Annotated in this window: 353 protein-coding genes and 9 pseudogenes (2 of these 362 only partly in view); 184 read left to right on the forward strand and 178 right to left on the reverse strand. The window is 72.6% G+C overall.

All coding sequences use genetic code 11. The features are described 5' to 3' along the window. A protein-coding gene (locus tag IEZ20_RS06925) for a PDC sensor domain-containing protein (RefSeq protein WP_189295493.1) crosses the window boundary here: on the forward strand, positions 1–185 show its 3' end. The gene continues 577 nt to the left of window position 1, outside the view; the window shows 185 of its 762 coding nt (coding positions 578–762); its start codon lies off the left edge, out of view; the stop codon is at positions 183–185. An 85-nt stretch (positions 186–270) separates the two neighbouring features. On the opposite strand, the gene IEZ20_RS06930 is transcribed toward IEZ20_RS06925, so the two are convergent. Beyond that, the gene (locus IEZ20_RS06930) at positions 271–921 is read right to left on the reverse strand and encodes an FMN-dependent NADH-azoreductase (RefSeq protein WP_189295495.1); all 651 of its coding nucleotides are present in this window, start codon (positions 919–921) and stop codon (positions 271–273) included. Positions 922–1049: 128 nt separating this feature from the next. Between IEZ20_RS06930 and IEZ20_RS06935 the strand changes: the two genes are divergently transcribed. After that, complete coding sequence (locus IEZ20_RS06935; RefSeq protein ID WP_189295497.1) at positions 1050–1442, forward strand: winged helix-turn-helix transcriptional regulator; 393 nt, start codon at positions 1050–1052, stop codon at positions 1440–1442. A gap of 62 nt (positions 1443–1504) precedes the next feature. On the opposite strand, the gene IEZ20_RS06940 is transcribed toward IEZ20_RS06935, so the two are convergent. Beyond that, positions 1505–2983, reverse strand: coding sequence for a glutamate-cysteine ligase family protein (locus tag IEZ20_RS06940; RefSeq protein WP_189295499.1), 1479 nt, complete (start codon positions 2981–2983; stop codon positions 1505–1507). 330 nt (positions 2984–3313) lie between these two features. Here IEZ20_RS06940 and IEZ20_RS06945 point away from each other — a divergent pair, with 330 nt between their 5' ends. After that, positions 3314–4303 carry a hypothetical protein gene (locus tag IEZ20_RS06945; RefSeq protein ID WP_189295501.1) on the forward strand — a complete coding sequence of 330 codons (990 nt, stop codon included), beginning with the start codon at positions 3314–3316 and terminating at the stop codon, positions 4301–4303. Between the two features lie 63 nt (positions 4304–4366). Here the strand turns inward: IEZ20_RS06945 and IEZ20_RS06950 are convergent, their stop codons facing one another. The 3 genes from IEZ20_RS06950 to IEZ20_RS39510 all read right to left on the reverse strand — a co-directional run bounded on the left by IEZ20_RS06950 (position 4367) and on the right by IEZ20_RS39510 (position 6619). After that, on the reverse strand, positions 4367–5164 hold the full coding sequence (locus IEZ20_RS06950) for an SAM-dependent methyltransferase (protein WP_189295503.1): 798 nt from the start codon (positions 5162–5164) through the stop codon (positions 4367–4369). Between the two features lie 391 nt (positions 5165–5555). Next, a complete protein-coding gene (locus IEZ20_RS39505) occupies positions 5556–6221 on the reverse strand; it encodes a 4Fe-4S binding protein (protein WP_229895920.1) in 666 nt (221 codons plus the stop codon). Continuing rightward, entirely contained in the window at positions 6149–6619 is a 471-nt protein-coding gene (locus IEZ20_RS39510) for a hypothetical protein (protein WP_229895921.1), read from the reverse strand. Before IEZ20_RS39510 ends, IEZ20_RS39505 begins: the two co-directional genes overlap by 73 nt. A gap of 163 nt (positions 6620–6782) precedes the next feature. Between IEZ20_RS39510 and IEZ20_RS06960 the strand changes: the two genes are divergently transcribed. From IEZ20_RS06960 to IEZ20_RS06970, 3 genes are all read left to right on the forward strand, one after another. Next, positions 6783–7487 carry an SDR family oxidoreductase gene (locus tag IEZ20_RS06960; RefSeq protein WP_189295505.1) on the forward strand — a complete coding sequence of 235 codons (705 nt, stop codon included), beginning with the start codon at positions 6783–6785 and terminating at the stop codon, positions 7485–7487. A 353-nt stretch (positions 7488–7840) separates the two neighbouring features. Next, a complete protein-coding gene (locus IEZ20_RS06965) occupies positions 7841–8155 on the forward strand; it encodes a hypothetical protein (protein ID WP_189295506.1) in 315 nt (104 codons plus the stop codon). Positions 8156–8437: 282 nt separating this feature from the next. Then, positions 8438–10060, forward strand: coding sequence for an ABC-F family ATP-binding cassette domain-containing protein (locus tag IEZ20_RS06970; protein ID WP_189295508.1), 1623 nt, complete (start codon positions 8438–8440; stop codon positions 10058–10060). Positions 10061–10087: 27 nt separating this feature from the next. On the opposite strand, the gene IEZ20_RS06975 is transcribed toward IEZ20_RS06970, so the two are convergent. Further along, a complete protein-coding gene (locus IEZ20_RS06975) occupies positions 10088–10873 on the reverse strand; it encodes an SDR family NAD(P)-dependent oxidoreductase (protein WP_189295510.1) in 786 nt (261 codons plus the stop codon). 161 nt (positions 10874–11034) lie between these two features. On the opposite strand from IEZ20_RS06975, the gene IEZ20_RS06980 reads away from it, so the two are divergent. Beyond that, positions 11035–11676: a TetR/AcrR family transcriptional regulator gene (locus IEZ20_RS06980; RefSeq protein ID WP_189295512.1), complete on the forward strand. Its 642-nt coding sequence runs from the start codon at positions 11035–11037 to the stop codon at positions 11674–11676. A 247-nt stretch (positions 11677–11923) separates the two neighbouring features. After that, the gene (locus IEZ20_RS06985) at positions 11924–13375 is read left to right on the forward strand and encodes a WGR domain-containing protein (RefSeq protein ID WP_189295514.1); all 1452 of its coding nucleotides are present in this window, start codon (positions 11924–11926) and stop codon (positions 13373–13375) included. Between the two features lie 20 nt (positions 13376–13395). Here IEZ20_RS06985 and IEZ20_RS06990 read toward each other — a convergent pair whose 3' ends face one another. The 15 genes from IEZ20_RS06990 to IEZ20_RS07060 all read right to left on the reverse strand — a co-directional run bounded on the left by IEZ20_RS06990 (position 13396) and on the right by IEZ20_RS07060 (position 30603). Further along, positions 13396–14718, reverse strand: a complete 1323-nt coding sequence (locus IEZ20_RS06990) for a cation:proton antiporter (protein WP_189295516.1) — start codon at positions 14716–14718, stop codon at positions 13396–13398. Position 14719: 1 nt separating this feature from the next. Then, positions 14720–16060 (reverse strand): MFS transporter, encoded by a 1341-nt coding sequence (locus IEZ20_RS06995; RefSeq protein WP_189295518.1) that lies wholly within the window; start codon positions 16058–16060, stop codon positions 14720–14722. A gap of 5 nt (positions 16061–16065) precedes the next feature. Beyond that, complete coding sequence (locus tag IEZ20_RS07000) at positions 16066–17304, reverse strand: ATP-grasp domain-containing protein (RefSeq protein ID WP_189295520.1); 1239 nt, start codon at positions 17302–17304, stop codon at positions 16066–16068. Beyond that, positions 17301–18566, reverse strand: a complete 1266-nt coding sequence (locus IEZ20_RS07005) for an ATP-grasp domain-containing protein (RefSeq protein ID WP_189295522.1) — start codon at positions 18564–18566, stop codon at positions 17301–17303. Before IEZ20_RS07005 ends, IEZ20_RS07000 begins: the two co-directional genes overlap by 4 nt. A 15-nt stretch (positions 18567–18581) precedes the next feature. Next, positions 18582–19382, reverse strand: a complete 801-nt coding sequence (locus IEZ20_RS07010) for an SDR family NAD(P)-dependent oxidoreductase (RefSeq protein ID WP_189295524.1) — start codon at positions 19380–19382, stop codon at positions 18582–18584. After that, positions 19375–20562, reverse strand: coding sequence for an acyl-CoA dehydrogenase family protein (locus IEZ20_RS07015; protein WP_229895922.1), 1188 nt, complete (start codon positions 20560–20562; stop codon positions 19375–19377). Before IEZ20_RS07015 ends, IEZ20_RS07010 begins: the two co-directional genes overlap by 8 nt. Continuing rightward, on the reverse strand, positions 20559–20873 hold the full coding sequence (locus IEZ20_RS07020) for a YciI family protein (RefSeq protein ID WP_189295526.1): 315 nt from the start codon (positions 20871–20873) through the stop codon (positions 20559–20561). Before IEZ20_RS07020 ends, IEZ20_RS07015 begins: the two co-directional genes overlap by 4 nt. Positions 20874–20936: 63 nt before the next feature. Beyond that, positions 20937–22133, reverse strand: coding sequence for a cytochrome P450 (locus tag IEZ20_RS07025; protein WP_189295528.1), 1197 nt, complete (start codon positions 22131–22133; stop codon positions 20937–20939). Further along, positions 22123–22875, reverse strand: a complete 753-nt coding sequence (locus IEZ20_RS07030; protein WP_189295530.1) for a thioesterase II family protein — start codon at positions 22873–22875, stop codon at positions 22123–22125. The genes IEZ20_RS07025 and IEZ20_RS07030 overlap by 11 nt, the downstream gene beginning before the upstream one ends. Further along, positions 22875–24731 carry a non-ribosomal peptide synthetase gene (locus IEZ20_RS07035; RefSeq protein WP_189295532.1) on the reverse strand — a complete coding sequence of 619 codons (1857 nt, stop codon included), beginning with the start codon at positions 24729–24731 and terminating at the stop codon, positions 22875–22877. Before IEZ20_RS07035 ends, IEZ20_RS07030 begins: the two co-directional genes overlap by 1 nt. Continuing rightward, positions 24713–25843 (reverse strand): peptidogalycan biosysnthesis protein, encoded by a 1131-nt coding sequence (locus IEZ20_RS07040; RefSeq protein ID WP_189295533.1) that lies wholly within the window; start codon positions 25841–25843, stop codon positions 24713–24715. The genes IEZ20_RS07035 and IEZ20_RS07040 overlap by 19 nt, the downstream gene beginning before the upstream one ends. After that, entirely contained in the window at positions 25840–26403 is a 564-nt protein-coding gene (locus IEZ20_RS07045; RefSeq protein WP_189295535.1) for a flavin reductase family protein, read from the reverse strand. The genes IEZ20_RS07040 and IEZ20_RS07045 overlap by 4 nt, the downstream gene beginning before the upstream one ends. Next, positions 26393–28021: a tryptophan halogenase family protein gene (locus tag IEZ20_RS07050; RefSeq protein ID WP_189295537.1), complete on the reverse strand. Its 1629-nt coding sequence runs from the start codon at positions 28019–28021 to the stop codon at positions 26393–26395. Before IEZ20_RS07050 ends, IEZ20_RS07045 begins: the two co-directional genes overlap by 11 nt. 363 nt (positions 28022–28384) lie before the next feature. Then, complete coding sequence (locus IEZ20_RS07055; protein WP_189295539.1) at positions 28385–29959, reverse strand: glycerol-3-phosphate dehydrogenase/oxidase; 1575 nt, start codon at positions 29957–29959, stop codon at positions 28385–28387. Then, positions 29956–30603 (reverse strand): TetR/AcrR family transcriptional regulator, encoded by a 648-nt coding sequence (locus IEZ20_RS07060; protein WP_229895924.1) that lies wholly within the window; start codon positions 30601–30603, stop codon positions 29956–29958. Before IEZ20_RS07060 ends, IEZ20_RS07055 begins: the two co-directional genes overlap by 4 nt. A gap of 130 nt (positions 30604–30733) precedes the next feature. Here IEZ20_RS07060 and IEZ20_RS07065 point away from each other — a divergent pair, with 130 nt between their 5' ends. Genes IEZ20_RS07065 through IEZ20_RS07075 form a run of 3 tightly spaced genes read left to right on the forward strand, consistent with a single transcriptional unit; the run spans position 30734 to position 33687 of the window. Further along, entirely contained in the window at positions 30734–32326 is a 1593-nt protein-coding gene (locus tag IEZ20_RS07065) for an FAD-binding oxidoreductase (RefSeq protein WP_189295541.1), read from the forward strand. Positions 32327–32368: 42 nt separating this feature from the next. Continuing rightward, entirely contained in the window at positions 32369–33250 is an 882-nt protein-coding gene (locus IEZ20_RS07070) for a YegS/Rv2252/BmrU family lipid kinase (RefSeq protein WP_189295543.1), read from the forward strand. Positions 33251–33306: 56 nt separating this feature from the next. Beyond that, positions 33307–33687: an NUDIX hydrolase gene (locus IEZ20_RS07075; RefSeq protein ID WP_189295545.1), complete on the forward strand. Its 381-nt coding sequence runs from the start codon at positions 33307–33309 to the stop codon at positions 33685–33687. Between the two features lie 503 nt (positions 33688–34190). Here the strand turns inward: IEZ20_RS07075 and IEZ20_RS07080 are convergent. Further along, positions 34191–34694, reverse strand: a complete 504-nt coding sequence (locus tag IEZ20_RS07080) for a thioesterase family protein (RefSeq protein ID WP_189295547.1) — start codon at positions 34692–34694, stop codon at positions 34191–34193. Positions 34695–34924: 230 nt separating this feature from the next. Between IEZ20_RS07080 and IEZ20_RS07085 the strand changes: the two genes are divergently transcribed. Continuing rightward, positions 34925–37438 (forward strand): ATP-dependent Clp protease ATP-binding subunit, encoded by a 2514-nt coding sequence (locus IEZ20_RS07085; protein WP_189295549.1) that lies wholly within the window; start codon positions 34925–34927, stop codon positions 37436–37438. Positions 37439–37492: 54 nt separating this feature from the next. Here the strand turns inward: IEZ20_RS07085 and IEZ20_RS07090 are convergent, their stop codons facing one another. Further along, complete coding sequence (locus IEZ20_RS07090; RefSeq protein WP_189295551.1) at positions 37493–37951, reverse strand: GreA/GreB family elongation factor; 459 nt, start codon at positions 37949–37951, stop codon at positions 37493–37495. 184 nt (positions 37952–38135) lie between these two features. Here IEZ20_RS07090 and IEZ20_RS40940 point away from each other — a divergent pair, with 184 nt between their 5' ends. Beyond that, positions 38136–38213, forward strand: a complete 78-nt coding sequence (locus IEZ20_RS40940; RefSeq protein WP_466338761.1) for a 50S ribosomal protein bL37 — start codon at positions 38136–38138, stop codon at positions 38211–38213. 61 nt (positions 38214–38274) lie between these two features. Here the strand turns inward: IEZ20_RS40940 and IEZ20_RS07095 are convergent, their stop codons facing one another. Further along, positions 38275–38643: an STAS domain-containing protein gene (locus IEZ20_RS07095; protein WP_229895925.1), complete on the reverse strand. Its 369-nt coding sequence runs from the start codon at positions 38641–38643 to the stop codon at positions 38275–38277. Between the two features lie 222 nt (positions 38644–38865). On the opposite strand from IEZ20_RS07095, the gene IEZ20_RS07100 reads away from it, so the two are divergent. From IEZ20_RS07100 to IEZ20_RS07110, 3 genes are all read left to right on the forward strand, one after another. Then, positions 38866–40176, forward strand: coding sequence for a hypothetical protein (locus IEZ20_RS07100; protein WP_189295555.1), 1311 nt, complete (start codon positions 38866–38868; stop codon positions 40174–40176). Positions 40177–40329: 153 nt separating this feature from the next. Continuing rightward, entirely contained in the window at positions 40330–41370 is a 1041-nt protein-coding gene (locus tag IEZ20_RS07105; protein WP_229895926.1) for an urea transporter, read from the forward strand. Positions 41371–41533: 163 nt separating this feature from the next. Next, on the forward strand, positions 41534–43249 hold the full coding sequence (locus IEZ20_RS07110; RefSeq protein WP_373303910.1) for an LCP family protein: 1716 nt from the start codon (positions 41534–41536) through the stop codon (positions 43247–43249). A gap of 12 nt (positions 43250–43261) precedes the next feature. On the opposite strand, the gene IEZ20_RS07115 is transcribed toward IEZ20_RS07110, so the two are convergent. Beyond that, positions 43262–44107, reverse strand: a complete 846-nt coding sequence (locus tag IEZ20_RS07115; protein ID WP_189295559.1) for a DUF1206 domain-containing protein — start codon at positions 44105–44107, stop codon at positions 43262–43264. Between the two features lie 228 nt (positions 44108–44335). After that, positions 44336–45496: an MFS transporter gene (locus IEZ20_RS07120; protein ID WP_189296197.1), complete on the reverse strand. Its 1161-nt coding sequence runs from the start codon at positions 45494–45496 to the stop codon at positions 44336–44338. A 320-nt stretch (positions 45497–45816) separates the two neighbouring features. Here IEZ20_RS07120 and IEZ20_RS07125 point away from each other — a divergent pair, with 320 nt between their 5' ends. Beyond that, a complete protein-coding gene (locus tag IEZ20_RS07125; protein WP_189295561.1) occupies positions 45817–46479 on the forward strand; it encodes a ScbR family autoregulator-binding transcription factor in 663 nt (220 codons plus the stop codon). 107 nt (positions 46480–46586) lie between these two features. On the opposite strand, the gene IEZ20_RS07130 is transcribed toward IEZ20_RS07125, so the two are convergent. Further along, entirely contained in the window at positions 46587–47039 is a 453-nt protein-coding gene (locus tag IEZ20_RS07130) for an SgcJ/EcaC family oxidoreductase (protein WP_189295563.1), read from the reverse strand. A gap of 90 nt (positions 47040–47129) precedes the next feature. On the opposite strand from IEZ20_RS07130, the gene IEZ20_RS07135 reads away from it, so the two are divergent. Both IEZ20_RS07135 and IEZ20_RS07140 read left to right on the forward strand, forming a co-directional pair. Further along, a complete protein-coding gene (locus tag IEZ20_RS07135; protein WP_229895927.1) occupies positions 47130–47618 on the forward strand; it encodes a MarR family winged helix-turn-helix transcriptional regulator in 489 nt (162 codons plus the stop codon). A gap of 413 nt (positions 47619–48031) precedes the next feature. After that, positions 48032–50215: an MMPL family transporter gene (locus IEZ20_RS07140; protein WP_189295567.1), complete on the forward strand. Its 2184-nt coding sequence runs from the start codon at positions 48032–48034 to the stop codon at positions 50213–50215. Positions 50216–50311: 96 nt separating this feature from the next. Here IEZ20_RS07140 and IEZ20_RS07145 read toward each other — a convergent pair whose 3' ends face one another. Together IEZ20_RS07145 and IEZ20_RS07150 are read right to left on the reverse strand one after the other, a co-directional pair. Beyond that, positions 50312–50710 carry an ACT domain-containing protein gene (locus tag IEZ20_RS07145; RefSeq protein ID WP_189295569.1) on the reverse strand — a complete coding sequence of 133 codons (399 nt, stop codon included), beginning with the start codon at positions 50708–50710 and terminating at the stop codon, positions 50312–50314. 37 nt (positions 50711–50747) lie between these two features. Continuing rightward, positions 50748–51200 (reverse strand): RidA family protein, encoded by a 453-nt coding sequence (locus IEZ20_RS07150; protein WP_189295571.1) that lies wholly within the window; start codon positions 51198–51200, stop codon positions 50748–50750. Between the two features lie 229 nt (positions 51201–51429). On the opposite strand from IEZ20_RS07150, the gene IEZ20_RS07155 reads away from it, so the two are divergent. The 7 genes from IEZ20_RS07155 to IEZ20_RS07185 all read left to right on the forward strand — a co-directional run bounded on the left by IEZ20_RS07155 (position 51430) and on the right by IEZ20_RS07185 (position 56253). Next, complete coding sequence (locus IEZ20_RS07155) at positions 51430–52152, forward strand: FAD binding domain-containing protein (RefSeq protein WP_189295573.1); 723 nt, start codon at positions 51430–51432, stop codon at positions 52150–52152. Positions 52153–52570: 418 nt separating this feature from the next. Further along, entirely contained in the window at positions 52571–52807 is a 237-nt protein-coding gene (locus IEZ20_RS07160) for a hypothetical protein (RefSeq protein WP_189295575.1), read from the forward strand. A 52-nt stretch (positions 52808–52859) separates the two neighbouring features. After that, positions 52860–53366, forward strand: coding sequence for an AAA family ATPase (locus IEZ20_RS07165; RefSeq protein ID WP_189295577.1), 507 nt, complete (start codon positions 52860–52862; stop codon positions 53364–53366). Between the two features lie 191 nt (positions 53367–53557). Then, entirely contained in the window at positions 53558–54427 is an 870-nt protein-coding gene (locus IEZ20_RS07170; protein WP_189295579.1) for an MBL fold metallo-hydrolase, read from the forward strand. Positions 54428–54550: 123 nt separating this feature from the next. Then, on the forward strand, positions 54551–55477 hold the full coding sequence (locus IEZ20_RS07175; RefSeq protein ID WP_189295581.1) for a glyoxalase: 927 nt from the start codon (positions 54551–54553) through the stop codon (positions 55475–55477). After that, positions 55474–55938 (forward strand): DUF5709 domain-containing protein, encoded by a 465-nt coding sequence (locus IEZ20_RS07180; RefSeq protein ID WP_373303911.1) that lies wholly within the window; start codon positions 55474–55476, stop codon positions 55936–55938. The genes IEZ20_RS07175 and IEZ20_RS07180 overlap by 4 nt, the downstream gene beginning before the upstream one ends. Positions 55939–55971: 33 nt before the next feature. Further along, positions 55972–56253 (forward strand): hypothetical protein, encoded by a 282-nt coding sequence (locus IEZ20_RS07185; RefSeq protein ID WP_189295583.1) that lies wholly within the window; start codon positions 55972–55974, stop codon positions 56251–56253. Here IEZ20_RS07185 and IEZ20_RS07190 read toward each other — a convergent pair. The 6 genes from IEZ20_RS07190 to IEZ20_RS07215 form a co-directional block, all read right to left on the reverse strand. Continuing rightward, on the reverse strand, positions 56246–57061 hold the full coding sequence (locus tag IEZ20_RS07190; protein WP_229895928.1) for a carbohydrate ABC transporter permease: 816 nt from the start codon (positions 57059–57061) through the stop codon (positions 56246–56248). The genes IEZ20_RS07185 and IEZ20_RS07190 overlap by 8 nt on opposite strands. Beyond that, the gene (locus IEZ20_RS07195) at positions 57058–57984 is read right to left on the reverse strand and encodes a carbohydrate ABC transporter permease (RefSeq protein WP_229895929.1); all 927 of its coding nucleotides are present in this window, start codon (positions 57982–57984) and stop codon (positions 57058–57060) included. The genes IEZ20_RS07190 and IEZ20_RS07195 overlap by 4 nt, the downstream gene beginning before the upstream one ends. 145 nt (positions 57985–58129) lie before the next feature. After that, positions 58130–59380, reverse strand: a complete 1251-nt coding sequence (locus IEZ20_RS07200; protein ID WP_189295587.1) for a sugar ABC transporter substrate-binding protein — start codon at positions 59378–59380, stop codon at positions 58130–58132. A 233-nt stretch (positions 59381–59613) separates the two neighbouring features. After that, positions 59614–60345, reverse strand: coding sequence for an alpha/beta fold hydrolase (locus tag IEZ20_RS07205; protein WP_229895930.1), 732 nt, complete (start codon positions 60343–60345; stop codon positions 59614–59616). 83 nt (positions 60346–60428) lie between these two features. After that, a complete protein-coding gene (locus IEZ20_RS07210; protein ID WP_189295589.1) occupies positions 60429–63176 on the reverse strand; it encodes an ATP-binding protein in 2748 nt (915 codons plus the stop codon). A gap of 241 nt (positions 63177–63417) precedes the next feature. Then, positions 63418–64416: an AraC-like ligand-binding domain-containing protein gene (locus tag IEZ20_RS07215; RefSeq protein ID WP_189295590.1), complete on the reverse strand. Its 999-nt coding sequence runs from the start codon at positions 64414–64416 to the stop codon at positions 63418–63420. Positions 64417–64590: 174 nt separating this feature from the next. Here IEZ20_RS07215 and IEZ20_RS07220 point away from each other — a divergent pair, with 174 nt between their 5' ends. Next, on the forward strand, positions 64591–64848 hold the full coding sequence (locus tag IEZ20_RS07220; RefSeq protein ID WP_189295592.1) for a DUF6400 family protein: 258 nt from the start codon (positions 64591–64593) through the stop codon (positions 64846–64848). Continuing rightward, positions 64835–65083: a hypothetical protein gene (locus tag IEZ20_RS07225; RefSeq protein WP_189295594.1), complete on the forward strand. Its 249-nt coding sequence runs from the start codon at positions 64835–64837 to the stop codon at positions 65081–65083. The genes IEZ20_RS07220 and IEZ20_RS07225 overlap by 14 nt, the downstream gene beginning before the upstream one ends. Positions 65084–65240: 157 nt before the next feature. Here IEZ20_RS07225 and IEZ20_RS07230 read toward each other — a convergent pair whose 3' ends face one another. The 6 genes from IEZ20_RS07230 to IEZ20_RS07255 form a co-directional block, all read right to left on the reverse strand. Continuing rightward, a complete protein-coding gene (locus tag IEZ20_RS07230; protein WP_189295596.1) occupies positions 65241–66953 on the reverse strand; it encodes an ATP-binding cassette domain-containing protein in 1713 nt (570 codons plus the stop codon). Further along, on the reverse strand, positions 66950–68680 hold the full coding sequence (locus IEZ20_RS07235; RefSeq protein ID WP_189295598.1) for an ABC transporter ATP-binding protein/permease: 1731 nt from the start codon (positions 68678–68680) through the stop codon (positions 66950–66952). Before IEZ20_RS07235 ends, IEZ20_RS07230 begins: the two co-directional genes overlap by 4 nt. Then, positions 68677–69939 carry a cytochrome d ubiquinol oxidase subunit II gene (locus tag IEZ20_RS07240; RefSeq protein WP_189295600.1) on the reverse strand — a complete coding sequence of 421 codons (1263 nt, stop codon included), beginning with the start codon at positions 69937–69939 and terminating at the stop codon, positions 68677–68679. Before IEZ20_RS07240 ends, IEZ20_RS07235 begins: the two co-directional genes overlap by 4 nt. Continuing rightward, positions 69932–71299 carry a cytochrome ubiquinol oxidase subunit I gene (locus tag IEZ20_RS07245; RefSeq protein ID WP_189295602.1) on the reverse strand — a complete coding sequence of 456 codons (1368 nt, stop codon included), beginning with the start codon at positions 71297–71299 and terminating at the stop codon, positions 69932–69934. Before IEZ20_RS07245 ends, IEZ20_RS07240 begins: the two co-directional genes overlap by 8 nt. A 159-nt stretch (positions 71300–71458) precedes the next feature. Continuing rightward, positions 71459–72034: a Dps family protein gene (locus IEZ20_RS07250; protein WP_189295604.1), complete on the reverse strand. Its 576-nt coding sequence runs from the start codon at positions 72032–72034 to the stop codon at positions 71459–71461. Between the two features lie 114 nt (positions 72035–72148). Further along, on the reverse strand, positions 72149–72592 hold the full coding sequence (locus tag IEZ20_RS07255; RefSeq protein ID WP_189295606.1) for an SsgA family sporulation/cell division regulator: 444 nt from the start codon (positions 72590–72592) through the stop codon (positions 72149–72151). 245 nt (positions 72593–72837) lie between these two features. On the opposite strand from IEZ20_RS07255, the gene IEZ20_RS07260 reads away from it, so the two are divergent. The 9 genes from IEZ20_RS07260 to IEZ20_RS07300 all read left to right on the forward strand — a co-directional run bounded on the left by IEZ20_RS07260 (position 72838) and on the right by IEZ20_RS07300 (position 83418). Continuing rightward, on the forward strand, positions 72838–73827 hold the full coding sequence (locus IEZ20_RS07260; protein WP_189295608.1) for a pirin family protein: 990 nt from the start codon (positions 72838–72840) through the stop codon (positions 73825–73827). Positions 73828–73847: 20 nt separating this feature from the next. Next, a complete protein-coding gene (locus tag IEZ20_RS07265) occupies positions 73848–74186 on the forward strand; it encodes a GNAT family N-acetyltransferase (protein WP_189295610.1) in 339 nt (112 codons plus the stop codon). 388 nt (positions 74187–74574) lie between these two features. Then, positions 74575–76752, forward strand: coding sequence for a xanthine dehydrogenase family protein molybdopterin-binding subunit (locus tag IEZ20_RS07270; protein ID WP_229895931.1), 2178 nt, complete (start codon positions 74575–74577; stop codon positions 76750–76752). A gap of 16 nt (positions 76753–76768) precedes the next feature. Beyond that, positions 76769–77701: an FAD binding domain-containing protein gene (locus IEZ20_RS07275; RefSeq protein WP_189295614.1), complete on the forward strand. Its 933-nt coding sequence runs from the start codon at positions 76769–76771 to the stop codon at positions 77699–77701. Then, positions 77698–78192 carry a (2Fe-2S)-binding protein gene (locus IEZ20_RS07280; RefSeq protein WP_189295616.1) on the forward strand — a complete coding sequence of 165 codons (495 nt, stop codon included), beginning with the start codon at positions 77698–77700 and terminating at the stop codon, positions 78190–78192. The genes IEZ20_RS07275 and IEZ20_RS07280 overlap by 4 nt, the downstream gene beginning before the upstream one ends. After that, the gene (locus IEZ20_RS07285; protein ID WP_189295618.1) at positions 78182–79189 is read left to right on the forward strand and encodes an amidohydrolase family protein; all 1008 of its coding nucleotides are present in this window, start codon (positions 78182–78184) and stop codon (positions 79187–79189) included. The genes IEZ20_RS07280 and IEZ20_RS07285 overlap by 11 nt, the downstream gene beginning before the upstream one ends. A gap of 19 nt (positions 79190–79208) precedes the next feature. Continuing rightward, entirely contained in the window at positions 79209–80387 is a 1179-nt protein-coding gene (locus tag IEZ20_RS07290) for an XdhC family protein (protein ID WP_189295620.1), read from the forward strand. A 78-nt stretch (positions 80388–80465) separates the two neighbouring features. After that, complete coding sequence (locus IEZ20_RS07295; RefSeq protein ID WP_189295622.1) at positions 80466–82208, forward strand: pyruvate dehydrogenase; 1743 nt, start codon at positions 80466–80468, stop codon at positions 82206–82208. Positions 82209–82371: 163 nt separating this feature from the next. After that, complete coding sequence (locus IEZ20_RS07300; protein WP_229895932.1) at positions 82372–83418, forward strand: helix-turn-helix domain-containing protein; 1047 nt, start codon at positions 82372–82374, stop codon at positions 83416–83418. A gap of 14 nt (positions 83419–83432) precedes the next feature. On the opposite strand, the gene IEZ20_RS07305 is transcribed toward IEZ20_RS07300, so the two are convergent. The 4 genes from IEZ20_RS07305 to IEZ20_RS07320 all read right to left on the reverse strand — a co-directional run bounded on the left by IEZ20_RS07305 (position 83433) and on the right by IEZ20_RS07320 (position 87404). After that, positions 83433–84170: a YoaK family protein gene (locus IEZ20_RS07305; RefSeq protein WP_189295624.1), complete on the reverse strand. Its 738-nt coding sequence runs from the start codon at positions 84168–84170 to the stop codon at positions 83433–83435. Further along, positions 84151–84675, reverse strand: a complete 525-nt coding sequence (locus tag IEZ20_RS07310) for a DoxX family protein (protein WP_189295626.1) — start codon at positions 84673–84675, stop codon at positions 84151–84153. Before IEZ20_RS07310 ends, IEZ20_RS07305 begins: the two co-directional genes overlap by 20 nt. A 51-nt stretch (positions 84676–84726) precedes the next feature. Beyond that, positions 84727–85389 (reverse strand): hydrolase, encoded by a 663-nt coding sequence (locus IEZ20_RS07315; protein WP_189295628.1) that lies wholly within the window; start codon positions 85387–85389, stop codon positions 84727–84729. A gap of 146 nt (positions 85390–85535) precedes the next feature. After that, on the reverse strand, positions 85536–87404 hold the full coding sequence (locus IEZ20_RS07320; protein ID WP_229895979.1) for an amidohydrolase: 1869 nt from the start codon (positions 87402–87404) through the stop codon (positions 85536–85538). A 401-nt stretch (positions 87405–87805) separates the two neighbouring features. Here IEZ20_RS07320 and IEZ20_RS07325 point away from each other — a divergent pair, with 401 nt between their 5' ends. The 8 genes and pseudogenes from IEZ20_RS07325 (at position 87806) to IEZ20_RS07360 (ending at position 95584) form a co-directional block, all read left to right on the forward strand. Further along, entirely contained in the window at positions 87806–88777 is a 972-nt protein-coding gene (locus tag IEZ20_RS07325) for an alpha/beta hydrolase (RefSeq protein ID WP_189295632.1), read from the forward strand. A gap of 20 nt (positions 88778–88797) precedes the next feature. Continuing rightward, entirely contained in the window at positions 88798–89517 is a 720-nt protein-coding gene (locus IEZ20_RS07330; RefSeq protein ID WP_189295634.1) for an alpha/beta fold hydrolase, read from the forward strand. Between the two features lie 124 nt (positions 89518–89641). Continuing rightward, entirely contained in the window at positions 89642–90079 is a 438-nt protein-coding gene (locus IEZ20_RS07335; RefSeq protein WP_189295635.1) for a hypothetical protein, read from the forward strand. Between the two features lie 125 nt (positions 90080–90204). Beyond that, positions 90205–91308: pseudogene (locus IEZ20_RS07340) on the forward strand (PLP-dependent cysteine synthase family protein); the annotation flags it as partial. Between the two features lie 269 nt (positions 91309–91577). Then, a complete protein-coding gene (locus tag IEZ20_RS07345) occupies positions 91578–93170 on the forward strand; it encodes an MFS transporter (protein ID WP_189295637.1) in 1593 nt (530 codons plus the stop codon). Between the two features lie 169 nt (positions 93171–93339). After that, positions 93340–94455, forward strand: a complete 1116-nt coding sequence (locus IEZ20_RS07350) for a Gfo/Idh/MocA family protein (protein WP_189295639.1) — start codon at positions 93340–93342, stop codon at positions 94453–94455. Further along, the gene (locus IEZ20_RS07355) at positions 94452–95381 is read left to right on the forward strand and encodes a DUF6807 domain-containing protein (RefSeq protein ID WP_189295641.1); all 930 of its coding nucleotides are present in this window, start codon (positions 94452–94454) and stop codon (positions 95379–95381) included. Before IEZ20_RS07350 ends, IEZ20_RS07355 begins: the two co-directional genes overlap by 4 nt. Beyond that, the gene (locus IEZ20_RS07360) at positions 95378–95584 is read left to right on the forward strand and encodes a hypothetical protein (protein ID WP_189296279.1); all 207 of its coding nucleotides are present in this window, start codon (positions 95378–95380) and stop codon (positions 95582–95584) included. The genes IEZ20_RS07355 and IEZ20_RS07360 overlap by 4 nt, the downstream gene beginning before the upstream one ends. A gap of 22 nt (positions 95585–95606) precedes the next feature. Here IEZ20_RS07360 and fxsT read toward each other — a convergent pair whose 3' ends face one another. Next, positions 95607–99242, reverse strand: coding sequence for an FxSxx-COOH system tetratricopeptide repeat protein (gene fxsT, locus IEZ20_RS07365; protein WP_189295643.1), 3636 nt, complete (start codon positions 99240–99242; stop codon positions 95607–95609). Positions 99243–99463: 221 nt separating this feature from the next. Here fxsT and IEZ20_RS07370 point away from each other — a divergent pair, with 221 nt between their 5' ends. Continuing rightward, positions 99464–99676 carry a hypothetical protein gene (locus tag IEZ20_RS07370; RefSeq protein WP_189295645.1) on the forward strand — a complete coding sequence of 71 codons (213 nt, stop codon included), beginning with the start codon at positions 99464–99466 and terminating at the stop codon, positions 99674–99676. A gap of 21 nt (positions 99677–99697) precedes the next feature. Here the strand turns inward: IEZ20_RS07370 and IEZ20_RS07375 are convergent, their stop codons facing one another. Continuing rightward, positions 99698–101653, reverse strand: a complete 1956-nt coding sequence (locus tag IEZ20_RS07375; protein ID WP_189295647.1) for a glycoside hydrolase family 5 protein — start codon at positions 101651–101653, stop codon at positions 99698–99700. A gap of 201 nt (positions 101654–101854) precedes the next feature. Beyond that, entirely contained in the window at positions 101855–104176 is a 2322-nt protein-coding gene (locus tag IEZ20_RS07380) for a glycosyl hydrolase family 95 catalytic domain-containing protein (RefSeq protein ID WP_189295649.1), read from the reverse strand. Positions 104177–104490: 314 nt separating this feature from the next. Between IEZ20_RS07380 and IEZ20_RS07385 the strand changes: the two genes are divergently transcribed. Then, positions 104491–105708: an alginate lyase family protein gene (locus tag IEZ20_RS07385; RefSeq protein ID WP_189295651.1), complete on the forward strand. Its 1218-nt coding sequence runs from the start codon at positions 104491–104493 to the stop codon at positions 105706–105708. A 231-nt stretch (positions 105709–105939) separates the two neighbouring features. Here the strand turns inward: IEZ20_RS07385 and IEZ20_RS07390 are convergent, their stop codons facing one another. Beyond that, a complete protein-coding gene (locus IEZ20_RS07390; protein WP_189295653.1) occupies positions 105940–106152 on the reverse strand; it encodes a hypothetical protein in 213 nt (70 codons plus the stop codon). 451 nt (positions 106153–106603) lie between these two features. Here IEZ20_RS07390 and IEZ20_RS07395 point away from each other — a divergent pair, with 451 nt between their 5' ends. From IEZ20_RS07395 to IEZ20_RS07420, 6 genes are all read left to right on the forward strand, one after another. Beyond that, positions 106604–107215: a TetR/AcrR family transcriptional regulator gene (locus tag IEZ20_RS07395; protein WP_229895933.1), complete on the forward strand. Its 612-nt coding sequence runs from the start codon at positions 106604–106606 to the stop codon at positions 107213–107215. A 211-nt stretch (positions 107216–107426) separates the two neighbouring features. Continuing rightward, a complete protein-coding gene (locus IEZ20_RS07400) occupies positions 107427–108098 on the forward strand; it encodes an enoyl-CoA hydratase-related protein (RefSeq protein WP_189295655.1) in 672 nt (223 codons plus the stop codon). Between the two features lie 96 nt (positions 108099–108194). Next, entirely contained in the window at positions 108195–110435 is a 2241-nt protein-coding gene (locus IEZ20_RS07405; protein WP_189295657.1) for a molybdopterin-dependent oxidoreductase, read from the forward strand. Positions 110436–110489: 54 nt separating this feature from the next. After that, positions 110490–110933 carry a PaaI family thioesterase gene (locus IEZ20_RS07410; RefSeq protein ID WP_189295659.1) on the forward strand — a complete coding sequence of 148 codons (444 nt, stop codon included), beginning with the start codon at positions 110490–110492 and terminating at the stop codon, positions 110931–110933. 663 nt (positions 110934–111596) lie between these two features. Next, positions 111597–112874 (forward strand): glycoside hydrolase family 16 protein, encoded by a 1278-nt coding sequence (locus IEZ20_RS07415; RefSeq protein ID WP_189295661.1) that lies wholly within the window; start codon positions 111597–111599, stop codon positions 112872–112874. Between the two features lie 88 nt (positions 112875–112962). Continuing rightward, complete coding sequence (locus IEZ20_RS07420; RefSeq protein ID WP_189295663.1) at positions 112963–114165, forward strand: glycoside hydrolase family 64 protein; 1203 nt, start codon at positions 112963–112965, stop codon at positions 114163–114165. Between the two features lie 293 nt (positions 114166–114458). Here IEZ20_RS07420 and IEZ20_RS07425 read toward each other — a convergent pair whose 3' ends face one another. Both IEZ20_RS07425 and IEZ20_RS07430 read right to left on the reverse strand, forming a co-directional pair. Further along, complete coding sequence (locus IEZ20_RS07425; RefSeq protein ID WP_189295665.1) at positions 114459–115355, reverse strand: DUF6424 family protein; 897 nt, start codon at positions 115353–115355, stop codon at positions 114459–114461. A 275-nt stretch (positions 115356–115630) separates the two neighbouring features. Beyond that, the gene (locus tag IEZ20_RS07430) at positions 115631–116110 is read right to left on the reverse strand and encodes an SRPBCC family protein (protein WP_189295667.1); all 480 of its coding nucleotides are present in this window, start codon (positions 116108–116110) and stop codon (positions 115631–115633) included. A 260-nt stretch (positions 116111–116370) separates the two neighbouring features. Between IEZ20_RS07430 and htpG the strand changes: the two genes are divergently transcribed. Further along, on the forward strand, positions 116371–118272 hold the full coding sequence (gene htpG, locus IEZ20_RS07435; protein WP_189295669.1) for a molecular chaperone HtpG: 1902 nt from the start codon (positions 116371–116373) through the stop codon (positions 118270–118272). Between the two features lie 84 nt (positions 118273–118356). Here the strand turns inward: htpG and IEZ20_RS07440 are convergent, their stop codons facing one another. Next, positions 118357–119082 carry a dienelactone hydrolase family protein gene (locus tag IEZ20_RS07440; protein ID WP_189295670.1) on the reverse strand — a complete coding sequence of 242 codons (726 nt, stop codon included), beginning with the start codon at positions 119080–119082 and terminating at the stop codon, positions 118357–118359. Between the two features lie 366 nt (positions 119083–119448). Here IEZ20_RS07440 and IEZ20_RS07445 point away from each other — a divergent pair, with 366 nt between their 5' ends. From IEZ20_RS07445 to IEZ20_RS07455, 3 genes are all read left to right on the forward strand, one after another. After that, entirely contained in the window at positions 119449–120672 is a 1224-nt protein-coding gene (locus tag IEZ20_RS07445) for an alpha-lytic protease prodomain-containing protein (protein ID WP_189295672.1), read from the forward strand. 203 nt (positions 120673–120875) lie between these two features. Further along, positions 120876–123182 (forward strand): AbfB domain-containing protein, encoded by a 2307-nt coding sequence (locus IEZ20_RS07450; RefSeq protein ID WP_373303912.1) that lies wholly within the window; start codon positions 120876–120878, stop codon positions 123180–123182. Positions 123183–123270: 88 nt separating this feature from the next. Next, the gene (locus tag IEZ20_RS07455; protein ID WP_229895934.1) at positions 123271–123885 is read left to right on the forward strand and encodes a DUF2269 domain-containing protein; all 615 of its coding nucleotides are present in this window, start codon (positions 123271–123273) and stop codon (positions 123883–123885) included. Between the two features lie 119 nt (positions 123886–124004). Here IEZ20_RS07455 and IEZ20_RS07460 read toward each other — a convergent pair whose 3' ends face one another. From IEZ20_RS07460 to crtI, 7 genes are all read right to left on the reverse strand, one after another. Further along, positions 124005–124430 (reverse strand): pyridoxamine 5'-phosphate oxidase family protein, encoded by a 426-nt coding sequence (locus IEZ20_RS07460; RefSeq protein WP_189295674.1) that lies wholly within the window; start codon positions 124428–124430, stop codon positions 124005–124007. 111 nt (positions 124431–124541) lie between these two features. Beyond that, positions 124542–124757: a hypothetical protein gene (locus IEZ20_RS07465; RefSeq protein WP_189295676.1), complete on the reverse strand. Its 216-nt coding sequence runs from the start codon at positions 124755–124757 to the stop codon at positions 124542–124544. Positions 124758–125123: 366 nt separating this feature from the next. Further along, positions 125124–126641 (reverse strand): MFS transporter, encoded by a 1518-nt coding sequence (locus tag IEZ20_RS07470; RefSeq protein WP_189295678.1) that lies wholly within the window; start codon positions 126639–126641, stop codon positions 125124–125126. Positions 126642–126843: 202 nt separating this feature from the next. After that, complete coding sequence (locus IEZ20_RS07475) at positions 126844–127104, reverse strand: GlsB/YeaQ/YmgE family stress response membrane protein (protein WP_189295679.1); 261 nt, start codon at positions 127102–127104, stop codon at positions 126844–126846. Positions 127105–127279: 175 nt separating this feature from the next. Next, positions 127280–128329, reverse strand: coding sequence for a Rieske (2Fe-2S) protein (locus IEZ20_RS07480; RefSeq protein ID WP_189295681.1), 1050 nt, complete (start codon positions 128327–128329; stop codon positions 127280–127282). Next, complete coding sequence (locus IEZ20_RS07485) at positions 128326–129339, reverse strand: phytoene/squalene synthase family protein (protein ID WP_189295683.1); 1014 nt, start codon at positions 129337–129339, stop codon at positions 128326–128328. Before IEZ20_RS07485 ends, IEZ20_RS07480 begins: the two co-directional genes overlap by 4 nt. Continuing rightward, on the reverse strand, positions 129336–130874 hold the full coding sequence (gene crtI / locus IEZ20_RS07490) for a phytoene desaturase family protein (RefSeq protein WP_189295685.1): 1539 nt from the start codon (positions 130872–130874) through the stop codon (positions 129336–129338). Before crtI ends, IEZ20_RS07485 begins: the two co-directional genes overlap by 4 nt. Before the next feature lie 672 nt (positions 130875–131546). On the opposite strand from crtI, the gene IEZ20_RS07495 reads away from it, so the two are divergent. The 8 genes from IEZ20_RS07495 to IEZ20_RS07530 all read left to right on the forward strand — a co-directional run bounded on the left by IEZ20_RS07495 (position 131547) and on the right by IEZ20_RS07530 (position 139416). Next, positions 131547–132770, forward strand: coding sequence for a lycopene cyclase family protein (locus IEZ20_RS07495; RefSeq protein ID WP_189295687.1), 1224 nt, complete (start codon positions 131547–131549; stop codon positions 132768–132770). Continuing rightward, a complete protein-coding gene (locus IEZ20_RS07500; protein ID WP_189295689.1) occupies positions 132767–133486 on the forward strand; it encodes a class I SAM-dependent methyltransferase in 720 nt (239 codons plus the stop codon). Before IEZ20_RS07495 ends, IEZ20_RS07500 begins: the two co-directional genes overlap by 4 nt. A gap of 53 nt (positions 133487–133539) precedes the next feature. After that, the gene (locus tag IEZ20_RS07505; RefSeq protein ID WP_229895935.1) at positions 133540–135051 is read left to right on the forward strand and encodes an FAD-dependent oxidoreductase; all 1512 of its coding nucleotides are present in this window, start codon (positions 133540–133542) and stop codon (positions 135049–135051) included. 251 nt (positions 135052–135302) lie between these two features. Further along, entirely contained in the window at positions 135303–135797 is a 495-nt protein-coding gene (locus IEZ20_RS07510; protein ID WP_189295693.1) for an SRPBCC family protein, read from the forward strand. Then, entirely contained in the window at positions 135790–137409 is a 1620-nt protein-coding gene (locus IEZ20_RS07515; protein ID WP_189295695.1) for a phytoene desaturase family protein, read from the forward strand. Before IEZ20_RS07510 ends, IEZ20_RS07515 begins: the two co-directional genes overlap by 8 nt. Positions 137410–137501: 92 nt before the next feature. Further along, a complete protein-coding gene (locus IEZ20_RS07520) occupies positions 137502–137954 on the forward strand; it encodes a hypothetical protein (RefSeq protein ID WP_189295697.1) in 453 nt (150 codons plus the stop codon). A 62-nt stretch (positions 137955–138016) separates the two neighbouring features. After that, complete coding sequence (locus tag IEZ20_RS07525; RefSeq protein ID WP_189295699.1) at positions 138017–138898, forward strand: SDR family oxidoreductase; 882 nt, start codon at positions 138017–138019, stop codon at positions 138896–138898. A gap of 41 nt (positions 138899–138939) precedes the next feature. Beyond that, positions 138940–139416 carry an MSMEG_6728 family protein gene (locus IEZ20_RS07530; RefSeq protein WP_189295701.1) on the forward strand — a complete coding sequence of 159 codons (477 nt, stop codon included), beginning with the start codon at positions 138940–138942 and terminating at the stop codon, positions 139414–139416. Between the two features lie 30 nt (positions 139417–139446). On the opposite strand, the gene IEZ20_RS07535 is transcribed toward IEZ20_RS07530, so the two are convergent. From IEZ20_RS07535 to IEZ20_RS07595, 13 genes are all read right to left on the reverse strand, one after another. Beyond that, positions 139447–139965 (reverse strand): MaoC family dehydratase, encoded by a 519-nt coding sequence (locus IEZ20_RS07535; protein WP_189295703.1) that lies wholly within the window; start codon positions 139963–139965, stop codon positions 139447–139449. 63 nt (positions 139966–140028) lie between these two features. Further along, on the reverse strand, positions 140029–141021 hold the full coding sequence (locus tag IEZ20_RS07540) for an SMP-30/gluconolactonase/LRE family protein (protein ID WP_189295705.1): 993 nt from the start codon (positions 141019–141021) through the stop codon (positions 140029–140031). Between the two features lie 67 nt (positions 141022–141088). Continuing rightward, positions 141089–141931, reverse strand: a complete 843-nt coding sequence (locus tag IEZ20_RS07545) for a fumarylacetoacetate hydrolase family protein (protein WP_189295707.1) — start codon at positions 141929–141931, stop codon at positions 141089–141091. A gap of 52 nt (positions 141932–141983) precedes the next feature. Continuing rightward, positions 141984–144929, reverse strand: a complete 2946-nt coding sequence (locus IEZ20_RS07550) for an FAD-binding and (Fe-S)-binding domain-containing protein (RefSeq protein WP_189295709.1) — start codon at positions 144927–144929, stop codon at positions 141984–141986. Between the two features lie 44 nt (positions 144930–144973). Continuing rightward, positions 144974–145849, reverse strand: coding sequence for an alpha/beta fold hydrolase (locus IEZ20_RS07555; RefSeq protein ID WP_189295711.1), 876 nt, complete (start codon positions 145847–145849; stop codon positions 144974–144976). Positions 145850–146157: 308 nt separating this feature from the next. Further along, positions 146158–146919 carry a LamG domain-containing protein gene (locus IEZ20_RS07560; protein WP_189295713.1) on the reverse strand — a complete coding sequence of 254 codons (762 nt, stop codon included), beginning with the start codon at positions 146917–146919 and terminating at the stop codon, positions 146158–146160. A gap of 156 nt (positions 146920–147075) precedes the next feature. Further along, positions 147076–148485, reverse strand: coding sequence for an FAD-dependent oxidoreductase (locus tag IEZ20_RS07565; protein WP_189295715.1), 1410 nt, complete (start codon positions 148483–148485; stop codon positions 147076–147078). A 34-nt stretch (positions 148486–148519) separates the two neighbouring features. Continuing rightward, positions 148520–149695 (reverse strand): polysaccharide pyruvyl transferase family protein, encoded by a 1176-nt coding sequence (locus tag IEZ20_RS07570; protein WP_189295717.1) that lies wholly within the window; start codon positions 149693–149695, stop codon positions 148520–148522. 235 nt (positions 149696–149930) lie between these two features. Further along, on the reverse strand, positions 149931–150101 hold the full coding sequence (locus IEZ20_RS07575) for a hypothetical protein (protein ID WP_189295719.1): 171 nt from the start codon (positions 150099–150101) through the stop codon (positions 149931–149933). 25 nt (positions 150102–150126) lie between these two features. Further along, the gene (locus IEZ20_RS07580; RefSeq protein ID WP_189295721.1) at positions 150127–150483 is read right to left on the reverse strand and encodes a PRC-barrel domain-containing protein; all 357 of its coding nucleotides are present in this window, start codon (positions 150481–150483) and stop codon (positions 150127–150129) included. Positions 150484–150696: 213 nt separating this feature from the next. Beyond that, a complete protein-coding gene (locus tag IEZ20_RS07585) occupies positions 150697–151866 on the reverse strand; it encodes an anhydro-N-acetylmuramic acid kinase (RefSeq protein WP_189295723.1) in 1170 nt (389 codons plus the stop codon). Between the two features lie 69 nt (positions 151867–151935). Then, a complete protein-coding gene (locus tag IEZ20_RS07590) occupies positions 151936–153504 on the reverse strand; it encodes a sodium:solute symporter (RefSeq protein ID WP_189295725.1) in 1569 nt (522 codons plus the stop codon). An 8-nt stretch (positions 153505–153512) separates the two neighbouring features. Next, complete coding sequence (locus IEZ20_RS07595; protein ID WP_189295727.1) at positions 153513–154511, reverse strand: BadF/BadG/BcrA/BcrD ATPase family protein; 999 nt, start codon at positions 154509–154511, stop codon at positions 153513–153515. A gap of 153 nt (positions 154512–154664) precedes the next feature. Between IEZ20_RS07595 and IEZ20_RS07600 the strand changes: the two genes are divergently transcribed. Beyond that, positions 154665–155609: a MurR/RpiR family transcriptional regulator gene (locus tag IEZ20_RS07600; protein WP_189295729.1), complete on the forward strand. Its 945-nt coding sequence runs from the start codon at positions 154665–154667 to the stop codon at positions 155607–155609. Positions 155610–155639: 30 nt separating this feature from the next. On the opposite strand, the gene IEZ20_RS07605 is transcribed toward IEZ20_RS07600, so the two are convergent. The 3 genes from IEZ20_RS07605 to IEZ20_RS07615 all read right to left on the reverse strand — a co-directional run bounded on the left by IEZ20_RS07605 (position 155640) and on the right by IEZ20_RS07615 (position 157773). Then, positions 155640–156497 carry a GNAT family N-acetyltransferase gene (locus tag IEZ20_RS07605; RefSeq protein WP_189295731.1) on the reverse strand — a complete coding sequence of 286 codons (858 nt, stop codon included), beginning with the start codon at positions 156495–156497 and terminating at the stop codon, positions 155640–155642. A gap of 60 nt (positions 156498–156557) precedes the next feature. Beyond that, positions 156558–157124 (reverse strand): GNAT family N-acetyltransferase, encoded by a 567-nt coding sequence (locus IEZ20_RS07610; RefSeq protein ID WP_189295733.1) that lies wholly within the window; start codon positions 157122–157124, stop codon positions 156558–156560. Between the two features lie 61 nt (positions 157125–157185). After that, on the reverse strand, positions 157186–157773 hold the full coding sequence (locus tag IEZ20_RS07615) for a TetR/AcrR family transcriptional regulator (RefSeq protein ID WP_189295734.1): 588 nt from the start codon (positions 157771–157773) through the stop codon (positions 157186–157188). Positions 157774–157877: 104 nt separating this feature from the next. Between IEZ20_RS07615 and IEZ20_RS07620 the strand changes: the two genes are divergently transcribed. Next, positions 157878–158954, forward strand: a complete 1077-nt coding sequence (locus IEZ20_RS07620) for a Gfo/Idh/MocA family protein (protein WP_189295736.1) — start codon at positions 157878–157880, stop codon at positions 158952–158954. Positions 158955–159149: 195 nt separating this feature from the next. Here IEZ20_RS07620 and yicI read toward each other — a convergent pair whose 3' ends face one another. Beyond that, positions 159150–161420 carry an alpha-xylosidase gene (yicI, locus tag IEZ20_RS07625; protein ID WP_189295738.1) on the reverse strand — a complete coding sequence of 757 codons (2271 nt, stop codon included), beginning with the start codon at positions 161418–161420 and terminating at the stop codon, positions 159150–159152. A gap of 282 nt (positions 161421–161702) precedes the next feature. Here yicI and IEZ20_RS07630 point away from each other — a divergent pair, with 282 nt between their 5' ends. From IEZ20_RS07630 to IEZ20_RS07645, 4 genes are read left to right on the forward strand one after another with little or no spacing between them, the layout of a single operon-like run. Beyond that, positions 161703–162956, forward strand: coding sequence for an ABC transporter substrate-binding protein (locus IEZ20_RS07630; protein WP_189295740.1), 1254 nt, complete (start codon positions 161703–161705; stop codon positions 162954–162956). Continuing rightward, the gene (locus tag IEZ20_RS07635; protein WP_189295742.1) at positions 162953–163897 is read left to right on the forward strand and encodes a carbohydrate ABC transporter permease; all 945 of its coding nucleotides are present in this window, start codon (positions 162953–162955) and stop codon (positions 163895–163897) included. The genes IEZ20_RS07630 and IEZ20_RS07635 overlap by 4 nt, the downstream gene beginning before the upstream one ends. A gap of 6 nt (positions 163898–163903) precedes the next feature. Beyond that, on the forward strand, positions 163904–164737 hold the full coding sequence (locus tag IEZ20_RS07640; RefSeq protein ID WP_189295744.1) for a carbohydrate ABC transporter permease: 834 nt from the start codon (positions 163904–163906) through the stop codon (positions 164735–164737). Between the two features lie 17 nt (positions 164738–164754). Beyond that, positions 164755–166134 carry a GH1 family beta-glucosidase gene (locus IEZ20_RS07645; protein WP_189295746.1) on the forward strand — a complete coding sequence of 460 codons (1380 nt, stop codon included), beginning with the start codon at positions 164755–164757 and terminating at the stop codon, positions 166132–166134. A 24-nt stretch (positions 166135–166158) separates the two neighbouring features. Here IEZ20_RS07645 and IEZ20_RS07650 read toward each other — a convergent pair whose 3' ends face one another. After that, positions 166159–167136 (reverse strand): AraC-like ligand-binding domain-containing protein, encoded by a 978-nt coding sequence (locus IEZ20_RS07650; RefSeq protein ID WP_229895938.1) that lies wholly within the window; start codon positions 167134–167136, stop codon positions 166159–166161. Positions 167137–167352: 216 nt separating this feature from the next. Here IEZ20_RS07650 and IEZ20_RS07655 point away from each other — a divergent pair, with 216 nt between their 5' ends. The 6 genes from IEZ20_RS07655 (at position 167353) to IEZ20_RS07685 (ending at position 173933) form a co-directional block, all read left to right on the forward strand. Then, positions 167353–167718: a hypothetical protein gene (locus tag IEZ20_RS07655; RefSeq protein ID WP_189295748.1), complete on the forward strand. Its 366-nt coding sequence runs from the start codon at positions 167353–167355 to the stop codon at positions 167716–167718. Positions 167719–167855: 137 nt separating this feature from the next. Further along, entirely contained in the window at positions 167856–169085 is a 1230-nt protein-coding gene (locus IEZ20_RS07660; protein WP_189295749.1) for a cytochrome P450 family protein, read from the forward strand. Between the two features lie 843 nt (positions 169086–169928). Further along, entirely contained in the window at positions 169929–170696 is a 768-nt protein-coding gene (locus tag IEZ20_RS07670) for a phosphotransferase enzyme family protein (RefSeq protein WP_189296214.1), read from the forward strand. Between the two features lie 421 nt (positions 170697–171117). Beyond that, on the forward strand, positions 171118–171951 hold the full coding sequence (locus IEZ20_RS07675; protein ID WP_189295751.1) for an MmyB family transcriptional regulator: 834 nt from the start codon (positions 171118–171120) through the stop codon (positions 171949–171951). A gap of 116 nt (positions 171952–172067) precedes the next feature. Beyond that, positions 172068–173114, forward strand: a complete 1047-nt coding sequence (locus IEZ20_RS07680) for a beta-ketoacyl-[acyl-carrier-protein] synthase family protein (protein ID WP_189295752.1) — start codon at positions 172068–172070, stop codon at positions 173112–173114. A 162-nt stretch (positions 173115–173276) separates the two neighbouring features. Then, positions 173277–173933 (forward strand): hypothetical protein, encoded by a 657-nt coding sequence (locus tag IEZ20_RS07685; RefSeq protein ID WP_189295754.1) that lies wholly within the window; start codon positions 173277–173279, stop codon positions 173931–173933. A gap of 36 nt (positions 173934–173969) precedes the next feature. Here IEZ20_RS07685 and IEZ20_RS07690 read toward each other — a convergent pair whose 3' ends face one another. The 4 genes from IEZ20_RS07690 to IEZ20_RS07705 form a co-directional block, all read right to left on the reverse strand. Further along, the gene (locus IEZ20_RS07690; protein ID WP_189296216.1) at positions 173970–175667 is read right to left on the reverse strand and encodes a serine/threonine-protein kinase; all 1698 of its coding nucleotides are present in this window, start codon (positions 175665–175667) and stop codon (positions 173970–173972) included. 70 nt (positions 175668–175737) lie between these two features. Next, complete coding sequence (locus tag IEZ20_RS39520; protein WP_229895939.1) at positions 175738–176388, reverse strand: hypothetical protein; 651 nt, start codon at positions 176386–176388, stop codon at positions 175738–175740. Positions 176389–176544: 156 nt separating this feature from the next. Next, the gene (locus tag IEZ20_RS07700; RefSeq protein ID WP_189295756.1) at positions 176545–177228 is read right to left on the reverse strand and encodes an ABC transporter ATP-binding protein; all 684 of its coding nucleotides are present in this window, start codon (positions 177226–177228) and stop codon (positions 176545–176547) included. Continuing rightward, complete coding sequence (locus IEZ20_RS07705) at positions 177225–178322, reverse strand: ABC transporter permease (protein ID WP_189295758.1); 1098 nt, start codon at positions 178320–178322, stop codon at positions 177225–177227. The genes IEZ20_RS07700 and IEZ20_RS07705 overlap by 4 nt, the downstream gene beginning before the upstream one ends. A gap of 268 nt (positions 178323–178590) precedes the next feature. Between IEZ20_RS07705 and IEZ20_RS07710 the strand changes: the two genes are divergently transcribed. The 8 genes and pseudogenes from IEZ20_RS07710 (at position 178591) to IEZ20_RS07745 (ending at position 189302) form a co-directional block, all read left to right on the forward strand. Next, the gene (locus IEZ20_RS07710; RefSeq protein ID WP_189295760.1) at positions 178591–179850 is read left to right on the forward strand and encodes a sensor histidine kinase; all 1260 of its coding nucleotides are present in this window, start codon (positions 178591–178593) and stop codon (positions 179848–179850) included. Beyond that, the gene (locus IEZ20_RS07715) at positions 179847–180482 is read left to right on the forward strand and encodes a response regulator (RefSeq protein WP_189295762.1); all 636 of its coding nucleotides are present in this window, start codon (positions 179847–179849) and stop codon (positions 180480–180482) included. Before IEZ20_RS07710 ends, IEZ20_RS07715 begins: the two co-directional genes overlap by 4 nt. Before the next feature lie 448 nt (positions 180483–180930). After that, a pseudogene (locus IEZ20_RS07720) lies at positions 180931–181878 on the forward strand (ABC transporter ATP-binding protein); the annotation flags it as partial. A gap of 155 nt (positions 181879–182033) precedes the next feature. Further along, positions 182034–183416 (forward strand): ABC transporter permease, encoded by a 1383-nt coding sequence (locus IEZ20_RS07725; protein WP_189295765.1) that lies wholly within the window; start codon positions 182034–182036, stop codon positions 183414–183416. Between the two features lie 88 nt (positions 183417–183504). After that, positions 183505–186255, forward strand: coding sequence for a bifunctional YncE/alkaline phosphatase family protein (locus IEZ20_RS07730; protein ID WP_189295767.1), 2751 nt, complete (start codon positions 183505–183507; stop codon positions 186253–186255). Positions 186256–186639: 384 nt separating this feature from the next. Next, positions 186640–187383 (forward strand): class I SAM-dependent methyltransferase, encoded by a 744-nt coding sequence (locus IEZ20_RS07735; RefSeq protein WP_189295769.1) that lies wholly within the window; start codon positions 186640–186642, stop codon positions 187381–187383. A 221-nt stretch (positions 187384–187604) separates the two neighbouring features. Continuing rightward, entirely contained in the window at positions 187605–188549 is a 945-nt protein-coding gene (locus tag IEZ20_RS07740; protein ID WP_229895940.1) for a RimK family alpha-L-glutamate ligase, read from the forward strand. 327 nt (positions 188550–188876) lie between these two features. Next, positions 188877–189302 (forward strand): DUF2690 domain-containing protein, encoded by a 426-nt coding sequence (locus tag IEZ20_RS07745; protein WP_189295771.1) that lies wholly within the window; start codon positions 188877–188879, stop codon positions 189300–189302. Positions 189303–189410: 108 nt separating this feature from the next. Here IEZ20_RS07745 and IEZ20_RS07750 read toward each other — a convergent pair whose 3' ends face one another. Both IEZ20_RS07750 and IEZ20_RS07755 read right to left on the reverse strand, forming a co-directional pair. Further along, the gene (locus IEZ20_RS07750) at positions 189411–190451 is read right to left on the reverse strand and encodes a vWA domain-containing protein (RefSeq protein ID WP_189295773.1); all 1041 of its coding nucleotides are present in this window, start codon (positions 190449–190451) and stop codon (positions 189411–189413) included. 227 nt (positions 190452–190678) lie between these two features. Then, positions 190679–191953 carry an MFS transporter gene (locus IEZ20_RS07755; RefSeq protein ID WP_189295775.1) on the reverse strand — a complete coding sequence of 425 codons (1275 nt, stop codon included), beginning with the start codon at positions 191951–191953 and terminating at the stop codon, positions 190679–190681. 133 nt (positions 191954–192086) lie between these two features. Between IEZ20_RS07755 and IEZ20_RS07760 the strand changes: the two genes are divergently transcribed. Then, on the forward strand, positions 192087–193028 hold the full coding sequence (locus IEZ20_RS07760; RefSeq protein ID WP_189295777.1) for a LysR family transcriptional regulator: 942 nt from the start codon (positions 192087–192089) through the stop codon (positions 193026–193028). A 227-nt stretch (positions 193029–193255) separates the two neighbouring features. Here the strand turns inward: IEZ20_RS07760 and IEZ20_RS07765 are convergent, their stop codons facing one another. Together IEZ20_RS07765 and IEZ20_RS07770 are read right to left on the reverse strand one after the other, a co-directional pair. Next, a complete protein-coding gene (locus tag IEZ20_RS07765) occupies positions 193256–193408 on the reverse strand; it encodes a hypothetical protein (RefSeq protein ID WP_189295779.1) in 153 nt (50 codons plus the stop codon). 225 nt (positions 193409–193633) lie between these two features. Next, the gene (locus IEZ20_RS07770; protein ID WP_189295780.1) at positions 193634–194512 is read right to left on the reverse strand and encodes an alpha/beta fold hydrolase; all 879 of its coding nucleotides are present in this window, start codon (positions 194510–194512) and stop codon (positions 193634–193636) included. 133 nt (positions 194513–194645) lie between these two features. On the opposite strand from IEZ20_RS07770, the gene IEZ20_RS07775 reads away from it, so the two are divergent. Both IEZ20_RS07775 and IEZ20_RS07780 read left to right on the forward strand, forming a co-directional pair. Continuing rightward, positions 194646–196592 carry an AfsR/SARP family transcriptional regulator gene (locus tag IEZ20_RS07775; RefSeq protein WP_189295782.1) on the forward strand — a complete coding sequence of 649 codons (1947 nt, stop codon included), beginning with the start codon at positions 194646–194648 and terminating at the stop codon, positions 196590–196592. An 87-nt stretch (positions 196593–196679) separates the two neighbouring features. Beyond that, complete coding sequence (locus tag IEZ20_RS07780; RefSeq protein ID WP_189295784.1) at positions 196680–197222, forward strand: DUF1707 SHOCT-like domain-containing protein; 543 nt, start codon at positions 196680–196682, stop codon at positions 197220–197222. An 85-nt stretch (positions 197223–197307) separates the two neighbouring features. On the opposite strand, the gene IEZ20_RS07785 is transcribed toward IEZ20_RS07780, so the two are convergent. Both IEZ20_RS07785 and IEZ20_RS07790 read right to left on the reverse strand, forming a co-directional pair. Then, on the reverse strand, positions 197308–198630 hold the full coding sequence (locus IEZ20_RS07785) for a GNAT family N-acetyltransferase (RefSeq protein WP_189295786.1): 1323 nt from the start codon (positions 198628–198630) through the stop codon (positions 197308–197310). Positions 198631–198761: 131 nt separating this feature from the next. Continuing rightward, on the reverse strand, positions 198762–199613 hold the full coding sequence (locus IEZ20_RS07790; protein ID WP_189295788.1) for a caspase family protein: 852 nt from the start codon (positions 199611–199613) through the stop codon (positions 198762–198764). A 271-nt stretch (positions 199614–199884) separates the two neighbouring features. Here IEZ20_RS07790 and IEZ20_RS07795 point away from each other — a divergent pair, with 271 nt between their 5' ends. Continuing rightward, positions 199885–200259 (forward strand): hypothetical protein, encoded by a 375-nt coding sequence (locus tag IEZ20_RS07795; RefSeq protein ID WP_229895941.1) that lies wholly within the window; start codon positions 199885–199887, stop codon positions 200257–200259. Between the two features lie 83 nt (positions 200260–200342). Here IEZ20_RS07795 and IEZ20_RS40335 read toward each other — a convergent pair whose 3' ends face one another. The 4 genes from IEZ20_RS40335 to IEZ20_RS07815 all read right to left on the reverse strand — a co-directional run bounded on the left by IEZ20_RS40335 (position 200343) and on the right by IEZ20_RS07815 (position 204617). Continuing rightward, positions 200343–201245: a hypothetical protein gene (locus IEZ20_RS40335; protein ID WP_189295791.1), complete on the reverse strand. Its 903-nt coding sequence runs from the start codon at positions 201243–201245 to the stop codon at positions 200343–200345. 423 nt (positions 201246–201668) lie between these two features. Continuing rightward, complete coding sequence (locus tag IEZ20_RS07805; RefSeq protein ID WP_189295793.1) at positions 201669–202679, reverse strand: AraC-like ligand-binding domain-containing protein; 1011 nt, start codon at positions 202677–202679, stop codon at positions 201669–201671. A gap of 48 nt (positions 202680–202727) precedes the next feature. Continuing rightward, the gene (locus IEZ20_RS07810; RefSeq protein WP_189295795.1) at positions 202728–202880 is read right to left on the reverse strand and encodes a hypothetical protein; all 153 of its coding nucleotides are present in this window, start codon (positions 202878–202880) and stop codon (positions 202728–202730) included. 87 nt (positions 202881–202967) lie between these two features. Further along, positions 202968–204617 carry an NAD-dependent malic enzyme gene (locus tag IEZ20_RS07815; protein WP_189295796.1) on the reverse strand — a complete coding sequence of 550 codons (1650 nt, stop codon included), beginning with the start codon at positions 204615–204617 and terminating at the stop codon, positions 202968–202970. 136 nt (positions 204618–204753) lie between these two features. Here IEZ20_RS07815 and IEZ20_RS07820 point away from each other — a divergent pair, with 136 nt between their 5' ends. Then, positions 204754–205668 (forward strand): GNAT family N-acetyltransferase, encoded by a 915-nt coding sequence (locus IEZ20_RS07820; protein ID WP_189295798.1) that lies wholly within the window; start codon positions 204754–204756, stop codon positions 205666–205668. A 510-nt stretch (positions 205669–206178) separates the two neighbouring features. Beyond that, positions 206179–206379 carry a cold-shock protein gene (locus tag IEZ20_RS07825; protein ID WP_189295801.1) on the forward strand — a complete coding sequence of 67 codons (201 nt, stop codon included), beginning with the start codon at positions 206179–206181 and terminating at the stop codon, positions 206377–206379. 131 nt (positions 206380–206510) lie between these two features. Here IEZ20_RS07825 and IEZ20_RS39530 read toward each other — a convergent pair. The 4 genes and pseudogenes from IEZ20_RS39530 to IEZ20_RS07840 all read right to left on the reverse strand — a co-directional run. Beyond that, a pseudogene (locus tag IEZ20_RS39530) lies at positions 206511–206849 on the reverse strand (AraC family transcriptional regulator); the annotation flags it as partial. A 27-nt stretch (positions 206850–206876) separates the two neighbouring features. After that, positions 206877–207560, reverse strand: coding sequence for a helix-turn-helix domain-containing protein (locus IEZ20_RS07830; protein WP_189295802.1), 684 nt, complete (start codon positions 207558–207560; stop codon positions 206877–206879). Positions 207561–207823: 263 nt separating this feature from the next. Further along, positions 207824–210208 (reverse strand): phosphoketolase family protein, encoded by a 2385-nt coding sequence (locus IEZ20_RS07835; protein WP_189295804.1) that lies wholly within the window; start codon positions 210206–210208, stop codon positions 207824–207826. Positions 210209–210345: 137 nt separating this feature from the next. After that, positions 210346–210786, reverse strand: a complete 441-nt coding sequence (locus IEZ20_RS07840) for a pyridoxamine 5'-phosphate oxidase family protein (RefSeq protein WP_189295806.1) — start codon at positions 210784–210786, stop codon at positions 210346–210348. Positions 210787–211336: 550 nt separating this feature from the next. Here IEZ20_RS07840 and IEZ20_RS07845 point away from each other — a divergent pair. The 3 genes from IEZ20_RS07845 (at position 211337) to IEZ20_RS07855 (ending at position 214194) form a co-directional block, all read left to right on the forward strand. Continuing rightward, positions 211337–212200 (forward strand): universal stress protein, encoded by an 864-nt coding sequence (locus IEZ20_RS07845; RefSeq protein WP_189295808.1) that lies wholly within the window; start codon positions 211337–211339, stop codon positions 212198–212200. Between the two features lie 232 nt (positions 212201–212432). Then, positions 212433–213287, forward strand: coding sequence for a potassium channel family protein (locus IEZ20_RS07850; RefSeq protein WP_189295810.1), 855 nt, complete (start codon positions 212433–212435; stop codon positions 213285–213287). Positions 213288–213456: 169 nt separating this feature from the next. Continuing rightward, positions 213457–214194: a flavodoxin family protein gene (locus IEZ20_RS07855; protein ID WP_189296224.1), complete on the forward strand. Its 738-nt coding sequence runs from the start codon at positions 213457–213459 to the stop codon at positions 214192–214194. 18 nt (positions 214195–214212) lie between these two features. Here the strand turns inward: IEZ20_RS07855 and IEZ20_RS07860 are convergent, their stop codons facing one another. Continuing rightward, positions 214213–215370 carry a Dyp-type peroxidase gene (locus IEZ20_RS07860; RefSeq protein ID WP_189295812.1) on the reverse strand — a complete coding sequence of 386 codons (1158 nt, stop codon included), beginning with the start codon at positions 215368–215370 and terminating at the stop codon, positions 214213–214215. 89 nt (positions 215371–215459) lie between these two features. Here IEZ20_RS07860 and IEZ20_RS07865 point away from each other — a divergent pair, with 89 nt between their 5' ends. Then, a complete protein-coding gene (locus IEZ20_RS07865; protein ID WP_189295814.1) occupies positions 215460–216797 on the forward strand; it encodes a right-handed parallel beta-helix repeat-containing protein in 1338 nt (445 codons plus the stop codon). A gap of 7 nt (positions 216798–216804) precedes the next feature. On the opposite strand, the gene IEZ20_RS07870 is transcribed toward IEZ20_RS07865, so the two are convergent. The 3 genes from IEZ20_RS07870 to IEZ20_RS07880 all read right to left on the reverse strand — a co-directional run bounded on the left by IEZ20_RS07870 (position 216805) and on the right by IEZ20_RS07880 (position 221474). Next, the gene (locus tag IEZ20_RS07870) at positions 216805–217485 is read right to left on the reverse strand and encodes a hypothetical protein (protein ID WP_189296226.1); all 681 of its coding nucleotides are present in this window, start codon (positions 217483–217485) and stop codon (positions 216805–216807) included. A 313-nt stretch (positions 217486–217798) separates the two neighbouring features. Continuing rightward, on the reverse strand, positions 217799–220216 hold the full coding sequence (locus tag IEZ20_RS07875; RefSeq protein ID WP_229895981.1) for an SdrD B-like domain-containing protein: 2418 nt from the start codon (positions 220214–220216) through the stop codon (positions 217799–217801). Between the two features lie 547 nt (positions 220217–220763). Then, the gene (locus IEZ20_RS07880) at positions 220764–221474 is read right to left on the reverse strand and encodes an N-acyl homoserine lactonase family protein (protein ID WP_189295818.1); all 711 of its coding nucleotides are present in this window, start codon (positions 221472–221474) and stop codon (positions 220764–220766) included. A 178-nt stretch (positions 221475–221652) separates the two neighbouring features. Between IEZ20_RS07880 and IEZ20_RS07885 the strand changes: the two genes are divergently transcribed. Continuing rightward, a complete protein-coding gene (locus tag IEZ20_RS07885; protein ID WP_189296230.1) occupies positions 221653–222348 on the forward strand; it encodes a 4'-phosphopantetheinyl transferase family protein in 696 nt (231 codons plus the stop codon). Here the strand turns inward: IEZ20_RS07885 and IEZ20_RS07890 are convergent. The 3 genes from IEZ20_RS07890 to IEZ20_RS07900 all read right to left on the reverse strand — a co-directional run bounded on the left by IEZ20_RS07890 (position 222326) and on the right by IEZ20_RS07900 (position 226249). Further along, positions 222326–223111 carry a pentapeptide repeat-containing protein gene (locus tag IEZ20_RS07890; protein WP_189296228.1) on the reverse strand — a complete coding sequence of 262 codons (786 nt, stop codon included), beginning with the start codon at positions 223109–223111 and terminating at the stop codon, positions 222326–222328. The genes IEZ20_RS07885 and IEZ20_RS07890 overlap by 23 nt on opposite strands. 818 nt (positions 223112–223929) lie before the next feature. Beyond that, the gene (locus tag IEZ20_RS07895) at positions 223930–225354 is read right to left on the reverse strand and encodes an amidase (protein ID WP_229895942.1); all 1425 of its coding nucleotides are present in this window, start codon (positions 225352–225354) and stop codon (positions 223930–223932) included. Between the two features lie 136 nt (positions 225355–225490). After that, a complete protein-coding gene (locus tag IEZ20_RS07900) occupies positions 225491–226249 on the reverse strand; it encodes a thioesterase II family protein (RefSeq protein ID WP_308434645.1) in 759 nt (252 codons plus the stop codon). A gap of 408 nt (positions 226250–226657) precedes the next feature. On the opposite strand from IEZ20_RS07900, the gene IEZ20_RS07905 reads away from it, so the two are divergent. The 12 genes and pseudogenes from IEZ20_RS07905 (at position 226658) to fabD (ending at position 301559) form a co-directional block, all read left to right on the forward strand. Continuing rightward, complete coding sequence (locus IEZ20_RS07905) at positions 226658–241054, forward strand: SDR family NAD(P)-dependent oxidoreductase (protein ID WP_189295820.1); 14397 nt, start codon at positions 226658–226660, stop codon at positions 241052–241054. Beyond that, positions 241051–263352, forward strand: coding sequence for a non-ribosomal peptide synthetase (locus tag IEZ20_RS07910; protein WP_189295822.1), 22302 nt, complete (start codon positions 241051–241053; stop codon positions 263350–263352). Before IEZ20_RS07905 ends, IEZ20_RS07910 begins: the two co-directional genes overlap by 4 nt. A 20-nt stretch (positions 263353–263372) precedes the next feature. Further along, positions 263373–277856 (forward strand): SDR family NAD(P)-dependent oxidoreductase, encoded by a 14484-nt coding sequence (locus IEZ20_RS39535; RefSeq protein WP_229895943.1) that lies wholly within the window; start codon positions 263373–263375, stop codon positions 277854–277856. 53 nt (positions 277857–277909) lie between these two features. Next, positions 277910–284755: pseudogene (locus IEZ20_RS07935) on the forward strand (amino acid adenylation domain-containing protein); the annotation flags it as partial. A 174-nt stretch (positions 284756–284929) separates the two neighbouring features. Further along, positions 284930–285038 (forward strand): annotated as a pseudogene (locus IEZ20_RS40870) (hypothetical protein); the annotation flags it as partial. A 62-nt stretch (positions 285039–285100) separates the two neighbouring features. Continuing rightward, positions 285101–285442 (forward strand): annotated as a pseudogene (locus tag IEZ20_RS40875) (phosphopantetheine-binding protein); the annotation flags it as partial. Continuing rightward, entirely contained in the window at positions 285439–294618 is a 9180-nt protein-coding gene (locus IEZ20_RS07940) for a non-ribosomal peptide synthetase (protein ID WP_189295826.1), read from the forward strand. The pseudogene IEZ20_RS40875 and the gene IEZ20_RS07940, both read left to right, overlap by 4 nt. A 47-nt stretch (positions 294619–294665) precedes the next feature. Further along, positions 294666–294920, forward strand: coding sequence for an acyl carrier protein (locus IEZ20_RS07945; RefSeq protein WP_189295828.1), 255 nt, complete (start codon positions 294666–294668; stop codon positions 294918–294920). 1 nt (position 294921) lies between these two features. After that, complete coding sequence (locus tag IEZ20_RS07950) at positions 294922–296157, forward strand: beta-ketoacyl synthase N-terminal-like domain-containing protein (RefSeq protein WP_189295830.1); 1236 nt, start codon at positions 294922–294924, stop codon at positions 296155–296157. A 5-nt stretch (positions 296158–296162) separates the two neighbouring features. Continuing rightward, positions 296163–297425 carry a hydroxymethylglutaryl-CoA synthase family protein gene (locus IEZ20_RS07955; protein ID WP_189295832.1) on the forward strand — a complete coding sequence of 421 codons (1263 nt, stop codon included), beginning with the start codon at positions 296163–296165 and terminating at the stop codon, positions 297423–297425. Beyond that, positions 297413–299677, forward strand: a complete 2265-nt coding sequence (locus IEZ20_RS07960) for an enoyl-CoA hydratase/isomerase (RefSeq protein WP_189295834.1) — start codon at positions 297413–297415, stop codon at positions 299675–299677. Before IEZ20_RS07955 ends, IEZ20_RS07960 begins: the two co-directional genes overlap by 13 nt. Before the next feature lie 4 nt (positions 299678–299681). Beyond that, complete coding sequence (gene fabD, locus IEZ20_RS07965) at positions 299682–301559, forward strand: ACP S-malonyltransferase (protein WP_189295836.1); 1878 nt, start codon at positions 299682–299684, stop codon at positions 301557–301559. 151 nt (positions 301560–301710) lie between these two features. Here the strand turns inward: fabD and IEZ20_RS07970 are convergent, their stop codons facing one another. Continuing rightward, positions 301711–302025: an NIPSNAP family protein gene (locus IEZ20_RS07970; RefSeq protein ID WP_189295838.1), complete on the reverse strand. Its 315-nt coding sequence runs from the start codon at positions 302023–302025 to the stop codon at positions 301711–301713. A gap of 309 nt (positions 302026–302334) precedes the next feature. On the opposite strand from IEZ20_RS07970, the gene IEZ20_RS07975 reads away from it, so the two are divergent. Then, positions 302335–303471, forward strand: a complete 1137-nt coding sequence (locus IEZ20_RS07975) for an FAD-dependent oxidoreductase (protein WP_189295840.1) — start codon at positions 302335–302337, stop codon at positions 303469–303471. Between the two features lie 213 nt (positions 303472–303684). Here IEZ20_RS07975 and IEZ20_RS07980 read toward each other — a convergent pair whose 3' ends face one another. After that, positions 303685–304425, reverse strand: coding sequence for a DUF4097 family beta strand repeat-containing protein (locus IEZ20_RS07980; RefSeq protein WP_189295842.1), 741 nt, complete (start codon positions 304423–304425; stop codon positions 303685–303687). 215 nt (positions 304426–304640) lie between these two features. Between IEZ20_RS07980 and IEZ20_RS07985 the strand changes: the two genes are divergently transcribed. Beyond that, a complete protein-coding gene (locus IEZ20_RS07985) occupies positions 304641–305597 on the forward strand; it encodes a hypothetical protein (RefSeq protein ID WP_189295844.1) in 957 nt (318 codons plus the stop codon). 395 nt (positions 305598–305992) lie between these two features. Here IEZ20_RS07985 and IEZ20_RS39540 read toward each other — a convergent pair whose 3' ends face one another. Then, on the reverse strand, positions 305993–306214 hold the full coding sequence (locus tag IEZ20_RS39540; RefSeq protein WP_229895944.1) for a hypothetical protein: 222 nt from the start codon (positions 306212–306214) through the stop codon (positions 305993–305995). A 205-nt stretch (positions 306215–306419) separates the two neighbouring features. Here IEZ20_RS39540 and IEZ20_RS07995 point away from each other — a divergent pair, with 205 nt between their 5' ends. Both IEZ20_RS07995 and IEZ20_RS08000 read left to right on the forward strand, forming a co-directional pair. After that, positions 306420–307163 carry a beta-phosphoglucomutase family hydrolase gene (locus tag IEZ20_RS07995; RefSeq protein WP_189295845.1) on the forward strand — a complete coding sequence of 248 codons (744 nt, stop codon included), beginning with the start codon at positions 306420–306422 and terminating at the stop codon, positions 307161–307163. After that, positions 307160–309556, forward strand: a complete 2397-nt coding sequence (locus IEZ20_RS08000; RefSeq protein WP_189295847.1) for a glycoside hydrolase family 65 protein — start codon at positions 307160–307162, stop codon at positions 309554–309556. The genes IEZ20_RS07995 and IEZ20_RS08000 overlap by 4 nt, the downstream gene beginning before the upstream one ends. Before the next feature lie 127 nt (positions 309557–309683). Here IEZ20_RS08000 and IEZ20_RS40575 read toward each other — a convergent pair whose 3' ends face one another. The 8 genes from IEZ20_RS40575 to IEZ20_RS08035 all read right to left on the reverse strand — a co-directional run bounded on the left by IEZ20_RS40575 (position 309684) and on the right by IEZ20_RS08035 (position 318671). Continuing rightward, a complete protein-coding gene (locus IEZ20_RS40575) occupies positions 309684–310295 on the reverse strand; it encodes a MazG-like family protein (protein ID WP_308434646.1) in 612 nt (203 codons plus the stop codon). A gap of 354 nt (positions 310296–310649) precedes the next feature. Then, complete coding sequence (locus tag IEZ20_RS08010; protein WP_189295849.1) at positions 310650–311018, reverse strand: hypothetical protein; 369 nt, start codon at positions 311016–311018, stop codon at positions 310650–310652. 133 nt (positions 311019–311151) lie between these two features. After that, positions 311152–315216 carry a hypothetical protein gene (locus IEZ20_RS08015; protein ID WP_189295851.1) on the reverse strand — a complete coding sequence of 1355 codons (4065 nt, stop codon included), beginning with the start codon at positions 315214–315216 and terminating at the stop codon, positions 311152–311154. Positions 315217–315372: 156 nt separating this feature from the next. After that, the gene (locus tag IEZ20_RS08020; protein ID WP_229895945.1) at positions 315373–316023 is read right to left on the reverse strand and encodes a class F sortase; all 651 of its coding nucleotides are present in this window, start codon (positions 316021–316023) and stop codon (positions 315373–315375) included. Positions 316024–316192: 169 nt separating this feature from the next. Next, entirely contained in the window at positions 316193–316681 is a 489-nt protein-coding gene (locus IEZ20_RS08025; RefSeq protein WP_189295853.1) for a sortase, read from the reverse strand. A 302-nt stretch (positions 316682–316983) separates the two neighbouring features. After that, entirely contained in the window at positions 316984–317460 is a 477-nt protein-coding gene (locus IEZ20_RS08030) for an FMN-binding negative transcriptional regulator (RefSeq protein ID WP_229895946.1), read from the reverse strand. A gap of 8 nt (positions 317461–317468) precedes the next feature. Further along, positions 317469–317627 (reverse strand): FMN-binding negative transcriptional regulator, encoded by a 159-nt coding sequence (locus IEZ20_RS39545; protein WP_229895947.1) that lies wholly within the window; start codon positions 317625–317627, stop codon positions 317469–317471. Positions 317628–317711: 84 nt separating this feature from the next. Then, positions 317712–318671 carry a MerR family transcriptional regulator gene (locus tag IEZ20_RS08035; protein WP_189295855.1) on the reverse strand — a complete coding sequence of 320 codons (960 nt, stop codon included), beginning with the start codon at positions 318669–318671 and terminating at the stop codon, positions 317712–317714. Positions 318672–318990: 319 nt separating this feature from the next. Between IEZ20_RS08035 and IEZ20_RS08040 the strand changes: the two genes are divergently transcribed. The 7 genes and pseudogenes from IEZ20_RS08040 to IEZ20_RS08065 all read left to right on the forward strand — a co-directional run bounded on the left by IEZ20_RS08040 (position 318991) and on the right by IEZ20_RS08065 (position 325908). Next, positions 318991–319287 (forward strand): hypothetical protein, encoded by a 297-nt coding sequence (locus IEZ20_RS08040; RefSeq protein WP_189295857.1) that lies wholly within the window; start codon positions 318991–318993, stop codon positions 319285–319287. Positions 319288–319333: 46 nt separating this feature from the next. Then, positions 319334–320170 (forward strand): alpha/beta fold hydrolase, encoded by an 837-nt coding sequence (locus IEZ20_RS08045; RefSeq protein ID WP_189295858.1) that lies wholly within the window; start codon positions 319334–319336, stop codon positions 320168–320170. A gap of 199 nt (positions 320171–320369) precedes the next feature. Further along, on the forward strand, positions 320370–321455 hold the full coding sequence (locus tag IEZ20_RS08050) for an LLM class flavin-dependent oxidoreductase (RefSeq protein WP_189295860.1): 1086 nt from the start codon (positions 320370–320372) through the stop codon (positions 321453–321455). Next, positions 321452–322066, forward strand: coding sequence for an FMN reductase (locus IEZ20_RS08055; protein WP_189295862.1), 615 nt, complete (start codon positions 321452–321454; stop codon positions 322064–322066). The genes IEZ20_RS08050 and IEZ20_RS08055 overlap by 4 nt, the downstream gene beginning before the upstream one ends. Positions 322067–322238: 172 nt before the next feature. Beyond that, positions 322239–322382 (forward strand): annotated as a pseudogene (locus IEZ20_RS40675) (DUF6193 family natural product biosynthesis protein); the annotation flags it as partial. 148 nt (positions 322383–322530) lie between these two features. Beyond that, a complete protein-coding gene (locus tag IEZ20_RS08060) occupies positions 322531–324117 on the forward strand; it encodes a N,N-dimethylformamidase beta subunit family domain-containing protein (protein WP_229895948.1) in 1587 nt (528 codons plus the stop codon). 186 nt (positions 324118–324303) lie between these two features. Further along, positions 324304–325908 (forward strand): S53 family peptidase, encoded by a 1605-nt coding sequence (locus tag IEZ20_RS08065; RefSeq protein ID WP_189295864.1) that lies wholly within the window; start codon positions 324304–324306, stop codon positions 325906–325908. Between the two features lie 23 nt (positions 325909–325931). Here IEZ20_RS08065 and IEZ20_RS08070 read toward each other — a convergent pair whose 3' ends face one another. Next, positions 325932–326846 carry an NAD(P)-dependent oxidoreductase gene (locus IEZ20_RS08070; RefSeq protein WP_189295866.1) on the reverse strand — a complete coding sequence of 305 codons (915 nt, stop codon included), beginning with the start codon at positions 326844–326846 and terminating at the stop codon, positions 325932–325934. 96 nt (positions 326847–326942) lie between these two features. Here IEZ20_RS08070 and IEZ20_RS08075 point away from each other — a divergent pair, with 96 nt between their 5' ends. Continuing rightward, the gene (locus IEZ20_RS08075; RefSeq protein WP_189295868.1) at positions 326943–327305 is read left to right on the forward strand and encodes a winged helix-turn-helix transcriptional regulator; all 363 of its coding nucleotides are present in this window, start codon (positions 326943–326945) and stop codon (positions 327303–327305) included. Here the strand turns inward: IEZ20_RS08075 and IEZ20_RS08080 are convergent. The 5 genes from IEZ20_RS08080 to IEZ20_RS08100 all read right to left on the reverse strand — a co-directional run bounded on the left by IEZ20_RS08080 (position 327302) and on the right by IEZ20_RS08100 (position 330151). Continuing rightward, positions 327302–327820 carry a sensor histidine kinase gene (locus tag IEZ20_RS08080; RefSeq protein ID WP_308434647.1) on the reverse strand — a complete coding sequence of 173 codons (519 nt, stop codon included), beginning with the start codon at positions 327818–327820 and terminating at the stop codon, positions 327302–327304. The genes IEZ20_RS08075 and IEZ20_RS08080 overlap by 4 nt on opposite strands. Before the next feature lie 49 nt (positions 327821–327869). Continuing rightward, a complete protein-coding gene (locus tag IEZ20_RS08085) occupies positions 327870–328637 on the reverse strand; it encodes a dienelactone hydrolase family protein (RefSeq protein ID WP_189295870.1) in 768 nt (255 codons plus the stop codon). 338 nt (positions 328638–328975) lie between these two features. After that, complete coding sequence (locus IEZ20_RS08090; RefSeq protein WP_189295871.1) at positions 328976–329770, reverse strand: alpha/beta fold hydrolase; 795 nt, start codon at positions 329768–329770, stop codon at positions 328976–328978. Between the two features lie 31 nt (positions 329771–329801). Then, on the reverse strand, positions 329802–329984 hold the full coding sequence (locus IEZ20_RS08095) for an MFS transporter (protein ID WP_189295874.1): 183 nt from the start codon (positions 329982–329984) through the stop codon (positions 329802–329804). 11 nt (positions 329985–329995) lie between these two features. Then, entirely contained in the window at positions 329996–330151 is a 156-nt protein-coding gene (locus IEZ20_RS08100) for a hypothetical protein (protein WP_189295876.1), read from the reverse strand. A gap of 147 nt (positions 330152–330298) precedes the next feature. On the opposite strand from IEZ20_RS08100, the gene IEZ20_RS08105 reads away from it, so the two are divergent. Further along, on the forward strand, positions 330299–330718 hold the full coding sequence (locus tag IEZ20_RS08105; RefSeq protein WP_189295878.1) for a MerR family transcriptional regulator: 420 nt from the start codon (positions 330299–330301) through the stop codon (positions 330716–330718). A 291-nt stretch (positions 330719–331009) separates the two neighbouring features. Here IEZ20_RS08105 and IEZ20_RS08110 read toward each other — a convergent pair whose 3' ends face one another. Continuing rightward, entirely contained in the window at positions 331010–331723 is a 714-nt protein-coding gene (locus IEZ20_RS08110) for a lipase family protein (protein ID WP_444545255.1), read from the reverse strand. Positions 331724–331758: 35 nt separating this feature from the next. On the opposite strand from IEZ20_RS08110, the gene IEZ20_RS08115 reads away from it, so the two are divergent. The 3 genes from IEZ20_RS08115 (at position 331759) to IEZ20_RS08125 (ending at position 333716) form a co-directional block, all read left to right on the forward strand. Next, a complete protein-coding gene (locus IEZ20_RS08115) occupies positions 331759–332616 on the forward strand; it encodes a metalloregulator ArsR/SmtB family transcription factor (RefSeq protein ID WP_189295879.1) in 858 nt (285 codons plus the stop codon). After that, positions 332613–333215, forward strand: a complete 603-nt coding sequence (locus IEZ20_RS08120; protein ID WP_189295881.1) for a dihydrofolate reductase family protein — start codon at positions 332613–332615, stop codon at positions 333213–333215. Before IEZ20_RS08115 ends, IEZ20_RS08120 begins: the two co-directional genes overlap by 4 nt. 330 nt (positions 333216–333545) lie before the next feature. Next, a complete protein-coding gene (locus IEZ20_RS08125) occupies positions 333546–333716 on the forward strand; it encodes a DUF5670 family protein (RefSeq protein ID WP_189295883.1) in 171 nt (56 codons plus the stop codon). 145 nt (positions 333717–333861) lie between these two features. Here IEZ20_RS08125 and arr read toward each other — a convergent pair whose 3' ends face one another. Next, on the reverse strand, positions 333862–334290 hold the full coding sequence (gene arr / locus IEZ20_RS08130; protein ID WP_189295885.1) for an NAD(+)--rifampin ADP-ribosyltransferase: 429 nt from the start codon (positions 334288–334290) through the stop codon (positions 333862–333864). Between the two features lie 238 nt (positions 334291–334528). On the opposite strand from arr, the gene IEZ20_RS08135 reads away from it, so the two are divergent. Further along, complete coding sequence (locus tag IEZ20_RS08135; protein WP_373303913.1) at positions 334529–335230, forward strand: hypothetical protein; 702 nt, start codon at positions 334529–334531, stop codon at positions 335228–335230. Positions 335231–335336: 106 nt separating this feature from the next. Here IEZ20_RS08135 and IEZ20_RS08140 read toward each other — a convergent pair whose 3' ends face one another. Next, a complete protein-coding gene (locus tag IEZ20_RS08140; RefSeq protein WP_268253033.1) occupies positions 335337–336605 on the reverse strand; it encodes an MFS transporter in 1269 nt (422 codons plus the stop codon). Between the two features lie 250 nt (positions 336606–336855). Beyond that, positions 336856–337632 (reverse strand): DeoR/GlpR family DNA-binding transcription regulator, encoded by a 777-nt coding sequence (locus IEZ20_RS08145; RefSeq protein WP_189296244.1) that lies wholly within the window; start codon positions 337630–337632, stop codon positions 336856–336858. A 247-nt stretch (positions 337633–337879) separates the two neighbouring features. Between IEZ20_RS08145 and IEZ20_RS08150 the strand changes: the two genes are divergently transcribed. From IEZ20_RS08150 to IEZ20_RS08175, 6 genes are all read left to right on the forward strand, one after another. Continuing rightward, on the forward strand, positions 337880–339394 hold the full coding sequence (locus IEZ20_RS08150) for an FGGY-family carbohydrate kinase (protein ID WP_189295889.1): 1515 nt from the start codon (positions 337880–337882) through the stop codon (positions 339392–339394). Then, positions 339387–340940: an FGGY-family carbohydrate kinase gene (locus IEZ20_RS08155; protein ID WP_189295891.1), complete on the forward strand. Its 1554-nt coding sequence runs from the start codon at positions 339387–339389 to the stop codon at positions 340938–340940. The genes IEZ20_RS08150 and IEZ20_RS08155 overlap by 8 nt, the downstream gene beginning before the upstream one ends. Further along, on the forward strand, positions 340937–341557 hold the full coding sequence (locus tag IEZ20_RS08160) for a histidine phosphatase family protein (protein ID WP_189295893.1): 621 nt from the start codon (positions 340937–340939) through the stop codon (positions 341555–341557). Before IEZ20_RS08155 ends, IEZ20_RS08160 begins: the two co-directional genes overlap by 4 nt. Positions 341558–341574: 17 nt before the next feature. Next, positions 341575–342609 carry a 2-hydroxyacid dehydrogenase gene (locus tag IEZ20_RS08165; protein ID WP_189295895.1) on the forward strand — a complete coding sequence of 345 codons (1035 nt, stop codon included), beginning with the start codon at positions 341575–341577 and terminating at the stop codon, positions 342607–342609. Positions 342610–343098: 489 nt separating this feature from the next. Beyond that, entirely contained in the window at positions 343099–343446 is a 348-nt protein-coding gene (locus IEZ20_RS08170) for a GntR family transcriptional regulator (RefSeq protein WP_189295897.1), read from the forward strand. Next, positions 343443–344417, forward strand: a complete 975-nt coding sequence (locus tag IEZ20_RS08175; RefSeq protein ID WP_189295899.1) for a DUF1648 domain-containing protein — start codon at positions 343443–343445, stop codon at positions 344415–344417. The genes IEZ20_RS08170 and IEZ20_RS08175 overlap by 4 nt, the downstream gene beginning before the upstream one ends. A 129-nt stretch (positions 344418–344546) precedes the next feature. On the opposite strand, the gene IEZ20_RS08180 is transcribed toward IEZ20_RS08175, so the two are convergent. Then, entirely contained in the window at positions 344547–346001 is a 1455-nt protein-coding gene (locus IEZ20_RS08180; protein WP_189295901.1) for an MFS transporter, read from the reverse strand. A 101-nt stretch (positions 346002–346102) separates the two neighbouring features. Between IEZ20_RS08180 and IEZ20_RS08185 the strand changes: the two genes are divergently transcribed. Continuing rightward, complete coding sequence (locus IEZ20_RS08185; RefSeq protein WP_189295903.1) at positions 346103–346558, forward strand: MarR family winged helix-turn-helix transcriptional regulator; 456 nt, start codon at positions 346103–346105, stop codon at positions 346556–346558. Positions 346559–346697: 139 nt separating this feature from the next. On the opposite strand, the gene IEZ20_RS08190 is transcribed toward IEZ20_RS08185, so the two are convergent. Both IEZ20_RS08190 and IEZ20_RS08195 read right to left on the reverse strand, forming a co-directional pair. Further along, on the reverse strand, positions 346698–347777 hold the full coding sequence (locus IEZ20_RS08190; protein WP_189295904.1) for a DUF1996 domain-containing protein: 1080 nt from the start codon (positions 347775–347777) through the stop codon (positions 346698–346700). Between the two features lie 130 nt (positions 347778–347907). Beyond that, positions 347908–350037 (reverse strand): discoidin domain-containing protein, encoded by a 2130-nt coding sequence (locus IEZ20_RS08195; protein WP_189295905.1) that lies wholly within the window; start codon positions 350035–350037, stop codon positions 347908–347910. Positions 350038–350643: 606 nt separating this feature from the next. On the opposite strand from IEZ20_RS08195, the gene IEZ20_RS08200 reads away from it, so the two are divergent. The 3 genes from IEZ20_RS08200 to IEZ20_RS08210 all read left to right on the forward strand — a co-directional run bounded on the left by IEZ20_RS08200 (position 350644) and on the right by IEZ20_RS08210 (position 355509). Beyond that, entirely contained in the window at positions 350644–351831 is a 1188-nt protein-coding gene (locus IEZ20_RS08200) for an NAD(P)/FAD-dependent oxidoreductase (RefSeq protein ID WP_189295906.1), read from the forward strand. 90 nt (positions 351832–351921) lie between these two features. Then, positions 351922–352818: an RNA polymerase sigma-70 factor gene (locus IEZ20_RS08205; RefSeq protein WP_189295907.1), complete on the forward strand. Its 897-nt coding sequence runs from the start codon at positions 351922–351924 to the stop codon at positions 352816–352818. A 315-nt stretch (positions 352819–353133) separates the two neighbouring features. Continuing rightward, positions 353134–355509, forward strand: coding sequence for an NACHT domain-containing protein (locus IEZ20_RS08210; RefSeq protein ID WP_189295908.1), 2376 nt, complete (start codon positions 353134–353136; stop codon positions 355507–355509). Between the two features lie 122 nt (positions 355510–355631). Here the strand turns inward: IEZ20_RS08210 and IEZ20_RS08215 are convergent, their stop codons facing one another. Continuing rightward, on the reverse strand, positions 355632–355919 hold the full coding sequence (locus IEZ20_RS08215; protein WP_189296281.1) for a hypothetical protein: 288 nt from the start codon (positions 355917–355919) through the stop codon (positions 355632–355634). 287 nt (positions 355920–356206) lie between these two features. On the opposite strand from IEZ20_RS08215, the gene IEZ20_RS08220 reads away from it, so the two are divergent. The 3 genes from IEZ20_RS08220 to IEZ20_RS08230 all read left to right on the forward strand — a co-directional run bounded on the left by IEZ20_RS08220 (position 356207) and on the right by IEZ20_RS08230 (position 358446). Beyond that, entirely contained in the window at positions 356207–357052 is an 846-nt protein-coding gene (locus IEZ20_RS08220; RefSeq protein ID WP_189295909.1) for an RNA polymerase sigma factor SigF, read from the forward strand. A 448-nt stretch (positions 357053–357500) separates the two neighbouring features. Continuing rightward, the gene (locus IEZ20_RS08225) at positions 357501–357671 is read left to right on the forward strand and encodes a hypothetical protein (protein WP_030338097.1); all 171 of its coding nucleotides are present in this window, start codon (positions 357501–357503) and stop codon (positions 357669–357671) included. Between the two features lie 502 nt (positions 357672–358173). Next, positions 358174–358446, forward strand: coding sequence for a DUF4190 domain-containing protein (locus tag IEZ20_RS08230; protein ID WP_189295910.1), 273 nt, complete (start codon positions 358174–358176; stop codon positions 358444–358446). Positions 358447–358628: 182 nt separating this feature from the next. Here IEZ20_RS08230 and IEZ20_RS08235 read toward each other — a convergent pair whose 3' ends face one another. After that, complete coding sequence (locus IEZ20_RS08235) at positions 358629–359258, reverse strand: TetR/AcrR family transcriptional regulator (RefSeq protein WP_189295911.1); 630 nt, start codon at positions 359256–359258, stop codon at positions 358629–358631. A 92-nt stretch (positions 359259–359350) separates the two neighbouring features. Here IEZ20_RS08235 and IEZ20_RS08240 point away from each other — a divergent pair, with 92 nt between their 5' ends. Beyond that, positions 359351–359764: a DUF4345 domain-containing protein gene (locus IEZ20_RS08240; protein WP_189295912.1), complete on the forward strand. Its 414-nt coding sequence runs from the start codon at positions 359351–359353 to the stop codon at positions 359762–359764. A 53-nt stretch (positions 359765–359817) separates the two neighbouring features. On the opposite strand, the gene IEZ20_RS08245 is transcribed toward IEZ20_RS08240, so the two are convergent. Then, the gene (locus IEZ20_RS08245; protein WP_189295913.1) at positions 359818–360117 is read right to left on the reverse strand and encodes a hypothetical protein; all 300 of its coding nucleotides are present in this window, start codon (positions 360115–360117) and stop codon (positions 359818–359820) included. A 275-nt stretch (positions 360118–360392) separates the two neighbouring features. Between IEZ20_RS08245 and IEZ20_RS08250 the strand changes: the two genes are divergently transcribed. The 3 genes from IEZ20_RS08250 to IEZ20_RS08260 are packed head-to-tail and all read left to right on the forward strand — an operon-like array spanning position 360393 to position 362118. Further along, entirely contained in the window at positions 360393–360707 is a 315-nt protein-coding gene (locus IEZ20_RS08250) for a hypothetical protein (protein WP_189295915.1), read from the forward strand. Between the two features lie 55 nt (positions 360708–360762). After that, positions 360763–361305 carry a hypothetical protein gene (locus IEZ20_RS08255; protein ID WP_189295917.1) on the forward strand — a complete coding sequence of 181 codons (543 nt, stop codon included), beginning with the start codon at positions 360763–360765 and terminating at the stop codon, positions 361303–361305. Next, on the forward strand, positions 361306–362118 hold the full coding sequence (locus IEZ20_RS08260) for an HTTM domain-containing protein (protein WP_189295919.1): 813 nt from the start codon (positions 361306–361308) through the stop codon (positions 362116–362118). It begins immediately after the preceding gene. 173 nt (positions 362119–362291) lie between these two features. Here IEZ20_RS08260 and IEZ20_RS08265 read toward each other — a convergent pair whose 3' ends face one another. Beyond that, on the reverse strand, positions 362292–362918 hold the full coding sequence (locus tag IEZ20_RS08265) for a TetR/AcrR family transcriptional regulator (protein WP_189295921.1): 627 nt from the start codon (positions 362916–362918) through the stop codon (positions 362292–362294). Positions 362919–362984: 66 nt separating this feature from the next. On the opposite strand from IEZ20_RS08265, the gene IEZ20_RS08270 reads away from it, so the two are divergent. Then, on the forward strand, positions 362985–363425 hold the full coding sequence (locus IEZ20_RS08270) for a hypothetical protein (protein WP_189295923.1): 441 nt from the start codon (positions 362985–362987) through the stop codon (positions 363423–363425). Positions 363426–363462: 37 nt separating this feature from the next. Here IEZ20_RS08270 and IEZ20_RS08275 read toward each other — a convergent pair whose 3' ends face one another. Next, entirely contained in the window at positions 363463–363957 is a 495-nt protein-coding gene (locus IEZ20_RS08275; RefSeq protein WP_229895951.1) for a MarR family winged helix-turn-helix transcriptional regulator, read from the reverse strand. Between the two features lie 61 nt (positions 363958–364018). Here IEZ20_RS08275 and IEZ20_RS08280 point away from each other — a divergent pair, with 61 nt between their 5' ends. Further along, a complete protein-coding gene (locus IEZ20_RS08280) occupies positions 364019–364867 on the forward strand; it encodes an alpha/beta fold hydrolase (RefSeq protein ID WP_229895952.1) in 849 nt (282 codons plus the stop codon). A 57-nt stretch (positions 364868–364924) separates the two neighbouring features. On the opposite strand, the gene IEZ20_RS08285 is transcribed toward IEZ20_RS08280, so the two are convergent. The 14 genes from IEZ20_RS08285 to IEZ20_RS08350 all read right to left on the reverse strand — a co-directional run bounded on the left by IEZ20_RS08285 (position 364925) and on the right by IEZ20_RS08350 (position 378971). Then, the gene (locus tag IEZ20_RS08285) at positions 364925–365200 is read right to left on the reverse strand and encodes an acyl carrier protein (RefSeq protein ID WP_189295927.1); all 276 of its coding nucleotides are present in this window, start codon (positions 365198–365200) and stop codon (positions 364925–364927) included. A gap of 5 nt (positions 365201–365205) precedes the next feature. Next, positions 365206–366726 (reverse strand): dihydrolipoamide acetyltransferase family protein, encoded by a 1521-nt coding sequence (locus tag IEZ20_RS08290; RefSeq protein WP_189295929.1) that lies wholly within the window; start codon positions 366724–366726, stop codon positions 365206–365208. Position 366727: 1 nt separating this feature from the next. Continuing rightward, complete coding sequence (locus IEZ20_RS08295; RefSeq protein WP_268253035.1) at positions 366728–367888, reverse strand: alpha-ketoacid dehydrogenase subunit beta; 1161 nt, start codon at positions 367886–367888, stop codon at positions 366728–366730. Next, positions 367885–368910 carry a pyruvate dehydrogenase (acetyl-transferring) E1 component subunit alpha gene (gene pdhA, locus IEZ20_RS08300; RefSeq protein WP_229895953.1) on the reverse strand — a complete coding sequence of 342 codons (1026 nt, stop codon included), beginning with the start codon at positions 368908–368910 and terminating at the stop codon, positions 367885–367887. The genes IEZ20_RS08295 and pdhA overlap by 4 nt, the downstream gene beginning before the upstream one ends. Next, a complete protein-coding gene (gene acsA, locus IEZ20_RS08305) occupies positions 368907–370754 on the reverse strand; it encodes an acetate--CoA ligase (RefSeq protein WP_189295930.1) in 1848 nt (615 codons plus the stop codon). The genes pdhA and acsA overlap by 4 nt, the downstream gene beginning before the upstream one ends. Positions 370755–371102: 348 nt before the next feature. Beyond that, the gene (locus IEZ20_RS08310) at positions 371103–371723 is read right to left on the reverse strand and encodes a V-type ATP synthase subunit D (RefSeq protein WP_229895954.1); all 621 of its coding nucleotides are present in this window, start codon (positions 371721–371723) and stop codon (positions 371103–371105) included. Beyond that, entirely contained in the window at positions 371720–373111 is a 1392-nt protein-coding gene (locus IEZ20_RS08315) for a V-type ATP synthase subunit B (protein WP_189295932.1), read from the reverse strand. The genes IEZ20_RS08310 and IEZ20_RS08315 overlap by 4 nt, the downstream gene beginning before the upstream one ends. Continuing rightward, complete coding sequence (locus tag IEZ20_RS08320) at positions 373108–375033, reverse strand: V-type ATP synthase subunit A (protein WP_229895955.1); 1926 nt, start codon at positions 375031–375033, stop codon at positions 373108–373110. The genes IEZ20_RS08315 and IEZ20_RS08320 overlap by 4 nt, the downstream gene beginning before the upstream one ends. Continuing rightward, the gene (locus IEZ20_RS08325) at positions 375030–375539 is read right to left on the reverse strand and encodes a hypothetical protein (RefSeq protein WP_189296283.1); all 510 of its coding nucleotides are present in this window, start codon (positions 375537–375539) and stop codon (positions 375030–375032) included. Before IEZ20_RS08325 ends, IEZ20_RS08320 begins: the two co-directional genes overlap by 4 nt. Continuing rightward, the gene (locus IEZ20_RS08330) at positions 375536–375769 is read right to left on the reverse strand and encodes a V-type ATP synthase subunit F (RefSeq protein ID WP_189295934.1); all 234 of its coding nucleotides are present in this window, start codon (positions 375767–375769) and stop codon (positions 375536–375538) included. The genes IEZ20_RS08325 and IEZ20_RS08330 overlap by 4 nt, the downstream gene beginning before the upstream one ends. Further along, entirely contained in the window at positions 375766–376179 is a 414-nt protein-coding gene (locus IEZ20_RS08335) for an ATP synthase subunit C (protein ID WP_189295935.1), read from the reverse strand. The genes IEZ20_RS08330 and IEZ20_RS08335 overlap by 4 nt, the downstream gene beginning before the upstream one ends. After that, a complete protein-coding gene (locus IEZ20_RS08340; protein ID WP_229895956.1) occupies positions 376164–377612 on the reverse strand; it encodes a V-type ATPase 116kDa subunit family protein in 1449 nt (482 codons plus the stop codon). Before IEZ20_RS08340 ends, IEZ20_RS08335 begins: the two co-directional genes overlap by 16 nt. After that, entirely contained in the window at positions 377599–378528 is a 930-nt protein-coding gene (locus tag IEZ20_RS08345) for a serine/threonine-protein kinase (RefSeq protein ID WP_189295937.1), read from the reverse strand. Before IEZ20_RS08345 ends, IEZ20_RS08340 begins: the two co-directional genes overlap by 14 nt. Next, positions 378525–378971, reverse strand: a complete 447-nt coding sequence (locus IEZ20_RS08350) for a hypothetical protein (RefSeq protein ID WP_229895957.1) — start codon at positions 378969–378971, stop codon at positions 378525–378527. Before IEZ20_RS08350 ends, IEZ20_RS08345 begins: the two co-directional genes overlap by 4 nt. Before the next feature lie 167 nt (positions 378972–379138). Between IEZ20_RS08350 and IEZ20_RS08355 the strand changes: the two genes are divergently transcribed. Then, on the forward strand, positions 379139–380002 hold the full coding sequence (locus IEZ20_RS08355) for a CBS domain-containing protein (protein WP_189295939.1): 864 nt from the start codon (positions 379139–379141) through the stop codon (positions 380000–380002). Positions 380003–380578: 576 nt separating this feature from the next. On the opposite strand, the gene IEZ20_RS08360 is transcribed toward IEZ20_RS08355, so the two are convergent. Further along, positions 380579–381235 (reverse strand): CBS domain-containing protein, encoded by a 657-nt coding sequence (locus IEZ20_RS08360; RefSeq protein ID WP_189295941.1) that lies wholly within the window; start codon positions 381233–381235, stop codon positions 380579–380581. A 184-nt stretch (positions 381236–381419) separates the two neighbouring features. Here IEZ20_RS08360 and IEZ20_RS08365 point away from each other — a divergent pair, with 184 nt between their 5' ends. Together IEZ20_RS08365 and IEZ20_RS08370 are read left to right on the forward strand one after the other, a co-directional pair. Next, positions 381420–382325 carry a universal stress protein gene (locus IEZ20_RS08365; protein ID WP_189295943.1) on the forward strand — a complete coding sequence of 302 codons (906 nt, stop codon included), beginning with the start codon at positions 381420–381422 and terminating at the stop codon, positions 382323–382325. Between the two features lie 61 nt (positions 382326–382386). After that, positions 382387–383295 carry a universal stress protein gene (locus tag IEZ20_RS08370; protein WP_189295945.1) on the forward strand — a complete coding sequence of 303 codons (909 nt, stop codon included), beginning with the start codon at positions 382387–382389 and terminating at the stop codon, positions 383293–383295. A gap of 127 nt (positions 383296–383422) precedes the next feature. On the opposite strand, the gene IEZ20_RS08375 is transcribed toward IEZ20_RS08370, so the two are convergent. The 4 genes from IEZ20_RS08375 to ppdK form a co-directional block, all read right to left on the reverse strand. Further along, positions 383423–384589: a site-2 protease family protein gene (locus tag IEZ20_RS08375; protein WP_189295946.1), complete on the reverse strand. Its 1167-nt coding sequence runs from the start codon at positions 384587–384589 to the stop codon at positions 383423–383425. An 86-nt stretch (positions 384590–384675) separates the two neighbouring features. Beyond that, the gene (locus IEZ20_RS08380; RefSeq protein ID WP_189295948.1) at positions 384676–385248 is read right to left on the reverse strand and encodes an Rv1733c family protein; all 573 of its coding nucleotides are present in this window, start codon (positions 385246–385248) and stop codon (positions 384676–384678) included. Between the two features lie 247 nt (positions 385249–385495). Beyond that, complete coding sequence (locus IEZ20_RS08385; protein ID WP_189295950.1) at positions 385496–385954, reverse strand: pyridoxamine 5'-phosphate oxidase family protein; 459 nt, start codon at positions 385952–385954, stop codon at positions 385496–385498. Between the two features lie 172 nt (positions 385955–386126). Beyond that, positions 386127–388814 (reverse strand): pyruvate, phosphate dikinase, encoded by a 2688-nt coding sequence (ppdK, locus tag IEZ20_RS08390; RefSeq protein ID WP_189295952.1) that lies wholly within the window; start codon positions 388812–388814, stop codon positions 386127–386129. Between the two features lie 253 nt (positions 388815–389067). On the opposite strand from ppdK, the gene IEZ20_RS08395 reads away from it, so the two are divergent. After that, the gene (locus IEZ20_RS08395; protein ID WP_189295954.1) at positions 389068–390786 is read left to right on the forward strand and encodes a GAF domain-containing sensor histidine kinase; all 1719 of its coding nucleotides are present in this window, start codon (positions 389068–389070) and stop codon (positions 390784–390786) included. Between the two features lie 95 nt (positions 390787–390881). Here IEZ20_RS08395 and IEZ20_RS08400 read toward each other — a convergent pair whose 3' ends face one another. Then, complete coding sequence (locus IEZ20_RS08400; RefSeq protein WP_189295956.1) at positions 390882–391544, reverse strand: CBS domain-containing protein; 663 nt, start codon at positions 391542–391544, stop codon at positions 390882–390884. Positions 391545–391588: 44 nt separating this feature from the next. Then, positions 391589–392047 (reverse strand): Crp/Fnr family transcriptional regulator, encoded by a 459-nt coding sequence (locus IEZ20_RS08405; protein WP_189295958.1) that lies wholly within the window; start codon positions 392045–392047, stop codon positions 391589–391591. Between the two features lie 401 nt (positions 392048–392448). On the opposite strand from IEZ20_RS08405, the gene IEZ20_RS08410 reads away from it, so the two are divergent. From IEZ20_RS08410 to IEZ20_RS08430, 5 genes are all read left to right on the forward strand, one after another. Continuing rightward, positions 392449–395136 (forward strand): helix-turn-helix transcriptional regulator, encoded by a 2688-nt coding sequence (locus tag IEZ20_RS08410; protein ID WP_189296258.1) that lies wholly within the window; start codon positions 392449–392451, stop codon positions 395134–395136. 149 nt (positions 395137–395285) lie between these two features. Continuing rightward, a complete protein-coding gene (locus IEZ20_RS08415; protein ID WP_189295960.1) occupies positions 395286–395483 on the forward strand; it encodes a DUF8691 family protein in 198 nt (65 codons plus the stop codon). A 94-nt stretch (positions 395484–395577) separates the two neighbouring features. Continuing rightward, positions 395578–396924 carry a hypothetical protein gene (locus IEZ20_RS08420; protein ID WP_189295962.1) on the forward strand — a complete coding sequence of 449 codons (1347 nt, stop codon included), beginning with the start codon at positions 395578–395580 and terminating at the stop codon, positions 396922–396924. Between the two features lie 213 nt (positions 396925–397137). After that, the gene (locus IEZ20_RS08425) at positions 397138–397566 is read left to right on the forward strand and encodes a DUF7144 family membrane protein (protein WP_189295964.1); all 429 of its coding nucleotides are present in this window, start codon (positions 397138–397140) and stop codon (positions 397564–397566) included. 152 nt (positions 397567–397718) lie between these two features. Next, entirely contained in the window at positions 397719–398330 is a 612-nt protein-coding gene (locus IEZ20_RS08430) for a hypothetical protein (RefSeq protein ID WP_189295966.1), read from the forward strand. Between the two features lie 50 nt (positions 398331–398380). Here the strand turns inward: IEZ20_RS08430 and IEZ20_RS08435 are convergent, their stop codons facing one another. After that, positions 398381–398893 carry a DUF2231 domain-containing protein gene (locus IEZ20_RS08435; RefSeq protein WP_189295968.1) on the reverse strand — a complete coding sequence of 171 codons (513 nt, stop codon included), beginning with the start codon at positions 398891–398893 and terminating at the stop codon, positions 398381–398383. A 198-nt stretch (positions 398894–399091) separates the two neighbouring features. On the opposite strand from IEZ20_RS08435, the gene IEZ20_RS08440 reads away from it, so the two are divergent. Beyond that, positions 399092–399775 carry an HdeD family acid-resistance protein gene (locus IEZ20_RS08440; protein ID WP_189295970.1) on the forward strand — a complete coding sequence of 228 codons (684 nt, stop codon included), beginning with the start codon at positions 399092–399094 and terminating at the stop codon, positions 399773–399775. Positions 399776–399873: 98 nt separating this feature from the next. On the opposite strand, the gene IEZ20_RS08445 is transcribed toward IEZ20_RS08440, so the two are convergent. After that, positions 399874–402204: a heavy metal translocating P-type ATPase gene (locus tag IEZ20_RS08445; protein WP_189295972.1), complete on the reverse strand. Its 2331-nt coding sequence runs from the start codon at positions 402202–402204 to the stop codon at positions 399874–399876. Between the two features lie 562 nt (positions 402205–402766). Between IEZ20_RS08445 and IEZ20_RS08450 the strand changes: the two genes are divergently transcribed. From IEZ20_RS08450 to IEZ20_RS08470, 5 genes are all read left to right on the forward strand, one after another. Further along, on the forward strand, positions 402767–403045 hold the full coding sequence (locus tag IEZ20_RS08450) for an SHOCT domain-containing protein (RefSeq protein ID WP_229895958.1): 279 nt from the start codon (positions 402767–402769) through the stop codon (positions 403043–403045). Next, positions 403042–403653 carry a sulfocyanin-like copper-binding protein gene (locus IEZ20_RS08455; protein WP_189295973.1) on the forward strand — a complete coding sequence of 204 codons (612 nt, stop codon included), beginning with the start codon at positions 403042–403044 and terminating at the stop codon, positions 403651–403653. Before IEZ20_RS08450 ends, IEZ20_RS08455 begins: the two co-directional genes overlap by 4 nt. A 157-nt stretch (positions 403654–403810) precedes the next feature. Then, positions 403811–404593, forward strand: coding sequence for an MEDS domain-containing protein (locus IEZ20_RS08460; RefSeq protein ID WP_189295975.1), 783 nt, complete (start codon positions 403811–403813; stop codon positions 404591–404593). Beyond that, positions 404590–405543, forward strand: coding sequence for an anti-sigma factor RsbA family regulatory protein (locus IEZ20_RS08465; RefSeq protein ID WP_189295977.1), 954 nt, complete (start codon positions 404590–404592; stop codon positions 405541–405543). The genes IEZ20_RS08460 and IEZ20_RS08465 overlap by 4 nt, the downstream gene beginning before the upstream one ends. 149 nt (positions 405544–405692) lie before the next feature. Then, positions 405693–406082 carry an STAS domain-containing protein gene (locus IEZ20_RS08470; RefSeq protein WP_189295979.1) on the forward strand — a complete coding sequence of 130 codons (390 nt, stop codon included), beginning with the start codon at positions 405693–405695 and terminating at the stop codon, positions 406080–406082. 60 nt (positions 406083–406142) lie between these two features. On the opposite strand, the gene IEZ20_RS08475 is transcribed toward IEZ20_RS08470, so the two are convergent. Beyond that, positions 406143–406721, reverse strand: coding sequence for a fasciclin domain-containing protein (locus IEZ20_RS08475; RefSeq protein WP_189295981.1), 579 nt, complete (start codon positions 406719–406721; stop codon positions 406143–406145). A gap of 323 nt (positions 406722–407044) precedes the next feature. Here IEZ20_RS08475 and IEZ20_RS08480 point away from each other — a divergent pair, with 323 nt between their 5' ends. After that, positions 407045–407422, forward strand: a complete 378-nt coding sequence (locus tag IEZ20_RS08480; RefSeq protein WP_189295982.1) for a YybH family protein — start codon at positions 407045–407047, stop codon at positions 407420–407422. A 77-nt stretch (positions 407423–407499) separates the two neighbouring features. On the opposite strand, the gene IEZ20_RS08485 is transcribed toward IEZ20_RS08480, so the two are convergent. Then, the gene (locus IEZ20_RS08485; RefSeq protein WP_189295984.1) at positions 407500–407940 is read right to left on the reverse strand and encodes a hypothetical protein; all 441 of its coding nucleotides are present in this window, start codon (positions 407938–407940) and stop codon (positions 407500–407502) included. A gap of 134 nt (positions 407941–408074) precedes the next feature. On the opposite strand from IEZ20_RS08485, the gene IEZ20_RS08490 reads away from it, so the two are divergent. Both IEZ20_RS08490 and IEZ20_RS08495 read left to right on the forward strand, forming a co-directional pair. Continuing rightward, positions 408075–408848 (forward strand): maleylpyruvate isomerase family mycothiol-dependent enzyme, encoded by a 774-nt coding sequence (locus tag IEZ20_RS08490; RefSeq protein ID WP_189295986.1) that lies wholly within the window; start codon positions 408075–408077, stop codon positions 408846–408848. 88 nt (positions 408849–408936) lie between these two features. Next, positions 408937–409488, forward strand: a complete 552-nt coding sequence (locus tag IEZ20_RS08495) for a GNAT family N-acetyltransferase (protein WP_189296262.1) — start codon at positions 408937–408939, stop codon at positions 409486–409488. Between the two features lie 78 nt (positions 409489–409566). On the opposite strand, the gene IEZ20_RS08500 is transcribed toward IEZ20_RS08495, so the two are convergent. Then, positions 409567–409938 (reverse strand): MerR family transcriptional regulator, encoded by a 372-nt coding sequence (locus IEZ20_RS08500; protein ID WP_229895959.1) that lies wholly within the window; start codon positions 409936–409938, stop codon positions 409567–409569. Positions 409939–409986: 48 nt separating this feature from the next. Here IEZ20_RS08500 and IEZ20_RS08505 point away from each other — a divergent pair, with 48 nt between their 5' ends. The 3 genes from IEZ20_RS08505 (at position 409987) to IEZ20_RS08515 (ending at position 412114) form a co-directional block, all read left to right on the forward strand. Next, positions 409987–410868, forward strand: a complete 882-nt coding sequence (locus IEZ20_RS08505; protein WP_189295988.1) for an SDR family oxidoreductase — start codon at positions 409987–409989, stop codon at positions 410866–410868. A gap of 158 nt (positions 410869–411026) precedes the next feature. Continuing rightward, positions 411027–411377 carry a hypothetical protein gene (locus IEZ20_RS08510; RefSeq protein WP_189295990.1) on the forward strand — a complete coding sequence of 117 codons (351 nt, stop codon included), beginning with the start codon at positions 411027–411029 and terminating at the stop codon, positions 411375–411377. Positions 411378–411757: 380 nt separating this feature from the next. After that, positions 411758–412114, forward strand: coding sequence for a hypothetical protein (locus IEZ20_RS08515; protein WP_189295992.1), 357 nt, complete (start codon positions 411758–411760; stop codon positions 412112–412114). A gap of 33 nt (positions 412115–412147) precedes the next feature. Here the strand turns inward: IEZ20_RS08515 and IEZ20_RS08520 are convergent, their stop codons facing one another. The 3 genes from IEZ20_RS08520 to IEZ20_RS08530 form a co-directional block, all read right to left on the reverse strand. After that, the gene (locus tag IEZ20_RS08520; protein ID WP_189295994.1) at positions 412148–412699 is read right to left on the reverse strand and encodes an SMI1/KNR4 family protein; all 552 of its coding nucleotides are present in this window, start codon (positions 412697–412699) and stop codon (positions 412148–412150) included. 84 nt (positions 412700–412783) lie between these two features. Beyond that, a complete protein-coding gene (locus IEZ20_RS08525) occupies positions 412784–413062 on the reverse strand; it encodes a hypothetical protein (protein ID WP_189295996.1) in 279 nt (92 codons plus the stop codon). 125 nt (positions 413063–413187) lie between these two features. Next, positions 413188–414165, reverse strand: a complete 978-nt coding sequence (locus IEZ20_RS08530) for a helix-turn-helix transcriptional regulator (RefSeq protein ID WP_189295998.1) — start codon at positions 414163–414165, stop codon at positions 413188–413190. A gap of 123 nt (positions 414166–414288) precedes the next feature. Between IEZ20_RS08530 and IEZ20_RS08535 the strand changes: the two genes are divergently transcribed. Further along, positions 414289–415029, forward strand: a complete 741-nt coding sequence (locus tag IEZ20_RS08535) for an NIPSNAP family protein (protein WP_189296000.1) — start codon at positions 414289–414291, stop codon at positions 415027–415029. A gap of 152 nt (positions 415030–415181) precedes the next feature. Here the strand turns inward: IEZ20_RS08535 and IEZ20_RS08540 are convergent, their stop codons facing one another. From IEZ20_RS08540 to IEZ20_RS08585, 10 genes are all read right to left on the reverse strand, one after another. Next, on the reverse strand, positions 415182–417920 hold the full coding sequence (locus IEZ20_RS08540) for a tetratricopeptide repeat protein (RefSeq protein ID WP_189296002.1): 2739 nt from the start codon (positions 417918–417920) through the stop codon (positions 415182–415184). Between the two features lie 232 nt (positions 417921–418152). Then, positions 418153–420555 (reverse strand): SpoIIE family protein phosphatase, encoded by a 2403-nt coding sequence (locus IEZ20_RS08545; RefSeq protein ID WP_189296004.1) that lies wholly within the window; start codon positions 420553–420555, stop codon positions 418153–418155. Between the two features lie 88 nt (positions 420556–420643). Further along, complete coding sequence (locus IEZ20_RS08550; protein WP_189296006.1) at positions 420644–424930, reverse strand: hybrid sensor histidine kinase/response regulator; 4287 nt, start codon at positions 424928–424930, stop codon at positions 420644–420646. A gap of 358 nt (positions 424931–425288) precedes the next feature. Beyond that, positions 425289–426350 (reverse strand): zinc-dependent alcohol dehydrogenase family protein, encoded by a 1062-nt coding sequence (locus IEZ20_RS08555; protein WP_189296008.1) that lies wholly within the window; start codon positions 426348–426350, stop codon positions 425289–425291. Between the two features lie 294 nt (positions 426351–426644). Next, complete coding sequence (locus tag IEZ20_RS08560) at positions 426645–427787, reverse strand: PP2C family protein-serine/threonine phosphatase (protein WP_229895960.1); 1143 nt, start codon at positions 427785–427787, stop codon at positions 426645–426647. Positions 427788–428067: 280 nt separating this feature from the next. Then, positions 428068–428454, reverse strand: coding sequence for a luciferase domain-containing protein (locus IEZ20_RS08565; RefSeq protein WP_189296012.1), 387 nt, complete (start codon positions 428452–428454; stop codon positions 428068–428070). Positions 428455–429114: 660 nt separating this feature from the next. Beyond that, positions 429115–430299, reverse strand: a complete 1185-nt coding sequence (locus IEZ20_RS08570) for a cytochrome P450 (RefSeq protein ID WP_189296015.1) — start codon at positions 430297–430299, stop codon at positions 429115–429117. Positions 430300–430330: 31 nt separating this feature from the next. Further along, positions 430331–431686: an NAD(P)/FAD-dependent oxidoreductase gene (locus tag IEZ20_RS08575; protein WP_189296017.1), complete on the reverse strand. Its 1356-nt coding sequence runs from the start codon at positions 431684–431686 to the stop codon at positions 430331–430333. Beyond that, positions 431676–431885 carry a ferredoxin gene (locus IEZ20_RS08580; RefSeq protein WP_189296019.1) on the reverse strand — a complete coding sequence of 70 codons (210 nt, stop codon included), beginning with the start codon at positions 431883–431885 and terminating at the stop codon, positions 431676–431678. The genes IEZ20_RS08575 and IEZ20_RS08580 overlap by 11 nt, the downstream gene beginning before the upstream one ends. A gap of 102 nt (positions 431886–431987) precedes the next feature. Continuing rightward, complete coding sequence (locus tag IEZ20_RS08585) at positions 431988–432128, reverse strand: hypothetical protein (RefSeq protein WP_189296021.1); 141 nt, start codon at positions 432126–432128, stop codon at positions 431988–431990. A gap of 254 nt (positions 432129–432382) precedes the next feature. On the opposite strand from IEZ20_RS08585, the gene IEZ20_RS08590 reads away from it, so the two are divergent. The 5 genes from IEZ20_RS08590 (at position 432383) to IEZ20_RS08610 (ending at position 437658) form a co-directional block, all read left to right on the forward strand. Further along, a complete protein-coding gene (locus IEZ20_RS08590) occupies positions 432383–432889 on the forward strand; it encodes a DUF6624 domain-containing protein (protein WP_189296022.1) in 507 nt (168 codons plus the stop codon). A 499-nt stretch (positions 432890–433388) separates the two neighbouring features. Continuing rightward, on the forward strand, positions 433389–434258 hold the full coding sequence (locus tag IEZ20_RS08595; protein ID WP_189296024.1) for a class II glutamine amidotransferase: 870 nt from the start codon (positions 433389–433391) through the stop codon (positions 434256–434258). Between the two features lie 437 nt (positions 434259–434695). Further along, on the forward strand, positions 434696–434971 hold the full coding sequence (locus IEZ20_RS08600; protein ID WP_189296026.1) for a hypothetical protein: 276 nt from the start codon (positions 434696–434698) through the stop codon (positions 434969–434971). Positions 434972–435342: 371 nt separating this feature from the next. After that, positions 435343–435549: a hypothetical protein gene (locus IEZ20_RS08605; RefSeq protein ID WP_189296028.1), complete on the forward strand. Its 207-nt coding sequence runs from the start codon at positions 435343–435345 to the stop codon at positions 435547–435549. A 558-nt stretch (positions 435550–436107) separates the two neighbouring features. Further along, complete coding sequence (locus tag IEZ20_RS08610) at positions 436108–437658, forward strand: sialidase family protein (protein WP_229895961.1); 1551 nt, start codon at positions 436108–436110, stop codon at positions 437656–437658. A gap of 271 nt (positions 437659–437929) precedes the next feature. Here the strand turns inward: IEZ20_RS08610 and IEZ20_RS08615 are convergent, their stop codons facing one another. Beyond that, positions 437930–438496 (reverse strand): TetR/AcrR family transcriptional regulator, encoded by a 567-nt coding sequence (locus IEZ20_RS08615; protein WP_189296030.1) that lies wholly within the window; start codon positions 438494–438496, stop codon positions 437930–437932. A gap of 146 nt (positions 438497–438642) precedes the next feature. Between IEZ20_RS08615 and IEZ20_RS08620 the strand changes: the two genes are divergently transcribed. The 4 genes from IEZ20_RS08620 (at position 438643) to IEZ20_RS08635 (ending at position 442974) form a co-directional block, all read left to right on the forward strand. Beyond that, a complete protein-coding gene (locus IEZ20_RS08620; RefSeq protein ID WP_189296032.1) occupies positions 438643–440112 on the forward strand; it encodes an MFS transporter in 1470 nt (489 codons plus the stop codon). A 255-nt stretch (positions 440113–440367) separates the two neighbouring features. Next, the gene (locus tag IEZ20_RS08625) at positions 440368–441216 is read left to right on the forward strand and encodes an oxidoreductase (protein WP_189296034.1); all 849 of its coding nucleotides are present in this window, start codon (positions 440368–440370) and stop codon (positions 441214–441216) included. A 212-nt stretch (positions 441217–441428) separates the two neighbouring features. Beyond that, positions 441429–442325, forward strand: coding sequence for an aminoglycoside phosphotransferase family protein (locus tag IEZ20_RS08630; RefSeq protein WP_189296036.1), 897 nt, complete (start codon positions 441429–441431; stop codon positions 442323–442325). A gap of 196 nt (positions 442326–442521) precedes the next feature. Next, positions 442522–442974, forward strand: coding sequence for a DUF5959 family protein (locus IEZ20_RS08635; protein ID WP_189296038.1), 453 nt, complete (start codon positions 442522–442524; stop codon positions 442972–442974). On the opposite strand, the pseudogene IEZ20_RS39555 reads toward IEZ20_RS08635, so the two are convergent. The 3 genes and pseudogenes from IEZ20_RS39555 to fxlM all read right to left on the reverse strand — a co-directional run bounded on the left by IEZ20_RS39555 (position 442956) and on the right by fxlM (position 447488). Next, positions 442956–443711, reverse strand: a pseudogene (locus IEZ20_RS39555) (IS5 family transposase). The gene IEZ20_RS08635 and the pseudogene IEZ20_RS39555 overlap by 19 nt on opposite strands. A gap of 360 nt (positions 443712–444071) precedes the next feature. Further along, positions 444072–444593, reverse strand: a complete 522-nt coding sequence (locus tag IEZ20_RS08650; RefSeq protein WP_229895962.1) for a GerW family sporulation protein — start codon at positions 444591–444593, stop codon at positions 444072–444074. A 522-nt stretch (positions 444594–445115) separates the two neighbouring features. Beyond that, positions 445116–447488 carry a methyltransferase, FxLD system gene (gene fxlM / locus IEZ20_RS08655; RefSeq protein WP_189296043.1) on the reverse strand — a complete coding sequence of 791 codons (2373 nt, stop codon included), beginning with the start codon at positions 447486–447488 and terminating at the stop codon, positions 445116–445118. Between the two features lie 648 nt (positions 447489–448136). On the opposite strand from fxlM, the gene IEZ20_RS08660 reads away from it, so the two are divergent. The 3 genes and pseudogenes from IEZ20_RS08660 to IEZ20_RS08670 all read left to right on the forward strand — a co-directional run bounded on the left by IEZ20_RS08660 (position 448137) and on the right by IEZ20_RS08670 (position 449929). Continuing rightward, positions 448137–448838: a hypothetical protein gene (locus IEZ20_RS08660; protein WP_189296045.1), complete on the forward strand. Its 702-nt coding sequence runs from the start codon at positions 448137–448139 to the stop codon at positions 448836–448838. 156 nt (positions 448839–448994) lie between these two features. Continuing rightward, positions 448995–449216 (forward strand): annotated as a pseudogene (locus tag IEZ20_RS39560) (transposase); the annotation flags it as partial. Positions 449217–449356: 140 nt separating this feature from the next. Further along, positions 449357–449929, forward strand: coding sequence for a GNAT family N-acetyltransferase (locus IEZ20_RS08670; protein WP_189296047.1), 573 nt, complete (start codon positions 449357–449359; stop codon positions 449927–449929). 287 nt (positions 449930–450216) lie between these two features. Here IEZ20_RS08670 and IEZ20_RS08675 read toward each other — a convergent pair whose 3' ends face one another. Continuing rightward, on the reverse strand, positions 450217–450978 hold the full coding sequence (locus IEZ20_RS08675) for a GNAT family N-acetyltransferase (RefSeq protein ID WP_189296049.1): 762 nt from the start codon (positions 450976–450978) through the stop codon (positions 450217–450219). A gap of 355 nt (positions 450979–451333) precedes the next feature. Between IEZ20_RS08675 and IEZ20_RS08680 the strand changes: the two genes are divergently transcribed. Both IEZ20_RS08680 and IEZ20_RS08685 read left to right on the forward strand, forming a co-directional pair. Next, positions 451334–452728: a competence protein CoiA gene (locus tag IEZ20_RS08680; protein ID WP_189296051.1), complete on the forward strand. Its 1395-nt coding sequence runs from the start codon at positions 451334–451336 to the stop codon at positions 452726–452728. Positions 452729–453115: 387 nt separating this feature from the next. After that, on the forward strand, positions 453116–453388 hold the full coding sequence (locus tag IEZ20_RS08685) for a hypothetical protein (RefSeq protein ID WP_189296053.1): 273 nt from the start codon (positions 453116–453118) through the stop codon (positions 453386–453388). Positions 453389–453545: 157 nt separating this feature from the next. On the opposite strand, the gene IEZ20_RS08690 is transcribed toward IEZ20_RS08685, so the two are convergent. Then, complete coding sequence (locus tag IEZ20_RS08690) at positions 453546–454163, reverse strand: TetR/AcrR family transcriptional regulator (RefSeq protein WP_189296055.1); 618 nt, start codon at positions 454161–454163, stop codon at positions 453546–453548. A gap of 165 nt (positions 454164–454328) precedes the next feature. On the opposite strand from IEZ20_RS08690, the gene IEZ20_RS08695 reads away from it, so the two are divergent. After that, positions 454329–455291, forward strand: coding sequence for a zinc-binding dehydrogenase (locus tag IEZ20_RS08695; protein ID WP_189296268.1), 963 nt, complete (start codon positions 454329–454331; stop codon positions 455289–455291). Positions 455292–455625: 334 nt separating this feature from the next. Continuing rightward, on the forward strand, positions 455626–457188 hold the full coding sequence (locus tag IEZ20_RS08700; protein WP_189296057.1) for an MFS transporter: 1563 nt from the start codon (positions 455626–455628) through the stop codon (positions 457186–457188). Between the two features lie 213 nt (positions 457189–457401). Here the strand turns inward: IEZ20_RS08700 and IEZ20_RS08705 are convergent, their stop codons facing one another. Beyond that, positions 457402–458616, reverse strand: coding sequence for a glycosyltransferase (locus IEZ20_RS08705; protein ID WP_189296058.1), 1215 nt, complete (start codon positions 458614–458616; stop codon positions 457402–457404). After that, positions 458613–459413, reverse strand: a complete 801-nt coding sequence (locus IEZ20_RS08710; RefSeq protein ID WP_189296060.1) for a MerR family transcriptional regulator — start codon at positions 459411–459413, stop codon at positions 458613–458615. The genes IEZ20_RS08705 and IEZ20_RS08710 overlap by 4 nt, the downstream gene beginning before the upstream one ends. Before the next feature lie 361 nt (positions 459414–459774). On the opposite strand from IEZ20_RS08710, the gene IEZ20_RS08715 reads away from it, so the two are divergent. Continuing rightward, positions 459775–460374, forward strand: a complete 600-nt coding sequence (locus IEZ20_RS08715; RefSeq protein WP_189296062.1) for a TetR/AcrR family transcriptional regulator — start codon at positions 459775–459777, stop codon at positions 460372–460374. A 368-nt stretch (positions 460375–460742) separates the two neighbouring features. Then, positions 460743–461373, forward strand: the 5' portion of a protein-coding gene (locus IEZ20_RS08720; protein ID WP_189296064.1) for an NAD(P)H-quinone oxidoreductase. The gene runs 329 nt beyond the window's last position; only the first 631 of its 960 coding nucleotides appear in the window; the start codon lies at positions 460743–460745; its stop codon lies off the right edge, out of view.

The raw sequence follows: 461373 nt of genomic DNA on the forward strand, positions 1-461373 counted from the left end.
GGCCGGCCCGCCTGGTGAACGCCCGTGGCCGGGTCGCCGCCTCCGCCGACCCCGCCCACCTGGCCGGCTCCCTCACCAAGGGCCCGGACTTCGGCGGACTCCTCACCGCCGCGCGGCCCGGCACGTACGACGGACTGCGGCTGGTGCCGTGCCGGGGCGTGCCCCTGGTGCTCGTCCTGGCCTGAGCGCGGCCGCGGCCTCCCGGGTACGGGTGCGACCCCGGGCCGTCCGTGCGGCGGCCCGGGGTCGAGGTGCGGCACTCGGGGTGCCTCAGGCGGCGAGGCGCTCCGCCAGCTGGCGCGCCCTGGCCTCCGCCGCCTCGAAGGCGCGGTCGCGGGAGGCCTCGTACAGCGGGACCAGCTCGGCCATCGCCGGGTTCTTCGACGCCATGGTCAGCTCCGGGACGATGAACTCCACGTCCAGGCCGAGGGCGTCGGCCAGGACGGCCTTGAGGTAGTTCTGCACGTACTCGTAGCCCTCGCGCGGGGTGCCCGGCGCGTAGGAGCCGCCGCGGCTGGCGACGACGGTGACCGGGGTGCCCTTGGCGGACGGGTTCTCGCCCGCGGTGCGGCCCATCAGGATCACGTTGTCCAGCCAGGCCTTCAGGGTCGACGGGATCGTGTAGTTGTACATCGGGGCGCCGATCAGGATCGCGTCGGCCTGCTCCAGCTCCTGGATCAGCTTCAGGCGCTCGGCGAAGACGGCGGCCTGCTCGGGCGTGTGGGCGGCCTCGGGGACGAAACCGGCGAGGTGCGCGTCGGCGGTGATGTGCGGGACCGGCTCGGCCGCCAGGTCGCGGTAGACGACCGTGCCCTCGGGGTGCTGCTCCTGCCAGTGCTTGCGGAAGGCCTCCGTCACGGCGCGGGAAGCCGACGCCTGGGTCGGGAACACGGACGAATCGATGTGCAGCAGGGTGGCCATGGGTGTCTCCGTAAAAGGCTGGGCAGCCGCACGCCGCGGCGCGTCGGCTCACGTTTCGTACTGGACTATGTTTAACACATCGACTTACTTTTTCTCAGCCCCCTACGGTGGGGTAGTACCCTGGAGGCATGGCGGCGGAGCAGAACCACGACAGCGCGGCGTGCAAGCGGGTGGACCAGGGCATCACCCGCGTCTTCCAGCTGCTCGGCAAGCGCTGGAGCGGTCCGATCGTGGCCGTCCTGGTGGAACAGCCCGCCTACTTCACCGATCTCCGCCGGGCCGTCCCCGGCATCAGCGAGCGCATGCTGTCCGACCGGCTCGCCGAACTCGGCGCGGCCGGCCTCGTCCTGCGCGAGGTCGACGAGGGCCCCCCGCTGCGCGTCTCCTACCGCCTGACCGAGGCCGGCGCCGCTCTGGAACCCGCCCTCCGCGAGCTGGCGCAGTGGGCGAAGGTCCATCTGCCGGAGGCATCGGCATGGCCGGAGACCAGCCTGGAGCGGCCCGGCCGAGTGCGGGCCTAGCAGCGCCACGGGGCTGTCCGCCGGCCCCGGCCAGGAGCGCCACGGGGCTGTCCGCCGGCCCGTCAGTCCACCGGCCAAGTGTGCACCGGGGCGTTGAGGTGCATGTAGTCGATGTACACCTGCGTCATCCGGCGCAGCGCCTCGTGCCGGCCGGCGTGCGCGGTGCCGGCGACGTGGTGGAACATCTCCTTCTGCCACACCGCTCCGTTGCGCGCCGTCACACAGCGCTGCTCGATGACGCCGAGCAGCGGCTCCCGCCACGCCGCGTCCATGCCGGAGTGCTCCAGGCCGCGGTGCGCGAGCGGCAGCAGCCGCCGCAGCACCAGCTCCGGCACCGGCACCTCGCCCATCCCGGGCCAGTACAGCATCGCGTCGATGCCGTGCCGGGCGGCCGCGTGCAGGTTGTCCTCCGCGGCCGCGAAGGACATCCGGGACCACACCGGCCGGTCCTCCTCCACCAGGGCCCGGGTGAGCCCGTAGTAGAAGGCGCCGTTGGCGAGGGTGTCGGCCACGGTCGGGCCGGCGGGCAGCACCCGGTTCTCCACCCGGATGTGCGGCCGGTCGTGGGCCACCGCGTAGACCGGCCGGTTCCAGCGGTAGATCGTGCCGTTGTGCAGGGTCAGTTCGGACAGCTCGGGGACGTCGCCGCGGTCCAGTGTCTCCGCCGGGTCCTGCTCGTCGCACAACGGCAGCAGGGCCGGGAAGTAGCGCAGGTTCTCCTCGAACAGGTCGAAGACACTGTTGATCCACCGCTCCCCGAACCACACCCGGGGCCGTACCCCCTGCACCTTGATCTCCTCCGGGCGGGTGTCGGTGGCCTGCTCGAACAGCGGGATCCGGGTCTCGTGCCACAGCTCCTTGCCGAACAGGAACGCGGAGTTGGCCGCGAGCGCCACCTGCACCCCCGCGATCGCCTGCGCCGCGTTCCAGTAGCCGGCGAACTCCTCCGGGGACACCTGCAGATGGAACTGGGTGCTGGTGCACGCGGCCTCCGGGGTGATCGTGTCCGCGTAGGTCCGCAGCCGGTCGGTGCCGTCGATCTCGATGCGCAGGTCCTCGCCGCGGGCCGCGAAGATCTGGTCGTTGAGCAGCCGGTAGCGGGGGTTCTCCGACAGCGCGTCCTCGTCGATGTTCTCCTGCCGCAGCGTGGGCAGGATCCCGATCATGAGCAGGCGGGCGCCGACCGTGCGGGCCCGTTCCTCGGCGTGGTTCAGCGCGGCCCGGATCTCCGACTCCCAGGAGTCCGGACCGCCCGCCGTCAGCCGCCGGGGCGGGACGTTGATCTCCAGGTTGAAGCGGCCCAGCTCGGTGGACCAGGCCGGGTCGGAGATGGCCTCCAGCACATCGCTGTTGCACATCGCCGGCTCGGCCGCGTCGTCCACCAGGTTCAGCTCGATCTCCAGGCCGACCTGGGGCCGCTCCGACTCGAACCGCGCCTCGCGCAGCATCTGCGCGAACGCGTCCAGGCACTCCTGCATCTTGGTCCGGTACCGGCGGCGGTCCTCGCGGGTGAAGACGAGCGCCGGGACGTCACGCCCCATCGGCCCTCCAGGTCCCCTCGTCGGACACCTCTCCACCCAGCGTCGCACCATCGCCCGAGGGGCACCAAGCGGGTGCCGGGGTGCCGGGGTGCCGGGGTGCGGCGATCGGGTGCGGGGATCGGGGGCGCGGGTGCGGCGTGCGGGATGCGCGGCGGGGGATGCGACGGGTGCCGGGCGGCGTGCGGGCCGGCACCCCCGAGCGGAGGCGAGGCGCGGCGCGGATTCTCCGTGTGCGTACGGGCCGTACACGCATCCGCCTCTTCCTCCCCATGATCACTTGTCAGTAGGGTGCGGCAGTCCACACGCCCCGCCCGCTTCGAAGGAGCCCCCATGTCCGCACCCTCGGCCCGCCCCTCCCGCCGCCGTCTGCTGACGGGAGGCGCAGGTCTGGCCCTCGCCGCCTCCGCCACCTCCCTGGTCTCCCCGCCCGGGGCCGCCGCGGCCGAGCCGAAGACCGCCGCGCTGTACCCGCTCAAGCCGACGCACCTGCTGGAGGCCGAGACGCTGGTGGAGTACCTGCGGCTGCGTACCGGTCCCTGGGACCACAACCGGTACAACGTGGAGACCGACGGAAGAACCCTCGGCAGGACCACGGTGACCTGGGGCCGTCCCGGCCACCCGGAGGAGTTCGAGAACCTGTCCCAGTGCGCGTCGTTCATGACGCTGCTGCTGGAGCGCGCCTACGGCAGCGACACCGCCTACGGCTGGGCCACCGCGTCCTACTTCGACCAGTACTTCCCCACCAAGAACGCCCCGGCCGGCACCCCCCGCTCCGGTACCTACCCCACCGCCGAGGACCTGCAGGCCGGTTTCCTCAACGCCTCCGACGTGCCGCACTTCGACCCGGTGACCAAGCCGGTCAACCTGCGCCCCGGTGACATCGTCGCCTGGGACAAGGACCCCGACGACAAGACCGTCCCCTACACGGGGCACACGGTGATGATCCGCGCCTACCTGGGGACCTACGCCTCGTCCGTCGACAGCAAGCTGGACATACCCGGTGTCGTCCCGCACCTCTTCCAGATCGTCGACTGCACCGACAACCCGCACGGCGGCCCGGACCTCACCAGCCAGACCAGCATCGACCGCTACCGGGCCTACCCCGACACACGGGCCGAGCTGAGTGACGACAACCGCACCTGGACGCAGCACAACGGCGTGGGCTACGGCCACATGGTCTTCTACGCCGACCCGGGCACGGGCCTCTTCGCGGGGTACCGCTGGAGCCTCAACAGCTCCCAGCCGTATCCGGCGGTGGCTCAGGCGGTCGAGGGCAAGCGGCAGATCGCCGCGGGCCGCGTCAACGCGTTCGTGGTGTAGGGGCGGCAACGCCGGCGGACCGGGCCCGGGGTGGCGGGCCCGGTCCGCCGGCGTCCCGGCCGGTCAGACGGTCCTGCGGGCCACGCCGCCGTAGAAGCCGATCTCCTCGGAGCGGGGCGGCGGCGGGGTGTCCGGGCGCCAGAACGGCACCTGGGCCAGGCCCGGCTCGACCAGCTCGAAGCCCTCGAAGAACCGCTCCACCTCGGCGCGCGTGCGCAGGTTCAGGGAGGCGGTCGCCTTGGTGTAGACGGCCTGGGCGGCGCTGCGGTCGGCGAAGTCGCCCGTGGCGTGCGAGAGCACCAGGAAGCTGCCGGCGGGCAGCGCGTCGCGCAGCGTGGCGACGATCTCCCCGGGCCGGTCCGCGTCGGCGAGGAAGTGCAGGACGGCGACGAGGAGCAGGGCGACCGGCCGGTCGAAGTCGATCAGCTGGCGGACGTCGGGGTGGTCCAGGACAGACCGCGGGTCCCGCAGGTCGCCGAGGACGATACGCGTCGTACCGGACCTGCTGAGCAGGGCGTTGCCGTGCGCGGCCACGATGGGGTCGTTGTCGACGTACGCCACCCGGACGTCCGGCGCCACCGACTGGGCGACCTCGTGCACGTTCGGCGACGTGGGCAGGCCGGTGCCGACGTCCAGGATCTGACGGACCCCGCTGCCGACGACGTACCGGACGGCGCGCTGGAGGAAGGCGCGGTTCGCCCGCACGCCGATCCGGGCCTCGGGGGCCGCGGCGGCGAGTTCCTCGCCCGCCCGCTGGTCCACCTCGTAGTTGTCCTTGCCGCCCAGGAGGTAGTCGTAGATCCGCGCGGGATGCGGTCTGCTGGTGTCGATGGTCACGGCCTCGAAGCCGTCCTGTGTCACGCGTAGCTCCTCTCCACGGCCGGTACCGGCCCCGGTCCGTACCCGGCCGGGCACAGCTTCCCACACCACGGTGCAACTCCCGTCGCCGCGTCGGGAGTTCCCGCAGGTCGCCGACCGCACGCGGCGGGGCGCGGCGGGCGGGCCGCTCCCGCCGCCTCACCCGTCCGGACCGCTCCGGCTGGCGCGTGCGGGCACGGCGGCGGAGGGTCGGAACAGGATGCCCGGAGGGCCTCCGCACAGGGCCGGCGGTGCGGCTGCGACCGCCGGGGCCCGGCCCCACGGACCGGCACGCCGCCTGGGCCGCACCAGCGGCGGTGGGCCGACCGGCAGGGGCGGGGAACGGTGAATCCATGCGCTCGGGCCGTTCCCCGCCCCGTCGGACACCGGCCGGTCACGCCGGGCCGGGGTCCTGCCGGTGCCGTCCGGGCGGGCGCCAGCCGCCGCTCACCTCCTTGGCCGGCTTGTGCGGGAAGCGGCGTTCGGCGTACCGCTGTGCCGCGGAGCCCGGCAGGACGTAGAGGGTCTCCGTCTTCTCCCGCAAGGGGCGCAGCACCGTGTCCAGGTACTGCTTGCGGTCGTCCAGGTACGGCCCGAGCACGTCCTCGCCGGCGGGGCAGACGGCCAGGCAGTACCCGGACTTGTAGCTGGGCTTGAAGGCGAGGCTCTGCCACATCGAGGCGTTCTCCGGGTCGGTCACCCGGTCCCGGAAGTCGGCGGCGTCCTCGCTGTCGGCCACCGTCTGCGCCCAGTCGGTGAACCCGCTCATGAACTCCCGGTAGTTGTGGGTCGTACAGGCCAGGGGGTCGAACGCGCCGTCCTTGCCGATCGCGCCCACCGGACACGCGGCGACGCACAACTTGCAGTCCACGCACGGGTTGTAGTCCAGCGGCCGCCCGTACGCGCTCACCGGGGCGTCCACCAGGACCGTGGCCAGCAGGACGAAGCTGCCGAACCGGGGGTGGATGACGTTGCGGTGCAGGCCCATCACGCCCAGCCCGGCGGCCACGGCCACGGTCTTGTGGGACACCACCCAGATCCGGCCCGGGAAGCGCTCCATCTCCTGGGGGAAGCCCGCCGACGGGTTGAGTGCGCGGTGGCCGGCGTCCTGCAGGGCCCGGGCCACGGCGCGGGCGGCCGCGTTGACCCGGAGCGGGTGTTGTCCCGGTTCATCCGGACCATGAGGGAGATCAGGGTGCGGGTTCCGGGCAGTGCGGCGAGGACGTGTTCGCGCTCCCCGGCGAGGTCCGGGTGGTCGAGGCGCACGGCGGCGGCGTCGGCCGCGCCGGCCTCCCGGCACAGGGCGCGCAGCCAGTCGGCGTCGATCACCGGGGGCGGCGCGGGAGTGCCGCCCCCGTCCGCCCGTCGTGCCAGTACGGCCCGCACGGAGGGGTGGGCGGCGAGGGATGCGGGCAGCTTCCGGGGCCCCGCCCGCTCGGGGGTGTCCTGCTCGCTCATCGTGGCCCTTCCTGCTGGGTTGGAATTTCAAACGCACTATGGAGGGTGATCGGCGGTTCCGGCAAGGGGGTTCTCGGCCGCCGGGGCGGGTCGGGGTTGCCGTGGGAAACCGATCGGTTTACGGTGGTGAAAACCGATCGGTTTCCCGTCTGGAGACACCCGCATGACGTCGATCAAGAACTCAGTCGCCCTGGTCACCGGCGGCAGCCGCGGTCTGGGCAAGGCCCTGGTGGAAGAGCTGTACGCGCGCGGCGCCGCCAAGGTGTACGCCACGGCCCGCGACCCGCGCAGCGTCACGCACGCCGACGCCGTCCCCCTCGCGCTGGAGGTCACCGACCCGGCGTCCGTGGAGGCCGCCGCGGCGCAGGCCCAGGACGTCACCGTCCTGGTCAACAACGCCGGCATCTCGCTCGGCGCGCACTCCTTCCTGGACGCGGCGGTGGACGACGTGCGCCGGGAGTTCGAGACCAACTTCTACGGGCCCCTGCTCGTCACCCGGGCCTTCGTGCCGGTCATCGAGCGCAACGGCGGCGGACACCTCCTCAACGTCCACTCCGTGCTCTCCTGGGTCGGCGTCGCCGGCTCCTACAGCGCCACCAAGGCGGCCCTGTGGTCCCAGACCAACTCGCTGCGCCTGGAGCTGGCACCCCGGGGCATCGGGGTCACCGGACTGCACGTCGGCTACATCGACACGGACATGGTCGCGGACGTGGACGCCCCCAAGTCGGCTCCCGGGGCCGTCGCCGCGCTCGCGCTCGACGGTGTCGAGGCCGGGGCGTACGAGGTCCTGGCCGACGACCTCAGCCGGCAGGTCAAGGCGGGACTCTCGGGCGACCTGGCGGCGCTGTATCCCCAACTGGCCGGCTAGCCCGGGCCGGCCCGGCGAGGCGGCCGGGGGCGGTCCGGCGAGGCGGCCGGGGGCGGTCCCGTCGACACGGGTGGCGCGGCCGGGTCCGTGCCGGGCGGTTGCCGCCCGCGCCGTCCCGCTCGCAGACCGGGGCCGTCCGGGGCGCCGTCGGTGCCGGCTGGGACGAGCACGGCGCCCTGCCGGTGCTCCCGCCGGGCCGGACACATAGTGGCCGGACACATAGTCATGCTTGTTGGTGCGATCGCGTGAACGGAAGGAGGCCCGCTGTCCTTCCGGAAAGCCGTCCGGGCACGCTTGCCGTGCGGGTCCGCCGATGGTCCGCGCCGTACGTGTCTCGGGAAGTGGGTGGACGAATGGCCGAGCTGCGCGCCGCACGTTGGATCGGGGTGGCCCTCGCCGGCTGTGCTGTCGGGATCGGTACCGCGTGGACCGTACCCGCGCTGGCCAGCCAGCCCGCCGAAAAGCGGGCTCCGCAGTACAAGCTCGTGATCGGTGAGTTCGGGCAGCAGGCGAGGGCCTACTGCCCCGCGGGCTACACGGTCACCGGCGGCGGCTACAGCGGTTCCGGTGGGGCCACGAACAGTGTGCCGCTGGGTGACCTCAGCGGCTGGTACGCGCAGGGCTCCGAAGGGGTCCGGACCTGGGCCGTCTGCGTCTCGAACGGCTGATCCGGGGGTGCGTGACCGGCGCCCGACGTGACCGGGGCCGGGCCTACGGCTCCAGCGGTGCCCGGCCGTACGGCCATGAGCCGAGGCCGCGCCCCGCGGACGGACTCCGACCGGCCCGCCCCGATCCGAGCGGAGGAGCCTGACCCCCGCCGGAAGAAAACGGCATGCTCCGGCGCGGGCGCCCGCGGTACCGTGTCCGCATGTCCACGCCCCGAATTTCCTAGCTGAGGACCCGCTTCCACGCCAGAAGTGTGTCCTTTCGCTTTTTCGGAGCGTTTACCGATGATTACCGTTCGTGACGCCGAGCTGCGTGCCGGCGCCCGCCTCCTGCTCTCCGGCGTCTCCTTCACCGTCTCCCCCGGGGACCGGATCGGCCTCGTGGGCCGCAACGGCGCCGGCAAGACCACCCTGCTGAACGCCCTCGCCGGGCGGACCAGGCCCGCCGCCGGTGCCGTCACCCGCACCGCGCCGGTCGGCTTCCTGGCCCAGGACTCGCGCGCCGCCGACCCGGCCGGGACCGTCGCCGACCGGATCCTGTCCGCCCGGGGCCTCGACAGCGCGCTGCGCGCCCTCCGCAGGGCCGAGGTGGCGATGACCGAGGCGGCGACGGCCGCCGATGCCGCCGACCCGGCGGCGCTGGACCGGGCGATGCGCGCGTACGCCCGCGCCGAGGCCGCCTTCCAGGCCGGCGGAGGCTACGCCGCCGAGGCCGAGGCGGCCCGTGTCGCGGCCGGACTCGGCCTGCCCGAACGGGTGCTCGCCGAGCCGGTCGGCGCCCTCTCCGGCGGGCAGAAGCGCCGTGTGGAACTCGCCCGCATCCTGTTCGCCGGCACCGACCGCACGCTGCTGCTGGACGAGCCGACCAACCACCTCGACGCCGACTCGCTCGCCTGGCTGCGCACCTTCCTCCAGGCCCACCAGGGCGGTCTGGTCGTGATCAGCCACGACACGGCGCTGCTCGCCGACGTCGTCAACCGCGTCTTCCACCTGGACGCCACCCGGGCCGTCCTCGACATCCACAACACAGGCTGGGGGACGTACCTGAGCCGGCGGGACGCGGAGGAGCGGCGCCGCACCCGGGAGCGGGTGAGCGCCGAACGCAAGGCCGCCGCCCTGCACGCGCAGGCCGGCCGGATGAAGGCCCGCTCCGCCACCGCCACCATGGCCCGGAGCATGGCACGGCGGGCCGACCGGATGCTGGCCGGACTGGAGCCGGCCCGGCGCACCGAGAAGACCGCCCGGATCCGGCTGCCCGAACCCGCCCCGTGCGGGCGGACCCCGCTCGGCGCGATCAGCCTCGCCAAGGCCTACGGCGGCCACCGCGTCCTCGACGGGGTGGACCTGGCGGTGGACCGGGGCAGCCGGCTGGTCGTGCTCGGCCTCAACGGCGCCGGCAAGACCACCCTGCTCCGCATCCTGGCCGGCGCCGAACGGCCCGACGCAGGACGGGTGGTGCACGGGCACGGGCTGCGCCTCGGCTACTTCGCCCAGGAGCACGACACGCTCGATCCCGGCCGCACGGTGCTGGAGAACCTCGCCCTCGCCGCTGCGCACCTGAGCCCGGGTGAGGCGCGGCGCGTCCTGGGCGCCTTCCTGTTCACCGGTGACGACGCCGACAAGCCCGCCGGTGTGCTCTCCGGCGGGGAGAAGACCCGGCTGGCGCTGGCCGGCCTGGTCCACTCCGGGGCGAACGTGCTGCTGCTGGACGAGCCCACCAACAACCTCGACCCGGCCTCGCGGGACGAGGTGCTGGGCGCGGTCGGCTCGTACCCCGGCGCGATCGTGATGGTGACCCACGACGAGGGCGCCGTCGACGCCCTGCGGCCGGACCGGGTCCTGCTCCTGCCGGACGCGGACGAGGACCTGTGGGACGAGGGCTACCGGGACCTGATCGCGCTGGCCTGACGCCGAGGCCGGACGTGGGCGCCGAGGTCAGAAGTGGGTGCCGCCGTCGATGCGGATCTCGGTGCCGGTGATGAACCTGCCGTCCCGGGATCCGAGCATCGCGACCACGGACGCCACGGTCTCGGGGCCGGCGAATCCCCGGCCGAGGGCGGGGGAGAGCTTCGCGAACAGGCCCATGTCGGCGTCGGCGGGCAGTCCGGGGCCCTGGCTCTGCCCGCTGACGCCGCTGCCGTCGGTCATGCCGCTGGAGATGGAACCGGGCTGGACGGCGGTGAAGCGGATGCCCCGGCCCGCGTACTCGGCGGCGAGGGCGTGCGTCATCGACTGGACGCCGCCCTTGCTCGCCGCGTACGCCGCCATGTAGGGGTGCGCGAACGCGGCCGAGGTGGAGCTGAAGTTGACGACCGCCGCGTCCCGGCCGGCCAGCAGGGCCGGTATCGCCTCGCGGATCACCAGGAAGGTGCCGACGAGGTTCACCTGGAGGACCCGGGTGAACTCCTCCAGGGCCGTCAGGTGGGTGTGGGAGGAGCGCAGGATCCCGGCCGCGTTGACCAGCACGTCGAGACCGCCGAGCGTGGCGGTCGCGGTGGCGACGGCGGCGCGTACGGAGGACTCGTCGGCGATGTCGACGACCAGGGTCGTCAGGCGGTCCGCGTGGCCGGCGGCCTTCTCCCGGGTGTCCCTGAGGCCCCGCTCGCTGACGTCTGCGGCCACCACGCTGCCGCCCTCGGCGAGGATGCGCAGCACGGTGGCCTGGCCGATGCCGGACCCGCCCCCGGTGATCAGTGCACGGCGGCCTTCGTAGCGGTTCATGGGTGTCTCCTGCCCGGCCCGCCGATGCGCGACGGGACCTGTACGACGCCGGTTCTCCTGCCGTCCGACGCCCCGATGCCCTTCACGTTACGTCTGAGTGGCACGTTTTGCCACTCAGGCATCGCGTGCCACTCGCGCGTGCGGAGCCGTACCCTTCTGGAGTGAGCACCAAGCAGCCCTCCTCCCTGACCGAGCGCCGCAAGGCCGCGACCCAGCTGGACATCGCCCACGCGGCAGCCGAGTTGTTCGCCGCACAGGGGCCGCACGCGACCACCGCCGAGGACATCGCCCGGCAGGCGGGCGTGGCGCTGCGGACCTTCTACCGCTACTTCCGCTCCAAGCAGGACGCGGTGAGTCCGCTGCTCGCGGACGGCGCCGACCGGTGGCGGGCGCTGCTGGAGGCGGCCGAGCCGGGCGGCGGCCTGTTCCGGGCGCTGGAGTCGGCGGTGGAACGGTCGCTGGCGGCACCGGACGAGGAGGCCGCCGGGGCGCTGCTGCGGACCCGGGGACTGCTGCGCGCGGCCGAGGACGATCCCGCGCTGCGCGCGGTGTGGTACCGGGTGAACCAGGAGTCCGAGGAGAGACTCGTCCCCGTCGTCGCCCGGCTCGCCGACGGCCGCCTCGAAGCGCTGCAGACCCGCCTGGTGGCGGCCGCCGCCACCGACGCGATCCGCATCGCCCTGGAGACCTGGGCCGCCACGGAGGCCGGCGTCACGGGCGAGAACTCCCCGGCCGCCCTGGCCCTCCGGTGCCTGCGCCAACTCCTGGGCGGGACGCAGGCGTTGCTGCCGGAGGGGGACTGAAGGGACCAGGCCGTGCCCTCGACGGCCCCCACGGTCCGGTTCCCCTCGCCGGGCGCCGCGCGGACGGGGGACCGGTTCGGTTCCCGCCGAGCGCTCCCCGCCGGACGGGACGGGGCGGCGCGCCCCCGGGTCACCCGGCCGGCGCCCAGGCGGCGACGAGGGTGATTGTCAGTGGGTGCCCCTACGGTGGAAAGCAGTCGAGGACCTGCTGGAACGGCCGCGGGTCCGTCTGGGGGAGGGGTGTGCCATGTCCACGGCGTCCGCGGTGTCGACCACGTACCTGGAGCTGTCGCAGGAAGGCGGCGGCGCCCACAAGTTCTACGAAGTGACGGTCGACGGACAGGTGGTGACCGTGCGGTACGGCCGGATCGGCGCCGCCGGGCAGGTGCAGACGACGACGTTCCCGACCGCGGAGAAGGCACGGGCCGCAGCCGCCCGGAAGGTGGGGGAGAAGGTCCGCAAGGGATACGCCCCGGCCGTTCCGGGACAGCGCGCCCCGCGCCCGGTGACCCGCCGTCAGATCAGCTCCGCCCCGTCCACGGCGCGGGCCGTGGCACCGGTGCTGTGGCGGTTCCGCACCGGCTCCGCCGCGTTCGGCATCCACGTGGACGACGAGCACTGCTGGGTCGGCAACCAGGCGGGTGACGTCTACACCCTGGACCACGAGGGCGCCGTACTGGCCCGCTTCAGCCTGCCGGACGGGGTGAAGTGCCTGGTCGCCGACGACTTCTGGATCTACGCCGGCTGCGATGACGGGAAGGTGTACGACCTCTCCTCCAAACTCCCCTTCGCCGCCTATGACATCGCCTCCGACGTCGACATCTTCTGGCTCGACATCCACGAGGGCGTCCTGGACGTCTCCGACCGCGAGGGCCGGCTCACCGTCATCGACCACGAGGACGAACACCAGTGGTCCCGGCGCAGCCACGGCGAGCACGCCTGGATGGTCCGCGCCGACGACCGCGCCGTCTACCACGGCCACCAGCGGGGCGTCACCGCCTACGCACCGGACGGCGGCGGCGAGTTGTGGCACACCCCCACCAACGGCGCCGTGCTCTTCGGCTGGCAGGAGCAGGACGCGGTGTACGCGGGCACCGCGCACCGGGTGGTCCAGCGGCTGTCGAAGGACACCGGCGCCGTCGAGGCGACGTACGCGTGCGACAGCCCGGTGTACTCGTGCGCCACCTCACCCGGCGGCCGGTTCGTCTTCGCCGGGGACGCGGCCTCCTCCGTCTACTGCTTCGACCGGGACGGCAGGCGGCTGTGGAAGCTCGGCACGGGCAGCGGCTCGGCGCTGTCGATGCAGTACCACGACGAGCGGCTGTACCTGGTCACCACCGATGGCTCGCTGGTGTGCGTCGACGCGAGCGAGGCGGCGGTCTCGGCGGCCCAGCAGGGCACGGTTCCGGTGGTGCGGGACGTCAAGCTGGCCGCCGCCCTGCCCACCTACGCTCCGGCGACGGCCGTGGCCGCGGTGGCCACCGTCGACCGGGCACCCGCCGGGGCCGTGGTGGTGGAGTGCGTCCAGCAGGGCGGCCGGCTGCGGGTGCACGTGGTCTCCGACGGCTACGACTCCTCCTGGAACGTCCAGTTCCCGCGCGCGATACGCGAGCCCGGCGCCCGGTACGTCGTGGACGCCCTGCACCCGGCAGCGGGCGGTTTCTACCGCGTCCGCGGTGACATCCGCCGCCTGCTGTGACCCCTCGCCCGGGGAGGGACTCAGCTGCGGGCGGAGGCCGGCACGGACGGGTCGGACGCACCGGAGGCGGCGGCGACGAGCTGCTTCTCCCGGGTCTCGGGGACGGCCCACCGGAAGAGCGGCAGTGCCATGCCGGTCGTCACCACGGCGACCAGCACCAGCAGGGAGAAGACGTCCCGCGAGATGATGTGTTCGGCCAGGCCGACGTTGATGAAGATCAGGATCATCAGTCCGCGGGCGTTCATCAGGCCGCCGACCGCCCATGACTCCCGCCAGCTGAAACCGATGCTCCGCATGGCGAGCGCGCAGCCGGTGTACTTCCCGGTCACCGCCGCCGCCAGCATCAGCAGGAAGGCGATCAGCATCGACCATCCCCCGATGCCGTCGAGCTGGGTGTTGAGCCCGGAGAAGGTGAAGAAGGCCGGGAGCATGAGCACGCAGACCAGGTCCATCATGCGCTGGTGCAGCGCCGCGACGAACGCCGGGTTCTTCGGCATGGACAGCCCGGCGATGAATCCGCCGAACACCGAGTAGACGCCGATCAGGTCGGTGAACCAGCCGGCGGCCAGCACGACGGCGAGGACGATGTACAGGTCGTCGAAGCCGAGCCGCCCGGTCCGCTCCACCCGCTCGCCCAGCGGTCTCAGGGCGCGGGCGACGAACACCAGCATCACGAGGGCGAACAGGGCGGCGAGGACGATGGTCCCCAGCGCCTTGCCCAGGCCCTGGTTCCCGTGCAGCGCCGTCAGGACGGCGAGGAAGCACCAGGCGGCGGCGTCGTCCAGCGAGGCACCGAGGAGGGAGAGGCGCCCCAGGCGGGAGTTCTGCAGGTTCCGTTCGTACAGGATGCGGGCGAGCATCGGGAAGGCCGTGATCGACAGGGCCCCGCCCAGGAACAGGCAGAACTCGCCCATGCCCACGCCGGGCAGCGACATCTCCCCGTGCAGCGCGGCGCCCACACCCACCCCCAGGACCAGCGGCACGCCGATGCCCGACAGGGCCAGCACGGCGGCCCCGCCGCCCTCGCGGGCGTCGGCGGCCTTGTGGCTGAAGCCCGACCCCACGAGGAACATGAAGAGAGTGAGGCCCACCGTGCTCCACACGTAGAGGACCGATTTGACGTCCGCCGAGAAGAAGGACGTCTGGCTGTGCGGCCAGATCTTGCCCAGCACGGTCGGGCCCAGGAGGACACCGGCGACCATCTCGCCGAGCACCCGCGGCTGTTTCAGCGCCACGGCCAGCCGGCCGCACACCCCGGAGGCCACCAGGACCACCAGCACGGCGGGTACGACATCCAGCAGCAGAGCCAGGTTCTTGTCCGTCGGCGTGTTGAAGAAGGACATCTCAGTTCTCCTCGGTGTGCCGGTGCCGTGGGTTCTCCCGGTCGCGCACGGCCCACCCGACGCTTCGGGGCGCCGCCGCTCCCGCCGCCGCCAGGAGGGCGCCGACCAGCAGCCAGGCGAGCGCCCCGCGGCTGATCACCAGGGCGACGACCAGGGGAGCGATGATCTGTTGCAGGCCCACGCCGAGCCAGAAGAGGGAGACGTAGGCGGATTCCCGGCCGCTGCGGGCCAGGCCGTAGGAAACGCCCCAGCCGCCCGCCGACTGGAACAGCTCACCCGCCGTCAGGGCGACGGCCGAGGCGAGGAGCACCGCGACGGCGGGCACGGCCGGCAAGGAGGGAACCAGGGCGAGCAGGACGCAGCACCCGGCGAGCGCGAGACCGCCCGCCCGCATCAGCCGGGCCGCGGTGGGCAGTTCCTCGGCCCCCCGGCTCGCCCGCACCTGGAAGAGCACGGCCAGTACGGCGTTGAGGACCACCACCGCGGAGACCGTCGACCGGGGTGCGTGCGATGCCTGGGTCACCCACATCGGTATGCCGACGCTCAGCAGGGTGATGTGCATCGTCAGCGCGCCGTTCAGGAGCGCGAGCACGACGTACGGGCGGTCCTTGAACACGTCGAAGGACAGCGTCCGCCGCAGCCGGGAGGCGTCGGCCGTCGCGTCCGGCCGCAGCGGCAGCCGCCCGGCGATGGCGGCCAGGCCCACGAACGAGGCGGCGTTGGCGAGGATGACCGTCGCGTAGGCCGCCCAGTGGTCCGCGAGCAGCGCGAGGCTGCCCAGCAGGGCTCCGCCCGCGTAACCGCAGTTGCGGACCGCGCCCATGACCGCCATGGTGCGCACCCGTGCGTCCTCCGGCACGGCCATGCCGACCAGCACCTGCCCGAGCGGCGCCGCCGCCTTGTCGACCAGGCCCATGAGCACCATGAGCACCACGAAGGAGGTGAAACCGGGGACGAAGGGGTAGACGACGAAGCACGCCGCCCGCCACAGGGTGACCAGCACCAGAAGCCGTCTGGGCCCGAAGCGGTCGGCGACCATCGCCACGGGCACGGTCGTCACGAGCCCCACACCGGCCGCCAGGCTGAGGCCGACGGCGACCTGGGAGGCGGACAGCCCGACGGCGCGGGTGAGGAAGACCACGGAGACGGAGAGGAACGCTCCGGTTCCGGTGGCGTCGGCCAGGGCCATCGCGACCAGGCCGCGTTCGGCGCGGCCGGAGGGCCACAGGGCCGCCAGCCGGCGCCCGAACCGCGTCCGAGGCGCCGGCGCGGCCGGGCCGTCCGCCGCACCGGCCCCGTCGCCCGCCGCGGTCTGCCCCGTCGAGGTGTTCCCGTTCGCCATGGCCGTCACCGGGTCCGCACGCGGACCGAGGCGGCGGCCGCGACCGCGCGGCTGTTCGCCTCCTCCGGGGTCCGGCCGGTGGCCAGCGCATAGCCGTACCGGTCCCAGGAGGACGACCACGGACGTATCCGGTCGCCCTCACCGACCGTCACCTGGAGACTGTGCACACCCGGACGCCTGCGGGCCTGCGCCACGCCCTCCACGGACACCACCTCGCCGGGCGGCGCGGACATGAACCGGATGGCGGCCGCTCCCGCCGCCCGCTGCGGCAGGCGCGGGCGCCGGCCCGCCAGGATCTCGATCAGGGCCGGCCGGATCCCGGTCGCGTAGGCGAGGTCGAGCAGATCGGTCAGGCGGTCGCCGGGACACCTGCCGGCACACTCGACCAGGACCAGCTCGCTCCCCGTCATGATCCATTCCGCGTGCAGGATCCCGGACCCGAACCCGGTCGCCCCGATGAGCCGGCGCATCGCGGTCCGCATGTCCCGCTCCGTCCCGGCGCTGACGGGGGCCGGCAGGACATGGCCGGACTCCACCGGATGCCGGCCGCCGATCACCGACTTCTCGGTCACGTTGAAGAACTCGATGTGCCCCTCGCGCACCAGGGCCTCGACGCTGTACTCGGTGCCGTACACCCGCTCCTCGGCGAGGAAGCGCCGGTCCATCGGCCGGTCCGGCGCATGACCGGGCTCGGCGGCCTCCAGCAGCGCCCGCCAGGCCCGTTCGGCCTCGGGGAGGTCGCAGTGGTTGAGCAGCTGGACGCCGACGCTCGCCTGGCGGTCGGCGGGCTTGACGACCACGGGGCCGCCCTCGGCGAAGTCGACGATGTCGCGCGGTCCGTGGATCTCCCGCCAGCGGGGCGTCGGCATCCCGGCCCTGCCGGTGACGTCCCGCAGCAGCAGCTTGTCGCGCAGGACGCCGGCCGCCCGGGACGTGGCGCCGGGCAGGCCCAGCTTCTCCGCGATCGCCGCGGCGGCGGGCACGGCGTACTCCAGGGCCGGCACCACCGCCTCGAACGGCTGCTTCCGGTGCAGTTCCGCCGCGATGTCGAGGCAGTCGCCGCCCTGCTGGTAGGTGGCCGGGACCACCGCGCGCAGGCAGGCCCGGCGCTCCGCCTCCCCGTCCAGGCCGCGGTGCCGAATGTTGTCGGGCTCCTCCAGCACCACGATGCTGTCGTCGGGGACGGCCCCTTCCACGGCCTCCAGGAAGACGGAGCCGAAGCCGACCATGAGAACGTGCGTCACCGGTGGGTCCCTTCGTGGTGCGTCGGACTGCTGTGCGGGCGGACGGCCGGGTCGAGGCTCAGGAACTGGTCGCGCACGAAGGCCACGTTCTCCGCCACCCGCGCGTAGCCGTCCGCGCCGTCCGCGTGGAAGACGGCCCGGCCGGTGCGCCAGTAACCGAGGCGGATGCCCTCGTGCTGCCGTACTCTCGGCCGGGCCCGCGCGTCGAGAGTCAGCTCCATGACGGCGCCGGCGTGGGGGAAGTCGTACGAGTGCCAGCGGAACGGGGCCCCCGCCCAGCCGCCGAAGAACGCCACCCCGGCGGTGCCCGCGGCCCGCGGGACGTCGGGCGCCTCGCCGCGCAGGAGGGCCGCGAACCAGACGTCGTAGGCGCGGATCCCGTACGCCTCGGCCAGCAGGTGCACGATGCTTCCGCCGCCGAACCGGGTGTGCAGTTCGACCAGTTCCACCCGGCCTTCGTGCAGCTTCAGCTCCGCGTGCAGGGCCGAGGTCCCGATCTTCAGCACCGACACGACGTCCTGGAGGTAGGCCCGCACCCGGTCGTCCCACCGTGCGGTGTGCCGGCTCGGCATGACGTGGCCGACCTCGTAGTAGTGGGGGACACCGGTGTTGAACTTGTCGGTCAGGGCGAGGAGGTGCACCTCGCCGTTCACACAGACCGCCTCGGCGCTGATCTCGTCGCCCGGGATCACCGACTCCACGATCAGGCGGTCCCGCCCGGCGCCGGCGGCCGCCTCGGGGTCGTAGGAGTCCATCAGCGCGGCCAGGTCCGAGGGGGCGGCGATGTGCCGCACGCCGTGGCTGCCGGTGAAGGCCACGGGCTTCACCACGACCGGGAGGTCCGCCGACGCGAGTACCCCGGGCAGGTCACGCAGCGACGTCTCGAGGCAGTCCACCGCGGTCAGTCCGGCGGCCCGCAGCAGCGAGCGGGTGCGGAACTTGTCCGTGACGGCGGCCTCCGTCCGCGCAGGTGTGCCCGGCACACCGAGGGCCTCGCGGACCTGCGCGGCGAGCACGGTGGTCAGTTCGGTGATGGACACGACGTGGTCGGGCCGGATGTCACCGCAGGCGGCGACGACGGCGGACACGCTCAGCTCCTCCACCGGCAGCCAGGTGCAGCCCTCGGGCGGCCGGATCGCGCCGAGCGCCCGTTCGGTGTCGGCCACGACCGGCCGGCCGCCGAGCGCACGCGCCGCCCGCACGGCGAGCGCCAGCTCGTCCTGGCTCCAGGGCAGCCCCACGATCAGTATCGATGCGCTCACGGAAGTCCCGGGCCTCTAGGCGGTCTTGTCGTTCTCGGGGGCCGGGTCGGCGGGGGGCCGCATGCGCAGCAGCCGCGCGTCTCCCGCGATCCGTCCCACCAGCTCGTCCAGATCGTCCGTGAGGTGGACGAAGCGGCCGTGCAGGGCGTCGTAGCGGCCGGAGAGGAGCTGCGCCACCTTCTCGGCGGCGGCCTCCGGCGGCGACCAGGCGCTCTCGGGGAGCGCGTCCAGGTCGGGCCGGCCGGACGTCATCTCGGTGCGTACCAGCCCCGGACTCAGGTCGAACAGGGTCACGCCGGAGCCGCGGACCTCGTCGGCGAGGGCGTCGGTGAGACGCATCAGGCCGGCCTTGGAGACGCCGTAGGCCGAACCGGCGCCGGACACCTTCGACCCTTGCAGCGAGTTGATGTTGACGATGCGGCCGCTGCGGCGGGCGAGCATCTCCGGCAGCAGGGCCCGGCACAGCAGCGCGGGTCCGCGCAGGTTCGTCTCGATCACCCGCCACCAGTCGTCGGGGTCCCACTCGGCGAAGGGCTGCGGCCGGCTGGCGTACCCCGCGTTGTTGACGAGCACGTCGACGTGCCCGAACGCGTCGAGGACCGTCGTGCGGACCGCCTCCACGTCGCCGCGCCGGGTGATGTCCGCCGCGGCCGTCAGGGCACGGCGGCCGAAGCTCTCCACGAGGGCGGCCGTCTCCCGCAGCGGCCCCTCGGACCGTGCGACGAGCGCGAGGTCGTACCCGGACTTGGCGAGCCGCACCGCGATGGCGCGGCCGATGCCCCTGCTGGCCCCCGTGACCAGAGCGACGTCAGGCATGATTGCTCCTTCGGTTTCCGGTGTCGTCCGCGAGGCCGGACGACCAGATGCAGGCCGCGTAGGCGGCGGCCTTCGTGGCGTAGCGCAGCGTGCCGTGGCTCGCCACCGTGCGCAGGTCGCGCCACCGTCGTTGCAGCTCGTCCTCCACGGCCAGGCACTCGGTGCCGGCCGCCCGCAGGAGCCGGTCCACCGAGCTGAGCAGCAGTTCGGCCGCCTTCGCCGTGCCGCGTGCCCGCTCCGCCGCCCACAGGTCGCCGGCGGACCTCGCCCCGGCCTCGTCGGCGGAGGCGGCGACACGCTCCAGCAGCAGCGCGGCCATCTCGATGTCGTCCACGGACCGCGACAGCGCCAGGTCGTAGCCCGCCCGCTCCAGTGCGGGCGTGCCGCCTCCGGCCGCGGCGAGCCGGCCGCGTATGCGCTCGGTCCACACGCGCGCCGCGCCCCGGGCCGTGCCGAGCGCCGGAGCGGCGAACGACAGACCGGTCACGGCCCGCAGCGGAACCGAGTAGGGGGTGCCGTGCGGGCCGGCCGCCCCGCTGTACAACTCGGCTCGCGGGAACGACAGTTCCCGGGGGACGACGGCCTCCCGCACCACGACGGTGTGGCTGCCGGTGGCGCGCATCCCCAGGCTCGCCCAGGTCTCCTCCACCGCGTACGCCTCCCGGGGCAGGGCGAAGAACCGGGCCCCGGTGACGTCGCCCCCGTCGGGACGGGCGAGGAGGAGGGCCCAGTCGGCCGCGGTGCACGAGCTGACGTAGGGCCACCGGCCCCGGATCCGCCAGCCGCCCGGGACCTCCTCGAAGGTGCCCTGCGGCAGCAGCGAACCGGCGATGAGCGTGTCGGGGCCGTCCTGCCAGATCCGCTTGCGCCCCTCCTGCGGCAGCCAGGCGGTGACGCGTCCCATGGTGGCGGCGAGGGAGGCGAACCACGCCGTGGAGCCGCACGCCTCGCCCAGCACCGCCGAGGCCCGCAGGAACGCGAGGAACGTGCCCTCCTCGCCGCCGTGCGCCCGCGGTACGAAGTGCCGGGCGAAGCCCGCCTCGACGACCGCGGAGACCACCTCCGCGGAGAGCACCGCCCCCCGGTCCGCGTCCGCCGCCCGCGCGGCGGCGAGCCGCGCGACCGGCCGCGCCGCCTCCACCAGCGACCGCGCGCCGCCCCCGCCCGGCGCGCCCGTCACCGGACCTCTCCCCGTACGACGGCCAGGATGTCCGGGTGGGCACGCCGGGCACCCATCGTGAACACGGTGTACTCCGAGACACCCGACCGGACGAAGGGGTCCTCGGAGATGACGGCGTCGAGTTCGGCGCGGGTGACGCCACGGGCGAGGATCACCCCGCCGTACTCCTCGGGCCGGGTCTGGCCGGACAGGACGAAGACGCCCGCCGCATGGTGCTTCTCCAGGTAGGCGATGTGCCCGGGGACGTGTTTCTCGACCTCTGCGGGATCCCCGACGTGGTGCACGATGAGCACGAAGAGCTCGGGTGACATGACCGTCCTTACGTTGGCGGAAGACAGCAGGCTCCAAAAGCCGTGGTGCGGCGGGGCGCGGCCTCACGCCGGTGTGACGGCGACCGGCAGGCTGCGCACGCCCCAGGTGAAGTTCGAGGCGTTGAAGAGGGCTTGGCCGGTGGGCCGGAACTCCTTGACCCGGGAGGTCAGCTCCTCGAAGAGCACGCCGAGTTCGAGGCGTGCCAGACGGGCGCCGAGGCACAGGTGCCGTCCGGCGCCGAAGGTGATGTGCCGGTTCGGGGTGCGCCGGACGAGGAAGGCGTCGGGGTCGGCGAACACGGACTCGTCGCGGTTGGCGGACGCGTTCCACACGGTGACCCGGTCGCCGGGGGCGATGTCGACGCCGCCGACACGGGCGGGGCGCAGCGCGGTCCGCATCGCGTGCACGCCGGGCACGGTCCAGCGCAGGATCTCCTCGACGGCCGCCGGGATCGCCTCCGGTCCCGACGCGGAGCGCAGCAGGTTCCACTGTCCCGGGTTCTCCATGAACGCCAGAACGCCGCCGGCCGCCGAATAGCGTGTCGTCTCGTTCGCGCCGGCCAGCACCCCGTTGCAGTTGAAGACGATCTCCTCGTCGGTGAGGGGCCGTCGCTCGCCGGTCTCCTCGGACAGCGCGCCGTCCGCCGCGATCCGGCTCAGGAAGTCCTCGCCGGGAGACCTCCGGCGTTCGCCGAGCAGTTCGCCGAAGTACAGGAAGATCTCGCTGTGCGCCCCGGACCGGGCCTGTTCGTCGGCTCCCTCGAAGGCCTCGGTGGCGATGTCCCCGAGCCACTCCCAGTCGGCGCGGGGCACGCCCATGAACGCGCAGACCACCCGGTTGGGCACCTGCTTGGCGATGTCGATGAAGTCGAACTCCACGCGGTCCAGGGCCTCGGTGACGGTCTCGCGGACCACCTGGCGGACGAGCGCTTCGAACCGGGGCATCTCGTTGGGCGCGAAGGCGCCGGCGAGGACCCGCTTCAGGCGGGTGTGGTCCGGGGCGTCGGAGACGATCAGCATGCGCTGGGCCACGGCGGACACCGCCTCGGGATTGCTGTCCAGCCGCATGCCGTAGCGGGAGCTGAAGGAGTCGTGGTCCGTGTAGACGGCGACGATGTCGTCGTAGCGGGTGACCACCCAGAAGCCCCCGCCGTCCGGGTGGTCGTGCCAGTGGACCGGGGCCTGCTGCCGCAGGTGCCGCAGCGTGGGCCAGAAGGCGTTGGCGGCGAAGAGATCGGGGTCGAGGAGGTCAACTCGCATGCCGGTCCCCTTCTCGGGCGAGTGTCCGAAGCAAGGCGGTGATGTCGTCGGTGTGTTCGGCACAGAAGTAGTGGCCGCCCGGGAACTCCCGCCGGCGGAAGTCGTCCGTGTGGACGGCCCATTCGGCGAGATGGGCGGCGGTGACGGTGGTGTCGTCCTGGCCGCCCCAGGCCTCGACGGGGACGGGGAGGACCACGCGGCCCGGATGCCGGTAGGTGAGCGACAGCTCCACGTCGGCGCGCAGGGTCTCCAGCATCAGTTCCCGGGTGCCCGGATCCAGCAGGTCGGGGTCGAGGTCCCGGGCCGCCAGCAGCTTTTCCAGCTCGTCGTCCGCGGCGAGCAGACCGTTGCCCGCCCCGACCCACAGATGGGGTGCCCGGCAGGCCGCCACCACGAGGGCCACGGGCGTCCTGCCGTGGTCCGCGGCCAGACGGCGTACGACCTCGAAGCCGAGCAGTCCGCCGAAGCTCTGCCCGAACACCGTGCAGGGCTGACCGGGCGCGAGCAACGCGTCGGCCTCCGCCGCGATCTGCCGTACCGCCTCCTCCAGCGTGCCGGGCATCGGATCCGACCAGCGGGACTCCCGCCCGGGCAGGGCGACCCCGATGACCGACACGTCGTCACCGAGCAGCTCCTGCCAGGGCCGGTACTGCCCGCAGCCCGCGCCCGCCGGCGCCAGGCACAGCAGCGCGGGGGCCCGCCGGGGCGCCGGGTGCCACGGGCGCAGCCAGGACCCGGCCATCAGTCGTTCACCGCCGTCGTCCCGCCGCCGGCACCCGGCTCCGCCGCGATCCGGTCGAGCGCGGCGGCCAGACCCGCGACGGTCGGCGAGGCCAGCAGATCGCGTACCGAGATCCGCAGACCGGTGCTGCGCCGCAGCTCGGACACGGCGCGGGCGGCCAGCAGCGAGTGACCGCCGAGCGCGAAGAAGTCCGCGTCCACGTCCGGCACGGACCGGCCGAGTACGTCCTCCCAGGCGGCCCGCACCTGGCGTTCGCGCGGTGTCCGCGCCGGGCGTCCTCCGGGGCGGGCGGCGATCTCGTCGGCCGCCCGCGCCAGCGCGGCCCGGTCCACCTTGCCGGACGGCGTGGTCGGCAGCGCGTCGACGGTGATCACCACCGCGGGGACCACGGCGGAGGGGAGCCGGGTGGCGCAGTGGGCGATGACCCGTGCCGGCCAGTCCGGCGCGGCCGTCTGCGGGCCGCCGAGGACCGCCAGACCGAGGTTGTCGCCCGTGGCGGTGCGGAAGGCGGCACAGGCGCGCACCCCCGGCAGCTCGCCCGCCGTCCGTTCCACCTCCGGGAGTTCCACCCGGAAACCGCGCACCTTGACCTGTTCGTCGGCCCGGCCCGCGTGGCGCAGCTGCCCGTCCGGCAGCCGGCTCACCAGGTCGCCCGTCCGGTACATCCGTGCGCCGGGCCCGGCGCACGGGTCGTCGACGAAGGACCGCTCGGTGAGGTCAGGGCGGTTGCGGTAGCCGCGGGCCACGCCGGGCCCGCCGATGTACAGCTCGCCCACCTCCCCGGGCGGTGTGGGGCTGCCGTCCTCGGCGAGGACGTGGACGTGGTAGCCGGTCAGGGGGCGGCCGATGGTGGTGACGTCGTCTCCCCGGGCGCTGTCCGCCCAGGTCGCGGCGATCGTCGTCTCCGTCGGCCCGTAGACGTTGAGCACGCGCAGGCCGTCGGGCAGCCGCCGGACCAGGCCGGGCGGGCACGGCTCACCGGCCAGGACCAGTGTCTCCACGCCGTCCAGCGCGTCCGTGCAGGTGGCGAGCAGAGAGGGGGTCAGGCAGACGGTGCGCGGCCGTGCCGCGGAGATCTGCTCGGCCAGGTCGCCCGCGGCCTCGTGGTTCAGGTCGATGATCGCCGTGCCCTGTCCGTGGAGCAGGTGGAGCAGGACGCACCACAGCCATCCGTCGAAGGCGGGGGAGACGGCGTTGATCCCCGTGCCGCCGGAGGGCAGTTCCAGTTCGGCGAGCGCCCGGAGGAACGCGTCCAGGTTCCCGTAGGTGACCTCGACGCCCTTGGGCCATCCCGTCGTGCCGGAGGTGTAGACGACGTAGGCGGTGTCGTCCGGGCCGGCTGCGGCGAGCGGGGCCGTTCCGGCGGACGCGGCCGTGTCCGAGGGCGCGTCCGGCTCCGTGACGCGGCGCAGGCGCGGGACCGAGGCTCCGGCGGGAAGTGAGCCCAGCAGCATCCGGACGTCGGCGTCCTTGAGGACGTAGCTCAGCCGGTCGGCGGGGTTGCGGTCGTCCAGGGGCACCAGGGCGGCCCCCGCCCGCAGTACGGCCAGCACGCCGACGACCTGCCGGTAGGACCGGCCGTGGCTGACGCCGACGGCGGTGCCGGGGCCGGCGCCGCCGCTGCGCAGGACGGCGGCCAGGGCACGCACCTCTTCGCTCAGCCGGCGGAAGGTGAGAACGCCGTCCGGCGCGGACACCGCCGTGGCCTCCGGCGTTCTCGCAGCCCATGCCTCCACTGCTTCGAGCAGGGGAAGCGGCCTGCCCCCGTGGTCCGCTCGATTCACATTTCCTCCCCTTGCGTCCGGCACGCCCCGGTGCGGCGGCGTGCCCGGTGGCGTCAGGTGAACAGGTCCCATTCCGCACGGTTCTTGACGGCCCGTTCGGTGCCGGGGTCGGCTTCGAGTTCCGCGAGCAGCCGGGCGTTGTGCCGGCGTACGAGGTCGGACGCCGGCACCAGCGGGCTGTCGGGGGACAGGTCGAGCATCCACAGCGGGCGCAGTTCGGCGCCGCGCAGGACCTTCGCCTCCAGGGCCTTCTTGCCGGCGTGCACCCAGCGGACGCCCAGTTCCCCGGCCAGCCTGATCTGGCTGTAGTAGACGAGGTTGAAGTACTCCTCGCAGCCCACCAGGCGGTCGTAGTCGAAGCTCGCCCACCGCAGGTACACGGCGTCACCCCACACGTAGTACAGGCAGAACCCGATCAGCGCTCCGTCGGGCCCGTGGCACAGGGCCACACGACCGGCCGGCCCGGTCATCCGCGCGTACCGCTCGAACTCGACGCGGAACTCGGGGGTCCTGGTCGGGTACCCGTACTTGAGGGCCATGGAGTTGGCCAGTGCGGGCAGCTGCTCCCAGCAGTCGAGCAGACCGACGTGCGTCATGCGGCAGCCGGCCTCCTCGAAGGCCCGTACCTCCCGGCGGACCGCCACCCGCCGTTTCGACGTCAGGGAGGCCAGCCAGGCGTCCCACCCGCCGGGCGGCACCTCGATCCAGGCGTCGGGTTCCAGCAGTACGGGCTGCGCCTCCACGCCGGCGGCGCGCAGCAGCGTCACGTCCTCGGTGCCGAGGTACATCGCCACGCACGCCTTCTCGCGCATCTCCAGCCGGTCGTGGGCCTGCCGGATCCGGGCGAGCAGTTCACGCAGGAGAGCGGGGTCGTCCGAGTCGCGCAGCACGTGCGACTGGTAGGCCAGCCGGGGGCCGACGAGCAGTCCGCCGGCCGGAGGGGCGGGCAGGTCCCGGCCGGTGAGGATCTTCTGCCAGTGGTAGTTGAGGGGCTGGGTCCCGTCGAACTCCACGGTCGGTACGGCCGCCAGCCCGGCCGCCGTGGCCGCGTGCACCGCGCCCACGGTCGCTCCGGGATAGTCGGCGCAGTGCCTCAGCCACGTGCCCGACGAGTAGAAGTGGTCCGCGGCCAGGGCGTCCCAGGTCTCCGCGTCGAGACCGCCCAGCACACTGTCGTCCGTCATGCCGATCGCTTCCTCACGCCGTCCGTCCGGACGGCCTTCCTCTTCGGTGGTGATCCTTCCGCGACGGCGGGCTCGTCGCCGTGCCCGGGTCCGTCCGGCCAGCGGGCGTAGCGTCGCATCCCGTACAGCAGCGGCGGCCTTCCGTTGGTGACGGTGTGGGCGACCTCCCCCAGCACCACGGTGTGGTCACCGACGGCGTGGGTGGCGCGTACCCGGCACTCCGCCATGGCCGCCGAGCAGTCCGGCAGCCAGGGGACCCCCGCGGGCGAGGGCTCCCAGGAGACCGCCGAGAACCGGTCGACGTCGCGGGCCGAGAACAGCTCGGACATGTCGCGGGCGTCCCGGTCGAGCATGTTGACGCCGAACGTGCCCGTCCGCACGGCCGCCAGCGTGGCGCTGTCGCTGCGCAGGCACACCAGGAGGGTCGGCGGGTCGGTGCAGACGCTGGCGACCGACGAGCAGGTCATGCCGACGGGCTCGCCGCGGGGACCGCGCGCCGTCACCACGGTGACCCCGCTGGGAAAACGGCTCATCAGGTCCCGGAAGCCGTCAGCGGGCATGGCGGTCGCCGTCGCCGGAGCCGGCGGACGCTCCGTGGAAGTCACGCAGATAGTCGTACATGGTCGGCAGGGTCTGCGACAGCTCCCGCTGCCGCCGGGCCACACCGTCGAACATTCTCCGCGCGGACGCGCGCGTGTCACGGCCGTACGCGAGCGGAGCGATGGGCCGCTCCGGCAGCATGCCGAGGCCGGCGAAGATGCAGTAGTAGCTGCCGTTGGTCCAGAAGTTGCGGAACTCCGCCTCGAAGTTGCCGTAGTACGTCGACTCGTCGGCGGTCGGCAGGTTGACAGGAATGCCCTTGAGGTACATCTCCGCCTTCTCGCGGATCTCCTCGCCGAGGGTCAGGTCCTTGTTCGCCCGCCAGAAATCCGTGTCCTCGCGCGGCGAGAAATAGAAATGCGCCTGCAGGAAATCACGCGACTCGTCGTACATCGCCGCGATCTCCTTGTTGAAGCGATCCGCGAATATCGGACTGAAGCTCTTGTCCGGGAAATGCTTGGCCAACTGGTAGATGGCCGCGTAGGTGAAGTAGAGGCCGGTCGACTCCAGCGGCTCCAGAAAACACGACGACAGACCGATGCTGACGCAGTTCTTCACCCAGGACCGCCGGTTACGACCCACCCGGAACCGGATCCGGTTGAACTCACGGTCGGCGGAGATCCCCCAGAGCGCGGTGAAGTCCCGTACCGCCTCGTCCTCCGTCGCGAACGAGCTGGAATAGACGTATCCGGTGCCGAAGCGGCCGAGCAGCGGCGTCTTCCAGGCCCACCCCGACTTCATGGCGATGGACGAGGTGTACGGCTCGATCCCGCGGGCCGCGTCGTCGTGCGGCACCGGGCAGGCCAGGGCGCTGTCGCAGAGCAGGTGGTCGCTCTGGTCGAGGAACGGCTCCTCCATGACCTGGTTGATCAGTGCGCCGCGGAAGCCGGAGCAGTCGATGAACAGGTCGCCCTCGATGGTGCGCCCGCTCTCCGTGCGCAGGGAGCGGATGAAGCCGTTCTGGTCCAGCTGGACGTCCACCATCCGGTCCTGGACGTGCTGTACCTGCTGCTTCTCCACCGACCAGCGGCGCAGGTAGTCGGCGACCAGATGGGCGTCGAAGTGCCAGGCGTACCGGGTGGCGGGCCGGCCGTCGGGGTGGCGCGGGGCGAGGTTGCGGTCCATCAGCACCGGGTCGACGAAGCAGCTGTAGTCGAAGGGCAGGTCGGTCTCGCCGCGCGCCGCGCGGTCGGACCAGTGGTGGGTGATCGGGACGCCGTCCTCCTGCGGAAGGATGCCGAACGGGTGGTAGAAGTGGTCCGGCCGGCCGTTCAGCGTGCGTGCGGTGGGACTTCCCTCACCGGGGGTCCGCCAGTTGATGAATTTCACGGCCATCTTGAAGGAGGCGTTGCACTCGCGCATCCACTCGTCCTCCGGGATGCCGAGGAAATCGAAGAAGACGCGCTGCAGGTTCGGCACGGTGGCCTCGCCGACCCCGATCTTCGGAATGGCAGGCGCTTCGAGAACCGTGATGCGCACCGCTCCCTGTAACGCCTTGCCGAGATACGCGGCGCTCATCCACCCCGCCGTGCCGCCGCCGAGGATCACTATGTGTTCGATGTTGTCCGACACCGACATCCTCCGTTTCTCAGGGGCGTGCCCCAGGGCGCATTGTACCCGCGTGCGCTTCCTCGGCAATGGTTTTCCGTGCGTCGTCCGCCGCAAACACGTCGCGGCATTTTGCCAAATCATTCCCTTGCTGTTGTCGGGGGTAGTCGGAATATGAGGAAACAAGTCGCGAACCTGGTGCTCCGTGGCGATTCGCCGGGTGTGAGGTCAGGTGTTTCCTGAGTGGTTGTACATCCCTGCTCCCCAGTAGGTGGACATCCCCGGACGGCGAGCCTATTTCCGGAAATCCGTCGGCATTCCGGGGCCGACCGCACACCGGCGCCCGGGCTCGCGCGAGCCCGGGCGCCGGTCGTCATGGTTCCGCTCCGCCCGTCAGGGACGCAGCGCGGCCGCCCTCTCCAGCATGTCCCGTGCGACGGTGAGGACTTCGGCGCGGTCCGCGGGGACCAGACCGATGCGGGTGCGGCGGTCGAGGAGGTCGGACTCGTCCAGGGCGCCCTCGTGCCGGACCGCCCAGAGGAGTTCGGCCCGGGTGACGGGGTGGCCGGGCAGGACCGGTTCGGCCAGGGCGGGGTCCCCGGCGGCGAGGGCGTGGATCGCCACGGCCTCGGTGCCGTACCGGCGGACCAGACGGCGGGGCGCGGGCAGCGCGCGCAGCCGTGCGGGGGAGGCCGCACCGGTCAGCGGCAGCGCGGCGGTGGGGGAGGGGCCGGCACGCAGGCCCCGCGACTCCACCACGGCGTCGACGGCGTCCTGCGCCATCCGCCGGTAGGTGGTGAGCTTGCCGCCGACGACGGTGGTGACCCCGTCCGGGGAGGCCACCACCGCGTGCCGGCGGGAGATGTCGGCGGTGCGGGCCGGGGCGTCGGTGCCGGCGGACGTGTCCAGCAGCGGGCGCAGCCCGGCGAAGGAGCCGACGACCTCCTCCCGGGTCACGGGGATGTCCAGGGCGGAGCCGAGCACGTCCAGGAGGAAGCCGATGTCGGTCTCCGGCACCTCCGGCACGTCCGGGATGCCGCCGTCGACCGGCTCGTCGGTGAGCCCGACGTAGACCCGGCCGTCCCCCTGCGGCAGCACCAGGACGAAGCGGTTGGTCTCCCCGGGCACCGGGATGTGCAGGCCCGCCGGCAGGATGCCGAGCCGCTCCGAGCGCAGTACCAGGTGGGTGCCGCGGGACGGGCGGATCCGGATGCCGTCGGCGAGGGTGCCCGCCCACACCCCGGTGGCGTTGATCACGGCGCGGGCCCTGATCTCGCCCTCCTCGCCGGTGAGTTCGTCCCGGATCCGGGCGCCCGTCCCGGTCAGCTCCAGCGCCCGTACCCGGGTCAGCACGCGGGCGCCGTGCGCGGCGGCCGTCCGGGCCAGGGCGGTGACCAGGCGGGCGTCGTCGGTCAGCTTGCCGTCCCAGGACAGCAGCCCGCCGCGCAGCCCGGCCGCGCGCACCGAGGGCGCCAGGTGCCGGGCCTCCGTCGCCGAGAGCCGGCGCGGGGCGGGCAGCACCTGGCGGGGGGTCCGGGCGGCCAGCCGCAGTACGTCCCCGGCCCGGAACCCGGCCCACGCCAGCGAGGCCTGTGCCCGGGAGACCAGCGGGGTCAGCGGCAGTACGAACGGCTGGGCGGCCACCAGGTGCGGGGCCGTCCGGGTCATCAGCACCCCGCGTTCGACCGCGCTCTCGTGGGCGACGTCGAACTGCGCGGAGGCCAGGTAGCGCAGCCCGCCGTGGATGAGCTTCGAACTCCAGCGGGAGGTGCCGAACGCCAGGTCGTGGGCGTCCACCGCGACGACGTCCAGGCCCCGGGCCGCCGCGTCCAGGGCGGCTCCGGCGCCCGTGGCGCCCAGTCCGACGACCAGGACGTCGGCCACCCGGCCGTCCGCGGCCTCGGCCAGTTCCCGGCGGCGCCGGTGCGTGCTGAGGGACGTGCCGGGCGCGGCCTCGGTGTGGCTCATGGCGTCAGGGTCCTCTCCAGGAGGGTGCGCAGTTCGCCGAGGAACGCGGCGGAGTCCAGCTCCGGATCGTCCTCGTCAGTCATCGTGCGCAGGGACAGGGTGAAGGACTGCACGGTCAACAGCAGGGCGCGGGCCTGCCGTTCGGTGTGGCCGGGCCGTACCGAGCCGTCCGCGTGGCCCTCGCGCAGGGCGTCGGCCAGCAGCGCCAGCAGCGCCTCCTGGCTCGCGCCGCGCCGGTCGAGGACGTACGGCAGGAGCAGTTCCGGATCGACGTCGACGATCTTGTGGAAGAGGGGGTGCGCGCGGAACGCCTCGACGCCGGCCACCAGTCCGTCCACGATCCGGGTCCGCGTCGTGACGCCGGGCGCGGGTTCCGGTATGGCGCGGGTGGCCACGCCGATCCACTCCCGGGTCATCAGATCGCCGACCAGGGTGCGCAGATCGGGCCAGCGCCGGTACAGGGTCATCCGGGAGACGCCGGCGCGGCGGGCGACGTCGGCGAGCGTGGTGCGGCGCACTCCGACGGCCAGCACGCAGTCGCGTACCGCGTCGAGCACGGGGTCGTTGTCGGAACCGTTGCCCGGGCCGCTGTCCGAGCCGTTGCCCGGCGCGCTGCCCGAACCGTTGTGACGAATAGGCGTCATGTGTCACAGTGTAACGCCCCGGGGGCCGGACGGAAGCGGTACGGCCCCGGAGACGGCAGCCGAGCCGCGCCGCCCGAGCACCGGACCGAGCACACCGACCAGCACACCGACCTGTGAGGACGACCGTTCAATGGACATGCTGTGGAACGGCTGGGGCGACCCGGCCAAGGCGGCACCGCTGCCCGACTCGGTGACCGGGCTGCTGCGCGACCTGCTCGGCGTCAAGCCGCGCAGCACGCCGGCCCTCGCCCTGGAGGACGTCCGTCCGCCCGCCCCCACGGCCGCCCCCGCCGCCCTGCGGGCGCTCGCCGCGGCCGTCGGCGGCGAGGAACACGTCCGCACGGACCCGGAGAGCCGCGTCCGGCACACCCGCGGCAAGTCCACCCCCGACCTGCTGCGCATCCGCGCCGGCGACGTCACCGACGTCCCCCAGGCCGTCGTCCTGCCCGCCGACCACGACGAGGTCCTCGCCGTCCTGCGCGCCTGCGCCGCCCACGGCCTCGCCGTCGTGCCCTTCGGCGGCGGCACCTCGGTGGTGGGCGGACTCGCCCCCCAGCGCAGCGCGTTCGTCGCCCTGGACCTGCGCCGCATGAACCGTCTGCTCCACCTCGACCCCGTCTCCCGCACCGCCGTCCTCCAGCCCGGCCTGCGCGCCCCCGAGGCCGAGGCCCTGCTCGCCGGACACGGCTTCACCCTCGGCCACTTCCCGCAGTCCTTCGAGTGGGCCACGATCGGCGGTTTCGCCGCCGCCCGCTCCAGCGGACAAGCCTCCGCCGGGTACGGCCGTTTCGACGAGATGGTCCTCGGACTCACCCTCGCCACGCCCGAGGGCACCATCGAGACCGGCCGTGCCCCCCGCTCCGCCGCCGGACCCGACCTGCGCCAGCTCGTCCTCGGCTCCGAGGGCGCCTTCGGCGTCATCACCTCCGTCACGGTGCGGATCCGCCCCCGGCCGGAGGTCCGGGTGTACGAGGGCTGGCGGTTCGGCTCCTTCGAGGAGGGCGCCGCCGCACTGCGCCGGCTCGCCCAGGACGGGCCCCGGCCGACCGTGCTGCGCCTGTCCGACGAGACCGAGACGCTCATCGGCCTCGCCCAGCCCGACGCGATCGGCGCCGACCCGGCCCAGGGCGGAGCGGGCTGCCTGGCCGTCACCGGCTACGAGGGGACGGCCGAGGACACCGCACACCGCCGCGAACGGGCGGCGGCCGTCCTGACGGACTGCGGCGGCACCCCGGCCGGCACCGAACCCGGCGAACGCTGGGCGCACGGCCGCTACTCGGCGCCGTACCTGCGCGACGCCCTGCTCGACGTGGGCGCGTTCGCCGAGACGCTGGAGACCGCGGCCTTCTGGTCCGCCGTCCCCGACCTCTACACGGCCGTCCGTACGGCGCTCACCGACACCCTCACCCAGGCCGGCACCCCGCCCCTCGTCATGTGCCACATCTCGCACGTGTACGAGAACGGCGCCTCGCTGTACTTCACCGTCGTCAGCGCCCAGGGCGAGGACCCGGTGGCCCACTGGGCGCCCGCCAAGCACGCGGCGAACGAAGCCGTGCTGGCGGCCGGCGGCACCATCTCCCACCACCACGGGGTCGGCACCGACCACCGCGACTGGTTCGTCCGCGAGGCCGGCCCGCTCGGCATCTCGGCCCTGCGCGCCGTCAAGCGCCGCCTGGACCCCGAGGGGCTGCTCAACCCCGGCGTCCTGCTCCCCACCGACTGACCCACCGACCCGACCCGACCGCCCTGCCTCGGAGGCCCACCGATGCGCCAGTTCACCGCCGTCGTCAACCCCACCGCGGGCGGCTCGACCGGGGCGGCGACCCTGCTCCAGCTGGCCCGGCTGCTCCGCGCGGCCGGCGCCGAGCTGGAGACCGAGTACAGCCAGAGCCTCGCCCACGCCCAGGACATCGCCCGCACGGCCGGAGAACGGGGCCGGATCGTGCTGGCCGTGGGCGGCGACGGCATCGCGGGCGGCATCGGCGGCGCGCTCAGCGGCACCGGAACGGTCCTGGGCCTCGTACCCGCCGGACGCGGCAACGACTTCGCCCGCGCGCTCCACCTCCCCGCCGAACCGGCCGCGCTCGCGGAGATCCTGCTGCACGCCGAGCCGCGGCCCGTCGACACCATCGAGGTGGAGTCGGCCGTCCACCCGCGCACGGTGGTCCTGGGCAGCGTGTACGCCGGCGTCGACGCGGAGGCCAACCGGCACGCCAACAACGCCCGTCTGCTGCGCGGCGCCGCGTCCTACTACGCGGGTGGCCTGCGGGCCGTCACCACCTGGCGGCCGGCCGGCTACCGCGTCACCGTCGACGGCGAGGAGCACCACCACCGCGGCTACACCGTCGTCGCGGCCAACTCCCCCTACTACGGCTCCGGCCGGCTCATCGCGCCCGGCGCCCGCGTCGACGACGGTCTGCTGGACATCGTGCTGATCCGCGAGGCCCCGCGCCGCCTGTTCTTCACCCTGATGAACGAACTGACGACGGGCGCCCACGTCCGGCGCCCCGAAGTACGCGTCCTCCAGGGCCGGGAACTGCGCATCGAGGCCGACCGGCCCGTCCCCTACGGCGCCGACGGCGAGGTGGAGGCCGTCCTCCCGGTGACCCTGCGGGTACGGCCCGGGGACCTGCCGGTGCTGTACTGACAGGTGCGGCACCGGCTCGCCCTGGGTAGGCACACAGTGCCTGGGGAGGGAGACCTATGACGTTCGAGCAGGCCGAGGGCGTGGTGCGGGCGGTCGTCGTGTACGACGGGCGGGTGCTGCTGGTGCCGGACGGAGACGTCTGGTCCCTGCCCTCGGGCACCCCGGACCCGGCCGAGACCGCCCAGGCCACCGCGGCACGCGTCGTCTACGAGACCACCGGTTACCTGGTCGACGGCACGGAGCCGCTGGATCCGGAACCAACGGCGGGCGAACCGGTGGGCGAAACGGCCGTGGTGTGCCAGCTCCTGACGGAGTCACCGTCGTCCGGCGGCCGGTTCACACCGGAACAACTGCGCTGGACACCGATCGAGGAGACCGGGGGAACGCCGTTGCCGGGTCCGGTGCGGGCGTACCTCCAGGGGCACACGCCCGTCTGAAGGCGCCCCGCGCTCACCCGAGTCCGCCGCCGGACCGCTCCGCGCGGAGCACGGAGTAGATCACCCGGTCGTGCCACCGGCCCTCACGCCACTGTGCCGAGCGCGGCACGCCCTCCCTGACGAAGCCCGCCTTCTCCGAAGCGCGCTGCTCGGCGAGGTGGGCGCAATCCGTCCAGGCCTGGAGCCGTTCGGCCCTGGTGTGGTCGAAGAGGGAATCGGCCGGCAGCCGCTGGGCCCGGGTGCCTGTGCCGCGGCCGCGCGCGGACCGGCACCAGGCCGATCACCAGGGTCCAGCAGGTGGAGGTGGAGGTGGCGGGCCGGGCCTCCAGGCGGTGGGCCCTCGGACGGCGGGGTGTCGGAGGGCGGCTTCCCGGGCAGTGGCACGCCGGCCGTCGGACCGGCGGGCGGTGGTGCGCGGCGGGCCGGGCCCTGAGCCGGCGAGCACTACGACGGCATGGCGACGGCGGCGGATCCTCGGGCGCGGGTGTGCCGGACGGCGGCCCCTAGGGCGTCGTCGTACCGGAGGGTGGAGCAACGGGCGGCACCGCATCGGAAGCAGCGCCCTCGGGCGGCACCGCGCCGGACGGCGGCCTCTCGGGCGGCGTCGGGTCAGGTGTCGGTCCCTCACCCGGTGGCCCCTGGCTCGGTCCCGCGTCCGGGTGCCGCGCGAGGAACCGCTGTCGGTCGACCACCGCGCGCTCGATCTCGCCCCTCGCGACCACCCGGCCCGAGCCGTCGACGGCGCGTACCGCGAAGGTGAGACGCCGGTCCGTCGCATCCGACGTGGCCTCGGCGGTCACCTCGACCTCGCCGCCCACCGCCGTGGCCCGCAGATGCTCGATGCGGACCGCCGTACCCACGGTCGTCCGACCCGCCCCCAGAAAGGGGGCCGCGGCCCGTACGGTCGCCGCCTCCATCCACGCGATCAACCGGGGTGTCGCGAGGACGGGCACGTCGCCGCTGCCCATCCGGATCGCGGTGTCGGCGTCGGTCACCTCATGGCGCATCTCCTCACGCTAGCGCCTCCGAACCGCCCTCGCCCCGGGCCCCCGGCCCACCCCGGAGCAGCCGTCGGCAGCCTCCGCTTGCGGTGTCGTCCGCACCGGGTTTCATTGAGTACTGATCCCTCACTGAGTACTGATCCCTCACTGCCTCCAGCTGACCTCCAGCTGACCCCGGCCTCCCCCCCGCAGACTCCCTTCCCGGATCGTTGCCCCCTCGCGCGCCTGGAGCCGCCATGTCGATGTCGTTCGGTGCACCGTTCGGTTCGTCGGACCCGTTCAGCGAGATGCTGAATCGATTCTTCGGTATGTCACCGGCGTCCTCGCCCCCCGCGGTGCAGCGCGTCCCCATCGGACGGCTGCTCACGGAGTCCTCACAGGAACTGCTGAACCTGGCCGCGCGGCGGGCGGCCGAGGACGGCACCTCCGACCTCGACACCGAGCACCTCCTCTGGGCGGCCACCCAGGTCGCCCCGTCCCGCCGGCTGCTCTCCCAGGTCGGCGTGGACCCCGACACGGTCGCCGCCGAGCTGTCCGAGGTCCTGCCACGCGAGTCCGGTGAGCCCTCCGCACAGCCGGGCCTCACCCCCGCGGCCAAGCGCACCCTCCGCGCCGCCTACGCCCAGTCGCAGGCGGCCGGCGTGTCCTACATCGGTCCTGAGCACATCCTGAGCGCCCTGCTCGGTGACAGCGACACGGGTGCCGCCCGCATGCTGCGGGCGGAGGGCCTGGACACCAAGCGCCTCCCGGGGCTGGCCGAACAGGGAGCGCCGCGCCAGGACGGAGCGCAGGCCGAACGGACGAAGCCCGCCACCAGCCTGGACGAGTACGGCCGCGACCTGACGGAGGAGGCGAAGGCGGGCAAGCTCGACCCGGTCGTCGGGCGGGCCGAGGAGATCGAGCAGACCGTCGAGATCCTGTCCCGGCGCTCGAAGAACAACCCGGTGCTGATCGGCGAACCCGGCGTCGGCAAGACCGCCATCGTGGAAGGCCTGGCCCAGCGCATCGTGGCGGAGGAGGTCCCGCAGTCCCTGAAGAACAAGCGGGTCGTCTCGCTGGACCTGTCCGGCATGGTGGCGGGCGCGCAGTACCGCGGACAGTTCGAGGAGCGGCTGAAGAAGGTCATCGAGGACGTCCAGGCGGCCGGCGGCGACATCATCCTCTTCATCGACGAACTGCACACGGTCGTCGGCGCCGGAGCCACCGGCGAGGGATCCATGGACGCGGGCAACATGCTCAAGCCCGCCCTCGCGCGCGGCGAACTCCACGTCGTGGGCGCCACGACGCTGGACGAGTACCGCAAGCACATCGAGAAGGACGCCGCCCTGGAGCGCCGGTTCCAGCCGGTGCTGGTACCCGAGCCCACGGTCGAGGAGACGGTGCAGATCCTGGAGGGGCTGCGCGACTCCTACGAGGCCCACCACCAGGTCCGCTTCGAGGACGCGGCGTTGGTGGCCGCCGCCGAACTGTCCGACCGGTACATCAGCGACCGCTTCCTGCCGGACAAGGCGATCGACGTGATGGACCAGGCCGGCGCCCGGGTGCGGCTGCGCGGCGCCGGACGCTCCACCGAGGTCGTCAGCCGTGAGGACCGTATCGCCAAGCTGCGCAGGGAACTCGAACAGGCTGTCTCCGCCGAGGACTTCGAGAAGGCCTCGGAACTCAAGCGGGAGATCGCCGAGGCGGAGGGCGAACTCGCCGGCATCGAGGAGCGTCGTGAGGGCATCGTCTCCGTCACGGCCTCCGACATCGCCGACGTCGTCTCCCGCCGCACCGGCATCCCGGTCTCCCAGCTCACCGCCAGCGAGAAGGAGAAGCTGCTCCGGCTCGAAGAGGAGATGCACGCGCGGATCGTCGGCCAGGACGAGGCGGTCACCGCGGTCTCCCAGGCCGTACGCCGCAACCGCGCCGGCATGGGCGACCCCAACCGGCCCGTGGGGTCCTTCCTCTTCCTCGGTCCGACCGGCGTCGGCAAGACCGAGCTGGCCAAGACCCTCGCCGAGCTGCTGTTCGGCGAGGAGGACCGCATGATCCGGTTCGACATGAGCGAGTTCCAGGAGAAGCACACCGTCGCCCGGCTGGTCGGCGCGCCCCCCGGATACGTGGGTTACGAGGAGGCCGGCCAGCTCACCGAGAAGGTCCGCCGCCGGCCGTACAGCGTGGTGCTCTTCGACGAGGTGGAGAAGGCCCACCCCGATGTCTTCAACGCCCTCCTGCAGATCCTGGACGACGGACGGCTGACCGACGCCCAGGGCCGCACCGTCGACTTCCGGCACTGCGTCGTCATCATGACGTCCAACATCGGCGCGCACCGCATCCTGGACCACAAGGGCGATGTGTCCGAGCTGAGGGAGGAGTTGATGGACGACCTGCGTACCCGGTTCCTGCCGGAGTTCCTCAACCGGATCGACGACATCATCATCTTCCACGGCCTGACCGAGGACGACCTGGGGCGGATCGTGGACCACCTGCTGGACGCGAGCCGGCGCAAGCTGCGCGCCCAGGGCCTGGACCTGGAGGTCTCGGAAGCGGCCAAGAAGCTGCTCATCGCCCATGGCCACCAGCCGGAGTTCGGTGCCCGGCCGCTGCGCCGCACGATCCAGGCGGAACTCGACAACCGCATCGCCACCATCCTGCTCAGCGGCGAGGGCGAGCCCGGCGACACCATCGTGGCCGACGTGCGGAACGACTCCCTGCACTGCTGGGTACGGCGGAGCGAGTCCCGGACACCCGCGTCCGCGGAGTCCTGACGTACCGTCGAGGGCTCCCGCCCGCTCGCGGGCCCCTCGGCCGCCGTTCGGCGGTCATTCCCCGATCGACACGACCACCGCCGTCGCCGGTCCGTCCGGGGTGTTGTAGTGCACGGTGTCCCCGGGCCGGCGCCCGAGCAGCGCGCGCCCGAGGGGGCTGTCGGCGGTGACCAGCGCCTGGTCCAGCGCCTCGGCTACCTCGCCGATCTGCAGGGCCTCCGTCGCGCCGTCGGAGAAGCGGACGGTGACCGTGCTGCCCACGCCGACCACGTCGGTGGGGGCGGGCCCGGCCGCTTCCGCCTGACTGAGCCGTTCGGTGATGTCCTCGATACGGCGGTCCAGGCGTCCGAGCTGATCGGCGCGCCGCAACTCGTCGGCCTGGTCGGCCTGGTCCCCCACCGAGAGGTCCCGGAGCGTGCCGGCGACCAGTCGGCGTTCGGCCTGGAGGTCGGCCAGTTCCTGCTCCAGCGCACGGCGGGCCTGGGCGCTGATCGGCTCGGGATCACCGGTCATGGTGTCTGCTCCTCTGGGTGCGGAAGGACCGCGCGGAAACTCCGGCATTTCGCATCATAGCCAGGCGAATCGCCGAATCTCGCTCCGGTGGAGTGCCGAGGAACGCGGGGATATCTTGCTTATGTCCTCTATGCCCCACAGGCGGAGCACATCGTGCTCCGCCCCCTGTTCCCAGGAGGTGCCCATGTCCTCGAAGCGACGCCGGAAGAAGAAGGGGCGGCGCAAGCACGCGGCCAACCACGGGCGGCGCCCGCAGTCCTGACCCGCCTCACCGCGTCCGCGGCTCCCTGACCCAAGTCCGCGTCGGTTCCGGGGTGTTCCCGTCAGCCGTCCAGGGCGTCGCGGACGCCGGGGTAGCAGGCGAGGAGGGGGGTGAGGCCGACGATCTCCAGGGTGCGCAGGACGGGCCTGCGGACGCCGGCCAGTCGCAGCCAGCCCGTCGGGCCGTGGGCCTGGTGTGCGGCGATGAGCACGTTGATGCCGCTGGAGTCCATGAACGGCACCCCGCTGAGATCCGCCACCGTGCGCGCCCCGTCGGGATCGGCGGGGGCGAGGGCCCGGCGCAGGGCGCCGGAGGTGTGGTGGTCGACCTCGCCGACGACCGTGACGACGGTGACACCGTCGACGTCGGTCCGGGTGACCGACAGTCCGTCCGGTTCTGCCTGTTCGCTGGTGCCTGCGGTGTCCGCCACGCGTTCCTCGTCCACGCTCGCCCGATCTCTGCCCTGAGCTTTCCTCTCCGGGAGGCTGCCCAGGATCGCGCGGAGGATTCCCCTGCAACCTCTGACGCCTCTCGTGTGTCCAGTACATGACGGACGGGCCATGACCAGGCCCGCCCGCCGTCCGGCATGCCGACGCATGCCGATGTGCATACCCCTGCGCATCCCCCTGTGCATACGAAGAGGAGATCCACCGTGCGCGCACCCCTCCGTTCCACGGCGGCCGCCGTGGCCGCCACGGCCATCGGCATCGGCGTCCCCTTCCTCGCCGTCCCCGTGGCGCACGCCGAGGAACTCGCCCCCGACCTGGTGATCTCCACCCTCCCGGCCGCCTCGCCCAAGCCGGGCGACATCTACGACAACGCCGTCACCGTCACCAACAAGGGCACCGCGCCCACCGACGGCCTCGCCTTCCGGATCCGGCTGACCCGCGGGCTCGACTTCCCGGACCAGGTCGCGGGCTGCACCTACTCGACCCTCGACGACCACGTCCGGCAGGCGCTGTGCGAGTGGGACACGGTCGTCCGGCCCGGTGCCTCGGTCACCACCCCCGTACGGTTCAAGGCCCTGCCCCAGGCCCTGATGGAGGCCGTCGAGTACGGCACGGGCCGCACCGGCGAGGCCCCGGGGGAGGGCTTCGACGACAGCTACCGGCGGTTGACCCTGACCGCGGACAGCACGGCCGACCTCGCGGCGGAGGGAGACCTGGTGGAGGGCGCGCCCGGCAGCAGGGTGACCGTCACCGCGACACTGCGCAACCACGGCCCCGGCTGGATCCGGAACCAGGACAGCGACGACCAGCCGGCCCTGATGGTGCGCATACCGGAGGGAACCGTCGCCAAGGAGGTGCCCGGGGACTGCGCGCCGTTCGGCGTCGACGGGCCGACCGGACCGTCCGAGCCGGGCCACGCCCGGTACGTCTGCCGGCCCGCCGGCCACACCATCGACGTCGACCAGTCCCTCGACTACACCTTCGTCCTGGAGATCGCCAAGACCGCACGGAGCACCAAGGGCGCGGTGACGGCCAGTTCCGTGTACGGCATCCACCCCGCGTTCGACAAGAACCGGGCGAACGACACGGCCTACCTCGCCGTCGACGTGACGGGCGGCGAGGAGCCCGGCACGAGCACCGCCGGCGGCACCACGGCCGGCGGTGGCACGGGCGCCGGGGGAGCGGACAGCGGCGGCGCCGGTACGGAGGGCGGGGGCGGCGACCCGCACGGACAGTCGACGGGCGGCTCCGGCGCGACGGGGACGACGGGCACGACGGGGGCGACGGGCACCTCCGGTACGACGGCCACCTCCGGTACGACGGCCACCTCGGGCTCGGCGTCCACCACGTCGGGCACGTCCACCGCGTCCACGGCGTCCGGTTCCGGCACCGGCGGGACCCTCGCGAGCACCGGCAGCGACGGCGTGCCGCTCCTGGCGGCCGGCGCGGTGGGCGCGACCGCGCTCGGCGGACTGGTGCTGGCGGCGGTACGCCGCCGGGACGCCGCGAAGTGACGGCCCGGCTCCCGGCCCCCTCCCCGGGAGCCCGCACCGAGAGCCACCGGCAGGCCCGGGGATCTCGACAATTCGTACCGCATGACGGAATATGTATGCCGCGAAGCGGAAAAGCGACAGAGGGTGGGGGCGCGTCGGGTGAGGGGGCGGGGCGTGCGGCGGTCGGACGGTGTCCGGAGGTGGCGTCGTAGCCGGGGCGCGGGCATCGGGCGGCTTCTGCGCGGCCCGGTCTTCGGGCGGTCCCTGCTGCGCGGCCCGGCCCAGGTGATGTTCCTGGCGGACGCGCGGACCGGCGCCCTCTTCTGCCTCGCCCTGTGCGCGGCCGACTGGCGCTACGGCGCCTACGCGCTGGGCGGCGCCGCCCTCGGCACCGGTACCGCCCGGCTGCTGCACGTCGCCCCGGACCGGGTGGCATCGGGTCCGGAGGGCTTCAACTCCTGCCTCCTCGCCCTGTGTCTCGCGGTGTTCCTGGACGCGGACCGGCTGTCCACGGCGCTGCTCGCCGCCGTCGGCTGCACGGTGGCCGCGGTCGTCTCGGCGGCCGTGGTCCGGCTGCTGCGCGTGTGGCACCTGCCCCCGCTGACCCTGCCGTACTGCCTGCTGGCGAGCGCGGTCACGGTCGCCGCGCCCGCCTTCCGGCGGATCTGGCCGCACGGCGGCAGCCTCGCCGCGCTGCCCGGGGCGGCCTCCGGCCCGAGCGAGCCGCGCCCGGGCGAGCTGTGGCGGGCGTTCTTCCGCAACGTGTCCCAGGTGTTCTTCCTGGACGAGTGGTACGTGGGGGCGCTGCTGCTCGCCGCACTCTTCCTGGCGAGCCGGGCGGCCGGGCTGGTGGCCTGCGCCGGCAGCGCGACCGGCGTCCTGACCGCCTGGGCGCTCGGCGCGCCGGCGGACCGGATCGCCGACGGCACGATGGGGTACAACGCGGTGCTCGTCGCGCTCGCCCTGTGCGGGGTGTTCCTGGCGGCGGCCCCGGCCACGCTGCTGTACGCACTGCTCGGCGCGGCGACGGCGACCGCCGTGACACCGGCTGTCGCCCATCTGCTCGCCCCGGCGGGCGGCCACGCGTTCACCTGGCCGTTCGTCGTGACGACACTCGGCTTCCTGATCGCCGCCCGCTCCTTCCCGCGCCTCACCGGCCCCGCCCCGTCCGAGCCGCCCCCGCCCCGCCCCGGCACCCCGGCTCCCGCCGCGTAGGCCACCCGACGGCACCGGCGGAGCGCCGGGCGCTCAGGAACGGCACGTAGACTCCGCCACCTGTGGATCCCGTAGGCATCCGCGCTGCTCGGACAGGCCGTTCGCCGGATCGCGCAACCACGCGACCGGCCCGGCGCAGGCGCGACCGTTCAGGGAGTGGAAGATGAACGACCCGTGGGACGGGCCGGCCGGCCAGGTCACGCGCGGCCCCGGCAGGCAGGTTCCCCGGCAGCGGGGCACCGGGGCGGGCGGTGGGCGGCCGCCGGGCGGCAGGTCCGCGAACCGGGCGGCGGCCCCGCGTGGGCGCGCCGGCAGGCGGGGCGGCCGGACCCGCCCGGCGGGACGCGGCAGGCGCCTGCTGAAGCTCGCCGGGATCTGCCTGTCCGTCCTCATCGTGGTCACCGCCGGTGCCGGCTGGTGGTTCTACCAGCACCTGAACGGCAACATCCACAGCGTCTCGCTGGACGGCAAGGGGGGCACGGAGAAGGCCGACGCCTTCGGGCGCACCCCCATCAACATCCTCGTCATGGGCTCCGACGGCCGTACCAGCAGGACGGACTGCAAGCTCGGCGGCGGCTGCTCGGCCACCGGCGTGCAGACCGGCAGCAACGCGGACGTGCAGATGGTGCTGCACATATCCGCCGACCGCTCCAACGCCACCGTGATGAGCATCCCGCGCGACACCATGACCAAGGTCCCGGCCTGCAAGGACAGCGCGTCGGGGCAGTCCACGAACGGCTACTACGGCCAGATCAACAGCGCCCTGCAGTACGGCCCCGCCTGCCAGGTGGCCACCGTCCACCGGCTCACCGGCATCCCCATCGACCACTTCGTCAAGCTGGACTTCTCCGGCGTGGTGAAGATGTCCGACGCGGTCGGCGGCGTCTCCGTGTGCGTCAGCGACGACGTCTACGACACCTACTCGCACCTGAAGCTGTCCAAGGGCGCCCACACCCTCAAGGGGGTCGCGGCCCTGGAGTTCGTACGTTCCCGGCACGGCTTCGGCGACGGCAGCGACCTCGGCCGCACGATCTCGCAGCACATCTTCCTCAGCGCGATGATCCGCAAGTTCAAGAGCGCGGGCACGCTCACCGATCCCACGGCGGTCTACCACCTCGCCGACGCCGCCACCAAGGCGCTGACCGTGGACGACGGCCTGGGCAGCGTGAAGAAGCTGATCGCGCTCGCGGGTGATGTGAACAGGGTCCCGGCCGAGCGGATCACCTTCACCACCATGCAGACGGCACCCGACCCGGAGGACGGCGACCGTGTCGTGGTGGGCCCGGGCGCGCGGTCGCTGTTCGCCACGATCGCCGACGACCGGTCCCTGACCACCGGCTCCGGCACGAGGTCGGCGGCGGCCTCGGCGACCGCGGAGGCGACGCCCACCGCCTCCGCCGTACCGGCCGCGCGGATCGCGGTGACCGTGGAGAACGGCACCACGGTCACCGGCCGTGCCTCGGCCGTCGCCGCCGCCCTCACCGGCAAGGGCTTCAGCCCGGGCACGACCACGGCCAACGCCCCCGCCCCCGCGACGACCACCACCCTCACCTACGGCGCCGGCCGCGGGCCCGAGGCGCGGACGGTGGCCAAGGCGCTCGGCCTGCCCTCCTCGCACCTCAAGCAGGGCACCGGCGCCGGCCTCACCCTCGTGATCGGCAGCGACTGGCCCAGCGGAAAGAGCTATCCGGGCGGCGTCTCCTCGCCCGCGCCCGCCGACACCAAGGCCGCCGTCGGGGGCGCCCACGCCTCCACCGCCGACCAGGCGAAGACCTGCGCCAAGGTGAGCCCCTACAAGACGGTCACCCTCGACGGCGTCTCCATGACCCCCTCCCAGGCGTACGCGGCGGCACGGAAGAAGCCCGACTCCGACGCCTGAGCGGCAGCCGGATCAGAGCTTGCGCCAGCGCGCGTTGCACCAGGAGAAGAGGCCGAACGCGGCGAGGCCGAGCGCGACCAGGGCGAGCAGCCAGGGCCCGGCCGGGAGATCCCGGAAGGCGCGCAGGGTGTCGTCCATGCCGCGGGCCTTGCCCGGCTGGTGCCGGACGGCCGCGACGAGGGCGAACACACCGGCCGCGGCGAAGACCACGCCACGGGCGGCGCCGCCGGTCACCCCGAGGGCCTCCACGACCGTTCGGGCCCGGGCGGACATCGCCTGCGTCCGCAGGTGCTCGCGGAAGGTCCGCCGTAGCGCCCGTACGGCGATCCACACCCCCGCGATCACCACCGCGGCACCCGCCAGGCCGAGGATCCACTGGCCCCCGGGCCACTCCAGGACCCGGGCGGTGACGTCGTCGGTGTTGCGGTCGGAGGCTCCGCTGCCGCTGCCCCGGTCCCCGGCCGCGTAGGCGAGCACCGAGTAGGACACGAAACAGTAGAAGGCGAAACGGTACAGGGCCGACGCCCGGCGGGAGAGCTTGGACCCGTCGGGGCCCGCCCCGCCGAACACCGCCTCCGACAGCCGCCACACCGCCATTCCGGCGAGTGCGATGCCCACGATCCACAGCATCGCCGCCCCGAACGGCTGCCGGGCCAGCTGGCTGAGGGCACCGCCGCGGTCGGCCTGGCTCCCGCCGCCGTCACCGCCGAAGGCGATCCGCAGCGCGATGACCGCCACGAGTACGTAGATCAGCCCCCGGGCCGCGAAGCCCGCCCGGGCCGCCACGGCCATGGCCGTGCTGTCCGCCACCCGCCGCGCCCGGAACCGTCCCCGCAAGGCCCATGACTGTGCATCCATACACCGCCGACTGCCCCCGCGCGCCGGTACGACACCTGTTCGCCGGTCACCGGCACGTTCACCCGAAGGGGATGTGCCCCTTCGGCCCCTTCGGCCCCTTCGGCCCCACCGGGCGATTGGGCCCACTGGCCCCGTCGGGGCCACCGGCCCCACCGGGTCCATTCGCCCCACCGGGTCCATTCGCCCCGCCGGCTCTCTACGCCCCACCGGGTCCAGTGCCCCGCCAGGTCACCGCGCGGAGCGGCCCCGGTAGGTGTCCGGGGAGCGGGCCGGCCCCGCTGCGGGGCGTGACCACAGGCGGTCGCCGAGCAGCACCGCGCAGGCGCAGGCCGTGAGCAGTCCGCCGGCGAGGAAGGCGCCCCGTACGCCGGCGAGCGGCAGGACCAGTCCGCCGAGTGCGGCGCCCGCCGCGATACCGGCGTTGTAGGCACCGGAGTTCGCCGCGAGCGCGAGGTCCGTGCGGCCCGGCGCGCAGTGCAGCATCGCGTTCTGCGCGGCCATGAACACCGGCCCGAGCGCACCGCCCGTCAGGACCAGGAACAGTACCGCCGTCACCGGACGGGCACCGGCCGCGTACAGTCCGAGCAGGCCCACCGCCTCGGTGGCCACGGCGGTGGTCAGCGTGGCGTCCGGGAAGCGGTCCAGCAGCGCCGCCGTGACGCTCACTCCGGCCAGACACGCGGTGCCGAAGGCCGCGAAGAGGACGCTGACCGTGCCCGGCGCAAACCCGCTGACGGTGCCCAGGAACGACACGAGGTAGGTGTATCCCGCGAACGCCCTGGTCGCGGAGAGGAATCCCGCCGCCAGCACGGCCCGGAACCGGCGGACGTCCGGGCCGGTCGCGTAGGCGGCGGGCTCCTCGTCCGGCGGCGAGGCCGGCAGCAGGGCGGCGATCGTCACGAGGGAGACCAGCCCCAGCACGGCCAGGAGGGAGACCGGCACCGGCCAGCCGCTGCGCCGGCCCAGCCAGGTCCCGGCGGGGACACCGAGCACGAGGGCGAGCGAACCGGCCACCGACAGCGCCCCGACCACACGCCCGCGCACGCCGGGCGCGAACAGGCCGACCGCCACCGGTCCCATCACGGCCCAGAACAGCGCCTGGGCGAGCGCGGTCAGCAGCCGGGCCGCGAGGAGCAGCCAGTAGGAGGCGGCGAGTGCCGCGACCAGACTGGACACCACCAGCGCCGCAAGGAGCCCGGTGAGCACATGGCGCCGGGGCACCGATCGCACGACGTGGGCGAGCGGCAGCGAGGCGACGGCCACCGCCAGGCCGTAGCCGGTGACGAGCAGACCGACCGCCGGCAGGGACACCCGAAGGCTCTGCGAGATCAGCTCCAGCAGTCCGATCGGCAGGTTCTCCGCGGTGTTGAAGGTGAACGCGGCCAGCATCAGGGCGGCGAGCACCGCGACCGCGCGCCACGGAGCCGGCCGCGCCGCCGCCCCGCTGCCGCCGTCCGGCCCGGTCCACCGCGCCTGCCCCGTGGCACCATCCATGCGCCCACCCCACCCGCCCCACCGCTCGCGCCGCAACCGATTTGCGGTCCCGCGGCCGGGGGGCGCCGGGCGGACTCGGCGCCGTACGGGGACCCGTCGTCGCGTGTCGGGCGCAAGTGCCACTGTGCGCCAACTGCCCGGGCAGGCCTTCCCGTTGACGTTCCGTGCGGTATGGTACGAGCTGTTTGGTTTAATTTTCAGCTGGGGGAGGGTCCATGGCTCAGCAGGAGCGAGCTGTCCGGACCCGACGTGCTGTTCTCGAGGCCGCCGCGGCCGTCTTCGCGGAGCGCGGCTACGCGGCCGCCACCATCGCCGAGATCCTCAACCGCGCCGGTGTCACCAAGGGTGCCCTTTACTTCCACTTCGACTCCAAGGCGGCCCTCGCCCGGGGCGTGCTCCAGGAGCAGATGAGGACCGAGTACCACCTGCCCCGCGAGTTGAAGCTCCAGGAGTGGGTGGACGCCGGGATGACCCTGGCCAAGCGACTGCCCCGGGAGCCCGTCCTGCTCGCCGGTGTCCGGCTCTCGGCCGACCTCCAGGGCCAGGACGTCCTCGGCAGCGCCTGGCCGGCCTGGGCCCGGCTGACCTCGTGCGTCCTGGCGGAGGCCAAGGAGCGCGGCGAGGTGCTCCCGCACGTCGTGCCGGAGGAGACCGCCCAGATCTTCCTCGGCGCCTGGATCGGCGTGCAGTTCGTCTCGCAGGCCGTGGCCGGCTGGGCCGACCTCGACGAGCGGATGTCGGCGCTGTACGACCACCTCCTCCCCGCGATCGCGGCCCCGGCCGTCCTCGTCCGTCTGGACACCGCGCCGGACCGCGGTGCCCGCGTGATCGCCGAGGTCCACGAGAAGTCCGCCGCCCTCGCCGGCGTCTCCGGCTGAACCGACCGGCCCGTCCGGCACCCTCGTACGGCCGTTTCCCGCGCGGTGCGGCAGGCCCGCCTGCCGGCACGTAGCAAACCGCTGCGACGGTTTGGGCGGGACGTCGCTCACGCCCGGTTCGCGGCCGGGACCAGTCCGGGCGCGAACCGGAAGGAGACCGCCTCCATAAGCGGCCTGCGCTTGGTGTTGTGGAAGGCGGCGATACGCCACGCGCCGTCCGCCTCCCGCACCAGCGTGTACGTCTGGACCTTCCCGAGCCGGCGGGGCCGGCTGCCCTTGTACGTGTCGCCGCGCCCGGTGACCACCGCCGTGTCCGGCCCGAGGAGTCGCACCCCGACGACCTCGTCCGCGAGCAGGGTGTCCTTCAGGAAGGTCGTGAACAACACGCGGTGGCTCTCGGTGATGTCCTGGCGCCCCTGGTAGAGGGTGCCGACGTAGGTGGCGTAGCTGGCGTCCTCGGTGAACAGGCGGCCGTAGGCGTCGGCGTCGTGCCGGTTCCAGGCGGCGACCAGGGCGTCCAGTACGGCGGTCACGGCGGCGTGGTCGTGCGTGGCGGGCATGGCGGAGGTCTCCCCTCGTGGTTAGACTTGTGCAGAATCTTACTGAGAGAAGTATCTGCACACATGCAGAGATTTGGAAAGGGGGCAACCGTGCCGGATTCCCGGAGCGGCGGGGACGAGGAACGCGTGGTCTTCCGTCAGTACCTGGACGCCGTGGGCCTCCACGGCCTGGCCGGTGCGGAGGCCGCGGGCCTGCAGTCCTCGGAGTGGTACGCGCTCAGCCTGATCACCCAGGAGGGCAGCCTCACACCGGGTGAACTCGCCACCCGCACCGGCCTGACCACCGGTGCCACCACCCGCCTGATCGACCGTCTGGAGCGCGCCGGATACGCGCGCCGGACCCCCGATCCCACGGACCGCCGCCGCGTGCGCGTCGAACCCGTCCCCGACGCCCTCGCCCGCGTCGAGGAGGTCGTCGGCCCGGCGCGGCGCCGTCTCGCCGAGGTCCTGGCGCACTACACGCCCGGCCAACGCGCCCTGATCTTCGACTACTTCACCCGCGCTGCCCCCGCGTTCCGCGCCGCGACCGAGGAGATCCGGGCCGCGGCCCCGCGCAGGCGGACCAGGGGCACGGGCTGACACGGGCGCCCGACGCCCCTGCCCGCGCCGCCGGTCCCTCACCTGGCGACCGGTCGAGCCGGCGCGGCCCGGTGGCACCGGGGAAGCCGGCGGTCCGGCGGCACCTCGTCCTGGCCCCGTGCCGCTCCTCCCGCGGTCCGGCGGAGTCATCTCCCGTACGGATGCCGGGCGTTGGCGGTCCGTTCACCGTACGGACCCGGTCCCGTGCCTCTCGTACGCAAGCGCGGCCGGGTTCGCGGGTCCGGGCCCCGCGGTGGGCGCGTCCGGTGAACGGACATGTGTGCGTGGTCACTAGGATGTGAGATCAAGACAACCATGTGACCGGCCTGTTGGAAGCGGGCCGGTCGGGGTCGCCGATGCCAGGGACCGCTCCCCGGGCTGCGGTGATCTTCCTTCCCAGGAGGACCCTCCGCATGTTCCGACGAATAGGCACCGCCGTCGTCCGTCATCCCGTGTGGACGATCGTGGCGTGGCTGATCGCCGCGGTGGCGATAGTCGCCACCGCCCCTAGCCTGCCCTCCAACAGTGACGAGAGCAGTTTCCTGCCCAAGAGTTACGAGTCAATCAAAGCGGCGGATCTCCAGCAGAAGGCGTTCCCCAGCGCCTTCACCCCGTCCGCGATCGCGCTCTACCAGCGCACCGACGGCGGCAAGCTCACCGCCGCCGACCAGAAGGACGTCGCCCGGATCACCACCGAACTGGGCAACAAGCACATCGACCAGGTGCAGAAGGTCGTCCCCGGCCAGCCGTCCAAGGACGGCAGGTATGCCCTGACCCTGGTGCAGATGGACAGCAAGAACGCCGGACAGCCGAAACAGGCCGACGCGGCCAAGGTGTTGCGTGAAGAGGCCAAGGAGCTGGCCAAGGGCACGCACCTCGACGTCAAGCTCGGCGGCTCCGCCGCGCAGGCGCTCGACCAACAGGACTCGTCCAAGCGCGGCGAGGCGCTGATCGGCATCGGCACCTTCGTCATCATCCTGGTGACCCTGCTGATCATCTTCCGGGCCCCCATCCTCGCGGTACTTCCCCTGCTGCTGATCGGCCTGGTCTCCGCCGTCGCCAACGGGCTGATCGCCTACGCCACCAAGCTGTTCGACCTGGAGGCCAACAGCTCGATCTCGTCCATCCTCATCGTCGTGCTCTTCGGCGTGGGCACGGACTACTTCCTGTTCCTGATATTCCGTTACCGCGAGAGCCTGCGCGCCGGTGACGAGCCCAAGCAGGCCATGATCAACGCGGTCGGCCGGGTCGGCGAGGCCATCGCCTCGGCGGCGGGCGCGGTCATCATCGCGTTCCTCGCCCTGGTCCTGTCCACGCTGGGCTTCCTGAAGCAGATGGGCCCGGCGCTCGCCATCGCGGTCGGCGCCACCCTGGTCGCCGGCCTCACGCTGATTCCCGCCGTGGTCTCCCTCATCGGTCCCAAGGTGTTCTGGCCCTCCAAGTCCTGGCAGAAGGAGCCGCAGAACGCCCGCTTCGCCGCACTCGGCCGGGGCGTCCAGCGCCGCCCGGCGCTGACCGCCCTCGTGTCCGGTCTCATCCTGCTCGCCCTGTCGCTCGGCACCTTCGGCTACAAGGCCACCTTCGACCTGGCCTCCGGCTCCATGCCCAAGACCAAGGAGTCGATGGTCGTCCAGGACGAGATGCAGAAGGCGTACTCGGCGGGCGCGGCGGCACCCACCGACGTCTACCTGTCCAGCACCGACGGCAAGCCGCTGGACAAGGCCGCCTTCGACGCGTACGCGCAGAAGCTCGGCGCCGTGGACGGTGTCGCCAACGCCCGCATGACCCAGCTGAACAAGGAGGGCACCACCGCCGACTTCACCGTCACGCTCAAGTACGAGGCGTCGACGGACAAGGCGATCGACGCCGTGGGCCGGGTCCGCGATGTCGCGCACTCCGCGGCGCCCGGCGGCACCGAGGCGCTCGTCGGCGGCATGTCCTCGATCTACAAGGACATCAACGCGGCGGTCAACCACGACTACCGGACGGTCTTCCCCGTCGCCGCCATCCTGATCATGCTCATCCTGGGGCTGTTGCTGCGCAGTGTGGTCGCCCCCTGGTACCTGATGGCCTCCGTGGGCCTCGGCTTCGGCGCCACCCTCGGCGCGACCGTGTGGATCTTCCAGGAGGGCCAGGGACACTCGGGCCTGATGTTCATGCTGCCGGTGATCATGTATCTCTTCGTGGTCGCGATCGGCACCGACTACAACATCCTCATGATCGCCCGGCTGCGGGAGGAGGCCCGCGAGGGCCGGGATCCGCGCGAGGCGGCGGGCATGGCGCTCCGGCACGCCGGACCGACCGTGGCCGCGGCGGGCTTCATCCTCGCGGCGACCTTCGCCACGATGATGCTCGCGGGCAACTCGCTGCTGTCGGAGATGGGCTTCGCGGTCTCCTTCGGTATCGCGGTGGCCGCGTTCGTCATGGCGATGTTCTTCACCCCGAGCCTCACGGCCCTGATCGGCCACGCGGCCTGGTGGCCGGGCCACGGGGACCGGGCGGAGGTGCCTCCCGCCGGGACCGGGACCTCCGGGCCGGTCCGAGGCGATGAGGACCGGGACAGCGCCGCCCACGATCCCGCCGGGCGCCGCGGCTAGCGGCAGCCGGTGTAAGCGGTGAGTTCTGCCGGGCCGACACGGCCCGGCAGAACCATTTTCACAGCGGCCCGCCGCCCTCCCTGCCGCCGGTGCCGCTCAGCGGGCGGTGTCCGCCAGCCGTCGCAGGGTCCGCACCGCCCGCTCGGCCTCGTCGTGGGGCACGAAGAGGTGGTCGTGGTGGAAACCGGCGACGACGTTGCAGCTCAGGCCCTCGGCGGCGAGGGCGCGGGCGACCGCGGCGGTCAGGCCGACCGCGTCCAGCGCGGAGTGGACGCTCAAGGTGATCCACGCGGCGACGTAGTCGTACGCCATCCCGGCCGCGTCCGCGTCCGCCTGCGGCACCACGAGGGTGAGCCCCTCCTGCTCGGCGACCGTGACCACCGGGGAGACACCGGAGGGCACGCCGCCCTCGGCCATGGTGAAGACGTAGCGGCCCGGGTTCAGTTCCGGCCGCATGCCGCGGAGCAGTGTGCGCAGATCAGTCTCACCCGTCACAGGTTCCACCCTACGGGCCGGGACACCGGCCGGCCGCTCAGGCGTCCTGCGGGGAAGCGGCCGAGGCCACCGGACCCGGCGACGCGGCGGGCCGGACGGCGACCGCGTCGACCTCGAACAGCATGCCGGGCAGCGCGAGAGACGCCACACCGCTCAGCGTCTGGGCCGGCAGCCGGTCCCCGAAGCGCGCGTGCAGCGCCTTGCCGAGAACCTCCAGTTTCGCGGCGTCGTGGCCGACGACGAAGGTTCCCAGCCGGACGACGTGTTCGTAGCCGAGCCCCTCCGCCGCCAGGGCCAGCAGCAGCCGGTCGAAGGCCAGTTCCACCTGGGCGGCGAAGTCACCGGGCACCGGGGCGCCGGTGGCGTCGGAGGCGTACTGGCCCGCGATGAAGACGAGTTGGCCCGGCGCCGAGACGGCGTGGCTGTACCCGAACGGGGTCGGGTCGTGCAGCGTGGCCGGGTTGGTGATCGTACGCGCGTCGGGCGTCATGGAGCGTGCTTCCTTGCGTCGAGCACTGTCGGCCAGACCAGGATCCCGCCGCCTGTGGGGGCCGAAGGGGAGTGCGCGCTCTGAGCAGGCCGTCCGCTGCGGCGTGCTCGTGTGAGCCCTGGACGCGCCCCCTGCCGCGCGACAAGACTGCGCTGTCGGCGGACCGGAGGGCCGGCTTCGTTCGCCCGACGTTCGAGCAGTTGGAGCACCAGGAAGGCAGGGGGCCGCTGTGCTGTTGCGTCTGCCCACGTCCGTGACGGAAGCCCGGGAATGCCTGGCGGAGGGGGCCGTGCCGATAGGCGGGGCGACCCTCGTGTGGGCGGCCTGGCAGCGGGACGGGTTCCCCGACCTCGCGATGTCGCTCCGCGAGCTGCCGGAGGCCAACGTCCTGGGGCGGGACACCCTGGGCGGCGCCGTCATTCTGCACCGCGTCGACGCCCGGGTCCCCGACGTCCTGCGGCTGGCCGCCGCCACCGTCGGCACCGGGGCGGTGCGCCGGACGGCGACCGTCGGCGGCAACATAGCCGGCAGTACGCTGCGTTGCCTGCTGCCCGCCGCCCTCGTCCTGGACGCCCGGGCGACGGTCCTGGAACCCGAGGGCGTCCGCGACGCCGACCTGGCCGAGGTGGTCGCCAAGCGTCCCGTCCTGCTCAGCCTGCGCTGGCGGCCGCCCGTCACCTCGGCCTACCGCAAGCTGCCCGGGGCGGCCGGCGGGGCGCCGCCCCTGGTCGTGGCCTCGGCCCTGCACGCCGAGCACGGGGCACCCGACCGCGTGCGGGTCGCCGTACGGGACGGCTACGACGTCCTCGACGGCACCGCCCACCGCGAGACCGACGCCGAGGCGACCCTCGGAGCGCTGCGCGGCACGGCCCTCGGCGACCTGCCGGCCGCCGCGTGGGAGGTCGTGCGGACGCAGGTCGCCGGCCTCCTGGGCACCACGGCTGACCACTGAGGGAGCGGCTGTTTGCCGTGCCCGCGAAGAAGTCGGCGGCTGGAGTGCCCCCGGGACGAACCGCTCGTCGACTCCCGGCTCGTCCGCGGATGCTTCTGCAGCGGCGCGGTCCTCGGTGCCGTGGCCGTGTTCGTCGCCCTCCACGCGGCCCTGCTGCTCAACACCCTCTGCGTGCGGCACATCCGCGGCTTCACCCCGCCGGCCGCCGGAACCGCGACCCTGCCCAGGGCGCTCGGGGCGACCGTCCGCGCGTCCTGGTCCGGCCGGCTGACCGGCCGGAGCGGTCCGAGGCTGCCGCTGTGCCTGGCGGGCGGTTCCCTCACCACCGGCGCGCTCTGCCATCGACATCGGGTTCGGTTTCGCCAACGCGCCGCTCACCCGCGCCGCCGTCAGCGGGCTGCCGCCCTCCCGGACCGGTGTGGCGGGCGCGATCACGTCCACCGCGCGTCAGATCGGTGCCGCCCTCGGCACCGCCCACGCCGACGGCCTGGTCGCGGACACCGGCCCGGCGGGGCTCGCCCACGCCTCCCGTCCGGGCCGGCTCCTGGTCGCCGCCTGCGGAGTCGTCGTCCTCCTCGTCACCGGCGCCGCGCGGCCGAAGCCCCCGGCGCGGAACCGACTGCCGGGTACGGCGTCCCCGGCGCGGACACGCTGAGCATCCCGCGGGCGGTCGCCGGACCGCCCGGCGGCGTGCCATCGTGGCCGGCATGACCGGAGTGACGCGTACGCCGGGCCCGCCGGGCCCGGAGGGCCGGGCGGCGGACCAGGACCTGGCGGTGCTGGTCGGGCTGCAGGCCGCCGGGAAGTCCACCTTCTACGCGGACGTCCTGGCCGACCGGTACGAGCTGGTCAGCAAGGACCTGTTCCCGCGCGGCGCCCGGAACAAGCAGGTGCGGCAGATGCGGCTGGTGGCGGAGCACCTGGCGGCCGGACGAGCCGTCGCCGTGGACAACACGAACCCCTCGCCGCAGGAGTGGGGCCCGCTGGTGGAGGCGGCCCACGCCCATGGCGCGACCGCGACGGCCTACTGGTTCCCGCCCGACGTCGAGGGCTCCCTCCGGCGCAACGCCGCGCGCGAGGGCCGCGACCGGGTCCCCGACGTGGGCGTCCTGGCCACGCTGAAACGGCTGCGCAGGCCGTCGGCGGCGGACGGGTTCGACGCGGTGCACGAGGTGCGGTTCGACGGGCGGGGCGGCTTCGAGGTACGGCCCTGAGCCACGGACACCGGCCAGCGACCCGAATCGCCGGGATCGCGATGTTTCGCCCCCTGTCCGGAATCGTGGGCCGAGAGCGCCACCGACCCGGAAACACAAGGTCAGCAGGGCCTACCGATTCCCCTGCCGACGGGATACCCCTGGAAGGGCGGTCTCCGCCGAGGCCGCTTCCCCCTGGAAGGAGCCCAGCCGTGGACGGATGGTACGTGGACGACCGCTGCACCAACTGCGACGTGGCCCGGCAGTTCGCACCCGAACTGATCGACGAGGCCGACGGGAAGTCGCGGATCCTGCGCCCGCCGGCCGACGAGGCGGAGAACCGGCGCTTACACGCCGCGGTCTTCGCCTGCCCCACCCGCTCGATCCGCCCCGTGACCGGCCGGGCGGACCAGTCGCTGGACCCGTTCCCGCTCGCCCTGGACGACGGCGTACTGATCTGCGGGCACAACTCGCCCCACACCGCGGGCGCCAACTCCTACCTGCTCCGGCGTCCCTCCGGCACCGCCATGATGATCGACACGCCCCGCTGGAGCCGTGCGCTGGCCGAGCGCTACACGGCCTGGGGCCCCGTCACCGATGTGCTGCTCACCCACCGCGACCACGCGGCACACGGCCGCCGCTACGCCGACCACTTCGGCGCCCGGCTGTGGATCCACGAAGGCGACCTGGACGCCGCCCCGGACGCCGACCGGGTGATCCGCGGACTCGACCCCCGGGAGATCGCCGAAGGCGTCACGGTCCACCCCCTCCCCGGACACACCCGGGGCAGCGTCCTCTACCTCGCCGACGACCGCTACTGCTTCACCGGCGACAGCTTCTACTGGTCCCGTACGACCGGTGACCTGGAGGTCGCCGAGAGCGTGACCTGGTACTCCATCGAGGAACTGGCGGCATCCCTGGCCAGGACGGCGGGACGGCTGCGCTTCGAGTGGGTCCTGCCGGGCCACGGGGACCGGCGCCGTCTGCCGGCCGACGAGATGGCCCGCCGCCTGCACGACCTGACGCAGCGCACGCGCCTGCTGCGCCCCCGCCCGATCGACTTCACGGCCGTCCGCTGGTGACGGCCGCCCCGCCTGTTCACTGACAGGCAACACCCGGGGCGCTGTCGGCATCATCGCCTCCTCGCCCGCTCCCTACCGTTCGGATCACATGCTTGTGGCGGACACGACGGAAGAGGGACGGGAATGAAGCGCAAGGCGATCGCATGGGTGCTGCCCGCGTTACTGGTGGCGTTGAGCGTGGTGGGGTCCGGGGCGCCGTCCTCCGCCCAGAACGAGCGGGTCGCCGCGGTGACCTCCACCACGGGGGTCGGCCCCCAGTACGACACCACCCATGTCTACGTCACCCCGGGCGACGTGGACGCGTTCGTCACCAGCTGGGAGGCGACCTTCGGCGGCACGCACACGGCGAAGGTCGTCACCACCGTCACCCCGACACCCAGCAGGACCGAGTCCGAGCTGGTCCTCTCGCCCGTCGGCACGCTGTCCGTCTTCGACTTCAAGACGCCCGTCCCCTATCCGTTCGGCACCGAACGCACGGGCTGGCTCGTGCACGATCTCGACCAGGGCGTCCGACGGGCCCGCACCAGCGGGGCGAACGTCGTCGTCGCGCCCTTCGACGACCCCATCGGCCGGGACGCGGTCGTCCAGTTCCCGGGCGGAGTCAACGCCCAGCTGTACTGGCACACCAAGGCCCCCTCGTACGCGCCCCTGGACACCGTGCCGGACAACCGTGTCTACCTGACGGCCGACTCGGTGCACGCCTTCCTCGCGTCCTACCTCCGGTTCACCCAGGGCCGGATCGTCTCCGACCAGCGGGCGGCGGACGCCGGTGACATCGGTCTGCCCGGGCGGACGTACCGCCGCATCGCCCTGCGCTCCCCGTTCGGCGACACCGTCGTCAGCGTCACCGACGGCCACCTGCCCTACCCGTTCGGCCGGGAGACCACCGGCTACGCGGTGCGGGACCTCGCGGCCACGCTGCACCGGGCCGAGGCGGCGGGCGCGACGGTGCTGTGGGGGCCGTACACCGCCGAGGGCCGCTCGAACGCGATGGTGCGGTTCCCGGGCGGCTACGTCGCCGAAGTGCACGAGGAGAGGGAGCAGAGGTGACCGACGAGGCGATGGGGGACGACGTCTACCAGCCGGACGGGTCGGAGGTGCAGGACGACGCCGGCCTCCTCGACGCGTCCGACACCCTCGACTACCGGGCCGGAGACGAGGCCCTGGACGAGGGCTACTCACCCCCGGAGAGACCGTGGGGCGCGGAGCACACCGGTGTCACCGCCGCGGAGCGGTGGCGGGGGGAGAGCCTCGACGAGCGCCTCTCCGAGGAGGTGCCCGACATCGGCGTCCCGGAGGGCGACGGCGTCGGCGACACCTGGGACACCGACGGCGAGCCGATCGACGGGGAGGTCGGCGACGCACGCGCCGGACGGCTCCTCGCCCCCGACGAGGGCACCCACGAGAACACCGAGTCCGACCTGTTCGCCTCCGACCTCGGACTGGACGGCGCCGGGGCGTCGGCGGAGGAGGCCGCGATGCACGTGATCCCCGACTCCGACACCTACTGACGCCCACCGCGCCCCGAAACGGAGGACCACCGGATGAGCACCGCTGAACCGTCGCCCACGGACACCGGCCACCACCGCCTGCGACACCTCAGGGAACGGATGGCCGAACACCACCGCCGCGCCCGCGACGAGCGCGAGGAGTCCTCGCTCGACGACGCGATCGACGCGGCCGCCTTCGACCTGGCGGCCGACATCGCCCACCCCGTCCCCGGCGGCCCGGAGCCCGGCTACGACGTCGGCACGGACCTCGGCGTCGACCCGCTCCCGCCGCGGCGGGGGCACGCGAGCAGACGGAGACCGGACGGTCTCACCTGACGGCTCCGCCGGTCACCCCGGCGGTGACATGGCGCTGGGCGAGGACGAGCAGCACGGACGCGGGGAGGGACGCCAGGACCGCGGTGGCCATGAGGGCGTTCCACTGGTTCGTGTGGGCGCCGATGTACTCGTAGATGCCGACGGTGACCGGCCGGACCGTGTCCGTGGTGTTCAGGGTGACGGCGAAGAGGAAGTCGCTCCAGGAGAAGAGGAAGGTGAAGAGGCCCGCGGTGATCAGCGCGTTGCGGCTCACCGGGAGCACCACGGACCACAGGACGCGCAGCCTCCCGGCGCCGTCCACGCGGGCGGCCTCGACGATCTCCCGGGGAACGCCCCGCAGGAACGCGTGCAGGAGGAGGATCGAGAAGGGCACCCCGGCGGTCGAGTCGGCGAGGACCAGTCCGAGCCGGGAGTTCAGCAGGCCGAGGTCGGTGTAGGCGCCGTACAGCGCGTTGGCCACGACGATGCCCGGCACCATCTGGGTGACCAGGACGCCGAACAGCATCAGCCGGGTGCCCCGGAGACGGAACTGGGCCAGCGCGTAGGCCGCCGGCGCGGCGAGGGCGAGGCTCAGCACCACACTGCCGAGGGCCACGACGAGGCTGGTGACGAGGTTGCGCCCCTGGTCGTGCAGGGCGGTGGCGTAGCCGCCGAAGTCCGGGTGGCGGGGGAACCAGCCCGCCCGCAGGAGGTTGCCCGCCGGTTGCAGGGAGGCGTTCACCATCCAGTACACCGGGAACAGCATCACCGCGAGCAGGACGATCCCCACCAGGGTGGACAGCCGGTCGGGTGCGGGTGGGCGTTTCACCGGACCACCCCTCGGGAGTCCAGGGCGCGACGGCCGGCGCGCAGGTGGACGAGGGCGAGGACGAGCGAGAGGAGGATGAGGACGTTGCCGAGGGCGGCGCCGCGTCCGAAGTCGAACTGCTGGAAGGAGAGTGCGTAGGACCGGGTGGCGAGAGTCTGTGTCGCGTCGGCCGGTCCGCCGCCCGTCACCACCAGGATGATGTCGAGCACCTTGACCGTGTAGACCACGCCGAGCACCAGCACCACACCGGCCACGGGTCGCAGCAGCGGCCAGGTGACGTGACGGAACGACGCCACCGGGCCGGCGCCGTCCAGCTTCGCCGCCTCGTACAGGTGGGCGGGGACGGCCTGGAGACCGCCGTACAGGATCGCGGTGTTGAAGGGGATGCCCACCCAGATGTTGACGAGGATCACCGACACGAGCGCCTCCGAGGTGCCGGTCAGCCACGGGACGCCGGAGGACACCACGTGGAGGTCGCGCAGCGCGCGGTCGACCACGCCGGTGTCGGTGTCGAGCATCCACCTCCAGGTCGTTCCGGAGACGACCAGGGGCAGCAGCCAGGGCAGCAGCAGGAGCGACCGCAGGACGCCGTTCAGCGGGAACCTGCGCTGGAAGAACAGGGCGAGGGCGAGCCCGATCACGAACTGCCCGACGAGCGAACCGACCGTGAACAGCACCGTGGTGAGCACGGCCTCCCGGAACAGGTCCGAGGGCAGGACCTCCGCGTAGTTCCGCAGGCCCGCGAAGGGCGCCTCACCGGTGTAGAACGTCGAGGCCGAGTACTGCCGGAAGCTCATCACGACGTTCTCGACCAGCGGGTAGCCGAAGAACAGCAGCAGGTAGGCCAGGGCGGGCAGGAGGAACAGCCACCGGGTGACGCGCTCCGGAAGCCGGGGCCGTCTCAGGGACCCGGCCCGCCTCATGGGACCGGCCGGCCTCACGGCTCCGGCCGGCTGCACGGCTCCGGTCGGCTCCATGGGTCCGGTCGGCTGCACGGTTCCGCTCGGCTTGACGGCTTTGGCCGGCTTCCCGGCTCCGGCCCGCTTCGCCGGGCGGACCGGGGGCCGGTCAGGAGCCGGTCGCGATCCGCTGCGCATGCCTGAGCGCTTCCCGCGGCGTCTGCTCACCCGTCAGCGCGGCCTGCACGGCGGTGTAGATCCCGGTCGCCGCCCGGGGCCACTTGACGCCGAGCCGGCCGGTGCGGGCCCGGGCCCGCTCCACGCTCCGCACGAAGGCGGCCATCGACGGGACCTCGCGGGCGTACCGGGACGCGACCGCGGTACGGGAGGGCACGGTGTGGTACTGCCGGGCCAGGGCGAGCATGCTGCGGGAGTCGTTCAGGCAGGCCAGCACCTGGGCCGCCTTCTTCTGCCGGGCCTTGGACGAGTTCTGCGGGACCGTCCACACCTCGCCGCCCAGCGGGGTGACGACGGTCTGCCCGGCCTCGCGGACGGGCAGCGGGGCGACGCCCCAGTGAAGTGTCGCGGCCTTGTCCAGTTCGGAGATCCGCCAGGGGCCGTTGACCATCATGGCCGTCCTGCCGGCGACGAACTGGTCGTGGACGTCGGCCTGCGTCCAGTTCAGCACCGACTGCGACATGGATCCGCTCCTGACCAGGTCGACCCAGAGCTGGAGGGCCTGGGCGGCCTGCGGGGCGTCCAGCCGGGTCTCGTCCCCGCCGTTGGACCACAGGAAGGGCAGGAACTGCCAGGTTCCCTCGAAGGTGGCGTTGGCGTCCACCGCCATGCCGTAGCGCCCCGGGCGGGTCAGCTCGGCCGCCGCCTTCTTCAGCTCGGCCCAGGTCCTGGGCACGGCGACACCGGCCTCCGCCAGCATGTCCTTGTTGTAGAAGAGGGCGACCGTGCTGACCGTGGGCGCCAGTCCGTACACCTTGCCCCGGTAGGTGCCCGCCGACCGGATGCCCTCGGCGTAGCCGCCGGCGTCGACGCCGTACGCGTCCAGCGGGGTCAGCGCACCGGTCTGCGCGATCTGCTGGAGGTCGGGGTTGTCGAGCATCAGCAGGTCGGGCAGGGTCCGCGAGGACGCCTGCCGCAGCACCTGCGGGACGAGCGAGGCCCCCGGCACGCTCCGGTGCTCGACGGTGACGCCGGCACGCTTGCCGCAGGCGGTCAGCCGCGCACCCCACTGGGCGTGCTCCGCGGTGTCGGTGTAGTAGTCGAGAGCGGTGATCGAGGTCACCTTGCCGTCGGCGGACGCGGAGCCGGTGCCCCCGCCGCAGCCGGCGGCCGTCAGGGCCAGGGCGACGGTTCCGGCCAGAGCAGTGAACCGCCGCCTGGCCGATATGGCCGCTGAGCGCATGGTGGTGCCTTCCCGAGGGATGTCTGGTGCCGGCGACCGTGGGGTGCGGCGAGATGGTCGATACCGGCATGTTCCGGTCCCGGGCCTGGGATGCTATCGCATCCAACCGCTCGGAAGATCGTCTGTTCGAACGGCGTAGCCCCGCACACCGCCCGCCCCCGACGCCCCCCGCCCCGCTCGCCGAAGACTCCCCGCCTCGCTCACCGAAGGTTCCCCCTCGGCTCACCGCCCGCTCACCGTTCCGCGTCCGCCGCTGCCAGGATCATCGCCGCCACGGCGTCCGGCCGGGAGCGCAGCACGGCGTGCGAACCGTCGACGAGGTACTCGGTGGCCGTCATGCGCTGGGCCATGAAGCGCTGAGCGGTGGGGCTGAGCATCCGGTCGGCGGCGGCGATGGCGTACCAGGACGGCTTCGAGGCCCAGGCCGGCGGGCCCGAGCCGGCACTCAGCGCGCTCTGCGCGAGGGGGCGTTGGCTCACGGACAGGACACTGCTGACGCGGGGTGACAGATCGGCGGCGTACACCTGGAGGAAGCGTTCCCTGCGGATGTACAGCTCGCCGTCCGGCCGCACGGAAGAGGGCACGGCGACGGACTCGGTGAACACCGTGTCCGCGCCCGGCACGGGCGGGAAGCGGTTCGTGACGTCCAGCAGGCATTCGCCGGCGTCGAGACCGAACGCCGCGACGTACCCCAGGGCCACCACCTGGTCGGCGTCGGTGGCGGCGTCGGTGATGACCGCGCCGCCGTAGCCGTGCCCGACCAGCACGACGGGGGTGTCGATCTGGCGCAGCACGTTCCTGACGTACGCGGCGTCGTGCGCCAGGCCGCGCAGCGGGTTCGCCGGGGCACGCACCGGTAGTCCGGCGGTGTGCAGGTGCCGGATCACCCCCGTCCACGACGAGGCGTCGGTGAACGCCCCGTGCACGAGCACGACGGTCGGCGGCGAGGGGGTGCGTCCGGGCACGTCGGTGACCTCCGACTGGGTGGGGGGTCCCAGTCAAGCCCACCCGGGCCCGGCCGGCATCGCGTGAACGTACCAGGAACCACTCAGTCGTCGGGGAGCGCCATCACCAGGTTGGCGAGCTGCACCCGGGAGTTGACCGACAGCTTGCGGAAGGCCGACGTCAGATGCGTGTTGACGGTGTGCGGGGACACCACGAGCAACTCCGCCGCCCTGCGGTTGCTGTGGCCCTCGGCGACCAGACGCGCGACCTTCTTCTCCGAGGCGGTGAGGGCCTCCCAGCCCTCGACGGGACGCTGCCCGCCCGCCCCCCGGCGGTCACCGGCCCCGGCCGCCCGCAGACCGCGCTGCACGTAGGCCGCCGCGGCCGGCGCGCCCGACGCGGCGAACGTGGACCGGGCGTCGGCCAGAGCGGTCACCGCCTCGGCCTTGCGTCCCGCCGCCAGCAGCGCCCGTCCCAGGTCGGCGCAGGCCGCGGCCCGGACCAGCGGGCGCGGGCCCGCCCGGAGCAGCGCGACGGAGTGCTCCAGCAGGGCGAGGTCGTCGCGCACCAGTGCGCGGGCCCGCGCCGCCACACCCGTGGCGCTGGGCACCGTCGGATTGCGCACGGCGTGGGCCTCCGCCTGCGCGGCCAGGTCCTCGGCGAGTTCCCGGTCCCCGCCGCCCAGCGCCATCCGGACCGCGGAGGGCACCCAGGTGCGCAGCAGCCGCCAGCGCAGGAAGGGCCCCTGCTCCTGCACCCGCCGGATCCTGTCGACGGCGAGCCGGACGTCCCCGTCGGCCTCCGCGTGCACCGCCTCCAGGAAGCGCACCGCGGCCGTGTTGCCCGGGTTCGGCTTGGCCGCCAGTCTCCTGCGCGCCTGAGCCAAGTGCTCCCGCGCCGCCTCCCGGTCACCGCGCAGCAGGGCGATCCGGGAACGGATCACCCGGCCGTTCACCTGCTGGACGTGCACCTGCACCTCGTCCTCCAGGCGCTCCATCGTCACGAGGTCGGCCTCGGCGTCGTCGAGCCTGCCCAGCCCCAGGTGCTGCTGCCCCTGCGCCCACAGCAGCAGGACCTCCCGCGTCGCGCCGGCGCCGTCCGCCGCCCCCGCGAGCAGCCGCTCGCTGGTCGCGAAGTCGTCCAGGTGCTGGTAGGCGACGATCTCCTCGGGAGCGAACGCGGGGTCGACGGCGCTCAGCGCCGTGAAGCGCTCCCGCGCGGCGGCGTTCTCGCCCGCGTTGAGCGCGATCTCCCCGAGCGCGAACAGCGCCTGGACGTGGGCCTCCCGGTCACCGGTGGCCACGGCGGCCCGCAGCGCCTCCTCACCGGCCGCGTGCGCCGGGCCCAGGTCGTGCGCCCGGGACAGGGCCAGCGCCCGCAGGGCGGCCAGCCGCGCACCCACCTCCGGCGCGACACCCCCGAGCGCGAGGGCTCCCTCGGTCCGGCGGCGCAACTCGTCGACGAGATCCATGTTCCACAGCGTGCCGCCGAGGGCGGCCTGCAACCGGCCGACCATCTCCACGGGCGGCCGGCAGGCCAGCAGCCGGTCGCCGGTCGCCAGCGCCTCCCGGTTCCGGCCGGCCCGGGTCAGGCAGCCGATCGCCTGCTCGCCCGCCGCGAACCACGACGGCCGTGCCGTCGGCGCCAGCTCCAGGGCGCGCGTGACGAGGTCGGCCGCGAGCCCCGGGGTGACCGGCAGCACGTCGTCCGCGGCGCGCCGGAGCAGGGCGACCGCTTCCTGGTCCCCGGGCTGGGCGCCCCTGAGGATGTGCGACACCACGTCGATCGGCTGGTGGCCCGCGGCGACGAGCAGCGCCGCGGCCTCGCGGTGCAGCGCCTTGCGGGCCGAGGGCGGGATGTCCACGTACACCGCCTGGCGCAGCAGGTCGTGCCGGAAGGACAGCCGGTCGCCGTCGTCGTCCAGAAGCCCCGCGCGCACCGCCTCCTCGAGGGCCGGGATCAGCGCGACGGACGGCCGGCCGCACAGCGCGGCGGCGTCGTGGAAGCCGAAGCCTCGGCCGAGTACCGCGCCCCTCTGCAGGAAGCGCAGCGTGTCGGGGTGCAGGGAGCTGAGCCTGCCGCGTACGCCCGTCACCAGCCCCGGGGGCACCGGCTCGTCGGAGGTGTCGGCGGTCCGTAGTCCGGCGAGCATCTCGACGGCGAGGAACGGGTTCCCGCCGGCTCCCTCCAGCAGCTCGCGCACCCGCTCGTCCGCGGCGGCGCCCAGGGTGTCGTCGGCGAGCCGGCCGATGGCCACCCCGGACAGCGGCCCCAGGGACACGGTGAGCACCGGGAGATCGTCCCGTACGGCCGCGACGATCTCCTCCGCCGGCCCGTCGACGCCCTGCCGTTCGGTCAGCAGCCACAGCACCGGCGAGGTTCGCAGCCGGCCCGGCAGCTGCTGGAGGGCGAACCGGCTGAGCGGGTCGGCCCACTGCGCGTCGTCCAGGGCGATCAGCACCGGCATGCCGCCGGCCCGCTCCTCGATCGCCTCTGCCAGGCGTTCCACCAGCCGGATCCGCTGGTCGTGTCGGTGCGCGAGGTCGCCCAGCGCATCGCCGGACAGCAGCGGCCGGTCGCCGTGCAGGACGCAGGTGGCCAGCGACGAGAAGGGCACGATGTGATGCAGTTCGTCGGCCTTGCCGAGACCGACGGAGAATCCCGCCGCGGCGGCCCGGGCGACGGCCTCGGTGACCAGCGTGGTCTTGCCGATGCCCGGTTCCCCGCGGACCAGGGCGAGTGCGCCGCTTCCGCTGCGGGCCACCGAGTCGATGAGCGTATGCAACTGCCCGAGCTCGGCCTCCCGGCCGCGCAGACCGCTCCGGGACAGCGGTCCGCCTGACCCCGCCACTTGGGTCCTCCCTGTCCGCACGCGCCCGTCACGCCGGCGCCCGGAGGCCACTATGACAAAAACAGCAGCTCAGCGCATATGCGGTAGCAGTGGTGAGTGACCCAGGTCATGCCGGCGGGGCGGCACGGGCCTGCTCGGCGGAGGGCGCGGGGCTGCCGGGCGGCCGGGGGTGCGGGCCTGCCGGGCGGACGGGGTGCGGGGCTGGCGGGCGGACGGGGGCCTGCCGGGCGGAGGGTGCGGGTCATGCCAGGCTGCGTGCGGAGGAGTGGCGCCACTCGACGGGGGACACGCCGTAGGCGGCCCGGAACACCCGGCTGAAGTGGGAGGCGCTGGCGAAGCCCCAGCGGTGGGCCACCGCGGCGACGGTCAGGCTCGCCGTCTCCCGGCGGGTCAGGTCCCGGCGGCACTGCTCCAGCCGCCGCTGCTGGATCCACCGGCTGACGGTGATGTCCTCCAGCTCGAACAGCTTGTGCAGATAGCGCACGGAGATGTGGTGGGCCCGGGCGATGTGGTCCGGCGTCAGCTCGGGGTCGGCGAGGTGCCGGTCGATGTACGCCCGGATCCGCACCAGCGACATCCGGGCGGCGTCCGGGGTGTCCGCGCCGGCCCGGCCGAGCCGCTCCTCGGCCAGGGTCTGCACCAGGTCCACGACGTTGCGGGCGATCAGCTCGCCCGTCCGCTGCGGATACGTTCCCGCGGTGTCCACGAGCCGGGACAGCAGCGGGGTCAGCAGCTCGCCGAGCGCCGAGTCGGCGCCGAGCGGACACGCCGTGATCCGCCGCAGCTCCGACTCGTTCAGCCCCAGCACCTCCCGGGGCAGCACGAGGGACTTCGTCCGGAAGCGCTCCGGGAGGGTCAGCTCGACGGGCCGGGCCATGTCGTAGACGAACAGCTGCCCCGGCCGTACGTAGGACTCCCGGTCGTCCTGCGCGATGCGGGCGACCCCTCGGCTCAGCAGCTTCACCACCACGTAGTCGTCGTTGTCGCTGCCCGCGATGAGCCGCCGGGTGCGCCGGGCCCGCTGCGGATCGCCGTCCACGGTGACCGCCTGCACCGGGCCCAGCAGGGACGTGCGTATGGTGCCGCTCTCGACCTCGTCGGGAACTCCCATGTCCACGGCGCCGAAGGTCCGTGCGAGGGCCTCGCGCCAGTACTCCCGTCGCCGGTGGGTGGGGACCGTCTCGGTGGTGTAGAGGCTGCCCGTGGTGTCGGTTTCCGGTGCCAGTGACTGCGGCGACATGATCTCCACCCCTTCGGCAAAGTGCGTTTTCCAGACACACCGTGCCAGCGCGGCCGGCTCACCACATCACGTGAATCCGTGAGACCAGGAGTACTCGGCGCCGGACGCCGGGCTCGGTGTGAGGTGCCCCACGGACTCTTGGCGTGGCCGAAAGATGTCCCTAAGTTCGGTCATATGTCCGCCCAAGACGCTGTGCCCCCCGCCGAGCCGATGAACTTCGCCGTGGATCTCACCGGCCACGAGATGACCCGGCGCGCCCACGTGATGGAAGCGCTCGGCGCCGACTGGGACCCGGTCGCGGCGGTCCGCGGCGAGGAGGAGGCGTACGACCTGCTGTACTCGGGCCTCGACGAGGAACAGCAACGGATCTACGACACCCTCGTGGCGGCCGGTGTCCTCCCGCGCCGGGGGAGCGGCCGTGCTGCCGATTGACCCCCAGGCGGACATCGGGCGCCGTGCCTGGGTGACCTGCCCGCACTGCGAGGACCACCGGGACTGCTCCACCTGCCGGGAGGGCCGCAGGTGCCGGGACCACTGGCGCTACCTCCTCTCCAACACCGGCAGCCTGCTCCACCTCCAGTGCCCCTCCTGCACGCACGTCTGGGACCACGAGACCGGCTTCGGCGCCACGCGCACCGGCCCGCCCCACGGGACCGGCGGCCTCTGACGCCAGGTCCACGCGGCATGCGCCACGCCGAGCCGCCCGTACCTCCCGGTCGGCCGCGTGTGTGTGCCGGGGCCGACGTGCCGGTGCGGTGATCGTCTCCGTCGCGGGGCACCGGCCACCGGGGTCCGGTGGAACCCTGACCGGCTGCGTGACCCCGTCAGCGCGGTTCCAGCACCTGGCCGAGGCGGACGACGGCCGTGGGCGCCGCGTCCGGCGTGTCCAGCAGACCGACGTCCTGGTCCTGCAGCGCGATCACCAGGAAGGTGTCGGGCAGCACCCGGGGCAGCGCGGCCAGCAGCGCCTCGGCCGTGGGGCGGTCCAGACCGGCGACGGGTTCGTCCAGCAGCAGGACCGGCGGCCGCCGCAGTACGGCCCGCGCGATCGCGAGGCGCCGGCGCTGGCCCTGGGACAGCCGGCGTCCGACGGGACCCACCGAGGCGTCGAGCGGCAGGGCGGACAGCCCGACCACGTCCAGTACGGCCTGGAGCGCGTCGGTGCCGGCCGAGGGCGCCGCCTGGCGCAGATTGGCCGCCACCGTGTCGTCGGCCAGCCAGTCGTCGGCCTCGACCAGCGTGACCGTCTCGGCGACGGTGCGGGCCGGCGCCTCGTGCACCGGCGTGCCGTCGAGCAGCACGGCGCCGGCGGCCGCCGGCAACCGCCCGGCGAGCCGCCCGAGCAGCGTCGACTTCCCACTGCCGTTGGCACCGGTGACCAGCAGCAGCCCAGGGCCCGACAGGGTCGTGGTGAGGGTCCCGCAAGAGCCGGGCAGGGGCAGACCGACCGCTTCCAGGCCGCGGACGGGCCTGTCCGGGGAGCGGTCGGACGCCTCCCCGCGTGCCGCGACGGACGCCACGGACCGGTCGGCGCTTTCCCCCTCCCCCTTCTCCGGCTCATCCGGTATCTCCGGTATCTCCGACTCCCGTGCCAACGGCGCGAGCCGTGCGGCCGCGTCGTCGGCGCGGGTCAGGTGCTGCAGCAGGCGGGGGAGGCGTTCCAGCAGGTCCCACCCCGCGGCCAGCAGCAGCACCTCGCCCACCACCACGGCGACGGGCTGGGCCGGGGTCGTGGTCAGGGCGATGAGCAGGACGGACGCCTGGCCGAGGGCCGCGAGCAGGCGCAGTGCCAGCCGGCCCAGGCGTTCGGCCCGGGCGGCGGCCCACTCGGCGTCCTCGACGGCCGCCACGGCCTCCGTCACCGTCCGACGCGCCTGCGGTACGGCGTCCAGGCACCGCAGTTCGCTGAAGGCGGCCCGGCTGCCGAGCAGCACGGTACGGAGCGCGGCCCGGGCCTCGGCGGCGTCGGCCAGACGAGCGCGCGCACGCCGGTGCGCGCGCCGGGCACAGCCGACGCCGGCCGCCCAGACGACCAGTTCGGCCGCCCCCAGCACCGGCATCGCCCACAGCAGCAGGATCTCCACCACGCCCGCGGTGGTGACCGCCGCCACCAGCGGTGCGCAAACGGCTCCGGGCAGCCCGGCCACGGTCTCCACGTCGGTGGTGAGCCGGGTGAGCAGCGCCCCGTCGCCCTGTGCGCGAAGTTCGCGGGGCGTGAGCCGGGCGGCACCGCGGGCCAGCCGGGCCCGCAGGGCCACCTGGGCGGAGAGCAGGACCCGGTGGTTGACCAGGCGCTCCAGGTACCGCAGACCGGTACGCCCCAGGGCCAGAGCCCGCACCGCGCCCGAGGGGTACATCCACGACCAGGTGGTGTTGGCCTGGAGCGTCACCACGGCGCAGGTCGTCAGGAACCACCCGGACACGCCCAGCAGCGCGGCCCCGGCGAGTTCGCCGGCGACGGCCGGCAGCAGCCCGGCCAGCAGGGCGCGACGCGAAGCCGCCGTACGCAGCAGCGGCCAGGCGCGGCCGGGCCTCATCGGATGCTCCCCTGGTCGAGGGTGACCACCTGGTCCGCGAGGGTCAGCAGAGCGGGGCTGTGGGTGGCGAGCAGGACGGTCCGGCCGCGGGACAGGGTGCGCAGCGCGGACAGGACGCGTTGTTCGGCCCGCGGGTCGAGATGGGCGGTGGGCTCGTCCAGGCACAGCAGGGGCGCGTCCCGCAACAGCGCGCGGGCGAGGGCGAGTTGCTGCGACTGCCCGGAGGACACACCGGTGCCGCGTTCGCCCACCGGTGTGTCCAGGCCCTGGGGCAGTACGGCCAGCAGGTCGGTGAAGCCGAGGGCGGCGAGGGCGTCCAGCAGGTCGTGGTCGCTCGCGGCGGGCCGGGCCAGCAACAGGTTCTCGCGTACGGTGCCGGGCAGCAGGTGCGCCGGCTGGCCCACCCAGGCGACCCGTCCGGGGTCGGCGGGGACGGGCCGCCCGTCGAGCAGGTGCAGCGCGCGTCCGCCGTGCGGTGCGTACAGCCCGGCCGCCACGGCCAGCAGGGTCGACTTGCCCGCCCCGCTGGGACCGGTGACGGCCAGGAACCGCCCCGGCGCGAGGTCCACGCTCACCCCGTCCAGCGCGGGCGCGGGGCGGCCGGGGTGACGGACGGTGACGGCTTCCAGGCGTACCCCCGGCGGTGTCGCCGTCCGCCCGGCCGGCGGACGGACCACGGGCACGGTCTGGCCGGGCGTGTCCAGGAGCGGGGCCAGCAGGCCGGCGGCGGCGGTCGCCCGGGCCCGGGCGTGGTAGCCGGCGGCCAGTTCCCGGGCCGGTGCGAAGTAGGCGGGCACCAGGACCAGCACGAACAGGGCGTCGGACAGGCTCATGCGGTCCGGTACGACGGGCAGCCGCAGGTAGTCGAGGAGGACCAGCCCGCAGTACGTCGCCACGACGGCGAGGGTGCCGGTGATGAGCAGTTCGACCCACGCGGTCGACAGGAACGCGATCCGCAGCACCTTCCCGGTGCGCTCGGCGGCCTCCCGGTCGTGGCGGGCCAGCGCACCGGCCGCCTCGTCGTGGGCGCCGAGCCCGACCAGGGTGGGCAGTCCGCGCAGATGGTCCAGCAGCCGTGCCCGGTGGCTGCGGATGGCCGACAGCTGGGCGCGCACGGCGGTCTGCGTGCCGAGGCCGATGACCTTCAGATTGGCCGGCAGCAGCGGGGTCGCGGCCAGCACCAGCAGCGCGACGAACCAGCTGCGCCAGGCGATCGCGGCCAGCGTGAGGCCGCTGCCCAGCAGCATGGTGGCCCGCGCGGGCACGTACTCGGTGAGCCAGTCGCTCAGCTCGTCGACCTCGGCGTCCACCGCCTGGGCCGGTGCGGTGTCGTCCAGGCCGGCCGGGGCCGGGCCGTGGGCCGGCAGCGCCGCCGCGATCAGCCGGGCCCGCAGCGCCTCACGGACGGTGCGGGCACCGCGGGCGGCGGCGGTCTCACCCGCGGACAGCAGGACGGCGCGCAGCGCGACCCCGGCCGCGGTCACCAGGGCGGGTGCCACGACGGCCGGCCCGGGTGCGCCGCCCGCCGCGCCCAGGCAGCGCTGGGCCGCCCAGGCCAGCCCGCCCGCCCAGACGACCGTGCCGGCCTGGGCCGCGCCGCGCAGCAGTCCCGCGCGGCGCAGCTGCGGCCGGCCGACGGCGGCCCACTCCCGCAGCCGCTCCGGCACCGGGTTTCCGGCCTGGTCCGCGGCGAGTTCGTCCAGCAGTACGGCGGTGGCGGTGCTCACGGGGTGTGCTCCGCCTCCGGGTCCGCGCCGAAGTGCCCGGCCCGCCGGTCACGGCGGTCGCCGGCGATCCACGCGGCCAGCGCCGTGCCCGCGAGCAGGGCGACGCCGAGCGGGCCGATCCAGTCGGCCACCCCGCCGAACACGTCCTGGGACACGGCCGTCGCCAGGATGCCGGACACCACCAGCACGGTCCGGCGCAGCACGGTCCGCACGGCGCCGGACGGCGCGGCGGCGGGCGCCGGGGTGTGCGGCACGGGCCGCGGGGGCGGCAGGGCGGGCTCCGCCGGCGCGGTGTACTTCCCGCGGAAGCTGCGCCAGGCGTAGGCGTTGTAGGCCAGGACGAACGGCATGCACAGTCCCACCCCGAGCACCAGGAAGAGCTGGGAGGAGTGCGGACTGGCCACCTGGTGGACGGTCGAGGCGGGCGGTACGACGACCGGGGCGGTGAGCGCCGCCAGGGCGAGCAGCCCGGACGCGGTCAACGTGGCCACGGCGGCGAACGGCCGCCAGTCGGGAGCGCGGCCGAAACCGGACCAGGCGACGGCGGCGGCGCCGACGGCGACGGCGACCGCGAGCCAGAACAGCACCGCACGCAGCGGCTCGTCCAGCGCTGTCGGTTGCGGGTCGGCGCCCGGCAGCAGCAGGCCGAGGGCCACCGCCAGGACCGCGGTGGCCGCGAGCAGCGACCGCCCGGTGCGGCGGGTCCGCGACCGGGACCAGCCCTCGGTCTTGTCCTGCAGCCAGGCGGCGCCGGCCAGCAGGTAGAGCACGACCAGGCCGAGCGCGCACAGCACGCCGTAGGGGCTGAGCCAGTCGAGGGCCCCGCCGGTGAAGCGGCCGCCCTCCTGCCGGGGCCCGGTGAGGACGGCGCCGAGCACGAGCCCCTGGCACACGGCCACGGCGAGGGACGCCCCGCCGAACAGCAGGGCCCAGCCGCGCCGGTAGCCGCCGGCCGCGCTGTGCATCTCCAGGCCGAGCCCGCGCAGGATGACGGCGATCAGCATGCCGATGAGCGGAAGGTAGACGGCGGGCAGCAGGACGGCGTAGGCGCCGGGCAGGCCGGCCCACAGGACGACGCCGGCCAGGATGATCCAGCTCTCGTTGGCGTCCCAGGCGGTGGCGACGATCTCGCCGTACTCGCGTCGGCGCGCGGGCCCCGCGGCCAGGCTGAGCATGCCCACCCCGAGGTCGTAGCCGTCGAGGACGACGTACATGCCGAGGGAGAACAGGACCAGGGCGTAACTGGCGTACTCAAGCAACGAGGGCCTCCGGGACGTCGGGCGCGGCGGGTCCGGTGGGCAGTGCCTCGGGGCCGGCCTTGACCGTGCGGACGATGTAGCGGGCCCAGACGGCCAGCAGGGTGACGTAGAGCAGGACGAAGCCGGCCAGGCTCGCGGCGACCTCGAAGGTGCTGAGGTGGGAGACCGCGTCGGCGGTGCGGAGCTGGCCGTAGACCACCCAGGGCTGGCGGCCGGTCTCGGCGACGATCCAGCCGCCGGTGATGGCGATGATCCCGGCCGGGGTCATCCACACCATCCAGCGCAGGAAGCGCGGCGAGTCGAACAGGCGCCGGCGCAGGCGCAGGACCACGCCGGCGAAGGCCGTGGCGAACATCAGCAGTGCGGTGAAGTACATGGCGCGGAAGCCGTAGAACGTGGTCCACATGTTGGGGCGTTCGTCGGGCGGGGTCTGGAGCAGTCCGGGTGTCGTCGTCTTCCCGCTGAGGTCCTGGGCGATGACGGAGCCGAGGTGGGGGATCTCGACGTGCAGCCGGTTCTCGCCCCGGCCGGTGTCGGGGACGACGAGCAGGTTGTACCCGTTGTTGTCGCTCTTCCAGTTGCCCTCGAACGCCTCCAGCTTGGGCAGCTGGTGCTGCCCCATGAAGACCGCCGTGCCGTCTCCGACGTAGAGCTGGACGGGCATCAGCACCCCGAGCACGCCGAGGGCGAGGGACAGGCAGCGGCGGGCCATGGGCTGGGCGGCGGCGCGGTTCTTGACGAGGTACCAGGCGGAGATCCCGCCCACGAACCAGGCGGCGCTGATCAGCACGGCGAGCAGCATGTGCGGGAAGCGGTGCGCGAAGGCGGGGTTGAGCAGGATGCTCGCCCAGTCCTCGGCGTGGAACTGGCCGTCCGCCTTCCGGTAGCCGACCGGGTCCTGCATCCAGCTGTTGGCCGACAGGATCCAGGTGGTGGACAGCAGCGTGCCGAAGGCCACCATCCAGCAGGCCAGGGCCATGGTGCGCGGGCGGATGCGCCCGTCGCCGTAGAGCATCAGGCCGATGAACCCGGCCTCCAGGAAGAAGGCCGTGATCACCTCCATGCCGATGGTGACCCCGATCACCGGTCCGACCGCGTGCGCGTAGACGCCCCAGTTGAGGCCGAACTCGAAGGTCATCACCGTGCCGGCGACGACGCCGAGGCCGAAGCCGACGGCGAAGATCTTCTTCCAGAACCGGAAGATCTGCAGGTAGAGCGGATTCCCCGTGCGTGCGTACACCGTGTACACGACGGCGAGGAGCACGGAGAGCCCGACGGTGAGCGCGGGGAAGGTCATGTGGAAGACCGCGGTGATCGCGAACTGCCAGCGGGACAGTTCGACGACGGCGGGCGAGGCCATGGGTACTCCGGGGAGCGGTGGGTGACGGTCGGTCGGGCGGGCGGGGGCCCGGGCGCGTCCAGCGGGATCGCGGTCGTGTGCCGGGCGCACCCGGCGGGACCGCGGTCGTGCACGCGCGGACGCCCCCGCCCGTTCGGCCGTCGGCGGCCCCCGCAGGGCTCAGGAGCGGACGAGCGGGGTGTCCACCAGGTGTTCGGCCAGGAACCAGGCCTGGAGTTCGCCGGTGCGGATGATCTGCGAGACCAGCACGTCGTTGGTGCCGTCGTCGCCCAGCTCGGCGACCCGGGCGGCCGCGTCGTGGGCGTCGGCCAGGATGGTCTCGTGGGCCTCCAGCAGCCGCGAGAGCATCGCCGGGACCTCTTCGACACCGTCCGGCGGGCGCGGGATCGAGGTGATCTCGGCGACGTGCCGGGTGTCGCCCACCGCGACGCCGCCGAGGGTCTGGACGCGCTCGGCGAGGGTGTCCACGAGTTCCAGCTGTTCCCCGGCGTGCTTGTCCAGGAGCAGGTGCAGCTGGTAGAAGGTCGCGCCCCGCATGATCCAGTGGTGCTTCTTGTACAGGCCGTAGAGGATCTGGGTGTCCGCGAGCACCTTGTTCAGGCGCTGGCAGGAGTACATGCGCGCCTCGTAGGACAGGGCGAGCGGGAACTGCTTGACGGTTCCGAACTCCTGGATGACCGCGCCCTTCTGGTGCAGCCACGGCTGGCTGGACGAGGGCTTGGTGCCGGTGGTCATGACGTGCCTCCTGCGGATGGCGTGCTGTGGGTACGCGGTCGACGCTAGGGGCTGGATCACCGGGCGCGTGGTCCAGGAGCGCACGCGTTGGTGCTCGTCAGCGCACCGGACGGGTCATTCGCGGCCGGCCATGAGCTGCTCCACGACACGGTCCACGTCGAGGTGGCGGTGCTCGGTGCCCGGTGGCACCACGGCGTGGGCGCGGCGCAGGAAGGCGGTGACGGCGGAGCCGGCGATCTCCAGGAGCGCCGCCCCGGCGTGGGTCCGCAGCAGGATGCGGACCGTGGCCGGATCGCGCCGGCGCGCGGGGAACACCACGACGTCTCCGGTCCCGGTGGGCCGGGTCAGCCCCCGGGCGAGGAGCGACCGGGCGAAGACCCAGTCGACGGAGCGGGCGGAGGGGGCGCCGAGGGACAGGCAGACGGCGTAGGGGTCCGCCGCCGCGTACCGGAGTTCGGCGGTCAGCGGCACCGGCGGTTCGTCGGCGACGGCGACACGGACGGTCGTCGTGCATACGATCGGATCTTGGTCCGTGGTCTCTGCGGGATCGTGTCTCATGCGGGCCCCCTGTGTGCGACGGTTGCGGTTCGGTGCGTCGGCCCGTCTCCGGCGGGCCCCGAGGTGGTGACGACCGTACGGCGGGACCGGGGGAGCGGCTTGCCGACGAGCGCACGGGTTGTTGTCCGAAGAAGAAGTCGCGAAGAAGTCGCCATGGCGTCCGGACCTGCCCGGACGCATGATGGTTGAATATAGAACAATTGCTGGCTGGAGAGAAGCATGACTGGGTGGAGAGGTGGCCCCCGATGAGCAATGCCGAGACCGAGCCCGTCGAAGTGCGCTGCGGCACGGCGGTGGACGACGCGTCCGCGGACCGGACGCCCCGGGTCGAGGTGCTGACCCCGCGCGACGTCCCCCTGGGCGGCCCCCGGGCGATGACCGTGCGGCGCACGCTGCCGCAGCGGTCCCGGACCCTGATCGGAGCCTGGTGCTTCGCCGACCACTACGGCCCCGACGACGTCTCCCGGACCGGCGGCATGGACGTCGCCCCGCACCCGCACACCGGGCTGCAGACCGTGAGCTGGCTCTTCAGCGGGGAGATCGAGCACCGCGACAGCCTCGGCAGCCACGCCTTCGTACGGCCCGGCGAGCTGAACCTCATGACCGGCGGGTACGGCATCAGCCACTCCGAGGTCTCCACCCCGCGCACCACCGTCCTGCACGGCGTCCAGCTGTGGGTGGCCCTGCCGGAGGAGCACCGGGCCGCCCCGCGGGACTTCCAGCACTACGTTCCCGAGCCCGTGCGCACCGACGGCGCCGAGATCAGTGTCTTCCTCGGGTCCCTCGCGGGCTCGACCTCCCCGGTGCCGACCTTCACACCCCTGCTCGGCGCCGAGATCGTCCTCGCCCCGGGTGCGGCCGTCACGCTCGCCGTGGACCCCGGCTTCGAGCACGGGCTCCTCGTCGACCAGGGGGCCGTCCGCGTCGCGGACGTCGTCCTGGACGCCGCCGAGCTGGGCTACGTCCACCCCGGCCCCCGCGCCCTGACCCTCACCAACGAGTCGGACGGCGCCGCGCGGGCGGTCCTCCTCGGTGGAACGCCTTTCGAGGAGGAGATCGTCATGTGGTGGAATTTCATCGGACGCCGTCATGAGGATATCGTCAGGGCGCGCGAGGAATGGCAGAACTCCTCCGATCACTTCGGCGCCGTCGAGGGATATCCGGGAGACCGTCTGCCCGCGCCCGTCCTGCCCCACGTGACCATCACCCCGCGCAGGAACCCACCGCGTCACTGACGCCCTGAGAAAGGCATCCGATGAGCCAGCCCTCCGCCGTTCCCGTGGTCGAGCACGCAGCCGCGAGAAACCGCTACGAAATCCTTGTCGACGGCAAGCGCGCCGGCCTGACCGCCTACCGCGACCGCGGTGCGCAGCGCGTCTTCTACCACACCGAGATCGACGACGCCTTCGCCGGACAGGGCCTGGCCTCCCGGCTGGTCCAGGAGGCGCTCACCGACGTACGGGACTCCGGGAAGCGCATCGTGCCCGTCTGCCCCTACGTGGCCAAGTTCCTCAAGCGGCACGAGGAGTTCGCCGACCTCGTCGACGACGTGACGCCCGACGTCCTGCGCTGGCTGGACACCGAACAGGCCTGACCCCCACGCTCCGGCTCCACCCCGGCTCCCACGTCCCGGCCGTCGGTCCTCGCGGACCGGCGGCCGGCTGTGCGTGCAGCGCACCGCTTCTGGTCCCCGAGTGCACGATGCCCGTGCGCCGCTCGCGCCACGCCCGTCACCGCGGTTAGTGTCCAGGCAGTCGAATTCCACCGGCGTGGCATTTTCCGAGAACGGCCACGCGGCGACAGCCGGGAATTCCGCCGGCCACCGGTGCCGGAAACGGCCGTCGCCCGGACAATTCCCGCACGCACGCGAACGAGGTGTTGTCGTGGAGCAATGGACAAGGCGCGAGGACGAACGGCTGCTCACCGGAAAAGGCCGGTATGTGGCCGACATCCACGTGCCGGGATGTCTGGACGCCGCATTTGTGAGAAGCAAGGTCGCGCACGGCTCGCTGCGCGGCGTGGACTGTACGGCCGCCCGCCGGGTGCCCGGGGTCGTCGGAGCCTGGTCGGCCGCGGACCTGCCGGACCTTCCGCCGGTGCCGCACACCCTGCTCGCCCGGCTGTCGACCGAGGAAGCCGTCGCGGGCCGGGAGTGGCCGGCGCTGGTGAAGGACCGGGTCCGCTATCCGGGCGAGGCGCTCGCCGTCGTCCTCGGGGAGGACCGCTACCGGGCCGAGGACGGTGTCGCCGAGGTCACCGCCGAGATCGACCCGCTGCCCGCGGTGGTCACCCCGGCCGCGGCCGTGGAGGACTCCGTCCGCCTCTTCGACGGCCTCAGCAACACCGCCCTGCGGGGCGAGGCGGGCGAGCCCGTCGACCCGGCCGTCTGGCGGGAGGCCGCCGCCGTGGTCGAGGCGACCTACCGCCAGCAACTGCTCATGCCCAGCCCCATGGAGTGCCGCACGATCCTCGCCGTACCCGAGGGGGACCGGCTGACCGTGTGGTCGGGGCACCAGATGCCGCACCGGCTGCGCCGTGAACTCGCCGCGCTGCTCGGCTGGTCCACCGACCGGATCCGTGTCGTCGTCCCGGACACCGGGGGCGCCTTCGGGTCGAAGAGCGCCGCCTTCCCGGAGTTCGTGGTCGTCGCCTACCTGGCCGTCACGCTCGGACGGCCGGTGCGCTGGATCGAGGACCGCCTGGAGTCGATGCTCGTCGCCACCCGCGGCCGGGGCCAGGACCAGACCGTCCGGCTCGCCGCGGACGCCGACGGGCGCCTGCTGGCCTACGAGCTGACCATCGACGCCGACGTCGGCGCCTACCCGCACCTCGGCGTCGGACTGCCCATGCAGACGGCCTGGATGGCACCCGGCGTGTACACCACCCCGCACGTCCACGCGACCCTGCGCTCGGTGCTCACCAACACCATGGTGACCTACCCGTACCGCGGCGCCGGACGCCCCGAGGCGGCCACCGCCATCGAGCGGACCATGGACCTGCTCGCCCGGCGCCTCGGCATCGACCCGGTCGAACTGCGCCGGCGCAACTTCGTCCCGCCCGACGCCTTCCCGTACGACACACCGACCGGCCGCCGCTACGACAGCGGGAACTACGCCGCCGCCCTGGACCTCGCGCTGGAGACGGTCGGCTACGACGAGTGGCGCGCGGAACAGGCCCGCCGCCGCGGCGACCCGGACGCGCTGCCGCTCGGCATCGGCGTCTCCTGCTACGTGGAGCGCTCCGGCGGCGAACCCGGCGGCCTGCACGAGTTCGGCAGCCTGGAGGTCCACGAGGACGGCACCGTCACCGCCCGCTGCGGCGCCGCCCCGAGCGGTCAGGGACACGAGACGGTCTTCCCCGCCCTCGTCGCCAGGACCCTCGGCGTCCCCGAGGAGCGGGTCCGCCTGGTCGAGGGAGACACGGACGAACAGCCCGAGGGACTGGGCTCCTTCGCCAGCCGGTCGGCCCAGGTCGCCGGCGCGATGCTCCAGCACGCCGCCCAGCTCCTGATCGAGGAGGCCCGCCACCGGGCGGCACGGCTGTGGGGCCTGCCCGCCGACCGGGCCGCGTGGGCGGACGGCACCGTCCACGCCACCTCCGGCGGCCCGGCACCCCTCGGCCTGGCCGACCTGGTGAAGGCGACCGGGCCGCTGCGCGTCGAGGACCGGTACGAGGCCGGCATGGCGTTCCCCTTCGGCGCCCACGTCGCGGTGACCGAGGTGGACCCCGACCTCGGCACCGTCAACGTCCTGCGGCTGGTGGCCGTCGACGACTGCGGAGTGGTCCTCGATCCCACCGTGGTGCACGGCCAGGCCTTCGGATCGGCGGTGCAGGGCATCGGCCAGGCCCTCTACGAGGGCATGACGTTCGGTGAGGACGGCGTGCCCCACCTGGCGAGCGGGTTCCTGGACTACCTGCTGCCGACGTACACCGAGATCCCGCCCATCGAGATCAAGGACACCTGTACCCCCAGCCCCACCACCCCGCTCGGCGCCAAGGGCGCGGGGGAGTCCGGCTGCATCGGCACCCCGGCCGCCATCGTCAACGCCGTGGCCGACGCCCTGGGGACCGCCGATCCAGGCCTGCTGCAGATGCCGCTCACACCGGACAGCGTCTGGCGGGCGGCACACGCCCCGCGCCCCGAGGAAGGTGTCCGGTGACAGAGGAGGGCCCCCGGTGAAACCCGCATCCTTCGACTACGTCGTCCCCCGCACGGTCGCCGAGGCCGTCCAGGCGCTCGCCGGCCCCGGGCGCACCGCCCAGGTCCTCGCCGGCGGACAGAGCCTGATCCTGGAGATGCACCTGCAACGCATCCGGCCCCGGCTCGTCGTCGACATCAACCGCATCCCGGAACTCGACGGCATGCGCGTCGACGGCGACGGCCTGCGCGTCGGCGCCCTCGTCCGCCACGCGGCGTTCGAGCGGGCCGACGCCGTACCCGGCCCGCTCGGCACCCTGCTCTCCCGCGCGGTGGTCAACATCGCCCACCCGCCCATCCGGTCCCGCGGCACCATGGCCGGCAGCTTCGGCTGGGCCCACCCCGCCTCGGAATGGTGCGCCATCGGCGTCGCCCTGGACGCCACCGTCGAGGTGACCGGCCCCGACGGCGAGCGCGCCCTGCCGGCCCGCGACTACTTCCTCGGGCCGCACCGCACCGCGCGCCGCCCGCAGGAGCTGATCACCGCCGTACGCCTGCCGCTGCTCGGCGGGCACACCGGCGTCGGCTTCGTCGAGCACCGCCGCACCCACTTCTGCTTCGCCCAGGTCGCGGTCGCGGCGGCCCTCACGGTGCACGACGGCGTGATCAGCGACGTACGCATCGGACTGGTCAACTCCGCCGACCGTCCGGTGCGGGCACGCGCCGCCGAACAGACGCTGCTCGGCACCGAGATCGGCCCGCTGCCGACGGGACGACGACTCCCCGACGGCCATCCGTTCGCCCGCGCCGGCCGCGTCGCCGCCCAGGAGGACGCCGCACCCGTCGCCGAACCGTACGCCGACGCGGAGTACAAGCGGCAGGCCGTCGCCGTGCTGGTCGGCAGAACCCTCCGCGAGGCGGCGACGGACCTCGGCTCACGTCTCGCCGTACGACAGGGAGACCCCCGATGAAGATCACGCTCGAAGTGAACGGCACCGCCCACACCCTCGACGTGGAACCCCGCCGCCTGCTCGCCGACGTCCTCCGCGACGACCTCGGTCTCACCGGCACCCACCTGGGGTGCGAGCACGGCATCTGCGGCGCGTGCAGCGTCCTCATGGACGGCGAGGCGGTCCGCGCCTGCCTGGTCCTGGCCGTGCAGTGCGACGGCAGCTCCCTGCGCACGGTGGAGGGCCTCGCCGGCCCCGACGGCGAACCCCACCCGCTGCAACGGGCGTTCTCGGCCGAGCACGCGCTCCAGTGCGGCTTCTGCACCCCCGGCTTCCTCATGGTGGCCGCCGGAGCGCTCGAAGCCGACCCCGACCTCGCCGACAAACCCGACGCCGTCGCCGGTGTCGTCGGCTCCAACATCTGCCGGTGCACCGGCTACGAACCCATCCGGCGCGCCATCACCCGCGCGGCCCGGGAGCAGCGGGAAGCGAGCAGCACACATGAACGGTGACCTCCGGCCCGGAGTGATCGACGTCCACGCCCACTGGCTGCCGCGCGACCTGCTCGCACTGCCCCCCGGAAACCCGCTCGGCGGCATGAACGACCGCGACGGCGAACTCTTCCTGGGCGAAGCCCCGCTGTCGTTCCCGACCGCGGCCATGACCGACGCCGGCACCATCGTCGCCGACACCCGCAGAGCCGGACTCGGCGCACGCGTCGTCTCCGCACCGCCCTTCGCGTTCCCCGTGCACGCGCCCGCCGAGGCGGACGACTACGTCGCCTCCTTCAACGAACAGCTCGCCGACGCCGTCGCCCGCGCGGACGGCACCCTCGCGGGACTCGGACTGGTCCGGCTGGACGACCTGGCGGCCGCACGCAGGGAGCTGACCCGGCTCGCCGCCGCCGAGGGCGTCGCGGGCATCGCGGTCCCGCCCGTGCTCGACGGCCGCTCCTACGACCGGGGAGTGCCACGCCAGGTCCTCGGCGCCGCCGCCGAACTGGGCCTGTCCGTCCTGGTCCACCCGATGCAGCTGCCGCGCGCCGAATGGGACCACCACTACCTGGTCAACCTCGTCGGCAACCCGGTGGAGACCACCACCGCCGTCGCCGCGGTGCTGCTCGGCGGGGTCATGGAAGAACTCCCCGGGCTGCGGATCTGCTTCGTCCACGGCGGCGGCTGCGCCCCCTCCCTGCTCGGCCGGTGGGAACACGGCTGGCACAGCCGCGACGACGTGCGCCGGGACAGCACCCGCCCCCCGGCGGAGTCCTTCGGGCTCCTCTACTTCGACACCGTCACCCACGACCCGGAGGTCCTCACCCTGCTGCGGGCCCACGCCTCGCCCGACCGGATCGTCTGCGGCAGCGACTACCCCTTCGACATGGCGCAACCCGCCCCCGCCGGCTTCCCGCTGGACCACGGCCTCGACGCCGCCACCCTCGAAGCCAACGGCCGCCGGTTCCTCGGACTCCCGCCCGCCGGCGCGTCGCAGCGGCCGGACGCGAGCTGACAGCGGAACGGAGATCCTGATGCGAGACCTGGCGCCCCGCCTGCTGGAGTGGCAGGCCGCCGGAGCCCGCTGCGCCCTGGCAAGCGTCGTCGCCGTCCGGGGCAGCGCACCGGTACGGACCGGAGCGGCGCTGTGCGTCCACGAGGACGGCACCGCCCTCGGCAGCGTGTCCGGAGGCTGCGTCGAGGGCACCGTGTACGAAGTCGCCCGTGAGGTGATGGCCTCGGGCGAGCCGCAGTGCGTGTCCTTCGGGTACGCCGACGACGACGCGTTCGCGGTCGGGCTGATGTGCGGAGGCGAGATCGACGTCTTCGTCCAGGCCCTGGACGACGGCACGGCACGCGCCCTCGCCGCCGCCCAGCTGGCCGAGGCGGCGGGCCGTCCCGTCGTCGTGGCCCGCGTGATGGAGGGACCCGCCGGAGGCGGCGGATCCGTCGCCGTGTGGAAGGACGGACACCTGGGCAGCACCGGCAGCGCCGGACTGGACCTCGCGGTCCTCCCCGACGCCCGCCGCATGCTGGGCCGGGACGACACGGCCGTACGGACGTACGACACCGGAGCGGCGGACCCGGCCCGGGTGCTGTTCGAGGCATGGGCCCCGCCGCCCCGGCTGCTGGTCTTCGGGGCCGACGCGCACGCCGCCGCGGTGACCCGGATCGGTGCCTTCCTCGGCTACCACGTCACGGTCTGCGACGCCCGCGCCGCCTTCACCACCCCCGAACGCTTCCCGCACGCCCACGAGGTCGTGGTCGACCGGCCCCACCGGTACCTGGCGCGGACCCGCACCGACCACCGGACCGTCGTGTGCGTGATGACGCACGACCCGAAGTTCGACGTCCCGGCCCTCACCGAGGCCCTCGGCCGGCCCCTCGCCTACGTCGGAGCACTCGGCTCCCGGCGCGTCCAGGCACGACGGCGCGCCGACCTCGCCGAGGCCGGCGTGTCACCCGAGGCCCTCGCGCGACTGCACGCGCCCCTCGGCCTCGACCTCGGCGCCTCGACGCCCGAGGAGACCGCCGTGTCCTTCGCCGCGGAACTCGTCGCCGTCCGCAGCGGCCGCACCGCCCGGCCGCTCACCCTGCTGGACGGACCCATCCGCCCGGCCACGGCCGGCGACCGGCACGGCACCGCCGACGGGTGCGCTGCCGGAACCGATCCCGTGCACGGGCGGTCAACCGCGGCGGTGCCGTCTCACTAGCGTGATCGCGACGCGAGGCAGACCCGCCGGGCGCTCGCCCGCCGGGCCCTGCCGCCATGCCGGAACCCGAGGAGTGCCATGGCCAAGCAGACCATCGCCGAACAGTACGTCGACCTCATGGCGCGCGCCGGTGTGCGCCGCATGTACGGCGTGGTCGGAGACAGCCTGAACCCCGTCGTCGACGCGGTCAGGCGGCACACCGGCATCGAGTGGATCCAGGTCCGGCACGAGGAGGTCGCCGCGTTCGCCGCCGGAGCGGAGGCCCAGCTCACCGGCCGGCTGGCCGCCTGCGCGGGCTCCTGCGGACCGGGCAACCTGCACCTGATCAACGGCCTGTACGACGCCCACCGCTCGATGGCCCCGGTGCTCGCGCTCGCCGCCCACATACCCAGCGGCCAGATCGGCACCGGCTACTTCCAGGAGACCCACCCCGACCGGTTGTTCGCCGAGTGCAGCCACTACTCCGAGCTGATCTCCTCACCCCGCCAGATGCCCCGCGTGGTGCAGACGGCGATCCAGCACGCCGTGGGCCGGCGCGGGGTCTCGGTCGTGTCCCTGTCCGGCGACACCGCCGCGGAGGACTCCCCGGACGCGGCACCCGAACTCGCCATGCCCCTGGACCTGCCCGCCATCCGCCCCAGCGACCACGAAATCGCCCGGCTCACCGAGCTGGTGGACGCCGCCGAACGCGTCATGGTCTTCTGCGGCCGGGGCGTCGCGGGAGCCCACGCCGAGGTGATGGAGTTCGCCGGCAAGGTCAAGGCCCCGGTGGGCCACGCCCTGCGCGGCAAGGAACACATCCAGTACGACAACCCCTACGACGTCGGCATGAGCGGACTGCTCGGCTACGGCGCCGCCTACGAGGCCATGCACGAGTGCGACCTGCTGCTGCTCCTCGGCACGGACTTCCCGTACACCGACTTCCTGCCCCGCGATGTGCGGACCGTCCAGGTCGACGTGCAGCCCGAGCGGCTGGGACGGCGCACCCAGCTCGACCTCGCCGTCTGGGGAGACGTACGGGAGACCCTGCGCTGCCTCACGCCCGCGGTGCGGGAGAAGCCGTCGCGCCGGTTCCTCGACCGCATGCTGCAGCGGCACGCGCACGCCCTGGAGGGCGCGGTGCACGCCTACACCCGCGACGTCGAGCGGCACACCCCGATCCACCCCGAGTACGTCGCCTCGGTGCTCGACGAAGAGGCCGCGGACGACGCGGTGTTCACCGTCGACACCGGCATGTGCTGCGTCTGGGCCGCGCGTTACCTCACACCGAACGGCCGCCGGCGCATCCTCGGCTCGTTCGTGCACGGCTCGATGGCCAACGCGCTGCCCCAGGCGATCGGCGCGCAGTTCCTCGACCGCGGCCGGCAGGTCGTCTCCCTCTCCGGCGACGGCGGCTTCTCCATGCTCATGGGCGACTTCCTCACGCTCGTCCAGTACGACCTCCCGGTGAAGGTGGTCGTCTTCAACAACTCCTCCCTCGGCATGGTCGACCTGGAGATGATGGTCGACGGCCTGCCCCCGCACGGCACGACCTACCCGCACGCCGACTACGCCGCCATCGCCACGGCGGCCGGAGCCCGGGGCATCCGGGTCGAGCAGCCCTCCCAGGTGCGGGAGGCACTGCGCGAGGCCTTCGCCCACGACGGACCCGCTCTCGTGGACGTCGTCACCGACCCCGCCGCACTGGCCGTCCCGCCGAAGATCACCGCCGAGCAGCTCAGCGGCTTCGCCCTGTCCGCGAGCCGTACGGTCCTGAGCGGAGGCGTCGGCCGCATGATCCACCTGGCCCGGGCCAACCTCCGCAACATTCCCCGCCCCTGAGGCGGGACACACCGTGAGGGTGACGGCCGCCGGCCGTCACCCTCACTGTCTTGTCACTCTTTTCCCACTTCCCCCCGCCTACGCTCCGGGCGAAGTGGAGGACGGCCCCGCTCCCGACGCTGTCGCCGCTTCACGCGACAGAAGTCCGGAGGCAAGGAAACGCATGATGCGCACGACCGGTCCGTCCACGGTCACCACACCCACGGCCGGCGGGGTGCGGCCGACGACCACGGGGCTCGGCATCGTCACCATGGACAGCGACACGGGCACCCGCCCCGCACGGCTGCCCCGCGAGGGCCGGCCGGACGGGCGGCCGGGCCCCGCCGGGCACCCCCGGCGGCTGATCGCCCGGGCCGGCGGCGAGTACCTCTTCGTCGGCGTACGCGGCGGCAGCGGCACGCCGCCCGCCCGGGAGCCCGCCCCGGACGTGTTCCTCGGTCCCGGGGACATCTGCTTCTACGACGTGCACGAGCCACCGCGCCTGGACCTCCCGCGGGGCTGTCGGCTGAAGGTGTTCCTGCTCGCACGGGAACTCCTCGGCCTCGCCCGGTCCGACGTGCCCCGCGTCACGAGCGTCCCGGTCGCGCCGACGTCCGGGCTCGGCGCCCTGCTCTCGCCGTTCCTGTCCGACGTCGCCGACACCCTCGGCGCGTCCCGGCCCCCGGTCGGCGAGATGCTCGCGTGGAACGCCGTGAACCTGCTGGCCACCCTGGCCACCGAACACCTGGCGGAGCAGGCGCGGGACGAGGAGCCGGACACCCGGGCGGTGCTGGTGCCGGACATCCTGGACCACATCGACCGGCATCTGACGGACACGGACCTGTCGCCCGAGACGATCGCCCGCGCCCACCACATCTCCGTGCGCTACCTGCACAAGCTCTTCGAGGACGAGGGCACGACCGTCGCCCGGCTGATCCGGCGCCGGCGGCTGGCCGAGTGCCGGCGCGCCCTGACGCTGCGGTCCTGGGAGAACGTGACCATCGCGGCGATCGCCAACCACTGGGGCTTCGCCAGCCCCACCCACTTCAGCCGGGTGTTCCGCGCCGCCTACGGGATGTCCCCGCGTGAATGGCGGGACGTCGCGGGCAGCGGGGCGGCCCTGGATGGTGTCGGCAGCAGCGGGGCGGGCCGAGGCGGCCGGGAGACCGGGGACCGAACCGGACGGGCCGAGGCTCCCCCGGAAGCGGGGGAGCCTCGGCCCGGTGGCTGACCGCGACCCGTTCCTCAGGACGGCGGCCGGGTCCAGGCCGCACCGGAGGCGGCCAGCCGGTGCGTCACCACGGAGGTCAGCGCCAGGAGCAGCAGGCACAGGACCAGGGTGAGCACGAGATGGCCGTGCAGGACGAGCCCGGCTCCGGCGAGGGCGCCGAGCAGCATCGCCAGCACCGACAGGATCCGCCGCCCGGGCCTCGGCGCCGCCCCGCCCGCCCGGGCCGAGTCCGCGGCCAGACCGGTGAGGGTCAGCGTCAGCACGGTCGTGGTGAGGTCCGGGACCCCCAGGCGCCGGGCGACCGCGTTCTGCAGCCCCATCGCGAGTCCCAGACACACGATCAGCGTGTACTCCACCCCGGTGCCGACCCGGCCGCCGGCGACCGCCGTGACGACGACGGCGACGGCGACCAGGGCGGTCTGCACCGCGGTGGCCGCCGTCAGCAGCCGCCCGCGGTTCCCGGCGAACCGGGTGCCGATCCTTCCGCCGGTCAGCGCGCCGAGGAGGAACGCCGCCAGCGCGACGACGGAGGCGAGCGCGGACAGCGTCGCCGCGCCGCCCAGCGCGAACCCGAGGAAGACCACGTTGCCGGTCATGTTGGCGACGAAGACGTGCCCCAGCGCCAGATAGCTCACCGCGTCGACCAGACCGGTGACCACGGTCAGCGTCAGCATCAGCGGCGGCAACGGGCCATGACGGTCCCCCCTCGGCGGTGCCAGCGTACGGAGCGCGTCAGTCAGCAGGCTGCGCATGGATCTTCCCTTCCGTTGCCGTGGGGGCCCGGTGCAGCACCAGGCGGGTCAGCAGCCCGCTGACCGGGCCGATCACGATCGCGGCGAGCGCGACCCACACCGGCCACGGCGTGACGCCCAGCGCGTGGTCCACCGACCAGCGGCCGGGCCCGGTGAGGGCCAGCGCCGCGGAGACGACGACGAGGACCAGGGGGTACTCGTAGCCGTCGTTCTGCACCCAGAGGCCCTTGGGCCACTTGACGGTGCCCGCGACCGTCATCACGCCCATGGCGGCCATCGCGGCCAGGGGCGTGAGCAGACCGGCGGCCAGGAACAGGCCGGCCCCGATCTGGCTGGCGCCCGCGACGACCGCGGTCAGCCGGCCCCCGCGGAACCCGTCGTGCCGGAACTCCTCCGTTCCGCCTGCCAAGCCGTGGCCCCCGAGCCGGAAGCTCACCTTCTGCACTCCGTGGCCGGCGATGAGGAGCCCCGCCACCACCCGGAGGACCAGCAGTCCCGCGTCCATCTCTTCCTGCCTGTTCCTGACTCGGTCCCTGTGCTGCCGTGCGCGAGTCGATCAGCCGGCGGCGTGCCCGCCGATGAAGGCCTGGGCGTACACCAGCCCGAGGCCGTAGGCGCCGCCGTGCTCCTTGACGACCTCGGTGACCGGCACGTACGTCTCGCCGCGGGCCCAGTCGCGCTGCAGCTCCAGCAGCACCTGCACCCAGGTGACCGGGACGGCACCGCCCTGGATCATGCGCTGGACGGCGTGCTCGTGGGCCTGCGGGCTGACACCGCCGCAGGCGTCGGTGACGACGTAGACCTCGTAGCCCTGGGCGATGGCGGAGAGCGCCGGCAGGACCACGCAGACCTCGGTCCACAGACCGGCGATGACCAGCTTCTTGCGGCCGGTCGCCTTGACGGCCTCGACGAACGCGGGGTCCTCCCAGGCGTTCATCGTGGTCCGGTCGATGATCTTCTGGTCCGGGAACACGTCCCCCAGCTGCGGCATGATCGGACCGGAGAAGGACTCGGCGGCCACGGTGCTCAGCACGACCGGCACATCGAAGGTCTTGGCGGCCTTGGCCAGACCCACCGTGGAGTTGATGATCGCGGTGCGGTCGCCGCTGCCGGTGCCGAAGAACATCTGCGGCTGGTGGTCCACGAACAGGACCGCGCAGTTGTCGGGGGTCAGCAGGTCGGGGCTGGGGGACGCGGTGACCTGGGCGATGTCGACCATGAGAGGGCCTTTCCTGGGAACAGCGGCGCGGACGGGCGTCCGCGCCGGGCAACAACCGTCCGGTGGACGGGGTCTGTGGGTGTTCGTCCCGCTCGCGGATGCAGAGGGGAGTCGGGAGAGGTGCGGAGGGAGATGCGGAGAGCGGATCAGAGGACGAAGCAGGGGTCGAAGGGGGATTCGACGGCGTCGGAGGCCAGACCGCGGCGCACGCGCCAGGCGCGGTGCCGTTCCGACTCCGCGACGGCCTCGCCGAGCGACTCCGCCTGGCGCGCGCCCGCCGCCCCGGACGCCTGGTAGCCGCCGAAGTGCGCGACCGGGCTCCACGTGGGGGAGACCCGCGGCAGCTCCTCGTCGAGCCCCTCGTACTCGCCGGCCGCGTACACGATCCGGCCGCCGGTGACCGTGAGCAGCGACTCGATGTGCGCGATGTCCGGCTCGGGCACGCTGAAGTAGTCCTCGGACAGCACCGCGAGGTCCGCGTAACAGCCCGGCCGCAGCACGCCCTTGACGTCTTCCTCGCCGGTCAGCTCCGCGCCGGCGACGGTGAACATGCGCAGTGCCGTCTGCCGGTCGACGCGGTTGCGGCGCGAGCGGAGCACGACGTCCCCGACGCCTCGTCCGCTCACCAGCCAGTGCAGGGCGACCCAGGGGTTGTACGTGGAGACCCGGGTGGCGTCCGTGCCGCCGGCCACGGTCAGCCCGCGGTCCAGCATGGCCCGGATCGGCGGCGCGTCCGCGGCCCGGCCGGGGCCGTAGCGGCGCAGGAACGCCTCGCCCTGGAAGGACAGCCGGTTCTGCACGGACATCGCACCGCCGAGCGCGGCGACCCGGTCGAGGCTCTCCTCGGACACGGTCTCCGCGTGGTCGAACAGCCACCGGTTGCCCGCCGGGAAGAGTCCCTCGGCGGCGAGCTTCTCGAAGACCGCGAGGTCGCGGCGGATGGTCTCGTCGTACGTGGCGTGCAGCCGGAAACCCCAGCCGTGTTCCATGAGGAGACGGACGGCCTTCTCGAACTCGCCCTCGTAGTCGCCGAGTTCCGGGCGCGGCTGGGCGAAGTTCTCGAAGTCCGCGGCGGCCCAGGTGAGGTTCTCGCCCGCGCCGTTGAGCCGCAGCCACGCGTCGCCGTCCTCCGGGCGGGCCGTCTCGATCCAGCGGGTGAGGTCGGCGATCTCCTGTCCCGCGGTCTGCGGGAACAGGTGGTAGGCGATGCGCAGCGACAACTGGCCGGCCTTCGCCAGCTCGATGACGGTGCTGTAGTTCTCGGGGAAGTTCTGGAACCCGCCGGCGGCGTCGATGGCCGAGGTCAGGCCGAACCGGTTGAGTTCGCGCAGGAAGTGCCGGGTCGAGGTCTTCTTGTCCTCGCCCTCCAGAACCGGCGCCTTGGCCAGGGTCGAGTAGAGGATGAGGGCGCTGGGCGCGGCCAGCAGCATGCCGGTCGGCTCGCCGTCCCGGCCGCGCACGATCAGCCCGCCCCGGGGATCGGGGGTGTCCCGGTCGATGCCGGCGGCCCGCAGCGCCGCCCGGTTCAGGACGGCCGACTGGTACAGGTGCAGCACGAACACCGGGGTGTCCGGGGCGGCGGCGTTCAGTTCGGCGACGGTCGGCAGCCGCCGTTCGGCGAACTGCTCCGCCGACCAGCCTCCCACCACCCGTACCCACTGGCCCTTCGGTGTCCGTGCGGCCTGCTCGCGCAGCATCGCCAGCCCCTGGCGGAGGGTGCGGACACCGTCCCAGCGCAGCTCCAGTACGTAGTTGAGCCCGCCCCGGATGACGTGCAGATGGGCGTCGTTCAGACCCGGGATCATCCGCCGGCCGAGCGCGTCCACCACCTTCGTGGCGGGACCGACGTGCGGGGCGACGTCCTTGTCGTCACCGACGACCGTGATGACGCCGTTCCGGACGGCGAGGGCCTGGGCGTGCGGGCGGACCGGGTCCCCCGTATGGATCTTCGCGTTGCGGACGACCAGCTCTGCGGCATCGTCGGTGACCTGGGGAACCAGCCCGCCGACCGGCATTGCAGACACGTGTGCGGGACCTCCTCCGGAATGAGTGTCTTGGGGTGTCCGCTGCGTTCGGACTCGGCGAACGAGGAGCGCGACGAGAGAAGCGGACGGCGAGCGGTGAGGCGCGGGAGCCGCCGTCTGACCGAGGGGCGCACCGTGACCGCTGCCCTCACGCTAGGTCCGGAGGGCGTCGCCGTGTGTCCCGTCCGTGCACCGGCGTTTTTCCCGCAGCGCACTGGATCCGGAGCCGGGGACCGCCGTGCGCTGTGAGGACGTCGGACGTGCGCTGGTGGGCAACCGCCGGGCGGACGGCGGCCCTACGGTGGCGGTCAGCGGCGCCGGAGTGCCCAGCACAACGATCCGGGTCGTCTGCCGGAACGACCGGCGTCCCTACGTGATCACAGGAGTTTCCCATGTCTGACGCCCACGAGCCGGTGAACCCGGTGCTGGAGCCCGCGGCGGCCGAGTTCGCGGCGGCGACCGCGAACCCGCCCTACCTGTTCGACCTGGCCCCGGCCGAGGGCCGCAAGGCGGTCGACGAGGTGCAGTCGGGCGAGATCGACAAGCCGGCCGTGGACGAGGAGTGGATCACCGTCCAGGGCGGTCCCACGGGCAGCGTCCGGGCCCGCATCGTCAAGCCCGCCGGCGCCACCGGCACCCTCCCGGTCATCGTCTACATCCACGGCGCCGGCTGGGTCTTCGGCAACGCCCACACCCACGACCGTCTGGTCCGCGAACTCGCCGTCGGCGCCCAGGCCGCCGTCGTCTTCCCCGAGTACGACCTCTCCCCGGAGGCCCGTTACCCGGTCGCCATCGAGCAGAACTTCACCGTCGCCAAGTGGGTGGTGGACGAGGGCGCGTCCAAGGGCCTGGACGGCTCCCGGCTCGCGGTGGCCGGCGACTCCGTCGGCGGCAACATGACGGCCGCCCTGACCCTGATGGCCAAGGAGCGCGGCGGGATCCCGCTGGTGCAGCAGGTGCTGTTCTACCCGGTCACGGACGCAAGCTTCGACACGCCGTCCTACCACCAGTTCGCCACCGGCTACTTCCTGCGCCGCGACGGCATGCAGTGGTTCTGGGACCAGTACACCACCGACCCGGCCGAGCGGGCCCGGATCACCGCCTCCCCGCTGCGGGCCACCACCGAGCAGCTGCGCGACCTGCCGCCGGCGCTGGTCATCACCGGCGAGGCCGACGTGCTGCGCGACGAGGGCGAGGCGTACGCCAACAAGCTCCGCGAGGCCGGGGTGCCGGTCACCGCGGTCCGCTTCCAGGGCATCATCCACGACTTCGTCATGCTCAACGCCCTGCGCGGCACCCACGCCGCCGAGGCCGCCATCACCATGGCCGTCCGCACGCTGCACGCGGCCCTGCACACCGCCTGATCGCGAGGGGAACGACAGACATGACCACTCCCACTCCCACCGTCGTCCTCGTCCACGGCGCCTTCGCCGACGCCGCCAGCTGGTCCGGGGTCGTCGAGGAGCTGCAGCGCGACGGCATTCCGGTGATCGCTCCGCCGAACCCGCTGCGCGGCCTGGCGTCCGACGCCGCGTACGTCGCCTCGGTCGCCGCCCAGATCGACGGTCCGGTCGTGCTGGTCGGCCACTCCTACGGCGGTGCGCTCATCACCGTCGCCGGTGTCACGGAGAACGTCGTCGGTCTGGTCTACGTCGCCGCGTACGCCCTCGAAGAGGGCGAGAGCCTCGGTGAGCTCCAGGGCCGCTTCCCGCTCTCGCCGCTGGTGAGCAACCTCAAGCAGTGGACGTACCCGGTCGCGGGCGCGGACCCCGCCGTCGAGGTCACCATCACCGAGGACGCCTTCCCGTCGGTCTTCGCCGCCGACGTGCCCGCGGAGGTCACGAAGGTCCTCGCGGCGGCGCAGCGTCCGCTCGCGGCTGCGGCGTTCGAGGAGAAGGCCTCCGCCGCCGCGTGGCGGACCAAGCCGTCCTGGGCCCTGGTGGCCGGTGCGGACAACGCGATCAACCCGGAGGTGGAGCGCTTCGGCGCGAAGCGGGCCGGTGCGACCGTCGTGGAGATCGAGGGCGCCTCGCACGCGGTGGCCGTCTCCCAGCCGAAGGCGGTCGCCGACCTGATCCGCGAGGCGGTCCGCGCGACGAGCTGACCGCCCCCAGGAACGACCGCGCGGACGCCTCCCCCGTACAGCGTCCGCGCGGTCTCGCGTCCCGGCCGGACGACCCGAACCGGCGGAGTGTGACACAAGGTCACATTGTGATTACGCTGTGCATGTGATCGGGTCATGGGGCAGTGCGGACGGGCGCCCGGGGCGTCGTCGTCGCGCCGCGCTCCTCGTCGGGCTGGTGCTGGTGATCGCCGCCCATCTCTCCGGCGCGGTGCACGCGTGCACCTTCGCCGGTCCCGACGCGACCGCAGCCGTGGCGCGGCACGGTGCGCCGGTCGTCGCGGAGGGCGGCACCGACAGCGGGGGCTCGACCGTGCCGCCTCCCCCACACCGGCACGCGGCGGACGGACACGCCGACCACACCGCGGACCGCCCGCGCCCCGCCCTCGACGACACCGGGCTCGGCGACGAGACGGACCAGCCGCTCCGTCCCGCCGTGTCGAACGGGCGTTTCACGGACACCGCCCGGCACAGGCCGCCCGGCACCTCCCCCTCCTGTGGTGACGGCCCCTCACTGGCAGTCGTCTGCGTGCGGCGGCAGTAGGCCCGCGCCCGCACGCCCCGGACCGGTCCGCGACGAGAGTCCCCGGTCCGAGGTGTGCCCGCGCGCCCTGCCCCCTCGCACAGCGCCCCCCGCACAGCCGCCGGGCGCGAAGGAGCCGTACGCCCATGCACCTCTCCCCGCCCGCATACCTGCCCGAACCCGTCGGGGCCCGCGCCTCCCGGCGCCGGACCGCCCGGCGCCCCGCCCACCTGGTCGGCGACACCCCCGTCCTGTGGGTGGACGAACCCTTCGCCCCGCCCGGCCGCGGCTTCCACGCCAAGCTGGAGGGCGCCAACCCCGGCGGTCTCAAGGACCGGCCCGCCCTGCACATGGTCCGCGAGGCCCGCCGGCGCGGCGAACTCGCTCCCGGCGCGCCGATCGTGGAGTCCTCCAGCGGGACGCTCGGGCTCGGCCTCGCCCTCGCCGGACTGACCCACGGACACCCGGTGACCGTCGTGACGGACCCGGGCATGGAACCGGCCGTGGCCCGCCTGCTCACCGCGCGGGGCGCACGGGTCGTCCAGGTCACCGCGCCGCACCCCGAGGGCGGCTGGCAGGAGGCGCGCCGCGCCAGTGTCGCCGAGCTGCTGGCCCGTACACCGGGGGCGTACTGCCCGGACCAGTACCGCAACCCCGACAACGTCACCGCCTACCGGCCGCTGGCCGCCGAGCTGATCGCCCAACTCGGCCGCGTGGACGTGCTGGTGGCGGCGGTCGGTACGGGCGGACACTCGGCCGGGGTCTCCGCGGTGCTGCGTGAGGCCTTCCCTCGGCTGACGCTCATCGGGGTGGACTCGGTCGGCTCGGCGATCTTCGGCCAGCCGGCGGGGCCGCGGCTGATGCGCGGCCTCGGGTCCAGCATCCATCCGGACAACGTCGACTACGCGGCCTTCACCGAGGTCCACTGGGTGGCCCCGGCCGAGGCGGTCTGGGCCTGCCGTGCACTCGCCCGCCGCCACTACGTCTCCGGCGGCTGGAGCGTCGGGGCGGTGGCGCTCGTCGCCGGGTGGGCGGCGCGCACCCGTCCCGCCGGGACCAGGATCGCCGCGATCTTCCCCGACGGACCGCACCGTTACCTCGGCACGGTCTACGACGACGCCTGGTGCCGCGAACACGGCCTCCTCGGCCGGACACCACCGCCCGACCCCGACGGCATCACCGAGCCGGACGCACACCGGGTGACCCGGTGGACCCGATGCGACCGGGTCCGCGACCCGCTCGCACGGGAGCGGGGGAGGACGCGTGACCGGGGGGCGGCTGGTGTGGGGGCGGGGGCGCGGGCGGGGGCGGGCGTCCAGGTCCAGGGCGGTGGGCTCCGGGCGGAGGCGGAGGCGGAGGCGAAGGCGGAGTCGCGGGTGAGGGCAGAGGCCCAGGAGGAGTCGGGGAGCCGGGCGGAGACGGGGGTCCAGGGTCAGGGCGGGGTCCGGGTGGAGGCGGGGGCGCGGGCCGAGAGCGAGGTCCGGGCGGAGACGGGGATGCGGGCAAAGGCGGGGAGCCGGTGAAGCGGTTGTGGGCCCAGGTGGCTTCCTTCGACCGACCCGCCCGCCTGCTGATGGTGAACCAGTTCGCCATCAACCTGGGCTTCTACATGCTCATGCCCTACCTCGCCGACCATCTCGCCCACGGCCTCGGCCTCGCGGCCTGGGCGGTCGGACTCGTGCTGGGCGTCCGCAACTTCTCCCAGCAGGGCATGTTCCTCGTCGGCGGCACCCTCGCCGACCGCTACGGCTGCAAGCCGATGATCCTGACCGGGTGCGCCCTGCGAGCGGTCGCCTTCGGTCTGCTGGCGGTGGCCGGCTCCCTCCCCGCCCTGGTGGCGGCGTCGGCGCTGACCGGCCTGGCGGGGGCGCTGTTCAACCCGGCCGTACGGGCGTACCTCGCGGCGGACGCCGGACAGGAGCGGCGGGTGGCGGCGTTCGCCGCGTTCAACGTCTTCTACCAGGCGGGCATCCTGGTCGGTCCGCTCGCCGGACTCGCCCTGCTGGCGTGGGACTTCAGCGCGGTCTGCACGGCAGCTGCGCTCATCTTCGGCGCCCTGGCCGCCCTGCAGTCCCGAGCCCTGCCCGCCCGTCCCCCCGCCGGCCACACGGGCCGACCTGCCGGTCACGACGGCCGACCTGCCGGTCACGACGGCCGACCCGCCGGTCACGACGGCCAACCAGTCGGCCCCGACGGCGCATCCGCCGGCCCCGACGGCGAGCCCAGTGGCCGCGGCAGTGATCCCGCCGGCCACACGGGCCGACCCGCCGGTCGTGACGGCCAACCCGTCGGCCCCGACGGCGCATCCGCCGGCCCCGACGGCGCATCCGCCGGCCCCGACGGCGAGCCCAGTGGCCGCGGCAGTGATCCCGCCGGCCCCGCAGGCCAACCCGCCGGCCCCGCCGGCCAACCCGCCGGTCACGACGGCGAATCCGCCGGCTGCGGCAGCCGGCCCGCCTGGCGGGCGGTCGTAGCCGACTGGCGCTCCGTCGCCGCCAACCGCCCCTTCCTCCTCTTCGCGGCCGCCATGAGCGGTTCCTACGTCCTGTCCTTCCAGGTCTATCTCGCCCTCCCGCTGTACGCCCGCACACTCTTCGGCGACCGCACCGGACCGGTCACCGGTGCGGTCTTCGCCGCCTCGGCGCTGGCCGCGCTCGCGGGACAGCTGAAGCTGACCGCGTGGGCCCAGCGCACCCTGACCGGCCCGCAGGCCGTCGCCTGCGGGCTGGCGGTCATGGGCGCAGCCTTCCTGCCCCTGTTGCCCCGGTCGCCCGGCGCCCCGGCCGGGGCCGTCGCCCTGACGCTGTGCGCGGTGCTGCTCGCCTGGGGCGGGGCGCTGCTGTACCCCTTCGAGATGGACACCGTCGTACGGCTCTCCGGAGAGCGGCTCGTCGCCACGTACTACGGCGCCTACAGCACCGCCTCCGGCATCGCGGTCTCGCTCGGCAACCTCGCCGTCGGGGCGCTCTTCGACACCGGGGTGCGCTGGCTGCCGTGGGCCGTCCTGACCGCGACCGGGCTCGGTTGCGCCGCGCTGGTCGCACGCCTGCACCAGGCCGGACACCTGCGGACGAGCCCGGCTCCGGTGACCGGAGCAGTGCCCTCCGGGTAACCGGCCGGCCGGCCCCGGCGGCCCCCGGCCCGTTCTCCCGCCCGCCCCGCAAGTCACCGACCTCACCCAGGGGTTGTCCTGACAATCCCGCGGCCCCTAGGGTCGTGCAGTACGGGAGCAAGCGCTTTCCATCGCTGCTTCCGTGCTGTCGATCTCCGAGGAGCGCCGCATGTCCCTGCCCGCAGCCCGCCGCCGGGTCGCCGTCATCGGCACGGGGGCCATCGTCACCGGCAGTCATCTGCCCGCGCTCAGAGCCCATGCGGAGCGGGTCGAACTGGTCGCCGCCGTCGACGTGGACGAGGGCCGGCTGCACGCCTTCCGGGAGCAGGCGGGCGCCCGGGTCGCCGGGTACGCCTCGACGGACGCCATGCTGGACGCCGTACACCCGGACCTGGTGCTGATCGGCACCCCGCCGGCGCTGCACCGCGAGCAGACCGTGGCCGCGCTGAGGGCGGGCGCCTGGGTGCTGTGCGAGAAGCCGCTGTGCCTGTCGCCGGCCGAGCTGGACGACATCACCGCCGCCGAGGAGGCCTCCGGCGCCTACGCCTCGGTCGTCTTCCAGCACCGCTACGGCTCCGGCGCCGTCCACGCCCGCGACCTGATCGCCCGCGGCGAGCTGGGCGCCCCGCTGGTCGCGCACTGCCAGACCACCTGGCACCGGGACGCCGCCTACTACGCCCTGCCCTGGCGCGGCCGGTGGGCCACCGAGGGCGGCGGGCCCACCATGGGGCACGGCATCCACCAGTACGACCTGCTGCTGCACCTGCTCGGCGAGTGGGAGGAGATACGGGCCATGGCGGCCCGGCTGGTCCACGACATCGAGAGCGAGGACGTCTCCACCGCCCTGGTCCGCTTCCGCGGCGGCGCGCTCGCCACCGTCGTCAACAGCGTGCTCTCCCCGGACGAGGTGAGCCGCATCCGCATCGACTGCGCCGACGCCACGGTGGAGCTGACCCACCTGTACGGGCACGGCAACGACGACTGGGTCTACACCCCGGCCCCGCACGTCCGTCCCGAGCGCGCCGCCGCCTGGCGCACCCCCGCCGAGGACGTCCCCAGTTCGCACACCGCCCAGCTCGGTGCCGTCCTCGACGCCTACGACCGCGGTGTACGGCCCCCCGGCAGCGGCCAGGACGCCCGTGCCGCCCTGGACTTCGCCGCCGCGCTGTACAAGGCGGCGTTCACCGGGCAGCCGGTGCGCGCGGGCGAGATCGGTCCCGGCGACCCCTACTACACGGCCATGCACGGAGGTCACCCCGACTGGGCCCCGAAGGAGCGCGCATGAGCATCCGCGTCAGCCACGTCCACGGCGAGCACCTCGCGGTCGAGGCGTCCGACGGCACCGAGATCCTCCGTTACGTCTACCGCCCCGACCCCGACCCCTTCGAGTCCCGCAAGCCGTACGCCCACCCCGTGCGCACGCTCGCCGGCCGCACCGTCACCGGGTACCGGCCGAGCGACCACCGCTGGCACAAGGGCCTGCAGATGACGGCCAGTCACCTGTCCGGGCAGAACTTCTGGGGCGGCAACTGCTATGTCCACGGCCAGGGCTACCTGCCGCTGCCCGACCGGGTCGGATCCATGCGCCACGACGGGTTCACCGCGCTCGCGGCCGAGGACGAGCGGCTCGCCTTCACCGAGGAGCTGACCTGGGTCGAGAACGGCGGGCAGGAGTGGGCCCGCGAGGAGCGCGGGATCCAGGTCCACTCGGTCGACGTCGGGGCCGGCGCCTGGGCGCTGGACTGGTCGATCCGGCTCACCAACATCCGTGCCGCACCACTGGTGTTCGGCTCCCCGACCACCGCGGGCCGGGAACTGGCCGGATACACCGGCCTGCAGTGGCGCGGGCCGCGCGACTTCACCGGCGGCCGGGTCCTCGCCCCCGGTACCGAGGACGCGGGCGCCGAGGAGCTCATGGGCACGCAAGGGCCCTGGCTGGCCTTCACCTCCGAGCACGACGACGTCGACGGGCACTCGACCCTCGTCTTCGCGCACGCGCCGGAGAACCTGGACGAGACGTCCGCGATCCACGCCTCCCACTGGTTCGTGCGCAGCGAACCCATCCCCACGGTCGCGTTCTCCTGGGCGTTCTTCGAGGAGTTCACGCTGGAACCGGGGGAGTCCTACGGCTACCGCTACCGGGTGGTGATCGCCGACGGGGACTGGGACCGCGACCGGATCGCCGCCCACCTGGAGGGCCTGCCGTGGTGAGGGAGCCACAGAGCGCGCTGCCCCGCCCGCTGCCCGGCGCCGTCGGCCTGTCCCACCTCACCGCCTACGAGGCCGCGCCCACCCGGCTCGGCGGCTTCGGCATGTGCGGGCGCCGGGACGAGTACGCGCTGCCGGGGACGACACTGCCGTACCACGCCGACCGGCCCCCGGGCACGGCGGACCTCGGCGGCGTGGAACGGTGAACGCCGGAGACGGCCGCGGTCGTCACAGCAGCTCCGGCTCGAAGTCCCAGTACGGGCGGTGGCGGGCGCGGGCGGCGGCGGTACGCGGGTGCCGGACGCCCAGCGCGCCCTCCAGGTCGCGCAGCGCCGTCCGCTCCAGTCCGTCGGCGTCCTGCCGCCGCACGAGGACGCGCAGATCGGCGACGTGGGCGACGCGGGCCGACAGGGTGAGCGGGTGGACGCGGCCGAGGGCCTCGGCGGCGCGGGTCACGGTCTGCTCGCTGAGCGCGGCCGCGCCCTCGGCGTCACCGACGCTGTTGCGCAGGCCGGAGGCGTTGAGTGCGCAGCCGAGGGTGTACGGGTGGCTCTCCCCGAGGGCCGCGGTCAGGTCGGACAGGGCCTGCTCGATCAGGGCGTGCGCGGCGCCCCGCCGGCCCGTCTGCGCCAGGATCAGGGCGTGGTTGGCCCGGACACCCGCGAGGAACGGATGCTCCGCGGGCAGCAGTTGCCCGTACCCGGACATGACCGACTCACTGGTGTCCAAGGCCCCGGCGAGATCACCCCTCTCCCTGGCGAGACAGCTCCGGCCGGCGGTGAAGGCCAGGGTGGCGGGGTGCTCCGTACCGAGCCTGTCGCCGGCCGCCTGGACCACGCGGTCCAGCAGCTGCCGGGCCCCGGTGTGATCCCCGCTGTGGTGGCGGCACAGGGCGAGGTTGTACTCCGCCCACAGCGTCTGAGGATGGTCGGCGCCCAGCACCTCCCGGTGTTCGCGCGCGCTGTCCTCCTGCGTGGACTCGGCGTCCTGGTACCGGCCCAGCAGGCGCAGGTCGGTCGCGTACGCGATGTGGGCGGACAGCGTCAACGGATGGCCGCGCCGCAGCTGTTGCCGCCGCCCCTCCAGTGAGTCGCGGTCGCTCTCCCACGCCTCCTTGTAGCGGCCCAGCAGCCGCAGGCAGGAACCCAGACCGCTGAGCACGTGCAGGGTCCGTGACTCCAGCGGACCGAGCTGGGCGCGGTGGCTGCCGTACACCCACTGGCACAGCTCCAGCGCCTCCTGCCAGCGGCCCAGGGCGCGCAGGTCCGCGGAGAGGTCCTCGGTCGCCCGCAGGTGATAAGGATCCGGCAGGCCGCGCTCCGCACGCAGCTGCTCCCTGGCCGCGCGGTCCATCGCGTGGACGCGCTCGTACCGGCCGCAGGCGCGCAGCAGGCTGGTGGCGGCGTGGAGGAGGTCCCACACCCACGGATGCGACGCGCCCAGCAGTTCCCGCACGTTGTCCAGGGCACGCTGCGCGAGCGAGGCCCCCGACTCGTACACGCCGGCGAGATACAGGTACTGGAGGCAGTTGAGCCGCAGCTCCTGCACCCGGACGTCCGAGACGTTGCTCAGCACGCCGGCATCCTCCAGGTGGGGGACGATCTCGGCGTAGGTGTCCCAGAGACGGGTCTCCGCGGGCTTGCGGGGGTCGGCGGCGGTCAGCGCCCGGCGCACCGCGCTGCCGAACTCCAGCCGGTCCGCCTCGGACATGTTCCCGCGTACGAGACGGTGCACCACGGGGTGCAGATACACCCAGTCGCCGTAGGACGGTCGGTCCTCGGCCGCCGCGTCGGGCGAGATCAGGCGTATGACGGAGGCCTGGTGCAGGCCGTCGGCCGCCACAGTCCACAGCAGGGGGTCGCCGAGGAGCGCGGCGAGCCGCTTGGACAGGGCGCCGACCGGCATCTCCCGCAGCAGCCGTACGGGGATGCGGCCGGGCGCGAAGAACGCGAAGAGCTGCAACAGGTCCACCGACTCCGGGACGGTCTCGCGGAGCTTGTCCAGCTGGACCGCCCAGGCGGCCTGGAAGGGGAGCGGGTAGTCGGCGGAGATCAGGGCCACGTCGCGGTCGAGGCCCTGGTGCCTCTGGGAGAGGTAGTCGTCCACGGAGACGTCCGAGGCGTCGAGCCAGCCCGCGACCTGGTCCAGCAGCAGCGGCAGGCCCTCCAGGGCCTCGGCCAGCCGATGCGCGTCCGCCATGGTCAGCCCCGGGGCGCGGCGCCGGACGAGGGCCACCGACTCCTCCTGGTCGAGGACCGGGACCTCGAGCAGTTCGCTCCGGTGGTGACCCCACCCGGGACTGCGGGAGGTGATGAGTACGTGTCCGGGGCCGGTGGGCACCAGGTCCCCGATGCCTTCGGGTTCGTCCGCGCCGTCCAGGACCAGCAGCCACCGCGAGTACGGCGTCCCCCGGCGCAGCGCGCCCCGCACCGCGCGCAGCCGCTCGTCGTACCCGGGGCCGGCGGACAGGCCGAGCGGCTGCGCGAGTTCGGCCAGCCGGTGCCGAGTCCCCGCCCGGCTCTCGGCGTTGATCCACCACACGGCGTCGTACTCGGATCCGAACCGGTGCACGTACTCGGTGGCGAGCTGGGTCTTGCCGACTCCCAGCATGCCGTAGAGGGTCACCACGCCGGTGTGGGGGCCGCCGCCCGTCAGCAGCCGGTGCGTCGCGTCCAGCAGAGCCTCACGGCCGGTGAACCGGGTGTTGCGGCGCGGCACGTCGTGCACGGGGGGCGACGCGGCGGGAGCCTCGGACGGAGCACCGGGCACGGGAGCCGGAATGTCCGGCGGGTTGTCCGCCCCGTCACCGCTGGCGGGGGAGTTGTCCGCCGCGTTGTCCGCCCTGTTGTACGAGGGGATGTCCGCGGCGAGGCCCGTGAGGAGGTTCACGAGGAGGATCCTGGCGTTGTCCGTGGGGGTCGCTATGGGGGTGTCCGTGGTGCTGTCGAGGCGTAGTTCGTCGGCGAGGCGGTCCAGGCGGTCCGCGCCGCCGTCCAGGTACCGGGCGGCCTTGGCCAGCGCCTGGTCGATGTCCCCGGCGTCGGCGTCCAGGCGGTCGTGCCCGTTCGGCTCCGGTGCGACGACGACAGGGAGCGGTCCGCCCTGGGCGGCGGCCGCGTGACGGCGCAGCAGTTCCAGCTCGGCGGTGAGCGCGCGGACCTGGTCGGCGGCCTCCTCGGCTAGGCGGTCCGCACGCCGGCGCTCGTCTCTGGCGCGCTCCAGCTCGTGCTCGGCCTTGCGGCGCTGCTCCTCACTGCGCTCCAGGCGCTCGTGCACCTCCCGCACGAGAGGCTGCGTGACATCACCGCGCAGCCGGCCCTGCTCGGAGGTGAGTGTCTCGATGTCGCGCTGGAGCTTGTCCACCATCGCCAGCAGCAGCAGCACCATCTGGTTGGCGTTGTTGCGCTCCCGCTCCAGCTCGGCGACCCGCTCCATGGCGCGTAACAGCTTGTCCGAGACCGCGAGGGAATGCCGCTGCACGACGATCAGTTCGCCCGCGATGTCCCCGTCACCGGCGGGCGCGGACTGCTGGTGCGGCTGCTGATGCGGCACCTGACCGCTCCTGACGGCCCGCGCCTGTTCCAGCAGACGCTGCCGCCCGGCGGCGTCGGCCGAGCACACGTCGGCGACCGCCTCCACGAAGTCGTTGTCCAGGCCGACGCCGGCCAGCCGGTCCGCCACGGTGGTCCGGCTCGGCACTCGCCCGGTGGTGAAGTGCTCGGGCGTCAGCTGCTCCCGCAGATCGTCGACCCGCAGGTTCGCGCCGTCCAGCCAGTCGCGCAGCAACCGTGCCAGGGCGTCGGCCTGCCGGTCCGGGCCCTTCAGGGGCCCCCACGGCCGGGTGCGTCGGCGTCCCTCGACCAACGTGCAGCTCCTCGACTCCCGTGACGGCACGAGGACTTGTCCGCCTGGTGCGCGCCGTGACCGTGCCTTGTCCGTGCCTCGTCCCGCCTTGTCCGGCCGGGCGGCCGGACAAGTAGACCACTCCGTCCCGGCAGCCGCAGCCTGGTCGGCACATCCCGTCGCCGCGTTCCGGTGCCTCTCCGGCATGCGGTGGAGCCCGTCCCCCGAAGGAGACCGTACCGATGCCCGACCTCCTGCGGCACGCCGCCGAACTCCTGGCGCACGGACTGCTGACCGAGCTGCCCGCCCAGCTGGTCACCGCGGCCGTCGTCACCGGCACGGCGGGAGCGGTGCGCGCCTGGCGCAAGCGCCGCGCGGGCCGTCCCGAGCAGCCGGCCGTCCGCGACGACGGCGACCGCGCCCCCACCGGCGGCCCCGGGGACGGCCCGGCCTGAACCGGCCGGTGTGCCCTCCCGTCAGGGCAGCGCCCGGCACAGCAGGGCCGCGGGGCCGGGGCCGCTGCCCACGCGGGTGGTGAAGGCGACCCCGGCGGCGTACTCGGCCGTCCCGCACTGGCCCTTGTAGGCGCCGTACGCGAAGTCCCCGCCGGCCGGGTCGGCGGGGCGGTTGTCGGACCGGTCGAACCAGACCGTGCGTCCCGCACCCGCCAGCCCGGCCCGGGCCGGTGCGCACAGCGCCGCCGACACGCGTGCGCCGCGCAGGCTGTACCCGATGAGGAACTCCCCTGCCGGACACTGGTACTTGGTGTAGCCGGACGCCCAGTCGCCGCCGGCCGGCACGTACCGCTCGTCGGTGACGACCGTCTGGCGCGCGTCCGCGGCCCGCAGGTCACCGGTACCGGCGTCGGTGCACAGGGCGCGCCCGCCGGTGTGGCCCAGCCCGGCCAGTCGCGTGCCGTCGGGGCAGGCGGCCTTGAACGCTCCCGGGTCCCAGTCTCCCGTGCCGCGCACGCGAAGTGACGCCACCGCGTCGCCGTGGTCGGTGCTGAGCATGCGCCAGAGCGGAACGGACGCCACGGGGCCGGTCCTGCCCGGCGCGGTCATCAGGCGCTGCCATGCGGTGGCGCGCCAGTCGCCGGGGTCGAGGACGCCCGAGCGGTGCCCGGCGCTGTCGTAGCGCAGCAGAGCCCAGTCGTCGTGGCCCTCGAAGCCGACCAGCGGCCAGAACGCGAAGTCGGCGTCGTGCTCGGCGAAGTAGTCGACGACGGTGCCGAACCAGGCCCGGGCCGCCGGGGCCGTCTCGTTCGCACCGATGCCGAACTCGCTCACCCAGACGGGCGCGGTGTGGTGCCGGCCGCCCTCCTCCACGAAGAACGCCTCGTCGTCCAGGGCCGCGGCCAGCTCCGTGGGGGAAAGGTCCTGGTAGCGCGGGTCGTGGGTCTCCCCGATGCCGGTGGCGCCGCTGTGGTGCGGGCCGGTGTAGCCGTAGAAGTGGGCGGAGTAGACCAGCTTGCGGGGGTCCACCAGGGTGTGCGAGAGGGTGCGGGCGGGCGTGAGCACGGGTCGTCCGTGCGGGAGGCCGTCGACGGGCACACCGGTCCAGTTGATGCCCTCGATCACGATGAGGAGGCGCGGGTCGCCCTCGGTGAGGATGCGGTCGGCGGCCAGCTGGGCCGCGCCGTACCAGTCGTGGTCGTCGCCCAGACCCCAGTTGGGGTCGTCCAGTACGTCGCGCCGGACCTCGTTGTACAGGTCGGCGCCGACCACGCCCGGGACGGAGGCGTAGCGGCGGGCCATGAACACCCAGTCGTCCGCCCACCGCGCGGTGGACCGCCCGCTGTTCCACCGTTCGTTGCCGTCGATGCCGCAGCACCACCGGGAGGTGTTGGTGTGGTTGTTGAGGACCACGGCGAACCCGCTCCGGCTGAGCGCGTCGACCACGGCGTCGTAGACCTCCAGCGGTGTCCTGCCGCGGAGTTGGGGATTGGCCGCCACGGCGCTGTCCGGTACGGGCGCCGTGCTGTGGACCATCTCGCCGGAGAACGGCAGCCGTATGGTGTTGATCCCCAACCGGTGGAAGTCGTCCAGGAGTTGGCCGATCGGGACCCGGTCGAGGCCGAGGGGTATGCCGTGGGAGTCCTGCCCGGCGTGGTGGTTCGCCGGGTCGGCGGCACTGCCGGTGCCCGTCCACGAGCCCTGCGCGCCGTCCCAGTTGGCGCCCTTCAGCCGGAAGCGGTTGCCCTGGGCGTCGACGACGTACCGTCCCCGGGTGGACAGCGGAGGGGACCAGGTGGCCTGGTCCGCCGTGTCGGCGGCGGCCCGGGCGGTGGCGGTGCGCGGGGGTACGGCGGCGGAGGCGGCGGTGGCCGTGGTGGCCCATGCGGCCGTGGTCGCCGTGGTCGCCGTGGTGGTCGTGAGCAGGAGGCCCGCGGCGGTGGCGGCGAGCCGCAGCACGGCTGGTGGCATCGGCATGAGGGCAGCCCTTGGGGTCGGAGGCGGGGGAAGCCGGGCGGCACCCCGCCCGGCCGGGCGACGGTGCCGCCGGGCCGTGCGGGGTGTGCACCACCGTGCACCGTGCAGGAAAAGAGTGGGAGGGTCCATACCTACGACGGGCCGCCCCAAGGGATCCTCCCCGGTGAGCGGACCGTGGTGGGCGCGCGGAGCGGACGGTGGCTACGGCAGTCCCCAGGCCGGGCCCGGTTCGCTGACGGCGACCGGCGCGATGACGAGGTCGGGCCGCGAACCGGAGTGGACGAGCACCTCCCGGTCCTTCGGCAGGTCGATGGCGAGGGTGCCGTCGCCGAGGTCCCGGGTGTGCGCGGGGGAGCCGTCGTCCAGCAGGACGGTGAGGGCCCCGCTCAGGCCGTGCCGGAGCCTCAGCGGCTCGCCGGCCAGGCTGCGGACCCGGACGAACCGGGTGACGCCCGCCCTGCGCACGGCACTGACCAGAAAGGCGCCCTGGGTGCGGAAGTCGTGCAGGGTGACGTCCGCCCACGCGGACGGGACGGCCGGGAAGACGCGGATCACCCCGCCCCAGCTCTGGCAGAACATGTCGTGCAGCGACTGCGAGGCGGACAGCGGTGTCTCGATGACCGGACCGGCCTCGGTGTAGTGCGTGTTGGCCCGGCACGGGTAGCGGGCGGTGGGGTCGAAGAACTTCCGCAGAGAGCCCAGCGCGGTGTCGCCGTCGCCGGTCATCGCGTGGATCGACGCGGCCCCGGTGTAGCTGTAGCCGCGGTGCGCGCCGGTCAGCGCCTGCCAGTGGGTCACCGACGTCGCTATCAGCTCACGGTTCTCCGGCTGGTCCCAGTTGACCAGGTACAGCGGGTACACCATCAGCAGGTGCGAATAGTGCCGGTGGGACTGGGCGTACGGGGTGTCGGCACCGATCATGAACCCGTTGTCGTCCACCGGGTACGGCGTGAGGCGGGCCAGCACCTCCCGCCAGCGCGGCGCCAGCTCGTCGTCGACACCGAGCAGTTCGGCGGACTCCAGCAGGGTCCGGCAGCCCCAGCGGATCAGCGCCAGGTCGTAGTTGGTGTCCTGCGGCGGCACGACGGGGTACTCCGGCGAGAGCGTGCTCGGCAGATGGAGCCTGCCGTCACTGCCCGGGGTGAGGAAGTGCAGGTAGTAGCTGATGGCGCGGCGCAGCACCGGGTAGACGGTGTCCCGCAGCAGGGACCGGTCCATGGAGTGCCGGTAGGACAGCCACACGTTGTGCAGCGCCCAGGTGAGGTCACCGGTCTCGGCGCCGGTGCCCGGCCGTCCCACCGCGCGGTTCGCGAACATGTCCGAGCTGCGGCCGATCCCGGAGCTGTCCTTGCGGTAGGCCTCGGGTACGTTGGCGACGAGCTGTTCCTGGTTCTGCCGCAGGGTGGTGGCGAGCGCGTCGAGTTCCAGGTGGTTGGAGCCGTGGATGAGCCAGTACTCCAGCTGGACGTTGAGGTTCCACCAGACCGCCGGCCAGGGGGTGGGTTCCAGCCAGGGCCCGCTGGTGGCCATGACGGGGCCGCCCGCACGGCTCGCGGAGGCCACCTTGTACAGCTGGATCCAGTGGAAGCTCTGCAGCCGCTGGTCGGGGAACGACACGAAGCTCTTCCGGTAGAACCCGTGCCACCAGCGGACGTGCCGCCGTCGCAGGGCCGCGTACGACACCGCGCGCCGAAGGTTGCGCAGCGAGTCGGCCTCCGCTGCGGTGTCCGAGGGGAAGGAGTGTCCGACGCCGAGCAGTAGTTCGTCGCCCGTGCGGCGGTAGGAGGTGGCGGTCTGCCCGCCCCCGGTGAGGGGCTGGAGCACCTGCTCGGTGCCGTCGGCTGCGGTCCGGGTGGTCCAGGGCGGGTTGCCGGTGTAGCCGGTGGGCGGTGACTCCTGGATCCTGCGGGGGCTGACGGCCTCCTCGGGATGGAAGGTCCAGGTGGCCCGCTCGCCGCCGCCGGCCGTCACCCGGGCGGCGAAGACCTCGTCGTGGATGAGGACGGAGAGGGTGAGTGTGCCCGCGGTGGTGGTGACGGTGCCCGTCAGTTCGGCGTTCCACAGGCTCAGCCGCCAGTCGACGGCGGTGACGGTGCCGGCCGGTTCCAGGGTGAGGTGCCCGACCGGCAGCCGGCAGGTGCCCCAGCCGCTGCCGAACTCGGGCCGGTGGTCCTGGACCCGCCCGTGCTGGACGGTGAAGCGTATCCGTTCGCTGTCCGGCTCCCGGTAGACCATGCTGCCGAGCAGCCCGTCACCGAGGAACGGACCCTCGTGCCAGAGGGCGGGCAGCCGGCTCCACCGCAGGTCCTGGCCGCGCAGGAAGTCCTCCCACGCGGCGTCGTCGGCCATGGCGGAACGCAGCCGCCACGGTCGTCCGGCGCTCGCCGGCCCGGCGGCGCCGCCCGTCCCGTCCGGCTCGGCGTGCGCGGCTCCGGGCAGTGCCGCCACCGCCGCGCCGCCCAGCGCGGTGCCGAGCACGGTTCTCCGGGCGAGGGGTGAGCGGTTCTCCGACGGTGCGTCCATCGTCGTCCTCCAGACCTGACGGATCGTCGAAACATCGGGTGTATCGGCGAACGTAGGGAGCGGGTGCGCGCCTGTCAATCGCCACAACAGCGACCGATTCGGCCAACTGGCGAGCAATACATCGGATGTTGAGAGCGTCATGGGTGCGACGCGGGGAGGCCGCCCGCGCCGGCACCGCCCGCGCCGAGCGCCCCGCAGGCCGTGAAGGGTGCCCGCGCCCCGACCCCTTGACGCGTCGCTGGTCCGTACCTATGGTCTCGCTCAACTCGCCCGTTCATCAAGCCGTACGGCATTCACATATGAGGACGGATCAGATGCAGGACACACCCCTCCGGCGCCGCCGTAAGTCCCCGCGTTCCGCTCTCGCCCTCACGGCGGCCACCGCCCTGCTCGGCGCCGGACTGCTCTCCTGGCCCGGCACCCAGCGGGCGGAGGCGGCGCCCGCGGTCTTCACCCACCCCGGCGTCACGGTCTCCCGCGCTCAACTCGACTTCGCCCGCGAGAAGGTGCTCGCCGGCGCCCAGCCCTGGAAGAGCGCCTACGATCAGATGACGGCGAGCTCCTACGCGAGCCTCAGCCGCACGCCCAAGCCCCGCGCCGTGGTCGAGTGCGGTTCGTACTCCAACCCCAACTACGGCTGCACCGACGAACGCGAGGACGCCATCGCGGCCTACACCGACGCGCTCGCCTGGTACGTCACCCGCGACGAGCGCTACGCCAGGAAGGCGATCGAGCTGATGGACGCCTGGTCCGCCGTGCTCCAGGACCACACCAACAGCAACGCGCCGCTCCAGACGGGCTGGGCGGGCTCCTCCTGGCCCAAGGCCGCAGAGATCATCAAGTACACGTACACCGGCACCTGGGCCAACTCCGGCCGCTTCGCGGCCATGCTCCGCAACGTCTATCTGCCCGAGATCATCAACGGCTCGAACTCCAACGGCAACTGGGAGCTGTCGATGATGGAGGCGGCCGTCGGCATCTCCGTCTTCCTGGAGGACAAGGCGTCGTACGACACGGCCATGGCCAAGTTCCGCACGCGCACCGCCGCGTACGTCTACCTCGCCTCCGACGGCGACCTGCCGAAGACGGTACCGAGCCAGAACCTCAACACCCGCGACAAGATCGTCTCCTACTGGCAGGGCCAGTCCACCTTCGTCACCGGCCTCACTCAGGAGACCTGCCGCGACTTCACCCACACCGGCTACGGCATCTCCGCCATCTCGCACGTCGCCGAGACCAGCCGGATCCAGGGCCAGGACCTGTACGGCACGGACGTCGGCGAGCGGCTGCGGCAGGCACTCGGCTTCCAGGCCAAGTACGAACTCGGCGCCGCCGTGCCGAGCTGGCTGTGCGGCGGGTCCGTCAAGCGAGGGCTGGGCCCGGTCACCGAGGTCGGCTACAACGCCCTGCACAACCGCCTGGGCATCGCCATGACCAACACCCAGACCCTGACCGCGCAGAACCGCCCGGCCGGCAGCAACAACCTCTTCGTCGCCTGGGAGACCCTCACCCACGGGGACAACCCGAACTGATCCAGCGCGAGCCCGGACCGAACCGGCGCCCGGGTCGCCGCAGCGTCACGGCCTCACGGCGGCCCGGGCGTTCCGGGCGTTCCGGCCGCCGACGCTGAGGCCCAAGCCCAAGCCCAAGCCCAGACCCAGGCACCGCCGAGCCGCGGAACGCCCTGCTGCTGAGCGGGTCGGCACGGCCCAGGCCGCGTTCACCTCACGTGCTCGCCCCGCGGGGGTACGAGCGGGCCGGACTCACGGCCTGGCCACGGTCATCCACAGGTCCAGGTCGGAGAGCGTCAGCCGGCCGGGCCGCTGACCGGCGGTGTCCGGGACGGCCGCGCGCACCGGGGGCGGGCCGCCCTTCTCCACGGTGACCTTCGCGCCGTCGTACCGTGGGGATGTCTCACGCGCGACCGAGCGCAGCCTGGCCGACAGGTGCCGGGCGGTTGCCTCGTCCTCGACCACGACGCAGAGCACCTCGGTGTTCCTGCCCGCCGGGCCGGCCCGTTGGCCGAGTGCCGACAGCGGCCTGCCGCACAGCGGCGAGGATGCGCTGACAGTCCGGCGGTAGGACGGCTTCCGCCGCGCCCACTTCCCGGTGCGGGATCAGTACCACCGACCGGCCGCCCGCTTGCTCGGGTGCCGGCGGAGCCAAGGCGCGCTCGCCGGCGAACTGCTCGGTCACCCGCTCAAGCACGCGTCGCGGGCGACGTCGACGCCGACTTCCACCACCAGCCCCGGCTCCACCGACGTGACGTCCAGCGTCTGGCGGCTGCCCCACCCGGCCGGTTCTCTGTCACGATCCCATGTCCGCCCGTGCCCCCCTTGCATGTTCTATGCCATACACCATAAGTTACCGACAGGTAGCCCATCCGTTCCTGGAGGAGGGGCCACGTCGTCGGGAGGTGCTGGGCTGGTGAGTCCGCGCAGGAGTGACAGCCGTGACCGGATGATCCTCAGTGCTGCCGCTCTGCTGCGGGAGTACGGTGCGAGCGCGACCAGCATCGACCGGGTGCTCGCCCACAGCGGAGCTCCTCGGGGCTCGGTGTATCACCACTTCCCCGGCGGGCGGACGCAGCTCATCGACGAAGCGGTGGCACTGGCAGGGGACTTCATCGCGGGGCTGATCGACGCCGCCATGCAGGCGGATGATCCGGTGGCGGCCGTCGACGCGTTCTTCCTGCTGTGGCGTGACCGGCTCGTGGAGAGCGGCTTCAGGGCCGGCTGCCCGATCGTGGCGGTGGCCGTGGAGACCAATGACGACGCGCCCCAGCTTGCCCGCTCCGCCGCCGCGGTCTTCGCCCGCTGGCAGGAAGCCCTCGCGGCCCTCCTCCTGAGACACGGCCTGAGCGAGGAACGCAGCCGCCGGCTCGGTGCCTTCGTCATCGCCGCGGTCGAAGGCGCGGTGATCATGTGCCGGGCCGAGCAGAGCACCGCCCCGATCGAGGCCGCCGCCGCCGAGATCCACGACCTGCTCCTCCACGCCCTGCGCGACCGCCCCGGCGCCGAATCCGGTCCCCGGCCCTAGGGGGTTTCGTTTGGATCAGCCCGGGTCCGCGACGCCCGGCACGGCACCTCGCCGCGTTGTCGGACCACCCGAGTACGCCCAGTACGCGGGTGATCCTCCGCCTTGCGATGCACCGCACCGGACGCCGCGGCCTGATCCGACCTGATCCAGACGAAACCCCCTGGCTCGCAGCCGTCCAGCCGCTTCACCTGCACACCTCGAAGGAGTCGCCATGCCCTCGCTCGACCGTCACGACAACGTCTTCGTCCTGGACCTGGGAGACGGCGAGAACCGCTTCCACCCCGACTGGCTCACCGCAGTCAGCGCCGCGCTCGACGAGGTGGAGAAGACGGAAGGCCCTCGCGCCCTGGTCACCGCAGCCACCGGCAAGTTCTACTCCAACGGGCTCGACCTGGACTGGCTGTTCGCCCACGCCGACCAGCACCAGGACTACGTCGTCTCCGTCCACGAGCTGTTCGCGCGCATGCTGGCGCTGCCGGTCATCACGGTGGCCGCGCTGCAGGGGCACACCTTCGCCGCCGGCGCGATGTTCTCCCTCGCCCACGACTTCCGTGTCATGCGCGCCGACCGCGGCTACTGGTGCCTGCCCGAAGCGGACATCAACATTCCCTTCACCCCCGGCATGGCCGCCCTCATCCAGTCCCGGCTGGCCCCGCAGACCGCGCACGAGGCCATGCTCACCGCCCGCCGCTATGGCGGCACGGACGCCGCGGCGGCCGGCATCGTCGACCAGGCGGTCGGCGAGGACGCCGTGCGCTCCACCGCCATCGAGATTGCCCAGGCACAGGTGAACAAGGCCGGCGACACCCTCGGCACCATCAAGGCCCGCATGTACGCCCCGGCCCTGGCCACCCTGTGCGACACCACCAACCCGCTCGGCTGAGCCGACGCCTCACTCACCCCACCAAGCCGCGCCCCGGGCACTTCCCCCTGGGGCGCGCTCCGCACCCGCCGTCCACCGCATGAGGAGACAGGGCCGATGACAGCCGACACCGCCTGGCACAAGAGCGCGTGCATCCTGTGCGAGAACAACTGCGGCATCCAGATTCAGACCGACGGCCGCCGCTTCGCCAAGATCCGCGGTGACAAGGAGCATGTCGCCACCGCCGGCTACACCTGCAACAAGGCCCTGCGGCTGGACCACTACCAAAACGGCGGCACCCGGCTGACGACCCCGCTGCGCCGGGAGGCGGACGGCACCTTCACCCCCGTCGACTGGGACACCGCCATCCGCGAGATCGCCGCACGCCTGAAGACCGTGCGCGACACCCACGGCGGCGAGTCGATCTTCTTCTACGGCGGCGGCGGACAGGGCAACCACCTCGGCGGCGCCTACAGCGGCGCCCTGCTGCGCGCCCTCGGCGCCCGCTACCGCTCCAACCCCCTCGCCCAGGAGAAGACCGGCGAGGGTTTCGTCGACGCCCACCTCACCGGCGGACACACCACCGGAGACTTCCGGAACGCCGAAGTCTCCCTCTTCCTCGGCAAGAACCCCTGGCAGTCCCACGGCGTCCCGCGCGCCCGCACCGTACTCAAGGACATCGCCAAGGACCCCCACCGCACCATGATCGTCATCGACCCGGTGCGTACCGAGACCGCCGACCTCGCCGACATCCACCTCCAGGTCAGGCCCGGCACCGACGCCTGGTGCCTGGCCGGCCTCCTCGGCGTCCTGGTCCAGGAAGACCTCCTCGACCACGCCTTCCTCACCGCCCGCACCACCGGAGCCGACGCCGTCATCGCCCAGCTCAAAGAGGTGGACGTCACCCGCTGCGCGCAGACCTGCGGCGTGGACGAGGACCTCCTGCGCCGGACGGCACGCGTCCTCGGGACCGCCTCCAGCGTCTCGACGTACGAGGACCTGGGCGTCCAGCAGGGCCCCCACAGCACGCTGGTGTCCTACCTCAACAAGCTGACCTGGCTGCTCACCGGAAACTTCGCCAAGCCCGGTGCCATGCAGCCGCACTCGTGGATCGCCCCGCTGGCCCGCTACACCACCGACCCGCGCCGCACCCCCGTCACCGGTGCGCGGATGCCCGGCGGCCTGGTCCCCTGCAACGTCATCGCCGAGGAGATCCTCACCGACCACCCCGACCGGTTCCGGGCGATGATCATCGAGTCGTCCAACCCCGCGCACTCCCTGGCCGACTCCGCCGCCTTCGCCCGGGCGCTCGCCGCGCTCGACCTGGTCGTCGTCATCGACATCGCCCTGACCGAGACCGGCCGGCAGGCCGACTACGTACTTCCCGCCGCCTCCCAGTTCGAGAAGTGGGAAGCGACCTTCTTCACCTTCGAGTTCCCCCACAACACCTTCCACCTGCGCGCCCCGGTCCTCGACCCGCTGCCCGGCACCCTGCCCGAACCCGAGATCTACGCCCGACTCATCCGCGAACTGGACGCCGTCCCTGGTAGCAGGCTGACGCTGCTGCGCGCGGCGGCCCGCCTGGGCCGGACCTCCTACAAGCTCGCTTTCGCCGCCCTGGCCGCCCTCGACAGCAGGACCGTCGCCCTGGCCCCGTACCTGCTGTACGAGACCCTCGGTCCCACCTTGCCCGCAGGCGCCCGGTCCGCCGCGCTGCTGTGGGCGCTCGCCCAGCGCGTTGCCAAGGAGTACCCCGGTGGCATGCGCCGTGCCGGTCACGCGAGCGCCGACGCTCTGTTCGACACCATGCTGGAGGGCCGCTCCGGCATCACGTTCACCGAGGACGAGTACGACGACGCCTGGAACTACGTGCCCCACTTCGGCCACCGCATCCCGCTGCCCGTCCCCGAACTCCTCGGTCTCCTCACCGATCTGGACACCATCCCGGCCGTCCACACCACCGAGGACTTCCCCATCGTCCTGGCCGCCGGGCAGCGCCGGGCCTTCACCGCGAACACGATCTTCCGCGACAACGCCTGGCGCAAGCGCGACCAACAGGGCGCACTGCGCGTCAGCCCCCATGACGCCGAACAATTCGGCCTGTCCGACGGCGCCCCCGCCCAGATCACCACGAGCCGCGGCACCGCTCAGGCGGTCGTCGAGATCGACGACCGCCTGCAACCGGGCCACGCCACCCTGCCCAACGGCTTCGGCCTCGACCTGCCCACCGAGGACGGCCACACCGAACGCACCGGCGTCGCCCTGAACACCCTCACCGATCTCACCTGGCGGGACCCCATCGCCGGCACCCCCTGGCACAAACACGTCCCCGCCCGCATCGAGCCCCTTCCCGCCTGACGAACACACCGCCTCCCACGGCGGCGGCACCAGCACCCTGCAAGGAGAACGACCATGACGACCACCGACCTCGCCTCCATGACCGGCCTGGAACTGATGCGCTGGGTACAGACCGAACGCCCCGCCGACATCCCCTCCATCGGCCGCCTGCTCGGCATGCGCTTCGACGAGGTCGACCACGGCCGCATCGTCATCTCCCTCGACACCCGCCCCGACTTCGCCAACCCCCTCGGCACCGTCCACGGCGGCATCGCCGCCACCCTCCTCGACTCCGCCATGGGCTGCGCCGTCCACACCACCCTCCCCGCCGGAACCGGCTACACCACCCTCGAACTCAAGGTCAACTACATACGAGCCGCCCGCACCGACGGCCAGACCCTCACCGCCGAAGGCACCGTCATCCACGCCGGCCGCCGCACCGCCACCGCCGAAGGAAAAGTCCTCGACGAACAGGGCAGGCTCATCGCCCACGCCACCACCACCTGCATGATCCTCTAGGCGCGCCCGGCGGCAGACCGAGCAGCGGAACCGCTGGTCGTCGCTGACACCGCCGGTTTCTCACCTGCGAAGCTGCCGGTTCTCCGGGGTCAGCCGGTGGACGACACGAACGAGTGCTCCGCGGTCGGCGCGGAGTTCATCGGCCTGACGTCCGTACCTGGCGGCCGCATCGTCACCCAGCCCTGGGCCCGCCGCACCTCCGCCCGGACCGTCCAGCTCCTGGCGGTGGTGCCCCGGACTCCGGCCCTGGACGAGGCGATCCCGCCGAGGTCGTGTGAAGTGCCGTGTCTTCTGTCCGAATTCGCATGGCGATGTCATGCGCGGGTTCGAGTGCGGCCCTTGTGTGCGAATGCGGCCGCATCGCCGGAATTGGTCATTCCGATGAGCGTCCAGTGCGGAGCCGTTTCGCTTAAGGGAGGCTTAAACACTCCTTAAGCGATCTTGAGTCTCGACTCGCTCTGCAAGTCACCGCAGTTCAGGCGGTGTTGAGCGCGCCGCGGACAAGTTGGCCGAGGTGACCGTGGTGCGTACCATCGGGGTCCACCCGCGGCTCACCGCAGCCGAGAGAGCGCTCTCAAGGGGAACGCCCTGCTTCCTCGTTCGCGGCCCGCCGTACGGGCGGAACCACCTGAATCCCCCACAAGACAAGGTGTCATCCCAGCCATGGCAGCTCATCGCGCTCGGCGGTGGACGCTCGGCGGACTGGTCTCACTGGTCGCCGCCGCACTCGTCACCGCCGTCCTCATCACGACGACCGGTTCCGGCGCGAACCGGGCCAGCGCCGCACCCACCGCGGTGACCTGGTCCGACGACTTCGACGGCAGCGCCGGAAGCGCCCCCGACCCGGCCAAGTGGACGCTCGAGACCGGTGGTTCGGGCAACGGCAACCACGAGCTGCAGTACTACACGCCGGGCAACCGGAACGCCGCCCTGGACGGCGAGGGCCACCTGGTGATCACGGCGCGCAAGAACACCGACTCCGGACTGCAGTGCTGGAACGGGACGTGCCAGTACTCGTCGGCCCGGCTCAACACGGCCCGCACCTTCAGCCAGGCGTACGGCCACTTCGAGTCCCGCATCAAGATCCCGCGCGGCCGGGGTGTCTGGCCGGCCTTCTGGATGCTCGGCGACGACCTCGGGAGCGCGGGCTGGCCCAACAGCGGCGAGATCGACATCATGGAGAACGTCGGTCACGAGCCCGGCGTGGTCCACGGCACCATCCACGGCCCCGGCTATTCCGGCTCCGGCGGCCTCGGCGCCGCCTACACGCTGCCCGACGGCAAGGCGTTCGCCGACGACTTCCACGTCTTCGCCGTCGACTGGAGCCCGACGGCGATCACCTGGTCGGTGGACGGCCACGCCTACGAGACCCGCACGCCGGCCGACCTCGGCGGCAAGAAGTGGGTCTACGACCACCCGTTCTTCCTCATCCTGAACCTCGCCGTCGGCGGCGACTGGCCCGGCAGCCCCGACTCGGCCACCTCCTTCCCGCAGACGATGACCATCGACTACGTCCGCGTCTCGACCTCCGACACGGGCGGCTCGACCGGGTCGACGGGCAAGAGCGGTGCCATCAAGGGCATCGGCGGTATGTGCGTCGACGTCGCCGGCGCCTCCACCGCGGACGGGACGCCGATCCAGCTTCACGACTGCACCGGTGCCGACGCCCAGAAGTGGACGCTGGGCGGTGACGGCACCGTCCGCGCGCTGGGCAAGTGCCTCGACGTCCGCGGCGGTTCCACCGGGGACGGCACCCCCGTCCAGCTCTACAGCTGCAACGGCAGCAAGGCCCAGCAGTGGACCTACACCGCCGCCCACGACCTGACCAACGTCGGAGCGGACAAGTGCCTGGGCACCACGGGCGGTTCGGCCGCCGACGGCACTCGGCTGCAGATCCGGACCTGCGGCGGCACCGCCGACCAGAAGTGGACCGTGGGCTGACCCGCAGGGCGGACGACCCACCCCACCAACCCCCACCCACCCCCCACTCGCCTCCTAGAGGCACATGTACCAACGAAAGGCACGGCACATGGCAGCACGTCACCAGCGCAGTCTCACCCGCCGCAAGCTGTTCTTCGCCCTGGGCGGAGCGGCGGTGGCCGCCCCCGCCGTCGCGGCCCTCGGCCCCTACGCCCTCGCCGGCACGCCGGACAACGGCACGAAGGCCGCCGCGGCGGGCACGCTGCCGCTGACGATCGCCAACGACAGCGGCTCGTTCGACAACGCCTCGGTGCACGTCTACATCGTCGGCAACCAGGACGGGAAGCAGGTACGGGTCACCCCTGACGGCACCCTGGCCCCGATAGCCCTGTCCGACAACGGCGCGGACGGCTTCACCGACTACGCCCTCTCCCTGCCCGCGAGCGGAGAGGCCACCCTCAAGCTCCCCCACATGTCCGGCCGCATCTACGTGTCGCTCGGGCAGAAGCTGAAGTTCAAGGTCGTCAAGGACGGCAACGGAAACCCGGCACTGCAGTACCCCGCCGGCTGGGTGACCTCCGACCCCAACTACCGCGTACTGCACGACTGCGCCGAGTTCACCTACAACGCCGCGGGCATGTTCTGCAACACGACCATGGTCGACATGTTCAGCGTGCCGATGAGCATCCGGCTGACCGGAGCCAAGGACCAGACCACGGGCACCCTGCGCGACGGCGGCCGGGCCTCGGTGTTCAGCGCCGTCAAGCAGGTCGCGGAGTTCGCCCCGCTGGTCGTCGACGACCTGCGCGTCATCGCTCCCGGACACGGCCTGGACGCGGGCCTGTTCGCCAAGGACTACTTCGCCCCGTACATCGACCAGGTGTGGAGCACCTACACCGGCAAGGACCTCAAGGTCACCACCAACGCGGGCACCTTCACGGGCCGGGTGCGCGCCGACAGGTTCACGTTCGACGGTCCGGCCCCGGTCACCTTCGGCAAGCCGTCCACCCGCGACGTCCTCTTCTGCGACGGCAACCTCGCCGCACCGAACGACGGCACCACCGGTCCTGTCGCCGCCGTCCTGGGCGCCGGCTTCAACCGCTCCACCCTCCTCAGCACCCCCGACCAGCCCGTCACCGACGCCTCGGCGTTCTACCGGACCGACCTCACCAACCACTACGCGAAGGCCATCCACGCGGCGACCCGGGACGGCAAGGCCTACGGCTTCGCCTTCGACGACGTCGCCGACTTCGCCTCCTACATCCAGGACACCGCGCCCACCGGAATCCGGCTGACCCTGACACGGTTCTGACGCGCGCCTTGTCGCGGACCGGATCGCGCCGCCGACACCGGCCGATCCGGTCCGCGCCCGGCGCAGGGCCCCCGTCGACGCGCTGCGCTCCTACGAGGAGCAGGGCCTGCCGCCCGCCGGACGGCTCGCCAACGGCTACCGGGAGCAGGACGAGCAGGCGGTCCGCCGGGCCGCCTGCATCCAGGACCTCTCCTGCGCCGGCCTGTCCTCCGAGCCGAGTGGTGTCTCCGCAGGCGGGCGCCGCGTGCCGGAGCCCATAGGGCACCGCCGCGCCGAGGGGTGAAGCCGGGAAGTCAGCGGGCCCGGGAACGCCCGCCGTCGCCCCGTACCCCGCGCCGGACGAGTGGCCCGGACGCGGTTCGCTGCCCCGGCTCGATCTGCCCGGCGAACGCCTGCAGCGCGGCCGAGCTGTTCGGCGGCAGGACCGCCATCAGCCCGCGCTCCTGCGCCTCGGCCAGTGCGTCCGCGGCCTCGCTGCCCTCCGGGGCGTGCACCAGACGCACATGCCCGTCACCGGAGCCGCGCCGGTCCACCGGCACCACCGCGCCGTGGGTGCCGTCGGGAAGGGTCACCCACAGCTGGAAGTCGTCGTACCGGAAGAAGTCCGCGCCCTTCACGGGCCACGGGTAGTGGTGCTCACCGGGCACCTTCGGCAGGATCCCCTGGTGGTTCCCGCGGCTCATCGGCACGCACGCGTTGAACAGGGAGTCGGTCCACGCCTCGACGCCGTCGGCGTCCGTGACCGGCGTGCGGAGCAGCTCCTCGGCCTCCTCGTAGCCCAGTTGCGCCAGGGCGGGCAGCGTGTCCGGGAAGGCCGCGACGAGTTCGGCCGCGTCGCGGCGCAGCCGGTCGATCCTGGACGGCTCGGCGCAGAACTGCATGCTCCACTCGATGCCCGCACGGGCCCGGTACATCCGCCAGCCGCCCGCCGCCCTCACCCACAGGCTGCCCCCGTGGTGCATCTCCCAGTGCTCCGGCGGCACGGGTCTGGGGCCGTAGGGCAGGTCCGCGTCGTCCGTCTCGTCCAGGATCCGGTGCGCCGTGCGCTTCGCGGCCTGGAAGAACGGCGACTCGAAACGCTTGGGATGCTTGACCAGCCGAATCCGCCAGGGATGGTTCTCCGAGAGGACGCCGCCCGGCTCGACCGTGTCGGGCGTCCGGTCTCCGGCGACGGTGCCGGCACGGGTCATGATGCCCTCCTCGTGCCGCCCGCGGCCCGGACCCGGCCCGCGGTGCCGAGTTCCCCCTGTGACCATCGTGCGCCTCGGCACGGGAGTGTGCGAGCGCAGCCGCCGGGCCGCCGCCCGGCTCGGCAGGACCCCGCGGGTACCGGTACGTCGGCATGCCGCATGGCCCGGGCCGTGTGCCCGGGCCATGCGCTTCCCGTCTCCGTCTGCCTGCGTGTCTGTCCTGCGTGTCTGTCCGTCCGTGTGTCCGTGTGTCCGTTCGGAGCACTCCTGCCTGCTCAGAGCGGCGTCGGACCCCCGCCTCCCGGCTTGATCCGGCCGCGCCAGCTGCCGGACTCCGCGCCGCGCTCCTCGATGAACTGCTTGAACCGCTTCATGTCGCCCTTGACACGCCGGTCGATCGTGCCGATCAGATCCGCGGCCCGCTCCACGGCTCCGCTGGGCTCGACGTCCATGACCAGTTCGACCTTGGTGTGCGAGTCGTCCAGGCGCTCGAAGCGGACCATGCCCTTCTGGCTGGTGTCGCCGCTGGTGGTGCGCCAGGTGATGCGCTCGTCGGCCAGCTGGTCGACGATCTCGGTGTCGAACTCCCGCCGGACGCCGCCGATCTTCGTGACCCAGTGGTTGTGCCGGTCGTCCAGTTGCCTGACCTCCTCGACGCCTTCCATGAAGTTTGGGAAGTCCTCGAACTGCGTCCACTGGTTGTAGGCCGTGTGCAGCGGAACCTCGACTTCCACCGCTTCCCTGACCGTGCTCATCTCAGCGCCTCCCATGGTCGGTGCTTCGTTGCACCCGGCGAGTACCCGGGGGACCGGCGGTTATGAGCACCGACCGGCACGCGCGACCGGATCTTCCGCGCCGTGACCGATCCGCGACGGGCTGTGCGGGACGACGCCGCCACCCTTCGGACGAGGGTGCGGATCCAGCCACCGCACCCTCTTCCGCCCGCCGCGCTGACGTGGTGTTTTACAGTGGCTTCACCAGTTTCGGCGACAGGACCTGTGAGGTATTCGCGATCATGCCGTCTGAGACCTTTGAGTTTCAGGTAGAGGCCCGTCAGCTGCTCCAGCTGATGATTCACTCGGTCTACTCGAACAAGGACGTCTTCCTGCGGGAGCTCGTGTCCAACGCCTCCGACGCGCTGGACAAGCTGCGCCTGGAGAAGCTGTGGGACGACTCGCTCGACGCCGACGTGTCCGACCTGCACATCGAGATCGACGTCGACAAGGAGGCCCGTACCCTCAGCGTGCGGGACAACGGCGTCGGGATGTCGTACGACGAGGTCGGACAGCTCATCGGCACGATCGCCAACTCGGGCACCGCGAAGTTCCTGCAGGAGCTGCGGGACGCCAAGGACAAGGCCGGGGAGGAGGGGCTCATCGGCCAGTTCGGCGTCGGGTTCTACTCCGGCTTCATGGTGGCGGACGAGGTCACCCTGCTCACCCGGCGCGCCGGCGAGACCCAGGGCACCCGCTGGACGTCGCGCGGCGAGGGCACGTACACGCTGGAGACGGTCGACGACGCTCCGCAGGGCACCTCGGTCACCCTGCACCTCAAGCCGGCCGACCCGGAGAACCAGCTCCACGACTACACCTCCCCGTGGAAGATCAGGGAGATCATCAAGCGGTACTCGGACTTCATCACCTGGCCCATCCGGATGGTGCCCGAGAAGTCCGGCGAGAGCGACGAGGCGCCCGAGCCCGAGACGCTCAACTCCATGAAGGCACTGTGGGCGCGGCCGCGCGACGAGGTGTCCGACGACGAGTACCACGAGCTGTACAAGCACATCGGCCACGACTGGCGGGACCCGCTGGAGACGATCCGACTCCAGGCGGAGGGCACCTTCGAGTACCAGGCCCTGCTGTTCCTCCCCGCGCACGCCCCCCACGACCTGTTCACGCGGGACTTCAAGCGCGGGGTGCAGCTCTACGTCAAGCGCGTGTTCATCATGGACGACTGCGAGGCGCTGCTGCCGCCGTACCTCCGCTTCGTCAAGGGCGTCGTCGACGCGGCGGACCTGTCGCTCAACGTGTCCCGCGAGATCCTCCAGCAGGACCGCCACATCGAGATGATGCGGCGGCGGCTGACGAAGAAGGTCCTGTCCACGGTCAAGGAGATGATGACCAAGGACCAGGAGCGGTACGGCACGTTCTGGCGGGAGTTCGGCACGGTCCTGAAGGAGGGACTGGTCACCGACTCCGAGAACCGCGACGCCATCCTCGCCGTCGCCTCGTTCGCCAGCACGCACCACGACACCGAGCCGACCACCCTCAAGGGGTACGTGGAGCGGATGAAGGACGGTCAGGAGGACATCTACTACCTGACCGGCGAGTCCCGGCAGAGCATCGAGAACTCCCCCCACATGGAGGCGTTCCGGGAGCGCGGCATCGAGGTGCTGCTGCTCACCGACCCGGTGGACGAGGTGTGGGCGGACGCCGTCGGCGAGTACGAGGGCAAGAAGCTGCGCTCGGTCGCCAAGGGCCAGATCGACCTCGACGCGAAGGACGAGGACGCCTCCGACGAGGAGCGGGAGAAGCAGACCGAGGACTACGCCGGACTGCTCGACTGGATGAAGGAGCAACTGGACGAGGACATCAAGGAGGTGCGCCTGTCCTCCCGCCTCACCGTCTCCCCGGCCTGCGTCGTCTCCGACGCGCACGACCTGACCCCGGCCCTGGAGAACATGTACCGCGCCATGGGCCAGGAGGTGCCCCGCGCCAAGCGGATCCTGGAACTCAACCCCGACCACCAGCTGGTCAAGGGCCTCAACCAGGCGTACAAGGAGCGCGAGGACCGCACGGAACTCGCCGAGACCGCCGAACTCCTGCACGGCCTGGCGGTGCTCGCCGAGGGCGGCCAGCCGAAGGAACCGGCCCGCTTCGTCAAGCTGATGGCGGACCGCCTGGAACGCGCGCTCTGACCCGGCCCGTAGGGCGCCGACGTCCTGCCCGGGGCGCACACCCCCGGGCAGGACGGAAGCCGCCTCCTGGTGGCGCGGGACGGGTCACTCCGTCACGGGCAAGCACTCGGCGAGCAGGCCGACGATGTCGCGCCAGGCCCGCTGTGCGTGCCGTGGGTGGTGGCCGACGCCGGGCCGCACGGTGTGGTCGACCGGTGGGTGGTGGAAGGCGTGCAAGGCTCCGCCGTAGACCACGAGGCGCCAGTCGACGCCCGCCGCCTGCATCTCGGCGGTGAACGCGTCGCGTTGGGCGGGCGGCATGATCGGGTCCTCCGACCCGACACCGGCCCACACCGGGCAGCGAATGCGCGCCGCCTCGCCCGGTCGGCCCGTGGTCAGTGCGTTGACCGTCCCGATCGCGCGCAGGTTGACGCCGTCGCGCCCGAGTTCCAGCGCGATGGCGCCCCCGGTGCCGTAGCCGACGGCGGCGATCCGGTCGGGGTCGGCCCGCGGTTCGGCGCGGAGCACGTCGAGCGCCGCGTGCCCGATGCCCCGCATCCGGTCGGGGTCGGCGAGCAGGGGCATGCAACGGGCCAGCATCTCCTCGGGGTCGCCCAAGTAGCGCCCGCCGTGGAGGTCGAAGGCCAGCGCCACGTATCCCAGCTCGGCGAGGGCATCGGCCCGGCGGCGCTCGACATCGCTGAGCCCTGTCCCCTCGGGCCCGATCAGGACCGCGGGCCGGCGGTCGACACCGGCGGGGAGCGCGAGGTACCCGATCATCGTGAGGCCGTCGGCCTGGTACTCCACCGTACGCGTGGTCATCGTCACCATGAGAGTGGACTGTAGTGACCGTCCGGTCCGGTCGGGCGGGCTGTTCTGCCGCTGGCAGAACAGCCCGGGGCGCTTCTGACATGCGGCGATGGTTCACGCATCCGTGTCAGTGCTGCCGGCCGGCGGCTACTGACCCTCGCGGCAGGTTCCCGGCGTGTTCCGGTCCCGCCCCTTGGCGGGACCGCTGACCGTCAGTGCCGGGAGATCAGCCGAGTCGAGCCTCGCGGGAGGCCGGCTGTCCACCGAGGGCTGCATTGGCATGGACCTGGCGGGCAGAGGCGGCTAGGCTCTGCCCCGCCACGCATGAGAGCGCTCTCAGACATCGGCTGTTCCACCCCACCCCTGGAACGACGAAGGGCAACTCCCATGAGACGCAGACGACTTACGCATGCCGTCCTGGCCACGCTCCTGCTCCTCGGCGGCCTGGCCACGGCGGGAACGGTCCCCGCGGCGGCAACCGGCTCCACCCCGCCCGCCGGGTCCACGGGATCCACTGCACCCGCCGAATCCACGGGATCCGCTTCGCCCACCGCGTCCGCCAAGCCCGCCTCCGACGGACTCCTCGCCGCCATGCAGCGCGACCTCGGCCTCACGCGGCGGCAGGCCGAGGCGCGGGTCGCGGCCGAGCGGGCCGCCGCGGTGCTCGCACCGAAGGCGCGCCGCACGGCCGGCGAGGCCTACGCGGGCTCCTGGTTCGACGCCGCGCGGGGGCGCCTGACCGTGGCGCTCACCCCGGACGCCTCGCCGGACACGCGCCGCGCGATCAGGGCGGCCGGGGCCGGGATCCGTACGGCCACCCGCACGGCCCGCCAACTGGACGCCGTCAAGGCGCGCATCGACCGGCTGTCCGCCCCGTCGGGGGTCAGCGGCTGGCACGTCGACCCGGTGGCCGGCACGGTGGTCGTCGACATCGTGCGCGGGGACCGTGCCGACAACGATGTCCGGCGCTTCCTGTCCCGGGCCCGCGAGGCGGGTCCCGTGACGGTCAGGACCGTCTCCGCCGCGCCGCGGACCTTCGCCGCGGGAACGGTCGGCGGCGACCCGTACTACACGGGCAACGTCCGCTGCTCGATCGGCTTCTCGGTGTACGGCGGCTTCGTGACCGCCGGGCACTGCGGCTCGCCCGGCGCCGGGGTCAGCGGCTGGGACGGCTCCTACATCGGCACCTTCCAGGGCTCCTCGTTCCCGGACAACGACTACGCCTGGGTGAGCGTGGGCAGCGGCTGGTGGACGGTCCCGGTGGTGCTGGGCTGGGGCACGGTGCCCGACCAGCTGGTGCGCGGCTCGGCCGTGGCGCCCGTCGGTTCCTCCGTCTGCCGCTCGGGATCGACCTCGCACTGGCACTGCGGCACGGTGCTGGCGACGAACGAGACCGTCAACTACAGCCAGGGCGCGGTGCACCAGCTGACGAAGACGAGCGTCTGCGCCGAACCCGGGGACTCCGGCGGTTCCTTCATCACCGGGGACCAGGCGCAGGGCGTCACCTCGGGCGGCTGGGGCAACTGCACCGGCGGCGGCGAGACCTGGTTCCAGCCGGTCAACGAGATCCTCGGCCGGTACGGCCTGACCCTGCACACGTACACCGGCTGAGCGTTCGTACACGGACACCGGCCGGCGTCCGGCCCTCCCACCGACCCTCCGCGGTCCCGCCCGGGGCTCCGTGTGCACAGCGGCGGAGCCCCGGCCACGGTGCCGCGCCGACCCATGGAGCAGACACCGTGCTGAGACCCCCGCCCCGCAGCGTCCCCCCACCCTTCCGACCGGTCCGGGCCGTTCGGCGCCTGGCGCACCTCCTGACCGCCGTGGTGGTGACGGCCCTGGCCGTCACCGCCCTCCTCGCGGCCGGGGCGCCCCCGTCGCGGGCCGCGGCGTCCTGGACGCCCGTGGCCGCCCCCATGTCCACGCCCTGGACCGACCTGGTACCGGTGGACCACCCCCTGCCGGAGTACCCCCGTCCGCAGCTCACCCGGCCCGACTGGGCCAGTCTGAACGGCATCTGGGACTTCGCCGTCACCTCCCGCGACGCCGCGCAGCCGGCGGTGTTCGACGCGCGGATCCGCGTACCGTTCGTACCGGAGTCCGCGCTCTCCGGCGTCCAGCGCCAGATCACCGCGAACGACAGGCTCTGGTACAGGCGCACCTTCACCGTGCCCAACGGCTGGGACGGCCAGCGTGTCCAGCTCAACTTCGGTGCCGCCGACTGGGAGACGACCGTCTGGATCAACGGCCGCCAGGCGGGTGCCGTCCACCGCGGCGGCTACGACGCCTTCACCTACGACGTCACACCCCTGCTGAACCGCGGCACCAACACCGTCGTCGTGTCGGTGTACGACCCGACCGGGGCCGGCGGCCAGGCCATCGGCAAGCAGCGCGTCCAGGACGTCACCCCGCACCCCGGCCACAGCATCGTCTACACCGCCTCCTCCGGCATCTGGCAGACCGTCTGGCTGGAGCCGACACCGACGGCGCACATCACCCGGCTCGACATGGTCCCGCACCTGGAGGACGACACCCTGCGCGTGACCGTGCGCGGCAGCGGAGCCGCCGCCGGCGCCGCCGTCAGGGTCACCGTCTCCGACGGCGGTACGACGGTCGCGAGCGCCACCGGCACGGTCGGCACCGAACTGTCCGTCCGGGTACCCGACGCCCACCTGTGGTCGCCGGACGACCCGTTCCTGTACGACGTCACCGCCCGGCTGACCGGCAGCCCCGGCGGCGACCGGGTCGGCGGCTACGCCGGTATGCGCTCGATCGCCGTCAAGGACGTGAACGGCGTGCGCCGGCCGGTCCTCAACGGCCGGTTCGTCTTCCAGACCGGCACCCTGGACCAGGGCTACTGGCCCGACGGCATCGCCACCGCACCCACCGACGACGCGCTCAGGTACGACCTGCAGAAGCAGAAGGACCTCGGTTTCAACACGGTCCGCAAACACATCAAGGTGGAACCGCAGCGCTGGTTCTACTGGGCGGACCGGCTCGGGCTGCTGGTGTGGCAGGACATGCCGTCCATGGACAGCGGAAAGACCCCGGACAGCGCGGCCCGCACCCAGTGGGAGAGCGAGTACCGGGCCATCATCGACCAGCACCGCAGCTCGCCCGCGCTCATCCAGTGGGTCGACCAGAACGAGGGCTGGGGCCAGTACGACCAGGCACGCATCGCGGACATGGTCAAGGCCTACGACCCCTCGCGCCTGGTGGACAACATGAGCGGCGTCAACTGCTGCGGCGCCCGGGACGGCGGCAACGGCGACGTGATCGACAACCACACCTACGTCGGGCCGGGCAACACCCCGACCGAGCAGGTGCGCGCCTCGGTGCTGGGGGAGTACGGCGGACTCGGCTACCGGGTCCCCGGCCACGAGTGGTACCCGGGCGGCGGATTCAGCTACGAGGACCAGCCGAGCCCGTCCGCCCTGGACGACCGCCTCGTCGGACTGCTCGACGGCATCCGCGAGAACGCCATGCCCGCCGGCGGCCTGTCCGCCTCCGTGTACACACAGATCACCGACGTCGAGAACGAGACCAACGGCCTGATGACCTACGACCGCCGCGTCGTCAAGGTGGACGAGGCCCGCGTCCGCGCGGCCAACCAGGCGCTCGTCGCCGCCTCCCGCGGCATCGGCCCACCGGTGCGCCTGCCCCTGGAGGAGTACGTCTCGATCCGCGTCACCACACCCGGCCACACCGACCGCTACATCCGTCACTACGACGGACTCGGCTACACCGCGGTGGTCGACTCCGGCAGCAGCGACCTGCTGAAGCAGGACGCCACCTGGAAGGTGCGGCCGGGACTCGCCAACAAGCTCTGCTACTCCTTCGAGTCGCGCAACTACCCGGGCGAGTACCTGCGGCACCGCGACTTCCGGGTCCGCCGCGAGGCCGGCGACGACTCCGCGCTGTACCGGGCCGACGCCACCTGGTGCCCCGTGCGGGGCGACGGCGGCATCAGACTCTCCGCGGCCGGCTTCCCCGGCCAGTACCTGCGGCACATCGACGCCGAACTCTGGCTGGCCCGGTCCGGCGGGACACACACCTGGGACGACCCGGACCTCTTCACCGAGGACACCACCTGGTCCGTCGAAGCCCCCTGGGCACCCTGAGCGGCCGGCGGCGTACTCCGCGCCGAGTACGCCGGGTTACTCCGGCCGCCGGACGGCAGCACGGGCCTCCTCCGGCACCGTGGCGTCCATGAAGTTGAGCCGACCCGCGCGCCGGGCTTCCCTCGTCGTCCACGTGGCCGCCTCCGCGAGCTGGCTCGGGCTCACGCTCGGGCTGCTCGCTCTCGCCGTCACCGCCTCCACGACCGGATCGGCGGTGACGGCCGGGGCTTTCGTCCGGGCGATGAAGCTCTTCGCGGACTGGCTGCTGCTCCCCCTCGCGTTCCTCACCCTCCTCAGCGGTGTCCTGCTGTCCGTGGGCACACCCTGGGGACTGTTCCGCCACCGGTGGGTCGCCGCGAAGTTCTGGCTGACCCTCGCCGCCACCGCCGCCACGGCGTTCGCCCTGCGGCCGGGGCTGGACTCCGCGGTCGCGGACCTCGCGGCGGACACCGCGGCGGGTGGGCCACCTCCCGGCCCCGGCGACCTCCTCCCGGGCCCGGTCGTCTCCCTGTCCGCCTACCTCTTCATGACCGTCGTCTCCGTCCTCAAGCCCTGGGGCCTGACCAGGCGCGGCAGGACCCACCGCACCGCCTCCCGCGCACCCGCACCGGCACCGGCACCGGCACCGGCACCGGCTTCGGCATCGACAGCGGCATCGGCTTCGGCACCGGCAGCGGCCGGACACGCGGGCGACACCCGCTGAACAGGCGACCCGGTCACCGCGGCCCGTCTGCGCCGCACCGGTCTGGACGTCGCGGCACGCCTCCTGGACTGGTGACGACCCACATCCATCTGACGACGAGCCTGAGGGGCGGGGCGCCCTCAGAACGCCCCGAGGTCGGCGGACACCCAGTGCTCCGGCCGCATGAAGACGATGAAGTGCTCGCCGAGCCGGGTCCGGTCGTACTCCACGAACGCGGCGACCTTGTCCTCCGGCAGATACCGCGTGGCCATCTCCCAGGACAGCTCGCGGCTGTCCGGCGCCGTCCTGGTGACCGGCCCCTCCACGCACACGTAGCGCACGGTCGGCTCCGTGCGCTGCACCATCAGGCTGAAACGTCCCGCGGAGCGGATCGCCCGGGCCTTGCGCGAATCGGGCCCGGTGCGCACCCACAGCTCGCCGCCCGGCGTGTACTGGTACCAGATGGGCACCGTCAACGGACCGCGGCCCGGCCCTTCCACGACCGACAGCGCGCCGATGTGGGGCTCCGCCAGGAACTGCTCTCGTTCTCGAAGGGAGAGTGTCATCCTGCGACCCTAGGGCCTCTCTTCCGGATCATGCCGGGGTCGGCCGACAGGCGCCGTCGCCGCCAGCCAGCCGGCCGCGTCACCAACCTGTCCGCGCCCAGGGCCGGTGCCCTAACCGGCTTCGCGGTCCAGGACGCGGCGGGCCGCCTCCGCCTCGGCCGCCGGCGGGGACAACTCGTCCAGGGTGTCCAGCTCGTCGTCCGCTTCGAGTTCCCGCTCCCAGGCCGCGGCCAGCTGTTCCTGTTCCTCGCGGGGCTTCGCACCGACGGACTCGCGGTGCCCGGGATCCAGCGCCGCCAGGAATCGCTCCACGGGGTCCTTCGGCATGCTGTGCTCCTTGTCGCCGCTCAGGGGGCCGCCTGAGGCCCAGCATGGCGGGCGGCTCGACGGATCGGCCGTCCGACACGGCCCCGGGCCACCCTGATGGACCTGGCGGGGGGCCTTTGGGGCCGCTCCTTCGGATCACGCCGGCTGCGGGCGACGGTGCCTGTCGGCCGACGCGACCCCGGCATGGTCCGGAAGAGAGGCCCTAGGGGGGTTTCGTTCGGATCAGGTCGGATCAGGCCGCGGCGTCCGGTGCGGTGCATCGCAAGGCGGAGGATCACCCGCGTACTGGGCGTACTCGGGTGGTCCGGCAACGCGGCGAGGTGCCGTGCCGGGCGTCGCGGACCCGGGCTGATCCAAACGAAACCCCTAGCTCTGCCGGGCGTGCACCGGGTCGTTGGCGACTTCCTCCGTGCACTTCCGGCGCCGGCGGCTCGCCCGCCGGTCGCGCCGCCAGTCGGCCGTCGCGAGCACCAGCGACGCCGCCATGCCTACGAGGGCGGCGCCCAGCGCGGTCACGAGAGCAGCGCGATAGTCCTGGCTCCGGCCCAGCACCAGATAGAACAGGCCGGGCAGGGCGGCCGTCCCCAGCGCGGCGCCCAGCCGCTGCCCGGTCTGCAGGGCACCGCCGGCCGCACCGGCCATGCGCACCGGCACGTCCCGCAGGGTCATGGTGATGTTCGGGGACACCACGAAACCGCCGCCGACGCCGCCGAGGAACAGCACCGGCGTGGCGACCCACGGCGCGATGCCGAGGGGCGCGAAGCGGAGCAGCAGCGCGGTGCCGCCCAGACCGACGATGACGCCGGCGAGTCCGCACACGGTGAGCAGCCGGCCGAACCGCTCCACCAGCCGGCCGGCGACCACGGCCGCGCTCGCCGAGCCCAGCGCGAAGGGCGTCACGGCGAGGCCCGACCGCAGCGGCGTGAAATCGAGGCCGTGCTGGTAGAAGAGGGCGAAGACCAGCCATACGCCGCTGAAGCCGATGAAGTACAGCGTGCCGATGCCGGCGCCGACGGCGTAGCCGCGCACGGTGGTGAACAGGCGCGGGTCCAGCAGCGGCTGGGTGCCCCGCGCGACGAGGCGGTGCTGCCACCACGTGAAGACGGCGAGGAGCACGGCACCGGCCGGGAACAGCCACCACAGCCGGCTGAGGCCGCCGGAGTCCGCCTGGACCAGCGGGAACATCAGCGCCAGCACGCCCAGGCCGAGGAGCAGGATGCCGGTCGTGTCCATGTGGCCCCGCTCGGAGCGACGGGTGCGGGGCAGCAGCCGGCGGCCGAGGAGGACGGCGAGGATGCCGATGGGCAGGTTGACGTAGAAGATCCACCGCCAGCCCTCGGGGCCCGAGGCCAGGGCGAGGATGGCGCCTCCGATGAGGGGGCCGGCGGCGGAGGAGATGCCGACGGTGGAGCCGAAGAAACCGAAGGCACGGCCGCGCTCGGCCCCGCGGAACATCTGCTGGATGAGCGCGGAGTTCTGCGGAGCCATGAAGCCGGCCGCCAGGCCCTGGGCGAGGCGGGCCACCACCAGCAGCGTGATGTCGGGGGCCGCTCCGCAGGCCGCGCTGCAGATCACGAAGCCGCTGAGGGCCAGCAGGAAGATACGGCGCCGGTCCAGCGCGTCGCCGAGGCGGCCGGCGGTGACCAGGGCGAGGGCGAAGCTCAGGGCGTATCCGGAGACCACCCACTGCACCTGCGCGGGGGAGGCGTGCAGAGCGCGCTGGATGGTGGGCAGGGCGACCGCCACGATGGTGACGTCCAGCAGGCTCATGAAGCCGGCCACCAGGGTGACCCACAGGGCACGCCAGCGGTGCGGATCCGGCTCGTACCCGGCCTCCGGGGGACCCGTGTCCCGACCGTCCGCCGCCGATGCCGACGCTGTCACCTGGACTCCTCTCGCCAGGGCCGCCACCCGGCCGGACCGGTTCCCCCGTCCGGCACGGGCACACTCACCCAGCCTGCTACCGGCACCCGGGCGCTGCCCAGGCTCAGGCCGGGCTCGACGCCGGTTGAGCGGTGCGCCCGGATGCCGGATCGGCTCCGGTCCCGCGGTCGAAGGCTGGGGTGAGGGGCCGGAGCGGACACGGTCAGGCGTGCCGTCGGGCCCACATCGGGCTGACGAGGGAGATCAGGACCGCTGCGACGCCGATCTGCAGGATGTGGCGGAGCCAGTCGACGCCTCCCGTGTCCCGTACGCCGAAGGCGGTGGCGAGCGCGTTGCCTGCGACACCGCCGAGGATGCCGAGAACGACCGTCAGCCACAGCGGGATCGGCTGGCGTCCGGGGATGACGAGCTTGGCGAGCAGACCGATGACGAGTCCGGCGATGATGGCCCAGAGGAACGACACTGCTTCTCCTTTCCTTCACCGAAGGTGCAGGGGCACGGACGATGTGTGCCCCTGCACGGGTGCGTTCCTGCGGGTGCCCCGACTCGTCCCTCGCACGCCCGTTCCCGCATCGGCGACTTCCGCGGCACCGGCATCCCGGAACGCAGGTGACCCGGCTCCGCTCCGCCCGGGACCCTCAGCCGGGGAAGTGTCCCGTGGAACGGAGCCGCCAGCGTCGTTCGGCATAGGCGAGGTCGTCCCGCCACAGGCGCCCGGCCGCCGCGCGGACGAGCGGTCGCAGCAGGGGCGCCGCCCGGCGGGCGACCGCGAAACCCGGCCGGCCGGACACGGCCAGCACGGCTTCGGTCACCGCGGTCCGCGGCCGGCCCAGCGCGTCCGGCCCGAGGGGAGTGGCGTGGGTCTCGACGACGGAGCCCGCGCCCTCGCCCTCGGTGATCCGCATGACGACCGTGCGCGGTTCGGGAGCCGTGAACACGGCCCGGACCGGCACCACCAGGCGTCCCGCCAGCTTGAAGGAGACGTCCACGGTGAAGGCGTCGTCCGTACAGCCCACGGGGCCTTGGGACGGATCGCCCCCGGCCGCGGCACCGGCACCGGGTGATCCGACCACGGTGAGGTCCGCGAACGCGTACGGATGGAGCCACGCGCCGTGCCACGGGTCGAGGCGGTTGGCCACGACGTCCTCGACCTCGCAGACCCCTGTGCCCGCGTACACGGCGGTCAGCGCACCCGCCCGCTCGGGCCGCCGCGCCAGCACCGGTCCGTCCAGCGGCGCCTCGCCCCCCACCTCGTCCAGCCGCACCCACAGCAGGACGCCGTCGTCGTGCACCGGCAGGGGAGCCCAGCCCGCGTACGGGGTGCCGTCCAGGGCCAGCCCGTGCCAGCGGCACACCAGGGTGCCGCAGCGGACCGGACTGTCCCGCAACGGTGCGCCGAGATGGGGGCAGACGCCGGGACCGCCCGTGAGACGGCCGTCCGGACCCCGCCAGACGACCACCTCCCGTCCCGCCACGGTCCGGCCGAGCGGACGGTCCTCCCGCAGGTCGCGCGACGCGCCGACCACGTACCAGTTGCCGGACGGGCGGGCCTGCGCCCGCTTCAGCGCCTCCGCGATCACCGCGGGCCCGGCCTCGCGCCAGGTGGGCCGCTGCCCCTCCCACGGCACCGGGCGCCGGCGCAGCGAGAGCGGAAGACGGCCGCGCCGGCCGGACGGGTCGGGGTTCACCCGGCCTCCTTCGCGGCGGGCGGGCGTGGTGCGCCGTGCGGTGCCGGCCGTACCGGGGGACGCCGGGCTCGCAGCCGTGCGCCGACCGCCCGCAGGAGACCGTCGGCGGCCACCGCCGCGCGGCGGCGGCGCGGGACCACCGCGCGGCGGTGCAGCACCGGGTAACCGTCCTGGGCCACCGCGTCCAGGATGCCGCGGTACAGGACGAACGCGGTACGGATGCAGGGGCGCGACACCGGGTCCAGCATGGCGAGGCCGGGCAGCGCCTCCCGGTAGACACCGCGCGTCAGCGCCTCGAACTCGCGCAGCGCGGCCGTGATCCGGGGCTCGTGCCGGCCGGTGTCCCGGCTCCACCGCAGCAGTTCCCGGTCCACTCCGTGGGCGGCCAGCAGATCGGTGGGCAGGTAGACGCGCCCCCGGTCCAGGTCCTCGCCCACGTCGCGGAGGAAGTTGCTCAGCTGGAAGGCGACGCCGAGCGCCGCCGCGTAGGGGGCGGCCTGCTCGCGCGGCACGACCGTGCCCAGGACCGGCAGCATCTGCAGCCCGATCACCGCGGCCGAGCCGTGCATGTAGCCGCGCAGGTCGGCGTAGGTGGCGTAGTCGGTCACGGTCAGGTCGGCGCTCATCGCGGACATGAAGTCGTGGAAGAGGGCGTGCTCGATGCCGTACCGGCGTGCGGTGTCGGTGAGGGCCAGCACCACCGGTTCGTGGCTGTGCCCCTCCCGCAGCCCCTGCTCCAGGCCCCGCCGCAGTTCCGCCAGGGCCGCCGCCCGCCGCCGGGTGCCGGTGCCGGTGCCGACAGCGTCGACGCCGACACGGTCCACGATGTCGTCGGCCCAGCGGGCGAAGCCGTACAGGGCGTGCACGGCGGATCTGCGCTCGACCGGCAGCAGCCGGGTGGCGAGGAAATACGTCTTGCCGTGCCGGGCGTTGAGGGCGCGGCAGTGGCGGTAGGCCGCGCGCAGCGCCGGGTCGGCGATCCCCGCCCTGTCCAGTTCACGGTCCGTCATACGGTGGCCGCCCTTCCGCGTGCCGACGAGGTGCGCGGAGCCGATGCGGGGGCCGGCAGGCCGGTGATCCGTGCGGCGGCGAGCTTGCCGGACAGCAGCACGGTCGGCACGCCGACGCCCGGTGTGGTCCCGCAGCCGGCGAGGACGGCGTTCTCGGTGCCCCGTGGCAGGTTCCGCGGCCGGAACGGCCCCGTCTGGGACACCGTGTGGGCGGCCGAGAACGGTGTCCCGGCGGCATGACCGGCGGCCTGCCAGGTGGCCGGGGTGACCAGGCACTCCTCCTCGACGGCGGCCTCGATGCCGTCCAGGCCGCGCCGTTGCAGCTCCCGCAGCAGCGTTCGACGGTAGCGGGGGCCGAGGTCGCCCCACGCGACGGCGTCCGGTCCGATGTCGGTGTTGGGACAGGGCGCGAGGACGTAGTGCAGATGGCGGCCCGGTGGAGCGAGCCCGGGGTCGGTGGCGGTGGGCCGGGTGACGAGCAGCGAGGGATCACTCATCAGCCGCCCGGTGCGGGTGAGTTCGGTGAACGTGGTCCGCCAGGCCGCGCCGAAGAACAGGGTGTGGTGCGCCAGGTGGGGCCAGGTGCGGTCCGTTCCGGCGTGCAGCACCACGGCGGACGGCGCGTGCCGCAGCTGCAGCGGGCGCCGTGGCCGGCGGCCGAGGAGCCGGTAGGCGACGGGCAGGTCGGGAGTGAGGACGACGGCGTCGCACGGGATGCGGTCCTGGTCCGTGACGACGGCCGTGACCCGGTCGCCGGAGCGTTCCAGGCGGATCACCTCCTGCCCGTACCGCAGGTCCCCGCCCGCGTCGGCGGCGGCGTCCGCCATGGCCCGCGGCAGGGCGTGCACGCCGCCCCGGGGGAAGTACACCCCCGCGACGGTGTCCATGTAGGCGATGACGGCGTACGCGGCGAGGGCGCGGGCCGGTGGCACGCCCGCGTACAGCGCCTGGAACGAGAAGACGCGGCGCAGCCGTTCGTCCCGGACGAAGCGCCCGATCCGGGCGTCCAGCCGGCCGAAGCCGCCGAGCGCGGCCAGCCGGGCCAGGTCGGTGTTGAGCAGATCGAGCGGGGAGTCGAAGTTCGCGTCGATGAAGCGGCGCATCTGCGCCCGGTGCAGCCGTGTCAGCCAGTCGCGCAGCCTCAGGTAACCGGCCGCCTCGTCCGGACCGGCGAAGCGCTCCACCTCCGCCGTCATCGCGTCGGCGTCGGTGTGCACGTCCAGCGTGCTGCCGTCCGCGAAGCGGGCCCGGTAGGCCGGGTGCAGCGGGATCAGTTCGACCCGGCGGTACAGGCTGTCACCGACGGCCGCGAAGGCCTCCTCGGCGAGGTCGGGCATGGTCAGAACGGTGGGACCGGTGTCGATTTGGTAGCCGCCCAGGTCGAGGCGTCCGGCCCGGCCGCCGGGCAGCGTGTCCCGTTCGACGACGGTGACGCGACGTCCGGAGCCCAGCAGGTGCAGGGCGGCCGACAGCCCGGCGAGGCCGGCTCCCACCACCACGACGTGGTCGCTACGTCCGCGCAGCCCGCGCCTCACCGGTCGCTCTCCTGCCCGCCGCCGCCCGAGGCGGCCGGGCCGCGGGAACCGCCCGGATGCGGCCCGGGGCGCGGGCGGTCGCCGTCGTCGGACGCCGTCCCGGCGGGTACGTCCGCGCCGCCCGTGCGCGTCCCGGTCACGCACGCCCCGGTCACACGCGCCCCGGTCAGGTCCGGGGCGACCGCGTCCCGGCCCGCGCCCGTGCCCCCGTCCGGGCGCGTCCGGACGGGGGAAGCCGGCACCGGTGGTGGTACCGGGTGAGGAGTGGGCGGCGGCGCGACCGCATGGTGTTCCTTCGCCTGTGTCGGGCACATCCCCGTTCCTCTCACGTCGTGGGCACACGGCGGCTCGTCACCACGTCCTCGGCGCGTGCACGGGCTCGTGACCACGTCCTCGGCGCGTGCGGCGGGCCTGCACGCGGCACCGGCCGAAGCGTGGCCGAGCGCCTGCGGCCATGCCTTCCACCATCCGGGCCCGCCGTGACCGGCGGGTGCCGCAGTCGAGTGACACGCGTCCGTTCGGGCACGCGGGCGGGAACACACGCACCACGTGTGCGGTGCGCGGGCCGGGGTGGTCACGCACGGCGTGTGCGGTGCACGGCCGGGACGGTCACGCGCAGCGCGCGAGGTGCGCACGGGAACGCGCAGCAGGGGCAGCAGGGAAGGAGCCGTCGTGTTCGAGGCGGAGGTGGCCGTGGTCGGCGGGGGAGCCGCCGGCCTGTCGCTGGCCCATCGTCTGGCCGGTCGCGTACGGGGGCTGCGGACGCCGTCCGTCGTCCTCGTGGACGCGCCGCCCGGTCCGCTGCGCCCCCCGCGCCGCACGTGGTGCTTCTGGGAGGCGGGCCGCGGACGGTTCGACGCCGCGCTGACGGCGAGTTGGGGGCGCCTGCGGGTGAGGCCCCCCACCGGCGACTCCATCGAGGGGGACCTCGCGCCGCTGCGGTACAAGATGATCCGGTCCGACGACTTCGAGACCCTGGTCGGGCGGGACCTGGCGCGCAGCCCGAACGTGCGGCGGGTGGAGGCCACCGTCGAGACGGTGGAGGACGTCGAGGGCGGGGCCCGCGTCCGGTTGCGGTACGCCGACGGCACGGCGGGCGTGCTCGGCGCCCGCTGGGTGTTCGACTCCCGGCCCCTCGGCAGCCTGCCCGCCGCGCGCACCACGCTGCTCCAGCACTTCCACGGCTGGTTCGTCCGCACCGCACGGCCGGTCCTCGACCCCTCCACCGTGGAGTTCATGGACTTCCGCACCCCACAGCCCGCCGCCGGCCTCTCCTTCGGTTACGTCCTGCCCACCGGACCGCACGAGGCGCTCGTCGAGTACACGGAGTTCTCCCCCCGGCTCCTCACCGGCAGCGGCTACGAGGCGGCGGTGCGGAACTACGTCCACGAGGTTCTGCGCCTGGGGGACCTCGACGTCCTGGCCACCGAGACCGGGGTCATCCCGATGACGGACGCCCCGATCCCGCGCCAGGTCGGCGCCCGCGTCTTCCGCATCGGTGCGGCGGGAGGCGCGACCCGGCCCTCCACCGGCTACACCTTCTCCGGCCTGCAACGCCAGACCCGGGCCGTCGCCGCCGCCCTGCGCCGGGGAGTACGGCCCGTGCCGCCCCCCGCCCACTCCGCCCGCTCCCACGCCATGGACGCCGTACTGCTGCGCGCCCTGGCCGGCGGCCGGGTCGACGGGCCGGCACTGTTCTGCGGCCTGTTCCGCCAGGTACCCGCGCCCCGCCTGCTGCGCTTCCTCGACGGACGCACCCGGCTGCACGAGGACCTCGCCATCGGCCTGCGCACCCCGATCGGCCCGATGCTCCGCTCGGCACTCGACCTGCCGCACCTGCCCCGCCGCCCGTTCGACTGCCTCCCCACCGCGCCACCGCCCCTGGAGACCGGATGACCCTGCTGCGCGACGAGGACCTCACCGCCGCGTTCGACCACGCCGCCCGCAGCTACGACGCGCTGGTCGCCGCCAACCCCGGCTACCACGCCCACCTGCGGCGCTCGGTACGCCGTCTCGGCCTGTCCGGGGACGGGGCGGGCCTGCGCCTGCTGGACGTCGGCTGCGGCACCGGCGCGTCGACGGCCGCGCTCCGCGCCGTCCTGCCGGCCGCCCGCATCACGGCCGTGGACGCCTCCGCCGGCATGCTGCGGAGGGCCGCCGCCAAACCCTGGGCGGGCGAGGTGACCTTCGTCCGGGCACCGGCGGAACACCTGGCCGAGGCCGGCGTGACCGGACCCTTCGACGCGGTCTTCGCCGCCTACCTCCTGCGCAACGTGTCCGACCCCGACGCCGTCCTCGCCGGAATGCGGGAGCTGCTCGTGCCCGGCGGCCGGCTCGGCGTGCACGAGTACGCCCTCAGGGGCCGCCGCACCGACCGCGCGGTGTGGACGCTGGTGTGCCGCGGCCTCCTCCGGCCCGCCGCGTCCCTCCTCGGAGACGGCGACCTGTACCGGCATCTGTGGCACAGCGTCCTGCGGTTCGACACCGCCGACCGCTTCGCCGCCCGGGTCCGCGCGGCCGGCTTCGCGCACGTCCGCGCCCTGCCCCTGCCCGGCTGGCAGACCGGCATCACCCACACCTTCGTCGCCCGTCGCCCGCAGGCCGCCCGATGAACCGGCCCGGGCATCCGGAGCACACCCGGCACGGCCGGGACCGGCGGGCCCGAATGCTGCCGGCCAGACCGGGCAGGCGGCGCGTCGAGGGACCGCGCCCCACGACCGCGGTCGTCGGCGGCGGCATCGCCGGTCTCGCCGCGGCCACCGCGCTCGCCGAACGCGGGGTGGCCGTGACCCTGTACGAGCGGCAGCCCTACCTCGGCGGACGCGCCGGAGGCTGGCCGACCAGCCTGCCGGACGGCACCCCGGTGACCATGAGCCGTGGCTTCCACGCCTTCTTCCGCCAGTACTACAACCTGCGCGGTCTGCTCCGCCGTACCGACCCCGGCCTGCGGCGGCTGACCGCTCTGCCCGACTACCCGCTGCTGCACGCCGACGGGTCCCGGGAGAGCTTCCGCCGCGTCCCGCGCACCCCGCCGTGCAACGCGCTCGGCTTCGCCGTGCTCAGTCCCTCCTTCACCCTCCGGGACCTGCGCCGTATGAACCCGGTGGCGGCTCTCCCGCTGCTCGACGTCCGTGTCCCCGAGATCTACGACCGGCTCGACCACACCAGCGCGCACGACTTCCTCGACGCCGTCCGCTTCCCCGAGAGGGCCCGGCACCTCGCGTTCGAGGTGTTCTCGCGCAGCTTCTTCGCCGACCCCCGCCGGCTCTCGGCGGCCGAGATGGCGCTGATGTTCCACATCTACTTCCTCGGCTCCAGCGAGGGCCTGCTGTTCGACGTGCCCCGGGCGCCCTTCCCCGCGCTGTGGCAGCCGCTCGCCGGCCACCTGCGACGGCACGGAGCCGACGTGCGCACCTCCACGGCCGTCGAGCACATCACGCCGCGGCCGGACGGCGGCTACCAGGTCACCACGGACCGGGACGAACGGCACCACGACAGTGTCGTCCTCGCCCTGGACACCACCGGTCTGCGCACACTCGTGGCCCGCTCCGACGGGCTGGGCGACGCCCCCTGGCGGGCGCGGATCGCCCGGCTGCGCACCGCCCCGCCGTTCCTCGTGACCCGGCTGTGGCTGGACCGGCCCGTGGCGGCGGACCGGCCGGGTTTCCTGGGCACCGGCGGGTTCCCCACCCTGGACAACATCAGTGTCCTGGAGCGGTGGGAGGACGAGGCCGCGCACTGGGCCGCCCGCACCGGCGGGTCCGTGCTCGAACTCCACGCCTACGCGGTCGGGGCACAGACCTCCCGGGACGTCGAGGAGAAGCGCCTGGTCCGGCAGATGCACCGTGTCTACCCCGAGACGCGCGGCGCGACGATCGTCGGTGCCCGCCACGAATGGCGTGACGACTGCCCGCTGTTCCCGGTGGGCGGCTACCGCGACCGGCCGACCGTCCGTACCCCGGACCCGGCGCTCGTGGTGGCCGGTGACCTGGTCCGCACCGGCCTGCCCGTGGCGCTGATGGAGCGGGCCGCCACGACCGGCTTCCTGGCCGCCGACGCCCTGCTGGAACGGTGGGGGCTGCGCGGAGTGGCCCTGTGGACGGTTCCCCACCGCGGCCGGAGCGCCCTGCTGCGGGGCCTGGCCGGGTGGGGACCGGGTACACGGGCGGCACGCTGAGGCGGGTGCCGCGACCTGCTCGGGGATCGGCCACGGCACCCGCCGCCCGGACTGCGTCCGAAGGGACCGGCCCGCGCCACCCCCGGCTTCCCCGCGAGGGCCCCCGCACACGGAGCCGTCCGGGTGAACCCGGCACCGCGGCGCAACCGGTGCCGGCCGGTGCCGCGCCCCTCGCCGGCCGCCGGGGTTCGTCCGCGGCTTCCCGGGGCACCCGGTGACATCCATCGGCTCTCATGCCCCCGGAGGCACACATGGCGGTGCGGCATCGTGTGATCAAGGCCGACCCCGCAGCGGTCTGGGACGTCCTCGCCGACGGTCATCGGTACGCCGAGTGGGTGGTCGGCACCGGCGCCTCCCGGCCGAAGCTCGGACAGTGGCCGCAGAAGGACGCCACCCTCGTCTACGAGATCCGGCTGGGCCCCCTCCAGCTCCGCAACCAGACGGTCGTACGGCACTGCCGGGAGGGATCCCTCCTGGAACTGGAGATCATCGCCGGGTTCCTCGGCTCGGCCCGCTTCTCCATCGAGCTGCGCGAGTGGGGCGAACACTGCCTGGTCCTCGTGGACGAGCACCCTCTGCAGGGGCCCGGGGCCCTGCTGCACAACGCCGGTCTCGAGGCGCTGATCCAGATACGCCACCGCTCCATGCTCGCCCGCCTCGCCCGCTGCTGCGAGGACGGCCGCAGCAGCCACCGGCGGCGGTCCGCGCCGCGGACACGCCCCGCGGAGGGGACCGGCCATGCCTGACGCCGTGGTGATCGGGGCGGGACCCAACGGACTCGTCGCCGCCAACATCCTGGCCGACGCCGGCTGGAGCGTCCAGGTCTTCGAGGAACAGCCGGAGCCGGGCGGCGCGGTCCGGCACGACCGGGGCGTCCACCCCGACTTCGTCAGCGACCTCTTCAGCTCCTTCTACCCCCTGGCCGCCGCGTCCCCCGTCCTGGCCGGACTCCGCCTGGAGGATCACGGGCTGCGCTGGAGCCACGCCCCGCACGTGCTCGCGCACCCGCTGACCGACGGCCGGTGCGCGGTGCTGGACCGCAGGATCGACATCACGGCCGCGTCCGCGGAGGCGTTCGCACCGGGTGACGGAGCGGCCTGGCGGCGCCTGTTCACCCTCTGGCAGACACTGCAACCCGACCTGCTCGGCACCCTGTTCACCCCCTTCCCGCCCGTACGGGCCACGCTCGGACTGCTGCGCACCCTGCGGGCGGCGGGCGGCCTGCGCACCGCCCGGTCACTGGTTCTGCCCGTGCGCCGGATGGGGGAGGAGGAGTTCCGCGGCGAGGGCGGCCGACTGCTGCTGGCCGGCAACGCCCTGCACGCCGACCTCGCGCCCGAGTCCGCGGGCAGCGGCGGCTTCGGCTGGCTGATGTCGATGCTCGGCCAGACGTACGGCTTCCCGGTGCCCGTGGGCGGGTCCGGTGCCCTCACCGAAGCACTGGTCAGGCGGCTGCGCCGCCGGGGAGGCGCGGTCACCTGCGGGGAGCGGGTCCAGCGGATCGTCATCGACGGCAGCCGTGCCGTCGGAGTACGGACCGCCACGGGCGAGACGGTGCCCGCGCGCAGAGCCGTACTCGCCGACGTGGCCGTGCCCGCCCTCTACCGGGAACTGGTCGGCCGCGAGTACCTTCCCGCGCAACTGCTCACGGACCTGCGGCGCTTCCAGTGGGACTTCGCCACCTTCAAGGTGGACTGGGCGCTCGACGGCCCGGTGCCCTGGCAGGCGGAACAGGCACGCCGCGCCGGGACCGTGCACCTGGCCGACGGCATGGACGAGCTGACCCGTTTCGCCGCGCAGATCGCCATGCACCAGGTGCCCGACCGGCCCTTCCTGCTGTTCGGCCAGATGACCCTCGCGGACCGGACACGATCCCCCACGGGCACCGAGGCCGCCTGGGCGTACACCCACGTCCCGCACGACATCCGGGCGGACGCCGGCGACGAGGGCATCACGGGCAGCTGGGCCCCGGCGGACGCCGAACGCATGGCGGACCGCGTGGAACGGCAGGTGGAGCGCTTCGCGCCGGGCTTCCGCTCGCTCGTCCGGGCCCGGCGGGTGCTCGCGCCGCCCACCCTCCAGTCGCTCGACGCCAACCTCTCGGGCGGTGCCATCAACGGCGGCACGACCGCGCTGCACCAGCAGCTCTTCTTCCGGCCGGTACCCGGCACCGGGCGGCCGGAGACCCCCGTCCCGGGCCTCTACCTCGCCTCCGCCGGAGCCCACCCCGGCGGAGGCGTGCACGGCGCCCCCGGCGCCAACGCGGCGCGCGCCGCACTGCGCGCCCACCGGGCCCCCGGTCTCGCCGCCGCCCAACGCGTCCTCAGCCGCCGGGACCGCACCGGACGCAAGCGCTGATCACACGTCCGGCCGACGGCGCGTCCGGTCCACGTGCCTTCCCGGGAAGGGAAACGCAGACGACATCCGGCGTACAGCGGCCAAGGAGTGCCATGAACGACTACGAGGACGGGCCCGACACGGGGCACCGCCGTCCCGACGGCGTCGACGACCTGACCGTCGAGGCCCTCGGGTCGCTGTCCAAGGCACTGGAGACCACGGAACGCGCCCGCGGTCATCTGTACAGCTTCCACCAGCTCACCGGCGGCGCGGACCTGGAGCTGGACCGGTCGGTACGGCTGCTGCGCGAGGCCGGGCACCGCGAGTGGGCGGACCGGGTGGAGACCGAGATCCTGGGCCGCAACGTCATCCCGGGGCACTGGACCTTCCAGGTCGTCGAGGCCTACAACGCCACCTACTACCGGCCCTTCTGCGAGCTGGAACGCGACGTGGTGAACGCCCTCGCCCAGGGCCGGGACCACCTGTACGAAGCCGAGATGAAGGAGGCCCGCCGCACCCCCGGACACCCCGACCACACCGCGGGCCCTCCGGCCGCTCGCGCCTGAGCGCACCCCGGGCCGGAGCGCGCCGAGCGCACCGGACGACCCACGGAGAAAGGCGGGAAGCCGTGCGAAGCAGTCCCCTGCTCGACCGGACCGTCGTGGTGACGGGTGCCGCGCGCGGCCTGGGAGCGGCCCTCGTCCGGGAGGTGGCCCGGCGGGGAGCGCGGCCGGCCCTCCTCGGCCACGAGAAGGACCTGATGGACGAGCTGGCCGCGCGGCTGCCGGTCCCGGGGCTCGCGGTCGAGGCGGACGTGACCGACCTCGGGGCCCTGCAGCGGGCCGCCCGTGAGGTCCGCCGGTGTCTCGGGCCGCCCTCCGTGGTGATCGCCAACGCCGGAATCGCGGAGGGCGGCCCGCTCGCCGCGACGGATCCGGCCGACTGGCGCCGGGTCGTCGACACCAACCTGACCGGCAGCGCCCAGACCGCACGGGTCTTCCTGCCCGATCTGCGGGTCACGGCCGGCTACTACCTGCAGATCGCCTCACTCGCGTCGCTGGGCGCCGCTCCGCTGATGAGCGCCTACTGCGCGTCCAAGGCCGGCGCCGAGGCCTTCGCGCACGCGCTGCGCGCCGAGGAGGCCGGTCACGGCGTCGCCGTGGGCATCGCCTACCTGAACTGGACCGACACGGACATGGTGCGTGACGCCGACCGGTACGCCGTGCTGCGCGAGCTGCGCGGCCACATGCCGGCGCCCGCGCGCCGGGTGTACCCCGCCGAGGAGGTCGCCGCCCGGATCGTACGCGGCCTGGAGAAGCGGCGCACAGCCGTGTACGCACCTCCCTGGCTGCGGCTGGTGCAGCCGGTGCGGGCCGCCCTGCCGCCGCTGGTGCTGCGCCTGGCCCGCCGCGACCTGGCCCGTCTGGAGGCCGAGGGAGCACTGGCCCCGACCGGGCTGCTCGGCGCCGGCGGCGAGGCCGACCACGCGGCACGACGACACGCCCCCTGAGGACGCGCGACCACCCCCCATCCACCTCCAGGACGGCGCCCATGCAGACGTTCCTGCCCGATGCCGACTTCCGGCGTTCCGCCCTGCTGCTGGACCGCCGCCGGCTGGGCAAACAGCGGGTCGAGGCGCTCCAGGTGCTGCGCGGGCTGACGGTTCCCGGCTACGGCTGGCGCAGGCACCCGGCCGTGCGGATGTGGCGCGGCTACGAGGAGGCCCTGGTCCGTTACGGCCTCGAAGTCTGCCGGGTGTGGCGGGAGCAGGGCCACCAGGACAGCTGCGCCGCCTCGCTGGTCGCCGGATACGCCGCGTGCCGTCCGGGTGCGCCGGTGCGCGACCAGCCCGCTCTCGGCGCCGCCGGGGAACTGCCGCCGTGGCTCGGTGACGAGGCCTTCCACCGCAGCCACCAGTCCGCGCTCGTCCGCAAGGACCGGGAGGCCTACGCGCGGGCGTTCCCCGGCGTCCCCGACGACCTGCCCTACGTCTGGCCGGCCTCCGACCGGGACGAGGCCGCCACCTGACCGCGCCCCGCCCGGACGGAGGACGTCCGGTCACCCGCCGCCGGTTGCGCCGGCCCCGCGCCGCAGCAGGTACTTGTGCTGTCCGGACAGCACAAGTTCGCCGCGCTGGTTGTGCACGGTGGCCGCCGTGACCACGACACCGTTCTCGCCCCGCGGCTCCAGGCCGGTGACGGTGAGTGCCGGGTACAGGGTGTCCCCGGAGTGCACCTCGGCCAGGAACGTGCAGGACAGCTCCAGGAAGCTGACGAACACCTCACCGATGAAGTGCGGGAACAGCGTCGCGCCCGGCGCGGTGAACGCCAGGACCTGGAGTCCGTGCACGACCGGCGCGGGGTGGCCGTGACGGCGTGCCCACTCGGCGTCGTAGTGGACCGGGTGGTTGTCCGCGGAGACCGTCTGGAAGGCCGCGGCGTGGGCGTCGGTCAGGGTACGGCTGGGGGCCCGGAACACCTCGCCGACGCGCAGGTCCTCGAAGGTCCTGGGCGGGACGACGAGGAACGCGTCCGGGTCGAACCCGGTCGCGGGGGGTGCTGTGTGCAGGGAATCCATCACGCTGTCCTCTCGTTGCTGTCCGGCTCGCCGGCGTCTCGTCACGCGCGCGTGCGTCCGGGCCTACGCGCCGGGGACGATCCGGGCGGCCAGGAGGTTGGGGTCGTCGTCGGTGAAGTAGGCGGCGCTGGCGACGTACGCCGTGGTGCCGCGTACGGCGAGGGAGGTCGGGCCCTGCAGTCCGTCGGCGGCGGTGAGCACGACGGTGTGCCGGCCGCCGGGCTCGACCCGGGCCACCTCGTTGTCCTTGTTGATCGCGGCCAGCAGGGTGTCCCCGCGGCCGGTGAACGCGAAGTCGTCGATGTCGACCAGCCCGGTGGCGCGGGTCTGCACGTCGCCGGCCGTGCCGTGGCGGGTGACCGGGATGCGCAGGACGGTCCCGCGGTCCAGGTTGGACACCCAGACCGCGCCGCGGTGGACCTTGAGCCCGTTGGCCCCCAGGAACCCGTCGGCGGCCAGCTCGGGCGCGGTGGACCACGCGGTGGGGGCCCCGCCGGTGGCCGGCACGCGCCACACCGTGCCCAGGACCGAGTCCGCCGCGTAGAGCACACCGGCGTGCTCGTCCAGGGCCAGGCCGTTGGGCAGGCCGGCGGCCGGCAGCGCGGCGATGCGCCGCGGGCCGCCGCCCGGACGCAGGCGCCACAGGCCGGTCAGGTCGCTGCTGCCGGTGGCGTACAGGAAGTACAGCGTTCCGTCGTGCGCGCGGACGATGCCGCCGAGGAAGGGCGAGGTGAGGGCGGGCGTGACGGAGCCCGCGGGCGGCGCGGGCAGCGTCGCGAGGACGTGCACCCGGCCGTCGGGGGTGATGCGGGCGACCTGGCGGTTGTAGGCGAAGGTGACGACGGCGCTCCCACCGGGCTCCAGGGCGATGTTCTCCGGCCGCTGCCCGCCGCTCACGTCCAGGTGGGCGAAGAAGCGTACGGGGGCCGCCGGACCGGCCACGGTGGCGGAGGCCGGGTCGGCCGTGGCCGGTCCGGCGGCGGTGACGGCGAGGACGCCGGCCACCGCCGTGGCCAGGAGACCGGTACGTGTCCGTGTTGTCGTACGGCTGGTCATGTCATTCCTTCTCGGCAGGTTGATCGGTGGGTGGGCAGGGGGATGGTGTGCGGTGGGGCGGAGGCGGTCAGCCGGTGAAGCGCTGGCGCAGTTCGCCGATGCCCTCGATGGAGCTGACCAGTTCGTCGCCCGGGGCCAGCCAGCGCTGCGGGGTGCGGCCGAGGCCGACACCGGCGGGAGTGCCGGTGAAGACGACGTCACCCGGCAGCAGCGGCAGCACGCCGGACAGCCTGGCGATGAGGGCGGGGACGGAGAAGATCAGCTGCCGGGTACGGCCACGCTGCACTTCCTCGCCGTTGACGGCGCAGGTCAGTTCCAGGTCGTCGGGGTCGTCGAACTCGTCCGGGGTCACCAGCCAGGGGCCGGTCGGGGTGAAGCCCGGGTAGGACTTGGCGAGGCCGAACTGGGGAGCCGGGCCGTCCATCTGGAGGACGCGCTCGGAGAGGTCCTGGCCGACGGTGAGGCCCGCCACGTGACTCCAGGCGTCGGCCTCCGGGACCCGGTGGGCCCGGCGGCCGATGACCACCACCAGCTCCACCTCCCAGTCGGTGTGGCCGCCCGGGGGCAGTGTCACCTCGGTCACCGGTCCGGTGATGCTGGTGGCGAACTTGGTGAAGACCGGCGGCATGCCCCGGGGCGTGGTGAAGCCCGCTTCCGAGATGTGCTCGCGGTAGTTCAGGCCCACGGCGAGCAGCTGACGCGGGGCCGGCGCGGGGGCGCCGAGGTCGGCCGGGTCGAAGGGGACCCCGTCGCCGAGGTCGGCGCGGGCCGCCCAGTCGCGGAACTCCGCCCAGCGGGAGTAGACGGCCTGGGGATCGGCGGAGAACAGGTCACCGCTGGCCTTCTGGACGTCGACCGCCCGGCCGTCGGTGACCAGGACCAGACGTCCGGCGAGATGGGCGATACGCATGGGGTGCTCCTGGGGCGGAGGAGGGGCGAGGGGGAGGAGGGTGAAGGGGGCGTCAACGGCCGGGGCCGGGACCGGCGGGGCGGGTGGCGCGTTCGAGGGCGAGCAGCACGGACCGGTAGGGGCGCCCGGTGGCGTGTTCCATGCCGATCTCACAGGTCCGGTTGGCGGACAGATAGGCGTCGTACGACCCCGCGGCGACCTCCGCCGCCTCGTGCGCCGTCGCCGACTCGGTCAGCTCCCTGTGCAGCAGGCCCCGGTCGCCGGCGAACCCGCAGCACTCCGCGTGGACCGGCACCTCGACGTCCTCGGCGACGAACTCCGCGACCGCGCGCAGCTCCTCGGCATCTCCCAGGTGCCGCATCGAACAGGTGGGGTGCAGCACCGCGCTGTCCAACCGTTCGGTCACCCGCAGGCGTGGCAGCAGCTCGTTCGCGGCCCACTCGACCGAGTCCACGACCGTGAGCGCCTCGTGCTTCGTCCGGTTCGCGGGCGTCAGATACGGTACGACCTCCCGTCCGATGCCGAGCGTGCACGAGGAGGCGTCGACGACGAGCGGCAGACGGCCGCCGTCGGTCCACTCCCAGGCCCGCTCCACGGTGCGGTTGGCCATGACGGTGTTGCCGTCGTCGTAGCCCTTGGAGTGCCAGATGGTCGCGCAGCAGGACCCGGCCAGGTCCGGCGGGATCCATACCGGCAGCCCGGCCCGGTGCGCGAGCGTCACGACCGCCTCCGGAAGGGAGGGGCCGGACGTGCCGTCCGGTCCGCCGAAGATCCGGTTGACGCAGGCCACGTAGTAGACGGCGGTCGCGCTCGCGCGGTCGGTGTGCGGCAGCCGGGCCGGTGCCGGGCCGGGGATGCCGGGGATCCATTCCGGCGCCAGGTCGGGGGAGACCGCCTTGCGGACGGCGGAGGTCACGCCGCCGAGGACCCGGTCGCCGAGGTGGTCGGCGACACCGAGCGCGGCGCGTACCGACGACTCCACGAGGGAGAACCGCCGTGCGACCCGGGCCGCGGTGCGTTCCTCTCGCTCGGAGTGCCGCTGGTGCCGGAACCGTTTCATCATGGCGCCGGTGTCGATGCCGACCGGGCAGGCGATGGCGCAGGTCGAGTCGCCGGCACAGGTGTCGACGGCGTCGTAGCCGTAGGAGTCCAGCAGGCTGTCCATGACGGGGGAACCGGTCGGCTGGCGCATCATCTCGCGGCGCAGCACGATCCGCTGGCGCGGTGTGGTGGTGAGGTCGCGGCTCGGGCAGACCGGCTCGCAGAACCCGCACTCGATGCAGGAGTCGGCGACCGCCTCGATGGCCGGGATGGTCTTCAGGCCCCGCAGATGGGCCCGGGCGTCGCGGTTGAGCACCACCCCGGGGGCGAGGACGCCCGCCGGGTCGATGGTCTCCTTGATCCGCCACATGAGTCCGGCGGCACGGGCACCCCACTCGGCTTCGAGGAACGGCGTCATGTTCCGGCCGGTGGCGTGCTCCGCCTTGAGGGAGCCGTCGAAACGGTCCACCACCATGGCGCAGAAGTCGTCCATGAAGGCCGCGTACCGCTGCACCTCGTCCGGGCGGGCGGCGTCGAAGGCCAGCAGGAAGTGCAGGTTGCCGTGGGCCGCGTGGCCGGCGACCGCGGCGTCGAAGCCGTGCCGGAGCTGGAGCGCGGTCAGCGCCTCGCAGGCCTCCGCCAGCCGTGACGGCGGCACCGCGAAGTCCTCGGTGATCAGTGTGGAGCCGGCCGGGCGTGCCTTGCCCACGGCCGTCATGAAGGCCTCGCGCGCGTGCCAGTACGTCCGGACCGTGGCGGGATCCTGGGTGAAGCGGTTGGTGACGGACGCCACCGGCGTGACCAGCGTCAGCCTGTTCAGCACGTCGGCGGCGGCCCGCCGGTGGGCCTGGTGGGCCGAGTCGTCCGGGGCGCGGAACTCCACCAGCAGCGCGGCCGTCTCCCGGGGCAGGCCGGCCCAGTCGGCGGGCACCCCGTCGACGTCGGCGCAGGCGCGCAGCGTGTTCCCGTCCATCAGTTCCACGGCACGGGCCCCGGCCTCGTTGAACAGCGGTACCGCCGCCGCGGCGGCCGTGAGGTCGGGGAAGAACAGCAGGGCCGTATGGGTGAGCCGGTCCAGGGACACCGTCCGGAACACCGTCTCGGCGATGAAGCCCAGGGTGCCCTGCGAGCCGACCATCAGGCCGCGCAGGATCTCCACGGGCGTGGACCCGTCCAGGAAGGCGTCGAGCCGGTAGCCGTTGGTGTTCTTCAGCTCGTACTTGGCCCGGATCCGGGAGACGAGCGCGGCATCGTCCTCGATCTCGGCCTTCAGGGTCAGCAGCCCCTCGTACAGCTCCGGTTCGGCCGTTCGCAGCAGCGCGTCGGCGTCCGGGGCCGCGGTGTCGACGACGGTGCCCGACGGCAGGACCAGGGTGAGGGAGGACAGCAGGCGGTAGGAGTTGCGGGTGACACCGGCGGTCATGCCGGAGGCGTTGTTGGCGACGACCCCGCCGACGGTGCAGGCGCGGGAGCTGGCGGGGTCGGGGCCCATCAGCCGGCCGTGGCGGGACAGCGTGATGTTGGCGCGTCCCACCGTCGTGCCGGGCCTGATCCGGGCCTCGGCGCCGCCGTCGAGCACCTCCACGCCGGTCCAGTGGCGGCGCACGTCGACCAGGATGTCGCTGCCCTGGGCCTGGCCGTTCAGTGAGGTCCCGGCCGCCCGGAAGACGATCTCCCGCCCGTGCTCGTGGGCGTACCGCAGCACCGCGGCCACGTCCGCCACGTGCTCGGCGATGACGACGACCTTCGGCACGAAGCGGTAGGGGCTCGCGTCGGAGGCGTATTTCACCAGGTCGGACACGGTGTGCAGTACCTTGTCCGGGCCCAGCAGACGGACCAGGTCCGCGCGCAGGGCGTCGGGGGTGCCGGACGCCCGCTCGTCGGGCACCCGGTCGGCGGCCGGGCCGTCGGTCCGCCGGGGCCTGAGCTTGTCCGGTACCGGTTCCAGCAGCGCCATGACTGCTCCATTCCGTGAGGGGGAGGACGGGGGGGGCTGCTCGTTCAGCCTTCCCAGCCGTCCAGGAAGTCGAGGAGTTCGGCGTTGACCACGTCGGGGCGTTCCTCCTGGCAGAGGTGGCCGCACTGCGGAATGGGCACGCCGCGGACGTCGCGGGCGATGCCCTTCCAGACGTCCAGGACGTCGTACGCCTGTCCGACGGCGCTGAAGTCCTCGCCCCACATGGTCAGCACGGGGCAGTCGATGAGCCGGTCGGCGTCCTCCCGGTCCTGGGCGACGTCCTCGGCCGCGGCGCGGTAGTCCATGCAGGAGCCGCGCACGGCGCCGGGCTGCTGGTAGGCGCGCACGTACACCGCGATCTCCTCCGGCGTGAGCATGCCGGGGTCGTACGACCAGCTGCGGTAGAAGTGGGTCAGCCAGGTCTCCTCACGGCCCGCGATGAGGGCCTCGGGGAGGTCGGGCACGCCGAGGAAGGTGAAGAACCAGTAGCCCCGGCGGGCCAGGTCGACGTCGTAGGTCTCGGCGACGACGCGGGTGGGAATGTTGTCCATGGCCACGAACCGGTCGATCCGGTCGCGGTGGTCCTTGGCGAAGCGGGTGCCGACGCGGGCCCCGCGGTCGTGGCCGACCAGGGCGATCCGCTCGTGGCCGAGGTGGTCCGCCAGCGCGAGGAGGTCACGCGCCATGGTCCGCTTGTCGTAGCCGGAGGCGGGCTTGTCGGTGTCGCCGTAGCCGCGCAGGTCCGGCGCGATCACGGTGTACCGCTCGGCCAGTACCGGGATCTGCTTCCGCCAGCCGTACCAGGTCTCGGGGAAGCCGTGCAGCAGGTAGACCGGCGGTCCGTCCCCCGCACGGACCCAGTGCTGCCGTATGCCGTTGAGTCGGGCGGTGTGGTGGGTGATCTCTGCCGGTTCCGTCATGACCGTCACGCTAGGGGCGCGGTCGGTGGCCGATGCATCTTTCCGTGCACCCGTCCGTGCTCCTCAGCGAACAGGCCGGCACCGCGCCGGCTTTCGTCGTCCCGACCGGCCCGGGGGAACAGCCCGGGGACGGCACCGGGGCCGGCGAACCGCTGCGCGGCGTCGACGCGCGGGAGCGGGAGCCGGAGGAGGAGGACCGGGAGGGGGAGGGCCGGACGGATTCCGGCCGGCAGGCATTCGGGCGGATCGCGCCGGCAGGACCTCGGATCGCGTCGGTCGCGCCTCAGACGAGTTCCACCGGTAGGCGCTCAGACCGATTCCGGCCGGTGGGCGTCCTCGTGTGATTCCTTGTGCGGTCGGCCGCCGCGGGACGGGCGTCGTACGACCAGGTCCGCCACCTCGAAGGACATCTCGGTGGTCTCGGCCGCCGGTGCCGGGTGGTACCGGCCCGCGCTCACCGAGAGGTTGACGATGAGGTGGGCGCGCCACGCGCGCCCCACGCCGCGTTCGTCCGCGAAGACCTGTGTGCCGTTCAGCCACCAGACCACCGAACGGGCCCCGAACTCGGTGCGCAGCTCGATCCAGGCACCGGGGCCGACGGCCTCGTCGCGGACGTACCGGTTGGCGTGGCGCACGTGATTGGTGAACTCCAGCAGGTCCGGGTTGTCGGGGTGGTACTCGAAGACGTCGATCTCGTGGTTGCCGTCCCGCCAGGTCCAGATGGCCGGCCAGGCGCCGACCTCCCGGGGCAGCCGGACCCGTGCCTCCAGGACGTCCCCCGGCCGGACGGTGAACCCCTCCTCGCTGTCCTCGGTGGTGAGCAGTCCCGTGTCCCAGTTCCCGTCGGTCCGGCGGGTGGCCCGGAACGTTCCCGAGCGGCTGTAGTCGGCGTCGGGGACCAGGTGGTCCAGTTTGTCGTCGTCGGGATTGACCGGGCCGCCTCCGGGATAGGCCCACGAGCGACCCGCGACCCACTGGGTCGGCGAGGCGAAGTCCGCCGTGAACACCACGTCGGGCGGGGGCGGGGTGCGCGGACCCGGCAGGGGGCCGCGGGATGCCGATGTGTCCATACGCGATGTCTCACCGGCTGACCACCGGTCATGCGCCCAGGTGACCGCCCGTCTGCCAGCACATCCGTTCGGGGTGTCGCTCCGGAGGGCTACGGGCCCGGCCGGCCGCGCACGACGACACGGACGGTGTTCCGCGTGTCAGGGACGCGGCCCCGGTCAGGGCAGGCTCGCGCCCTGGGCGCGCAGTTCCCGCTGGACCGCGCCCACCGGGACGTCCCGCGGCGGCCGGCCCCCCGTCGCCGCGAGCGCCGCGCAGACCCCCGCCGCCTGCCCGGTGGCCATGGAGATCGGCATGACGCGGTACGAGGAGTGGGCTACGTGGTCGCCGGAGATGCAGCGGCCCGCGACCAGGACCCGCTCCACCCCCTGGGGGAGGAGACAGCGCAGCGGGATGTCGTACGCCTCCCCGCGCGGCACCCGTTTCAGCAGGGTGCCGCGACCGCTCGGGTTGTGGATGTCCACCGGGTAGGCGCCGCGGGCGACGGCGTCGTCGAACTTCCGGGCGGTGAGCACGTCCTCGCCGGTCAGCTGGTACTCGCCCAGGATCCGGCGGGTCTCGCGGACGCCGACCTGGACGCCGCTCTGGACGACGTAGGAGTCGGTGAAGCCCGGCACCCGGTCGTGCAGGAACCGGGCGATCTGCGCCATCTGGCGGTGCGCCGTGAACTCCGCCCGGGTCAGGTCCCAGACGCTGGTGCCGAGCACCTCGGTGACGCGGGTGGAGTTCACCGCCACCTCCCCGGCGTGGGGCGTGGCGAAGAACAGCACGTCCTCCCGCGGCAGGTCCAGCTCCCCGGCGTCCGTGGCGGCGCGGACCAGGTCCCACAGCCCGTGCACGCCCCGCCACTGGTCGGGGTGGGCACGGGTGTAGGCGGTGAACTCCTCGTGGTCGAAGCCGACCATGCGGAACATCAGCGACATCGGCTGGGTCCAGCCGTCCTCCGGCCGGCCGATCTCGTACGACGCCCCCGCCGCGGCCGCGATGTCCCCGTCCCCGGTGCAGTCCACGATCACGTCCGCGTCGAGGACGAGGGGCCCCGACTTCGTCTCGAACACCGCACGCGCCCGGTCGGGCAGGCTGAGGACGTCGGAGGCGAAGGAGTGGAGGAGGGTGCGGACCTCGTGGTACTCCAGCAGCTCGTACGCCACGAGCTTGAACAGCTCCGGGTCGAAGGGCACCGTGTAGCCGGTCTCCAGCGAGGGCTGGATCGCCGCTCCCCGGCGCACCAGCTGGTCGAGCAGTACCCACAGCACCCCGCCGACGACCGGCTCGCCCTCACCGTGGTCGGGCGGCAGCAGCCGCGCGGTGTCGCCGGCCACGGCCTGCTTGACCTCGTTGTGGAAGCTCATCAGCGGCATCACCAGGGCCGCGGTCGCGTTGCCGCCGAGGAAGCCGTAGCGCTCCACGAGGACGACCTCCGCACCCGCGTTGGCGGCGCCGAGGGCCGCACCGATCCCGGCCGGCCCCCCGCCGATCACCAGCACCTGTGTGGACCCCGCGTGCAGCGCCTGACGAGGCGGCAGCTCCACCTTCCTGGGAACCCGGGGAGGCATCAGGTAGGTCATGTTCACTCCCTCGGAGAAGGGGCGGCCCTCGGAGTCAGCCCGCGGTGGAGGCGGGCACGGGCGTGCCGCGGTCGACGACGGCGGGCCGCGCGGCCGCGGCGTCCAGGTAACCGAGGAGCAGCTCGGCGGTGTCGGCCGCCCGCAGCTGCATCGCCGCCGTGCGGACCGCCGTCTCCGCCGCGCGGGCGCGCCGCTCGTCCCACAGGCGGTCCACCTCCGCCAGCAGCAGCCCCGCCGTCTCCCGGACCACACCGCGCAGGGCGGGCGCGCCGATCCGCTGGGCGAAGTCGAACACCTTGCCCGCGTAGGGCAGGGGCAGCAGGGGGATCCCGGCGAGCGCGGCGAAGACCAGGAAGTGCAGCCTCATCCCGACGGCCAGGTCCAGCTGGGCGACGATGTCCAGGACCTGCTGCGGGCCGTGGTCGCCGCGCAGCACCGTGCAGCGGTCCGCCTCCGCCATGCGTGAGGCCACGGCGTGCGCGTGCCGGATGTCGCCGCGTTCCATCGAGACGAAGACGACATGGGCGTCCAGGCGGTGGACCAGGAAGTCACCCACGCTGGCGAGCAGCTGGTGGTACCCCTCCTCGTCGAGGTGCTCGGCCGCACGCCCCGGCTCCCGTACGCTCATGCCCACCAGCCGCGTTCCGCGCGGCACGGCCTCCGCCCGCAGCAGCGCCCGGCCGCCGTCGCCGGGTTCCAGCAGCAGCGCCGGATCGGCGGTGACGGTGACGGGCCGGGTGAGCCCGGCCTCCTCCAGCACGAGCTTCGACTCCTCGTCGCGGACCGTCACCTCGACCGCGTCCGAGAGCACCGTGCGGACCCACGCGCAGTCCGCCTCGTCGGTGAGCGGACCGGCCCCCACGGCGTACGTGAAGACGGGCACGCCGAGTTCCTGGGCGGTACGGGCCGTCCGCAGGTAGCGGCGCGCCTCGGTGTCGTAGAGGATCCCCCCGCCGCCGAGCACCAGGACGTTCAGCCGCCGCAGGTGCGCGGAGATGCCCTCCCGGCAGACACCCTCCCAGCCGACGACCTCGACCTCCGGATGGACGGCGCGGGTGTGCTCGGGACGGCGCGAGAAGATCACGAAGCGGGTGCCGGGCCGGCCGGCCCGGACCCGGTCCAGCAGGGCGGTGAGGATGGCCTCGTCGCCCACGTTCCGGCCCCCGTAGGAGCCCAGCACGCCTACGGTCACGCTGTCTGCGCCATCCATGACCGCTCCCTGCCGTACGACGTTTCGGGCATGTCCGTACCAGCTTGCAGCCTTCCGGTGAGGACGCGCGACCGGGTGGAGCGGCCCTCGGCCCGCCGGTGACCGCCGAGGAGCTCCCGCCCGGCCGCCTCGTACGGCTTCGGCCGCGAGCAGCTCCGGCACGACCGCGTCCCGCGCCGACGCCCCGGCCAGGCGCCCGCGACCAGCGGGGGAAGCGCGCCGCTTCCGGAGCGCGTCAACGGGCGATGTGCTTGCGGCCCCCTCGGCTGAAGCGCACGGCGACGTAGACCAGATCGGCGACGAGGATGACGGCGCCGATGATCAGCAGGTAGAACAGGCCCTGGACGGCGAAGCCGATGATGCCCAGGACGAGGGCCACCAGAACGAGCAGCAGGAAAAGGATCATCGGGCCTCCCGGAGGCTTCGGTACGTCAACGGCGTGCCAGGCGCCGCTCGCCGCCCGCGCCCGGTGCGTAGGCCAGCTCGTAGTGGGCGTAGACCTCGGGCTCCTGGGCGGCGGTCAGCTCCCCGTCGATGTCGATCGACGGTGCCTTCTTGACGCGGTCCTTGCTGTGGGCCACCTTCAGGTACCCCGGACCGACGGTCGCACCCGCGAGCGGTACGAACGCCAGCCGGCGCCGGGTGGGCAGGCCCACCGTCACCGTGGCGAAGAACGGCTCGTCGGTGCCTGTCTCCACGTAGATCGACTCCAGTGCACCGATCTTGTGGCCGTCCTTGTCGACCACGTCGTGCCCTCGCCACTCACGGATATCGGATGCCTCGAACATCGCCACCACCTCCTCTGCGGGGAGGTACCCATGTGCAGGCAGGTGATGTGGTGGCGGACGCCCGAAGCCCCCGGAAGGCGTAGCGGATACCCCGCCATCGCGGGGCGCCGGCGGGGAGCGGGCGGCGAGGGCGGCCGTGGCTCCCGGGCGGGCGTCCACGCGCGACGCCGACGAGGCGCCACGGTTCCGCAGGGTCCGAAGCCGTGGGCAGGGTCAGCGGATGATCCGGAGGCGGTGCGGTGCGCGGGTGGCCGGCTCGGGGAGGCGCAGGGGGTGCAGGCCCGGGGTGATGCTGCCGAGCAGCGTTGCCCTGGAGGCGCCGGTGGCGGCGGGGTGGGTGCCGGGGAGGCCGTGGACCGTGAGGAAGCCCAGCGTGGCGAAGGCCAGGGCCTCCTTGGCGTCGGAGGGCAGCCCCAGGTCGTCGCTGCGGCGCAGCGGTACGCCGGGCAGTTCCTCGGCGAGCATGCGCATGAGCACCGGGTTGCGGGTGCCGCCGCCGGAGACGACGAGTCCGGTGACCCGGTGGGCACGGCAGGCGTCGGCCACCGTCACGGCGGTCAGCCGGGCCAGGGTGGCCAGGACGTCGTCGGGGGAGGGCGTGGGGACGGCGTCGAGCGCCCGCTCCAGGTACGGCAGGTGGAAGTGCTCCTTGCCGGTGGTCTTGGGGGCGGGCCTGCGGTAGTAGGGGTCGTCCAGGAGGAAGCGGAGCAGCTCCGGGCTGACCCGTCCGGCGGCGGCACGGCGCCCGTCCTCGTCGTGGGTGGCACCGCCGTCGGTGAAATGGTGCACGGCCGCGTCCAGCAGGGCGTTGGCGGGGCCGGTGTCGAAGGCCAGCGGATCGGCGCCGGGCGCGAGGACGGTGACGTTGGCGATGCCGCCGAGGTTCAGCGCCGCCGGGATGCCGGGGAGGGCGCGCAGCAGCAGGGTGTCGGTCATCCCGACCAGCGGTGCGCCCTGGCCGCCGGCCGCCACGTCCCGGCTGCGCAGGTCGGAGACGACGGGAAGTCCGGTCGCCTCCGCGATCCAGGCAGGCCGGCCCAGCTGGAGGGTGCCGCGGACGACACCGTCCTCCACCCAGTGGTGGACCGTCTGGCCGTGCGAGACCACGAGGTCCGCGGCTCCCGCGCACAGGTCCCGCAGGGCCCGCGCGGCCGCGCCGGCGAAGGCCTGCCCGATCCCGCTGTCCAGGGCGCACACGGCCTGTGTGGTGGTGGCGGCCGGCGGCAGACAGGCGGCGATGAGGGCGCGCAGGTCGTCCGGGTAGGGGACGGAGAGGTGCCCCAGGTGCCGCAGGAGCAGGGTGTCGTCGTCCAGTGCGAGGTCGGCGGCGGCGGCGTCGATCGCGTCGTACGAGGTGCCTGACATCAGGCCGATCACCCGCATGGTGCCTCCCACGGCTGCCGGGGTCGAGAGGGATCGGGGCGCGGCCGGTGCGGCCGCGGTGACAGGCCGTCAGCGGGGGGCGGCCGTCGTGACGCGGCCCTGGCCCGGATCCGGCTGGTCGTCGTCCGCCGGGGCCTCCGCGGGCTCCGGCGCGCGGTGCAGCAGGCTCATCAGGCCGCCGACGACGAGGGTGGCCACCACACCGATCGGGACCAGCCACTGGGCGGCGATGGCCGTCGGTACGGTGCCGCCGGCCGCGGTGACGTCGATCCTCACCTCGCGCACGATGTAGGTCATCACCGCGACCGTCACCAGGAACGCCACGACGGAGTCCGTCTCGTTCGCCCGCCGGACCGTGCGGCCGAGCAGGAACGCGCCGAGCAGGGCGCCGTAGGTGTAGCCGGCGATCGTCAGACCGGTGAGGTAGACGTTCCCGGTGCTGGTGCTGAACGCACAGGCGAACACCGCCATGAGCGCCGCCCACACCAGCGTCATCACCCGTGCGAGCCGCAGCAGCGAGGCCTCGGGGGGTGCCTTGCGGAAGAAGCTGTGGATGATGTCGGCGACGGTCGAGTTCGACATGGAGTTCAGCGCGGAGGACAGCGAGCCCATGGCGGCGCCCAGGATGCCGGCCACGAGCAGACCGGAGACCACCACGGGCAGCCCGTGCAGGATGAAGTCCGGGTAGAGGTTGTCGGAGCTGCTCAGGCCCAGTTCCTGGAAGCTCCTGCCCCCGTTGTACGACCACAGCAGCGCGCCCACCAGGGAGAAGGCCGCGAACTGGAGGGTGACGAAGACACCGGAGGCGATCATGGCCTTCTGGCCGTCGCGCAGGGAGCGGGTCGCCAGGATGCGCTGGACGATGAGCTGGTCGGAGCCGTGACTGGCCATGGCGAAGATCGCGCCGCCGACGATGGCGGTGGGCAGGGCGAACGGGCTGGTCAGGATGTGGGCGAGGGTGAAGTCGGTGTCGAAGAGCCGGAATTCGCCGGCGTCCAGGGCGCGGGTCAGGCCGGCGCCGCCGACGTGCGCGGACAGGACGGCGATGGCGAGCACCGCGCCGCCCAGGTAGAGCCCCATCTGGATGGCGTCGGTCCAGATGACCGCCTTGATGCCGCCGAGATAGGTGTAGACGACGGTGATCACGGTGAGCACGACGATGATGAGGCGGTAGCTCGCGTGCACGCCGAACTCGTCGAGCAGCAGCTTGATGGGGATCGCGGACGCGAACAGCCGTACGCCCTCGGCCAGGAGGCGGGTGAAGACGAAGGTGACCGAGGCGAGTCCCTGGAGTCTGGGCCCGAAGCGCGTACCGAGGTACTGGTAGGCGCTGACGAAGCCGCCCCGCTTGTACAGGGGGATGAGGACGGTGGCCACGACGACGCGGCCGACGACGTAGCCCAGGGCCAGTTCCACGTTGCCGAAACCCTGGCCGCTGTAGGCGCCGCCGGGCACGCTGATGACGGTGAGCACGCTGGTCTCGGTGGCGACCACCGAGAACGAGACGGTCCACCACGGCATGCTGCTCTCGCCGACGAAGTAGTCCTTCGACGTCGTCTGCCGGCCGGCCAGGCGCAGTCCGATCACGGCGATCGCCACCAGGTAGACGACGACCACCACGAGGTCGAGTTGGCGCACGCTCTCTCCTAGGCGACGGCCGGCGGCGGGGCCGGCGGGGTGGGGGCGGTGGGGAGGGGTGCCGCCCGCCGGACGCGGACGACATGCGGCTCGTGCGGTGTGCGGGTGTCCAGGGTCAGCAGCCGCGCACCGTCCAGCGGATCCCCGAGCGGGGGCCGCAGGCGCAGCGGGCGCGGGAAGCCGGCGAGCGCCGCGCGCAGCGGTCCGAGCAGGAGTTCACCGAGTCCGGTGAGGCCGCCGGTGACGGCGACACCGAGGTCGTCGCCGCCGATCCGGCCGGCCGCGGCGAGCACGGCCTCGCCGAGCGCGGTGGCGGCGTCCCGGACGATCGCCGCGGCCGGCGCGTCACCCGCTGCCGCCGCGCGCGCGACGTCCGGGGCGAAGGACGCGGCGGTCCGGGCGGGGTTGCCGTCGCGTCCCAGGACCACGGGCAGCCGGTCGGGGTCGCCGAAGCGCTCCCTCGCGGCGGCCAGCAGCGCGGTGCCCGGTCCGCGTCCGTCGTGGGCGCGCAGCGCGGCACGCAGCCCGGCGGCGCCGATCCAGGCGCCGCTGCCCTCGTCGCCGAGCCAGGGCCCCCACCCGTCGACGCGCGCGTACGACCCGTCGTCGCCGATGCCGACGGCCACCGAGCCGGTGCCGATCGCGAGGACCACGCCGCTACGGCCGCCCAGGGCACCGGCGTGTGCGGTGACCGCGTCGCTGGTGACGGCCACCTCGTCGGCGGGCAGCTCCCCGAGGAGCAGCCCGGCCAGGTCGCGGGCCGCCCGCGGTGCGGCGGCGGCGCCCGCCGCGCCCACGCAGAGTGCCGCGGGCCGCAGGGAGGGCGCCCGGGCCAGGAGCGGGCGGACGGCGGCGAGTACGGCCGTACGGGCCGCCTCCACTCCGCCGTCCGTGGCGAGCCCGGGGGCACCGGGCGCCTCGTGCACAGCCTGGGCAGGGCCGGCGCCGTCCCACAGCACGGCACGGCAGCCGGTCTTGCCCAGGTCCACCGCGACTGCTGCTGTCATGCGGCACGCCTTCGTGTGTCCGGGGTTGCAGCGAGTATCAGAAGGCACACCTTGGGATGTCAACAAGTAACGTCATTCCGTGGGGCGCGTAAATTTTTGACGCGCCGACGGGGTGGAGTTAGCGTGTCCCACCCACCCAGGAGGGAGCGGACCATGGCCGGCCGGAAACCACCCCGCACCCCCGCTCGGCCGGAGCAGGCGTCTCCCGCCGGGACCCTGGCGCGCATCCGCGCGGAGCTGCCGTCCATGGCGCCTTCGGAACGGCGGGTGGCCGACGTCGTCCTGGCCGATCCGGCGCAGGCGTCGGAGCTGTCCATCAGCGCACTCGGCGCACGGGCGGACACCTCGGCGGCCACCGTGATGCGCTTCTGCCGCACGATAGGCATCACCAACTACCCCCAGCTGCGCCTCGCCCTGGCCGCCGCCGCGGCCCGCGAGCACGCCCTCGACGGCGACCGTCCCATACCGAGCACCGACATCAGCGCCACCGACACGCTGGGCGAGATCGTCGACAAGATCATCTACACCGAGGTGCGTGCCCTGGAGGACTCCGGGGCCGGGCTGGACATCGAGGTCCTGGGCCGCGCGGTGGACGCCGTGGCGGGAGCGCGGCGGATCGACATCTTCGGCGTCGGCGCCAGCGCCTTCGTCGGCCAGGACCTCCACCAGAAGCTGCACCGCATCGGCCACATGGCGTTCATCTGGACCGACCGGCACGCCGCCCTCACCGCGACCGCCCTGCTCGGACCCGGCGACGTCGCCCTGGCCGTCTCCCACTCGGGCGAGACCGAGGACACCGTGGAGCCGCTGCAGGCCGCCGCCCGACGCGGCGCGACCACCATCGCCCTCACCAACGCCCCCCGCTCCGCCCTGGCGCGCAGCGCGGACCTCGTGCTGACCACCTCCGCCCGCGAGACACCCTTCCGCTCCGGCGCCACCGTCAGCCGCATCGCCCAGCTCGCCGTGGTGGACTGCCTGTTCGTCGGTGTCGCCCAGCGCGGCTTCGACACCGCGACCGCGGCCCTGCACGAGACCTACCGTGCCGTCCAGCGCCGCAGGCCCCCGCAGCAGCCCCGCCGCACGCCGACCGCCGGCTGAGCGGCCGGCCCTGCCGGGCGGGCACTCCGCTCAGGAGAAGCCGTACCCGGCGAAGTCGGCCAGCGGGACGTACCCGATGCGCCGGTACAGGGCGTTGCTGGTCGGGTTGGCCGGGTTCGTGAACAGGACGACGTCCGTCGCGCCCGCGGTCAGCGCGGCCCTGGTCACCGCGACCGTCACGGCGCCCGCGTAGCCCCGGCCCCGGAGGGGGGCCGGGGTGTAGACGGGGTCCACCCGGACCATGCCGCCGACCATCGAGGTGGAGCCCGCCAGGGAGACGGGCGTGCCGTCCGGGGTCTCCCAGAACGTGAAGTGCTTGTCGGCGAAGCGCGAGCCGGCCCAGGAGGCGGCATCGAGGGGGGCCTCTCCCACTTCGGCGACGAACTCGTTGCACCAGTACAGGAGTTGCTCCTGGTCGCGCGCGTCCAGGACGCGGTCCCGGCCCTGCGGACGCGGCTCCGGCGGGGTGAGCGTGCCCAGACGGTGGAGCCGGCCCCGCCAGTCGTGTTCCGCCGCCGCGCCCGTGTGCCGCTGCCATGCCTGGGCGAAGGCGGCGGCGGTGTCCTGGTCCGCGGTGACGCCGGAGAGCCGGAGGCCGAGGCCGGCCAGGCGGACGGCGAGGGTGTCGGCCTGCTCGGGGGAGAGGGGAGTGAGGGTCAGGCGGCGGGTCGCGAGGCGGTAGCAGACGGCGCGGACCTCGCCCCCTGACTCCAGCCGGCCGAAGACGGTGCCCTCGGAGCCGAACGCGTCCGGCCCGCGGGTGCGCAGCTTCTCGATCGTCGTCAGCGGGGTGTTGTGCAGCGCGGGCCGCGAACGCAGGAAGTCCCCGGCGCGGGCGAGGAAGTCGTCGATGTCGTCGGTGAGGTGCCAGTCGTCATCCGGGAGCATGCCGCATCATCCACGAACTGCCGGGAACCGGGCAGCACTTGGGTCGCGGGCGGGCGGAGTTCAGCCGTTCCACTCGCGGGCGAGCATCGCGTAGACGTACTCGCTGCCCCAGCGGTCGCCGTCGAGGTCGTTCTCGACCAGATGGGCCTCGCGGCGCATGCCGAGCCGCTCGCACACGGCCGCCGACGCGGTGTTGAGGACGTCGAGCCGGGCGAAGACCCGGTGGACGCCCAACGGGCCGAAAGCCAGCGACAGCAGCGCACCCGCCGCCTCGGTGGCGTAGCCGTGGCCGGCGTACCGGGGATGGAGGCTCCAGCCGATCTCGGCCTGCCGTGCGCGCGCGTCCCTGAGGTTGAGGACCACCTCGCCCATGACACCGGGCTCTCCCGCCCGGCAGACGGCCAGCAGGAGCCCGTCGCCGTCGGCCTCCCAGTCGGTTCCCCCGGCCCGCGCCGCGATGGACTCGGCACAGGCCTCTCGGGTGAGCGGCGGGCGGTAGAGATACCGCGCGACCTCCGGCAGGGACTGGTACGCGTACCGGTCCTCGACATCACCGGGTGCGAACAGCCGCAGCACCAGCCGCTCGGTGGTGATGGTCGCCGGAACGGTCCTGGAGACGGCGGTCATGGCGGTTCCCCCCTGTTCTGCCGACAGCCTTACCGGACACACTAGTTGGTTCCGGCCGCGATCAGCTCGGCGGCCGGAACAGTGTGCGCAGCGCCATGGCGGCGACCTGGTGCAGCTGCTCGCGGGTACGGCCGCTCGCCGCCTGCACGGCGATGCCGTCGGTGACGGTGTGCACGAGCTGGGCGAGGACGCGCGGATCACAGCCCGCGGGCAGGTCGGCCGCCTGCTCGAAGCGCCGCCGAAGCGCGGCCTCGCCGGCCATCCGCCGGGCGATCACCTCCTGCCGGACGGGGTCGGAGTCCGGACCGCAGGCGTGCACGCTGTTGACGCTCAGGCACCCGTGGGGCGTGTGCGGCCCGGTGGTCAGCTCGACGGCGCCGAGGATCGTCCTCTCGACGACCTCCCGTGCGGTGGGCGCTTCCAGTGCCTCGACGGCGAAGGCGCCGGGGCTGGCGAAATAGCGGTCGAGCACCGTGCGGAACAGCTGCTCCTTGTTGCCGAACGCCGCGTACAGACTGGGCCTGTTGATGCCCATGGCCGCGGTCAGCTCCGACAGGGACGTGCCTTCGTAGCCCTGCCGCCAGAAGACCTCCAGCGCCCGATCGAGCGCAGCCTCCGCGTCGAAGGCGCGCGGGCGACCGCCTGGCATGCCGTACCTCCCGAGGTTTTTTACCTATCGGTACGTTACCCCCTTGATCCCCTCCTGCGGCTCCCCTAGTTTTGTATCGATCGGTAAGGAACTGGGGAGGGCACATGATCAGAGCAGGGATCGTCGGAGCCGGCGGCTGGGCCGGTGTGTCGCACCTGCCCGCGCTGGCCGGACTCGCCGGGTTCGAGGTGACCGCGGTCGCGACGACCCGTCAGGCCAGCGCCGACCAGGCGGCGGCGGCCCACGGGGTACCGCTCGCCTTCGCCGACGCCGGAACTCTCGCCGCCCACCCCGACGTGGACCTGGTGGTGGTGTCGGTCAAGGCGGCCGGGCACGCGAAGGTGATCAGGGCCGCGCTGGAGGCGGGCAAGCACGTGCTGTCCGAGTGGCCGCTGGGCGTGGACGCCGCCGAGGCGGACGACCTCGCCCGGGCGGCCGGCGCCGCCGGCGTCGTCCACGCCGTGAACCTCCAGGGATACCAGTCCCCGGACGCCCGGTACGTGGCCGACCTGCTGGCCGCAGGCGCGATCGGCCGGCTCGAATCGGCCGTGCTGGTCGCCGCGGGCGACCCACTGGGCGGCGCCCGCATCGCGCCGGAGCTGGCCTGGTCCACCGACCCGGCCGGGGGCACCTCGCTCCTGACCGTCATGGCCGGCCACTTCCTGGCCACCCTGGACCGGATGGCGGGCAGCCTGGTCGAGGTCTCCGCCAGGCTGCCCCGCCCGTACGACCACGTCGACGTCGCGGGGACCGGCCGAACGGTGCCCAACGGGGTGCCCGCGCAGGTGCTGCTCCACGGCGTCCTGGAGAACGGCGCGACCGCGTCCGTCGCCGTGCACGGGGGCAGCGGCACGCCGGACGGGTTCTTCGTCAAACTCGTCGGCGCCGAGGGCATGTTGACGGTGACTCCTGCCCGGCCGGGCATGTACATGCACTGGACCGACTGGGACATCAAGGTCGACGGCGAGCCGGTGAAGGTGCCCGACGACTACCGGACCGTCCCCTTCGACCCCGCCGCCGGACCGGTCGCCAACGTCGCGGCCGTCTACGAGGAGATCGCCCGGTCGATCGCCGAAGGGCGCCGGCCCCGCCCCGACTTCCACGCCGCCGCGGCCCACCACAGGGTGCTCGCGGCCATCGAACGCTCCGCGGAGACCGGCACCGCGCAGAAGGTCGGGTGAGGGTGCCGACCGTGGGCGCCACGGCGAAGGCCCCGCCTGCGGCTGCGGCTGCACCCACGGTCGGCGTGGAAGCCGACCCGGCACACCCGGCACCCTTGGGGTGCGCGGCCCGGTGTCGCCGCCCGGACCGCCGTCCCCCGCCCGACTCGCGGTCCGGGCGCCCCGCGGGTCGCTGCCGTGATGCCGCCCCGCCGCTCAGCCCACGGGCACGGCCACCTCGCCCGTGCCGGTCGCGTCCGCGCCGCCGGTGACGCGGACGGCGAACGGACGGTCGGTGCCGCGCGCGGTGACGCGCAACCGCGTGCCGTCGCGGCGGACGGTGAAGGTCGCGGCGGGGGCGCCCGTGAGGTCGGGGACCGTGGCCTCGGCGGTGTAGTCCGGCGCGGCCGTCGGGTGGACCAGCAGGGTCGGGGTGTCCAGCCAGTCGCCGTCCGGGCGGCTGTCGTCGGACGCGAGCGGCAGGACGGCGCCCTCGCGGACGTACAGCGGCAGGCTGTCGTAGCCGTGCCGCTCGGTGCGCCAGGCCGGGCCGGTGACCTGGTCGCCGGTCAGCAGGTGCGTCCAGGTGCCCTCGGGGAGGTAGACCTCCACCTCGCCGTCCTCCGTGAACACCGGGGCGACCAGCAGGTCCGGGCCGAGCATGTACTGGCGGTCCAGCGGGCGGCACGCCGGGTCGTGCGGGAACTCCAGGAGCATCGGGCGCATCACCGGGACACCGGTGCGGTGGGCCTCGGAGGCGGCGCCGTAGAGGTAGGGCATGAGACGGTGCTTGAGCAGCGTGAACTGCCGGGCGACCGCCACGGCCTCCTCGCCGAAGTTCCACGGCACGCGGTACGACGTGGAGCCGTGCAGCCGGCTGTGCGAGGAGAGCAGGCCGAAGGCGAGCCAGCGCTTGAAGACGGCGGGGTCCGGGGTGCCCTCGAAGCCGCCGATGTCGTGGCTCCAGAAACCGAAGCCGCTCAGGGACAGGGACAGCCCGCCGCGCAGGGACTCGGCCATGGCCTCGAAGGAGGCCCAGCAGTCGCCGCCCCAGTGCACGGGGTACTGCTGACCGCCCGCGGTCGCGGAGCGGGCGAAGAGGACGGCCTCACCCTGACCCCGCTCCTTCTCCAGCAGTTCGAAGACGGTCCGGTTGTACAGATGGGTGTAGTAGTTGTGCATCCGCTCCGGGTCGGAGCCGTCGTGCCACACGACGTCGGTGGGGATGCGTTCGCCGAAGTCGGTCTTGAAGCAGTCCACGCCCTGGTCGAGCAGCGTCCTGAGTTTGGCCCGGAACCAGGCCCGGGCGTCCGGGCTGGTGAAGTCGACCAGGCCCATGCCGGCCTGCCACAGGTCCCACTGCCAGACGTCGCCGTTCGGCCGGCGCACCAGGTGGCCCAGCTCGGCCGCCTCCTCGAAGAGCGGGGACTTCTGCGCGATGTAGGGGTTGATCCAGGCGCTGACCTTCAGACCCCGGGCCTTCAGGCGGGCGAGCATGCCCTCGGGGTCGGGGAAGACGGCGGGGTCCCACGCGAAGTCGCACCACTGGTACTCGCGCATCCAGAAGCAGTCGAAGTGGAAGACCGTCAGCGGGATGCCGCGCTCGGCCATGCCGTCGACGAAGGACGTCACCGTCGCCTCGTCGTAGTCGGTGGTGAAGGAGGTGGTCAGCCACAGGCCGAACGACCAGGCGGGCGGCAGGGCCGGCCGGCCGGTGAGGGCGGTGTAGCGGCCGAGCACCTCCTTCGGCGTGGGGCCGGCGATCACGTAGTACTCGATGGACTGGTCCTCGACGCTGAACTGCACCTGGCCGACGGACTCGGAGCCGACCTCGAAGGAGACCCTGCCGGGGTGGTTGACGAAGACGCCGTAGCCGCGTGAGGAGAGGTAGAACGGGATGTTCTTGTAGGCCTGTTCGCTGCTCGTGCCGCCGTCGGCCTGCCAGACCTCGACGACCTGGCCGTTCTTCACGAACGGGGTGAAGCGCTCGCCGAGGCCGTAGACCTGTTCGCCCACGCCGAGCGCCAGCTGGGCGAGGACGTGGTGGGCCCCGTCGTCGGTGGTGGCGAAGGCGGTGCCCTTGGCGCCGGCCCGGGTCAGCTCCCGTCCGTCCGCCCCCTGGAACGCCAGCGCCCAGGGGGCCGCCTCGTCCAGGCGGAGGGTCAGCGGGCCGCTGGTCAGCTCGGTGACGGTGCCGTCGCGGCGGACGGTGCCCGCGCCGTCGGGCGCGCCGGTGAGCGCGAAGTCCGGGCCCGGACGGCGTTTGCCGGCGTGGTGGGTGACGCGGACGCCGATCACGCCCTCGGCGGGGGAGAAGCAGTCGACCGTGAGGAGCGGCGCGTTGAGCGTGTCCCCCCTCCGCGCCACCTTCTTCGCGGCCGCATAGGCGGTGAAGCGCTTCGATTCCACGCAGACGTCGCGCACCTCGACGGCGTACGTGATCTGCACGCCGTCGCGGATGCGCCAGAAGCCGTTGGTGAACTTCATGTTCTTCCTCGGGGGAGGTGGAGTGGTTCGAGCGGGGCGCGGAGGCGTCGCCCGGGATGTGGATCGTACACAGGCCACCTCGCCGCCGGACAGGGGCAAGTGCCGGAAAAAACCACGGTGACCAGCCATGATCACGAGCTTCTCGGCCGTCGTCACGGGAAAGTGTGCACGGGCGGACAGGTGCTCGGGTCTTCCGTCCGGCGCGCGCATGGCGTATTAGTCATGCCAGTAAACAAACGTGTCCGGCAACGCCGCCGGACAGTACGACAGCAAGGGCCGCGCATGTCGAAGCGCTTCAATAGACCCTCCCGCAGTACCGTGATACCCCTCGCAGCCGTCTCCGCCCTGGTCGCCGGGGCCGCGCTGACCGGCTGCGGCCAGCAGCGCGACAGCTCCGTCTACACGGTGCTGAACTCGTCGACCGACGAGACGTACCACCGCTGGGACGCGCAGGCGATGGCCCGCTGCGGCAAGCGGCTGGGCGTCGCCGTCGAGCAGCAGAGCGTCCCGGCGGCACAGGTGATGACGAAGGCGCTGCGCATGGCGTCCTCCCGGTCGCTGCCCGACATCGTGCAGTTCGACGCCTCGGAGATGCCGACGTTCGCCGAGGCCGGCGGGCTCGTCGACCTCAGGACGCTCGGGCTGGGCACCGGGGACATCCCGCGGGGCATCGTCAACTTCGGCTCCTACAAGGGGACCTACTACGGAGCCGCCCGGTCGGTGAACACCCTCGCGCTCTTCTACAACAAGGACATCCTCGACCGGGCGGGCCTGAAGGTGCCCGCGACCTGGGCGGAGCTGCGCGCGAGTGCGAAGAAGCTCACCCGGGGCAAGCGGTACGGCCTGGCGCTCAGCGCGGGCGGCGCCGAGGACGGCGTCTTCCAGTTCACGCCGTTCATGTGGTCCAACGGCGGGGACGAGACCCGGCTGGACGGGCCGAAGGTCGTCCAGGCGCTGGACTACTGGAAGAGCCTGCTGAAGGACGGCTCGCTGTCGAAGTCGACGGTGGGCTGGACGCAGGCCGACGTCAACGACCAGTTCATGGCGGGCAACGCCGCGATGATGATCAACGGCCCGTGGCAGGTCGAGACGCTCAACACCGAGAAGTCGCTGCACTGGGGCATCGCGCGGATCCCGGTGCCGAAGGCGGGGGAGAAGTCCGTGGGCCCGCTCGGCGGTGCCGTGCTGACCGTCCCGAACACCGGCGACGAACAGCGGGAGCGGACGGCGGGCAGGATCGTCGCCTGCCTGTCGAGCGAGCGGGAGCAGCTGACGTACGCGCTCAACAGCTGGATGGTCCCGGCCAACGAGAAGGCCGCCGCCGCATGGCGCAGGCAGGTGCCCGAGCTGGACGCGCTGGCCGACCAGGTGGCCGCCGCCCGGTCCCGCACGGCCAGGCTCGGCGCCGGCTGGACGGGCGTGTCGCTCGCCCTGCAGAGCGCCTTCCAGTCCGCCCTGACCGGCCAGTCCAGCCAGGCCGCCCTCCAGCGCGCCCAGCAGCGGGCCACGAGCGGGAACCGAGGTACGCGCAGATGACCACGTCCACCGTCACCGCGCCCACCGCGGTGCCCCCGGCCGGCGCACCGGCCCCCGCCCGGCTGCGGCGCCGGAACCGGCTCGCCCAGTGGGGGTTCGTCGCCCCCGCCGTCCTCTTCATGCTGCTGTTCTTCGGCTACCCGCTCCTGCGCAACGTCGTGATGAGCTTCCAGCACTACACGCCGAAGACGTTCTTCACCGGCGAGGCGCCCCTCAACGGCTTCGACAACTGGTCGAACGTCTTCCGGGACGCCCTCTTCGGCAAGGCGCTGTGGCACACGCTCGTCTTCACCGCCGGCTCGCTCCTCGGACAGTTCTGCGCCGGCCTCGCCCTCGCCGTCTTCTTCACCCGGAAGTTCCCGCTGAACGGCGTCCTGCGGTCGCTGATCCTGCTGCCCTGGCTGGTGCCCATGGTGGTCTCCGGCATCGTCTGGCGGCGCATCCTCGACCAGGACACGGGTGTCCTGAACTCCTTCCTCGACACGACCGGCCTCGGCGGTCACACTCCATGGCTGACCGATCCCCACATGGCCCTGCTGTCCGTCATCCTGGTCAACATCTGGATCGGCATCCCGTTCAACATGGTCATCCTGTACGGAGGCCTGCAGGAGGTCCCCCGCGAGCTGTACGAGGCGGCCGCCCTGGACGGCGCCTCCGCCTGGCGGACGTTCCGCTCCGTCACCCTGCCGGTGCTCCGGCCGGTCATCACGGTCGTCCTCGTCCTGGGATTCATGTCGACGGTCAAGATCCTCGACCTGGTCCTGGCCCTCACCGACGGCGGCCCCGCCGACGCCACCCAGACCCTGGGCACGCTCACCTACCAGAACTCCTTCGTACGACTGGACTTCGGGGCGGGCGCCGTCGTCGGCAACGTACTGATCCTGATCTCCGCGGTGTTCGCGGTGCTCTACCTGCGGGCCAACCGCACCGAGGGGAAGTGACCGGCGATGGCCGCTGAGAACGTGAAACCGCGTGCGCGCGGGCGCCGCCTGGGCTCCACCGTGGCCGGTGTGCTCGTCCTGGCCGTGATGCTGTTCCCGCTGTACTGGATGCTCAACACCGCGCTCCAGCCCGAGGCCGGGCTGATCGAGGTCGATCCCGTGCCGCACGGCCTGGACCTGTCCGGCTTCTCCAAGGCGCTCGGCGACCAGGGCGGGCACCTGCTGACCTCGCTGGTGGTCTCGCTCGGCGCCGTGGTCGTCTGCCTGGCGATCGCGGCCCCGGCGGCCTACGGGCTGGCGCGGTTCCGGCTGCCCGGCTCGCGCACCCTCGTGTTCGGCACCCTGATCACCCAGATGGTGCCGGGGATCGTCATCGCCAACGCGCTGTACACGTCGTACGTCGACCTGGGCCTGGTCAACTCCTACGCCGGGCTGATGCTCGCGGACGCCTCGCTGGGCATCCCCTTCTCCATCGTGCTGATGCGCTCGTTCATGGTGTCCATCCCCGGCGAGGTGATCGAGGCCGCGCAGATGGACGGTGCCGGACGGCTGCGGACCTTCGTGCGGGTGGTGCTGCCGATGAGCCGCAACTCCCTGATCACCTCCGGCCTGTTCGCGTTCCTGTTCGCGTGGAGCGACTTCATGTTCGCGCTCACCCTCAACACCACCGACGACGTCAAGCCGGTCACGCTGGGCATCTACCAGTACATCGGCGCGCACGTGGGCGACTGGGGATCGGTGATGGCCGCGTCCGTGCTGTCCGCGATCCCCGCCGCGATCCTGCTCGTCCTCGCGCAGAAGTACATCGCCGCCGGCATCACCGGCGGTTCCGTCAAGTGATCCCTGGAGCCCCGCACATGACCGACTTCCCGCGTTTTCCCCCGGGGTTCGTCTTCGGCGCCGCCACCGCCTCCTACCAGATCGAGGGCGCGGCACGCGAGGACGGCCGCGGCCCGTCGATCTGGGACACCTACAGCCACACCCCCGGGCTCGTCGCGAACGGCGACACCGGTGACATCGCCTGCGACCACTACCACCGCTACCCCGAGGACGTGGCGCTGCTGCGGGAGCTGGGGGTGGACTCCTACCGGTTCTCGATCGCCTGGCCGCGGATCGTGCCCGCCGGCTCGGGCGCCGTGAACCCCAAGGGCCTGGACTTCTACGCGCGGCTCGTGGACGAGCTGCTCGCGGCGGGCATCGAGCCGGCCGCCACCCTCTACCACTGGGACCTGCCCCAGGCCCTGGAGGACCGGGGCGGCTGGCGGGTCAGGGAGACCGCCGAGCGGTTCGCCGAGTACACGGCGGTCGTCGCCGAGCACCTCGCTGACCGCGTGCCCCGCTGGATCACCCTGAACGAGCCGTGGTGCAGCGCCTTCCTCGGCTACTCCGTCGGCCGCCACGCCCCCGGTGCCCGTGAGGGCCGCGGCGCGCTCGCCGCCGCCCACCACCTGCTGGTCGGGCACGGACTGGCGGTGCAGGCCCTGCGGGCGGCCGGGGTGCGCGAGACGGGCATCACCCTCAACCTCGACCGCAACCTGCCCGCCACCGGCTCCGCCGCCGACCGGGCGGCCGTCGTCCGTGCGGACACCCAGCACAACCTGGTGTGGACCGAGCCGCTCCTCGCCGGCCGCTACCCGGACACCGAGGAGGAGACCTGGGGCGAGCTGATCAGCGGCCAGGACTTCCGGCGCGACGGCGACCCGGCCCTGATCGGGCAGCCGCTGGACTTCCTCGGCGTCAACTACTACCGGCCGACCGTCGTCGCCGACGCCCCGTACCGGGAGGCCGACCCGGCGCGGCGGACGGCGACGGACAACCGGTACGCGGAGGTCCGGTTGGAGGGGGTGCGGCACACCGCGATGGAGTGGCCGGTCGTCCCGGACAGCCTCACCGACCTGCTCGTGGCCCTGAAGGAACGGTACGGCGAGGCACTGCCGCCGATCCACATCACGGAGAACGGCTCCGCCGAACACGACGAGCCGAGCGCGGACGGGACGGTGCACGACCGTGACCGGGTCGCCTACCTGCGCGACCACCTCACCGCGCTGAAGACCGCGCTGGACGCGGGCGTGGACGTCCGCGGCTACTACGTCTGGTCGCTGCTGGACAACTTCGAGTGGGCCCTCGGCTACGGCAAGCGGTTCGGGATCGTCCGGGTCGACTACGACACCCTGCGGCGGACGCCGAAGGACAGCTACCACTGGTACCGCGCGCTGATCGCGGCGCAGCGGCGGTGAGCGCATGACGACCGCCGCACCCGGTCACCCGGCCGTACCGGCGTCCTTCCACAGGCTCCGGTACGCGGTCGGTGTCGTCCCGGTCGCGGTGCGGAAGGCGCGCGTGAAGTCGGAGGCCCTCGGGTAGCCCCAGCGGGCACCGATCGCGCTGACCGGGGTCGCGTGGAGCAGCGGGTCCGCCAGGTCCCGCTTGCACCGCGCGACCCGCTCCTGCCGGATGAGGCTCTTCACGGTCGTCCCGTGCACCTGGCAGACCCGGTGCAGATAGCGCACGGAGATGCTGTGCGCCGCCGCGACCGTGGCCGGCCCCAGTCCGGGGTCGTGCAGGTGCTGCGTGATGAACGCCCGGACCTGCCGGTACAGCGTCGCCGTCCGGCTCTCCGGAGGCAGCGCGGAAGTACGGTCGACGCACCGCGCGATGACCGCCGCGGCGAGGTCGACGACGGTCGCGCCGAGCCGTTGCCGGTCCAGCGGGGTGAGGTCGGTGTCCGCCCGCGCCAGGCTGACCAGGGTCTCGCGGAAGACGTGCCCCACGCCGTCGACCGTGCCGAGGGCCGTTCCGCACAGGGGGGCGACCAGGCGATCGGGCAACGGCAGCAGGCGCCGGGGGAACTGCAGGACCAGGGAACCGCAGCAGCCCGGACCGCAGGCCGACGCCTCGAACGGCCGGGAGCTGTCGTACAGGACGATCTCACCGGGTTCCACGACGGTGTCGTGCCGGGCCTGCGCGATGCTCTGCCGGCCGGAGGTGATGACGCCGATCTGGTACAGCTCGGGATCGGACGCGCGGATCAGCCGCGCGGAGCGGTAGGAGACCAGCTGCGCGTACGAGATCGCCGACAGCTGCACCGGCCCCAGCGCCACGGCACTGATCCGCGCGGTGAAGTTCGCGGGGTCGGGAAACCTCATCCGGGTGCTCACCAGGGCTTCGGCGGTGGCTTCCGCCCAGGCGGCCGTCCTCTCGGCGGGCGGCAGGCAGGAGGTGTCCAGGACGGTCATCATGACGCTTCCCCGTGTCGCAGGCACGTGCCGGTGGTCATCCAGCACTCTCGGCCGCCCGCGCCGCCCACCGGAAGACGGTTCCGCGTCAATCGTCGTGTGCGCCGCGTGCCAAGCACTGTGCGCCGTGTGCTCACGACACCGGGGGCGGCGAGCGGGCAGGCTCGGACCGCACCGCCGGTTTGCGGGCGGTGCTGTCCCGAGACAGGAGGATTTTCCGTGCGGACCTCACAGAAGGCCGGTCTGGCCACGGCCGCCGCGGCGCTCGGTCTGGCCGGCATGCTCGCCCCCACCGCCTCTGCTCAGCCGCGGGTGACCGCGGCTCCGTCGGACTGCCCGAAGTACTACTTCTGCGGCTACAAGCAGGCGAACTTCAAGGACCTGGCCTTCAGGTTCAAGGACTGTTACCTGCAGGAGATCCCCGACGGCCTCAACAGCGGCGGGTCCTGGTACAACAACCAGTCGGCCGGTACGAAGGCCCGGATGTACGACAAGAACAAGACGCTCATCTACACCACTCCGGGCGCCCCCTCGTCGGACGCGAACGGCGACTGGGGACCCGTCTGGTACGTGGACGCCTGCTGATTCCCTGGCCGGGGCCCCGGGCGGGCTCCGGCCGGGTGGACGGGTGAGGAAGGCTGCGGTTCCCGGCAAACGGGGAACATTCACCTGAGGTGCCTGCAAAAGGGGCACCTGTGGTCGATGTGCGCACGGGAGGCATGATGAGCCGGCAGCCAGTCCTTCTGCCCTACGCCGACCCGGCCTTCGTGGCCGATCCCTTCCCGCTCTACCAGCGGCTGCGCGAGGACGGCCCGGTGCGGCGCGCGGTGCTCGCCGGAGGCCTGGACGCCTGGCTGGTCACCCGCTACCAGGACGGCCTCGCCGCCCTGTCCGACCCGCGGCTGAGCAGCGACGTCCGCGACGCCTCGGACCCGCGCCTCGTCCAGCAGCTGCCCCGGTTCGAGCGCGAGTCGATGATGAGCAACATGCTCCGGTCCGACCCGCCCGACCACACCCGGCTGCGCCGCCTGGTGTCCAAGGCGTTCACCGCACGCCGGGTCGCCGAGCTCGGGCCCCGCATCCAGGAGATCACCGACCGGCTCCTCGACGCGGTGGCACCGGCCGGCCGGGCCGACCTCGTGGCGGACTTCGCCCTGCCCCTGCCGGTCACCGTGATCTGCGAGCTGCTCGGCGTGCCCGTGGACGACCGGCACGACTTCCAGCGGTGGACCGACGCCATGCTCGTCCGCGGGGAGGGACTGCCCGACCCGGCCGTCGTCGACGAGGCCTGGCAGCGGATGCGCGCCTATGTGACCGCGCACCTCGACGCCAAGCGCGCCCACCCCGGAGACGACCTCCTCAGCGCGCTGATCATTGCCCACGACGAGGAGCAGCGGCTGAGTCACGACGAGCTGGTCGCCATGACCTTCCTGCTGCTGGTGGCCGGATACGTCACGACGGTGAACCTGATCGGCGGCGGCATCGCCGCGCTGCTCGCCCACCCCGACCAGCTGACCCTCCTGCGCGAGCACCCGGACCTGCTGCCCGACGCGATCGAGGAGTTCCTCCGCTACGACGGCCCGGTCAGCCCGGGCATCGCCCGGTTCGCCCGCGAGGACGTCGACATCGCGGGCGTGACCGTCCCGCGCGGCGCGACCGTGCTCATCGCGTCCGCCATCGCCGACCGCGATCCGGCCCGGTTCCCCGACCCCGACCGGCTGGACATCACCCGGCGGGACAACGGCCACCTGGCCTTCGGGCACGGCATCCACTACTGCCTGGGCGCGCCGCTCGCCCGGCTCGAAGGCCGGATCGCCATCGGAACGGTGCTGCGCCGCCTCCCGGACCTCGCCCTGGCCGTCCCCCCGGCGGAGCTGGACTGGCGACCCGGCGGCCTCCGCGGCCCGGCCCGGCTTCCCGTCACCTTCACCCCCGGCGGCCGGGCGGACTGAACTCCGCAGGACTCGGCGCCGCGGGGCCGGCCCGCCGCCGCGGCGTGTTCCACCGGGGTGGCGGGAGGACCCCCGGGCGCGTCGGCGGTGCCGTCGATACGGCCGGGCAGCGGGCGTACGGCACGCGTGCCGGTCTCCGCTCTCCGTGAAGCCGGTGCGCACGGTGGTCAGGGGCGGCAGGAAGCGGGCGGCCTCGGGGATGCCGTCGTAGCCGACGACGCCGGCGTCCCCGGGAACGCGGGCGGCCCGCCTCGTGCAGGGCCCGCAGGACACCGGGAGCCATCCGGCCGTCGGAGGCGAACACGGCGGCGACGGACAGGCGCCACTCGCCCGCGGCGAGGAACTCCCGGGCGCGGCCGGACTCCCGCGTGAGAGCGCGCGCCGGCAGGGGGAGGGGGCCCGGTGCCGCCACCGGCTCTCCGCGCACGCCTGCCACCGCATCCCTCGCCGTCCCCGCCGAAGGCACGGCAATCCTCGCAGGACGTACCCCGCTCGCCCCTCGCCCGGCGGCTGTGCTGCCGACCGGGGGCGGATCCTCGCGCCCCGCGGGTTCGCCCACCAGGATGCGTCGGAGCACCTGGGCCCCGACCCGGAGCACGAACGCGCGCAGTGAGGCCGTCACCGGTTCACCCGGGATCTCGATGGCGCCGTCCGGCACCGTCGTGAGAACCTCGCCGTGATGGGCACACAGTGAGGCCGAGGTGGGCGAGTTACCGCACCGGCGGGGGCGGCGGACGGCGTTCACGGTCGCCGAACGGGCCGACGAATGCTGGACGGTGACGGGAGCGTGACGGGGTGACGGCCGAGGACGAGGCGGAAGCCGGTGCGGCACTCGCCGGTGGCATGATGAACGCGGGGTCGGTCTTCCGCCGCGGTGCCGTGGTGGAACGCCCCGCACCGCGTACCGCGCACGCCCTGCACCCCTACCTGCTCGCGCTGCGGGAGCGTGGCTTCGACGGGGCTCCGACGCCCGTGCGCCTCACCCCCGACGGCCGCGAGCAGCTGACGTACATCCCCGGGGAGGTGGCCCTGCCGCCGTTCCCGCCCTGGGCGATGGCCCCGGACGCGCTGAGATCGGTGGGAAGCCTGCTGCGGAGACTGCACGAGGCCGGCGCGGGCCTCGCGGTCGACGCCTCCGCCGACTGGCCGCGGGCCCTGTCCGACCCGGAGGGCGGGACGATGCTGTGCCACAACGACGTGTGCCTGGAGAACGTCGTCTTCCGCGACGGCCGCGCCGTGGCTCTGATCGACTTCGACCTGGCGGCCCCCGGACGGCCCCTGTGGGACGTCGCCATGGCGGCCCGCTACTGGGTCCCCATGCTCGATCCCGTGTCCGCGGCAGACCTGTACCCCGTCGGACTGGATGTCCCGGCACGGCTGCGGGCCCTCGCCGACGGCTACGGCCTTTCACCGCGGCAGCGCGCCGCCCTGCCGGCCACCATCGAGCAGGCCACCGCTTCCTGCCGGGCGTTCGTCGCCGGCCGTGTGGCCGAAGGCGATGCCGTCTTCGTCAAGGCGCTGTCGGAGCGCGGTGGTTGGCAGCGCTGGGACCGCCTGCAGACCTGGCTGCACGAACACCGGGACAAGTTCGCGGCCGCGCTGGTGCGCTGATCCTCCGGGTCCGTCCGGCAGACGCACCGGACGGCCGGTGCCGAGGCCCCTGGAGTGGGGCGAGGGGGCACCGGCCGTGGCCTGGCCGCCGGGACGCGAGATCTGGAGTGCTGACGGATTCCCAGGCGCCGTACCCGCGATTCCCGCTTACGGAAAACGGCCCCGGAAACCGACGGCAAACCCGGCTCGCCCCCGGTCTCCCGCTCGCGGACCGCAGACGGCGCGTCCCGCATTGCCGCTGCGCACCCGCGAGGGGTGCGCGAGGTCACTGATGACCGAACATGCCGGCCGGCGACCCCGCGTCACCGAGCATGCAGCACGCAATCACTCGATATCTAGGGCCAATCTTTTACAGCAAAACCGCATGACACTAATTACACTGACCGGCAGTCAACACAAGCCCCCGGGGGACAACGCGCCAGTGAACCGCCACGCACTGAAAAAACTTCTCAAAGACCGCCGTGCCCTCATATCCCCCGAATCCCACGGTCTCTCCCGCCCCACCGGACGGGGGCGCCGCGCCCCGGGCCTGTCCCAGGGGCAGGTCGACGAACTCCTCGGCTACGCCGACCGCACGTACCAGCGCCTGGAATCCGGCAACTACCCCCACCCCCCGGTCGACCTCCTCCGGGATGTCGCGCGCCTCTACGGCATGAACGAGCAGGAGTGGATCAGCCTCTGCCGGTACGCCCGGGGCGAGGACCCGCCCGGCCCTCTCTACGACACCTCCGGCCATGCCCTCCCGGCGGCCTGGGCCGACGCCGTCGCCGGCATCACGCACGCCGCGTACGTCACCGACGCCTCCTGGAACCTCGTCACCTGCAACGACCGCTTCCACGCCCTGTTCGAGAGCGGCAAGGCCCCCGCCAACACCATGCGGTGGATGCTCCTGGACGGGCGTGACCAGCTCATCGAGTGGGACACGGCATGGGCGCCGCTGGTGATGCCGCAGTTGCAGGCCGCGCTCGCCCAGCGCCCCGAGGACAAGGTGCTCCGGCAGATCGAGGCCGACGTCCTCGCCGACCCCGCCGCCCGGCTCCTGTACGAGAAGGGCGGCGCCTCCATCCACCCCGACGGCGACGAGCGTCCGATCCGGCACGCGATCGAGGGGCCGGGCTGGGTGACGATGTGTGTGGCCCAGCCGCTCGCGGCGCCCGGATCCCGGTGCATGATCCTCGTTTTTCGGTCGGGTCCGCGACGGGCCGGAACCCGGCCGCGCATGTTGCAGGCACCGGGAACCCGCCTGGACGCCTGAATTTGCCCCTCTTTGGTGCACGGGCGGCACTATTTCGGGGACGGTGAAGGAAACGAACCAGCCAACTTTGCCGTACCTTGACCTGATCAGGTCGCAGCGCCTCCAGGGGGGAACTCATGCCCGCTCATATCGCCCGCCCCAGTACCGTCCTCGCCCCGCACAAAATCACCACGGACGAGATAGCAGAGGACATCCGGACCCATCACCCCGACCATCCCCGCCTCGGTGCGATTCTTCGCGTCATTCGCAACTGCGGCGTGGACACCCGCTACTTCACGCAGCCACTGGACACGCCCACCGTCAACGGCACCGCGGACATCGGTGCACGCGTCACCCGCGCCTTCGCGGACGGCCTCGACATGGCCGAACAAGCCGCCCGCGACGTCCTCCACCGGCACGGGCTCCAGCCCGGCGACATCACCGGCCTCGTCACCACCCACGCCACCGGGTGGGCCGTCCCCAACCTCGACATCCACCTGATCGCCCGGCTCGGCCTCCGGCCCACCGTCCGCCGTACGGCCCTGACGACCATCGCCTGCGCCGGCGGGGCCCACGCCCTCATCCGGGCCGCGGAGCAGGCCCTCCTCCACCCTGGCTCCCGCGTCCTCGTCGTCGCCGCGGAAGTCCTGTCCACCGCCTACAACCACGCCGACTCCGAGATCGAGCACATGATCTACAAGGCGTTGTTCGGTGACAGCGGAGCCGCCACCCTCGTCTCCAGCGAGCCTCTCGGTCCCGGTCTCACCGTCGACACCGACGGGGTCTTCGAGTACGCCCTCCCCGACAGCCTCACCATGTACGCCGGCCGCATCGACAGCACGGGCCTGCACTTCGACAGCACGAAGCAGGCCACCGGCGGAGCCCGGCACGTCATGCCCGCCGTCCTCGACTGGCTCGCCGGCCGCCCCGTCGACGTGCCGGTCATCCACCCCGGTTCGAAGCCCATCATCCTCGACACCGCCACCGCCCTCGGCCTCACCGAAACCGATGCCCGGCACTCCCTCGACACCCTCGCCGAAGAGGGCAACCTCGGCGGCGTATCGGTTCTCCGCGTCCTCGAACGCACCCACGGCCTGCCCCCGGCCGACGGCGAGAGCGCGCTGATGGTCGCCTACGGGCCAGGGTTCTCCGTCTCCGCCCTCCACGGGACCTGGCGGAACTAGCCGGGCCGCGCAGGGCCTTTCCCGCCCTTCCGGGGAAGCCCTGCGCCGGCCCGGCCGGAGGAGCGGCCCCGGCGGCGCGGACCGATCGGATGGTCGGATCATCTCCCGTGCGGGCAGGATCGGGGCGATGAACCGTCAAGGCGCCGAGCAGGGGGGAGCGGCATGGCGAGCGTCGGCGACATCGCCACATGGGTGGGATCGGCCGGGACATGGGTCGGCCTCGGGGCGGCGATCTACGCAGGCAGAGCAGCCTTCCAACTGCTGCGCCTGGAACGGCAACGGGATCACGAAAGGGAGCAGGACCGCCGGTCCGCGCAGGCGTCCGGGGTCGCGGCCTGGACGGGGCACCGCCCGGACACGGACATGATCACCAGTGCCGCCTACTCCGTGGAGGCCGCGTATCCCGATGTCTATCTCATCAACAGCTCCAAGCTGCCCGTGTACGACCTTCGGCTGTATCTCTGGGTGGACTTCCATGCCGGACCCCTGCTCTGGCAGATCCGTGCCACGGTTCCCCCCACGCTTCGGCCCGAGAGGGTCAGTTCCTTCCTGCTCGCGCGCGTGAACGAGGCAGCCGTCATGGCCCGGACGACCGGCGTCTCGCTGTCCTTCAGGGACGCCGAGGGCAACTGCTGGCAGAGATCGCGGGACGGACTGCTGCATCAGGTGCCTCTGTCCGAGCACGAGCAGCGGACCGTGCGGGACGGAGGGGAAAGGAGGGCCGCCGTGCTCGTCGGTGATGTCGAGCCACCGCCGCTGCGCCCCGGGCTGCGGCGGCCCGGGGATCCGAGGACCGATGACACTCTGCCCGGACGATGAGCCATACCGGCGAGAGGCCCACCGCCCGGGACAGTGCTAGCGCTTCTGCCAGAGAGTCAGCTCGGCGGTGTAGTCGGGCAGGTTGCCGTGGGTGGTCGAGGTGATGCGGGTGATCTCCAGCATGGCCAGCCGGTCGTCGGTCGTGACCGTACAGAGCCGCGTGCCGACCGGGATGGTGGTGCGCAGGTCGGCCGCCTTGATCTCCTGGGGCAGCACATCCGACCGAGCGCCCGCCAGACACTGCGCGGGCGTTGGACCGGCGCTCTTGCCCATCGGCGTGTAGAACTCCCAGCTTCCCCCTGACACCTCGCTCAGCATGATCTCCCGGCCGGGGGTGTCCTGCACGACCTGGGGGACGTCCAGATCGACCCTGACGATGTCGGCCCCGCCCGGGGAGCGCAGCGCGAGAGGCCGGTCCTTGAAGACCACGGTGTACCCGGAGTCGTCGTCGGCGGCCGGAGACGACTTCGCCGGAGCCGAATGGGTGGGCCCGGCCGACGCCTTGCCGTTGCTCCGCCCTTCGTCCGAGGTGCCGTCCGGCCGGGTCAGCGCCCACGTCACCACGACGGCGAGGACGACCGCCACGGCGGCGCCCGCGACGACGAGCGCGGTCGGCGTCCGGCGCGCCGGCGCCGGGGCCTGGGGGGTGTACGCCGGCGGGGGCGGAGCCGTGGTCCGGGCGCCGGCGAAGGTCGGCCCGTGCGGCGCGCCGGGCGAGGCGCCGCCACCACCGGTGCCCGCCGCGCCGAAGCCGCCTTCGCCCGGGTCCGCCGTACCCTGCTGCGCTCCGCCGTTGTCGGTGACCGTCGGCGTGGGCGACGCGGCCGGCACGGCGCGTTCCCGGGAGGCGAGGTCGGCGGCGAGCGGCTGGGGCAGCCAGCCGGTGAAGTCGTTCAGGGAGCGGCCGGCGGCCCGTTCGCACAGTGCGGCCAGCTCCTCCGCGCCGACACGCCGGTTCGGGTCGGCGGCCAGGCAGCTTTCGAGGAGCGGCCGGAGCCGGTCGTCGTGGCCGTCCAGGCGGGGCGGGCGCTGGGCGGTGTTGGCGATCTGCGCGGCGAGGGTGAGGGCGCCGCCGTCGCCGTAGGGATGACGTCCGGTGGCGGCGACGGCGGCGATCAGGCCCAGCGAGAAGACGTCCGTGGCCGGCCCGACCGGCTCGCCGAGGGCGTGCTCCGGGGACATGAACTGTGGCGTGCCGACGACACCGCCGGTCAGGGTGAGCTGGGTGGCGTCGGAGGCACGAGCGATGCCGAAGTCGATGACGTACGGGCCCTGGCGGCTCAGCAGGATGTTGCTGGGCTTCAGGTCACGGTGCACGATGCCGGCGGAGTGGATCGCGGTCAGCGCCTTCGCGGTGCAGCCGACGAGTTGCAGGACGCTGGTGAGCGGCAGCGGGCCGTGCGCCGCCAGGGCCGCGTGCAGGGGAAGGCCGGGGATGAACACCGAGGCCAGCCAGGGCTGTCCGCCGTCGGTGTCGTGGTCGACGACCGGGACGATGTGGTAGCCCTGGACCCGGCGGGCCGCCTGGACCTCCTGCTCGAAACGGCGCCGGAAGTCAGGATCGCGGCCGTACTCGCGCCGGATCACCTTGAGCGCCACGGGCTGTCCGCCGCGGGTGCGGGAGAGGTAGACGGTGCCCATGCCGCCCTCGCCGATGCGGGACAGCAGCGGGTATCCGGCGATCTCCCTCGGATCCTCGGGCCTCAACTGCTCGCCTGCCGTGCCCGCCACCATGCAGACCACGCCCCCGTTTCTTGATCGTCTTCGTGCCGTGAGGGTAGCGGAAGCGCGGGCGACCCGGTTCTCAGTGACCGGCCGGCGGCTCGAAGCAACCCGTCTCCGGGTAGGGGCCGTTGGTCGACACCTGGTAGTTGGTCTTCTGGACGAACGCGGTGACGCAGGCGTCGTCGTGGACGCGCAGACCCACCAGAGCGCCCTCGGGCCGGACCTCCCGGCCGTCCACGAAACGCGAGTCCATCGGTTCGACCCGCAGTGTCCCGCCGTAGCCGAGCCCGAGCAGCGCGGCACGCACCGTCCGCGGGTCCCACTTCCCTTGCTGCCACAGCCTCTTGAGCACCGGTTCGATGCGCCCGGCCTCCCGCCGGGCGTCCTCGGCGCTCGCGGCGGACATGTCGCCCGAGATCCGGAAGCCGTTGTTCTCGCGGTAGTGAGGGGCGCCTTCACCGGCCCCCGGTTCCACGTAGGGAGAGCTGGGGGAGGGGCTCGGGGCGGTTCCGGTTGCCCGGGGCGCGGCCCCGCCGGCCGTTTCCGTCCCGCCGGAAGGCTTCGTCCCGCCGGCGGTTTCCGTTCCGCCGCGCGCTTCGGCCGTGGGGCGCTCGGTGCCGCACGCGCCGAGTGACAACGCCACGAGGGCGGCCAGAGCGGCCGCCGCGGCTCCCGTACCGCGCCGTCCGGCCGCCCCGAACGCGCCCGTTCCCCTGTTCCGCTCCCGCATCCCTGAGCTCCCCCGTTCCATGACTGAGCCCCACGGTACGGCCCCGCTCCTCACCATGTCGTGAGTACCCGTACTCAGTCGGGCCCCGGCGGACCCCTGCCGGCCGCCGGTGAGCGCGTCGTGCAGCCGCCGTCGAGGAAGAGCCCGCCCGCTGCCTCAGCCCGCGCCGGCCGGCAGGCGGAGCCGGCCGTCGTGGACCTCGGCGATCCGGTCCGCGACGGTGAGGTGGGCGCGGTCGTGGGTGACCAGCACGGTGGCGGTGGCCCTCCGGCGGGTGAGGCGGGCGATCAGGTCGATGACGGCGGCGCCGCGTTCCTGGTCGAGGGCGCTGGTCGGCTCGTCGACCAGGAGCACCGTGGGGTCGTTCATCAGGGCGCGGGCGATGTTGACGCGCTGGCGCTGCCCGCCGGAGAGCTGGTGGGGGCGGCGGTGCGCGTGGTCGGCGAGGCCGACGGCGTCGAGCAGGTCCATGGCCCGGCCGCGGGCCCCGGCGGGCGAGCGGCCGTCGATGTGGGCCATGACCTGGAGCTGTTCGGCGGCGGTGAGGGAGGCCAGCAGACTGGGCTGCTGGAAGACGATGCCGATCTTGTGGCGGCGCAGGTCGGTGAGGTCGCCGCGGGTCATGCCGGTCGTGGTCGTCCCGTCGATGGTGACGGTGCCCGTGTCCGGGGTGACGAGGGTCGCGGCGACGGCCAGCAGGCTGGACTTGCCGGAGCCGGAGGGGCCGACGACGGCGGTGAGGCTGCCCCGGGGGACGTCCAGGGTGACGCGGTCGAGCGCGGTCAGGCGGTCCTCGCCGTCGGGGTAGGTGAGGGTGATGTCGGTCAGTTGCAGACTCATCGGGCGCTCCCCAGAGCGGTCAGCGGGTCGACGGAGGTGATGCGGCGCACGGCCAGGGCGGCCCCGACCGCGCCGAGCACGATCGTCACCGCGGCCGGTACGAGGACGGTGCCGGGCGTCAGCACGAAGGGCACCGCCGAGCCGGCGACGACGGCACCGAGGGCGGCGGCGACGGCGGTGCCGAGCAGGGTGCCGCCGGTGAGCAGGACGACCGCCTGCCCGAGGGCGTCCCTCAGCAGGTGTCCGGTGGAGGCGCCGAGGGCCTTCAGGACGGCGATGTCGCTGCCGCGCTGCACGGTCCAGACGGTGAAGAAGGCGCCGATGACCAGGGCGGAGATGACGAACAGCAGACCGCGCATGAGCTGCAGGGAGCCGTTCTCCGAGGTGTAGGAGCCGATCGCGGACAGCGAGTCCGTCCTGGAGACCGTCTCGGTGCCCGCGGCCTGGTCGGCGGCCGGGACGTCGGCGCCGGAGGTGGTGTTCAGGGCGATCACGGTGGCGGTCCTGGCGGCCGGACCCCCGTCGTCGCCGGTGGGGGGCGCCGTCTTCCGCCAGACGTCCAGGCCGGCCCAGATGACCGGGGTGTGGCTGAAGGAGGCGTCGCCCTGGACGGCGGCCACCGTCAGCCGCTGCCCGGCCAGGGTGAAGGCGTCACCCGGCCCGAGTCCGAGGGCGTCGGCGGCCGGGACGGACAGCACCGCCGCGCGCTCCGTGATCCGGTCGCCGTCGGGGGCGAGGCGGGAGCCGGGCTCGACACCGAAGACGGAGACCCCGGCGCCGCGGGCTCCCGCGGTGGCCCTGGTCATCGTGATGCCCAGCGGTTCGGCGCCGGTGACGCCGGGAGTCCCGGCCCACCGCCGCCACTGCTCCTCGGTGACGGTGGAGTCACCGTACGACAGCTGCTGCCCGTCACCGGGCGCGTCGAAGGCGATCCGGTCGACGGGCAGCCCGGTGATCGCGGAGACGTTCTGCCGGCCCAGCCCGGCGGTCAGCCCGGACAGCAGCCCGACCAGCAGGGTGATCAGCACGATGACGGTTCCCATCAGGGCGAACCGCCCCTTGGCGAACTTCAGGTCTCTCCAGGCGACGAACACGGCCTCGGCCAGTCCTTTCCAGCGGTGGAAGCGGAACGCTGTCCCGCGGGGTGTCGGGACGCGCTCTGCAGCGGGGTGTCGGGACGCGCTGTCCAGCGGGGCAGCGGGATGCGCTCCGCTGTGGAAGCGGAGCGTCTCCACCCTCGCCGCCCGCCCCCCGCGCCGGCATCCGGCGACGGACGGCAGTTCCCGCATCGGAAGGTGACCGGCGGGTTCCAACTTTCGATGGAGGCCACCAGCGGCTCCGCTTCCTTAGGCTGGAAGGACTGTGAACATCTCCGCCGCCCCCGCCCCGACCCCCACCCCGCGCGCCCTGGCCTGGTGCCTGCACCTGCTGACCGTCGGCCTGCTCGCCCTGGCCGGCGTCCGGGCCGTGGCGGACGGGCGGTCGCACGCGGGACTGATCGTCGCCGTCGCGGCGGTGTGCGGGCTGGTGTACGCGGCCGGGCCGCTGCAGCCCCGGATCCGCGGCTCACGGCGGGCCGCCGCCTGGTGGCTGGCCGCCCTGGGCGCCGTGTGGCTGGTACTGCTGGCCCTGACCGCCGACGGGGTGTGGGTCGCCTTCCCGCTCTACTTCCTCCAGCTCCACCTGCTGTCCCGCCGCGCCGCCCTGCCCGCCGTCGCCGTGACCGCGCTCGCCGCGATCGTCGCCTTCGCCGCCCACCAGGGCTCCTTCAGTCCGGCCATGGCCATCGGCCCAGCGCTGGGGGCCGCCGTCGCCGTGGCGGTGGTGTGGGGGTACGACGCCCTGTACCGGGAGAGCGAGCAGCGCAGGCGCCTGATCCAGGAGCTGACCGCCACGCGCGCCGACCTGGCCGAGGCCCAGCACACGGCCGGCGTCCTGGCCGAACGCGAACGTCTGGCCCGGGAGATCCACGACACCCTCGCCCAGGGCCTGTCCAGCATCCAGCTGCTGCTGCGCGCCGCCGAACGCACCCTCCCCGAGCGTCCCGACGCCGCCGCCCGCCACGTGGAGGCGGCCCGCCAGGCCGCCGTGGACAATCTCGCCGAGGCCCGCCGCTTCGTCGCCGCCCTCACCCCGCCCGCCCTGGACGGCACCACCCTGGCCGGCGCCCTGGAACGCCTCTGCGCCACCACCGGCACCCGCCACCGGCTCACCGCACGTTTCCACCTCACCGGCGACCCGGTCCCGCTCCCGACCGAGCACGAGGTCGCCCTGCTGCGCATCGCCCAGTCCGCCGTCGCGAACACCGTCCGCCACGCCCGCGCCACCACCGCCGAGATCACCCTCGGCTACCTCGGCGACCAGGTCGCCCTCGACGTCGTCGACGACGGCACCGGCTTCGACCCCGGCGCGCTGCCCGCCCCCGGCCCGGAGAGCGGAGGCTTCGGCATCGCCGCCATGCGCACCCGCGTGCACGCGCTCGGCGGGACCCTGACCCTCGCGTCCGCCCCCGGCCACGGAACCGCCCTGTCCGCCCGGCTGCCCCTGACCCCGCCCAGCGCGACCGAACCCGAGACAGAACCCGTGACCGCGTCCGACACCGAACCCGAGGCCCGCCCGTGACCGACACCCCCATCCGCCTCCTCCTGGCCGACGACCACCCCGTGGTCCGCGCCGGGCTGCGCGCCGTGCTGGAGACGGAACCCGGCCTGGAGGTGGTCGCCGAGGCCGCCACCGCCGAGCAGGCCGTCGAGCGCGCCGCCGGGGGCGACATCGACGTCGTCCTCATGGACCTCCAGTTCGGCAAGGGCATGAACGGCGCCGAGGCCACCGCCCGGATCACCGCCCGTCCGGGCGCCCCGCGCGTGCTGATCGTCACCACGTACGACTCCGATGCCGACACCCTGCCCGCCATCGAGGCGGGCGCCACCGGCTACCTCCTCAAGGACGCCCCTCCCGAGGACCTGGCCGCCGCCGTGCGCACCGCCGCGGCCGGACGCACCACCCTGGCCCCGGCCGTCGCCGAACGCCTCCTGAACCGGCTGCGCGCACCGGGCACCGCCCTGACCCGGCGCGAGACCGAAGTCCTCGCCCTGGTCGCAGAGGGCCTGTCCAACCAGGCCGTCGGCCGCCGCCTCCACCTCACCGAGGGCACGGTCAAATCCCACCTGGCCCGCATCTACACCAAGCTCGCCGTCGACTCCCGCACCGCCGCCGTCGCCACCGCCACCCAGCTCGGCCTCATCCGCCGCTGACCGGGCGCCTCAGCGGCCAGGGGCTTCGCAGGCGCCGCGCCGGAGAGCGCAGCGAGGACGGCCCGCGCCGCCCGCTCGCCGGAGACGAGGGCACCTTCGAGGTGTCCGGGCGGGCTCGGCCGCCGTCTCGGGGCGCCGGGGCCGGCGGGACGGCCAGGACGGCGTACTCGGCGCGCAGGGTGCGGTCAGCCGCCGTTGGCGACGGTGAAGCGCATCGCCTCCTCCGTCCCGGGCGCTGCCGGTCAGGTGCCCGGTGACGGTGTGGCCGTTCACGGTCCGTTCCACGTCCGCCGGACGGCCTCCTCGCCGTCCGGCGGACGTCCGCTGACACCCGGTCAGGCTGTTGACCACGGTTTGGGCTTCCGTTCCCTGAGCGTTCAACTGCCCCCTCCTGTCGGTGTCGTGTGTGCTCCCTAGGGTCCATGAGGCTGTCCGAAAGAAGGGGCTCATGGACTCACAGCTCGCGATCCGGGCTCGCGGTATCAGCAAGTGCTTCGGTGATGTCGTCGCCCTCGACGGCGTGGACCTGGAGGTGCCACGGGGACGGATCCACGGCCTGGTCGGGCCGAACGGTGCCGGCAAGACGACGCTGCTCGGCCTGCTGCTCGGCCTGGCCGCGGCCGACAGCGGCCGTCTGGAGATCCTCGGTACCCCGGTGGGCCGGGCGTTCGAGGCCCCCGGCGGTGTCTCCGGGTTCGTGGACGGGCCCGGGCTGTACCCCTCGCTCACCGCCCGTCAGAACCTCGCCGCGCTCGCCGCTCTGCGCGGTGACGGCACGCGGTCGGCGGGGATCCCGGCGCGGATCGAGGACGCACTGGACCAGGTCGGGCTCACGGACGTCGCCGACGACCGCACCCGCGGCTTCTCCCTGGGCATGCGCCAACGCCTGGGTCTCGCCGCGGCCCTGCTCACCCGGCCGCGGCTGCTCGTCCTGGACGAGCCCTCCAACGGCCTCGATCCGGCCGGCAAGAAGCACGTCCACGGCGTTCTCGCCCGGCTCGCGCACGAGGGAACCGCCGTCGTGCTGTCGAGCCACCGCATGGACGACCTGGAGGCCCTCTGCTCCGAGGTCACCATCCTCGCCACCGGGCGGGTCGTCTTCTCCGGGCCGCTGGGCGAGCTGGCCGCCGAGAACCGCGAACTCGACTACCGGCTGGTCACGTCCGACCCGGAGCGGGCACACCGGCTGGCCCTCGACGCCCCGGGAATCCGCCTGGCCGACGACACCGCCGGACGACAGGGCGGCGAGGCGCTCGTGGTGCGCGCGCCGGTGCCCGCCCTGGACGACCTGGTGGTGCGGCTCGTGCAGGCGGGTATCGCGCTGCGCGAACTCGCCCCGGTCGTCTCCCCCCTGGAGGCGGCGTTCCTCGCCCTGACCGAACAGCCGTCGACCGGCGGACGGGAAACCGGCCAACACGGCACAGCCCGTCCGGGGCAGGAGGCGGCCCGGCGGGAGGCCGGTCGACACGGCACCGCCCGTCCCGGGGAGGAAGCAGTCCGGCAGAAGGCCGGTCGACCCGGCACCGCCGACCCGCGGCAGGAGGCAGGCCGATGACCGCGACCTCCACGGCCCCCGCGCACACCGCCGTACCAGGCCGTGCCTCAGTTGCCCGGGGCTACCGCTTCGAAGTCGTCAAGCTCTTCTCGCAGTGGCGCATCCGCCTGCTGGTCCTCGCCTGCTGGATCGTGCCGGCGCTCTTCGTGGCCGGCGTGAGCGAGCAGAGCACCCTGCCCACGGACACCCTCTTCGGCCGCTGGATGCACGCCACCGGGTGGGCGGGGCCGCTGGTGACGCTCGGTTTCGCCGGCACCTGGGCGCTCCCGCTGCTCACCTCGGTCGTCGCCGGCGACGTGTTCGCCGCCGAGGACCGGCTCGGCACCTGGCGCCATCTGCTCGTCGCCGTCCGCTCGCCCCGGCGGATCTTCGCGGCGAAGGCCCTGGCCAGTCTCACCGTCATCCTGCTGCTCGTGGCCGGGCTGGCCGTCTCCAGCACGGTCGGCGGACTGGCGGCCGTCGGCGACCAGCCGCTGGTCGGCCTCGACGGCCGTCTGCTCGCGCCGGGGGACGCCGCCGGCAGGGTCCTCCTCGCCTGGCTCTGCGTCCTCGCCCCGACCCTGGCCCTCGCCGGCATCGGGCTCCTCGGATCGGTCGCGTTCGGGCGGTCCCCGATGGGCCTGCTGCTGCCCGCGTTCGTCGCGCTGGCGATGCAGCTCGCCCAGATGCTGCCGCTGCCCGTCGCCGTACGCCTCGCCCTGCCCGGTGACGCCTTCGTCGTCTGGAACGGGCTGTTCACCAGCCCCGCGCAACTCACCCCGCTCCTCATCGGCATCGCCGTCAGCCTCGTGTGGGCCGTGACCGCGACAACGCTGGCCCGCCTCCTCTTCCTGCGCCGCGACTTCACCAACCCCACCGACGACGGCTCGGCGCGTCGCGCGCTGACCACGGGCGCCCTGCCGCTCGCGGGGCTGCTCGGGGTGACCGTCGCGGTCGTGGCGGCGACGACCACGGCCACCGGCTCCGGGATCGAGCAGGCCGAGGTGGAGCGCTCGCTGGCCACGGAGTTCGCCCACCTGTACCGCATGCAGACCGCGCAGCTCCACCGCCCCGCCGTCACGGAGGCGCAGTTGAGGACCACGGCGACCTGTGCCAAGGCGGGCGTCCAGGACGGCGCCCGGGGCCCGGGCAACGACTGGCGGTGCGTCGTCTCCTGGCATCTGCCGGGCGCCACGGCCACCGGATCGGCCGTCTACCAGCTCGACATCACGGCCGACGGGCGGTTCGTCGCCGACGGCGACGGACCGAAGGAAGTGAACGGCTACTTCGTGGTGCGGACTCCGACAGGAGACGCCCCCAACCCGCTGTGGCAGTTCGACGGCACCGTCGAACTGCTCACCGACTCCCCGAAGACCCGGTCCCGGACCCCGCAGTCCTGAACCCCTGACTCCCCGCTCTCCTGAACCCCGAAGTCCCCGCAGTCCAGGAAGTCCTTGAAGTCCCCGCAGTCCCCGAAGGGATGACGTCATGCAGATAACGCGCCGCCGCCGGCAGACCGAGAAGGGCTACTACGACCTGCTGGGCAGACGCGTCAGCCGCCGCGCGGCGCTGGTCACGGCCTGCATCACCACGGCCGCCCTGGCCACCGGCACCGCCGTGGCCTCGACGCACCAGTTCGGCACCGACCAGGTCGGCCAGGTCACCGACAGGGGCCAGGTCGTCTCGGCCGACCAGTACATCGACCCGTACGGCGACCGCCTCGTCGTCGACGACGGCAAGATCATGTCCTCGACGGTCAGCCCGGACGGCAGCCACCTCGCCGCCTCGGTCGCCGACGGCGACGCCGCGCTGGTCGTCGTGGACCTCGCGACCGGGCGGATCCAGCAGCGCGTCGGCACCAACGCCGCCGACGACCTGCGCATCAGCAGTGGCGCCGTCGGCCAGGAAGGCCCCGCGTACTCGCCCGACGGCAAGCAGCTGTGGCTGGGCCAGACCGACGGCTACACCAGGTTCACGGTGAACCCGGACGGCACCCTCGCCGACCCGGTGACCGTCAGGATCCCGGCCGACGGAAGCAAGCACGCCCTGGTCGCCGCCGCGGTGTTCTCCGCCGACGGCTCCACCGTGTACGCCGCCGTCAACGGACAGAACCGGGTGGTCGCCCTCGACGCGGCCACCGGGGCCGTCGAGCGGAGCTGGGCGGTGGGCAACGCCCCGCGCGGCATGGCCCGCGTCGGCGACAAGCTCTACGTCAGCGACGAGGGCGGACGGCCCGCGAAGTCCGGCGACGCCACCCTCAACTCCTACGGCACCCAGGTACCCGCGGACCCGGAGACCGGCGCCACCACCACCGGCACGGTCAGCGTCATCGACCTCGCCGACCCCTCCGCCGCCGTCGGCACCATCGACGTCGGCCTGCACCCGACCGCGGTGTACGCGAAGAACGGAGCGGTGTTCGTCACCAACACCGCCGACAACGACGTGTCGGTCATCGACACCGCCAAGGACAAGGTCGTCCAGACGATCTCCACCCAGCCCTGGCCCGAGGCGTCGGTCGGCTACGAGCCGAACGCGGTGACCCTCACCGACGACGGCCGTCTGCTGGTCACGCTCGGCCGCGCCAACGCCGTCGCCGTCTACCGCTACACCTCCCCGCAGGAGCCGGTCGGCTACATCGGTCTCCTGCCGACGGACTACTTCCCCGCCGAGATCGCCATGGCGGGCGACAAGGTCGTCGTCTCCCACACCCGCGGCATCGACGCGCGACGCCCCGACAGCGCGGGCCACGGCACCCACGACACGACGTCCAGCCTCACCTGGTTCACCCTGCCCCGTGACGGTGTGATCCGCTCCCAGACCGCGAAGGTCTTCCGGCAGAACGGCTGGAGCGCCGGCGCGGTCCCGCTGGCCAAGGGCGGCGGCCACGCCAAGCCGCAGCCGGTCCCCACACGGATCGGCGACCCGTCGACCATCAAGCACGTCTTCCTCATCGTCAAGGAGAACCGCACCTACGACCAGGTCTTCGGGGACATCGCGAAGGGCGACGGCGACCCCTCGCTGACCCAGTTCGGCGAGAACGTGACACCGAACCAGCACGCGCTGGCCGAGCAGTTCGGGCTCTACGACAACACCTACGACATCGGCACCAACTCCGCCGAGGGCCACAACTGGCTGATGCAGGCCGACAATCCCGAGTACACCGAGTCCTCGGCCGGCGAGTACGCGCGCAGCTACGACACCGAGGACGACGCCCTCGGCCACCAGAAGACCGGGTTCCTGTGGACGGGCGCGCAGGCGGCCGGCCGGACCGTGCGGGACTTCGGCGAGTTCCAGCAGTTCCTGACCAAGCCCGCCGGAGCGAGCTGGCAGAACCTGTACTGCGACGCCAGGAACATGGACGCCTCCGGGCAGGCCACCGCCTACCCCCTGAAGTCGTCGTCGCCGATCCCGTCCCTGAACAGCGTGTCGGTGCCCGGCTTCCCGAAGTTCGACACCAGCGTCCCCGACGTCTACCGGTACCAGATCTGGAAGCAGGACTTCGAGAAGAACGGTCCGGCGAACCTGAACATGTTCTGGCTCTCCAGCGACCACACCGGCGGCCCGGCCGGCCCGGCCGCGCAGGTCGCCGACAACGACCTCGCCACCGGCAGGATCATCGACACGATCTCGCACAGCAGGTACTGGAAGGACTCGGCGGTCTTCGTCGTGGAGGACGACTCCCAGGCCGGCCTCGACCACGTCGACGGCCACCGCGCCCCGGTCCAGATCATCAGCCCCTGGGCCCGGCACGGCACCGTCGACAGCCACTACTACACACAGATCACGATGATCCGCACCATCGAGCAGATCCTCGGGATCCACCCGATGAACCAGAAGGACAGCGCGGCCACCCCCATGCGGCAGGCGTTCACCCGGCACCCGGACTACACGCCGTTCACCGCGCTGCCCAACCGGACCTCGCTGACCGACGGCCTGAAGACCCCGCCGTCCTGCGGTGTGGACACCCCGGCCGCGCAGGACCCCAAGGCGGCGGCCGTGCCGTCGACGAAGGTGCCGGCGGACAAGAAGGCCCTCGCCGCCGAGTGGGACACCTGGAAGTCGAAGCAGCACCTGACCGGCCCCCACGCCGTCCCCGACTACGCCAACCCCGCCCAGATGGACCACCTCACGTGGTACCAGACGCACAACTGGACGCGGCCGTACCCCGGCGAGAAGAAGATCTACGCACCGAACGACGTGCCCGGCGCGTACATCCCGTCACCGGAGTCCGACGGCTGAACCGGAGGGACGCCGACTGACACCGACTGACACACGTCGACTGTTCCCGGCCGGCGTGGCCGGTGTCGGCTGATCCCGGCGAGGACCCCTGGCGGACCGCGGCGCCCGCCAGGGGTCCCGTGCGGTGCGGCCGGAAACTCGCAGGCGGGCTCGGGCCCCGGCCTGTGGCCCCTGCAGCCGGACCAGTGGCACATGAAGTGACGTTCGTACGGCGGTGTTGGGCGATCGGAGGTTCACCCCGCCCGGTTCTTCGTGTCATTCGCCAGTACGGCGGCCGGACCACGCGGAGGAAGACTCTCTGCCACGACCGCGGACCCGGCGAGCCTCCGCGTACGGAGGGCCGGTGCAGCCGTGTACAGGACGCGACACACGAGGGGGCGGCACGTGAGCGTGCAGCAGTACGACGAGATCGGCGAGGCGTTCGAGGGGTTCAAGGGACTCCCGTTGACGCGTTACGGCGAGGTACCGAGCTTCCTGGCCCTGGTCGGGGACGTGAGCGGCAAGTCCGTGCTCGACCTGGCGTGCGGCACCGGGTTCTACAGCAGGGAGTTCAAGCGGCGCGGCGCCACCGATGTCCTCGGCGTCGACATCTCCGTCGAGATGGTCGCCGCCGCCCGGGAGATCGAACAGCGCGACCCGCTCGGGGTGCGCTACGAGGTCGGTGACGTGGCAGAACTGCGGCCTCTCGAGCAGCGCTTCGACATCGCGCTGGGAGTGCAGTGCCTCAACTACGCCGAGGACATCGCGACGATGAAGCGGATGTGCCGCACCATCCACCAGTACCTCGTGCCGGGTGGGGAGTTCTTCGTACTCGCCCAGAATCCCGACTACCGGTTCGACAACCCGTCGCTGGACAAGTACGGGTTCCTGTGCGTGCCGACCGGCGAGGAGATCGAGACGGGAACGCGGGTACGGGTCACCGCTCTCATCGAACCGCAGCCGGTCACCATCGTCTCCTCGGCCCCGCGCCGCGAGGTCTACGAGGACTGTCTGGCCGCCACCGGATTCGGTGCGGTGGAGTGGGTTCCGCTGCAGGTGTCCGAGGCCGGCGTCCGCGAGTTCGGCGAGGACTTCTGGGCCGACCTCCGCAGCCACCCCCCGCTGGAGATGCTCCGCTGCCGCGCCTGACCGGCCGGGGGTGCGACGTGGGCGGCTCCGGGGGCCGCTGCCGCCGCACGGCTTGAAGGGAGGGGCCGGGGAAGCCCCCGCCGCCTCCGCCACCAGCGGCCCCTCCGCCACCGGCACGCCAGGTTCAGCGAAATCACTGAGAGGCGGCCGGCGGCACTGCCAGACTGACCGAGCCGGTGCCCGAGCGGGCGACGGGTGACGATCAGGGGCAAGGAGCCACCGTGACCGACCAGCACTCCGCCCAGCGGGACACCCCTGCCGCCGCTGACGTGTGGATGCTGGTACGACAACGCCCGGCCGTACTGCGCCGCTCCACCCGGGAACTCGCCACAGCGCTGGCCGCCGCCCACGGCCCCCGCTTCGCTCTCTGGCACACCGACGAACTCCTCTTCGGTGTCCGCGACGGCCGGCTGACGCTCCATACCCTGGGCGGCACGGACGTGTCTGCTCCCAGGGTGGTGTGCGTGCGCCAGGTCGCAGGCCCCATGGACCACGACCGCGAGGTCACCCTGCTGCGCCACCTGGAACGCATGGGCAGCACACTCGTCAACCCCCTGGACGCCCAGCTGAACTCCCGCAACAAGATCTGGCAGCTGCAGGAACTCGCGTTGGCCGGACTGCCGGTCCCCGACACCCTCTCGTACGCCACCGCCCCGCTGGAAGGTGTCGTCCGCAGCCCCCACCTCACCGCCCCATGCGTCGTGAAGAGCGTCAACGGCGCGAAAGGTGCCCAGGTCTTCCTGGCCCCCGACCCCCTCCTCCTGCGTGAAGTGGCCGGCAGCCTCACCCGCGAGACACCGTTCCTCTTCCAGGAACACATCGCCCCCTCGCACGGCCGTACCCTGCGCGTCATCGTCGTCGCCGGCGAACCGATCGCCGCCGTCGTGCACACCTCCCACGGCCGCACACTCGCCGCGAACATCGCCCACGGCGGGACCGCCACCGTGTGCACCGGCCGCTACCCCGAAGCGGAACACCTAGCCGTACGAGCGGCCCACACCCTGGGCCTGCACATCGCCGGAGTCGACCTGCTCTTCACTTCCCCGGACACCCACACCATCTGCGAGGTGAACGCCGTCCCCGGCTGGCGCCCGGAGATGACCGCGGTCACCCCCGCGATCACCTCCCTGATCCACCACCGCCTGACCACCCACAGCCTTCCCTGAAAGCCGTACGCCTCAAGGACCGTCGTTCCGCACGCCGGCTGAACCAGCAGACCGGATCCCTCCGGCTGCCTCGGCGGCCCGCTCGATCCTCGCACGACGGGCTTCCCAGAAGGCCCCGTCGTACGGCAGGGCGCCGGCCGAGGACGAAACGCGGGAGGAGATCATCGACAGCGTGTCCGGCATCCTGCGCGAGCAGCTGTAGCGCGCCCGTCCGCTCTTTCAGGTGAACTCTGCACGGTGGTCCAGCCCGATTCGCCGGCGAGCGACTACCAAGAGCATCCGAGCCCATGGGGCCCCTCGGGTCTACCTGCACGAAAAGAGGTCTGCATGTCCTCCTCCCTGCGCACCTGGATGACGGCTGCTGCTGCCGCTCTCAGCATCGTCGGCAGCGGAACGGTCTCCTCCGATGCCATGGCCGCAGCAGGCTGTCGCGGCAACGCCTGTGACGGCAAGAACCCGCACACGACCCGCTGCGACCAGGACGCGCGCAACCTCGGCAACCCGATCCGAGGAGAGGGCGGTCCTGCTGTGCGGCTGAGGGTCTCCTCGCGGTGCAGTGCCGCCTGGGTGCTCATCGAGAAGGGAGACCACGCGTGGAAGGGACGCATCGACATCCGCGGCGGGAGGACCTACCACGTGAACGCCACTCCCGGCCGGCCCGCCTACTCCCTGATGGTCGGTACCAGTCACGCGTACCGCGCGTGCAAGCAGGACCTCTCCGACGGCGCCTGGTCCTGCGGCGGCTGGCACTGAGCGCCCGTCACCCACCGGCCCGGGACGGTGCCACCCGCTGCGCACAGCGGGTGGCACCGTTCGCGCGACTGTCCCCGGGCCCATGAGGCGCGAGCGCGAGGCCGGGCGTCAGAGCATCAGCAGCAGCCGTGTGTTCGGTACGAGCTTCCGGTTCACGCTGGTGCTCTGTACGAAGATCGTGAAGTCGTCGTTGTGGTCCGGCTTGACGCGGACCTCGACGTCCGGCAGGCCGAGCAGGGCTCGCGCCTCGGGGCCCGTGTACACCCGGTCCGTCTTCTTCTCCAGCACCGCTATCTGCTTCCGCGCCTGGATCTTCTCCGACTTGCTCAGCTGGTAGAACGCACCACCGGTGCGGTAGGTGTGTCCGCTCTCGACGACCCATTCCCGGATCGCGGCGTCACGGGTCACCGGGATCAGCCGGTACTGCGACGGATCCGCCGGGGTGAGGCCGGCCGCCTTGATGGTGTCCTCGTTGACCGCTTCCGCGCCGATGGAGAACACCGTCCGCGATCCCCGGATGCCCTGCGTGCGGCCCACCATGAACTTCTCGGTGGCCTGCTGGATGACCTGCCCGGCCTCCTCCAGACCCTGTGTGCTCGTGGCGTCCCAGATGGCGATGTTGTCCTTCGGGAATCCGCACTGCATGGCCTCGCGCTTGCCCGCCTGGTCCGGCACGAGGACGGCCAGCGTCCAGTTGTCCTCCTGCGTCTCGATCATCTTGGCCACGGCCTCGACCAGTTCACGCGGATCCCGGCTGGGGGCGTCCGGGCAGCGATGACTGACGTTCTCCTGGCCGTCGGTGAGCACGAACGTCAGGAAGCTGTGGTCGCCGTACAGCTGAGCCGTCTGCGCCAGCTCGCGCTGTGACTTCAGTGCGGCCGCCAGCAGCGCCGTCATCCCGCCGACCTGGTACAGCTGCTTCAGCGACGGCATCCGGAGCACGTCCTTGTCGTAGATGACGCACTCCACCTGGTCGGCGAAGACGTACACCGTGACGCGGGTCTCCTGGTCCAGTTCCCGCGAGCGGCGGGCGAGATACGCGATCTGCTGGTCGGCGACCTCGACGACCTTGCGGCTCAAGTGCGACATGGACGAACTGGCATCCAACACAAGGGCAACGTGATTGATGTAGTTCTGGTGACCGGACATGACGGCTCCCCCTCTTTCCGACTGGATGCTCCTACTGTCTCACCCACCACTGACAATCGATCTTGGTTGCGCGGGGCGGCGCCGCAGCCGCCTCGGGGCTGGAGTCCCTACTCCGAGGCCTCCTGCAGGCACGCGGCCTTCCTCGGCCACGAGCGGTCCCGACCGTCGTGGCCGTCACCGCTGCGCGGACATGGATCGAAGGGTCCGGAGGGCGGTGCGCCGTCCCCTCAGAGGCGCCCCGGTGCCGGTGCCGGGGCCGGCTCGGAGAGGGGTGCCGTCGTGCGGCGGGGGAGCAGCAGCGGGGTCGCCAGCAGGAGCACGCCGGCCAGGCCGATGGCCGTACGCGGGCCGAGCAGGCCGCCCAGCACGCCCCAGACGGCCGTCAGCAACGCGGTCGTGGCCTTGGTCGTCACCGCCCAGGCGGACAGGGTGCGGGCGACCCGGTCGGTGGCGGTGCGCTCGAGGCGGTAGGTGGTGTAGACGGGGTTGAAGACCCCGCAGCAGAAGATGAGCCCGAGTTCGACGCCGATCACCAGCAGCAGCCCTCCGGTACCCGGCCCCAGGAAGGCCAGGCCGACGGGCCAGATCGCGCGCAGCACCCCGGACGCGACCAGGACCCGGTGCTGCCCGAACCGGGTGACGAGCGGTCGGGCCAGCCGGGAACCGAGCAGCCCGCCGATCGAGGGCGCGGCGAAGGCGAGGCCGTACTGCCACGGGGCGAAGCCGAGCCGGCCGAGCATCAGGACGGCCAGCAGCGGCTGGGCGGCCATCACCAGGGCGTTGAACAGGGCGGTGTTGAAGAACAGCGGACGCAGCGCCGCGTCGGCGAGGATGTACCGCCAGCCGTCGAGCAGGTCACGGGCCCGCATGCGCGCGGCCTGCCGGTGCTCGGGCCGCGGCTCGTGGCCGCCGGTCGCGCGGATGCCCAGGGCCGAGAGCAGGTAGCTGACCGCGTCGGCCAGCACCGTCGCCACCGGACCGAGGAGCCCGATCGCCGCGCCGCCCAGCGGGGGTCCGATGATCGTGGTCGTCCAGGCCGTGGACTCGAACCGGGCGTTGGCGACGAGCAGGTCCTCGGCGGGCAGGAGCGTCTTCAGGTACGCGCCCGAGGCGGCGCGGAAGGTGATGTCGGCCGCCGCGACGACGACCGAGACCAGCAGGAGCTGGACGAAGGTGAGCACGCCGAGCGCGAACGCGGCGGGGACCGTCAGCAGTGCCGCGAACCGCACCAGGTCCATCGCGATGAGCACCGGCCGCTTGCGGCGGAACTCCGTCCACGGGCCGAGCGGTACCGCCACGGCCGCGCCCACCGCGGCCCCCACGGAGGAGAGCGCGGCGACCTCGGCCGGTCCGGCGTGCAGCACCCGGATGGCGATCAGGGGGAACGCGCCGAAGGCGAGCCAGGTGCCGAGCGCGCTGGTCCCGTACGCCGCCCAGAGCCACCCGAACGGCCGCCCCAGCCGGTGTCCGAGCAGACGTCCCAGCCCTTGCCGGTTCCGCATGCCCGACCCCCTTCGCTCCTCATCCGCACAACCGATCAGCGATCGGAAACATCCAAGCGAGCGGTATGACCTGGGAGCAAACAACCACGGGGGCGCCGTCCACAACCCATGGTTGTGTCCGTAGGGTGTCGGCATGGACCTCGACACCGTCCGTACCTTCGTCGCCGCCGCCGACGCGGGGCAGTTCCAGGAGGCCGCCGCCGAGCTGGCGGTCACCCAGCAGGCCGTCTCCAAGCGCATCGCCGCGCTGGAGCGCCAACTCGGCGTGCGGCTGTTCACGCGCACCGCGCGCGGCGCCCGGCTCACCATCGACGGGCAGGCGTTCCTGCCCCACGCCCGGGAGCTGCTGCGGGTCGCCGAGCGCGCGGTCGCGTCCGTGCGCACCGGCCGCCGTCCGCTGCGCGTCGACGTGATCGCCTCGCGCGTCGCGCCGTCGGGCCTGATGCGCGGCTTCCACCAGGCGCATCCCGAGATCGACCTCGACGTACTGATGCTGTTCGACGTCGAGACGGCCGTCGCCGCCATCCGCTCCGGTGCGATCGACGCGTCCTTCCGTGCCGTCGCCGCGCCCGGCCGGCCCCTACCCGAGGACATCGAGTCCGTCCGGGTGCTCGACGAACCGCTCCAGCTCCTCACCGGCCCCGGCCACGTCCTGGCGGGCGCCCGGTCGGTGCCCCTCGCCCGGCTCGCCGGGCACCGGATCTGGATGCCCGGCATCGTCCCCGGTACCGAGTGGGCCGCCTACTACGACGACCTCGTCGCCGAGTTCGGCCTCACCATCGAGGCGACCGGCCCGAACTTCGGCTCCGACGCGCTCCTCGACACCGTCGCCGACACCCCGGCCCTGGCCACCTTCATGGGCGAGCACACCCGTCTCGTCTGGCCCGCCGGCCACGGCCTGCGCCGCATCCCGGTGACCGACCCCACACCCGTCTACCCGCACTCCCTCCTCTGGCACCGCGACAACCCGCACCCGGCGCTGGCCGCCCTCCGCGCCCACCTCGCCACGACCACGTCGGGCCACGACACCGCCGGAACGTGGACACCGGACTGGGTGATCCCGCGGACTGGGTGATCCCGCGCTGAACGCGCGGGATCCCCTTCACCTCGCCCCGGTCCTTCCGTCCCCGCTACGCCGTCTCCGGCGTGCTCCTCGTGCTCGGCACCCTCACCCGGCCCGGGCCGGGCCGGGCGGATCCAGCAGGCCTGTCCGCTCGGGTGTGTTCTTCGACCGGCATCGCCGAGGTGCGGTTCATTCCCTGGAACGCGTGGGAGGGCGGCGGGCCCTGGTCCTCGGGCGGGTCAAGCGGACCGGCGGGCGCGCAGCTTGTCGAAGAGCCGCTGGGCCTGGGCGCGGCGGCGCGGATCGGCCGCGGTACGGCGTACCTGTGCGATCGTGCGCTGCCCCTGCGGACTCCTCGCGAACTGCTTGAGCCGTTGAACAACTCCTGACATGACACTCCTTTCGCCAGGGGTGCCCTGCTCTCGTCGGGCCCCACGCGATCCGACTACCCGGTGACCGGCGGTCCAGCCTCTTCCGGCCGAGGGGACACCGTCGCGGCGCCGCGCGGGGTGCGGAGGTGCCCTGGCCGGCACGGTCACCCCGACACCTCGCCCTCTGCGAGGCCTCCGGGTGACACGACGGTGGATCCGGCCCCGGCACCGGCCTTCCCCGGTCGGTCACCGCTTCAAGAGGTCCAGGATCAGCGCGGCGATGTCCTTCGGAGCCTCCTCGGCCATGAAGTGGCCCGCCCGGGTGGTGACGTGGCGGAGATCGGTCGCCCACGGCTGCCAGACAGCGGTGGCGTCGAACCCCAACTGGCGGCCCCAGTCCTGCTGGACGACCGTCACCGGCATGGTGAGCCGGTTGCCGGCGTCGAGGTCGGCCTGGTCGTGCCGGATGTCGACGGTCGCGGTGGCGCGGTAGTCGGCGACGATCGAGGGGACGGCACCCCGGCACGCACGGAGGTACTCGGCGCGCACGTCCGCCGGGATCGCGTCGGAGTTCGTGGACCAGACGTCGAGGAAGTGGCCGAAGAACGCGTCGGCGCTGCCCGCGATCATCCGCTCGGGCAGGCCGGGCGGCTGGGCCATCAGGTACAGGTGGAAGGCCACCGCGGCGCTGACGCCGTGGAGGACCTTCCAGGTGTCCAGAGTGGGGACGATGTCCAGGATGCCCAGGTGGCTGATCCGATCCGGGTGGTCCAGGCCGGCCCGGAAGGCGACGTGCCCGCCGCGGTCGTGCCCGACCAGGGCGAACCGGTCGATTCCGAGCGCGTCGGCCAGGGCGACGATGTCCGCGGCCATCGTCCGCTTCGTGTACGTGTCCTCGGCGACCGCCTCCGGCTTGCTGCTCGCGCCGTAGCCGCGAAGGTCGGGACAGACCACGGTGTGGTGCTCGGCCAGGACGGGAGCGACATGCCGCCACATCAGACGGGTCTGCGGAAAGCCGTGCAGCAGCACGACGGCCGGTCCGTCACCCCCGACCGCCGCGTTCAGCTCGACGCCGTCGGCCACACCGATCGACCTGGTCTCGAAGCCCGGCATGGTGATGCCCATCGTTGCCACTCTCCCTCACTCGGACGCGTGAGCCGCTGGTGCTCACGCGTGGATGCATCAGCGACAGGGAGGATCGGGGAGCCGGGTCAGCAGTGGATCAGCAGCGGCAGCCCGGGCCGAGGACAATGAGGACATGGAGATCTTCGTCCAGGTGCTCGGACCGATCGAGGTCAGGGACACCGAGGACCGTGCCGTTGCGGTCGGCAGCCGGCGCCGCCGCGAGCTTCTGGGACGGCTGGTCGCGGCCGGCGGCCGGGTCGTACCCCTCGCGGTGCTGGCCGATGATCTCTGGGAGGACCCCCCGCCCACAGCGGCCGGGACGATCCGCACCTTCATCGCCGAGCTGCGCCGGGCCCTCGAACCGGACCGTCCTCCGCGAACCCCGTCCCGCGTCATCGAGACCGTCGGTACCGGGTACGCCCTGCGCGTCGCGCGGGAACACGTCGACGTCCACCGCTTCGAGGACACCCTCCGGGCCGTGCGCGACCGCCCCGGCGACCAGGTGGCCCGCGCGCTGGGCGAAGCGCTCTCGTGGTGGCGGGGCGAGCCGTACGCAGACCTCGACGCCTCCGCCTGGCTGACATCGGAGCGTGCCCGCCTGGCAGAACTGCACCGTCAAGCCGTCGAGCTGCGCGCCCGGGCGGTGCTCGACCTCGGGCGTGGCGCGTTCCTCGTCCCGGAGCTGGAGGCGTTGGCGACCGCGCACCCGTGGCGGGAGCACGCCTGGGTCCTGCTGTCCCACGCTCTCTACCAAGCCGGACGGCAGGTCGATGCGCTGGCCTCACTGCGTGCCGCGCGGGCCGGCCTGCTGGATCGGTTCGGACTGGAATCGGTGGACGGTCTCGACCACCTCGAACGTGACATCCTCCGGCACGCCGCGCACCTCACGCCCGCGCCCCGCGACGAGGACCGGTTGCGCCTTCTCACGCGCACGGAAGCGACGGGGACCTACACCCGGCTCCGCTCGATGAGCACCGTGGCCGGGGCGGCCGCGGTCACAGGCGGCACCAACCTGGTACTGGCCCAGGAGCAACGCGCCGCGGCAGCCGCGGAAGCGGAACGGACCGGAGACCCGGGCCTCACCGCCCGCGTGATCGCGGCGTACGACGTCCCCACCATCTGGACGCGCGCCGACGATCCCGGACGGTCCGAGGCCCTGGTCGCGATCACGCGGCGCACGCTGCACCGACTCGGCCCAGCGGCCCCACCCGCGCTTCGCGCCCGTCTGCTCGCGACCATCGGGCTGGAGCATCGCGGAACCCGGGACCGCTGGGCCGCCGAGGCGGCAGCCGAAGCCGAACAACTCGCCCGAGACCTGCGCGACCCCCACGCACTCGTCCTCGCGCTCGACGCCCGCTTCGTGCAGTCCTTCCAGCAGCCGGGGCGCACCGGCGAACGCGACGTGATCGCCGGCGAGTTGATCGACCTCTCCACACGGCATGATCTCCCGCTGTTCGAGATCCTCGGCCATCTGATCAAGATGCAGGTCTGCGCGGCCCGCGGCCACACCGACACCGCGCGACGCCACGTCGTGTCCGCCGAGCGGCTCGCCACCGTCCACGAGACCCCGCTCGTTCACGTCCTCACCGCCGCTTTCCGGGCCATGCGGCTGGCAGAACGATCGAGCGACCCCGCCGAGGCCGCCCACGCCTACCGCACCGTGGCCGCCGACCTCGCCGGCGCCGGCATGCCCGGGGTGGAAGCCGGCGTCCTCCCGCTCGCGCTCCTCTCGCTCAGCATGCGCCACGGGCGTCCCGCGCCGACGGACCCCGCACTCGACTGGGGCCCCTACCGCCCCTGGGTCCAGCCCCTCCTCGACCTCGCCCGCGGCGACCTCGCGGCGGCCCGCCGGACCGCCGCCGTCCCGCCCACACCCCCGGCCGATCACCTGTACGACGCACTCTGGGCCGTCACCGCGCACACGGCGATCCTGCTCCGGGACGCACCGCTCGCCGCACGAGCGCACGACGCGCTCTCCCCCCTGCGCGGCGAGATCGCGGGCGGAACAACCGGCATGATCACGTTCGGACCGGTCAACGACATCCTGTCCGCCCTCGACCAGCACCCCGTCCGGCGATGACGCCCGCCCCTGGCACCGCAGCCCGTTTCCCGAGTCCGTCACGCACTCGGCCCGTTCGCGTCGGCGCACCGGCACTAGGCTGCAACGGTGACCTCTCCGCCGGAAGACCCGCCGCCACTGTTCAGCGAGGACGACCGCGACACGGCTGTGCGGCGCGTGCAGGACGCGTACGCCGAAGGGCACATCTCCCACGAGGAGATGGACGAACGCCTCCACCGGGTACTCACCGCCCGGACGCACAGCGACCTTGCGCCGGCCCTGGCCGCACTCCCGGAGGAGAACGCGGGCACCACGTCCACGATCGCCGCCGCCGGCGGACGGATCAAGCGGCGCGGCGCGTGGCGGGTACCTCGGACCCTCAAGGTGGCGTCCGCGTTCGGACGGGTGCACCTGGACCTGTCCCAGGCGGTCATCGAGCATCCAGTGGTCGACATCGAGCTGCAACTCGGCACCGGCAGAGCCAGGATCACGGTGCCCCGTGACGCGATCGTCGACCTCGACGGTCTGCACACCGCGTGGATGGACACGCTCTACACACCCCGGCGACGCTCCCGCCCCGTCGGGCCGAGGATCCGGATCTCCGGGACCATGGGGTTCGGACGGTTGAAGATCCGCCACGCGCGGCGCTGAAACGCCTGCCCACGAGACGTGACACCCTACGACGTAACGCGCGTCCCGTTCTGCGATGGGCGGAGGGTCGCTGGAGTCGCCGGGCTCAAGGGCCCGGGTCCTGCGGGGTGTTGACCCAGACGCCTTGTGGTGAGAGCCGCCGGGCGAGACGCTGTCCCGCTTCGCTGATCGGAACCGACCAGGAGACATCGGCGACCTGACAACCGAAGTCGTCGGCGAGCGTCCGCACGAGGCGGGCGCCCGTACCCCGGCGGCGGTGGGTGTCCGCCACCCAGATCAAGTCGATGCACGGGCGCAGGGTGTCGTCCCGCTCGCCGTACCGCGACCCTCTGGCCAGATCCCACCTGGCGTGCCGACTGCGGTCACTGGAGACCAGGTAGCCGACGACGCGCTCGTTCGCCTTCAGCAGGTACGCCCGCACGTCCCCCGGAGTGGCCTCGGGCGCATCGAGGTGGGACCACGAGCTGAAGTCGTAGTGGTTCTCCCGCTGCGGCATCCTCGCCACCCGGGAGACCAGCTTCCGCCACGCGATGGGCGACCGGGTCGTCACGACGGCCAGCCCGCCCCACCACGCGAGGTTCCTGGGTACGGGGACACCGAGTGCCCATTGCACGTGGTGCGTGGCGTGCCGGTCGTCGTCCTCCCCGCGGGCGTGCAGATCCATGCCACAGGGGCAGTCGCCGCGGCTCGGGCTCCCGACCGCACGGAACCGGACGGGCACCGCGCCGTGACTGAGGCGGTGGTCCCTGCCGCCCACCGGGGGTCTGGCGGGAGCGCCGTCCGGCTCGGCGTACCCGGTCCAGCGGTCCACCCACCCGGGATACCGCTCCGGATGGGCCTCCCGCTCCTGCTTCTCGACAGGTGACAGCGTCGGACGGACCCACACGCTCCCGGCCGTGGCGCGACCGTTGAGGCGTACGCCCTGCTCCTTGGCCTTGCGGCGCAGGAACCGCAGGAACACGGCGGGCGGAGAGGCGAAGTCGACGCCGCGTACGAGTTCACGCTGACCGGGGGCCAGCCAGCCGTCGACGGGAAGCGCCAGCCGTTCGGCGAGCGTGTGGAGCCCGCTGTAGTCATGGTCGAGTTCGGCGGTGCGCAGCGCCTCGACCGCGGCATCGACATGCGGGAACGGAACGAACAGCGGGATCCAGGCCGGGCCGCTGCCCCACGCGAACTCGCCTGGACAGCCGTCGTACCGAATGCGGTCCATGCAGGCTTCACGCGCCCTGTCGACGGCTTCCGTGTAGGCGGCGGGCAGTCGGTCGTCGCGGTCCGACGAGTCCGTGGCGCTGAGGTACCCGTCGCGGTCGAGAGACACCGTCGCGTACCAGCGGTAGGCCCGGACATGGATCTTCCGGGAACGCCAGCCACGCAGACCGGGGTCGAGGTCGATCGTGCGCTCCGTCATGCGCCCCGCTCTTCGTCCCGTCGCTGCCCATCGCGTGCCAGGAGAGCGTACCGGGACTCAGGGGGCCGGCGCCTTCGTCAGCCCCCCCCGGGCGGGCCCCGGCGTCGGCCGTGCCCGCGCCGCGGGGGCCTTCAGATGGAGAAGGGTGTCTGGGTGAGGAAGGCCTGGCTGGACTTGCCCGTCTGGAACAGGTTGGGCGTCTGGTAGAAGGGCATTCTCTCCACGATCTGCCGGTGCAGGCTGGTGTACGTTCCTCGGAAGGCGCCGTTCCGCCAGGTCTTCAGGAGTGTCTCGGTGAACAGCCCGTTGGGGCCCGCGCCGTCGCTGGAGGTCTGGTTGTCCTGGCAGCCGGAGACCAGCAGGACGTCCGCCTTGGTCTGCTGCTGGTCCAGTGAGGGAAGGTCGCGCTGGATCGAGTCGTACAGCTCCTGCTCCCGCTGGTAGTTGCGGAACTGCGCGTCCTGGGGGAGGGCCCTGATCCTGGTCCGGACCTCGGCCGGTTCCGCGGTGTCGAAGGCGCGCTGCAGCTCCGCGCCGTCGAGGAAGAGCGACAGCTCACGGGCCACGGTGCCGCTGTGGCAGCTGTCGGACAGCATGACGATCCGTACGTCCTCGGCGAACGTGGCGAACAGCGCGTACAGTTCGTCGTCGATCAGCTGACGGTCGTAGAGCACCCAGGTCTCGTCCATCCGGTCGGGCTCGTCACCGTTCTTGTCGGGCACCTGCGAGCCGTGCCCCGCGTACGTGAGCAGGAGCATGTCCCCGGCGGTGAGACGAGACGCGGCGTCCTTCAGCGCCTGTGTGACGTTGCTGCTGGTGGCTTCCTTGGTGAGCAGGGTGCCGAGCACGTCGAACCCCGCTGACCTGGCGAGACCGGTCATGGTGGCGGCGTCGTTCTCGGGGTTCTTCAGCTCGCCCTTGGTGCCGTACTTGTCCTCGTCGATCTCGTTGAGGCCGATGTGGACGGACAGGCCCTTGGCCATGGTTCCTCCTGCTGTGCGGGGATGGACGGCGGGGCCGCCCGCGTCGCCGTGTCGTATGCCATGAGCACATTCATCCGTTGCACACCGGGCCCTGCGCGCATGCGTGCCGGAGTGTTTTTCGCCTGAGAGGGCGCTTCCTTCGCTGTCGGCGGTGCTCCATCCGAGTGGGGACGGAAGGGCGGGCACGACCCTCCCTGGACAAGGGCGACGGCCGGGCCGGTGCGGCAAGGGTTCCCTGGCGGTGGGAGCCTGGACCAGGGAGGTGGTCGCGGTGCGGGTACGGGCTCGGGTCGACGGCGGCCGGCTCCTCGTCCGCCTGCCGTGGCGCATGGCGGTGGCCGCACGGCGGCGCGTGGTGAGGGCGCCGCTGGAAGCCGTCTCGGAGGTGCGGGTCGAACCGTCGTGGTGGCGGGCGCTGCGGCTCGGCACGCCGGGCCGGCACTACCGCTTCCGCGCAGGCCGGTGGTGCGCCGGAGAGCTGGTGCACGCCCGGGGCCGGGACCTCGTCGCGCTGGTGGCGGGGGAGCCGGCCCTGGTCGTGGACCTCCTCCACCCGCGGAGCCCGTACGCGCGCCTCGCACTGTCCGTCCCCGACCCGCACGGACTCGCGGCCGCTCTACGCCACTCCGCTGCTCCTGACACCTGACGCTGACGCGACCGCCTGACCGCCTGACCGAACGGCTGACCGGCTGACCGGCCAGCTGACCGACCGGCCCGGGCGCCGGTCGGTCAGCCCGCCCGGCCGGAGCTGAGCCGCTCGATGGCCTCCAGGACGCCCTTCCGGCGCGCGTGCGTGCGCTCGTACCCGTCGAGAACGTGCAGATCGGACTCGGACAGCGTGGGCAGGCGCCGCTCGATCTCCTCGACGGCGAGCTGGCTGAAGCCGACGATGGGCAGACTTTCCTCGCTGCTGACCGCTCCCTGGATCTGTTCGGCCGCGGCACTCACCTCGGGCTGGTCCGCCACCGGCTCCTCTCCGGCGCCGGGACGCTGCCCGGGCCAGGCCGCCCGGCGCAGCCGGTGGGCGACGGCCCGCAGCGGGCGGGTGGCCGTGTCGACGAGGCCGCCCTGCGCCGTCTGTTCGACCCGGAGGCCGTCGCTCGCGGCCGCCAGGGTCCGGGCCTGCCGGGCGAGGCTCTCCTCCAGCAGGGCCAGCAGCTCCTGGTCTTCGCGGCACATGTCCCGGAGCAGGTCGCGGCTGGTGCGGTCCTGGGCCTGGTCGGCGAGGACCTCTCCGACCCGGGTGCAGGCCAGGGCCCGGGCCGCGACGGCGTACTCGTCCTCGATGTTCCTCAGCACCTGCCGCTCGTCGACCGGCCCCCGGCCGCCCATCACCCCGGTCACGGCCTTCTGCCCGACGGTCAGCGGGAGCGTGGCGGTCTTCCAGGTGGTGCGGGCGGCGAACCGCGCCACGTCTGCCGCGCCGCCGAGCAGTCCGCGCGGACGCAGCCCGCGGACATGGCGTTCGATGCGGCGCACACGGTCCTGCATGTCCTCGGCCTCGTGCTCCAGCATCTGCCGGTGGGGGCCGGGCGGCACGAGGGCCGCGTCCGCCCGCAGCCGGTCGCGCGCCGCGGCATGGGCCTGGTGGGCATCCTCAAGCGCCGGTATCAAGGTCTGCGTCATCGCCATCGGGGCTGCTCCCTGCGTACGGAGGATCGGGCGGCGTTCAGCCGGGATCATCCTGCGGGTCCCGCCCCAAGATCACCCGCCGGGAGCGTGCCGCCGAGGGGCCACGACGGCACGGGAGCCCGCCCCGTCCCGCGCTGTCACCGGCACGGCAACGGTCCACCGACGGCTCGGCCGTCCGGGTGAGGGACATGTTCCCGCCAGGCGCCCGGGTACGGCACGGGGGCGCCTCGGCCGAGGTCCGGGACGGCGGCGCACGCCCTTCGTAGGGGGAGGCGGACCGAGTGCCGGGCGAGTGGGCAGGGGGGCGTTCCCGGCCGTGGTCGCGTTGACGGCCGTCTCCGAGGTCGGCGCCGGAACACGACATGACGGGTGCGGGGCCGGCCGCTGCCGCGGGAGACGCTCCGCGACGAGTCGGCCGCTCCCTCACCCGCCACCACCGGCACGCGCCGGCCGTCCGTCCGGCGCGGAGCCGTGGTGATGCCGGTAGTCCTTCGGAGGCATGCCGTACGCGGTGCGGAACGCGCGGCTGAAGTCGGCGGCCTGCGGGAAGCCCCAGCGGCAGGCGATCACATGGATGGGGGTGCCGCGCAGCGCGGGGTCGGACAGGTCGCGGCGGGCGTGTTCGAGGCGTTGCCGCCGGATCCAGCCGGAGACCGTGAGTCCCTGCTGCTGGAAGAGGCGGTGGAGGTAGCTCGTGGAGATGTGGTGGGCGGCGGCGATGGCGGGCGGTGTCAGTCCCGGATCGTGCAGGTGTCCCAGGACGAAGGCACGGATGCGTAAGAAGAGGGTCTGCCGACGGGTTTCCGGGGGGAGCGAGCTGTCCGAGTCCAGGGTGTGGGCGATCAGCGCGGACAACAGGTCGACCACGACCGTCCCGAGCCGGGGCCCGTCGGCCGGCTGGTAGGAGTCCGTACCGCTCGCCAACTGGGTGAGAAGGTGCGCCAGCAGGGCACCGAACCCGGTCTGCGCCGACAGCCGCAGCCCGGCTGCCCTGTCGACCCGGCCCCGGGGCAGCGGCAGCAGCGCTTTGGGCACCTCCAGCCCGACTCCCGTGTGCAGACCGGCGCCGTCACCCCCGTGGACGTCGACGGGCTGTGAGGTGTCCACCACACAGAGGCTGTCCGGACCGTACACGGTCTCCTCCGTACCCCGGACCGTGCGCAGCGCCCCGCTCAACGGCAGGGAGACGTGCAGCCCCTCGGGGTCGGACTGCCGGATCAGTTTCGGCGTCCGCCGGAAGCACACCGGCTGGAAGGTGGTCGGCCACACCGACACGGCGCCGAGGTCGAGCACACGCTGCGAAGCCCGGAAGTCCGCCCAGTGGTCACTGCGCAGCTCCAGCGGGGCATGCGTCCGGCCGACCAGTTCGCGCCAGCAGTCGAACCGGTCCGCCGGGGACAAGTCCTCACTGCGGAAAGTCCTTTCGTCCAGCATGTCGCCTCCTCGCGACCTCGCGAACCCCCGAACGGTCCACCGCCTCCCTCATGATGAGGCCGTCATGCGTCGCCGGACGAGGGTGTGGCGCAGGACGACGAGGGCGATCAGCACGAGCGCCTCGGCCCGGATGGGGTGCAGCCGGACGTGACCGGCGAGTTCGGGGGCGACGCCGACGACCGCGATCACGGTGTGGAGCACGGCGGCACGGGCCTGCTGCCAGGCGACGAAGCCGTCACCGTGGGTACGCGCCTCCGTGGCCGACGGGGCCGCCGGAAGCGTCCCCCGTCACCCGTACTCCGGCTGCCACATGGCGTCCCGCACCTGCTGGACGACGTCGTCCAGCGGGGCGCGGGCGACCCCGTCCTCGGTGGCGCGGCGGGCGACGGCCGTCGCCACCGTCGCCGACGAGGCGCGCAGATTCTCCACCTGCGGCAGCAGCGGGGCGCCGGCCCCGGACGGGTCGGCCAGGTCCGCCAACGCCTCGGCCGCGGCCTGGAACATGCCGTCGGTGATCCGGGAGGCACGCGACACGATCACCCCCAGTCCGAGCCCGGGGTAGACCAGGGCGTTGTTCGCCTGTGCGACGACGTACGAGGTGCCGTTCAGCTCCACCGGCGCGAGCGGGACACCGGCGGCGACGAGAGCCCTGCCGTCGGTCCAGCACAGGACGTCCTCCGGCATCGCCTCGATCTTCTCCGTGGGGTTGGACAGCGCAAGCACCACCGGCCGCTCCACGTGCGCGGCCATGGACCGTACGATCTCCTCGGTGAAGGCGCCGTGCACGGTCGACGTGCCGACCAGCACGGTCGGACGCACTCGGTCCACGACCTCTTCCAGACCGATCGGCTCGCCGCTCGCCTCGGACCACTCCTCGTCGGGGCGGGCGTAGGGCCGCTGGTAGTCGCGCAGTCCTTCGGTGGAGCGCAGGAGCAGGCCCTGCCGGTCCAGGCACCAGATGCGGGCAGCCGCCTCGTCACGCTCCAGGCCGTCGCGGACCATGGCGTCACGCAGTTGGTCGGCGATGCCGACCCCGGCGGTGCCCGCGCCGAAGACGACCACCCGCTGCTCGCGCATCGGCGTCCCGGACACACGCGCCGCGTTCAGCACACAGGACAGGGTGATGGCCCCGGTGCCCTGCATGTCGTCGTTGAACGTGCAGACCTTCTCGCCGTAGGTGTCGAGCAGGCGTCGGCCGTTGCCGGGTCCGAAGTCCTCCCAGTGCAGCAGCGCGTGCGGGAACAGGTCCCGCACGGTGTCGACGTACGCGGCGACGAACGCGTCGTACTCCTTCCCGCGCGCCCGGCTGTGCCGGTTGCCCACGTACAGGGGGTCGTTGAGCAGTGCCTGGTTGTCGGTACCGACGTCGAGCATGACGGGCACGGCCCGGCCCGGGTGGATACCGGCGGCGGCCGTGTAGACGGCCAGTTTGCCGACCGAGATCTGCATGCCGCCCACGCCCCAGTCGCCGATGCCGAGGATCTGCTGGGCATCGGTGGCCACCACCAGGTCGACGTCGTCCGGCCCGAGGCCGGGTGCCTCGAACGCGGGCCGTACGTCCTGGGGGTGATCCACCGACAGGTACACCCCGCGGGGACGCCGGTACTCGTGGCTGTACCGCTTGATCGCCTCGCCCACCGTGGGGTCGTACACGACGGGCAGCAGTTCCTTCAGGTGCTCGGTGAGGAGCCGGTAGTAGAGCACCTCGTTGCGGTCGTGCAGCTGTTCCAGGCAGACGTTCTTCGCGAGGTCGTCCGGCTGCGCCTGCAACTGCTCCCAGGCGCGACGGGCCTGCTGGTCCAGGGAGAGCACGCCGGGCGGCAGCATGCCGACCAGGCCGTGGCGCCGCCGTTCCTCCCGGGTGAAGGCGACGCCCTTGTTCCGCAGCGCGTCGGCGAGCAGGGCGCGGCCGTGTGGTACGTCGGGACGCGGGGCCATGGGCACTCCTCCGTCGGCTGCATCCTCCGCTCCGGGGTTCCCGCCCGGCCCGGCACAAAACCGGAAGCCGTCGTTCCTGCCGGGGGGCGGGCAGAAAGGTGACGTGGGTTCACGACGACGCGGCTAGTGTGATCATGTGACGGATTTCGGCATCATGGGTGACGCCACCGAGTGGCAGCAGGACTTCGAGCGCCGACTGCGCGCCTCCTACACGGCGGCCGGCCTCGGCGCCGCGGCGGCGGACCGCATGCTCGACGACGTACGCGCCGGCATCGCCGACTGGACCGTCGCCGAGATCACCGACGCCGGGACCCGGGTGGGACACGTCGCCGTGGTCGTGACCGACGACGGCGGGGCGCCGACGGGCCGTATCGGCGACCTCCGCGTCGACGCGCCCCACGCCGGCCGGGGGCACGAGCAGGCGGCCCGGGACTGGGCAGAGGAATGGTGCGTACGGCGCGGCGCCCGCCGGCTGGACATACGGCTCACCGAGCCCGCCGGTGAACTCTTCGCCGACTACGGTGTCCGCGGCCAGCTCAGAGCGCGGCGCGTCACCTCCCCGCCGGAACCGCTCGACGGCTTCACCGCACGGCCCATGACGCAGGCCGAGTACGCCGACTGGGCCGCCGCCGAGAAGTCCGCCTACGTCGGTGACATCGTCCGGTCGGGAGCCATGGGCCGGGAGGAGGCCGTGCGCAAGGCGGACCGCGACTTCGCGAACCTGCTCCCCGGGGGCCTGGCGACGCCCGACAGCTCACTCCTGGTGTTCGAGGCGGACGGCGAGCGCATCGGCACCGGCTGGCTGAAGCACGGGTACCTCCCGGAGGTGACCTACGGCTACTCGCTGCACATCGACGAGCGGTACCGCGGCAGGGGGCACGGGCGGGCCGCGATGACCGCCGGGGAACAGGCCACGCTCGCGGCCGGCGACTCGGCGCTGATGTTCACGGTGTGGGGCGGCAACGAGGTGGCCATGAACCTGTACACGAGTACCGGTTACCGCGTCGTGGAGGAGAACCGTTCCCTCGGCCTTCCGCGCCGCGCGGCCTGAAACGCTGGCCAGTCCGGAGGCCTCCGGTCCTCGCCGGCCGGCCGGGGCGGCGGGGGACGTCGGTGCCGCCCCGGTGAAGGCCGTGGACACTGGCGGCGCCGGGGTCGCGCCCGCGGGAGCCCGCCGTGACGAGCGCCACAACCGCGCCCGTGGTGACGCCGCGGGATCGATCGACTTCCGGGTCACTCCTCCAGGTGGCGCACTGCGGGTGCGTGAGGTCCATCACGCTTCTGACCTGGGGAAACAGGATTGCGGGGGCGCAGGAGGGGTGACACGCCGGGGGAGGGACGGCGGCGTTCCGAGAAGAATCTTCGGGGGCGGGAATGAATCCGGCGGAGCGTCGGTTGGACACGGCGGTCGTAGTTTTTGTGTCTGTGTTTCACCGCACGCTCGCGAAGAACGATGTCGCGGGCGCCGCCTTCCTTCAGGGAACTGGAGAAGTCGCGTCCAGGCCGGCCCGGGACACCACACGGTGTGGGTCCCGTACCCAGCCCCTGCAAGGAGCAAGAAATGACTCAGGGAACCGTCAAGTGGTTCAACGCGGAGAAGGGCTTCGGCTTCATCGCCCAGGACGGCGGTCCGGACCTCTTCGTGCACTACTCCGAGATCGAGGGCAACGGCTTCCGTAGCCTCGAGGAGAACCAGCACGTGGAGTTCGACGTCGTCCAGGGCCCCAAGGGCCCGCAGGCCGCGCGCGTCCGCGCCGTCTGAGGTACGGCGGGCGAGACCTGCCGACACCCGCTGACGCATCCGAGGGCCGGCGCCGCAAGGCGCCGGCCCTCGGTGCGCACGGCTCCCGTCCCTCCTCGCGCGCCGCCGTGCGGCCTTCGGGCGGCCGTCTGCCGGGGGCGGCGGAAGGTGCGGCGGTACGCCTGGGGACGGACGCCGATGGCGGTGCGGAGGTGCCGGCGCAGCGGCCCACGCCCGGGTGGCCACGGTGCTGCCGGTGAGCGGGCCGGGCGTGGGACGTACTGGGCCCGGCCGCCCTCGCGCCACGGCGGTACGACACAGGAGCGGGCGACCTCGCCGGTGACGTGGCTGCCGTGGTCGAGGCGCACGAGGCGCAGGCACAGGTCGATGCCCGCCGCGACTCCTGCGGAGGTGAGGACGTCACCGTCGTCGACGTACAGGACGTCGGGACCGCTGCGGACGGCGGTGAACAGGCGCTGCATCCGGTCGGCGCCACCCCGAGCGGGGCCCGGGCGGGCTCACCAGGTGTCGATGCGGCGGCCGGTCAGCGCGGTGATGTCGATGCGCACCCAGACGTCGCGCTCCCCGCCGGCCCAGGGGGTGCTGTACGCCTGCTCGGCCAGGCGGCGTACGGCGTCGGGATCGGTCACCGTCTCGGCGTGCCCGCGCACCACGACGCTCCAGCCCTGGCTGAGCGCGTCGTCCACGCGGTCGACCTCGAAGGCCACCTCACGGCCGAGCCCCTGGAGGGAGACCGTGCCCGGCTGGGTCCGGAAGACGACGGCGTCGTCGACGACGCTGTAGTTGACCGGGACGATCACCGGTGCCGCCTCGGTGGACACCGCGATCCTGCCCACGCCGTGCGTCGACAGCAGCCGGCGGCAGTCCTCCTCGCCCAGTTCCGTCAGGCGCGGCGACCCGGCGGCCTGCCCGATGCCCGGCGGCAGGTCGACATGGCCCCCGCCGAGCTCCGTGGGATCGGTCCGCAGCGCCCCGGCCAGCCTGAGCAGGGTGCCGGCCTCCGGCGCCGCGGTGCTGTGCTGCTCCAGGTGCGCGAGATAGCTCGGGGCCATGGCCGCCCGGAACGCCAGCTCCTCCAGGGTGAGGCCCAGCTCCGTCCGCCGCCGCTCGATGCGGCGGCCGAGGTCGCCCCGTGGCACCGCCGCCGACGGCGTCTGCTGCGGTTCTCGCTCCTCCGCCATGATCCCTCACTCCTCGGGCGCCCGGCCCACACCGGCGCGGTGTCCGGCCCGGCTCCCGCCTCGCCTGCTGACTCCACCATGACCGATCGCGGCGCGTCCGGCTCGCCCGGGCGGCGTTCGGCCCAGGGGCCCACGGCAGCGTGCCCGTCGCCGGGCCCCGCGTGCGGCACAGGGCACGGCAGACGGCCCGGGAGCCGTCCGGGGGAGCGCGGTGAGCGGCGAGGCCGCCGGCGTCCTCCCGGCGGCGGCCGGCACGGCCACGCTCAGCCGTTCCACGTCCAGTCCGCGACCTCCGGCAGGTCCGTGCCGTGCTCGCGGATCCACACGTGGTGGCGCTGCCGGGTGTCCTCCATGTGCTGGCGCACGGCCGCCGCCCGCACCGCGAGCCCGGGCACGCGGTCGATGACGTCCATGACCAGGCGGTAGCGGTCCAGGTCGTTGCGGACCACCATGTCGAACGGTGTGGTCGTGGTACCGATCTCCTTGTAGCCGCGCACGTGCAGGTTGGGGTGGCCGGTGCGGCGGTAGGCCAGGCGGTGGATCAGCCACGGGTAGCCGTGGTAGGCGAAGATCACCGGCTTGTCGGCGGTGAACAGCCCGTCGTACTCGAAGCCGCTCATGCCGTGCGGGTGCTCCTCGCTCGGCAGCAGCCGGGCGATGTCCACGACGTTCACCACCCGCACCGCCAGCTCGGGCAGGTGGCGGCGGAGCAACTGGGCGGCGGCCAGCACCTCCTGGGTCGGTACGTCGCCCGCGCAGGCCAGGACGACATCCGGGTCCCGGGTGCCGTCCTCCGTGCCGGCCCACTGCCAGATTCCGGCACCGCGGGCGCAGTGGACCCTGGCCTCCTCCATCGACAGCCAGTCGAAGCAGGGCTGCTTGCCGGCGACGACGACGTTGACGTAATCGCGGCTGCGCAGCACGTGGTCGGCGACCGACAGCAGGGTGTTGGCGTCCGGCGGGAGGTAGACCCGCACCACCTCCGGGCTCTTGTTCAGCACGTGGTCGACGAATCCGGGGTCCTGGTGGGAGAAGCCGTTGTGGTCCTGGCGCCACACGTGCGAGGTCAGCAGGTAGTTCAGGGAGGCGACGGGGGCGCGCCAGGGCAGGCGGCGGGTGGTGCGCAGCCACTTGATGTGCTGGTTGACCATGGAGTCGACGATGTGCACGAACGCCTCGTAGCAGGAGAACAGCCCGTGCCGGCCGGTGAGCAGGTAGCCCTCCAGCCAGCCCTGGCAGGTGTGTTCGGAGAGGATCTCCATCACGCGGCCGTGCGGGTCGAGGTGCTCGTCGACGTCGAGAACGGCGGCCTGCCAGGCCTTGCCGCTGGCCGCGTAGACGGCCTGGAGCCGGTTGGAGGCCGTCTCGTCGGGGCCGACGAGCCGGAAGTCGCGCCGCTCGGCGGTGGCCGCCATGACGTCCTGGAGCATGTCGCCGAGCACCCGGGTGGGCTCGTGCAGCGTCGCGCCGGGCTTGTCGACGGCCACGGCGTTTTTCTCCAGCGGCGGCAACGGCAGCTCGCGCAGCAGGAGCCCGCCGTTGGCGTGCGGGGTGGCGCCGAGCCGGCGTGTGCCCTCGGGGACGCAGGCCAGGACGTCCGCGCGCGGGGCACCGTGCTCGTCGAACAGCTCCTCGGGCCGGTACGAACGCAGCCACTGCTCCAGTTGGCGCAGGTGCTCGGGGTTGTCCCGGACGGCGGCCAGCGGCACCTGGTGGGCGCGCCAGGTGCCCTCCACCGGCACCCCGTCGACCTTGGCCGGCCCCGTCCAGCCCTTGGGGGTGCGCAGGACGATCACCGGCCAGCGGGGCCGCTCGGTGGCACCGTCCTCGCGGGCGGCGCGCTGGAAGGAGGTGATCCGGTCGACGGCGGTGTCCATGGCCTGTGCCATCGCACGGTGGACGGCGGCCGGTTCGTCGCCGGTGACGTGGATCGGCTCGTGGCCGTAGCCCCTGAGGAGTTCGTCCAGCTCGGCCTCGGGCAGGCGGGCCGGCACCGTCGGGTTGGCGATCTTGTAGCCGTTCAGGTGCAGGACCGGCAGCACGGCGCCGTCGTGGACCGGGTCGAGGAACTTGTTCGAGTGCCAGGAGGCGGCCAGCGGTCCGGTCTCCGCCTCGCCGTCCCCGATCACACAGGCCACCAGCAGGCCCGGGTTGTCGAACGCCGCGCCGTAGGCGTGCGACAGGGAGTAGCCGAGTTCACCGCCCTCGTGGACGGAGCCGGGGGTCTCCGGGGCGACATGGCTGGGCACCCCGCCCGGGAAGGAGAACTGCCGGAACAGCCGGGCCATGCCGGCCGCGTCCCGGGTGACATCCGGATACGTCTCCGTGTACGACCCCTCCAGCCAGGAGTTCGCCAGGACGGCGGGGCCGCCGTGGCCGGGTCCCCAGATGCACACGGCGTCCAGGCCGCGTGCCTTGACGACGCGGTTCAGATGGGTGTGGACCAGGTTGAGGCCGGGGGAGGTGCCCCAGTGACCGAGGAGGCGCGGCTTGACGTGCTCGGGCCGCAGCGGTTCGGTCAGCAGGGGGTTGGCCATGAGGTAGATCTGGCCCACCGCGAGGTAGTTGGCGGCGCGCCAGTGGGCGTCCAGGGCCGCGAGTTCCACGTCCGTGAGTTCGGTGAGTGCCTGCTGGGTGTCGAGGGACATCGGGGTCCTTCCGGATCGGACGGGCGGTGGATGCACCGGGTGCCCGGGGCACGGCACCTCACCATCCGGCGGACCGGCGGGTACCCGACAGGGCCGTTCGGGCCACCCCTCGGGCCGAGGCGCCCCTCCCCGGCGCCTCACGGGGCGAGGTCCACCCCGTACAGCGTCCGTCCCCCGACCAGCTCACGCCCGCTGACCAGCTCCGGACGGATGCGCACGAACACCTCCTCGGGGGACGGCGCCCAGGAACGCGGCCCGACCCGGGACAGCCGCTCCCGCTCGGCCGGCTCGGTGACGACGGTCGCCCGGCCGGTGACGACGACGCTCCACCCCGCGTTCCGGTCCGTGTCGACCTCGTCCGCCTCGAAGGCGACCACCGACCGGTCGACCGCACGCGCCAGGTCCGACGCAGCGGACGTGCACAACAGCACCGCGCCGTCCTCGTCGAGGCAGAAATTGACCGGGAGGACCGCGGGCAGGGCGTTGCGCGTATGGACGACGCGGCCGACCGGCGCCGTCGCCAGCAGCCGGAGGCACTCGTCGCGGCCGAGTTCACGGAAACCGTCGTTGGGATACATGGCCAGCCCGTCTCTCACCCGGTACAGCGATATCGCTCCATCGTGGGCCGGACACCGACATCCGACGAGGGCCGGCGGTCCCGGGCCGGCCGGAGAGCGGCCCTTGTGCTCCGTGCGGGGGAGCGGCCCCGGGCCGGGGAGTGGCCCCGGCCCGGAGTGAGGCCCACGGTCCTGAAGGAGGCGTGCTCCGGGTTCCGTACCGTGTCCGCCGCGCACAGGCGCCAGGATCCGCCCACGGACGACACGTGCCGCTGCCACCGATCGCCGCGGAGCCGGTCGACCACTGTCGTCCCGGTGGGCCGTGCGGTCGCCGGGAGAGGGCCGAAGGTCCCCGTCCGCCCCGGGCGCATCGGCCCCCGGTGGGGTCCATCGGCGCTCCTCCGGGACCGGTGGCCTCTGCCCCGCACCGCACCCGGCCACCACGCTGGAAGGAGAAGCCGGAGGCAGGACCCGAGGGCAGGAGGTGGACGGCATGTCCCGCGACGACCCAACGGCCACATCGACGCCGCTCGGAGCACCCGTACCCACGCGGAACGGAAAGGTGAGGACGATGGAACTGCCCCTGCTCGTGGGCGTCGACGGCTCCGAGGCCGGCATGCGGGCCACCGACTGGGCGGCCGACGAGGCCGTCCTGCGGGGAGTGCCGCTCCGGCTCGTCCACGCCTCGCTGTGGGAACACTACGAGGGCACCTCGCTCGCGCAGGACCTGGCCGAACCCGCCGAGCAGGTGATGGCCGAGGACATCGTCCGGGCCGCCGCCCGGCGCGCGCGGACCCGCCACCCGGATCTGGAGGTGTCGGCCGAGGTCCTGCCCGAGGAACCGGAGTCCGCGCTGGTACGGGAAGGGCAGTACACCTCCCTGCTGGTGCTCGGCAACCGGGGCCGCAGCGGCCTCGCCGAGCTGCTCCTCGGCTCCGTCGGCCTCACCGTGGCCGCCTACGCCCCCTGCCCGGTCGTCGTCCTGCGCGGCAGCCACGACAACCAGGCCGTGCCCGGGACGCGGGGCCGCGTGGTGGTCGGCGTGGGGGACGCACCGCAGGAGACCGCGGCCGTCCGCTTCGCCTACGAGGAGGCGCGACGGCGCGCTGTGCCCCTGGAAGCCGTACGGGCCTGGCGCTGCCCCGTGCGCGAGGCGGTCCGCGAACCCGAAGACGGTGTGCAGTCCGCCGAGGAGAAGGCCGCCGAGACCCTGCAAGCGGCGCTGGCCGACGCCCCGGAGGACCTGAAGGTGCACCCGCGCACCGTGGAGGGACCGGCCCACAGGGTGCTGCTCGGTGCCTCGTACGACGCGGACCTCCTGGTCGTCGGCTCCCGCCGCAGCCCGGGAGCCCTCGGACTGCAACTGGGACGCGTCACCCATGCGGTGCTGCACCACGCGGCCTGCCCGGTCGTCGTGGTCCCGCAACCGGTGTGAGCGCGGACAGGGCCGCCCCCTCGGCCCGTGCGGCGCGTGCCCCCAGGGAGACCACGTGCCTCAGAGGAGGAGAACCCTCCGCGCGCCCTCCAGCCCGCGTTCCACCTCCTCGCTCGCCTCCTCGGCGCGGCGGGCGCCCCGGGACACGGGCAGCCCGGGCGTGGCGTGCGACGGCGTTCCGCCGGGGCTGGTCCGATGCTGGACACCATGCGGGCGAGCCCGAGGAGGAGCTATGGAGTGGCTGGTCACAGTGGTCGGCGCGCTGGTGGTGATGGTCATCCTGCGGGACGTCTTCCACACGCTGTGGCACCCCACCCGGCACGGCGGCCTGAGCAGGATCGTCATGACGCTGTTGTGGCGTCTGTCGACCAGAGCGCGCAGGAGCAACAGGGCCGCCGGGCTGGCCGGGCCCGTCGGCATGGTGACCGTGGTGGCCACGTGGGCCTGCGCCGTGGCCGTGGGGTGGGCCCTCGTCTACTGGCCCCACATGCCGGAGGCCTTCTCCTTCACCGGCGCGCTCAAGCCCTCCGAACACGCGGGGCCGGTGGACGCCCTGTACCTCTCCCTGGTGACCGTGGCCACGCTCGGCCTCGGTGACATCGCACCCGCCGCCGACTGGCTGCGCATCGTCGCGCCGCTGGAGGCGCTGATCGGCTTCGCGCTGCTGACCGCCACCGTCTCCTGGATCCTCGGCATCTATCCGGCCCTGGCCCGGCGGCGCGCCCTGGCCCTGCGCATCTCGCAGCTGCGCCGTGCCGACCCGACGGCCGGCCACCCGGAACCCGACGTGGAGTCGGTCGTCCTCGGCCAGCTCGCCGCCGACATCGCCCGCACCTGCGTCGACTTCCTCCAGTACCCGGAGTCCTACTACTTCTACGACGGCCCCGGCGACACCTCCTTCGCGCGCACCCTCGGCTATGCCGGCCACCTCGCCGAGCGGGCGAGGCGGACGAGGTCGAGCGGCGCGGCCGTACTCGCCACCGCCCTCGACGACCTGGCCGTCGTACTCGACGAGCGCTTCCTGCACACCGGGGGGACGCGGCAGCAGATCCTGGCCGCGTACGCCCGCGACCACGGCAGCCCCTGACCACCGGGCGACCCGCCCGTGCCCAGGCCCCCGTGCCCGGCCGGCCCGCCCACGGCCCGGCCCGTTCGGAGGTGCTGCGATGGCGTCCGCCGGGAACGGCACGCAGGCTGGCCTGGAACACGGACGCGCCGCCCGGCACGGGGTGGCGGCAGGGCTCTGGGAGGACCTCGTGACCGCTTCGTCACCCGCCGACGACACACCTCCGGCCCGGTACGACGACCTGCGGGCCCTGGTGATCAACTGCACCCTCAAGCGGTCTCCGGAGACGAGCAACACCCAGGGACTGATCGACCGGAGCACCGCCATCCTGGACGCCCAGGGGGTGGGTGTCGATGTCGTACGGGCGGTCGACCACGACATCGCCACCGGGGTGTGGCCCGACATGAGGGAACACGGCTGGGAGACCGACGCCTGGCCGGATCTGTACCGCCAGGTCATGGCGGCCGACATCCTCGTGCTGGCCGGCCCGATCTGGCTGGGCGACAACAGCTCCGTCATGAAGCAGGTGATCGAACGCCTCTACGCCTGCTCCAGTCTGCTCAACGAAGCGGGCCAGTACGCCTATTACGGCCGAGTCGGCGGCTGCCTCATCACCGGGAACGAGGACGGCGTCAAACACTGCGCCATGAACGTCCTCTACAGCCTGCAGCACCTGGGGTACACCATCCCTCCCCAGGCGGACGCCGGATGGATCGGCGAGGCAGGGCCCGGCCCCTCCTACCTGGACCCGGGCTCGGGCGGACCGCAGAACGACTTCACCAACCGCAACACCACGTTCATGACCTGGAACCTGCTCCACCTGGCGCGGGCCCTGAAGGACCTGGGCGGCATCCCCGCCTACGGCAACCAGCGCACCGCCTGGGACGCCGGCTGCCGCCACGACTACGAGAACCCCGAGCACCGGTAAAGGAACGACGGTCCGCGATCAGCCGAACAGCCGGGAACCGAGCGGGTGTCGCCGGTCGAAGCCGGGGAGGATCAGGAAGGTCGCGCCGGCGGTTGTGGTGGTGAAGGGCAGCAGCGCGTCGGAGGCGTCCATGTGGGTGAGGGTGGCGGTGAAGGTCCGCAGGTCGTTCTGGAAGCTGATGAAGAGCAGACCGGGTGCGGGCTCGTCGGTGCTGTAGGAGCGGCGGAGCATGAGCCCGACCCCGACCACGGTGGCGTGCGCTCTGCGCACGTGGGCGTCCGCGGGGACGAGGTAGCGCCCGTCCGGTGTCTTGGCTCCGAGCGCCGGACCCGAGGCGGCGGTGCCACCGGAGAGGGGGACGCCGCTCGTGCGGCGCCGTCCGAAGACCGCCTCCTGCTCGGCCACGGACAGGGCGGCGAACCGCGGCAGGTCGAGTTCCATGCGCCGCACCACGGCAAGGGTGCCGCCGGCGACCGCCGGGGGCCCGTCCAGCCACAGGTCGCGTCGCTGTTCGGCGGCCGTGTGCGGGCCCACGATGCCGTCGAGGAAACCGAGCGGGTTGCGGGGCGCGGTGAGGCCGTTCCCGACGGACACGTGCGCACCGCGGTGTGCGGACTGGCGCCAGCGTTCGCGGATGCGGTCACCGGCCTGGTCCAGGAGCGCGGCGGCGACGACCGGCAGGAGCAGCGCGTCGCTGGCGCAGATCTGCAGCAGCAGGTCACCGCCACGTGCTCGCGGGGCGATCCGCTCGCGGGAGAACCGCGGGAGGTCGGCCGCGCCGGGCAGCGAGGCACCGGCCGTGCGCACCAGCCGGGGGCCCACGCCGACGGTCACGGTGAGGTCGCCCGGCGGCAGACCCAGCAGCCGCCTGTCGGTCCCCGCGGTGAGCGTGCTGATGGCCTGGCCGAGGTCGGCCAGCAACGGGCCGGGCGCCACGGCGGCACCCAGGTCCGCCACCACGGCGAGCAGGTGGGGCTGGGCCGGCTGGGGGAGGGTGATGCCCGCCTGGTGACGGCCCGTCGCCGGAACCGGCACCGGCGTGGCCCCGCGCGCAGGGGCGTGCCGGCCCGGCCGGGCGGAGTCCGAGGTGCACCCGGCGGTCAGACCGGCGGCCATCAAGGCGCCGGTGACCTCGAGGAACGTGCGGCGCGACGGGCGGCGATCGGCTCGGTGCATGGTGCGCAGAGTGCCACACGCGGAGCGTGCGTGCGGGTCAACCCCGCGATTCCGGCGTGGAATTGGGGGCGTCGTGCCAGACTGGGATCATGCCTCGATCAGCTCTTCGCGCGGTGGCGGCGGTAGTGGGCACGCTGGCACTGGTGGCAGGCTGCGGCGGCGATGGCGGATCGGGCGGAGGCCGGCGTCCGGCCGGCGCGCATGTGACGATCCGCGTACCTGCCGACGCCCCGACGATCTCGGACGCGGTGTCCTTGGCCCACCCCGGTGACCTGGTGCTGGTCGCGCCGGGCGTGTACCACGAGTCGGTGAGGATCGACACGGCGCGCGTCACTCTGCGCGGCGCGTCCCGGGACAAGGTCGTCATCGACGGGCGGCTGCGGCAGCCGAACGGCGTCGTCGTCTCGGCGCCCGGGGTGGCCGTGGAGAACCTGACCGTGGAGAACAACACGCAGAACGGGGTCCTGGTCACCGGTTCGGCGAAGGCGGCCGCCGGCCTGCCGGGGGGAAGCGGCGGCTACGACACCGGCGACGAGCCCGTCACCTTCCTGAAGTCGTTCCTGGTCTCCCACGTGACCGCGAGCCGCAACGGCTTGTACGGCATCTACGTGTTCTCCGCCCGGAACGGTGTCGTCGAGCACTCGTACGCCTCGGGCGGCGCCGACTCGGGGATCTATGTCGGCCAGTGCAAGCCCTGCACCATCGTGGTGCGGGACAACGTCGCCGAACTCAACGCGGTCGGTTACGAAGGCACCAACGCCAGCGAGGACATGTACATGGTCGGCAACCGCCTGGTCGGCAACCGGGTCGGACTCACCACCAACTCCGACCACCAGGAGAAGCTGCTCCCGCAGAAGGGCTCCGTCATCGCGGGCAACCTGATCGCCGCCAACCAGCAGACGGCCACCCCGGAGCAGGCCGACGGCGGGTGGGGCATCGGCGTCGGCATCGACGGCGGCAGCGACAACCGGTTCATCCGCAACCGCATCGCCGGCAACCGCAACGCCGGGCTGGTGATCACCGCGACCGCCGACATCCCCCCGGCCGGCAACCAGATCGTGGAGAACACGTTCACCGGCAACGGCGTCGACGTCGGCTGGACGTTCCCCGCCGCCACGCGGGGACGGGGCAACTGCCTGCGGGGCAACGCGCTGCGCGTCACCGTGCCCGCCCGGCTCGCGACGTCTGCGGCCTGCCCGGTTCCGTCCGGCTCGTCCTCGCCGGCCGGCACATGGGCGGCGCCGACGGCACCCGGCGGCATCCCGTTCACCGAGGTCGCGGCGCCCGCTCCGCAACCGCAGTTCCCCCACGCCACCACCGCGGGCGCCACCGCTGTCCCGCCCGTCCCGGCCCTGCCGAAGACAGAAGGAATCCGGCTGCCGCCGGCGTCCCTGCTCGCCGCGAACGCGCGGGTGCGGACGTCCTGAACAGCGGCTACTGGGCCGGGGTGGTCCCGGGTACCGGCTCGACCGGAACGTACGGGCGGGTGTCGAAACCGATGACCACCGGCTCGGGCTGGGAACCCACGCTGACGCGGACCCGGTACATGGTGCCGTCGGAGCCGATCCAGTAGCGCACGTTGCCCGCCGTACCGGAGCGGCCAGGGGCGGACGGCCCGGTCATGACATCCACCCGGCGCCCGTCCACCTGCTCCCGGCCCCGCCAGGCGGCGCCGTTCTGCTGCAGCAGCTGGGCGTTGTCCGGCCGGTCGCCGCCGAGACCGAGCGCGATGGACAGGGAGGTGTCCAGCGCACTGCCGGACGACAGCAGCGGACGGTCGTACCAGCCCGAAGAGGGCGGCGAGGCGGGTGCGTGCGCCGGGGCGTCCCTCATCGGGCGGACGCGCACCGAGGTCGGCGTCCACTGGATCAGCCCGTCGCTGGACGTGTCGCGCCCGGTGCCGTGCACCACGCCGTAACCGACCTTGCGCCGGTAGTCGACGGACCCGGTGACGGCCAGCCCGCCGGCGGCGCCCGGCACGGTGATCGTCACCGCGCGGCCCCGCGCCTGGTAGTTGCGGAATCGCGTGATCGCCAGCCGGTTCGCCTCGTCCGTCGTCAGCGGGCGTGGACCGTCGGCACCGGAGCCGCGGCCGGCGACCAGGAACGCGGCCACCGCGACGGCCGCGATGCCGAGGACGACCACGATGCCGGTGACGGCCCGGCGCGACCGCGGCCATCGGCGCCGGCCGGCCGGACGGCCCGGCGGGGCTTGCCCGGTTCTCACGCTCCGCACGCGGTTCGACGCTGACACGCTCCGCTCCATCCTTTCGATCACCTCACCGTCCGGCCGTCGCGGGCCCGCGACGGCACTCGGCGTCCCGGTGGCAGACGACGCCGAGGCCGGCCCTCGCGGACCGGCCGAGATGTGATCCGCCCGCCCGCGCCGTCCCGGTCGCGGACGGGCAGATCACCGTTGCGCGGTTCGCTCAGTGGTGGCGGACGCGACGATTCCGGGCCACGAACGCGATGACCACGCCCGCACCCACCAGCAGACCGACGACGCCGATCATCTCCGCCAGCCCGGCCGTACCGGTGTTCGCCAGCGAACCCCCGCCTCCACCGGCCGGGGCCGGGTGGTTGGCAGGCGGCGCGGGTGACGGCGGCGTGGACGCCGGAGGATGCGTCGGAGCCGGGGTCGGGGTCGGGGTGGGTGACGGTGTCGGTGACGGGGCCGGTGTCTTCTTCGGAATGTACACACCGGCATCGATCGTGTGATCGACCCCGCCCGGCTTGTCCGGCGCCGTGACAGGCGCGTAGCCGTTGCACAGCGCTCCGCCGGCCGGCGGGGTCACGTTGGAGTCGTGCACACGGTCGGTACCGGCCCGCGGGAGCGTGAACCTCAGCCTGCGCGCCGGGGGTTGCCCGGGCACCTGGCTGGTGTCCGCGGTGCAGACGTCGAACTGCACCGTGTACTTCGCGCCCGGCGTCAGCTCGTACGCGGCGCCGACACCCCCGAAGTAGTACTCGCCGGCGGCGTTGGTCCTCGTCGTGGCGACCTGTTTGCCGTCCGCGTCCAGCAGGTTGATCGTGGCCCCCGGCAGCAGCACGTGCCCCGGGTCCTGGATCCCGTTGTGGTCGCCGTCGAACCACACGACGTTGCCGATCTGGATCGGCGCGTTCGCCGCCGCGTACGCGATGTCACCGAGCCCGCCGGCCTTGCCGAACCCGCCTTGTTCCCGGCTGACGAACTGGAACCCGTTGGCCTTCGGGTTGTTGCCCGGGCCCTGACCCGTCGTGATGTCGTGGTACCCGGTCCCGGAGGTCGCGACGTCGACGACCGGGTCGAACTCCGTGCTGACGACCCACTGCTGCTGCGGGATGTAGGCCACCGACCCCAGCGCGGTCTCCTGGTGCGCGTTGGCGTAGAAGTCGCCCGGGAAGTATTCGACGACATCGGCGGGCTGGCCGCCGTTGTTGGCGGGGGTGGCGTGGTTCGGGCAGCCGCCGGTGCCTTCCCACTGGTATTCACCGGTGGAAGTGGCGCAGACCATGGTGATGTCACCGCCGGACATGCCGTTCTCCGCCGTGTCGTTCCCCGGGCGGGGGTCCAGCCCGCCCCAACTGAGCACGTCCATGAACCGGTCGCGGAAACCCAGGATCATCGAGCCGTCGCGGGCGAAGGCGAGGGAGGCCAGCTCCGGCTGCGGATCGATGAAGACGTTGCCCGCCTTCCGGTCGTCCCACGTGTCCAGGCCGGTGTTCCACGGGTTCCAGTGGGTGTTCTTGTCGCCGGAGCCGAAGACGGTGCCGCGTGCGTCCGTGAGCGGGTGGCTCAGCACTGTGGTGAACCGCCTGCCGTCGTACGCGGAGACGAAGGCTTTCAGGTCCGCGCGCCGCTGCGTGCTCTCCCCGCTGCACACGCCGCCGACGTACAGCCTGTTGTCGTGGGCCTGGAGACCGAACGGCCGCCAGTCGCCGGGGCTCGCGCACCCCGGGTCCGGGATCGGGACCGTCGACCTGGGCGCCGCGGCGGTGGCCCCTGTCGCGTCGAAACTCACCAGGCTGCGGGTCCGCAGGTTCACCGCGTACAGCGTGGAACCGTCCTCCGACAGGGCCAGGCCGCCGATGCTCTCCTTGCCCGGTGCGTCGGTGAACCCGGCATCCTTGATCAGGTTGCCGGTGTCGTGCGGCGTCACCGCGGCGTCCGGCACCCGCGCGAACAACTGCGGCGTGCCCGAGCCGTCGACCGGCACCGTGTAGATCGCGCCCCCGCCCTGCGGCCCGTACGGGGCGTACCGGCGGGCGAACGCGCTCTGGAACAGCCGGGTCCGGTACGTGTCGTACGCCAGCCCGAACGTCGTGCCCACCTGGGCTTGCGTGGCCAGCGTGGTCGGGCACGCCACATCGGTGGGGCACGTGCCGCGGGCCTTCGTCCCGAACGCCACCAACGCCCGGGTGTCGGTCCCGTTGGCGCCGTTGTGGACCGGCACGAAGTACCGCGAGTCCGGCAGCGCGTAGTCGGCCGGGTTCCACACCCCCGTCACCACGGAGGCGTTCTTCCCGTCCGACACGTCCACGAACGACGTGAAGCTGTCGAAGTGGTTCTCCGCCGTCGAGGCGGGGGCCGCCCGCAGGTAGCCGTTGTACGGCGCCGGAACGCTGACGTCGACGCGGTACCGCCCCCCGCTCAGCACGGCCGACGGCGACACCACGACCTTGCCGGTGGCGTCCGTGACGCCGCTGACCATGTGCCCGGCGGGGTCGGAGACCTTCACCTTCATGCCCCGCTGCGGCACGTCCATCGTCGCGTCGACCACGCCGGTGCCGAAGAAGTCGCGCAGCACCTCGACCGTCAGCGTGCCGTCGGTGGTCGAAGCGGCGGCCGGGCCGGCCGCCGCTCCCACGGCGCCGCCCGCCAGCAGGAGAACGGACAACGCGATGCGCGCCGGCGGCGCAACGAGCCTCCGGGCTAACCAGCCCGAGTCTCTGTCGAGTCGATTCATGGCATCACACTCCACACTTCTCTTGTCGTGGAAACGAAGCACCCCGGAAGAAAAAAAAATGGGGTCCACTGCTGCCGCGTGGACCGCTTTGCGGTGATCGTATGAGGTTATTGTGGGTGAGGTGTAAGCGTCGCAGGCCGGGAAAAACGAACGCGCGTTCACGGTCTCGGGAAGGACCGCTCCGGGTTGCGTGTTTCCGCAGCTCAATCACGGTGCCTCCGCCCCCACCCCGACCTCGCCGACCGCCATCGCGAGCAGCGCGCGATATTTTATCCCCTGGGTCTCGCCGCCACCAGAAGAACCCTTCGTACCCATCGGGATCCGCCATGGTCTCCGAGCATTCGGAGAATGGTGACCGGAAGAATGTGCGAAATATGCGACAGGAAAGAGGTGGCCGAATCCGGTCCCGTCGGCTCCGTGCCGTCCGCAGGCGCGTCTCCGCAAGGCCCTAGAAGACGCTGTGCGCCGGTTCCCAGACCGAGCAGTCGTGGGCGAACAGGACGCGGCGTGGGTCGAATTCGGTGAGCCGTTCCAGCCAGTGCCGGTAGGCGGGGAGCGGCTGCCGAAGTCCGTCGAGCGTGGCCTGGCGGGCGAGGTGGTCCGATGCGAACTGGGAGGCGGAGTCGTGGGCTTGGCCGGCGAGGACCACGGTGCCGTCGCTCTGCCGGACGACGAGGGACTGATGACCCCGGGTGTGCCCCGGAGTGGGGATGATCCAGATCCCTGGCCGGACCTCCGCCTCGCCGGCGAGTTCCTCGTAGGTCGCGCCGGGGAAGTCGACCAGCTCTTCGAAGGTGTGACCGCCGCGGCGGGCCGTGGCCAGCTCCACGTCCTGGACCAGGATGGGCGTGCCGGCCAGGAGGGGATTGCCGCCGCAGTGGTCGAAGTGCAGGTGGCAGTTGACGACGAGGGAGATGTCACCGAGGCCGGCTCCCGCCTCCGACAGGGCCTCCTGCAGCGCGCGGCGACGGGGGCGGTAGTGCGCTTCGGTCTCGGGGTCCGCGTCGCCGATGCCGGTGTCGAAAAGGATCAGGCCCTGATCGTGTTCCACCAGGTAGGCGAGCACGGGTTCCACCCGTGGTCGCGGGCCCCCGGCCTCCGCGGCGGGGCGGACGAAGTAACCCAGGTCGAGTCGGCGCACCGCGCTGTTCTTCCCCATGCGGCCATCCTGGCAGGCGGCCCCGGGCCGGCCGGACGCCTCCGCCGACAGCGGAATCCTCCCGACGCCGGTCAGCTCTCGGCACCGGTCGCATCCCTCCGCCCGGGGCGGTCCGAGGCGGGCATAGGGTGGTCGGGTGGCGGGAGGCGATGTGGTCGACGACAGGGTGCCGGGCGGGTTGCTGGAGGGGCTGCTGCCCAAGGGCGTCGCCGTGGCCGAGCTGTTCGGCTCCGTCGAGGGGGTCGAGCTGTTCCCCCAGGAAGCCGAGGCCGTCGCCGACGCGGTGGAGAAACGGCGGCGGGAGTTCGCCACGGTCCGGCTGTGCGCGCGCCGGGCGCTGGCACGGCTCGGTGTGGCGCCCCGGCCGCTCGCGCCCAGCGGGAGCGGACCGGGGTGGGCCCGCCGGGCACCGCGCTGGCCGGACGGAGTCGTCGGCAGCATGACCCACTGCGCGGGCTACCACGCGGCCGCCGTCGCGCCCGTCGCCTCCGTCGCGGCCCTCGGCGTGGACGGAGAGCCCAACGAACCGGTTCCCGAGGGCGTGCGCGAGCTGATCACGCTGCCCGAGGAGCGGCCCGTACTCGACCGGCTCGGCGCCGCCCGGCCGGGTGTGCACTGGGACCGTCTGCTGTTCAGCGCGAAGGAGAGCGTCTACAAGGCGTGGTTCCCGCTGACCGGGCGCTGGCTGGACTTCGACCAGTGCGCCATCACGCCCGACCCGGAGCGCGGCACCTTCACCGCGGTCCTGAAGGTGCCCGGCCCGGTGGTGGGCGGGGTGCGCCTGGACCGCCTCGACGGACGGTGGCGGGTCCGGCACGGACTGGTCGTGACCGCCGTGCTGGTCCCCGCGCCTACCAGTGAGCGGGCCGGCTGAGCACCGGGGGCAGTACGGTGGCCGCGTCGCCCCTGGCCGCGTTCAGCTGCGCCTGGGTGAGGAACAGCGCGCCGGTGAGGTCCGCGCCGCTCAGGTCGGCGTCCCGCAGGTCGGCCCCGATCAGGTCGGCGTCGCGCAGATCGGCCGCGCTGAGGTCGGCCGCCACGAGGAGGGCGCCGCGCAGACTCGCCCCCCTGAGGTCGGCGCCGGACAGCTTCGCGCCCATCAGGTCGGCTCCGCGGTGGTTCTTCTTACGGCCCGGCACCTGGGCCCGGGTCAGCTCGCTGGCCTTCAGCAGCAGTGTGTTGACCTCGCCACGCAGCGCGTTGACGTCCAGCTCGGTGATCGACTCGGCGCTGCCGCGGGTCAGCCCGTCGATGTGGGCCTGCGCCTTCCGCAGCTCCTTGTGGACGGGGCGGGCCGGTGCGAGGCCGAGGGCCTCGGTGACGTACCAGAGCAGCTCGTGCAGCTGCCGCATGACGGGGAAGACCTGGAACATCGAGCGCGCGGTCTTCGGCGCCCGGCGCCAGTCGGTGCCGCCGAAGGTGACCTGGGACACCTTCTGCCCGGCGCCGAAGCAGTCGAACACGGTGCAGCCCGGGTAGCCCTTGTCGCGCAGCTGCGCGTGGATGCCGCAGCGGAAGTCCTGCTGGAGGTTCGAGCACGGCTGGCCGGCGGGTTTGTCGACGGCGAAGTCGGCCGAGCGGGAGAAGGGCAGGGCCACGCAGCACAGGCCGAAGCAGCTGGCGCAGTCGGCCTGCAGATCCTTGCGGTCCGCCGCGGCCTCGCCGTTGCGGGGTGCCGTGCGGTCCTGGACGGTGTCGCGGCCCCGGGGCGCCCTCCGGTCGTCCCGGGGCGGCCTGCGGTCCTGGTTCTTCGAGTCGGGCCGCTGCTTGCGGGCGGACCGGTCGTTCGCGGCCTGCCGGCTCGTACGGTCCTGACCCGCGGCGCCCCGCTTCCCGCCCTGGCCTGCGGCGCCCCGCTTCCCGCCCTGACCCGCGGTGCCGGGCTCTCCGCCCTGACCCGTGGCGCCGCGCTTGCGGTCCTGCCCCGCCGTGCCGCGCTGCCGGTCCTGCCCTGCGGTGCCGCGCTCCCGGCCCTGGCCCGCGGTGCCGCGCTCCCGGCCCTTGCCCGGGTTGCCGCCGTCGCGGCCCTGGGGCGCGGACGGTCGCCTGCGCTCGCCCGCCTCCTGGGACGACGGGCGGCCCTGCCCGTCGGCGGACGGCCGCCGGCGTCCCCCGGCGGAGGAGGGCTGCTTGCGGACCTCACCCGCGGAGGGGCGCTTGCGCCCCCCGGAGGAAGAGGGGGCTCCGTGCTGTGGCGACACCGTGCGTGCTCCTGTTGGGCGACGAGCACCGCATACCGCGGCGCTCCGAGAACGGCTTCCCATTCTCGCAGACGGCGCGCGGTGCCTGGCCGAGTGGCCGCCGGGGCCGGGGCCGGGGCCGGGTCCGGGGCGGCGCCCGGAGCGTCCGGGTTCGGTGACCGCGCCGTGTCCGGACGGCCGCGGGCCCGTCAGCGGGCCCCGATGGGAGCCCCGAGCGGTCGGTCCACGTAGACCGGCCCCTCGGACCGCGGCGCTCAGTCCACGAAGACCGGTGGCTGCCGGTCGGCCCACGGCACCGCCTGTTCCAGCTGGGAGGCCACCTGGAGCAGCAGATCCTCTCGGCCGTGGGCGGCGACGAGCTGTACGCCGACGGGCAGGCCCTCCCGGCTCTGTCCCAGCGGCAGGCTGATCGCGGGATGGCCGGAGACGTTGAAGGCGGCCGAGAAGGGCCCGTGGTCGAAGATGCGGCGCAGCCAGGAGCGCGCGCTCTGGCCGGGGGCGTCGTAGGCCAGCGTGCCGTGCGGTGCCGGGAGGGCGGCCAGGGTCGGGGTGACCAGCAGGTCGTGGTCGAGGAAGAAGCGCCCGACGGACCGGGTCACGCGGTCCTGGGCCGCCATCGCCGCCAGCACGTCGAGCGCGGTGAACGCCTCGGTCTCGGCGAGCACCGCACGCGACACGGCCTCCAGCGAGGCGGGGTCCGGCCGGCGGGGCGCGCCCCTGAGGACGGCCCCACCCGTGGAGACGACGCTGAGCATGGCCGCCTCCACGATGTCGTCGGCGTCGAGGCCGGGTCCGGCCTCGGTCACCGCATGCCCGATCCACTCCAGCACCTTGCCGGCGTTCACCGCGACCGCGGCGACCTGGGGATCGACGGGGGTGCCGGACCACGGCGCGGTGGCGAGGGCCACCCGCAGCCGGCCGGGGTCCGTGCGCAGCGCCTCGGCGAAGGGACGGGCGGGGGCCGGCGCCTGGTACTTGTCGCCGACGGGCGGTGCCGACACCGCGTCCAGCAGATGGGCCGTGTCCCGCACGGACCGGGTGAGAGCGAACTCCACGAGCTGTCCGAACGCGGCCTCGCCGGTGAGCGGGCCGCACGGGGTGCGCCCGCGGCTCGGCTTGAGGCCCACCAGCCCGCAGCAGGAGGCGGGCACGCGGATCGACCCGCCGGCGTCGTTGGCGTGGGCGACCGGCACGGCACCGGAGGCGACGAGCGCGGCCGCCCCGCCGCTGGACCCGCCGACGCCCCGGCCCGGGTCCCACGGGTTGCGTGTCACGCCGTAGCGCACGGACTCGGTCGCGAAGCTCAGACCGAACTCGGGCGCGGTGCTCTGGCCCAGTGCCACCAGGCCGGCCGCGCGGAAACGGGCCATCAGGTCGTGGTCCACGGCGGCCACGGCCCCCTGGATGCTGCGGCTGCCCAGGGTGAACGGAACTCCCTGCGCGAACGGACCGCTGTCCTTGATCACGAAGGGGACCCCGGCGAACGGGCCGTCGGGATCGTGGACGAGGGCCGGTTCGAACAACGGGCGGGTGAGGGCGCCGAGTTCGGCGCCGACCTGGGACAGGGCGCGCCGCGCGGCGTCCTCGACCTCGGCCGCGGTGACCTCCCGGGCCCGGATCAGATCGCGCAGGCCGACCGCGTCCAGGGCGGCGTATTCATGCAGTTCCAGCGGTCCCACTCCTCGACTCCGTGACCGGTGTCAGCCTGACACACGGTGCCGCGGGGGCAGGGGCCGGGTGCCCGTTGCGGGCCGGCGCGCCCGGCGTCCCGCACGAGCCGGTGCCGGTGTCCGGCCGCCCGGCGCCTCGTCGGTCTCAGCGCGCGCTCACGACCCGGATGTGCTCCCGGATCTCCCGCCGTACCGCCTCGGCGTGGTCGTCCAGGAAGAAGTGGCCGCCGGGGAAGATCCGCATCCGGAAGGACGCCGAGGTGTGGCGTGCCCACAGTTCGACGTCGGCGGTGTCCGCGACGGGGTCCGCGTCTCCGGCCAGCGCGACGATCGGGCAACGCAACGGCAGCGCCGACGGGTTGTGGTAGCGGTCGATGGCGCGGTAGTCGCCGCGCAGCGCCGGCAGCACCATGCCCAGCAGCGTCTCGTCGGCGAGGACCGTGGCGTTGGCGGCGTTCAGGTTCTTCAGCTCGGCCACCAGTTCCGCGTCGGTGGCGAGGTGCATGCGCCGGTCGCGGCGGAGCGAGGGCGCGCGCAGCCCCGATGCGAACAGCCCCAGCGGAAGCACCCCGCGCCGTTCCAGCCGCAGCGCGACCTCGAACGCCACGGCGGCTCCCATGCTGTGGCCGAACAGGAGCAGCGGACGGTCGGTCCAGGGCGTGAGTTCGGCCACGAGCCGGTCGGCGAGGGTGGGTATGTCCTCGATGCACGGCTCCGCCAGGCGGTCCTGTCGCCCGGGGTACTGGATCGCCAGTACGTCCGCGTGCGGCGACATCGCCTGGGAGAGCGGGCGGTAGTACGTGGCCGCGCCACCGGCGTGCGGGAAGCAGACCAGGCGGACGGCGGCTTCGGGTGCCGGGTGGAACCGCCGGATCCAGGCGCTCCTCATCGACGGTTCGGCCACGGTCTGTTCCCCTTCGTTGTGCGAGCGCCGCCTCGCCGTGACATCGGCCACGGAAATCGCGCCCGCGACGGCGGCCACGACGCCAACCACGGGGCCCTCGCCCTGCGGAGACGTGCGTACGGCGACGGTCACCCTAGACGGTCCGGGGGGAGCGTCGCTTCCCGGCCATGGCTTGACTGTGCTGTGTACGACGTGTGAAATATTGGCCGAGCCGTCAACAGCAGGGGGATGCGTTCACCTCGTAGTGAGCGATACCGGTGCAGGTGGTTTCACCTTCAATGGCCAGAAAGACGGTCGTCGGGACTCCGTGAAGAGGGCGCCGGCGTGCGGGGGGCGGACCACTTCACGATGCTTGAGCAGCGCCATGCAGTCATTCGTCCTGCGGCCGCGTCCGACCTCCCTCGCCTCATGGAACTCGAGGAACTGTGCTGGGCCGAGGGATTGCGGGTCTCCCGGGACATCGTCGAGCGCCGAATAACCGTCCATCCCGCCGGGCAATTCGTCGTGGAGACCGGTGGCGGCGTATGGGGGGTCATCTACTCGCAGCGCGTCGCCGACATCGGCGCGCTGGACTCCGTACGGTTCGACACCGCGGACCGGCTGCACCGTGCGGACGGCGCGGTCGCGCACGTGCTCTCGCTGAACATCGACCCCCGTATGCAGAGCCTCGGCTACGGTGACGCCCTCCTGGAACACCTTCTGACGTGGTGTCACGAGGAGGCGGGGGTCCGCACGGCGGTCGGCGTCACCCGCTGCCACGACTTCGAGCGCCATCCCGGATGGGAACTCTCCGCATACATCAACGCGCGTAGTGCACAGGGCCGTTGCCTCGACACCGTGCTGCGGATGCACCAGCTGCACGGCGCCGAGATCCTCCGGCTGGTGCCGGACTACCGCCCGGCCGACGCGGCGAACCGGGGACACGGCGTCCTGGTCGCCTACGACCTCGGCAGCCGCCGGGAACGGGTCCGGAAACTGGAACGGACCGCAACGGAAAAGGGCGCCGACATTCCCCCGCCCGATCAGCTGGCCGGCGAACTGGAGGAATTCCTCGCGGAAACGGCGGACATCGCGCCGTCGGACCGGTCCGCGGGCCTCCTGCTGGAAAGCCCCCTCTTCGAGCTGGGAATCGATTCGGCGAGCCTTCTCGACCTCCAGGACCGCATCGAGGGCCGGTACGGCATTCAACTGGGTTCACTGTTCTTCTTCGAGTGCAACACCGGCTCGAAGATCGTGGACTATCTCGCGGGCCTGCGGGAGGAGCACCCTTCGGTACAGACCGGCCTGCCCGGCACACCGGCGCCGGACGGGCAGGACATCGCGATCGTCGGCATGGCCTGCCGGCTGCCCGGAGGCATCGAGCACTACACCGAGCTGTGGCGCCTCCTCGCGGAGCGCGGCTCGGCCGTGGGACCGCTGCCCGACGGCCGCTGGCAGTGGCCCGAGGGCATCGGCCCCGACACCCACCCGGGCATCGACCGGGGCGGGTTCGTCACGGACGCGGACCGCTTCGAGGCCGGGCTGTTCCGGATCACGCCGAACGAGGCCCGGCGCATGGACCCCCAGCAGCGCTGGATGCTGGAGCTGAGCTGGGCCTGCCTGGAGGACGCCGGGCAGGCGCCGAGCGCCGTCGCGGGCGCCCCGATCGGCGTGTTCATCGGGGCCAGCGGCTCGGACTACCAGCGCGTCATGGACACCCGGCGACTGCCGGTGCGCGCGCACGGCGGACTGGCCACCTCCATGGCCATCATCGCCAACCGGGTCTCCTACTTCTTCGACCTGCGCGGACCGAGCATCCAGGTGGACACCGCCTGCTCCAGCTCCCTGGTCGCCGTCCACCAGGCCGTCCGGGCGCTGCGCGCCGGCGAGTGCGAGGCCGCCCTGGTCGGCGGGGTGAACGTGCTCTGCCATCCGGCGTCGAGCGTCGCCTACCACCAGGCCGGCATGCTGTCGCCGGACGGCCTGTGCAAGACCTTCGACGCGGGCGCCAACGGCTATGTGCGCTCCGAGGGCGGCGTGGTCATGCTGCTCAAGCCGCTGGCCGCCGCACTCGCGGACGGCGACCACGTGCACGCCGTGATCAGGGGCAGCGCCACCAACCACGGCGGCCAGGCGGGCGGACTGACCGTGCCCAGCGCGCCGATGCAGGCGAGTCTGGTCTCCGCGGCGCTCGCCGACGCGCGCGTGACGCCGGGCGAGGTGACGTACGTCGAGGCACACGGCACCGGCACCGCGCTCGGCGACCCGATCGAAGTCCAGGGCCTCACCCGCGCCTTCGCGGGCAGCACCACCCCGTGCGGGCTCGGCTCGGTCAAGACCAACCTCGGTCATCTCGAAGCCGCCGCGGGCATCACCGGGCTGCTGAAGATCGTCCTGTCCCTGCGGCACGGGCAACTGCCCGCGTCCCTCCACTACGAACGCCTCAACCCCAAGATCGCCCTCGACGGGACGCCGTTCTCCGTCGTCGACCGGCTCCGCGACTGGCCGGCCGCGGCGGATGGCGTGCGCGTCGCCGGAGTGAGCAGCTTCGGTTCCGGCGGCAGCAACGCCCACGTCATCGTCGCGGAGCCCCCGGCACCCGCGCCCCGCCCCGACACCGCCGGCACGGCCCACGCGCCGGTGGCGGTCGTCCTGTCCGCGGAGAGCGACGAACTCCTCGTACGCCAGGCCGAGTCGCTCCTCGCCCACCTCCGCACCACGCGACCCGGGCCCGCCGAGCTGCGGGACCTGGCCCACACGCTCCAGGCCGGCCGGGAACCCCTCACCGAGCGACTGGCGCTGCTCGCCTCCGACGCCGCGGAACTCGAAACCCTGCTCGCCCGCGTGGTCTCCGGCGAAGGGGTGGCGGCGCCCGCCGGTTTCCGCGGCCGGGCCAGGCGTACCGGCCGTGCCACCGCCCCGAGCCCGGCCGGGCGCGACGCGGCCCGGTCGGCCGAGGCCTGGGTGCACGGCGCGGCCGTCGACTGGTCCCCGCTGTACCCGGACGGCGCCCGGCCCCGTCGGACCCCCCTGCCGACGCACGTCTTCGCCCGGACCCGCTACTGGCTGGACCCCGAGGAGGCCGCGCGCCCGGCGGGCGGCCACCCGCTGCTGCACTCCGCGGTGACCGGTGAGGACGGGGAGCGGACGCACCGGTCCGTCTTCACCCGGCAGGACTTCTTCCTGCGCGACCACCGCGTCCGGGACGAACCGGTCCTGCCCGCCGCCGCCTACCTGGAACTCGCGCGCGAGGCCGTCCACCGAGCGCTCCCGACCTCGGCCACCCCGGCCGACGCCACGCACGTACGCCTGGACGACGTGGTCTGGCCGCGTCCGGTCGTCGTCGGCGACGCACCGCGCACCGTCCACACCACCGTGGCGTACGAGGGCGACGGCCGGGTCGCCTTCGCGATCCGCACCCCCGGGCCCCAGGGCACGACGGACACGGTGACGCACGCACGCGGACGAGGTTCCCGCGCCGTGAGCGCCCACGACCCGCTGGACCTGGCGGCCCTGACGGCCCGCACGGACACGGCGGTGCTCGGCGCGGACGAGTGCTACGACGCCCTGCGCGCCGCCGGGCTGGACTACGGCCCCGCCCACCGGACGCTGCGCGAGGTGCGGCTGGGGGAGCGGGAGACGCTGGCGACCCTGGTCGTACCCGACTGCGTGGCGGCGACCGCCGGCGACTACGTGCTGCACCCCAGCGTGCTCGACGGCGCACTCCAGGCGGTGTACGCGCCGGAGATCCACGCCGCCGGGCCCGACGCGGACGGGCGGACGCCCGCGTGGAAGGCGCCGCTGCCGTTCGCCCTCGACTCCCTGGAGGTACGGGGCACCACTCCCGCCACCGCGTACGCGTGGGTGCGCGAGGCCGCCGGCTCCTCGGACGGCGTGCGGCGCTGGGACATCGACCTCTGTGACGGCCACGGCCGGGTGTTCGCGGCGCTGCGCGGCTACTGCGCGCGCCGCCGCCCGGATGCCGCACCGCGGGCCACGGAGCGGGCACCGCGGGCCACCGAGCGGGTCACGCTGCTCCGGCCGACGTGGAACGAGCGCGCCGCCGCCCGCGGCCGGGGCCTCCGCTACACCGCGCGCATAGCGCTGGCCTGCGGCTTCGACGAACGCCTGGCGGAACTCCGTACGCTCGCCCCGCACATCACGTTCCTCGACCCGGCCGAACGGGAGACCGGAGCTGTGCCGGAGACCGGAGCCGTCTCGGAGACCGGGGCCGTGCCGGACGCCTCGGCCGGCCCGTCGACCGGGCCCGAACAAGCCGTCTCGGCCCGGGCGATCCAGTTGTTCCAGGCGCTCAAGGGCATCCTGCTGGGCAGGCCCGCCGGCCCGGTACTCGTGCAGGTACTGGTGCCGGCCGACGACACCGGGCGCCTGCACGAGGCGCTGAACGGACTGCTGCGGACGGCGCACCGGGAGAACCCCGCTCTGGTGGGCCAGCTCGTGTCCGTGCCCGCGGAGGCCACGGCGGCCGCCCTGGCCGCGGCACTGGACGACGACAGCCATGCCCCCGGGGACCAGCGGGTGCGCCACGAGGGCGGACGACGGCACGTCCTCGGCTGGGAGCCCCTGGCCGCGCGGCCGGCGGACGGCACCGCGGACGTCCCGTGGCGGGAGCGGGGCGTGTACCTCGTCACCGGCGGCGCGGGCGGCCTGGGCCTCGTGTTTGCCGCGGAGATCGCCCGCCGGGCCCCCGGCGCGGTGCTGTGCCTGACCGGCCGCTCCCCGCTCACGGCGGACACGGAGGCGCGCATCGCGGCGCTGCGCGACACCGGCGCGACCGTCGAGTACCACGAACTGGACGCCGCCGACCGGCAGGGCACCCGCGACCTCGTCACCGGCCTCGTGCGCCGCTTCGGCGGCCTGCACGGGGTGCTGCACTGCGCGGGCGTGCTCTCCGACGCCTTCCTGCTCAAGAAGTCGGCGGCGGAGTTCGGCCGGGTCCTGCGCCCGAAGCTGGACGGTACGGTCAGCCTGGACGAGGCCACCCAGGACACGGAACTGGACTTCTTCGTCCTGTTCTCGTCGATCATGGGCACGACCGGCAACGTCGGCCAGGCCGACTACGCCGTGGCCAACGCCTTCCTCGACGCCTTCGCCCACCGCCGGGACGAACTGGTCCGGGCCGGCTCCCGCAGCGGCCGAACCGTCGCCATCGGCTGGCCGCTGTGGGAGAGCGGGGGCATGGGCGCCGACGACACCACACGCGAGGCGCTCCGGACGCGCACCGGCCTCGCGCCGATGACGACCTCGGCCGGTGTGGCGGCCTTCCACCACGCCCTCGCGTCGGGCGAGCCGCAGGTGCTCGTCGGAGCAGGGGACGAAACGGCACTCCGCGCCCTGATCGACGGCGCGCCCGGGACCGACCGTGCCGGGACCGATGCCGCACTCGATGCCGTACCCGAGCAGGCCGAGGCCTCCGCGGGCGGCCCCCGCCCCGAACTCACCGACGACACCCTCGGACTGCTCAGGCAGACGCTGGCCCGTGTCACCGGACTGGCCGCGGAGGGGCTCGACGCGGACGAACTCCTCGGCGCCTACGGGATGGACTCCATCCTGGCGACCGAGCTGACCGCCGCGCTGGAGTCCACCTTCGGCCCGCTGCCCAAGACGCTGATGTTCGAGTACCACACGCTGTCCGAGCTGGCCGGCTACTTCGTCGAGCGGCACCGGCCCGTCCTGGAGCGGACGTTCGCCCCCTCCGGCGCGACCGGTGGAGCCGCTCGCGAGCCGCTGCCCGCCGCGCCGGACCGGACGGCCGTACCCGTACCCGTACCCGCACCCGTGCCCGACTCCGCACGGCCGGCGCCGTCCGCCCTGGACATCGCGATCATCGGGGTGTCCGGCCGTTACCCCGGAGCCCGCGACCTGAGCGAGTTCTGGCAGAACCTGCGTGACGGCCGCGACTGCGTCGTGGAGGTGCCCCGGGACCGCTGGGACTGGCGCGCGTACTACAGCGAGGACCGCACCCGGCCCGGGCGCCACTACAGCAAGTGGGGCGGCTTCATCGCCGAGGTCGACCGCTTCGACCCGCTGTTCTTCAACATCTCGCCCTACGAGGCCGACTTCCTGGACCCGCAGGAGCGACTCTTCCTGGAGCACGCCTGGGCGGCCCTGGAGGACGCCGGGCACACCCGTGAGGACCTGCGGCGCATCGACGGGCAGGTCGGCGTCTACGCGGGTGCCATGTGGAACCAGTACCAACTGCTGTTCCGGAACGGCGCCAACCCGAGCGCGGTCGGCAGCAGCTTCGCCAGCGTCGCCAACCGCGTCTCCTACGTGATGAACCTCCACGGCCCGAGCATGACCGTGGACACGATGTGCTCCAGTTCGCTGACCGCGCTGGAGCTGGCCTGCCGGGACCTGCGGGACGGCCGCACCCGGCTGGCGTTCGCGGGCGGGGTCAACGTCACCGTCCACCCCAACAAGTACCTGAGCCTGAGCGCGGGCCAGTTCATCTCCGGCAAGGGCCACTGCGAGAGCTTCGGCATCGGCGGGGACGGCTACATACCGGGCGAGGGCGTGGGCGTCGTCGTCCTGAAGCCGCTGCGCGACGCCGAACGCGACGGCGACCACGTCTACGGCGTCATCAAGGGCATCGGCATCTCCCACGGCGGCCGTACCAACGGCTACACCGTGCCCAACCCGCGAGCCCAGAGGTCGGCCGTCGCCGACGCGCTGCGCGAGGCCGGTGCCGACCCCCGCGCCGTCAGCTACGTCGAGGCGCACGGCACCGGCACCAGACTGGGCGACCCCATCGAGATCGCCGGGCTCGGCCAGGCCTTCGGCGAGACGACCGAGCGGCAGTCCTGCCTGCTCGGCTCGGTGAAGTCGAACATCGGGCACTGCGAGAGCGCGGCGGGCATCGCCGGACTCACCAAGGTCCTGCTGCAACTGGAACACGGCGAGATCGCGCCCTCACTGCACTCCCGCACGCTCAACCCCGGCATCGACTTCGCCGCGACCCCGTTCGTCGTCAACCAGGAACTGCGCCCGTGGGAACGGCCCGTCGTCGACGGCCGCACCCGGCCCCGGCTCGCCGGCGTCTCGTCGTTCGGGGCGGGCGGTTCCAACGCCCATGTGCTGGTGGAGGAGTACTCCGACCGGCGCCCGGCACCGCTCTCCGGACAGCCCCTGCTGTTCCCGCTGTCCGCCAGGGACGCGGACCGGCTGCGCGCCTACGCGGGCCGGCTGCTGCGATTCGTCCGCGAGAAGCTCGATCACGAGCGGCTCGTGGGTGAGAAGGCCGTACAGGAGCAGGAGGCCGGCTCCGGTACGGCCCTGCCCGCGGACCTGGCGTACACCCTCCAGGTCGGGCGCGAGGCCATGGACGAGCGCCTCGCGGTCGTGGCCGACACCTGGGCTTCGCTCGCCGACAAGCTGGAGCGTCATCTCGCGGGCGACACCCGCATCGAGGGCGTCGTCACCGGCAACGCCAAGCGCGACCGCGACACCCTCGCGTCCCTGCTGCCCGCCGACGAACTCACCGAGACCACACGGCGGTTGCTGGAACAGGGCCGACTCGACCGCCTGGCCGGCCTCTGGGTGCGCGGCGCGTCCGTCGACTGGCGCGCCCCGCACCGCCCGGTCACACCGCGCCGGATCAGCGCACCGACGTACCCCTTCGCCCGGGAACGGCACTGGGTACCGGAGGAACTCGCGGCGAACGCGAACGCGAGCGTGAACGCGAATGCGACCGCGACCGTGAATGCGACCGCGTCCGCGCCCGGCGCCGGCACCGCCGGACCGGCCCGCGGTGAGATCCGTTTCCTCGCCAAGCAGTGGCGCCCGGCACCGTACCCCGCCCCGCAGCCGGGTGACGCGGCCCGCTCCGTCGTCATCCTGCACGACGTCGCCACCGCGCCCCTGGCCGCCGCGCTGGCCCGGCTCTGCCCCGGCGCCACCCTGCTGCGGACGGGGCCCGGCGCCGAGCGACTGCCGGCCGGCCGGGCCGAGGAGTGCACCGCCTGGATCGACCTCACCGGCCTGTCCGGGCCCGACCGGCCCGACGAGCCGATCGCCCTGCTGCAGACGCTGCTCACCGCCAAGGCGGCGCGCGACCTGCGGCTGCTCTACGTGACCCAGGGCCTGGAGGCCCACCCCCGCACCCGGCCCGACCTGGCCGGCGCCGCGCGCGCCGGGCTCTACCGGATGCTCGGCAGCGAGTACGGCGGCCTCCACTCCCGCCATGCCGACCTGGATCCCGCGGTGACCGACGACGAACGGCTGGCCGCCGTCGTCCGCCGCGAACTCGACGCGGCGGACGACACGGTCGAGGTCTGCCACCGGGACGGCGTCCGCTACGCCCCCGTGCTCGCCGACCTCGCCCCGGCCGACGCCTCCGCCGACGCCTCCGCCGTCGGCTTCGCCGCCGACGAGGTGCTCCTGGTGACCGGCGGCACACGCGGCCTCGGCATGCTGTGCGCGCGGCACCTGGTGCGGCGGTACGGCGTACGGCGGCTCGTGCTGACCGGCCGTGACCCGCTGCCCCCGCGCCACCTCTGGGACGACCCGGACGCCTGCGAGGGCGCCGTCCGCGACAAGATCCGGGCGGTACGGGACCTGGAGGCCGACGGCGTCGAGGTGCGGGTGCTCGCGCTGCCGCTCGACCGGGCCGACGAGGTCGCGGCGGGCCTGCGCGCCGTGGAGGACACGATGGGCCCGATCGCCGGGGTGGTCCACGCGGCCGGACTGGTCGACACGGAGAACCCGGCGTTCATCCGGAAGTCCGTCGAGGGCATCGCCCGGGTCGTCTCTCCCAAGACCGACGGCACGCGCAACCTGCTGGCCGCGCTGGACGGCTCGTCCCCGCGGTTCGTGCTGCTGTTCTCCTCCGTCTCCGCCGCCGTGCCCACCCTGGGCGCCGGACAGAGCGACTACGCCATGGGCAACGCCTACCTGGACTACACGGCCCAGGCGCACGCGGGAGGCCTTCCGGTCACCAGCGTCCAGTGGCCCAGCTGGCGTGACACCGGATTCGGCGAGGTCACCAACCAGGCCTACACCGACACCGGCCTGCTCAGCATCACCGACGCCGAGGGACTGGCCCTCCTGGACGAGATCCTGACGTCCCGGCGTGCCCCGGTCGTCATGCCGTTGCTCGTCGACGCCGCCCGGTTCGACCCCGCCGCGCTGCTGAGCCCCAGGCGCCGCTCCGCCGCGGCTCCGGATCCCCGGCCCACCGCCCCCGCCGGTCGCGCCCCCGCCGCCGGTCCCGACCCTGCCGGCGACCGCGGGACCTCCGCAGCGGCCGAGCGGCTCATGGCGTTCCTCGGTGAGACCTTCGAGGCCGAACTCCGGCTGAGGCCCGGGGTTCTCGACCCGGGCACCTCGTACGCCGACTACGGCGCCGACTCGATCCTCCTGGCCCAGGTGCTGCAGCGGATCCGGCGACGCCTCGACGTCTCCCTCGACCCCTCGGCGCTCCTCGAACACTCCACGCTGCACGCGTTGACCGCCTGGCTGCTCGACACGTTTCCGGCGGAGGTGGCCGAAGTGTTCGGTGCGGCCGGCGCATCCGGCGCATCCGGCACATCCGGCACATCCGGCACATCCGGCACATCCGGCACATCCGGTGCGGTCGGCACGTCCGGCGTGGCCGAGCCGGTCCACGGCACGGCCGAGTCCGCCTCCGGCGCGGCCTCGGAGCGGGACCCCGGGGTGCCGGGCACCGCGCCGCGTGTCCCGCTGGCACCGGCGCCGGCAGCCGCGCCCGTCACCCCGGAGCGGACGAGCACCGGTGAGCCCACCGGGTCCGCCGCGCCCGTCGCCGTCGTCGGCATGGCCTGCCGCCTGCCCGGCGCGCCCGACCTCGCCGCCTACTGGGACCTGCTGTCCGAGGGCAGGTCCGCCATCCGCCCGGTCCCCGACGACCGGTGGGGGAGGCCCGCCGGCTTCTCGGCCGGAGTCGTCGACGACGTGTACGGCTTCGACCCGGGCCACTTCATGCTGCACCCCGAGGACGTACGGGCCATGGACCCGCAGGCGCTCGTGCTGCTGGAGGAGACCCTCAAGGCGATCCACCACGCGGGATACCGGCACGAGGACCTCGACGGCAGCAACACCGGTGTGTACGTGGGGGCCCGCGGACGGGGCCGCGCGGAGGCCGGACTGCTGGACGCGGCCCGCAACCCGATCATGGCGGTCGGCCAGAACTACCTGGCGGCCAACATCTCCCAGTTCTTCAACTGGCAGGGCCCGGCCATGGTCCTGGACACCGCCTGCTCCTCCTCGCTGGTGGCCATGAAGCTGGCCACCGACGCCCTGGCGGCGGGCTCCGTCGACGTCGCCGTGGTGGCCGGCGTCAGCCTGCTGACCGACCCCTCGGACCACGAGCTGTTCCGGCGCCGCGGTCTGCTCCGCGAGGACGGCGCGTTCCACGTGTTCGACCGCCGCGCGGCCGGGGTCGTCCTCGGCGAGGGCGCCGGTGTGGTGGTCCTCAAACCGCTCGCCCGGGCGGAGCGGGACGGGGACACGGTGTACGCGGTGGTCGAGGGCATCGCCGTCAACAACGACGGACGTACCGCCGGCCCGGCCACGCCCAACCTCCAGGCCCAGCAGCAGGTGATGCGCGACGCGCTGCGCCGGGCGGGCCGCTCTCCCGGGCAACTGCCCTACCTGGAGACCAACGGCTCCGGCTCCCAGCTGACCGATCTGCTCGAACTCAAGGCCGTCCAGGCGGTGTACCGTGCCGCGGCGAGCGACACCGGCCCCGTGCTGCGCCTCGGCTCCATCAAGCCCAACATCGGGCATCCGCTGTGCGCGGAGGGCATCGCCGCGTTCATCAAGGTGGCGCTGATGGTGCACCACCAGCGCCTGGTGCCCTTCCTCTCGGGCCGGCAGCCGATGGAGCACTTCGACCTCGACGCGGCCGGACTCGCCTTCCCCCGCCGGGCCGAGGCGGCCGACCTGCCGTACGCGGCGCTCAGCAGCTTCGCGGACGGCGGCACCAACGGGCACGTCGTCGTCGGCCGCCACAGCGCCCCTCCCGGCGCGGCACGCCGAGGACCGGTGGCCCTTCCTGACCTGAACCGCGCCGACGTCCGCACGGCCGTTCCCGTCGCCGTCCCCCACGAGACCGTCCCCGTCGTCCCCCACGAGCCCGTTCCCGTCGCTCACCGCGAGCCCGTCCCCGTCGTCCCCCACGGCACCGTCCCCGCCGCGCACCACGACACCACCACCGTGTGGATCAGGCGCCTCCACCCCGCGCACCCGGTCCTGGACCACCACCGGGTCCACGGGCGCCGCCTGCTGCCCGGACTGGCCTGGATCGACCTGCTCTACCGGTGCTTCGCCGAGTCCGGCGAGGCAGTCGACGGGCTGGAGCTGCGCAACCTCACCATCCACCGCCCGCTCGCGGTGGACGACACAGCCGTGGACCTCCGGATCGAGGCCCGCCGGGACACCGCGGAGAGCTGGCGTATCGAGGCCGGTGACGCCGCCGGGCCCTGCATCACCGCCGAGATGCACCGAGTGGCTCCCGTGGCGTACGACGAGCGCGCCCGGGTCCCCGAGGACGCCCCGTCCAGGAGCCTCGACGAGGTCTACCGCGGCTACCGGAAGCTGGAACTGGTCCACTCGGGCCCGATGAAGGCCCACGGCACGGTCGCCGACGCCCCCGAGGCCCTCTGGGTGCGGGCCCGTGCGGGGGAGGGGGAGAGCCCTGAGGACCACCTCTTCCACCCGACGCTGATCGACGGCAGCGCGGTCGCGGCCACCGATGCCCTGGCCGGACCGTCCCGTGGCGAGTCACGCCTGTTCCTGCCGCTGTTCTACAAGTCCTTCCGGGCGTCCGGGCCCCTGCGGGACGCCTGTGTGACGCGGATCCGCCGGGACGCCGCCGACCTGCGGGCGGAACTCCTCACCTTCACCATGGAGTTCTTCGACGCCGACGGGCACAAGGTCGGCGAACTGGCCGAGTACACCGGCAAGGCGGTGCGCCGGGCCGGACACATCAACCCCGCCCGCGCAGGTGCCGACACGGCCCGGCAGCCCGCTGCCGCCACCACACGCCCGCCGGTGGAAGCCGACGGCCGCCCGGTCCTCGCCCTGGTCCGGTCCGTGGTCGCCGAACTGCTCGGCGTCCCCGCGGACCAGGTCTCCGCGACCACGAGCTACTACGAGCTGGGCCTGGACTCCGCGAAACTGCTCCGGGCGGCGACCCGCCTGGAGGAGGCGCTGGGCACACCGCTCTCCCCGACGCTGCTGTTCGAACACCCCACGGTCGCCGAGCTGGCCCGGCACCTCACCGGTGCGCACCAGGTCACCGCCGCCGTGGCGCCGACGTCCGCCGCCGCGGCGACGGACGGGGAGGGTGACGGCGACGGACGGACCCGCGGCGCGAGCGGCGACGAGGGGAGCACAGACGCGAGCGGCGACGTGCGGACCCCCGGCGCGGACGATCACGTGCCGGCCCCCCGTGCCGGCGGCGCCGGTGACCCGGGTGACATCGCCGTCATCGGCATGGCCGGGCGCTATCCCAAGGCCCGCGACCTCGCGGAGTTCTGGGAGAACCTCAAGGCGGGCCGGGACTGCGTCACCGAGGTCCCGAAGGCCCGCTGGCCGCACGGCGACATGCCGGACGGGTCACGCTGGGGCGGGTTCCTCGACGACGTCGACTGCTTTGACGCCGGCTTCTTCGGCATCCCGGCGCAGGAGGCAGCCCTCCTCGACCCGCAGGAACGCCTGTTCCTGGAGGTCTGCTGGGAGGCGGTCGAGGACGCCGGCTACACCCCGGCCCTGCTCTCCGGCGGCCGCGGCACCGGCCCGCGGCGCGCCGTGGGCGTGTACGTCGGCGTCATGCACCAGGACTACGCCCTGCTCCAGGAGGAGGCCGTGCGCCGGGGGCAGCACATGCCCCTGGCGTTCAACGCGGCGACCGTCGCGCACCGCGTCTCGCACGTGTGCGACTTCCACGGACCGTCCCTGGCCGTCGACTCGGTGTGCGCCTCGTCGCTCAGCGCCGTGCACCTGGCCGTCGAGGCACTGCGCCGCGGCGAGTGCGAGGCGGCGCTCGCGGGCGGGGTCAACCTGTCCCTGCACCCGGCCAAGTACCGCACCTACGGCGGACTCGGACTGCTCGCTCAGGACCGGCCCGCACGCTCCTTCGGCGCCGGCGGAGACGGCTACGTCCCGGCCGAGGCCGTGGGAGCCGTGCTGCTGAAGCCGCTGGAGCAGGCGCTGCGGGACGGTGACGCCGTCTACGCCGTGATCAAGGGCAGCGCGGTCAACCACTCCGGGCGCACCCCCGGCTTCCGGGTGCCCTCGGCGACCGCGCAACAGGCCGTGATCACCGACTGCCTCGACCGGGTCGGCGTCGACCCGGCCTCCCTCGGCTGCGTGGAGGCCCACGGCACCGGTACGGAGATCGGTGACCTGATGGAAGTACAGGCCCTGCAGCGCGCCTTCGGCACGCGGACGCAGCGGACCGGCTTCTGCTCCCTGGGCTCGGTGAAGTCCGCCATCGGGCACGCCGAGGCGGCCGCCGGCATCGGCAGCCTGACCAAGGCCGTGCTCCAGCTCCACCACCGGACGCTGACCCCGCTCGTCCGGGCGGAACGGGACAACCCGTACCTCGATCTCGACGGCTCGCCGTTCCGGCTCCAGACGGAGACCGAGGAGTGGACCGTCGGCACGTCGGGGGCGGGCTCGCCGCGCCGGGCGGGCGTCAGCGCCTTCGGCGCCACGGGCGCCAACGCCCATGTCGTGCTGGAGGAGGCGCCCGTCGCCGCGGGATCGGGCTCGCAAGCCGCCGCGTCCGGCGCCGTGCTCGTGCCCCTGTCCGCCAAGGACGAGGACCGGCTGCGCGCCTGCGCGGAGCGGCTGCTGGACTTCCTCGACGCACAGGACCGTCTCGACCTGGCGGCCCTCGCCCACACCCTGCAGACGGGCCGTGTGGCGCTGGAGGTGCGCCTGGTGCTGTCGGCCCACGACCTGGACGGGGTGCGGGAAGGCCTGCGCGGCTTCCTGCGGGGCACGCTGCCCGCGAACGTGTGGCGGGCCCGTGTCCGGGACCTCCCGGGGGAGGCGCGGCTGCTGGACGAGGACGACCTCCTCGACGACCTGGTCGTGCGGTGGTCCGCGCAGGGCCGCCTGCGCAAGGTCGCCGAGCTGTGGCTGGAGGGCTACGACGTCCCCTGGCACCGCCTCCACGCCGGCCCGCCGCACCGCCTTCACCTGCCCACCTACCCGTTCGCCAGGGAGCGCCACTGGATCGCCGGGGGCACACCGGCCGCTCACCCCCTGCCCCGGCGGGAAGAGCTGCCGGAGCCGTCGGAACTGCCGGAGCCTTCGGAGCCGTCGCGCCCGGCCGTCGCCGCGGACACCCGGGCCCGTCCGCCCCGGGCATGCGTGACCGGCCCGGTCTGGCGTCTCGCCGCCGAGGACGAACCGCTCCCGGCGCATCCCGACGCGTCCGCCGAGGACAGGGCGCGCGGTTTCCTGCGGCAGCTGCTCGCGGCCCAACTGGGCGGTGCCGCCGAGGAGGTGCCCGTGCACACGGGCTTCCTGGACCTGGGCCTGTCCTCGCTGGGCGCCGTCCGGCTGACCCGGGAGCTGGCGGGGACCGTCGCGCCCGGCTTCGTACCGAGCACGCTCTTCGAGCACACCACGGTCGCCGCGCTCGCCGCCCACCTCACCGCCGCCCACCCGGACCGGGTGGCCCGGCTGGTCCCCGACACGGGACCGCGGCCGCGCCCGGCACCGGCCACCCCGCGCCCCGAAGTCCTCGGCCTGCTGGAACGGCTGGGAACGGGCGCCCTGGACCTCGACGACGCGATAGCGCTCCTCGACGCAGAGAGAAGCACGAAGTGAAGCACGAACTGAGCGCCCTGATCGCCGACTACCGGGCCGGGAAGATCACCGAGGCCGAGGTCGGCGACCTGCTGAGGCGGCTCAGGCAGGGGACGCGGACGTACCCGCTCACCGAGGGCCAGCGCGGCCTGTGGGCGCTCCAGCAGGCGTTCCCCGACGCCACCGCCTACAACGTGCCGCTGTGCTTCCGCGTGCGCGGCCTGGACACCGCGGCGTTCCTGCGGGCATGGCGTGCCGTGGCCGAGGCCCACCCCGTGCTCACCACGGTGCTCGGCGGTGACGCGGACGGGCCGCACCAGTCGGTGGACCCCGGCCGCGCGCCCGACTTCGCCGAGGTGGACCTGTCGGCCCTGCCGGACGCCGAAGCGCTGGCCGCCGTCGAACGCGAGCACAAGCGGCCGTTCGCGACGGACGGTGAGGCGCTGGTGCGGATCCGCGTCTTCACCCGCCCGTCGGACGCGTCGATCGTGCTGGTCAGCGTCCACCACATCGTCTTCGACGGCACCTCGGCCCGCATCCTGATGCGGGCGCTGTTCGAGGCGTACGAGCGAGTCCTGGCCGGAGCCGAGCCCGCCCCGGTGGCACCGGCGGCGCAGTTCCACGACTTCGTGGAGCGGCAGCGGGCCACGCCGCCCGCACGGCGCGCCGACCTGCTCGCCCACTGGCGGCAGAAGCTGGCGGGGCCGCTGCCCGTCCTGGCCCTGCCCACCGACCGCCCGCACAGCCAGGTCGTGGACCGGTTCGCCGGAGACACCTGCTTCACCGCCCTGCCGGCCGCGCTCGCCGCGGGGATCGCGGAATCGGCCGCCCGCTGGGGTGTGACGCCCGCGGCGCTGATGCTCGGCGCCTACGGGGCCGTGCTGGCCACCTACTCGCAGGACCGGGAGTTCGTCGTCGGCGTGCCCGTGAACGAGCGCACCGACGAGTCACTCGCCGACGCCATGGGATTCATGATCAACATGGTCCCGGTGCGGATGCGCCTCACCGCCGACGAACCCTTCCGGGAGCTGGCGGGCCGGGTGCAGCGCGACCTGGTCGACGGGATGCTGCACAGCTGCCCCTTCACCGCCCTGGCCGCCGAACTGCCGCAGGCAGCCGCCCCGGACCGCTCCCCGGTCTTCCAGACGGCCTTCGTCTACCAGGACGTCCTCGACGGCATCGAGGGCCCCGGGCTGCCGTACGAGCTGCTCCACGAGGTGCACCAGGAAGGCGAGTACGAGCTGTCGGTGGAGGCGTGGCGCACCGACGACGGCTACACGCTGCACTGGAAGTACCACCCCGAGCTGTACTCCCGGGAGTTCGTCGAGCGGTTCGCGGACCGCTACCTGCGCCTGCTCGGGGCCGTGACCGGCGAGCCGGCGGTCCGGGTCGGCGAGCTGTGCCGGACCGCCGACGCGCCCGGCACCCCCCAGGGCGACGGCCCGTGCGTGCACGACATGGTCGAGGCGGCCGTGCGCCGTCACCCCGACGCCGTCGCGGTCGAGGCCGACGACGAGGTCCTGACCTACGCCGAACTCGGCCGCCGCAGCGACGCCCTGGCCGCGCACCTGGCGGCACGCGGCGTACGGCGGGGCGACCTGGTGACCGTGCTGCTGGACCGCTCCGCGGCCGTGGTCGTGGCGCTGCTGGGCATCCTCAAGGCCGGCGCGGCCTACGTCCCCCTCGACCCGGAACTGCCCGCCGCCCGCCTGTCCGACATCGTCACCGACAGCGGCACCACCCTCGTCGTCACCCAGTCCCGCCACAAGGAACGGGCCCGCGCCCTCCTCGCCGGCCGGGACGTCCGCGCCGGGGACGGCATCGTGGTGCTGGACGAGCAGCGCGCCGAACTCGCCGAGGCCGCGGCCCGGGGCGAGCGCGCCGAGGTCCGCGCGACCGAGTCCGACCTGGCGTACGTCATCTACACCTCCGGCAGCACCGGGAAGCCCAAGGGCGTGATGATCCCGCACCGCGGCTTCACCAACCTGCTGCGCTCACTGGCCGAGGAGCCCGGCCTGGACCGTACGGACACCCTCTTCGCCGTCACCACGATCAGCTTCGACATGGCCCAGGTGGAGCTGTTCCTGCCCCTGGTCCGCGGCGGACGCTGCCATGTCTGCGACAGCACGACACTCAAGGACGTCGACCGGCTCAAGGAACGCATCGCGCGCGTGCGGCCGACCGTCATGCAGGCCACCCCGGCCGCCTGGAGCATGCTCTTCCACTCCGGCTGGCGCAACCCGGAGGGGCTGCGGGCCTTCTGCGGCGGCGAGGCCCTCTCCCGCACGCTCAAGGAACAGTTCCTGAGCACCGGCACCGAGCTGTGGAACCTGTACGGCCCGACCGAGACCACGGTGTACTCCACCGGCACGCTCGTGCGCGCCGACGCCCCGATCACCATCGGGCGGCCCCTCGCGAACACCGAGGCGCTCATCCTGGACGAACGCCTGCGGCCGGTGCCCGCCGGCGGGACCGGGGAGCTGTGCATCGCCGGCACCGGACTCGCCGACGGGTACGTGAACCGGCCCGAGCTGACCGCCGAGCGGTTCGTGGACCGTCCGAGCGCGCTCGGCGGCCGGATCTACCGCACCGGTGACCTGGCCCGCTGGACCGACGACGGCGAGATCGAGTACCTCGGACGGCTGGACTTCCAGGTCAAGATCCGCGGCTACCGCATCGAGCTGGGCGACATCGAGTACCACCTGGGCCGGCACGAGGACGTCGCCCAGTGCGTCGTCGTCGCGCGCGGAGAGGACGCGGCGAAGCATCTCGTCGCGTACTACGTACCCGCCGGCGGGCGGCAGGGCACCGCGGCCGCCTTCAAGGAGCACCTGCGGGCGAGCCTTCCGGCGTACATGGTCCCCGACTTCTACGTCGCGCTCGACGCCGTCCCGCTGACGGGCAGCGGCAAGGTGGACCGCAACGCGCTGATGCGGCGGGAGATCACCCGGGCACCCGGACCGGACCGGACCCCCGGGCCACACGCCCCGACGTCCCCGCGGACCCCGCAAACCCCGCAGACCCCGCGCACCCCGGAAGTCCCGCGCGCCTCGAGCGCCGACGTCGAGGAGCGTGTGCTCCGCTGCTGGCGCGAGGTCCTCCAGGTCGCCGACATCGCCCCGACGGACTCCTTCTTCGAGGCGGGCGGCAACTCGCTCGCGGCGGTGCTGCTCGCGCAGCGGATCGCCGGCGAGTTCCGGATCCCCTTCGCGGCAGCCGATCTGTTCAAGCACAGCAGCGTCCGGGCCATCGCCGGGCACGTGTGCTCCACGGCGTCGGCGTCGGCGCTGGCGCCGGACGACGGGGCGGACGACGGCGCACCGGCCGGGACCGGCCGGCCGGCGCCCGCACAGGACCCGACGGTGCCGCAGGACGCGATCGCGGTCGTCGGCATCGCCTGCCGCTTCGCCGACGCCGACGACCAGTGGGAGTTCTGGGAGAACCTCACCCGGGGAGACGCGGCGACCCGCTGGTGGAGCGAGCCGGAGCTGCGCGACGCCGGCGTGCCCGAGCACCTGCTGCGCGATCCGCGGTTCGTCCCCCTGCGCTCCTCCCTCGACGGCAAGGAACTCTTCGACGGTGAGTTCTTCCGGCTGTCACCGCATCACGTGGCCCTGATGGACCCGCAGTTCCGCCAGCTGCTCCTGCACGCCTGGAAGGCCGTCGAGGACGCCGGGTACAACCACCGCGACATCCCCGGCACCGCCGTCTACGTCACCCACGGCAACCACTTCTACGGCGCACCCGCCGACGGGGCACCCACCGGCGTCGTGGAGACACCGGAGCAGTACCTCTCGTGGGTGATGAGCCAGAGCGGCACCGTCGCCTCGATGATCTCCCAGCAGCTCGGCTTCGGCGGCCCGAGCATGTCCGTGCACTCGAACTGCTCCTCCTCGCTGACCGCCCTGTCGCTGGCCGCCCAGGCGGTGCGCTCCGGCGAGACCGACTTCGCGCTGGTCGCCGCGGCGTCCGCGGCGAGCGTCGACAGCCGGGGCTACGTGCACCAGCCCGGCCTCAACCTCTCCGGCGACGGCCGCGTCAAGGCCTTCGACGCCGACGCCGACGGCATGGCCGCCGGCGAGGGCGTCGCCGTCCTGCTGATCCGCCGCGCCGCGGACGCCGTGGCCGCGGGCGACCACATCTACGGGCTGCTGCGCGGCATCGCCGTGGGCAGCGACGGCGCCGACGCCACCGGCTTCTACAGCCCGAGCGTCACCGGGCAGAGCCGTGTGATCCGCAACGTCCTCCGGCGCACCGGCATCGACCCCCGCTCGATCGGCTACGTCGAGGCCCACGGCACCGGCACCAAGCTCGGCGACCCCGTCGAACTGACCGCGCTCACCGAGGCCTACCGCGACCACACCGACGCCACCGGCTACTGCGGCATCGGCTCGGTCAAGTCCAACCTCGGCCACCTCGACGCCGCCGCGGGACTCGCCGGCAGCATCAAGATCCTGCTCTCCCTGCACCACCGGCGGATCCCGCCGACCCTCCACTACACCCGTCCCAACCCCGAGCTGCGCCTGGACCGGTCGCCGTTCCACGTCGTGGACACGCTGCGGGACTGGCCCGCCGGCCCCGCCCCGCGCCGGGCGGCGCAGAGCTCCGTCGGACTGGGAGGCGCGAACGCGCACGCCGTCTTCGAGGAGTACGCCGCCGGCCACGCCGCCCCCGCCGACGACGGATCCCCCCAGCTCGTGCCCCTGTCCGCACGCGCCGGCGCCGACCTGCACCGCTACGCGCGCGACCTGCTGGCGTATCTCCGCAGCGGCCGGGCGGCCGACGCCCGGCTGCGGGACCTCGCGTACACGCTCCAGGTCGGCCGCGTGCCCATGGCCGCGCGGGTGGCGTTCGTCGTGCGGGACCCGGGCGAACTGGCAGCCGAACTCGCACTGTTCCTCGACGGCGCGGACTCCTCGCGGCGGTTCACCGGCGACCCGGCCGCTGCCGCTCCCGGACACCCCGCGGCCAAGCTCGCCCGCTGGTGGGAGAAGGGCAGACTGCGCAAGCTCGCCAAGGCCTGGACCGACGGCGCCGACGTCGGCTGGGCGCGGCTGACCAGGCCCGTCGCCTGCCGCCGGCTCAGCCTGCCGACCTACCCCTTCCGCCCGGTCGTCCACCCCTGGCCGGCCCGCGCCGGCGCCCCGGCACCGCGGGCCGCGGCGCCCGCGCACCCGCTGCTGCACGAGAACGTCTCCGGTGTCGGCGGCGTCCGCTACCGCAGCCGTTTCACCGGCGAGGAGTTCGTCCTGCGCGACCACGTGGTCGGCGGCAGACGGCTGCTGCCCGCCGTGGCGAGCCTGGAGATGGCGTACACCGCCGCCCGGCGCGCACTGCCCCGCGCCGCACAGCGGGGGATCACGCTGAGGAACGTCACCTGGGTGCGGCCGGTCGCCGTCGACGCAGACGGGCTCGACGTCGAGTTCACGCTGGCCGAGGACCGCCCGGGGACGGCGGACGGCCCGCTGCGCTTCGAGCTGACCGCCCCCGGCGACGGCAGCGGTCAGGTCCGTGTGCAGGGCCGCGCGGTCCCCGCGGACACCGCCCCCCGCCCCTCCGTCGACCTCGGCGCGCTGCGGGCCGCCCTGGCCCTGCGGCCGGTGACCGGCGCCGAGGCCTACGACCACATCGCCCGCGCCGGCGTCGATTACGGGCCCGGCTTCCGCGTCGTCCGCACGCTGTGGCGCGGCGGCGACGACGGCCGCCGCGAGGTGCTGGCCGAGCTGCGCCTCGACGAGGAGTCCCGCGCCTCGCTGCGGCGGTACGCGCTCCACCCGGCGCTCCTCGACGGGGCGATCCACGCCTCGCTCGGTCTGCACCCCGCCCTCGACACGGACGGCGCACGACTGCCCGACGAGGGCGCCGCCGTGCCGTTCGCCTTGGACCGGCTCGACGTGTTCGCCGACTGCGACGAGTCGATGTACGCCTGGGTGCGCCCGGCGGCCGGGGCCGGGCCCGAGGGGGTCGCCCGTGTCCTGGACATCGATCTGACCGACGCCCGCGGCCATGTCTGCGCCGCGCTGCGCGGTCTGGCGTACCGGGCGGCCGGCACGGGGGAGCGGACCGCCGCCGAGCGCCGGAACTCGGAGCTGCGCACCCTGCTCCCGGTCTGGGAGCCGCGGAACCTCGCCCTCCCGGCGGACGACGCGAGCGGGGAGCCGGGTGTCGTCCTGCTCTTCGACGCCGACCGGCGGCTGGGTGACGCCCTGACCGCGTGCGCGCCCGGCCACCGGCGCGTCCCGCTGCGCCCGGGCGCCACCGTGGAGGAGATCGCCGGGCGGGTCCGCGAGGCCTGCGGCGACGACGCGCCCGCGCACCTGGTGTGGGCGGCCCCGCACGACGCCGGTGACCTGGTACGCGGACAGGAGCAGGGCGTCATCGAGGTCTACCGGATCGTCCGGGCGCTGCTGTCCCTCGGGTACGGCACCCGGCGGCTCACCTGGACCTGCCTGACGTACGGCACCCAGCGGGTGGAGCCCGGCGACCGGGTCGCCCCCACCCACGCGGGCGTGCACGGGCTGATGGGCAGCGCGGCCAGGGAACACGCCCGGTGGACCGTACGCCTGCTCGACCTGCCCGGCGACGACCACGCCGACGTGGCCTCCGCCCTGCGACGTGCCTGGCACGCGCTGCCCGGCCTGCGGCCCGGGACCACGCTGGCGTTGCGCGACGGCCGGTGGTTCTCGTCCGAACTCCTGCCCGTGCCCGCCCTGGAGCCGTCCGCCGCGCCCTACCGCCAGGGCGGCTGCTACGTCGTCATCGGCGGCGCCGGCGGCCTCGGCGAGCTGTGGAGCCGGTACATGGTGGAGCACCACCGGGCGGCGATCGTCTGGATCGGCCGGCGGCAGCGGGACGAGGACATCGAGCGCCGGCTCGGCTCCCTCGCCGCGCTGGCGCGGTCCGTCGGCGCCGAAGCCCCCTTGTACGTCCCGGCCGACGCGCGCGACGTCGACAGCCTCGCCGCCGCCCACCGCCGGATCAAGGAGAGCCGCCCGCGCATCGACGGCGTGGTGCACTCCGCGATCGTCCTGGCCGACAAGACGCTCGCCCACATGGACGAGGAGCGGTTCCGGGACGCCCTGGCCGCCAAGGTCGACGTCGGCGCCGCCATGGCCCGGGTCTTCGGCGCCGAACCACTGGACCTCGTCCTCTTCTTCTCCTCGGTGGAGAGCCACGTCCGGGACGCCGGGCAGGCGAACTACGCGGCCGGGTGCACCTTCAAGGACGCGCTCGCCGCCGCCCTGCGCGACCAGTGGCCGGACACCGTCGTCAAGACCGTCAACTGGGGCTACTGGGGCGCCACCGGCGTCGTCAGCGGCGACTTCTACCGCAGCCGCATGGCGGCCGAGGGCATCGACTCCCTCGACCCCGAGGAGGCGCTGCGCCACCTGGCCCACTTCCTCGGCGGCACGCACCACCAGGTCACGCTCATGCGGACCTTCGGCGACCGGGCGCTCGACGGGCTGGCCCTCGCCGAGCGGCAGACGGCCGGCTCGGCCCCGCTGCCCCGCGTACTCGACCAGGTCGTGGCGGACCACCGCCCGCCGGCCGGCGAGGTCGCCCGGCTGAGCCGCTTCCTGCCCCACCCCCGCCTGTGCGCACTCGCCGAACGCCTGCTCTTCACCACGCTCCGCGACCTCGGCCCGGACGGTCCGGAGCGGCGCGTGCTCGGCGCGTACCGTCCGTGGCTGGAGGAGAGCGACCGCGTGCTGACCCGCGCCGGTCTGCTCCAGGTCGTCGACGGGCGCCGCGTCGCCCTCGCGTCCGGCCTCGACAGCGCCGAGCTGTGGCGCCAGTGGCACGAGGAACGCGGGCAGTGGCACCACGGCGACCACCAGCGGGCCCACGTCGACCTGGTCGAATCCTGTCTGCGCGCACTGCCCGACGTCCTCGTCGGAGCACGGCCCGCCACCGAGATCCTCTTCCCCGGCTCGTCCCTGTCCCGGGTGGAGGGCATCTACCGGGGCGACCCCATCGCCGACTACTTCAACGACCGGCTCGCCGAGCTCCTCGCCGACGCCGTGCGCCGCTGGGGCACGGCCGAACCCGCACGGCGGCTGCGCATCCTGGAGGTCGGCGCCGGCACCGGCGCCACCAGCGCCCGCGTCCTGCGGGCCCTCGCACCGCTGCGCGAGCGCATCGCGGAGTACTGCTACACCGACCTGTCCAAGGCGTTCCTGTTCCGGGCCGAGGAGCAACTCCTCCCGGACCACCCGTACCTGACGACCCGCCTCCTCGACGCCGAGCGCCCGCCCGGCGAACAGGGCCTGGAGCCGGGCTCCTTCGACATCGTCGTGGCCACCAACGTCCTGCACGCCACCGCCGACATCACCCGCACCCTGCGCAACGTCAAGGCGGCCCTGCGGCCCGGCGGCCTGCTCTTCCTGAACGAGATGAGCCGCAACACGCTCCTGGCCCATCTCACCTTCGGGCTGGTCGACGGCTGGTGGCGGACCCGGGACGCCGAGCTGCGCATCCCCGGCAGCCCGGTGCTCAGCCCCGACCGCTGGCTCGACGTGCTGGACCGGGAAGGCTTCCGCACGGCCGTCCAGCCGGAGCCGGAGGCGCACACCCTGGGCCAGCAGCTCACCGTCGCCGAGAGCGACGGGCTGTTCCGGGTACCGCGTACGCAGGCCGCCACCGGCCGTCCCGAGCCGGAGCGGACGCCGCCGGTGGCCGCCGGCACCGGTGCGGACGGCACGCTGCGGGCACGGACCACCGAGTACCTCGTGGGGCTGCTGCGCGAGGCCCTGCGGCTGCCGGACGGGGACCTCGACCCGCACCGGGACCTGCACGACTACGGTCTCGACTCCATCCTGGTCTCCGGCCTGAACAACGCCCTCGCCCGGGACTTCGAGGACGTGGGCAGCACCCTCTTCTTCGAGCTGCGCACCCTGGACGAGCTGGTCGACCACTTCGTCACGACACGGGAGGGCGAACTGCGCGGGCTCTTCGGCAGCGCGCCGACCGCACGACCGGCGCCGGCCGCGCCGTCGGCAGCCGCCGGGCAGCCGGTGTCCGCCGGGCAATCGGTGTCCGCCGAGCAGTCGGTGCCCGCCGAGCGGCCGCTGTCCGTCGTACGGCCCCGGTCCGCCGTGGAGTCCCGCGTCGACCGCACCACCCGCCGGGTCACCGACCTCGTCGCGGCCACCCTGCGGCTCGCCCCGGGCGAACTGTCGCCCGACGCCGACCTCTTCGGCCTCGGCCTGGACTCCATCCTCGTCGTCCAGCTCAACAACGCCCTGAGCCAGGACTTCGAGGGGCTCAGCAGCACGCTCTTCTTCGACTGTCCAACCATCAGGGACGTCGTGGCCCGCCTCGTCGCGGAGCACCCCGGGCACCCGGAGGACCCCGAGTACGCCGAGCGTGCCGAGCACCCCGAGGCAGCCGAGCGTCCCGAGTACGCCGAGGTAGCCGAGCGTCCCGTGTACGCCGAGCGCCCCGGGCACGCCGCGGCCGCCGCCCGGCTCTCCGGTGACATCGCCGTCGTCGGCCTGGCCGGCCGCTACCCGCAGGCCGACAGCGTCTTCGACCTCTGGGAGAACGTCCGCGAGGGCAGGAACTGCACGGCCCCTTACCCGGCCGACCGCTGGTGGGTGAGCTGGGACGAGGAAGGGCGCCGCCGCCCGCACGGCGGTTTCCTGGACGACGTGGCCTCCTTCGACGCGGAGTACTTCGGGATCCCCGCGGACGAGGCGGCGGCCATGGACCCCCAGGAGCGGCTGTTCATCGAGACGGTCCACAGCTGCCTCCAGGACGCTGGCTACACGGCCGACGCCCTGAACCGGCACGGCAGGGTCGGTGTCTTCGCCGGCGTCATGAACTCGACGTACAACGGCCGCACCGCCTACTCGTCGATCGTGAACCGCACCTCCCACCTGTTCGACTTCCAGGGCGCCAGCATCGCCGTCGACACGGCCTGCTCCTCCTCGCTCACCGCCGTCCACCTGGCCGTGGAGAGCCTGCGCAGCGGCGACACCGACTGCGCCGTCGCGGGCGGCGTCAATCTGCTGCTGAACGCGGACCACTTCGACGTCCTCGCCGAACACGGTCTGCTCTCCGGGGGCGACCGGTGCCGGCCCTTCTCCGAGCACGCGGACGGCTTCCTCGCGGCCGAGGGAGTGGGCGCCGTACTCCTGCGGCCGCTCCAGGACGCGCTGGACAACGGCGACCACGTGTACGCGGTCATCAAGGGCAGCGCGGTCAACGCGGGCGGGCGCACCAGCCGGTACAGCATGCCCAGCCCGCAGGCGCAGCGGGACGTCGTCGCGCGCGCCCTGGAGAAGGCGGGCGTGGCCCCGGCCACCGTCAGCTACGTCGAGGCCCACGGCACGGCGACCGCTCTCGGCGACTCCATCGAGATCTCCGCGCTGTCCCGGGCCTTCGGAAGCGACCGGGCGGGCCAGTACTGCGCGGTCGGCTCGCTCAAGTCCAACCTGGGGCACTGCGAGAGCGCCTCGGGCCTCGCGGGCCTGACCAAGGTCCTCCTGCAGATGCGGCACGGACAGCTCGCTCCCTCGATCAACGCCGAGGAACTCAACACGGGCATCGTCTTCCACCGGTCGCCGTTCCGCGTGCAGCGCGAACTCGCCCCCTGGGCACCGACCGACGCCGAGGGACGGCCCGTCCCGCGCCGCGCCGGTATCTCCTGCTTCGGCGCGGGCGGCTCGAACGCACACCTGATCATCGAGGAACACCGTGGAGGCGGCGACGTGGCCCCGGCGCTGGAGCACCCGCACGACGAGCCCTGCCTGGTGCCGCTGTCGGCGCGGACCCCGGAGGAACTGCGCGCGGTGACCGGGCGTCTGGCGGACTTCCTCGCCGACCCGGACCGCGCCGCCCACCCGGTGGCGCTGCGCGATCTCGCGCACACCCTGCGGGTCGGCCGTGACGAACTGCCCGTCCGGCTGGCGTATGTGGTGGAGTCCGTCGCGGAACTCGCCGCACGGCTCGGCGAGTTCCGGGAGACCGGCAAGGCGGGCGCCGGCGAGTACGCCGACCTCACCGGTGAGCCGCGCCCCGGCCCCGGCCGTTCCGACGGGCCGGCGGCCCTCGTCGCCGACCCGCACGAGACGGCGCGGAGGTGGCTGGCGGGCGCCGCCGTCTCCTGGGACACGCTGAACGCCGGCCGTCCGGCCCGGCGGATCAGCCTGCCCACGCACCCGTTCCGGCGCACCCCGCACTGGTACACCCAGCCGGCCCCGGCGGTCCTCGCGCCGACTCCGGCGGTCCTCGCGCCGAACTCGGCGGTCCTCGCCCCGACTCCGGCGGTCCCCGCCCCGAACTCGGCGGTCCCCGCCAGGGAGCACGCGTTCCTCGCCCTGGACCATGCGGCCCCCGCCCCGGAGCCCGCGGCCCCCGCGCCCGCCGAACCGGAGGGTGTGCGCCACTGGCTGCGCCGGACCGTCGCGGCGCACCTCGGCTGCGACCCGTCGCAGGTGCCCACCGACCGGGACCTCACCGCAGCCGGCCTGTCCTCCATGGCACTCGTCCGGCTGGGCAGGCAGATCCAGGACCTCGACGCGGAGTTCGAGACCGCGCTCCTCTTCGAGTACGGCACGGTCGACGCACTCGCCGCCCATCTGACCGGACGAGGCGTCACCGCCCCCTCGGCGCGGCAGACCGCCGACGGTGAGGTACGGCACCGCGCCACCGCCACCGCCACCGCCACCGCCGGCCTGCGGCACCCGCTCACCGAGGGGCAGCAGGGCCTGTGGGCCCTGCACAAGGCGGCGCCGGAGGCCGGCGTCTACAACGTGCCGCTGTGCTTCCGGGTGACCGGGCTCGACGTACCGGCACTGCGCGGCGCCTTCGACGCCGTGCGCGACCGGCACGCCCTCCTGCGCGGAGCCGTCCGGGAGGAGCACGGCCGCCTGCTGCTCGTGGAGGCCCCGGCAAAGGGGCCGTGGCTGACCGAGCACGACCTCACCGCCAGGGACGAGGCAGAGGTGCTGGAGGGCGTCCGCGCCTCGGCCAGGGCGCCGTTCGACCTGGAGCGGGGCCCCCTGTGCCGGATCGGTGTGTTCCACGGGCCGGACGGCGACTCCTGGGTGCTGCTGAACGCCCACCACATCGTCCTCGACGGCGCCTCGGCCGTCGTCCTCGTGAAGGAACTGCTCACCGCCTACCAGGCGCGCGTCGACGGCACGGGAGCCGACGCCTTCCCGCCCACCGCCGCCTACGCGGAGTTCGTCGCGCTGGAGGAGGCCGGCCTGCGCGCCCCGGACGCCGACGTCCGGCTCTCCTACTGGCGCGACCGGCTGACTCCGCCGCTGCCCGCGCTCGCGCTGCCCGCCGACCGGCCGCGCCCCGCGCACCCCGGACCCGTGCGCGGGGCCACCGCCACCCGGTGCCTGGCGCCGGAGGTGGGGGAGCGGATCACACGGGCGGCCCGCGACCACCGTCTCTACCCGTCGGCGCTGTTCCTGGCGGCGTACCAGGTGCTGCTGAGCCGCTACACCCGGCAGGACGACGTGATCGTGGGCGCGGCGGTGAACACCCGGCCCGCACAGGGGTTCGCCGCGACCGTCGGCCACTTCGTGAACATGATGCCGGTGCGCACCCGCGTCAGCCCGGCCGAACCCTTCGCCGCCCTCGCGGCGGACGTCCAGAAGACCCTGGTCGAGGGCCTCACCCACACCTTCCCCTTCCCGGCCCTGGTCCGCGGACTCGGCCTGTCCGGCGCCGGCACCCCGGTCTTCACCTGCGCCTTCATGTACCAGGACTGGTACGAGGACGTGACCGCGCCCGCGCCCTCCTTCCGGTACGTCGAGGGCATCCACCAGGAGGGCGAGTACGAACTCGTCCTGGAGGTCGTCGCACCCGGCGGGCACGGCCCCGGCTTCGCCGTCAACTGCAAGTACGACGCCGCCCTGTTCGACCCGGAGACCATCGAGCAACTGCTGCGCCAGTACGAGCAGTTGCTGCGCACGGCTTCCAGCGCGCCCGGTCTGCCGGTGGACGAGTGCTCCCTGCTGTCGCCCGAGGAGCGGCACACGCTGACCGTGGAGTGGAACGCCACCCGGGTCGCGCAGCCCGACCGGTGCGTGCACGAACTCTTCGCCGAGCAGGCCGCGCGCACCCCGGACGCCGTGGCGGTGGTGAGCGGTGCCGACACGTTCACGTACGCCGAACTGGACGCCCGCGTGTCCCGGTTCGCCGGCCGTCTGGCGGCGCTGGGCGTCGGCCCCGGCAGCCTCGTCGCCGTCTACATGGAGCGCTCCGCCGAGCTGCTGGTCGCGCTGCTGGGCACGATGCGGGCGGGCGGCGCCTACATCCCGCTGGACCCGGGCTATCCCGGTGACCGTTTGGCGTACATCCTCGCCGACTCCCGGCCGCGGGTCGTGGTCTCCGACTCGGGGCTGCACGACCGGCTCCGGGAACTGACCACGGCGGCGTCCGCACCCCGCGTCGTCCTGATCGACGAGCAGCACGGCGACGACGCCCCGTGGGCCGGCCCGCGGCACGTCGGGGGAGCCGACCTGGCCTACGTCATCTACACCTCCGGCAGCACCGGCAACCCGAAGGGCGTGATGGTGCCGCACCGGGCCCTCACCAACTTCCTGTGCGCGATGGCCCGCAGGCCCGGACTGACGGCGGACGACCGGATGCTCGCGGTCACGACGCACAGCTTCGACATCGCCGCGCTCGAACTGTTCCTGCCGCTCGTCACCGGCGCCCGCTGCCACATGTCCGACCCCGCCACCGCGCGGGACCCCGAACGCCTCAAGGAGCTGATCGGCTCCGCGCGGCCGACGGTGATGCAGGCGACCCCGTCGACCTGGACGATGCTGTTCCACGCCGGATGGACCAACGAGGAACGCGTGCGCGTCCTGTGCGGGGGCGAGGCGCTGCCGGAGACGCTGCGCGAACGGCTCGCCGGACTCGGCTGCGAGGCCTGGAACCTGTTCGGACCCACCGAGACCACGGTGTGGTCCACCGCCGGGCGGATCGAGCCGCACCGGCGCGTCACCATCGGCCGGCCCATCGACAACACGCGGATCCACCTCCTCGACGAGCGGGGGCGGCTGGTGCCCGCCGGCGTCCCCGGCGAACTGTGCATCGCCGGGGACGGACTCGCCCTCGGCTACCTCGGCAAGCCGGAACTCACGGCCGAGCGCTTCCCCGACAACCCCTTCGCACCCGGCACCCGGCTGTACCGCACGGGCGACCTGGCACGCTGGCTCAGCGACGGCTCCCTCGAATGCCTGGGCCGCATCGACTCCCAGGTCAAGATCCGCGGCTTCCGCGTCGAACCCGGCGAGATCGAGCACGTCCTGGCCGGCCACCCGGCCGTCCACGAGTGCGCGGTCGTCGCGCGCACCCAGTCCGCGAGCAAGCAGCTCGTGGCGTACTACACCCGAGCGGCCGGGACCGGAGCGTCCGCCGGTGAACTCGCCGCACACCTGCGGCGCCGACTGCCCGACTACATGGTGCCGCCGTTCCTCCTGCCCGTCGACCGGCTGCCCCGGACGCCGAACGGCAAGGTGGACCGCAAGGCGCTGGAGGAACGCGACGTGACGCTGCCCGAGGGAGCCGAACCCGCCGTACCGGACGGGCGACCGGACTCCGCACCGGACGGGCCGGCCACCGCGCGGCCCACCGCCGTACCCGACGAGGCCGACGTGCTCGCCCTCTGGCGTGACGTCCTCGGCGTCGGCAACCTCCGTCCCACCGACGCGTTCCTGGACGCCGGCGGCAGCTCGGTGCTGGCCGCCGTGCTCGCCGACCGCGCGGGCAAGCGGTACGCGCTGCCCTTCGGCGCCGCCGAGGTCTTCAAGTGCGTCAGCGCCCGCGGCATGAGCGAGCACCTGACCGCCCTCGGTACCGCCCCCGGGCAGCCGGACCCCGCCGGAAGGCCCGCCCCGGCGGCCGTCGCCCCCGTGGCCGCGCCGCCCGCCCACCTCCGGGACAGCGTCGCCGTCATCGGCGTCTCCTGCCGGCTGCCGGGCGCCGACGACCACCACGCGTTCTGGCGCAACCTCGTCGCCGGCCAGGAGAGCGTGGAGTTCCTCTCCGAGCGGGAACTGCGCCGCCTCGGCGTGGACGAGGAACTCCTCGCCCACCCGGACTATGTGCCGGTACGGTCCGCGATGCGCGGCAAGGGGCACTTCGACCCCGAGTTCTTCAACGTCACGCCCCGCGACGCCGAGCTGATGGACCCGCAGCTGCGACTGCTGCTCCAGCACTCCTGGAAGGCGGTGGAGGACGCCGGCCACCTGCCGGGCGACATCACCGACGCGGCCGTGTACATGTCCACCAGCAACGCCCTGTACCAGGCACCGCTCGCCGGCCCCGGCGCCCGGCGCGACTCCGAGGGACTCGTCGCCTTCCTCCAGGCGCAGCCCGGCACCATCCCCACGACCGTCTCGCACCGGCTCGGACTGCGGGGCCCCAGCCTGTACGTGCACAGCAACTGCTCCTCCTCCCTGGCCGGCCTGGCCCTCGCGGTGCAGACCATCCAGTCCGGGCAGACCCGGCACGCCCTGGTCGGCGGCGCGAGCGTGTACGGCGAGCACGCCGTCGGCTACCTCCACGAAGAGGGCATGACGCTCTCCGCCGACGGACACTGCAAGCCCTTCTCGGCCGACGCCGACGGCATGGTCGGCGGCGAGGGCGCCGTCGTCCTGCTGCTGAAGGACGCGGCGTCCGCGGTGCGCGACGGCGATCACGTCTACGCGCTGCTGCGGGGCGTGGGGATGAACAACGACGGTGACCGCAAGGCCGGCTACTACGCCCCCAGCGTCAGCGGCCAGACCGAGCTGATCTCGTCGGTCCTCGACCGCACCGGGGTGCACCCGGAGACGATCGCCTACCTGGAGGCCCACGGCACCGGCACCCGTCTCGGCGACCCCATCGAGGTGATGGCGGTCTCCGAGGCCTACCGGCGGCACACCACCAGGACCGGCTTCTGCGGCATCGGCTCCGTCAAGTCCAACCTCGGCCACCTCGACGCCGCCGCGGGCCTGGCGGGCGTCCTCAAGACCGCGCTGGTCCTCGGCAACCGGCTGGTGCCGCCGACCGTCAACCACAGCGCGCCCAACCCGCAGATCGACTTCGCGTCCTCGCCCTTCCGCGTCGTGGACCGGCTCACCGCACTCACTCCGGCGAACGGCCCGCTGCGGGCGGCGGTCAGCTCCTTCGGCATCGGCGGCACCAACGTCCACGCCATCCTGGAGGAAGCCCCGCCCACCACGGCGGACGAGAGCGCCCCGGCCCCCGGACCGCGGCTCGTACCGCTGTCCGCCGCGAAGCCGGAGAACCTCCGGCGGTACGCCCGCGACCTCGCCGACCGGCTCGCCGAACCGGAGGGAACCCGGCCCGGACCGCGGCTCGCCGATGTGGCGTACACCCTCCAGGTCGGCCGCACCGCCCTGGCGGAGCGTGCCGCGTTCGTGGTGCACGACCTGGGCGAACTCGTGGAGGCACTGACGGAGTTCGCCGCCGGCCGCGACCACGCCGCGTGCGTGCGCGGCTCCGTGCACGCGTCCCCGGGCCTGCTCGACCAGGACGACCTGCGCGCACTCACCGGCCGGTGGCTCGCCGAGGGCCGGCTGGACAAGCTCGCCCGGCTGTGGGCCGACGGCGGCTCGGTGGACTGGCACGCGCTGCACACGGGGGAGCACCGGCCGCGCCGGATCAGCCTGCCGACGTACCCGTTCAGCGAGGAGTACCACTGGCTGGGCGCGGACCCCTCCCGGCAGGAGCCGGGAGGACCCGGCACGGCAGACGCGCAGGTGCAGCTCTTCGCGGAACACTGGGTACCGCAGGCCGCGGCCGGCATCCCCTCGGCAGGGGACCAGGTCGTCCTGTGCTTCCTGTCCGGCCGGACCGCGCAGCGGGCCTACGCCCGGGAACTGCGCGAACGCGCCCCCGGCGTACGTCCCGTGTTCGTCGGCCGCACGGGCTCCGGTGAGGACGGCGGCGCCCGCGAGGCGGATCCCGCGGACGAGGACGCACTGCGGCGGGTCCTGGCGGAGGTCGCCGGCGAGTACGGGCGCATCGACGCCGTCCACTACCTGTGGCCGGCCGAGCACCGGACCACGCAGTCCCTGCTGGAGGAGCCCTGGCGCGTGGCCACCCTGGCGCGCGCCCTGGCCGGCACCCGGCCGGTGCCCCGCGTCCTCGTCGCCGGGCACTTCCGCGACGCGGCGGAAGAGGCCGTCCTCGACTCCCTGATCGGCTTCGAGCGGTCCCTCGCCGAGCTGCTGCCCGGCACCTCACTGCGGGTGGTCCTGCACGACGGCGAGGCGTCCGCCGCCCGCTGGGCCGGCCTGCTGCTCACCGAACAACTGCAGGAACGGCCGGTCAGCGCCCTGTACCGGGCCGGTGCACGCCATGTGTGCCGGGTGGAGCCGGTCGACGCGGGCACGGCGCCCGGCGCACGCCCCGGGCTGCGCACCGGCGGCACCTACCTCGTCACCGGCGCGTTCGGCGGGCTCGGCCGACGCGTCGCCGAGCACCTGGCACGCACGTACCGCGCGAACCTGGTCCTCGTCGGCCGCTCCGCACCGTCGGCCGCCGACGAGGACTGGATCCGGACGCTGCGCCGGCACGGCGCGGACGTCGTCCACCACCGGCTCGACATGAGCGATCCGCACGCCGTGACCCGGCTGCTGGCCACGCTGCCCGCGCTCGACGGGGTCCTGCACGCCGCGGGTACGGCGGACGCCGTCCCGTTGCCCGACAAGACACGCGCGTCGTTCGAGAAGGTCCTGGGGCCGAAGCTGCACGGCACCCTCGCGCTGGACCGCGCGCTGCGCGACGCCCCGCGTCCGCCGGCCTTCGTGTGCCACTTCTCGTCGAGCGCGGCCGTCCTCGGCGACTTCGGCAGCTGCGACTACGCGGTGGCCAACCGCTTCCAGGCGGCGTACGCGCGCGCTCTCTCCGACGACGCGTCGCCGGTGGCGACGATCGCCGTGCAGTGGCCCCTGTGGACCGAAGGCGGGATGGGCGCGGCGGCACAGCGGGGCAGCGCCGACACCTACCTGGCCGCCACCGGCCAGCGGCCCCTGGACAGTGCGCAGGGCCTCGCCGTCCTGGAACGGCTGCTGACGGCCCCCCACGCGGCGCCCCTGGTGCTGAACGCCCCGGCGGCGCGGGCCACGACGCTCGTCCGGCGTGCCGTCGAACCGGCACCTGCGGCCGAACGGCGCGCCCCGGAGCCGTCCTCCGCTCCGGCGCGCCCGGCACAGGAGCAGGACGGCGCCGGGTCCGCCCCGGCGGCACCGCGGCCGGACCTCACCGAGACCGTCCGTGAGGTCGTCCGGGAGAGCCTGAAGCTCCCGGCGCACCGGCTCGACGACCGCACCCCCTTCGTCGACCTGGGGCTGGACTCGCTGCGCCTGACCCAGCTCGCGCACCAGCTGTCGGAGCGCGTCGGCGTGCGGCTTCTGCCGACCGTGCTGTACGACCACCCGACGGTCGAGCGCCTGGCCGGCCATCTGGCCGCGGTGGCGCCCGTCGACGCACGGCCCGACACCGCCGCCGCGCGGGAGACGGCCCCGGAGTCCCTCGCCACGCAGCCGCCCACCCCCGTGCCCGCCGGCCGCGACGAGCCCGTCGCCGTCATCGGCATGAGCGGCATCTTCCCCGGCTGCCGCTCGGTCGCCGAGTTCTGGGACGCGCTCGCCGAGGGCCGGGACATGGTCCAGCGGCTGCCCGCCGTGCGCTTCGGCGACGCCCCGGCACCGGACGGCCCGGACGGCCGCTACCCCTGGATGGGCAGCATCGACTGGGCGGACGAGTTCGACGCCGGCTTCTTCGAGTTCGCGCCCAAGGAGGCCCGGACCCTCGATCCGCGCCAGCGCCACCTGCTCCAGGAGTGCTGGAAGGCCCTGGAGGACGCCGCCCTGGGCGCGGAGGAACTGAAGGGCCGCCGCGTCGGCGTGTTCGTCGGCGTGGAGCAGGGCGACTACCAGCTGCTGGTGAAGGACGGCGGCAACGTCACCTCCAACCACGATGGCGTCCTCGCCGCCCGGCTGTCGTACTTCATGGACCTCAAGGGCCCGGTGCTGGCGGTCAACACGTCCTGCTCGTCCGGTCTCGTGGCGCTGCACCAGGCGTGCACGAGCCTGCGGCAGAAGGAGTGCGACATCGCCGTCGTCGCCGCCGCGAACCTCGTCCTCACCCCCGAGGCGCTCGCGGCGATGGACAAGGCGGGCATGCTGTCCCCTCAGGGGCGCTGCTTCACATTCGACCGGCGCGCCGACGGCATGGTCCCCGGTGAGGCGGTCACGGCCCTCGTGCTGCGCCCGCTGGACGCGGCCGAGGCGCACGGCGACCCGGTGCGGAGCGTGATCGTGGCGAGCGGCCTCAACTACGACGGCCGCACCAACGGCATCACCGCGCCCGCCGGGGAAGCCCAGCGCGAACTGATCGAGTCCGTTCACGAGCGTGCCGGAATCGACCCGCGGGACCTCGGTCTCGTCGTCGCGCACGGGACGGGCACGAAGCTCGGCGACCCGGTCGAGGCGAACGCGCTGCGCGCCGCATTCCACGCCCGCGGCGCCGCGGGCGCGGGACAGTTCTGCGCGCTGACCTCCACCAAGACGAACTTCGGCCACACCTTCGCCGCCTCCGGCCTGGTGGGCCTGATGTGCCTGTCGGAGTCGGTCCGCAGGGGAGTCGTCCCGGCGAGCCTGCACTACCGCGACGGGAACGAGTACATCGACTGGAGCGGCAGCCCGTTCTACGTCAACACCACCACCAAGCCGTGGGTGACGGAGGGCCGGCCGCGCATGGGCGCGGTCAGCGCGTTCGGCATGAGCGGCACCAACGCCCATGTCGTCGTGCGTGAGCACACCGGCCCCGCGCCGGTGCCCGCTCCGCGCGCCACCAGCCATCTGCTGCCCCTGTCGGCCAAGACCCAGGAGGCGCTGGGCGAGCTGGTGGACCGCCTGCTCGAACGGATCGACGACGGCGGGCTGCGGGACGCCGACCTGCCGCAGCTGAGCCGGACCCTGTTCAGCGGACGCCACCACTTCCGGCACCGCTGCGCGGTCGTCGTGGACACCCTCGACGAGGCCGCGGCGCTGTGGCGCACCTGGCGTGCCGACGGGGGCACGTCCGACCCCGCCTGGTTCGCGGGCACGGTGGCCCGTGACTTCTCCGCGGACACCGACGGCGAGTCCGTCGCCGCCTGGACCACCCGGGCCGGGGACGGACGGTCGGACGCCACGGAGCGCAGGACGGCCCTGGCCGCACTGGCACGCCTCTACGTGGCCGGCCACGACGTGCCCTGCCCGGACCCGGCCCCGGCCACCGGACCCCGCCCGGCCCGGCTGCGCCTGCCCACCTACCCCTTCGCCCGGACCCGCTACTGGGTACGACGGGAAGCCACCGCGCCGCTGACCGCGGCCTCCGAGCCCGCCGCCCCGCTGACCGCGGCCTCCGAGCCCGCCGTGCCGCTGACCGCGGCCTCCGAGCCCGCCGTGCCGCTGACCGCGGTCTCCGAGTCCGTTGCCTCGTTGGCCGCCGCCTCCCGGTCCGCCGTGCCGGAGGCTCCCGCCGCCCCGGCACCGTCCGGGACGCCCGGCGGACCGGCCGTCCGGCGCGTCGTGCTCACCGACCTGACACGGCTGCCGCACCGGCTCGACGACGTCACCGCACCGCCGCGCCGCACGGTGACACTGCCCGCGCTCACGGCGCCGCCCGCCCCGGCCGGCCCCGCGACGGAGCAGCCGGCCGCCGCCCCGCGGCCGGTCACGCTGGACCACGACATCCTGGACGACCTGAAGTCGGCGGCGGACATCGACTTCGGCGGCATGGTGGCCACCCTGAACCGCACCGGGGTCATGGTGGAGCACCTGATCCCCTACTCCTCGGACTTCGCCGAGTACGCCGCAGGGTGCGGCGGCGAGGTGCTCGACCTCGGCTGCGCGTACGGCGTCGCCAGCATCGCGGCGCTGGAGCGCGGAGCCCACGTCGTCGCGCTGGACATGGAGCGCAAGCACCTGGACATCCTCGGACAGCGCGTCACCGACGAGGCCCGGCAGCGGCTGACCCTGCAACAGGGCGTGCTGCCCGACGTCGACTTCGCCGACGGCCGCTTCACGGCGGTGCACGCCAGCCGCGTCATGCACTTCCTCGGCCCGGACGACGTCCGGCTGACGCTGCGCAAGATGTTCCGCTGGCTGGCGCCCGGCGGGAAGGTGTTCCTGAGCACGGACTCGCCCTACTTCGGCTACTGGGCCTCCAAGGCGGCCGAGTACGAGGAGCGCAGGCGGGCCGGTGATCCCTGGCCCGGCTACATCCCGGACGTCGCCGCCCACTTCGACCCGGCGCACGTCGTCGGCGGACCGAGCCTGATCAACGCGCTCGACCCGGAGGTGTTCCGCAGGGAGTGCGAGGCCGCCGGGTTCGTCGTGGAACGCGCCGGGTACTTCGGGGCGGTCGGCGTGGACGAGGGCGCCTACGGGGCTCCCGGTCCCGACATGGAGCACGTGGGGATCATCGCGCGCAAGCCGGACCACGCCGCCCGCGAGGCGGCCGGAGCGGTCGTGCGCAGCGCCGACGGCCTCCCCGTCCACCACCGGGTGCGCGGCGGACGCCCCGGCGCCCCCGCCCTGGTGTTCGTCCACGGCCTGGGCTGCGACCAGTCGTACTGGGACCGCCAGGCCGAGCACTTCGCCGGGGACTTCACCGTCGTCACCCTCGACCTCGCCGGGCACGGCCGGTCCGGGCGGGATCGGCGGCGCTGGACCGTCGAGGCGTTCGCGGCCGACGTGGCCGCCGTCGTGGACCACGTCGGCGCCCAGGACGTGATCCTCGTCGGCCACTCGCTGGGCGGCCCGGTCATGCTGGCCGCGGTGCCCCTGCTGGCCGGGCGGGTCCGGGGCATGGTCGGCGTGGACACCCTGCACACCTTCGACCCCCGTCCGCTCAGCGAGGCACAGATCGACCGGTTCGTCCGGACGTTCGCCGAAGACCCGGTACGTGCCGAGGAACTGTTCCTCGACGCGCGCCGGGCGGACCTGATCGAGCTGGTGGAGCGGACCCGCGCGCACGTCGGCGCGGAGATCGTGTCGGCGGCGTTCCGCGAGATGCTGACGTACCTTCAGCGGCTGCCGCACCACCCCGCCGTCCCGCTGACCCTGGTCAACTCGACCTCCTGGATGCCGACGGACACCGACTCGGCCGCGCGCCGCGGGGTCGAGGTGGAACTGGTCGAGGGCGTCGGGCACTTCGCGATGCTGGAGGACCCCGACGCGCTCAACGCATCGCTGGCCAGGCATGTCCGCCGCATCACCGGGGCCACCCCGGAACGCGTTGCCACCCCCGCCGGGCGGCCCGGGGCGGACGGGGGCGAGGAACGATGAGCCGGCCCTCGGGTACTAGGATGCGCAGCGAGAGTGACCTGCGGCGGTTCTTGCAAGAGACGCTGGGCGGCGTCCTGGGAACCGATCCGACCTCCAGCCCCGACCACCTCCCTTTCGTGGAGCTGGGCCTGGACTCGATCTCCTGCGTCGTGTGGCTGCGCGAGATCAACCGCGCCCTCGGGCTGTCCCTCACGGTGGCCGAGGTGTGCGGTCACCCCACGTTCGGCGAGTTGGCCGCCCTGATCGAGGGCGTCATGGGAGATCTGATGAGTGGCACCACCCCCCGGTCCTCGGCTGCCCGCGTCGACGGCACGCGCGGGCGCGACGCCATCGCCGACCATGTGCGGCAGAGCCTCGCGGAGGAGCTGGAACTGCCCGCCGCGGACGTCGCCGACGACGTGCCCTTCGTCGAACTGGGCCTGGACTCCATCACCGGCGTGACGTGGACGCGCAAGCTGAACACGCACTTCGGTCTCGCGCTCTCCGCCACCCAGGTCTACAGCCACCCCACGGTGGCGGACCTGGCCGCACACGTGGCCGGCTGCCTGGAGGGCGCGGACGGCGCACCCGAGGGGGTGTCCGAGGCCGCTTCCGAGGCCCCGGCCGCCGTCCCGGCGTCCGGCGCCGCACCCGCGTCCGGGCCCGCCGAGGACGCGCTGACCGGCTGGCTCCGGGCGAGCCTCGCCAGGGAACTCGAACTCGCCGAGTCCGACATCGACGACGACACCCCCTTCGTGGAACTGGGCCTGGACTCCATCACGGGCGTCACCTGGACCAGGTCCGTCAACACCCGCCTGGGCCTCGCGCTCTCCGCCACCACGGTCTACGGCCACCCGACCATCGCCGAGCTGGCCGCGCACCTGACGCGGGACCACGGGGCCTCGCTGCCCGAGCCGGCCGCCGCCGAGGAGAAGGCTCCGGCCGGCCCCCCGGTGCCCCCGGCACGCCCTGCCGCTGCCCCCACCCTTGCCGCTGCCGCTGCCGCTGCCGCTGCCGCTGCCGCTGCCGCTGCCCCTGCCCCTGCTGCCCCCGACCGCGCCCCCCGCCCCTCCGTCGACCTTGTGGACATCGCCGTCATCGGCATGTCCGGCGCCTTCCCCCAGGCCGCCGACCTGGACGAGTTCTGGGCGAACATCGTCGCCGGCCGGGACTGCGTGACCGAGGTGCCGCCCTCCCGCTGGGCCGTGGACCGGTTCTACGACGAACGGCCCGGGACGCCCGGCAAGTCGTACAGCAAGTGGATGGGCGTCCTGGAGAACGCGCACCACTTCGACCCCCAGTTCTTCACCGTCTCGCCCAGCGAGGCCGAGGCGATGGACCCGCAGCAGCGCCTGCTGCTGCAGGAGAGCTGGCGCTGCGTCGAGGACGCCGGGTACAACCCCGAGACCCTCTCCGGCACGGACTGCGGCGTCTTCATCGGCTGCTCGGTCAACGGCTACGGCGGCCGGGTCGACGAGAGCGAGCTGAGCGCCCACCAGAACCTGGGCACCAACAGCGCGATCATGGCCAGCCGGATCTCCTACACGCTGAACCTCAAGGGCCCGTGCCTGTCCATCGACACCTCGTGCTCGTCGTCCCTCGTGGCGCTCGCCGCCGCCTGTGACAGCCTCTGCCTGGGCGACAGCGACACCGCGCTGGCCGGCGGCGTCTGGGTGATCCCGGGCCCCGGCGTCCACGTGGCGATGAGTCAGCTGCGCGCCCTGTCGCCCACCGGGCGCTGTCACGCCTTCGACGACCGGGCGGACGGCTTCGTCCCCGCCGAGGGCGTCGGCGTGCTCCTGCTGAAGCGGCTCCCGGACGCGCTGGCGGACGGCGACCGGATCCACGCCGTCATCAAGGGCTGGGGCGTGGGCCAGGACGGCCGCTCCAACGGCATCACCGCTCCCAACGCCGAGGCGCAGGCCGCACTTCAGCGGCGGGTGTACGACAGGTTCGGCATCGACCCGGCCGACATCGAGCTGGTCGAGGCGCACGGCACGGGCACGGCCCTCGGCGACCCCGTGGAGATCGACGGCCTCGTACAGAGCTTCGGCGCCCGTACCGACCGCACCGCGTACTGCGCCATCGGCTCGGTCAAGAGCAACATCGGCCACACCGCCTGCGCCGCGGGCGTCGCGGGCACCCTCAAGACCGTGCTCTCCCTGAAGCACGCCACGCTGCCCCCGACCGTCCAGTACGACCGGCTGAACCCGCACATCGACCTCATCGGCACACCGTTCTACGTGAACACCGAGGAACGCGCGTGGCCGGACCGGGGCAGGCCCCGCCTCGCCGCGGTGAGTTCCTTCGGCTACAGCGGCACCAACGCCCACCTCGTGCTGGCGGAGGCTCCGCCGAGCCCGGCGCACCCCGGCGAGCGGGAGGCGCCCGGCGCCCGGCTCGTCGCCCTGTCGGCGCGTACCGGGACGCAACTGCGCGACCAGGCCCGGCGACTGCTCGCCCACCTGCGTACGCACCCGCAGGAGAGCCTGCGCGCCCTGAGTTGCACGCTGCTGCTGGGCCGCAAGCACTTCCGGCACCGCCTGGCCCTGGTGGCCGACACCACCGCGCAGGTGACCGAGGCGCTGGAGAACTGGCTGCACACCGGCGCCGACCCCGCCGTACGCAGCGGCGACCGCAAGCCCGAGCGGCCCGCGGGCGGTTTCGCCGGGCAGCCGTCCGGCGCCGCCGACCAGGTCGGCCGACGGCAGCTCGAAGCGCTGGCCGAGCAGTACGCCGAGGGCCGGGCCCTGCCCTTCGACACCCTCTTCGAGACCGGCCGCCCCGCCAGGACCTCCCTGCCCACCTACCCCTTCGCGGCCGACCCCTACTGGCTGGACCCCGAACCCGCCCGCCCGGACGCCACCGCGCCCCAGGGCGAACCGCTGTGGCTGGAACCGCGCTGGGAGCCGGCCGACCGCGCCGCCACGGAACCGGGCGACGCCCCGGCCGATGACCACGGGCACACGGTGTGGCTCGTCGGCGACGACCCGGACGGCTCGCTCGCCCGCGCGCTGCCCGCCCTCCTGCCGGCCGGCGCGGAACTGCGCACGTTCCGTACCGGCACGGCCGCGCCGGACGAGGACTACCGGCGGCTGACCCACACGCTCCTGACCGGGATCCGCGCGCTGACCGCGACCGGCGCCGCACGCGGCCACCTCCTCCAGGTCGTCGTGGCCGGACACGACGCGCCACAGGCCCGCCTCATGGCCGGCGTGTCCGGACTGCTGCGCACGGCCCGCCTGGAACACCCCCGGCTGCGCGCCCAGTACGTCGAACACCTCGACGCCCCGACGGCAACGGCCCTCGACCGGACGGTCCGCGCGGCCCTGCGCCACCCCGGCGAGGCAGAGATCCGCCGCACCGGCGGCGAGACGTACGTACGACGCCTGGCCGAACTGCCCGTCTCCGTCTCCGTGGACACGGCGGCCCTGCCATGGCGCGACGGCGGTGTCCACCTGATCACCGGCGGGCTCGGCGGACTCGGGCTGCACCTCGCCCGCGACCTGTCGAGCGGCCTCACCGAGGGCGTGCTGGTCCTTGTGGGCCGCTCCGCGCCCACACCGGACACCGAGCGCACCCTCGCCGCCCTGCGCGGGCCCGGACTCACGGTCGAGTACCGCCGGACCGACCTGACCGACCGCGCCGCCGTCCGGGACCTGGTCGACGGCGTGCGCCGCCGCCATGGCGCCCTCCACACGATCGTGCACTGCGCGGGCGTCCTGCGCGACGGTCCCCTCGCCGGCAAGCAGGACGCGGACGTCCACGCCGTTCTCGCCCCGAAGGTGTCGGGCCTCGTCCACCTCGACGAGGCCACCCGCGACCTGCCGCTGGACCGGTTCGTCGTCTTCTCCTCCAACGCGGCCGCCTTCGGCAGCGCCGGGCAGGCGGACTACGCGGCGGCCAACGGCTTCCTGGACGCCTACGTCGCCCACCGCAACGAACTCGCCGCGCGGGGCCTGCGCTCCGGCCGGGCCGTCAGCGTCAGCTGGCCGCTGTGGGCCGACGGCGGGATGCGGGTCGACGCCGCGGGCCTGGACCGGCTGGCCCGGCTCGGCGTGACCCCGCTGCCCACGCCGGACGGACTCCGCGCGCTGCGCACACTGCTCGCCTCCGGCCGGGAGCGGACCCTGGTACTGCACGGCGACCGGGAGGCCCTGCTCGCCCGCCTGGCCCCCCTGACCGGCACGGCACCGGGCACCGCGCCCGCAACCGGCACGGCACCGGGCACCGCGCCCGCAACCGGCACGGCACCGGGGAGCGGGCCGCTGGCCGGCCCGCGTCCGGAGGCCGGGCCCCTCACCGGCTCCGCGTCGCAGGCCGCTCGCCCTGCCGAGGCCGCCGGCCCGGACGCGGCGGGCTGGGAGCGCACTCTGGTCGCGGAGATCGCCGCGCAGCTGGGCCTCCCCGCCGCGGAGATCGAGCCGAACGGCGAACTGGGAGAGTACGGCTTCGACTCGATCAGCCTCACCCAGCTGGCGGAACGCCTCAACGACCAGCACGGTCTGGCACTCGCCCCCACGGCCTTCTTCGAGCACCCCACACCCCGCCGACTCGCCGCCCACCTCGCCGACCGGCACACGCCCGCGCCCTCCCGGACCGCCGAGCCCGCCCTCTCCCGGGCAACCGATCCCGCGCCCTCCGGGACCGCCGAGCCCGCTCCCCGCGGCACCGCGGACCTCGACGCCGTCACCGCCGGGCTCGCCGCGGAGGTGTCCGCCCAACTCGGGCTCCCCGTCGAGGAGATCGACGCGGACGAGGAGCTGGGGGAGTACGGCTTCGACTCGATCAGCCTCACCGAGCTGGCCGGCCGCCTGGGCGAACGCTACGGACTGACACTCGCCCCGACCGTCTTCTTCGAGCACCGCACCCTGCACGCCCTCGCCGCCCACCTCGTCGACACCCACGGTGCGGAGCCGGCGCGCTTCCACGGCACGGCCCCGAGCGAGCGCGGCACGACCACCGTCGAGACTCCCGGGACCACCCGGCTCCGCGAGGGACGCGAACCGTCCGCCGCGACCACCGGCCGCGAGACCGAGCCGATCGCCGTCATCGGCATGAGCGGCAGCTTCCCGCAGGCCCCCGACCTCACCGCGTTCTGGGACAACCTCCGGCAGGGCCGGGACTGCATCACCGAGATCCCCGGGGAGCGCTGGGACCACCTCCAGTACCCCGCCGGCGGCCGATGGGGCGGCTTCCTCGACGCCGTGGACCGCTTCGACCCGCTGTTCTTCGGTATCTCGCCGCGCGAGGCGACCGCCATGGACCCGCAGCAGCGACTCCTGCTCACCCATGTGTGGCAGGCGCTGGAGGACGCGGGGCACGCACCGTCGAGCCTGGCGGGCAGCAACACCGCCGTCCTGATCGGCACCGCGCCCAGCGGCTACGGCACCCTGCTGCTCGACGGGCAGCACACCGGCGACGGTTACGCCGCCACCGGCGTCTCCGGCTCCGTCGGACCCAACCGGGTCAGCTACCTGCTCGATCTGCACGGCCCCAGCGAGCCGGTCGAGACCGCCTGTTCCAGCTCCCTGGTCGCCGTCCACCGGGCCGTCGAACTGCTCCGCAGCGGAGCGAGCGACCTGGCGCTGGCGGGCGGGGTGAACACCATCGTCAGCCCGGACCTGCACATCGGCTACAGCCGCGCCGGCATGCTGTCCGAGGACGGCCGCTGCAAGACCTTCTCGGCACGGGCGGACGGCTATGTGCGCGGCGAGGGCGTCGGCGTCCTCGTCCTCAAGCCCCTCTCCCTCGCCGAACGCGACGGCGACCGCGTCCACGGGGTCATCCTGGCGACCGCCGAGAACCACGGCGGCCGGGCGCACTCGCTCACCGCGCCCAACCCCCGGGCGCAGGCCGACCTGCTCACGACGGCCTACCGCCGGGCCGGGATCGACCCGCGCACCGTGACGTACGTCGAGGCGCACGGCACCGGCACCGAGCTGGGCGACCCCGTCGAACTGGGCGCGCTCAGGACCGCGTTCGCCACGCTGTGCGACGAGGTCCCCGATACCCTCGGCCGGCCCGCCCGCTGCGGCCTGGGCTCGGTCAAGAGCAACATCGGACACCTGGAACTCGCCGCCGGTGTCGCGGGCATGATCAAGACCCTGCTGCAGATGCGCCACGGCGAACTGGTCGAAAGCCTGCACTGCCACGATCTCAACCCCTACCTCGACTTCACCGACAGCCCGTTCGAGGTCGTACGGGAACGCCGGCCCTGGCAGCGGCTGCGGGACGCCGACGGCGCCGAGGTGCCGCGCCGCGCCGGAGTCAGCTCGTTCGGCTTCGGCGGGGTCAACGCCCATGTGGTCCTGGAGGAGTACCAGGGCCGAAGCCGCCGTGAGGAGCCCGCCGTCGACGCGACCCCGGAGCTGATCGTCCTCTCCGCCCGTACCCCCGGCCAACTGGCCGCCCGGGCCCGCGACCTGCTGGCCCACCTCGATGACGACCGGGTCGCCACGCCCCGCCTGACCGACCTGGCGTACACCCTGCAGACGGGCCGTGACGCCATGGAGGAGAGGCTCGCCACCCGGGTGTCCTCCCTCACGGAGCTGCGCCGGCGGCTCGCCCAGGTCACCGACGCGGACACCGCCCCGGAGGGCTGGCACCGCGGTTCGGTGCCCCGCGGAGCCGTCGCGGCCGCGGCGCGCGACACCGAGCGGCTCGCCGCGTCCCGCAGCTGGATCGACGCGGAGCAGTACGACCGGGTGCTCGACCGGTGGGCGGCCGGACACCCGGTGGACTGGGAGCGGCTCCACACCGGCCGGCCCCGTCCGCGCCGCATCGGCCTGCCCGCCTATCCGTTCGCGGACGAACGCTACTGGGCGGGCCGCGGCACCGGCCGGCCGACGGCCGCGGCCCCGGCCGGACAGGCCGCCCCGGCGGGCTCGCACCCCCTGCTGGGACGTGCCCTGCCGGACGGAACGACGACCCGCTACGAGACCCGCCTGGACGGCAGCGAGCCGTTCCTGCGCGACCACCGGGTGCGGGGAGCCGGGGTGCTGCCGGGCGCGGCCCATCTGGAGATGGCGCACGCGGCGGTCGGCCGCCTGGTGGGCGAGGACCGCGCGGGCCGCATACGCCTGGACGACATCGTGTGGCTGCGGCCCGCCGTGTGCGGTGCGGACGGGCTGCGCCTGAGTCTCGACGTACGCCGGGTGTCCGACGACGTCCACGAGTACGCCCTGCACAGCGTCGACGGCGACGGCCGGCGCGTCCTGTGCAGCCAGGGCCGGGCCCGGTTCACGGACACGCCCGGCTCGCCCGTCCCGCCGCTCGACGAGCTGAAGTCCGCCTGCGCCGACACCGTCTTCACGGCGGACGAGATCTACGACCGCTACGGCCGCGTCGGCATGGAGTACGGCCCGGCGCACCGGTCCGTGACCTGGCTCGGCACCGGCACGGACCCCGACGGCCGGCCCCAGGTGCTCGCCGCACTGCGGCTGCCCGCGGAGGCGGAGCACCCGGAGTCGTACCACCTGCACCCGAGCATCGTGGACGGCGCGTTGCAGGCCACGCTCGGACTCGGACTGACGGCCGAGCGGGCCGACGACCACGGTGGCAGGCCCGCCCTGCCGTTCGCCCTGCAGCACCTGCGGGCGTCCGCGCCGACGCCGGTGACGGCGTACGCGTGGATCAGGCACCAGGACGGCAGCCGGCCGGATGCCTCCTCGGCCAGGCTCGACGTGACCCTGCTGGACGAACGCGGACGGGTGTGCGCGGAGCTGACCGGGCTCAGCGCACGCGTTCTCCGCGGCGAACCGGGCGGCGACGGCCTCGCCCCCGCGCGTCCGGAGGAGCCGCTCGGCGTCCGCGCCCTGCGGTACGTGCGCGAACAGCTCGCCACCGCGCTCGAGGTGGCACCGGACCGCCTTGATGTGGACACGCCGCTGGAGCACTACGGCATGGACTCCATGATGGCCATGGAACTCACCCGCCATCTGGAGGGACCGTTCGGCCCGCTGCCGAAGACGCTGTTCTTCGAGGTGCGCACCATCAGGGCGCTCAGCGACCACTTCGCCGAGGAGTACCCGCGGCAGCTGCGGGCGGCGCTCGGTGCCGAGGCCGCGGTTCCGGCCGCTGCCGACCCGGACGCGCCCCACCGTGCACCCACGGCCTCCGGACAGCCCACCGCCTCCGGGCAGCCCACGGCCTCCCGGCAGGCCGCGGACACCACCGCCGCGGCCACGGCCGACATCGCGATCATCGGTGTCGCCGGACGCTACCCGGAAGCCGCCGACCTCGACGAGTTCTGGGAGAACCTCCGCTCCGGACGCGACTGCATCCGCGAGGTCCCGGCGAGCCGGTGGGACCACCGCCAGTACCCGGCCGGGGGCCGGTGGGGCGGGTTCCTCGACGGCGTGGACGAGTTCGACCCGCTGTTCTTCCACATATCCCCGCGCGAGGCCGAGTACCTCGACCCCCAGGAACGTCTCTTCCTCCAGTGTGTCCACCACACCCTGGAGGACGCGGGCTACACCGGCGAGCTGCTCGCCCGGCGGTCCGCGGACGACGACGCCGCCGTCCTCCAGCCCCACGGCAAGGTCGGTGTCTTCGTCGGCGTGATGTACGAGGAGTACCAGCTCCACGGCGCCCAGGCGCAGGCCCGCGGCCACCAGGTCGCGCTGTCGGGCAACCCGGCGTCCATCGCCAACCGGGTCTCGTACTTCTTCGACTTCCACGGGCCCAGCATGGCCGTGGACACCATGTGTTCCTCCTCGCTCACCGCCATCCACCTCGCCTGCGAGGCCATCAGGAGCGGGCAGTGCGCGTCGGCGATCGCCGGCGGGGTCAACGTCAGCGTCCACCCCAACAAGTACCTGATGCTCGCCCAGGGCAGGTTCACCGCCGGCGACGGCCGGTGCCGCAGCTTCGGCGAGGGCGGCGACGGCTACGTCCCCGGTGAGGGCGTGGGCGCCGTCCTGCTCAAGCCCCTGGACCGCGCGATCGCCGACGGCGACCACATCTACGGCGTCGTCAAGGGCAGCGCGCTCAACCATGGCGGCCGCACCCACGGCTTCTCCGTGCCCAGCCCCGTCGCCCAGGGCGACGTCATCGCCCGCGCGCTGGCCGAGGCCGGGGTCGAACCGCGGGAACTCGGCTATCTGGAGGCCCACGGCACGGGCACGTCCCTGGGCGACCCGATCGAGATCGCCGGCCTGGTCAAGGCGTTCCGCAAGGCCGGCGACGGCACGCTGCCGGACCACTGCGCGATCGGCTCGGTCAAGTCCAACATCGGCCACTGCGAGAGCGCGGCGGGCATCGCGGCCGTCACCAAGGTGCTCCTGCAGATGAAGCACCGCGCACTGGTGCCCAGCCTGCACTCGGCCACCCCCAACCCGCACATCGACTTCGCGCGCACCCCGTTCCGGGTGCAGCAGGTCCTGGAGCCGTGGCGGCAGCCGACGGTCGTGACCGACGGCGAGCGGCGCGCGCTTCCCCGCACCGCGGGCATCTCCAGCTTCGGTGCCGGCGGCTCCAACGCCCACCTGGTCATCGCCGAGTACCAGCCGGCGGCCGACCGGAGTCCGGCGGCGCCCCAGGGCCCGCGGCCGGCTCTGATCGTGCTGTCGGCACAGAGCGGACCCCAGCTCGTCGAGCAGGCCCGGCGCCTCGCCGCACGGACCGCCGAACTGACCGACGACGACCTGACGGCGATCGCCTGGACGCTCCAGAGCGGGCGGGTGGCGATGGAGGAACGCCTCGCCTTCACCGCGGACTCCCTCGCCTCGCTGCGCCGCACCCTGCACGCGTTCACCGACGACCCGGCACAGTCCGGCCCCTGGCAGCGCGGCACCGTCCGCCCCGGCGAACCGGCACCGCTCACGCCCGACGACGCCCGAAGTGCCGTACGCGAGCTGTGGGAGAGCGGCGACCACGCGGGGCTCCTGCGCCACTGGGCCGCCGGGATCGCCGTCGACTGGGAAGCGCTGCGCCCGGCCGGCGCACCCGTCCGGCGCATCAGCCTGCCCGGCTATCCGTTCGCGCGGGAGCGGTACTGGCTGGACATCGACAGCCACGGCGACACCGACGGCCACGGCGACAGCCACATCGGCACCGACGGCCACCACGACACCGAGACCGACGGCGACACCGACACCGGCGTCGGCACCGGCAGCGACGGTTCGGCCGCCGTTGCCGGGCCGCCCGCCGGTCTCCTGCTCCTGCGCCCCGTGTGGGACGCCGCCGAGGCGAGCGGCGAGCCCGGCCACGCCGGGTTCGCCGAGCACCACGTCGTCCTCGTCGGACGCCTCGACGCCGCCGCCCGGGACGCGCTGGCGGGGGCGCTGCCCGAGTCCGTCTCGTACGACCTCGTGGACCTCGGCACCGGGCCGCTGGACGAGCAGTACCTCGGCGTGAGCCGGCATCTGCTCGGCCTGCTGCGCGGCATGCTCGAACCCGGGCTGCGCCACGAGGTGCTGCTCCAGGTCGTGGCCGTCGGCGAGCCCGGCGACGCCGACCGCCAGGAGTGCTTCGCCGGCCTGACCGGCCTGCTGAAGACGGCACGGCTGGAGAACCCGCGGCTGCACACGCAGTACGTCGACTGCCTCGACGGGGCCGCCCCGGACCTGGTCGCCACCCGCCTGCGGGCCGAGGCGGCCCGCCCCGTCGCCCCGGAGATCCGGTACCGGGACGGCCGACGCGAGGTGAGGCGGCTCACGGAGGTGACGCCCGCCCGCCCGGCCACCACCCCGTGGCGCACCGGCGGTGTGTACCTGATCACCGGCGGCACCGGCGCCCTGGGCCTCATCGCGGCACGCGACATCGCCGCGTCCGCCGGCCGCGCCACCGTCGTCCTCACCGGCCGCTCGCCGCTCGACGGGGACCGGCGGCGGGCGCTGGACGAACTGCGGGCGGCCGGACTGCGGGTGGACCACCAGCGGGTCGACGTGACCGACCCACGCGCGGTCCAGGAGCTGATCACCCACGTCACGGACGTCCACGGTCCGCTGACCGGCATCGTCCACAGCGCCGGCGTGATCGGCGACGGCCTCCTCGCCGGCAAGGAACCGCAGGACGCCGAGCGGGTGCTCGCACCCAAGGTGCGCGGGCTGGTGAACCTGGACGAGGCGAGCCGGGACCAGCCGCTGGAGCTGTTCCTGTGCTTCTCCTCCACGAGTGCCGCCTTCGGCAACCCGGGCCAGGCCGACTACGCGGCCGGCAACGCCTTCATGGACGCGTTCGCGGCCCGGCGCAACCGTCTCGCGGACCGCGGTCTGCGCAGCGGCAGGACCCTCTCCGTCAACTGGCCGCTCTGGGAGGACGGTGGCATGCAGGTGAACGACGCGACCAAGGAGCAGCTCCGGCGGATGGACCTCGAACCCCTCGACACCGACAGCGCGCTGCACGCCCTGCGGGTCGGTGCCGCCGCACAGGACAACGGCCTCGACGAGGGGCGGCTCGTGGTCGTCTCCGGCCGGCGCGGTGCCCTGCTGCCCCGGCTGACGGAGCGTGCGGACACCGCGCGCCCGCGGCCGGGGGCCGCCGCACCCGCCGCGGAGGACGCCGCACCGGCCGCGGAGGACGCCGGGCCGGGCACGGACGAGACCGCTGCCGTGACCGCCGGCCTCCAGGAGCGGACGGTGCGCCACCTCCGGCAGCGGATCGCCGCGGCCCTCAAGCTCGACCCCGCCCGTCTCGACGCCGACACCCCGCTGGAGCGGTACGGCATGGACTCGGTCGTGGCGACCGACCTCGTCGCCGGCTTGGAGAAGACCTTCGGCCCCCTGTCGAAGACGCTCTTCTTCGAGCTGCAGACCGTGCGGGAACTGGCCGCGCACTTCGTCGCCGGGCACGCGGACGCGCTACGGGACCTGGTCGGGGAGCCGGCCGCACCCCAGCCGCGGACACCCCGCACCGCCCCCGCGTCGGCGGCGGACACCGAGGCAGGACAGGCGCACCCCGTCCCGGGCCCGGCTCCCGTCGCCGGTCCGGTGCCGTCCGTACCGGACCCCTCTCCCGTCGCCGGTCCGGTGCCGTCCGCCCCGGACCCGGATCCCGTGGCCGGAGCCGGTCAGGACATCGCGATCATCGGTGTCGTCGGCCGCTACCCGCAGGCCCGGGACCTCGACGCCTTCTGGACCAACCTCCGCGCCGGAAGGGACTGCGTCACCGAGGTGCCCCGCGACCGCTGGGACCCCGACGCGCTCTTCGACGCCGACCGGGACGCGGTGGGCACCAGCTACTGCCGCTGGGGCGGTTTCCTGGACGGCATCGACCGGTTCGACCCGCTCTTCTTCGGCATCTCGCCCCGCGAGGCCGAGGCGATGGACCCGCAGCAGCGGCTGTTCCTGGAGACGGCGTGGGACCTGCTCGAACAGAGCGGCATCACACAGGAGACCATCGAGCGGCGCTACCGGCGCCGGGTCGGGGTCTACGTCGGCTCGATGTACCAGATGTACCGGGCCGAGGAGTCGGACACCGCCCGAGCGGCACTGACCGCGGCCACCTCGTACAACATGATCGCCAACCGGGTGTCGTACTTCTTCGGCCTGGAGGGGCCGAGCCTCGCCGTCGACAGCATGTGCTCCTCGTCGGCCCAGGCCGTCCACCTCGCCTGCGCCGACCTGCTGCGCGGCGAGGCGGAACTCGCCATTGCCGGCGGCGTCAACCTCACCGTCCACCCCGACAAGTACATCGCCCTGTCCCAGGCGCAGCTGCTCGGCAGCCACCCCGGCAGCCGGAGCCTGCGCGACGGCGACGGGTACCTGCCGGCCGAGGCGGTCGGCGCCGTGCTGCTCAAGCCGCTGGCCGCGGCGTTGCGCGACGGCGACACCGTCCACGCCGTCATCAAGGGCAGCGCCTCCCTGCACGCGGGGCGGGGCGGCGGCTTCATGGCGCCCAGCCACCGCACCCAGGTGGCCGTCATGCGCCGCGCCCTGGAACGCGCGGGCGCGACCCCGGAGTCCGTCGGCTACGTCGAGGCGGCGGCGGGCGGTTCCGCGCTCTCCGACGCCGTGGAGGTCAGCGCGTTGCGCGAGGTCTTCGAGGGGGTGTCCGAACCCGTCGTGATCGGCTCGGTGAAATCCAACCTCGGCCATCCCGAGGCCGCCTCCGGCATCGCCCAGCTCACCAAGGTCGTCCTCCAGCTGCGGCACGGCGAGCTGACCCCGCTCACGGCGGTGGGAGCGCCCAACCCGAACCTGCGCTGGGACGACACCCCGCTGGAGCCCTGCGAGGACCTGACCGCGTGGCGTCCGCGCCGCGCGGACCGCGCGGACTCCGGGCACCCGGCGCCCCTGCGCGCGCTCGTCAACTCCGTGGGCGCGGGCGGCAGCCACGTGAGCCTGGTGATCGAGGCCGCCCCGCAGCCCCGTGCACCGCGGTCGGCGGACGGGGCCGCCGCCCAGCTGGTCCCGCTGTCCGCCCAGGGGCCCGAACGGCTGCGCGCCACGGCCAGGCAGCTGCTCGACTTCCTGGAGCGCGACGACGCGACGGACCTGGCGGACCTCGCCCACACGCTGCAGACCGGCCGGGAGGCCCTGCCCGAACGGTTCGCCACCGTGGTCGGCTCCAAGGCCGAACTCCGGGAAGCGCTCCTGCACTTCCTGGCCGCCGAGGAGCCCGGCCGGCCCTGCACCGCTCCGCTCCACCACGGCAACGCCGAGAGCGGCTCCCACCCGCTGTCGGCCGTTCTGTCCGGCGCCCACGGCGAGGCCTTCCTCGCCGCCCTGCTCCGAGACGGCGACCTGGACCGGATCGCCGCGCTGTGGGCCGCCGGGGCGAAGGTGCCGTGGCACGCACTGCACCAGGGGCGCAGCCGCAGGCTCGTGCCGCTCCCGGGCACCGCGTTCCTCCGCGACCGCTACTGGATCGGCCGTACCTGGCACCCGGAGACCGCGGCGGCACCGACCGCCCCGGCCTCACCCCTCGCCCCGGCCTCACCGAGCGCCCCGGCCTCACCGAGCGCCCCGGCCTCACCGAGCGCGCCGGCAACACGGAGCGTGCCGGCTCCACCGAGCGCCTCGGCAACACCGACCGCTCCGGCAGCTCCTGCGGTTCCGGCGGCACCGACCGCTCCGGCAGCCATGGCGGTCCCGGCAGCACCGACCACTCCGGCAGCCGTGGCGGTCCTGGCAGCACCGACCGCACCGACGGCACCGACCGCACGGACCGCCCCCGCCGGCGACCTCACCGCCTACCTCACCGGCTTCTTCGCCGAAGCGCTCGGACTCGCCGCCGCCGAACTGCCGCCGGGCAAGGACCTGCACGGCTTCGGCGTGGACTCGATCCTGTGGTCCAGGCTCCAGCGCAGGCTCCGCGCCGACCTCGGCCTGGACCTGTCCACGCGGGACATCCTGGAGTGCGCCACCCTCGAACGCCTCGCCGCCTGCCTCGCGGCCAAGCATCCGGGCGGGCCCGCGTCCGGCACGGGGGAACCGGCGGCCGACGGCACGCGTCCGGAGGTCCCGGGGGAGGGCGACGGGCCCCGGGCCGCCAGGGCCCGGGCACTGGAGCAGTTCCGACAGGGGCACGTCAGCCTCGAAGACCTCAAGGCACTCATGAAGGAAGCACCGCGCGCGTGAACGAGGACCAGATACTCGCAGGCTTCAAGGCAGGCGTCTTCTCCGCGGACGACGTGCTCGCCTTCTACGAGCGGCACCGGGCCGAGTCCGGGCGGCGCCCGCTGTCCGAGGGACAGAAGGGCCTGTGGCTCCTGCACAGGCTCCAGCCGGACTCCGACGTGTACAACGTCCCGGTCTGCTTCCGCCTGGTCGCGCCGCTCGACATCGCCCGCTTCCGGCAGGCCTTCGAGCTGGCCGTCGCGCTCCACAGCCCCCTGTGCAGCGCCGTCGTGACGGAGGACGGCACCCCCTACCTGGAGGCGCGGCCCGACCGCCCGGCGGACTTCCGGCACGAGCGGCTCCCCGGCGGGTCCGCCGACCGCCTCCTCGCCGAGGCGCGCCGGCAGGCCAAGGCGCCGTTCGACCTGGCCGAGGACCCCCTCGCGCGTGCCCACGTGTTCGAGGCCGACGGCGCGGACACCGTCGTCCTGCTCGTCTTCCACCACCTGGTGTTCGACGGCGCCTCCACACCGCTCTTCCTGCGCGACCTGATCTCCGCCTACGAGGCCCTGCGCACCGGCACCCGCTGGACGAGCCCCGCACAGGACAACTACGACGCGTTCGTGCGCTGGGAGGAGGACTTCCTCGCCGGGCCCGAGGGCGCCCGGCACCGCGCGTTCTGGACGAAGACGCTCCAGGGCCCGCTGCCCACCCTGCGCCTCGGCGTCGAACGCGACCCCGCCCCGGGCACCGCACCCGCCGGCGAGACCGTCCGCCTGCACCTGCCCGTCCCGACGAGCGCCCGCGTACGGCAGTGGTGCGCCTCCCACGGCGTACGGCCCGCGGTGTTCTTCCTCGGCGTGTACCAGCTGCTGCTGCACCGCTACAGCGGGGAACGCGACCTCGTCGTCGGCGTGCCCTCGATGGGCCGCCCGGACCTCGCCTTCGCCGACTCCGTCGGCTACTTCGTGAACATGCTCCCGGTGCGGTGCGGCCCGCGCGAGGAGCTGACCCTCGCCGCCCACCTGCGGGACCTCTCCCTCGTCCTCGCCGACGGACTCGACCACGCCGCCTACCCCTTCCCGCGCATGGTGCGGGACCTGAACCTGCGGACCGACCCGGCCACCCCGCCGGTCTTCCAGGTCTCCTACGTCTTCCAGAACCAGCGCATGATGCACGTGTCCGACGAGGTCCTGGACCTCGGCCTGGCCCGCGCGGTGCGGTTCGTGGAGGAGATCTCCCAGGAAGGCGAGTTCAAGCTCCACCTCGAGGTCCTCGAGAACACCGACGACCACGCCCTGCACCTGAAGTACGACGCCCACCGGTTCGCCGCCGCCGACGCCGAGCGGTTCCTGCGCCACTACGCACAGCTCGTCGAGGCCCTGCTGGACGCCCCCGACCGCGCGCTCGCCGACGCCTCGCACCTGTCCGGCGAGGAGCGCCGGCGCCTGCTGGCCGACTGGAACGACACCCGGGCCCCGTACTCCGCCGACCGGACCCTGCCCGACCTGCTGGCCGACGCCGTGCGACGCCACGCCGACCGCACCGCCCTGGTGTTCGGCGACCGCACCCTGACCTACGCCGAGTTCGACGCCCGCACCGACGAACTCGCCGACCGGCTGCGCCGCCGCGGTGTCACCCCGGACACGGTGGTCGGCGTCCACATGGAGCGGTCACTGGAGATGGTGATCGCCCTGTGGGCGGTCATGAAGGCGGGCGGCGCCTATCTGCCCCTCGAACCGGGCTACCCCGAGGCCCGCCTCGCCTACATGCTGCGGGACTCGGGCGCCCGGCTCGTCCTCGGCCAGCCCCATCTCGACCTCGTGGCACCGCAGATCCTCCACCTCGACCCGGACGGCCGCCCGCTCGACGCGGTGGCCCTCCCGCCCGACGGCGAGACGCCCGTCGCCGGGCCCGCCGCGGCCGACCCGCGCGACCTGGCGTACGTCATCTACACCTCCGGTTCCACCGGCCGCCCCAAGGGCGTCATGGTCGAGCACCGGGCGGTGGTCAACCGCATCGAGTGGATGCAGAACGAGTACCGGCTCGGACCCGACGACGTCGTGCTCCAGAAGACGCCGTTCAGCTTCGACGTGTCCGTGTGGGAGTTCGTCTGGCCGCTGATCACGGGCGCCCGCCTGGTCGTCGCCGAGCCGGAGGCCCACAAGGACCCCGACCGCCTGGTCGAGACCGTCCGGCGGACCGGGGTGACGACGCTGCACTTCGTGCCGTCCATGCTGCGGCTGATGGTCGAGCACGACGGCTGGGCCCGGTGCACCGGCGTCCGCCAGGTCTTCTGCAGCGGCGAGGCCCTGCCGCCGGACCTGCCCGCGCGCCACTACGCCGTGCACGACGCCCCGCTGCACAACCTGTACGGGCCGACGGAAGCGGCCATCGACGTGAGCCACTGGACGTGCCCGCGCGACGACACCTCCGGCTCCGTCCCCATCGGCCGCCCGATCCAGAACATCCAGCTGCACGTCCTCGACGCGGCGGGCGGCCTCGCCGCCGTGGGCTGCCCCGGCGAACTGCACATCGCCGGCGCCGGTCTGGCCCGGGGCTACCTGGGCAACCCCGACCTGACCCGGGAACGTTTCGTGGCGAACCCGTTCGCCGACGAACCCGGCGCCCGCATGTACCGCACCGGCGACCTGGTGCGCCGCCGCCCCGACGGAGTGCTGGAGTTCCTGGGGCGCATCGACAACCAGGTGAAGCTGCGCGGTTTCCGCATCGAACTCGGCGAGATCGAGGCCCGTCTGGGCACCCATCCGCGCGTGCGCGCCTGCGCCGTCACGGCCCGCGAGGACCTGCTCGCCGGATACGTCGTCCTCGGCCCCGACGACGCGGCACTCACCCCCGAGCTGCACGACGAACTGGCCGGCCACCTCCGGCAGGCACTGCCGGAGCACATGGTGCCCAGCGCCCTCGTCCGGCTCGACGCCCTGCCCCTCAGCCCCAACGGCAAGCTCGACCGCGCGGCGCTGCCCGCCCCGGACACCACCGCGTACGCCGTCCGCGCGTACGCCGCCCCGCGCACCGCCACCGAGCGCACCCTGGTCGCCGTCTGCGCCGAACTGCTCGACCTCGACGCCGACCGCGTCGGTGTCGAGGACAACTTCTTCGCGCTGGGCGGCCACTCCCTGCTCATCCCCAAGCTCACCGCACGGCTGCGCTCCGCCGGCCTGCACTGCGACCTCCCCGCGGTGTTCGCCGCGGCCTCGCTCGCCGAACTGGCCGCGGGCATCGAAAAGACCGCCGAGGGGGAGGGGGAGGCGTTCACCCTCCCCGCGGGCGGCATCCCCGAAGGCTGCACCCGGATCACCCCCGACATGCTCCCCCTGGTGGAGCTGACCGAGGACGAGCTGGCCACCGTGGTGGCCGCCGTCCCCGGGGGCGCGGCGAACCTCCAGGACGTCTACCCGCTGGCCGCGCTCCAGGAGGGCATGCTCTTCCACCACCTCAAGGAGGGCGGCCGCGACCCCTACGTGCTCTCCGGTGTCTTCTCCTTCGCGAGCCGTGACCACCTGGACCGGTTCGCGGACGCCCTCCAGGCGGTCATCGACCGGCACGACGTCCTGCGCACCGCGGTGCTGACCGAGGGACTGCCCCAGCCCCTCCAGGTCGTGGTCCGCCACGCCGAACTCACCGTGGACGAGCGGGAGCCGGCGCCGGGCGCCACCGCGGCGGACGAGATCCAGCGGATCCTCGCCGACGACCAGGCCATGCGCCTGGACCGGGCGCCACTGATCCGGCTGCGCGCCGTCCGGGATCCGCAGGGCGGCCGGTGGAGTGCCGTCCTCAACCTGCACCACCTCATCGACGACGCCACCTCGCTGGGCTTCCTGTTCCGGGAGCTGGTCGCCCACCTCACCGGCCGACAGGCGGAACTGCCCGCTCCGGTACCGTACCGCGACTTCATCGCGCACACCGCGCACCGGGCCCGCACGCTCGACACCGAGGCGTACTTCGGCGCCCGGCTCGGCGATGTCACCGAGCCCACCGTCCTGTTCGGCCTCCAGGACGTGCACGGCGACGGCCGCCGCGTCCTCGACCTGCGCCGGCCGCTCGACCCGGAGCTGGGGCGGCGCGTGCGGACCCGCGCCCGGGAGCTGAAGGTCAGCCCCGCCACGCTGTTCCACGCGGGCTGGGCCCTGGTCGTGGCGGCCTGCGCCGGGCGGGACGACGTCGTCTTCGGCACCGTGATGTCCGGCCGGCTCCAGGGCCCGCGGGGCATCGAGCGGATGCTGGGCAACTTCATCAACACCCTTCCGGTGCGCCTCGACCTGACCGGCCGGGACGTCCGTGACCTGGTCGAGGAGACCGACCTGGCGCTGCGCGGACTCGTGCGCCACGAGCAGACCCCGCTGGCCGCCGTCCACCGGCACAGCGGTGTCCCCCGCGACACCCCGCTGTTCAACGCGATCTTCAACTTCCGGCACCTGGAGGCGGGGGACCGCATCGACGACGCCGAACTGGAGCGCGTGGGCGTCACCTCCCTGGCCGGGGTGATCGAACGCAGTAACTACCCCGTGGCCGTGTCGGTGGACGACCTCGGCCACTCCTTCTCGATCGACGCGCAGATCGACCGGGCCCAGGACGCCGGCCTGGTCATCACCTACCTGGAGACCGCCATGGCGGGCCTCATGGACGCGCTGGACGACGCGGGGCCCCGCCCCGCGCTGGAGGTCCCCGTCCTCCCGGAGGAACTGCGCCGCCGGCTGCTCGAGACCGGCGGCGGCGACCGGACGCCGCCCCCGGCGGCGGCCGACCGCTGCCTGCACCAGTGGTTCGAGGAGACCGCCGCCGCCACCCCCGAGGCCGTCGCGCTCACCCACGAGGGCACCGCCCTCGGCTACCGGGAGCTGAACGCCCGGGCCAACCGGCTCGCCCGCCATCTGCGCGACCTCGGCGTCGGCCCCGACGTCCTCGTCGGCCTCTGCCTGCCGCGCAGCGAGAGAATCGTCGTGGCCCTCCTCGCGGTGCTGAAGGCCGGCGGCGCCTACGTGCCGATGGACCCCGCCTCCCCGGTGGACCGGCTGCGGCACCTGCTGACGGACAGCGCACCGCGGGCCCTGCTGGTCGACGGCCCGCTCCCGGACGGGCTCGACGCCCCCGGCATCCCCGTGATCGACGTACGGGCCGACGACGCCCTCTGGCGCGACCTGCCCGCCACCGACCTGCCCTCCGGTACCACGGGCGTCACCCCCGCACACCTGGCGTACGTCATCTACACCTCCGGTTCCACCGGCACACCCAAGGGTGTGATGGTCGAACACCGCAACGTCACGCGGCTGTTCACCGCCACCGAACCGTGGTTCCACTTCGACCGCGACGACGTGTGGACGCTGTTCCACTCCTTCGCCTTCGACTTCTCCGTCTGGGAGATCTGGGGAGCCCTGCTGCACGGCGGCCGCCTCGTGGTCGTGCCGCAGACGACGACGCGCAGCCCGGAGGACTTCTACCGGCTGCTGTGCGACGAAGGCGTCACCGTGCTCAACCAGACGCCCAGCGCGTTCCGCCAGCTGATCACCGCCCAGGGCGAGGACCCCGTACCGCACCGGCTGCGCACCGTGGTCTTCGGCGGCGAGGCCCTGGACGTCACCTCGCTGCGGCCCTGGCTGCGACGCACCGTCAACCGGCGCACCGCACTGGTCAACATGTACGGCATCACCGAGACCACGGTGCACGTCACGCACCGGCCGCTGACCGAGGCCGACGCCGACAGCACCGTCAGCCCCATCGGCGAGCCCATTCCCGACCTGCGCGCCTACGTCCTGGACCGGCACGGCCGGCCCGCCCCCGTCGGCGCCGTCGGCGAGCTGTACGTCGGCGGCGCGGGAGTCGCCCGCGGCTACCTGAACCGCCCCGAGCTGACCGCCGAACGCTTCCTGGACGACCCGTTCCGCCCGGAACCCGGCGCCCGCATGTACCGCACCGGCGATCTGGCCCGCATCCAGCCCGACGGCACCCTGGAGTACCTGGGACGCAACGACGACCAGGTCAAGGTGCGCGGCTTCCGCATCGAGCTGGGCGAGATCGAGGCCCGGCTCGGCGCGCACCCGGGCATCGAGGACGCCCGCGTGGTCGTCCGGGACTACGGCGAGCACGACCAGCGGCTCGTGTCCTACCTGGTGCCCTCGGCGAGCCACGCACACGCCGTGCGCGAGCTGATCCGGCTCGGCCGCGAGGAACCGGAGGCGCTGGAGCGGACGTACGAACTCCCCAACGGCGTGACGGTCTTCCAGCAGAACCGCAGCGAGACCGACTTCGTCTACGAGGAGATCTTCACCAACCTCGAGTACCTCAGGAACGGCATCACCCTGCGCGACGGCGACTGCATCGTGGACGTGGGCGCCAACATCGGCCTGTTCACCCTGTTCGCGGGCCTGCGCTGCCCCGGCGCCCGGATCTACGCCTTCGAACCCATCCCGCCGGTGTTCGACTCGCTGCGGCGCAACGTCGCCCTGCACGGGCTCGACGCCACGGTGTTCGACTGCGGACTCGCGGCCGAGGCCAAGGAGGAGACCTTCACCTTCTACCGGCACAACACCGTCATCTCCAGCAGCCGCACCACCGCCGAGCAGGCGCACGAGATGGTCCGCTCCTACCTGCGCAACCAGGAGGAACTGACCGAGGACGGCGCCGTCGCCGGTGACGACCTCGTCGACGAACTCGTCGACGAGGTCGTGGACGCCCGCCTCGACAGCGAGGAGTTCACCTGCCGCCTGCGGACACTGTCGGAGATCATCGCCGAGCAGGGCATCGAGCGCATCGACCTGCTCAAGATCGACGTCGAGAACGCCGAGTACGAGGTGCTCAAGGGCATCCACTGGCGCGACTGGCCCAGGATCCGCCAGCTCGTCGTGGAACTCCACGACATCGACGGGCAGCTGGAGAAGGTGGAGACCCTGCTCCGGGCCCTCGGCTACACCGTGGTCAGCGAGCAGGACAACCGGCTGCTGCAGAACACCACCCTGTACAACGTCTACGCCGTACGCGAGGACGACGACCGCCCGGCCCGGCCGGCCGGACCGGCCGCACCCCGCTGGTCCGGACGGGCCGCACTGCTCGCCGACGTCCAGGCGGCGCTGCGCGAGGCGCTGCCCGAGTACATGCTGCCCGCCGCACACGTCCTGCTGGACGCACTGCCGCTCACCCAGAACGGCAAGCTGGACCGCCGCGCCCTGCCCGCCCCCGACAGCGGGCAGCACAGCCGCGAGCGCCTGGTCGCCCCCCGCACCGAGGCGGAGCGGACCGTCGCCGAGGTCTGGGCCGAACTGCTGCGCACCGACGCCTCCGGGCTCTCGGTGGACAGCAACTTCTTCTCCCTGGGCGGCAACTCGCTGCTGGTGACCCGACTGGTCAACCGGCTCAAGCGGCAGGCGGGCGCGGAACTGCCCATCCAGGCCGTCTTCGAACGCCCCACGCTCGTCGACATGGCCGCTGAGCTGGAGCGATGCGCTCCGGTGCGGGCGCAGGGAGATCCGTTCGATGTCGATAGGATCCGCGAGAGCCTCGGACTGATCGAGAGCATGAGCGACGAAGAGCTGGACGCTCTGGAAAGCCAGCCCGCCGCGCGAGAACAAGGAGCCCGGGGCCCCCGATGACCACCGTGAACGAAGGCAGCGCGCAGGACCTGATCCGGAAGATCAGATCGCTGCCCGCCAAGCGGCAGCGCGCCCTGCGCGCGCTGCTGGAGCAGCAGGGCGTCGACCTCTCGGCGCTCGACGTCATCCCGCGCGCCGCACGCACCGCGGACGAGCCCGTCCGGCTGTCGTACGCCCAGCAGCGCCTGTGGTTCCTCGCCCAGCTGGACGGCACCAGCGCGTACTACAACATCCCCATGGCGCTGCGGCTGCGCGGCCCGCTGGACCGGCCGGCCCTGCACCGCGCCCTGGAGGAGATCGTCCGGCGGCACGAGGTGCTGCGCACCCGGTTCGTGGACCACGACGGCGTGCCCCACCAGCACATCGGCGACGACGCCGACTTCCGCGTCCCCTACGAGGAGGCGGCCGACGACGCTCAGCTGCGGTCCGTCTGCGAGCGGGAGGCGGTGACCCCCTTCGACCTGGAGCGCGACTGCCTGATCAGGGTGAGACTGCTGCGCCGGGCCGAGCGGGAGCACGTCCTGATGGTCACCATGCACCACAGCGTCTCCGACGGCTGGTCCCTGAGCGTCTTCCTCGCCGACCTGGTCGCCCTGTACGAGGCGTACGCCGAGGGCCGGCCGTCCCCGCTGGAGCCGCTGCCCGTCCAGTACGCCGACTACGCCGAGTGGCAGCGCCAGTGGCTGGACGACGAGGTCCAGGAACGCCAGATCGGCTACTGGACGCAGCGCCTTGACGGCGTCGACGCCCGCCTGACCCTCCCGGCCGACCGGCCGCGCCCGCGGACGAAGACCTACCAGGGCGCCCACGAGCGGTTCAGCTGCCCGCCCGACCTCATGCGGCGGCTCCAGGAGCTGAGCGAGCGGCACGACGTCACCCTGTACATGACGCTGCTCGCCGTCTACCTCATCGCCCTGCACCGCTACACCGGCCACACCGACCTGGCCGTCGGGACGCCCGTCGCAGGCCGCAACCGCCTGGAGACCGAGTCCCTCATCGGCTTCTTCGCCAACACCCTCGTCCTGCGCACCGACCTGGCCGGCGATCCGACGTTCGCCGAGCTGCTCGCCCGGGTCAAGAAGACCGCGGTCGAGGCCTACGACCACCAGGACGTGCCCTTCGAGGCGGTGGTCGACGCACTCCGCCTGGAACGCAGCCTCAGCCACTCGCCGGTCTTCCAGACGATGTTCGTGCTCCAGGAGCGGCAGACGCAGCGCGACGTCCGGCTCGGCGAACTGGAGGTGTCCCTCGTCGAGTTCGACTTCGACATCACCAAGTTCGACGTCACCCTCGACCTGCGCGAGACCCCGGACGGCCTGATCGGCGCCGTCGAGTACAACACCAGCCTCTTCGAGCGCGCCACCGTCCAGCGCTTCGTCGGCCACTACACCCAGCTGCTCGCGGCGGTCGCCGACGGCCCCGGCGAGCGGATCTCCCGGCTCGGCATGCTCGACGCGGCCGAGCGTCACCAGGTGCTCGAGGCCTGGAACGACACCCGGCGCCCCTACTCGGACGACCGCTGCCTGCACGAGCTGGTCGAACAGGCGGTGGCCCGCCACCCCGAGCGCACGGCCGTGGTCTTCGGCGACCGCGCGTGGACCTACCGCGAACTGGACACCCGGGCCGACCGCGTCGCCGACGCGCTGCGCCGCCACGGCGTCGGCCCGGACACCGTCGTCGGCCTGTACATGGAGCGCTCCGCCGAACTGGTCGCCGCGATCCTCGGCGTCCTCAAGGCCGGCGGCGCCTACCTGCCGCTGGAGCCGACCCACCCGGCGGAACGCACCGCGTACGTCGTCGACAGCTCCGGTGTCGAGGTCGTCCTGACCCAGCCGCAGCTGTCGGGCCGGCCCCCGGTCGGCGTGCGCCGGCTGCTCACCCTCGACACCGACGGCCGGATATCCGGACCCGACGGCGAGACGCCCGTCGCCGGGCCCGTCGCGGCCGGCCCGCGCGACCTGGCGTACGTCATCTACACCTCCGGTTCGACCGGCCGCCCCAAGGGCGTCATGGTCGAGCACCGGGCGGTGGTCAACCGTATCGAGTGGATGCAGAACGAGTACCGGCTCGGACCCGACGACGTCGTGCTCCAGAAGACGCCGTTCACGTTCGACGTGTCCGTGTGGGAGTTCTTCTGGCCGCTGATCGCGGGCGCCCGGCTGGTCGTCGCCGAGCCGGAGGGCCACAAGGACCCCGACTACCTCGTCTCGCTCGTCCGGGAGACCGGCGTCACGACCCTGCACTTCGTGCCGTCCATGCTCCGCTCGGTCGTGGACGAGGCGGACTGGGCCGCGTGCACCTCCGTCCGCCAGGTCTTCTGCAGCGGCGAAGCCCTGCCCGCCGACCTGTGCGCCCGCCACTACGCCCGCCACCGGGCACCGCTGCACAACCTGTACGGGCCGACGGAAGCGGCCATCGACGTCAGCCACTGGACCTGCCCCGACGACCGGCCGCTGCACACCGTCCCCATCGGCCGGCCCATCCAGAACATCCAGCTGCACGTCCTGAACGAGGCCCTGGAGCCCCAGGGCGTCGGCTGCGTCGGCCAGCTGTACATCGCCGGCGACGGCCTGGCCCGCGGCTACCTGGGCAACCCGGACCTGACCCGGGAACGCTTCCTGCCGAACCCGTTCGCCGACGAACCCGGCGCCCGCATGTACCAGACCGGCGACCTGGTGCGCCGGCTCGCCGACGGTGCCCTGGAGTTCCTCGGCCGCGCGGACGACCAGGTCAAGCTCCGCGGGTTCCGCATCGAACTCGGCGAGATCGAGCACCGGCTGGCCCAGCACCCCGCGGTGCGCTCCTGCGCCGTCGTCGTCCGCGAGGACCAGCCCGGCAACCGGCAACTGGTCGCCTATGCCGTCCCCGAAGGCCCCGAGGCCGCCGACCGGGACGCGCTCGTCGCCCACCTGGAACGCACCCTGCCGCAGTACATGGTGCCCAGCGCCTTCGTCACCCTGCGGTCCCTCCCGGTCACCGCCAACGGCAAGCTCGACCGCAAGGCGCTGCCCGCGCCCGGCATCGACGCCTACGACCGGAACGCGTACGTCGCCCCACGCCCCGGCACCGAGCACCTGCTCGCCCAGGTCTGGGCCGAGCTGCTCGGATTCGACCAGGCGCGCATCGGAGCCCAGGACAACTTCTTCGCGCTCGGCGGCCACTCGCTGCTGATCACCGTACTGATCGCCCGCCTCAAGACACACGGTCTCAGCGTCACCGTGCGCGCGGTGTTCAACGCCCCCACCCTGGCCCGCCTGGCCGAGGAGATCGACGCGGCCGGCACCGGCACCGCCTTCACCGTCCCGCCGAACCGCATACCGCAGCGGTGCGCGCGCATCACCCCGGACCTGCTGCCCCTGATCGACCTCACCCAGGAGCAGATCGACGCGGTCGTGGCGACGGTGCCCGGCGGCGCCCCGAACGTGCAGGACGTCTACCCGCTCGTGCCCTCGCAGGAGGGCATCCTCTTCCACCACCTGATCGACCCGGACAACGACCCCTACGTCATCCCGATCCTGCTCGCCGCCGAGGACGAGGAGGCCGTCACCCGGTTCGTCGCCGCCCTCCAGTCGCTCGTCGACCGCCACGACGTGATGCGTACCGCCGTACTCACCGCCGGCCTGCCCGAACCCGTCCAGGTGGTCCACCGGGAGGCCCGCCTGCCGGTGCGGCGGCTCACGCTCGACGCCGACACCCACGCCGACGCCGAGTCCCAGGCCCGGGCGCTGCTGGAGCACCCCGAGCGGATGACCCTCGCCACCGCCCCGCTGCTCGACCTGCTGATCGCCGAGGACCCGCACTCCACCCGCCGCTTCCTGCGCCTGAGCGCCCACCACCTCATCGAGGACGCCACCACCCTGCGGCTGGTCCTCGAAGAGCTGGTCACCCACATGTCGGGGCGCGTCGAGCGCCTCGCGCCGCCGGCCCCCTACCGGGACTTCGTCGCCCACACCCTGCACCAGCTGGCCGCGGGCGAGGCGGAGACGTTCTTCCGGGACCGCCTCGCGGACGTGACCGAGCCGACGACCCCCTTCGGCCTCACCGACGTCCGCGGCGACGGGCGCGGCGTGCGCGAACTGCGCCGCTCGCTGCCCCCGGGCCTCACCCGCGACCTGCGCGCCGAGGCACAGCGGCTGCGCACCAGCCCCGCCACGCTGTTCCACGCGGCCTGGGCCGTCGTGACCGCCGTGTGCAGCGGACGCGACGACGTGGTGTTCGGCACCGTCCTGTCCGGGCGTCTGCAGGGCGTACCGGGCGTGGAGCGGATGCTGGGCAACTTCATCAACACCCTGCCGCTGCGCGTCCGGCTGGCCGGCAAGAGCGTCGGTGAGCTGGTGTCCGACGTCGACACCGCCCTGAAGGAACTGATCGCCCACGAGCAGACCTCGCTGATCCTGGCCCAGCGCTCCAGCGGTGTGGACGGTGACGTCCCGCTGTTCAGCTCGATGCTCAACTTCCGCCACTTCGAGCCGGGGCAGGACGACACCGGCATGCCCGGCGCCGAGGCCCAGGGCGTGCGCTGGCTCGCCTCGGTGGACCGCACCAACTACCCGGTGGGCGTGTCCGTCGACGACACCGGCACCGAACTCTCCCTCAACGCCCAGGCCGACGCCTCGGTCTCGGTCGAAGCGGTCATCGACCACCTCGAGGCCGCCGTGTCCGCCATCGTCTCCGCGCTCGCCACCGACGACGGGGCGGGCACCGAGGCCCTGTCCGTCGACATCCTGCCCGCCCCCGAGCGCCGTCGGCTGCTGACCGAATGGAACGACACCGACCGGCCGTACCCGCACGAGAGCTGCCTGGCGGACCTGTTCGAGGAGCAGGTGCGGCTGCGGCCGGACGCGGTCGCCGTCGAGCACGGCACCCGCACCCTGACGTACGCCGAGGTCAACGCCCAGGCCAACCGCGTGGCGCACTACCTGCGCGCGCAGGGCGTCGGCCCCGACACGCTCGTCGGCCTGTGCGCCGAGCGGTCCCCGGAGACGGTGACCGGCCTGCTCGGCATCCTCAAGGCGGGCGGCGCCTACGTACCCATCGACCCGGGCTACCCGGAGGAACGCGTCCGCACGATCGTCCGCGACTCCGGCGCCCGCATCGTGCTCAGCCAGTCCCACGTGCCCTCCGCACTGCTCGACGGCGCCGGCCAGGTGCTGCACCTCGACACCGGCGAGCTGGCCGGGGACGGCACCCAGGTGCTCGCCGGCCGGCCCGGGACCGACCTCTCCCGCGCCGAGGTGGGCACCACCCCCGGACACCTCGCCTACGTGATCTTCACCTCCGGCTCCACGGGGCGGCCCAAGGGCGTCCTCGTGGAACAGCGGGGCGTGGTCCGGCTGGTGCGCAACCCCGACTACTTCCCGACCGACGAGCACACCGTCGTCCTGCACCACTCGTCGATCTCCTTCGACGTGGGCTCCCAGGAGGTGCTCGGCCCGCTGCTGAACGGCGCCAGGCTGGTGCTGCACGACGGCGACTCCAAGGACGTCGTCCAGCTCCTCGACCGCATCCAGCGGTCCGGGGTCACCATGCTGGCCCTGTCCGCCGCGTTCCTGCCCGCGTTCACCGAGGCCTCCCTGCACCGGCGGCTGCCGCTGGCCTATCTCGGCGTGGGCGGCGAGGCGTTCTCCGCCAGGGACGTGCGCGCGCTGTACGCCGCCCACCCCGGCCTGACCGTCGTCAACGCCTACGGCCCCACCGAGAACAGCATCGCCTCGACCTGCCAGGTGATCCCCCGGGACCTCGCCGAGGACGCGGTCATCCCGATCGGCCGGCCCATCGCGCAGTCGACCGCCCATGTCACCGACGACCGGCTGCGGCTGGTGCCCTGCTCGGTCGTCGGCGAACTGTGCGTCGGCGGCGCCGGCGTGGCCCGCGGCTACCTGGACAACCCGGAGCTGACCGCCGAACGGTTCGTCCCCGACCCGTTCGCCTCCGTTCCCGGCGCACGGCTGTACCGCACCGGCGACCTCGTGCGCCGGCTCCCCGACGGCACCCTGGAGTTCGTCGGCCGCGTCGACGACCAGGTGAAGGTGCGCGGCTTCCGCATCGAACTCGGCGAGATCGAGAGCGCCCTGCACACCCATCCCGCCGTGCACAGCGCCGTCGTCACCACGCAGGTCCACGGCGACGGCGGCAAGCTGATCGCCTACGTGCGCCCGACGGACGCCTGGCTCGACAGCGCCGCCGAGGAGCAGAACGCCGAGCAGCTCCAGCAGTGGCAGCGGCTCTTCGAGGATCAGTACGCCGAGACCGCCGACGCGGCGGCCGACACCGCCGACGCCGAGCTGAACCTCGTCGGCTGGAACAGCAGCTACACCGGCGAGCCCATCCCCGAGCCCGAGATGCGCGAGTGGATCGACGGCACCGTCGGCCTGATCCGGGAGCTGCGCCCCAAGCGGCTGCTGGAGATCGGCTGCGGCACCGGTCTGCTGCTGTACCGCTACGCCGACGCCTGCGAAGCGGTGCACGCCGTCGACATCTCGGCGTCCGCGCTCGCCGGAGTGCGCCGGGGGGCCGAGCGCCGCGGCTGGTCCCACGTCACGCTCGCCCAGGGCGACGCCCTGTCCGTGACGGCTCCGGACGGCCCGCGGTTCGACACCGTCGTCCTCAACTCCGTCGTGCAGTACTTCCCCAACCGGCAGTACCTCCAGGAGGCCATCGCCCGGATCCTGCCGCTCGTCGAGGACGGCGGGCGCATCCTCGTGGGCGACGTCCGCAACGTCGACCTGTTCTCCGCCCACGCGGGCGCGGTGGAACGCAGCCGGACCCCGGCCCGCCTGTCCGCCGCCGCGCTGGCCGAGCAGGTGCGGCGCCGGCGCCGGCAGGACGGCGAACTCCTGGTCAGCCCCACCTTCTTCGCCGGCCTCGGCGAGCGCTTCCCGGAGATCGGCGCCGTCGACCTCCGGGTCAAGCGCGGACTCGGCGAGAACGAGATGATCGCCTACCGCTACGACGTGGTTCTGACGAAGGGGGAGGCCACCGCGGACGGACCCGCCACCTGGCTGGAGGCCGGCACCCCGGCGGCCCTGAGAGCGCTGCTGGACGACGGCGCCCCCGAACGGTTCGGTGTCGTCGGCCTCGCCAACCCGCGCATCGCGGACGACGTCGCCGTCGCCGACGGCCTCGCCCGCTGGTCCGCCGCACACCAGGTGGAGCCGCTGCCCGCGGGCGCCCGGCTGTCCGCCACGGCCGCGGCGGCGGTACGCGACCTCGAAGAGGCCCTCCGGTACGCCGAGAGCCTCGGCTACCGCGTCGCCGCGACCTGGTCCCAGGACCGCCCCGACGGCCTGGACCTGGTCCTCGGCAGGGGCGAGCTGCCGCGCGTGCGGGCCCGGGCACCGTACCGCCGCTCCCACCTGGCCAACACCCCGCAGATCGGCCGGACGGGCCAGGCGCTGGCCCGTGTGCTCAAGGAGCACCTGGCGGCCAAGGTGCCCGACTACATGGTGCCGAGCGTGTTCGTGGCCCTGGAGGAACTCCCCGTCACACCCAACGGCAAGGTCGACAAGAAGGCCCTGCCCGCCCCGGACGAGACCGACGTGACCGCGGAGGCGTACGTCGCACCGCGCACCGGCACCGAGCGTGACCTGTGCCGGCTCGTCGCGGACGTCCTCGGCCTGAGCCGGGTGGGCCTCCAGGACGGCTTCTTCGACCTGGGCGGCCACTCCCTGCTGGCCACCCGGCTGACCATCCGCGTCAAGCAGGAGACCGGCCGCGACCTGCCGCTGCACCTCATCCTCGGCGGCGCCACCGTGGCCGAGATGGCCGCGGCCCTGGACGAGCAGGAGCGGCGGCCCGCGTCCGGGCCGGCCCAGGCCCCGGTCCCGCCGCCGCGCGGCGGAACCGCCCCCGAGGCGCCGCTGTCGCTGCAGCAGCGGGACCTGTGGTTCCTGAACCCGCGCCCGCACCTCGGTTCCGCCTACGACAACGTCCAGATGGCCTACCGCATCGTCGGCAGGCTGGACCGCCGGGCGTACGCGCGCGCCTTCGAACTGCTCGTCGAACGGCACGCGGTGCTGCGCACCAGCTACCACACCGACGGCGGCACGCCCGTGCAGCGGGTCAACGACGACAGCGGCTTCGCCGTCGTCGTGGAGCAGGTCGACGGGGACGCCGCGGTCGCCGAACTGCTGCGCGCGGAGCGGGCACGGCCGTTCTTCCCGGCCGACCGGTGCATGCTGCGCGTCCACCTGCTGGCCCTGTCGGAGCACGAGCACGTCGCCGTCGTCACCCGCCCCTGGGGCGTCTTCGACGGCTGGTCCACCGGCACCCTCCTCGCCGAGCTGAACGCCGCGTACACCGCCCTGGTCCGCGGCGACGAGCCCGAGCTGCCCGGACTGCCGCTGCGCTACGCCGACTTCGCCCGCTGGCAGCACGAGGCGGTGGACCCCGCCGAACTCGACCGGCAGACCGCCTACTGGCGGCGGCAGCTCGCCGGCCTGCCCGCCCGCGTGTCCCTGCGCACCGACTACCGGCGCCCCCCGGTCACGTCCTACCAGGGCTCGACGGTCGAGGTGACGGTCCCCGCGGAACTCCTCGCGCAGCTCCAGCGCTACAGCCAGGAGCGCGGTGTCACCCTCTACATGACCCTGCTGTCGGCGTTCGGTGTGCTGCTCGGCATGTACACCGAGGACCGCGAGCTGGCCATCGGCTCCCCGGTGACCAACCGCCCGCACCCCGACCTGGAACGGCTCGTGGGCTACTTCGTCAACGTGCTCGTGATGCGCCTGGACGTCGCACCCGCCCGGACCTTCGAGGAGCTGCTGGAGCAGGCCAAGCAGGTCACCGCCGAGGCCCACGCGCACAAGGACGTCCCGTTCGCCGCCCTCGCCGAGGCCCTGGACCGGGACCCGGACCCCGCCTGCTCACCGCTGTTCCAGGTGATGTTCAATCTCATCCCGGCCCCCGCCCCGGCGCCCCGCGACAGCACCGCCCCGGACCTCGCCACACTGCCGGTGCGCTCCGGCGACGGCCCGGCGAAGTTCGACCTCAACCTGGTGCTGCGCGAGACGCCCACCGGGCTGCACGGCCACCTGGAGTACAGCGGCGACCTGTTCGCCAGGAGGACCGCACGGACGATGGCAGCGCTCTACGAACGGCTGCTGCTGAAGATCCTGACCAGTCCCGCGGCCGACCTGGCCGCACTCCGCGCCGCGGCGCGGGGCACGGAGTTCTGACCGACGACCCGCCGCGACCCGGCGGCCTGTGGCAAGTGATGGTGGACATGAGAAGCGAAGAGATCCTGCCCCTGATCACCGAGGCGATCGTGGAGGTGCTGCCCGAGCTGGACGGCCACCCCTTCGCCGAGTCCGACTCCCTGGAGGCGCTCGGCGCGGACTCGATGGACCGGGCGGAGATCGTCATGGTCGTGCTGGAACGACTGGACCTGGAGGTACCCCTGGTCGAGACGCACGGCCCGCGGAACCTGGGCGAACTCGCCGGGCTGCTGAGCGAGAAGACCTCCGCGAGGGCCCGGTAACGTGCGTGACGTCGCCGAGATCGTGGTGACCGGGATGGGCGTCACCACGGCCGTCGGGCAGGGCAAGGAGCGGTTCGCGCGGGCGCTGTTCGCCGGGGAGCACCGCTTCGGTGTGCTGCAGCGCCCCGGCCGGCAGCTCGACAGCAGGTTCGTGGGCGCGGAGATCCCCGCGTTCACCCCGCCCGCCCGGGTGGCCGCCCGCGACCTGCGTACCGCCTCCCTCACGGCCCAGGTGGCGCTCGCCACCCTGGAGGAGGCCTGGACGGAGGCCGGTCTGGACGAGGCCGACCCCTTCCGCGTCGGCCTCGTCGTCGGCGGCAGCAACGTGCAGCAGCGCGAGCTGGTGCAGGCCCACGACAGGCACCGCGCGAAGCCCCGCTTCCTCCGGCCCGGCTACGGCATGTCCTACCTGGACACCGACCTGTGCGCCCTGGCCACGGCGGCCTTCGGCATCCGCGGCCTGGCCCACACGGTCGGCGGCGCCTCGGCCTCCGGCCAGCTCGCCGTCATCGAGGCGGCCGAGGCCGTCGCGTCCGGCCGGGTCGACGTCTGCATCGCGCTCGGTGCCCTCGCGGACCTGTCGTACTGGGAACTCCTCGCCCTGCAGTCGATGGGCGCCATGGCGCCCGAACACTGCGCCGACGCCCCCGAAGCGGCCTGCCGCCCCTTCGACACGGGCCACAAGGGCTTCGTCTTCGGCGAGGCCTGCGCGGCCCTCGTCGTGGAACGCCGCGGGGCCCGCCCACCGCGCGAGCACGCCCCCTACGCGCGGCTGGCCGGCTGGTCGGTGCAGCTCGACGGCAACCGCGGCCCGAACCCCTCGCCGGAGGGCGAGGTCCGGGCGATCCGGCAGGCCCTCGGCACCGCGGGCCTCACCGCCGCGGACATCGACTACGTCAACCCGCACGGCACCGCCTCGCCCGTCGGCGACCGTACCGAGGCCCGGGCGCTCAGGGAGAGCGGACTCACCCGCGCCGCCGTCAACGCCACCAAGTCGATCACCGGCCACGGACTCAGCGCGGCCGGCGCGGTGGAGGCGGTCGCCGCGCTGCTCCAGATGCGCCACGGCCGGCTGCACCCCACCCGCAACCTCCACGACCCGGTCGACGACTCCCTGCACTGGGTGCGCGGCGCCGCGGTCGAGGCGCGGGTGCGCCACTGCCTGAGCCTGAGCATGGGCTTCGGCGGCATCAACACGGCACTGTGCATGAGCGCGTGCGAACCAGGGAGAGCGTAGAGGTCATGTCCCGCGTCGGAATCGAAGCCATGAACGTGTTCGGCGGCTCGGCCGTGCTCGACGTCGCCCAGCTGGCGCGGCGCCGGGGACTCGACCCGCAGCGGCTGGACAACCTGCTGATGCGGGAGAAGACGGTCGCCCTGCCCTTCGAGGACCCGGTGACCTTCGGCGCCAACGCGGCCCGCCCCCTCCTGGACCGGATGAGTCCGCAGGACAGGGACCGCATCGAGCTGCTGATCACCTGCACCGAGTCGGGCATCGACTTCTCGAAGTCCGTGAGCACCTACCTCCACGACCAGCTGGGGCTCAGCCGCAACTGCCGCATGTTCGAGCTGAAGCAGGCCTGCTACGCCGGCACCGCCGGACTGCAGATGGCCTGCAACTTCATCCTGTCGCAGACCTCGCCGGGCGCCAAGGCCCTGGTGATCGCCACCGACATCTCGCGCTACCACCTCGAGGACGGCGCCGACGCCTCGGCCCAGGACTGGTCCTACGCCGAACCCAGCGGCGGCGCCGGCGCCGTGGCCATGCTGATCAGCGACGTCCCCCACGTGTTCCGGCTCGACGTGGGCGCCAGCGGCACGTACGGCTACGAGGTCATGGACACCTGCCGCCCCGCGCCGGACAGCGAGTCCGGAGACGTGGACCTGTCGCTGATGTCCTACCTGGACTGCTGCGAACAGTCCTACCGGGCCTACGAGCGCAAGGTCGAGGGCGCCGACTACCGCGACTCCTTCCAGTACCTGGCCTTCCACACGCCGTTCGGCGGCATGGTCAAGGGCGCCCACCGCACGATGATGCGGAAGGTCGCGGGGGTCAGGGGCGGCGAGATCGCCGAGGACTTCGAGCGCCGGGTGGCGCCCGGACTGGCGTACTGCGGCCGCGTCGGCAACGTCATGGGCGCCACCGTGTTCCTGTCGCTGGCGAGCACCGTGTGCAACGGCGACTTCGACAGCCCCAAGCGGATCGGCCTGTTCTCCTACGGCTCCGGCTGCTGCTCGGAGTTCTACAGCGGCGTGGTGACACCGGACGGCGCGACGCGGCTGAAGGAGACGGGCATCGGGGCGCACCTCGACGCCCGCCACCGCCTGACCATCGACGCGTACGAAACTCTCCTGGCGAAGAGCGACTTCGTACGCTTCGGCACCCGCGACACGACGGTCGACCAGAGCCTCGTCCCCGCGACCCGGCCGGCGCACGGCACCGGACCCCGCCTGGTCCTCCGGGCCGTCAAGGACTTCCACCGGGAGTACGCATGGGTGGACTGACCTACTCCACGCTGAGGCTGCGCGAGGAGGGCGGTGCCTGGTTCGCGCAGCTGCACCGGCCGGACGCGGGCAACGCCCTCAACACGGCGATGGTGCGCGAGCTGACCGACGTACTGGCCCGTGCGGCGGCCTCGTCCGCCACCGTCCTGGTGCTGGAGGGGCTGCCCGAGGTGTTCTGCTTCGGGGCGGACTTCGGCGCCATCGCGGACGCGGCCCGCGCGGGGGGTCCGACCGCGGCCGATCCGGAGCCCCTGTTCGAACTGCTGCGGCACCTGGCGTACGCCGACCTCCTCACGGTGGCCCACGTCCGGGGCAAGGCCAACGCCGGAGGCGTCGGCATCGTGGCGGCCTGCGACATCGTCATCGCCGACGAGGGCGCCACCTTCAGCCTGTCCGAGCTGCTGTTCGGCCTCATCCCCGCCGTCGTCCTGCCCTTCCTGATCCGGCGCACCGGGTTCCAGCACGCGCACTACCTCGCCGGCACCACGCAGACCGTGGACGCGGAACGCGCCCGCGCCTGGGGGCTGGTCGACGCGTGCGGAGCGGACAGCGAGGCCCTGCTGCGCGCCCACCTCAAGCGCCTGAGCCGGCTGTCGAAGCCGGCCGTCGCGCGCTACAAGGCATACCTGCGGCAGCTGTCCCCGATGCCCGAGCAGACGAAATCCGCCGCGCTCGCCACGAACCGGGAGGTCTTCGAGGACCCGATGAACGTACGCGCCATCCAGCGGTACGCGGAGGAGGGACTGTTCCCGTGGGAGACGGCCCCGCAGCCGGGCCCACCGGATCCCGTCACCGGCACGGCCCCGGCCACCCCCGCTTTCACCCCCGCCCCCACCCCTGCGTCCGCCCCCGCCACCTCCACCCCCGCACCCACCTCGGCCTTCACCCCGGAGGAGCTCGGCAGCCCCCGCTTCCGCGCGGCGCACGGCGTCACCCGCGCCTACGTGGCCGGCGCCATGTACAAGGGAATCGCCTCGGTCGAACTCGTCACCGCGATGGGCCGGGCCGGCATGCTCGCCTTCCTCGGCACGGGCGGGCTGAGCCCCAAGGCCGTCGACGAGGCGCTCGGCCGCATCCGCGGGGAACTGGACGCGGGGCAGCCGTACGGCGCGAACCTGCTCAGCTCTCCGCAGGACCCCGAGCTGGAGGCGCGGCTGGTGGAGCTGTACCTGGACCACGGCGTGCGCTGCGTCGAGGCCTCCGCCTACATCCAGCCGTCCCTCCCGTTGGTCCGCTACCGCCTCGCCGGGCTCTCCCGCGGCCAGGGCGGCGAGGTGCGCGAACGGCACCGCGTCATCGCCAAGGTCTCCCGCACCGAGGTGGCGGAGAGGTTCCTGCGGCCCGCACCGCCGGAGCTGGTACGCCAGTTGCTCGACGCCGGGCACATCACCCCCGGCCAGGCCGACCTCGCCCGGCGGGTGCCCCTCGCCTCCGACCTGTGCGTGGAGGCCGACTCCGCGGGCCACACCGACGCCCAGAACGCCTACGTGCTGATGCCCGCGATGAGCGAGCTGCGCGACCGTGTCACCCGGGAGGAGGGCTACGCGGAACCGGTGCCGCTCGGCGCCGCCGGCGGCATCGGAACCCCCCAGGCCGCCCTCGCCGCGTTCATGCTCGGCGCGGACTTCGTCGTGACCGGGTCCGTCAACCAGTGCACGGTCGAGGCGGGCACCAGCGACGCGGTGAAGGACATCCTCCAGGACCTCGGCGTGCACGACACCGACTACGCGCCCGCCGGCGACATGTTCGAGGTCGGAGCACGGATGCAGGTCGCCAGGAAGGGCCTGCTGTTCCCGGCGCGCGCCCAGAAACTGTACGAGCTGTACCTGCGCCACGACTCGCTCGACGACCTGGACGCACGGACCCGCGCCACCCTGGAGCAGAAGTACTTCGGGCGTCCGCTCGACACGGTGTGGCAGGAGACCAGGGCCCATCTGGCCCGGCGGTTCCCGGACCGGCTCGCGGAGATTGAGCGGAACCCGAAGCAGAAGATGGCCCAGGTGTTCCGCTGGTACTTCGTCCACTCCACCCGGCTCGCACTGGCCGGCCGTCCCGAACACAGGGTGGACTACCAGATCCACTGCGGCCCGGCACTGGGCGCGTTCAACGCCTGGGTGCGCGGCACCCCGCTGGCCTCCTGGCGGCAGCGGCACGTGGCCGCCGTCGCCGACCACCTGATGCGCGAGACCGCGGCCCTGCTCGGCCGCACGCTCGGCGCCCGCACCGGCACGTCACACGACACAGCGAAGTGAGCACATGAGATCGGTTTACGTCTTCCCGGGACAGGGCTCCCAGCACAAGGGCATGGGTGCCGGGCTGTTCGAGAAGTTCCCGGAACTGGTGGCCCTGGCCGACGACGTGCTCGGCTACTCCGTCGAGGAGCTGTGCCTGCGCGACCCGGAGCGGGTGCTGAGCCGGACGCGGTACACCCAGCCGGCGCTGTACGTGGTCAACTCGCTCACCTACCTGGACCGCACCACCGGACGCGGTGAACTGCCCGCCGCCGTCGCCGGACACAGCCTCGGCGAGTACTGCGCGCTGTTCGCGGCCGGCGCCTTCGACTTCGCCACCGGCCTGCGGCTCGTCGCCAAGCGCGGCGAGCTGATGAGCCGGGCCCCCAGGGGCGCCATGGCGGCCGTCGTCAACCTCGACGAGGAGCGCGTGCGCGAGATCCTCACCGGACTGCCGTTCCGGAACGTCGACCTCGCCAACATCAACGCGCGTACGCAGTGCATCCTGTCCGGCGAGTACGACGAACTGCACGACCCCCGACTGCGCGCCGCCTACACCGAGGCGGGCGCCCGCTTCGTCCCGCTCAACGTGAGCGCCGCCTTCCACTCCCGGTGCATGACGGACGTGCAGCAGGAGTTCGCGCTCTACCTCGCCGGTTTCGACCTCGCGGAACTCACCCTCCCCGTCGTGGCCAACCACACCGCCCGCCCCTATCCCACGAAGGGGTACGCGGACCTCCTGGCCCACCAGATATCCGGCTCCGTCCGCTGGTACGAGTCGATGTCCTGGCTGATCGCCCAGGGGCACCGGGACTTCCAGGAGATCGGCCCGGGCAACGTGCTGACCAAGCTCACCGCCCAGATCCTCAAGGACCCCCTGCCCGTGGGGCCCGCCCCCGCACCGCAGCGGGCCCCCGCCGCCGTCCAGGCCCGCCCCCGCACCGAACTCGTCTTCATGTACGGCGGCCAGGGAACCCAGTACCACCAGATGGGCCGGGGCCTGTACGACACCGACCCGGTGTTCCGCGACGCCATGGACCGCTGCGACGCCGCCCACCGCGCCACGGCCGGCACCTCGCTCCTGGCCGCCGTCCACGACGACACGCGCAGGGGCCGCCCCTTCGACGACATCCTCACCTCGCACGCGGCGCTCTACAGCATCGGCTACAGCCTCACCGAGATGCTCCGCGCCGACGGCATCCACCCCGACGCGGTGCTCGGACACAGCCTCGGCGAGTACGTCGCCGCCACCGCGGCGGGCGCCCTGTCCTTCGAGGACGGCCTGCGGCTCGTGACGCGCCAGGCCCGGCTGCTGCAGGAGCGGTGCCAGGACGGCGGGATGCTGTCCGTCCTGGACTCCCCGGACCTCTACCGGACCCGGCGCGACCTGTTCGGCGACATCGCCCTCGCGGCCGTCAACTACGACCGCAACTTCGTCGTCAGCGGAGCCGACAGCCGGCTCGCCGCCCTCCAGCAGGCACTGGACGCCGAAGGCGTGATCACGGTCCGGCTGCCCGTGCGCCAGGCCTTCCACTCCGCCCTCCTCGACCCGGTCCGGCCGGACTTCCTCTCCCTCACCCGGGACATCACCGTCACGACGCCACGGATACCGGTCCACTCCTCGATGCTCGCCGGCCGCCTCGGGACCCGGCACAGCTGGGACGAGTACCTGTGGGACGTGATCCGCCGCCCCGTCCGGTTCGACGAACTGATGACGTCCGAGTTCACCGCGCCCGACCGTCACTTCTTCGTCGACCTCAGCGCCAGCGGGTCGTTCGCCAACTTCCTCAAGCACGGCTACGCCCCCGCCTTCCGCGGCGCCCCCGCAATCAACCAGTTCGGCAACAACGGTGGCACCGTCCGCGCCCTGCGCGACGAACTGCGCCGCCTGGCCGGCGCCTGAGAAGGACGTGCGGCCAGACGCGAACCGAGACAGAAGGGGGAGCCCCCGCCCAGGGTGACGTGCTTGTTCGGGTAGCGCGAGAGACGGAAGCCATCGGGGTGCTCGAAGACCCGCACACGGCTCCGGTCACCACCGTCGCCCGGCCTCCCGGTCAGTCACGGCGCGGCAGCAACGGCCGCATGAAGGTGCGCTCGTAGCGCAGGACACATCCGCTGTCGTCCCGGATGCGATCGGCCTCGATGAAGTCCGGATGCCGGCCGAACAGCTCCCGGTACCGCTCGTAGGCGGCCAGGCCGGGAAAGCTGAACAACGCCATCGCCCTGTCGCTCGCGCCCTCGGCCGGCAGGAAGTAGCCGTGGTGGGTGCCGCCGTGTTCCTCGACCAGCGTCATCCACCGCTCGGCGAACCGCTCGAAGGCGTCGATCTTCGCGGCGTCGATCGTGTACTCGACAACACAGGTGATCACGACAGCATCGTACGGCGGTCCGGCGGATCGCCGTACGGGGCCGCACGGACGTGAGGACGCGTTCGCCCGGCGGCACGGGTCTGCTGACAGCGTGCCACCCCGTGCCGGCGGGCCGTCGGTGCTCTGTCGACGGCTTGTCGGCGGCCTGTCGGTGGTCTGTCGACGGCCGACGGGACAGTGGAGCCGGTCGGCACCGGCCGACAACACACCGGCCACCAGCGTCGCGACCGACCCGACCCACCGGATCGGCGCGACCGGCACGACCGGCCGGTTGTCCGCCCAGCGGTCCAGCATCAGGAAGGAAACCCCATGACCACTGACATCACGATCATCGGCGCCGGGCTCGGAGGCCTCACGCTCGCCCGCGTCCTGCACGTCCACGGAATACCGGCCACCGTCTACGAGGCGGAGCCCTCCCCGGCTGCCCGCTCACAGGGCGGGATGCTCGACATCCACGACTACAACGGACAACTCGCTCTGGAAGCGGCCCACTTGATGGACGAGTTCCGTGGCATCGTCCTGGAGGGCCGCCAGGCACTGCGGGTCCTCGCCCCGGACGGGACCGTCCTGTTCGACAAAGCCGACGACGGCACCGGGGGACGCCCCGAGGTGCAGCGCGGCGAGCTGCGGCAGATCCTGCTCGACTCACTCCCGGCCGGCACTGTCCGGTGGGGGCGCAAGGTCAGCGGCGCCCGTACCCTCGGCGACGGCCGTCACGAGGTGACGTTCGCCGACGGCAGCACCGTCGCCACCCGCCTGCTGGTCGGCGCGGACGGCGCGTGGTCCCGGGTCCGCCCGCTGCTGTCCAGCGCCGTACCCGAGTACACCGGCAAGTCGGTCGTGGAGACCTACCTGTTCGACGCCGACACCCGGCACCCCGCCGCCGCGAAGGCGGTCGGCGGCGGGTCGATGATCGTGCACACGCCGGGCCGGGAACTCTTCGCGCACCGGGAGAAGGGCGACACGCTGCACGCCTACGTGGGGCTGACCGAACCGCAGGACTGGTTCGACGCCGTCGATTTCACCGACGCCGCCGCGGCCACGGCACGGGTCGCGAAGGAGTTCGACGACTGGGCGCCGGAGCTGACCGCGCTGATCACCGACTGCGACACGGCACCGGTCCTGCGTGCCCTCCACGCCCTGCCGGCCGGGCACCGGTGGGACCGGGTACCCGGGGTGACCCTGATCGGCGACGCCGCCCACCTCTCGGCCCCGAACGGCGAAGGTGCCAACCTGGCCATGCTCGACGGCGCCGAACTCGGCAAGGCCCTGGCCGCGCGGCCCGACGACATCGAGGCCGCGATCACCGCGTACGAGGAAGCCATGTTCCCCCGCAGCGCCGAGGCCGCCACCTTCGAAGGGGCCGAGGCCCACGGGAACGACTCCGACAGCGACCCGATCCAGGCCCTGCTCGCCGCGCTCGCCGGGGACGAGCAGACCCGGTAGGGCATGCGCCCCGCCGGCCACTCACCGGCGAACCGACCATCTGCCGGTCGTCTCCGCAAGGCGACGTGCCGCCGCCTCCCGCGCCGGCCGGGACGCGGCGGCACCCCACTCCCTCCGTGCCCGGCGGCTCCGCCCCGACGACCAGGACATCGCCCGGCTGACCGTGACCGGCACCGACCTGCCCTGGACCCACCCTCGCGGCAGGAGCAACTCCTACCTCGCCGATTTCACCGTCAGGTCACCGTTCGTCGTCGACAGATCCAGGCGGTACTCGCCTGACGGGTCGTTCGCGAACGCCACCTTCTTGTCGCCCTGGGAGTCGTCCGCCGAGATCCGGTACGTGGCAGGCGGCGCGGTGACCGTGAGGCTGCCGTTGGTCGTCCGGGCCTTGATGTTCTGCGGGGTGACCGTCCGGATCGTCACCTCGCCGTTCGATGTCTGCGCGACGACGTCACCGCCTTTGACACCCTTGACGTTGATCTCGCCGTTGGACGTGCGCAGCTTCACAGGGCCCGTCGCGTCGGTCACCGCGACCTCGCCGTTGCTCGTGTGCACATCGACCGGGCCGACACCGGCGAGCGCGAGTCCGCCGTTGGACGTTCCTCCCGTCACCGGAAGACCCGCGGGCACGGTGACGGCGTAGTCGACGCCACAGTTCTCGCCGCAGCCGGAGAGCGTCAGGACACCGTCCTCGACACGGAAGGACGTGCCACTGGGCCTGTCCCCGCGGTAGTGGACCTTGCGGTGCACGGAGATCGAGGAGGCGGCGGCCGAAGCGTCCACCCGCACACCTCCGTCGCTGTTGTCGAGTCGGACCGAGGTGACCTTCCCGGACACCTTGGCGTCGTCCTCGAAGGTGTTGCCCTGGCCGAGTGCGGAGCAGGCGGAGAGTGGGCCGGCGGTCAGAGCGACCAGAGTCGCTGCTGTAAGGACGCGTGTCTGTGGGCGTCGCATGAGGGTCCCCCGTGCAGAGCGAGCTGAATCGGTGATCGGTCACCGCGATCCTACGCAGCCAAGATCACCCTTCCACTGGGGATAACCCCCCAATGCCAGGACCGGGCACCACGGCCCCCGCGCGGTGACCCGGGAACCGATCACGCAGGGTGTGTGATCGATAACGATCTGACCTCAGCCCTTGCGCCTGCTGTGATCCGTTTTAGCCTCCGCCCATGGGATTTCTCTCAAGCCGCCGCAAACGGGCCCGTCTCGCCCCCGAACTCGACGACCAGGAACTGGGCAGACTGCTGAAGTCCCTGCTGGCCACCACCAGGACAGGCACGATCGCCACCACCGACCTGTGCGCGGCTCAGCTGACCCGGCTCCTGGACCAGGACCCGGGCGACTGGGACCGCCGTACGCACCGCATCAGTGTCCTGGCGGACTTCCTCGCCGCCTCGCGTCTGCCGGCGTCCTGGGCCGCGCGTGAGCCCCGCAACGCGACCGCACTCGTGCTGCACGCCTGGTCGCAGGCGGCGCAGACCCAGGCCGAGGACCACCCGGGCGACACGGATGACGCCGTGCAGGCCTGTCTGCGCGCCGCCGAACTCGCACCGGACGACCCCACCCCCTGGGTGGCCCTGCTGAAGGTGGCGCGCCGGCAGCGCTGGCGGCAGCCGCAGGTCTTCGGGGTGTGGAACGAGGTGCTCGCGCGTGACCGCTGGAACCGCGAGGCGTACATGAACATGCTGGGCTACCTCACCCCCGAGGAAGGAGGCTCCCGGCTCCAGGTTCTGGAGTTCGTCGACGCGCTGTGTGCCCGCATGCCCTCCAACGCGCCCTGCGCGGCGACGGAACTCACCGCCCAGGTCTTCCAGTACCACGCCATTCTCGGCCGGGGCGGGTACGAGGCACTGGTGGCACGGACCCACTGGTCCCAGGGAATGGCCGCGCAGGCGCTCGACCGCGTGGCGCACACCTGGGGACAGCCGGGATTCCTCCGCCACGCCAGAGCCCTCGCCGACCTGAACCTCCTCGCCTACGCGCTGATGGCGGGCGACCGCCGCGCCGAGGCCCGGCCGGTGTTCGAGGCGATCGGGGGGATAGTCACCGACTGGCCCTGGCAGGCAGGCGGCGATCCCCTCACCGAGTTCGAACAGGCACAGCGCAGAGCCACCGTCGGCATGTGAGCCGAGAGCCGGCCCCCGTCCTGGCCGCCGGACCGAGCCCCGCAGCGGACCGACCGGGCCGTCGAAGGCAGGCGTCGCGGTCGCTCCGGCGGCCGGTCAGCCATCGAGCGAACCCTCGAAGTCGCTGGTCAACGCCGTAGGGCTGCTGGACGAGGGCAACGGGGAGGGACGGCCGGCGTCATGGCCGGCGTCCGTGGTGACACCCAGATCACGAGGCATCGCCTCTCTCATGGCACCTGCCAGAGACCAGAGCGCGTGCTGCGCCTCCGCGGCTGACCGAAGGGTTTCCCCTGGCCGAGGATTCCCCTGCTCCAGGCGCTTGACCTGCCCATAGACCCGGGTCAGCGCCTCGTTCAGTTCGTGAGCCGGAACGATCACGGCGTCGGGTGCGATCATCAGCGTCTCGGACCACCGGTCACGGAACGTGTGACGTACAGGTGCCGGCTGAGCGCGGTGGCGAACTGGCGGGCGTCCCGGTGCAGTTGTGTGTAGCAACTCCGCCGTAGCGCACGGTTCTCGCGAGCCTCCAGGATGGCGTGGGTCATCTCCAGCTCGCGCTTCTGGGCCCGGTCGGCGCCACGCTGGGTGAGCAGCGCGGCCCCGAGAGTTCCTGCCACACCGGTGATCGCCACCACCACCGCCCGTGCGGGAACGGCACCGGAAGGAAAGACCGTCAGCCGATGCAGGGCTGTACCTCCGGTCGGCTCCCGAGTCCGGGCCGGGCCGGCCCACCTCCTGCCGGCTCGACCGAGCGGGTGTCTTCCGGTGTGCCGGACGACGGCCTGACACGGGCGGCCGCGGGCGGCTCGTAGCCTCGGCGACATGCTGGGGCTTCCTGCTCATGTCCGTGCCTGCCTGTTCGACCTCGACGGTGTCCTCACGCAGACCGCGAAGGTGCACGCGGCCGCGTGGAAGGAGATGTTCGACGGCTATCTCCGCGAACGCGCGACACGTGAGGGAACCGAGTTCGTGCCCTTCGACGCGGTGGACGACTACGACGAGTACGTCGACGGGCGGCCCCGCGAGGACGGTGTGCGCACCTTCCTCGCCGCACGCGGGGTGCACCTGCCCGAGGGGACACCCGACGACCCGCCGCAGGCGGAAACGGTGAACGGACTGGGCAACCGCAAGAACGTCCTCGTCCTGCGACGCATCCGCGAGGAGGGAGTGGAACCCTACGAGGGCTCGGTCCGCTACCTCCACGCGGTACGGGACGCCGGCCTGCGCCGCGCGGTGGTGTCGTCCAGCGCGAACTGCCGGGACGTCCTGGTCGCGGCGGGCATCGAGGACCTGTTCGAGGAGCGGATCGACGGAGTCGTGGTACGCGAACGCGGGCTGCGTGGCAAACCCGCCCCCGACACCTTCCTGGAGGCGGCCCGCGGCCTCGGCGTCGAACCGGACGAGGCCGCCGTGTTCGAGGACGCCCTGGCCGGCGTCGAGGCCGGTCGGGCCGGACGGTTCGGTGTGGTCGTGGGCGTGGACCGGGTGGGCCAGGCGGACCAGCTGCGCGCACACGGAGCGGACATCGTCGTCCGTGACCTGGCCGAGCTCCTGGAGCCGCGGTGATCACCCATCCGAGCTACACGGTCGAACCGTGGTGCCTGCGCGAGACCGACCTCAACCTGGACGTGCTCGCCCAGAGCGAGTCGGTGTTCGCGCTCTCCAACGGACACATCGGGTGGCGCGGCAACCTCGACGAGGGAGAGCCGCACGGGCTGCCCGGCGCCTACCTCAACGGCGTCTACGAGCGCCACCCCCTGCCCTATGCGGAAGCGGGCTACGGATATCCCGAGTCCGGCCAGACGATGATCAACATCACCGACGGCAAGATCATCCGTCTGCTCGTCGACGACCACCCGTGCGATCTGCGCTACGGCCGGCTGCAGGCACACGAACGCGTCCTGGACTTCCGCTCCGGTGTCCTCCACCGTACGGCGCGGTGGGTGTCGCCCGGCGGCCGTACCGTCCGGATCACCTCCCAGCGGCTCGTGTCCTTCACCCAGCGCGCGGTCGCCGCGATCGTCTACGAGGTCGAGCCGATCGACGGACCGACCACGGTGGCCGTGCAGTCCGAGCTGGTCGCCAACGAGCAACTGCCCCGCCTGCACGGGGACCCGCGCGTCGCCGCGGCGATCGAATCCCCCCTGGCCGCCGAGGAGCACTTCGCCCAGGACACCCGCCTGCGGCTCGTGCACCGCACCGCCCACAGCGCACTGCGGGTGGGCGCAGCGGCCGACCATCTGGTCCAGGGCCCGGAGAGCACACACTGGACGGCGCAGAGCGAGCCCGACGTCAGCCGGCTGACGGTGACCGCGGACCTGGTACCCGGACAGCCACTGCGGCTGGTCAAGTTCGTGGCCTACGGCTGGTCGGGGGAGCGCTCGCTGCCGGCCGTGCACGACCAGGTGGACGGAGCGGTGGCGGCCGCGGTCAGCACGGGCTGGGACGGACTGCTCGCCTCGCAACGGGCGTACCTGGACCGCTTCTGGGCCGGCGCGGACGTCGAGGTCGAGGGGGACGCGCAGATCCAGCAGGCGGTGCGGTTCGCCCTCTTCCACGTGCTCCAGGCGGCGGCCCGCGGAGAGAACCGGGCCATCCCCGCCAAAGGCCTGACCGGCACGGGGTACGACGGGCACTCCTTCTGGGACACCGAGTCGTACGTGCTGCCCGTCCTGACGTTCACCGCGCCGGAAGCCGTCGCGTCGGCACTGAGGTGGCGGCACAGGATGCTCCCGCCGGCCCGGGAACGCGCGGGCCAGCTCGGCCTGTCGGGAGCGGCCTTCCCCTGGCGGACGATCGACGGCGCCGAGAGCTCCGCCTACTGGCCGGCCGGCACGGCCGCCTTCCACATCAACGCCGACATCGCCCTGGCCGCCGTCCGGTACGTCATGGTGACCGGGGACGAGGACTTCGAGCGCCGTGAGGGTCTCGACCTCCTCGTGGACACCGCCCGGCTGTGGCGTTCCCTGGGCCACCACGACGCGGAAGGCGTCTTCCACATCGACGGGGTCACCGGACCGGACGAGTACAGCGCCATCACCCGCGACAACCTGTACACCAACCTGCTGGCCCGGCAGAACCTGCTGGCCGCCGCGGACGCGGCCGCGCGCCACCCGGACCGGGCCGCGGAACTCGGTGTCGACGACGAGGAGGCCGCGGTCTGGCGGGACGCGGCGACCCGCATGGCGGTGCCGTACAACGACTCTCTCGGCGTGCACGAACAGTCGGCCGGGTTCACGAGCCTCCAGCGCTGGGACTTCGAGGCGACCCCGCCCGAGAACTATCCGCTGCTGCTCCACTACCCCTACTTCGACCTGTACCGGAAACAGGTGGTGAAGCAGGCCGATCTGGTGCTGGCGATGATGGAGTGCCCGCACCTCTTCTCCGAGGAGCAGAAGGCACGCAACTTCGCCTACTACGAGGCGCTCACCGTCCGCGACTCCTCCCTGTCCGCGTGCTGCCAGGCAGTGCTCGCCGCCGAGACCGGGCACCTCCGGCTGGCCTACGCCTATCTCGGCGAGGCCGCGCTGATGGACCTCGACGACCTGGAGCACAACACCCGCGACGGCCTCCACATCGCCTCCCTCGCCGGCACCTGGATCGCCCTGGTGACGGGTTTCGGCGGCCTGCGCCGGTACGTCGGCGAGGAGGGGAAGCCCGACCTGCTCGCCTTCGCCCCGCGCCTGCCGGAAGCGCTGTCCCGGGTGGCGTTCACCGTGCTGGTCCGCGGACGCAGGCTGAAGGTGGACATCGGCCCGTCCCATGCGCGATACCGGCTGGTGGAGGGCGAACCGCTGGTCGTGCTGCACCACGGGGAACCGGTGACCGTGACCACCGACGCTCCCCTGGACCGACCGGTGCCCCCCACCCCCGCCCGCCCCGAACCACAGCAACCACCGGGCCGCCGCCCGACGGGCCTGCTCACCGGAGAGGAACAGCAAGCGGGGACACAGGCCTAGCGGGTGCAGGGCCCGCATCATCGCGATGGCGCTGCGGACCCGTCGAGGCCGTGCTCCTTCTTGGCCGCGCAGTCCGTCCTGACTGCCTGTTCCCCCCCCGTCAGGGTTCGGCCGGTATCAGCCCGGCTCAACAGCCAGGCGACTCGTCGGGCCGGCCCTGGGGACCACCGGCTCCTGCCGGACCAGGGCCTCCGTCCGGAAGTCGCGGCGATCGGACAGGCTCACCGTGGACGGCTGTCGGGTGCCGGCGCGGAGCACCGTCGGGTCGGAGAAAGTTCGCGGACTTGCGGGCCAGTACGGCGGTGAAGTGTTCCTGTGCGTCAGGCCGCAGCCGCGCCAGGGTGACCATGCCGGTGATGACGGCGTCGGCGACCTCGTCCTCCACATCCGTCCAGGAATGGCTGTGCCCCTTCCGGGGATTGGTGCCCCGGGCACCGATGACGGCCTGCGCGGCCTCTCCCACCTCCTCGGCGAGCTTGAGCACCTGCAGAGTCCACTGCTCTTCCGGCTGGAGCCCGTTCTCGGTGTCGAGCCGGTTGAAAGCGTCGGCCAGATCTCGGATCGTGTCCCAGTCACCGCCGTCAGCGGCACGCGGGTGGCGCTCACCGGGGGGTGGCGGCACCGCGGTCCTGCGCATGACTGCGGGATCGCTGGAGAGACCGAGGGCCTCGAACAGGGGGCGGTGCCCCGTGCCCGATGCCTCCGGGGTCGGTTCGTCCTGTGTGCGGGCCGAAGTCAAGTGGTCCTCCTTCGACGGTCACGCGGCCGGCTCTGCGTCCGGCACATGGGGCTGGCTTTTCCGGCTCAACGAGCCAGCCACGATTTCGAACACATGTGTTTCGGTCGGGTCGGGAACCCCGTGACGGAGCGGGCGTCGAAGCGTGCGCGCTGCACCGACCGTTGCCGAGTAAGGTGCCAGGCCGGCCGCGACGGTGGCTGAAACGCCACACCTGCTGCCGGCCGGCGACCGCAGGCGGGCGACGAGCTGCACCGGTTCCCGCACACGGCGAAGCCCCCGCCCGCGGGATCGCGGACGGGGGCTTCGGGGCGGGCGAGCCGAGGCGGAGGCGCGACCCGCGCCCGACACCGCTGCTCAGCAGTCGGCGCGGAGGCTGTACACGGGGCCCCAGTCGCCCCGCACGGGACCGTAGTTGGCCGGCGTCGTGTAGATCACGGTGTTCTTCGAGCCGAACATCTTCACCCTGCCGTTCCCGGAGAGGCGGTTGTTCCAGTAGCCGCCCCCGTTCCACGACACGGGCACGCCCGCGGACATGCCGCAGTACAGGACGATGGGGTCACCGCCGCTGTCGCTGGTCGCGCAGAACGCGCCGGACACGGTGCACGGCCCGGTGACCGCAGGGCTGGTTTCGGTCCTGTCGGCCGCGACGGCACCGGTGGCGGTGCCGGTCAGCACGGCGGTCGAGAGGGCGAGGAGCGAGACTGCGTTGCGCACCTTACGCATGTCTACCTGCTTTCCTGTCGGTTCGGTTGGTGTGGCTTCACCATGCCGGAGGCCGGATGGAACGAACCTTGAGGAAACCTTGCACGCAGGCTGCGACGGGTGAGGACCTCCCGCCGCAACTCCTCCTGTACTCCTACGGGGCTACGCCCTCCCACGCCCGCGTGAACAGCAGCGGCAGAGGCGCGGAGGGCACCGCGGGCAGGTGTGATGTCGACCGGTGTTCCCTGGACAGGGGCAGCAGGCCGAGCTTCGACGCCTCGATCGGGAGGCGAGGCGGCTTCCGCTCCTGCCAGGCGCCCGGCAGGAACAGGGAGCGGCCCGCTCGTGACCGGAGGGCACGCAGCACTCGGCCCGACGCGTGCAGCTCGGCCTCCGCCTTCTTGAAGCGGCTGGGCTTCCAGCCGGTCCACGCCTTGACGTTGCGGTCCGACGGGTCCGGCAACGCCAGCAGCATCAGGTAGAGCGACGCGGCGTCCCTGCCCAGCCCGAAGGTCTCGGCACAGTCCTCGACAAGGTGCGGCACGGACCGCGAGGGGTCCTGCTCCCAGCCTGGCGGGCGTTCACCGTCGGTGAGCAGGTGCGCTCCGAGCGCGGCGAAGTCGTCGCTCAGCAGCAGCCGCAGGTCCGCGACGGCGGGCAGTCCCGAGGGACTGGGCAGCCACTGCGAGGGCAGTACGGAGTCGAGGTAGGTGTCGAGGGCGTCCAGCAGGGGATCGTCCGGTCCCTTGAGCGCGGCGGGGTCCACCCGCAGGTGACGCACGTCGTACACCGCGTCGGCCACCTCGGTGACCGCCGGATGAGCGGTGAGCGCCTCGGTCGAAGGGGGTGCCCCCATCAGGTAGTTGCTCTGCAGCGAGAAGAGCGTGAGCGGACCGGGGGCCGAGGACAGCTCCTCGCGCAGCCGGGATATCGCCGCGCCGGCCGCGAGGCGCGACGGGTCCCCGGCCGGGGTGCGGTAGGCGAGCCAGGCGGCGATTCTCGGCAGGGCCAGCAGGTGCGGTTCGCCCGCCAGACCCGCGCGGTGGGGAGCCAGGCAGTCCGCCCCGCCGGCCAGCCGGCCGAGGAGGGCGGGCAGCCGCAGATGGGGCCACCAGCTCCCGTCGTCCCCATGGGACTGCCGGGCCGTGGCCGCCTCACCCTGGGGCGGGAGCGTCTCCTTCGTGGCGAGGGGCAGCAGCGCGGAGGGTACCGGCAGGGGGCTGCCCAGCTCCTCCAGCCACCACTCGGCGGCCCGGTCCACGTCGGGCCCTGTGGCCCACAGCTGCTCGGGGTCGTCGGGAAGGAGCCTGTCGTAGAGAGCCGTGATGAATCGGGGACCGAGCGCGTCGGTCAGCGCGGCAACCGCCTGTTCCGCCTCCTTGTGCCGGATCTTCCAGGCCTCCAGGTCGGCGGAGTAGTGACCGGAGAGATACCCCTTCTCGTCGTCCAGCTGGTGCGGCGCGCAGGGAACGTGTGCGATCAGCAGCACGGTGGCCTCCGCCTGGGAGAGGCCCAGGCGCTCCGCGAAGGCTCGGGCGAGCTCGGGGCGGGCCGGTGCCGCGCCGTGCTTCCGGTACAGCTCGGCGAAGCGTGTGAACCATCCGCCCGGCCGCACCGGCTTCAGTACATGGGCACGTGTGACCTTCACGCCTGCGGGAGCCAGGGGCCCCTCCTCGGTGAAGGAACCGTCCGGGGAGTACTCCCACAGCGTGCGCCGGGGGTCCCTGCCCCGACTGGTCAGGACGTAGGCGACGGACGTGTCCGTCCGGAAGACGGTCCCGGGCAGCGGGGCGTTGATGTCGGTACGGTCCTCGGGCACCTCGCAGTGGACGATCCGCCAGTGGCCCGGCTCACCGGTGACGAAGGGGTGGGCGGCGTACTGCATCAGCGACCGGGCCGCCGAGCCGCTCGGCAGCGAGGAGACGGTGCACAGGGCGAGTGCCGCGGCGCACGCGTGCGTGTGCCGGAACCGGCCGTCGCGGGGCATGCGGTCGAACGTGGTGGTGGCCTGCCCCAGATCACCTCCCCACACGGCCGTGCCGTCCTTCGCGAGCGCCATCATCTGACGGCTCACCCGGTCCTCCGGTTCCTGCGACCCCGCGTCGGCGCCCGGCGGCACATCGCCCTCACCGGGGGTGAGACAGCCGACCAGCCGCTCCAGTCCCGCACGGCAGTTGACGGCCATGACCAGGGAGCGGGCGGCCCGGCTGCCCGTCGGCTCGCCGAGTTGCGGCAGCGCTTCGAGGATCGGTCCGCGATTGGGTCCCCGGACGCCATCCCGCTCGACGTAGTCGGGCCGGAGCCTCCCCAGCAACTCCTCGGCCTGCGCACGCGAGACGGTGTCGGGCAGCTCCGCCATCAGCAGCGGTACGACGTCCACCGCCGCGAACTCCGCCGCCGCCTCCGCGTCCTTGAGGAGGAGGTCCACGGCCACGCCCGCGTGCACGAGCCGGCCGAGCAGCAGGACCAGCTCCCCGAAGTCGACGCCCGCGCGCAGCTTCGCCCGTTCGCGGCCGAACCAGGCCCGGATCTCCTCGTGCCCGATCGGGTTGTCGAACAGCTCGGGGATCCGCTGCCAGCCCTTGGTCTGGTGCGGCTGGTACCAGTCGTTGGCCCCCAGGTCCCTGATCGTCATCTCCAGGTCGGTACGCACCCGTGCCCGTAGCTCCCGCGCGAAGCGCTCGTCCGCCTGCAGGTGCTCCAGCTTCGGCCGGTGGCTGAGCTGGATGCTGTACAGCTGCGACGGGCCGAGCAGCTCCGGAGGGTCGGCGACCGGGGCTCCGTGCTCCAGAAGGAGGTCGATCAGGTCGAGAGGCGTCGTACCGTTGCCGTGCTCGCCGATGCGCCGGTAACGGAACTCCACGGGAACACCGTCGGCAGCCAGCTTCGGCGCGATCCGCTCGGCGATCTCGTAGACGACGGTCCAGGGTCCGTTCCTGTCGCTGTTCGACAGGACGCACGCGGACAGCCAGGCGGCGGCCTCGCCGACGGGCAGCCCCGGGGTCTCGCCGGTGAGCAGTGCCAGCGCACCGGTGCGTTCCAGCAGCTCCCGCCACACCCTGGGGCTCTCGCCGAAACGCCGAGGACGCAGCCTCAGCACCTGGCGGGCGGCCTCCGGCGCGTGGCTGCCCAGCAGGTCCATGGCCCGGCCCTTGAGGCAGTCGGTCCAGAACTTGTCGTCCGACAGCGAGACACCGCCCACCGCGAAGATCTCCCCGAGCAGCGTGGCCAGTTCCCTCTCCGGTTCGAGACCGGCGGCCTTGGCGAGCTTGCGCACGTCGACGGCCAGCTGCGGGTACACCTCGGACGACGCCTCGACACGGCGGACCACCACCTGGCGGAACCGCGCGACATCCGCCTCGGTCGCCTCTCCCTTGACGGCCAGCTCGCGGGCCCAGGCCCGCAGGACCGTGGCGGAGAGGGCCTTGCCCTCGGCGTACGTGAGGTACCGGCCCAGCAGCCACTCCTTGTCGGCCTTGCGCGCCTGCACCCGCTCGACGGTGCGGGCCCGCCCGAACCAGGCGGCGGCTGTCGTCTGTTCGCCCTGCCGCAGGGCGAGGTCGGCCATGTCGTCGAGGAGCGTGATCAGCAGTGCGGGAGCCGACTCCTCCAGGTCCCGGAGGGCACCGTCGACGTCCGTCTTGAAGGCGAAGCTCCAGTGCAGGGTGCGTTCCTGGAGGAGCAGGAGCTTCCCGGTGGCCAGTTCCTCGAGGCCGGGGTGGGCGGCGATGACCCGCTCAGGGAAGGGAAGGGCACCGTCGGAGGTGTCCGGTATGCCGGTGGAGAAGCAGCCGTCCGGCTCCCACTGCTGCCCGCGCATCAGGCGGTCCCGGTAGGGGATGAGCTGTTCGGGAAGCACCTGGGTCAGCGTGCGGCCGTCGAACCCGGCGTACGTACGGGCCCACAGGCCACCTCCACCCAGCTCGTCGGTCAGTTCGACGGACTCGGCCTCCAGGGCCTCCCGCCACAGCGGGTCCGCGTCGGCCAGGGCACGCGGCACACGGACCCCGCCCGACGCCCACTCACCCGCCTGCAGACGGCACGCCTCACGGTGCCTGCGCAGCTGCGTCCGCGCCCCGAGCAGGGTGCCGAGCCCGGGAGCACCCGCGATCGCATCGGGGAACTTCTTGAGCTTCCGCCCCTGCGGATTGCGGTAGACGACCTCCAGATCGTCCGTCAGTTCCGCGGTGTACCCGCTCTTTTCCACACGCCTGCCCATGCGCCGGCCTTCCCCCGCAGTGCTGGTTCGATGATCACACGCTACGCGGTGCCACTGACAACGCCGCTCCCGTGGTGCAGCAGGCAGTGCGCGCCGACGTAGGAGGTGTCGGGGCGTCGCGAACTGGGCGGCCGGTGAGGGGGACGGTTCGGCCGGCTACGTCACCGCGGTCAGCGTCGCGAAGACCACGACGTTGCTCAGGTAGCCGGTGCGCTTGGTGTAGCCGCCTCCGCAGGTGATCAACCGGAGTTCAGGCCGTCCCGAACTGCCGTAGACCGTCTCACTGGGCAATTCCTCCCTGTCGTAGAGCTCGACGGCACGGACGGTGAACACCGCTGTCCGCCGGTCCGCCCGGGCGATCTCGATGATGTCGCCCTTGGTCAGGGTGCCGAGGTCGTAGAAGACACCGGGATCGCCGGTGGGTGTGTCCACGTGCCCGGTGGTGATGGCGGTTCCTGCCGTGCCGGGAACCGGGCCGTCGCCGTACCAGCCGACGAGGCCGGGCCGGCCGGCCGGTGGGGTCCGTAGCGTTCCGGCCGCATCGAGGCCCACCCGCGTCATCGGGGCGTCCACGCCGATGGCCGAGATCCGGAGCCGTACCGGATCCGCGGGGGGCAGTGGACGGACCGGGGAGCGGGAGGCGTCCCCAGAGGCGGACAGGGCTTGGGCCGCCGACGGCCGCGGTGGCTCCTCGTCGTGCCCCCCGCCGACGAGCAGTGCCGCGGCCGCCGTCATGGCACAGGCCAGAAGGAGCGCTGCGGGGATGAACCGCTCTCGTGAGGTGCTGGTGCGGTGTGTGGGTACCATCGCGGTCGAGCCTTCGCTTCACACGGCGGGTGCTGTGCGGCAGGTGGCCCCGCGGCAGCCGGGTGATTCCTGCGCGGGGGCCGTTTCAGGCCGGATCGGGCGCCGGGTCGGGCCGGAGTGGACGCTGGTTCGGGCCTGAGTGGAGGGGGCCGGCCGGCACAGGCGGCGGTCAGGCCCGGTTGTCGTGCGGGCGGCGGCACATCCAGAGGACACCCCCGGCGGCGACCGTGAGGAGCAGCCCGCCGCCCAGGGCGAGCCCCGTGCCTGTGTCCTTCGCCGGTCCGAAGCCGGCGTTGACCGAGCCGCTCGGAGGGCGGCCGGTGACCCGGTACGTCTCCGTGACCTTGGTCAGGGGCGGACACTTCAGGGTCACCGTGTCGCTGCCCGGCCTGGCCCCCTCCGGGATCTGGAACCGGCCGGTGAGCACGCCCTCCTCGTCGCCTTCGAAGAGGTGGAACTCTCCTGCCACCTCCGACCAGCCCTTGCCGTAGTCCGCGTCAGGGTCGCAGGCGCTCGTACTGACCGTGACCGTGGAACCCGGGGAGGCGTTCCACGGGTCGATGCGGACATCCGAGTCATCAGCGGCGGCGGCCGGGATCTGCAGTACGAGGGCGCCGAGAGCCAGGCCGAGACCTGCACCCATATGTGTGTAACGCATGCGAGTCCTCCAACGGAACAGCGTCCGGCCTGTCTGCGCGGCGCCTCTCCTGTGTTCCGCTCACGAGGCAACCGACAGTCCGTCAGTTCCGCAACCTGACGCATCGCCACATGTGTCACCCGGTCAGGTGGTGCGGGCGCTTCCGCTCGCTCCCGTCCGCAGGTCACCCACGCGAAGATCATCCATCTCCGTCACCCGCCACCTTCTCCCCATACCGGTGACGCCGCCCGGCCGGGCGCGCGCGGGTGCGGGCCGACGTGCCGTTCCCAGACGGCCACTCCCGGGCCGTGCCGCGGCCGCGGTCAGGGCCTGCCGGCGTACGGGTCGTGGGCACGGACCGCGGCCGCGACCGCGGAGTCGTCGGCCCGGCCGCGGGCTTCGAGGCCCGCGATGACTCCCTCGACGTTCTCGCGCGGCTGGTTCTGGCTGAGCTTGAACTTCGCCTCGACGCGGCTGATGACCACCTCGACGCCCACGACGGCGCGCAGCTGCCGCCGGACGAAGTCCGCCGGGGCCTGGTCGACGGACCAGGGCTCCTCGTGGCCGGCTTCGTGCCGGTCGGCGAGCCTGCGGATCTGCGCTTCGATCCAGGCGGCGTCGTCGTGCACGACCAGCTGTCCGTAGACGTGCGCGGTCATGTAGTTCCAGGTCGGCACCACGCGATGGTGCTCGGCCTTGGTCGCGTACCACGACGGCGTGATGTACGCCTCCGGCCCGCGCACGATCACCATGGCCTCGCCCTGCACCGGCTCGCGCCACTGGTCGTTTCCGCGGGCCATGTGGCCGATCAGGGAGCCGTGCGCGCCGGCGTCCGGGTCGTGTTCGAGGGCAGCAGGGTGGCCAGCAGGCCCCGCGGTGTCATGGTGATCAGGTCGGACGCTTCTTGGTGGGCCAGCAGGTCACGGACGGCCTGCTCGGGCGGGGCGAAGTGCTTGGGGACGTACACGGCCGGCCTTTCTGATGAAACGTGATAAACAGGTTGAATACAGGCTTACGGCGATCAGTCGGTCGTGAGTTCTTGCGGGTCGCCCTACAGGGGGTTCTCGCGCAGCCAGGCCAGGACCTGCTCGGCATGCTCGTTCGGCGGGAAGACCGGATAGAAGGTGTGTTCGATCACACCGTCACGGATGACGAGTGTCAGCCGTTTGAACAGCCTCCTCCCGCCGGCCTCGAAGGTGGGCAGACCGTGGGTGTCGGCCAGGCGGAGCGTGGGGTCGGAAAGCATGTCGAAGGGCAGGCCCAGCCGTTCCACGACTTCGCTCTGGTAGTCGCCGTCCTGGCTGGACAGCCCGTACACGCGGCCTGCGCCGGCTTCGAGGAGTTCCTGGAAGTGGTCGCGGAAGCCGCACGACTCGGGGGTGCAGCCGCGGGCGCCGGGGATGGTGTTCCAGCCTTCCGGGAGGTCGGTGCCGGGGCGGCCGGTGAGGGGGTAGACGTAGATCACCGTGCGACGCGGTCCGAGGGCGTCGAGGCGGACCGCTCTGCCCGCGGTGCTGAGGAGGGTGAGCCGCGGCGCCTTCGTGCCGGGCAGGTGGTCGGCGGCGCCGTCGTCCTCGGGGGCTGGCAGCTGTGCGGGCAGGGTCAGGTAGTCCTTCTCCGCCGGCCCGGCGGCCTTCCCGGGGGGTACGGCCCTGCTGCCCCGGTGGGCGGCGGCGTTCAGGTTGGTGATCAGTGTCGCGCGGCGGGCGCTCAGGGCTTCGATGCGCTCGGTGAGTTCGTCGATGGCCTCCCGGTAGGTGGCCAGCGAGGAGGGGCAGTCGTCGGCGTGCAGGCTGCCGGCGGCCAGGCAGTCCAGGAAGGGCCGGGTGCGTTCGACGGGGATGCCCAGTCGGTGGAGGGTCCTGATCTCCCGCACGAGGCGTACGTCATCCTCGGAGTAGTCCCGGTAGCCGTTCGCGAGACGCCCGGGCGTGATCAACCCCAGCGACTCGTAGTACCGCACTGCTTTGGTCGTCACGCCGGCCCGACGTGCCGCTTCACTGATCTTCATGCCGTTCACCTCGCTCTTCGAACGCTAAACCCTGCCCCTGGGGGCAAGGTCAAGCGGTGGCGAGGGACAGGACTGCTCGGCGGCACCGGTATCGACCCGGCTTTCCGCGGGTCCCGGGCTCCCGACGGCGTTGCGCGAGGCGTACCGCCCGCAGCGCCCGGGACGACCCCACCCACGCCACACCGTACTGGCGGGTCAACGGCCTGGTGATCATGCTGAGGGCGGTCGGTGCCGCCACCCTCAACGCCCGGGGCGGCCTGAAGCTGCGGCACGTCTCCCATTCACGACCGTGGCCTACCAGGCGTACGGAGGAGCGGGGATGGTCTGGGCCCTCGCGCTGGTCACCGTCTTCGGCGCGCTCGCCCCGACCCTGGCACCCGTCACGGTCCAGGCGCTCACCGGGCACCTCCCGCAGATCGTGCCCGCCCGGATCTTCTTCGGCCCGGCCGCCCTCCGCGGCTACCTGGTGCTACGGCGGAGCGGTCCGGAGCGGCGCATGGCCGACCTCCGCCCGCCGGCCCCGTGCCGTCGGACATGCATCACCGCTGCCACCCATGCGTCTTGGGGCAAGGAGCCGTGCACTGTCCGGCAACCGGGCGCCCGCTGTCCGACCTAGCGTGACGGCGTTACCTGTCACGCATCCGGACACGAGGACGCACCACATGCCGTACATCACCGTTGGCCATGAGAACTCCACCACCATCGATCTCTACTACGAGGACCACGGCACCGGGCAGCCGGTCGTCCTCATCCACGGTTTCCCGCTCGACGGCCACTCCTGGGAGCGGCAGAGCGCCGCGCTGCTCGACGCCGGCTACCGGGTGATCACCTACGACCGCCGCGGGTTCGGGCAGTCCAGCCAGCCGACGACCGGCTTCGACTACGACACCTTCGCGGCCGACCTGAACATCGTGATGGAGACCCTCGATCTGCGGGACGCCGTCCTCGTCGGGTTCTCGATGGGTACCGGAGAGGTCGCCCGGTACGTGTCCCGCTACGGCTCGGCCCGGGTCGCCAAGGTCGCCTTCCTGGCCTCGCTGGAGCCGTACCTGCTCAAGACCGACGACAACCCGGACGGGGTCGCTCCGAAGGAGTTCTTCGACGGTGTCGTCGCGGCCGTCAAGGCGGACCGCTACGCCTACTACACCGACTTCTACAAGGACTTCTACAACCTCGACGAGAACCTCGGCACCAGGATCAGCGAGGAGGCCGTCCGCAACAGCTGGAACGTCGCCGCGGGCGGCGGAGCCTTCGCCGCGGCCGCCGCACCGTCGACCTGGTACACCGACTTCCGGGCCGACATCCCCGCGATCGACGTACCGGCCCTGATCCTGCACGGCACGGGCGACCGCATCCTGCCCGTCGAAGGGACCGCGAGGCTGTTCCACAAGGCCCTGCCGTCGGCCGATTACGTGGAGATCGAGGGCGCCCCGCACGGCCTGCTGTGGACCCACGCGGAGGAGGTCAACGCGGCTCTCCTCGCCTTCCTGGAGAAGTGACCAGGACGGAACAGGTCCGCGACCGTCAGCTGCCCGCCCGGGGATCCGGGCGGGCAGCTCGCGGTCCCAGAGGGGGCGCCGGCAGGCAAGTCGCCCTGCGCGCACAGGCATGGCGGCCGCCCGACCGATGCCTACATTTCCGGAACACACCCAGTTGCATTTCCGGAACACGCCCAGTTGCAGGAACGAAGAGGCCCACATGCAGTTCGGAATTTTCTCGGTGGGGGACGTGACCCCCGACCCGACCACCAGCCGTACCCCGTCGGAGGGCGAGCGGATCAAGGCGATGGTCGCCATCGCGTCGAAGGCGGAGGAGGTCGGCCTGGACGTCTTCGCGACCGGTGAGCACCACAACCCGCCGTTCGTGCCGTCCTCGCCGACCACGATGCTCGGCTACATAGCCGCGCGGACGCAGAAGCTGGTCCTCTCCACGTCCACCACCCTGATCACCACCAACGACCCGGTGAAGATCGCGGAGGACTATGCGATGCTCCAGCACCTGGCCGACGGGCGCGTGGACCTGATGATGGGCCGCGGCAACACCGGGCCGGTGTACCCGTGGTTCGGCCAGGACATCCGGGAGGGCATCAACCTCGCCAAGGAGAACTACGCCCTGCTGCGCCGCCTGTGGCGCGAGGACGTCGTCGACTGGGAGGGCAAGTTCCGCACGCCGCTGCAGGGCTTCACCTCCACCCCGCGCCCGCTGGACGGCGTACCGCCGTTCGTCTGGCACGGCTCCATCCGCTCGCCCGAGATCGCCGAGCAGGCCGCGTACTACGGCGACGGCTTCTTCCACAACAACATCTTCTGGCCGACCGACCACACCAGGCGGATGGTCCAGCTGTACCGGCGGCGGTACGCCTACCACGGGCACGGACGGCCGGAGCAGGCGATCGTCGGCCTGGGCGGGCAGGTGTTCATGCGGAAGAACTCCCAGGACGCGGTGCGGGAGTTCCGGCCGTACTTCGACAACGCGCCGGTGTACGGCCACGGGCCCTCGCTGGAGGACTTCACCGAGCAGACCCCGCTGACCGTCGGCTCTCCCCAGCAGGTCATCGAACGGACGCTGTCCTTCCGCGAGATCGTCGGCGACTACCAGCGCCAGCTCTTCCTCATGGACCACGCGGGCCTGCCGCTGAAGACCGTCCTGGAACAGCTCGACATCCTCGGTGAGGAAGTGGTGCCCGTGCTGCGGAAGGAGTTCGCGATCGGCCGCCCGGCCGACGTACCGGACGCCCCCACCCACGACTCCCTGCGCGCCGTTCAGGAGGTGTCCGCCGCATGAAGCTCGTCGCCGTGTCCGCGGGGCTGAGCACCCCGTCCTCCACCCGTCTGCTCGCCGACCGTCTCGCCGAGTCGGCCCGGGGCGAGCTGGCCGCTCAGGGCCACGACGTGGAGACGGAGGTCATCGAGCTGCGGGAACTCGCCGTCGCCGTCGCCAACAACCTCGTGACAGGATTCCCCGCGCCGCCACTGGCCGCCGCCGTCGACGCCGTGACCGGCGCCCACGGCCTGATCGCCGTGACCCCCGTGTTCACCGCCTCCTACAGCGGGTTGTTCAAGTCGTTCTTCGACCTGATCGATCCGGACGCCCTCTCCGGCAAGCCGGTCCTCATCGCGGCGACGGGAGGTACGGCACGCCACTCCCTGGTCCTGGAGCACGCCCTGCGACCGCTCTTCGCCTACCTGCGCGCCACCGTCGTCCCCACCGCGGTCTACGCGGCGTCCGAGGACTGGGGCGCCGGCGGCGACGAGTACACCGAGGGCCTGCCCGCACGCATCCGACGGGCCGCCGGTGAGCTCGCCGCCCTGACGGCTGCCCGTCCGGCCGAGGAGACGCCCCAGGACGACGTCACCGCACTGGAACGGCAACTCTCCGACCTGCGGTTCGACTGAGCCCGCCACCGCGCCGCGCACAGTGCCGGTCAGCCGCCCGCTTCGATGTCACGCTCGTGCGCCCGGCGCCGCTTCGGCCGGGGACGGACACGGTCCAGGGCGGCACCGGCCCCCGTCACCGCGGCGACGACCAGCATGAAGACGAAGCCGAGCTTGCCGCGGCGCGGCGGCCGCCGAACCGGGACTCCGGAAGCTCTTCCCCTTCACCAGCATGTGGGTCCTGTGTTTCAGCGCCGACGCGGAGAAGCCCACCTTCGCGGAAGCGCCTGCCGTGGTGGCCCAGCCCGGTGGCCGGTTCCAGGCGAAGAGCGATCGGTGGGGCGACATCGCGCCGACCAGGCCCGCGAGCGTCCCGACCATGGCACCGCGCCCCTGCACCGCCGAGAGCGGGCGCGCGGTCCGCGCCGCTGTGTCACCTTGGCCCGGAGAGCAGGTGCCGCGCCGGCCGCGAGACGGGAGATGCCATGGGGACGGATCCTGCCCCGCAAGGAGGGCCGGAAGCCGGGACGGCACCCGCACGGCAGCCGGGACGCAGGCGCTTCCTCGGGGCGTGCGCCGGCCTCGGGCTCGCCTCGGTGACGGCCGCGGCCTGCGACGCGGCCGCCCCTCCACGCGAGCAGCACCGGGCGGACGCCTCCCACCGGCCCGAGGCGGAACGGGACCGGCCGGGGACACCCGAATGGCGTATCACCTCACGGGGCCCCGCCCCGGCCATCGCCGGCTACGCGGACCGGGTGAGCGTGACGCCGGGCGAGGAGTGCGGCCTGTACGTCTCGACGACCGCGTCCTCCTTCCGCGTCTCGGCCTTCCGCGTCGGCTGGTACGGCGGGTCCCAGGCCCGGCTCGTGTGGTCGTCGGAGCGCATACGGGGCCGCGTCCGACCGGAACCCCGCTTTCTGCCGGGTACCCGTACCGTGCGCGCGGACTGGCCGCGCACGCTCACCCTCGGCACGACCGGCTGGCCGGAAGGCGCGTACCTGCTGCGGCTGGAGGCGGACAGCGGCCACCAGCGCTACGTCCCCCTGATCGTGCGCTCCACGCGGGGCACGGGGCGTACGGTCCTCATGCACGCTCCGGCCACCTGGCAGGCCTACAACCGGTGGGGCGGCTACAGCCTCTACGCCGGTGCCTCCGGCGCGTACGCCGCCCGCTCCCTGGCCGTCAGCTTCGACCGGCCCTACGACGCCGACGGCGCGGAGAAGTTCATGGTGTACGAACGGGCGGCGGTGGTCCTGGCGGAACGGCTCGGCATACCCCTCGCCTACACCACCGGGACGGACGTGCACCGCGACCCGGAGGTCCTGCGCGGCGCGGCCGCCGTCGTCTGCCTGGGGCACGACGAGTACTGGACCCCGGAGCAGCGCCGGCATGTCACACAAGCCCGTGACGCCGGCACCAACGTGCTCTTCCTCGGCGCCAACACCTGCTTCCGCCGGGTCCGCCTGGAGCCGGGCGAGACGCAGCCGGACCGCACGGTGGTCTGCTACAAGTCCTCCGTCCGGGCCGACCCCTGCTACACCACCCAACCCGCCCTGGTGACCACCGACTTCCGCCAGGCCCCGGCGCCGGACCCCGAGTCGTCACTCACCGGAGTGCTCTACGAGGGCTACCCGACCGACGCGCCGTACGTCGTCCACGCGGCGGACCACTGGCTGTACGAAGGAACGGGCGTACGGCCCGGCGACGGCTTCGACCACCTGGTCGGCGTCGAGTACGACCGGGTCACCCCGACGTCACCCGTCCCCGAGCCGCTGGAGATCACGGCCCACTCCCCTCTGGTGTGCGATGGCCGCCGCAGCCACAGCGACTCGGCGTACTACACGACTCCGAGCGGGGCGGGTGTGTTCGCCACCGGCACCATGCGCTGGGTGGAGGCCCTCATGGCCGGCACCTCAGACGGCGGCCGCCACCACGGGATGGACGCCCGCACCCGCGACTTCGTCAGCCGTACGACGGAGAACGCCATGCGAGCCTTCGCGGAGGGCCCCGCCGCCCATCACCGCCCGGCCGTACGCCCGAACGTCAGCGAGGTGTACAAGGACCGGGCATGAGGCGGCCGGCGCCGGAGTAGCCCGGCCCCCGGCAACCGTGGGCTCGCCAGGGCCCTCGCAACCGGCTGAAGGGCGAACAGGAACGACGGGGACAGCAGTACGGGCCGCCGCCCCCGTACCGGCCGAGGCCGCGCTGCGTCACGGCATGGGATGCGAACCGCCCCCATCGGTGGAACGCTCGAAGCCATGGACGACACGCGACTGGTCCCCCTCCCGGGCAGCGAGCGGAGCGCCCAGGAGACTGCGCGCTCCATCGAACCGGTGAGCGATTCCGAACGCATCGAGGTCACGCTGGTCCTGCGCCGCCGCGCCGAGATCCCGGATGACCTGGTCGAAGGACCCGAGACGATCACGCGTGAGGAACTGGCGGCCCGCTACGGCGCCGACCCGGCCGACATCGACATGGTGAAGCGGACGGCGGAGCAGCACGGGCTGACGGTGACGCTGGTGGATCCGGCCTCGCGCCGGGTCAAGATCTCCGGAACGCTCGGTCGGCTGCGGTCCGTCGTGGAGGCCGACTCGCTGACCCAGGTCACGACTCCCGACCCGGCACGCGAAGGCCGCACGGTGGAGCACCGGCAGCGCACCGGCCACCTGCGCATCCTGCCCGAGTGGGACGGCGTCGTGATCGGCGTGACGGGCCTGGACAACCGGCCCCAGGCGCGCCCGCACTTCCAGCGCCTCAAGACCCGCGCCGTCCCATCGGCGTACTCGCCCGTCGACCTCGGCAGGATCTACCGCTTCCCCCAGGGGACGGACGGCAGCGGTCAGACGGTCGGCGTCATCGAACTCGGCGGCGGGATCCCGGACGGCGACCTGGACGCGTACTTCGCCGAGCTGGGCATCCCCACGCCGTCCGTGGACGTCGTCGAGGTGGGCAACGGCAGTAACGCCCCGGGCGACCCCGCCGACGGGGAGGTGATGCTCGACATCGAGGTGATCGGCGCGCTGGCGCCCGGTGCGCGCCAAGTCGTGTACTTCGCGGAGAACAGCGCGCAAGGCTTCGCCGACGCCGTCAGCACGGCGGTGTTCGCCGATCCGACGCCCACGGCGGTGAGCATCAGCTGGGGGCAGCGCGAGGACCTGTGGACCGCGCAAGGCCGCGCGATCCTGGACGCGGCGCTGGCCGACGCCGCCGCCATGGGCGTCACCGTCTGCGTGGCGTCGGGTGACAACGGCAGCAGCGACGGCGATCCGACGGGCAAGCGGCACACCGACTTCCCCGCCTCGAGCCCCCGCGCCCTCGCGTGCGGCGGTACCCGCCTGGAAGCCGACCCGGACACGGCCACCGTCAGCTCCGAGACCGTCTGGAACGACGGCGCCGGGGGCGCCTCCGGCGGCGGGATCAGCCGCACGTTCAAACAGCCCGGCTGGCAGGCGAACGTCGGCGTACCCGACGGCGACGGCCAGGGCCGCCGGCGTGGCGTTCCCGATGTGGCCGGGGTCGCCGACCCGGCGACCGGATACCGAGTACTCATCCAGGGCCAGGACGAGGTCATCGGCGGGACCAGCGCCGTGGCCCCCCTCTGGGCCGCGCTGACCGCCCGCTTCGCCGAGGCGCTCGGCCGCCCGCTCGGCATGCTCCAGCCCCTCCTGTACGACGGCGCGGCAGCGGGGACGACCCCGACCGGCCTCCGTGACATCACCCAGGGCGACAACGGCGACTTCGCGGCCGTGCCCGGCTGGGACGCCTGCACAGGACTCGGTGTTCCGGACGGTCAGGCACTGCTGAACCGCCTCGGCTCGGTGTCGCAGCCGCACATGTCGACGCCTTCACCGGGCGGCGTCTGATCCGCGCAACGGGCTCCCGGCCGTCAGGGCCTGTCTCCTCGACCGGTCGACGCCTTGCCGTGGACCAGCAGGTCGATCACGCCCGTCAGGTCCTCCTCGCCGCTGCCCTCGGCCAGTCGGCGGCGCATCAGCTCGAAGTACGGGCGGAGCAGTTCCGGACTGACGCCCTGTTGTTCGGCGGTGTCGAGGAAGGTCGGGGTACCGGCCACCTGCATGGCGAGGTTGGAGACGACGCCCTTGGTGTAGTCGCCGCTCCGCAGTTGGTCGGCGGTCTGGTGAACCGCCGGGGCCATCGCGACGAGCCAGTCGGCGAGCAGCGGGGCGAGCGACGCGGGGTCGATGTCCTCCTTGCGGATCAGGGCGAAGGCGTGCGCGGCCCCGGCGAACATGCCGTACATGGCGCTGAGCAGGGCCACGTCGTGCAGGGCGGCGAAGCCCGCGTCCTCGCCGACGTAGGTGGTGCCGGCCGGGACGCCCAGCGTTTCCTGATGCCGTTCGAACAGCTGCCGCGAGCCGCTGTAGAAGACGTAGCCGCCGGCCTCCGGCACACCGATCATCGGGGGGACGGCCATGATCCCGCCGTCCAGGTAGCGGGCGCCGCGCTCGCGGGCCCACTCGGCGCGGGCGCGGGCCTGGGCCGGGGTGCTGGTCGTCAGGTTGACCAGGTCCCTGCCGGCGAGATCGGTTCCGCCCAGCACCTCGCCGACCGAGGCGTCGTCCAACAGGCACGTGACGACCAGGCGGTTCGCCGCGACCGCCTCGGCGGCGCTGTCCGCGACCCCGGCGCCCTCGGCGGCGAGTACCGCGGCTCGGGCCGGGTTGCGGTTCCAGACGGTGAGCGGATGGCCGGCGGCGAGCCAGGCGCGAGCCAGCGCGGTGCCCATCGCACCGAGTCCCAGCAGCGTGACGGGGGTCTTCTCAACAGAATGGTGTGTCATGCCGATTAGGCTGGTCACAGGCCCGGGAATGATCAAGTACGCACTTGGTGGTGGGTGGTTACCCCGGGGTGAGCGAGCACGTCGGAAGGGTGGGGCATGACGACGCTGAACCGGCCGGGCGCACCGGATGGACACGTCTGCGGGATCGACACCGCGATGGAGGTGATCGGCGGCAAGTGGAAGGTCCTGATCCTCTGGGCGCTCCACGAGCAGCCCTGCCGCCGCTTCGGCGAGCTGCGCCGGCTGCTTCCGGGGGTCACCGAGAAGGTGCTGGCTTCCCACCTGCGCGAGATGGAGGCGGACGGCGTCGTGCACCGCGTCTCCTACGACGAGGTGCCGCCCCGCGTCGAGTACTCGCTGACCGAGGACGGCAAGCGTCTCAACGACGCCCTCCAGCCGCTGGCCACCTGGGGCCGCGAGCGGGCGACCGCTGGGGAGCCGGAGGAAAGGGCAGGCTAGGGCGACCCGCGCCTCGGCCCTTCGCCGCAGCAGCGGTTCCCCCAGTCGGAGGCGCGCCAGAAGCGGTCGAAGGCACGCTCCCGGTCGGCTTCGCTCATGCCGGGCCCCTGGTCGACGATGTGCAGCTCGCCGCCCGGGACGCGGTGGAGGGTGAGGGTGGTGCCAGGTGGGGACACGCGCAGGGCGTTGGCGAGGAGGTTGTCGATGATCTGTTCCAGCGCCCCCGGGATCGCCCACACCCGGCCGACGGGCGGGCCGGTGATATCGATGGCGACGTACTGCTCGGCGGCCAGCGGCTCCCACATCGCGACCCGGTCGGCGAGCGCGGCGTCCAGGGCGACGGGCTCGGGGGTGGTGGCGGCGTTCTCCAGGCGGGCCAGGGCGAGCAGCCCCTGCACCATGCGGCCCTGGCGCTCCACCTCGCCGACGGCCTCCTCCAGGCTGCCGTGGGCGCGCGGGTCGAGGTACGGTTCGAAGTTCTCCAGACGCAGCCGCAACGCCGCCAGCGGGGTCAAGCCGGTCGCGGCGCCCGGCCGGCGGGCCGGACGCCGCGACGGGCGTGGGTCAGCTTGCAGAGGTGATCGGCCGGCCGAGGTGCCGGGCGAAGAAGCGGACCGCGCTGTCGGCCTCGAACCGGGGCAGTTCCTTGTGCTTGCCGGAGTTGGCGTGCAGGGTCTTCTCCTTCGAGGCGAAGGCGTCGAACAGCGCGAGACCGGCCTCGCGGGGGATGTGCTCGTCGTCCCACTGCATGTCGAACTCGATCGGGACGGTGATCTGCTTCGCCTTCTCGGCCAGCACGTCGGGCCAGTGCTGACCGAAGACCGCGGCGGTGATCCTCGGGTCGCTCGCCACCAGCGGTACTCCGATCGCGGTGCCCATGTTGAGGCCCCAGAACCCCACCGGCCCTTCGGAGCCGATCTCCGTGAGCTGCTGGAGGGCGTCCAGGGCCGCCTGGTACTCGGGCACGGCGAGTTCGGCCAGGTGGGCGTTGTAGCGGACGATGATCGGGCCTTCCGGCTCGCCGGCCGCCCTCGCGCGGAACATCTCGGCGATCTCCGCCTCGTCGTGCGCGGTGCGGGGCCGGTCGCCGTGGCCGGGCGCGTCGAGGACGGCGACGTGGAAGCCGCAGCCGGCCACGAGGAGCTTGGCCCGTCCGGACATCGCGGGGTGCTTTTTGTGGTTGCCGCCGCCGTGGGCCAGCAGAACCAGGGGCGCGCGCTCGCCCGCCCCGGAGGCCGGCGACCAGAGAACGCCGGGGACGTCACCGATGGTGAAGTCGCGTTCGACGATGCCGTTCGACGACGACTGACCGGAGAACTTGAGAGTGTGCATGGCGTGTTGCCTTTCGGGAGTGCCTGGTGATCGAGGCGCTCCCGGCGACAGCTGTGTCTATCGCTCGGCCGTGACGGGAAGGGGGAGCACCCACGGGGATACAGCGTTCATGGGTCTCACCTCCTTGGCCGGTGTCACGGACGAGTGGAAACTATCAGATCGATCATCAGCCCGGCCGGAGTTTTTCCGCCTTCGGAGGGTGCGCTGCCGGGCCGTTGAGCCGGAGGGCGTGCTCCCGGGCTGTTGGGCGGTGCGGCCAGGGCAGGCTGTCGGCGACTCGCCGGGGACGTCGCCGACAGCCCCGCCGGAAAGTGCCTGAGAGGGACGCGGGGCCGGCGTCAGGCGCGGCCGGCGCGGAGGAAGTCACGCATCAGGGCGCCCCACTGCTCGGGCTGTTCGACGAACGGCAGGTGCCCCGTGGGGATCTCCGCGTACTGCGCGCCCGGGATGGTGTCGGCGAGCTGCCGGTGATGGTGCGGTGTGACGAGCTGGTCGAGGGTGGTGGAGATGACGAGGGTCGGTACGGCGATGGCGGGGAGGTCGGCTCGTACGTCGACGTGGTCGATGAGCAGGTCCAGGTGTTCCGGGGTGCCGGGCGGGATCGTGGCTGCGGTGTTCTTGAGGGCCGTGTCGAGGGCGTCCTGGCCGACGGCGTCCAGGGCGGGGGCGCTGAGGCCGAGCAGGGACAGGAAGCCGGCCAGGTGCTCCAGGTCGTCGGAGCGCAGCAGGTCCCGCCAGATCCGGGCCGCCAGCAGCATCCGCGGGTTGGGGTGGGCGAACCCCGCGGTGAGGATGAGAGCGGTGACGCGTTCGGGGTGCCGGGTGGCGGCCCGGACCGCGACGGAACTGCCGAGCGAGTAGCCCGCGATGGCGAAGGATTCCACGCCTTCCTCCACGGCGGTGGCGACGAGTTCGTCGGCCAGGCCGTCCAGGGAAAGCGGAGCGCCTGCGCGCGGCGTTCGGCCGGTGCCGGGATAGTCGGGGCCGACGACGGTGTGCTGCGCGGCCAGAGTGTCCAGCACCGGGCCGTAGTTGGCGTCGATGCCGCCGCCGGCTCCGTGGGCGAGCAGCAGGCCCGGGCCGGTGCCGCGCACGATGCGGCCGAGGCTTGAGGTGGGCAGAGCAGTGGACATAGGTGTCTCTCCTTCGGTTTCTGAGTGGGGTTCACTGCCGGGTGGTGGCCGCGGCGAGTGTGAGGGCTGTGGGGGAAGGGGCGGACCGGAAGGTGGTGCGCCAGCCCGAGTGGTCGTAGAGCCAGGCGCCCAGGGGGGCGCCGAGGACGGTGGTCAGGTTCCAGCCGGCGGTCACGACGGCGACGGCGCGGCCACGCCGTGACACAGGTGTCATCGCCACGGCGATCACACCGCCATCGCGGAGGTGGTGCTGTGGGTGAGCGTGGTCGGCGTCCGCGCCGCCGCCAGGGCGCCGAGGCCGCCTGCCGAAGCCGCGGCGATGGTGCCGGCGACGAACACGTCCAGCAGGACCGGCGGCGCGCGGCGGCGGGGGAGTCGCACCAGCGGTGAGCACTGCCAGGGCGGCCGTGCGGTCCGGCACCGACGGCAGCGGCCGTCGGAGCGTTGAGGGGGTGGTGCTGGTGGTCATGACCAGGACGCTAAAGTCTCACATCGGTGTGAGAGTCAATCGGGTGAGGTGCAGGTCACATGCGCATCGGGGAGATGGTCCGCCGCACCGGGGTCAGCGAGCGACTGCTGCGCTACTACGAGGAGCAGGGGCTACTGGCGCCGACGAGGCTGCCGAGCGGCTACCGGGTCTACAGCGACGCGGACGTGGACACCGTCCGGCGCATCCGCTTCCTGCTCGCCGCCGGACTGCCGACAGCCCTCATCGCCCGGGTCCTGCCGTGCGTCCGCGACGACAGCACGACCCTGGCGCCGGTGTGCTCCGACCTGGTGGCGGATCTGCGCCGCGAGCGTGAGCGCATCACTTGCGCGATCAATGACCTGGAGGCGTCACGGAGTGTGCTGGACACGGTCATCGCCGCGGGCCCGGACGCCCCCGAGCCGGACGCCGGTGTGGACGCCGCCGAGTTGACGATCCGACAGCCGGCGTCCCGGGGCTGACGCCGGCCGCCTCCCGCCGGTTTCGGCCGGCGGGTCGGCACACGGTCTCTCCAACGCCACCTCCACGAACTCGGCGTCGAGTCGACAGCCGCTCGAAGCGGCTGCACGGACGCCCCCGCCCTGCGACGGGCGGTACGACGCCGGTACGGCACCACGCCTGCCGGCCTACGCCGCCACGGCCCGGGTGACGGCGACGTCCCCGCAGACCGCCCCACTGCTCCCTGGCGACCGTCTCGCCGGCCGTGGCGCCCCCGGACGCGAGTGCTCCCGAGCGATGCCGGCATGCCGGCGTCAGGCCAGGTTCTTCTCCAGGGCGGCGATGTACGCGTGGATGAAGTGATCGCGCACACCGTCGCTCGACGGTGCGAGCGGGTCGGCGACGTAACCCTTGGCATGGTCGGCGAGACCGCCGAAGAGGGACGTCTTCTCGCGGAGCCGGCCGTCGGAGTCGAGGTAGCGCAGGGTCTCGACGTGGGTGTAGGCGGGCTCCGGCGGCAATGTCGGGACGACGTCATTGTTGTTGACGAAGCGGAACATGCGCTGCTTGAAGCCCTTGTCGCACGCCTCGGCCAGGAAGCGGTCACAGGTGCGGGGCCGGCCGTACGTGTAGACGCCGTCCGCGAGCAGCTTGGGATCCTCGAGGTACAGCCGTGCACCGGCGAGCATGGCCAGGGCGCCCCCGAGGCTGTGACCGGTGAAGAACAGGCTCTGCCCGTTCGTCCGCGTCTCCTCCAGGGCGGTCTTGACGGTGGGGAAGACGGATTCCAGGGCTTGGGCGAAGCCGTAGTGGACGTACCCGGTGTTCGCGGGGCCGGGCCAGGGCGGGGTGGTGGTGTCGGAGAGCCAGTCGCGGATCTGAGCGGGCTCGGTGCCGCGGAAGGCGGTGTGAAGCGGGTGCGGTGGTGCCGTACCGTCTCGAACCCCCCTTGGCGGGCCTGCTTCTCGATGGTGGCCTCGTCCTTGTATGCGGGTCGCGGCAGCATGGAAGAGGCCTGATAGATTCATTGACACGAATATTCGTCGGAGTGAATACTGGGCGCATGGACGCACTCCTCGCCGCACTGGCCGATCCAGCCCGCTGGCGGCTGGTGGGCCTGCTGGCCGAACGACCCCGCTCGGTCGGTGTTCTCGCACAGCTGGCCCAGGCCCGCCAGCCGCAGACGACCAAGCACCTGCAGACCCTTGAGCGTGCCGGCATCGTCACCTCCCAGCGCATCGGCCAGCGCCGCGTCTACGCCCTCCGGTCCACCGCCCTGCGCGAGCTGGCGACCGTACTCGGCCGACTCGCCGACACCGCGGACCAGGCCGACAACGGCCCGCGTGCGACGTACGACCGTCAGGAGCGCGCCCTGGACGCGGAGCGGCTCGCTGCCCGGGAAGCGGGCTGGGCGGACGGCCGTTCCTTCACCTTCCACCGCTCGCTGACGGCACGTCCCGAGCGGGTCTGGCGCCACCTGACCGAGACCGCCCTGCTCGCCCGCTGGTGGACCCCCGACGACCTGCGCGTCAGCGAACTCGTCTTCGAGGCGCGCCCCGGCGGGCGCATCGTCCAGGCGTACCGTGACGCCGAAGTCGTCGAGAACTCGGACCTGGTCGTCGGACGCGCGCAGGGCGTCGTCGACGACCTGCGTCCCGGCGAGCACCTCGCCTACCGCCTGTGCCCCCTGCTTCCCGACGGCCGCCCCGCCTTCACCGCACACATCCGCATGGACCTGCGGCCCAAGGGAACGGGCACGGGCCTCGACGTCCACTGGCGCATCACCGACAGCACCGTCGGCTCCGCCGACTTCGTCGCCGGTATCGAGACCGGCTTCGGTCAGAGCCTGGACAGACTCGCGGCTCTTCTCCGCGAGCACGCGCACGACACCGACAGCATCGACGCGAGGAGCACGAGATGACCCAGCAGAGCAGCGGCCGCCGCATCGTCACCAACACGGCCCTCTCCCTCGACGGCCGCTACGCCGCCCCGGACAACCCGCTGGACATGAGCTGGGTGATGCCCTACGCCGTGACCGACGTCGCCCGTGACCACCTGGCGAGCCTTCACCGGACGGCGACGACGGCCCTGCTCGGCCGCGTCAACGCCGAGGGTTTCCTCGGCTTCTGGCCCACCGTCATCGGCATGGAAGGCGCCGACCCGCGCGACGAGGCCTTCGCGAAGTGGCTCGTCGACACCGACAAGGTCGTCCTGTCCTCCACTCTCGACCAGGCGCCCTGGGAGCGGACGACGATCGTCGACAAGCCCACCGGCGAAGTCGTCACCGACCTCAAAGCCACCGAGGGCGGTGACGTCCTCGTCCTGTCCAGCGCCAGCGTCATCAAAGCACTGCTGGCAGCCGACGCGGTCGACCGGTTGGCCCTCACCGTCTTCCCGGTCTTCCTCGGCGGCGGACCGCGCCTCTTCGAGGACGGCCTGCCGGCCGGCAAGTGGACCCTCGTCAGCCAGGCCGCGGGCGAGCACGGCACGTTGGCTCTCGTCTACGACCGGCTCCGCTGAGCCGGGGATCCGACAGGCCGGCCGCCAGGTCCTCCCCGCCGGGGTGAACTACGGCAGGCAGGAGAAGGATCGCACCGCGCACCGCCGTACGCCCGTGAACGGCGCTGCCGCCGGGTCCACCGTACGGCCACCGTCAGCGAGGCGGCCACCCCGGCCGTACTTGATATTTCTCGGCTCCTCAAGTCGGTCCACACCGGATAACTCACATTCCGTACGGGACAACGTCTGGAAAGAACGGTGCACATGCCCTTCATCCCGTGAAACTAACCCGGGTTTTGTGTGCTTGTGGGGCTGGGACAAGGGCATCCGGTGGCCAGGAGGTTGATAACGATGGTTCCCCTGCTTCTGGTTCTTCTGCTGGCTCTGATCCTCTTCGGTGCGGGTTTCGCACTGAAGGCGTTGTGGTGGATCGCGGTCATCGTGCTGGTCGCCTGGCTGCTCGGCTTCGTCGTCCGGCCCGCGGGCAGTGGTGGCCGCAGGGGGCGTTGGTACCGCTGGTAGGCGAAGGTGCCCTGAGCGCGCAGCCCGTGCCCCGCGCACGGACACCAGTGGGGCCCGGCCGGGTACGGCCGTGCCCCACTGGTGCACGTCCCCGGCGATCGGCGCGGGGCCTGGCCGCGGGCCTCCGGGGACTCGACGGACCCCGTCAGTCCAGGATCGTGGCGATGCCACGGCGGCGAAGGTCGGCCAGCCCGTCCAGCATGGCCTCGATCTGCTCGGGGGAGTGCCCGACCCATGCCTTGAGCTCCGACACGACGCGCACAGGCTCGCGCGTGCGATAGGAGCGGGTGGGGTTGCCCGGGAACTTCCTGTCGGTGACGTTGGGGTCGTCCTCCAGATCGCCGGTCGGCTCCACCACGTAGATCCGTGCCGGCCCTTCGCCGACTGCGAGCTCTGCACCCCAGGCGGCGGCATCCAGGGTCTCGGAAACGTAGACATGGCGGGACGTGCGTCCCGCCTCGTAGTTGGAGGCGCGGCCAGGGGTCAACAGATCCCCCGGTACGAGGTCTGCCTTCGTACCGTGCAGGTAGGTTCCCGCCTCGTACACCTGGAAGGGGACGGGGGCACTGGTCATGGGCTACTCCTTCGGCCTGGCCCTGGGGACGACAGGGACCATGATGCGCACACCGACGGACCGACGGCACCAGCACCGCGGGACGCGGCCGAGGCTGCCGTCGCCGCTCCGCACGCCAGGATGGTCACGCCTCTCCCCAGGCGCCGTGCGGGGTGCACGGGGCGTCTGCTCTGTGGCTGAAGGAAATGTGTTCGACCGGCCGGGGCCGGCCAGGCGAAGATGCGCACTTGTGACAACGATGAAGCAGTCCCTGATCCGGGCCGCAGCCCGCAACAACGCCGAGTGGTGTGCGTCGATGAACCGATCGCACGGCTTGACGGGCGAGTTCGGAGAGCAGGCCTGGGCCGTCCCCTCCCGGCCGCCGCTGTACTACCCCGACGCGGTGACGCTGGTGCCGGGGGCCGATGCCGCCGCGTTGGTGGACCGGATCGACACCGCTGCCGCCGGCGCCTGTGTCAAGGACAGCTTCGCCGACCTCGACCTGACGGGGGCCGGGTTCGAGGTGCTGTTCGACGCGCAGTGGATCCACCGCCCGGCGGGCGCGCCGCCCACCTCACCCGGTCTCGCCTGGGACGTCGTCAGGGACCGGGACACGTTGCGGGCCTGGGCCCTTGCCTGGGACGACGGGGACGGCAACGCGGACCTCTTCCGGCCCGAGCTGCTCGACGACCCGGCCACGTCCGTGTTCGTCGGACGCTCCCCTGACGGCCGGGTGGCCGCCGGGGCGGTGGCGAGCCGCAGCGACGATGTGGTCGGAATCTCCAACGTCTTCGCGGTGGAGGGCGGCGCCGACCGGGCCTGGCCGGGGGTGCTGGACGCAGCGCACCGGTTGTTCCCGGCCCTGCCCGTGGTCGGCTACGAGCACGGCGCGGACCTGGAAGCCGCTGTCCGCCACGGCTTCGAGGCGGTCGGCCCGCTGCGGGTCTGGCTGCGGGGGTAGTTGATCCGCGGGTCACGTTCCCGGCCTCAGCGGCGTTGAGGCCGCCTCACGCACAGAGGGCGCGGGGACCCACCGGGCGTGACGGGCCGGGAACGTGACCCGCGTACTACGCCGCCGGCTGCCCGGCGGCGACCGCACCCGCGGCCGTCTCCGCCGCCTCCCGCGGCAGCGTCAGGAACGCCGTCAGGACCGCGCTCACCGCGTACAGCAGGGCGAAGATCCACATGACGCCCTCCACGCCGAGCGGCCCCAGGAAGAGCCCGACGACGGCCGGCCCCAGGAACGTGCTGACGCCGGCGCCGAGATTGAGGGCCGACATGGCCTGCCCCTTGTGCCGGGGCGCCATCGACGGCATGAGCGCCGACAGCGGCACATAGCCGGCGAGCGTCGCGCCGAAGAGACTCACCAGCAGCAGCGCCAGCGGGAAGTTGTGACCGGCGGCCACGGTCCCGTAGTACAGCAGCAGCGTCGTCACCGCGCAGCCCGCACCGCCGCACCAGGCGACGGTGCGCCGCCAGCCGATACGGTCGCCGACGACACCGAAGAGCAGGTTGAAGAAGATGTTGGTGGCGAACATCGCCGACAGCAGCCGCAGCCACTGCGCGAGCGAGAACCCCAGCGTGTCGGTGAAGAACACCGGCAGGAAGACCAGGAAGCCGAACTGCGCCGCCGTGTTGATCGCCCGCACCACGGCTCCGGCGCCGATCCGCGGGTTGCGCCAGACGATGGCGAGGGAGCCGAGCAGGGTCGCCACGGGACGCTCACCGGCCGGGGCGAGCCGGGAGCGGCCCACCGGTTCGCGCACCAGCAGCAGGGCGATGAGCCCGCCGGCGACCACCAGCGCGAGTGAGATCCACAGGGTCTGGTAGGCGCCCGCCCACGGCACCGCGAAGCTGGCGAACAGCGAGCCCAGCGTGGGCAGTCCGCCGGTGAACGCGAACCAGAACCAGCCCACGGCCGAGCCCAGCCGGCGCGGCGGCGTCACGGCCGTCACCCAGATCAGGAAGCCGTAGGCGAAGAGCGGATAGCCGAAGCCGCGCAGGCCGTACGCCGTCAGCAGCAGGCCCATGCTGTGGACGGGGATCGCGACCGCGAGGAAGAAGACCTGCAGCGCCGCCCACACGCAGAGCCCGAGCAGCATGACGCGGCGCGGCCCCCACAGGTCGGACAGCGCGCCGGAGAACCACGCGGCGATGCTCGCCGTGACCCCGTACACGGTGAACAGCAGGGCCACCTGGCCGCGGGGGAATCCCTCGTCGAGGAGATACGGCGACAGGTATCCGGATTCGACGCCGTCACCGATCATGAATATGAGAACGCCGAGAAATCCCCAGGCAAGTGCCCGGGGAATTCCGATGCGATCGAGGTTCAGCACGTCTCATCACCTTTTTCGGGGTTTTCGGCGGAGCGGAATGCCGCGAGTGGTGACGATGAAAAGAGCCGTGCCGGGGCCCGTCAATCCGCCGGTGGGAACACCTCGCGGAGCGCCGGAGCCGTCGCGTGAAGTCATCCGTCGGACGGGTGGCGGGCGGGCGCGTTCGCGCAGGTCAGAGGTGCGAGCGGGGGTGGTGTCCGCGCTGCGCGCCGGGTGAAGTCCGCGTGATGTTCACGTGACGGACGGCCGGTCAGCCGGCCACCACACGCACCGCCACGCCCTGCTCGCGCAGCCGGCGCACCTCCGTCGCCGGGGCGGCGTCGTCCACGAGGATCAGGTCGAAGTCGGTGAGCGGGGCCAGCGCGTACAACCCCTGGTTGGCGAACTTGGTGTGGTCGATGAGCAGCACCCGGCGGGCCGCGGCCGCCATCATCGCGCGCTTGACCTGCACGGTTTCCGGCGACATGTGGTAGCAACGGCCGGCGGTGACGGCCGTGGTGGACATGAACAGCACATCCGCGCGGAACGCCTCCACGCCGGCCGCCGTGTGCGGGCCCATGAAGGCGTCGTACGCCGGGAAGTAGGTGCCGCCGAGGGCGACCAGCGCCACTCCGGGTTCGCGGGCGAGGGAGGAGATGGCGGGCAGGGAGTTGGTGATGACGGTGATCGGCGTGTGCGCGGGCAGGTGCTGGGTGAGGGCGAGGCAGGTGGTGGAGTCGTCGACCATGACGACCTGGCCCGGCGCCAGCTCCTCCGCGGCCGCACCCGCCAGACGCCGCTTGACCTGGGCCATCGCCCGCATGCGTTCGCCGACGCTGCCGTGGAACTGCGTGGAGGGCAGACAGCTCGCGCCGCTGCGCACCTTCCGCAGCCAGCCCTGCGCCTGCAGGGCGTCCAGGTCGCGGTGGATGGTCATGACGCTGACGTCGAACTCCGCGGCCAGGTCGGCGGTCCTGACGAACCCCTTGCTGGTGACGAGCTCGCGCACCCGGCGCCGCCGGTCGGCCTGGGCGTCCACGCGGTCCATGACGTCGACCTCCATGCGAACTCGCCGTGCGAAACTCACACGAACATAACACAGCGGTCGGCCGCCCCACGGGCCCCGCGGCTGGTGGTGCACGGCTCTTCGACGGCACTCGGCGGCACCTCACCGGTACTTCACATCGAGCCCCGCCTCCGTCGCGGGATATGCACGGCGCGTAATTGACGGGGCTTCTCCCGCGGGTTTCCCTGAGGGGGTCGCCGGAGCAACGAAGGGACAGGGGAGTGCAGCCATGTCGGTACTGACCGTCGACGTCGGCACGTCCGTCATCAAATCCGTGGTGTTCGACGATCGAGGTCGGGAATTGGCGGTGTCCCGCATCGGCACCGAGGTGCTGCGGCCGTACCCCGGATGGGCCGAGCAGGACATGGAGGCCGTGTGGAACGCGGTCGTGTTCACGGTGCGCGGCGCGCTCGCCCAGCTGGGGGAGTCGCCTGATCCGGTGTGGCTGGTCGCGTTCACCGCGCAGGGCGACGGCTGCTGGCTGGTCGACGGTGAGGGCCGCCCGACCGGGCCCGCGATCCTGTGGTCCGACGGGCGGGCCGGCGATCTGCTGGCGCGCTGGCAGGCGGACGGCGTGCTGGAAGGGGCGTTCCGCCGCAACGGCTCGCTGACCTGTGGCGGCATGCCGAACGCGGTGCTCGCCTGGCTCGCGCGGCACGACCCGGGGCGGCTGGAGCGCTCGCGGACCGCGCTCACCGCGGCGGGCTGGCTCTTCCTGAAGCTCACCGGCGTCACCGCGATCGACCCCTCGGACGCCTCCGCGCCGTTCCTCGACCACACCACCGGCGACTACGACCCGGCGGTGATCGGCCTGTTCGGCATGGACTGGGCGCGGCCGCTGCTGCCGCGGGTCCTCGGCGAGAAGGAACGGATCGCCGAGATCACGCATCACGCGGCGGGCGAGCTGGGGCTGCCGGCCGGTCTTCCGGTCGTGATGGCGCCGTACGACATCGCGGCCACCGCGCGCGGCGCGGGCGTGGTGGAGGCCGGACAGGCGTGCGCGATCCTCGGCACCACGCTGTGCACGGAGATCGTGCGCGACTCGGTGGACACGTCCGGTGAGCCGTGCGGCATCACCATCGCCTACGACGGTCCCGAGCGGGTGCTGCGCGCCTTCCCGACGCTGGCCGGTACGGAGGTGCTGGACTGGGCGTGCCGGACGCTGGGCGCGGACACTCCGGCCGCGCTCGGCGACCTGGCGTTCTCGTCCGAGCCGGGCGCGCGGGGGCTGGCGTTCCTGCCGTATCTGTCGCCGGCCGGGGAGCGGGCGCCGTTCCTCGATCCCCGGGCGCGCGGGGCGTTCTGGGGGCTGTCGCTCACGCACACGCCGGCCGACCTGGCCAGGGCGGTGTTCGAGGGCCTGTCGCTGGTGGTCCGGGACTGTCTGCACACGTCGGGGACGCGGGTGCGTGAGCTGCTGCTGTGCGGGGGCGGCGCGGCCAGCGACCGCTGGTGCCGGATGATCGCCGACGCCACCGGGGTGCCGACCGCCCGCAGCACCGACACCGAGCTGGGCGCCAAGGGAGCCTTCCTGACCGGTCTGGTGCTCACCGGCGCCGTACGCGACATGCGCGAGGCCGTCGACGGGTGCGTGCACAGGGGGTCGGCCTGGGAGCCGGACCCCGGGCGGGCCGCCCTGTACGACGAGCTGTACGCGGCCCATCTGACCTGGCGGGACGCGGCCCGAGGGCTCGGCTGGACACCCGCCGCCACCCGCCGCGCCCCGGAGGCCACCCATGTCTGACGCCCTGTCCCCCGACGCCGTCCACCTCGGTCTCGACCTGGGCACCCAGAGCGCCCGCGCGGTCGCCGTCGACGGCACCGGACGGGTCGTCGGCGCCGCGTCCCACCCGCTCACCGGCCGCCGTGACGGGCCCCGCCACGAGCAGGACCCCGCACAGTGGTGGTCCGCGCTGAGCACCGCCTGCCGCGCGGCCCTCGCCGGCGTGGAGGCGGGCCGGGTGCGGGACGTGGCCGTGGACGCCACCTCCGGGACGATCCTCCTCGCCGCTCCCGACGGCACCCCGCTGACCGCGGGGCTGATGTACGACGACGGGCGCGCCGGCGACTGCGCGGACCGTGTCAACGCGGTGGGTGCGCCGGTGTGGGAGCGGCTCGGCTACCGCAGCATGCAGCCCTCCTGGGCGCTGCCGAAGCTGCTGTGGCTGCTGGAACGGGACCGCCCGCCCGCCGGGACCCGGCTGCTGCACCAGGCCGACCTGGTGACCTGGCGGCTGGCCGGCCGGCAGGTGCCGAGCGACGCGAGCCACGCCCTGAAGACGGGATACGACCTGCTCGCCGAGCGCTGGCCCGAGGAGGAGCTGTCCGAACTGGGCGTCCCGGCGGGGCTGCTGCCCGACGTCGTACGCCCCGGCACGGTCGTCGGCGACGTCTGCGCCGAGGCGGCCGCCGCCACCGGCATCCCGGCCGGCACGCCGATCGTCGCCGGCATGACCGACGGCTGTGCCGCGCAGATCGGCGCGGGCGCGCTGGAGCCCGGCGCCTGGAACGCGGTGCTGGGGACGACGCTCGTCCTCAAGGGCGTCAGCCCGCACCCGGTGCGCGACCCGGCCGGGGTGGTGTACTGCCATCGCGGGCCCGAGGGCACCTGGCTGCCCGGCGGCGCCTCCAGCAGCGGCGCCGGCGTGCTCACCCGGCGCTTCCCCGGAGCCGACCTGTCCGCGCTGACCGCCGAGGCCGCGGCGAGGTGGGGATCGACGCGTGCGCCGGGTGCGCCGGGCCCGACAGGCCCGCTGGCCTCGACGGCTGCCCCGGGTCCGACCGCCGTCACCTACCCGCTCGCCGGTGACGGCGGTGAACGCTTCCCGTTCCGCGCCCCGCAGGCCACCGCGTTCACACTCGGCCGACCGGCGGGCACGGCCGAGGAGTTCCACGCCTGCCTGCTCGGCGTGGCCTGCCTGGAACGGCTGTGCTTCGACTACCTCGACCGGCTCGGCGCCCCCGTCACCGGCCCCCTGCACCTGACCGGCGGCGGCGCCCGCAACCGGTACTGGTCCCAGCTGCGCGCCGATGTCCTCGGCCGCCGGGTGCTGCTGCCGGAACAGGCCGAGAGCGCCGTCGGCATGGCCGTCCTCGCGGCCACCGCGTCCGGGGTCGCCCTGCGGGACGCGGCGACGGCGATGGTGCGCGTCCGCGAGGAACTCGACCCGGACCCGGACCGAACGCGGCTGCTGCTGCCCGTCTACCTCGGCTTCGTCGACGAGCTGGTCCGCCGGGGATGGCTGGAGGAGCAGGTGGCCGCCCACGCCCACGGAAAGGCCCGGACATGACCGACTTCGTGCTCGTACGGCACGGCGAGACCGCATGGCACGCGGACAACCGCTACGCCGGCCGCAGCGACGTACCGCTGACCGAGCGCGGCCACAAGCAGGCGGCGGCGCTGGGCGGTTGGGCGGCCGGGCAGCGTCTGGACGCCGTGCTGTGCTCACCGCTGTCGCGGGCCCGGCTCACCGCCGAGCCGGCGGCCGCCGCCCGCGGCCTGCCACTGCGCGTGGACGAGCGGCTGTACGAGGTCGACTTCGGCCGCGGTGACGGGCTGACCCGCGCCGAGATGGCCGAGCTCTTCCCCGACGAACTGGCCGCGTTCCTCACCGACCCGGTCGCCCACCACCTGCCCGGCGGCGAGGACCCGGCGGCGGCCGCCCGGCGCGGCGTCGCCTGCCTGACCGAGGTCGCCGGCGAACTGCCCGACGGGCGCGTCCTGGTCGTCGCCCACTCCACCCTCGTACGCCTGATGCTGTGCGCCCTGCTCGGCATCCCGCTCGCCCGCTACCGGAGCGTGTTCCCCGTGCTGGAGAACGGCGCGCTGACCGAACTGCGGCTGCACGAGGGACAGGCCGCGCTGCTGCGGCTCAACGTCCCCGCCCTGCCCGTCCACCACCCCTGACCGACCGGAGTACCCGCGTGACCATCACCGTCCTCGCCGCCGGCGACCACTTCGTCCTCCCCGAACTGCTCGCGCGCGAACTGCGCGCCGCCGCGCCCGACCCCGCCGCCCTCGACGTGCGCGAGCTGAAACTGCCCTGGCCGCACACGCCGTTCGGGAAGGTCGCCGAGGTCGACGAGGCGTCGGGGACCGAGGAGCAGATGATCGAGGCGCTGCGCGGCACACGCGTCTGCGTGACGCAGATGGCGCCGCTCACCGAGCGGATCCTCCAGGCGTGCCCGGACCTTGAGCTGTTCTGCGTCAGCCGCGGCGGCCCGGTCAACGCCAACCTGGAGGCGGCCACCCGGCACGGAGTCAGGGTCTGCTACGCGCCGGGCCGCAACGCCGTCGCCACCGCGGAGCACACCCTGGCCCTGATCCTCGCGGCCGCCCGCAGGGTCGCCGACGTGCACACCGACCTCAAGCGGGCTCTGTGGCGCGGCGACTACTACGACTACGCGAACTGCGGCATCGAGATCGACGGCGCCACGGTGGGCCTGGTCGGCTTCGGCGCGATCGGTTCACGGGTGGCGCGGGTGCTGGCGGCGATGGGCGCGACGGTGCTGGTGCACGACCCGTACGTGGAACCGCGGGCGGTGGAGGGCATCGCGGAGCTGGTGCCGCTGGACGAACTCCTGCGCCGCTCCCGCATCGTGTCGCTGCACGCGCGCGTGACGGACGAGACGCGCGGCATGATCGGCCGCGAGCAGATCGCCGCGATGCCGCCCGGCTCGGTGCTGGTGAACTGCGCGCGGGGCGCGCTGGTGGACTACGACGCGGTGTGCGACGCGCTGGAGTCCGGGCAGCTGGCCGGCGCGGGCTTCGACGTGTACCCGACCGAGCCGGTACCGGCGGGTGCCCGGCTGCTGTCCGCGCCGGGCGTGGTCCTCACGCCGCACATCGCGGGCGCCAGCCGCGAGGTCGCGCACAAGGCGGCCCGGATCGTCGCGGCGGAGGTGGGCCGCCACCTGCGCGGCGAGCCGCTCGCCCACTGCGCGAACCCGGCCGGCTGAGGGTGCCCCGCGCATGATCTCCGACGTGCTGAGAGACACCGGCTCAAGCCTCGCGCTGCCCTAGCCCCGGGGTGCGACGGACTCGCCGTCCCGTCCGAGGCGGGGCCTGCTGTCCCGGGACCGGCCTTCTCGTCTCCGCTTCCCCGGTTCAGGGTGCACGCCGTGCGGGCTGCCGACTCGCGGGACGCGCCAGCCCAGATCCGAGTGGGCGACCTCACCGGTCCCGGGCTCCCGTCGGAAGGGGCTGCGCCGACCGTGAGGTGCCGGGGAGACCGCCGTCGTGGGCAGAGGGGTGGTGAGCAAGGGGCGGTGAGTGCGGCGGGGAGCGGCTGCCGCCCCGGGCGCGAGGCGGCTGCCGCCCCGGGCGCGACCGCTGCTCGCGGCGAGGTCCTCGCGGTGCTCGGTCTTCGGCCCCGGCTCGCCGAGTGCCGCTGAGCCGGAGCGAGCACCGCTTCACATGAACCACATGGTGCTATCGTCATTAGCACCATGCTTCTGAGGCTGAACACCGAGGACACCCGCCCTCTGCACGAGCAGGTGGCCGGTGCGATCCGGCGGGCCATCGCCGAGGGCGAGTGCGGGCCGGGCGACCGGCTCCCTCCGGCCCGCGACCTCTCCCGGGCGCTCGGGGTGAACGTCAACACCGTTCTGCGAGGACTGCGGGCGCTGCGCCACGAGGGGCTGCTGGAGTTCCGCCGGGGCCGGGGTGTGACCGTCGCCGAAGGAGCCGACCAGCGCTCGGCACTGCTGGACCGGGTACGCGAGCTGGTGGCCGACGCGGCGCACCTGGGCTACGGCAAGAGCGACCTCATCGACATGATCAGGGGGATCCCGTGACGGACCATACGGGACGCAGGAACGGAGCGGCCTGGGGCGTGGCCGGCTGGGGTGCCGGTGTCCTGGTGCTCCTCGCCGGACTGCCGGCGGCCGCGAGCGGCCGGCTGCCGGACCGGCTGGCGACGCACTGGAGCGCGGGCTCGGACAGGCCCGACGGCTCCCTGCCGTTGTGGGCCGCCGCGCTGCTCCCGGCGCTGGTCTGGACGGTGCTGACCGCGGTGGTGGCACTGACCGTTCGGCGGGGCGGCGCCCGGGGGATCCCGCCGTGGGCTGCGGCGACGCTCGGATCCGGTGGCGCGGCCCTGGTCGGCGCACAGGTGTCCGTGGTGCGGGCGAACCTGGACCGCACGGACTGGCACGAGGCGGGCTCGGTGACGTGGTGGGCGGTGGGCACGCTCGTCGTGACGGGCGTGGGCGCGGCGGTCCCCCTGCTCGCTGGGCGCCGGAAACCGGCCGTTTCCCGGTCGGCCACCGACGGTCCGGCCATGGTGGTCCCCGCCGGGCAGCGGTTCGTGTGGCTCTCCCGTACCTCGAACCCGTGGCTCCAGGCGACCTCTGCCGCGACGGGCCTGCTCGCGCTCGCCGCGGTGGTGGGGGCACTGGCGGGGCTCACGGACCGGACGTCGGGGGCGGTCGCCGCCGCCGTGCTGACCCTCTCCTGCGTGGTGATCCTCTGCTGCTCCTCGGTACAGGCCCGGGTCAGCGAGCGGGGACTGGAAGTGGCCTTCGGCCCCTTCGGCTGGCCGAGACGGCGCTGGGCTCCCGACGGTATCGAGTCCGCCCGCGCCGAGATCCGCACGCCGGCCCAGGTGGGTGGCTGGGGCTACAGGCTGAGCGGGCTGGGGACCACCGTGATGCTGCGCGGCGGCGAGTGTCTGGTCGTCCGGTCCCTCAACGGGAGGGAATTCGCGGTGAGCGTGGACGACGCCGAACGCGGCGCGGCCCTCCTGAACGCCGTGGACGCCCCCTAGACGTATTGACCCGAAGCGTTGTTCACACAGGTGATGGGCGGGTGGCCGCCGAGTGCGGTGTGGCAGCGGTGGTGGTCGGCGGTCGGCGCAGGAGCAGGCCGAGCGGGAACGGGGGGATGACGAGCAGTTTCATCGGCGGGTTCCTTCGGTTGCGGTGTCGGAGTCGTTGTCCTGGGCCACGGTGGCGGGGATGGTGCGGTCGAAGAGGGTGGCCAGAAGGGTGAGGGCTCCCAGGGCGAGGACGATCCAGCCCATGCGGTGGAAGCCGGCGTCGGTGACGTGGCCGCCGAAGCTGAGGGAGATCACGCTGGAGGAGAAGATCGCGCCGATGTAGCCGAAGGTGCGGAACAGTCCTGCGGCGACACCGACTTCGTCGGCGGGGGTCTGGACGAACAGGGTGGTCTGGTTGGCGAAGTTGCACAGGCCGTTGGGGAAGCCGAGGACGCCGGTCGTCAGCAGGATCAGGGCCAGGGGGCTTCCCTCGTGCGCTGTGAGCATGAGCAGTCCGCCCCCGGCCAGCGCGAGGTTCCCGGTCAGCAGCGGCCGGCGCACCCGGCCGCGGGTGGAGACGAAGCGGGCCAGGATCATGCTGACCGCGGACATCGGCAGCATGATCAAGCCGGTCTGGAAGGAGGAGTATCCGGCGCTGCCTTCCAGCCACTGGGTGAGGGAGTACATCGAGGCGTACATCCCCAGGCCCACCAGCAGTTGGCGTACGTAGGTCCGGCGCAGCGCCGGATTGCGGGCGAGGGACCGGACGTCGATCAGCGGTGAGGCGGTGCGCCGTTCCCACCGGATGAGCGCCGCGAGCGTGACGAGCGCGACAGACCCCAGTGGCCAGGCGGGGTGGTCGAGGTCGTTCAGGAACTGCAGCAGGCACACCACGGACAGGGCGAACAGGAAGACCCCGAGGGGATCGACGGCCGCGAGCGACTCCTTGACGCCGCCGGATTCGGCGGGCGGGTCCTTCTCTACGTTCTTGGCGGCGAAGACCAGGGCGAAGGCAGCCAGGGGCACGTTGACGAAGAACAGGGCGCGCCAGCCGAAGACACCGGCCAGTACACCGCCGAGCGGCAGGCCGAGCACGGCCACGATCTGTGAGGCGATGGAGAAGCTGCCCAGTACGGTGCTGGGCACGCCGGTCTTCAGCCGCTCGGCCCGGCGGCGCACGAGCGCCGTCGAGGCGGGGTAGCAGGCCGACGAGCCGATGCCGATCAGTGCGCGGGAGAGCAGCAGGATCTGGAAGCCGGGTGCGAGGGTGCCGATCGCGCCGCCGGCCAGGAGGATGGCCACGCCGGTGAGGAAGATCTTCCTGGGGCCGAAGATCGCGGCCAGCTTGCCCATGGTGGGTTGCATGACCGCGCTGCACAGGTACAGCACGGACACCAGGGACGCGGCCGGGCCGGGGCCCAGGTGGAAGTCGGCGGCGATCCCGGCGAGACCGGTGGCGATCATGGAACTGTTCACCGGGTTCAACGTCGTGCCCAACATCAGTGGGAACGTGAACCGCAGGCCGAAACCGTCACTGGTGGATGCTGCCGGTTTCGGGCACGTACCGGGGCGCGGGGGCGAGGTGGGAGACATGGGGCCTCGTCGGTCATGGACGAATCCAGGGCGCCGGGAGGGCGCACCGAAGACATTTCTTTCTTACTACTAAACATCTTCCTTCGTTATGCTAAGGAACTGTGAGCGCGAACGCAAACCCCGAAGACCTCTCAGGCGAGGGCACCCTGGCCCTCGGCACCGAGCTGCGGGTCGCGGTGGCCAGGGTCTACAGCCGCTTCCGCTCCGAACGCGGCGACGGCGAGATGGCCGAGGCGGCCGTCATCGTGCTCACCGCGCTCTACAACCGCGGCCCGCAGAGCCTGACCGAACTCAGCCGGCGCGCCCGCGTGACACCAAGCTCCATGAGTCAGACCGTCAACCGGCTCGTCTCCGGCGGACACGCGACGCGGCACAAGGACCCGAAAGACGGGCGTCGCGTCCTCTTCTGCCTCACCCCGTCCGGCACCGAAGTCGCTCGCGAAGCACTGGCAGTACGCCAGGACTGGCTGGAGGGGAAGCTTGCCCAACTGTCCGAAGAGGAGCGACTGACGCTCCTACGGGCTTCCCGAATCATGCGCCGAATCGCCGACTCCTGAGATCCCAGGTCCCAGGCGGAACCAGAAGGCTCCGTGGCGCGCACCGCTGGAGCCGGCGGCGGTCCGCCCGCGCGCCGCCGCTCGGCCCGGCCGGTCCGCGGTACGCGGGGCCGGCCGGGCCGAGGGATGGAACCGGCGGTCAGGGCAGCCGGTAGTCCGTGTCCAGGGCCGCACCCGCTTCCGGGTGTGTCTGGTCGTAGCCGCGGGCGTCGCACTGGAGGCCGCCCACGATGCAGTGGTCGACCATGGCCTTGAGCGTGCGTTCCTCCCAGGCGTTGAAGAAGTCGTAGTGGAAGGAGTAGCCGCGCCCGCTGGCCAGGTGCACCTGGGACATGTCGCCGTTGACCGGGAAGGCCATCTTGAACTCGATCATCGGCAGCGCGACCGGATGGTCGGCGGGGCACACGTTGTCGTTCGTTCCGGGCTTGACGACCGGATAGGCCATGTGGCTCTTGTGGTCCGGTGTGTCGAGGTACGTGCCGTCCCAGCAACTGGGCGCCTGGAAGCGGATGTTTAGCTGGACGTCGGCCCGGTCCGGGCAGCTCGTGGGAATGTCGGTGTTGAAGTAGCTGTCGCCGCACTCCCAGCCCTCGACGAAGCCGCGGTGGTGGCGGAACTGGTCGGCGCTCTGCATCGGATCACCCACCACGAACCGCAGGCCCTTGGGGAAGGGCCGCACACTGGTGTAGTCGGTGACGCCGGCCTTGTAGTAGATCGTCTGGGGGCCGACGGGCAGGATCTTCCGGTCGCCCTTGTACAGCGAGGGCATCCAGTAGCCCGAGGCGTCGGCGGGTGCCTTGCAGGTGGTCGTGCCGCCGTAGAGGGAGGACGTCGTACTGCCCGCGTCGGTCGAGGTGTTGCCCATGAAGGTGTGGTCGTGGGACTTGCCGGGCTGGCCGGGGTAGACGATCGGGTCGTCCGCAGCGGTGTGGGTGACCGAGCAGTTGGCCTGGAACTCGTGGAAGTAGCGCGGTGGCGGAGTGTTCGTGGACGGTGTGACACCGGTGACCTGCGGCACGGCCGGTATGTAGCCGTCGCCGTCCGGGTCGTCGCCGGAGCCCTGGGTGGACACGGCCATCGCGTGCCCGGTGTGCGTGACCGCGGCGGCGGGGGCCTCGCCGCTGTCACCGGCGGAGGCGAGGCTGCCGACGCCGAGGGCGGTGGCGAGGAGGGCGGTGCCGAGGAGGAGTGCGGGGAGTCGTTGCGGACTCGGTCTCATGGAAATCTCCTGCCCGTGGGGGAAGAGGGTCCGCGTACACGGGGCGTGTGCCACGCGGAGGGTGCGATCGGTGTGGTCACGGCGAGACGCCGTGGAGGCTCCGGCGTCGTCGTCGTCCGGGGCACGGCCGTCAGCCGTAGATCCCCAGTTCGTGGAGGGAGTAGCCCCAGCCCGTACCGCGTGCCGTCAGCTGGAGGCGCACATAGCGGCCGGTGGCCGAGACGTCCAGGGTGTCCACGTCGCCGTCGCCGGCGGTCGTGGAGTACACCGGGCGCCAGGTGTGCGCGTCGTCGGACACCTGCACCTCGTACGACTTGGCGTAGGCGGGGTCCCAGACGAGCTGCAGCGTGCGCAGCGCCTTGGCGGAGCCGAGGTCGACCTGGAACCACTGCGGGTCGCTCCAGTCGCTGGCCCAGCGGGTGTCGGCGCGGCCGTCGACGGCGAGCGCCGGGGTGCAGGGGCAGTCGCCGTAGGACGGCTGGAAGGAGGAGGCGGTCGCGGGCCGGTTCAGCGCCAGATTGGTCCCGCTCACCGGCGGGGCGACGACCTTGACGGACTCGGTCTCGATGCCGGCGTTGCCGTGCCCGTCCTCGGCCTGCACGTAGACCTTCCACACGCCGAGCTTCTGGGGCGCGGTGACGGTGAAGTTCCCGTTCCCGGTCGAGCGCCACTGCGCCTCGACGAGCCGTTTGTCGCCGTTCGCGTAGTTGCCGCTGAGGAACACCTTGTACGTGATCGCGTCACCATCGGGGTCACGGACGTCGGCGTGGACGGTGAACTCGCCGCCGGCCGGTGCGGAGGAGGCCGGGGACACGGTCATGCCGCTGATGACCGGGGGCGTGTTCTCCCCGGACGCCGAGCCGGTGTACGCCTTCCTGACGGCGTAGTAGGACAGCCGCCTCAGCCCGTCGGGCACGAGGTTGAACCAGACGCCGCCGAAGTCGTGTTCGGTGCCGTAGTGGAACAGAGTGGCGCCCAGGGCCACCCCCGGGTGCCCGGTGACGCAGTTCCAGGCCTTGGTGTACCCGTCCGCCTTCTGCGCGTCGGTCGGCTCGTCGGGAACGCCGTTGGCGTCGTCGGGCACCTCCCACTCGCCGGCCGGTCCGGTCTCGGTGATGATGTACGGCTTGGTGTAGCCGCCGTCGATCCAGTCCTGGCGGACCTTGCACACGTTGCTGTAGGAGTTCATCGCGTACAGGTCGAGATCGGGCGCGTTGCGCTTGTAGTACGGCCAGGCGCCGGTCCACGCGTCGGTGGAGGTGACCGGGTGGTCGGGGTCGATGCCGTGGATCTTCTTGGCGACGTCGTCGACGAAGCTGGTGTAGGCGTTGCGCTGCGCCTCCAGCTCCGCTCCGCCGTAGCAGTTCTGCAGACCGAGGACCGACTCGTTGCCGACGTTCCACATCAGCGTCGCCGGATGGCTCTTGTAGGTGTCCACCCACTTGGCGAACTCGGTGAGCATGGTGTTCTTGTAGGCGGTGTCGGTCACGTAGTCGACGCAGCCCCCGGCGCCCGGTCCGCCGCCGGGCTGGAGCCAGAAGCCGTTGATCACGTGGATCCCGTGGAACGCCGCGGCGTCCAGCAGTGTCTTGCTCGAGCCGTCCGTGCCCCAGGTGCGGATCGTGTTGGCGCCCAGGGCTTTGACGTCCGGCAGGTATCTGGGGGCGTCGGAGGCCGCCGGGCCCCAGGTGACTCCCTTGACGGTGTACGGCTGGCCGCCCACGGTCAGACGCCAGTTGCCCTGACCGCCCTCGACCTTCACGGCGCCCGGGGAGGGCGGGGGAGTGCTGCCGCCGGTGGAGCCGTAGACCTGGAACTCCCAGAGCGAGTACCCGTATCCGCCGGACCGCGCCAGGCCCTGCATCCGGACGTAGCGGCCGGTCCCCGAGACGGCGAGGTCGTCGGTGCCGCCGTCACCTCCGGTCACCTTCATCACGGTGTGCCAGTCGTCGCCGTTGTCGGACGCCTGGATCTCGTAGTCCTTGCCGTAGGCCGACTCCCAGGTCAGGACCACACGGCTGAGGTTCGCCACTTGGCCCAGGTCGACCTGGAGCCACTGCTGGTCGCTCCACTGGCTGGCCCACCGGGTTCCGGTGAGGTCGCCGTCCACGGCGGCGGCCGCCGCGTAGCCGTCGCCTTCCTGCGAGGAGGCGGTGGCGGGCCTGCCCTGGGACAGGAGGGTGTCGGCGGCGTGCGCGCCCGGGGCGAGCGCGACCGTGAACATGGACGCGAGGAGGGAGCCGAGGGCGATGAAGGGCATGGCCGTGCGGCGGGTACGGCGGGGGAGAGGGACGGCGGGAGCCGGTCTGGACAACGGGCGCTCCTGACGGGTCGGGCCGCCGGGGACGGGACGTGACGCCGGAGGGTCCGTACTCCTCCGTCTCCTCCGTCCCGCCTGAACCGGTCGGCGGCGGTGTGGGGATGCATCGGCCACGCTCCGGGGAGGAGGCCGTCCGCGTGCGCGTACTACGGGAGGTGCGAGCCCCCTCGGGCCCGGGGCGGGGCGGGGCGGCCCGGCCCGGAGGGGAGGCGTTGCCGTTGCGTGCCGGGGGTGACGCGGTGGAAGAGCGCTCTTCGGAACCATGCCCGGCGGTCATGGCGAGGTCAAGCGCTTGGACGGACTTTCCTTTCGGCTTTACTTAAGGAGACGGATTCCTATCGCTCGCTGCTCGCGGCTACGACCATGACGGTGGCGGCAGCCGTCCCGCAGCACGAGCCGACCGGCACGTCGTGCCACCGGCACGTCGTGCCCGGGACCGGCTCCGCCGACCAGGGGAGCCACGGAGGGTGATCTGCGTCTCGCGCTGTCACAGGGTCCGGTGACGCGGTGTCTTCATGGTGAACGTCCGTCAGGGAAGGGGACACCGTGAGCAGGAACATCGACGTGGTGGTGATCGGCGGCGGGTACGCCGGGGTTCTGGCGGCCAATCGCCTGACTCAGCGCCGTGACGTGGCGGTGACCGTGGTCAATCCGCGTGCCGTCTTCGTCGAGCGTGTTCGCCTGCACCAGGTGGTGGGCGGGTCCCACCAGGGTGTCGTGGACTACCGGCAGGTGCTGGGCGAGCGGGTGGGGCTGGTGGTGGACACCGCTACCCGGATCGACGCCGGTGCGCGCAGCGTGGCGCTGGCGAGCGGCGGCACGGTCGGCTACGACTACCTGATCTACGCGGTGGGCAGTGCCAGCGCGGCACCGCACGTGCCCGGGGCGGCCGAGTTCGCCTATCCGGTGGGCACGCTGGAGGAGGCGCGGCGACTGAGGGAAGCCGTCGGGGCCGCGCCCGCCGCGGCCGCCGTCACGGTGGTGGGAGGCGGATCGACCGGGATCGAGATCGCCGCGGAGCTGGCGGACCAGGGCCGCCGGGTGACGCTGGTCTGCGGCGGCGTGCTCGGCCCGTCCCTGCACCCGCGGGTGCGGCGTGCGGTGGCCAGGCGTTTGGCCAGGCTAGGGGTGACCGTGCTCGACGGCCCCGACGCGAAGGTCACCGCGGTGACCCGTGACGACGTCCGCCTCAGGGGCGGCAACGCGCTGCCCAGCTCCGTGACCATCTGGACCACTGGTTTCGGCGTACCGGACCTGGCCGCCCGCAGCGGACTGACCACGGACGCCTCCGGACGGCTGCTCACCGACGAGACCTTGACCAGCGTGGACGACGCGCGCATCGTCGCGGCCGGGGATGCGGCGGCGCCCTCGGACAGGCCGCTGCGGATGAGCTGCCAGACCGCGCGTCCGCTGGGAGCCCACGCGGCCGACACCGTGCTGGCACGTATCGTCGGCGAGCAGCCCACGGTCATCGACGTGGGGTACTTCGGCCAGTGCATCGCCCTGGGCCGGCGCGCCGCCACCGTCCAGCTCGCCGCCAAGGACGACACCGTGAACAGGTACTCCATCGGCGGCCGCCTCGCGGCCGGCATCAAGGAGCGCGCATGCCAGGGCGTCGTGAAGGAACTGGAGGAGGAAGCGCGCGAACCCGGCTCCTTCCGCTGGCAGTTCAAGGACACCACGCGTCGCGGGCTGCTGCGCGCCGAGCACCGTGCCACGCCGGCGGCTCCCTGAACCACCGTCTGAACGCACCGAGAAGCCGAGCCGGTCACCCTGAGATGCTCACGTCAGGGCAGGGTTGACCGCGAAGGAGAGACAGAAGACATGAGTGACCACGCCACCGACGCGGCGACCGATGCGTTCATCGTCCACCGCAACCTGCTGTTCACCGTCGCCTACGAGATGCTCGGATCCGCAGCCGACGCCGAGGACGTCCTCCAGGAAGCCTGGCTGCGGTGGAGCAGAACCGACCTGGACACGGTGCGCGACCAGCGTGCCTACCTGGTCCGGATCACGACCCGCCAGTCCCTGAACCGGCTGCGCACCATGACGCGACGCAAGGAGGACTACGTCGGCCCGTGGCTGCCGGAGCCCCTGCTGACCGCGCCGGACGTGGCCGAGGACGTCGAACTCGCCGAGAGCGTGTCGATGGCGCTCATGCTCGTCCTGGAGACGCTGTCACCGACCGAACGCGCCGTCTTCGTACTGCGCGAGGTCTTCGACGTCGGCTACGACGACATCGCCGCCGCGGTCGACAAGAGCGCTGCCGCGGTGCGTCAGATCGCGCACCGTGCCCGTCGGCACATCGACGCCCGGCGTCCCCGCTCCGTGGTCTCGGTGAGCGAGAGCCGGGCCGTGCTGGAGTCGTTCCGGCGAGCGCTGGAGGGCAGGGACCTCCAAGGGCTGCTCGACGTACTCGCACCCGACATCGTCGTCCTCAACGACGGCGGCGGCATCAAGCACGCCGCCCTGCGGCCGGTCATCGGCGCCGAGAAGGTACTCCGCTTCCTGGCGGGCGGCCTCGGCAAGACCGATGCCGTCCTCGCCGCCGACCCGACCATGGTCAACGGCAGCCCCGGGCTCCTCTTCCGTCTCGACGGCGAGGTCGACGGCATCATGGCAGCCTGCGTGCACAACGGCCGTATCACCAGCCTCTATTACGTCCGCAACCCGCAGAAACTCACCCGGGTCGCCTCCGAAACGCCACTCACGCTGCGGTGAACCCACCGGTGCACGGAGCGGTGGCAGCGCTGCAATGGCTGCCCGTGGCAGGGACGACGGCCGGCCGCCCTTCGGCGGACCGGCCGTCACCCGTCACCCGTCACCCGTCACCCGTCACCCGACGACCCACGGCTCCACCGGCCGAACCGCGCCGTGCACCGGTTCCGGCCGTACCAGCCGAGCGGTCCACTGCGGGCGCTCGGGGCCAGGGCACGCGCCCCCTGTGTGCCGCGTGCTCCCGTTGGTGGCCCGTGCGAGGAACGGGGGCCCCGTGCGAGGCGTCCACCTGGGTGACATGCAGGGGGTGGACGCGTCATGAGTGTCATGAACAAGCTGCGGGACGCCACGGGGCGGGACTGGCTGAGGCGGACGATCCAGCTGGCTGCCGGTGGCTGGCTCGCATGGACCTTCACCACCCAGGGCCTGTCGGACGCCGATTCCCTGTCCTCGGTCCTTGCCCTGGTCATCGGCCTGCTGTCGCACGCGATCCAGAATCCCCCTCCCAAGCAGCCGCTCGCGAAGGTGCTGCCCCTGCTCCGCGCCGACGTCAAACGGTACTGGTCCGAGGAGCGCAAACGCCGCGGCCTCCACCGCAAGCCGCTCATCTCCGTCACGTTGACCGACGCGTCCCCGACCCCCGCACCACTGTTGCTGGACTACGGCCTGTGGGACGTGAAGGAGTACGCCGAAAGGGCCGCTGATCTGCTGGCCGGCGGCAAGCTCCCCAGCAAGGCCGTGATCTCCGGTGAGGCGGGCACGGGCAAGACGACGTTCGCCGTCCTGCTCACCTACGGACTGGCCAAGAGCGACGGATACGTGCCGCTGTACCTTCCGCTGGCCTCCTGGAGTCCGCGCGACGAAGCGTTCACCGCCTGGTTCGAGCGGCAGGTGCTCACCACGTTCCCGCGGCTGCGCGAGGTCGAGGCGACACCCGAGCCACTCCTGCGGGACCTCCTGAACAGCGACAAGGTCCTCCTCATCCTCGACGGCCTCGACGAACTGCGTGACGGTCAGGCCCAGGAATCCGCGCTCCACCAGATCAACGCCTGTATCGACGATGACATGCCCCTCCTGCTGCTGACGCGTGCCTGCCCCGCGCTGCCCTTGCTGCACGACGCCGTGCCGCTCAGGCTGAAGCTCCTGGACAGCCCTGACGTCGCTCACTACCTGGACATGATGACGGCCGTCATCATCAGCGACCCCCAGGTGCCCCTCCACGAGCGGGTCGCGTGGCTGACCATCCACAGCCACCTCACCAGCGGCACGTGCGCACCCCTGACCCACCTGCTGAGCCGACCGCTGTACCTGGACCTCCTCATACGGACGGGACTGCGCAATCCGTCGTTGGCGGTCCAGTTCCTCAATGCCGTGAGCCACGGCGTGGAAGCGGCCAAGAAGGTGCTGTACGCGTCATTCGTCGACGACGTCCTCGATGCTCGCTCCCTCAGCGACCGCCGGGCCCGGCTGGCGCGATGTCTCGCGGTACGGATGGCCACGGAGATGTCGAAGCCTCCTGTGGCACGGACGATGGCGTGGTGGCGCCTGTACGCGAGGGTGCCGCCGGCCGCCTTCGGCGTGGCGATGGCGCCGCTGACCGCGCCCGCCTACCAGTTGTGCCTGCTGATGCCCGCGGGCCTGACGCGGGGTTTCGCCCTGGGCACGGTCACCGGCGTCGTCCTGGGCGTGTGCCGGGGCGTGGACACCCGCGCCCCCGCCGGCGTCGCGGCCGCGGTCGCCGGCAGCGCCGCGGCCGTCATGACCGTCGGTGCGTTCTGGGTCGGCTGGGACGTCGCCGCCGTCGACACCGTCGAGATCGCGCCGGTCGTGGGCTTCGTGTTCTGGGGCCGCCGGATCCTCGTCTCGGGCACCTGGCACGACTGGCGCACCTGGCGTGACATCGCCCTGGCCACTGCTGCCGCCGCGAGCGCGAGCGCGCTGATGACGTGCGGGACGGCCGCTGTCCTGGCGCCGCGCGCCGATCCGCCGCGTTCCCTCCTGGGAGTGTTCATGGCCGTGTGCATGGGCCTGGTCGTGGCGACCGTGTCCGCGCGCCTGTTGACCAGCCCGGCGGCGGAGCTCCATCCCGCCACGGCCAGCTTCCAGCCGCGAGGGAATCCGCTGCCGCATCTGGTTGCCGCCACGACTGCCGCTGCCGCCGTGGGCGTGGCCGGCGGATTCGTCGGGGGCGTGTCCCGCGGCGCGATCCACGGCCTGCACGTGGGGCTCTTCTTCGGCGCGGTGGCCGGTCCGGGGATCGGTCTCGCCGGCGGGCTCATCCGGTGGCTGAACCAGCCCGGTCCCCAGCCCACGGCGACTGCCCAGCGGCTGTACCGCCGTGACCGCTGGCTCGCCGTACTGAGCGTGGTCGGTGTCGCGGCCGGCGCCACCGCCGGGCTGGCTGTTCTGGATCTCCTCGCGCCCGAGTTCTTGCAGTCGCTGAGCGACGGGTCCTTCACGGCCGGCCCGCTGGACGGCATCCTCTTCGGGGCGACCATCGGAATCATCGTCGCTTCCTTCAACACCGCTTGGCCCAGCTACGCGGTGTGCATGGCCTGGTTCACCGTCCGGCACCGGGTGCCGTGGTCACTGCTCCGCTATCTAGACGTGCTGCACACCTGCGGGATCCTGCGCCAGGAGGGTCCTCTGTACAGCTTCCGGGACGAAGGCCTGCAGCTGCATCTGGCCGAGTGACACGATCACGGGTCTGCCCGACGCCGGTGGCGCCATGATGGGTCTGCCCGACGCCCGGTCCTGACTGCGGGCTCTGATCGGGCTGCGTCCATGGGAGCTCCCAGCCCGGGAGTCCCTCACACTCACTTGCCGGTATGCGACTGGGCCAGCTGATCCTTGACCCAGGGGTCGAAAACCGCCAACCGGTGGGCGGCCGAGGGGTAGAAGGCCGCCAGCTGATCGGCGATCCACGGATCCGTGGGCTGTCGGGCACTGCCGTGGTGGTCCATGCCGACCGCCGCGCTGGGAGCCCCGTGATGTCCGCCGGCCCCAGGAGTGGCTGCGATCGCGGAGCTGCCGCCGGTCAGTACGACGCCTCCGGCGATCGCGGCACACACGCTCGCGCTCGCGACCCATCGCGTCAACTTCATGCTCATCTCCTCCTTGCTCGGCCCGCCCCGCGCGATCACGGTGCGAGACAGGCCGTACAGCGTTCCGGAAGTATCCATTCCGGTTGGGGCGCCTACCCTCACGCATGCCTCATACACTCCTGTCGCCGACGTGAGCGGCGCCGGCACGGTGCCGAGCCGGCACGGATCACCGGGCGGACGGCGTGCCCGACAACCTTCGCGTGCATGACCGGCAGATACCGGGGTAGGCGCGCGGTCGTCAGCCCGAGGCACGCTGGCAGCGTGCAGTGATAGGGGAGGGAAGCATCATGGCGACAGTGGCTGCGGCGAAGACGGAGACCAACGTAGCTGGTCCACCGGAGGTCGCTGACCCCTCTCAGGTGGCGCCGAAGGACGCCCGACAGCTGACACGTCTGTTCTTCGACCAGCTGGCGGTGCTGGAAGAGGGCACACCTGAGTACCAGTACGCGCGCAATACGCTGATCGAGATGAACATGTCCCTGGTGCGTTACGCGGCCGGCAGGTTCCGCAGCCGGGGTCCTGAGGAGATGGAGGACATCGTCCAGGTCGGCATGATCGGCCTGATCAAGGCCATCGACCGGTTCGAACTGTCCCGGGAGGTGGAGTTCACCTCCTTCGCCATCCCCTACATCGTCGGTGAGATCAAGCGTTTCTTCCGGGACACCACCTGGGCCGTCCACGTACCGCGCCGTCTGCAGGAAGCCCGTGTCCAGCTGGCCCGCGCCACCGAAGAACTCCGCAGCCGCCTGGGCCGCACGCCCACGGTGAAGGAGCTGTCGGAGCTGATGAGCCTGTCCGAGGACGAGGTGATCGAAGCCCGCGTGGCCGCCAACGGCTACAACTCCTCCTCCCTGGACGCCGCGATCAACGCCAGCGAGGACGGCGAAACCGCCTTGCAGGACTTCATCGGCGTCGAGGACGGCGCCCTGGAGCTGGTGGAGGACTTCCACTCCCTGGCCCCGCTGATCGCGGAACTCGATGAGAGGGACCGGCAGATCATCCACATGCGGTTCGTGGAGGAACTCACCCAGGCTCAGATCGGCGAACGCCTCGGCGTGTCCCAGATGCACGTCTCCCGTCTCCTCACGCGCTGCCTGACACGGCTGCGCGAAGGCCTGCTCACCACAGGCTGAGAGAGGGGTTGCCGTCCGGCGAAGCCCGCCGCGCCTCGCGGCGGGCTTCGCCGGGTCAGGGCACGGACGAGTCGACCCGGGCCTGGACCGACGACCTCGTCCCACGGGGCGTGCGTACTGACCTGCCCCCCGTGCAAGGCCATGCCTGCGGGAGCGGCCACAGAAGTCCTCCGCAGTCGAATGGCACCGTGGGTCCGGACTTCGAGCAGAGGGAAGGTCGGGTAGTAACTGGCCCACGCGACACCGTCGTCAACGTTGAAGGCGCGTAGACGGTGTCGATGTATTCAACGCCCTTCGGAGGCGAGTACGCCCATTGGGGAATGCGGAACGAGGGGAACCGCACATGGCGCGCGACGCGCATATTCCCTTCTCTCCGCCGAAGTAACTCATTTTTTGTGTGCTTATAAGGCTGAAGTAAGGGCACCTGGTGTCCAGGAGGTTGATAACAATGGTTCCCCTGCTTCTGGTTCTTCTGCTGGCCCTGATTCTCTTCGGCGCCGGCTTCGCCCTGAAGGCACTGTGGTGGATCGCGGTGATCGTGCTCATCGTGTGGCTGCTGGGCTTCGTCGTCCGTTCCGCGGATGGGACAGGCCGCAAGGGCCGCTGGTACCGCTGGTAGACGAAGGCACCCAGCGCGAGGAGCGCGTCGCACACGCAGGATAGATGGGGCCCGGCCGGACACGGCCGGGCCCCACTCGTGTGGAAGGGCTCGTGTGGAAAGCGTCGTGTGGGAAGGTGCCCTCCTGAAACAGCTGGGAGGGATCGGGCTTATCGGACGCCTCGCAGGGTACGTGAGTCATGCACCGGTCCCGCAGACCCAGCAGTGGAACCCTGCTCCTCCTGTCTGCGGGGCCGGTGCGTACTCCTACGCCCGACGCGGCGAACTCACTTGCCGGCAGCCGCAGTCCGACTCCCCAACGGCGGGCGACTCGGTCATGAAACGCCGCCCGCCCCCTCGTGGTTCTGGCCGCGGAGATACGCCTGCCGGAAGGTCGTCGACTTCTACTTCTGCTCATACGCGAGGACTTGACCACGCATCGTAGGCATGGCTCCGCCGTGACGGGCAACCAGAAGGGAACCGAAGGAGAGAAAAGCCAACCGTGACAGTTAGGGAGATGCCGATGTCGTCCCACAGCAGAATAGGCGCGCCCCATACGAGCCGGACGAGCGGACTGGCGATAGCGGGACTGGTCTGCGGCATTGTGGGAATTTTCTTCCTGCCGATCATCCTGGGGCCGTTGGCCGTCGTGTTCGGCGCGGTGGCGCTGCGTCAGAACGGTTCCGCGATGGCCAAGTGGGCCATCGGCCTCGGAGTGGTCGACATCGTTCTCATGATCGTGATGTTCGTCATCGCCGCCAACAACGGCGGCAGCCTCACCTGGCACGTCGGCTGACCCGAACCGGCCCGGCCCACTGGCGGCGCCTGCACGCCGAAGCGGGGCCATCCAGCGGTCTGCGCCGCCCACCGGCTTCGCTGCCGGGGGCGGCGCAGGCATGTGTGTGACGGCTGCGGGGCCGAACGTGTACGGGAGCAGACCGCTCGCCCCGGAAGCAACCTCGCGGGACACGTCCCTCTTCAGGCGTCGTTCTCCGGCTGCTGTGGCGGCCACTCAAGGGCGGGATCGTCGGGGAACAGGGGCCGCAGAGCGCCGAGAAGGGCGCCGATACAGATGTTCCGGAGCTGGGTGCGGGTGCAGGTCTCGTGGGCGAGCCAGTCGACGCAGAGGACCTGGACGAAGACCAGCCAGCTTTTCAGTACGGCGGACACCGCCTCGCGGGCGGCGTCGTCCGTGAGGGGGAGTACGGCCAGCAGTCGCGTGCGCAGCGCGTCCAGTTCGTTCGTCATGATCGACTGGATGACCGGGTCGCCCGCGAGGACCCGGTTCGCGGTCAGGACGGCGTTGCGGTTGGCCACGAAGTAGTCGAGGTGGACGTCCATGCCCTGAACGAGCTGCTCGATCAGGGAGTGGGTCGGGTCGAGCCGCGTCTCGGCGAGCAGCCGGTCCGCCGCCTGTTGGTAGACGGCCGCGAAGAGGGCGTGCTTGCTGGGGAAGTGCCGGTAGAGCAGGGCGCGGGAGATCCCGGCCTCTTGGGCGACCTCCTCCATCAGCACGTCGGCGTACGGGCGTGCGGCGAAGAGCCGCGCGCCGACTGCGAGCAGCTGGGCGCGGCGATCGGCGGGGTCGAGTCGCTGACGGCGAGGCACGACCGCAGATTACTTGACATGTGTCTACTGGCGTACCCAGTCTAGTAGACGCATGTCAACTAAAGCTGTGTCGAGATGACTTCGGGGGGATCATGGCAAGGGCTCTGCGGGCGCTCGCGCAATTGACGGGGTGGGCCTGCGTGGTGATCGGCGTGTTCCATGTGGCACTCGGCAACGCGGCGATCCCGGGCGCGGGTTCCGCCGGCACGACGGTCGACAGCTGGGGCCGGTTCATGGGAGCCGGCTTCGCCGGCTACGGGCTGGCCTGGCTGTGGGCCGCTCGGCAGCGACCTGTCCCGGCCCGGCCGGTGCGGTGGCTGGCCGGCGTCTTCCTGCTGGGTGGGGCCGGCCGACTGCTCTCCCTCGCTGTGCACGGCTGGCCGCAGTGGTTCCAGACCGTGCTTGCGGTGATCGAGTTCGGTCTGCCGCTCGTGTTCTTCTGGCTGGCCGGTGCAGACGAGCGAGCCGAGCATGCCAGCACGCGGACGGTGTCCGTCGGGCGATGAGTGCGTCCCCGACCGAAAGAGCCGTCGTCCGGCAGCGGCGCCTGGTCGCTGGGTCACCGTCGGAGCGGCCCGGCGTGGTGCCCGCACCGAGCGTCGACAGCGAGGCAGGTCACCGGCATCGCCTGTCCGTGCGGCGGTGTGGGCCTCGTCGGCAGGCACCTGGAAGCGCGACCGCTGGTGCGGGCGGGCGCGCGGCAGCGTGGTGCGATGTCCCCGGCGTCCTCGCTGGCGTTGCCGGAGGCGACGGCAAGCTCCCGGTCGGCGAGTTCTGCGGCGCGGCCGCCGCCCGGCTGCCGGGCGGCGGGTGCGGCAACCGGCTTCTTCACGTCCTGCGCGTAGGCGGTGTGCTCCACCGGCTTCGGGTCCTCACCGCGTCAGGGACTCGTGCAGCGCCCTGCTCTCTCCTGCTGCATCCGAAGTCGGCCCAGGACCATCGGCAGTTGACGTCCGGATGCGAGGCCGAGACCCGGGCGTTATAGTCGTGTATGGATCATCCGCACGCCCGGTATGCGTTGCCGGAAGCCGGTGGATGCGTGAGTGCGCCAAGTCACTCATATTCTCCGAAGGGGCACGCCTGCGAGGCAAGAGTACCCCTAGAGATCTCGAACCGATCCAAGAGGTTCTCCCCATGTCTGACAGCAACGCGGAACTTACACCTGCGGATTTGACGGCTTTCGATCTCCTTCTGAGTGTGATGCAGGACGAGAACGAGTCGTCCATCAACCTGCGGGACTTTGCTCTTGGCGGCACCATCGACAGATACAGGGCGGCCCGAGACGCCATTCGCAGGATACGTGCACTCAGGGATTGCGCCCGGCAGATTCGCGATGTGCCTCGCGAGGAAGAACTGGACATCGACAGCCTGACGCTGGGTCAACTCAACATCGAACTGTCGCTTGACGAGTTGCTCGAGATGAGGCGGCGTGTCCAGCCTGGTCAATGATCGGGCTGCGTACCGAAGCAGGGCATGAAGCAGGGCATAACGCCAAGGGGAAGGCATGAGATTCCTCCTGCTGTCTGGGGTCGGTGTATGGCTCTCCGTGTGGTTTGCTGTTTCGGTTGCCGCGCAATTCTCTGATCGGGCCGGAGACCTTTTTCCGCGGAGCAAGCGGCTCGGTCTCATCCCTCTGTGGACCTTCTTCGCCCCCCATCCCGGCGTGCATGACCTGCACCTGCTCTATCGGGACCGGCTGCGATCCGGGGAAGTTCGAGAGCCGTCTTACGTTCCCACCATCGACAGCAGGCGGCTGCGTCATTCGTTGTGGAACCCGGAGAAGTTCCGGAACAAGGTCCTGTCCGACCTCGCCGATTCCCTGGTTGAGCAGTACTCACATCTTGTCAAAGAGGGGCGAGACGTGCGTGTCATCATGCTCTCGACCTCATACCTCGTCATGGCCAATCTCGCGATGAAAATGCCGCGGCCTGCCGAAGTGGTCGCACGTCAATTCATTCTGGCGCGCGACAAGACATTCGAAACGAGTCCGGCGCGGGAAGTTGTCTTCCTCAGTGAGTTCCACCGCTTTGACGAGGGTGGGCGTTAGGTGTCCATTTCTCTTGAGGTAGCCTCGCTTGCCTGCAGTCGAATCGCTGGGGTGTGGGTTGTCATAAGCTCCACGGAAAGGCTGGCGGCACTCAGGGAAGTCAGGCCGGGTGGCATCTATGACCCGCGGGTCAACATCACGGCCGGCAGGCCCTTGGTGGCCCCGGCCCGTATGCTGCTCAAGAAGACGGACACCCTGCATCGCGTGTTGCTGGTCATGCGCCTGATGGCTGGCTTGGCTCTCCTGTTGAGCCCGGCCGTCATCCTGCTGGCCGGTGCCTGGCCCGTCGTAGCCCTCGCAACTCTGCTCGCTGGACGGCTCGTCGTGTACGGGGGAGATGACGGCTCCGATCAAATGCTCACCATCATGAGCCTGACGTTCGCCGTCGCGCTTCCGCTGGGCCTTGTCGATGAGAGAATCGCCAGAGCCGGTGTGTATTTCATCGGTGCACAGGCGTGCCTTGCCTACAGCGCGGCGGGGATCGCCAAGCTGCTCAGTCCCGACTGGCGGAGCGGAGTTGCGATCAGGGGTATCCTTTCGACGCGTACGTATGGTCTGAAACGTGTGGCCGTGACGGTACAGAGGTATCCGGCGCTGGCACTGACCCTGGCTGTGGCCACGGTAGCCTTCGAAAGCACGTTTCTCCTCGCGCCGGTTCTACCGTCGGTGGCGCTGCTCGTCCTGCTTGCCGTGGCGGCGATGTTTCATGTGTCCACCGCTGTTGCCATGGGCCTCAACGGGTTCTTTTGGTCCTTCGTGGCCACGTATCCGGCCGTCATCTTCCTCAATGAATCCGTGGGAGCTCTCCTCTGATCGAGGCGGGATGCGCTCCGGCGCTCTTGTGTACAGCCCGCCCGCTGGCTCCTCCGCCTCGTTGCGCAGGCCGCGTCGAGCTGACCTCCGCGCCGGAGGAAGCCCGGTCAGGTCTCGATGCCGCGTGGGTGGCCACCGAGACCTGACCAGAGCCCTGACCCGACGCTGCTCGCTCACACAGGTGAGTCGGCATCCTGATCGACGAGGGTCGCGGTGGACGCCAGGGCGCAGGCGGTGTCGGCGAAGTACTGTTCGTCGGCACCCGGAGCGAGGCCGAGGAGCACGCCCTGTGTGAGACCGACGAACAGGGCCCTGAGTGCGGTGACCAGACGTTGCGCCTGATGTGGCGTCACGGCCGTCCCGTGGTGCGGTCTGCCGGTGAACAGCGCGATCAGGTTGCTCTCCTGTGTCCGGACGGACGCGGCGAGTTGGGAACCGAGTTCGGGGTCGTGCAGGGCCATGTCCAGCAGGGTGATCTGCAACGACAGGGCAGAGGTCGCGGTTGGGTCGTCACAGCTGCGCCGGTAGTACCGGGCGAAGGCTTCCACCGCTTCCAGGAGATCCATCTCCGGGGGGATCGCCTGCTCGATCTCTTCGTAGTGCGGCCGCAGGTAGTCGGTGACCAGGGCGGCCACCAGGCCGCCCTTGCTGCCGAACAGTGAGTAGACAGCGCCGGTCGTCAGGCCGGCCTTCTCGGCGATCTCGTCGAGTCGGGCGCGGTACCCGTCCCGTGAGACGACGTGGAAGGCGGCGTCCAGCAGGGCGCGGCGGTTGCGTTCCTTGGTTTCCGCTCTCGTCATTCTCATAACTCCATTATTGTAGTAACGAAGTTACGGGAGTAGGACAGGCATCGGGGAGGAACGCTCATGACGCAGGCCCAGGCTGTGACATCGTCAGCGACGCGTCGCTCGGCGGGGATCATCGCCGACGGTGTCTTCAAGGTGCTGCTCGGTGCCGCCTACCTGATCGGCGCTTCCCGGCTCGGCGATCTGCTGGGCGTGTCCCCCTGGTTGATGGTCGTCTCGGGCGCCGCCCTGCTGGTCGGCGGCGGGATCGAGACCGTGTGTGTGCGCAGCCGCCCGATCCGCACCTACATGCGGCTCATGGTCGCCTACGACACTGGCTGGGTGCTGACGGCGCTCGTCGGCCTGTTGACGGCATGGCGGCACGGCGGCGCCGGGGGCGAAGTGTGGATCGGGTACCAGGCAGCCGCTCCCCTGGTGTTCGCCGCGCTGCTGTTGGTCGCCGCCCCTGCCGACCCCGTGCCGTCGGCTTCGGGCACCCGCGCGGAGGGCCCCGCACACTGACAGCGAACCTCTCAGGACCGAACCGCTGCGGGAGCGGTCATGGTGTCGGCGGCTTCCCGGTGGTGGTGGCCGTCGACGCGTCGGAGTCGGAAGCAGCTGCTTGGAGGACAGTGGTCAGATAGCGGTGGACGACGTCCAGTTCGGCCGGGGCGAAGTCCCCGGCCACTTCGACCAGGTCGGTGATCAGAGGGCCGAAGAAGGACTGGCCCAGCTCCATGGCTTTCTGTTCCACCGTCAGAACGACCCGGCGTCGGTCCATTTCATCGCGCCTGCGGCGGACGAGCCCCTGGCGTTCCAGCCGGTCGAGCAGGGCGGTGGTGCCGGCCGAGTTGAGCCGTAGTGCCGCACCGAGTCGGCTCGGGGTGGCGTCGGTGCCCGCCCGGTCGGCGTCGAGCAGGTGGATGAGAGCCCGCAGATCGGTCGTGTGCAGGCCGTTCCGCGCAGCGAACTCCGCGCCGCGCAGATCGAATTCCACGGTCACCGCACGCAGGAGGTGGACCAGCCGCATCGGGAGGTCGATGTCATCACTCACCCGGCTAGTATCTCGCCGAGCGAGATACTTGGTCAACGAGACGACTCCCCGGGGGTTCACCGTGTCCTCATCACAGGACTTCTTCGCCGCCTACGACGCACTCCTCGCCCGCTGGCCCACCTGTACCACCGAGATCGACGTTCCCACCCCGTACGGCACCACCCGCGTCCACGCCTACGGCCCCGCTGACGCCACCCCGGTCCTCCTCCTGCACGGCGGCGGCTCCACCGGCGCGGTCTGGTTCGCCAACGCCCCGGCACTCGGCACGCAGCACCGGGTGCTGGCCGTCGACATCCTCGGCGATGCCGGGCGCAGCGTCCTCGGTGGCCGCCCGCTGCGCACCACCACCGACCTGATGGCCTGGCTGGACGCAGTGCTCGACGGCCTCGACGTGTCCCGCACGCACCTGCTGGGCCACTCCTACGGCGGGTGGATCGCCCTCACCTACGCCCTGCACGCCCCACGGCGGGTCGATCGGCTGGTCCTGCTCGACCCGACCCAGTGCTTCGCCCACTACCGCCCGGGTTTCCTGCTGCGCTCCCTGCCGATCCTGATGCGCCCGACGGAAGCCCGGGCGCGGGCCTTCCTGGACCGCGAAACCGCGGGGACCGACACCGACCTGGGCTGGAAGCGGCTCTATGCCCTGGCGGTCTCGGACTTCCCGAACCGGAAGCTGGTCATCGGCCGCCGTCCGGACCCCGCGGCGCTGAGCGTCCCGCTCCTGGTCCTTCTCGCCGGCCGCAGTGGCGTCCACGACGCCGCGAACGTCGCAGCCCGCGCCCGCAAGGCCGTACCGGCCGCCCGCATACAGACACTCCCCGAGCTGACGCACTTCGCCCTGCCCACCGCCGAGCCCGAGCGGACGAACCGCTGGATCACCGACTTCCTGGCGGACGACCAGGAGAAGTAGGCCGCGCCGGGCCCGATTCGAAGGGAGCGCAAGCGGAGCGGATGGCGCGGAGGCCGTTCAGCGGCGCGGTCCCGGAGGCCGGGCGGTTCTCTCGACCAGGAACCGCGTCGCGTCGGACAGTGTCGTCAGTTCCGGGTAGTCGACCTCGTCGATGCGGACTCCCGTGCGCTCGGACAGCAGCTCGACCAGGCTGAGGAAGTCGAGCGAATCCAGTTCGAGCACGTCGCGGAACTTGTCGTCCGGTTCCAGCCGGGTGAAGTCGGCGTCCGGGACGATCCGGGTGATGGAGTCCTTGATCACCGATACGGCGTCCGAGGCGTTCAGGGGTTTCATCCGACTCACAGCTCCTCCGGGGTCTGCAGCAGTCGGTCGACCGCTGTCAGGTAACGCGCTCCCACGGCGCCGTCCGTGGCCCGGTGGTCTGCCGCCAGGGTCGCGGTCACCACCGGCCGCACGCCGAGCATGCCGTGCACCGCCCAGGGCCGCTCGACGACCGCTCCGAAACCGACCAGGGCCACCTGGGGCGGGTGGATGACGCCGAACACGGCCTCCACGCCCTGGTCGCCCAGGCTGGTCACGGTGAGGGTGGCCCCGGTCGTCTCGCTTCCGCGCAGCCGTCCTCGCCGGGCCCGCTGGACCAGGTCCTTGAGGCGGGCCATGAGCACGTCGGGCGGCAGCGTGTCGGCGTGGTGGATCACCGGCGCGAGCAGTCCCCCCTGCCGCAGCGACACCGCGACACCCAGATTCACCTCGCCGGCGGCGGCGAAACCGTCGTTCCGCCAGTAGCCGTTGAGGGCCGGCACCTCGCGCGCCGCCACAGCGGCGGCTTTCAGCAGCAGGGCCGCGGACACCAGACGGTCCGCGGGCGGACGGTCCCGGTTGCACCGGCGGAGCCAGTCCTCGGCCGCGGCGAGGTCGATGGTGGCGTACAGGTAGTAATGCGGGATCTCCCGGCTGGCACGGCTCATGAGATCGGCGATGGCACGCCTCATGGAGTCCGTGCGCCTCTCGGCGCGGCTGTCGGCGGGTGCGGCCGTGTCCGGGCGCCGCCCGCTGTCGCGCCGCCGGTCCGGGCGTTCGGGTTCCCTCGGCCCGGTGCCCGCGAGGACGGCCGCGTTCACGTCCGCCGCCCGTACGGCTCCGTCGTCCCCCGTGCCCCGTACCGTCGTCAGGTCGACATCCAGGTCGTGGGCCAGGCGCCGCGCGTACGGAGTGGCCCGCACCCGGCGCCCAGGGGGTGGTTGAGCGCGTTCCACGTCGGCCCGGGTGATGCGGCCGCCGGCTCCGGTGCCGTGCACCGCGGCCAGGTCGACGCCGTGCAGCAGGGCCAGGTGCCGCACGAGCGGTCCGGCGCCGACGACCGGGGCGGCGGATTCGGCAGCCGGCTCCGGTGGCCGGCGGGTTTCGCCGCGTACCGGCTCCGCGGCGGGTCCGGATGCGCGGGCCGCCTTCCGCCGGGGTGTCGGGCGTTCGTGCCCTCCGGATGCCTCGCGCCCGGCCCCCGCGGGCCCGGGCGTCCCGCGCGGGGAAGTTCCCGCGACCGGTCCGGCAGCCGTCGGCGGGGCAGCCTCCGCCCCCGCCGTCACCGGTTCCTCGGCGGCACCCGCCCGTCCACCGGGCACCGCCTCCTCGTCGATCACCGCGAGCGGTGCCCCCACCGGTACCCGGGTGCCCGGCGGGACCAGCAGCCGTCCCACGGTCCCGGACTGGAAGCACTCGACCTCGATGGCCGCTTTGTCCGTCTCCACGACCGCCACGACGTCGCCCTTGCGTACCCGGTCGCCGGACTTCACGAGCCACTCCTGGAGCACTCCCTCGTCCATGTCCGCACCGAGGGAGGGCATGGTGAACGCGGTCATCTCAGCCCGCCCCCCCGACGCCCCGGTCGACCGGCTGCGGTTCCGCGGGGCCGGCCGTGGCCGGCAGGGGCTCGCCGACGGCACGGCGTGCGGCCGTGACGATGGTGGCGGCCTGCGGCAGCGCGGCCTCCTCCAGCCTGCGCGCGTACGGCACGGGCACTTCAGCGCTGCACACCCGCTCGACGGGGGCGTCGAGGTCGTAGAAGTGCTGTTCGGCGAGGCGCGCCGAGATCTCGGCGGCGAGGCTGCCGGTGCGCCAGCCCTCGTCGACGACGACGGCACGGTGTGTCCGTGCGACCGACTCGCCGATGGTGGCGTCGTCCAGCGGCCGCAGAGTGCGCAGATCGATGACCTCCGCGCTGATGCCGGCGCGCGCGAGGTCGTCGGCGGCGGCCAGTGCCTTGGGAAGTGAACCGCCGTACGTGATCACGGAGACGTCCGTGCCGGGCCGGCGGACGGCCGCGCGCTCGATGCCGACCGGACCCGCGTCGGCGGGCAGGTCGCCGGAGACGTTGTAGAGGCTGCCGTGCTCGAAGACCAGCACGGGGTCGGGGTCGGCGAGCGCGGGGGCCAGCATGTACCGGGCGTCGGTGAGGGTCGCCGGGGCCAGGACACGGAGGCCTGGAATGTGCGCGTACCAGCCTTCCAGGCTGTGGGAGTGCTGGGCCGCGAGCTGCCGTCCCGCGCCGGTGGTCATCCGGATGACGATCGGCACGGGCAGCTGGCCGCCCGACATGTGCAGCAGGGTCGCCGCGTTGTTGAGGATCTGGTCGAGGGCCAGCAGGCTGAAGTTGACCGTCATGATCTCGACGACGGGCCGCATGCCCGCCAGGGCGGCACCGATGCCGGCGCCGACGAATCCGGACTCGGACAGCGGGGCGTCGCGGATCCGTTCCGGCCCGAACTCCTCCAACAGGCCGAGGCTGACGCCGAAGCAGCCGCCGTACCTGCCCACGTCCTCACCCATCAGGAACACCCGCTCGTCACCGCGCAGCGCCTCGCGCAGGGCCTCGCGCATCGCCTCCCGGTAGGTCGTCTTGCACCCCGAGGGCACGGAAGAGGCGGTGGGCGCGGAGGGAGAGGTGGGCGCGGAGGGAGAGGTGGGCGTGGCGGGCGCGATGGGCGTGGCGGGCGCGGTGCTACGGGTGTGGGTCGCGGTCATGGCCGGTTCACCTCCACCGGGCTGGTGACGTACGTCAGCAGATCCTCGACGGGCTCCTCCGGAGCCTGCTCGGCCGCGTCCACGGCCGCGTCGATCTCGGCGGCCAGACGGTCCTCCAGGGCGGCGCGGGCCTCGTCGGTCAGCTCGCTCGCCTCCCGCAGCAGGCGGGCGAGGCCTTCGACGGGGTCGCGTTCCTTCCAGTGGTCGATCTCGGCCTTGTCGCGGTAGCGGTCGGAGTCGTACATGGAGTGGGCACGGAAACGATAGGTACGCATCTCCAGGAAGTGGGGTCCGGTTCCGGCCCGCACCCCCTCGGTCGCCCGCCGGGCGGCGTCCTCGACGGCGAAGACGTCCATGCCGTCGACGGCCCAGGACACCATGCCGTACCCCGCCGCGCGCAGGGCGAGATCGGTCTCCGCCTGGTGCCGTGCCAGGGCCGTGCCCATCGCGTACAGGTTGTTCTCGCAGACCAGCAGCAGGGGCAGTCGCCAGAGCGCGGCGAGGTTGGCCGTTTCGTGGAACTCGCCTTCAGCGAAGGCGCCGTCGCCGAAGAAACAGCAGGTGACACGGTTCCGGCCGGTCATACGGTCGGCGAGCGCGAGGCCGGCCGCCAGCGGGAGTCCGCCGCCGACGATCGCGTTGCCGCCGTAGAAGCGGCGGCCCGCGTCGAAGAGGTGCATCGAGCCGCCACGGCCCCGGCTGCAACCGGTGACCCTGCCGAACATCTCGGCCATGATCGCCTCTGCCGGCACCCCGCGGGCGAGGGCGTGCCCGTGTTCGCGGTACGTCGACACCACCGCGTCCTCGTCCGTGAGCGCCTCGTTGACGCCGACGGCCACGGCCTCCTCGCCGATGTAGAGGTGCATGAAGCCTCGGATGCGCGCGGCGCTGTACAGCTCCACGCAGCGCTCCTCGAACCGGCGGACCCGCAGCATCGACTCCAGCAGGGCCAGGCGGTGCGCGGCCCGGGGGTCCGGCGCGGCGGCGGGCCGCGGGGCGCGGCGGGTACGGGTGGTGCTCATGCGGGCTGCTCCGTCCTCGCTGTGGCGGCGGCCTCCGGTGGGGAAGCTTCCAGGGAGGAGTCCTCCAGGGTGGAGATGTCGCCCTCGGGCAGGCCGAGTTCCCGGGCCCGCAGCAGACGGCGCATGACCTTGCCGCTGCGGGTGTGCGGCAGGTGCTGGTCGAAGGCGATCTCGCGGGGCGCGACGGCCGGGCCCAGCCGGCGCCGGGCGAAGGCGAGCAGGTCCTGCCGCAGGGTGGTGGTCGCGTCGAAGCCCGGCCGCAGCGCGACGAACGCTTTGACGACGTTCCCGGCCACGGGGTCGGGACGGCCGATGACACCGGACTCGGCGACCGCCGGATGCTCCATCAGGGCGCTCTCCACCTCGAACGGTCCGATGAGGTGGCCTGCCGATTTGATGACGTCGTCGGCGCGCCCGACGAACCAGTACCAGCCGTCGGCGTCGCGTCGTACCAGGTCGCCGGTGAGGTACCAGCCGTCCGCGAAGGCCGCCGCGGAGCGCGGCTCGTCGTGCAGGTAACCGCGGAACATGGACGGCCAGCCGGGCCGGAGCGCCAGCTCACCTTCCACGCCGGGCTCCTCCAGTACGGTGACGTGCCCGCCGGTGACCTCGGCCCGGCCGTCCTCACCGCGCCGCAGCACCGCCGCCTCCACGCCGGGCAGCGGGCGTCCCATCGAGCCGGGGCGGATGTCGCAGGCGGCGAAATTGGCGATCATGATGGCGCCGGTCTCGGTCTGCCACCAGTTGTCGTGTACCGGCAGTCCGAGCACGTCCCGCCCCCACACCACCGCCTCCGGGTTGAGGGGCTCGCCGACCGAGGCGATGAACCGCAGCGCACTCAGGTCGAAGGAGCGGGGCAGATCGTACGGCCCCGTCCTCGGCGTCGTCCGCATCAGCATGCGCAGGGCCGTCGGAGCCGTGTACCAGACGTTCACCCGCTGCTCGGCGAGGATCCGGTACCAGCGGCGGGCATCGTAGTCGCCCTCGTCCACCACGACCGTCACGCCGTGCATGAGCGGAGCGACGATCCCGTAGGACATGCCGGTCACCCAGCCCGGATCCGCGGTGCACCAGAAGACGTCGTCCTGGTGGAGGTCGAGGGCGTACAGGGCCGTCATGTAGTGGGCGACGGCCGCCTCGTGCACGTGCACCGCGCCCTTGGGGATACCCGTCGTACCGCTCGTGAAGTGCAGCAGGGCCATGTCGTGCGGTGAGGTCGGGGGGATCGTGAACGTGTCGGCGGCGCCGGCCATCAGCGCGTCCAGGGGCAGGGTGCCGGGCAGGGCGTCGGCCCCCTCACCGACGATCAGCACGTGGCGCAGGGCGGCGAGGTCGCTGCGGCGCCCCGCGACCTTCCTCCGGTACAGGTCCGCCGTGGTGACCAGGACCTGCGCGTCGCTCAGCGTCATCCGCTGGAAGACCGGATCCGGCCCGAAGGCGGGGAACAGCGGGCACAGCACGCTGGTGTTCTTGAGGGTGCCGAGGACCACGGTGTACAGCTCGGGGCAGCGTCCCAGCAGGGTCACCACCCGGTCGCCGTGGCCGATCCCGAGGGCGCGCAGCACGTTGGCGAACCGGGCCGTCGAGCGGGCCAGATCGCCGTAGGTCACGGAGGTGACGGAGTCGTCCCGCCCCACGCAGCGCAGCGCGACCGCCGCCGCGCGCTCCGATGCCGCGTGCCGGTCCACGGCCTCGTGGGCGATGTTCAGTCCGCGCCCGCCGGGCAGCCCCTCCAGCCTGCCGCGTGCCGCCTGCCACGAGAAGTCCGAGCACTCCTTGTCGTAGTCGCTCAGGTTGGGGGCGGGGCTCGGCGGGATGTCCTTCCGGATGGTCTCCCAGCGCATGGCGGCCCCTCCTTCCTTCGGCCCTGCTTCGACTGTCCACCCGAACTGATCCACCCGCACTGGGTCGAACGGCCCCCGTCCGTGGCCGGACGGCTCCGGCCCACGGCTGAGGTTCGTCGCCACGAAGAGCCGTACGGAACCGGACGGGTGGGAAGCCGCGGTGTTCTTCGGTGGTGGTGACGTCGGACATGGTGATCGGACATGGTCACCGGACGTGGTGATCACCGCCGGGTGTCGTGGTTCCCCGGGTTCCGGTGTGAGGGCGCCCCAGCGGGAGGGAAGCGTCCTCAGGTCCCGGGACGCGGGCTCTTCGGTCCGAGCGGTACGGCCCCGCACCCCGGCCGGGCGTCACGGGCCGCCGTGGGTGGCGGCCCAGCGGCGCCGTACCGCCTCCTGGCGTTCGGCTTCCTCCACGGCGAGTTCCACCGCGGCCAGTTCGTCCCGCAGACGAGGGATCCAGTGCCGGCGCAGGGCGCGGACCCGCTGTCGCGTCCGTTCGGCCTCGGCGGCCAGAAGTCCGGCGGCTGCCCGGTGGGCGGCGAGGTCCGCGGCGGCGCGGGCCGCTGCACGGTAGGCCGTCTCGGCGTGTGCGAGGGCGGTGTTGGACGGCGTGGGTTCCGCCGGGGAACGGACGGGGTCCGACCAGTCCACCGACACGGGGTGGCGCACGCCCATCAGCGCGGCCCACCGGACGTCGACGCGCGCCCGGTCCGCGGGTGCCGCCTCGGCCAGCGCCCGTTCGCCGCCGAGCAGGACTCCGCGCACCAGCCAGGTCTCCGCCTCCGCCAGCGTCCGCCGCCACACCCGGTCCGCGTCCTCGGCCGCCTGCCGCGCCGTGTGTTCCCGGCCCACCAGCAGCCGGAGTTTGCGCTCCAGGAGATCAGCTCCCCGCACCGCCGTGGCGAGACTGCGGCGCAGCGGCAGACGCCCGGCCCGCCCGGTCGTGGCCCGGCGCCCCCGGGGGCTCATCGTGCCGTCTCCCGCGGCGAGGCGTGGGCGTCGAGCAGGTCGGCCGGGAGCATGCCCAACTGGCTGCGCTGCAGGGTCAGCAGCACCTCCCAGGCACGGTCCAGGGAGTCGCCCAGCGAGCGGTCCTCGGTGGTGCCCTGTTCGAGGAATCGGTGCCGGAAGACGTCCTCCAGGTCCAGGTGGCGCAGATCGGTCGGGCTGAGCGCCGACCGGCCGATCAGGTCGGCCAGCTCCCGCACCTGCCGGGACCGGGCCAGCGCGGCGATCAACTGCGCGGCGACGGCAGGGTGGTCCGCGCGGGTCCGCCCCGCCCCGGTGCCCTTGCGCATCAGACGCGACAGCGAGGCCAGCGGATCCACGGGCGGGTACGTGCCCGCCGCCTGCACGTCGCCGGACAGCACGATCTGCCCTTCGGTGATGTAACCGGTGAGATCGGGGACGGGGTGGGTGATGTCACCCGCGGGCATGGTGAGCACCGGCAGGACGGTCACCGATCCCGGCCGGCCCCTGATGCGACCGCAGCGCTCGTAGAGGGAGGCCAGATCGCTGTAGAGGTAACCGGGGTAGGCGCGGCGGGCCGGTATCTCACCGCGCGCGGCGGACACCTCGCGCAGCGCCTCCGAGTAGGCCGTCATGTCGGTCATGACCACCAGGACGTGACGGCCCACGGCGAACGCCAGGTGCTCGGCGACGGTCAGGGCGAGTCGCGGGGTGAGCAGCCGTTCGATCACCGGGTCGTCGGCCGTGTTGAGGAACAGGACCAGTTCCCGCGCGGCCGAGCGCGCCGCCAGCCCGTCACGGACGAACGCCGCGTCGGTGTGGGTGAGCCCCATGCCGGCGAACACGACGGCGAACGGCTCACCCGCGCACGTCGCCTGCGCCGCGATCTGCACGGCCAGTTCCAGGTGCGGCAGGCCGGCCGCCGAGAACACCGGCAGCTTCTGGCCCCGCACCAGCGTGGTGAGCACGTCCACCGCGGTCACGCCGGTGAGGACCGCCTCGTTCGGCGGTTCCCGGCGCACCGGGTTGATCGGCGCGCCACCGACGTCCGCGTACGACCCGCCCAGCACCGGAGGCCCGCCGTCGGCCGGTTCGCCCCTGCCGTCGCACACCCGGCCCAGCCACCCGGTACCGACCGGGATCCGCAGAGGTGTGCCCGAGAAGACCACGCGGGTGCCGCTGCGGTTCATGCCGGACGTGCCCTGAAGGACCTGCACCACGGCCACGTCGCGGTCCACTTCGAGTACCAGGCCGTGTCGTCGTCCCCCCGAGTCGAGGGCGATCGTGGCGAACTCGTCCCAGCCGACCCCGCTCACCCCCTCGACGAACAGCAGCGGGCCGCGCAGGTCCCGAACCCCCGTGTACTCGATGCCCGCGCCACCGGTCATGCCGCCTCCGCCAGCCGGGCGAGCACGGTGTCCCGGGCCGCGACCACCGGTGCGGTCTCCGCAGGACCCGCCGTCTCGCGCGCCCGCAGCAGCGGGGTGAAGTCGACCGCCTCGACGGCCTCCGCCTCGACGCCCGAGTCGACCAGCTCCAGACAGCGGTCGACGACCGTCACCACGGCTTCCACGAGGGCCGCCGTCTTCTCGGGGGCACTGTAGGCGTCCGCCGGGGACAACGCGCTCTGCTGGATCACGGCCTCGCGCAGCAGCCGCCCGGCGAGCACACTGATCCGTTCCCGGGGAGGCAGCGCCGTGATCCCGACCAGTTCCACGAGGTCGGCCAGCCGGTCCGCCTCCGCCAGTTGCCGTGCCACCCGGCCGCGCCGCTCGGCCCACTCGGGCTCACCGGCCCGCGCGTACGCCGCGGCCAGCGCGGGGGCGTCCCGGGAGAAGGACTCCGACCAGGACACGGCCGGATAGTGCCGGGCGTAGGCGAGATCGCGGTCCAGGCTCCACAGGCAGCGTACGAACCGCTCGGTGTGGGCGGTGACGGGCTCGGTGCGGTCACCGCCCGGCGGGGACACGGCACCGATCACCGTCACGGAGCCGCTCGCGCCACCGAGAGTGCGCACGGCGGCGCCCCGCTCGTAGAACGCGGCGAGCCGGGAGGCCAGCCCGGCCGGATAGCCCTCCTCGGCGGGGAGTTCGCCCATGCGCGAGGCGAACTCGCGCAGCGCCTCGGCCCAGCGGGAAGTCGAGTCGGCGATCAGGACGACGTCCAGGCCCATGTCGCGGAAGTACTCCGCGACCGTCGCACCCGTGTGCACACTGGCCTCGCGGGCCATCATCGGCATGTTCGAGGTGTTCGCGATCGTCACCGTCCGCTCCGCCAGACGGCCACCGCTGCGCGGATCGGTCAGCTCCGCCAACTCCTCGATGACGTCCGCCATCTCGTTGCCGCGCTCGCCGCAGCCGACGTAGACGATCACATCGGCGTCACACCACTTGGCGATCTGCTGGAGCAGCATCGTCTTCCCGGTGCCGAAGCCGCCGGGAACGGCGACCGTGCTGCCGCGAGCCACCGGGAACAGCAGGTCGACGGCCCGCTGGCCGGTCGTCAGGGGCACGTCGCCCGGGAGCCGCCGCGCGACGGGGCGCGGCCTGCGCACCGGCCAGAGCTGCGCCATCCGCACCGCCTCACCGCCCACCACGGCGAGTACGGCATCCGCGCGGTACTCGCCCGCCGCCGCGACGCCGGTCGCCCTGCCCGACCTTCCCGGAGGCACCAGGAGCCGCAGCGGCACCCTCGCGCCGATCTCGCCCAGGACGTCTCCGGCCGCGACCTCCGTGCCCTCAGCCGCTCGCGGTGTGAACACCCAGGTACGCCGGTCCACGTCACCGGCCGACGGTTCGACTGCCGTGAGGAGGTCGCCGGCCCTGTGCAGAGGCCGCAGCAGGCCGTCGAAGACACCGCCGAGCAGGTCGGGTGCCAGCCGTACCGACAGCGGGTGACCCTGGAGTTCCGCGGGATGGCCCGGGGCCAGGGCGCCGGTGTACTCGTACGCCTGGACGGTGGCCGCGTCGCCGTGGATGGCGACCACCTCGCCCGGCAGCCGGGCGGCGCCCAGCACGACCAGGTCGTGCATGGCGGCCGTGGACGGGCAGGTGATCTCCACGAGGGGGCCGGCGACCCGAAGGACCCGCGGCCGGTCCGCGCCGTCCCCCGGGCCGCCGTACCCGGGCCGGGGGAGGGTGCTTTCGTGCGGTGCGGGGTTGTCGTGCGCGGCCGGGGGGAGGGTGTCTTCGTCCGGTGCGGGGTTGTCGTGCCGGGCCTGGGCGAGCGTGCTTTCGTCCGGTGCGGGGTTGTCGTGCGCGGCCGGGGCGAGGGTGTCTTCGTCCGGTGCGGGGTTGCCCGGTGTCGTCATTCCGGCCTCCACAGCGACTCGGCGCGGACACCCAGGCGGTCGAGGGCGCGGTCGGCGAGGGCGTCCGCCGACAGGTCGACCCGGCGGCCGGGCACCCCGGCCGTCACCCCGCCGTCCGCGAGGGGCGTGACCGCCGCTCCCGGACCCAGCAGATCCCGTGCCACCCCGGCGAGACGCACCCGTGCCGAGGTGTCCTCTTCGAGCGCCCGCCGCACACCCGCGCGGATCGCCGCCCTGAGGGCCGCGTACACCTCGGCACGAGCTGCGAGTTCCACCGCCCAGGCGTCCTGGAGCGCTCGCACGCGTACCCGGGCCGCTCCGGCCGCGCCGTCGGACCCGCCGAGATCCCGGGCCCGCGCCAGCACCTCCTCCGCCGCGGCGCGGGCCGATCGCAGGGTGTCGTCCGCATCGGCCCGCGCGCGCTCCCGCATGGCGTCGGCCGAGGCCCGTGCCGCGCGCAACAACGCGGCACGAACGGGATCCAGCCCGTCGGAACCGGCGATCACCCGGGCATCACCACCGTGAGCGGGCGGGACGGGCCGGGGCTCGTCACCGCGTCCCCCAGCGCCTCGGCCGCCCCCGCGGTGAGGATGACCAGCGCCACGCGGTCGGGCAGCGCCCGCCAGGCACGGCGGACATCCTCCGGTTCCTCCGCGACGAGGACCTCGACCCCCGCCAGAGCGAGACCGGACACGTCGGTCCGGCTGCCGATGGCCGCCACCGTACCCACCGTCACGCCTTTCCGATCAGCAGGATCGCGACCACCAGCCCGTACACCGCTATGCCCTCCGCCAGACCGACGATCACCATCGCCCGGCCGAACATCTCGGGGCGCTCGCTCAGCGCGGCCAGGGCCGCGGCGCCCGTGTAGGCGACGGCGATCGCCGCTCCGATCGACGCGCCGGCCACGGCGACGGCCGCCCCGATCAACGCCGACCCGTTGACTCCTCCGGATGCCGCGGCCTGCGTCGAGGCCTGCGCGGGGCCCGTCAACGCCGTGGCGAGGACGAGCAGGGCACCACCCAGCAGGGCGAGGTTCGTGACCAGCAGCCAGCGAACGGCGTGTCTGGTCCGGTGCCGCCGCAGCAACCGGAGGGCGCCGAGCGCCGCGATCAGGACGGGCAGGACGATCAGCCAGGTGAGCATGGGATCACCTTCGGAGCGGGATCGGCGGGTACCGCCAGGGGAACCCGCCAGGGACGGAACGGGCGGCCCTCCGCCTCGAAGAGCCGGGAGAAGAGTTCGTAGTACTCCAGCCGCAAGGCCTGTACACCGGCCACGAGGGCCTCCAGACCGAGGGAGACGGACGTTCCCGCGATGAACAGCAGGGCGGCGCCCGCGATCCCGGCGGTGCCGTGCCCGGCCAGACCGGTGGTTCCGCGCCACACCAGACCGGCCAGGGCGGCATGGGTCAGCCCGAAGGCGGCCAGCCGGGCGAACGACAGCGTGTTGGTGCCGGTCCGCACCACGACGTCGAACAGCCGCACCACCGTCTCGGCGAGCCCCGCCCCGCCGCCCGCCGTGGCCCGGTACAGGCCGGAGGCGACCAGCGTCAGCCCGGCCACGGCGACAGCGGCTCCCGCGACGGCCGGAGCCTGCCGGTGCAGGAGCAGGCCCGCCGCGGCCAGCGCGAGGCCCAGGTAGAAGAGCAGCCCCGCACAGCCGGACGCCGCGTACAGCCCCGCCCCCCAGCCGCCCTCACGCACCCGGTTCACCGCCCCCGCGGCGTGCGCGAGCGCCAGCAGACCGGCACCGGCCACCACGGCGGCGGCCAGCAGGCGGGCAGGGCTCTCCAGGGGACTGAGCCACAGCACCGGCAGCACCCCGGTCGGCCCGAAGAACTCCCCGTAGGCGGCGCCCGCGACCATGGAGGCGACGCCCGAGCCCGCCACGAAGGGCGACAGCCGGCCGAGTCCGGCCGGCCGGCGCGGCCTTCCCAGGCGCAACGCGACCGCGCCGAGGACCAGCAGCGCCCCGTGCCCCACATCACCGAACATGACCCCGAACATCGCCATGTAGGCGAGGCCGGCGGGCCACGAGGGGTCGAGATCCGCGTAGGCCGGTGTGCCGTACGTCGTCACCAGCGGGGTGAAGGACGCGGAACGGCCCCGCCGCAGCAGCGTCGGCGGATCGGTTCCGCGAGGGGCCGGCAGCGGCAGCAGGGCACCTCCCGCAGCGGCCAGACGCCCGGCGAGGCGGGGTACCTCCGCGGCCGGGCACCAGCCGGCCAACGCGGCCACCTCCCCTTGCCGTACCGCGCCTTCCGCCCGCTCCTCCAATTGGGCCTCACCCGCCAGGAACGCGACGCTCCCACGCCGTTCGAGCGCGTCCAGGTCGGGCGCGGCGGTGGCCAGGACCGCGCACGCGGCGTCCTCGGGTCCGGCTGCCGCTGCCGCACCACCGCCCCGCAACCGCCGCAGCCGCACGGCCGCCGCCCCCGGAGCGGCATCCTCGGCGAGGTCCAGTTCCACGCAGCCCTCCTCGGCGATCCGCACCAGCGCGTCCCGGAGGGCCGAATGCGGCACCACCACCGCCACACGGCGCATCCGGACCGGCGTCACCGCCTCAGACCAGGGCATCGAACTCCTCCCCGGGCCGTCCGCCGCGCGCCGCCGACCCGAGCGCCGCCCGCACCCGCCACGCGTCCACGGACAGCACCGCCACCGCGCCGACGACCACGCGGGGCCCGTATCCGGCCTCACGCAGCAGTGCCGCGCCGTCCGTCTGTACCGTGCGCCACCAGCGGGCCTCGGCCCGCCAGAGGTCACCCGGCTCCTCCACACCCTCGAGGGCCCAACGTGCCGCTGCGGGCAGCAGGTCGCGGAACTCGTGATAGCCGGCGGCCGCGGGTGCTCGTGCGCCGAGCAGCCGTGCCGCGTCGCGCAGCACGGGTGCCGTCAGGGAGCGATGGTGTACGAACAGTTCGCGCGCCGCCAACAGGACGGCGCGTCCCTGGGCCCAGCGACGCGCGGGCGGTACGGCGTCGGCGGTGCGGCGCGCGGCGGCCATCCGCATGCCGGTGACCAGGGCCCACGGCGTGTCACCGCCCGGGTCGCCCCACGGCGAGGCCGCGAGCGCCGCCCGCGTCTGAGCGGGTGTCCCGGCGCGTTCCAGACTGCGCCAGGCGGTCTCCAGCGAGCCGAGCCGGTAGGGCTCCGACACCTCCGCGCGGCGATTCTCCGGTACCGGGAACCGGGAGACCACGTTGGCGATCTCGAAACCGGCGGCGAGCGGAACCAGCAGGCGGACGCCGCCCGGGGGCAGCCAGCCGGCCAGCACCCTCAGATGCCACAGCAGGGTGCCGGACACGGCGCGCTGGGCCCGGCGCAGGTCGGTCGCCGTCCGCGTGTACCGGGAGTACGGCGTGGCCGCCAGAAGGCGCAGCGCGTCGCCGAGCGTCGGACCACGCGCGACGTCACGTGCCCCCTCGGCGCCCGGACACCGGCCGACCAGGGCTTTCGCGCGCACCGACCCGGCGACCCACCCGGCACTCATGGTCCTTGTGGTCCTTGCCGCTCTCCGGCCGTCAGGCCCAGGGCGTCGGCCACCGCCCCATCCACCAGCTGGGGCGTCCGTTCCGCGGCCCGCTCGCGGATCGCGGCGGCCGCGCGGTCCGAGGCGGCGCGGAGAGCGTCGGCCTCCTGCCTCGCCTCCCGGAGGAGGGGGGCCGCGGCCTGTCGGCGGACCTCGGGTGCTCGCCTCCGCGCCGCCTCGACGAGCAGTGCCGCCTCGCGCGCGGCGTCCTGCCGGAGAGCGTCGGCCGCCTCCTCCCCGGCGGCCCGGATGCGTGCCGCCTCCCGCTGAGCCTCCGCCAGCCGGGCGAGAGCCGGCTCCAGCTCCGCGGTGCGTTCGGCCGTACGGTCGGCGGGGACGCCGGCGGCGGACGCTCCCGGCGTCCCCGCCGGACGGAACCGTTCCAGGAAGTCCCGCAAGCTCATCGGCGGCCTCCTGCCGATCGGCTGCTCCTCCAGTCTCACCGTTGCCGCTCCGGCCCGCACCGGATAGGGCCGTCACGCCGTTCGTGCAGGGCCGTTCGGCTCTAGGCACGGGGTGCGAGGGCGCAAGACTGGGACGGTAGGCAACCCGACGGATGCAGGAGGCCGCCGTGAACGAGCACGAGAACCTCTCCGTGGGGGCCGACGCCCGGCGGAACGTGCCCGCACGCCCCTGGAGCCCCGGTGAGACGACGCGGCAGGACACGCTGCTCCGCTACCTCGGTGCCGTGGCCACCGCCGCGGCCAAGCACGCGGGCCCGGAAGCGCAGGCCCCGTCCTCCCCCGTGAGCACCGCGGCCCTCCCTGCTCCGCCGCCCGCACCCCCGCCCGAACGCGCACTGCCCCTGGTGCGGGACGTGATGGACGTGCCGGCCGCGTCGGTGCGCGAGAGCCTGTCCTACCGTGACATCGCCCGCTTGCTGGCACGCGAGCACGCGGGGGCGCTCCCCGTCGTGGACGCGGAGGACCACGTGATCGGCGTCGTGTCGGAGTCCGACCTGCTGGCCAAGGTGGCCTTCGAGGCGTCCGGTCACCGGCCCGGGCCGATCGGCAGACTGCGCGAGCGCCGGATCCACGGCAAGGCCCGTGGGGACACGGCCGCCGACCTGATGACGAGTCCTGCGATCACGGTCCTGCCGGGCGCGACGGTGGCCGAGGCCGCCTGGCTCGCCGCGCTGTCCAGGCTGAAGCGGATGCCCGTCACCGACCACGGGGGCCGCCTGGTGGGCATGGTGGGCCGGGACGCGCTGCTGCAGGCGCTCATCAGGGACGACGACGGTATCCGCGCGGAGGTCGAGGCCATGATCCAGGCCTGCTGCCCACCGGCCGAGCGGGACACCGTCACCGCGGCCGTGCATGACGGCATCGTGGAGCTGACCGGGCGGATGCCCTCGGCGTCAGTGGCCCGGCTGGTGGCGGAGGTCGAGGCGATCGCCGACGTCGTCGAGGTGAAGAACCTGCTCACCGCCGCCTGACACCGCGTCGACTCACCGCCGCCTGACGCTGCGGCACAGCTTCTTGCCGCTCTCCCGGCTGGCCGGACCGCCCCGCGCAGCGTGAGGATGTCACGTTTCCGGGGCGGGAGGCCGACTGGCGGCGGCCGACTGGCGGCGGCCGACTGGCGGCGGGAGCCCGGCCGGTGGCGGGAGCCCGGCCGGCCCGGGTCCCTGGCTCGGCCCGTCCGGGTCCAGAGACGGTGGTCCAGAGACGGGGACGGTACTGACGGCCGGTCGGCGCGCCGGGACCGCACGAGTTCCCGGGGACCGCACGAGTTCGCCGGGACCGCATGAGTTCGTGGGGACCGCACGAGTTCGCCGGGACCGCAGGCGGCGCCAGGACCGCAGGCGACGGGTGATCTTCGCCGGACCGGGCGGTCTTTCGCCGGACCGGGTGGCCGGGCCGGGTGGCCGGCCCGGGTGGTCCTCGCCCGGGAAGCATCGACTTCCCCGCGGTCGCTCACCACCTGACGGAGCCGGCCGATCCCTGCCGGAGCCGGCTGGCCGGGGGCGGCCGGCTCCGGGTCCCCGCGGCTGCGGTCGCAGCTCCTCCGGTTACCGCGTCCCGTCCTCGTGAGCGAGGTCGAAATCCACGTCGACCACCCCTTCGACAGCCCTCACCAGCCGTGCGGCCACCGGGACGAGCGCGGTGTCGCGGATCCGCCCGACGAGCGTCACGACACCGTCGTGCACCTCCACCCGGACCACCGACGACGGCGGCGGGAAGAGGTAGGAGGCGATCTCGCGCCGGACCTCCTCGGCGATGTCCTCGTCGGCACGCAGGAAGACCTTGAGCAGGTCGGCCCGGCTGACGACGCCCGCCAGCAACCCGGCGTCGTCCACCACCGGCAGCCTCTTGATCCCCTCCCGCGCCATGACGCGCGCTGCCTCGGCGAGGGTGGCGCCGGCCCGGACCGTGACGGCGGGCCAGGACATCAGATCTCCGGCGGTGAGGGCACCGGCCTTCGCCGTGTCCACGGGCCGGCGCAGCCGGAGGCGGTCCGCGTCGGGGGCGTCCCGGAGTTCCTCCTTGGGCAGCAGGTCGGCCTCGGAGACCACACCGATCACCCGGCCCTCGCCCTCGATCACGGGGAGGGCACTGACCTGCCAGTCCTGCATCAGCCGCACGATCTCCTTGAAGGGGGCCCGCCGGCCGACGGCGGCGACCGTCTGGGTCATGACATCGCTGACGATGTGGGGGGTGCCGTGCATGGTGACTCCCTGAAGCTTGCGCCGGGGTGTACGGCTCCTTCCAGGGTGAGTCGCGGGCCGGTGGCGTGCCAGGGCCGCCCGGCCCCGGATCGGGCCGTGTGGCCCCTGATGCCACCGGCACCGCGCCGACACGCTGGTACCAGGCACATCGCAACGGGACACATCGCAACGGGAGGCGGAGAGCATGAACCGAAGCGTGACCGTGGGCCTGGACGACTCACCCGAGAGCCGGGCCGCAGCCGAGTGGGCGGCGCGCGAAGCGCTGCTGCGCGGCCTGCCCCTGAAGATCGTGCACGTGCAGGAGCCGACACCCCGCTACGTGGCCCGGACCCCCTTGCTCGACCTCGACGGCTACCGGCGGTGGGCCGAGCGGTTGGCACACGAGTCCGCGGACGGCATCCGGCTCCGCCACCCCGGCATCGAGGTGACCACCGAGCAGCTCACGGGGACCGCGGCCGACGTCCTGTGCGAGGCGGCAGGCTTCGCCGAGCTGCTGGTGCTGGGCTCAAGGGGCCTCGGCCGGGTCGGCGGGTTCATGGTCGGTTCGGTGAGCCTGGGCGTCGTGGCCCGCGCGGAGCGCCCGGTGGTGCTGGTGCGGGCGGGCGAGCAGGCCGCCGACGAGCACGGGATGGATCCGGCAGGGGTGCCCTCCGCTGCGGCGCCCTTCCGGCCGGTCGTGCTCGGCCTGGACATCGCTGAGCCGGACGACACGCTTCTGGGGTTCGCCTTCGACGCGGCCGCTCGCCGGAAAGCCGCCCTGCGGGCCGTCCACGCCTGGCCGGAGCCGCCGACCTCCCTCCACGGATTCGCCACGGACGCCGAATTCCACGACTCACTCGCACGCGGACAGGCCTCGCTCCTCGGCAAGGTGCTGGGTCCCTGGCGGGAGAAGTTCCCGGACGTCGAGGTGATCGAGGCGAGCCGGTGCGGCAGCGCCGCGCAGGTCCTTGTCAGCGATTCCCGGGACGCCTCGCTCGTGGTCGTCGGCCGGCGCATCCGCACCGGCTCGTTCGGCACGCACATCGGCCACGTCACCCAGTCCGCCCTTCACCACATCGCCGCCCCCGTCGCGGTCGTCGCACACAGCTGAGCCGCCGTCCCCGAGGAGACAACCGAGGAGACAACCGAGGAGACAACCGAGGAGACAAGCCATGAAGGCATCAGCCGCACCGGCCTCCGGAGAACTCGTGGACCTTCCGGTCGTCGTCGGTGTCGACGGCTCGGAGCCCAGCCTGCGAGCCGCGGAGTGGGCTGCCGACGAGGCGGCCCTTCGCGGGGCGTCGCTCCGACTGGTGTACGCCTCGCTCTGGGAGCGTTACGAAGGCGCAGCCCTGGCCGATGACCTCGGCAGGCCCTCGGAGGAGGTGATGGCCGAGGACGTCGTCGAGACTGCCGAGCGGCGCGCCCGTCGCCGGCAGCCGGGCTTGAAGGTCACCACCGACATCCTGCCCGAGGAAGCCGAGTGCAGCTTGATCCGCGAAAGCCACAGCGCCCTCTCCTTGGTCCTCGGCTGCCGCGGCCGCAGCGGTGTGACGGAGGCACTTCTCGGCTCCGTGAGCCTCGCGGTGGCCGGGCACGCGCACTGCCCTGTGATCGTGCTGCGCGGAAGCCACGACACGCGGATCCGCTCGGGCGCCGACGGCCGGGTCGTCCTGGGTGTGGGTGAGGATCCGGCGGGCTCGGCCGCCCTGCGGTTCGCGGCCGAGGAGGCCCTGCTGCGCGGAAGCACACTGGAGGCCGTACGTGCCTGGCGACGGCCATTGCACGAGCCCCGCGCACATCCGCTGATCGTCGGAGATCCTGCCCACCTCCACGAGGCGCAGGCGGCGGAACGGGTGGAGGAGGCGCTGGGGGCCGTACCGGCCGGGCTGCACGTGCAGCGCCGTACGATCGAGGGCTTCGCCCGTGACGCCCTGCTGGCCGTCTCCCGCGGGGCGGACCTGCTCGTCGTCGGCGCCCGGCGCCGGCAGGGCCGCTGCGGGCTCCAGCTCGGCCGCGTCGCCCATGGGGTGCTTCACCACGCGGCCTGCCCGGTGGCCGTCGTACCGGAACCCCTCTGAGCCGAACGGGCCTCGGCGCGACCCCGGCGGCGCCGGCCCGGGCTTGCGGTTGTGCGGTCGATGCCGTTCGGCTCCGCATGCGTCCTTGGGGATCGGCCGCACGCCCCTCCTTCCCCCGGGATCGGGCTCACGCGTCCTTCGGGAAGCGCGGGCCGGCGCCGCGCGGTGCCGCGGGGGCCGTCGGCCATGTCAGGGCGCGGGTGATGTCGGCGAGGGTCAGGATGCCTACCAGGTGTTCGGCGTCGAGCACCACCGCGCGGCGGACGGGGCCGGCCTGCAGGCGGGGCAGCAGGTCGAGCACCGGTTCGTCGGGTGCGGCCGTGACGATGTCGCCGAGAGGGAGCATCACGTCGCGGACCTTCGTGCTCGCCCGGGCCTGCGCCGGTGTCGCCTCGACCCGCCGCACGGTGAGCAGACCGGCCACCGAGCCGTCGGCCGTCAGCACCGGAAAGGCCGAGTGCCGGTAGGAACCGAAGGGCCCCTCGGCCAGGAAGTCGGCGAGGGTCGCCGTGTCCGGAACCGTGACCGGGTCCGGGGTCATGACACGGCTGACCGGGACACCGCCCAGCACGCCCCGCATCTCGGCCTGGCGGACCTCCGCGGTCGCGGCGCTGATCAGGAACCAGCCGATCAGAGCGGGCCACAGCCCCGACAGGTGGTGCCCGAAGAGTACGGCCGCGAAGCCGGTCACCACCATGAACCAGCCCAGCGCCCGGCCCGCCGCGGACGCGCCCCGGGTGGCCCGCAACCGGTCACCGGTGCGGTGCCACAGGTACGCCCGCAGCAGCCGTCCCCCGTCCAGCGGGGCGGCGGGCAGCGCGTTGAAGACGGCCAGGAGGATGTTGATCGCGGACAGCCAGGCGACCGCCTCGACCACCAGCCCCGACGTGTGCAGCGCGTCCAGTCCCGCGGCGACACCGGCGAGCACACCACCGGCCAGGAGACTGGTGAGCGGCCCCACGGCGGCGATGCGTAGTTCCGCGGCCGGGGTCGCGGCCTCGCTGTGCAGCCGTGCGGCGCCGCCCAGCATCCACAGGGTGATGCCGTCCACCTGGACGCCGTTGCGGCGGGCCACCACGGCGTGGGCCAACTCGTGTGCCAGCAGCGAGGCGAGGAAGACGATCGCGGTCAGCACGGCCAGAGACCAGTACTGCCCGGCGGAGTGGCCCGGATGAGCGGTGGGGAATTCACCACGCGCGAGAGTGACCGTCACCAGCACGAGGATGACCAGGACGCTCCAGTGCAGGCCGACCCGGACGCCGGCGATCCGCCCGAGAGACAGCGACTCGTTCATGAACCTCGCCTCGTCCTCCAGCTTGCGTGCGGAGGGCCGCCGTGCCGCTCGACGGTGCGAGGGGCCCGGCCCTCGGCCGGTACGGTTCACCCCGCCCTCGGACCCCACCGGGGTCCGACGAGGTTCCACTCCTGGTCCCAGCGAGCCATGCGGCGCCGGTCGAGCCGTGCTCGTGCGACGGCGCCCGCCGCGAACACCGGAGCCGCCAGGGCCAGGGCGGCCGCGGCGCCGAAGAGAGCCGCCTCGACGTGTCCCTGGGACCCGCCCGTCGGCTGCGCGAGCAGGAGACGGCCCCGGTCGTCCTGCCAGGCCGTCACCCGGGCTCCTGCCTTCAGGCCTCCGTCGACCATCGTGTGCCCGGTGCGCGAGGTGCCGTCCGGAGCCGTCCAGCGCACTGCCCCCCGGACCCGGCCGTCCGTCGACCAGTCCGCCGCGAAGCCGTGCGGCGCGTCGGACACGAGGACCGCTCGAACGGCGTGTCTGTGAGCGCGTTGCTCCGCGTACGCGTGGTCGGCGGCCTGGGCCGTCACCAGTGCGGCGAGGGCACCACCGACCACGGCGACCACCCAGACCACCAGGACGATCCAGGCCTCGACGATGTCCTCGTGCCGCCGCAGCGGATTGCTCCGCCACCGCCACAGCCACTGTGTGGTGCTCATCGCGGAACACCTCCTCGTCCTGGTGACTACTTAAGAACGGTGGCTCGGGCCGGCCGGCGCCCACAGGGGCCGACGGGCCCCTCCGACGGGCCGCTCGGGGTCCGCTTTCAGGGCCGCGGGAGGCCATAGGTCCCCAGGAACCGCTGAGGGTCCGCCCCGCGCCTCCCTGCCGTGACGAGAGCCGGGACGCCGCGTCAGGATGTGAGGCTGCCGCCCCGCCACGGCTGCTCCGACCGCACGTCGCGTGTCACCCGGTCGCCTTCGCCGCGCCGCCCGTCCGCGTGAGGAGGACACCGGTGACCAGCTCGGGATGGATGCGCACCGCCTGCCTCCTGCCCTCCGTCGGCACCCCGGGCGGCAGAAGACCGCGGATGCGCACCAGTTCCGCCGGGTCGCTCACCAGGTGGGCGTATCCCGTGACGACGACGCTCCAGCCGAGGTGGGTGTCCGGGTCGATGACATCGGCCTCGTACGCCACGACGACGCCCGTGCCACCGGACTGCTGGGCGTACGAGGTGAGAGCGGCACCCTCGGGGGCGACGATGACTATGTCCCCGTCGTCCAGGATGTGGTTGACCGGGCGGACGGCGGGCAGGGCCTGCCGGGTGAAGACGATCCTTCCCAGGGACACACTGCCCAGCAACCGCAGTGCCTCGGCTTGGTCGAGGTCGACGCGCCGGTGCGCCGGCTCGTGGTCGTGGGTCATGGCTGCACTTCTTCTCAGGGTACGGATCCTGTTCTCACCGGCTGCGACCGATCCCTCCGGAGACGTTGCGCGCCGCCGCCCGGTACGGCTGCGGCTCCTGTCCTCACCGTCCTGCACGGGATGCGTGTCCGCTACTGCCCTTCGGCCCCGGGGGAGGGGCCGGACGTCCCTCTCACCTGCTGTCACCGCGGTCCGTGCCGGCCAGCGCCGCCCGGCCCGCCTCCAGACGTGCCACCGGAACCCGGAACGGCGAGCAGGAGACGTAGTCCAGGCCGATGTCGTGGAAGAAGTGGACCGACTCCGGATCGCCCCCGTGCTCTCCGCACACGCCGGTCTCCAGATCCGGGCGGGCGGCACGGCCCTCGTCCACGGCGATCCGGACCAGCCTGCCCACCCCCTCACGGTCCAGCGTCTCGAACGGTGAGGCGGCGAAGACGCCCTTCTCCAGATAGGCCGAGAAGAACGCGGCCTCGACGTCGTCGCGGGAGAACCCCCAGGTGGTCTGGGTGAGGTCATTGGTGCCGAAGGAGAAGAACTCCGCCTCCTCGGCGATCCGTCCCGCCGTGAGCGCGGCCCGGGGCAACTCGATCATCGTACCGACGGGGCAGGCGACGGGCAGGCCGGTGTCCTCGCCGACCTCGGCCAGGACACGCGTCACCTCCTCGCGGGCGAGCCGCAGTTCCTCGACGGCGCCGACGAGCGGCACCATGATCTCCGCCCGCGGAGAACCACCCGCCCGGGTGCGTTCGACGACCGCCTCGGCGATCGCCCGGACCTGCATCGCGACCAGGCCCGGAACCACCAGGCCGAGCCGCACGCCGCGGAGCCCGAGCATCGGGTTCTCCTCGTGCATCCTGTTCACCGCGTCGAGCAACTCCCTGTCGTGCGCGTCCGGCCGCCCGCCCGCGGCCTCGGCGGCGGCGACGCGGACGGCCAGGTCGGTGCGGTCGGGCAGGAACTCGTGCAGCGGCGGATCGAGCAGCCGGATCGTGACCGGGAAGCCGTCCATCGCCTCCAGGATGCCGGTGAAGTCCTTTCGCTGGAGCGGCAGCAGGGCCGCCAGCGCCCGATGGCGCTCGTCATCCGTCCGCGCCAGGACCATCTCCTCGACCAGCTTGCGCCGTTCACCGAGGAACATGTGCTCGGTGCGGCACAGCCCGATGCCCCGGGCTCCGAATCTCCGGGCCCGTGCCGCGTCCTTCGGGGTGTCCGCGTTGGCGCGGACCTCCAGCCGCCGGACGGAGTCGGCGTGCTCCAGAGCACGGGCCACCGCGCGGACCACGCTGTCGGGCTGCTCACCGCTCTCCAGATAGCGCATGGTCGCCGACGACACCAACGGGATCGCCCCGGGATACACCGCACCGGTCGAGCCGTCCACGGAGATGACGGTGCCCTCCTCGACGACACCGCCCTCCCGGACGGTGAAGCGACGCGCCTCCGCGTCGACGGCGATGTCCTGCGCCCCGCACACACAGACCTTTCCCATGCCACGGGCGACGACGGCGGCGTGGCTGGTCTTGCCGCCGCGGCCGGTCAGCACCGCCTGCGCGGCCACCATCCCCGGAAGGTCGTCGGGCGTCGTCTCCTCGCGGACGAGCACCACCTTCTCGCCGTCCGCGGCACGCCGCACCGCCTCCGCCGAGTCGAACACCGCCGCGCCCACCGCGGCACCCGGCGAGGCCGGCACACCGTGGGCGAGCGCCTCACCGGTGGCGGAGGCGTCGAAGCGGGGGAACATCAGCCGGGCCAGCTCGTCACCGCTGACCCGCGCCAGGCCCTCGTCGGAACCGATGAGACCCTCCTGCTCCAGCTCGGCGGCGATGGCGAACGCGGCTTCCGCGGTGCGCTTGCCCACCCGGGTCTGCAGCATCCACAGCGTGCCGCGTTCGATGGTGAACTCGATGTCGCACAGGTCGCGGTAATGCCGCTCCAGCGTCCGGGCGTGATCGCGCAGCTGCCGGTACGAGCGCGGGTCCAGCCGCTCCAGCTCGGCCAGCGGCACGGCGTCCCGTACGCCCGACACCACGTCCTCGCCCTGGGCGTTCGGCAGGTAGTCGCCGTACAGGCCGGGCCGCCCGGTGGCCGGGTCACGGGTGAAGGCGACACCGCTGCCCGAGTCCGGACCGAGGTTGCCGAACACCATGCGCTGGACGGTGACGGCGGTGCCCAGACCGTCCGGGATGTGTTCACGCCGCCGGTACAGACGAGCGCGCTCGACGTTCCACGACCGGAAGACGGCGAAGATGGCCTCCCGCAACTGCAGGGCGGGGGACTGGGGGAAGTCACGGCCGGTCTCGTCGCGGATCAGCCGCTGGTACGTTCCCACCAGCCAGGCCAGGTCGGAGGCGTCCAGGTGCAGGTCGTCGCGCGCACCGCGGGCCTCTTTCAACCGGGTCATGGCCTCGTCGAAGAGGGCCTGGTCGACGCCCATCACCGTGGTGCCGTACATCTGCACGAGCCGCCGGTACGAGTCCCAGGCGAAGCGCTCGTTGCCGGACTGCTTGGCGAGGCCGCGTACGGATGCGTCGTTCAGGCCGATGTCCAGGACGGTCTCCATCATGCCGGGCATCGAGAACCGGGCCCCGGAGCGGACGGAGACCAGCAGCGGGTCGTCCGCCTGGCCGAGCAGCCGCCCGGTGGCCGTCTCCAGCTCCGACAGGTGCCCGGAAACCTCCGGGGAGAGGCCCTCCGGCTCCTCACCCGTGGCCAGGAAGGCACGGCACGCCTCGGTGGTGACGACGAATCCCGGTGGTACCGGCAGCCCCAGCCGGGTCATCTCGGCCAGGTTGGCGCCCTTGCCGCCGAGCAGGCCGGCCAGGTCACGGCCGCCGTCGTGGAAGTCGTACACAAGGCTGACCATGACGCCACTCCTCGGCTGTGCGGTCTCCGTACCCCCAGCGTGGGGACGGGGCCGGACACCGGGGCAGGTGCACTCGGCCCTCACGGGTGGGCCGACCGGCCCTGTGCGTGCCCCGGGGCACGCACAGGGCCGGTCGCCGAAGGGGGCCACCGGCACGAGGGCGGTCATGCTGCCGTTTCCGCCCGGTCATGGTTACGGTGGGCAATGACCGCGACCGTCCGGACTCGCGTACGAGGGGACATGGAGGAGCGTCGTGGCGCACTCGGAAAAGCCCGGTGTACGACTGCCGGAGCTGAAGCTCGACGAGCTGCTGGAGGAGCTGCAGGCCCGGATAGACGCGGCCCGCGGCACCCGGGACCGGGTGCACAGCCTCCTGGAGGCGGTGCTCTCCGTCGGCCGGGAACTGGAACTCGAACAGGCGCTGCACGCCATCGTGGAGACCGCCGCCGCCCTGGTCGACGCCGAATACGCCGCCCTGGGGGTCATCGGTCCCGGCGGCAGAACCCTGTCGGCCTTCCACACCGTAGGAGTCACCGCGGAGCAGATCGCGGAGATCGGGTCCTTCCCGCAGGGGCACGGCATCCTCGGTGAGGTGATCCGGCACCCGGAGCCGCTCCGGCTGGAGAAGATCTCCCAGCACCCGGCCTCGTACGGTTTCCCGGCCCACCACCCTCCCATGAACACCTTCCTCGGCGTTCCCATCCGGGTGCGCGACCAGGTCTTCGGCAACCTGTACCTGACCGAGAAGCGCGGCGGGGCGCAGTTCGACGAGGAGGACGAGGCGGTGCTGTCCACGCTGGCCGTGGCGGCCGGTGTGGCCATCGACAACGCCCGCCTCTACGAGGAGTCCCGGCTGCGGGAGCGGTGGCTGCGGGCGAACGCCGAGATCACGCACCGCCTGATGTCCGGCAGCGAACGCGCCGAGGCCCTGGGTCTGATCGCGGAACGGGCCCGCGAGATCATGGGGTCCGCCCTGGCGGCGGTGGCGCTGCCCGTGCGGGACACGAAGTCCCTCACGGTGGAGATCGCCGTGGGCGTGGACGCGCAGCTGCACCAGGGACTGGTGCTGCCCCTGTCGGGGACGCTGATGGGCTTGTCCTTCTCCACGGCCGCCCCGGTCGCCAGTGACGATGTGCACCAGGACGAGCGGATCTCTCCCGATCCTCCGCGCTTCCACGGGCTCGGACCCGCCGTGGCCGTCCCCATCGGCACCCGGGAAGACGGCGTTCGAGGCGTGGTGCTGGTGGCCCGCGAAGCCGTCCGGCCGGTGTTCTCCGCGCAGGAGACGGAGATGCTGCGGGGCTTCGCCGCGCAGGCCGCGATCGCGATGGAACTGGCCGAGCGCCGCACGGACGCCGAACAGATCGCGGTGCTCCAGGACCGCGACCGGATCGCCCGGGACCTGCACGACCTGGCCATCCAGCGGCTCTTCGCCACCGGCATGACCCTGCAGAGCGCCGGCCGCTTCATCGACCATCCCGAGGCTTCCGAGCGCGTGCTGCGCGCCGTGGACGAACTGGACGAGACCATCCGCATCATCCGCTCCGCCATCTTCGGTCTGCGAGCGCGTGCGGGCACCGCCGACAGCGGTCTGCGAGCCCGCGTCGTGCGCATGGTCGACACGGAGACCCCGGTGCTGGGATTCCCGCCCAGCGTGCGTATGGAAGGCCTCGTCGACACCGATGTTCCGCACGACATCGCGGAGCAGGTCGTGGCCGTCCTCTCCGAGGCCCTCGCCAACATCGCCCGGCACGCCCACGCCGACCGGGCACAGGTCGTCCTGACGACCGACGGCCGCGAGGTCGCTTTGACGGTGTCGGACAACGGTGTGGGCATCCCGCCCGGGGGCCGGCGCAGCGGTCTGCACAACATGGCCGAGCGGGCGAAGCAGCTGGGAGGGCACCTCGACGTGTCCAGCCCTGTGGAGGGCGGTGCCCTGGTGCGCTGGAGGGTTCCCCTGCCCCGTGAGTGATCGCTCCGGCGACCGCTCCGCACGCCGCTGCTCCAACCAGGGGAAACCCCCGTCGGGTCGAGTGCGCTCCTGCGCCGAGGGCTGCGTCGAGGGTGTCACCCCGCTGCGGAGCCGGCGGCGGTGAGCCGGCAGTCCACGCCCACGATCCCTTCGACACCCCGGACCAGGCGCGCGGCCAGCGGAATGCGTGCGGCGTCCTCGACGCGACCCGTCAGGGTCGCGACCCCGTTGCTGACGACGATGTGCACGGGCTCCACCGGGACCGGGAAGAGAACGTCGACGATGTCGCGCCGGATCTCGTCCGCCAGATCGTTGTCGGGACGCAGGAACACCTTCAGCAGGTCCCCGCGGCTGACCACGCCTTCGAGGACGCCCTCGGCATTGATCACGGGCAGCCGTTTGACCCGCCGCGAGGCCATGATCCGTGCCGCCTCGGCGAGCGTGGCGTCCCCGTGGACGGTGACGGCCGGGGTGCTCATCACCTCCTCGGCGGACACCGCCCCGGCCTTGGCCAGGTCGGGCAGCCGACGCAGCTGGGTGGCCCGGTCCGGGTCGCTGTCCCGGAACTCCTCCTTGGGCAGCAGATCGGCCTCGGACACCACCCCGACCACCCGCCCGTCGCCCTCCAGCACGGGAAGAGCACTGACTCTCCACTGCTCCATGCGTTGCACGATGTCCTTGAACAGGGTCTGGCGGCCCACCGCGACGACGGCTCGCGTCATCACGTCACTCACCCGGTGCGGGCTGCTGCTGCCCATGCTGTCCTCCCGAGACCGTTCGACGGGACGGAGCGGGCGCGCGGTCACACCAGGTCACCGCTGCCGTAGGGGGCGTACAGGTCGAGCAGCCGGACCCGGGTGGCGTGCAGCCGCTGGGCGGCCACGCGCCCCACCCACACCGCCACGGCCCGCCCGAACACGGGGTCCGCATCGCACATCGCGCGCACCGCCTCCGCGTCGAACTCCCAGGCCCGCACCGGCGTCACGGCCTCGGCGCCCAGGTGCCACAGGTACGGCGGGAAGTGCCAGGACCAGCCGACGAGTTCGCCGTGCCCGAGTGACTCGACCACGGCCGGGCGACGGCCGGGCACGTGCAGATCGAGGCTCACGGTTCCGGTGCGTACGATCCAGAAGCGGTCGGCGTGCCGGCCTTCCTCGAACAGGCGGGTCCCGGCCTCGAAGGACACCTCGCGGGCGAGGCCCATCAGCCGTTCGCGGTGCACGGGCTCGAGCGCCGTGCTCATGGTGGGTGCGGAGGCCATCGGACCGGCTCCCTTCGTGGGCTGTCGATCCCAGGGTGCGCGCCCCGGGGAGCCGGCGCCACGGGCCGCCCGGACCCCGGCCGTGGGTCCTTCGGCTCATCCCGCGCGGCGTGCCGCCGGGCCCCACAGTCCTTCGGCCCCGCAGTCAGTCCTTCGGCCGCACAGTCTTCGGCCCCACCGCCCTCCGGACCTGCGGCCCGCCCGGAGTCCCGTACGCATCACCGAGGCCGAACACCACGAGCGGCCCCACACGCCGCCCGGACCGAGCGGGACGGCGACGCGGGGCTGCTCCGCCACCTCCAGGGACCACTGGCCCTATGCCGCGGGCCGGCGCAGGCACACGCTCGAAGGCAAGGGGGCACGCTGTCCGCGACCAGACGACCTCCGTGGCGGTGAGTTCCATGGCCCTGCTGGACGAGAACAGACCGGCTGCGACCGCACCGCATGCCGATCCCCGGGGCGAGCCGTTCCTGCGGACGCGGTTCGCCGTACCCGCCCGCCCTCCGGTGTTCCTGCGGCGCGACCGACTGGTCACACACCTCGACGAGGCGCTGCTGACCCCGTTGACCTTGGTCGACGGAGCCGCGGGAGCGGGCAAGACGACGCTGGTGGCCGACTGGGCCGAGGCGCTGGACGGACACGTGGCCTGGCTGACCGCGCGAGTGGCCGACAAGGGCTGCGGCACCTTCTGGGCCTACGTGCTGCAGGCCCTGCGCCTGGCAGGCGTGTCACCGTCCCCTGAGACCGGCGTCCCCACCGAGGCCGACCGCGTGGACGAGGCGCTGCTCACAAGGCTCGGTGCCGGGCTGAGCGCTCGGGACACGCCCGTGCTCATGGTGATCGACGAGTACGACCGGGTGACCGACCCGGAGATCGCGGACCAGCTGGAGTACGTCCTCCAGACCGCCGGCCGCGGAATGCGTCTGGTGCTCGTGACGCGCACCGAGCCGCTGCTGCCGCTGCACCGTTACCGGGCGGCCGGCGCCATCACGGAGATCAGGAACGCGGAGCTGGCCTTCACCCCGGAGGAGGCGGCCGAACTGCTGACGCTGCACGGCCTGCACCTCACGGCCGACGCCGTCGGCGCGCTGGTGGTCCGCACCCGGGGCTGGGCCGCCGGCCTGCGCCTGAGCGCCCTGGCCGCGCAGGGAGAGGCGGATCCGCGCAGGTATCTGGAGGACTTCGAGGCCAACCGCACCACGATCGCCGAATTCCTGCTGGCCGAGGTGCTCAAGAGGCAGACGGCCGAGACGCAGGACCTCCTGCTGCGGATGAGCATCCTCGAACGCTTCTGTCCGGACCTGGCCAACGCCCTGATCGGGCGCTCCGACGCCGAACGCATCCTGACCGGTCTGCACCGCGACAACGCGTTCGTGGACTACCTCGGGCACGGGTGGTTCCGCCTGCATCCGCTGTTCGGCGAGATCCTCCGCGCCCACCTGCGCGTGCGCCTTCCCGGACTGGAGCCACGGCTCCACCGGCGTGCGGCGCACTGGCTGCGACGCCACGGGTGTCTGGAGGAGACCCTCCGCCACGCGGCCGCGGCGGACGACTGGGAGTGCGCCGCCGGCGCCCTGGTCGATGATCTCGCCATCGGTGAAATGTTCACGGGCCTGCGCTCGGAGGACCTGTCCGAGCTGTTCTCAGGGATGGGGCCCGAGCCGAAGAACCCCGCGACCGACCTGGTCCGTGCGGCCTGTGAACTGTCCCGGTGCGACGTCGAACGCGGCCTGTCCCGACTGGAACGCGCCGCACAGGCCCTGGCCGGACGGGAGGGGTCGAGCGAGGACGATTCCCCCGGCCTGGCCGCCGCCCGGCTGACCTGCTCCCTGCTGGAAGCCCTGGCCGCCCGGCTGACCGGCTCGCCCGACCGGGCGGAGACGGCCGTCGAGGCCGCCGAGAAACCCCGGCTGCAGGTGCCGGAGCGGCTGCTGGAAGAGCACCCCGAGCTGACCGCCCTCCTGCTCACCCACCTCGGCTCGACGCGGTTGTGGGCGGGCCGGTTCGGCGACGCACGAGAGGTTCTGACCACGGTGGTCGACTCCGGCCGGGCCGCGTCGACGGCACGGACACGGGAGGAGTGCCTGGGGCAGCTGGCTCTGATCGACTACCTGAAGGGCTGGCCGGGCAGGGCCGAGCGCAAGGCCCGGGCCGCCGTCGGCACCGGGAACCGCCGCGGTCTTCCCTGGGAGGCCGGGGCAGGGCTGGGATCGCTGGTCCTGGCAGCGGTGGCTGTGGACCGAGACGAGCTGGACCGTGCCCAAGCGCTGCTCGATGCCGCGGTGGACGCACCACCCGCGCCGCGGGACCCCGTGGTGCAAGCGGCACAGGCCGTCGTGACCGGACGTCTCCTGCTGGCCCGCGGGGAGAACCGGGCCGCACTGGAAACGGCGGGTCGGCCCGTTGTCGCCGCGATGCCGTCTCCTTGGGCCGAGGCGCACACCGCGTCGGTGGCCGCCGCCGCCCACCTCGCCGAGGGCCGGCCCGAGACGGCCGTCAAGCTGCTGGAGGAGGGATCCTGCCACGAGCCGGTCTGTCTGGTGGGAGCGGCCCAGGCGGAGCTGGCCACGGGCGGCACCGGCGCCGCGGTCGAACTGCTCGACCGAATGGGTTCACACGGCGACGTCGGGCCCGCGATCACCGTACGGGCCGCACTGGTCCGGGCGCGGGCGGCAGGGGCGTCCGGGGACTTCAGCACGCAGAGCAGGCTCGTCGCCCAGGCGCTCCGGGACGCCCGGCGCGAGGCGCTGCGGCGCCCCTTCAGGGAAGCCGGACCCTGGCTGTGGCCGCTGCTCCGCACAGGCCCGCTCCGCGCTCTGGCCGCCGGCTGGCTGACACCCGGGCGGTCCGCGACCGGCGCTCCGGCGCGGCCCGAGGAGCACCCGCCGCCGGTGCTGGAAGAACTGAGCGGACGCGAACGTGACGTCCTGCGAGGGCTGGCCCAGATGATGTCGACGGAGGAAATCGCCGCCGATCTCTATGTCTCGGTCAACACGGTCAAGACCCACCTCAAGAACGCCTACCGCAAACTCGCTGTGAACCGACGTCATGACGCGGTGCACCGGGCGCGTGAGCTGGGTCTGCTGTGACCGCCGCGCGGGACGGGATGCGCGGTGTCACCTCGCGCGGTGTCACCTTCCACGGGTGAGGCCGGACGAGGACAGGCGGGGGAGGATCGCAGGGGCAGGACAGGGACAGGGGCTGGCACTGCCTTCCAGGAGAGCGGGGAGAGCAGCCGATGCGCTACGAGATTCGCGTCGACGGGGAAATGACGGAGACGCTGGCCAAGGCGTTCTCCGAGCTGGACCACGCCGTCTTGTCCGGTCAGACCATCCTGTACGGCCCGGTCGCCGACGAGGCACACCTGTACGGACTGCTTGCGCGTTGTCAGTCGTTGGGCCTGCGCGTACTGGAGATGCGCCAGATACCGGAGTGATGCGCCAGGAGCCCTCCGGCTGCCGCGGTGAGGCTCCCGCAGACCCCCGTCGGCCGTCCGTGCCGCGGGCCCCTGATCCCCGTGAGGAGGAGCCATGGCTTCCGACCACTCCCCGGGACCGTCCGGCTCCGACGGGCCCGCGGAGACCACCGAGGCCCTGTCCGCCGAGGAACGCGCCGAATACGACAGGCTCCGCCGGGCAGCGCAGGTACGTCACAGACGCCTCCGTGGGGCGGCAGCCTCGGTGCTCCTGGTGCTGACACTCGTCCTCGCGCCCCTGGCCGTCGTCGCCGTCTGGGTCCACGGCACGGTCGCCGACACCGACCGCTACGTGCAGACCGTGGCACCGCTCGCCTCCGAACCGGCCGTGCAGAACGCCGTCGCGAACCGGTTGACCGACCGCGTGGTGGCCCGGGTGGACGTGCAGGCGGTGACCGACTCCCTGACGAAGCTGCTCTCGGACAACGGGGCGCCACCCCGCGTGATCGACACGTCGAAGGAACTCACCGGCCCCCTGCGCTCGGCCGTGCAGACGGTCGTGCACCGCGTCATCAACCGGGTGGTGACCAGCGACGTCTTCAAGGAGGCGTGGGTGGACGGCAACCGGCGGGCGCAGTCGGCGGTGGTGGGCATGCTCACCGGCGAAGGGCAGAAAGCGCTCAAGGCCCATGGCGACACCGTTCAGCTGGACCTCGGAGTGGTCGTCGACCAGGTGAAGAAGCGCCTCGCCGACGCCGGATTCAAGAAGGCGTCCGCCATCCCGGAGGTCGACCGCTCGGTCACCCTGTTCCGCACCGACAAGCTCGGCAAGGCCCAGAACGCGATGCGGCTGCTCGACATCGTCGGCACCTGGCTGCCCGTACTGGCCCTCGCCACGGCGGCTGCGGCCGTGTGGGCCGCTCCCGGGCACCGGCTGATGCTGATGGCCGTCGCCATCGGCACCGGTGTCATGATGATCGTGCTGCTCGTCGGCCTGGCCGTCCTGCGGAGTGTCTACCTCGACTCGGTACCCCCGGCCACGCTGCCCGGTGACGCCGCCGCCGTGATCTACGACACCGTCGTCCGCTTCCTGCGGGACAGCGTCCGTACCCTGCTCGTGGTCTCCGTGATCACGGCGGTGGCCGCCTACCTGTACGGACCGGGCACAGCGGCCCGCGCCGTGCGGTCCGCGGCGCAGCGGGGCGCCACGGCGGCGGGGCACGGACTGAGCCGCGTCGGCGTGCGCACCGGTCACGCCGGACAATGGCTGGCCCGGCACCGGTCCTGGACCAGCGGCGTCACCATCGCCGCCGGCGCCCTGACGCTCGTGCTGTGGAACCACCCCACGGTCGGCGGGGTGGTACTCGTCCTCGTTCTGGTCGTGGCCGTGCTGGCCGTCACGGCGGTGCTGGCCGCGGCCTCGGGACGGGCCGCCGACGTGCCGCCCCCGCCGGTTCACTGACCCTCGTTCACCCGCCGCGGGTGAGGCCGCCCCGTGCCGCCCCGCGCACGCTGAGAGCAGTGCAGAAGGACCACCGGGCGCGAGCCGGGACGGAGGAGGCGAGACGCGCGAGCAGACCCACCGACACCCTGGGCGGGGTGGCTGGACCTCTCGTCCACCTGAGCGCCCGTGGCGTCCCGAGCACACCGCTCACCACAGAAACGAGGCAGCACGATGACCGCCACACACGCCGCACGTACGCCTACCGCCAAGGAACAATGGGCGACCGGCCTGACCGCCTTCGGCGCCGTCATGTTGATGCTCGCCGGGCTGCTGGACATATTCCGCGGCATCATGGCGATCGCCCACGACAATGTGTTCGTCGTGACCCGCTCCTACGTGTTCCGGTTCGACCTCACGGGCTGGGGCTGGATCCACGTGATCCTCGGCGCCGTCGCCGTCGCCGTCAGCGTCGGCCTCCTCAAGGTCGCCCCGTGGGCGCGCGTCGCCGGAGTGGTCGTCGCCGCGCTCATCATCATCGCCAACTTCCTGTCCCTGCCGTACTCCCCGGTGTGGTCGATCGTCGTGATCGCCTTCTCCGCGTTCATCATCTGGGCACTGTGCGTGGTGCGAGAGCCCGACTCCTCCGGTGCGCCCCGCTGAAGCCGCACCGACGTGGTCGTTCGAGGCAGTGAAAAGGACGGAACGTACGGCGGCGGCCATGGCAGCCATGGAGGTCACGGAGGCTGTGGAGGTCACTGACCCGAACCAGTGAAAGTGTGGTGTGCGCCCCCGTCATCGGGGACGCACACTCTATGTCTGAGGAAGCATCCCGCGCGCCGGACTCCGGGCGGCGACGACGGCAGCGTCAGATCGACCCCACCCTGCGGGGCATGGCGACCGCGTCGGCCGGAGGAACGCTCGTCATCTGGTGGCCCGCCTTCACCGTGGGCGCGTACGACGCCGTCTTCTTCGACGACATGCTGGCGCTGTGGGCGGTGGCAACCGCGGTACTGCTCTCGGGCGCGGTGCTGTGGCGGCGGGGTGTGCTCCCCTGGGCTGGCGCACTCGCGCTGTTCCTCCCCTCGGTCTGGATCGTCCTGGACATGGTCGCGCCGAGGAGTCAGGGATTCCCCTACCTCCACTACTTCGAAGTGGTCCTCACCATGGTCGGCGCGCCGATGCTGACATGGCTGCTCTCGAGGATCCTCCTCCCCGACTACGCGGCTCTCCCCGCGCTGCAGCGTCTGGGCGCCGTTGCCGTCACGGTCGTCGTCGGACTCCTGGCCTTCCTCCTCGGCCAGTTCAACTACCTGTTCCTCACCTGCGCCGACTTCGACGTGAGCGGCAACAACGTCCCTCCGCACTGCGCCCAGGGGCCGCCTTTCCACGTGTCCGGGCAGAACACCGGCCGAGGAAGCCGGTGAGACCGTGCGAGCCGTCGTCCTCGGCAGGCGTGTGGCCGGACCGCGACGGTTCAGGAGCCGCCCTCCGACCCCTTCGCCGTCTTCGAGTAGGCGTCGTGCCAGGCGGCCTTCGCACCGGAGTCGCCGATCCGGTAGACGTCCACCACCGCCCCCGCCGCAACGGCCAACGAGAGCACGCCCACGACGATCCGTACGGGCAACGCGTTCCAGCGCGCGCCACCGCCCTGCCCCGGCTCCGCCGGTGCACGCCGCCCCGCCCACCACACGACCGCTGCCAGCACGAACAGGCCCAGGGCCCACGGCAGCAGGCCGTCGCCCAGCTCGGTGTGCCGGCGCACCAGGGCGTCGTCGTCCACGTGCCGTTCCAGCCACTCGCCGGCGTGCGTGGTCAGCGGCACGCTGACCAGGGCGACCAGGGCCAGCAGCGGCAGCAGAGGGCCCAGCCGCCGCGCGGCGCGCGGCCACAGCGCGGCCGCGACCAGGGCCAGAGCGGTCAGTGGTATCAGCACGACAACCACATGGACCAGCAGGACATGGCTCGGCAGACCGTTGATCAGATTCATACAGGCGCTCCTGAGGGAGTAGGGGCGCGCCAGCCTGGCACAGCAGACTCTCAGTTTCCTCTGAGCAGCAGCGGCCGGCGGGCCCCGGGGTTCCGGCCGGACGCGGTCCTCTTCCTCCACAGGCGAGGCGGGACCGTACGGGTGACGATTGACGTGACCGGATCTGTCCGTATCACGGCATGAAGGGAGGAGGCCGACATGACCTTGCCCTCGGAATCCCCCGGTACGAGCCCCCCACCCGCGGGCCGGCCCCGGGACACTACGCCGGGGAGCGAAGCCCTGAGCGGCTTCGTGAATCTCGGCTGGCAGGCCCTGTTCACCATCGGCCTGGCATCGATAGGGCTGGGTGTGGTCATCCTGGCGTGGCCGGGTGAGACACTGCGGGTCGTAGGCGTACTGTTCGGTGTCTTTCTGCTGGTCAGCGGCGTCTTCGAGCTGGCTGCGGCCTTCGGCACGCACGTACCCGGGCATCTGCGCGTGCTGCACTTCATCACGGGTGCGCTCTGCGTGCTGCTCGGGCTCGTCTGTTTCCGCAGCACTCTGCAGTCGATCCTGCTGCTCGCCCTCTGGATCGGTTTCGGCTGGCTGCTGCGCGGCATCGTGATGACGGCTGCCGCAGGATCGTCCCGGGACATGCCGGCGCGTGGCTGGCAGCTGTTCCGGGGCATCATCACCGCACTGGCAGGCATCGTCCTGATCGTCTCGCCGTTCGGCTCGATCGCCACGCTCACCCTCGTCGCGGCCATCATGGCGATCGTCCTGGGCGTGGTCGAGGTGTTCCACGCCATCCAGTTGCGCGTCGACGTGGGCCGTCTGACCAAGGGCATCGCCCCCAAGGAGCGGCGCTCCCTGTTCCACGCGCATCCCCACCCGCAGCACTGACGGGGAGTCGTGTCCGCGCCCTCCGAGGCTGGGCCGCCCTCCTGACGAGGGCACCCAGCCCGCCGAGGGCGCTGCCGCTGGAGTTCTCGTGCCGCCCTTCACGGAGCGAGGGAGAAGTAGCTCTCCTCTTCCTGGGTGAAGTGCAGGCGCAGGACGGTGTTGAGGCCGTAGAGGCAGGAGCGCAGGTCGTCGAGTTGCTCTGCGGAAAGGCCTCCGCCCGCGTGGGCCAGTTGCAGATGGGTGGCGATGCGGCGGGACAGACGCTCGATCTCGGTGTGGGCGCGGCTCATGGTGGCGGTGGCCTCCGGGCCGCCCAGCGTCGGTGCGAGGGCGGGGTAGAGCTCGTGTTCCTCGGCGTACTCGTGCGGCAGCAGCCGTTCGGTCAGCAGCCGGTGGGTCTCCTCCAGTGCGGCCAGGGCCGTTGGGCCGGAGCTGTCGGAGAGACGGTCGGCGGCGTCGCGCACGCGTGCGAGGACGTCCTGGAGGTCGTCGTGTTCGGCGGCGAAGCGGTGGATGAGGGTCTCCGCGGCGGGGGAGAGGACCGGTCGTACGGCCTGGCCGACGCGCAGGGCACGCAGGGCGTTCAGGATGACGGCGACGTCGATGCCCTCCTGGAGCAGGGCGCCGGCGGCGGGCGGGAGCAGACCGAAGGCGGCTGCGGCCATGGCGGCCAGAGACATCGACATCCCACCGAGCGCGCTTTGTACGGCGATGCGCCGGGCCCGTTGCGCGATCGCGACGGCGTCGGCGAGGCGGTCGACGCGGTCGGTGGTCAGGACGATGTCGGCGGCTTCGGAGGAGGCGGTGGAGCCGCGGGCGCCCATCGCGACGCCGATGTCGGCGGCGGCGAGGGCGGGGGCGTCGTTGACGCCGTCGCCGACCATCACGGTGACCGCGTGCTCGCGTTCCGCCCGTACAGCGGCGACTTTGCCGGCGGGGTCCAGTTCGGCGCGCACGCCGTCGAGGCCCAGGGCGGCGGCGACTTCGTGAGCCGGTCCGGGGCGGTCTCCGGTGAGCATGAGCAGCCGTTCGAAGCCTGCCGCGCGCAGATGGCGCAGGGTGCGGGGCGCGTCGCGGCGTAGCGGGTCGTGCAGGAGCACGGCGCCGGTCAGCTGCCCGTCGACGGTGAGCCAGGCGACGGCCGCGCCGTCGAGCAACGCGCGGTTGTCGACCGCCTTCGCCCAGAGGGGTCGGCCGGCACCGGTCCCCGTACGGCCGATGGAGATCCGGTGCCCGTCCACAACGCCGTCGGCGCCCCGGCCCGGCTCCTCGGTGACGTCCGCCGGGACCGAGAGCGTCAGACCGCGTTCCCGGGCGGTGTCGACGATGGCCTGGGCGAGGACGTGCGGTGAGTACTGGTCGAGCGAGGCCGCCAGGCGGATGACCTCGGCGGGTCCGGAGTCGGGCGCGGCGATCACGTCGAGGACGCGGGGCCGGCCACGGGTGAGGGTGCCGGTCTTGTCCAGCAGCAGGGTCCGGGCACGGCCGAGGTTCTCCAACGCGCCGCCGTCGCGGATGACGACGCCGAGGCGGGAGGCGCGGGAGAGGCCGGAGACGATCGCGACAGGGGCGGCCAGGAGCAGTGGACAGGGGGTGGCGACCACCAGGACGGCGACTGCGCGCACGGCGCTCCCGCTGATCAGCCAGGCCGCCCCCGCCACCGAGAGCGACAGCGGCAGGAACCATGCCGCGTACCGGTCGGCCAGCCGTACGACGGGTGCGGACTCGGCACCGGCCTGCTGTGCCAGCCGTACGATCCCGGCATACGTGCTGTTCCGCTCGGTGGCGGTGGCGCGCAGTTCGAAGGCGCCTCCGGCGTTGACCACGCCGCTGCGCACCGGCTCGTCGCGGCTCCGCTCGACCTGGAGGGCCTCGCCGGTGAGCACCGACTCGTCGAGGACTGCGGCGGTGCTCTCCACCCGGCCGTCGACGGGGACGACCTCGCCGGGGCCGACGACGAGCAGGTCACCGACGGCGACATCGGCAAGGGGCACCGTGGTCACGCCGGCGTCGGTGCGGCGGCGCGCGGAGCGCGGTGCGTGCGCCAGCAGGGCCCGCAGGTCGTGGGAGGCGCGGCGCCGGGCCGCGGACTCCAGGGTGCGGCCGGTGGCGACCATCAGCGCGATCAGCGCGCCGGCCAGGTACTCGCGGACGGCCAGGGTGCCGCCGAGCGCGAGGACGGCGATGACATCGACCCCCGCGCGGCCGTGCCGCAGAGCGGCGAGGACCCATCCCGCGGTGGGGACGACTGCCGACAGGGTGCCCAGGGCCCAGAAGAGGTCGGCGAGGTGGCCGGCCCCCGCCAGCAGGGCGACGCCGCCGGCCGTCAGGGTCGCCGCGGTGACGGTCAGGAGAGCGGGTTCCACTCGCCCCGACACGACCGCCGAGGCCAGGCGGCGCAGCTGTGCTGGGAACGAGTGGTGGGTCATGGCATACCTCGGTCCGTTCGGGAAGGCGATCGTGGGGCCGCGCCTCCTCCAGCACATCGTGTCCACGGGTGCCGGCGGGAGAGGACGTCCGGCCCTCCTTGCAGGGCCGTGCAGACGTGCTGCCGAGCTGCCGGACACGACCGGCGTCGGTTGGCGCGGGGGCCGGGCGGGAGCGGGCGGGGACGGCTCGGCGGGCGGGGGTGCGCGACGCGTCGGGCCCGGCCCCGCGTGCCCGGGCTGAAGCAGTGCTGCCCGGGAAGGCCATCGGATCCGACGCGCTGCCCGGCAGGACGGCTCGGTCACAGGAGGGGGCGAGAGCCGGGCAGGCGGGCGCGGCGACTTCACCGGCCCGCTCCTCGGCTCGGTCGGCCCGGCCCTGCTGCGTCACGCGCACGTCCCCGTCCCGGCGGTCCGCGGTGGAGGGTGGGACCACCACGCCCGCCCGCCGGACGGGGCGTTGGGCCCTCTGGCCCCGCGCCCGGGAACTATGGCCCAGGCCGGTACCGGTCTCCCTGATCCAGCCTGGAAGCGACACACAAGTCAGCCGAGGGAAGTGGTCGGCATGATGTGGTACGACGGCGGATGGGGCTGGGGCGGCTGGATGGTCATGACGGTGGTCATGGTCCTGTTCTGGGCCGTCCTGATCGTCGGGCTCATCGCACTCGTGCGCTACCTCAACGGTGCGCGTCACCACCAGCAGCCCGGCCCGCCGGCCTCGTCCGCCGACGGCGGGTGGCAGGCCGGGCGGGCCGAGAACCTGCTCGCCGAGCGGTTCGCACGCGGGGAGATCGACGAGGACGAGTACCAACGCCGGCTCGCGTTCCTCCGGGAGCACCGGTGACCCCGCGGCGCCGCCGAGGAGTGTGGTCGGCGATCGCCGTAGCCGCTACGGCGATCGTGCTGGGCGTCGCCACGACGGCACTGCTGGCCGCGTCCGGCGCCTTCCGCACACCGGCACCGGCGTCCTGGAGAGCGCAGAGCACACGATGCGGCGCACCGGCCGTGAAGGGCACCGTGGTCGATGTGTCGGCAGGGGACATGGGACGCATGATGCGGGGCCCGGACCGGCCCGCGCCGAGCAACAGCCGTACGGGCTGGTACGGCATGGGCATGATGCGCCTCGTAGCCCGCCCCGCGGCGGTTCCGGCAGGAAGGGTGACACTGCGGGTGGTCAACGCGGGAAGCCTCACGCACGAGGTGATCGTGCTGCCACTGCCGACGGGCCGAGCAGCCGGGGAACGTGCCGTCGGCCCCGACGGCCGGGTGTCGGAAGCGGGAAGTCTCGGCGAGGCGTCCCGCTCCTGCGGCAGCGGTGCCGGAGGAGGCATCGTCTCCGGTGCGGCGGCCTGGACCACGGTGACGCTGCGGCCGGGCCGTTACGAGCTGCTGTGCAACCTCCCGGGCCACTACGCGGCCGGCATGCACACGGAGCTGGACGTCACCCGCTGAGCGAGGGCCCCGGGACTGCCGGAACCGGCGAGGACGGTGTCGGTCCCGGTGCGAGTCGGCACGCGCCGCTCTCCGCTCCTACGGTGGCTCGCTTACTCGGGAGAGACGGGTGTCCGCGGGTATGTGGGTAGAGTGAGGCGGGAGGCGAGGAGGGGTAGTGAGAGCGCCGCGCACTCTGATGAGCCTGGACGAGGTCGATCTCGGTGATCACATCTGTCAGGTGCTGGATCACACGGACGACGTCCTCGACCGTAGCCGGGCCTTCGTCGCGGACGGAGCGCTGCACGGTGACAAAGTGGTGATCGTCGGTCCGGTGCAGCAGGCGGAGAGCGAGTTTCCGCGGGTCGTGCTCGATCCCGCACGCCTGGAGGGTTCCCTTCTGGCCGCCGTGCGCCGGGAGGCGGCCGCTGCCGACCGCCAGGGCTTCCGTTCGCTTCGAGTCCTGCACCACGTCACTCCCCGGTGCTGCGCGGAGCAGACCGAAGAGCTGCTGCGCAGCGAACTCGACCTCGAAGAGTTCGCCGCCGACACCGGAGCCCTGGTGGTCTGCGCCTACCACGGCGCCGACTGGGATCCTTCCGCTCTTCAGCAGATCGGGTGCGTGCATCCCCACTGGCTGGGCAGTCGTCCGATATCTCCGGCTTTCCGGGTGTTCCGGGCAGGAAAGGAGAGCTGGGCGGTGGACGGGATCGTCGACAGCGACGGCGCGACCGCCTTCGGCGCCGTCCTGTGCGCACTCCTCGCCCAAACAGCGACGGTGCGCCTGCTCTGCCATGCCCTGGAGTTCTTCGACGCGTCCGGGATGAGTGCCCTGGCCGACGCCGTCAGGTTCCTCCCGGACCGCAAGGTCGTCCTCGAAGGCGTCAACGACACCGTCCGGCTCTCCTGGGAGCTGTCCGGCTTCGCCATTCCCGACATTCCGGTGGTGATGACGCCGTGACCCCCTCTGTGCCCACCTCCGCGACAGCCGGCGCCGGCTACCGGCACGAGCTGTACCCGTACACCGGCCGGGACGAGTTCGTCGAGGGCACCGTACGGTTCATCCGGGACGCACTCGACGGAGGCGAGGCCGTCGTCGTGGCCGTCCCGGAGGACAAGGCGTCCCTGCTGCGCGCCGAGATCCGCGAGGACGGCGCCGTGCGCTACGTCGACACGAGCCGGGTGGCGCACCATCCGGGCAGGCTGATCGCCGCCTGGCGGGAATGGCTCCAGGAGCACGCGTCGGAAGGCCGGCCCGTCCGTGGGATCGGCGAAGCGCCCTGGGACACGGTGCGCAGCCAGGCCGAGGCCCAGGAACTGCGCTACCACGAGTGGCTGCTCAACAAGGCCTTCGCCGAGGGGCCGGCCTGGTGGCTGCTGTGCCCCTACGACCTCGCCCAGGACAAGGCCGCGCTGGCGGAGATGGCCCGCTGCCACCCCGAGATGCGGGAGAACGGCCGGACAGTGCGGTGCGAGTCGTACGACCCCCAGGCACCGTACGCGTTCACACCTCTCACCGACCCCTGTGATCCGTACGACGAGTTCGCCTACACCAGGGGTGAACTGTCCGCCGTTCGCGAGAAGATCGCTGCCTGCGCCCAACAGCACGGCCTGACGGGGCGGCGCCTGCGCGAGCTGCACCTCGCCGCCACGGAGGTGGCCGGCAACAGCATCCGCCACGGAGGCGGACATGGCGTGCTGCGCACCTGGAGCGAGGACCGCTGGCTCGTGTGTGAATTCCGCGACTCCGGCTACATCGAGGATCCCCTGGCCGGCCGGAGGAGGCCGGACCCGACGCAGTCGGGCGGACGCGGTCTGTGGCTGGTCCACCAGCTCTGCGACCTCGTGGAGATCAGGTCCACACCGCACGAGGGCACGGCGATACGCCTCCACACCGCGTTGCCGGAGTAGTCCGCCGGTGCCGCCCGAGTCCCGACGGCCCTCAAAACCCTCATGAACATCATGACGGGTAGATCGGAAGACGGAAGAGCGGGCAGACGTAGGGCAGGACCCGCACAGGGCGGGACAAACCAAACGGCCACGATGGGAGCACCTCACCCATGCTCACCGTGCGGATGCAGGGCGAGACCACGACAGTCGCACAGCTCCCCAGGGAGATCGACTACGACGCGGCGCCACTCGTCGGCGCCCAGTGCGAGGACCTGATCAGGCAGGGCTGCGCCACACTGGTACTGGACGCGTCCCGACTCGAATATCTCGACTCGTCAGGCGTCAGCATGATCATCACGCTGTCGCGCAGACTCGACGACCGCGCCGGCACCCTGCGTCTTGCCGCTCTCAACGCCCACTACCAGTCCGTGTGGACACTTCTCGGCCTGGACACACTGCTCCCCGTCTTCCCCACGACGGACGCGGCCCTCAACGCTCCGGCCGCGCCCGACGGCATGCGCACCACCGAGGACATGGGCGAGGACATGGGCAGAGTCTGACGCCGACCACAGCGGCAGGCACCCGCTGCGGGTTCCCGTGCGGACCACGGGAACCGCCTGTCAGGACGGGGGCCGGAGAACGCTGTCGACGACGTAGATGGTGGCGTTCGCGGTCTTGATGTTGCCGCACACGATCTTCGCCGTGCCGTTGACCTGGAAGTCGGTGCCCGAGCCCGACGTGGTCAGCTTGCCGCCTTCCACCGTCGTGAAGGAGCCCTTGGAGAGTTCGTCCGGGGTGATCTGCCTGTCCACGACGTGGTAGGTCAGCACCTTCTTCAGCTGCCCCGTATCGCCGAGGAGCGAGGAGAGCTGCGACACGCTCACCTTCTGGAACGCCTGGTTGTTGGGGGCGAAGACGGTGATGTTCGACTTCTCATCGAGCGTGTCGTTCAACCGGGCCCTGACCGCTGCCGCAACCAGTTGGCTGAGCTGCGGATATGCGGCTGCAGCCGTGACAACCTTGTCCTTGGCCGTGTCGGCCTTCTGGGAGAGCGCCGAACACCCGGGACCGAACGTCCCCATGGGGCTCGGAGACGCATCCTGAGCGTGGCTCTGCGACGCCACCCCTCCCAGCGCCAGCGGGACGGCGACCAGAGCCGCCCCGGCGACCCTTGCCGTACGCCTGCGGATGAACCTCATGGCGACCTTCCTCCCGTCGAGTGGTGAACACCGCGAAGGTTGGACTGCGTGGATCTCGCTCGCCAGGCGGGGCGGGGCGGCTGCTGCGCCACGGCCCTGGCTCATCCGCCCGGCCACTCAGCGAGGATATCCATCGGCCGCCGGTGACCGCATCTCGAAGCCGGAACCCCGCAACGACTGCGCCCAGGGCACGCTCTTCCGCTTTCAACCGGCCGGCGACGGGTTCCGGTTCCGCATGGTCAGCAGCGGCACACGCCGGTGGGCCGTTCCGAGGAACCGGCGCCGGCTGGGCCGGCCGCCCCGGCCTGGGGCAGAATGCGGCCATGGATCATGCGACCGCGCGGCAGTTCGTCGACTCCTGGGTGACGGCATGGAACGCGCACGACCTGGACTCGGTGATGTCCCACTACACCGAGGACGTCTCGTTCCGGTCTCCGGTGGCCGCGCAACTGCTCGGTGGCGACGGGATCATCCGGGGCAAGGACGCGCTGCGCGCCTACTGGGCGGAGGGCCTACGGCGCATCCCCGACCTGCGGTTCGAGGTACTGGGCAGCTACGTCGGCGTCAACTGCCTGGTCATCAACTACCGCAACCAGAAGGGCGGCTTGGTCAACGAGGTGCTGATCTTCGACGGCCCGCTGGTTGCCGAGGGATACGGTACCTACCTTGGCGAGGACACCAACCCGGCCGGAGCCCGCTGACCTGGCAGCTGCCGTTGCCCTTCGCTCATCATCGCCGCCCTTGGGGCTCGCCGACAGGGCGCGGGGAACCGTGCGGCTCAGTAGTAGATCCACAGGTGCCACTTTCCGGTCGACGACAGCTCGCACCTCCACGGCGTGATACCGGCGGCGGCCGCGACGCACTGGGCCTGAGTGGCATACGTTCCGACGTCGTGCCATTCCTTCGTCGCCGTGGCCGCTGCCTGCGCGGCGGTTGCACCAGCCAGCACAGTGATGGCTACGGCGAGACTGCTGAGCAAGACCCGGATGCGCATGTGTCCCTCCAGAACGAAGCGGGTGCGGTGCCAGGGCGTCGAGACGGGCAGTGCCTCCAGGGTGTCCTCGCGGGCGTGAGACCGTCGAGCGCCGAACTGGCCATACCGGTTGTGAGCGGCCGCTGTGCCGAACTCGGCGGGCTGCTGGAACGCGCGGGCCATGAACTGCCGATGACCGACGGCGATGTGAAGGCCGCTCTGGACAAGACCGGTGCCACGTACCACGGCACCGAGGCAGGCAGCGAGTTGGTAGCGGGCCTGGTGGATGCAGCACCAGCCCGACGCTCCGCCCAGCCGTCGACGCGTTCGTCCGACAAAATCGCTACCCGGCGGCCGAACCGCCGTGATACACATCCGCCGTGCACACCATCTTGGAGTTCCCCGAGGTCCTGCGGCTGATCGAAGACCGCTCGGCCGCGTTCCGCGCTGCGATCGCGTCCGCTCCCGACCTTGACGTCCAGGTCCCGACCTGCCCGGACTGGACGCTGCGCGAACTGGCGCAGCACCTCGGCGACGGCCGCCGACGCCAGGCCGCCATCGTCGCGGCGGGCCCGGGCGCCGAGCCCCCGGCGAAGACGGACCCGAAGGGTGCCCCGAGCGCGCCCCGCGACCGCGATGCCCTGGACGCCTGGCTCGCCGAGTCGACCGAACTCATGCTCGAGGCGCTGCGCGAGGCCGGCCCGGACCGCGGCTGCTGGACCTGGTGGGGCCGCTCGCAAGCCCCGGGGACCAGCGGAGCCGTGGCCCGGCACCAGATCCAGGAGATCGCCGTCCACACCTACGACGCCCAGCTCACCCAGGGCGCCGCACAGCCGCTGCCGACGGACGTCGCGGTCGAGGGCGTCGACGAGTTCCTGACGACCGTCTCGGCGACGACCGTCCCCTGGCCGTTCAAGCCGGCGACCATCGACCTGCACACGACCGAGGGCCGCTCCTGGCGCCTGACCCTCGACGCCGACGGCGTCCGCTGCGACGACCTCGCCGCCGACGCGGAGCCGGGCGACATGGCGATGCGAGGCGCGGCGAGCGAACTGGTCCTCTACTTCTACGAGCGCCTCCCGCTCGACAGCCTGGAGACCACCGGCGACACCGAGCCGATGGAGCAGCTCGCAGACTGGGACCCGAACGACTGAAACGGCCTGCACCCAGTTTCAACCGTCGTACCCGCGCCTGCCCGCGTGGATGCGGCATCCGGCACGAGGACAAGTACAGAGGATGGTTGTGTTCGCGATTTCCCTGGGGGACGGGGCCGAGCTGCGGCCTTTGGAGCCGTGGCGGGCCGAGGAGTTCCTCGCGCACATGGATCGGGGCCGTGACTTCATCGGCGCGTACATGGAACTGCCCGACCTCGCCACGGACTTGGAATCCGCCCGCAGCTACCTCCAGTTGTACGCCGACAAGGCGGCCTCCGACACCGGCCGACTGTATGGCATCTGGCTCGACGGCACCCTCGTGGGTGGCGTCTCGTTCCCGAAATTCGATGCCGCCGCCGGCGTGTGCGAGGCAGGCTGCTGGTTGGAGCCTGCCGCCACGGGCCGGGGCCTGGTCGGGCGTGCGGCACGGCTGATCATCGACTGGGCCTTCACCGAACGCGGCATCCACCGGGTGCAGTGGTTCGTGTCGCCGAAAAACACGCCCAGCATCAACGTGGCCAGGCGACTCGGCATGACCCGTGAGGGCGTCCTGCGCGAGACCTACCTCTACCGCGGTGTCCGCCACGACGCCGAGGTCTGGTCGGTGCTGGCGTCGGAGTGGCAAGGCTTGGGCAGCTGAGCGGTCCTTTGGTGCGCCGCTTCTCCACAAGCTCAGGTGCCGGCAATTCGGCACCTGAGCTTGCCGGCGGGTGGCGGCTCAGGCTTCACGGACGAACGTCGCGCAGTCCGGACAGTCGTCGAGGTAGCGATGCCGACACTCGACGGTGTGCTGCAGGAAGGTGATTGCCTCCCGTCGCCGGACGACTTCGCCTTCGAGTTCGGCGATCTTCGCCCTCACGACCGCTTGCGCCGTCGACTTCTTCGGCGCCATGGCGGCGGCCACCTCGGGCAACGAGAGCCCCACGCGCCGAAGCTTCAGTACCGTGCGCGCCTGTTCCACCGCGCTGTCGTCGTAGACGCGGTAGCCGTTGCCATCGCGACGCACGGTGAGCGCCCCGACGTCTTCCCAGTGCCGCAGCACGTGGGCTTCGATCCCGAGTGCTGCGGCTACTTCTCCGATCGTCTTCACGATACGCGCCTTGCCTTCATGTCGACCTGAACCCCTAACGTCTCGATCATGCCTGATGCCACTCGCCCCACGGGCTCCCCTTGCCGTCCATCGATCCTGGTCACCGGCGCGACCGGCAACCTCGGCCGTGAGGTCGTCGACCGCCTCCGAGCACACGGCGCGCGCGTACGAGGCCTCGTGCGCGATCCGGCCGGCCCGCGCCCCGGCGTCGAGTGGGTGGTCGGCGACCTCACACACCCCGCTGCCGTGCGCGCGGCGCTCGTGGGCATCGACGCCGTCTTTCTGATCTGGCCCCTGCTCGACTCCCCCCCTGCGCACGACCTGGTCGCGGAACTCGTCACAGCGGCACCCCGCGTCGTCTACCTGTCCTCGACAGCCATCGACGACGAAGCCACGCGCCAGAGTGATCCCATCGTTCAGGTGCACGCGGACATGGAAGCCCTGCTCCGCGATGCCGGCCTGCGCCCCATCGTGCTGCGGAGCGACACGTTGGCGTCCAACGCCCGCGGCTGGATACCACAGTTGCGGACGGGCGACGTGGTGTCCGGCCCCGACATGGCGCGCACGGCCGTCGTCGACGAGCGTGACGTCGCCGATGCCGCCGTAGCGGCATTGCTCGTGCATCACAACCGACTCGGACACGCACCGTACCTGCTGACAGGACCCGAGGTGCTCGGTCGCGCCGACCAGGTCGCTCTTCTTGGTGTCGCGCTGCGGCGCCGTCTGCGCTTCCAAGCGGTCACCGCTGACCTCGCACGGTCGCGCATGCTCGCGGACGGACGTCCAGAACAGCTGGTGGAAGCGCTGATCGCTGCCTCTCTGCGGCGACCGGAGTCGAACCGCACCACCGATCACATCGAGCGCCTCACCGGCCGACCGGCCGGCACCTTCGCGAGGTGGGCCATGGACCATGCGGGCGAGTTCAGCTGACGGAAGGGCCGACACCCAGGCGGCCCTGACAAGCGATGACGGCACTGTCAGGCCCGGTTCCGCGGCGACGGCCGGGGGCCGCCGCGCGAACTCGCAGCGAATCCTTCCCGGGTCTGTCCAGTGGGTCGTGTTCGGGCGGGGCTCGGTAGGTTGGCCGCATGTCTTCTGTACTTGTTGTTGGTTACGACCCGCAAGGGATACCTGGCGTCGACGGAGAGGCTCTTCGCGCGGCGCTCGATGCGGAGCTGGCCCGATTCGGTGAGCACGGCATCGACGCGGCCATGGTGCTGATCGTGTTCGACGAATCGGCCGAGTCCACCCTCGTCGCATCGTTGACCGAGCAGCTGTGGGATGTCGTGGTCGTCGGCGGCGGGATCCGCAAGACCGAGCCACTGCTTCCGCTCTTCGAACAGGTCGTGAACCTGATCCGGCGCCATGCGCCCCAGGCCGCGATCGCGTTCAACACCAGTGGCGGGGACAGCGTCGAGGCGGCACAGCGCTGGCTCTGAATCCCGACGCATACCCGCCGTCACCCATCGCATCGGGAGGTGGGGGAGGCCTCGCGGGCGACCCCTGCACCTGCATCGCCGGCGGGGGAGTGTTCTCTCTCGGTGTACCGCTCACGCAGGCCGCAGGGGCCGTCCGTCCCCGCGAGCACGGGAGAAGGGGGCTCAGGGAGTAGACGCGATGCCAAGTGGCTGTGCACCGGTCGCTAACGACTCCGTGCTGGTGGCCCCCTACCGTGACACGCGTGCGCCGGTGAGCGGGTGGATACCGCGTCCGGAGACAGCTCATATGTTCGATGTTCGTTCGATCGTGGCAGGGGGAAATCAACGTGAACGTATCCCGGGCCAAGGTTTCAGGGGCGTGTGCGGCCGCGGTCGCGTGCGTGGTATTCGCGAACGCACCGGCCTTCGCCGGCGTCGACACGCCGCACGCGCGCAGCAACGGCAGCCACGGCTGCAGCTTCAACTCAGAGGGCTGGTTCGTGGCCGACGGCGACACGCTCTACGTCAAGGACACCTGCGCTGAAGGCTGGGCAGCGGTCCTGAAGGTCGACGTGGCTCCGATGAAACCGAACGAGTGGGACTACGACCACCTGGTCACCAACCACGGCGGCAAGGGAACCACGAAGGTCGAGAACGACTTCAACTTCCCGGAGGGCAGGAAGATCTGCGTCTCCGCGGGGATCTCGACGGGCGGCGAGATGGGTGATTTCGGCTACTGGCAGTGCGGGACCACCTGAGCCTGTTCCCTTCCGAAGACGGCCGGCCTCGCCTCAGAGCGGCTGGCCGTCCAGAGGGTCGCCGGAGCCGGGCGTGAACGTCGTGCCGAGGTCGTACTGCGCGATCCCGAAGGGTCGGAAACCGGCATCGGCAAGGACACGGTAGAGGAACTCCGAGGTGGACATGTCGTACCGGTGCCATGTGTCGATGTCATGGGACCGCGCGAGGATGGGGTACTCGCCCGGTCGCTCGGCGTCGATCAGCCAGAAGTACTCGTCGGCCCATTCGGTGGAGCACCACTCGACGAGCCCCTTGCCGCCCGGCGCGTAGATCCTGTGGGGCGCGACGGCGGAGACGTCTCCGTACTTGCTGTCCTGGTCGACCGAAAGGTCGGCACGCCACTGTGTCAGGAAGTCGAACGCGCGCCCCTCGTCGCGCCCCAGAAAGTAGAGGGAATCGCTGAAGACACCGCCGCCGAACGCCTCGTAGAGCTCCTTGTAGTCCGCCGGCAGCGGGGCCCGCAGCTCGCCTTCGATCGCCGCCCAGTCGACGGGGATCCCGAGCGGCTCCCACCCGGTCAGTTCGATCACTCGCTGGACCCACATACAGCCACCTTCCCGCACCGGTCTTCGTTCCGGTGACCCTCAGCCCCCTCGTCGCACACGTCAAGATCGGCAGCTGTCGCAGCGTCAGGACGCATCGTCGATCAGCCCGAAGCTTTCCGGGAACTCCTCCAGGAACTCGCGCCGAGCCGGGTCAGTTTCGGCTGCTGCCATCTCCCCGACCAGTTCGAGCAGCTCCTGCCGCTGCTCCTCAGGCAGCGTGCTGACCACGTGGGCGACGCCCTCCAGCACCTTGACTGCGTCGTCCGGATTCATCTGTTCGTCTTCGCTGCCGTCGATGAACCACAGGACATCGACCCAAGCCTCGGCCAAGGCACGAGTCAGGGACGGGTACGAAGACGCCATGACGGCCTCCCGGTGGATCAACGGCAGAGTCGGACCATCCCACCACACACGACTGACATCCCCTTCCCGCGAGCCTGCACGGAAAGGGGAACCGAGTCGCTTCTGCCCGACGAAGCCACCTGGCGTCAGTGGAGCCCGTAGGTCCGGGCGAGTACTCCTACCGTGGCGGCCATGGCTCGGCGCAGGTCGGCCGGCGCGACGACCTCGACGTCGACACCGAGCCGCAGCAGCTCGCCGCACGCGTGCTCGGTGCTCTCGATCGGGATGACCGCCTCGACCCATCCTTCGTCGCCGACAGCGGTCGCGGTGGAGTCAACCGCCCGTACCACCTCCGGGGGGACGTTGTCGGGCAGGCGTCGGCGTCCCCGCGGGGACAGACGTACGGTGGCTGTGCCGTTGTAGCGGCGTGTCTGGAAATCGTGGAGGTAGGAGGTCCAGTACGCGCTCAGGTCGAAGCCCTCCGGCCGGTCGAACCGTTCATCGCTCGCCGCCGCGTCGAGGACTTGGGCGACCCGGTAGGTCGCGATCCGGCTCTCCGAGGCGGCCACGAGATACCAGGTGCCGGACTTGAGTACCAGGCCGTAGGGGCGAAGGCGGCGGTGCACCTCCTGCGGGGCGCGCCAACGGCGGTAGCGCACGTCCACCGCACGCCGGGTGAGTACCGCGTCGACGAACAGGGCCAGATGCGGCGTCTGTTCGGGCTCCCGGTACCAGGCCGGGGCGTCCAGGTGGAACACCGCCGCGGTCCGTGCTGCCTCCTCGCGCAGCTCCGCCGGCAACGCGGCCAGCAGCTTCAGCCGCGCTGCCGTCACCTCCGCCGCAAGCCCCAGGTCTGCGGCGGGGCCGGGCAGCCCGGCGAAGAACAGTGCCCGCGCCTCGCCCTGACTCATCCCGGTCAGGCGGGTGCGATAGCCGTCGAGCAGCTGGTAGCCGCCACCCCGGCCCGGCTCCGCATAGACCGGAACCCCTGATGCCTGCAGACGCGCCAGGTCACGGTAGGCGGTCCGCACCGACACTCCCAGCTCGTCGGCGACGGCCCGCGCGGACATGCGGCCACGGGACTGCAGCAACAGCAGCACGGACAACAGTCGACCAGCAGACATGCGCGCATTCTCCCTGGAAACCCTGACAGCCCCTGACACGCGGCCGCCCTATCGTCAGTCCACGCGCGGCTCCGACCGGACAAGCCGGAACCCGCGCCCGAAGAAACCGAACAGGAGCCTGCCGTGCCCCCTACCCACCCTGTCGGCCGCCCCGCAGTGATCGAACTCCGCCAGTACACGCTGCGACCAGGACGACGCGACGAACTCATCGAGCTGTTCGACCAGGAGTTCGTCGAACCCCAGGAAGAGGCCGGGATGCTCGTGCTCGGCCAGTTCAGGGACCTCGACGACCCGGACCGCTTCGTCTGGCTGCGAGGATTCCGGGACATGGCGGCACGACACCGCGCGCTGACGGCCTTCTACGACGGCCCCGTCTGGGCCAAGCACGGCCCGCAGGCGAACGCCACCATGATCGACTCCGACGACGTCCTGCTGCTGCGCCCTCTGTCGGACGAGCACGGCTTCACTGTCTCCCCGACCGAGCGGCGCCCGGCCGGCGCTCCCGCACCGGACCGGTTCGTGTGCGCCACCGTATGGTCATTCCCTCCCGGACGACACGACGGCATCGCGCTGATCCGGGACGGGCTCCTTCCCCTCCTGCGACAGACGGGACCCGAGCCGCTCGCCGCGCTCACCACGGAGACGGCACACAACACGTTCCCCAGGCTGCCCGTACGCGCCGGGGAGAACGTTGCCGCGGTCTTCACCTCCTACCCCGACGAGAGCACCTACCGCCGGCACCTCGCCGACGTTCAGACGCATCCCGTGGCGCGGGACGAGATCCTGCCGCGCATCGAGCGGGAGCGGACAGCGGCCCCCCGGACACTGCGACTCGCGCCCACAGGCCGCTCGGTCATGCGGTGACTGCAGAGACTGAACGTGGGTGCCGCCACAGAATTGCGGCGTGGCCTGTGCCGGGCGGAGACCAGCGCCTTGCAGGCTGCTTTTTCGTGCGGGAGCAGTGGGGGAGCCGCCCCGGTGCCGTCACCAGGCGAGATCAACGTAACGAAGCACTGCTAGTCGTCATCCCCGTACTCTGTCTCGGTCTCCGTTTCGCCGTTCTGGTCGCCGTATCCGTCATCGCCGAAGTCGTCCACGGACGATGCGTGGTCGACGTCGATGTGCTCGTCGTCGGCTCCGTCGTGTGGTTCGTCATGCCCGGTTTCCTCCCCTCCTTCATGTGCCGCCCCGTGGCCTTCGTGCGCGACCTCATGCGCGACTGCATCGTGCGCGTCGATGACGTGGGGCTCGTGGCCGGTGTCCTCGGTGCGTGGACCCGCTGCCGTCTCGGAGCTGGTCTCCTGCCCTTCCGCATGCGTGTGGGGGGTGTCCCCGGAGGGCGTGCCCTCCGCGGAGGAGGTCGGCGCGGTCCCGGACGAGAGGTCGTCTCCGCTGCGTACGCGGCCGCCGCGCGTGGTGCCGGCGGCAGTGCCGGGCGGTTCGTCCCCGCCTTCCTGCGACACGTCGTAGTGCGTACCGGCCCGACGCAGGAATCCAGGCACGGTGCGCTTGCGCCGCCAGCGGCTCAAGGACCAGATGGAGCCGGCCACCCTTGCCGCCTCGGTGGGGTGGCCTGCCTCGGTGAAGCAGGCGGCCGCGTCGCGCCACGCACGTCGGCAGGCCCGGACCTGCCCGGAGCCGAGGTGGGCCAGGCCCAGGTTCTCCAGGGCCTGGGCCTGGCCGTAAGGGTCGTCGATCTCGCGGAACGTCCGTGCGGCGCGCTCGTAGGGCTCGATCGCCTGCTGCGGTGCGTTGCCGGCACGCAGTGCGTTGCCCAGGTTGACCAGGGACTGGGCCGCGCCGCGTCGGTCGCCGCGTCCCGCGCGGATCAGCAGCGCCCGCTCGTGGCACCGGGCCGCTTCGGCGTAGGAGCCGTCACGGAAGCGGAGGTTGCCGAGGTTGTTCAGGATGTCGGCCAGGGTGTCGGGGTCGTCGGCCTCGTTGAGGCCCTCGGCAGCGCTTTCGTACCGTCGGATCGCCTCCCGCAGCGGCACGCCCTGGTTCCGGGTGTCCTGGAGCACGCGCAGCATACGGCCGAGGACGAGATGTGCCCCTCTGATGTCACCGGCCGCCCGGTAGGCCGCGCGTGACCGGCCGTAGGCGAGAAGCGCCTCGTCGTACCTGCGCTGCTGGGCGTGTGCACGACCGAGGTGCCCCAGGAGAATTCCTTCACGTCTCCGGTCGCCCGCCTGGCGCGCGCAGTCGGCTGCGAGTTGGTGGGTGACCCTCCACTCGTCCCAGCGCTTGCGCAGGTCGAAGTAGACAGTCAGCCGGATCACCAGAGCCGCGGTCTCGGCCGGGAAGCCGGAGGCGGCACCCAGGTGAACGGCTCCGACGAGAGCGGGGCGTTCGAGGTCGAACCAGTGCCTGGCGGACGCCCGGTCGGTGAAACGGGTGGTGTCCGCACCGCCGACGTCCCGGAGAGCTGCGTCGGCTTGTGCGGCCGTGAGCGTGTAGTGCCACAACAGCCGTCGTACGGCTTCGCGCCGGTCGGCGTCGGAGTCCTGCCGCTCGGTGCGCTCACGGGCGTATGCGCGTAACAGGTCGTGGTACTGGTACCGGTTGTCCTGTCGGCCGCTTTCGGCGAGAAGGCCGGCGGCTGCCAGCGCTCGCAGTCTCTCGGCGGTCTCGTCAGCCGTGGCACCCACCAGCGCCGCGGCCTGCTCGGTGTGGAAGTGCGCGCCCGGATGCAGTGCCCCCAGCCGGAACAGCCGGGCCTGCCCAGGAGTGAGGCGGTCGTAGGACAGGTCCAGGGCGGCCCGGACGGGTGCGGTGCCTGACTCGGGACCGGGACCGGCGTGAGAATCCGCACCGGGCTCAGGCTCCGAGCCGAGGTCGAGCAGCGCCGCGGCCGTCCGCAGCCGGGCCAGGAGCGCTGCCGGCGACGTGTGGGGCTGAGACACGAGTTCGGCGGCCACGAGGTCCAGGGCGAGGGCGAGGTGGCCGCAGATCTCGGCCAGGGAACGAAGGCCCGCCGCATCGGCCGCCCTCTCGTCCCCGGGCCGGGACCGGCTCAACGCCATCTGGAGGAAGGTGACGGACTCTTCGGCGTCGAAGACGGGAACGTGGTGCTGTCGCGCGCCCGTGAGGCCTCCTCCGGACAGTCGGCGTCTGCCGACGACCAGAGTGCAGTTGCGCGGATGCGGCGGCAGCAGCATCTCCACCTGCTCCCTCGAGGCGGCGTTGTCCAGGACCACGAGGACCGGGTGCCCCTGGCGCGCCAGCTCCCTGGTGCGGCTGCGGTACTGCGCCGAGCGCTCCTGCACGGTCTGGCCGATGCTGTCGGCACGGACCCCCAGGGCCCGCAGCAGAGCGCCCAGCGCGCCGAAGGCGTCCGGGCGGAACGAGGCGTTCTCATGGCTGCGCAGGTCAAGGTAGAGCTGGTGCCGGTACCAGCCACGCGTCTCCGCCTCCTGGCCGACGCGCAGGGCGAGAGCCGTCTTGCCCACGCCCGGCGGCCCGGTGACCAGGACGACGGTGCGGCCATCGGACCAGGCGCGCACCTGACGCTGCCACTCCCACCCCACCGACGTGCGCAACCGGCCCGGTGGCCGCGGCGGTGCCTTGCGGGGGCGTACGGATTCCAGCAGATCCCGCAGAAGACGGGTGCGTCCCACGAATGCTTCCGGCGCCGGGGGCAGTGACGCCAGCGCGGTCACCACCGGCAGCGGCAACACCAGGCTCTCGACGGACCCGGCCTGCACCACGGGGCCGAAGAAGACGCCCCCGCTGATCTCGTTCCGGTCGCTCCTCACGCGAGCTTTTGTAGCGCATGACGGAACCGGCGACCACGTGAACGGCCTTGGGCAGGGGCTCCGTCGAGCAGATCCAGCCCGGCCTGACCATCCCCGGCGGCCGAAGACGCCGACGACCGGCGTCACTCGGCCCGGACTCGCACACCCTTGGCCCTCGCAACAACCTCGCTGCCACCTGCCTGGTGGCGAGGGACGCGTTCTGCCGGAGCCGGCCCGGTGACCCGCGTCGCGGCTACGTCACGCGGATGCCGACGATGCAGGTGTCGTCGTCCGTGTCGGACTTGCTGTAGGTCAGCAGGCGGTCGAGCCGTTGGTCCAGGCTCTTCGGCGCGGTACGGACCGTGGTCAGCAGGTGCGTCAGGGACTCCTCCACGGACCGGTCCCGGCGCTCGATGAGCCCGTCGGTGTACATCAGCAGCATGTCCTCGGGCGCGAATTGCAGCTCGGCCTCCTCGTAGACGGCTTCGGGCACCGCACCCAGCAGCAGGCCCTTGACCAGCGGCAGCGGGGCCGCCTCGTGTCCGCGGACCAGCACGGGCGGGAGGTGGCCTGCCCGGGCCCAGCGCAGGCTGCGGTGTTCGGGGTCGTACAGGGCGCACACCGCGGTGGCGGTGACCCCTCCGGTCAGGTGGTGCGCCACGATGTTCAGCCAGGACAGCAGCTGGCCCGGTCCGGCACCCGTCACGGCGAGGCCACGCAACGCGTTGCGCAGGACGACCATGCTGGTGGCGGCCTCGATGCCGTGGCCCGCGACGTCACCCACGCACAGCAGCACCAGCCCGGACGGCAGCACCACGGCGTCGTACCAGTCGCCGCCCACCAGATGTTCGGTCTCCGCCGGCCGGTAGCGCACCACGACCTCCAGACGAGGCACCGTCAGGGGGGCCTGCGCCGGGGGCATGATGGCGTGCTGCAACTGCAGGGTCAGACGGTTGCGCTCGGTCGCCTGCTGCTCGGTGTGGGCGAGCTGGTCCCGGGTGGCGGCGAGCGCCACCTCCGTCCAGTGCTGGGCGGAGATGTCCTGGTAGGCGCCCCGCACCACGAAGAGCCGGCCGTCGTCGTCGAGGGCCGGTTCGGCGACCACCCGGATGTGCCGGGTCACGCCGTCGGGGCGTTGCAGCCGGAAGGCGGCGGAGGCCGGCCGGCGGCGGTGCAGCAGCGTCCGCAAGAACCGGCCGAGGGCCACCGCGTCGTCCGGGTGCGCGTGCGCGGGCAGCTCCTCCAGCGGCACGGGCGTGTCCGCCGGGGACCGGCCGTAGAGGTGGAACAGCTGGTCGTTCCAGGTGATCTCCCCGGTGAGCAGGTTCTCCTCGAAGCCGCCGATGCGGCCCAGACGCTGGGCGTGCTGGAGCAGGCTCGCCAGCCGCGCCGTCTCGTCCTCGATGCGCCAGATCAGCAGCACGCTGTTGCCGTGCCGGCTGATGCTGATGTCCGCGACCGCCGACAGCGGCACCTGGTCGACGAGTGCGGTCAGACGCATCCGGCGGCCCCGGAACGGCTCACCGGTGGCGTAGACCCGCTCGACCCGCTGGAACAACTCGCTCGTCCCGGCGGCCATGGGATACGCCTCGAGCAACAGCGCCCCGCTGACCACCGCGCGCGGCCGGCCGGCAGGGTCCAGGAAACGGCTGTTGACGTGCTGGATGCGGAAGTCCACCAGCTGGCCGGAGCCGTCGAGGTGCGGCACCAGCACCAGGGCGGGATCGTGCAGCCCGTCGGCCAGGTCCATCAGCTCGGCGGCGTCCGGCAGGATCCGTGGGTCCTGGCCGAGGCCCTGGCTGAGCGTGTACGACTCCAGGGTGTGCGCGCACAGCTCGGCCAGGGCTTCCACCTGCCGGACGATCTGCGGAGGCTGTGGCTCCAGCGGCCCGGGCCAGGCGATCTCCAGGACGCCGTGGATGCGGCCACCCGTGCCGGCGGGCACCGCGACCCGGCCGCCGCCCGGATGCATGTGCCGGCCGATGGTGGGCAGCCCGGTGTCGGCGAGCGACTCGAACCACTGACCGGTGCGCTCCGTCAGCCCCCGGCGCGCCACGGTCGCCACCTCCGGGGGGACGTAACGCCACCGGACGGCCTCGGCGGGGGAGAAGCCGGCGCTTCCGCTGAGGGTGAGCGAGCCGTCCGCGTCCGCGCTCCACACGGCCACGGCGACCGCGCCGAGCGGGCGCAGGGCATGCTCCAGCAGGGCGTTGGCGACGTCCTGGGTGTCGTTCGCGGCCAGCGCGCCGCTCTCCGCCGCCCGGAGTCGCAGGGCGGTGTCCTGGCGCGCGGGCGTCTCGGCGGCGGTGCTCAGGAAGGCGCCCGCGATCTCCGACACCCGGTCGCGGGCGGCCTGGTTGATGACCTCCACCGCGAACTCCAGTGGGGTCACCCTGGCCTGCTCGGTCAGCTCCGCGAGCTGCCGGGCGGCTTGCGCCGGACCGCAGCCCAGCCGCTCGACCAGGATGCCCTTGGCCAGCTCGATCAGCGCCCGCCCCTCCGCCTCCGCGTGCGCGGTACGGACCTCGTGGCGCAGCCGTTCCACCGTGGCGGCCAGTCTGCCGACGGGGGAGGTGGGGGAGACGCCCGCGGGATCCGGCGGCGCGGTGCCCAGCTCGGCGCCGCCCGGGGCGGGTGGCTGCTCGGGCGTCTTCACGATGTGCACGCTCCTCGGCTGAACGACGCTGGGACGCGGGTCGTGCCGCGCCGGGTACCCGCCCCGTCGGCGGGTGGCACCGGCGCGCTCACGCCGACAGCCAGCGTCGGACGCAGGCGATCAGGTCGCGGGTGTCGACGGGCTTGGTGACGTAGTCGCTGGCGCCGGAGGACAGGGACTTCTCCCGGTCGCCGGGCATCGCCTTGGCGGTGACGGCGATGATCGGCAGCTCGGCGTACTGCGGCAGCTTGCGGATCTCGGCGGTGGCTGTGTAGCCGTCCATCTCCGGCATCATCACGTCCATCAGCACCAGCGCGATGTCGGGGTTGGCGAGCAGCGCGTCGATGCCCTTGCGCCCGTTCTCCGCGTGCAGCACCCGGAAGCCGTACATCTCCAGGATCCCGCTGAGCGCGAACAGGTTGCGTGCGTCGTCGTCGACGACCAGGACCGTACGGCCCCGGAAGCTGTCGTCCACCGGCGGTGCGAGGTCCTGCGGGTCCTCGACCCGGACGAGGGAGAGCACGTCCCCGGGTGCTTCGGCGGCCAGGTGCAGGGCGACGCGTTCGCGCAGCTCGTCAAGGCTGGACAGGAACTCCAGGGACCCGTCGTCGCGGAGGGAGCGCAGCGCCTCGGCCCGTGCCACCTCCGGCCGGTGGCTGCTGTGGACGAGCACCGGTACGCTCGCCAGCCCCGAGTCGCCTTCGAGTGCCTGCAGGAACCGGCCCGCCTCCCCGTCGGGCATGTCCAGATCCAGTACGACGCAGTGGCAGGACTCGGTGGCCAGCGCGCCCGCCGCCTCCTGCGCTCCGACGGCGGTGATGACGTCCACCGCCGGCAGCGGGGAGCCGTCCTCCGGGCTGTGCCGGGCCACGTCCGCGACGACGCTCTCGGCGACCAGGGTCAGCAGCCCGCGCGGTCGTTCCTCCACCACCAGCAGCCGGCGCGGCCGCTGCTCCGGAACGGCCGGCTGCGACGAGGCGATGGTCTGGCCCGCGGTGGCGGCCGATGCGAGCTCGGCCGGCCCCTTCGGGCTGTTCGAGGCGGGCCGACCGGCGTCGAGCAGCTGTTCGAAGTCCGGCCGGGCCACGGGCAGGTACAGCGTGAAGGTGCTGCCCCGGCCGGGCGCGCTGTTCACCGCCACGGCACCGCCGAGCAGATGCGCGATCTCCCGGGTGATGGACAGGCCGAGGCCGGTTCCGCCGTACTTGCGGCTCGTGGTGCCGTCCGCCTGCTGGAACGCCCCGAAGATCGACTCCAGGTGCTGCTCCGGAATGCCGATACCGGTGTCCCGCACCCGGAACGCCACGACGGCACCGCCGCGCACGACGTCCTGCGGCACCTCTCCGTCCGTGGCGGGCTCGATGGCCAGCTCGACGCTGCCCTGCTCGGTGAACTTCACCGCGTTGGACAGCAGGTTGCGCAGCACCTGCCGCAGCCGGGAGTCGTCGGTGAGCAGGTCGGCGGGCGCCCCCGCCGCGGTGGTGACCGTGAACTCCAGCCCCTTCTGGGTGGTCATGGGCCGGAAGGTGGCCTCGACGTACTCGATGAGCTGGCGCAGCGACACCCGCTCGGGGGTGACGTCCATCTTGCCTGCCTCGACCTTCGACAGGTCCAGGATGTCGTTGATCAGCTGCAGCAGGTCGCTGCCCGCGGAGTGGATGATTCCCGCGTACTCGACCTGCTTCGGGGTGAGGTTGCGCGAGGGGTTCTGGGCGAGCAGCTGGGCGAGGATGAGCAGACTGTTGAGCGGGGTGCGCAGCTCGTGGCTCATGTTGGCCAGGAACTCCGACTTGTACTTCGACGCCAGCGACAACTGCTGGGCGCGAGCCTCGAGTTCCTGCCGGGCCTGCTCGATCTGCAGGTTCTTCGCCTCGATGTCGCTGTTCTGCGCCGCCAGCAGCGAGGCCTTCTCCTCCAGTTCGGCGTTGGAGCGCTGCAGCTCGTCCTGCTGGGACTGCAACTCGGCCGAACGCACTTGCAGTTCGGCGGTCAGCCGCTGCGATTCCTCCAGCAGCTCGTCGGTGCGGGCGTTGGCCACGATCGTGTTGACGTTGACACCGAGCGTCTCGCGGAGCTGTTCCAGGAAGTCCCGGTGGATGGGCGTGAAGGCGGTGACCGACGCCAGCTCGATGACACCGAGGACCTGGTCCTCGAAGAGGATCGGCAGCAGGACCAGCGCGGTCGGCACCGCCTGACCGAGCCCGGAGGAGATGGTCACGTAGCCCTGCGGCAGCTCGTCGACGGTGATGGTACGGCGGCTGTGCGCGGCCTGGCCGACCAGCGAGCGGCCGAAGGAGAAACGGATGGGCCGCCCGTCGTCGTCGGGCATGCCGTAGGAGCCGACAAGCCGCAGCTCCGGGCCGTGCTCACCGTCCTCGGCGAGGTAGAAGGCGCCGTACTGGGCCGACACCAGCGGCGTCAGCTCGTCCATGATGAGTTCAGCCACCACAGGCAGGTCCCGGTGGCCCTGCATGAGGCCGGCGATGCGCGCCAGGTTGGTCTTGAGCCAGTCCTGCTCCTGGTTGGCCCGGGTGGTCTCGCGCAGCGACTCCACCATGGAGTTGATGTTGTCCTTGAGTTCGGCGACCTCGCCGGAGGCCTCCACCGTGATCGAGCGGGTCAGATCACCCTCGGCCACGGCGCTGGCCACGGCGCCGATGGCCCGTACCTGACGGGTCAGGTTGCCGGCCAGCTCGTTCACGTTCTCCGTGAGCCGCTTCCAGGTGCCCGAGACGCCCTCCACCTCGGCCTGGCCGCCGAGGCGTCCTTCGGTGCCGACTTCTCGGGCGACGCGGGTGACCTCGTCGGCGAAGGCGGAGAGCTGGTCCACCATCGTGTTGATGGTCGTCTTCAGCTCCAGGATCTCGCCGCGTGCGTCCACGTCGATCTTCTTCGACAGGTCGCCCTTGGCCACGGCGGTCGTCACCAGAGCGATGTTGCGCACCTGACCGGTCAGGTTGTTCGCCATGGAGTTGACGTTGTCGGTGAGGTCCTTCCACGTGCCGGCCACGTTCGGCACGTGGGCTTGGCCGCCGAGGCGTCCTTCGGTGCCGACCTCGCGGGCGACGCGGGTGACCTCGTCGGCGAACGCGGACAGGGTGTCGACCATCGTGTTGATCACGTCGGCCAGTGCGGCGACCTCGCCCTCGGCCTGGACCCTGATCTTGCGGGACAGGTCGCCCCGCGCGACGGCGGTGGCGACCTGCGCGATGGAGCGCACCTGGCCGGTCAGGTTCGACGCCATCACGTTCACGTTGTCGGTGAGGGCCTTCCAGGTGCCCGAGACGCCCTTGACGTCGGCCTGGCCGCCGAGGCGTCCTTCGGTGCCGACTTCGCGGGCGACGCGGGTGACCTCGTCGGCGAAGGCGGAGAGCTGGTCGACCATCGTGTTGATGGTGTTCTTGAGTTCGAGGATCTCGCCGCGTGCGTCGACGGTGATCTTCTGGGACAGGTCGCCCTTGGCCACCGCCGTCGCCACCTGGGCGACGTTGCGGACCTGGGCGGTGAGGTTGCCCGCCATGAAGTTGACCGAGTCGGTCAGATCCCGCCAGGTGCCCTTGACGCCCTTGACGTCGGCCTGGCCGCCGAGGCGTCCTTCGGTGCCGACTTCGCGGGCGACGCGGGTGACCTCGTCGGCGAAGGCGGAGAGCTGGTCGACCATCGTGTTGATGGTGTTCTTGAGTTCGAGGATCTCGCCGCGTGCGTCGACGGTGATCTTCTGGGACAGGTCGCCCTTGGCCACGGCCGTGGTCACCTGGGCGACGTTGCGGACCTGGTTGGTCAGGTTGCCCGCCATGAAGTTGACCGAGTCGGTGAGGTCCCGCCACACCCCTGCGACACCGGGCACCTTGGCCTGGCCGCCGAGGCGTCCTTCGGTGCCGACTTCGCGGGCCACGCGCGTGACCTCGTCGGCGAAGGCCGAGAGCTGGTCCACCATCGTGTTGACGGTTTCCTTCAGCTGCAGGATCTCGCCGCGCGCGGGCACGTCGATCTTCTGGGACAGGTCGCCCTTGGCCACGGCCGTGGCCACCTGGGCGATGTCACGGACCTGGGTGGTCAGGTTCCCGGCCATGGCGTTGACCGAGTCGGTCAGGTCGGCCCAGGTTCCCGAGACCCCCGGCACCTCCGCCTGCCCGCCGAGCGTCCCCTCGGTGCCGACTTCGCGGGCCACGCGCGTCACCTCGGAGGTGAACACGGACAGCTGGTCGACCATGCCGTTGAAGACGCTCGCGATGTCGCCCATGAGACCGTCGGCGTCCTCGGGCAGACGTGTCCCGAAATCGCCGTCCCGCACGGCCGTCAACCCCGCCAGGAGCTGTCTGAGCTCCTCGTTGCCCGGCGCGGCGTCGATCAGCTCGGTCTTGTCGCTGTTCATGCGCACTCTCGTCCCGCTCCCCTGGAGCCCTCGGCAGTGAGGACTCGAACACCCCGGCGGGCCGCGGCGGACCCGTAAATGGTCTACATTCCCCCCACCCCATGGCCACAGGTGAGGAGAAAATACGCCGCAGGCTAACCCACTCGGGACCCGCAGAACAAAGCCTCCGGTTGCTTCCTACCGGGGAAGAAATCCGCCGCGAAAAGCCATGCATGAGGTCGGAAACACGGGGTACACGACTTCGTTTGAGGTCTCGATGTCCACCAGGTCGTGGGGCGGGACGGCGCCCCGCGCGACGCGCTGAGTGCGGGCCCGAAGAACCGAGGACTCGGTGTTCGGGCCGGGGGGATGCAGCCGGTCACGGGTCCCCGCCTCTGTCCTGCCCGGCATCGAAGACGAACAGCGGCTTGGAGCCGTGCGCGGGTGCTTCGGCGAGCGCGACGGCTTCTGCGAAGGCTTCGAGCGGGAACGGCCGGCCCTGGGCAATGCTCAGCACCCCGTCACCGACCAGACCGCGCACCTGGGCCAGCGCGTGCAGTGTGTCCTCCGGCGAGGCGGTCCCGAACCAGCGGTTCAGCCAGAAACCACGGACTGTCTTGGTCTCGTAGATGACCGAGCGCGCCTGGAGCGGGATCGTCAGCGCCGACGGGTCGGTCTGCCGGTGGGTGGAGAGCGCGCCGTAGACGACCAGCTCTCCTCCCGGAGCCAGTGCCTGGGACACCTGGGCGCCGACGGGGCCCGCGACACAGTCGATCGCCTTCCGCACGTCGGCCGGGCCCGCGATCTCGGCGACACGCTGCACCAGGTCCTCGTCCTGCGTGCAGATGACCTCCTCCCCGCCCAGCGCTTCGATCTCCTCGACGGCACCACGTCGCCGCACGACATTGATCGTGCGAATCCCCAGGTGCCGGGACAGCTGGATGACGAGCCGGCCCACGGTGGATCCCGCGGCCGTCTGGACCAGCCACTCGCCCGGCTGCACGTCGAGTTCGCGCGTCACGAGCAGCAGCGCGGTCAACGGGTTCACGGCGAGTTGGCAGGCGCTGGAGCCGCTCAGACGATCGGGGACCGAAAGCAGTCTGTGTGCGTCGGCCACGAGGTATTCCTGCCACGTGCCGGCCACAGGAGGCCCGGGTACGGCCGGGACCACGGCGGCCACCACGCGCTCACCGACCCTCAGCCCCTCGGTTCCCGGGCCCAGGGCCGCGATACGGCCCACGCACTCCATGGTGCCCCCGACAGCGGGAAACTCCGGGGCGAAGCCGTAGCGGCCGCGCAGCACGTGCAGATCACTCGCGTGGACCGGGGTCGCCTCCACACGGATCAACGCCTGACCGGCGTCCGGCGTGGGAACGGGCCGGGACTCCAGCCGCAGGACATCGGCGGGCTCGCCAGCCGCCACAGCCACGAGCGCGCGCATGGACCGAGGCATGAGTGGCCTTTCGTCTCTCGCCTGCCAGGGCGTGCCGGACCGCTCGCTGCGGCACGGGTGCAGACAGGCATCCGCGCTTCCCTTCACGCTACGCCCAGTGCCGGCGAGGTTCTCGACAACACTGCGGTTGTGGGCCCGTTGCTGCCGCGGCGCTGAGCGAAGCGTCCACAGGGTTCGTCAGGCCGGGCCGCCGCTGGACGACGAGTCGGTTCTGCACCACACGGACCACGAGCCACTCCCTGGTCGAAGAGACAGGCCCCGTGAGGCTCAGCGCGTCCTGCGTCACGGATTCTGCGGGCGCCATTCGAAGAGCAGGATGGTCGCGTCGTCCCGCAGATGGTTGCGCTGGTAGTCGAGGATGGCGTGGATGAGCAGCCGTAGGACCTCGGCCGGTCGTTGGCCGGCGGCGTTGGAACGGATGATGAAGTCGGTGAACCGGTCGAGCCCGAACTCCGCACCGTTTTCGTCGCGCGCCTCCACCACACCGTCGGTGTACAGCAGGACACAGTCACCCGGTTCCAGCTTCGTCTCGTGGACCTCCCGCGCTGCCGGGACGAGCGGGCCGGCCAGGCCGATCGGCGGTTGTGGGTGGCTGTCCAGCGCCCCGGCGAGCACCCGCTCGTCACGGATCAGCAGCGGTGCGGGGTGGCCGCAGTTGACCCAGCGCAGTATCCCGGTCTCCGCGTCGAGCCGGCACAGGACACCGGTGCAGAAGTGGTCGGGCAGCCACTCGGCGAGGGCCTGGTCGACGGAGCCGACGACATCGGTCAGGTCACCGCCGCCGCGGCGGCTGTTGCGCGCCGCGGCCATGGCGACCGACGTGGTCAGACCGGCGGTCAGGTCGTGGCCCATGCCGTCGAGGATCATGGTGTGCAGCACGTTCTTGACCACCGAGTGGTCGAAGGCGTCGCCGGCGATGTCGTACGCCGGCTCCAGGACCGCGGTCGAGACGCACCTGCTGCTGCCGATGGTGCGCGGTGGCAGGAAGGCCCGCAGCATCTCGGCGGGCAACCGCATGGGTGCGGTGCGGGTGCGGGCCGCCAGCCAGTCGCTGTAGGCCCGCTTCGAGGTGATCAGCATGGCGAACAGGTGGGCCAGCATCCGGCTGCGGCGCATCAGCGGTCCGTCGAGTGAAGCGGTGCGCACCGCCAGCACGCCCAGCCGCTCCGCACCGTCGACGAGGGGCATCCACACGATCAAGCCGTCGTCGGCATCGACCACCCTGGGGGCAACCGTGCGGTACGCCCAGCCTGCCGACGAGTGGTCCACGGACAGCGGTTCCAAGGCTTCGTCGAGTGGAATGAGCAGCCACTGCTGTAGGTCGGCGAGGTAGATCAGCGCGGTGCCCAGGCCGAGAGCCGAGGCGCACTGGTTGACCAGCGCGGGCAGTTCCACCGGCAGGGCCGTCTGCGCCTGGGAGATCAATCGTTCGAGCCGGTTCTCGTCGACGGCGGGATCGCGACCGAGAACCGGATGGGGACCGGGATCGGGACCGGCATAAGGAACGCGATAGGGACCGCGATCGGGGCCGGGATCAGGAACGCGATCGGGATCAGGACCGGCGGGAGTGCGTGGCGAATCCGGCACGGGGATCACCCCTTCCTCGCCCAGTCTCACATTGATCCCGCCCTTTGGTCGCAGGAGGCGGTGGACGTCGTACGGTGATCATCCGGGCGGCGTCGGACGATCGGATCAGCCGGCGGCCTCACAGATGTCGCTGGTCATGCTCCTCGTGGCCGCACGGGTCGGGCGGCACCGGGGCGGGTGTCGGTGTGCCCTGCCGCTGTGCGCCCAGCAGGGCGGCGCTCACCAGAGTGGCGAGCAGATCGATGTCGGACGACACTTCCAGGCGGACGGTCACCCAGCCGGACGTCCGCGACAGGATGACCGCGCTGGACCGGCGCAGTACCGGCTGGAGCCTGGCGATCAGGGGACGAGTGAGATGCACTTCCGCCTCGTGGCCCCCATGGAAGCGCACGATCTCGGTGCCGTTGGCGGAGCACAGGCAGCGCCGCTCCCCGCGGGAACCGCGCCCACGGGAGAGGGCTGACCAGTCTCCGAGGCGTTGGTCCGCCAGGTCGGTCAGATTCATGCTGTCAGCGTGCACCCGTCGCGCATCACCGCACAGGGGTCGTGCGCATTCCTGTCCCCGCGCCGCTCTTCCGTCAAGCAGTCCGCAGTGAGGAGGCGCGCCGCCCGCTGACGCCGCCTAGGCTGGAGGTACGTGCCGCCCTCGAAGGAATCCGGGAGGTGTGCCGTGGCCCGCGCCCACCGCTTCCACCTCGAAGTGGAAGGTCACTCGGTGACGGTTCAGACCCGCCACGCCGCACGCGAGACGGAGCTGCTCGTGGACGGAAAGGTGGTCGGATACCAGCGAACCCCGGCACGGCACCGCCCGTCCGCGACCGCGTTCACCGCCGAACTGCCAGGTGACCCGCCGGAGCCCTTCGCCGTCACTCTCCACATCCGTGAGACCGCCGAGGACGCCCCCACGTGTGTACTGGAGATCGCTGGACGCAGCCGTCCCATGCCGGAGTTGCCACTGGCCCGACCCGGCACCCTCCCTCCTGCAGCGGGCCGCCCCGCACTGCGGTCGGCCCGCAGGCTGCTGCGCAGCACTCTGCGGAGGTGGGGTTGACGGACGGGGTTGGAAGGGTGGAGTCCGAAGCCGCGCCTGACCAACGACCCACTCGCGACCGCCCCGGCTGCCGCGGGCCCCGCACCTCCTGGTGCCCTTGTCGCCGGCCGGTCCTCACAGTCGGATCGGGAGGTGGCGGGGGCCGCGGAGCATGGCGTTCTGCCGATACGGGGGCGGGTCCTCGACGAGGCGTGCCGTGCCGAGGCGGGGGAGCAGGGCGCCGAGTGCGGCCTGCGCTTCCAGACGGGCAAGGGGTCCGCCGAAGCAGATGTGGATGCCGCTGCCGAAGCCCAGGTGCTGGTTGTCGGCCCGGGTGGGGTCGAACCGGTCGGGATCGTGGAACCGCTTGGGATCGCGGTTGCCCGACGCCAGCGCCAGGATGACGGAAGCCCCTCGGGGCACGGGGGTGCCGGCGATGTCCAGGTCGGCGCGGGGGATGCGTTCGCGCATGTGGACCGGGGGTTCGTAGCGCAGCAGCTCCTCCACGGCTCGTGGCAGCAGCTCGGGTTCACGGCGCAGGTGGTCCAGCTGTTCGGGCCGGCGCAGGAGGGTGAGCACCCCGTTGGTGATCAGGTTGACCGTGGTCTCGTGACCCGCGATGAGCAGGAGTACGGCCGTCTCCGCGAGTTCCTGCTGGGTGAGCCGCAGCGCGGCATCCGGCTCGTTGACGAACGCCGAGAGCATGTCGTCGCTCGGCTTGCCGCGGCGCTGTTCGGCCAGGTTCAGCAGGTACCCGCCCATCTCCACGCGGGCCTGGTCGCCGGCCTTGTCCGTCTCGGTGGTGTCCGCGCCGGGCCGGACGTCAGCGGCGGCGACGAGGGCGTCGGACCAGGCCCGGAACAGCGGCTCGTCCTCGCGCGGCACGCCGAGCAGGCGGCAGATGACCGCGACGGGAAGCGGGTAGGCGAAGTCGTCGACGAGATCGACCTGCTCGCCCGCCTCGAAGGACGCCAGCAGTTCCTTGGTGATCTGGTCGATCTCGTCACGCATGCCGTCGACGCGGCGGGGGCTGTGCGGAGGGCCGAAGGGCCACATGGCCAGGGTGCGCAGCCTGTGGTGTTCAGGGTCGTCGAGCCGCAGGAACGGCAGCTGCTGTACTTCCACGCCGCCGGTACGGGGATCGACACTCATCCGGGGGTCGTGGAGCAGAGCGGCGATCTCGTGGTAGGTGCCGATCAGGTAGGTGCCGTCAACCTGCTGAACCACGGGACCTGCCTCGCGGAGTTCCGCGTACAACGGATAGGGGTTGGGGCGGCTGGCGTAGTCGGTGATGCGTGCCAGCAAGGTCTCCGAGGCCATCAGGGCTCCTCGTGGTCGAGCGGTACGTGGACTACACCACGCTGAGTCGGCGGTCGGGAAGGTGACCGGTGAGCGCGACGGTCGGGCCGTGGGACAGCACCGACGGATCCGGTACGTCGGACGGAATCGGAACATCGGCCGCGATCGCCCGGTCGGCCGCGCCGGGCGGGGGCGGGAACGGGGCGGCCGTTTCGATCAGGTGCCGGTAGTAGTCGAGCGACTTCGCCATGTCGACGGTGACGGCGGCGGTGACCCGGCCCTTGTAGCCGTAGACCATGGCGAGCCGGCGCGCCTCCAGGGAGCCCTGGGCGATGACGACGTGGTCGGAGTAGGTGGGCACGCCCACCGACTTGATGTTGAGTCCGAACTGGGTCGACCAGAACACGGGGATGGACAGGTGCGGGCGCTGCAGCGGTCCCGGGTTGATCATGTTGTGCGCCGCCACCTCGGCCTGCTCCACCGCGTTCCCCCAGTGCTCCAGGGACAGCATCTGGTAGCCGAACAGCGGATGGGGGAAGCGGGAGACGTCGCCGGCCACGAAGACGTCGTCGGTGACGATCCCGTACATGGTGAAGGCGCGGCAGCCCGCGTCGCAGGCGATCCCGCGCGGGCCCGCCGCGAGCCCGGAGTCCGCCAGCCACTCCACGTTGCGGACCGCGCCCAGCGCCACCACGCACACGTCCGCCTCGACACGGCTGCCGTCGGACAGCTGCGCACCGGTGAAGGCGCCGTTCCCGTTCAGGGCGGTGACCGTCACCCCGGTGCGCAGGTCCACGCCGTGGTTGCGCTGCATGACGGCCGCGAGCTTCGACAGCGTGCCGCCGAGCGCGCCCACCAGGGGAGCGGGGCCGCGTTCGGCGACCGTGACCTGCAGCTCCAGTTCACGGCAGGCGGAGGCGATCTCCGAGCCGGTGAAGCCGCCGCCGATCACCAGTACCCGTTCCGGTCCTGCGGCCAGCCGTTCGGCCAGGCCTTTCCCGTCCTCGCGCGTGCGCAGGGTGAACACCCCGTCCAGGGTGGCTTCCTCAGGGTGGGGCCAGGGCCGCGCCCGGGTGCCGGTGGCGATCAGGAGCCGGTCGTACGGCAGCGACTCGCCGTCTTCCAGCAACACCCTTCTGGCCAGCAGGTCCACACCGGTGGCGCCGACGCCCAGCCGCCACTCGGCCTCGGGGTCCCGGCGCATGGGGAGCTCGGTGGTGTCCGCCGTCGCCTGCCCGAGCAGCACCTGCTTGGACAGCGGCGGCCGGTCGTACGGCGCGTAGGGCTCGTCGCCGACCACGGTGAGTGATCCGGTGAAGCCCTCCTCGCGCAGGGCCTCCGCCGCTCGCAGCCCGGCCAGCGACGCGCCGACGATGACGATACGGCCGTTCTTGAGGTCATCGGGCACCGGTACTCACCTCCTCACCGAGGAGGATCGCCTGCACCGGGCACGCCGCCGCGGCCTGGCGCACGCGTTCTTCCTGGTCGCCGGGCACGGCCGTGGCGTACAGCAGGCCTTCCTCGCCGTGCAGCTCGAACACGTCCGGGGCGAGGAACACGCACTGGGCGTAGCCCTGGCAGCGAGTGAGATCGACAACGGTCCGCATCAGTCACCACTTCCTCCGCTGTCCCACCCCCCTCGTCTCCAGCATGGAGGGAGAACAGGGGGCGCGCACGGTGACTGCCGAGGGGCGTCCCGCCGTCCGCCGTCAGCCCTGGCCGCGGTGGAGGGTGCGTGCAGCACTGATCAGGGCGAGGTGGATGAACGCCGGAGCGGAGGTGCCCAGTTGCCGGCCGGTGTGGCTGATCTCCTCGGCGTACGGGCCGACATGGCCGGCCTGGGCATGCATCTCCTCGAAGCCCGGTCGAGCTTCGTCAAGCGGAACCGGACTGGGCTGCCGTGGCCACGAGGTCCGACAAGGGTGTCGATGTCTTCCCGGGCACGGTGACCCTCGCAGCGATCGGGCTCTGGCTCCGGGGGTAGATCCATTATCGCGGTGCGGGAAGGCGTCTGTCACCGTTCTCCGGAATGATCTTTACACCCGGTTTGCGTCTCTAGGCTTTCAGCCGGACACAAAGCACGGATCCGATGGGGGAGTTGAGGGTGGCGCACGACGTTGCCGAACTGGCGGTGGAACTCACGGACATGGCTGCGGCCGATCACCGGTCCGCAGCCTGCGCGAACAGCGATGACCCCGCAGAGCAGCTGGCGTGGCGGCGGCTGACCGCCCAGCATGGTGACCGGCTCGGCGAGATCATGGACGAGTACGGCTGGCCGACGGCGGAGCTGGTCGGCGAGGAGGCCGCACGCGCGGCATGGCTGATCGCTCAGCACGCCGACCGGCAGCTCGACGTTCAGCGTCGTGCCCTCCAGCTGATGCGGCAGGCGGTCTCGGCAGGCGCTGCCAGCCCGCGTGAGCTGGCCTTTCTGCGCGACCGCACGCTGGTCAACGAGGGCCGTAAGCAGGTCTACGGCACCCAGATCGCCGGTGTGAAGGACGGGGCGCCGGTTCCGTGGCCCTGTGAAGAACCGGAGCGCGTGGACGAACTCCGCGCGGAAGTCGGCATCGAGCCCTTCGACGAGTACGTCGCCAAGTTCTCCCTGGCCTGACGCCCCGTTCCAGTGGCGTCCGGTGGATCACTGCCCAGGCTCGTCCCTCACTGGGCGTAGCCTTGGCAGCCGAGCGGGTCAGGGGTGTTCGGGTCAGCCACGACCGCGAGTCCGGCCGCGGCCCGGACAGCCGGGGCGGCATCCGGCCGCGGATCACCGATACGGGCGTCGGTGTCACCGGGCATCGACGGCAGCCGGACCACGGCCGCCCTGCCGGAGCCGTCCACCCACGTCCTGCTCCGAACGCCGTGATGCGTGCTCGTAGCGCTGCTGAACAAGCCGTGACCAGCCCGACCATGACGGCACGCGTGGTGCCTCGCGAGGCGTCCGGCTGGATGATTTTTCCTCGCGTACTCGGCGCAGCCACCACCACGTGAGAGCAACGTGCCTAGTTTCGACCGAGAAGCCCCGCTCAGCTCGGCCGCCACTGACGACAGAGCACGAACCGCCGGCCCGGCACGAGCCGCGACAGGCCGGCCGCCCCCTCTGGAGGAATGCCGTGTGCCGTCTCTTCGGCCTCAGCAGCGCCCCACGCCGTACCCACGCCACCTTCTGGCTGCTGGACGCTCCCGACAGCCTCAGCTCGCAGAGCCGCCGAGATCCCGATGGCACCGGCCTCGGCTACTTCACCGCCGACGGCACCCCCCGCATCGACAAGGCTCCCATCGCCGCCTACCACGACCGCAGCTTCGCCGAGGAGGCCCGCGAGGTTGAATCGGCAACCTTCATCGCCCACGTGCGCTTCGCCTCCACCGGCAGCCTGGACGTCCGCAACACCCATCCCTTCGAGCAGGACGGGCGGCTCTTCGCCCACAACGGAGTCCTCGAGGGCCTGGACAAGCTCGACGACCACCTGGGCGAGGACCGGTCACTTGTGAAGGGCGACACCGACTCCGAACGGTTCTTCGCCCTGATCACCCGGGAGACCCGCCGGCACGACGGTGACGTCACCGAGGGCATCCGGCACGCCGCCCACTGGATCGCCGACAACCTGCCCGTCTACGCCCTCAACCTGATCCTCACCACCGCCGAGGAACTGTGGGCGCTGCGCTACCCGGACACCCACGACCTGTACGTCCTCGAACGCCGGGCGGGCGGCCAGCACGGCAACCGGCACCTCGACCACAGCGGCACCCACGGCCGCATGCGCATCCACTCGTCGCACCTCGCCCAGCAGCCCGCCGTCGTCGTCGCCAGCGAGCGCATGGACGACAACCCCCACTGGCGCCGGCTGGAGCCCGGCGAACTGCTCCACGTCGGCCCCGACCTCCGCCCCACCCGCCAGGTCGTCCTTCCCGATCCTCCGGCACACCAGCTCACCCTCGACGACCTGCACCCCGACGCAGCCGCCTCCCAGACGGCTGCCTGAGCGTTGTCCGGGCAAAGGCACCGACGACATTGCCTGCACACCATGTCGTTCGGGAGTCTGCGAGAGCGGAGCAGGACGGCTGCGAGCGCGGCAGAGGGCAGGAATCGCCCAGAGGCCGCCGGTCCAAGGCCCGCGCAATCCCAGTTGCTCAGCGCGCCCCCGGGTGCCCAGGACGGGAGGGGGAGAGGATGCGACGCTGGAGTGAGGGCCGCGAGTGGAGGACCGAAGTCGTCTCATCCGGCCCCGGGCCCTCCCCATCGGCCTGGCGGCCATGCCCCGGCAGGGCTCGACGGATGCCACGCAGCGTCGTGCGGTCGGTCCGTGAGCCCGCCGGCCGGGGCACCACTCACCAAGCGTCACCAGGCGGCGGCCTACCGCGTGGATCCGGCCCGCCGGGACCAGGACCGCGCGACCACCCCGGAAGGCAGGTGCGTCCCATGCGCACGTCGACCCGTATCGCCGGTGCCCTCACCGGCCTGACCCTCACCCTCGGCGGTGCGGTCCTCGCCGCTCCCGCGGTCCGGGCGGACATCCCCGCCTGCACGAAGATGGCCGAACTGGCCGGTGCCACCGCGTCCGACTCCGTCACAGCGGCCTGCAGCCGTGGCGTGGTCGGAGACCTGCAAGGCTGTGTGACCGGGCTGACCGGGGCCGGAGTGGCGGGCGGCGCCGCGACCGGGGCCTGCCGGGCGGCGGCCCAAGAACCGCGTTAGCGGACCGCGCGTGCGCGGTGGCCGTCCGCCGGCACCGGTCGGAGGCGGGTACGGCTCGTCTCGTCCTCAACGCCGGCTCTGTCCGGACACCACGCGGCCCCGGTGGGCGGTCTCGACGCCAAGGACATCGGCGTCCCCCTCGCTCCTGTCGACGCGCACGGGCGTACCGACGCGCACGCGGCGTACCGATGCGGCCGGTCGGGGTCGGTGACGTCATGCCTCGCCTCCGGGCAGTCACCGCCCGGGCGCGGCGCCCAGCCCTGCCTCGCGAGCCTCATGCGGAGCGCCCATCCTGAGTAGGAGGGCGCCGTCGTCTTGAGGCGTGTCCTTCCCGAAGGCCGAACGAAGGCGCCTGAGAGGAGGAGGAAGGCATGCGCATGCGCACAATCCTGGGCCTCGCCCTGGCCGCGGCAACCCTCGCCGGCGTGAGCGCGGTCGGCGCCGTCGGCGCGGGGGCCGCCTCGTCCCCGAACATCTCCGGAGACGAGTGCACGGCCCTCGGCGGACAGGTCGTTTCACGCCCCTACGCCAATGCCGTCTGCGTGCTGCCTGACGGGACCACGCAGGGGATCACCTGACCGGTCGGCGCACGGCTGGGCAACCACTCCGACTGGTGCACCCGGCGCGGTGGACACGGGGTGACGGCACCCGGCCCACCGTAGGGCGGATCGCCCGCGCCAGTCGCGACACCGACGCACTCCCGATGGCGGACGCCGACCCTCTCGAAGCCGAGGCCGTCACCGCTTCGAGACCCTCCGTGCCGTCCTGAACACCTCACTGTGGAAGAGGCCCAGCAGGTCATCATCCAGCTCCTCCCACCCGTCTGAGCCACGGCCGACGCCGCCGGCATCGCCGACCGGCACCCGGCCCTCTCCGGGGACCTACGGGACGGCGCCGTAACCGCACGACCAAGGAGCCGACCGACGTGGTACGCCGCGCCGGTCGGCTCCGTCGTGCTCCTCCACGCCCCCGGGGGGGACGACTCCGTCATTCGGCCCATCAAGGGCACCGGCCGCGAAGCCGAAGAGGATCAAGCGGAGTCGCCCCACCCTCGCGTTCCCGCACACCTCCGCGCCCCGGCCGCCTGGATGACGGCGGTCCCGTACCCCGGCCGCCAGGCCCGGAGGAGAACCGGCATGCGCGTCTTCCCGCCCCTGACCGCCCTCACCACCGCCGCGCTCCTGCTCGTCACGGTCGCCGGCGCGACTCCCGCCGCGGCAGACCGGGACTCCGACGGCACACCACCGGTCAAGGTGTCCCACGGAGACCCGTACGCGAAGTGCACCATCGGCGCGAGGTCCCCCGACAGCGTCGTCTACCCGGGCACCGAGGTCGAGCCGTACCTGGCCGTCGATCCGCGCGACCCGAAGCGCGTGGTCACCGTGTTCCAGCAGGACCGCTGGAACGACGGCGGCGCCCGTGGCCTGGCGGCCGGCTGGACCACGGACGGCCACACCTTCCACCGGAGCACGCTGCCGTTCAGCCTGTGCGCCCCCGGCGGCGCGGACTACGAACGGGCCACCGACCCCTGGGTGAGCACCGGACCGGACGGCACGGTCTACGCCGGCGGGGAGGGCGTCGACTTCACGAGGAGCACGCGCAGCGCCCTCCTGGCAGCCACCTCCCGCGACGGCGGGCGCACGTGGAAGAACCTCACCACCACGCACGTCGACGAGCAGCCGTTCTTCAACGACAAGCCCACACTCACCGCCGACCCGATCCGCAAGGGCACCGCCTACCAGGTCTGGAACCGCCTCGACAACGACCCACCCGGCCCCAGCTCCCTCGACGGTCCCGGCTACATCTCCCTCACCCGTGACGGCGGCCGCACCTGGAGCAAGGCCCGGCCGTTCGTCCGCACCAGCGCCGTGCCCAACACCCAGACCATCGGCCATCTGATCGTCGTCGACCGGCGCACCGGCACCCTGTACGACTTTTTCGACCGCCTCACCTACTCCGACGACCTGACCACCGTCGTCAAAGCCCGCTACCAGATGGTCACCTCGACCGACGCCGGAAGGAGCTGGAGCGCCCCGGTCACCGTGGCCCGGGACACCTCCGTACCGGAGGTCGACCCGAACGACCCCGCCACACTGCTGCGCGACGGGACCACCCTGCCGAGCCCGGCCGTCGACCCCGGGACAGGCACGCTGTACATGGCCTACGAGGGCTCGGACTTCTCCGGGGGAGAGTTCGACGCCGTCCAGCTTGTGCGGTCCACCGACGGCGGACGCACCTGGGGGACCCCGGAGCTGATCAGCCCCAAGGGCGTTCCGGCCTTCTCACCGTCGATCGCGGTCACCGAGCGGGGCACGGTCGCGCTCACCTACTACGACCTGCGCTTCCTCAAGCCCGGCAACACCACCACCCTGCCCACCGCCTACCAACTGGCCACGCTGCAGCACGGAAACTCCAAGCTCCGGACCGAACGACGGATCTCACGGGTCTTCGACTGGCTGCAGGCGCCGTTCGCCGGGGGCTACTTCCTCGGCGACTACCAAGGCCTGGCGGCAGACGGAAAGGGAGTACGGGCGGTGCTCACCGAGACCCACACCGGCGCACCACGGAACCGTACGGACGTGTACACCAGCAGCCTCCGAAGCGGCAGCGGCGGTAGGGCCGCACATCCGGGGGATGGACGTCGAACTCCGCGGTTCCGCATCCCCCGAGACCGCCGAGCTGAGTGAGACCTTCGCGGGCGGCCTCCGGCCGTCGGCCGGTTCTGGCACCGGCAGCGGCGCACCGGACGCGGTGGCCGATCCTGTACTCATCCGGGAGGGCGCGGTCAGCCCGCCTCCAGCGGGCCGCGTTCTGTGCTCCACTCCGACTGCCGCCGCCTGGTGAACCGCTCGGGGCGGGGGAGCCGGTGGGCGCGTGCCGGTGCGTACCTCACGGAGCACTGGCGCAGCGCCCGAGGGCCGGTACCTTCGGGTTCTGGTCCCGAGGGCAGGGTCGAGGTCACAGCAGCCGGTCGACCAGCCCGTCGACGTAGTCCGGGGTGAGCGGGCCCCTGCCGAGCAGGACGCGGATGTACATCGGGGCCAGGATGTGGTCCAGCACCCCGAACGCGTCAGGTGCCGGCTCGCCGCGTTCGCGGGCGCGATCGAGCATGGACTGCAGTTGCCGGGTGCGTTCGTCGAGGAGGTCGTCACGCGCCTGCAGACCCTGCTGACCCATGCTCGACAGGGCGATGACCAGGCGCAGCAACGCCAGGCCGTCGGGTCCGGTGATCTCGCGGGCCACGTTGGCCGCGTAAGCGCGCAGATCGCCGGCCAGGCTCCCGGTGTCGGGCATCGGTGACTGCGCGTTGAGGCGGGTGAGCGCCACGTCGGTGAGCAAACTTTCCAGGCTGCCCCACCGGCGGTAGATGCTGCTGTCGGCTACGCCCGCGCGCGCCGCGACCTCGCCGACGGTGAAGTTGCCGTAGCCGCGCTCGCTGATCAGGTCGGTGACGGCCTGGTGTACCTCCGCGCCGACGCGGGCGCTGCGCCCGCCGGGCCGTCGGGCTGGCTGTCGCTCGTTCATGCCGCCACCTTAACGCAGTTGGGGCTTGCGTTTACGGTGCAACGTTCCCTACTGTCGCCTAACGCAGTCACTGACTGCGTTAGAGCGCCCAAGGGTCGACCGCGTCGGCCGTGGAGAGGCGCAACTGTCGATGGAGAGGACTCCCCATGGCGGCATCGCCTGCGAGCACAGGCAGTCGACCGAACCGGGCCGTGCTGCTCACGGTGACCTGCTTAGGCCCATGCATGGTCCTGCTCGACAACACGATCGTCGGAGCGGCGCTGCCCGACATGCAGCACCGGCTGCACACTCAACTGACCGGTCTGCAATGGATCGTCGACGCGTACGTACTGCTGGTGGCCATGCTGCTGCTGTCCGGCGGCGTGTACGCCGACCGGTTCGGCCGCAAGCGGGTGTACCTGACCGGCGTGGCGGTGTTCACCACGGCATCGCTGCTGTGCGGCCTCGCGCCCTCGCTCGGCTGGCTGCTCGTCGGCCGGGTGCTGCAGGGCATCGGCGCCGCCGCGCTGAGCCCCGCCTCGCTGGCCCTGCTCGCAGCCGCCTATCCCGCGCCGCAAGAACGGATCAAGGCGATCGGGCTGTGGGCCGGATTCAGCGGAATCGGTCTGGCTGCGGGCCCCGTGGCCGGCGGCGTGCTGACAGCCGTCTTCGGCTGGCCCGCCATCTTCCTGGTCAATCTGCCCATCGGCGTGGTCCTTGTGGTGGTCGGTCTGCGCAACCTCGAAGAATCCCGCAATCCGAGCGCCCCCGCGATCGACAGCCCAGGGACGGTGCTGTCCGTTCTGGGGGTGGGAGCGCTGACCTATGGGCTGATCGAGTCTGGTGCCCGCGGCTGGACGTCACCGGTGATCCTGGGCAGCTTCACCGCCGCGGTGATCCTCCTCGCGGCCTTCGTCGCCGTCGAGGCGCGTCGTTCCGCTCCGATGCTGCCGCTGCGGCTGTTCCGGCAGAGACTGTTCACCGTGTCCAACACCGCCATGGTCGTGGTGGGGTTCGCGCTCATGGGTTCGTCGTTCTTCTTCTCCCAGTTCTTCGTGTACGTCCAGGGCAGCTCGGTCCTGCGGGCCGGCCTGCAGACCCTGCCGGTATCCCTCGCCATGGTGGTCGTCAGCCCCTACGCGGGCCGGCTCGCCGCCCGGCACGGCTTCCGCATCGTGGTCACCACCGGCCTGGCCCTGGCCGGCCTGGGACTGCTGGCGCTCGGCAGGGTGCACGCCGACACCGGTTACGGGAACGTGTGGTGGCGGCTGGGAGTCATCGGCATCGGCTTCGCCCTGACCATGTCCCCACTGACGGGAGCCGCCGTCCAAGCGGTCAGCCCGCAGGAAGGCGGCCTCGCATCAGGCATCAGCAGCACCACCCGGCAGATCGGCGCGGTGCTCGGCGTGGCGGTACTCGGAGCCGTCGTCCGCACCCGGCAATCCGGCGGTGCCACCTTCGAGACCGGCCTCGACAGCGCCTTCCTCGCTGCCGGCGCCGTCACATCGGCCACCGCCGTACTCACCGGCCTCTGGCTTGCGAGGTCCAAGCCCGCGGAAGGCTCCGTGGCGCCGCGGCGTTCCACCGATCGCAACGCGCTCACCACCTCGAACAACATATCCACCAAGAGCCGTTGACGGCGAACCGACCTTGCCCGGGAGACGTCCCGCCGGAGGCGTCGAACCCCTGCGGCAACGCGCCGTCGACCGGGGTGACGCCTCGCCCGACACCGACGCGGCGAACGTATCGACATCCTCCGGGCCACTCATCCTCCGCAGGCTCACCGGCCACGACGACCTTACGGACAACCACGCCGAGAAGCCCGCGCGCACCGCGCTCGACGGGCTTGTGCGCCCCATCGTCCGACACTTCCGATCCCAACGGAGAGACACATGTCCCGCACGTTTCTCATCACCGGCGTGAGCAGCGGCCTCGGCCGTGCCTTCGCCGCCGCCGCCCTCGAAGCCGGCCATACCGTCATCGGCACCGTTCGGAACCCGGACCAGATCGCCGCGTTCGAGCAGCTTGCTCCGGGCCGCGCTCACGTCCGCGTGCTGGACGTCACCGACACCGCCGCCATCACGCCGACCGTCGCGGCGATCGAGGACGAGGTGGGCCCCATCGACGTACTCGTCAACAACGCGGGTTACGGCGTCGAGGGAACCTTCGAGGAGACCCCGCCCGACACCTTCCGCCACCAGTTCGACGTCAACGTCTTCGGCGCGATCGCGGTCACCCAAGCCGTTCTGCCCCGCATGCGCGAACGCCGCGCCGGGCACATCCTGTTCGTGACCTCCATGGGCGGCCTGCGCGCGTTCCCCGGCCTGGCCGCCTATCACGGCTCCAAGTTCGCCGTCGAGGGCATAGCGGCCACGCTCGCCACAGAGGTCGCGCCATTCGGCATTCACGTCACGGCGATCGAACCCGGCTCCTTCCGCACCGACTGGGCCGGCCGCTCCATGCACCGCGTGGAAAGCACCATCGCCGACTACGACCCGATCTTCGCCCCGATCCGTGAACGCCGCCTCGACATGCACGGCCGGCAACTCGGCGATCCCGCCCGAGCCGGTCGCGCCCTGCTCACCCTCGTGGAGGCCGAGAAGCCGCCGTCCCACCTGATCCTCGGCAGCGACGCCCTTCGTCTCGTCGCCGAGGCCCGTGCCGCCTTCGACGCGGAGACAGCCGCCTGGATCGAACTGTCGAAGTCCACCGACTACTCCGACGGCGCACAGCTCGCGTGAGAGGCACTGAACGACTCCGATGCGCGAACCACTGCGGGTGGAGGCGATCCGGGCCAGACTGTCGGCCTGGTCGGGTCCATGCCCGCCGGGCTCGTTCGAACCCGTGAAATCTCAGTTGATCCGGTCCCCGGCGCATGAATACTGGCTGTCGTCCCAGTTGAGCCGGCCTGCTTCCGGCGTTTCGCACGGGACCAGTGGAAGGGCCTGCGAGAATGATCATGCACGATGACCAAGTGGACGTGACCACCGAGACCGTCGCCACTTTGGTCCGAGAACAGTTCCCGCAGTGGAGCGGCAAGGTGATCCAACTCCTGCCGTCGACCGGGACGGTCAACGCCATCTTCCGCATCGGAAACGACCTCTCTGCGCGTTTCCCACTGCGTATGGCCGATGCTGACGAAACGCTGGCGGTTCTGGAACAGGAAGCCCAGGCGAGCGCGGAGATGGCACGGGTGTCCCGGTTCCCCGCCCCGGAACCCGTCGCCTTGGGAAAGCCCGGAGCGGGTTACCCCATGCCGTGGTCGGTTCAGACATGGCTGCCGGGAACGGTCGCCTCTGACGCCGACCCGAGTGGGTCGGACGCTTTTGCGGAGGACCTTGCGGCCTTCATCGCAGGCCTGCGGGACACCGAGACGCGGGGGCGGCTTTTCAGCGGCGGTGGTCGTGGCGGTGTTCTCGCTCACCACGACGATTGGATGGCGAAGTGCTTCGAGGAGAGTGAGGGGCTGCTCGACGTCCCCCGGCTGCGCCAGGTGTGGAACCACTTCCGGGAGTTGCCCCGCACGGGCGCCGACGTGATGAGCCATGGCGACTTGATCCCCGGCAACGTACTGGTCGCGGGAGACCGGCTCAGCGGCGTACTCGACACCGGCGGCTTCGGGCCGGCCGATCCCGCGCTGGATCTGGTCAGTGCCTGGCACCTGTTGCAGCGAGGCCCTCGGGAAGTGCTCCGGCGGGCACTGCTCTGTGACGATCTGGAGTGGGAGCGCGGCAAGGCATGGGCGTTCGAACAGGCGATGGGTGTGGTCTGGTACTACGCCGAGAGCAATCCGGCGATGAGCAGAATGGGGCGCCGGACACTCGACCGCATTCTGGAGTCGATGGAATGATGTCGCCCCGCTCGCAAGCGGTGACAGAGACGATCGCGTGCTGCGACGAGGGGACTGGCAGCGGGGACGGGCGAAGACGAAGACGTGCGCTCCGCCTCCGACGTCTCGCAGCTGGCGCGCGACGCCGCCTGAGAAGTCCTCACGGGATGAGGATGGAAGAGTCTGGTCGTGGCCAGACAGCGCAGAGGGTGCAACGGTGGAACTGATCAGCCTCTCGGATGGCGAGAACGGCTTCCGGGTGCGTGTGCTGGGGCGCCGGTCGCCGGGTGTGCTGCACCTTCACGACCGGCTCGACGCGGAGGTCCTGGTCACGAGCGGCTTCGTCAGCGGTCGGCTGGCCATGTCCCTGCTCCCGTCCGACCTGGAGGACTGGTCCCGCGCTCTGGATCTTCTCGCTGCAGGGCAGGACATCTGCTGGATGGACGACGACCACAGCCCTGAGATCAGGATCCAGCCGTGCAACGAAGAGCATGGGACTCCCGCTGTTCACGTAGAGGATCTGGGCAGTTCGTGCGTCTCCGTGTTCCTTCCCGTCAACCTTGAAGAGGGGTGGATCGACGAGCAGAGGAGACTGCTCGGGAGGGTGCTGAAGGAGTGGCCGAGCGAGGTCCTGGAGTCCTCACCGGGTGTCTATGAGTGGCGGCGCTGAACTGCTGTCAGGCGTCGCCAGCAGATGAGAGCGCGTCCCTGGGTGAGGAGCGCTTCGTGGACGTCGTCGCGGATATCTCAGCGCATCCGCAGGCGGCGGAACCAGTGCAGGTGAGCGAACACGCGCTCTCCGACCCCGCGTTGGGTGCCGAGCCCGGGGCCGTGCTCGGTGCCGCGGCGGGCGATCAGCGGCTTCACCCCGAGGTTCCCGACCATGCGCCGGTGCTTGTCGTGGTCGTAGCCACGGTCGGCCGGCACCGCGTCTCGTCGTCGGCGGAGCCGGCCGCGCTTGCCGCACACCGACGGCACGGCCTGGAGGAGCGGGATCAGCTGAGTGACGTCGTCGCGGTTGCCGCCGGTCAGGGTGGCGGCGAGCGGGGCTTCCGGTGGCGTCGGTGATCAGGTGGTGTTTGCTGCCGGTCCTGCCCCGGCCGACAGGGATTCGTCCGGTCTTGGAGCCCCCTTCAACGCGCGGATGCGGGAGCCGTCGACTGCCGTCAGGGAGAGGTAGAGGCCGTTCGCCCCGCGAAGTTCGGCAAGCAGGACCTCGTGACACCGGGGCCACAGGCCGGCCTCGGTCCACTCGGCCAGGCGACGCCGGCAGGTCATGTCCGAGCCGAAACCGAGTACCTGCGGCAGGTGTTCCCAGGCGATCCCGGTATGCAGCACGAACGGGATCCCCAGGCCCGGGGCATGACGAAATCCGGACGGGACGGTCGGCGGTGACGTGACGCATATGCGAGGTGAGGGTCATCTGCAGCTCTGCAACAGACGGGTATTTCAGAGGTCCGCCTAGTATTTGCGTTTGTGCGGGGCGGTGGGCCGGGTACGGTCGACGCCCCCGTACGGTGTCGCCCGCACAGATCGTGGGGTTGCCCCGACGCGCACCTAGCCGCTGCCGCGCCTGGAGTTGAGTGCTCCCGTCAGCGTCGACTCGCGCAAGGTGAGGGCGGGCGCTCCGTCGGAGCTGACAGGTCAGGTGATCCGGGCAGCCGAGACGTGCGAGCGGGATCTGCCAAGTACGGTCCCCCCGGTGACGCCAACTGATGTCAGAGGGACGGACGAGTGAGTTGATGTCCGGTTCGTCGTTGCAGTTGCTCAGCGAGCACGGCGCTTGGCGAGGTGGCGTACGAGCAGGGGGATGACGGTTCCTGTCAGGAGGGCGGCAAGGGGTATGGCGACATTGGCCCAGGGAGCTGGGAGGGATTTGTAGGTGGCGGTCCCGTCTTTGATCTCGATGTAACCGCGGGGGCGGGCACCGGCACCGCCCCCTCCTTCGCCGGTGTTGGCGCCTCCGGCTTCGGGGCGCGTGCCCCCGGCGAATCCGAAGCCGACTTCCGCGACCGGAATGATGGTGATTCCGTCGCTGGTGACGGGTTCACCGAAGACGGCGGACACCGAGGCCCGGCTACCCAGCTGCTCGGCCAGGTGTTTCATCAGGGCCGCGGCCGTGTCGGCCTGCGGGACGGGCTGGTCCGGTGTGCCTGAGCTGGTCATCGGGTACCTCCGGGGCGGCGGATACGGCGGTACCGAGGATATGGGGCATCCGGCCAGGGTGAGCCGGCAGGAGACGGTGCCGCTGTAGCTGGCGGTGGCGGTGTCGGTCTTGGTGACGATCACCCCCGGGGCGGCGGAGCCGCTCCCCGCGGACCGTGGAGAGACGGGGTTGCCGGACAGGAGTCTCCGGATCAGGCCGGGGAGGCTCGCGCCGAAGCGGACCTCGGCCGATTACGGTGAGCGGCTCCAACCGAGTCGCACCACCCGGTCGGAATCGGCACGGCGCCCTCCCAACTGGCAGGCGGCCGGCTCGGGTCCGAGCGGGGTGTCGGCGGCGACCAGCTCGGCCAGGCCCCCGCGCCGACAGATCTGGTCGACCCGGCCACGGTGGTGCAGGCGTCCCGTCCGAGGTCGCGCTGAGGTCGACCAGCGGGCCGCGGTCGACGAATATGGCCGCTGTCCTCACCGGAGCCGGCCGGGACAAACGCTGGTAGTCGGTGGGGCGTGGGGCGTGGTCGGCGAGCGTGCTGCGCAGCGGGTCGCCGACGGCCTCCGGGTCAGCGGCCCCCGCGCCGGGCAGAGCGCGGCACAGCCCGGCGGCGAGGGTGGTCTTGCCGCCGCCGAACAGGCCGTTCAGCCATACGATCACGCTTCTCCTGTGGTCGCGGCGACCGTGTCGGTGTGCCGCGCAGGGGCCGGGAGGTGTCCGTTCCGGCCCGGCCACCGGAACACCAGGCGGGAATGCTCCTTGTCCAGGACGTCCCCGGTGGGCAGTAGACGGTCGGGCGTGCCGGCCGGGTGGACGGTCAGGACCGGATCAGTGTGCTTGTCGTTGTCGTCGGCGCGGACGTGGCGGTCCCAGGCCCCTACCGTGGCCGCGAGTTGCTCGGCCAGCTGGGGACCCTGCTCGCCGAAGGCGTGGACGACCCATTCCCACTCCTTGTCCTCCGGGCGCTCTCCGTGCCGGGTGTGGACGTGGGTCAGGTAGGCGAGCGAGGCATCGCCGAGGACGGCCGGTGCGTCACGGTCCTTGGTGATGGCGGTGACGCCCGTGTCCTGGTGGGCGTGCAGACGGCAGAAGGCCGGCAGGGTGGTGGCCGCGTACAGCTGCAGGGAGCCGAAATAGGCGCCCGCCCCCATGGTGATGCCGGTGGCGACTTCGTGCCGCGGTCCGCGCAGCGCCCTCTCCAGGCCGGTTGTCGGGGCGGGGCCGCCTTCCTGGAAGCGGAGAGTCAGCTCACCGTCGAGGAGGACGCCGGCCGGGATGGTGCGGGCTTGCTGTCCTTGGTCCCGGACGAAGCCGCAGTGTGTGAAGCGCCGGGCCTCCAGCACCTGCCCGTGCCGTTCGAAGGTGACCGCGCGGGTGTAGCCGCCGATCTCCAGCGGCAGGACCAGCCGCCCGCCCTCGGCCAGCTGCTCGCGCCAGGCCGGTGAGATGTCCCAGCAGTTGTAGGTGATCACGCTGCCGTCGAAGCCGTCGCGGGGCACGAGGTGGGCGGGGGCTCCGAGGGCCGCGTCGGCCTCGATGGCGGTGACGCGTCCGCTGCCGGCCTCCGTGAGGAACCGGCGGGTGCGCCGTACGACCCACGGGTCGACGTCGGCGGTCACCACCTGCCCCTCGGGGCCGGCGACGTGAGCGATCAGCTCGGCGTTGTAGCCGCCGGAGCCCGCCTCGAACACGATCGCGCCCGGCTTCAGGCACAGGTTCTCGATCATGGCGGCTTGGAGCCAGGCCGCAGACACCGAGCTGATCGCCGTTCCGGTCTCGTCGCGCCGGGTGACGACGGCCCGGTCGCCGCCGTCGTACGCGGCGGTCAGGTTCGCTTCCGGTACGAAGCGGTGGCGCGGCACGGTCCGCAGAGCGGCGCGGACCGGCTCGGAAGGGGCCCAGCCGCCGTCGATGACCGTCTGGGCCATCGCCTGACGCAGCCGGACGGCTTCGGCCGGCTCACCCGGCACGGGCGGCTGCTCGATGGCGATGGGGTAGGAGACCACGGGCGGCAGGCCCGGGATGACACCGGGCCACACGGCATCCAGCGCGTGAGCGGCCGGGACGAAGACGGTGCCGACGCAGGCCAGAGCGTGCAGGTCGAAGAACTCCCAGCGGGCGAACTTGTCGGGCTCGGGGTTGGACAGCGTTCCCGACCAGGCGGTGATGCGGACGACTGCGGTGAGCCGGGGCACATCACCGGCGGCGTCGGCGAGCATCGCCACCACGTACGCGTTCCCGACCTCGGCGGCTAGCCCGGTCTCCTCGGCGAGCTCACGCACCGCCGCCACCTCGAACGGCTCCGGCCCGTGGGTCTTGCCGCCGGGGAGTTCCCACATGCCACGGTGTGAGCGACCGAGAAGGACCCGGCCGGACGCGTCGGTGACGACCGCGAGCGCGGCGGTCGCCGCCGGACCGGACGGCGGCCGCCGCCGTTCCACCGCCCTGGTGCCGGCATGGCACGGGCCACGCAGGACGAGGAGGGCCAGGCCGTCGGCGTCCATCCGGTCCACCGTCCTCCAGCCGGCGCCGACCAGGGCGATCTCGTCCTCGTCCAGTGCGATCCCACGCCGCTCCTCCGGCGTGTTCTCCGCCACCGGGGTGATGACGACGAGAGCGCCTCCGTCCCGGAGCCGCTCACCCAGCCCGTGAAGGACGCGACCACGGTCCTTCAGGAAGGGGTACATCAGCCGCAGCACGACCAGGTCGTACCCCTCTTCGTGCAGCGGGGAGGGGTCGTCGCGCTCGATGTCCAGCTGCAGCCACCGCACGCCCTCGACGCAGGCGTGCTCCTCGCGGGCCCGGGCGAGCGCGCTGCCGGCGAAGTCGGCGGCGTCCACGGTGTAGCCGAGGGAGGCGAGGTAGACGGCCAGCTCACCGGTGCCGCATCCCACGTCGAGCGCCCGACCGCCGCAGTCGGGGGCGGGGGTGTGCCCGGCGAGTAGTTCCCTCTCGCGCTCACCGACCTGCCGGAACCCCTTGCCGTCGCTGAAGTGCTGCTCCCACTGGTCGCGGGCGATGTACGTCAACGTGCTGCTCCTCGTGCGTAAGTGCGGTGATGGCCAGGGGCGCCGTGCGGCGCGGAGCCGGGCCAGGGTGCGGCGGCCTCGCTCCACGAACTCGGGATCGGCTTCGACAGGTTCTCGGCGCTGCCGCTGTCTCGTTCGGCTGACGTCAAGGCGTCCCCCTCGTGGACGTGATGGCGGTGTCGCCGTGTTCAACGACGCCACCCCAATTTCGAACACCTGCTCTTTCGGACGGGTTGTGCGCCCTGGGGTTGAGCGGTTCTCCGAAGGTGCGTCGTGCACCGACCCTTGCCGTGCAAGGGCACGCGCCCGGGGCGGATTGGCCGAAACGCCGACGCAAGCACTGCTCTGTGCGCGAACAGCATCCGTACGGCGGGGGGAGCAGGCCGGTACGTGGGTTCTGCCGGCGTCATGGGGAACATCTGCTCGGCGAGGGAGGCCACCGCCCCGCGCCCTTCTCTCCGTAGGACGCCACAGTGGGGGCCTCCAGGTCCGGCAGGAAGCGGCCGGCTGCGTCACGAGGGAAGAGGCTCAGAGTCACGAGGGAAGAGGCTCAGACCTTGGTCGATGCCGACCGGGTTCTCCGAGAGGCCGGTCCACGGGGGCCGGGGCCTTCGAACGGTTCCGACCGGGCCAGGAGAGAATCCTGGCATGGTGATGGCACGGCATGTGTATTCCTCGTCGCCCGTCGTGGACGGGCACCCGCTCCTGGCTGAGCCGGGCTTCTGGCCCGCGTACTTGGCGGACCTCGCCGAGGGGTTCGCGCCGGAGGCCTTCGGATCGGACGGGGGCGACGCGGACGCCATGCTGGACACGCTCCACGACCCGTCGGCATGGCCCGTGTTCACGGTGCCGCTGGCCGGCGACTTCGCGATCGTCGTGCACTTCAACAGCGGCGAGGAGTACACGACCACGGACTACTTCCTCACCCACCCCGACTGGACCCAGGACCTCGTCCTGGCCGGCGACGACCAGGACCGCATCGGCCCCGGGCTGTGCTGGCCCGAACTCGCCGCCCTGCTGGAGGCACCGCCCGGTGCGGCAGGCGTCACCGACTCGCACGCCCGTCTCCTCCTTCTTCTGCCTGTTCTCGGCGACGCGGCTGTTCCGGAGGAGGCCGTGACGGCGGTGGTCGAGGCTTTGGTCGCCCAGGGTGCGCCCGAGGCGAGCGAGGCGTTGGCCAGACACCTGCTTCAGGGGCACCCGATGTGGGGCGTCGAGGACTGGTGGTTCGACGATGACGAGCAGAGCTGGCTCTGCGAGGGCGAACACAGCCCACGCAAGATTCCTCTCGGCGACCACCTGCCCCCGCAGCAGCGAGCCGCCCTCGAAGCCTGCCTCACTCCCCGCTGACCGTCTCAAGCCGCAGGGACAACGGCCTCGGTGGGCGAGACCCCGAGGGCGACCGATTCGGCGGGTGAGGCCCCGAAGGCGACCGACTCGCCGGGGGAAGCCTGAAGGCGACGGACTCGGTGGGCGAGGTCCCGGAGGCGACCCACTCGTCGTAGATCGTGTGGCCGATGGCGGAATCACCGGCAGGTGATCGACAGGATCCTGCATCGAGTGCGGATCGGGGTGCAGTGGCGTGATCTGCCCGAGAGGTTCGGTCCCTAGAAAGCCGTGTATGAACGCCTTCGGCTGTGGTCGGCCGACGGCATCTGGGAACGGCTGCTGCAGCAGGTCCAGGCTGTGGCAGATGCTGCGGGCGAGATCGGCTGGAGATCTCGTGGGTGAACACATCCCATGCCGGTTCGGCGGTCTCTGTCTGGTGCGGCGGAGCGAAGTTGATCGCGGACGCGGGTCTGTTGCCGGTGGTCCGGTCGGCGGGCTGGACCCTGCTGCTGTGGGCACGGGGCCGATACAGTGAGGAAATGATCTCACCTGACCGTAGAGTCGCCGAGCGTGAGGCGGCGGAGACCATCACGTATCGCGTGGCGGAGAGTGAGAGGGACAGATCCGCCGTCATCAAGGGCGAGTTCAGCTCGGACACCGTCTTCGAAGTGGTCGGTTCCGAGGGCGGGTTCACCATTCGGCCCGCCCGGTTGGACCCGCCGGTGCACAAGGTCTTTCCCGACGACGAGCCCGAGGCCGGTGAGACGTCGGAGGACGAGCGCCGGTTTGTCGCGCTGGACGGCGAACTCGTGTGCGGCTATGTCGACACGAGGTATGAGCCCTGGAACCAGCGGCTGGTCATTGCCGATATCGAGGTGGCCGGGCCGTACCAGGGACGGGGGATCGGACGCACGCTGATGAGCCACGCCGTCGACCGGGCCCGAGAATGCGGTGCCGGGCACGTGTGGCTGGAAGTGACGAACATCAACGCTCCGGCCATCCGCGCCTACCAGCGCATGGGGTTCACCTTCTGCGGCTTGGACACTTCCCTCTACAGCGCCACCGAGTCCGAGGGGGAGACGGCGCTGTACATGAGCCTCTTCCTCGACTGATCCGCTGGCCGGGAGTCGGCCCAGTGCTTGGACGAAGCCCTGACGGCCGCTGCCGCCCGCTGTCTCCGGTCCTCACCGGCGGACAGCGGGCGGACTGCACTCAGTTCACGGCGGTGCTGGAGAAGATCCGCGTTCCCCGGAGCGGGCCGGGCAGGCCGCATTGGCTCCGCACATGATGAACCGCCGGGCAGGTCCTTGCGGCGTCAGCCGTTGCTCGTTAGGTCTTCCCACCTGTCCACAGGAGTGTTGTGGGAGACGGCGACACATGACTGTCGATTGTCTCGCGATCAGCCGCGTTCGAAGCAGTGGGAGTGACCGATGACGGAGAAGCCGCGACGCTCATACCAGTGGCGTGGCCAGTCCGCCGCATCGGCGATCAGGAATCGGGTGCTGCAGTTTTCCTCGACAGCCAGGCGCAGAGCGGTGGCCAGGACCGCATCGGCATACCCGCACCTGAGGTGGTCCGTCGAAGTGATCAGATCCTCGATCTGTGCCATGCCGGATCCTGGGTCCACATAGAGGTCGGCCCATGAGGCGACCTCCCCTTCCTCCGTGCGGGCACCGATGAAGCGAACGATGTCGGCCCCGCCCCGGCGAGCCTCGCGTCGCTCGACGAGGTGGCGTATGACCTCGTTGTCGACGTCCGGAAGGAGACCCCGCCATCGCCGGGTGAGCGGAGTACGTATCGCGTCGAGGTCTACCTCATCAGCCGGTTTGCCGGTCGGCACCGGGCCTGCGTGCAGCATGACCAGATAGGTGGAGTGGGTGTATCCAGCCCGGATCAGCCGCTCTGCGCACGCCAAGCCGACTGCGTCGTCAAGGACTGAGACCAGTCGGTGTGGCAGATGGCCCAGTGCTTCCTCCGCGATCGCGGGCAGCGCCTCCGGATCCACGGCCGCGTTGATGACCACCTGGTTGTTCGCACGGGAATGGGCGAAGGCATCGTCATGTACAGCGAACCCGCCCGGTAAGTCGACGACGTGCCCGGCCTGGCGACGGGCGAAGGTGGACAGGAAGGCGTTGATCCGCTGAAGTTCTGCGCTCGGCATGGAGGGAGCCTATGCAGGCGTGACCATGGCCGCCTTCGAATTGCCCGGCGGGGGAGCACTGCCCTGAGGCCGGCCGGTCATCTCGCCTTCGAACACAGCGGCGCTTCGGCAACGGGACCTTGAAGAGGACACCGGCCGCGACCAGGATTCCTCCACCGTTCGCCGAGGAATCTGGTGGAGGACTCGGCGGCGGCCTACGGACCGGCGGACGGTCACCTCTGTCAGGGGCAGCAGGGCCGGCCGGAGTCTTCGCCCGGCCGAAGAGCGCTGGGTTCGCGCCCTTCTCCAGGGTCGATAGCGTGGGGGCGTTCCGACGTGGGGACTCTGGGGGCCGTTGGGCGTATGAGGGGGGCTGATGGGGTACACCGCCGTACACCCGGTGTGGGGTCGGCTGGACGCGTCGTTGGACGACCTCGGGTGCGGCCGCTCCTGGGCGGACGTCCACCGTGTCAAGGGGCTGGAGTTGGCGTGCCCGGAGTGCCGGGGCCGGGTCTTCGCCCGGGTTTCCCAGCACAGCTTCCGGCACTTCTACCATCATGTACGGCCGAAGGACTGCGAGCTGGCGAACGAATCGCCGGAGCACCACCTGCTGAAGCTGGAGCTGGCCATGGCTGCTCGGGCGGCGGGTTGGCGGGCCGAGCTGGAAGTGAGCAGCGAGACCCGGAACTGGCGGGCCGACGTGATGGTCTTCGACGAGCGCGACCGCCCCTTCATGGCTTTGGAGGCGCAGTTGTCGCCCATGACACCGCAGGACGCGCGCATGCGCACGGCCCGCTATGCGCAGGACGGAGTGGCGGTGTGCTGGGTGGCGGTGCAGGACCGGCCGTGGGAACGCGTCGTCCCCTCCCTGAGGGTGCGCTTCCCGCAGCAGCGGGGCGAGGCGTGGACGGTGTGCCATGGGATGGCGCGCTACACCTGGTCGCCGCGCACGCTGAAAGCGAAGGCGAAGTGGGTGCACATCACCTGCCCGCTCGGCGACGCGGTCAAGTGGATTCTCGACGGGCGGGTGCACGCCCACACCGGCGCGAACGGCACGGTGTGGTGGACAGCGTCCGCGTACGAGCAACTGGCCGTCGAGCGCGCCCGGCTGGAGGCCGAAGCCGAAGCCGGCGAACGGGCTGCTGCGGCCGAGCGCCGGCGCCGGGAAGCCGAGCATCGAGCAGCCGCCGCCGCGCAACGCCGCCGGGACGCCGAGCAGCGGGCACGGGAGCGGGCGCAGAAGCGTGAGGCCGAACTGCGGCGCCTGGCGGGATTCTTCGAGCATGCGGGCCTGGGTGCCGCTGTGTGGGAGACGTTCACGCAGATGGTCCGCTCCGCCTCGGGCAAGGCGATCAAGTACGGCGACCCGAGCCCCGCCCACGGCAACGGCTTACCCGTCTACGCCCGGCCGCGGTGGGCAAGCGACGGATTCTCGCTGGCCGGTGTGGTGTGCCCTGACCCCTCGGCGATCGCCGAGTGGCCGAAGGAACTGACGATACTGGTGCCGAACCAGACCTGGCTCTCTCGTATCCAGGCAGCCGCCCGGGCGCCGCTCAAGGTGGCGGTGCTGAACCCGGTCACCGGCCGCAGCAACTTCGTGCGTGTTGCCCCCAACCCGCTGTTGCTCCCGTCGGGTCCTAGACGATCAAGCCCTGCGTCCGGCGGGCTCGTCCCGCGGACGCCTTCCGCCGTCTCGCCGATCGCTTCCCGGCCACGCGACGGGAGCGCGGCCGGACGGGGCGGCTCGCGGCACGGAGTCGTCGAAGCGTAAGTGGCGCATGCGCCGTTGGCGGTGCTCGTGGGTGCTGTGCAGCATCACTGATCGGATGGTGTCCAGGACCGTTGCCGACCTACAGGGGAGTTGGCGTCACCACCGCGTTGAGGCACTCGCACCCAGGAGGCAGTCAGATGTCCGTCAGTCCGGTTCCCCAGGGCTACAGCACCGTGACACCGTGGACCTGAGCTCGCAGGAAACGGAACGCCGCCTCGGCGACCCGGAGTGCACCAAGGCCATGGAGTACGTCCGGAGCGCCGACTTCTTCCCCAGGAAGGCGCACTTCCGTACCTGACCCGGCAAGCCCTCCACCGGCGGCGCAGGCAAGCCCACGGTGGTCCCGTGAAGCCAGCGTTGTCAGTGGTGGCTGGAACGCTGGACGGCATGAACAGCGACGACGAGCAACTGCTGCAAGGCCGGGTCTACGGCGCCGACCCCGACCACCCGGGACCGCTCCCCGGCCGGAGCTACGTCGAACTCGTGGGCGGCCCGCTGGACGGGCTGCTCCTGGACATCACAGGCTGGACGCAGGATGAGATCGGCACGGGTGTTTCCCTGCTGACGGACCTCGGGCAGTTCGGGCCCGGCGGCCGGGCGCTGTACGACCCTCGCCCGGGCAGCTCCGGCCGCTTCGACTGGTCGGGCGACAGCCCCTGACCCTGTGACCGGGCCAGGGAGGGCTGCCGGGGTGACGTCGCCGGGGGAGAGGCCGGGGCGCGGGCGGTGCCGGTGTACGGGGTGTACGTGGGTTGCTGCTTCCGTCTCATGTGGTCGGAGGCAGAGGGTCAGGACGAGCGTGGATTCCCCGGGTCGTTCATCGGTTCAGCGATGTCGCAGGAGGTAGCGGCGAGTGCTGCGGGGAGGCTTGGATCATCTGGATGACGAAGCCGGCGAATCGCCTGGAGGCAGCTGCCCGGCTGGAGGGCGTGCTTGCGTGGATTCCCCGGTTCGCCATGAGCATGAGAATCAGATCGTCCGGGATCAGGAAGTCGGGGCGCAGGTGACCGGACTCCCTCGCGCGGAGGGCCAGTTCGGTGACTGCTTTCACTGTGTATGCGCGGTCCGCGGTCACGTCCGCCGCGTTCGGAAACGTCGACATGAAGGCTTCGGTGAAGCCTCGGTCCCGGGCGTGCAGCTCGCAGATCTTCTCGATGACCGAGCAGAGTCCGTGCCAGGGGTCGGGATCGGCGTACCCCCGGTCCACGATGGCGCGGCACTCGCGCATCTGGTCCGCAAAGGCCTCGGTGACCAGCGCCTGCTTGGTGGGGAAGTGGCGGTAGAGGGTGGCGGGTCCCACCCCGGCACGCCGCGCGACCTCGCGCATCGGCACGTCCAGCCCGCGGGCGGAGAACAGCGTGCGGGCCGCCTCGAGTATCCGCGCGCGATTGCTTGCCGCGTCGGAGCGCAGGACGTGAGGCAATCGGTCTGTCACCACTCTCACTTTAGCCAAGCGGACGGGGGCGTCCGTTAGCGTCCGAGGTGCAGAGACTTCACGCCCGTGTCTGGTGGGCCGAGGCCACCGTCCGACAGCACGCCGGCCGTGGCCTTGGGCCGGATGCGCAGTCGCCCGTACCCAGCCGAGAAGATGGAGACCACGTTGAAGGCAGTGGTGATCCGAGAGTTCGGACGTCCCGAAGGCATGGCGGTCATCGACCTCCCCACCCCCCTTCCTGCCGCCGGGCAGGTGCTCGTCGCCACCGAGGCGGTGGGGGTCGGGGGTGTCGACACCCTGATCCGTAGCGGAGCCCTGACCGCCTACGGTTTCCAGGAGGGCCACGTCCCCGGCAGCGAGGTCGCGGGGAGCGTGACAGCAGTCGGTGACGGCGTCGACGCGTCGTGGATCGGACGGCGGGTGTGGGGGTCCACCGGTACCGGCGGAGGCTACGTCGAACAAGCTGTCGCGTCGGTCGAAGAGATCGTCCCTCTGCCCGCGGACCTGTCCGCCACCGACGCGGTGACGCTCGGCAGTGCCGGTGTGGTGGCCCGCTTCGGGCTCGCCCACGCCCACTTCGCTCCCGGGGAGACGGTCCTGGTGCGCGGAGCGGCCGGCAGCATCGGGATCATGGTGGTGCAGCTCGCGGCTCGAGGCGGTGCGGCGGCAGTGGCGGTCACCACCTCATCGGCCGAGCGCGGCGAGCGGCTGCGCAAGATCGGCGCGACCCACGTACTGGACCGCTTCGGTGGGGGAGCGGACGATGCCCCGGCGGGTTACGACGTCATCATCGACGTGGTGGCCGGGGAGCACCTGCCCTCGTTCTTCGCTCGGCTCAACCCCAATGGCCGGATGGTCGTCGTGGGTGCCGTCGCGGGCCAGCCGCCGGCGGACTTCGGCACAGAGATGATGGCGGCGTTTCAGAAGTCGCTGTCCTTCGCCACTTTCAGCGCGGCCACCGTCACGCCGGCCGACCGTAACGCCGTGCGCGCGGAGCAGTTCGCTGCGGCGGGCCGCGGGGAGATCGAGGCGGTGGTACACGAGGTGCTGCCGCTGGAGCAAGCCGTGCTGGCGCACCAGAAGATGGACGCGGGTGAGGTTTTCGGCCGCATCGTGCTGGCGCCGTAGCCTCCGCGGGGCTGCCCCGCTCTTGTCTCATGAGACAGATCCGCGGTTGTTCTCGACCAGCCGCGGGCTGAGGTAGGGCACCGTCCACGTTTGGGGGTGAGCTCACTGGAGGGCATGAAATCCGCTCAGTCGCAACCCTCCGGTAGTCACAAAATCCTTCGACTTGCAAATCCATCTGAGGGCACAAAATTGTTCAGTCTGCAAATCCGGCGTAGGGCATAAAGTCCGTCCTGCCGCAACAGCTTCGGCGAGAAATTCCAAGCTTGACGGCGTCGTGGAGTTTGTTTATGGTCCAGGTCGTTCACGTCCTGTCGATCGATACCCGAGGGTGTTCATGACCGTACCTCCAACGTTGCCGAAGTCCAGGCAGCGGTTGATTCTCGCCGTTCTCATGGTGTGTTCGCTGCTGATTTGGCTGGACAATACTGTCCTGAGTACTGCGCTGGAGACCCTTGCAGACCCGGTCCGTGGGCTGGGGGCCGATCCAGGTCAGCTGCAATGGGCGACCGGTTCGTACACTCTGGCCTTCGCCACGTTGATGTTCACCGCGGGGGCATTGGGTGATCGGTATGGTCACCGGACAGTGTTCTCCAGTGGGTTGGTGATCTTCGCCGGGTCCTCTCTGTGGGCGGCGTACGCAAGCGATGCGGGCCAGCTGATCGCAGCGCGAGCTGCGATGGGGGTGGGAAGCGCGCTGATCACGCCCGCCAATCTGGCCATCCTTATGTGGACCTTTACCGGCACTGCGCGGGCTGCCGCGATCGGCATCTTCTCGACGTCGGCCGGTGTCGGAATGGCTGCCGGCCCGGTGCTGGCAGGGTTCCTGCTCGATCATTTCTGGTGGGGCTCGGTCTTTCTGATCAACGTCCCGGTCGCGGTATTGGCGTTGGTCGGGCTCGCCCTGCTGGTTCCGAATTTCCGCAGTCCCACTCCGCGGCCGTTGGACCCCGCTGGAATGTCGCTGTCGATCAGTGGGCTCGTGGCGTTGGCCTACGGGCTGATCCGGGCGGGGCAGGTGGCTGTGTGGAGTCGTCCCGACGTCTGGGCGCCGATCGTTGTCGGTCTGGTTCTGCTGGCCGTTTTCGTACTCGTCGAACTGCGTGTCAAGGTTCCCAGCTTTGATCCGCGACTGCTCGCACAACGCACATTCGGTGGCGGCAATGTGGCGCTCGGATTGCTGCTCTTCGCTGTGGCCGCCATCACCTTCTACAACGCGTTCTATCTGCAAGGCGCGCTCGGATTTTCGCCGATGAAGGCAGGTCTGGTGAATATCCCGACCGCATTCGGCGCGCTCGCGGGGGCGCCACTGGCCTCGCGACTGGTTCGCCGTCTGTCCCTGCGTCCTGTCGCCGTGCCGGCGCTGACCGTGGCTGCGCTGACCATGGGCGGATACGGGTTTCTCGGACTCCGGACTCCACTCGCCTGGATCGAGATCCTGTTGTTGGTACAGGGTCTTTCGATCGGCATGGTGATTGGCCCCGTCACGGCCGCACTGATCGGCAACCTGCCCTTGGAACAGGCCGGTGCGGGATCGGCCGTCACCAACACCGTGCGACAGACCGGCAGTGTGATCGGCATCGCAGTAGGCGGTACGATCATGTCGATCACGTACCGACGTGCGATCGAACCTTCACTGGAGGGTGCACCCGGTCCGGTGCAGGATCAGGCCCGGGTTTCCGCCGAACAGGCCCGCCACGTCGCCACCGCCGTCCACCGGCCCACTCTTGCTCAGGCTGCCGACGATGCGTTTGTCCACGCCATGCACGTCGGCGCGGGCTGCATCGCGGTCATCGCACTCCTCGGAGCAGTTGTGCTGCTGGTTACCCTGCCTGCCGTCGGAAAGAAGAAGGGTCCGATACCGGAGCCGGACTACGAAGAGGCCCGCAGCTCCGTCTGACAGCGTGATGGCAGAACCCGGGCTCAGGCCCGCCGCAGGGCGAGGGCAGCGGCACATACCCTCCGAAACGGACCGGCCATTCACCCCAGGGCTGACCGCTACAGATCGACGACGAGCGTTTTCCGGCGGAAGAACAGACCCGTTCAATCCGCCGGGCGCATGGCTGCTGACGTGTGCCTCGGCCTCAACACCCGACAACCTGACGGATTGATGTCATCCATCGGTCAGCTGCTGGACGGCCCTCAGCACCTGACCGGATCCGTCTTCGGTCACCAGGTGTCGCGCCGCTCTCGCGGCGGCTCGGCTGTACGACTGCTGCCCCACCACGTGCCCAAGTGCGTGGGCAAGCCGTTCGGCGTCGAGGGAGCGGAAGGGGATCGGGTCGGTGGCGGCGCCGATGGCGGCAAGTCGCCCCGCCCAGAACGGCTGGTCCGCGGTCACCGGTACGGTGACCGCGGGCACTCCAGCGCGCAACGCGGCGGCCGAGGTGCCGGCCCCGCCGTGGTGGACCACCGCGGCCAGCCGTGGAAACAGCAAGGCGTGCGGTACGTCCCCGATGGTGAGCACGTCGTCTCCGTCGGCGGCGAGCCCGGCACTGCCGGCTTGGAGGAGCCCTCGCAGCCCGGCGCGGCGCAGCGCTCGCACAGCGATCTCGCTCAGCCGTTCCCCGTCGCCGGACGCCATGCTGCCGAAGCCGATGAGGACGGGCCGGGGTCCGGCACGCAGGAAGTCCTCCAGATCAGCGGGCAGCTGTCCGGCCGCGTCGTGATGGGGCCACCAGTTGCCCACGACCTCCAGGCCGGGGCGCCAGTCGGAGGGACGGGGCACCAGAGCCGTGCTGAAACCGTGCAAGATGGGCCAGTTCGCCTGTTCCTGCCGTCGACGCATCTCGGAAGGAGAGGCCGGAGGCAGCGCGAGGCGGTGGCGCAGCTTTGCGACAGCCTGTTCGTAGACACGGTCGGCCATCCGCAGTGCGAAGCGTCCGGTTGCCCGGTTGGCGAGACGGCCCAGGGAGCGGGATCCGGTGACGGCGGGCGGGAAGTCGCCGGTCGGTGTGGTGGGTTGGAGGTACACACCGAGGCTCGGTGTGCCCGTGGCCTCGGTGAGGTGCCAGCCGAGCGGAGCCGTGGTGGCCGACAGCAGGAGCAGGTCCGTGCCATCGTCCACCGCGTCGGCGAAGCCCTGCCCCAGTTCGGTGATGAACGCGGCAGCGGTGCGCATGAGGTCTCGTGTGCGTGTGACATCGCCACGTGCCCGTGGGTCGGCGGGGAGGCTGCGAAACTCCAGCCCTGCGTCGCGTACGAGGGGGGCGAAGGAGTCTGTGGCGGCGAGGACAACGTCGTATCCGAACCGGCGCAGTTCGGCGCCCAGCCCCGTGTACGGCGCGACGTCGCCGCGGGATCCGGCCGCGGCGATCAGGATCTTCAATGGTCCTCCTCGGAATCGGTACGGCCGCCTGCGTGGCGGGCCGCGTTGGCGTGCACCGCCGTGCGCATGTAGGCGGCCAGGCCCGGGCGTTGCTGCGACGGCGGTACGACCAGAGCGAACGCGCGCGGGTCGGCGACGAAGTCGTCCGCGATGCGCCGGTGCATGTCGGGTGGGCAGGAGGTGAACCATCGCGAGATGTGCAGACGGTGCTCCTCGGCGAGGTCCATGGCCCGCTCGCCGTCGCTCGGTTCTCCCTCGTCGAAGACCGCGAGCAACTCCGCGCGCCAGGCGGCGGCCTCGCCCATGAGCCGGCGCCAGTCCTCCTTGGTGTGGGCGGCCGCGCGCGCCATCGCTTCGCGCTGTCCCTCCGAGTGCGCCCACTTCAGCTCTGCCTCGGTGGCATAACTCAGGTCGAAGGCGACCTCACCGAAAACCTCGAAGCGTTCCTCAGGGGTCAGGAACACCCCGGTCTTCTGGACCTCTATCGCCCGTTCCGCCACCTCGGCCAGCCGCTGCAGCCTGGCGATCTCCTCACTCAGCTGCCGCTGCCGGGCCCGGAGCCGCTCCAGGGGAGTCACCTGCGGATCCTTGAGGATCGCGGCGATCTCGTCGAGAGGGAAGCCGAGTTCGCGGTAGAAGAGGATCTGCTGGAGACGGACCAGGTCGGCCTCACTGTAGAGCCGGTATCCGGCGGGGCTGCGGTCGCTGGGCGAAAGCAGTCCCGCCTTGTCGTAGTGATGCAGTGTCCGCACCGTCACCCCGGCGAAGGCCGAGACCTGCCCCACGGAGTAGCTCATCCACCTGCCCTTTCGTCGGTACACAGCCTCAAGCCTGACGTAAGGGGAGGGTCAACTCGCTCGCTCGCTGGGCGTCGGAGATGAGGATGGAGAGCAGCCAGCGGTCCGTGAACCACCCGCTCCGCGTTGCGGCGCTGGGTGATGCCGCCGGTCGTCCGGGACCTGGCCGTCGCCGGCCGTGTTCTCCTCCGTGGCTGCTTCGGCGACCCGGTCGTTCAGCACGTGCCTGGAGCGCGGGGAGAGGGCGTGAACAGCTCGCTGGTCATCCCCGTTCCTCTCTCGATCACGCTCGCCTACAATGTATGCGGCGTTCACATCGAGACCGCGATGTAAGCGCCGTAGACGTGAGGGAGCGTGACCTATGCCGCAAGCGGGCGGCACCTATCACCACGGCGATCTGCGCGCCGCCTGCCTGCGTGCCGCGCGGGAACTGCTGGAGGAGGACGGCAGCGCCGGCCTGTCCCTGCGGGCGGTGGCGCGGCGGGCCGGCGTCTCGGCCACGGCTCCTTACCGGCACTACGCCGACCGCGACGCGCTCGTCTCCGCGGTCGCCGCGCAGGGCTACCGCGAACTCGCCGAACATCTGGCCGCGGCGCATCCCTCGCCGACGACCCCTGATGGGCTCGCTGCGGTCGCCGTCGCCTACGTCCGTTTCGCGCTGGACCGCCCGGCGCTGTTCCGGGTGATGTTCGCGGAGCCTTGCGATCCGAACAGTGAGGAACGGGTCGCCGCGACCGCCGCGATCTCGGAGTACGTCCGCGGTGTCGTCCGCGGGGCCTTCCCCGGCGCCGATGCGGAGGTGCTGTCGACCACGGTGTGGGCCCTCGTCCACGGCTTGGCGTTCCTGCACCTCGACGGCAAGCTCGACGCCTCTACGCCCGACGTGGTCGCCGACCGTGTCCGCACCGCCGTCCAAGCACTGTTCACCACCCCCGCGGCGCTGTCACAGGCGAAGGGATAGCGGGTCGCGTCATCGGCAGGGGCCGGCGAGCGGGCGGGACGGGGCTGGTGATCCGGCTCCAGCTCTGCATGCCGATCATTTCCGCGGGCGGATGCGCGGCGTGATTGCCGGTGCCGCGAGCCGAATCATCATGCGGCGACCCACCCGGTCGCTCGCCCCGAGATCGGGTGGGCCCTGTCGGCCCCGCGGCAGGGGGTCGGGTGCGATCGACCTCACGTGGCCGGCGGTTGCTCATTGAATGGTGACACTGCACACTTTCACGCCCTAATGTGTGCCGTGTAAACATTGGGCTTCCGGGCATTCCAAGCGTGAGCTGCCGTCCCGGACGTCCGCGGGGGCCCCTGTCTCAGGCATGTGAACGGAGCATCATGAAGGCGATATCGATCAGGGAACCCGGCGACCCCGAGGTCCTGGAGTGGATCGAGGCCGAGGACCCGCTTCCCGCCCTGGGCGAAGTGGTGATCGATGTGGTGGCCAGCGCCCTGAACCGGGCCGACATCATGCAGCGTCGGGGTCTCTACCCGGTGCCGCCGGGGACGTCGCCGTATCCGGGGCTGGAGGTCTCGGGCCGGATCAGCGCCGTCGGCGAGGGGGTGACCGGCTGGCAGGTGGGTGACGAGGTGTGCGCGCTGCTGACGGGAGGCGGCTACGCGCAGAAGGTCGCCGTTCCGGCCGGACAACTGCTCACGGTGCCCAAGGGAGTCGGCCTGGTCGAGGCCGCGGGTCTGCCCGAAGTGGTCGCCACGGTGTGGTCCAACATCGTCATGACTGCCGGGCTGAAGAAGGGCGAAACCCTCCTCGTGCACGGAGGCGCCGGAGGTGTCGGCACCGCGGCGATCCAGATCGCCAAGGCGTTGGGTGCGCGTGTCGTCACCACCGTCGGCGGATCCGAGAAAGTCGTGCGGGCGCGGGAACTGGGCGCCGACGTGGCGATCGACTACCGCCGGCAGGACTTCGCCGACTTCGGTCCGTACGACGTGATCCTCGACGTCATCGGCG

The sequence above is a fragment of the Streptomyces cinerochromogenes genome, assembly GCF_014648635.1.
Taxonomy (GTDB): Bacteria; Actinomycetota; Actinomycetes; order Streptomycetales; family Streptomycetaceae; genus Streptomyces; species Streptomyces cinerochromogenes.

What these genes read in the sequence shown, in the direction of transcription:
- IEZ20_RS06930 (WP_189295495.1), bottom strand. Translation starts at nt 921, where the DNA reads ATGGCCACCCTGCTGCACATCGATTCGTCCGTGTTCCCGACCCAGGCG.
- IEZ20_RS06935 (WP_189295497.1), top strand. Translation starts at nt 1,050, where the DNA reads ATGGCGGCGGAGCAGAACCACGACAGCGCGGCGTGCAAGCGGGTGGAC.
- IEZ20_RS06940 (WP_189295499.1), bottom strand. Translation starts at nt 2,983, where the DNA reads ATGGGGCGTGACGTCCCGGCGCTCGTCTTCACCCGCGAGGACCGCCGC.
- IEZ20_RS06945 (WP_189295501.1), top strand. Translation starts at nt 3,314, where the DNA reads ATGTCCGCACCCTCGGCCCGCCCCTCCCGCCGCCGTCTGCTGACGGGA.
- IEZ20_RS39505 (WP_229895920.1), bottom strand. Translation starts at nt 6,221, where the DNA reads ATGGAGCGCTTCCCGGGCCGGATCTGGGTGGTGTCCCACAAGACCGTG.
- IEZ20_RS39510 (WP_229895921.1), bottom strand. Translation starts at nt 6,619, where the DNA reads ATGAGCGAGCAGGACACCCCCGAGCGGGCGGGGCCCCGGAAGCTGCCC.
- IEZ20_RS06960 (WP_189295505.1), top strand. Translation starts at nt 6,783, where the DNA reads ATGACGTCGATCAAGAACTCAGTCGCCCTGGTCACCGGCGGCAGCCGC.
- IEZ20_RS06965 (WP_189295506.1), top strand. Translation starts at nt 7,841, where the DNA reads ATGGCCGAGCTGCGCGCCGCACGTTGGATCGGGGTGGCCCTCGCCGGC.
- IEZ20_RS06970 (WP_189295508.1), top strand. Translation starts at nt 8,438, where the DNA reads ATGATTACCGTTCGTGACGCCGAGCTGCGTGCCGGCGCCCGCCTCCTG.
- IEZ20_RS06975 (WP_189295510.1), bottom strand. Translation starts at nt 10,873, where the DNA reads ATGAACCGCTACGAAGGCCGCCGTGCACTGATCACCGGGGGCGGGTCC.
- IEZ20_RS06985 (WP_189295514.1), top strand. Translation starts at nt 11,924, where the DNA reads ATGTCCACGGCGTCCGCGGTGTCGACCACGTACCTGGAGCTGTCGCAG.
- IEZ20_RS06990 (WP_189295516.1), bottom strand. Translation starts at nt 14,718, where the DNA reads ATGTCCTTCTTCAACACGCCGACGGACAAGAACCTGGCTCTGCTGCTG.
- IEZ20_RS06995 (WP_189295518.1), bottom strand. Translation starts at nt 16,060, where the DNA reads ATGGCGAACGGGAACACCTCGACGGGGCAGACCGCGGCGGGCGACGGG.
- IEZ20_RS07010 (WP_189295524.1), bottom strand. Translation starts at nt 19,382, where the DNA reads ATGCCTGACGTCGCTCTGGTCACGGGGGCCAGCAGGGGCATCGGCCGC.
- IEZ20_RS07020 (WP_189295526.1), bottom strand. Translation starts at nt 20,873, where the DNA reads ATGTCACCCGAGCTCTTCGTGCTCATCGTGCACCACGTCGGGGATCCC.
- IEZ20_RS07025 (WP_189295528.1), bottom strand. Translation starts at nt 22,133, where the DNA reads ATGCGAGTTGACCTCCTCGACCCCGATCTCTTCGCCGCCAACGCCTTC.
- IEZ20_RS07030 (WP_189295530.1), bottom strand. Translation starts at nt 22,875, where the DNA reads ATGGCCGGGTCCTGGCTGCGCCCGTGGCACCCGGCGCCCCGGCGGGCC.
- IEZ20_RS07035 (WP_189295532.1), bottom strand. Translation starts at nt 24,731, where the DNA reads ATGGGACCTGTTCACCTGACGCCACCGGGCACGCCGCCGCACCGGGGC.
- IEZ20_RS07040 (WP_189295533.1), bottom strand. Translation starts at nt 25,843, where the DNA reads ATGACGGACGACAGTGTGCTGGGCGGTCTCGACGCGGAGACCTGGGAC.
- IEZ20_RS07045 (WP_189295535.1), bottom strand. Translation starts at nt 26,403, where the DNA reads ATGCCCGCTGACGGCTTCCGGGACCTGATGAGCCGTTTTCCCAGCGGG.
- IEZ20_RS07050 (WP_189295537.1), bottom strand. Translation starts at nt 28,021, where the DNA reads ATGTCGGTGTCGGACAACATCGAACACATAGTGATCCTCGGCGGCGGC.
- IEZ20_RS07055 (WP_189295539.1), bottom strand. Translation starts at nt 29,959, where the DNA reads ATGAGCCACACCGAGGCCGCGCCCGGCACGTCCCTCAGCACGCACCGG.
- IEZ20_RS07060 (WP_229895924.1), bottom strand. Translation starts at nt 30,603, where the DNA reads ATGACGCCTATTCGTCACAACGGTTCGGGCAGCGCGCCGGGCAACGGC.
- IEZ20_RS07065 (WP_189295541.1), top strand. Translation starts at nt 30,734, where the DNA reads ATGGACATGCTGTGGAACGGCTGGGGCGACCCGGCCAAGGCGGCACCG.
- IEZ20_RS07070 (WP_189295543.1), top strand. Translation starts at nt 32,369, where the DNA reads ATGCGCCAGTTCACCGCCGTCGTCAACCCCACCGCGGGCGGCTCGACC.
- IEZ20_RS07075 (WP_189295545.1), top strand. Translation starts at nt 33,307, where the DNA reads ATGACGTTCGAGCAGGCCGAGGGCGTGGTGCGGGCGGTCGTCGTGTAC.
- IEZ20_RS07080 (WP_189295547.1), bottom strand. Translation starts at nt 34,694, where the DNA reads ATGCGCCATGAGGTGACCGACGCCGACACCGCGATCCGGATGGGCAGC.
- IEZ20_RS07085 (WP_189295549.1), top strand. Translation starts at nt 34,925, where the DNA reads ATGTCGATGTCGTTCGGTGCACCGTTCGGTTCGTCGGACCCGTTCAGC.
- IEZ20_RS07090 (WP_189295551.1), bottom strand. Translation starts at nt 37,951, where the DNA reads ATGACCGGTGATCCCGAGCCGATCAGCGCCCAGGCCCGCCGTGCGCTG.
- IEZ20_RS40940 (WP_466338761.1), top strand. Translation starts at nt 38,136, where the DNA reads ATGTCCTCGAAGCGACGCCGGAAGAAGAAGGGGCGGCGCAAGCACGCG.
- IEZ20_RS07110 (WP_373303910.1), top strand. Translation starts at nt 41,534, where the DNA reads ATGAACGACCCGTGGGACGGGCCGGCCGGCCAGGTCACGCGCGGCCCC.
- IEZ20_RS07115 (WP_189295559.1), bottom strand. Translation starts at nt 44,107, where the DNA reads ATGGATGCACAGTCATGGGCCTTGCGGGGACGGTTCCGGGCGCGGCGG.
- IEZ20_RS07120 (WP_189296197.1), bottom strand. Translation starts at nt 45,496, where the DNA reads ATGCTGGCCGCGTTCACCTTCAACACCGCGGAGAACCTGCCGATCGGA.
- IEZ20_RS07125 (WP_189295561.1), top strand. Translation starts at nt 45,817, where the DNA reads ATGGCTCAGCAGGAGCGAGCTGTCCGGACCCGACGTGCTGTTCTCGAG.
- IEZ20_RS07130 (WP_189295563.1), bottom strand. Translation starts at nt 47,039, where the DNA reads ATGCCCGCCACGCACGACCACGCCGCCGTGACCGCCGTACTGGACGCC.
- IEZ20_RS07140 (WP_189295567.1), top strand. Translation starts at nt 48,032, where the DNA reads ATGTTCCGACGAATAGGCACCGCCGTCGTCCGTCATCCCGTGTGGACG.
- IEZ20_RS07150 (WP_189295571.1), bottom strand. Translation starts at nt 51,200, where the DNA reads ATGACGCCCGACGCGCGTACGATCACCAACCCGGCCACGCTGCACGAC.
- IEZ20_RS07165 (WP_189295577.1), top strand. Translation starts at nt 52,860, where the DNA reads ATGACCGGAGTGACGCGTACGCCGGGCCCGCCGGGCCCGGAGGGCCGG.
- IEZ20_RS07175 (WP_189295581.1), top strand. Translation starts at nt 54,551, where the DNA reads ATGAAGCGCAAGGCGATCGCATGGGTGCTGCCCGCGTTACTGGTGGCG.
- IEZ20_RS07185 (WP_189295583.1), top strand. Translation starts at nt 55,972, where the DNA reads ATGAGCACCGCTGAACCGTCGCCCACGGACACCGGCCACCACCGCCTG.
- IEZ20_RS07195 (WP_229895929.1), bottom strand. Translation starts at nt 57,984, where the DNA reads ATGAGGCGGGCCGGGTCCCTGAGACGGCCCCGGCTTCCGGAGCGCGTC.
- IEZ20_RS07200 (WP_189295587.1), bottom strand. Translation starts at nt 59,380, where the DNA reads ATGCGCTCAGCGGCCATATCGGCCAGGCGGCGGTTCACTGCTCTGGCC.
- IEZ20_RS07215 (WP_189295590.1), bottom strand. Translation starts at nt 64,416, where the DNA reads ATGTCGCCGCAGTCACTGGCACCGGAAACCGACACCACGGGCAGCCTC.
- IEZ20_RS07220 (WP_189295592.1), top strand. Translation starts at nt 64,591, where the DNA reads ATGTCCGCCCAAGACGCTGTGCCCCCCGCCGAGCCGATGAACTTCGCC.
- IEZ20_RS07230 (WP_189295596.1), bottom strand. Translation starts at nt 66,953, where the DNA reads ATGAGGCCCGGCCGCGCCTGGCCGCTGCTGCGTACGGCGGCTTCGCGT.
- IEZ20_RS07245 (WP_189295602.1), bottom strand. Translation starts at nt 71,299, where the DNA reads ATGGCCTCGCCCGCCGTCGTCGAACTGTCCCGCTGGCAGTTCGCGATC.
- IEZ20_RS07250 (WP_189295604.1), bottom strand. Translation starts at nt 72,034, where the DNA reads ATGACCACCGGCACCAAGCCCTCGTCCAGCCAGCCGTGGCTGCACCAG.
- IEZ20_RS07255 (WP_189295606.1), bottom strand. Translation starts at nt 72,592, where the DNA reads ATGAGACACGATCCCGCAGAGACCACGGACCAAGATCCGATCGTATGC.
- IEZ20_RS07260 (WP_189295608.1), top strand. Translation starts at nt 72,838, where the DNA reads ATGAGCAATGCCGAGACCGAGCCCGTCGAAGTGCGCTGCGGCACGGCG.
- IEZ20_RS07265 (WP_189295610.1), top strand. Translation starts at nt 73,848, where the DNA reads ATGAGCCAGCCCTCCGCCGTTCCCGTGGTCGAGCACGCAGCCGCGAGA.
- IEZ20_RS07280 (WP_189295616.1), top strand. Translation starts at nt 77,698, where the DNA reads ATGAAGATCACGCTCGAAGTGAACGGCACCGCCCACACCCTCGACGTG.
- IEZ20_RS07285 (WP_189295618.1), top strand. Translation starts at nt 78,182, where the DNA reads ATGAACGGTGACCTCCGGCCCGGAGTGATCGACGTCCACGCCCACTGG.
- IEZ20_RS07290 (WP_189295620.1), top strand. Translation starts at nt 79,209, where the DNA reads ATGCGAGACCTGGCGCCCCGCCTGCTGGAGTGGCAGGCCGCCGGAGCC.
- IEZ20_RS07295 (WP_189295622.1), top strand. Translation starts at nt 80,466, where the DNA reads ATGGCCAAGCAGACCATCGCCGAACAGTACGTCGACCTCATGGCGCGC.
- IEZ20_RS07300 (WP_229895932.1), top strand. Translation starts at nt 82,372, where the DNA reads ATGATGCGCACGACCGGTCCGTCCACGGTCACCACACCCACGGCCGGC.
- IEZ20_RS07305 (WP_189295624.1), bottom strand. Translation starts at nt 84,170, where the DNA reads ATGCGCAGCCTGCTGACTGACGCGCTCCGTACGCTGGCACCGCCGAGG.
- IEZ20_RS07310 (WP_189295626.1), bottom strand. Translation starts at nt 84,675, where the DNA reads ATGGACGCGGGACTGCTGGTCCTCCGGGTGGTGGCGGGGCTCCTCATC.
- IEZ20_RS07315 (WP_189295628.1), bottom strand. Translation starts at nt 85,389, where the DNA reads ATGGTCGACATCGCCCAGGTCACCGCGTCCCCCAGCCCCGACCTGCTG.
- IEZ20_RS07320 (WP_229895979.1), bottom strand. Translation starts at nt 87,404, where the DNA reads ATGCCGGTCGGCGGGCTGGTTCCCCAGGTCACCGACGATGCCGCAGAG.
- IEZ20_RS07325 (WP_189295632.1), top strand. Translation starts at nt 87,806, where the DNA reads ATGTCTGACGCCCACGAGCCGGTGAACCCGGTGCTGGAGCCCGCGGCG.
- IEZ20_RS07330 (WP_189295634.1), top strand. Translation starts at nt 88,798, where the DNA reads ATGACCACTCCCACTCCCACCGTCGTCCTCGTCCACGGCGCCTTCGCC.
- IEZ20_RS07350 (WP_189295639.1), top strand. Translation starts at nt 93,340, where the DNA reads ATGTCCCTGCCCGCAGCCCGCCGCCGGGTCGCCGTCATCGGCACGGGG.
- IEZ20_RS07355 (WP_189295641.1), top strand. Translation starts at nt 94,452, where the DNA reads ATGAGCATCCGCGTCAGCCACGTCCACGGCGAGCACCTCGCGGTCGAG.
- IEZ20_RS07370 (WP_189295645.1), top strand. Translation starts at nt 99,464, where the DNA reads ATGCCCGACCTCCTGCGGCACGCCGCCGAACTCCTGGCGCACGGACTG.
- IEZ20_RS07375 (WP_189295647.1), bottom strand. Translation starts at nt 101,653, where the DNA reads ATGCCGATGCCACCAGCCGTGCTGCGGCTCGCCGCCACCGCCGCGGGC.
- IEZ20_RS07380 (WP_189295649.1), bottom strand. Translation starts at nt 104,176, where the DNA reads ATGGACGCACCGTCGGAGAACCGCTCACCCCTCGCCCGGAGAACCGTG.
- IEZ20_RS07385 (WP_189295651.1), top strand. Translation starts at nt 104,491, where the DNA reads ATGCAGGACACACCCCTCCGGCGCCGCCGTAAGTCCCCGCGTTCCGCT.
- IEZ20_RS07400 (WP_189295655.1), top strand. Translation starts at nt 107,427, where the DNA reads ATGCCCTCGCTCGACCGTCACGACAACGTCTTCGTCCTGGACCTGGGA.
- IEZ20_RS07405 (WP_189295657.1), top strand. Translation starts at nt 108,195, where the DNA reads ATGACAGCCGACACCGCCTGGCACAAGAGCGCGTGCATCCTGTGCGAG.
- IEZ20_RS07410 (WP_189295659.1), top strand. Translation starts at nt 110,490, where the DNA reads ATGACGACCACCGACCTCGCCTCCATGACCGGCCTGGAACTGATGCGC.
- IEZ20_RS07415 (WP_189295661.1), top strand. Translation starts at nt 111,597, where the DNA reads ATGGCAGCTCATCGCGCTCGGCGGTGGACGCTCGGCGGACTGGTCTCA.
- IEZ20_RS07420 (WP_189295663.1), top strand. Translation starts at nt 112,963, where the DNA reads ATGGCAGCACGTCACCAGCGCAGTCTCACCCGCCGCAAGCTGTTCTTC.
- IEZ20_RS07425 (WP_189295665.1), bottom strand. Translation starts at nt 115,355, where the DNA reads ATGACCCGTGCCGGCACCGTCGCCGGAGACCGGACGCCCGACACGGTC.
- IEZ20_RS07430 (WP_189295667.1), bottom strand. Translation starts at nt 116,110, where the DNA reads ATGAGCACGGTCAGGGAAGCGGTGGAAGTCGAGGTTCCGCTGCACACG.
- htpG (WP_189295669.1), top strand. Translation starts at nt 116,371, where the DNA reads ATGCCGTCTGAGACCTTTGAGTTTCAGGTAGAGGCCCGTCAGCTGCTC.
- IEZ20_RS07440 (WP_189295670.1), bottom strand. Translation starts at nt 119,082, where the DNA reads ATGGTGACGATGACCACGCGTACGGTGGAGTACCAGGCCGACGGCCTC.
- IEZ20_RS07445 (WP_189295672.1), top strand. Translation starts at nt 119,449, where the DNA reads ATGAGACGCAGACGACTTACGCATGCCGTCCTGGCCACGCTCCTGCTC.
- IEZ20_RS07455 (WP_229895934.1), top strand. Translation starts at nt 123,271, where the DNA reads ATGAAGTTGAGCCGACCCGCGCGCCGGGCTTCCCTCGTCGTCCACGTG.
- IEZ20_RS07460 (WP_189295674.1), bottom strand. Translation starts at nt 124,430, where the DNA reads ATGACACTCTCCCTTCGAGAACGAGAGCAGTTCCTGGCGGAGCCCCAC.
- IEZ20_RS07465 (WP_189295676.1), bottom strand. Translation starts at nt 124,757, where the DNA reads ATGCCGAAGGACCCCGTGGAGCGATTCCTGGCGGCGCTGGATCCCGGG.
- IEZ20_RS07485 (WP_189295683.1), bottom strand. Translation starts at nt 129,339, where the DNA reads ATGACGGACCGTGAACTGGACAGGGCGGGGATCGCCGACCCGGCGCTG.
- IEZ20_RS07500 (WP_189295689.1), top strand. Translation starts at nt 132,767, where the DNA reads ATGACCCTGCTGCGCGACGAGGACCTCACCGCCGCGTTCGACCACGCC.
- IEZ20_RS07505 (WP_229895935.1), top strand. Translation starts at nt 133,540, where the DNA reads ATGCTGCCGGCCAGACCGGGCAGGCGGCGCGTCGAGGGACCGCGCCCC.
- IEZ20_RS07510 (WP_189295693.1), top strand. Translation starts at nt 135,303, where the DNA reads ATGGCGGTGCGGCATCGTGTGATCAAGGCCGACCCCGCAGCGGTCTGG.
- IEZ20_RS07515 (WP_189295695.1), top strand. Translation starts at nt 135,790, where the DNA reads ATGCCTGACGCCGTGGTGATCGGGGCGGGACCCAACGGACTCGTCGCC.
- IEZ20_RS07520 (WP_189295697.1), top strand. Translation starts at nt 137,502, where the DNA reads ATGAACGACTACGAGGACGGGCCCGACACGGGGCACCGCCGTCCCGAC.
- IEZ20_RS07530 (WP_189295701.1), top strand. Translation starts at nt 138,940, where the DNA reads ATGCAGACGTTCCTGCCCGATGCCGACTTCCGGCGTTCCGCCCTGCTG.
- IEZ20_RS07535 (WP_189295703.1), bottom strand. Translation starts at nt 139,965, where the DNA reads ATGGATTCCCTGCACACAGCACCCCCCGCGACCGGGTTCGACCCGGAC.
- IEZ20_RS07540 (WP_189295705.1), bottom strand. Translation starts at nt 141,021, where the DNA reads ATGACCAGCCGTACGACAACACGGACACGTACCGGTCTCCTGGCCACG.
- IEZ20_RS07545 (WP_189295707.1), bottom strand. Translation starts at nt 141,931, where the DNA reads ATGCGTATCGCCCATCTCGCCGGACGTCTGGTCCTGGTCACCGACGGC.
- IEZ20_RS07550 (WP_189295709.1), bottom strand. Translation starts at nt 144,929, where the DNA reads ATGGCGCTGCTGGAACCGGTACCGGACAAGCTCAGGCCCCGGCGGACC.
- IEZ20_RS07555 (WP_189295711.1), bottom strand. Translation starts at nt 145,849, where the DNA reads ATGACGGAACCGGCAGAGATCACCCACCACACCGCCCGACTCAACGGC.
- IEZ20_RS07560 (WP_189295713.1), bottom strand. Translation starts at nt 146,919, where the DNA reads ATGGACACATCGGCATCCCGCGGCCCCCTGCCGGGTCCGCGCACCCCG.
- IEZ20_RS07565 (WP_189295715.1), bottom strand. Translation starts at nt 148,485, where the DNA reads ATGACCTACCTGATGCCTCCCCGGGTTCCCAGGAAGGTGGAGCTGCCG.
- IEZ20_RS07570 (WP_189295717.1), bottom strand. Translation starts at nt 149,695, where the DNA reads ATGGATGGCGCAGACAGCGTGACCGTAGGCGTGCTGGGCTCCTACGGG.
- IEZ20_RS07575 (WP_189295719.1), bottom strand. Translation starts at nt 150,101, where the DNA reads ATGATCCTTTTCCTGCTGCTCGTTCTGGTGGCCCTCGTCCTGGGCATC.
- IEZ20_RS07580 (WP_189295721.1), bottom strand. Translation starts at nt 150,483, where the DNA reads ATGTTCGAGGCATCCGATATCCGTGAGTGGCGAGGGCACGACGTGGTC.
- IEZ20_RS07585 (WP_189295723.1), bottom strand. Translation starts at nt 151,866, where the DNA reads ATGCGGGTGATCGGCCTGATGTCAGGCACCTCGTACGACGCGATCGAC.
- IEZ20_RS07595 (WP_189295727.1), bottom strand. Translation starts at nt 154,511, where the DNA reads ATGACAGCAGCAGTCGCGGTGGACCTGGGCAAGACCGGCTGCCGTGCC.
- IEZ20_RS07600 (WP_189295729.1), top strand. Translation starts at nt 154,665, where the DNA reads ATGGCCGGCCGGAAACCACCCCGCACCCCCGCTCGGCCGGAGCAGGCG.
- IEZ20_RS07605 (WP_189295731.1), bottom strand. Translation starts at nt 156,497, where the DNA reads ATGCTCCCGGATGACGACTGGCACCTCACCGACGACATCGACGACTTC.
- IEZ20_RS07610 (WP_189295733.1), bottom strand. Translation starts at nt 157,124, where the DNA reads ATGACCGCCGTCTCCAGGACCGTTCCGGCGACCATCACCACCGAGCGG.
- IEZ20_RS07615 (WP_189295734.1), bottom strand. Translation starts at nt 157,773, where the DNA reads ATGCCAGGCGGTCGCCCGCGCGCCTTCGACGCGGAGGCTGCGCTCGAT.
- IEZ20_RS07620 (WP_189295736.1), top strand. Translation starts at nt 157,878, where the DNA reads ATGATCAGAGCAGGGATCGTCGGAGCCGGCGGCTGGGCCGGTGTGTCG.
- yicI (WP_189295738.1), bottom strand. Translation starts at nt 161,420, where the DNA reads ATGAAGTTCACCAACGGCTTCTGGCGCATCCGCGACGGCGTGCAGATC.
- IEZ20_RS07630 (WP_189295740.1), top strand. Translation starts at nt 161,703, where the DNA reads ATGTCGAAGCGCTTCAATAGACCCTCCCGCAGTACCGTGATACCCCTC.
- IEZ20_RS07635 (WP_189295742.1), top strand. Translation starts at nt 162,953, where the DNA reads ATGACCACGTCCACCGTCACCGCGCCCACCGCGGTGCCCCCGGCCGGC.
- IEZ20_RS07640 (WP_189295744.1), top strand. Translation starts at nt 163,904, where the DNA reads ATGGCCGCTGAGAACGTGAAACCGCGTGCGCGCGGGCGCCGCCTGGGC.
- IEZ20_RS07645 (WP_189295746.1), top strand. Translation starts at nt 164,755, where the DNA reads ATGACCGACTTCCCGCGTTTTCCCCCGGGGTTCGTCTTCGGCGCCGCC.
- IEZ20_RS07650 (WP_229895938.1), bottom strand. Translation starts at nt 167,136, where the DNA reads ATGATGACCGTCCTGGACACCTCCTGCCTGCCGCCCGCCGAGAGGACG.
- IEZ20_RS07660 (WP_189295749.1), top strand. Translation starts at nt 167,856, where the DNA reads ATGAGCCGGCAGCCAGTCCTTCTGCCCTACGCCGACCCGGCCTTCGTG.
- IEZ20_RS07670 (WP_189296214.1), top strand. Translation starts at nt 169,929, where the DNA reads ATGATGAACGCGGGGTCGGTCTTCCGCCGCGGTGCCGTGGTGGAACGC.
- IEZ20_RS07680 (WP_189295752.1), top strand. Translation starts at nt 172,068, where the DNA reads ATGCCCGCTCATATCGCCCGCCCCAGTACCGTCCTCGCCCCGCACAAA.
- IEZ20_RS07685 (WP_189295754.1), top strand. Translation starts at nt 173,277, where the DNA reads ATGGCGAGCGTCGGCGACATCGCCACATGGGTGGGATCGGCCGGGACA.
- IEZ20_RS07690 (WP_189296216.1), bottom strand. Translation starts at nt 175,667, where the DNA reads ATGGTGGCGGGCACGGCAGGCGAGCAGTTGAGGCCCGAGGATCCGAGG.
- IEZ20_RS39520 (WP_229895939.1), bottom strand. Translation starts at nt 176,388, where the DNA reads ATGCGGGAGCGGAACAGGGGAACGGGCGCGTTCGGGGCGGCCGGACGG.
- IEZ20_RS07700 (WP_189295756.1), bottom strand. Translation starts at nt 177,228, where the DNA reads ATGAGTCTGCAACTGACCGACATCACCCTCACCTACCCCGACGGCGAG.
- IEZ20_RS07725 (WP_189295765.1), top strand. Translation starts at nt 182,034, where the DNA reads ATGACCGCGACCTCCACGGCCCCCGCGCACACCGCCGTACCAGGCCGT.
- IEZ20_RS07730 (WP_189295767.1), top strand. Translation starts at nt 183,505, where the DNA reads ATGCAGATAACGCGCCGCCGCCGGCAGACCGAGAAGGGCTACTACGAC.
- IEZ20_RS07745 (WP_189295771.1), top strand. Translation starts at nt 188,877, where the DNA reads ATGTCCTCCTCCCTGCGCACCTGGATGACGGCTGCTGCTGCCGCTCTC.
- IEZ20_RS07750 (WP_189295773.1), bottom strand. Translation starts at nt 190,451, where the DNA reads ATGTCCGGTCACCAGAACTACATCAATCACGTTGCCCTTGTGTTGGAT.
- IEZ20_RS07755 (WP_189295775.1), bottom strand. Translation starts at nt 191,953, where the DNA reads ATGCGGAACCGGCAAGGGCTGGGACGTCTGCTCGGACACCGGCTGGGG.
- IEZ20_RS07760 (WP_189295777.1), top strand. Translation starts at nt 192,087, where the DNA reads ATGGACCTCGACACCGTCCGTACCTTCGTCGCCGCCGCCGACGCGGGG.
- IEZ20_RS07765 (WP_189295779.1), bottom strand. Translation starts at nt 193,408, where the DNA reads ATGTCAGGAGTTGTTCAACGGCTCAAGCAGTTCGCGAGGAGTCCGCAG.
- IEZ20_RS07770 (WP_189295780.1), bottom strand. Translation starts at nt 194,512, where the DNA reads ATGGGCATCACCATGCCGGGCTTCGAGACCAGGTCGATCGGTGTGGCC.
- IEZ20_RS07775 (WP_189295782.1), top strand. Translation starts at nt 194,646, where the DNA reads ATGGAGATCTTCGTCCAGGTGCTCGGACCGATCGAGGTCAGGGACACC.
- IEZ20_RS07785 (WP_189295786.1), bottom strand. Translation starts at nt 198,630, where the DNA reads ATGACGGAGCGCACGATCGACCTCGACCCCGGTCTGCGTGGCTGGCGT.
- IEZ20_RS07790 (WP_189295788.1), bottom strand. Translation starts at nt 199,613, where the DNA reads ATGGCCAAGGGCCTGTCCGTCCACATCGGCCTCAACGAGATCGACGAG.
- IEZ20_RS40335 (WP_189295791.1), bottom strand. Translation starts at nt 201,245, where the DNA reads ATGGCGATGACGCAGACCTTGATACCGGCGCTTGAGGATGCCCACCAG.
- IEZ20_RS07805 (WP_189295793.1), bottom strand. Translation starts at nt 202,679, where the DNA reads ATGCTGGACGAAAGGACTTTCCGCAGTGAGGACTTGTCCCCGGCGGAC.
- IEZ20_RS07815 (WP_189295796.1), bottom strand. Translation starts at nt 204,617, where the DNA reads ATGGCCCCGCGTCCCGACGTACCACACGGCCGCGCCCTGCTCGCCGAC.
- IEZ20_RS07825 (WP_189295801.1), top strand. Translation starts at nt 206,179, where the DNA reads ATGACTCAGGGAACCGTCAAGTGGTTCAACGCGGAGAAGGGCTTCGGC.
- IEZ20_RS07830 (WP_189295802.1), bottom strand. Translation starts at nt 207,560, where the DNA reads ATGGCGGAGGAGCGAGAACCGCAGCAGACGCCGTCGGCGGCGGTGCCA.
- IEZ20_RS07835 (WP_189295804.1), bottom strand. Translation starts at nt 210,208, where the DNA reads ATGTCCCTCGACACCCAGCAGGCACTCACCGAACTCACGGACGTGGAA.
- IEZ20_RS07840 (WP_189295806.1), bottom strand. Translation starts at nt 210,786, where the DNA reads ATGTATCCCAACGACGGTTTCCGTGAACTCGGCCGCGACGAGTGCCTC.
- IEZ20_RS07845 (WP_189295808.1), top strand. Translation starts at nt 211,337, where the DNA reads ATGGAACTGCCCCTGCTCGTGGGCGTCGACGGCTCCGAGGCCGGCATG.
- IEZ20_RS07850 (WP_189295810.1), top strand. Translation starts at nt 212,433, where the DNA reads ATGGAGTGGCTGGTCACAGTGGTCGGCGCGCTGGTGGTGATGGTCATC.
- IEZ20_RS07860 (WP_189295812.1), bottom strand. Translation starts at nt 215,370, where the DNA reads ATGCACCGAGCCGATCGCCGCCCGTCGCGCCGCACGTTCCTCGAGGTC.
- IEZ20_RS07865 (WP_189295814.1), top strand. Translation starts at nt 215,460, where the DNA reads ATGCCTCGATCAGCTCTTCGCGCGGTGGCGGCGGTAGTGGGCACGCTG.
- IEZ20_RS07880 (WP_189295818.1), bottom strand. Translation starts at nt 221,474, where the DNA reads ATGGGGAAGAACAGCGCGGTGCGCCGACTCGACCTGGGTTACTTCGTC.
- IEZ20_RS07905 (WP_189295820.1), top strand. Translation starts at nt 226,658, where the DNA reads ATGGAACTCGAGGAACTGTGCTGGGCCGAGGGATTGCGGGTCTCCCGG.
- IEZ20_RS39535 (WP_229895943.1), top strand. Translation starts at nt 263,373, where the DNA reads ATGCGCAGCGAGAGTGACCTGCGGCGGTTCTTGCAAGAGACGCTGGGC.
- IEZ20_RS07940 (WP_189295826.1), top strand. Translation starts at nt 285,439, where the DNA reads ATGACCACCGTGAACGAAGGCAGCGCGCAGGACCTGATCCGGAAGATC.
- IEZ20_RS07945 (WP_189295828.1), top strand. Translation starts at nt 294,666, where the DNA reads ATGAGAAGCGAAGAGATCCTGCCCCTGATCACCGAGGCGATCGTGGAG.
- IEZ20_RS07955 (WP_189295832.1), top strand. Translation starts at nt 296,163, where the DNA reads ATGTCCCGCGTCGGAATCGAAGCCATGAACGTGTTCGGCGGCTCGGCC.
- IEZ20_RS07960 (WP_189295834.1), top strand. Translation starts at nt 297,413, where the DNA reads ATGGGTGGACTGACCTACTCCACGCTGAGGCTGCGCGAGGAGGGCGGT.
- fabD (WP_189295836.1), top strand. Translation starts at nt 299,682, where the DNA reads ATGAGATCGGTTTACGTCTTCCCGGGACAGGGCTCCCAGCACAAGGGC.
- IEZ20_RS07975 (WP_189295840.1), top strand. Translation starts at nt 302,335, where the DNA reads ATGACCACTGACATCACGATCATCGGCGCCGGGCTCGGAGGCCTCACG.
- IEZ20_RS07980 (WP_189295842.1), bottom strand. Translation starts at nt 304,425, where the DNA reads ATGCGACGCCCACAGACACGCGTCCTTACAGCAGCGACTCTGGTCGCT.
- IEZ20_RS07985 (WP_189295844.1), top strand. Translation starts at nt 304,641, where the DNA reads ATGGGATTTCTCTCAAGCCGCCGCAAACGGGCCCGTCTCGCCCCCGAA.
- IEZ20_RS07995 (WP_189295845.1), top strand. Translation starts at nt 306,420, where the DNA reads ATGCTGGGGCTTCCTGCTCATGTCCGTGCCTGCCTGTTCGACCTCGAC.
- IEZ20_RS08010 (WP_189295849.1), bottom strand. Translation starts at nt 311,018, where the DNA reads ATGCGTAAGGTGCGCAACGCAGTCTCGCTCCTCGCCCTCTCGACCGCC.
- IEZ20_RS08015 (WP_189295851.1), bottom strand. Translation starts at nt 315,216, where the DNA reads ATGGGCAGGCGTGTGGAAAAGAGCGGGTACACCGCGGAACTGACGGAC.
- IEZ20_RS08020 (WP_229895945.1), bottom strand. Translation starts at nt 316,023, where the DNA reads ATGGTACCCACACACCGCACCAGCACCTCACGAGAGCGGTTCATCCCC.
- IEZ20_RS08025 (WP_189295853.1), bottom strand. Translation starts at nt 316,681, where the DNA reads ATGCGTTACACACATATGGGTGCAGGTCTCGGCCTGGCTCTCGGCGCC.
- IEZ20_RS08030 (WP_229895946.1), bottom strand. Translation starts at nt 317,460, where the DNA reads ATGGCCCGCGGAAACGACCAGTGGCGCGAGCCGGTGCAGGGCGAGGCC.
- IEZ20_RS08035 (WP_189295855.1), bottom strand. Translation starts at nt 318,671, where the DNA reads ATGAAGATCAGTGAAGCGGCACGTCGGGCCGGCGTGACGACCAAAGCA.
- IEZ20_RS08040 (WP_189295857.1), top strand. Translation starts at nt 318,991, where the DNA reads ATGGTCTGGGCCCTCGCGCTGGTCACCGTCTTCGGCGCGCTCGCCCCG.
- IEZ20_RS08045 (WP_189295858.1), top strand. Translation starts at nt 319,334, where the DNA reads ATGCCGTACATCACCGTTGGCCATGAGAACTCCACCACCATCGATCTC.
- IEZ20_RS08050 (WP_189295860.1), top strand. Translation starts at nt 320,370, where the DNA reads ATGCAGTTCGGAATTTTCTCGGTGGGGGACGTGACCCCCGACCCGACC.
- IEZ20_RS08055 (WP_189295862.1), top strand. Translation starts at nt 321,452, where the DNA reads ATGAAGCTCGTCGCCGTGTCCGCGGGGCTGAGCACCCCGTCCTCCACC.
- IEZ20_RS08060 (WP_229895948.1), top strand. Translation starts at nt 322,531, where the DNA reads ATGGGGACGGATCCTGCCCCGCAAGGAGGGCCGGAAGCCGGGACGGCA.
- IEZ20_RS08065 (WP_189295864.1), top strand. Translation starts at nt 324,304, where the DNA reads ATGGACGACACGCGACTGGTCCCCCTCCCGGGCAGCGAGCGGAGCGCC.
- IEZ20_RS08070 (WP_189295866.1), bottom strand. Translation starts at nt 326,846, where the DNA reads ATGACACACCATTCTGTTGAGAAGACCCCCGTCACGCTGCTGGGACTC.
- IEZ20_RS08075 (WP_189295868.1), top strand. Translation starts at nt 326,943, where the DNA reads ATGACGACGCTGAACCGGCCGGGCGCACCGGATGGACACGTCTGCGGG.
- IEZ20_RS08085 (WP_189295870.1), bottom strand. Translation starts at nt 328,637, where the DNA reads ATGCACACTCTCAAGTTCTCCGGTCAGTCGTCGTCGAACGGCATCGTC.
- IEZ20_RS08090 (WP_189295871.1), bottom strand. Translation starts at nt 329,770, where the DNA reads ATGTCCACTGCTCTGCCCACCTCAAGCCTCGGCCGCATCGTGCGCGGC.
- IEZ20_RS08095 (WP_189295874.1), bottom strand. Translation starts at nt 329,984, where the DNA reads ATGACACCTGTGTCACGGCGTGGCCGCGCCGTCGCCGTCGTGACCGCC.
- IEZ20_RS08105 (WP_189295878.1), top strand. Translation starts at nt 330,299, where the DNA reads ATGCGCATCGGGGAGATGGTCCGCCGCACCGGGGTCAGCGAGCGACTG.
- IEZ20_RS08110 (WP_444545255.1), bottom strand. Translation starts at nt 331,723, where the DNA reads ATGAATCTATCAGGCCTCTTCCATGCTGCCGCGACCCGCATACAAGGA.
- IEZ20_RS08115 (WP_189295879.1), top strand. Translation starts at nt 331,759, where the DNA reads ATGGACGCACTCCTCGCCGCACTGGCCGATCCAGCCCGCTGGCGGCTG.
- IEZ20_RS08120 (WP_189295881.1), top strand. Translation starts at nt 332,613, where the DNA reads ATGACCCAGCAGAGCAGCGGCCGCCGCATCGTCACCAACACGGCCCTC.
- IEZ20_RS08125 (WP_189295883.1), top strand. Translation starts at nt 333,546, where the DNA reads ATGGTTCCCCTGCTTCTGGTTCTTCTGCTGGCTCTGATCCTCTTCGGT.
- arr (WP_189295885.1), bottom strand. Translation starts at nt 334,290, where the DNA reads ATGACCAGTGCCCCCGTCCCCTTCCAGGTGTACGAGGCGGGAACCTAC.
- IEZ20_RS08135 (WP_373303913.1), top strand. Translation starts at nt 334,529, where the DNA reads ATGAAGCAGTCCCTGATCCGGGCCGCAGCCCGCAACAACGCCGAGTGG.
- IEZ20_RS08145 (WP_189296244.1), bottom strand. Translation starts at nt 337,632, where the DNA reads ATGGACCGCGTGGACGCCCAGGCCGACCGGCGGCGCCGGGTGCGCGAG.
- IEZ20_RS08150 (WP_189295889.1), top strand. Translation starts at nt 337,880, where the DNA reads ATGTCGGTACTGACCGTCGACGTCGGCACGTCCGTCATCAAATCCGTG.
- IEZ20_RS08155 (WP_189295891.1), top strand. Translation starts at nt 339,387, where the DNA reads ATGTCTGACGCCCTGTCCCCCGACGCCGTCCACCTCGGTCTCGACCTG.
- IEZ20_RS08160 (WP_189295893.1), top strand. Translation starts at nt 340,937, where the DNA reads ATGACCGACTTCGTGCTCGTACGGCACGGCGAGACCGCATGGCACGCG.
- IEZ20_RS08170 (WP_189295897.1), top strand. Translation starts at nt 343,099, where the DNA reads ATGCTTCTGAGGCTGAACACCGAGGACACCCGCCCTCTGCACGAGCAG.
- IEZ20_RS08180 (WP_189295901.1), bottom strand. Translation starts at nt 346,001, where the DNA reads ATGTCTCCCACCTCGCCCCCGCGCCCCGGTACGTGCCCGAAACCGGCA.
- IEZ20_RS08190 (WP_189295904.1), bottom strand. Translation starts at nt 347,777, where the DNA reads ATGAGACCGAGTCCGCAACGACTCCCCGCACTCCTCCTCGGCACCGCC.
- IEZ20_RS08195 (WP_189295905.1), bottom strand. Translation starts at nt 350,037, where the DNA reads ATGCCCTTCATCGCCCTCGGCTCCCTCCTCGCGTCCATGTTCACGGTC.
- IEZ20_RS08205 (WP_189295907.1), top strand. Translation starts at nt 351,922, where the DNA reads ATGAGTGACCACGCCACCGACGCGGCGACCGATGCGTTCATCGTCCAC.
- IEZ20_RS08210 (WP_189295908.1), top strand. Translation starts at nt 353,134, where the DNA reads ATGAGTGTCATGAACAAGCTGCGGGACGCCACGGGGCGGGACTGGCTG.
- IEZ20_RS08215 (WP_189296281.1), bottom strand. Translation starts at nt 355,919, where the DNA reads ATGAAGTTGACGCGATGGGTCGCGAGCGCGAGCGTGTGTGCCGCGATC.
- IEZ20_RS08220 (WP_189295909.1), top strand. Translation starts at nt 356,207, where the DNA reads ATGGCGACAGTGGCTGCGGCGAAGACGGAGACCAACGTAGCTGGTCCA.
- IEZ20_RS08225 (WP_030338097.1), top strand. Translation starts at nt 357,501, where the DNA reads ATGGTTCCCCTGCTTCTGGTTCTTCTGCTGGCCCTGATTCTCTTCGGC.
- IEZ20_RS08230 (WP_189295910.1), top strand. Translation starts at nt 358,174, where the DNA reads ATGTCGTCCCACAGCAGAATAGGCGCGCCCCATACGAGCCGGACGAGC.
- IEZ20_RS08240 (WP_189295912.1), top strand. Translation starts at nt 359,351, where the DNA reads ATGGCAAGGGCTCTGCGGGCGCTCGCGCAATTGACGGGGTGGGCCTGC.
- IEZ20_RS08250 (WP_189295915.1), top strand. Translation starts at nt 360,393, where the DNA reads ATGTCTGACAGCAACGCGGAACTTACACCTGCGGATTTGACGGCTTTC.
- IEZ20_RS08255 (WP_189295917.1), top strand. Translation starts at nt 360,763, where the DNA reads ATGAGATTCCTCCTGCTGTCTGGGGTCGGTGTATGGCTCTCCGTGTGG.
- IEZ20_RS08265 (WP_189295921.1), bottom strand. Translation starts at nt 362,918, where the DNA reads ATGACGAGAGCGGAAACCAAGGAACGCAACCGCCGCGCCCTGCTGGAC.
- IEZ20_RS08270 (WP_189295923.1), top strand. Translation starts at nt 362,985, where the DNA reads ATGACGCAGGCCCAGGCTGTGACATCGTCAGCGACGCGTCGCTCGGCG.
- IEZ20_RS08285 (WP_189295927.1), bottom strand. Translation starts at nt 365,200, where the DNA reads ATGAAACCCCTGAACGCCTCGGACGCCGTATCGGTGATCAAGGACTCC.
- IEZ20_RS08290 (WP_189295929.1), bottom strand. Translation starts at nt 366,726, where the DNA reads ATGACCGCGTTCACCATGCCCTCCCTCGGTGCGGACATGGACGAGGGA.
- IEZ20_RS08295 (WP_268253035.1), bottom strand. Translation starts at nt 367,888, where the DNA reads ATGACCGCGACCCACACCCGTAGCACCGCGCCCGCCACGCCCATCGCG.
- pdhA (WP_229895953.1), bottom strand. Translation starts at nt 368,910, where the DNA reads ATGAGCACCACCCGTACCCGCCGCGCCCCGCGGCCCGCCGCCGCGCCG.
- acsA (WP_189295930.1), bottom strand. Translation starts at nt 370,754, where the DNA reads ATGCGCTGGGAGACCATCCGGAAGGACATCCCGCCGAGCCCCGCCCCC.
- IEZ20_RS08310 (WP_229895954.1), bottom strand. Translation starts at nt 371,723, where the DNA reads ATGAGCCCCCGGGGGCGCCGGGCCACGACCGGGCGGGCCGGGCGTCTG.
- IEZ20_RS08315 (WP_189295932.1), bottom strand. Translation starts at nt 373,111, where the DNA reads ATGACCGGTGGCGCGGGCATCGAGTACACGGGGGTTCGGGACCTGCGC.
- IEZ20_RS08320 (WP_229895955.1), bottom strand. Translation starts at nt 375,033, where the DNA reads ATGACGACACCGGGCAACCCCGCACCGGACGAAGACACCCTCGCCCCG.
- IEZ20_RS08335 (WP_189295935.1), bottom strand. Translation starts at nt 376,179, where the DNA reads ATGCTCACCTGGCTGATCGTCCTGCCCGTCCTGATCGCGGCGCTCGGC.
- IEZ20_RS08340 (WP_229895956.1), bottom strand. Translation starts at nt 377,612, where the DNA reads ATGCCCTGGTCTGAGGCGGTGACGCCGGTCCGGATGCGCCGTGTGGCG.
- IEZ20_RS08345 (WP_189295937.1), bottom strand. Translation starts at nt 378,528, where the DNA reads ATGAGTGCCGGGTGGGTCGCCGGGTCGGTGCGCGCGAAAGCCCTGGTC.
- IEZ20_RS08350 (WP_229895957.1), bottom strand. Translation starts at nt 378,971, where the DNA reads ATGAGCTTGCGGGACTTCCTGGAACGGTTCCGTCCGGCGGGGACGCCG.
- IEZ20_RS08360 (WP_189295941.1), bottom strand. Translation starts at nt 381,235, where the DNA reads ATGCACGGCACCCCCCACATCGTCAGCGATGTCATGACCCAGACGGTC.
- IEZ20_RS08365 (WP_189295943.1), top strand. Translation starts at nt 381,420, where the DNA reads ATGAACCGAAGCGTGACCGTGGGCCTGGACGACTCACCCGAGAGCCGG.
- IEZ20_RS08370 (WP_189295945.1), top strand. Translation starts at nt 382,387, where the DNA reads ATGAAGGCATCAGCCGCACCGGCCTCCGGAGAACTCGTGGACCTTCCG.
- IEZ20_RS08375 (WP_189295946.1), bottom strand. Translation starts at nt 384,589, where the DNA reads ATGAACGAGTCGCTGTCTCTCGGGCGGATCGCCGGCGTCCGGGTCGGC.
- IEZ20_RS08380 (WP_189295948.1), bottom strand. Translation starts at nt 385,248, where the DNA reads ATGAGCACCACACAGTGGCTGTGGCGGTGGCGGAGCAATCCGCTGCGG.
- IEZ20_RS08385 (WP_189295950.1), bottom strand. Translation starts at nt 385,954, where the DNA reads ATGACCCACGACCACGAGCCGGCGCACCGGCGCGTCGACCTCGACCAA.
- ppdK (WP_189295952.1), bottom strand. Translation starts at nt 388,814, where the DNA reads ATGGTCAGCCTTGTGTACGACTTCCACGACGGCGGCCGTGACCTGGCC.
- IEZ20_RS08400 (WP_189295956.1), bottom strand. Translation starts at nt 391,544, where the DNA reads ATGGGCAGCAGCAGCCCGCACCGGGTGAGTGACGTGATGACGCGAGCC.
- IEZ20_RS08405 (WP_189295958.1), bottom strand. Translation starts at nt 392,047, where the DNA reads ATGGCCTCCGCACCCACCATGAGCACGGCGCTCGAGCCCGTGCACCGC.
- IEZ20_RS08410 (WP_189296258.1), top strand. Translation starts at nt 392,449, where the DNA reads ATGGCCCTGCTGGACGAGAACAGACCGGCTGCGACCGCACCGCATGCC.
- IEZ20_RS08415 (WP_189295960.1), top strand. Translation starts at nt 395,286, where the DNA reads ATGCGCTACGAGATTCGCGTCGACGGGGAAATGACGGAGACGCTGGCC.
- IEZ20_RS08420 (WP_189295962.1), top strand. Translation starts at nt 395,578, where the DNA reads ATGGCTTCCGACCACTCCCCGGGACCGTCCGGCTCCGACGGGCCCGCG.
- IEZ20_RS08425 (WP_189295964.1), top strand. Translation starts at nt 397,138, where the DNA reads ATGACCGCCACACACGCCGCACGTACGCCTACCGCCAAGGAACAATGG.
- IEZ20_RS08430 (WP_189295966.1), top strand. Translation starts at nt 397,719, where the DNA reads ATGTCTGAGGAAGCATCCCGCGCGCCGGACTCCGGGCGGCGACGACGG.
- IEZ20_RS08435 (WP_189295968.1), bottom strand. Translation starts at nt 398,893, where the DNA reads ATGAATCTGATCAACGGTCTGCCGAGCCATGTCCTGCTGGTCCATGTG.
- IEZ20_RS08440 (WP_189295970.1), top strand. Translation starts at nt 399,092, where the DNA reads ATGACCTTGCCCTCGGAATCCCCCGGTACGAGCCCCCCACCCGCGGGC.
- IEZ20_RS08445 (WP_189295972.1), bottom strand. Translation starts at nt 402,204, where the DNA reads ATGACCCACCACTCGTTCCCAGCACAGCTGCGCCGCCTGGCCTCGGCG.
- IEZ20_RS08450 (WP_229895958.1), top strand. Translation starts at nt 402,767, where the DNA reads ATGATGTGGTACGACGGCGGATGGGGCTGGGGCGGCTGGATGGTCATG.
- IEZ20_RS08470 (WP_189295979.1), top strand. Translation starts at nt 405,693, where the DNA reads ATGCTCACCGTGCGGATGCAGGGCGAGACCACGACAGTCGCACAGCTC.
- IEZ20_RS08475 (WP_189295981.1), bottom strand. Translation starts at nt 406,721, where the DNA reads ATGAGGTTCATCCGCAGGCGTACGGCAAGGGTCGCCGGGGCGGCTCTG.
- IEZ20_RS08480 (WP_189295982.1), top strand. Translation starts at nt 407,045, where the DNA reads ATGGATCATGCGACCGCGCGGCAGTTCGTCGACTCCTGGGTGACGGCA.
- IEZ20_RS08505 (WP_189295988.1), top strand. Translation starts at nt 409,987, where the DNA reads ATGCCTGATGCCACTCGCCCCACGGGCTCCCCTTGCCGTCCATCGATC.
- IEZ20_RS08510 (WP_189295990.1), top strand. Translation starts at nt 411,027, where the DNA reads ATGTCTTCTGTACTTGTTGTTGGTTACGACCCGCAAGGGATACCTGGC.
- IEZ20_RS08520 (WP_189295994.1), bottom strand. Translation starts at nt 412,699, where the DNA reads ATGTGGGTCCAGCGAGTGATCGAACTGACCGGGTGGGAGCCGCTCGGG.
- IEZ20_RS08525 (WP_189295996.1), bottom strand. Translation starts at nt 413,062, where the DNA reads ATGGCGTCTTCGTACCCGTCCCTGACTCGTGCCTTGGCCGAGGCTTGG.
- IEZ20_RS08530 (WP_189295998.1), bottom strand. Translation starts at nt 414,165, where the DNA reads ATGTCTGCTGGTCGACTGTTGTCCGTGCTGCTGTTGCTGCAGTCCCGT.
- IEZ20_RS08550 (WP_189296006.1), bottom strand. Translation starts at nt 424,930, where the DNA reads ATGAACAGCGACAAGACCGAGCTGATCGACGCCGCGCCGGGCAACGAG.
- IEZ20_RS08555 (WP_189296008.1), bottom strand. Translation starts at nt 426,350, where the DNA reads ATGCGCGCGCTCGTGGCTGTGGCGGCTGGCGAGCCCGCCGATGTCCTG.
- IEZ20_RS08565 (WP_189296012.1), bottom strand. Translation starts at nt 428,454, where the DNA reads ATGAATCTGACCGACCTGGCGGACCAACGCCTCGGAGACTGGTCAGCC.
- IEZ20_RS08570 (WP_189296015.1), bottom strand. Translation starts at nt 430,299, where the DNA reads ATGGCCTCGGAGACCTTGCTGGCACGCATCACCGACTACGCCAGCCGC.
- IEZ20_RS08580 (WP_189296019.1), bottom strand. Translation starts at nt 431,885, where the DNA reads ATGCGGACCGTTGTCGATCTCACTCGCTGCCAGGGCTACGCCCAGTGC.
- IEZ20_RS08585 (WP_189296021.1), bottom strand. Translation starts at nt 432,128, where the DNA reads ATGCATGCCCAGGCCGGCCATGTCGGCCCGTACGCCGAGGAGATCAGC.
- IEZ20_RS08600 (WP_189296026.1), top strand. Translation starts at nt 434,696, where the DNA reads ATGCGCACGTCGACCCGTATCGCCGGTGCCCTCACCGGCCTGACCCTC.
- IEZ20_RS08605 (WP_189296028.1), top strand. Translation starts at nt 435,343, where the DNA reads ATGCGCATGCGCACAATCCTGGGCCTCGCCCTGGCCGCGGCAACCCTC.
- IEZ20_RS08610 (WP_229895961.1), top strand. Translation starts at nt 436,108, where the DNA reads ATGCGCGTCTTCCCGCCCCTGACCGCCCTCACCACCGCCGCGCTCCTG.
- IEZ20_RS08615 (WP_189296030.1), bottom strand. Translation starts at nt 438,496, where the DNA reads ATGAACGAGCGACAGCCAGCCCGACGGCCCGGCGGGCGCAGCGCCCGC.
- IEZ20_RS08620 (WP_189296032.1), top strand. Translation starts at nt 438,643, where the DNA reads ATGGCGGCATCGCCTGCGAGCACAGGCAGTCGACCGAACCGGGCCGTG.
- IEZ20_RS08625 (WP_189296034.1), top strand. Translation starts at nt 440,368, where the DNA reads ATGTCCCGCACGTTTCTCATCACCGGCGTGAGCAGCGGCCTCGGCCGT.
- IEZ20_RS08630 (WP_189296036.1), top strand. Translation starts at nt 441,429, where the DNA reads ATGATCATGCACGATGACCAAGTGGACGTGACCACCGAGACCGTCGCC.
- IEZ20_RS08660 (WP_189296045.1), top strand. Translation starts at nt 448,137, where the DNA reads ATGGTGATGGCACGGCATGTGTATTCCTCGTCGCCCGTCGTGGACGGG.
- IEZ20_RS08670 (WP_189296047.1), top strand. Translation starts at nt 449,357, where the DNA reads ATGATCTCACCTGACCGTAGAGTCGCCGAGCGTGAGGCGGCGGAGACC.
- IEZ20_RS08675 (WP_189296049.1), bottom strand. Translation starts at nt 450,978, where the DNA reads ATGCCGAGCGCAGAACTTCAGCGGATCAACGCCTTCCTGTCCACCTTC.
- IEZ20_RS08680 (WP_189296051.1), top strand. Translation starts at nt 451,334, where the DNA reads ATGGGGTACACCGCCGTACACCCGGTGTGGGGTCGGCTGGACGCGTCG.
- IEZ20_RS08685 (WP_189296053.1), top strand. Translation starts at nt 453,116, where the DNA reads ATGAACAGCGACGACGAGCAACTGCTGCAAGGCCGGGTCTACGGCGCC.
- IEZ20_RS08700 (WP_189296057.1), top strand. Translation starts at nt 455,626, where the DNA reads ATGACCGTACCTCCAACGTTGCCGAAGTCCAGGCAGCGGTTGATTCTC.
- IEZ20_RS08710 (WP_189296060.1), bottom strand. Translation starts at nt 459,413, where the DNA reads ATGAGCTACTCCGTGGGGCAGGTCTCGGCCTTCGCCGGGGTGACGGTG.
- IEZ20_RS08715 (WP_189296062.1), top strand. Translation starts at nt 459,775, where the DNA reads ATGCCGCAAGCGGGCGGCACCTATCACCACGGCGATCTGCGCGCCGCC.